Origin of the sequence: Pseudoalteromonas sp. DL-6 (assembly GCF_004328665.1) — a bacterium.
Classification (GTDB): domain Bacteria; phylum Pseudomonadota; class Gammaproteobacteria; order Enterobacterales; family Alteromonadaceae; genus Pseudoalteromonas.
Window position 1 is genome coordinate 1 of record NZ_CP019770.1, and the last position, 461,373, is coordinate 461,373.

At 40.6% G+C, this 461,373-nt stretch carries 403 protein-coding genes, 11 tRNA genes, 6 rRNA genes, 3 pseudogenes and 2 riboswitches (1 of these 425 only partly in view); of the genes and pseudogenes, 254 read left to right on the forward strand and 169 right to left on the reverse strand.

The annotated features are described in order from the left end of the window. The first annotated feature begins 142 nt into the window (after positions 1 to 142). From dnaA to B1F84_RS00040, 8 genes are all read left to right on the forward strand, one after another. Complete coding sequence (dnaA, locus tag B1F84_RS00005) at positions 143 to 1,531, forward strand: chromosomal replication initiator protein DnaA (RefSeq protein WP_024601489.1); 1,389 nt, start codon at positions 143 to 145, stop codon at positions 1,529 to 1,531. A 13-nt stretch (positions 1,532 to 1,544) separates the two neighbouring features. Further along, entirely contained in the window at positions 1,545 to 2,648 is a 1,104-nt protein-coding gene (gene dnaN, locus B1F84_RS00010) for a DNA polymerase III subunit beta (RefSeq protein ID WP_008112965.1), read from the forward strand. A 15-nt stretch (positions 2,649 to 2,663) separates the two neighbouring features. Further along, positions 2,664 to 3,758, forward strand: a complete 1,095-nt coding sequence (gene recF / locus B1F84_RS00015; RefSeq protein WP_131690220.1) for a DNA replication/repair protein RecF — start codon at positions 2,664 to 2,666, stop codon at positions 3,756 to 3,758. Positions 3,759 to 3,770: 12 nt separating this feature from the next. After that, positions 3,771 to 6,197: a DNA topoisomerase (ATP-hydrolyzing) subunit B gene (gyrB, locus tag B1F84_RS00020; protein ID WP_076920141.1), complete on the forward strand. Its 2,427-nt coding sequence runs from the start codon at positions 3,771 to 3,773 to the stop codon at positions 6,195 to 6,197. A 140-nt stretch (positions 6,198 to 6,337) separates the two neighbouring features. Then, positions 6,338 to 7,240 (forward strand): glycine--tRNA ligase subunit alpha, encoded by a 903-nt coding sequence (glyQ, locus tag B1F84_RS00025; RefSeq protein WP_010392717.1) that lies wholly within the window; start codon positions 6,338 to 6,340, stop codon positions 7,238 to 7,240. A 2-nt stretch (positions 7,241 to 7,242) separates the two neighbouring features. Beyond that, entirely contained in the window at positions 7,243 to 9,312 is a 2,070-nt protein-coding gene (glyS, locus tag B1F84_RS00030) for a glycine--tRNA ligase subunit beta (RefSeq protein WP_131690221.1), read from the forward strand. Between the two features lie 73 nt (positions 9,313 to 9,385). Continuing rightward, positions 9,386 to 9,835 (forward strand): hypothetical protein, encoded by a 450-nt coding sequence (locus tag B1F84_RS00035; protein ID WP_131691883.1) that lies wholly within the window; start codon positions 9,386 to 9,388, stop codon positions 9,833 to 9,835. Between the two features lie 103 nt (positions 9,836 to 9,938). Then, positions 9,939 to 10,886, forward strand: coding sequence for a hypothetical protein (locus tag B1F84_RS00040; protein ID WP_131690222.1), 948 nt, complete (start codon positions 9,939 to 9,941; stop codon positions 10,884 to 10,886). Here the strand turns inward: B1F84_RS00040 and tusA are convergent. From tusA to fadB, 3 genes are all read right to left on the reverse strand, one after another. Then, entirely contained in the window at positions 10,883 to 11,122 is a 240-nt protein-coding gene (gene tusA, locus B1F84_RS00045; RefSeq protein ID WP_008112953.1) for a sulfurtransferase TusA, read from the reverse strand. The genes B1F84_RS00040 and tusA overlap by 4 nt on opposite strands. Before the next feature lie 249 nt (positions 11,123 to 11,371). Then, entirely contained in the window at positions 11,372 to 12,541 is a 1,170-nt protein-coding gene (gene fadA / locus B1F84_RS00050) for an acetyl-CoA C-acyltransferase FadA (RefSeq protein ID WP_008112952.1), read from the reverse strand. A 4-nt stretch (positions 12,542 to 12,545) separates the two neighbouring features. Beyond that, positions 12,546 to 14,705, reverse strand: a complete 2,160-nt coding sequence (gene fadB / locus B1F84_RS00055) for a fatty acid oxidation complex subunit alpha FadB (RefSeq protein WP_131690223.1) — start codon at positions 14,703 to 14,705, stop codon at positions 12,546 to 12,548. A gap of 304 nt (positions 14,706 to 15,009) precedes the next feature. Here fadB and B1F84_RS00060 point away from each other — a divergent pair, with 304 nt between their 5' ends. From B1F84_RS00060 to B1F84_RS00100, 9 genes are all read left to right on the forward strand, one after another. Next, positions 15,010 to 16,896: a transglycosylase SLT domain-containing protein gene (locus B1F84_RS00060; protein ID WP_131690224.1), complete on the forward strand. Its 1,887-nt coding sequence runs from the start codon at positions 15,010 to 15,012 to the stop codon at positions 16,894 to 16,896. 117 nt (positions 16,897 to 17,013) lie between these two features. Next, positions 17,014 to 18,336, forward strand: coding sequence for a Xaa-Pro dipeptidase (gene pepQ / locus B1F84_RS00065; RefSeq protein WP_131690225.1), 1,323 nt, complete (start codon positions 17,014 to 17,016; stop codon positions 18,334 to 18,336). 80 nt (positions 18,337 to 18,416) lie between these two features. Then, a complete protein-coding gene (locus B1F84_RS00070; RefSeq protein WP_076920146.1) occupies positions 18,417 to 19,031 on the forward strand; it encodes a YigZ family protein in 615 nt (204 codons plus the stop codon). Positions 19,032 to 19,125: 94 nt separating this feature from the next. After that, entirely contained in the window at positions 19,126 to 20,577 is a 1,452-nt protein-coding gene (locus tag B1F84_RS00075) for a TrkH family potassium uptake protein (protein WP_008467072.1), read from the forward strand. Positions 20,578 to 20,601: 24 nt separating this feature from the next. Then, entirely contained in the window at positions 20,602 to 21,264 is a 663-nt protein-coding gene (locus tag B1F84_RS00080) for a flagellar brake protein (protein WP_008112943.1), read from the forward strand. A 515-nt stretch (positions 21,265 to 21,779) separates the two neighbouring features. Continuing rightward, complete coding sequence (locus B1F84_RS00085; RefSeq protein WP_008112941.1) at positions 21,780 to 21,992, forward strand: EF-hand domain-containing protein; 213 nt, start codon at positions 21,780 to 21,782, stop codon at positions 21,990 to 21,992. Positions 21,993 to 22,061: 69 nt separating this feature from the next. Then, positions 22,062 to 22,274 (forward strand): EF-hand domain-containing protein, encoded by a 213-nt coding sequence (locus B1F84_RS00090; protein ID WP_131690226.1) that lies wholly within the window; start codon positions 22,062 to 22,064, stop codon positions 22,272 to 22,274. Between the two features lie 134 nt (positions 22,275 to 22,408). After that, positions 22,409 to 22,621, forward strand: coding sequence for an EF-hand domain-containing protein (locus B1F84_RS00095; RefSeq protein ID WP_131690227.1), 213 nt, complete (start codon positions 22,409 to 22,411; stop codon positions 22,619 to 22,621). 64 nt (positions 22,622 to 22,685) lie between these two features. After that, on the forward strand, positions 22,686 to 22,901 hold the full coding sequence (locus tag B1F84_RS00100; RefSeq protein ID WP_008467075.1) for an EF-hand domain-containing protein: 216 nt from the start codon (positions 22,686 to 22,688) through the stop codon (positions 22,899 to 22,901). A gap of 60 nt (positions 22,902 to 22,961) precedes the next feature. Here the strand turns inward: B1F84_RS00100 and B1F84_RS00105 are convergent, their stop codons facing one another. The 5 genes from B1F84_RS00105 to def form a co-directional block, all read right to left on the reverse strand. Next, the gene (locus B1F84_RS00105; RefSeq protein WP_240702006.1) at positions 22,962 to 25,112 is read right to left on the reverse strand and encodes a TonB-dependent siderophore receptor; all 2,151 of its coding nucleotides are present in this window, start codon (positions 25,110 to 25,112) and stop codon (positions 22,962 to 22,964) included. Positions 25,113 to 25,304: 192 nt separating this feature from the next. Next, a complete protein-coding gene (trkA, locus tag B1F84_RS00110) occupies positions 25,305 to 26,681 on the reverse strand; it encodes a Trk system potassium transporter TrkA (protein ID WP_008112933.1) in 1,377 nt (458 codons plus the stop codon). A gap of 75 nt (positions 26,682 to 26,756) precedes the next feature. Beyond that, positions 26,757 to 28,052 carry a 16S rRNA (cytosine(967)-C(5))-methyltransferase RsmB gene (gene rsmB / locus B1F84_RS00115; RefSeq protein ID WP_008467077.1) on the reverse strand — a complete coding sequence of 432 codons (1,296 nt, stop codon included), beginning with the start codon at positions 28,050 to 28,052 and terminating at the stop codon, positions 26,757 to 26,759. Then, complete coding sequence (gene fmt / locus B1F84_RS00120; protein ID WP_131690228.1) at positions 28,045 to 28,998, reverse strand: methionyl-tRNA formyltransferase; 954 nt, start codon at positions 28,996 to 28,998, stop codon at positions 28,045 to 28,047. The genes rsmB and fmt overlap by 8 nt, the downstream gene beginning before the upstream one ends. Positions 28,999 to 29,029: 31 nt before the next feature. Further along, positions 29,030 to 29,536, reverse strand: a complete 507-nt coding sequence (def, locus tag B1F84_RS00125) for a peptide deformylase (RefSeq protein ID WP_008112927.1) — start codon at positions 29,534 to 29,536, stop codon at positions 29,030 to 29,032. A 119-nt stretch (positions 29,537 to 29,655) separates the two neighbouring features. On the opposite strand from def, the gene B1F84_RS00130 reads away from it, so the two are divergent. The 6 genes from B1F84_RS00130 to hemF all read left to right on the forward strand — a co-directional run bounded on the left by B1F84_RS00130 (position 29,656) and on the right by hemF (position 34,581). After that, positions 29,656 to 30,777, forward strand: a complete 1,122-nt coding sequence (locus B1F84_RS00130) for a LysM domain-containing protein (protein WP_131690229.1) — start codon at positions 29,656 to 29,658, stop codon at positions 30,775 to 30,777. Positions 30,778 to 30,805: 28 nt separating this feature from the next. Next, the gene (gene dprA, locus B1F84_RS00135; RefSeq protein ID WP_131690230.1) at positions 30,806 to 31,897 is read left to right on the forward strand and encodes a DNA-processing protein DprA; all 1,092 of its coding nucleotides are present in this window, start codon (positions 30,806 to 30,808) and stop codon (positions 31,895 to 31,897) included. A 1-nt stretch (position 31,898) separates the two neighbouring features. After that, positions 31,899 to 32,372, forward strand: coding sequence for a DUF494 family protein (locus tag B1F84_RS00140; protein WP_131690231.1), 474 nt, complete (start codon positions 31,899 to 31,901; stop codon positions 32,370 to 32,372). Positions 32,373 to 32,498: 126 nt separating this feature from the next. Further along, positions 32,499 to 33,074, forward strand: coding sequence for a type I DNA topoisomerase (locus tag B1F84_RS00145; RefSeq protein ID WP_008112917.1), 576 nt, complete (start codon positions 32,499 to 32,501; stop codon positions 33,072 to 33,074). Positions 33,075 to 33,097: 23 nt separating this feature from the next. Then, on the forward strand, positions 33,098 to 33,661 hold the full coding sequence (locus B1F84_RS00150) for an L-threonylcarbamoyladenylate synthase (RefSeq protein ID WP_131690232.1): 564 nt from the start codon (positions 33,098 to 33,100) through the stop codon (positions 33,659 to 33,661). Positions 33,662 to 33,663: 2 nt separating this feature from the next. Then, on the forward strand, positions 33,664 to 34,581 hold the full coding sequence (hemF, locus tag B1F84_RS00155; RefSeq protein WP_010392766.1) for an oxygen-dependent coproporphyrinogen oxidase: 918 nt from the start codon (positions 33,664 to 33,666) through the stop codon (positions 34,579 to 34,581). A 46-nt stretch (positions 34,582 to 34,627) separates the two neighbouring features. Here hemF and B1F84_RS00160 read toward each other — a convergent pair whose 3' ends face one another. Together B1F84_RS00160 and B1F84_RS00165 are read right to left on the reverse strand one after the other, a co-directional pair. After that, a complete protein-coding gene (locus tag B1F84_RS00160) occupies positions 34,628 to 36,232 on the reverse strand; it encodes a methyl-accepting chemotaxis protein (protein ID WP_131690233.1) in 1,605 nt (534 codons plus the stop codon). Between the two features lie 102 nt (positions 36,233 to 36,334). Continuing rightward, positions 36,335 to 36,772: a group II truncated hemoglobin gene (locus tag B1F84_RS00165; protein ID WP_010392770.1), complete on the reverse strand. Its 438-nt coding sequence runs from the start codon at positions 36,770 to 36,772 to the stop codon at positions 36,335 to 36,337. A 52-nt stretch (positions 36,773 to 36,824) separates the two neighbouring features. On the opposite strand from B1F84_RS00165, the gene aroE reads away from it, so the two are divergent. Then, positions 36,825 to 37,649, forward strand: a complete 825-nt coding sequence (aroE, locus tag B1F84_RS00170) for a shikimate dehydrogenase (protein ID WP_131690234.1) — start codon at positions 36,825 to 36,827, stop codon at positions 37,647 to 37,649. Then, complete coding sequence (locus tag B1F84_RS00175; protein ID WP_008467093.1) at positions 37,646 to 37,900, forward strand: DUF1488 domain-containing protein; 255 nt, start codon at positions 37,646 to 37,648, stop codon at positions 37,898 to 37,900. The genes aroE and B1F84_RS00175 overlap by 4 nt, the downstream gene beginning before the upstream one ends. A gap of 1 nt (position 37,901) precedes the next feature. Here B1F84_RS00175 and B1F84_RS00180 read toward each other — a convergent pair whose 3' ends face one another. Further along, a complete protein-coding gene (locus tag B1F84_RS00180) occupies positions 37,902 to 38,441 on the reverse strand; it encodes a gamma carbonic anhydrase family protein (RefSeq protein ID WP_008467096.1) in 540 nt (179 codons plus the stop codon). A 578-nt stretch (positions 38,442 to 39,019) separates the two neighbouring features. Here B1F84_RS00180 and B1F84_RS00185 point away from each other — a divergent pair. The 13 genes from B1F84_RS00185 to B1F84_RS00245 all read left to right on the forward strand — a co-directional run bounded on the left by B1F84_RS00185 (position 39,020) and on the right by B1F84_RS00245 (position 50,842). Next, positions 39,020 to 40,555, forward strand: a 16S ribosomal RNA gene (locus B1F84_RS00185). Positions 40,556 to 40,631: 76 nt separating this feature from the next. After that, positions 40,632 to 40,708: transfer RNA gene (locus B1F84_RS00190), tRNA-Ile, on the forward strand. 111 nt (positions 40,709 to 40,819) lie between these two features. Further along, a tRNA-Ala gene (locus B1F84_RS00195) sits at positions 40,820 to 40,895 on the forward strand. 306 nt (positions 40,896 to 41,201) lie between these two features. Further along, a 23S ribosomal RNA gene (locus tag B1F84_RS00200) occupies positions 41,202 to 44,088 on the forward strand. Positions 44,089 to 44,226: 138 nt separating this feature from the next. Then, positions 44,227 to 44,341: ribosomal RNA gene (gene rrf / locus B1F84_RS00205) — 5S ribosomal RNA — on the forward strand. Together the 16S, 23S and 5S rRNA genes with 2 tRNA genes alongside form the textbook arrangement of a ribosomal RNA operon. Before the next feature lie 364 nt (positions 44,342 to 44,705). After that, positions 44,706 to 45,638, forward strand: coding sequence for a hypothetical protein (locus B1F84_RS00210; protein WP_076919966.1), 933 nt, complete (start codon positions 44,706 to 44,708; stop codon positions 45,636 to 45,638). A gap of 25 nt (positions 45,639 to 45,663) precedes the next feature. Then, positions 45,664 to 46,563 carry a DUF350 domain-containing protein gene (locus B1F84_RS00215; RefSeq protein WP_013463678.1) on the forward strand — a complete coding sequence of 300 codons (900 nt, stop codon included), beginning with the start codon at positions 45,664 to 45,666 and terminating at the stop codon, positions 46,561 to 46,563. A gap of 4 nt (positions 46,564 to 46,567) precedes the next feature. Continuing rightward, positions 46,568 to 48,289, forward strand: coding sequence for a polyamine aminopropyltransferase (locus B1F84_RS00220; RefSeq protein WP_131690235.1), 1,722 nt, complete (start codon positions 46,568 to 46,570; stop codon positions 48,287 to 48,289). 80 nt (positions 48,290 to 48,369) lie between these two features. Continuing rightward, the gene (locus B1F84_RS00225) at positions 48,370 to 48,783 is read left to right on the forward strand and encodes a DUF2170 family protein (protein WP_008113284.1); all 414 of its coding nucleotides are present in this window, start codon (positions 48,370 to 48,372) and stop codon (positions 48,781 to 48,783) included. A gap of 89 nt (positions 48,784 to 48,872) precedes the next feature. Further along, positions 48,873 to 49,565, forward strand: coding sequence for a PspA/IM30 family protein (locus tag B1F84_RS00230; RefSeq protein ID WP_008468485.1), 693 nt, complete (start codon positions 48,873 to 48,875; stop codon positions 49,563 to 49,565). A 71-nt stretch (positions 49,566 to 49,636) separates the two neighbouring features. Beyond that, on the forward strand, positions 49,637 to 50,275 hold the full coding sequence (locus tag B1F84_RS00235) for a hypothetical protein (protein ID WP_008468487.1): 639 nt from the start codon (positions 49,637 to 49,639) through the stop codon (positions 50,273 to 50,275). Then, positions 50,272 to 50,592: a hypothetical protein gene (locus tag B1F84_RS00240; RefSeq protein ID WP_008468489.1), complete on the forward strand. Its 321-nt coding sequence runs from the start codon at positions 50,272 to 50,274 to the stop codon at positions 50,590 to 50,592. The genes B1F84_RS00235 and B1F84_RS00240 overlap by 4 nt, the downstream gene beginning before the upstream one ends. Before the next feature lie 64 nt (positions 50,593 to 50,656). Next, positions 50,657 to 50,842 carry a hypothetical protein gene (locus B1F84_RS00245; RefSeq protein ID WP_021033113.1) on the forward strand — a complete coding sequence of 62 codons (186 nt, stop codon included), beginning with the start codon at positions 50,657 to 50,659 and terminating at the stop codon, positions 50,840 to 50,842. A gap of 15 nt (positions 50,843 to 50,857) precedes the next feature. Here the strand turns inward: B1F84_RS00245 and B1F84_RS00250 are convergent, their stop codons facing one another. The 4 genes from B1F84_RS00250 to B1F84_RS00265 all read right to left on the reverse strand — a co-directional run bounded on the left by B1F84_RS00250 (position 50,858) and on the right by B1F84_RS00265 (position 53,677). Further along, positions 50,858 to 51,259 (reverse strand): hypothetical protein, encoded by a 402-nt coding sequence (locus B1F84_RS00250; protein WP_131690236.1) that lies wholly within the window; start codon positions 51,257 to 51,259, stop codon positions 50,858 to 50,860. A 10-nt stretch (positions 51,260 to 51,269) separates the two neighbouring features. Continuing rightward, positions 51,270 to 51,788, reverse strand: coding sequence for a hypothetical protein (locus B1F84_RS00255; RefSeq protein WP_010392545.1), 519 nt, complete (start codon positions 51,786 to 51,788; stop codon positions 51,270 to 51,272). Positions 51,789 to 51,896: 108 nt separating this feature from the next. Continuing rightward, positions 51,897 to 53,276: a class II fumarate hydratase gene (locus tag B1F84_RS00260; protein WP_131690238.1), complete on the reverse strand. Its 1,380-nt coding sequence runs from the start codon at positions 53,274 to 53,276 to the stop codon at positions 51,897 to 51,899. Positions 53,277 to 53,491: 215 nt separating this feature from the next. Continuing rightward, positions 53,492 to 53,677: a hypothetical protein gene (locus tag B1F84_RS00265; RefSeq protein ID WP_008468498.1), complete on the reverse strand. Its 186-nt coding sequence runs from the start codon at positions 53,675 to 53,677 to the stop codon at positions 53,492 to 53,494. 192 nt (positions 53,678 to 53,869) lie between these two features. Here B1F84_RS00265 and B1F84_RS00270 point away from each other — a divergent pair, with 192 nt between their 5' ends. Beyond that, a complete protein-coding gene (locus tag B1F84_RS00270) occupies positions 53,870 to 54,460 on the forward strand; it encodes a DUF938 domain-containing protein (RefSeq protein WP_131690239.1) in 591 nt (196 codons plus the stop codon). Here B1F84_RS00270 and B1F84_RS00275 read toward each other — a convergent pair. From B1F84_RS00275 to B1F84_RS00285, 3 genes are all read right to left on the reverse strand, one after another. Beyond that, positions 54,437 to 55,576 carry a GNAT family N-acetyltransferase gene (locus B1F84_RS00275; RefSeq protein ID WP_131690240.1) on the reverse strand — a complete coding sequence of 380 codons (1,140 nt, stop codon included), beginning with the start codon at positions 55,574 to 55,576 and terminating at the stop codon, positions 54,437 to 54,439. The genes B1F84_RS00270 and B1F84_RS00275 overlap by 24 nt on opposite strands. Before the next feature lie 92 nt (positions 55,577 to 55,668). Beyond that, entirely contained in the window at positions 55,669 to 58,395 is a 2,727-nt protein-coding gene (locus B1F84_RS00280; protein ID WP_131690241.1) for an ATP-binding protein, read from the reverse strand. Positions 58,396 to 58,468: 73 nt separating this feature from the next. Further along, complete coding sequence (locus tag B1F84_RS00285; protein WP_008468510.1) at positions 58,469 to 58,924, reverse strand: Lrp/AsnC family transcriptional regulator; 456 nt, start codon at positions 58,922 to 58,924, stop codon at positions 58,469 to 58,471. Positions 58,925 to 59,060: 136 nt separating this feature from the next. Between B1F84_RS00285 and B1F84_RS00290 the strand changes: the two genes are divergently transcribed. Both B1F84_RS00290 and B1F84_RS00295 read left to right on the forward strand, forming a co-directional pair. After that, complete coding sequence (locus tag B1F84_RS00290; RefSeq protein WP_131690242.1) at positions 59,061 to 60,230, forward strand: monodechloroaminopyrrolnitrin synthase PrnB family protein; 1,170 nt, start codon at positions 59,061 to 59,063, stop codon at positions 60,228 to 60,230. 1 nt (position 60,231) lies between these two features. Continuing rightward, complete coding sequence (locus B1F84_RS00295; protein ID WP_131690243.1) at positions 60,232 to 61,356, forward strand: aminotransferase class V-fold PLP-dependent enzyme; 1,125 nt, start codon at positions 60,232 to 60,234, stop codon at positions 61,354 to 61,356. Here the strand turns inward: B1F84_RS00295 and B1F84_RS00300 are convergent. The 5 genes from B1F84_RS00300 to B1F84_RS00315 all read right to left on the reverse strand — a co-directional run bounded on the left by B1F84_RS00300 (position 61,340) and on the right by B1F84_RS00315 (position 64,527). Further along, the gene (locus tag B1F84_RS00300; protein ID WP_131690244.1) at positions 61,340 to 61,828 is read right to left on the reverse strand and encodes a DUF4124 domain-containing protein; all 489 of its coding nucleotides are present in this window, start codon (positions 61,826 to 61,828) and stop codon (positions 61,340 to 61,342) included. The genes B1F84_RS00295 and B1F84_RS00300 overlap by 17 nt on opposite strands. A gap of 543 nt (positions 61,829 to 62,371) precedes the next feature. Beyond that, positions 62,372 to 62,464: transfer RNA gene (locus tag B1F84_RS00305), tRNA-Ser, on the reverse strand. A 54-nt stretch (positions 62,465 to 62,518) separates the two neighbouring features. After that, positions 62,519 to 62,609 (reverse strand) — tRNA-Ser (locus tag B1F84_RS00310). 222 nt (positions 62,610 to 62,831) lie between these two features. Then, positions 62,832 to 62,972 (reverse strand): hypothetical protein, encoded by a 141-nt coding sequence (locus B1F84_RS17915; protein ID WP_008113257.1) that lies wholly within the window; start codon positions 62,970 to 62,972, stop codon positions 62,832 to 62,834. 760 nt (positions 62,973 to 63,732) lie between these two features. Next, positions 63,733 to 64,527 carry a YggN family protein gene (locus tag B1F84_RS00315; protein WP_131690245.1) on the reverse strand — a complete coding sequence of 265 codons (795 nt, stop codon included), beginning with the start codon at positions 64,525 to 64,527 and terminating at the stop codon, positions 63,733 to 63,735. 388 nt (positions 64,528 to 64,915) lie between these two features. On the opposite strand from B1F84_RS00315, the gene B1F84_RS00320 reads away from it, so the two are divergent. Beyond that, a complete protein-coding gene (locus B1F84_RS00320) occupies positions 64,916 to 65,101 on the forward strand; it encodes a hypothetical protein (RefSeq protein ID WP_008108975.1) in 186 nt (61 codons plus the stop codon). Positions 65,102 to 65,221: 120 nt separating this feature from the next. On the opposite strand, the gene B1F84_RS00325 is transcribed toward B1F84_RS00320, so the two are convergent. The 3 genes from B1F84_RS00325 to B1F84_RS00335 all read right to left on the reverse strand — a co-directional run bounded on the left by B1F84_RS00325 (position 65,222) and on the right by B1F84_RS00335 (position 66,803). Next, the gene (locus B1F84_RS00325; RefSeq protein ID WP_131690246.1) at positions 65,222 to 65,713 is read right to left on the reverse strand and encodes a glutathione peroxidase; all 492 of its coding nucleotides are present in this window, start codon (positions 65,711 to 65,713) and stop codon (positions 65,222 to 65,224) included. An 89-nt stretch (positions 65,714 to 65,802) separates the two neighbouring features. Continuing rightward, positions 65,803 to 66,102, reverse strand: coding sequence for an AzlD domain-containing protein (locus B1F84_RS00330; protein WP_008108977.1), 300 nt, complete (start codon positions 66,100 to 66,102; stop codon positions 65,803 to 65,805). Then, positions 66,102 to 66,803: an AzlC family ABC transporter permease gene (locus B1F84_RS00335; protein WP_008108978.1), complete on the reverse strand. Its 702-nt coding sequence runs from the start codon at positions 66,801 to 66,803 to the stop codon at positions 66,102 to 66,104. Before B1F84_RS00335 ends, B1F84_RS00330 begins: the two co-directional genes overlap by 1 nt. A 105-nt stretch (positions 66,804 to 66,908) precedes the next feature. Here B1F84_RS00335 and B1F84_RS00340 point away from each other — a divergent pair, with 105 nt between their 5' ends. Next, entirely contained in the window at positions 66,909 to 67,565 is a 657-nt protein-coding gene (locus tag B1F84_RS00340; RefSeq protein ID WP_131690247.1) for a cytochrome b/b6 domain-containing protein, read from the forward strand. A gap of 52 nt (positions 67,566 to 67,617) precedes the next feature. On the opposite strand, the gene B1F84_RS00345 is transcribed toward B1F84_RS00340, so the two are convergent. Next, positions 67,618 to 68,070 carry a cytochrome c gene (locus B1F84_RS00345; RefSeq protein WP_008108980.1) on the reverse strand — a complete coding sequence of 151 codons (453 nt, stop codon included), beginning with the start codon at positions 68,068 to 68,070 and terminating at the stop codon, positions 67,618 to 67,620. Between the two features lie 221 nt (positions 68,071 to 68,291). On the opposite strand from B1F84_RS00345, the gene B1F84_RS00350 reads away from it, so the two are divergent. Next, on the forward strand, positions 68,292 to 70,625 hold the full coding sequence (locus B1F84_RS00350; protein WP_131690248.1) for a S8 family serine peptidase: 2,334 nt from the start codon (positions 68,292 to 68,294) through the stop codon (positions 70,623 to 70,625). 11 nt (positions 70,626 to 70,636) lie between these two features. Then, a complete protein-coding gene (locus B1F84_RS00355; RefSeq protein WP_131690249.1) occupies positions 70,637 to 71,170 on the forward strand; it encodes a hypothetical protein in 534 nt (177 codons plus the stop codon). Positions 71,171 to 71,223: 53 nt separating this feature from the next. On the opposite strand, the gene B1F84_RS00360 is transcribed toward B1F84_RS00355, so the two are convergent. Further along, a complete protein-coding gene (locus B1F84_RS00360) occupies positions 71,224 to 71,694 on the reverse strand; it encodes a DUF2721 domain-containing protein (protein WP_131690250.1) in 471 nt (156 codons plus the stop codon). Between the two features lie 191 nt (positions 71,695 to 71,885). Between B1F84_RS00360 and B1F84_RS00365 the strand changes: the two genes are divergently transcribed. The 3 genes from B1F84_RS00365 to B1F84_RS00375 all read left to right on the forward strand — a co-directional run bounded on the left by B1F84_RS00365 (position 71,886) and on the right by B1F84_RS00375 (position 75,147). Continuing rightward, positions 71,886 to 74,057: a S9 family peptidase gene (locus tag B1F84_RS00365; RefSeq protein ID WP_131690251.1), complete on the forward strand. Its 2,172-nt coding sequence runs from the start codon at positions 71,886 to 71,888 to the stop codon at positions 74,055 to 74,057. Between the two features lie 160 nt (positions 74,058 to 74,217). Further along, positions 74,218 to 74,583, forward strand: coding sequence for a DUF4870 domain-containing protein (locus B1F84_RS00370; RefSeq protein WP_008108988.1), 366 nt, complete (start codon positions 74,218 to 74,220; stop codon positions 74,581 to 74,583). 123 nt (positions 74,584 to 74,706) lie between these two features. Beyond that, positions 74,707 to 75,147, forward strand: coding sequence for a YqaA family protein (locus B1F84_RS00375; protein ID WP_008468537.1), 441 nt, complete (start codon positions 74,707 to 74,709; stop codon positions 75,145 to 75,147). On the opposite strand, the gene folX is transcribed toward B1F84_RS00375, so the two are convergent. The 7 genes from folX to ycaO all read right to left on the reverse strand — a co-directional run bounded on the left by folX (position 75,124) and on the right by ycaO (position 83,708). Beyond that, complete coding sequence (folX, locus tag B1F84_RS00380) at positions 75,124 to 75,480, reverse strand: dihydroneopterin triphosphate 2'-epimerase (protein ID WP_008108994.1); 357 nt, start codon at positions 75,478 to 75,480, stop codon at positions 75,124 to 75,126. The two genes, B1F84_RS00375 and folX, sit on opposite strands and share 24 nt — an antisense overlap. Before the next feature lie 3 nt (positions 75,481 to 75,483). Then, positions 75,484 to 76,038: a GTP cyclohydrolase I FolE gene (gene folE / locus B1F84_RS00385; RefSeq protein ID WP_008108996.1), complete on the reverse strand. Its 555-nt coding sequence runs from the start codon at positions 76,036 to 76,038 to the stop codon at positions 75,484 to 75,486. Positions 76,039 to 76,063: 25 nt separating this feature from the next. Beyond that, positions 76,064 to 76,783, reverse strand: a complete 720-nt coding sequence (gene folM, locus B1F84_RS00390; RefSeq protein WP_131690252.1) for a dihydromonapterin reductase — start codon at positions 76,781 to 76,783, stop codon at positions 76,064 to 76,066. 127 nt (positions 76,784 to 76,910) lie between these two features. Next, positions 76,911 to 77,747 carry an ammonia-dependent NAD(+) synthetase gene (gene nadE, locus B1F84_RS00395; protein WP_131690253.1) on the reverse strand — a complete coding sequence of 279 codons (837 nt, stop codon included), beginning with the start codon at positions 77,745 to 77,747 and terminating at the stop codon, positions 76,911 to 76,913. A 73-nt stretch (positions 77,748 to 77,820) separates the two neighbouring features. Continuing rightward, positions 77,821 to 78,453 (reverse strand): YceH family protein, encoded by a 633-nt coding sequence (locus B1F84_RS00400; RefSeq protein ID WP_131690254.1) that lies wholly within the window; start codon positions 78,451 to 78,453, stop codon positions 77,821 to 77,823. 41 nt (positions 78,454 to 78,494) lie between these two features. Beyond that, positions 78,495 to 81,830, reverse strand: coding sequence for an ATP-binding protein (locus B1F84_RS00405; protein ID WP_131690255.1), 3,336 nt, complete (start codon positions 81,828 to 81,830; stop codon positions 78,495 to 78,497). Positions 81,831 to 81,947: 117 nt separating this feature from the next. Beyond that, on the reverse strand, positions 81,948 to 83,708 hold the full coding sequence (gene ycaO / locus B1F84_RS00410) for a 30S ribosomal protein S12 methylthiotransferase accessory factor YcaO (RefSeq protein ID WP_131690256.1): 1,761 nt from the start codon (positions 83,706 to 83,708) through the stop codon (positions 81,948 to 81,950). A gap of 156 nt (positions 83,709 to 83,864) precedes the next feature. Between ycaO and B1F84_RS00415 the strand changes: the two genes are divergently transcribed. The 4 genes from B1F84_RS00415 (at position 83,865) to B1F84_RS00430 (ending at position 89,015) form a co-directional block, all read left to right on the forward strand. Continuing rightward, complete coding sequence (locus tag B1F84_RS00415; RefSeq protein ID WP_131690257.1) at positions 83,865 to 86,153, forward strand: penicillin acylase family protein; 2,289 nt, start codon at positions 83,865 to 83,867, stop codon at positions 86,151 to 86,153. A gap of 75 nt (positions 86,154 to 86,228) precedes the next feature. Further along, positions 86,229 to 87,077: an MBL fold metallo-hydrolase gene (locus B1F84_RS00420; RefSeq protein WP_008109010.1), complete on the forward strand. Its 849-nt coding sequence runs from the start codon at positions 86,229 to 86,231 to the stop codon at positions 87,075 to 87,077. Between the two features lie 88 nt (positions 87,078 to 87,165). Then, entirely contained in the window at positions 87,166 to 88,698 is a 1,533-nt protein-coding gene (locus B1F84_RS00425) for a bifunctional GNAT family N-acetyltransferase/carbon-nitrogen hydrolase family protein (RefSeq protein ID WP_076919942.1), read from the forward strand. Then, the gene (locus tag B1F84_RS00430; RefSeq protein ID WP_008109014.1) at positions 88,698 to 89,015 is read left to right on the forward strand and encodes a multidrug efflux SMR transporter; all 318 of its coding nucleotides are present in this window, start codon (positions 88,698 to 88,700) and stop codon (positions 89,013 to 89,015) included. Before B1F84_RS00425 ends, B1F84_RS00430 begins: the two co-directional genes overlap by 1 nt. Before the next feature lie 39 nt (positions 89,016 to 89,054). Here the strand turns inward: B1F84_RS00430 and B1F84_RS00435 are convergent, their stop codons facing one another. Next, positions 89,055 to 89,936, reverse strand: coding sequence for a DMT family transporter (locus B1F84_RS00435; RefSeq protein ID WP_131690258.1), 882 nt, complete (start codon positions 89,934 to 89,936; stop codon positions 89,055 to 89,057). Positions 89,937 to 90,178: 242 nt separating this feature from the next. Between B1F84_RS00435 and B1F84_RS00440 the strand changes: the two genes are divergently transcribed. Continuing rightward, a complete protein-coding gene (locus tag B1F84_RS00440) occupies positions 90,179 to 90,562 on the forward strand; it encodes an MAPEG family protein (protein WP_076919941.1) in 384 nt (127 codons plus the stop codon). 74 nt (positions 90,563 to 90,636) lie between these two features. Here the strand turns inward: B1F84_RS00440 and B1F84_RS00445 are convergent, their stop codons facing one another. The 3 genes from B1F84_RS00445 to B1F84_RS00455 all read right to left on the reverse strand — a co-directional run bounded on the left by B1F84_RS00445 (position 90,637) and on the right by B1F84_RS00455 (position 93,032). Beyond that, complete coding sequence (locus B1F84_RS00445) at positions 90,637 to 91,845, reverse strand: M56 family metallopeptidase (protein WP_096038066.1); 1,209 nt, start codon at positions 91,843 to 91,845, stop codon at positions 90,637 to 90,639. 9 nt (positions 91,846 to 91,854) lie between these two features. Continuing rightward, positions 91,855 to 92,229 carry a BlaI/MecI/CopY family transcriptional regulator gene (locus B1F84_RS00450; RefSeq protein ID WP_131690259.1) on the reverse strand — a complete coding sequence of 125 codons (375 nt, stop codon included), beginning with the start codon at positions 92,227 to 92,229 and terminating at the stop codon, positions 91,855 to 91,857. A gap of 113 nt (positions 92,230 to 92,342) precedes the next feature. After that, positions 92,343 to 93,032 carry a pseudouridine synthase gene (locus B1F84_RS00455; RefSeq protein WP_131690260.1) on the reverse strand — a complete coding sequence of 230 codons (690 nt, stop codon included), beginning with the start codon at positions 93,030 to 93,032 and terminating at the stop codon, positions 92,343 to 92,345. Between the two features lie 91 nt (positions 93,033 to 93,123). Here B1F84_RS00455 and B1F84_RS00460 point away from each other — a divergent pair, with 91 nt between their 5' ends. Beyond that, a complete protein-coding gene (locus B1F84_RS00460) occupies positions 93,124 to 93,429 on the forward strand; it encodes a DUF6482 family protein (RefSeq protein ID WP_008109023.1) in 306 nt (101 codons plus the stop codon). Positions 93,430 to 93,469: 40 nt separating this feature from the next. Further along, positions 93,470 to 93,889: a GNAT family N-acetyltransferase gene (locus B1F84_RS00465; protein ID WP_008468566.1), complete on the forward strand. Its 420-nt coding sequence runs from the start codon at positions 93,470 to 93,472 to the stop codon at positions 93,887 to 93,889. Positions 93,890 to 93,903: 14 nt separating this feature from the next. Here the strand turns inward: B1F84_RS00465 and B1F84_RS00470 are convergent, their stop codons facing one another. From B1F84_RS00470 to B1F84_RS00500, 7 genes are all read right to left on the reverse strand, one after another. Further along, positions 93,904 to 94,263 carry a HopJ type III effector protein gene (locus B1F84_RS00470; RefSeq protein WP_008468568.1) on the reverse strand — a complete coding sequence of 120 codons (360 nt, stop codon included), beginning with the start codon at positions 94,261 to 94,263 and terminating at the stop codon, positions 93,904 to 93,906. 74 nt (positions 94,264 to 94,337) lie between these two features. Then, positions 94,338 to 95,042 carry an HAD-IA family hydrolase gene (locus B1F84_RS00475; protein WP_131690261.1) on the reverse strand — a complete coding sequence of 235 codons (705 nt, stop codon included), beginning with the start codon at positions 95,040 to 95,042 and terminating at the stop codon, positions 94,338 to 94,340. Positions 95,043 to 95,052: 10 nt separating this feature from the next. Beyond that, on the reverse strand, positions 95,053 to 95,997 hold the full coding sequence (locus B1F84_RS00480; protein WP_131690262.1) for a tyrosine recombinase XerC: 945 nt from the start codon (positions 95,995 to 95,997) through the stop codon (positions 95,053 to 95,055). After that, positions 95,994 to 96,605, reverse strand: a complete 612-nt coding sequence (locus B1F84_RS00485; protein WP_131690263.1) for a DUF484 family protein — start codon at positions 96,603 to 96,605, stop codon at positions 95,994 to 95,996. The genes B1F84_RS00480 and B1F84_RS00485 overlap by 4 nt, the downstream gene beginning before the upstream one ends. Continuing rightward, positions 96,602 to 97,432, reverse strand: a complete 831-nt coding sequence (gene dapF / locus B1F84_RS00490) for a diaminopimelate epimerase (RefSeq protein WP_008109029.1) — start codon at positions 97,430 to 97,432, stop codon at positions 96,602 to 96,604. The genes B1F84_RS00485 and dapF overlap by 4 nt, the downstream gene beginning before the upstream one ends. Before the next feature lie 64 nt (positions 97,433 to 97,496). Next, a complete protein-coding gene (gene lysA, locus B1F84_RS00495; RefSeq protein WP_054202878.1) occupies positions 97,497 to 98,750 on the reverse strand; it encodes a diaminopimelate decarboxylase in 1,254 nt (417 codons plus the stop codon). Next, positions 98,751 to 98,930 carry a lipoprotein gene (locus B1F84_RS00500; RefSeq protein WP_131690264.1) on the reverse strand — a complete coding sequence of 60 codons (180 nt, stop codon included), beginning with the start codon at positions 98,928 to 98,930 and terminating at the stop codon, positions 98,751 to 98,753. A gap of 148 nt (positions 98,931 to 99,078) precedes the next feature. On the opposite strand from B1F84_RS00500, the gene cyaY reads away from it, so the two are divergent. The 8 genes from cyaY (at position 99,079) to add (ending at position 108,753) form a co-directional block, all read left to right on the forward strand. Beyond that, entirely contained in the window at positions 99,079 to 99,402 is a 324-nt protein-coding gene (cyaY, locus tag B1F84_RS00505; RefSeq protein ID WP_008109036.1) for an iron donor protein CyaY, read from the forward strand. Then, complete coding sequence (locus B1F84_RS00510) at positions 99,399 to 100,055, forward strand: alpha/beta fold hydrolase (RefSeq protein WP_008109038.1); 657 nt, start codon at positions 99,399 to 99,401, stop codon at positions 100,053 to 100,055. Before cyaY ends, B1F84_RS00510 begins: the two co-directional genes overlap by 4 nt. A gap of 23 nt (positions 100,056 to 100,078) precedes the next feature. Then, complete coding sequence (locus B1F84_RS00515) at positions 100,079 to 100,978, forward strand: DUF2914 domain-containing protein (RefSeq protein ID WP_131690265.1); 900 nt, start codon at positions 100,079 to 100,081, stop codon at positions 100,976 to 100,978. Between the two features lie 58 nt (positions 100,979 to 101,036). Beyond that, positions 101,037 to 101,975 carry a hydroxymethylbilane synthase gene (hemC, locus tag B1F84_RS00520; protein WP_076919931.1) on the forward strand — a complete coding sequence of 313 codons (939 nt, stop codon included), beginning with the start codon at positions 101,037 to 101,039 and terminating at the stop codon, positions 101,973 to 101,975. Next, on the forward strand, positions 101,975 to 103,813 hold the full coding sequence (locus B1F84_RS00525; protein ID WP_036934546.1) for a uroporphyrinogen-III C-methyltransferase: 1,839 nt from the start codon (positions 101,975 to 101,977) through the stop codon (positions 103,811 to 103,813). The genes hemC and B1F84_RS00525 overlap by 1 nt, the downstream gene beginning before the upstream one ends. Beyond that, positions 103,810 to 104,919, forward strand: a complete 1,110-nt coding sequence (locus B1F84_RS00530; RefSeq protein WP_131690266.1) for a heme biosynthesis HemY N-terminal domain-containing protein — start codon at positions 103,810 to 103,812, stop codon at positions 104,917 to 104,919. Before B1F84_RS00525 ends, B1F84_RS00530 begins: the two co-directional genes overlap by 4 nt. Before the next feature lie 46 nt (positions 104,920 to 104,965). Then, positions 104,966 to 107,632 carry an ATP-binding protein gene (locus B1F84_RS00535; RefSeq protein WP_131690267.1) on the forward strand — a complete coding sequence of 889 codons (2,667 nt, stop codon included), beginning with the start codon at positions 104,966 to 104,968 and terminating at the stop codon, positions 107,630 to 107,632. A 119-nt stretch (positions 107,633 to 107,751) separates the two neighbouring features. After that, positions 107,752 to 108,753 (forward strand): adenosine deaminase, encoded by a 1,002-nt coding sequence (gene add, locus B1F84_RS00540; RefSeq protein WP_008109049.1) that lies wholly within the window; start codon positions 107,752 to 107,754, stop codon positions 108,751 to 108,753. Positions 108,754 to 108,819: 66 nt separating this feature from the next. Here add and B1F84_RS00545 read toward each other — a convergent pair whose 3' ends face one another. The 5 genes from B1F84_RS00545 to B1F84_RS00565 form a co-directional block, all read right to left on the reverse strand. Then, the gene (locus B1F84_RS00545) at positions 108,820 to 109,233 is read right to left on the reverse strand and encodes a CBS domain-containing protein (RefSeq protein WP_054202871.1); all 414 of its coding nucleotides are present in this window, start codon (positions 109,231 to 109,233) and stop codon (positions 108,820 to 108,822) included. A 159-nt stretch (positions 109,234 to 109,392) separates the two neighbouring features. Beyond that, entirely contained in the window at positions 109,393 to 110,106 is a 714-nt protein-coding gene (gene fre / locus B1F84_RS00550; RefSeq protein ID WP_131690268.1) for an NAD(P)H-flavin reductase, read from the reverse strand. A 95-nt stretch (positions 110,107 to 110,201) separates the two neighbouring features. Further along, the gene (ubiD, locus tag B1F84_RS00555; RefSeq protein ID WP_131690269.1) at positions 110,202 to 111,668 is read right to left on the reverse strand and encodes a 4-hydroxy-3-polyprenylbenzoate decarboxylase; all 1,467 of its coding nucleotides are present in this window, start codon (positions 111,666 to 111,668) and stop codon (positions 110,202 to 110,204) included. A gap of 71 nt (positions 111,669 to 111,739) precedes the next feature. Then, positions 111,740 to 113,770, reverse strand: coding sequence for a methyl-accepting chemotaxis protein (locus B1F84_RS00560; RefSeq protein WP_131690270.1), 2,031 nt, complete (start codon positions 113,768 to 113,770; stop codon positions 111,740 to 111,742). Positions 113,771 to 113,837: 67 nt separating this feature from the next. Then, a complete protein-coding gene (locus B1F84_RS00565; protein ID WP_131690271.1) occupies positions 113,838 to 114,116 on the reverse strand; it encodes an MliC family protein in 279 nt (92 codons plus the stop codon). Between the two features lie 117 nt (positions 114,117 to 114,233). On the opposite strand from B1F84_RS00565, the pseudogene B1F84_RS00570 reads away from it, so the two are divergent. The 5 genes and pseudogenes from B1F84_RS00570 to B1F84_RS00590 form a co-directional block, all read left to right on the forward strand. Further along, positions 114,234 to 114,659: pseudogene (locus B1F84_RS00570) on the forward strand (DUF808 family protein); the annotation flags it as partial. 499 nt (positions 114,660 to 115,158) lie between these two features. Beyond that, a complete protein-coding gene (locus B1F84_RS00575; RefSeq protein WP_106762078.1) occupies positions 115,159 to 115,482 on the forward strand; it encodes a hypothetical protein in 324 nt (107 codons plus the stop codon). Between the two features lie 142 nt (positions 115,483 to 115,624). Continuing rightward, positions 115,625 to 116,599 carry a hypothetical protein gene (locus tag B1F84_RS00580; protein ID WP_131690272.1) on the forward strand — a complete coding sequence of 325 codons (975 nt, stop codon included), beginning with the start codon at positions 115,625 to 115,627 and terminating at the stop codon, positions 116,597 to 116,599. A 184-nt stretch (positions 116,600 to 116,783) separates the two neighbouring features. Continuing rightward, positions 116,784 to 117,626: a hypothetical protein gene (locus B1F84_RS00585; RefSeq protein ID WP_131690273.1), complete on the forward strand. Its 843-nt coding sequence runs from the start codon at positions 116,784 to 116,786 to the stop codon at positions 117,624 to 117,626. Between the two features lie 124 nt (positions 117,627 to 117,750). Then, positions 117,751 to 118,314 (forward strand): hypothetical protein, encoded by a 564-nt coding sequence (locus tag B1F84_RS00590; protein ID WP_131690274.1) that lies wholly within the window; start codon positions 117,751 to 117,753, stop codon positions 118,312 to 118,314. A 233-nt stretch (positions 118,315 to 118,547) separates the two neighbouring features. Here B1F84_RS00590 and B1F84_RS00600 read toward each other — a convergent pair whose 3' ends face one another. Beyond that, positions 118,548 to 118,868, reverse strand: a complete 321-nt coding sequence (locus tag B1F84_RS00600) for a hypothetical protein (RefSeq protein ID WP_131690275.1) — start codon at positions 118,866 to 118,868, stop codon at positions 118,548 to 118,550. A gap of 451 nt (positions 118,869 to 119,319) precedes the next feature. On the opposite strand from B1F84_RS00600, the gene B1F84_RS00605 reads away from it, so the two are divergent. From B1F84_RS00605 to B1F84_RS00620, 4 genes are all read left to right on the forward strand, one after another. Next, the gene (locus B1F84_RS00605; protein WP_131690276.1) at positions 119,320 to 119,637 is read left to right on the forward strand and encodes a hypothetical protein; all 318 of its coding nucleotides are present in this window, start codon (positions 119,320 to 119,322) and stop codon (positions 119,635 to 119,637) included. 54 nt (positions 119,638 to 119,691) lie between these two features. Continuing rightward, positions 119,692 to 119,928 (forward strand): hypothetical protein, encoded by a 237-nt coding sequence (locus tag B1F84_RS00610; RefSeq protein WP_131690277.1) that lies wholly within the window; start codon positions 119,692 to 119,694, stop codon positions 119,926 to 119,928. A gap of 262 nt (positions 119,929 to 120,190) precedes the next feature. After that, complete coding sequence (locus B1F84_RS00615) at positions 120,191 to 121,126, forward strand: hypothetical protein (RefSeq protein ID WP_131690278.1); 936 nt, start codon at positions 120,191 to 120,193, stop codon at positions 121,124 to 121,126. Positions 121,127 to 121,138: 12 nt separating this feature from the next. After that, entirely contained in the window at positions 121,139 to 124,405 is a 3,267-nt protein-coding gene (locus B1F84_RS00620) for a hypothetical protein (protein WP_131690279.1), read from the forward strand. Positions 124,406 to 124,596: 191 nt separating this feature from the next. Here B1F84_RS00620 and B1F84_RS00625 read toward each other — a convergent pair whose 3' ends face one another. The 6 genes from B1F84_RS00625 to B1F84_RS00650 are packed head-to-tail and all read right to left on the reverse strand — an operon-like array spanning position 124,597 to position 133,998. Next, positions 124,597 to 126,006, reverse strand: a complete 1,410-nt coding sequence (locus B1F84_RS00625) for a site-specific integrase (RefSeq protein WP_131690280.1) — start codon at positions 126,004 to 126,006, stop codon at positions 124,597 to 124,599. Next, entirely contained in the window at positions 126,003 to 128,138 is a 2,136-nt protein-coding gene (locus B1F84_RS00630) for an ATP-dependent RecD-like DNA helicase (protein WP_131690281.1), read from the reverse strand. The genes B1F84_RS00625 and B1F84_RS00630 overlap by 4 nt, the downstream gene beginning before the upstream one ends. Next, a complete protein-coding gene (locus tag B1F84_RS00635; protein ID WP_131690282.1) occupies positions 128,138 to 128,902 on the reverse strand; it encodes a hypothetical protein in 765 nt (254 codons plus the stop codon). The genes B1F84_RS00630 and B1F84_RS00635 overlap by 1 nt, the downstream gene beginning before the upstream one ends. Next, a complete protein-coding gene (locus tag B1F84_RS00640) occupies positions 128,895 to 129,893 on the reverse strand; it encodes a hypothetical protein (RefSeq protein ID WP_131690283.1) in 999 nt (332 codons plus the stop codon). Before B1F84_RS00640 ends, B1F84_RS00635 begins: the two co-directional genes overlap by 8 nt. Then, positions 129,880 to 131,955 carry a site-specific integrase gene (locus tag B1F84_RS00645; protein WP_131690284.1) on the reverse strand — a complete coding sequence of 692 codons (2,076 nt, stop codon included), beginning with the start codon at positions 131,953 to 131,955 and terminating at the stop codon, positions 129,880 to 129,882. Before B1F84_RS00645 ends, B1F84_RS00640 begins: the two co-directional genes overlap by 14 nt. 9 nt (positions 131,956 to 131,964) lie before the next feature. Next, on the reverse strand, positions 131,965 to 133,998 hold the full coding sequence (locus B1F84_RS00650) for a hypothetical protein (RefSeq protein WP_131690285.1): 2,034 nt from the start codon (positions 133,996 to 133,998) through the stop codon (positions 131,965 to 131,967). A 91-nt stretch (positions 133,999 to 134,089) separates the two neighbouring features. Between B1F84_RS00650 and B1F84_RS00655 the strand changes: the two are divergent. After that, positions 134,090 to 134,578, forward strand: a pseudogene (locus B1F84_RS00655) (DUF808 family protein); the annotation flags it as partial. A gap of 21 nt (positions 134,579 to 134,599) precedes the next feature. On the opposite strand, the gene B1F84_RS00660 reads toward B1F84_RS00655, so the two are convergent. Together B1F84_RS00660 and B1F84_RS00665 are read right to left on the reverse strand one after the other, a co-directional pair. Beyond that, on the reverse strand, positions 134,600 to 135,541 hold the full coding sequence (locus B1F84_RS00660; RefSeq protein WP_131690286.1) for a tetratricopeptide repeat protein: 942 nt from the start codon (positions 135,539 to 135,541) through the stop codon (positions 134,600 to 134,602). Positions 135,542 to 135,676: 135 nt separating this feature from the next. Then, positions 135,677 to 137,752: a TonB-dependent receptor gene (locus B1F84_RS00665; RefSeq protein ID WP_131690287.1), complete on the reverse strand. Its 2,076-nt coding sequence runs from the start codon at positions 137,750 to 137,752 to the stop codon at positions 135,677 to 135,679. 193 nt (positions 137,753 to 137,945) lie between these two features. Between B1F84_RS00665 and dbpA the strand changes: the two genes are divergently transcribed. After that, positions 137,946 to 139,334 (forward strand): ATP-dependent RNA helicase DbpA, encoded by a 1,389-nt coding sequence (gene dbpA, locus B1F84_RS00670; RefSeq protein WP_036934556.1) that lies wholly within the window; start codon positions 137,946 to 137,948, stop codon positions 139,332 to 139,334. Between the two features lie 9 nt (positions 139,335 to 139,343). Here dbpA and B1F84_RS00675 read toward each other — a convergent pair whose 3' ends face one another. Then, positions 139,344 to 139,925, reverse strand: a complete 582-nt coding sequence (locus B1F84_RS00675) for a DNA-J related domain-containing protein (protein WP_008109066.1) — start codon at positions 139,923 to 139,925, stop codon at positions 139,344 to 139,346. Between the two features lie 170 nt (positions 139,926 to 140,095). Here B1F84_RS00675 and B1F84_RS00680 point away from each other — a divergent pair, with 170 nt between their 5' ends. Then, positions 140,096 to 142,918, forward strand: coding sequence for a tetratricopeptide repeat protein (locus tag B1F84_RS00680; RefSeq protein WP_076919921.1), 2,823 nt, complete (start codon positions 140,096 to 140,098; stop codon positions 142,916 to 142,918). 79 nt (positions 142,919 to 142,997) lie between these two features. On the opposite strand, the gene rho is transcribed toward B1F84_RS00680, so the two are convergent. Together rho and trxA are read right to left on the reverse strand one after the other, a co-directional pair. Continuing rightward, the gene (rho, locus tag B1F84_RS00685; RefSeq protein WP_008109069.1) at positions 142,998 to 144,257 is read right to left on the reverse strand and encodes a transcription termination factor Rho; all 1,260 of its coding nucleotides are present in this window, start codon (positions 144,255 to 144,257) and stop codon (positions 142,998 to 143,000) included. 184 nt (positions 144,258 to 144,441) lie between these two features. After that, positions 144,442 to 144,768, reverse strand: coding sequence for a thioredoxin TrxA (gene trxA / locus B1F84_RS00690; protein WP_008109071.1), 327 nt, complete (start codon positions 144,766 to 144,768; stop codon positions 144,442 to 144,444). Positions 144,769 to 144,859: 91 nt separating this feature from the next. Here trxA and rhlB point away from each other — a divergent pair, with 91 nt between their 5' ends. The 5 genes from rhlB (at position 144,860) to rrf (B1F84_RS00715) (ending at position 153,180) form a co-directional block, all read left to right on the forward strand. Next, entirely contained in the window at positions 144,860 to 146,137 is a 1,278-nt protein-coding gene (gene rhlB / locus B1F84_RS00695) for an ATP-dependent RNA helicase RhlB (RefSeq protein WP_010392673.1), read from the forward strand. Between the two features lie 45 nt (positions 146,138 to 146,182). Further along, entirely contained in the window at positions 146,183 to 147,676 is a 1,494-nt protein-coding gene (gppA, locus tag B1F84_RS00700) for a guanosine-5'-triphosphate,3'-diphosphate diphosphatase (protein WP_076919920.1), read from the forward strand. A 542-nt stretch (positions 147,677 to 148,218) separates the two neighbouring features. Continuing rightward, a 16S ribosomal RNA gene (locus B1F84_RS00705) occupies positions 148,219 to 149,754 on the forward strand. Between the two features lie 288 nt (positions 149,755 to 150,042). Next, positions 150,043 to 152,929, forward strand: a 23S ribosomal RNA gene (locus B1F84_RS00710). 136 nt (positions 152,930 to 153,065) lie between these two features. After that, positions 153,066 to 153,180 (forward strand): 5S ribosomal RNA (rrf, locus tag B1F84_RS00715). Positions 153,181 to 153,371: 191 nt separating this feature from the next. Here rrf (B1F84_RS00715) and B1F84_RS00720 read toward each other — a convergent pair. From B1F84_RS00720 to uvrD, 4 genes are read right to left on the reverse strand one after another with little or no spacing between them, the layout of a single operon-like run. Next, positions 153,372 to 154,229, reverse strand: a complete 858-nt coding sequence (locus tag B1F84_RS00720; protein WP_131690288.1) for a chemotaxis protein — start codon at positions 154,227 to 154,229, stop codon at positions 153,372 to 153,374. 56 nt (positions 154,230 to 154,285) lie between these two features. Continuing rightward, complete coding sequence (locus B1F84_RS00725; RefSeq protein WP_131690289.1) at positions 154,286 to 155,410, reverse strand: ABC transporter substrate-binding protein; 1,125 nt, start codon at positions 155,408 to 155,410, stop codon at positions 154,286 to 154,288. Further along, positions 155,379 to 157,469 carry a GNAT family N-acetyltransferase gene (locus tag B1F84_RS00730; protein ID WP_131690290.1) on the reverse strand — a complete coding sequence of 697 codons (2,091 nt, stop codon included), beginning with the start codon at positions 157,467 to 157,469 and terminating at the stop codon, positions 155,379 to 155,381. Before B1F84_RS00730 ends, B1F84_RS00725 begins: the two co-directional genes overlap by 32 nt. Then, entirely contained in the window at positions 157,447 to 159,612 is a 2,166-nt protein-coding gene (uvrD, locus tag B1F84_RS00735) for a DNA helicase II (RefSeq protein WP_008108265.1), read from the reverse strand. Before uvrD ends, B1F84_RS00730 begins: the two co-directional genes overlap by 23 nt. 313 nt (positions 159,613 to 159,925) lie before the next feature. Here uvrD and B1F84_RS00740 point away from each other — a divergent pair, with 313 nt between their 5' ends. From B1F84_RS00740 to B1F84_RS00750, 3 genes are all read left to right on the forward strand, one after another. Beyond that, positions 159,926 to 160,150: a hypothetical protein gene (locus tag B1F84_RS00740; protein ID WP_008108268.1), complete on the forward strand. Its 225-nt coding sequence runs from the start codon at positions 159,926 to 159,928 to the stop codon at positions 160,148 to 160,150. 116 nt (positions 160,151 to 160,266) lie between these two features. Then, entirely contained in the window at positions 160,267 to 160,635 is a 369-nt protein-coding gene (locus B1F84_RS00745; RefSeq protein WP_131690291.1) for a YacL family protein, read from the forward strand. A 52-nt stretch (positions 160,636 to 160,687) separates the two neighbouring features. Then, on the forward strand, positions 160,688 to 161,314 hold the full coding sequence (locus tag B1F84_RS00750; protein ID WP_131690292.1) for a dUTP diphosphatase: 627 nt from the start codon (positions 160,688 to 160,690) through the stop codon (positions 161,312 to 161,314). A 1-nt stretch (position 161,315) separates the two neighbouring features. Here B1F84_RS00750 and yrfG read toward each other — a convergent pair whose 3' ends face one another. Next, positions 161,316 to 161,963 (reverse strand): GMP/IMP nucleotidase, encoded by a 648-nt coding sequence (gene yrfG, locus B1F84_RS00755; protein WP_076920504.1) that lies wholly within the window; start codon positions 161,961 to 161,963, stop codon positions 161,316 to 161,318. A gap of 264 nt (positions 161,964 to 162,227) precedes the next feature. On the opposite strand from yrfG, the gene nudE reads away from it, so the two are divergent. The 7 genes from nudE (at position 162,228) to B1F84_RS00790 (ending at position 166,734) form a co-directional block, all read left to right on the forward strand. Beyond that, on the forward strand, positions 162,228 to 162,800 hold the full coding sequence (gene nudE / locus B1F84_RS00760) for an ADP compounds hydrolase NudE (protein WP_205988833.1): 573 nt from the start codon (positions 162,228 to 162,230) through the stop codon (positions 162,798 to 162,800). After that, positions 162,793 to 163,590: a 3'(2'),5'-bisphosphate nucleotidase CysQ gene (gene cysQ, locus B1F84_RS00765; protein WP_076920502.1), complete on the forward strand. Its 798-nt coding sequence runs from the start codon at positions 162,793 to 162,795 to the stop codon at positions 163,588 to 163,590. The genes nudE and cysQ (B1F84_RS00765) overlap by 8 nt, the downstream gene beginning before the upstream one ends. 141 nt (positions 163,591 to 163,731) lie before the next feature. Continuing rightward, positions 163,732 to 163,808, forward strand: a tRNA-Met gene (locus tag B1F84_RS00770). A gap of 80 nt (positions 163,809 to 163,888) precedes the next feature. Beyond that, a tRNA-Met gene (locus B1F84_RS00775) sits at positions 163,889 to 163,965 on the forward strand. Positions 163,966 to 164,032: 67 nt separating this feature from the next. Next, positions 164,033 to 164,109 (forward strand) — tRNA-Met (locus B1F84_RS00780). A 464-nt stretch (positions 164,110 to 164,573) separates the two neighbouring features. After that, positions 164,574 to 165,188, forward strand: a complete 615-nt coding sequence (locus B1F84_RS00785) for a trimeric intracellular cation channel family protein (protein WP_008108278.1) — start codon at positions 164,574 to 164,576, stop codon at positions 165,186 to 165,188. A gap of 34 nt (positions 165,189 to 165,222) precedes the next feature. Beyond that, positions 165,223 to 166,734 (forward strand): YifB family Mg chelatase-like AAA ATPase, encoded by a 1,512-nt coding sequence (locus B1F84_RS00790; RefSeq protein ID WP_131690293.1) that lies wholly within the window; start codon positions 165,223 to 165,225, stop codon positions 166,732 to 166,734. A 4-nt stretch (positions 166,735 to 166,738) separates the two neighbouring features. Here B1F84_RS00790 and B1F84_RS00795 read toward each other — a convergent pair whose 3' ends face one another. Together B1F84_RS00795 and B1F84_RS00800 are read right to left on the reverse strand one after the other, a co-directional pair. Then, a complete protein-coding gene (locus tag B1F84_RS00795; RefSeq protein WP_008108280.1) occupies positions 166,739 to 167,443 on the reverse strand; it encodes a response regulator transcription factor in 705 nt (234 codons plus the stop codon). A gap of 165 nt (positions 167,444 to 167,608) precedes the next feature. Then, entirely contained in the window at positions 167,609 to 170,101 is a 2,493-nt protein-coding gene (locus B1F84_RS00800) for a prolyl oligopeptidase family serine peptidase (RefSeq protein ID WP_131690294.1), read from the reverse strand. Between the two features lie 81 nt (positions 170,102 to 170,182). Between B1F84_RS00800 and B1F84_RS00805 the strand changes: the two genes are divergently transcribed. Next, positions 170,183 to 171,250 (forward strand): hemolysin family protein, encoded by a 1,068-nt coding sequence (locus tag B1F84_RS00805; RefSeq protein ID WP_131690295.1) that lies wholly within the window; start codon positions 170,183 to 170,185, stop codon positions 171,248 to 171,250. A gap of 38 nt (positions 171,251 to 171,288) precedes the next feature. Here the strand turns inward: B1F84_RS00805 and B1F84_RS00810 are convergent, their stop codons facing one another. After that, on the reverse strand, positions 171,289 to 172,503 hold the full coding sequence (locus B1F84_RS00810) for an EAL domain-containing response regulator (RefSeq protein ID WP_131690296.1): 1,215 nt from the start codon (positions 172,501 to 172,503) through the stop codon (positions 171,289 to 171,291). 179 nt (positions 172,504 to 172,682) lie between these two features. Here B1F84_RS00810 and B1F84_RS00815 point away from each other — a divergent pair, with 179 nt between their 5' ends. Beyond that, entirely contained in the window at positions 172,683 to 173,699 is a 1,017-nt protein-coding gene (locus B1F84_RS00815) for a site-2 protease family protein (protein ID WP_131690297.1), read from the forward strand. A 292-nt stretch (positions 173,700 to 173,991) separates the two neighbouring features. Next, positions 173,992 to 174,732 (forward strand): type II CAAX endopeptidase family protein, encoded by a 741-nt coding sequence (locus B1F84_RS00820; protein WP_008108289.1) that lies wholly within the window; start codon positions 173,992 to 173,994, stop codon positions 174,730 to 174,732. A gap of 101 nt (positions 174,733 to 174,833) precedes the next feature. Here the strand turns inward: B1F84_RS00820 and B1F84_RS00825 are convergent, their stop codons facing one another. Then, positions 174,834 to 176,147, reverse strand: coding sequence for a TIGR00366 family protein (locus tag B1F84_RS00825; RefSeq protein WP_131690298.1), 1,314 nt, complete (start codon positions 176,145 to 176,147; stop codon positions 174,834 to 174,836). A 178-nt stretch (positions 176,148 to 176,325) separates the two neighbouring features. Then, the gene (locus tag B1F84_RS00830; protein ID WP_008468729.1) at positions 176,326 to 177,273 is read right to left on the reverse strand and encodes a chemotaxis protein CheV; all 948 of its coding nucleotides are present in this window, start codon (positions 177,271 to 177,273) and stop codon (positions 176,326 to 176,328) included. A gap of 165 nt (positions 177,274 to 177,438) precedes the next feature. On the opposite strand from B1F84_RS00830, the gene B1F84_RS00835 reads away from it, so the two are divergent. Next, the gene (locus B1F84_RS00835; RefSeq protein WP_008468731.1) at positions 177,439 to 178,506 is read left to right on the forward strand and encodes a potassium channel family protein; all 1,068 of its coding nucleotides are present in this window, start codon (positions 177,439 to 177,441) and stop codon (positions 178,504 to 178,506) included. Beyond that, positions 178,506 to 178,697 carry a hypothetical protein gene (locus B1F84_RS00840; protein WP_008108297.1) on the forward strand — a complete coding sequence of 64 codons (192 nt, stop codon included), beginning with the start codon at positions 178,506 to 178,508 and terminating at the stop codon, positions 178,695 to 178,697. Before B1F84_RS00835 ends, B1F84_RS00840 begins: the two co-directional genes overlap by 1 nt. 30 nt (positions 178,698 to 178,727) lie before the next feature. On the opposite strand, the gene B1F84_RS00845 is transcribed toward B1F84_RS00840, so the two are convergent. Both B1F84_RS00845 and B1F84_RS00850 read right to left on the reverse strand, forming a co-directional pair. Continuing rightward, positions 178,728 to 179,759, reverse strand: a complete 1,032-nt coding sequence (locus tag B1F84_RS00845) for a hypothetical protein (RefSeq protein WP_008108299.1) — start codon at positions 179,757 to 179,759, stop codon at positions 178,728 to 178,730. A 100-nt stretch (positions 179,760 to 179,859) separates the two neighbouring features. Continuing rightward, positions 179,860 to 180,318, reverse strand: coding sequence for an EVE domain-containing protein (locus B1F84_RS00850; protein WP_131690299.1), 459 nt, complete (start codon positions 180,316 to 180,318; stop codon positions 179,860 to 179,862). Positions 180,319 to 180,401: 83 nt separating this feature from the next. On the opposite strand from B1F84_RS00850, the gene tesB reads away from it, so the two are divergent. Continuing rightward, the gene (tesB, locus tag B1F84_RS00855) at positions 180,402 to 181,259 is read left to right on the forward strand and encodes an acyl-CoA thioesterase II (RefSeq protein WP_008108303.1); all 858 of its coding nucleotides are present in this window, start codon (positions 180,402 to 180,404) and stop codon (positions 181,257 to 181,259) included. Positions 181,260 to 181,314: 55 nt separating this feature from the next. Here the strand turns inward: tesB and plsB are convergent, their stop codons facing one another. Continuing rightward, positions 181,315 to 183,753 carry a glycerol-3-phosphate 1-O-acyltransferase PlsB gene (gene plsB, locus B1F84_RS00860; protein WP_131690300.1) on the reverse strand — a complete coding sequence of 813 codons (2,439 nt, stop codon included), beginning with the start codon at positions 183,751 to 183,753 and terminating at the stop codon, positions 181,315 to 181,317. A 427-nt stretch (positions 183,754 to 184,180) separates the two neighbouring features. Here plsB and rpsJ point away from each other — a divergent pair, with 427 nt between their 5' ends. Genes rpsJ through rpsQ form a run of 11 tightly spaced genes read left to right on the forward strand, consistent with a single transcriptional unit; the run spans position 184,181 to position 189,147 of the window. After that, the gene (gene rpsJ / locus B1F84_RS00865) at positions 184,181 to 184,492 is read left to right on the forward strand and encodes a 30S ribosomal protein S10 (RefSeq protein WP_002957900.1); all 312 of its coding nucleotides are present in this window, start codon (positions 184,181 to 184,183) and stop codon (positions 184,490 to 184,492) included. Between the two features lie 27 nt (positions 184,493 to 184,519). Beyond that, positions 184,520 to 185,155: a 50S ribosomal protein L3 gene (rplC, locus tag B1F84_RS00870; RefSeq protein ID WP_008108338.1), complete on the forward strand. Its 636-nt coding sequence runs from the start codon at positions 184,520 to 184,522 to the stop codon at positions 185,153 to 185,155. Between the two features lie 17 nt (positions 185,156 to 185,172). After that, complete coding sequence (gene rplD, locus B1F84_RS00875) at positions 185,173 to 185,778, forward strand: 50S ribosomal protein L4 (RefSeq protein ID WP_008108340.1); 606 nt, start codon at positions 185,173 to 185,175, stop codon at positions 185,776 to 185,778. Continuing rightward, complete coding sequence (rplW, locus tag B1F84_RS00880; protein WP_008108343.1) at positions 185,775 to 186,077, forward strand: 50S ribosomal protein L23; 303 nt, start codon at positions 185,775 to 185,777, stop codon at positions 186,075 to 186,077. The genes rplD and rplW overlap by 4 nt, the downstream gene beginning before the upstream one ends. A 17-nt stretch (positions 186,078 to 186,094) precedes the next feature. After that, a complete protein-coding gene (rplB, locus tag B1F84_RS00885; RefSeq protein ID WP_008108345.1) occupies positions 186,095 to 186,919 on the forward strand; it encodes a 50S ribosomal protein L2 in 825 nt (274 codons plus the stop codon). A 15-nt stretch (positions 186,920 to 186,934) separates the two neighbouring features. Continuing rightward, positions 186,935 to 187,213 (forward strand): 30S ribosomal protein S19, encoded by a 279-nt coding sequence (gene rpsS, locus B1F84_RS00890; protein WP_004588689.1) that lies wholly within the window; start codon positions 186,935 to 186,937, stop codon positions 187,211 to 187,213. A 13-nt stretch (positions 187,214 to 187,226) separates the two neighbouring features. Continuing rightward, positions 187,227 to 187,559, forward strand: a complete 333-nt coding sequence (gene rplV, locus B1F84_RS00895; RefSeq protein ID WP_004588690.1) for a 50S ribosomal protein L22 — start codon at positions 187,227 to 187,229, stop codon at positions 187,557 to 187,559. Positions 187,560 to 187,571: 12 nt separating this feature from the next. After that, positions 187,572 to 188,273 (forward strand): 30S ribosomal protein S3, encoded by a 702-nt coding sequence (rpsC, locus tag B1F84_RS00900; RefSeq protein WP_008108350.1) that lies wholly within the window; start codon positions 187,572 to 187,574, stop codon positions 188,271 to 188,273. A 12-nt stretch (positions 188,274 to 188,285) separates the two neighbouring features. Further along, a complete protein-coding gene (gene rplP, locus B1F84_RS00905; protein ID WP_008108352.1) occupies positions 188,286 to 188,699 on the forward strand; it encodes a 50S ribosomal protein L16 in 414 nt (137 codons plus the stop codon). Then, complete coding sequence (gene rpmC, locus B1F84_RS00910; RefSeq protein WP_008108355.1) at positions 188,699 to 188,890, forward strand: 50S ribosomal protein L29; 192 nt, start codon at positions 188,699 to 188,701, stop codon at positions 188,888 to 188,890. The genes rplP and rpmC overlap by 1 nt, the downstream gene beginning before the upstream one ends. Further along, positions 188,890 to 189,147, forward strand: coding sequence for a 30S ribosomal protein S17 (gene rpsQ, locus B1F84_RS00915; protein WP_076919478.1), 258 nt, complete (start codon positions 188,890 to 188,892; stop codon positions 189,145 to 189,147). The genes rpmC and rpsQ overlap by 1 nt, the downstream gene beginning before the upstream one ends. Before the next feature lie 318 nt (positions 189,148 to 189,465). Here the strand turns inward: rpsQ and B1F84_RS00920 are convergent, their stop codons facing one another. Further along, on the reverse strand, positions 189,466 to 190,002 hold the full coding sequence (locus B1F84_RS00920; protein WP_036984553.1) for a helix-turn-helix transcriptional regulator: 537 nt from the start codon (positions 190,000 to 190,002) through the stop codon (positions 189,466 to 189,468). A gap of 186 nt (positions 190,003 to 190,188) precedes the next feature. Between B1F84_RS00920 and B1F84_RS00925 the strand changes: the two genes are divergently transcribed. Continuing rightward, entirely contained in the window at positions 190,189 to 190,659 is a 471-nt protein-coding gene (locus B1F84_RS00925) for a hypothetical protein (protein ID WP_131690301.1), read from the forward strand. Between the two features lie 196 nt (positions 190,660 to 190,855). Here the strand turns inward: B1F84_RS00925 and B1F84_RS00930 are convergent, their stop codons facing one another. Further along, complete coding sequence (locus tag B1F84_RS00930; RefSeq protein ID WP_131690302.1) at positions 190,856 to 192,466, reverse strand: endonuclease; 1,611 nt, start codon at positions 192,464 to 192,466, stop codon at positions 190,856 to 190,858. Between the two features lie 297 nt (positions 192,467 to 192,763). Between B1F84_RS00930 and B1F84_RS00935 the strand changes: the two genes are divergently transcribed. The 4 genes from B1F84_RS00935 (at position 192,764) to B1F84_RS00950 (ending at position 197,791) form a co-directional block, all read left to right on the forward strand. Continuing rightward, on the forward strand, positions 192,764 to 194,578 hold the full coding sequence (locus B1F84_RS00935; protein WP_131690303.1) for an assimilatory sulfite reductase (NADPH) flavoprotein subunit: 1,815 nt from the start codon (positions 192,764 to 192,766) through the stop codon (positions 194,576 to 194,578). Positions 194,579 to 194,645: 67 nt separating this feature from the next. Then, positions 194,646 to 196,343, forward strand: a complete 1,698-nt coding sequence (gene cysI, locus B1F84_RS00940) for an assimilatory sulfite reductase (NADPH) hemoprotein subunit (RefSeq protein WP_131690304.1) — start codon at positions 194,646 to 194,648, stop codon at positions 196,341 to 196,343. Positions 196,344 to 196,385: 42 nt separating this feature from the next. Next, the gene (locus tag B1F84_RS00945; RefSeq protein ID WP_008108367.1) at positions 196,386 to 197,126 is read left to right on the forward strand and encodes a phosphoadenylyl-sulfate reductase; all 741 of its coding nucleotides are present in this window, start codon (positions 196,386 to 196,388) and stop codon (positions 197,124 to 197,126) included. Positions 197,127 to 197,260: 134 nt separating this feature from the next. Further along, positions 197,261 to 197,791 carry a DUF4124 domain-containing protein gene (locus tag B1F84_RS00950; protein ID WP_131690305.1) on the forward strand — a complete coding sequence of 177 codons (531 nt, stop codon included), beginning with the start codon at positions 197,261 to 197,263 and terminating at the stop codon, positions 197,789 to 197,791. Here the strand turns inward: B1F84_RS00950 and B1F84_RS00955 are convergent. The 4 genes from B1F84_RS00955 to B1F84_RS00970 form a co-directional block, all read right to left on the reverse strand. Next, a complete protein-coding gene (locus B1F84_RS00955; protein WP_036934627.1) occupies positions 197,778 to 198,041 on the reverse strand; it encodes a hypothetical protein in 264 nt (87 codons plus the stop codon). The genes B1F84_RS00950 and B1F84_RS00955 overlap by 14 nt on opposite strands. Positions 198,042 to 198,176: 135 nt before the next feature. Beyond that, positions 198,177 to 200,921 (reverse strand): aconitate hydratase AcnA, encoded by a 2,745-nt coding sequence (acnA, locus tag B1F84_RS00960; protein WP_131690306.1) that lies wholly within the window; start codon positions 200,919 to 200,921, stop codon positions 198,177 to 198,179. Between the two features lie 200 nt (positions 200,922 to 201,121). Continuing rightward, entirely contained in the window at positions 201,122 to 201,550 is a 429-nt protein-coding gene (locus tag B1F84_RS00965) for a hypothetical protein (protein ID WP_131690307.1), read from the reverse strand. A 96-nt stretch (positions 201,551 to 201,646) separates the two neighbouring features. After that, the gene (locus tag B1F84_RS00970) at positions 201,647 to 202,030 is read right to left on the reverse strand and encodes an RNA-binding S4 domain-containing protein (protein ID WP_131691886.1); all 384 of its coding nucleotides are present in this window, start codon (positions 202,028 to 202,030) and stop codon (positions 201,647 to 201,649) included. A 244-nt stretch (positions 202,031 to 202,274) separates the two neighbouring features. On the opposite strand from B1F84_RS00970, the gene B1F84_RS00975 reads away from it, so the two are divergent. Continuing rightward, on the forward strand, positions 202,275 to 202,556 hold the full coding sequence (locus B1F84_RS00975) for a hypothetical protein (RefSeq protein WP_131690308.1): 282 nt from the start codon (positions 202,275 to 202,277) through the stop codon (positions 202,554 to 202,556). Between the two features lie 72 nt (positions 202,557 to 202,628). Continuing rightward, positions 202,629 to 203,294, forward strand: a complete 666-nt coding sequence (locus B1F84_RS00980; RefSeq protein ID WP_131690309.1) for a hypothetical protein — start codon at positions 202,629 to 202,631, stop codon at positions 203,292 to 203,294. Between the two features lie 8 nt (positions 203,295 to 203,302). On the opposite strand, the gene B1F84_RS00985 is transcribed toward B1F84_RS00980, so the two are convergent. The 5 genes from B1F84_RS00985 to glnA form a co-directional block, all read right to left on the reverse strand. Further along, a complete protein-coding gene (locus B1F84_RS00985) occupies positions 203,303 to 203,761 on the reverse strand; it encodes a cyclic nucleotide-binding domain-containing protein (protein ID WP_131690310.1) in 459 nt (152 codons plus the stop codon). Between the two features lie 22 nt (positions 203,762 to 203,783). Next, on the reverse strand, positions 203,784 to 205,169 hold the full coding sequence (gene ntrC, locus B1F84_RS00990; protein ID WP_008108382.1) for a nitrogen regulation protein NR(I): 1,386 nt from the start codon (positions 205,167 to 205,169) through the stop codon (positions 203,784 to 203,786). Between the two features lie 15 nt (positions 205,170 to 205,184). Further along, positions 205,185 to 206,255: a nitrogen regulation protein NR(II) gene (gene glnL / locus B1F84_RS00995; RefSeq protein WP_131690311.1), complete on the reverse strand. Its 1,071-nt coding sequence runs from the start codon at positions 206,253 to 206,255 to the stop codon at positions 205,185 to 205,187. Positions 206,256 to 206,336: 81 nt separating this feature from the next. Beyond that, positions 206,337 to 206,858, reverse strand: coding sequence for a DUF4124 domain-containing protein (locus B1F84_RS01000; protein WP_008468758.1), 522 nt, complete (start codon positions 206,856 to 206,858; stop codon positions 206,337 to 206,339). A gap of 114 nt (positions 206,859 to 206,972) precedes the next feature. Then, entirely contained in the window at positions 206,973 to 208,379 is a 1,407-nt protein-coding gene (gene glnA / locus B1F84_RS01005) for a glutamate--ammonia ligase (protein ID WP_008468760.1), read from the reverse strand. A gap of 508 nt (positions 208,380 to 208,887) precedes the next feature. On the opposite strand from glnA, the gene typA reads away from it, so the two are divergent. Continuing rightward, positions 208,888 to 210,711 (forward strand): translational GTPase TypA, encoded by a 1,824-nt coding sequence (gene typA / locus B1F84_RS01010; protein WP_008108389.1) that lies wholly within the window; start codon positions 208,888 to 208,890, stop codon positions 210,709 to 210,711. 387 nt (positions 210,712 to 211,098) lie between these two features. Here the strand turns inward: typA and B1F84_RS01015 are convergent, their stop codons facing one another. From B1F84_RS01015 to B1F84_RS01030, 4 genes are all read right to left on the reverse strand, one after another. Further along, positions 211,099 to 211,836, reverse strand: a complete 738-nt coding sequence (locus B1F84_RS01015) for a CBM9 family sugar-binding protein (protein ID WP_131690312.1) — start codon at positions 211,834 to 211,836, stop codon at positions 211,099 to 211,101. Positions 211,837 to 211,913: 77 nt separating this feature from the next. Beyond that, positions 211,914 to 212,339, reverse strand: coding sequence for a BLUF domain-containing protein (locus tag B1F84_RS01020; RefSeq protein WP_131690313.1), 426 nt, complete (start codon positions 212,337 to 212,339; stop codon positions 211,914 to 211,916). A gap of 73 nt (positions 212,340 to 212,412) precedes the next feature. Next, entirely contained in the window at positions 212,413 to 213,504 is a 1,092-nt protein-coding gene (locus tag B1F84_RS01025) for an MBL fold metallo-hydrolase (protein WP_131690314.1), read from the reverse strand. Between the two features lie 135 nt (positions 213,505 to 213,639). Further along, positions 213,640 to 214,293, reverse strand: a complete 654-nt coding sequence (locus B1F84_RS01030) for a DUF2959 domain-containing protein (RefSeq protein WP_131690315.1) — start codon at positions 214,291 to 214,293, stop codon at positions 213,640 to 213,642. Positions 214,294 to 214,379: 86 nt separating this feature from the next. Between B1F84_RS01030 and B1F84_RS01035 the strand changes: the two genes are divergently transcribed. Together B1F84_RS01035 and dtd are read left to right on the forward strand one after the other, a co-directional pair. Then, positions 214,380 to 215,261 carry a virulence factor BrkB family protein gene (locus B1F84_RS01035; protein ID WP_036984554.1) on the forward strand — a complete coding sequence of 294 codons (882 nt, stop codon included), beginning with the start codon at positions 214,380 to 214,382 and terminating at the stop codon, positions 215,259 to 215,261. Continuing rightward, positions 215,262 to 215,699: a D-aminoacyl-tRNA deacylase gene (gene dtd, locus B1F84_RS01040; protein ID WP_131690316.1), complete on the forward strand. Its 438-nt coding sequence runs from the start codon at positions 215,262 to 215,264 to the stop codon at positions 215,697 to 215,699. Here the strand turns inward: dtd and B1F84_RS01045 are convergent. Next, positions 215,696 to 216,442 (reverse strand): fused MFS/spermidine synthase, encoded by a 747-nt coding sequence (locus B1F84_RS01045; protein ID WP_131690317.1) that lies wholly within the window; start codon positions 216,440 to 216,442, stop codon positions 215,696 to 215,698. The two genes, dtd and B1F84_RS01045, sit on opposite strands and share 4 nt — an antisense overlap. A 122-nt stretch (positions 216,443 to 216,564) precedes the next feature. Here B1F84_RS01045 and B1F84_RS01050 point away from each other — a divergent pair, with 122 nt between their 5' ends. Further along, complete coding sequence (locus B1F84_RS01050) at positions 216,565 to 217,458, forward strand: bifunctional GNAT family N-acetyltransferase/hotdog fold thioesterase (protein ID WP_131690318.1); 894 nt, start codon at positions 216,565 to 216,567, stop codon at positions 217,456 to 217,458. Positions 217,459 to 217,511: 53 nt separating this feature from the next. On the opposite strand, the gene B1F84_RS01055 is transcribed toward B1F84_RS01050, so the two are convergent. The 5 genes from B1F84_RS01055 to dapA all read right to left on the reverse strand — a co-directional run bounded on the left by B1F84_RS01055 (position 217,512) and on the right by dapA (position 222,701). Continuing rightward, on the reverse strand, positions 217,512 to 218,543 hold the full coding sequence (locus tag B1F84_RS01055; RefSeq protein WP_131690319.1) for a phospholipase A: 1,032 nt from the start codon (positions 218,541 to 218,543) through the stop codon (positions 217,512 to 217,514). 185 nt (positions 218,544 to 218,728) lie between these two features. Further along, positions 218,729 to 219,850, reverse strand: a complete 1,122-nt coding sequence (locus tag B1F84_RS01060; protein ID WP_131690320.1) for a succinylglutamate desuccinylase/aspartoacylase family protein — start codon at positions 219,848 to 219,850, stop codon at positions 218,729 to 218,731. A 5-nt stretch (positions 219,851 to 219,855) separates the two neighbouring features. Further along, positions 219,856 to 221,061: a PLP-dependent decarboxylase gene (locus tag B1F84_RS01065; RefSeq protein WP_131690321.1), complete on the reverse strand. Its 1,206-nt coding sequence runs from the start codon at positions 221,059 to 221,061 to the stop codon at positions 219,856 to 219,858. After that, on the reverse strand, positions 221,061 to 221,801 hold the full coding sequence (locus tag B1F84_RS01070) for a 2,3,4,5-tetrahydropyridine-2,6-dicarboxylate N-succinyltransferase (RefSeq protein ID WP_131690322.1): 741 nt from the start codon (positions 221,799 to 221,801) through the stop codon (positions 221,061 to 221,063). The genes B1F84_RS01065 and B1F84_RS01070 overlap by 1 nt, the downstream gene beginning before the upstream one ends. 15 nt (positions 221,802 to 221,816) lie before the next feature. After that, on the reverse strand, positions 221,817 to 222,701 hold the full coding sequence (gene dapA / locus B1F84_RS01075) for a 4-hydroxy-tetrahydrodipicolinate synthase (RefSeq protein WP_131690323.1): 885 nt from the start codon (positions 222,699 to 222,701) through the stop codon (positions 221,817 to 221,819). A gap of 127 nt (positions 222,702 to 222,828) precedes the next feature. Continuing rightward, positions 222,829 to 223,008, reverse strand: a riboswitch (Lysine riboswitch). A 187-nt stretch (positions 223,009 to 223,195) separates the two neighbouring features. On the opposite strand from dapA, the gene B1F84_RS01080 reads away from it, so the two are divergent. The 6 genes from B1F84_RS01080 (at position 223,196) to B1F84_RS01105 (ending at position 231,625) form a co-directional block, all read left to right on the forward strand. Further along, positions 223,196 to 223,900: a DNA-3-methyladenine glycosylase I gene (locus B1F84_RS01080; RefSeq protein WP_131690324.1), complete on the forward strand. Its 705-nt coding sequence runs from the start codon at positions 223,196 to 223,198 to the stop codon at positions 223,898 to 223,900. A 2-nt stretch (positions 223,901 to 223,902) separates the two neighbouring features. Beyond that, a complete protein-coding gene (locus B1F84_RS01085) occupies positions 223,903 to 225,315 on the forward strand; it encodes a protein adenylyltransferase SelO family protein (RefSeq protein WP_076919460.1) in 1,413 nt (470 codons plus the stop codon). A 321-nt stretch (positions 225,316 to 225,636) separates the two neighbouring features. Beyond that, positions 225,637 to 226,695, forward strand: a complete 1,059-nt coding sequence (locus B1F84_RS01090; RefSeq protein WP_008468790.1) for an OmpA family protein — start codon at positions 225,637 to 225,639, stop codon at positions 226,693 to 226,695. Between the two features lie 253 nt (positions 226,696 to 226,948). Beyond that, complete coding sequence (acnB, locus tag B1F84_RS01095; protein ID WP_131690325.1) at positions 226,949 to 229,546, forward strand: bifunctional aconitate hydratase 2/2-methylisocitrate dehydratase; 2,598 nt, start codon at positions 226,949 to 226,951, stop codon at positions 229,544 to 229,546. Positions 229,547 to 229,746: 200 nt separating this feature from the next. Continuing rightward, entirely contained in the window at positions 229,747 to 230,379 is a 633-nt protein-coding gene (locus B1F84_RS01100) for a 2OG-Fe dioxygenase family protein (protein ID WP_131690326.1), read from the forward strand. 10 nt (positions 230,380 to 230,389) lie between these two features. After that, on the forward strand, positions 230,390 to 231,625 hold the full coding sequence (locus tag B1F84_RS01105) for a cysteine desulfurase-like protein (protein WP_008108424.1): 1,236 nt from the start codon (positions 230,390 to 230,392) through the stop codon (positions 231,623 to 231,625). A gap of 70 nt (positions 231,626 to 231,695) precedes the next feature. Here B1F84_RS01105 and B1F84_RS01110 read toward each other — a convergent pair whose 3' ends face one another. Then, positions 231,696 to 232,400 carry a 2OG-Fe(II) oxygenase gene (locus tag B1F84_RS01110; protein ID WP_008108426.1) on the reverse strand — a complete coding sequence of 235 codons (705 nt, stop codon included), beginning with the start codon at positions 232,398 to 232,400 and terminating at the stop codon, positions 231,696 to 231,698. A gap of 30 nt (positions 232,401 to 232,430) precedes the next feature. Between B1F84_RS01110 and B1F84_RS01115 the strand changes: the two genes are divergently transcribed. Continuing rightward, positions 232,431 to 232,829 carry a thioesterase family protein gene (locus tag B1F84_RS01115; RefSeq protein WP_008108428.1) on the forward strand — a complete coding sequence of 133 codons (399 nt, stop codon included), beginning with the start codon at positions 232,431 to 232,433 and terminating at the stop codon, positions 232,827 to 232,829. A 283-nt stretch (positions 232,830 to 233,112) separates the two neighbouring features. On the opposite strand, the gene glpD is transcribed toward B1F84_RS01115, so the two are convergent. The 3 genes from glpD to B1F84_RS01130 form a co-directional block, all read right to left on the reverse strand. Next, positions 233,113 to 234,603, reverse strand: coding sequence for a glycerol-3-phosphate dehydrogenase (gene glpD, locus B1F84_RS01120; RefSeq protein WP_131690327.1), 1,491 nt, complete (start codon positions 234,601 to 234,603; stop codon positions 233,113 to 233,115). Between the two features lie 6 nt (positions 234,604 to 234,609). Next, entirely contained in the window at positions 234,610 to 236,115 is a 1,506-nt protein-coding gene (gene glpK / locus B1F84_RS01125; protein WP_131690328.1) for a glycerol kinase GlpK, read from the reverse strand. Between the two features lie 168 nt (positions 236,116 to 236,283). Next, positions 236,284 to 236,526, reverse strand: coding sequence for a YdcH family protein (locus B1F84_RS01130; RefSeq protein ID WP_076919452.1), 243 nt, complete (start codon positions 236,524 to 236,526; stop codon positions 236,284 to 236,286). A 241-nt stretch (positions 236,527 to 236,767) separates the two neighbouring features. Between B1F84_RS01130 and B1F84_RS01135 the strand changes: the two genes are divergently transcribed. The 8 genes from B1F84_RS01135 (at position 236,768) to speD (ending at position 244,608) form a co-directional block, all read left to right on the forward strand. After that, positions 236,768 to 237,349, forward strand: coding sequence for an aminodeoxychorismate/anthranilate synthase component II (locus tag B1F84_RS01135; RefSeq protein ID WP_008108433.1), 582 nt, complete (start codon positions 236,768 to 236,770; stop codon positions 237,347 to 237,349). Positions 237,350 to 237,393: 44 nt separating this feature from the next. Further along, the gene (locus B1F84_RS01140) at positions 237,394 to 238,554 is read left to right on the forward strand and encodes an HDOD domain-containing protein (RefSeq protein WP_131690329.1); all 1,161 of its coding nucleotides are present in this window, start codon (positions 237,394 to 237,396) and stop codon (positions 238,552 to 238,554) included. A 369-nt stretch (positions 238,555 to 238,923) separates the two neighbouring features. Continuing rightward, complete coding sequence (locus tag B1F84_RS01145; RefSeq protein ID WP_008108435.1) at positions 238,924 to 240,129, forward strand: aspartate aminotransferase family protein; 1,206 nt, start codon at positions 238,924 to 238,926, stop codon at positions 240,127 to 240,129. Between the two features lie 85 nt (positions 240,130 to 240,214). Further along, positions 240,215 to 241,231: an arginine N-succinyltransferase gene (gene astA / locus B1F84_RS01150; RefSeq protein ID WP_131690330.1), complete on the forward strand. Its 1,017-nt coding sequence runs from the start codon at positions 240,215 to 240,217 to the stop codon at positions 241,229 to 241,231. A gap of 15 nt (positions 241,232 to 241,246) precedes the next feature. Next, entirely contained in the window at positions 241,247 to 242,716 is a 1,470-nt protein-coding gene (gene astD / locus B1F84_RS01155) for a succinylglutamate-semialdehyde dehydrogenase (RefSeq protein ID WP_008108437.1), read from the forward strand. 143 nt (positions 242,717 to 242,859) lie between these two features. After that, positions 242,860 to 243,198, forward strand: coding sequence for a DUF3802 family protein (locus B1F84_RS01160; RefSeq protein ID WP_008108438.1), 339 nt, complete (start codon positions 242,860 to 242,862; stop codon positions 243,196 to 243,198). Between the two features lie 95 nt (positions 243,199 to 243,293). Further along, positions 243,294 to 243,707, forward strand: coding sequence for an OsmC family protein (locus B1F84_RS01165; protein WP_008108439.1), 414 nt, complete (start codon positions 243,294 to 243,296; stop codon positions 243,705 to 243,707). An 88-nt stretch (positions 243,708 to 243,795) separates the two neighbouring features. Beyond that, positions 243,796 to 244,608 carry an adenosylmethionine decarboxylase gene (speD, locus tag B1F84_RS01170; RefSeq protein ID WP_008468810.1) on the forward strand — a complete coding sequence of 271 codons (813 nt, stop codon included), beginning with the start codon at positions 243,796 to 243,798 and terminating at the stop codon, positions 244,606 to 244,608. Positions 244,609 to 244,670: 62 nt separating this feature from the next. Here speD and B1F84_RS01175 read toward each other — a convergent pair whose 3' ends face one another. Both B1F84_RS01175 and B1F84_RS01180 read right to left on the reverse strand, forming a co-directional pair. Next, on the reverse strand, positions 244,671 to 246,008 hold the full coding sequence (locus B1F84_RS01175; protein ID WP_131690331.1) for a M24 family metallopeptidase: 1,338 nt from the start codon (positions 246,006 to 246,008) through the stop codon (positions 244,671 to 244,673). Between the two features lie 130 nt (positions 246,009 to 246,138). After that, complete coding sequence (locus B1F84_RS01180; RefSeq protein ID WP_131690332.1) at positions 246,139 to 247,410, reverse strand: aromatic amino acid transport family protein; 1,272 nt, start codon at positions 247,408 to 247,410, stop codon at positions 246,139 to 246,141. Between the two features lie 477 nt (positions 247,411 to 247,887). Between B1F84_RS01180 and B1F84_RS01185 the strand changes: the two genes are divergently transcribed. Further along, positions 247,888 to 248,685, forward strand: coding sequence for an alpha/beta hydrolase (locus tag B1F84_RS01185; RefSeq protein ID WP_131690333.1), 798 nt, complete (start codon positions 247,888 to 247,890; stop codon positions 248,683 to 248,685). 77 nt (positions 248,686 to 248,762) lie between these two features. On the opposite strand, the gene cysQ (B1F84_RS01190) is transcribed toward B1F84_RS01185, so the two are convergent. From cysQ (B1F84_RS01190) to cysG, 6 genes are read right to left on the reverse strand one after another with little or no spacing between them, the layout of a single operon-like run. Beyond that, positions 248,763 to 249,533 (reverse strand): 3'(2'),5'-bisphosphate nucleotidase CysQ, encoded by a 771-nt coding sequence (gene cysQ, locus B1F84_RS01190; RefSeq protein ID WP_131690334.1) that lies wholly within the window; start codon positions 249,531 to 249,533, stop codon positions 248,763 to 248,765. Between the two features lie 9 nt (positions 249,534 to 249,542). Beyond that, entirely contained in the window at positions 249,543 to 250,136 is a 594-nt protein-coding gene (gene cysC, locus B1F84_RS01195) for an adenylyl-sulfate kinase (RefSeq protein ID WP_008108444.1), read from the reverse strand. A 33-nt stretch (positions 250,137 to 250,169) separates the two neighbouring features. After that, positions 250,170 to 251,894, reverse strand: coding sequence for an SLC13 family permease (locus tag B1F84_RS01200; RefSeq protein ID WP_076919445.1), 1,725 nt, complete (start codon positions 251,892 to 251,894; stop codon positions 250,170 to 250,172). A 33-nt stretch (positions 251,895 to 251,927) separates the two neighbouring features. Further along, a complete protein-coding gene (gene cysN / locus B1F84_RS01205; RefSeq protein WP_008468825.1) occupies positions 251,928 to 253,352 on the reverse strand; it encodes a sulfate adenylyltransferase subunit CysN in 1,425 nt (474 codons plus the stop codon). Next, positions 253,352 to 254,251 carry a sulfate adenylyltransferase subunit CysD gene (gene cysD / locus B1F84_RS01210; protein WP_008108450.1) on the reverse strand — a complete coding sequence of 300 codons (900 nt, stop codon included), beginning with the start codon at positions 254,249 to 254,251 and terminating at the stop codon, positions 253,352 to 253,354. Before cysD ends, cysN begins: the two co-directional genes overlap by 1 nt. A 43-nt stretch (positions 254,252 to 254,294) precedes the next feature. Continuing rightward, the gene (gene cysG / locus B1F84_RS01215; protein ID WP_131690335.1) at positions 254,295 to 255,716 is read right to left on the reverse strand and encodes a siroheme synthase CysG; all 1,422 of its coding nucleotides are present in this window, start codon (positions 255,714 to 255,716) and stop codon (positions 254,295 to 254,297) included. A gap of 265 nt (positions 255,717 to 255,981) precedes the next feature. Here cysG and deoC point away from each other — a divergent pair, with 265 nt between their 5' ends. Both deoC and B1F84_RS01225 read left to right on the forward strand, forming a co-directional pair. Beyond that, positions 255,982 to 256,734, forward strand: a complete 753-nt coding sequence (gene deoC, locus B1F84_RS01220) for a deoxyribose-phosphate aldolase (RefSeq protein WP_131690336.1) — start codon at positions 255,982 to 255,984, stop codon at positions 256,732 to 256,734. Then, complete coding sequence (locus B1F84_RS01225; RefSeq protein WP_131690337.1) at positions 256,718 to 257,218, forward strand: hypothetical protein; 501 nt, start codon at positions 256,718 to 256,720, stop codon at positions 257,216 to 257,218. Before deoC ends, B1F84_RS01225 begins: the two co-directional genes overlap by 17 nt. A 50-nt stretch (positions 257,219 to 257,268) precedes the next feature. Here B1F84_RS01225 and B1F84_RS01230 read toward each other — a convergent pair whose 3' ends face one another. Then, entirely contained in the window at positions 257,269 to 258,393 is a 1,125-nt protein-coding gene (locus B1F84_RS01230; RefSeq protein ID WP_076919441.1) for a CsgG/HfaB family protein, read from the reverse strand. Between the two features lie 133 nt (positions 258,394 to 258,526). Continuing rightward, entirely contained in the window at positions 258,527 to 262,453 is a 3,927-nt protein-coding gene (locus B1F84_RS01235; RefSeq protein WP_240702007.1) for a hybrid sensor histidine kinase/response regulator transcription factor, read from the reverse strand. Between the two features lie 228 nt (positions 262,454 to 262,681). Between B1F84_RS01235 and B1F84_RS01240 the strand changes: the two genes are divergently transcribed. The 17 genes from B1F84_RS01240 (at position 262,682) to B1F84_RS01320 (ending at position 285,855) form a co-directional block, all read left to right on the forward strand. Next, positions 262,682 to 262,758, forward strand: a tRNA-Trp gene (locus B1F84_RS01240). A 130-nt stretch (positions 262,759 to 262,888) separates the two neighbouring features. Then, complete coding sequence (secE, locus tag B1F84_RS01245) at positions 262,889 to 263,266, forward strand: preprotein translocase subunit SecE (RefSeq protein ID WP_131690339.1); 378 nt, start codon at positions 262,889 to 262,891, stop codon at positions 263,264 to 263,266. A gap of 4 nt (positions 263,267 to 263,270) precedes the next feature. Next, a complete protein-coding gene (gene nusG / locus B1F84_RS01250) occupies positions 263,271 to 263,828 on the forward strand; it encodes a transcription termination/antitermination protein NusG (protein WP_008108460.1) in 558 nt (185 codons plus the stop codon). Positions 263,829 to 264,045: 217 nt separating this feature from the next. Continuing rightward, on the forward strand, positions 264,046 to 264,474 hold the full coding sequence (gene rplK / locus B1F84_RS01255; protein WP_008108462.1) for a 50S ribosomal protein L11: 429 nt from the start codon (positions 264,046 to 264,048) through the stop codon (positions 264,472 to 264,474). A 4-nt stretch (positions 264,475 to 264,478) separates the two neighbouring features. Then, on the forward strand, positions 264,479 to 265,183 hold the full coding sequence (gene rplA, locus B1F84_RS01260; RefSeq protein WP_010392122.1) for a 50S ribosomal protein L1: 705 nt from the start codon (positions 264,479 to 264,481) through the stop codon (positions 265,181 to 265,183). 320 nt (positions 265,184 to 265,503) lie between these two features. Further along, the gene (gene rplJ / locus B1F84_RS01265) at positions 265,504 to 265,998 is read left to right on the forward strand and encodes a 50S ribosomal protein L10 (RefSeq protein WP_008108464.1); all 495 of its coding nucleotides are present in this window, start codon (positions 265,504 to 265,506) and stop codon (positions 265,996 to 265,998) included. Positions 265,999 to 266,072: 74 nt separating this feature from the next. Next, positions 266,073 to 266,435, forward strand: a complete 363-nt coding sequence (gene rplL, locus B1F84_RS01270; protein WP_008108465.1) for a 50S ribosomal protein L7/L12 — start codon at positions 266,073 to 266,075, stop codon at positions 266,433 to 266,435. A 268-nt stretch (positions 266,436 to 266,703) separates the two neighbouring features. After that, a complete protein-coding gene (gene rpoB, locus B1F84_RS01275) occupies positions 266,704 to 270,729 on the forward strand; it encodes a DNA-directed RNA polymerase subunit beta (RefSeq protein ID WP_008468836.1) in 4,026 nt (1,341 codons plus the stop codon). A gap of 104 nt (positions 270,730 to 270,833) precedes the next feature. Next, the gene (gene rpoC, locus B1F84_RS01280; RefSeq protein WP_008108469.1) at positions 270,834 to 275,006 is read left to right on the forward strand and encodes a DNA-directed RNA polymerase subunit beta'; all 4,173 of its coding nucleotides are present in this window, start codon (positions 270,834 to 270,836) and stop codon (positions 275,004 to 275,006) included. 194 nt (positions 275,007 to 275,200) lie between these two features. Continuing rightward, the gene (gene rpsL / locus B1F84_RS01285; RefSeq protein WP_002958885.1) at positions 275,201 to 275,575 is read left to right on the forward strand and encodes a 30S ribosomal protein S12; all 375 of its coding nucleotides are present in this window, start codon (positions 275,201 to 275,203) and stop codon (positions 275,573 to 275,575) included. A gap of 97 nt (positions 275,576 to 275,672) precedes the next feature. Beyond that, positions 275,673 to 276,143 carry a 30S ribosomal protein S7 gene (rpsG, locus tag B1F84_RS01290; RefSeq protein WP_010392135.1) on the forward strand — a complete coding sequence of 157 codons (471 nt, stop codon included), beginning with the start codon at positions 275,673 to 275,675 and terminating at the stop codon, positions 276,141 to 276,143. A gap of 27 nt (positions 276,144 to 276,170) precedes the next feature. Next, positions 276,171 to 278,285: an elongation factor G gene (gene fusA, locus B1F84_RS01295; protein ID WP_008108486.1), complete on the forward strand. Its 2,115-nt coding sequence runs from the start codon at positions 276,171 to 276,173 to the stop codon at positions 278,283 to 278,285. Between the two features lie 63 nt (positions 278,286 to 278,348). Continuing rightward, a complete protein-coding gene (gene tuf, locus B1F84_RS01300; protein WP_131690340.1) occupies positions 278,349 to 279,533 on the forward strand; it encodes an elongation factor Tu in 1,185 nt (394 codons plus the stop codon). Between the two features lie 270 nt (positions 279,534 to 279,803). Further along, positions 279,804 to 280,166: a hypothetical protein gene (locus tag B1F84_RS01305; RefSeq protein ID WP_131690341.1), complete on the forward strand. Its 363-nt coding sequence runs from the start codon at positions 279,804 to 279,806 to the stop codon at positions 280,164 to 280,166. Then, positions 280,166 to 282,496: a fatty acid cis/trans isomerase gene (locus tag B1F84_RS01310; RefSeq protein WP_131690342.1), complete on the forward strand. Its 2,331-nt coding sequence runs from the start codon at positions 280,166 to 280,168 to the stop codon at positions 282,494 to 282,496. Before B1F84_RS01305 ends, B1F84_RS01310 begins: the two co-directional genes overlap by 1 nt. Before the next feature lie 116 nt (positions 282,497 to 282,612). Next, positions 282,613 to 284,337, forward strand: coding sequence for a response regulator (locus B1F84_RS01315; protein ID WP_131690343.1), 1,725 nt, complete (start codon positions 282,613 to 282,615; stop codon positions 284,335 to 284,337). Positions 284,338 to 284,403: 66 nt separating this feature from the next. Next, entirely contained in the window at positions 284,404 to 285,855 is a 1,452-nt protein-coding gene (locus B1F84_RS01320) for an ATP-binding cassette domain-containing protein (RefSeq protein WP_131690344.1), read from the forward strand. Positions 285,856 to 285,859: 4 nt separating this feature from the next. Here B1F84_RS01320 and B1F84_RS01325 read toward each other — a convergent pair whose 3' ends face one another. The 4 genes and pseudogenes from B1F84_RS01325 to B1F84_RS01340 form a co-directional block, all read right to left on the reverse strand. Beyond that, positions 285,860 to 286,738 (reverse strand): TraB/GumN family protein, encoded by an 879-nt coding sequence (locus B1F84_RS01325; protein WP_131690345.1) that lies wholly within the window; start codon positions 286,736 to 286,738, stop codon positions 285,860 to 285,862. An 87-nt stretch (positions 286,739 to 286,825) separates the two neighbouring features. Beyond that, a pseudogene (locus tag B1F84_RS01330) lies at positions 286,826 to 288,750 on the reverse strand (LTA synthase family protein). Then, positions 288,741 to 289,112 (reverse strand): diacylglycerol kinase, encoded by a 372-nt coding sequence (locus tag B1F84_RS01335; protein ID WP_131690346.1) that lies wholly within the window; start codon positions 289,110 to 289,112, stop codon positions 288,741 to 288,743. Before B1F84_RS01335 ends, B1F84_RS01330 begins: the two are co-directional and overlap by 10 nt. Then, entirely contained in the window at positions 289,109 to 290,779 is a 1,671-nt protein-coding gene (locus tag B1F84_RS01340; protein WP_131690347.1) for a phosphoethanolamine--lipid A transferase, read from the reverse strand. The genes B1F84_RS01335 and B1F84_RS01340 overlap by 4 nt, the downstream gene beginning before the upstream one ends. A gap of 528 nt (positions 290,780 to 291,307) precedes the next feature. Between B1F84_RS01340 and ilvG the strand changes: the two genes are divergently transcribed. The 8 genes from ilvG to B1F84_RS01380 all read left to right on the forward strand — a co-directional run bounded on the left by ilvG (position 291,308) and on the right by B1F84_RS01380 (position 300,464). After that, positions 291,308 to 292,957, forward strand: a complete 1,650-nt coding sequence (ilvG, locus tag B1F84_RS01345) for an acetolactate synthase 2 catalytic subunit (protein ID WP_131690348.1) — start codon at positions 291,308 to 291,310, stop codon at positions 292,955 to 292,957. Then, positions 292,954 to 293,196: an acetolactate synthase 2 small subunit gene (gene ilvM, locus B1F84_RS01350; protein ID WP_076918840.1), complete on the forward strand. Its 243-nt coding sequence runs from the start codon at positions 292,954 to 292,956 to the stop codon at positions 293,194 to 293,196. The genes ilvG and ilvM overlap by 4 nt, the downstream gene beginning before the upstream one ends. A gap of 101 nt (positions 293,197 to 293,297) precedes the next feature. Further along, positions 293,298 to 295,154: a dihydroxy-acid dehydratase gene (gene ilvD / locus B1F84_RS01355; protein WP_131691887.1), complete on the forward strand. Its 1,857-nt coding sequence runs from the start codon at positions 293,298 to 293,300 to the stop codon at positions 295,152 to 295,154. A gap of 2 nt (positions 295,155 to 295,156) precedes the next feature. Further along, positions 295,157 to 296,710 (forward strand): threonine ammonia-lyase, biosynthetic, encoded by a 1,554-nt coding sequence (gene ilvA, locus B1F84_RS01360; RefSeq protein ID WP_008112742.1) that lies wholly within the window; start codon positions 295,157 to 295,159, stop codon positions 296,708 to 296,710. A gap of 143 nt (positions 296,711 to 296,853) precedes the next feature. After that, positions 296,854 to 297,852, forward strand: coding sequence for an ABC transporter substrate-binding protein (locus B1F84_RS01365; protein WP_131690349.1), 999 nt, complete (start codon positions 296,854 to 296,856; stop codon positions 297,850 to 297,852). A gap of 102 nt (positions 297,853 to 297,954) precedes the next feature. Beyond that, positions 297,955 to 299,142, forward strand: coding sequence for a methyltransferase (locus B1F84_RS01370; RefSeq protein ID WP_076918842.1), 1,188 nt, complete (start codon positions 297,955 to 297,957; stop codon positions 299,140 to 299,142). A 10-nt stretch (positions 299,143 to 299,152) separates the two neighbouring features. Beyond that, on the forward strand, positions 299,153 to 299,818 hold the full coding sequence (gene can, locus B1F84_RS01375) for a carbonate dehydratase (protein WP_008112739.1): 666 nt from the start codon (positions 299,153 to 299,155) through the stop codon (positions 299,816 to 299,818). 1 nt (position 299,819) lies between these two features. After that, entirely contained in the window at positions 299,820 to 300,464 is a 645-nt protein-coding gene (locus B1F84_RS01380; RefSeq protein ID WP_131690350.1) for a short chain dehydrogenase, read from the forward strand. A gap of 48 nt (positions 300,465 to 300,512) precedes the next feature. Here B1F84_RS01380 and B1F84_RS01385 read toward each other — a convergent pair whose 3' ends face one another. After that, entirely contained in the window at positions 300,513 to 300,776 is a 264-nt protein-coding gene (locus tag B1F84_RS01385) for an accessory factor UbiK family protein (protein ID WP_008112735.1), read from the reverse strand. 113 nt (positions 300,777 to 300,889) lie between these two features. Here B1F84_RS01385 and rep point away from each other — a divergent pair, with 113 nt between their 5' ends. After that, the gene (gene rep / locus B1F84_RS01390) at positions 300,890 to 302,908 is read left to right on the forward strand and encodes a DNA helicase Rep (RefSeq protein WP_076918845.1); all 2,019 of its coding nucleotides are present in this window, start codon (positions 300,890 to 300,892) and stop codon (positions 302,906 to 302,908) included. Between the two features lie 13 nt (positions 302,909 to 302,921). Here rep and B1F84_RS01395 read toward each other — a convergent pair whose 3' ends face one another. From B1F84_RS01395 to elbB, 3 genes are all read right to left on the reverse strand, one after another. Beyond that, positions 302,922 to 305,486 (reverse strand): diguanylate cyclase, encoded by a 2,565-nt coding sequence (locus B1F84_RS01395; protein ID WP_131690351.1) that lies wholly within the window; start codon positions 305,484 to 305,486, stop codon positions 302,922 to 302,924. 178 nt (positions 305,487 to 305,664) lie between these two features. Next, complete coding sequence (locus B1F84_RS01400) at positions 305,665 to 306,057, reverse strand: cytochrome c5 family protein (RefSeq protein ID WP_008467917.1); 393 nt, start codon at positions 306,055 to 306,057, stop codon at positions 305,665 to 305,667. A 204-nt stretch (positions 306,058 to 306,261) separates the two neighbouring features. Further along, positions 306,262 to 306,909, reverse strand: a complete 648-nt coding sequence (elbB, locus tag B1F84_RS01405; RefSeq protein WP_205988849.1) for an isoprenoid biosynthesis glyoxalase ElbB — start codon at positions 306,907 to 306,909, stop codon at positions 306,262 to 306,264. 510 nt (positions 306,910 to 307,419) lie between these two features. Between elbB and polA the strand changes: the two genes are divergently transcribed. The 3 genes from polA (at position 307,420) to B1F84_RS01420 (ending at position 311,752) form a co-directional block, all read left to right on the forward strand. After that, positions 307,420 to 310,155: a DNA polymerase I gene (gene polA, locus B1F84_RS01410; protein ID WP_131690353.1), complete on the forward strand. Its 2,736-nt coding sequence runs from the start codon at positions 307,420 to 307,422 to the stop codon at positions 310,153 to 310,155. A 494-nt stretch (positions 310,156 to 310,649) separates the two neighbouring features. Continuing rightward, positions 310,650 to 311,237, forward strand: a complete 588-nt coding sequence (locus tag B1F84_RS01415) for a YceI family protein (RefSeq protein WP_008467909.1) — start codon at positions 310,650 to 310,652, stop codon at positions 311,235 to 311,237. Further along, positions 311,234 to 311,752, forward strand: a complete 519-nt coding sequence (locus B1F84_RS01420) for a DUF1285 domain-containing protein (protein ID WP_131690354.1) — start codon at positions 311,234 to 311,236, stop codon at positions 311,750 to 311,752. The genes B1F84_RS01415 and B1F84_RS01420 overlap by 4 nt, the downstream gene beginning before the upstream one ends. Here B1F84_RS01420 and yihA read toward each other — a convergent pair whose 3' ends face one another. Next, positions 311,753 to 312,394, reverse strand: a complete 642-nt coding sequence (gene yihA / locus B1F84_RS01425; RefSeq protein ID WP_008112719.1) for a ribosome biogenesis GTP-binding protein YihA/YsxC — start codon at positions 312,392 to 312,394, stop codon at positions 311,753 to 311,755. A gap of 281 nt (positions 312,395 to 312,675) precedes the next feature. Here yihA and B1F84_RS01430 point away from each other — a divergent pair, with 281 nt between their 5' ends. The 3 genes from B1F84_RS01430 (at position 312,676) to B1F84_RS01440 (ending at position 315,171) form a co-directional block, all read left to right on the forward strand. Then, entirely contained in the window at positions 312,676 to 313,308 is a 633-nt protein-coding gene (locus B1F84_RS01430; protein WP_008112717.1) for a c-type cytochrome, read from the forward strand. Between the two features lie 750 nt (positions 313,309 to 314,058). Further along, positions 314,059 to 314,643: a Der GTPase-activating protein YihI gene (gene yihI, locus B1F84_RS01435; RefSeq protein WP_008112715.1), complete on the forward strand. Its 585-nt coding sequence runs from the start codon at positions 314,059 to 314,061 to the stop codon at positions 314,641 to 314,643. A 12-nt stretch (positions 314,644 to 314,655) separates the two neighbouring features. Continuing rightward, a complete protein-coding gene (locus tag B1F84_RS01440) occupies positions 314,656 to 315,171 on the forward strand; it encodes a DUF2489 domain-containing protein (RefSeq protein WP_076918850.1) in 516 nt (171 codons plus the stop codon). Between the two features lie 58 nt (positions 315,172 to 315,229). Here the strand turns inward: B1F84_RS01440 and hemN are convergent, their stop codons facing one another. Together hemN and yjgA are read right to left on the reverse strand one after the other, a co-directional pair. Continuing rightward, on the reverse strand, positions 315,230 to 316,603 hold the full coding sequence (hemN, locus tag B1F84_RS01445; protein ID WP_131690355.1) for an oxygen-independent coproporphyrinogen III oxidase: 1,374 nt from the start codon (positions 316,601 to 316,603) through the stop codon (positions 315,230 to 315,232). Positions 316,604 to 316,719: 116 nt separating this feature from the next. Next, positions 316,720 to 317,244 (reverse strand): ribosome biogenesis factor YjgA, encoded by a 525-nt coding sequence (gene yjgA, locus B1F84_RS01450; protein ID WP_008465739.1) that lies wholly within the window; start codon positions 317,242 to 317,244, stop codon positions 316,720 to 316,722. Between the two features lie 145 nt (positions 317,245 to 317,389). Here yjgA and pmbA point away from each other — a divergent pair, with 145 nt between their 5' ends. The 3 genes from pmbA to B1F84_RS01465 all read left to right on the forward strand — a co-directional run bounded on the left by pmbA (position 317,390) and on the right by B1F84_RS01465 (position 321,640). After that, positions 317,390 to 318,739: a metalloprotease PmbA gene (pmbA, locus tag B1F84_RS01455; RefSeq protein ID WP_131690356.1), complete on the forward strand. Its 1,350-nt coding sequence runs from the start codon at positions 317,390 to 317,392 to the stop codon at positions 318,737 to 318,739. A 109-nt stretch (positions 318,740 to 318,848) separates the two neighbouring features. Next, entirely contained in the window at positions 318,849 to 319,328 is a 480-nt protein-coding gene (locus B1F84_RS01460; protein WP_131690357.1) for a DUF721 domain-containing protein, read from the forward strand. A gap of 239 nt (positions 319,329 to 319,567) precedes the next feature. Beyond that, positions 319,568 to 321,640, forward strand: a complete 2,073-nt coding sequence (locus B1F84_RS01465; protein ID WP_131690358.1) for a M13-type metalloendopeptidase — start codon at positions 319,568 to 319,570, stop codon at positions 321,638 to 321,640. 85 nt (positions 321,641 to 321,725) lie between these two features. On the opposite strand, the gene mutT is transcribed toward B1F84_RS01465, so the two are convergent. The 3 genes from mutT to B1F84_RS01480 form a co-directional block, all read right to left on the reverse strand. Further along, the gene (gene mutT, locus B1F84_RS01470; RefSeq protein ID WP_131690359.1) at positions 321,726 to 322,124 is read right to left on the reverse strand and encodes an 8-oxo-dGTP diphosphatase MutT; all 399 of its coding nucleotides are present in this window, start codon (positions 322,122 to 322,124) and stop codon (positions 321,726 to 321,728) included. A gap of 64 nt (positions 322,125 to 322,188) precedes the next feature. Beyond that, on the reverse strand, positions 322,189 to 324,897 hold the full coding sequence (gene secA / locus B1F84_RS01475; protein WP_131690360.1) for a preprotein translocase subunit SecA: 2,709 nt from the start codon (positions 324,895 to 324,897) through the stop codon (positions 322,189 to 322,191). A gap of 375 nt (positions 324,898 to 325,272) precedes the next feature. Beyond that, on the reverse strand, positions 325,273 to 327,300 hold the full coding sequence (locus B1F84_RS01480; RefSeq protein ID WP_131690361.1) for a methyl-accepting chemotaxis protein: 2,028 nt from the start codon (positions 327,298 to 327,300) through the stop codon (positions 325,273 to 325,275). 113 nt (positions 327,301 to 327,413) lie between these two features. Here B1F84_RS01480 and B1F84_RS01485 point away from each other — a divergent pair, with 113 nt between their 5' ends. Continuing rightward, complete coding sequence (locus B1F84_RS01485; protein WP_131690362.1) at positions 327,414 to 328,184, forward strand: NADP-binding protein; 771 nt, start codon at positions 327,414 to 327,416, stop codon at positions 328,182 to 328,184. On the opposite strand, the gene hutH is transcribed toward B1F84_RS01485, so the two are convergent. Genes hutH through hutC form a run of 3 tightly spaced genes read right to left on the reverse strand, consistent with a single transcriptional unit; the run spans position 328,181 to position 332,141 of the window. Continuing rightward, on the reverse strand, positions 328,181 to 329,713 hold the full coding sequence (hutH, locus tag B1F84_RS01490) for a histidine ammonia-lyase (RefSeq protein WP_131690363.1): 1,533 nt from the start codon (positions 329,711 to 329,713) through the stop codon (positions 328,181 to 328,183). The two genes, B1F84_RS01485 and hutH, sit on opposite strands and share 4 nt — an antisense overlap. After that, positions 329,710 to 331,389 (reverse strand): urocanate hydratase, encoded by a 1,680-nt coding sequence (hutU, locus tag B1F84_RS01495; protein ID WP_076918856.1) that lies wholly within the window; start codon positions 331,387 to 331,389, stop codon positions 329,710 to 329,712. The genes hutH and hutU overlap by 4 nt, the downstream gene beginning before the upstream one ends. Positions 331,390 to 331,418: 29 nt before the next feature. Next, entirely contained in the window at positions 331,419 to 332,141 is a 723-nt protein-coding gene (gene hutC, locus B1F84_RS01500) for a histidine utilization repressor (protein WP_008465755.1), read from the reverse strand. Between the two features lie 110 nt (positions 332,142 to 332,251). Between hutC and hutI the strand changes: the two genes are divergently transcribed. After that, positions 332,252 to 333,499 carry an imidazolonepropionase gene (gene hutI, locus B1F84_RS01505; protein ID WP_131690364.1) on the forward strand — a complete coding sequence of 416 codons (1,248 nt, stop codon included), beginning with the start codon at positions 332,252 to 332,254 and terminating at the stop codon, positions 333,497 to 333,499. 57 nt (positions 333,500 to 333,556) lie between these two features. Beyond that, a complete protein-coding gene (locus tag B1F84_RS01510) occupies positions 333,557 to 335,281 on the forward strand; it encodes a GGDEF domain-containing phosphodiesterase (protein WP_131691888.1) in 1,725 nt (574 codons plus the stop codon). A 4-nt stretch (positions 335,282 to 335,285) separates the two neighbouring features. Here the strand turns inward: B1F84_RS01510 and B1F84_RS01515 are convergent, their stop codons facing one another. Further along, positions 335,286 to 336,335: a formimidoylglutamase gene (locus B1F84_RS01515; RefSeq protein ID WP_131690365.1), complete on the reverse strand. Its 1,050-nt coding sequence runs from the start codon at positions 336,333 to 336,335 to the stop codon at positions 335,286 to 335,288. 1 nt (position 336,336) lies between these two features. Next, positions 336,337 to 336,834 carry a ribonuclease E activity regulator RraA gene (rraA, locus tag B1F84_RS01520; RefSeq protein ID WP_008465762.1) on the reverse strand — a complete coding sequence of 166 codons (498 nt, stop codon included), beginning with the start codon at positions 336,832 to 336,834 and terminating at the stop codon, positions 336,337 to 336,339. Positions 336,835 to 337,237: 403 nt separating this feature from the next. Between rraA and B1F84_RS01525 the strand changes: the two genes are divergently transcribed. Continuing rightward, entirely contained in the window at positions 337,238 to 339,118 is a 1,881-nt protein-coding gene (locus tag B1F84_RS01525) for a methyl-accepting chemotaxis protein (RefSeq protein WP_131690366.1), read from the forward strand. Between the two features lie 24 nt (positions 339,119 to 339,142). Here B1F84_RS01525 and B1F84_RS01530 read toward each other — a convergent pair whose 3' ends face one another. The 5 genes from B1F84_RS01530 to priA all read right to left on the reverse strand — a co-directional run bounded on the left by B1F84_RS01530 (position 339,143) and on the right by priA (position 344,250). Continuing rightward, positions 339,143 to 339,517, reverse strand: a complete 375-nt coding sequence (locus B1F84_RS01530) for a gamma-butyrobetaine hydroxylase-like domain-containing protein (protein WP_131690367.1) — start codon at positions 339,515 to 339,517, stop codon at positions 339,143 to 339,145. A 61-nt stretch (positions 339,518 to 339,578) separates the two neighbouring features. After that, the gene (gene hslU, locus B1F84_RS01535; RefSeq protein ID WP_008465766.1) at positions 339,579 to 340,907 is read right to left on the reverse strand and encodes an HslU--HslV peptidase ATPase subunit; all 1,329 of its coding nucleotides are present in this window, start codon (positions 340,905 to 340,907) and stop codon (positions 339,579 to 339,581) included. Between the two features lie 12 nt (positions 340,908 to 340,919). Continuing rightward, positions 340,920 to 341,438, reverse strand: a complete 519-nt coding sequence (hslV, locus tag B1F84_RS01540) for an ATP-dependent protease subunit HslV (RefSeq protein ID WP_008115012.1) — start codon at positions 341,436 to 341,438, stop codon at positions 340,920 to 340,922. A gap of 80 nt (positions 341,439 to 341,518) precedes the next feature. After that, positions 341,519 to 342,046, reverse strand: coding sequence for an SPOR domain-containing protein (locus B1F84_RS01545; protein WP_008465769.1), 528 nt, complete (start codon positions 342,044 to 342,046; stop codon positions 341,519 to 341,521). A gap of 20 nt (positions 342,047 to 342,066) precedes the next feature. Further along, positions 342,067 to 344,250 (reverse strand): primosomal protein N', encoded by a 2,184-nt coding sequence (gene priA / locus B1F84_RS01550; RefSeq protein ID WP_131690368.1) that lies wholly within the window; start codon positions 344,248 to 344,250, stop codon positions 342,067 to 342,069. A gap of 230 nt (positions 344,251 to 344,480) precedes the next feature. On the opposite strand from priA, the gene rpmE reads away from it, so the two are divergent. Beyond that, positions 344,481 to 344,696, forward strand: coding sequence for a 50S ribosomal protein L31 (gene rpmE, locus B1F84_RS01555; protein ID WP_008115018.1), 216 nt, complete (start codon positions 344,481 to 344,483; stop codon positions 344,694 to 344,696). A gap of 523 nt (positions 344,697 to 345,219) precedes the next feature. Next, positions 345,220 to 346,461: a malic enzyme-like NAD(P)-binding protein gene (locus tag B1F84_RS01560; RefSeq protein WP_008465773.1), complete on the forward strand. Its 1,242-nt coding sequence runs from the start codon at positions 345,220 to 345,222 to the stop codon at positions 346,459 to 346,461. Between the two features lie 72 nt (positions 346,462 to 346,533). Here B1F84_RS01560 and metJ read toward each other — a convergent pair whose 3' ends face one another. Next, positions 346,534 to 346,854, reverse strand: coding sequence for a met regulon transcriptional regulator MetJ (gene metJ, locus B1F84_RS01565; RefSeq protein WP_008115021.1), 321 nt, complete (start codon positions 346,852 to 346,854; stop codon positions 346,534 to 346,536). 198 nt (positions 346,855 to 347,052) lie between these two features. Here metJ and metB point away from each other — a divergent pair, with 198 nt between their 5' ends. Then, positions 347,053 to 348,300, forward strand: coding sequence for a cystathionine gamma-synthase (metB, locus tag B1F84_RS01570; protein WP_131690369.1), 1,248 nt, complete (start codon positions 347,053 to 347,055; stop codon positions 348,298 to 348,300). A gap of 51 nt (positions 348,301 to 348,351) precedes the next feature. Then, positions 348,352 to 350,697: a bifunctional aspartate kinase/homoserine dehydrogenase II gene (gene metL / locus B1F84_RS01575; protein ID WP_131690370.1), complete on the forward strand. Its 2,346-nt coding sequence runs from the start codon at positions 348,352 to 348,354 to the stop codon at positions 350,695 to 350,697. A 48-nt stretch (positions 350,698 to 350,745) separates the two neighbouring features. Here the strand turns inward: metL and B1F84_RS01580 are convergent, their stop codons facing one another. Next, a complete protein-coding gene (locus tag B1F84_RS01580) occupies positions 350,746 to 353,220 on the reverse strand; it encodes a penicillin-binding protein 1A (RefSeq protein ID WP_131690371.1) in 2,475 nt (824 codons plus the stop codon). Positions 353,221 to 353,351: 131 nt separating this feature from the next. Between B1F84_RS01580 and B1F84_RS01585 the strand changes: the two genes are divergently transcribed. From B1F84_RS01585 to B1F84_RS01625, 9 genes are all read left to right on the forward strand, one after another. Next, on the forward strand, positions 353,352 to 354,431 hold the full coding sequence (locus B1F84_RS01585) for a pilus assembly protein PilM (protein ID WP_008466264.1): 1,080 nt from the start codon (positions 353,352 to 353,354) through the stop codon (positions 354,429 to 354,431). Next, positions 354,419 to 354,991 carry a PilN domain-containing protein gene (locus B1F84_RS01590; protein WP_008466262.1) on the forward strand — a complete coding sequence of 191 codons (573 nt, stop codon included), beginning with the start codon at positions 354,419 to 354,421 and terminating at the stop codon, positions 354,989 to 354,991. Before B1F84_RS01585 ends, B1F84_RS01590 begins: the two co-directional genes overlap by 13 nt. Continuing rightward, positions 354,981 to 355,583 carry a type 4a pilus biogenesis protein PilO gene (locus B1F84_RS01595; RefSeq protein ID WP_008466261.1) on the forward strand — a complete coding sequence of 201 codons (603 nt, stop codon included), beginning with the start codon at positions 354,981 to 354,983 and terminating at the stop codon, positions 355,581 to 355,583. Before B1F84_RS01590 ends, B1F84_RS01595 begins: the two co-directional genes overlap by 11 nt. After that, positions 355,583 to 356,119, forward strand: coding sequence for a pilus assembly protein PilP (locus tag B1F84_RS01600; protein ID WP_008466259.1), 537 nt, complete (start codon positions 355,583 to 355,585; stop codon positions 356,117 to 356,119). The genes B1F84_RS01595 and B1F84_RS01600 overlap by 1 nt, the downstream gene beginning before the upstream one ends. Beyond that, positions 356,106 to 358,196, forward strand: a complete 2,091-nt coding sequence (locus tag B1F84_RS01605; protein WP_008466257.1) for a type IV pilus secretin PilQ family protein — start codon at positions 356,106 to 356,108, stop codon at positions 358,194 to 358,196. The genes B1F84_RS01600 and B1F84_RS01605 overlap by 14 nt, the downstream gene beginning before the upstream one ends. A 496-nt stretch (positions 358,197 to 358,692) precedes the next feature. Beyond that, a complete protein-coding gene (gene aroK / locus B1F84_RS01610; protein WP_008466255.1) occupies positions 358,693 to 359,211 on the forward strand; it encodes a shikimate kinase AroK in 519 nt (172 codons plus the stop codon). Between the two features lie 29 nt (positions 359,212 to 359,240). Then, positions 359,241 to 360,311: a 3-dehydroquinate synthase gene (gene aroB, locus B1F84_RS01615; RefSeq protein WP_131690373.1), complete on the forward strand. Its 1,071-nt coding sequence runs from the start codon at positions 359,241 to 359,243 to the stop codon at positions 360,309 to 360,311. After that, on the forward strand, positions 360,312 to 361,628 hold the full coding sequence (locus tag B1F84_RS01620; protein WP_131690374.1) for an AAA family ATPase: 1,317 nt from the start codon (positions 360,312 to 360,314) through the stop codon (positions 361,626 to 361,628). A 198-nt stretch (positions 361,629 to 361,826) separates the two neighbouring features. After that, positions 361,827 to 362,672 (forward strand): Dam family site-specific DNA-(adenine-N6)-methyltransferase, encoded by an 846-nt coding sequence (locus B1F84_RS01625; RefSeq protein ID WP_131690375.1) that lies wholly within the window; start codon positions 361,827 to 361,829, stop codon positions 362,670 to 362,672. Between the two features lie 53 nt (positions 362,673 to 362,725). Here the strand turns inward: B1F84_RS01625 and B1F84_RS01630 are convergent, their stop codons facing one another. From B1F84_RS01630 to B1F84_RS01645, 4 genes are read right to left on the reverse strand one after another with little or no spacing between them, the layout of a single operon-like run. Then, positions 362,726 to 363,067: a phosphotyrosine protein phosphatase gene (locus tag B1F84_RS01630; protein ID WP_131690376.1), complete on the reverse strand. Its 342-nt coding sequence runs from the start codon at positions 363,065 to 363,067 to the stop codon at positions 362,726 to 362,728. Positions 363,068 to 363,113: 46 nt separating this feature from the next. Beyond that, positions 363,114 to 363,395: a hypothetical protein gene (locus tag B1F84_RS01635; RefSeq protein WP_131690377.1), complete on the reverse strand. Its 282-nt coding sequence runs from the start codon at positions 363,393 to 363,395 to the stop codon at positions 363,114 to 363,116. Positions 363,396 to 363,438: 43 nt separating this feature from the next. Continuing rightward, the gene (locus B1F84_RS01640) at positions 363,439 to 364,704 is read right to left on the reverse strand and encodes a DUF3644 domain-containing protein (protein WP_240702008.1); all 1,266 of its coding nucleotides are present in this window, start codon (positions 364,702 to 364,704) and stop codon (positions 363,439 to 363,441) included. Between the two features lie 27 nt (positions 364,705 to 364,731). Next, positions 364,732 to 365,487, reverse strand: coding sequence for a hypothetical protein (locus B1F84_RS01645; protein WP_131690378.1), 756 nt, complete (start codon positions 365,485 to 365,487; stop codon positions 364,732 to 364,734). A 469-nt stretch (positions 365,488 to 365,956) separates the two neighbouring features. Here B1F84_RS01645 and B1F84_RS01650 point away from each other — a divergent pair, with 469 nt between their 5' ends. From B1F84_RS01650 to B1F84_RS01690, 9 genes are read left to right on the forward strand one after another with little or no spacing between them, the layout of a single operon-like run. Further along, entirely contained in the window at positions 365,957 to 366,568 is a 612-nt protein-coding gene (locus tag B1F84_RS01650) for a restriction endonuclease subunit S (protein WP_131690379.1), read from the forward strand. 15 nt (positions 366,569 to 366,583) lie between these two features. After that, positions 366,584 to 368,101, forward strand: coding sequence for a type I restriction-modification system subunit M (locus B1F84_RS01655; protein ID WP_131690380.1), 1,518 nt, complete (start codon positions 366,584 to 366,586; stop codon positions 368,099 to 368,101). Continuing rightward, positions 368,091 to 369,329, forward strand: coding sequence for a restriction endonuclease subunit S (locus B1F84_RS01660; protein ID WP_131690381.1), 1,239 nt, complete (start codon positions 368,091 to 368,093; stop codon positions 369,327 to 369,329). Before B1F84_RS01655 ends, B1F84_RS01660 begins: the two co-directional genes overlap by 11 nt. Continuing rightward, positions 369,329 to 371,227, forward strand: a complete 1,899-nt coding sequence (locus B1F84_RS01665) for a hypothetical protein (RefSeq protein ID WP_131690382.1) — start codon at positions 369,329 to 369,331, stop codon at positions 371,225 to 371,227. Before B1F84_RS01660 ends, B1F84_RS01665 begins: the two co-directional genes overlap by 1 nt. A 1-nt stretch (position 371,228) precedes the next feature. Then, entirely contained in the window at positions 371,229 to 374,519 is a 3,291-nt protein-coding gene (locus B1F84_RS01670; RefSeq protein ID WP_131690383.1) for an HsdR family type I site-specific deoxyribonuclease, read from the forward strand. Positions 374,520 to 374,524: 5 nt separating this feature from the next. Next, positions 374,525 to 375,349 (forward strand): SprT family zinc-dependent metalloprotease, encoded by an 825-nt coding sequence (locus tag B1F84_RS01675; RefSeq protein ID WP_205988834.1) that lies wholly within the window; start codon positions 374,525 to 374,527, stop codon positions 375,347 to 375,349. Between the two features lie 58 nt (positions 375,350 to 375,407). Beyond that, the gene (locus B1F84_RS01680) at positions 375,408 to 376,661 is read left to right on the forward strand and encodes a hypothetical protein (protein WP_205988835.1); all 1,254 of its coding nucleotides are present in this window, start codon (positions 375,408 to 375,410) and stop codon (positions 376,659 to 376,661) included. Positions 376,662 to 376,719: 58 nt separating this feature from the next. Further along, positions 376,720 to 376,983, forward strand: a complete 264-nt coding sequence (locus B1F84_RS01685) for a hypothetical protein (protein WP_131690385.1) — start codon at positions 376,720 to 376,722, stop codon at positions 376,981 to 376,983. A gap of 38 nt (positions 376,984 to 377,021) precedes the next feature. After that, on the forward strand, positions 377,022 to 378,077 hold the full coding sequence (locus B1F84_RS01690; protein ID WP_131690386.1) for a DUF4365 domain-containing protein: 1,056 nt from the start codon (positions 377,022 to 377,024) through the stop codon (positions 378,075 to 378,077). On the opposite strand, the gene B1F84_RS01695 is transcribed toward B1F84_RS01690, so the two are convergent. Then, complete coding sequence (locus B1F84_RS01695) at positions 378,074 to 378,856, reverse strand: Cthe_2314 family HEPN domain-containing protein (protein ID WP_131690387.1); 783 nt, start codon at positions 378,854 to 378,856, stop codon at positions 378,074 to 378,076. The two genes, B1F84_RS01690 and B1F84_RS01695, sit on opposite strands and share 4 nt — an antisense overlap. 13 nt (positions 378,857 to 378,869) lie before the next feature. Continuing rightward, positions 378,870 to 379,202 carry a hypothetical protein gene (locus tag B1F84_RS01700; RefSeq protein ID WP_131690388.1) on the reverse strand — a complete coding sequence of 111 codons (333 nt, stop codon included), beginning with the start codon at positions 379,200 to 379,202 and terminating at the stop codon, positions 378,870 to 378,872. Between the two features lie 126 nt (positions 379,203 to 379,328). Between B1F84_RS01700 and B1F84_RS01705 the strand changes: the two genes are divergently transcribed. From B1F84_RS01705 to B1F84_RS01730, 6 genes are all read left to right on the forward strand, one after another. Continuing rightward, a complete protein-coding gene (locus B1F84_RS01705) occupies positions 379,329 to 380,765 on the forward strand; it encodes a site-specific integrase (RefSeq protein WP_165489673.1) in 1,437 nt (478 codons plus the stop codon). Next, the gene (locus tag B1F84_RS01710) at positions 380,765 to 382,561 is read left to right on the forward strand and encodes a hypothetical protein (RefSeq protein ID WP_131690390.1); all 1,797 of its coding nucleotides are present in this window, start codon (positions 380,765 to 380,767) and stop codon (positions 382,559 to 382,561) included. The genes B1F84_RS01705 and B1F84_RS01710 overlap by 1 nt, the downstream gene beginning before the upstream one ends. Next, positions 382,558 to 384,468: a hypothetical protein gene (locus B1F84_RS01715; protein ID WP_131690391.1), complete on the forward strand. Its 1,911-nt coding sequence runs from the start codon at positions 382,558 to 382,560 to the stop codon at positions 384,466 to 384,468. The genes B1F84_RS01710 and B1F84_RS01715 overlap by 4 nt, the downstream gene beginning before the upstream one ends. Before the next feature lie 14 nt (positions 384,469 to 384,482). After that, the gene (locus B1F84_RS01720) at positions 384,483 to 384,917 is read left to right on the forward strand and encodes a hypothetical protein (protein WP_131690392.1); all 435 of its coding nucleotides are present in this window, start codon (positions 384,483 to 384,485) and stop codon (positions 384,915 to 384,917) included. Positions 384,918 to 384,959: 42 nt separating this feature from the next. Next, positions 384,960 to 385,250 (forward strand): hypothetical protein, encoded by a 291-nt coding sequence (locus B1F84_RS01725; protein WP_131690393.1) that lies wholly within the window; start codon positions 384,960 to 384,962, stop codon positions 385,248 to 385,250. Between the two features lie 137 nt (positions 385,251 to 385,387). After that, positions 385,388 to 386,227 carry a Dam family site-specific DNA-(adenine-N6)-methyltransferase gene (locus B1F84_RS01730; protein WP_131690394.1) on the forward strand — a complete coding sequence of 280 codons (840 nt, stop codon included), beginning with the start codon at positions 385,388 to 385,390 and terminating at the stop codon, positions 386,225 to 386,227. Here the strand turns inward: B1F84_RS01730 and B1F84_RS01735 are convergent. Further along, a complete protein-coding gene (locus tag B1F84_RS01735; RefSeq protein ID WP_076918870.1) occupies positions 386,190 to 386,375 on the reverse strand; it encodes a DUF2970 domain-containing protein in 186 nt (61 codons plus the stop codon). The genes B1F84_RS01730 and B1F84_RS01735 overlap by 38 nt on opposite strands. Positions 386,376 to 386,378: 3 nt before the next feature. Then, entirely contained in the window at positions 386,379 to 386,678 is a 300-nt protein-coding gene (locus B1F84_RS01740) for a hypothetical protein (protein WP_131690395.1), read from the reverse strand. Between the two features lie 274 nt (positions 386,679 to 386,952). On the opposite strand from B1F84_RS01740, the gene rpe reads away from it, so the two are divergent. The 3 genes from rpe to trpS are packed head-to-tail and all read left to right on the forward strand — an operon-like array spanning position 386,953 to position 389,339. Then, positions 386,953 to 387,636, forward strand: a complete 684-nt coding sequence (rpe, locus tag B1F84_RS01745; protein WP_076918872.1) for a ribulose-phosphate 3-epimerase — start codon at positions 386,953 to 386,955, stop codon at positions 387,634 to 387,636. Beyond that, positions 387,636 to 388,301: an HAD-IA family hydrolase gene (locus tag B1F84_RS01750; RefSeq protein WP_076918873.1), complete on the forward strand. Its 666-nt coding sequence runs from the start codon at positions 387,636 to 387,638 to the stop codon at positions 388,299 to 388,301. The genes rpe and B1F84_RS01750 overlap by 1 nt, the downstream gene beginning before the upstream one ends. A 33-nt stretch (positions 388,302 to 388,334) precedes the next feature. Continuing rightward, a complete protein-coding gene (gene trpS / locus B1F84_RS01755; RefSeq protein WP_008466239.1) occupies positions 388,335 to 389,339 on the forward strand; it encodes a tryptophan--tRNA ligase in 1,005 nt (334 codons plus the stop codon). Positions 389,340 to 389,461: 122 nt separating this feature from the next. Here the strand turns inward: trpS and B1F84_RS01760 are convergent, their stop codons facing one another. Next, entirely contained in the window at positions 389,462 to 390,382 is a 921-nt protein-coding gene (locus tag B1F84_RS01760; protein ID WP_131690396.1) for a TraB/GumN family protein, read from the reverse strand. A 27-nt stretch (positions 390,383 to 390,409) separates the two neighbouring features. Then, positions 390,410 to 390,760 (reverse strand): hypothetical protein, encoded by a 351-nt coding sequence (locus B1F84_RS01765; protein WP_131690397.1) that lies wholly within the window; start codon positions 390,758 to 390,760, stop codon positions 390,410 to 390,412. Between the two features lie 283 nt (positions 390,761 to 391,043). Between B1F84_RS01765 and B1F84_RS01770 the strand changes: the two genes are divergently transcribed. Beyond that, positions 391,044 to 393,176 (forward strand): winged helix-turn-helix domain-containing protein, encoded by a 2,133-nt coding sequence (locus tag B1F84_RS01770; RefSeq protein WP_131690398.1) that lies wholly within the window; start codon positions 391,044 to 391,046, stop codon positions 393,174 to 393,176. Between the two features lie 140 nt (positions 393,177 to 393,316). On the opposite strand, the gene B1F84_RS01775 is transcribed toward B1F84_RS01770, so the two are convergent. Together B1F84_RS01775 and uvrA are read right to left on the reverse strand one after the other, a co-directional pair. Further along, entirely contained in the window at positions 393,317 to 394,249 is a 933-nt protein-coding gene (locus B1F84_RS01775) for a hypothetical protein (protein ID WP_240702009.1), read from the reverse strand. Positions 394,250 to 394,355: 106 nt separating this feature from the next. Then, positions 394,356 to 397,181, reverse strand: coding sequence for an excinuclease ABC subunit UvrA (gene uvrA / locus B1F84_RS01780; protein ID WP_131690400.1), 2,826 nt, complete (start codon positions 397,179 to 397,181; stop codon positions 394,356 to 394,358). Between the two features lie 163 nt (positions 397,182 to 397,344). Here uvrA and B1F84_RS01785 point away from each other — a divergent pair, with 163 nt between their 5' ends. From B1F84_RS01785 to B1F84_RS01795, 3 genes are all read left to right on the forward strand, one after another. Beyond that, positions 397,345 to 398,712: an MFS transporter gene (locus B1F84_RS01785; RefSeq protein ID WP_131690401.1), complete on the forward strand. Its 1,368-nt coding sequence runs from the start codon at positions 397,345 to 397,347 to the stop codon at positions 398,710 to 398,712. Positions 398,713 to 398,732: 20 nt separating this feature from the next. Further along, positions 398,733 to 399,434 carry a single-stranded DNA-binding protein gene (gene ssb, locus B1F84_RS01790; RefSeq protein ID WP_131690402.1) on the forward strand — a complete coding sequence of 234 codons (702 nt, stop codon included), beginning with the start codon at positions 398,733 to 398,735 and terminating at the stop codon, positions 399,432 to 399,434. Between the two features lie 319 nt (positions 399,435 to 399,753). After that, a complete protein-coding gene (locus tag B1F84_RS01795) occupies positions 399,754 to 401,400 on the forward strand; it encodes an EAL domain-containing protein (RefSeq protein ID WP_131690403.1) in 1,647 nt (548 codons plus the stop codon). 13 nt (positions 401,401 to 401,413) lie between these two features. Here B1F84_RS01795 and B1F84_RS01800 read toward each other — a convergent pair whose 3' ends face one another. Next, on the reverse strand, positions 401,414 to 402,322 hold the full coding sequence (locus tag B1F84_RS01800) for a pyridoxal-phosphate dependent enzyme (protein WP_131690404.1): 909 nt from the start codon (positions 402,320 to 402,322) through the stop codon (positions 401,414 to 401,416). Positions 402,323 to 402,656: 334 nt separating this feature from the next. Between B1F84_RS01800 and B1F84_RS01805 the strand changes: the two genes are divergently transcribed. The 9 genes from B1F84_RS01805 (at position 402,657) to tldD (ending at position 415,319) form a co-directional block, all read left to right on the forward strand. Then, positions 402,657 to 404,663, forward strand: coding sequence for a formylglycine-generating enzyme family protein (locus B1F84_RS01805; RefSeq protein WP_131690405.1), 2,007 nt, complete (start codon positions 402,657 to 402,659; stop codon positions 404,661 to 404,663). A 135-nt stretch (positions 404,664 to 404,798) separates the two neighbouring features. Further along, positions 404,799 to 405,842: a rod shape-determining protein gene (locus B1F84_RS01810; RefSeq protein WP_008113726.1), complete on the forward strand. Its 1,044-nt coding sequence runs from the start codon at positions 404,799 to 404,801 to the stop codon at positions 405,840 to 405,842. Beyond that, on the forward strand, positions 405,842 to 406,684 hold the full coding sequence (gene mreC / locus B1F84_RS01815; RefSeq protein ID WP_175611398.1) for a rod shape-determining protein MreC: 843 nt from the start codon (positions 405,842 to 405,844) through the stop codon (positions 406,682 to 406,684). The genes B1F84_RS01810 and mreC overlap by 1 nt, the downstream gene beginning before the upstream one ends. After that, positions 406,677 to 407,156, forward strand: a complete 480-nt coding sequence (gene mreD, locus B1F84_RS01820; RefSeq protein WP_008113730.1) for a rod shape-determining protein MreD — start codon at positions 406,677 to 406,679, stop codon at positions 407,154 to 407,156. Before mreC ends, mreD begins: the two co-directional genes overlap by 8 nt. Continuing rightward, complete coding sequence (locus B1F84_RS01825; protein WP_131690406.1) at positions 407,156 to 407,725, forward strand: Maf family protein; 570 nt, start codon at positions 407,156 to 407,158, stop codon at positions 407,723 to 407,725. Before mreD ends, B1F84_RS01825 begins: the two co-directional genes overlap by 1 nt. Position 407,726: 1 nt before the next feature. Beyond that, positions 407,727 to 409,199 carry a ribonuclease G gene (rng, locus tag B1F84_RS01830; protein WP_131690407.1) on the forward strand — a complete coding sequence of 491 codons (1,473 nt, stop codon included), beginning with the start codon at positions 407,727 to 407,729 and terminating at the stop codon, positions 409,197 to 409,199. Further along, complete coding sequence (locus B1F84_RS01835; RefSeq protein WP_131690408.1) at positions 409,199 to 413,047, forward strand: YhdP family protein; 3,849 nt, start codon at positions 409,199 to 409,201, stop codon at positions 413,045 to 413,047. The genes rng and B1F84_RS01835 overlap by 1 nt, the downstream gene beginning before the upstream one ends. Then, positions 413,044 to 413,883 carry a carbon-nitrogen hydrolase family protein gene (locus tag B1F84_RS01840; protein ID WP_008113739.1) on the forward strand — a complete coding sequence of 280 codons (840 nt, stop codon included), beginning with the start codon at positions 413,044 to 413,046 and terminating at the stop codon, positions 413,881 to 413,883. The genes B1F84_RS01835 and B1F84_RS01840 overlap by 4 nt, the downstream gene beginning before the upstream one ends. Next, the gene (gene tldD / locus B1F84_RS01845; protein ID WP_131690409.1) at positions 413,880 to 415,319 is read left to right on the forward strand and encodes a metalloprotease TldD; all 1,440 of its coding nucleotides are present in this window, start codon (positions 413,880 to 413,882) and stop codon (positions 415,317 to 415,319) included. Before B1F84_RS01840 ends, tldD begins: the two co-directional genes overlap by 4 nt. Positions 415,320 to 415,377: 58 nt before the next feature. Here the strand turns inward: tldD and B1F84_RS01850 are convergent, their stop codons facing one another. The 4 genes from B1F84_RS01850 to B1F84_RS01865 are packed head-to-tail and all read right to left on the reverse strand — an operon-like array spanning position 415,378 to position 418,864. Next, positions 415,378 to 415,878 carry a DUF3299 domain-containing protein gene (locus tag B1F84_RS01850; RefSeq protein ID WP_008468279.1) on the reverse strand — a complete coding sequence of 167 codons (501 nt, stop codon included), beginning with the start codon at positions 415,876 to 415,878 and terminating at the stop codon, positions 415,378 to 415,380. A gap of 14 nt (positions 415,879 to 415,892) precedes the next feature. Then, complete coding sequence (locus B1F84_RS01855) at positions 415,893 to 417,140, reverse strand: ABC transporter permease (protein WP_131690410.1); 1,248 nt, start codon at positions 417,138 to 417,140, stop codon at positions 415,893 to 415,895. Beyond that, entirely contained in the window at positions 417,137 to 417,823 is a 687-nt protein-coding gene (locus B1F84_RS01860; protein ID WP_131690411.1) for an ABC transporter ATP-binding protein, read from the reverse strand. Before B1F84_RS01860 ends, B1F84_RS01855 begins: the two co-directional genes overlap by 4 nt. Positions 417,824 to 417,829: 6 nt before the next feature. After that, a complete protein-coding gene (locus B1F84_RS01865; RefSeq protein WP_131691891.1) occupies positions 417,830 to 418,864 on the reverse strand; it encodes a CDP-glycerol glycerophosphotransferase family protein in 1,035 nt (344 codons plus the stop codon). Positions 418,865 to 419,081: 217 nt separating this feature from the next. Between B1F84_RS01865 and B1F84_RS01870 the strand changes: the two genes are divergently transcribed. The 5 genes from B1F84_RS01870 to B1F84_RS01890 all read left to right on the forward strand — a co-directional run bounded on the left by B1F84_RS01870 (position 419,082) and on the right by B1F84_RS01890 (position 424,531). Further along, positions 419,082 to 420,185, forward strand: a complete 1,104-nt coding sequence (locus B1F84_RS01870) for a phosphoribosylaminoimidazolesuccinocarboxamide synthase (protein ID WP_131690412.1) — start codon at positions 419,082 to 419,084, stop codon at positions 420,183 to 420,185. 136 nt (positions 420,186 to 420,321) lie between these two features. Further along, positions 420,322 to 420,984, forward strand: coding sequence for a methylamine utilization protein (locus B1F84_RS01875; protein ID WP_131690413.1), 663 nt, complete (start codon positions 420,322 to 420,324; stop codon positions 420,982 to 420,984). Continuing rightward, a complete protein-coding gene (locus B1F84_RS01880; protein WP_131690414.1) occupies positions 420,977 to 423,292 on the forward strand; it encodes an EAL domain-containing protein in 2,316 nt (771 codons plus the stop codon). The genes B1F84_RS01875 and B1F84_RS01880 overlap by 8 nt, the downstream gene beginning before the upstream one ends. Then, entirely contained in the window at positions 423,282 to 424,112 is an 831-nt protein-coding gene (locus B1F84_RS01885; RefSeq protein ID WP_131690415.1) for a DUF3034 family protein, read from the forward strand. Before B1F84_RS01880 ends, B1F84_RS01885 begins: the two co-directional genes overlap by 11 nt. Then, positions 424,112 to 424,531 carry a group 1 truncated hemoglobin gene (locus B1F84_RS01890; protein WP_008113759.1) on the forward strand — a complete coding sequence of 140 codons (420 nt, stop codon included), beginning with the start codon at positions 424,112 to 424,114 and terminating at the stop codon, positions 424,529 to 424,531. The genes B1F84_RS01885 and B1F84_RS01890 overlap by 1 nt, the downstream gene beginning before the upstream one ends. A gap of 41 nt (positions 424,532 to 424,572) precedes the next feature. Here the strand turns inward: B1F84_RS01890 and B1F84_RS01895 are convergent, their stop codons facing one another. Then, positions 424,573 to 425,316 carry a glycosyltransferase family 25 protein gene (locus B1F84_RS01895; RefSeq protein WP_131690416.1) on the reverse strand — a complete coding sequence of 248 codons (744 nt, stop codon included), beginning with the start codon at positions 425,314 to 425,316 and terminating at the stop codon, positions 424,573 to 424,575. Between the two features lie 131 nt (positions 425,317 to 425,447). Here B1F84_RS01895 and B1F84_RS01900 point away from each other — a divergent pair, with 131 nt between their 5' ends. Continuing rightward, positions 425,448 to 426,278, forward strand: coding sequence for a sulfurtransferase (locus B1F84_RS01900; protein WP_131690417.1), 831 nt, complete (start codon positions 425,448 to 425,450; stop codon positions 426,276 to 426,278). A 1-nt stretch (position 426,279) separates the two neighbouring features. Here B1F84_RS01900 and B1F84_RS01905 read toward each other — a convergent pair whose 3' ends face one another. After that, positions 426,280 to 426,630: a cysteine-rich CWC family protein gene (locus tag B1F84_RS01905; RefSeq protein WP_131690418.1), complete on the reverse strand. Its 351-nt coding sequence runs from the start codon at positions 426,628 to 426,630 to the stop codon at positions 426,280 to 426,282. Between the two features lie 43 nt (positions 426,631 to 426,673). Here B1F84_RS01905 and B1F84_RS01910 point away from each other — a divergent pair, with 43 nt between their 5' ends. Beyond that, complete coding sequence (locus B1F84_RS01910; RefSeq protein ID WP_008115457.1) at positions 426,674 to 427,000, forward strand: hypothetical protein; 327 nt, start codon at positions 426,674 to 426,676, stop codon at positions 426,998 to 427,000. 113 nt (positions 427,001 to 427,113) lie between these two features. Here the strand turns inward: B1F84_RS01910 and B1F84_RS01915 are convergent, their stop codons facing one another. Beyond that, positions 427,114 to 428,082, reverse strand: coding sequence for a class 1 fructose-bisphosphatase (locus B1F84_RS01915; protein WP_008115459.1), 969 nt, complete (start codon positions 428,080 to 428,082; stop codon positions 427,114 to 427,116). A 154-nt stretch (positions 428,083 to 428,236) separates the two neighbouring features. Here B1F84_RS01915 and B1F84_RS01920 point away from each other — a divergent pair, with 154 nt between their 5' ends. Together B1F84_RS01920 and B1F84_RS01925 are read left to right on the forward strand one after the other, a co-directional pair. Beyond that, on the forward strand, positions 428,237 to 430,666 hold the full coding sequence (locus B1F84_RS01920; protein WP_131690419.1) for a zinc-dependent metalloprotease: 2,430 nt from the start codon (positions 428,237 to 428,239) through the stop codon (positions 430,664 to 430,666). Between the two features lie 139 nt (positions 430,667 to 430,805). Then, the gene (locus B1F84_RS01925) at positions 430,806 to 431,579 is read left to right on the forward strand and encodes a YggN family protein (protein ID WP_010390508.1); all 774 of its coding nucleotides are present in this window, start codon (positions 430,806 to 430,808) and stop codon (positions 431,577 to 431,579) included. 134 nt (positions 431,580 to 431,713) lie between these two features. Here B1F84_RS01925 and rsuA read toward each other — a convergent pair whose 3' ends face one another. After that, entirely contained in the window at positions 431,714 to 432,412 is a 699-nt protein-coding gene (gene rsuA, locus B1F84_RS01930; protein WP_131690420.1) for a 16S rRNA pseudouridine(516) synthase RsuA, read from the reverse strand. A gap of 58 nt (positions 432,413 to 432,470) precedes the next feature. Here rsuA and zapE point away from each other — a divergent pair, with 58 nt between their 5' ends. After that, positions 432,471 to 433,580 (forward strand): cell division protein ZapE, encoded by a 1,110-nt coding sequence (zapE, locus tag B1F84_RS01935; RefSeq protein WP_131690421.1) that lies wholly within the window; start codon positions 432,471 to 432,473, stop codon positions 433,578 to 433,580. 110 nt (positions 433,581 to 433,690) lie between these two features. Here the strand turns inward: zapE and galE are convergent, their stop codons facing one another. After that, positions 433,691 to 434,707 carry a UDP-glucose 4-epimerase GalE gene (galE, locus tag B1F84_RS01940; protein ID WP_131690422.1) on the reverse strand — a complete coding sequence of 339 codons (1,017 nt, stop codon included), beginning with the start codon at positions 434,705 to 434,707 and terminating at the stop codon, positions 433,691 to 433,693. A 239-nt stretch (positions 434,708 to 434,946) separates the two neighbouring features. Between galE and B1F84_RS01945 the strand changes: the two genes are divergently transcribed. Continuing rightward, entirely contained in the window at positions 434,947 to 435,435 is a 489-nt protein-coding gene (locus B1F84_RS01945; RefSeq protein WP_131690423.1) for a DUF3016 domain-containing protein, read from the forward strand. A 53-nt stretch (positions 435,436 to 435,488) separates the two neighbouring features. Here B1F84_RS01945 and B1F84_RS01950 read toward each other — a convergent pair whose 3' ends face one another. Beyond that, complete coding sequence (locus B1F84_RS01950) at positions 435,489 to 435,779, reverse strand: hypothetical protein (protein WP_008115466.1); 291 nt, start codon at positions 435,777 to 435,779, stop codon at positions 435,489 to 435,491. A gap of 116 nt (positions 435,780 to 435,895) precedes the next feature. Between B1F84_RS01950 and B1F84_RS01955 the strand changes: the two genes are divergently transcribed. Beyond that, entirely contained in the window at positions 435,896 to 436,105 is a 210-nt protein-coding gene (locus tag B1F84_RS01955; RefSeq protein WP_131690424.1) for a hypothetical protein, read from the forward strand. Here B1F84_RS01955 and epmB read toward each other — a convergent pair. Further along, on the reverse strand, positions 436,102 to 437,115 hold the full coding sequence (gene epmB, locus B1F84_RS01960; RefSeq protein WP_131690425.1) for an EF-P beta-lysylation protein EpmB: 1,014 nt from the start codon (positions 437,113 to 437,115) through the stop codon (positions 436,102 to 436,104). The genes B1F84_RS01955 and epmB overlap by 4 nt on opposite strands. Positions 437,116 to 437,155: 40 nt before the next feature. Between epmB and efp the strand changes: the two genes are divergently transcribed. Beyond that, positions 437,156 to 437,722 carry an elongation factor P gene (efp, locus tag B1F84_RS01965; RefSeq protein ID WP_010390517.1) on the forward strand — a complete coding sequence of 189 codons (567 nt, stop codon included), beginning with the start codon at positions 437,156 to 437,158 and terminating at the stop codon, positions 437,720 to 437,722. Positions 437,723 to 437,782: 60 nt separating this feature from the next. Then, positions 437,783 to 438,757 carry an elongation factor P--(R)-beta-lysine ligase gene (gene epmA, locus B1F84_RS01970; RefSeq protein WP_131690426.1) on the forward strand — a complete coding sequence of 325 codons (975 nt, stop codon included), beginning with the start codon at positions 437,783 to 437,785 and terminating at the stop codon, positions 438,755 to 438,757. A gap of 101 nt (positions 438,758 to 438,858) precedes the next feature. Here the strand turns inward: epmA and B1F84_RS01975 are convergent, their stop codons facing one another. Continuing rightward, positions 438,859 to 440,958, reverse strand: coding sequence for a TonB-dependent receptor (locus tag B1F84_RS01975; RefSeq protein WP_131691892.1), 2,100 nt, complete (start codon positions 440,956 to 440,958; stop codon positions 438,859 to 438,861). Positions 440,959 to 441,060: 102 nt separating this feature from the next. Between B1F84_RS01975 and B1F84_RS01980 the strand changes: the two genes are divergently transcribed. The 8 genes from B1F84_RS01980 to B1F84_RS02015 all read left to right on the forward strand — a co-directional run bounded on the left by B1F84_RS01980 (position 441,061) and on the right by B1F84_RS02015 (position 448,703). Then, on the forward strand, positions 441,061 to 441,459 hold the full coding sequence (locus B1F84_RS01980) for an acyl-CoA thioesterase (RefSeq protein ID WP_131690427.1): 399 nt from the start codon (positions 441,061 to 441,063) through the stop codon (positions 441,457 to 441,459). Between the two features lie 115 nt (positions 441,460 to 441,574). Next, positions 441,575 to 441,973, forward strand: coding sequence for an META domain-containing protein (locus tag B1F84_RS01985; protein WP_283235058.1), 399 nt, complete (start codon positions 441,575 to 441,577; stop codon positions 441,971 to 441,973). A gap of 98 nt (positions 441,974 to 442,071) precedes the next feature. Beyond that, positions 442,072 to 442,178: riboswitch (TPP riboswitch) on the forward strand. Positions 442,179 to 442,319: 141 nt separating this feature from the next. Next, positions 442,320 to 444,272, forward strand: coding sequence for a phosphomethylpyrimidine synthase ThiC (gene thiC, locus B1F84_RS01990; protein ID WP_131690428.1), 1,953 nt, complete (start codon positions 442,320 to 442,322; stop codon positions 444,270 to 444,272). Positions 444,273 to 444,374: 102 nt separating this feature from the next. Then, positions 444,375 to 445,376, forward strand: coding sequence for an FAD-dependent oxidoreductase (locus B1F84_RS01995; protein WP_131690429.1), 1,002 nt, complete (start codon positions 444,375 to 444,377; stop codon positions 445,374 to 445,376). A 6-nt stretch (positions 445,377 to 445,382) separates the two neighbouring features. Next, positions 445,383 to 445,577, forward strand: a complete 195-nt coding sequence (gene thiS, locus B1F84_RS02000; protein WP_036932961.1) for a sulfur carrier protein ThiS — start codon at positions 445,383 to 445,385, stop codon at positions 445,575 to 445,577. Between the two features lie 5 nt (positions 445,578 to 445,582). Further along, positions 445,583 to 446,374 carry a thiazole synthase gene (locus tag B1F84_RS02005; RefSeq protein WP_008115481.1) on the forward strand — a complete coding sequence of 264 codons (792 nt, stop codon included), beginning with the start codon at positions 445,583 to 445,585 and terminating at the stop codon, positions 446,372 to 446,374. A 21-nt stretch (positions 446,375 to 446,395) separates the two neighbouring features. Further along, positions 446,396 to 447,922: a thiamine phosphate synthase gene (gene thiE, locus B1F84_RS02010; RefSeq protein WP_131690430.1), complete on the forward strand. Its 1,527-nt coding sequence runs from the start codon at positions 446,396 to 446,398 to the stop codon at positions 447,920 to 447,922. Next, complete coding sequence (locus B1F84_RS02015; RefSeq protein ID WP_131690431.1) at positions 447,906 to 448,703, forward strand: HesA/MoeB/ThiF family protein; 798 nt, start codon at positions 447,906 to 447,908, stop codon at positions 448,701 to 448,703. The genes thiE and B1F84_RS02015 overlap by 17 nt, the downstream gene beginning before the upstream one ends. Before the next feature lie 92 nt (positions 448,704 to 448,795). Here the strand turns inward: B1F84_RS02015 and asd are convergent, their stop codons facing one another. Beyond that, positions 448,796 to 449,662: an archaetidylserine decarboxylase gene (asd, locus tag B1F84_RS02020; RefSeq protein ID WP_033104269.1), complete on the reverse strand. Its 867-nt coding sequence runs from the start codon at positions 449,660 to 449,662 to the stop codon at positions 448,796 to 448,798. Positions 449,663 to 449,676: 14 nt separating this feature from the next. Then, positions 449,677 to 450,735, reverse strand: a complete 1,059-nt coding sequence (gene rsgA, locus B1F84_RS02025) for a small ribosomal subunit biogenesis GTPase RsgA (protein WP_008115488.1) — start codon at positions 450,733 to 450,735, stop codon at positions 449,677 to 449,679. A gap of 122 nt (positions 450,736 to 450,857) precedes the next feature. On the opposite strand from rsgA, the gene orn reads away from it, so the two are divergent. From orn to B1F84_RS02045, 4 genes are all read left to right on the forward strand, one after another. Beyond that, complete coding sequence (gene orn / locus B1F84_RS02030; RefSeq protein ID WP_131690432.1) at positions 450,858 to 451,403, forward strand: oligoribonuclease; 546 nt, start codon at positions 450,858 to 450,860, stop codon at positions 451,401 to 451,403. A gap of 98 nt (positions 451,404 to 451,501) precedes the next feature. Then, positions 451,502 to 451,577 (forward strand) — tRNA-Gly (locus tag B1F84_RS02035). Positions 451,578 to 451,742: 165 nt separating this feature from the next. Then, a tRNA-Gly gene (locus tag B1F84_RS02040) sits at positions 451,743 to 451,818 on the forward strand. Between the two features lie 72 nt (positions 451,819 to 451,890). After that, positions 451,891 to 451,966: transfer RNA gene (locus B1F84_RS02045), tRNA-Gly, on the forward strand. Positions 451,967 to 452,129: 163 nt separating this feature from the next. On the opposite strand, the gene B1F84_RS02050 is transcribed toward B1F84_RS02045, so the two are convergent. The 3 genes from B1F84_RS02050 to B1F84_RS02060 form a co-directional block, all read right to left on the reverse strand. Next, positions 452,130 to 452,558: a secondary thiamine-phosphate synthase enzyme YjbQ gene (locus B1F84_RS02050; protein WP_008115492.1), complete on the reverse strand. Its 429-nt coding sequence runs from the start codon at positions 452,556 to 452,558 to the stop codon at positions 452,130 to 452,132. After that, positions 452,555 to 453,022: a chemotaxis protein CheX gene (locus tag B1F84_RS02055; protein WP_008465100.1), complete on the reverse strand. Its 468-nt coding sequence runs from the start codon at positions 453,020 to 453,022 to the stop codon at positions 452,555 to 452,557. The genes B1F84_RS02050 and B1F84_RS02055 overlap by 4 nt, the downstream gene beginning before the upstream one ends. 63 nt (positions 453,023 to 453,085) lie before the next feature. Then, positions 453,086 to 453,520 (reverse strand): transcriptional repressor, encoded by a 435-nt coding sequence (locus tag B1F84_RS02060; protein ID WP_008115496.1) that lies wholly within the window; start codon positions 453,518 to 453,520, stop codon positions 453,086 to 453,088. 92 nt (positions 453,521 to 453,612) lie between these two features. On the opposite strand from B1F84_RS02060, the gene B1F84_RS02065 reads away from it, so the two are divergent. The 8 genes from B1F84_RS02065 (at position 453,613) to B1F84_RS02100 (ending at position 459,154) form a co-directional block, all read left to right on the forward strand. Next, positions 453,613 to 454,233, forward strand: coding sequence for a MarC family protein (locus B1F84_RS02065; RefSeq protein WP_008115498.1), 621 nt, complete (start codon positions 453,613 to 453,615; stop codon positions 454,231 to 454,233). A 123-nt stretch (positions 454,234 to 454,356) separates the two neighbouring features. Beyond that, positions 454,357 to 455,289 carry a tRNA dihydrouridine(20/20a) synthase DusA gene (gene dusA, locus B1F84_RS02070; RefSeq protein ID WP_036932963.1) on the forward strand — a complete coding sequence of 311 codons (933 nt, stop codon included), beginning with the start codon at positions 454,357 to 454,359 and terminating at the stop codon, positions 455,287 to 455,289. Positions 455,290 to 455,550: 261 nt separating this feature from the next. After that, on the forward strand, positions 455,551 to 456,243 hold the full coding sequence (locus B1F84_RS02075; protein WP_131690433.1) for a PspA/IM30 family protein: 693 nt from the start codon (positions 455,551 to 455,553) through the stop codon (positions 456,241 to 456,243). A gap of 10 nt (positions 456,244 to 456,253) precedes the next feature. Continuing rightward, positions 456,254 to 456,460 carry a PspC domain-containing protein gene (locus B1F84_RS02080; protein ID WP_010390548.1) on the forward strand — a complete coding sequence of 69 codons (207 nt, stop codon included), beginning with the start codon at positions 456,254 to 456,256 and terminating at the stop codon, positions 456,458 to 456,460. Positions 456,461 to 456,470: 10 nt separating this feature from the next. Beyond that, a complete protein-coding gene (locus B1F84_RS02085) occupies positions 456,471 to 456,797 on the forward strand; it encodes a hypothetical protein (protein WP_008115505.1) in 327 nt (108 codons plus the stop codon). Positions 456,798 to 456,875: 78 nt separating this feature from the next. Further along, complete coding sequence (locus tag B1F84_RS02090) at positions 456,876 to 457,385, forward strand: copper chaperone PCu(A)C (protein ID WP_131690434.1); 510 nt, start codon at positions 456,876 to 456,878, stop codon at positions 457,383 to 457,385. Positions 457,386 to 457,393: 8 nt separating this feature from the next. Continuing rightward, entirely contained in the window at positions 457,394 to 458,380 is a 987-nt protein-coding gene (locus tag B1F84_RS02095) for a DUF2333 family protein (RefSeq protein WP_008115507.1), read from the forward strand. 3 nt (positions 458,381 to 458,383) lie between these two features. Then, a complete protein-coding gene (locus B1F84_RS02100) occupies positions 458,384 to 459,154 on the forward strand; it encodes a TIGR04219 family outer membrane beta-barrel protein (RefSeq protein WP_131690435.1) in 771 nt (256 codons plus the stop codon). A gap of 41 nt (positions 459,155 to 459,195) precedes the next feature. On the opposite strand, the gene B1F84_RS02105 is transcribed toward B1F84_RS02100, so the two are convergent. Both B1F84_RS02105 and B1F84_RS02110 read right to left on the reverse strand, forming a co-directional pair. Continuing rightward, positions 459,196 to 460,077 carry a TIGR03899 family protein gene (locus B1F84_RS02105; protein WP_008115509.1) on the reverse strand — a complete coding sequence of 294 codons (882 nt, stop codon included), beginning with the start codon at positions 460,075 to 460,077 and terminating at the stop codon, positions 459,196 to 459,198. Further along, positions 460,046 to 460,594 (reverse strand): SRPBCC family protein, encoded by a 549-nt coding sequence (locus B1F84_RS02110; RefSeq protein WP_131690436.1) that lies wholly within the window; start codon positions 460,592 to 460,594, stop codon positions 460,046 to 460,048. Before B1F84_RS02110 ends, B1F84_RS02105 begins: the two co-directional genes overlap by 32 nt. A 299-nt stretch (positions 460,595 to 460,893) precedes the next feature. Here B1F84_RS02110 and B1F84_RS02115 point away from each other — a divergent pair, with 299 nt between their 5' ends. Beyond that, a protein-coding gene (locus B1F84_RS02115) for a YgiQ family radical SAM protein (RefSeq protein WP_131690437.1) crosses the window boundary here: on the forward strand, positions 460,894 to 461,373 show its start. 1,704 nt of this gene lie beyond the right edge of the window; 480 of the gene's 2,184 nt are visible here — the first part of the coding sequence; the start codon lies at positions 460,894 to 460,896; its stop codon lies off the right edge, out of view.

Below are 461,373 nucleotides of genomic sequence, written 5' to 3' on the forward strand. Positions count from 1 at the left end.
TCAATCTTTTACTTGTGGATAAAGTGCATTCATAATAGCCGGTCTTGGGCTGCTTATTGAGCCATTTAAACGCAATACAGGTGTGATTTTTGAATCATTATTGATGTGCGGGAATAAAAATTATATCTCTGGGAGTTTTACTGTGTATCTGTCGGTTTGGCAAAGTTGTTTATATGTATTGCAAGATGAATTGCCTTCGCAGCAATTCAGTATGTGGGTCAGACCACTTCAAGCAGAAAGTACCGAAGATACCTTGACGATTTATGCGCCTAATCGTTTCGTACTTGATTGGGTGAGAGAGAAGTACTTAAATAGAATAAATGAATTACTGGTAGAAATTTGTGGTGTAGAAGCACCCGAGTTACGCTTTGATGTAGGTAGCAAGCCGCTATTAAATGCACAAGCTGCACCGGTGGTTGAAACACAATCAGCCCCAAGCACGCAATCAACGGCCAAACAACAACCACGAGAACAAAAGCCAGTTGTAGAGCCAGCTCCTAAATCTGGTTATAAATCAAACATTAAAGAAAACTATACCTTTGATAGCTTTGTTGAGGGTAAATCTAACCAATTAGCAAAAGCGGCTGCCACTCAGGTAGCAGACAACCCAGGCTCTGCATTTAACCCTGTATTTATTTACGGTGGTACGGGCTTAGGTAAAACGCATTTATTACATGCGGTAGGCAACGGTATTATGGCGAATAAGCCCGATGCTAAAATTGTCTACATGCATTCAGAACGTTTCGTTCAAGACATGGTTAAAGCACTGCAAAATAATGCGATTGAAGAATTTAAGCGTTATTACCGTAGTGTTGATGCATTAATGATTGATGACATTCAATTTTTTGCTAATAAAGAACGTTCTCAAGAAGAATTCTTTCATACCTTTAATGCATTATTAGAAGGTAACCAACAAATTATTTTAACCTCTGACCGTTACCCTAAAGAGATTGAAGGGGTTGAAGATCGCCTTAAATCTCGTTTTGGTTGGGGATTAACCATCGCGATTGAGCCGCCAGAGCTTGAAACACGCGTTGCTATTTTGATGAAAAAAGCCCAGCAAAGTAAAATTAATTTACCGCATGAAGTGGCATTTTTTATTGCTAAAAAATTACGCTCAAACGTACGTGAGCTTGAAGGTGCATTAAACCGTGTAATTGCTAACGCAAACTTTACCGGCCGCCCAATTTCTATCGACTTTGTAAAAGAAGCACTGCGTGATTTATTGGCGCTGCAAGACAAACTAGTCACCATAGATAACATTCAACGTACGGTTGCTGAATACTATAGAATACGTGTATCTGACTTACTGTCTAAGCGCCGTAGCCGCTCCATAGCAAGGCCTCGCCAAGTTGCCATGGCATTATCTAAAGAACTCACTAATCACAGCTTACCTGAGATTGGGGATGCTTTTGGTGGGCGTGACCATACAACAGTACTGCACGCGTGTCGCAAAGTTAAATCATTACGTGACGAGAGCCACGAGATTAAAGAAGATTACCAAAACTTAATAAGAACATTGTCATCTTAGGGCTGACTTTATTATGCAAATAACAATATCAAGAGAACAGTTTTTAAAACCATTGGTACAAGTATCGGGTGCCATTGAGCGTAAGCATACGTTACCTATTTTATCTAACGTATTGCTCGTGGTAGAAAATGGCCAGCTTTCAATGACAGGGACAGACCTTGAAATTGAATTAGTGGCGAGTGTATTTGTGGGTGACGATGTTGCCGATACTAAACTCACATTACCGGCTAAAAAATTACTCGATATTTGTAAAAGTTTACCGGATGGGTCTGATCTTACTTTAAGCTTGCAAGACCATCAGCTACTTTTAACCAGTGGTAAAAGTCGTTTTTCACTGACCACTTTAGCTGCTGAAGACTTTCCTAATTTAGAGCAGTGGGATGGTGAGGTTGAGTTTCAACTAACGCGTTTAGAGTTGCGTAAATTACTTGAAAGCACACACTTTTCAATGGCAAACCAAGACGTGCGTTACTACTTAAACGGCATGTCGTTTGAAGTTGATAACAGCGACATAAAGACAGTTGCCACTGATGGGCACCGTTTAGCTATTGCTCAAAAACAACTAGGTCAGTCGTTAAATACACAGCGCCAATTAATTATACCGCGTAAAGGCGTGCAAGAAATTATGCGCCTTATGGTTGCCGATCAAGAGTTGGTTACTATTCAGTTTGGTGCCAACCACATTCGTATTATTGATATTGAATTTACCTTTACAAGTAAATTAGTTGATGGTCGATTCCCTGACTACCGTCGTGTTTTACCTCGCGGTGGCGACAAAGTAATCACTGCTAATCGTGAATGGCTTCGTAATGCGTTTCAGCGTGTGTCTATTTTATCGAACGAAAAGTTTCGTGGTGTGCGTTTAAATTTATCAAACGGTTTATTAAAAATTACAGCCAACAATCCAGAGCAAGAGCAAGCTGAAGAAGTGGTTGAAGTAATGTACGAGGGTGATGACCTAGAAATAGGCTTTAATGTTTCTTACGTATTAGATGTACTAAATACATTAAAAACCGAAGATGTATTATTTACGCTTGCCGATTCAAATAGCAGCGCACTTATAGAAGGTGCCGGCGATGAAGAAGCTATGTACGTTGTTATGCCAATGCGTTTATAAGATCATATATACATAATGAGCTTAAGTCATTTGAGCCTCAAATATTTTCGTAATATTGAGGCACTGACGCTAGAACCAGTTAACGGCGTTAATATAATTTATGGTGAAAACGGCAGCGGAAAAACCAGCCTTTTAGAGGCTATTTATTACCTTTCTCACGGCAAATCTTTTCGAACCTCTAAACATAAAAGCATCATAGCTCATCATCAAGATCAGTTTGTTATTCATGGCCGCAAAGCGTTATACGATTTATCTATCCCAATAGGGATTAGTAAAACCCAAGCGGGTGAAACTAATTTAAAAATACAGGGTAAGGCGAGTCGAAAAGTATCTGAACTTGCTCAACTTATGCCAGTGCAAGTTATTACACCAGAAAGCTATTCGTTATTTTTTGGTGGCCCTAAAGAGCGCAGAAAATTTTTAGACTTAGGTTTGTTCCACGTGGAACATGAGTTTTTTTTCTTGTGGCAATCGTTTAATAAAGTGCTAAAACAGCGCAATGCCTTGTTGAAATCTAAGCCTAAGAATTATTTTGACCAAATCAAGTTTTGGGACAAAGAATTTGTTAGACTGGCTGAACAAATAAATAAATTAAGAATCGCGTATATAACTAGGTTTAAGCAGCAGTTTTTTGATAAAATGTGTGCAGAATTAACGCTAATACGCGATCTAGAAATTAGCTTTAATGCAGGCTGGAAAGAGAGCGAATCTCTTTCTGATGCGTTAGAGCAAAGCTTTGAGCGAGATGCTCGTCAAGGCTTTACTAGTAAAGGCCCTCATAAGGCTGATTTTAGTTTTAGTGTCGCTGGCAGCAGTGTTGAGAATGTATTCTCACGCGGGCAATTAAAGCTATTGTTGTATGCGTTAAAAGTAACGCAAAATAGTTTGATTGAGTCAGAGACAGATAAGCAATCTATATTGCTAATAGATGATTTACCTTCAGAGCTAAGCGAAGATACAAAAGAGAAAGTGGGTCAGTTATTGACTCATTGCAGTTCTCAAATATTTATTTCTTCAATTTTATCTGAAAGTATTTCTGCTGTGGTGGAACCCATGAAACGAGAACTAAAAATGTTCCACGTGAAACATGGCAACCTAATAACAAGATAAGTGGGATTAACCATGTCTGAGAATTATGATTCGTCGAGTATTAAAGTACTTAAAGGATTAGATGCAGTAAGAAAGCGTCCTGGTATGTATATAGGGGACACCGATGATGGTACGGGCTTACACCACATGGTGTTTGAGGTCGTTGATAACTCTATCGATGAGGCCTTAGCAGGTCACTGTGATGATATATTTGTCACTATTCACTTAGACGGTTCGGTATCTGTAAGAGATAACGGCCGTGGTATTCCTACTTCTATACATGAAGAAGAAGGTGTATCTGCAGCTGAAGTTATTATGACGGTATTACACGCCGGTGGTAAGTTTGATGATAACTCTTATAAAGTATCAGGTGGCTTACACGGTGTTGGTGTATCGGTAGTAAATGCATTATCAGAAAAGTTAAAACTAACCATTCGTCGTGAAGGTAAACTTCATGAGCAGTTTTACACTATGGGTGTGCCAGATGCACCACTAGCAACAATTGGTGACTCTGAAACAACCGGTACTGAATTACGTTTTTGGCCTAGCGGCGAAACGTTTACTAACCTTGATTTCCATTACGATATTTTAGCTAAGCGTTTACGCGAGTTATCGTTTTTGAACTCGGGCGTAAGTATCATTTTAAACGATGAGCGCGAAGAGAATAAAAGTGACCACTTTAAATACGAAGGTGGTATTAGAGCGTTCGTTGAATACTTAAACCGTAATAAAACACCTGTGCACAAAGGGGTGTTCCACTTTACTCATGAACGTGAAGAAGATGGTATTAGTGTTGAAGTATCAATGCAATGGAATGATGCATTCCAAGAAAACATTTACTGTTTCACTAATAACATTCCACAACGTGATGGTGGTACTCACTTAGCTGGTTTTAGATCTGCGCTTACACGTACGCTTAATAACTACATGGAAAAAGAAGGCTTTAACAAAAAAGCTAAAACGACTAGTAACGCAACGGGCGATGATGCACGTGAAGGCTTAACGGCTGTTGTTAGTGTTAAAGTGCCTGATCCTAAGTTCTCATCGCAAACAAAAGACAAGCTAGTATCTAGTGAAGTTAAGTCTGCGGTTGAGCAAGCCATGGCTGAAAAATTCACTGAGTTTTTATTAGAAAACCCAATGGATGCTAAAATTGTTGTTGGCAAAATTATTGATGCAGCACGCGCGCGTGAAGCAGCCCGTAAAGCTCGTGAAATGACCCGCCGTAAAGGTGCTATGGATTTAGCTGGTTTACCGGGTAAATTAGCGGATTGCCAAGAAAAAGATCCAGCTCAATCTGAACTATACATAGTGGAGGGTGACTCAGCTGGCGGTTCAGCCAAGCAGGGTCGTAACCGTAAGAATCAAGCGATTCTTCCGCTTAAAGGTAAAATCTTAAACGTAGAAAAAGCACGTTTTGATAAAATGCTATCTTCGCAAGAAGTGGCAACGTTAATTACTGCACTAGGTTGTGGTATTGGCCGTGACGAATATAACCCTGAAAAACTACGTTACCACCGTATCATAATCATGACCGATGCCGACGTGGATGGTTCTCACATTCGTACCTTGCTACTAACATTCTTCTACCGTCAAATGCCGGAAATTGTTGAACGTGGTTACATTTATATTGCTCAGCCTCCACTTTATAAAGTGAAAAAAGGTAAGCAAGAGCGTTATATTAAAGATGATCCAGCATTAGTTGATTACCTTACATCGTTAGCGCTAAGCAATGCAGCATTGTATACCAGTGATAGCGCAGAGGCGGTTGATGGTGAAGCATTAGAATCGATTGTTCACGATTATCAAAACACGGTTAAAGTTATCGAGCGCTTAAAGCGTAAGTATCCGAATACAGTTATGAACCGTTTGATTTACCAAAGTGAACTGAAAAAAGAAGACCTTTCAGACGAAGCTAAGGTAATTGCTTGGACTAAAGAGCTGGTTGATGACTTAATTGAACGTGATGAAGATGCAACTATTTTCCATGCGGGAACTGAGCACGATACAGAGCGTAACTTGTATTATCCAGTTGTGAATATTCGTCAGCATGGTGTGGATAAAGCACACGTACTTCATTATGACTTTATTACATCAAGAGACTACCAACGCATTGCTGTAACAGGTAAAAACATTGCTAATATCATCACAGAGGGTGCATATATCCAACGTGGTGAGAAAACAAAACCTGTTGATAACTTTGTGGATGCATTGGAATGGTTGATCGCAGAGTCTAAGCGCGGGATCTACATTCAACGCTACAAAGGACTAGGTGAAATGAACCCAAGTCAGCTTTGGGAAACCACCATGGATCCAAGCGCACGCCGTATGTTGCAAGTAACAATTGAAGATGCTGTTGCAGCGGATCAATTATTTGCCACATTAATGGGCGATCAAGTTGAGCCGCGTCGTGAGTTTATTGAAACGAACGCACTGCGTGTGGTTAATTTAGACGTATAAAACATTATCGTAATCACAAAAAAGGAGCCTTAGGCTCCTTTTTTATTTTTTCAAACGCACAAACTGCTTAAAACCTGAGTGTGCACAAGGTATACTGAGGGTAATTTTCACGCTACTTCTCAGATAGTAAAAAGCCAAATATGCAAAAATATGACGTTAAAACCTTTCAAGGTTTGATCCTGGCTTTACAGGATTATTGGGCACAGCAAGGCTGTGTCATTATTCAACCACTTGACATGGAAGTGGGCGCAGGGACATTTCACCCACAAACATTTTTAAAATCAATTGGCCCAGAGCCAATGTCGAGCGCATACGTTCAACCGTGTCGTCGTCCTACCGATGGTCGTTACGGTGAAAACCCAAACCGCTTGCAACATTACTACCAATTCCAAGTTGTGTTAAAGCCATCACCAGACAATATTCAAGAGCTTTACTTAGGTTCTTTAGCTGCTGTAGGTATTGATACCCTAACTGACGAAGTTCGCTTTGTAGAAGATAACTGGGAATCACCTACATTAGGTGCGTGGGGCCTAGGTTGGGAAATTTGGTTAAATGGCATGGAGGTAACGCAGTTTACCTACTTCCAGCAGGTGGGCGGTTTAGAATGCTCACCGGTAACGGGTGAGATTACTTACGGCCTAGAGCGTTTAGCAATGTACATTCAAGGCGTAGATAGCATCTACGACCTAGTGTGGGCAGACGGCCCATTTGGGCGCGTAACTTACGGTGACGTGTTCCATCAAAATGAAGTTGAGCAGTCAACCTATAACTTTGAACATGCAAACGTAGCCGACTTATTTGAACAGTTTGATAAATGTGAAGCTGAGAGCCAAAAGCTAATTGAAGCAAGCCTACCATTACCAGCCTACGAGCAAGTAATGAAAGCATCGCACGCATTTAACTTATTAGACGCACGTCATGCTATTTCAGTAACTGAGCGTCAACGTTATATTTTACGCGTTCGTGCGTTATCAAAAGCGTGTGCACAAAGTTATTACGATGCACGTGAAGCACTTGGTTTCCCGCTGTGTAAGGATAAGTAAGCATGTCAGCAGAAAATTTATTAGTAGAAATTGGCACCGAAGAGTTGCCACCAAAAGCACTTCGTAAATTAGCCGAAGCCTTTGCTGCAAACTTAACAGCAGAATTAGAAAGTCTAGAACTAGGTCACCAAGGTGTGAACTGGTATGCATCGCCACGTCGTTTAGGTTTACAAGTAAAAGCACTTGAAGCTAAACAACAAGACAAAGAAGTTGAAAAACGTGGCCCTGCAACTAAAGCCGCTTTTGATGCTGAGGGTAACCCAACTAAAGCAGCCATGGGTTGGGCTCGTGGTTGTGGTATTGAAGTAAAAGATGCGCAAACACTAGAAACAGATAAGGGCGCATGGTTATTGCACATTGCTAAAGTAGCAGGGCAAGAAACCAAAACGTTAATGACCGACGCTATAAGCAAAGCACTCGCTAAGTTACCTATTCCTAAACCAATGCGTTGGGGTGCGAATAAAACACAATTTATTCGTCCTGTGCATACGGTAACTATTTTATTCGGTAGTGAACTGGTTGAGGGTGAAATTCTTGGTAAGCAAGTGAGTAATCAACTGCAAGGCCATCGTTTTCATCACCCTGAAAAAATTAGCATTGATCATGCTGATGATGTGTTTGATGTACTTAAATCAGCTTACGTTGTTGCTGACTACGAACAGCGTAAAGCACAGATTCGCGCGCAAATAGAAGATGCAGCCAAAGCAGTTAATGCCGTTGTTGCTATGGATGAAGACTTACTTGAAGAAGTTACTTCATTGGTAGAATGGCCAGTAACGTTAACAGCCACATTTGAAGAAGCATTTTTAGATGTACCTGCTGAAGCGCTTATTTACACCATGAAAGACGATCAGAAATACTTCCCGTTATTAGATCAAGACGGCAAACTTTTAAATAAGTTTTTGTTTGTCTCTAACATCGAAAGTAAAGATCCTAGTGTAGTTATTTCTGGTAACGAAAAAGTAGTGCGCCCGCGTTTAGCCGATGCGCAGTTCTTCTTTGAAACAGATAAAAAGAAAACATTAGAAAGCCGTTTAGAATCTCTTGATAGTGTATTGTTCCAAAAACAACTTGGTACGCTTAAAGACAAGTCACAGCGTATTAGTGAACTAGCTGGTTACATTGCCGAGCAACTTGGTGCCGACAAAGAGCTAGCAGCGCGTGCAGGCTTATTAAGTAAAACAGACTTAATGACCGAAATGGTAATGGAATTTACCGACGTACAAGGTGTAATGGGAATGCATTACGCGCGTCACGATGGTGAAGCAGAAGAAGTTGCAGTGGCACAGAACGAGCAATACATGCCACGTTTTGCCGGCGATAACTTACCAACTAATGTGATCAGTTGTGCAGTCGCCATTGCCGATAAGTTTGATACGCTGGTGGGTATTTTTGGCATAGGCCAAGCACCAAAAGGTGATAAAGACCCATTTGCACTTCGTCGTGCTGCTATTGGTGCATTACGTATCATGGTAGAAAAACAGCTACCGCTTGATATTTTAGACCTGGTTGCTAAATCACAAACCTTGTTTGGTGAAAAGCTGACTAACCTAAATGTATCAACGGATGTGTTTGACTTTATGCTAGGGCGCTTCCGTGCTTGGTATCAAGACGAAGGCATTGAAGTAGATGTGATTCAAGCCGTACTAGCGCGTCGTCCAACGAAGCCTGTTGACTTTGATCGCCGAGTTAAAGCCGTAAGTCATTTCCGTACATTAGACGCCGCAGAATCGCTTGCAGCGGCTAATAAGCGTGTAAGTAATATTCTGGCTAAGAATGACATTACAAGCCAAGGCAATGTCGATCAGAGCTTACTCAGTGATGATGCTGAAAAAGTATTGGCTTCGCAAGTTGCAAAATTTGCCACTGATTTAGCACCACTGTACAGCGATGGAAACTACCAAGAGGCATTGAGCCAATTAGCAGGCATTCGTGACAGTGTTGATAACTTTTTTGACAATGTCATGGTAATGGCTGACGATGAAGCTGTTAAGCAAAACCGTCTTGCGCTTTTAAGCCAGCTTAGCGGGTTATTTTTAGAAATTGCAGATATTTCTGTATTGCAAAAATAACAGCTTATAGCTATTTAAAAAGCCAGCATTATGCTGGCTTTTTAGTATTCACTGTATGCAAAGGATACAAATGATGATCTCTATAAAACGAATTTTAACGTTAGCAATGGCTGGTTTACTTACGGCCTGTACCAGCCAAATTTCGATTAACGACGTGTTGCCGCAGCAAGAATTGGATCGCAGTATTTATTTAAGAGGGGACTTCACATTATGGGATGCCGAACCTCAATATCAATTTCAACAAGTTGGCCCTGCGCTTTATCAAGCTCAAGTTAAATTTTCGACCCCAGGTAAAGTGTACGAGTTTAAAATAGCGGATGCGGATTTTAGTGAAGGCTTTAACTGTGGCTACAGCGATTCACAGCCATCAGGGCAAAGCCTAACACTTGGCCAATCAACACGCGCCGATTGCAGCACTATTTACAACTACTTTAGTTACACACCTGCAATCAAAGGGTCGTACATAGTCAGCATTGACTTTAGTGACTACGATAAGCCAGAAGTGACGATTACTAAGAAATAGCTGTTAGTTGGGAGCTGTCAGCTTTTAGCTGCCCGAGTGAATTTATAGATGAGTGACAAGGACGTTAATATGAAATTGAGCCTTTGGATTAAGGGGTATTACATTGGATAATTATATAGAGTACTGCTATCTAGAAAATGATAAGCCCAGGTTTGAACGAAGTAAGTTAACTGAATCAGACTCAAATGAGTGCTTAAAAAAATATAGAGTATTCTCAAGAAAACTTGAGATAGAAAATTTATTTGATGTTTTGATAGAGGAAGTTAAAACATTCAAATCATTGCTTACTATGGCTCAGCTCTCACAAGAGTTTTCACGTTTCTCTGAGGTACATGCTTATATAGAAAATCAAAAAGCCCGTACTAAATTAAATATCTCCTATCTAAGCATTTTGAATACTGGAAAATTAGTTTTAGATCGGTTGTACATTGAACATGATAAGTTTTCGATAATTAATGATATTGATCAATCATTATTACCTGAATTATTGATAGAAAGAGAGAAGATCTTTAAAGAGAATCAGTATTATGTTCTATGCTGTAATTTGAGAAATTTATGCCAACATAAAATGTTACCCGTAAATAGGCTAACTTTAAAATATCCATCTATAAGTAAACATGGAAATGGAGTAATAACAAAATTTCAGATTCCACTCGTATTATCGGTAATGGAAGAGAAAGAAAGGATAAAGTTGTTAAAGAGGTTAAACTCTGCATTTAAAAATGAGCTCTTAAATTCTGATTTAGTTGACCTCAACAGAGCGATAGATGGTTATTTTGAAGGGATTTTTGATTTAATGATTAAACTACGCACTTTGGTGGATAAGTCAGTAACTGAGGCTGAAGACTATTTTAGTAAGTTACTTGATCAAAATATAGACTTAAACATGAATCGACTCTTGGGCCCACCAGCATTAGTAGTTAACAATGAAAAGAAATTTCACTTGGATTTTGAGTGGTTTCGAGTGGCTCATTATTTAGAAGAGAAAAATAATTCTCACTTCAAAAGCAGTAATTTAATTAGAACGCAGTATTTGAGCAATGAACCTTAAAGCCCTTTCTTCACCACATATCTATACGGTGATTCTTCAACTTCTTTAGCCACTAGCGTGTGATCCATAAAAGTACAAAAGCTGGGGATGTCGCGGGTGGTTGAAGGGTCGTCGGCAATAATAAGCAGTGTTTCACCATCGCTCATTTTACGAATAGCAGCGCGTACCATCATCACAGGCTCTGGGCAACGAAGGCCGATGGCATCTAATTGGTGATCGGGATTATCAAAGCTCATAAAAATTACCTGTAAAAATAGTCGCGGCTTGGTTAGGTCGGGTAGTTTAGCGTAAATAAAGCTGTTGGTTAACTATTTTACGTATAACAAAACAGCCCAACTTATTAATAGATAATCTGAAATAAGTTTAATGCACCCGATCACATTATTCATTTTAAACCTGCAAAAGCTGGTGGCATAAAAAAGGCGAACTAACTTGCGCTAGTTCGCCTTTTAATCACCAAGATGGTTTTACATATTCAATACTGATTAGTCTTGAACACGTTCAAATACAGTGGCAATGCCTTGGCCTAAACCAATACACATAGTTGCTAAACCGTATTTTGCGTTTTTGTCTTCCATTAAGTGAATAAGCGAGGTGCTAATACGTGAACCCGAACAGCCCAGAGGGTGACCAAGTGCAATAGCGCCGCCATTCAAGTTAACTTTTTCGTCAACTACATCAGCTAAGCCTAAGTCTTTAAGCACAGGTAGTGATTGTGCTGCGAATGCTTCGTTTAGCTCAGCTACGTCAATGTCATCAATGGTAATACCGGCTTGTGCTAATGCTTTTTTACTTGCAGGTACTGGGCCGTAACCCATGATTGATGGATCGCAACCGGCAACAGCCATAGCGCGAATACGTGCACGAATTGGTAAGCCCAATTCTTTTGCTTTTTCTTCGCTCATTACTAACATAGCTGATGCGCCGTCAGAAAGTGCAGAAGATGTACCCGCAGTAACAGAACCCGTAGCAGGGTTAAATACTGGACGCAGCTGCGATAAACCTTCAACCGTTGTTTCTGGACGAATTACTTCATCATCTTCAACAAGAATAAGTGAACCGTCAGCATCGTGACCTTCCATTGCTAAAATTTCGCGGCGGAAACGGCCTTCAACTGTTGCAGCATGTGCACGTTGATGCGAGCGGTAAGCAAACTCATCTTGTTGCTCACGGCTAATACCGTGAAGTGTTGCAAGGTACTCAGCGGTTAAACCCATAGAGCCAGATGCTTGTGCAATTGATGTAGCTAGGCCAGGGTGAAAGTCGTTACCGTGAGTCATAGGTACGTGACCCATGTGCTCAACACCACCAATTAGGTATGTGTCGCCAGCGCCAGTCATAATTGCGCGAGCAGCGTCATGCAATGCTTGCATTGATGAGCCACATAAACGGTTAACTGTGGTTGCTGGCACTGAATGTGGAATGCCTGCAAGTAGAGATGCGTTACGTGCAACGTTAAAGCCTTGCTCTAATGTTTGCTGTACACAGCCCCAATAAATATCGTCAATTGACGCAGGGTCAACTGCCGGATTACGTTCTAATAAGCCTTTCATTAAATGAGCGCTTAAGTCTTCCGCACGTTTGTGCTTGAATACGCCGCCCTTTGAGCGACCCATTGGTGTGCGGATACAATCTACAATTACTGGATTATTCATGATATTAACCTTCCACCTTATAGAAAACACGGCCTTCTTCAGCCCACTTGCGAGTTTGCTCTGATACTTGGTAAATCGCACCTAGGTGAGCATATTTGTCAGCAGTTGCTACAAAGTTAGCTAAACCTGTTTGATCTAAGTAACGGAACGCGCCGCCTCTAAATGGAGGGAAACCAACACCGTATACAAGTGCCATATCAGCTTCTTGAGGAGAAGCCACAATGCCTTCTTGTAAACAAAGTAGCACTTCGTTGATCATTGGGATCATACAACGGTCAATGATTTCTTGTTTATCAAATTCTTTTGGTGCGTCTGTAATTGGTGCAAGTAGTTCAATCGCTGTTTGGTCATGTGATTTTTTAAGACGACCGCGACGATCTGTTTCGTACTTATAGAAACCTGCTTTGTTCTTTTGACCAAAACGTTTTTCGTTAGCAAAAACAGTCACTGGGTCTTTATCTGCACGTGCCATACGCTCAGGGAAACCGTCTGCCATTACACCAGTACAATGATAAGCCGTATCAATACCTACAACATCAAGTAGGTACGCCGGACCCATTGGCCAGCCAAATACGTTTTCCATTACTTTATCTACTTTTGCAAAGTTAGCACCTTCAACCACTAATTTGCTAAAGCCAGCAAAGTAAGGGAATAAAACACGGTTTACAAAAAAGCCTGGGCAATCGTTAACAACAATCGGTGATTTACCTAGTTTAAGTGCGTAATCAACCACGGCATTAATCGTTTTATCTGAGGTTTTTGCACCACGGATAATTTCAACTAATGGCATTTTTGGTACTGGGTTGAAAAAGTGCATACCACAGAAGTTTTCTGGCTTTTCAAGCGCTTCTGCAAGTAGGTCGATACAAATAGTCGATGTGTTTGACGTCAGTACCGTGCCTTCTGGCCTATTCTTTTCAAGATCAGCAAGTACGGCTTGCTTCACTTTAGGATTTTCTACTACGGCTTCAACAATGATGTTGGCGTTTTGTAGGTCTGCATCGTTAAGCGTTGGTTTGATTTTGCTAAGCGTTGCTAGCATTTTTTCCATCGGCATGTGGCCGCGCTTCACTTTTGCACCTAATAGTTTAGATGCTTCACCCATACCTAAATCTAGCGCATCCTGTTGGATGTCTTTCATTATGATTGGTGTGCCTTTATAAGCAGACTGGTATGCAATACCGCCACCCATAATACCCGCGCCTAATACTGCCGCTTGTTTAATTTCTACATCGCTGTGCTTAGCAAATTTACGTGCTTTACCTTTAATGTATTGGTCTGCTAAAAAGATACCCGTTTGAGCAGCAGCTTCACTAGTACGTGCTAGTTTTGCAAAGTTGGCATTTTCAATTGCCATTGCTTCGGCGCGTGAGCTGTTTGCTGCTGCTTTAATAGTGCGAACTGCCATAACTGGAGCAGGATAGTGGCCTTTGGTTTTACCCATTACCATACCTTCTGCCATTGCAAAGCTCATGCCTTGCTCAACACGGTTTAATTTAAGCGGTTGTAATTTTACAGCACGTTTTGCTTGCCAATCTAGCTTGCCAGCAATCGCTAATTCTAGTGTTGCTAAACTTGATTCTTGTAGTTTGTTGGCACTAACTACCGCGTCAAATGCACCTACTTTAAGGGCGTCAGCAGCGCGATTTTCGTTACCTGTGGTGATCCACATCATCGCGTTATCGGCACCAATAATGCGCGGAAGGCGCACTGTACCGCCAAAACCAGGCATTATGCCTAATTTAACTTCTGGTAAGCCCATTTTTGCTGAGTCACTTGCAACACGATAATCGGTAGCAAGTGCCCACTCACAGCCGCCGCCAAGCGCCAAGCCGTTTATAACACTGAGTGTTGGGAATGGTAAGTCTTCAATTGCATCAAAAACGTCAGTTGCATCTTTGATCCACGTTACTAATTCTGCTTCAGGCTTAGTAAAAGTAGGTAAAAATTCGAAGATATCGGCACCAATAATAAAGTGGTCTTTATCACTGGTAAAAATCATGCCTTTAATATCAGTGTTAGCGGCTAATTCTTTTAATGCTGCCGCGCAATCTGAAAGAGTTTGTTGAGATAATGTGTTTACAGAACCTGTAGCACAAAACTTAAACTCGGCGATGTTTTCCTTCACGAAGCTAACTTCAAAGGAATCGCTTTTATATAACATTATTATTCTCCCTAGTTGATGAACTAAGACTGGTACGATGAGTTCATATTCAGACCAGTGTGCTTGCTTTAAATTAAAAATGCAACGAAAAATTTATCTTGGTTACAAACGTCTGGTTAAAATATAGCTGGTTTGGTGCTAAGGTGGGTTTGAAAGTTTTCTTTATTCATTTTATTGCGCTGTCTTGGTGTTTATAGCTTGGGTTTTATCAATGTAAATAGAGTTACAGTGCCTGCGCTGTTTTTTATTTACCCATAGCCACCCCCTTGTCAGCCTTGAAGGTTACTATGCCCTAAAGGACATTATGAAAAAATATTTATTAAGCGTAGCGGCAGCGACTCTGTTTTTCTCTTTTCCCTCTGCCAACGCAAATAGCGAACTTGATGCATTTTTAGATGCAGAAAAACAAGCGCGCTATGGCGATTACAATAGCTTTAAACAAGCGGTAGACTCATTGTCTCATCCGCTTAAGCCCTATGTAGAAAAAGCCTATTGGCAGCGTTACCCCAGTTTAAAGCATCAAACAGAAATAGAAAATTTCCTCACTATTTATGAGCACACGCCATTAGAGTGGCCAGTACGAAAAACATGGTTAAATTATTTAAAGCGCAGAAATAAAAAAGCAGCGTTTATTAAAAATTACCGTGAAACCTCCGATACTGAGCTCAGTTGTACCCACCTTACTTATCAGCTTGATTTAGGAGCGCCTAAAAAAGCAATACTCTCGCAGGTAACCGATATTTGGACGGTTGGCGAGTCGCAGCCCAGTGAATGTGACGGGCTTTTTAAGCGCTGGCGACAAAATGGTTATTTAACCCCAGATGTCGTGTGGCAGCGTGTCACTTTAGCGGCACAAGGTGGCTCTTATCGTTTATTGCCTTATTTAAAGACCTTATTGCCAGCCAAGGAGCGTTATTTAGCTGACTTATATTCCAAGGTAAGGCGCGACCCCAGTGCAGCAGCAGGCCTTTACCGCTATAAAGGTAAAACAGCCAAAGAAGGGGAAATAGCGCTTTATGGTATTAAACGCTTAATTTGGCGTGATAAAGAATTGGCATTAAAAGCGTGGCAAAAAATTGAAGGCATGTTTGACTTCGCTGATGATGAAAAAGCTGACGTATATTATACCTTTGCGCTGTCGTTGGCGTCGAGCGGCCATAGTCAGGCGAGCTTTTATTTAAATAAAGTCCCTAAAGAGCGCCAAGATCGTAAATTAATGCAATGGCAGCTAGCCAATATGTTAAAAACGCAAGATTGGGAAGGCATTGCGGCATTTTTTACTGGCAAGCAAAACCTCAGCTTAGGGCAGCAGTATTGGCTAGCTTATAGTTATGACAAACGCGCAGAACATGAAAAAGCCAAGGCAATTTGGACTAAAGTAGCCGCTAACCGAGATTATTACGGCTTTTTAGCCGCCGCCCGTTTAGGGTTACCGGTTGATTTAAATGAGTTGCCGGTCAATGTAAATCAAGCTTTAGTAAGGAGAGTAAGTAATGCGCCAGGCTTTAAGCGTGCCAAGGCGTTGTATGAGCTTGAGCGATTTACTGCGGCTCGACGTGAGTGGAATTATTTAACTAATACCTCCGAAGATGATGAAAAACTGGCAGCATCAGTACTCGCGGCAGAGCTTGATTGGTTTGATAGTACAATATTTACTCTAGCAAAAATAAAAGCATGGGATTATGTTGATTTGCGTTTTCCATTTGCGTTTCAAGACATGTTTGAGCGTTACAGTAAGCGTAGTAAAATAGATTTAACCTGGAGTATCGCCATTGCGCGCCGAGAAAGTTCATTTGCACCCGATGCCCGTTCTCATGCAAATGCGCGTGGATTAATGCAGCTATTACCAAGCACCGCAAAATACATTAACAAAGGCGATGTATCTAGCCGTCGGTTGTATCAGCCAAAAACCAATATTCGACTTGGTACCCGTTATTTACAGTATTTAAAAAAGAAAAATCACGGCAATGAGGTGTTGGCAACAGCATCTTATAATGCTGGGTATCATCGGATTAAACGTTGGTTACCAGAAGAAGCAATGCCTGCAGAGCTATGGGTTGAGCTTATTCCATATAGAGAAACTCGAGATTACGTAAAAAATGTATTTGCGTATCGGCAGGTTTATCATACTCGCCTTGGCCGAGAAGGTAATTTACTCGCGCCGCTATTAGAAATGACCATGGGCGGGTAGTAAAAATAAATCTACAACAGCAGAGGGATATTTACACAGTAACTATCCCTCTTTTTTGAGCGCTTTGTGTATAAGTGGTAGACTCAAAGTAAGTTAAATTTAACAGATGGGTTTATTATGGAAAAATTAGCCGTATTATACGCCGAACATATTGCAACATTGCAGCAGCGTACACGTACTATTTGTGAGCAAGAAGGGTTAGAAGGATTAGTCATTCATTCAGGCCAAGCTAAGCGCCAATTTTTAGATGATATGTATTACCCATTTAAAGTTAACCCTCATTTTAAAGCGTGGTTACCGGTTATTGATAATCCGCATTGCTGGATTGTGGTAAATGGCAGTGATAAGCCAAAGCTTATTTTTTATCGTCCAATTGATTTTTGGCATAAAGTACCTGATGAGCCTAGAGATTTTTGGGCTGAGTACTTCGATATTGAATTGTTATTACAACCTGATCAGGTTGAAAAGCTACTTCCTTATGACAAAGCTAAATTTGCTTACATAGGTGAATACCTAGAAGTAGCACAAGCACTTGGTTTTAGCATTATGAATCCTGAGCCAGTACTTAACTACATTCATTATCACCGAGCTTATAAAACGCAATATGAACTTGAGTGTTTACGTAATGCGAACCGTATTGCAGTAGATGGCCACAAAGCGGCGCGTGATGCGTTTTTTAATGGTGGTAGCGAGTTTGATATTCAGCAAGCGTACTTAATGGCAACGCGTCAAAGCGAAAATGAAATGCCGTATGGCAACATTGTGGCCCTTAACGAAAATTGCGCTATTTTGCATTACACGCATTTTGAGCCAAAAGCACCGCAAACACATAACTCATTTTTAATTGATGCGGGCGCTAACTTTAATGGTTACGCTGCAGATATTACTCGTACCTACGACTTTAAAAAGCAAGGCGAGTTTGCTGATCTAGTTAAAGCAATGACGGCGCATCAAATTGAGTTAGGCAAAAGCTTAAAACCAGGTGTACTGTATGGCGAGCTGCATATTGATTGTCATAATCGTATTGCTCAGTTATTAAGTGATTTTGATATTGTTAAACTACCGGCTGCGGAAATTGTTGAGCGTCAAATCACCTCAACCTTCTTCCCTCATGGCTTAGGGCATCACTTAGGTGCACAGGTACATGATGTAGGTGGCTTTATGCGTGATGAAACTGGTGCACATCAGGCACCACCAGAAGGTCATCCATTTTTACGCTGTACTCGCTTAATTGAGAAAAACCAAGTGTTTACTATTGAACCAGGTTTGTACTTTATTGACTCTTTGTTGGGTGATTTAGCACAAACAGACAACAAGCAGTTTATTAACTGGGAAAAAGTAGAAGCGTTTAAACCATTTGGCGGCATTCGTATTGAAGATAATATTATTGTTCACGAAGACAGCCTAGAGAATATGACACGTGATTCATTACTCGACTAATATTTAACTAATAACAGTTTATATTATTCATGAAAGGGGCCTGTTGGCCCCATTTTTAATTTAACAGCCAAGTAAGCGCTATGTCAGAATATAAATACCCAGCCGACGATGTTTTTCATCAAGAAGAAATTAAAAAAAGTACCTTTATTGTGCATATAGGCCACACGCCCGATTTAAACTCAGCCAAAGCCTTTATTAAAAATATTGAAGAAAAATACAGTGATGCACGCCATAATTGTTGGGCGCATGTTGCGGGCAATCCTGGCGGAAGCCATGTTTATGGTTTTTCTGACGATGGAGAGCCAAATGGCACCGCTGGTAAACCTATGCTCAACGTGCTGGTGGGCTCTGGCCTAGGTGAAGTAACTGCTGTGGTAACACGGTATTTTGGTGGGATAAAGCTTGGCACTGGTGGATTAGTTCGTGCTTATGGTGGCTCGCTTAATAATGCCTTAGCAAAATTACAAACCGTGGTAAAAGTACCCAGTATTGAGCTGGTTGGCTTTAGTGAATACAGTATGCAAGGCGCAATAGAGCAGCACTTAAAAACCAACTTTCAGGTACTTAATATTGAAAAGCAGTTTACGGCAAATATTGAGTGGAGTATTACTATTGATAGCCGCCAAGCACAACAAGCATGCAAAGATATTTTTGATTTAAGCCACGGCGCAGTTGAGTTAACAATCAAAGAGTAATAGTCTTACATCCATCCCATTTAATCAGTAAAGATTAAATTTTCGAGTCATACAGTAGTTATTTTAATTTACTAATAAAAAAGCGATACGCTCAATGCAATTTCGTACCATCATAAAAATTCTTGGCCAACTGGTCGCGCTATTTAGTATTACAATGGTGCCACCAGCACTCGTGTCTTTAATTTATAAAGATGGTGGAGGGGTGCCGTTTGTTTTAGCCTTTATATTTAGCGTTATTATTGGCTTAATGGCTTACTACCCAAATAGGCATGAGCATGGTGATTTAAAAGCACGGGAAGGCTTTTTAATAGTGGTTTTGTTTTGGCTGGTGCTAGGGGCATTTGCATCATTACCGCTGATATTTTTACAAGAACCCAACCTCTCTTTGGCCGATGCGGTGTTTGAAGCTTTCTCAGGCTTAACTACCACAGGGGCGACCGTATTAACTGGCATTGAGTACTTGCCTAAATCGGTATTATTTTATCGCCAACAATTACAGTGGTTTGGTGGAATGGGGATCATTGTATTAGCAGTAGCCATACTGCCAATGCTTGGCGTGGGTGGGATGCAGTTGTATCGCGCTGAAATTCCAGGCCCAGTAAAAGACTCCAAAATGACCCCGCGTATAGCCGACACCGCTAAACACCTTTGGTATATTTACGTATCTATTACCCTTGCGTGTACCTTGGCGTATTGGAGCGCTGGCATGAACTGGTTTGACGCCATATGCCATGCCTTTTCTACGGTTGCTATTGGTGGGTTTTCTACTTATGACGCGTCTATGGGGCATTTTGATAGCCCTGTAATTAACTTTATTTGTGTGTTCTTTTTAATTATAGCCGCCATTAACTTTTCACTACATTATGCCGCTGTAGCGAGTCGTAATATTAGTGTGTACATTCGCGACCCTGAATTTAAAGTATTCTTGTGTATTCAGTTAGCGCTGGTGGTAATTTGCTTTACTGTGCTTTCGTCTCATGATGTTTATGCAAATGGTGATGAAACTCTCGATCAGGCGTTGTTTCAAGCGGTGTCTATTAGTAGTACTGCAGGGTTTGCCACAGATAACTTTTCAGCTTGGCCGTTGTTTTTACCTATTTTACTTATTTTTTCGAGCTTTATTGGCGGCTGTGCGGGTTCTACCGGTGGTGGTATGAAAGTTGTTCGTGTGTTTTTGTTGTACTTGCAAGGGGTGCGCGAGCTTAACCGCTTAGTCCATCCCCGAGCTATATATTCAATAAAACTCGGGCGTAAAGCCTTACCTGACAAAGTAGTTGAAGCGGTATGGGGCTTTTTCTCAGCTTATGCACTAGTCTTTATTATTATAATGTTAGCGTTAATGGGCACAGGGTTAGACAACATTACCGCATTCTCTGCGACAGCAGCCTGCCTTAATAACTTGGGCCCAGGTTTGGGTGACGTAGCCTCTCATTATGGTGCTATTAGCGATGCCGCTAAATGGATATTAACAGTAGCTATGGTATTCGGCCGGTTAGAGATATTTACATTATTAGTGCTATTTACCCCAACATTTTGGCGTGGATAACGTTTTAAATATTAGGAAGGAACTATGCAAAAAACCAATTTGGAAAAGTTAAACCAAATCGTCACAGGTGGCATAGTCGATGTAGAAATACTCACGCCAACCAGTAGCCGACGTGTAAAAACGGAGTTTATTGGTTTATTAGAAAACAAATTTATTATTTTAAACTATCCCAGCGCTAAGCGGCTCCCCATGGCAAGTGATTACTTGCGAGATGGGGTTATGGTGGTAGTAAGAGCGCTTATAGAGGGCAGTGGTGGGCACATCATTGCGTTTCGTCAGCAACTTATGTCTGTAGCCTCTCATCCAGCTAAATTGTTGTTTATTCAATACCCTTCACAAGTACAGTTGTTTGCGCTTCGCTCACAAGCACGCATACCCACATTGTTTCCTGCTAAGTTAAAATTAACCGAAGAGCAACCGCCTTTTGAGGGGGTGATAAAAGACATTTCGCTCACCGGTGTTATGTTTGATATTAAAACTACTCAAGAACTCGATGAGCTAAAAGATATGCGCTGTACGGTTGTATTTGATGGCGATACTCAGCATGAGGGACAAATCTGCAGTGTAAAAAAACATGCTAACGGTATCTGTTGCGGAATTCGATTATTTGCCAGTGAAGAGCAAATGAAAACACTAATGGGGGATCACTTCATTGACCCAAGCGCGCTTGAAGTTGAAATAGCTTAGGGTCTGTTATCAAGTTGAACAAGCTTCTAATATAAATATCAGCAGGCTCCTGCGATTTCATGATTTCGTCATTTTGCAACAAATAGCCTTGTGCGGCTGTTTGTTTTAAACGCTATGTAAAATTTATTTTTTAAACTATTTAAAAACAGTAACTTAAATCTATTTTTTAATTGTAGTTTTTTATTTATAACAAAATAAATCTCAACTCACCTTCCTTTTTGTTTAATTAATCCTCTTTTTTAGCGGTTGCTAATCGACTGTGTGGTGTTTTCCTTAAACTCAACTATTTGATTTTTAATGTTTTAATTTTATTGCCTCATCTACTGTTGCTAAAAAGCAACAAAATAACGAGTTGAATAGCGCCATTTTCAGCTAGGTGCAGGTTAATTTATTGAAAATTATGGTTTTTATATTGTTGGCATCGAAGTTGTAATAGTCAGGCTGTATTGAACGAAACGTGATTTAAAGTAAAACACTTAATCGCATAAAACATAAACTTTGAAGGAAGATTGATTATGAAAAGCATTAATAAAACTTTAGCACTTATCGCATTAGCTTCTTCATCAGCGGCTTTTGCAGCAAGCGACTTTGACACGCTAGACGTTGACGGCAACGGCGCAATCAGTCAAAGCGAAGCATCAGTAGATGCAAAGCTAATGAGTATGTTTTCTGAGCTTGATACTGACCAAAACGGTGAGTTATCAAAAGAAGAATTTTCTAAAGCATAATCTTAAGCAATTAACGTTTTGGGAGCTTAACCTCCCACATTATTTAAACGATTTTAAGGAATACTCATTATGAAAACATTACACAAAACACTCGCACTTATCGCATTAGCTTCTTCATCAGCTGCCTTTGCTGCCAGCGACTTCGACACGCTTGATACCGACGGTAACGGCGCTATTAGCCAAAGTGAAGCATCAGTTGATGCAAAGCTAATGAGCATGTTCTCAGAGCTTGATACAGACCAAAACGGTGAGCTATCAAAAGCAGAATTTTCTAAAGCATAAGCTAAGGCTAGGCATATTCTGAGTTGCCAAAGACAACCTAAGTAGGCAAGGGAGCCTATGAAAAAGAATGACAAGGACGGTTATAGCCTGACATTTCCAATAGCACAAAGCATTACATTTTGAAGGATTAAATTATGAAAAAATTACACAAAACATTCGCACTTATCGCGCTAGCTTCTTCATCAGCAGCCTTTGCCGCTAGCGACTTTGACACACTTGATGCCGACGGTAATGGGGTTATTAGTCAAAGCGAAGCTGCTGTAAACGCTGATTTAACCGCTGCATTTACTGGGCTTGATACTGACGGCAATGGTGAGCTTTCTAAAGCTGAGTTTGCAAACTTTTAATTTTTAACTTTTTTCATTGCACAGGGATCTCAGAAAAGGATTTCCCTCTTTAAGGAGACTTATTATGAAAGCACTAAACACAACACTTGCGATTTTAGTATTAGCGTCATCATCAGCGGCATACGCAGCAGTAGACTTTGCCTCTTTTGATAGCAATGGCGACGGTGTAATTAGTCAGCAGGAAGCAGCGTCTAATAAACAACTAATGAATATTTTTGATGACTTAGATACTGACGGAAATGGTGAACTTTCTAAAGAAGAGTTTGCAAAAGTACAATAAGTATTACCCCATCATACTCCACTAAAGCCGCTTAATAGTCAGCGGCTTTTTTTGTGCTTGTTAGAGACTATATTTAAGTTGGAGAGAGAAGCTTCTCGGCTTGCCATAACGATATTGGTTATAGAACCCAATTTGACTGTAATAATGCTTATCAAATAAGTTATCGATATTTAGGCTAACAGATAATTGCTCATTCATTTGATAATTCGCCATTAGGCTGGCAATACCATAACTAGGCTGGTTTACCTCAACAGCGCCATAAACAGGGTTTTTAACTTCATCATAGCTATTGCTTTGCCAGCGATAGCCACCACCCACTTTTAGATTGTCTAATGCACCTGAGAGTTGATAGCTAGTAAAAAGTTTAAATTGATCTTTTGGGTTGGTGGTATTTAATACTGTATTATCCGGTTTTTCGCCTTTACTATGGGTATAGCCAAAATAAGCGTTCCAGTTGTCGGTTAATTTTCCGTTGATTTCTAGCTCGTAGCCCTGAGTTAATGTGCCGTCAATGGGCTTGTAGATGGCTTGAAGTGTTTCAGCAATGGTATCTCCCGTGTACTCGCCTACATTATCTTGATAAATTTTAAATCCAGAAAGGGATATGTCTAAACGTTCATCAAGTACAGAAGCTTTTATGCCAAGTTCATAATTCTTACCTTCAATAGGGCTTAAATAATGTCCATTTTTATCAACTCGACTTTGTGGTGTAAAAATATCAGTGTAATTAGCATACAAAGCCCAACTCTGTGTTAGTTCATAAGTTGCTCCAAAATAATTAGTTAGTTCATCACTTATTTTATAATCATGCATGCGACCAAAATTATCTTGATTGGTTTGCCATTGATTTAACCGGCTTCCAACAATTAAAGACAAGGCATCGGTTATATTTAGTTGTGCAGCAACATAAAGTGCATCTTGTTTAGTTGTGCCATAAGAGCCGTAAGCCGCTTCTGACTGCCAATTTGGTTTTGCAATGCTATAACTAGAGTCAGTGAAATCGCCGATAATATAGTCACTTTGTTGACTAGCATAATAAGGGGTCGAAAACCGTTGCTCTTGGGTATTATAACCAAATAGCAGTTGGTGACTTTGGCCCAGCCAATTAAACCGACCATTGAGTTCGACCTCATAGGTATCCTGCGTTCTGTTTGCATCAATATAGTTTATAGAACCTGGCATCATTCCTGTGTTGTTTATAGGATCGGGCTCTCCTTTTACCCAAAACACATCATAGTCTAGGTCGTTATCACCATAGACATAATTAGCGGTTAGCTGCCAGTTAGCGTTAAAGTAATGCTCTAGACGAATAAACGCATTAAGTGCATCGGTTCGAGAAGAGGCCCAATCTTGAGCCGTTGAAGCACCTCTGTCATAAGCAGTGCGGGAGCCATCACTATAAAAAATAGGCAAACCACCTGACATTGTTCCTTTAGGGGTTGTCGATTGATTATCAACAGCAAGAGTCAATAAAGTACTGTTAGAAAGATCTGCCTCAATAATGCCATACAATGTTTGACTGGTTTGCGAGAAGCGATCTTGATATGAGTGTCTATCTTGATAAGCAACAACAGCCCGTCCTCTTATACTTTCGCTATTATTTATGCTTCCCGACACATCCACCATCGCACGGTAGTTGTCCCATGAGCCTAATGAAGCAGTAAGATTTATTTGAGTGTTTGCAGTTGGACGTTTACGTATCAAATTAATTGCTGCCGAAGGGTTACCTGCGCCCAGCATTAGCCCCGTTGCTCCTCTAACTATTTCGATACGCTCATAAATTGCGGTATCGGTTAGGTTATCTCCATAATTAAAGCGGGTGTCATAGGTGGTTGCTATGCCATCATAAAGTATGCTGGTGACACCAATGCCTCGGGCTGAAATAGAAAACTTGCCATTATCTGCTTCTCGAGCATTTATGCCTGTCACACTGGTTATAGCTTCAATTGCGGTGTTTAGTTGTTGGTCTGCCATAAAATCGCTTGTTATCGCTATCGTTGATTGCGGTGTTTGCAAATGTGATAGCTCAAGACCTGTTGCAGAGCTCATGGAATTAACTTTATAGCCGTTCGCTTGCTCTCCAATAACGGTTAACCTTTCGATATCTTCGCTAGTGTGGGCGAGCGTTTGAGTTGAAACTGCTGAAAGTAAAAGACCAACCAGAGTGTAATGAGTTACGGGAGAGTTTTTCTTTGAGAGTAGGTGTATCATTTGAAATCCATTTTTATTTAAAAACGTGAAATTAACTTTTCACATCAGTAGATGTCGCTGCTTGATAATCGAGCAAGAAGAGACTAATGGATTTTTCTTTATTAGTAAATGCTTTTGATAATGATTTTCATTTAGATTTTAGTGTTCTCCTTTTTACTTACAAGCATGTTGTGAATAAAAAGGAGGGATTACTTATAAAAAGATTGCGCTAACTTGGAATAACTTTTCAACCACGTTAATGTGCTTTTTATCAATTAAGAACATAATTACATGATCGCCTGATAGAATTATCGTGTCGTCGTGGGCAATTAGTACATCGTCATTACGTACAATTGCACCTATTGTGGTACCTGCTGGCAATTTAATATCTGCAATCGCGCGACCCACTACTTTAGATGTGTTTTCATCACCATGGGCAACTGCCTCTATGGCTTCTGCAGCCCCTTTACGCAATGAATACACGTTTACAATGTCGCCTCGGCGCACGTGCGTAAGTAACGCAGAAATAGTTGCTTGTTGTGGTGAAATAGCAATATCTATTTCGCCGCCCTGTACCAAGTCAACGTAAGCACCTCGTTGAATAAGCACCATGGTTTTTTGTGCCCCCATGCGTTTTGCGAGCATGGCCGACATTATATTTACTTCATCGTCGTTGGTAACGGCAATAAAAACATCAACTTGTTCAATGTGTTCTTCTGAGAGCAGCTCCTGATCGGATGCATCACCACAAAATACCACGGTGTTGTCGAGCATTTCAGAGAGTTGCTCTGCGCGTTCTTTACTGCGTTCTAGTAATTTAACGCTGTGGTTTCTTTCTAGTGAACGGGCAAGGCCAGCACCAATGTTACCCCCACCGGCTATCATAATTTTTTTGTACGAGCGTTCCAGTTTTTGTAGCTCGTTCATTACCGCACGAATGTGTTTAGTAGCGGCAATAAAAAATACTTCATCGTCGGCTTCTATTACTGTGGTGCCTAATGGTTTTATTGCTTTGCCTTGACGGTAAATAGCAGCTACCCGGGTTTCAACATTAGGAATATGTTGTTTAAGTGTAGATAGGGCATAGCCTACCAATAAACCGCCATAGTAGGCTTTTACCGCCACTAAAGAGAGCATGCCGTCGGCAAATTGTAGCACTTGTAATGCACCAGGGTAATCTATCAAACGGCGAATATATTTAGTTACGAGTGCTTCTGGGGCAATGTAATGATCGACAGGTAAGTCATCATTATGAAAGAGTTTTTCGCGGTATTTTAAATATTGCTCAGAGCGAATACGGGCTATTTTGGTTGGTGTATTAAAAATACTGTAGGCAACTTGGCATGCCACCATGTTCACTTCATCTGAGCTGGTCACCGCGATAATCATATCGGCATCCTCAGCCCCTGCGCGACTTAGTACGTCAGGGTGAGCGCCATGGCCTGCAACACCTTGTAAATCGTATTTATCTTGCAGTTCACGCAAGCGGTTACCGTCGATATCAACTACGGTTATTTCGTTTTGTTCACCCACTAAGTTTTCTGCGAGTGTGCCGCCAACTTGCCCAGCACCGAGTATGATTATTTTCATTATGTACCCGTATTATTAATACTAATTACATCAAAGTATTAGCTACCTCTAAATTGAAGTAGCTAAATGTATTGCCTAGGCTTTTTTAACTAATTTAGCGTAGTAAAAACCGTCGCTTTCACCAGGTAACAGCTGTAAACCCGGTGTGGTTTTGGTGTCCTCGCTGTGTAGAGGAATATGCTCTACATCGTCGTTATTAGCTAAAAATTTAGCAACTTGTTGTTGGTTTTCTTGTGGAAGTACCGAGCAAGTTGCATACACTAATGTGCCGCCTGGTTTTAATAATGGCCAAATGCTATCGAGTATATCGCCCTGTAGGGTCGATAAGTCGTTAATGTCAGATGCGCGACGTAACCATTTAATATCTGGGTGACGACGAATTACTCCGGTTGCAGAGCAGGGTACATCTAACAAAATACGATCAAACTGTTCTTCATCCCACCAAGTGTGAGGCTGCGATGCATCACCACATTGTAAATCGGCGCCTAAACCTATGCGTTCTAAGTTTTGTTTAACACGCTCGAGGCGTGTGGCATCGCTATCAAGCGCAAGTACATCAGCATCGGCAAGCTCTAAAATATGGCAGGTTTTACCACCAGGAGCTGCACAGGCATCGAGTATGGCATCACCATTTTGTGGGTCGAGATAGCGAGCTGCAAGCTGCGCTGCTGCATCTTGTACTGAACAAGCGCCGGTATCAAACTCAGGAAGTGAAAACACATCTCGAGGCTTACTTAGCTTTATGCCATCAATAAAATCTGGGTTTAGGGTATGTTCGATATCGTTAGCAGTTAGCATCTCGCTATATTCTTGGGTGCTAAACTGCGATTGATTCACTCGCAGCCACATTGGTGCTTGCTGCTGGTTTGCTTCTAGTATGTCTTCCCAGTTATTTGGGTAGGCTTCTTTTACTTGCTTTATAAACCAGTTTGGGTGGTTATATAAACACACTGGAATCTGTTTGGCTTTTTCTTCAAGCTCAAGTTGTTGGCGCTGAAAGCTTCGTAAAATGGCATTAATAAGCCCTTTTAGACCAAGAGCGCGCAATTGTTGTAATGCATTAACGGTTTCGCTAATTGCAGCATGTGGCGGTACACGCATATGTTGTAGTTGGTAAATGCCCACATACAGCAAAAACTGAAAAATACGGCGCTTACCTTTAAGTGGTTGCTCAACTAAATGCTGGCAATAATTTTCTAGGCTAGGTAAGTAACGTAATACTCCGTAGCAAATTTGCTGCAGTAAGGCTTTATCTTTAGGTGATAGGCCTTGGCTAGCGAAAGGGAGTTCTTGATTAAGCGATGCGCCTTTATCAACCACGTTATATAAAGTTTCAGCGGCTAGCGCTCTGACATTGCTTACATTACTCATTATTTTCGCCTAATACGGTGCCAGGTGTAACCCAGTCGCTACGACCGTTTAAAAAATCATTAATTGCCATTGGCTTTTTGCCTTGTGGTTGTAATTCGCTAATAGATAAAGCGTGTTTACCACAAGCCACAACGATACCGTTCTTATCACTTGTTAGTACGGTGCCAGCTGCGCCTGATTGCTCTACAACATTTGCTTGGTATATTTTTACCGTGTTACCGCTCATTTGGGTAAAGCATACTGGCCATGGGTTAAAGGCACGAATGTTACGCTCAATTTGCTCGGCATCCATAGACCAATCAATGTTGGCCTCGTCTTTAGAGAGTTTTCTCGCGTAATTAGCATCTGCATCGTTTTGTGGTTCAGGGGTTATTTCACCTTTAGCCAAACGATTTATAGTGTTTATGAGAGCATCAGGCCCAAGTTCAGCAAGCTTAGTGTATAAGCTTGCACTGGTTTCAGCGCTATCAATAGGGCAATGGCTAATATGTAGCATATCGCCGGTATCTAGCCCTTCATCCATTTGCATTATTGTGACACCGGTTTGCTGATCGCCTGCCCAAATAGCGCGTTGAATCGGCGCTGCACCACGCCAGCGTGGTAAAATAGAACCATGTACATTTAAACAGCCTAGACGTGGGGCATCTAAAATGGCTTTTGGCAAAATTAACCCGTAGGCAACCACAATCATGATATCGGCATTGAGGCTGTTTAATTCCTCAAGTGCTTCGTCTGTTTTGAGTGATTGAGGCTGAAAAACAGGGAGGTCATGTTCTAGTGCAAGCGCTTTTACTTCACTGGCTTTTAGTTTTTTTCCGCGACCCGCTGGACGATCTGGTTGACTGTAAACACCCACAATTTGGTGTTCACTATTAATGAGTGCTTGCAGATGGCGTGCAGCAAAGTCCGGAGTACCGGCAAATATAATGCGTAATGGTTGTGTCACTGAGTTTCCTAATTATTTACTAAGGTGCTTATTATTGCGCTGCAAACTTCGCTTCTTTTTCAAGCTTTTTACGAATGCGTTGGCGCTTTAATGGAGATAAATAATCAATAAATAATTTACCTTGAAGGTGATCAAGCTCATGCTGAATACAAATCGCTAATAACTCGTCGGCATCAAGAATAAACTCTTTACCTTCTTCGTTGAGTGCAGCCACGGTGACGGTTTCTGCGCGATCAACTTTTGCATACGAATGAGGAACTGATAAACAGCCTTCTTCACTCACGGTAGAGCCATCTTTTTTGATAATTTGTGGATTGATAAGCACCAGCGGTTCATCGCGCTCTTCTGATACATCGATGACCACAATGCGTTGGTGAATATCAACTTGCGTAGCAGCAAGCCCAATACCATTTTCATCGTACATAGTTTCTAGCATATCTTTGACGATTTCACGCACTTGGTCGTCAACAACCGTTACTTCTTTTGCGATTGTACGTAAACGTTCATCTGGAAATCTTAAAACTTCTAACCTAGCCATAGTTACCTTTTACACTTATGCTTAAATTTAGGGTATCGTATGTTCTTATTTTAGCCATTCACGTTCCCCTTTAACAGGTTTTGGTTAATAATAATGAAAAAACACTATGAGGAAGCTCAATGAAATCTCCATTAATTGCAATAATACTTGCATTAGGTGCTACTTTTCCTGTGCTAGCAGATATACTAACTATAAAAAAAGACGCGCCTAAACAATACGTTGTAAAAAAAGGTGACACGCTTTGGGATATCTCAGCTATATATTTGAACGAGCCATGGCTGTGGCCTGAGTTATGGCAAATGAACCCGCAAATAGAGAACCCTCATCTTATTTACCCGGGTGATGCGTTAGCATTAATTTACGATACGGACGGTAATCCGCGTTTAGTGATTAATAAAGCGTATCGAAAACTATCACCCATGGGGCGTATTACCCCTAAAGGGAAAGATGCCATTACTACCTTACCGCTTGCGGTGATTAAACCGTATTTGTCATTTGAACAAGCGATAAACAGCGATTCGATAAAAGAAAAACCTTATATCTTGGGTGCAAACGAAAATACCAAAACTCAAACTATCGATCATATTTTATATGTTAAAGGTAATTTAAAGCGCCATCAGGCTTATGCTATTTACCATGAAGGGGCGCCTTACACCGACCCTAAAACAGGTGAAGAACTTGCGAGTAGAGCATCTTATGTGGGTATGGCCCGCGCCTTTAGAGAAGGTGATGCAGCTAATGGTGAGCCGGCATCGGTGCGAGTTGAATCAGTTAAACGCGAAATTAAACAAGGTGATTTTTTATTACCGGCTATGGAAGGGCAGATGCTGCCAGTGTATTTTAATATGCATCGTCCTACCCAGCCATTGCAGGGGCATGTAATTGCTTCACCCCGTGAAGTGAGAGAATTTAGCACGATGGATGTGGTGGTGCTAAACTTAGGCTCAGAGCAGCAAATTGAGGTAGGTCATGTGTTGGATATTGAACGCCAGTCACCGACGGTTATTGATGGTGCCAGAGGTCCGCGTTATACCGAAGACTCGAGTCGTTTGGAAAAATTAATATCGGCTACCAACGAGTTACTTGGTTCAGAAAGCGATGAAGATAGCATTGCGTGGAAAATGCCAGCAGAAAAAGTTGGTGAAATGATTATTTTTAAAGTGTATGACAAAGTTAGTTATGCGCTAATCACTAAAAATCAGTACCCAATTCGCATTGGAGATTTAGCAGTTATTCATTAAGTAGCGAGTCGGTGTTCTAGGAGGGAACATGGAACAATCGTCTGGCAAGCTAAATCATTGGCTTGCCTTTTACTTATGCAAAGGGCTAGGGATTAAAACGCTCTTAGCCCTGTCTAAACAACACAGCCTAGCATCGCTGTTTTCTTTACCACACGCTGAGCTGGTAAACATTGGTTTAACGGCTCACCAGGCTAGCAATTTACTTAATACTAATTGGCAGCAAGTTGCACATTATGAGCAGTTGATCAGCCAACAAAACATTATTGTTATTAGTATTTTTGACAACACTTACCCTGAACACCTAAAGCAGATTGCCAGCGCCCCGTTATTACTTTTTTGTAAAGGGGATACCAGCTTACTGTCTTCACCACAAATTGCGATTGTTGGCAGCCGAAATGCAACCACCACAGGGCTTGAAATTGCTGCTGAATTTGCACACCAGTTAACCCTTGCTGGCATAACTGTAACCTCAGGTATGGCGCGAGGCATTGACGGTGCAGCTCACAAAGGTGCATTAGCGGGAAATGGCAAAACCATTGCCGTGTTAGGTACTGGCGTTGATATTTACTATCCTAAACGACACAAGTTGCTCACCGAGCAATTATTAACAACGGGCTTATTGGTGAGTGAGTTTTTGCCAGGTACGGCTGCCAATGCGCATAATTTTCCACGACGCAATCGTATTATTTCAGGGCTATCGCTTGGGGTGCTGATAGTGGAAGCCGAAATTAAAAGTGGCTCATTAATTACCGTACGTTATGCGCTTGAACAAAATAAAGAGGTTTTTGCGGTACCCGGTTCAATAAAGAACCCGCTGGCACAAGCTAGTCACTTTTTAATTAAGCAGGGTGCTAAGCTGGTGGAAAACGTCGCGGATATTCTTGATGAGATGAACTTTTCATACCCTTCTGGTCTAAACTATAAAGAGTTAACCAATACAACACCCTCAGAATGCGAGGTGCTTAACAGTATTGGTTTTGAGGTGACCAGTGTGGACGACATTATGCGTCGAGTGCAGTGGCCAATTGATAAAGTACAAGCGCGATTGCTTGATTTAGAGTTAGACGATCAAATAGAGCGAGTATTAGACGGCTATATTAAATTAAGCGCTGGAGGATAATATGTTTGATATTCTCATGTATTTATTCGAAAACTACGTTCATAGCGAAAGTGATGTATTTGTTGAGCAAAGTAAGCTTACCGATGAGTTACTCCGCGCTGGATTTAATAAACCCGAAATTAACAAAGCCATTGACTGGCTAGATCAACTTGCCGCATTACAATACAGCAATGAATCACCTTATTTATTGGCCACAGAGCAGCACGCAGTGCGAATTTTTACTGAGAGCGAGTGCCAAGTTCTCGATACCCAATGCCGTGGCTTTTTAATGTTTGTTGAACAAACTGGCGTCATTAATAGCACCACTCGTGAAATGGTGATGGACCGTTTAGCGGCGCTTGATAACTCAGCTATTACTTTGGAAGATTTAAAATGGTTAATTCTGATGGTGTTATTTAATGCCCCTGATTCTCAGCAGGCGTATGAGCAAATGGAAGATCTTATTTTTGATGAGCCCAGTGAAGTGTTACATTAACAGGTTCACGAATAATCATTATTGCGTGTTTTATTATTTTCAGCGTTAACAAACCGACGGCCATAGCTTGTATCTTTAAGGGTTTTGGGTATATTAGGCGAAAATTCACCAACCACTAGGATTTACATGAGTAAAATCGACCATTCACTTTTTTCGGCTAATAAACACGCCCTAGAAAAAGAATATGAGATATGCCCGCAATGTGGTTCAGAACTCGTCATTCGTAATAGTAAATCTGGGCCTTTTTTGGGCTGCGCTAGTTACCCTAAGTGCGATTTTATTCGTCCGCTTGCTCATCATGATAGCAATGAAATCAAAATACTTGAGGACAGCGAGTGTCCAGAGTGTAGCAAGCCGCTGGTGGTGAAAAATGGCCGCTACGGTATGTTTATTGGCTGTACCGGTTACCCTGAATGTCATTATATTGCCAGTGAGCATGACGATACCCCAAGTGAAGAGCCTGTGATTGGTTGCCCTAAATGTAAAAAGGGGCACTTGGTTTCACGCAGTAATAAGTTCGGAAAAGTATTTTATTCCTGCGACTGTTACCCAAGCTGTAAATATACGCTTAATCATAAACCTGTAGCTCACGCGTGTCCTGTATGTGACTGGCCAGTTGTTACTGAGAAAAAAACCGCGAGTGGCGCTGTGTTACAATGTCCACAAAAAAGCTGTATGCATAAGTTTGCTGCCACTGAATAACGTAAATATCTCTGGAGACAATTTTGTCTGACCTTTCTTCTTTATCTGCTGCAATAACAAGCTTAGAAAACGGCGATGTTATTTTATACCCAACCGAAGCTGTTTATGGTTTAGGTTGCGATCCTGACAATCAACAGGCGGTGGAACGTTTACTTGATATTAAACAACGCCCAGTTGAAAAAGGGCTTATTTTAATTGCCGATAATTACGGGCAATTATTAAAGTACGTGGATGACGCTAAGCTGCCCATGGACAAACGCGCTGATATTTTTTCAAGTTGGCCTGGTGCTATTACCTGGGTTATGCCTGCTGCTAAAACCACGCCTAAGTGGTTAACTGGGCAATTTGATACTATTGCAGTGAGAGTAACTAACCATCCTACAGTTAAACGTTTATGCCAACAGTTTGGTAAACCATTGGTATCAACAAGTGCTAATTTAACTGGCCAAGCAACGGTAACAAGTATTGTTGAAGCGCAGCAGCAGTTTGCAGAGCAGGTTAGTTTTTATGTTGATGAACCATTAGGCGGTAATACTCAACCAAGTACCATTAAAGATGCCACGACAGGCAATATATTCAGAGGTTAACTATGCAAAGCGAATTATTAAAACAAGTAAAAGCCTACTTTATGGCTTTGCAAGATACCATTTGCCAAGGCTTAGAAGCAGCAGATGGGAAAGCACAATTTGTTGAAGACAGCTGGCAGCGAGAAGAGGGCGGCGGTGGCCGTACTCGCGTTATTACCAATGGTAATGTGATTGAGCAAGGGGGAGTTAATTACTCTCATGTATTTGGTGCCTCTATGCCGGGCTCTGCCACTGCACATAGACCTGAACTTGCCGGACGCAGTTTTCATGCATGTGGTGTATCGTTAGTGATTCATCCTAAAAACCCACATATACCAACAAGCCATGCCAATGTACGCTTTTTTATTGCCGAAAAAGAAGGTGAAGAACCGATTTGGTGGTTTGGTGGTGGTTTTGATTTAACCCCGTTTTACCCTGTACTTGAAGATGTAGTGCATTGGCACCAAGTTGCGCACGATGTGTGTCAGCCTTTTGGCGATGACGTATATCCAAAATATAAAAAATGGTGTGACGAATACTTTTATTTAAAACACCGTGATGAAACTCGCGGCGTAGGCGGCTTATTTTTTGACGATTTAAATGAGTTAGGTTTTGAGCAAAGCTTTGCATTTATGCAATCGGTAGGGAATGGCTTTTTAGATGCTTATGTTCCTATTATTGAGCGTCGTAAAAACGATGAGTACACCGAGCAACAACGCGACTTCCAATTATATCGCCGTGGTCGTTATGTTGAGTTTAATTTAGTCTGGGACCGTGGCACATTGTTTGGTTTACAAAGCGGTGGCCGTACGGAATCTATTTTAATGTCTATGCCACCTTTAGCCCGTTGGGAGTATAACTATACCCCAGCCGAAGACAGCGCAGAGGCATTGCTATATAAAGATTTCTTAAAGCCTCGTGATTGGTTAGCACTGGGCTAAGAATGATATGCCAGTCAATAAACTACTGATTGACTGGCTTTTAAAATTATTGCTTAAGTTTAAAGCTGCGTACCTGCTCATCTAGCGAGCGAGCTAAATTGAGTAACTCTTCACTGACTTTTTGATTTTCATCTGCATCCACTAACGATTGCTCTGCATTATCGCTAATGCCAACAACACTTATATTTATTTCTTCGGCGGCTAGATTTTGCTGCTCTGTTGCATCGGCTATTTGTATATTTAGCTCATTTATTTCATTCATTTGCCCTGAAATATCTTTTAAAGCCTGTGCAACTTGTTGTACTTGTTGCGCTCTTTCGTCTGCCTCTTCACAGGACTCCCCCATGGTTTTAACGGTTTGCGCGGCTTCTGACTGCAACTTATCTATAGTACGGCGTATTTCATCGGTAGAGGCATGAGTTCGGGTTGCTAAAGTTCGTACTTCATCAGCAACAACGGCAAATCCTCGGCCTGCTTCACCTGCACGGGCAGCTTCAATGGCAGCATTAAGTGCTAATAGGTTTGTTTGTTCAGCAATACTGCTGATCACCTCAAGTACTTTGCCCACTTCAAGCGTTTGCTCTTGCAGTTGTCTCACTTGATCTGCCGCTTGGCGTACATCTTCAGCTAGTTGATTTATACTGAGTTCGGTTTGCTCTGCAACCTGCATGCTTTGCTGTGCTAGCTCATTACTGTTCTCAGATTTTTCTTGAGCAAAATGAGTGGTGTTTCTTACTTCATTGGATGAGCTTTCTAGCTCATTAATTGCTGCGGCCACCGAGTCGGTACTTTTCTTTTGTTCTAAAATAGCGCGCTCAGTGGTATCGGCCGAGGTATAAATTTTCTCTGCTGAATGAATAAGTACTTTTGAAGAGTGAGATACCTGTGCAATGTTATCTTTAAACGTAGCAATCATTTGGTTAAAACTGGTGGCAAGCCAGCCGAGCTCATCTTCGGCGTTATCTTCAATGCGTAAGGTTAAATCTTTATTGGTAGTAGCTAAGTGCATTGCATGGCCGAGCTTTTTAAGGCGCACTATAAATATTTTTCTAAACACTATACCTAGCAGCACAAAGGCAATAATAAAAATAGTAGACAGTAGGCTGGTGGTTATTAAGGTGTTGTAAGTTACCTCACTATCAATATCGGCTAAGGAATAGCTAATTTTTACCACGCCTAGCACATCGCCTTCTTGCGCTTGATGGCAGCCTAAACAGTTAGTGCCTTTATAATCCGTGCTAGCATACATAGGGCGTAGGTAGGTCATACTGCGGCTATCAGTGTTTTGCTCTATAAATAAGCTTTCTTTACCCTGCAGTGCTTCGCGTTCGTTGTTATTACTTGCTGTTTGGTTTTTATTTCCGGCCCCATACAGTTTATTAACTATATCGGAGCGAATAATATGAGCATCTTCTATATTAGGGTGTTTGCGTAGCTTTTGGCTCAATAATTCTCGATTAGCCATAGTGCCCGTTAGCATCATGGTGTTTATTGAATCAAAATAGTTATCGGCAAGCAGCTTAATATTTTCTGCCACCGTATCTTGGGCGAGCGTGCGCTGCTGGCTAGCACTACTAAAAATACTCGCTATTAATACAATAATGCCGGTTAAGGCTAACAAAGCATAAATTTTATGTTGGATAGATTTCACACGCGCCACGCTTTTCTAATTATTTGATAGGGTATTATCTATATTTTAGAAAAGCGGGTTTTGACTTAGCGCAAATAATCCCCAATTAAAGAATTAGGTAGGTTAATGCTGGTTAATCATGTGGCTGGCCAGCTGGGCCAGTGACTGACGTAAGCCCTCGCGTAACACGGGGTTATCAATTTCTATATCTAAGGTTTTATTCATGCAATACATCCACTGATCGCGTAGGTCTTGATCAATAGGGAACGGCATATGACGTTTACGCAGCATCGGATGGCCATGCTTTTCAACAAATAGGTCAGGCCCACCAAGCCAACCGGATAAAAACTCAAAAAATACTTGGCGAATTCTGTCTAATGGTTGAGGATGCATATCATATAACGGTTTAGCGTATTCATCGCTGGCCATTATGTCGTAGAATCTATTAGCAATTGCACGCGTGGGGGCTTCTCCACCAATGATTTCATACGGGGTTTTATCTGGCGTAGGTGCTTGCGTAGTTGTAGACGGCTTTGATCTTGAAAAGAGTCTTTTAATCATAATTTTATCATCGTTAATAGGCAGTACTAAAACTGCGAAGAGGTTGTTTAAAATGGACAAATATGCGGTTTTTGGAAATCCAATCAAACATTCAAAATCTCCCATTATTCATCAGCAGTTTGCAAAGTCATTGGGAGAGCAAATCGACTATCGCGCAATTTTAGCACCTATCGATGGATTTGAAAAAACAGTCGCTGCTTTTTTTGAGCAAGGGGGAAAAGGTGCCAATGTCACTGTGCCTTTTAAAGAGCAGGCTTTTGCTTTAGCAGATGAACTCACTCCAGTGGCTAAACTGGCAGGCGCAGTGAACACCCTTAAAAAGCGCGATGACGGCAGTTTACTCGGTGATAACACCGATGGCATTGGTTTTGTTAACGACTTAATGGCCAATAAAGTAACGATAACAGGTAAGCACTTGTTGATCATTGGTGCGGGTGGCGCTGCTCGAGGAGTTATCTTACCTTTACTAGAGCAACATCCCGCAGAGATAGTTGTTGTTAATCGCACGGCACACAAAGCTCAAACATTGGCAAAGCTCTTTACTGGGCACGGCAATGTTTCGGGGTATGGTTTTGACGACCTTCCTGAAGTTGATTATCACTTGGTTATAAATTCAACCTCGAGCAGTATGAATAACGAGTTACCTGCACTAAATTCTAAGTATTTAAGCGCATGTGAAGTGGCTTATGATATGTTTTATGCTACGCAAAATACGCTATTCATGAATTGGGTCAGCGAACACAACAAAGCGGCTAAGCTGTTAGATGGTAGTGGCATGCTAGTAGGGCAAGCCGCACAAGCTTATTATGTATGGCGAAATAAAATGCCTGAGATTGTTTCCGTTGTTACTGCACTAAAGCAGGGAGTGCTTAAATGAATCAAGCAATACAGTTTATAGATCGACTCGAATTTAGAGAACCCACTCATCAATTAGTTTTTTTTGCACAAGTAAATGGCATGCTAGTTGAGTGTGTGATTGCTGTCAGTAGCTTAAATTTAGCCGATGAGAGTCATGCAACGCGTTATTTTGAGCAATACCGTTTTGACTATGAAGAACGTGCCGAGCAGCTCATTGAAGATGAATGCTATAACTCGGCAGGTCAAATAGAAGTGAGTTTAGTTAGTTAAATTAACTAGCGTCTTCAGCTAAGTATTCATCTTTTAGCTGCACGTAATTATCAGCAGACACTTTTAAAAAGCTCAGCTCTTGTTCTGTTAATGGGCGAGCTTGTTTTGCTGGACTACCTACATATAAATAACCAGACTCTAAACGCTTATTAGGAGGTACTAAAGCACCGCCACCAATAATTACCTCATCTTCTACAATCACATTATCCATAATAATAGCGCCCATACCCACGAGTATACGATTACCTAATACGCAGCCATGTAGCATTACCTTATGACCAACGGTTACATCATCACCAATAATAAGTGGGTAGCCGTCTGGATTATTTTTTGTTGCTCTTGATAAGTGTAAAACACTGCCATCTTGTATATTAGTACGCTGACCAATACGAATATGGTTAACATCACCACGGGCAGCAACTAACGGCCATACACTGCTATCATCACCTATAGTGATATCACCGACTAATACAGACGACTCGTCTACATAAACAGATTTATTAAACGCAGGAGTGATTCCTTTATAAGAACGTATTGCCATATATGCACCTTTAAATTAAACATATTAAGAATATCAGTGTAACAGTAGAGCTTATTTAAGTACCAGCAAAGCCTGGTTTGATTATAAAACTACCAGTTTTACATGCTTTCGCTCAGATACTAACCGAACAGTGTGTTTTTTTAGTTTTTCTTTAAAAAAGTACTTGCGTAAAAATCTGTTCTCCCTATAATGCGACCCCACTGAGACGGGGAACGCCAACGCATAGCGAGGCACGAGCTACTCAGAGAGTTAAGTAAAACTTAAGTTTAAATCATCGTAAGAAAGTTTAAAATTAAGTGTTGACTCGAAAAATAAAGGATGTATTATACGCATCCCTAGCGACAACGTCGCAACGTTCTTTAACAATATAAAGCAATCATCTGTGTGGGCACTCGTACAGATTGAGTTCTAACAGCCAAGCTACTTAGGTAGTGAGGCAAACAAATTTAGAGTCTCAATTTAAACTGAGTGACCAACAGAATAGTTACTTCAGTAATTATTCAGCACAGTCAATTCAATATCGAAAGATATTAAATAAATTCAGAATTCATTGAGCTGTCGAAAGACATAAAACTTTTTAATTGAAGAGTTTGATCATGGCTCAGATTGAACGCTGGCGGCAGGCCTAACACATGCAAGTCGAGCGGTAACAGGAAGTAGCTTGCTACTTTGCTGACGAGCGGCGGACGGGTGAGTAATGCTTGGGAACATGCCTTGAGGTGGGGGACAACAGTTGGAAACGACTGCTAATACCGCATAATGTCTACGGACCAAAGGGGGCTTCGGCTCTCGCCTTTAGATTGGCCCAAGTGGGATTAGCTAGTTGGTGAGGTAATGGCTCACCAAGGCGACGATCCCTAGCTGGTTTGAGAGGATGATCAGCCACACTGGGACTGAGACACGGCCCAGACTCCTACGGGAGGCAGCAGTGGGGAATATTGCACAATGGGCGCAAGCCTGATGCAGCCATGCCGCGTGTGTGAAGAAGGCCTTCGGGTTGTAAAGCACTTTCAGTCAGGAGGAAAGGTTAGTAGTTAATACCTGCTAGCTGTGACGTTACTGACAGAAGAAGCACCGGCTAACTCCGTGCCAGCAGCCGCGGTAATACGGAGGGTGCGAGCGTTAATCGGAATTACTGGGCGTAAAGCGTACGCAGGCGGTTTGTTAAGCGAGATGTGAAAGCCCCGGGCTCAACCTGGGAACTGCATTTCGAACTGGCAAACTAGAGTGTGATAGAGGGTGGTAGAATTTCAGGTGTAGCGGTGAAATGCGTAGAGATCTGAAGGAATACCGATGGCGAAGGCAGCCACCTGGGTCAACACTGACGCTCATGTACGAAAGCGTGGGGAGCAAACAGGATTAGATACCCTGGTAGTCCACGCCGTAAACGATGTCTACTAGAAGCTCGGAACCTCGGTTCTGTTTTTCAAAGCTAACGCATTAAGTAGACCGCCTGGGGAGTACGGCCGCAAGGTTAAAACTCAAATGAATTGACGGGGGCCCGCACAAGCGGTGGAGCATGTGGTTTAATTCGATGCAACGCGAAGAACCTTACCTACACTTGACATACAGAGAACTTACCAGAGATGGTTTGGTGCCTTCGGGAACTCTGATACAGGTGCTGCATGGCTGTCGTCAGCTCGTGTTGTGAGATGTTGGGTTAAGTCCCGCAACGAGCGCAACCCCTATCCTTAGTTGCTAGCAGGTAATGCTGAGAACTCTAAGGAGACTGCCGGTGATAAACCGGAGGAAGGTGGGGACGACGTCAAGTCATCATGGCCCTTACGTGTAGGGCTACACACGTGCTACAATGGCGCATACAGAGTGCTGCGAACTCGCGAGAGTAAGCGAATCACTTAAAGTGCGTCGTAGTCCGGATTGGAGTCTGCAACTCGACTCCATGAAGTCGGAATCGCTAGTAATCGCGTATCAGAATGACGCGGTGAATACGTTCCCGGGCCTTGTACACACCGCCCGTCACACCATGGGAGTGGGTTGCTCCAGAAGTAGATAGTCTAACCCTCGGGAGGACGTTTACCACGGAGTGATTCATGACTGGGGTGAAGTCGTAACAAGGTAGCCCTAGGGGAACCTGGGGCTGGATCACCTCCTTATACGATTTAGAACTTATTTGTTCGTAGTGTCCACACAGATGATTGTTAATTGTAAAGAGAACAACACTTATTGTTTGGGTCTGTAGCTCAGCTGGTTAGAGCGCACCCCTGATAAGGGTGAGGTCGGTAGTTCAAATCTACTCAGACCCACCACTTCTTTTTAATACTTCGTTGTAAGCTTCGTTGTTTAGTAAACTAAATGTCATTAACTTACGCCTTGTCTTAAAAATAAGTCGGTATACAAACAGTAAGACCAGCATATGTGGGGCTATAGCTCAGCTGGGAGAGCGCCTGCCTTGCACGCAGGAGGTCAGCAGTTCGATCCTGCTTAGCTCCACCACTTTACTTCTTAAAAATAAATATTCTTTTATCGGGTAGCACAATCGCCTGAGAATAGAGTGTGTTTAATTTTGAGAAGTTTTTGATTCTCTGCTCTTTAAAAATTTGGAAAAGCTGATAATAAAATTCGTATGAATAACATTGTTATTTGTACAGAGTTTTCAAAAGTAAAAAAGAATGATAGCAGTATCATTCAGTGCCATTTAATGAACGTTTTACGTTTGTTGATTGGTATCTACTTTAGTATTCAATATTAACTTCTGGCGAAGTTAAACTGTCACAAAACAAAGACCCGTTTGGGTTGTATGGTTAAGTGACTAAGCGTACACGGTGGATGCCTTGGCAGTTGGAGGCGATGAAGGACGTATTAACTTGCGATAAGCCTAGTCAAGCTAGTAAAAAGCACTTGAGACTAGGATTTCCGAATGGGGAAACCCACCTGCTTGCAGGTATCGTTAACTGAATACATAGGTTAACGAGGCGAACGCGGAGAACTGAAACATCTAAGTACCCGTAGGAAAAGAAATCAACCGAGATTCCGAAAGTAGCGGCGAGCGAAATCGGAACAGCCCTTAAGCTTATTATGTGTTAATGGAAGGCTCTGGAAAGTGCCACGATACAGGGTGATAGTCCCGTACATGAAAATGCATTTTAAGTGAAATCGAGTAGGTCGGAGCACGTGAAACTTTGACTGAATATAGGTGGACCATCATCTAAGGCTAAATACTCCCAACTGACCGATAGTGAACCAGTACCGTGAGGGAAAGGCGAAAAGAACCCCTGTGAGGGGAGTGAAATAGAACCTGAAACCGTGTACGTACAAGCAGTAGGAGCCCACTTGTTGGGTGACTGCGTACCTTTTGTATAATGGGTCAGCGACTTATATTTTGTAGCGAGGTTAACCGATTAGGGTAGCCGTAGGGAAACCGAGTCTTAACTGGGCGAATAGTTGCAAGGTATAGACCCGAAACCCGGTGATCTAGCCATGGGCAGGTTGAAGGTTGAGTAACATCAACTGGAGGACCGAACCCACTAACGTTGAAAAGTTAGGGGATGACCTGTGGTTAGGAGTGAAAGGCTAATCAAACCGGGAGATAGCTGGTTCTCCCCGAAATCTATTTAGGTAGAGCCTCGGACGAATACTTACGGGGGTAGAGCACTGTTAAGGCTAGGGGGTCATCCCGACTTACCAACCCTTTGCAAACTCCGAATACCGTAAAGTAATATCCGGGAGACACACGGCGGGTGCTAACGTCCGTCGTGAAGAGGGAAACAACCCAGACCGCCAGCTAAGGTCCCAAAGTCATAGTTAAGTGGGAAACGATGTGGAAAGGCCCAGACAGCCAGGAGGTTGGCTTAGAAGCAGCCATCCTTTAAAGAAAGCGTAATAGCTCACTGGTCGAGTCGGTCTGCGCGGAAGATGTAACGGGGCTAAACTATGCACCGAAGCTGCGGATTCAGAATTTATTCTGAGTGGTAGGGGAGCGTTCTGTAAGCGGTTGAAGGTGTACCGGGAGGTATGCTGGACGTATCAGAAGTGCGAATGCTGACATGAGTAACGATAATGCGGGTGAAAAACCCGCACGCCGGAAGACCAAGGGTTCCTATCCCATGTTAATCAGGGTAGGGTAAGTCGACCCCTAAGGCGAGGCCGAAAGGCGTAGTCGATGGGAAACGGATTAATATTTCCGTACTTGGTATAATTGCGATGGGGGGACGGAGCAGGCTAAGCAAGCATGGCGATGGTAGTCCATGTGAAAGTGTGTAGGCTAGTGACTTAGGTAAATCCGGGTTACTGTTAGGCTGAGACACGAGACGAGTCACCAAGGTGATGAAGTTGCTGATGCCATACTTCCAGGAAAAGCCTCTAAGCTTCAGATTATACCGAATCGTACCCCAAACCGACACAGGTGGTCAGGTAGAGAATACTAAGGCGCTTGAGAGAACTCGGGTGAAGGAACTAGGCAAAATCGTACCGTAACTTCGGGAGAAGGTACGCTCCGATTGGTGATGAGACTTGCTCTCTAAGCTGATTGGAGCCGCAGTGACCAGGTGGCTGGGACTGTTTATTAAAAACACAGCACTGTGCAAAATCGCAAGATGACGTATACGGTGTGACACCTGCCCGGTGCCGGAAGGTTAATTGATGGGGTTATCTTCGGAGAAGCTCTTGATCGAAGCCCCGGTAAACGGCGGCCGTAACTATAACGGTCCTAAGGTAGCGAAATTCCTTGTCGGGTAAGTTCCGACCTGCACGAATGGTGTAACCATGGCCACGCTGTCTCCACCCGAGACTCAGTGAAATTGAAATCGCAGTGAAGATGCTGTGTACCCGCGGCTAGACGGAAAGACCCCGTGAACCTTTACTACAGCTTGGCACTGAACATTGAACCTACATGTGTAGGATAGGTGGGAGACTTAGAAGCAGAGACGCTAGTTTTTGTGGAGTCGTCCTTGAAATACCACCCTTGTAGTTTTGATGTTCTAACGTTGGCCCCTGAATCGGGGTTACGGACAGTGCCTGGTGGGTAGTTTGACTGGGGCGGTCTCCTCCCAAAGAGTAACGGAGGAGCACGAAGGTTGGCTAAGTACGGTCGGACATCGTACGGTTAGTGTAATGGTAGAAGCCAGCTTAACTGCGAGACAGACACGTCGAGCAGGTACGAAAGTAGGTCATAGTGATCCGGTGGTTCTGAATGGAAGGGCCATCGCTCAACGGATAAAAGGTACTCCGGGGATAACAGGCTGATACCGCCCAAGAGTTCATATCGACGGCGGTGTTTGGCACCTCGATGTCGGCTCATCACATCCTGGGGCTGAAGTCGGTCCCAAGGGTATGGCTGTTCGCCATTTAAAGTGGTACGCGAGCTGGGTTTAGAACGTCGTGAGACAGTTCGGTCCCTATCTGCCGTGGGCGTTTGAGAATTGAGAGGGGTTGCTCCTAGTACGAGAGGACCGGAGTGAACGAACCGCTGGTGTTCGGGTTGTCATGCCAATGGCATTGCCCGGTAGCTACGTTCGGAACTGATAAGCGCTGAAAGCATCTAAGCGCGAAGCAGGCCTCGAGATGAGTTCTCACTAGACTTTTAAAGTCTCTGAAGGGCCGTTGAAGACTACAACGTTGATAGGCAAGATGTGGAAGTGGTGTGAGCCATTAAGCTAACTTGTACTAATTACCCGTGAGGCTTAACCATACAACGCCAAACGCGTTTTATGTGATAGTGAAACAAGCGAAGAAGTTAATATAACTAAAGTAGATACTGAAAACTTTTTATTATCAGAAATTCCAAATTTTAGTTAGTGCGTAGTAATACGAACTGACACCAAATTTGCTTGGTGACAATAGCGTTTTGGACCCACCTGACCCCATGCCGAACTCAGTAGTGAAACGAAACAGCGCCGATGATAGTGTAGCATTTGCTATGTGAAAGTAGGACATTACCAGGCTTCAAATACAAGAAAGCCCGACTCGAAAGAGCCGGGCTTTTTTACGTCTGGAATAAAGTAAAAAGAAGTTCGAGGTGAAAGGTATTAGGTTAAAAGAAGAGAATTGACCAGAACCGAGCCTACGACATTCTACTGCGCTGTCGCTACGAAGTAGTATACCCACTCCAAATCCAAGTCAGTGTTAAGCCTAAAGCCTTCAGTTTTGAAGTATTACCATCAGCACTCCGTCTTTACTGATCTTAGTTATTCTCCTTGCATCTTTAAACTAGTCCCTAAATTATCATCTTGTTGCAATTTCATTGTTGGTTTAATAACTGTCCTGTGTAAAACTATCGAAGATAATTTAGTAAATCAGGTGACATGAATGTCGAATATAAAAGCTTGGAAACTTCTCAGCCTGTTTTGTTTGTTTACAGCACTGATTGGTTGTCAATCTAAAGAAGAACAGCTACAACAAACAATTCAAGAGTCCATTAAAAAGGCCGATGTCGAGCTTACCCAGCTTGGTAAAGCACTTGATAATGGCAGTATACGCAATGCGACTATTCTTAAAGAATACAGTCGTATCCTTAAACAGCAACAACCTGAACTCAGTAAAGTTGTTGATGTTGTTAGCCTTGATGCCACACGCCAGGGAGCGCTTTATAGTGGTTTAACCCAGCGCCTTGATGACATTAAGGGTAATTACTTAATCCCTCCTTACGAAGATACGCTATACAATATTGATTTATTGCGTGAGGCAGCAAAGCCAACGTTATTTTCTGATGCCTTAACCGATCCTATAAATATGCTTGCGGATATGTCGAATGGTTCTTTAGCACGAGTCGGTGCTATAAGCCAAAAAGCTGAAGGCCAAGGGGTGGGTAACCAAATGGTAGGTAACCCTAACTATGGTAATTGGCAAACGAATAGTAGCGGTATTAGCTTTTGGCAATGGTACGGCATGTACCGTATTTTGGGTGATGTATTTGACCGAGTTGAATACGGAAGTTGGAGTAAACGCCGTAAGTATAGTTACTACAATGACTATGGTCGTACTCGTTACTCAAGCCCTAAACAAATAAAAACCCAAAGTGCATTAGAAACACGTACACGACAATCTTACCAACGCCAAGGCAAGCAGTTCACTAGTCCTTATGCGAGTAAAAAAACAGGTGCATCAGGTTTGAGTCGCAGCAGTTATACGCCGCCTAAAAGTCGCAGCAGTTACTCAAGAGCGAGTAGTTATAGCAATAATTCAGGATCGGTTCGTAATAGCAGTAGCAGAACCTCGCGCGGCGTAAGTCGTGGTAAGTAAAGAATAACGTTGGAGTTAGAATAATATGTATGAATTTAATGGAATAACTATGTGGTCTTTGCAAGCACTGTCTGTGGACTTTGCAATTATCATCTTACTGTTTGTCAGCTTAAAGTATATTAAAGGTTGGGTGTCTAATTTACATGCCAATGATGAAATTACCGAGCGCGATAACTTTGCATTCGGAATAAGCTTTGCCGCTGGTTTGGTAGCACTTGCGATTGTGTTAACGGGCGTGAGTAGTGGTGCGTTTGCTGCTACGTTACAAAAAGAAGCTCTGTTAATGCTTGGCTATGGTGCATTAGCAATTCTGCTTATAAAGCTGGGTCACTTTTTTCAAGATAAAGTGGCGCTGCGTAAAGTGAGCTTACATAACGAAATAGTCAAAGGTAACGTTACTGCGTCAATTATTGATTTTGGCCATGTAGTAAGTGTTGCAGTGGTTATCCGCTCAGCCCTATTGTGGGTTGCTACTGAAGGTTGGCATGGCATTCCTATTGTTATTGCTGCGTTTGTAATTGGTAGTGTGGTATTGCTGTTAGTAAGCCAATATCGCGTGCAGTTATTTAAGCGCACCAATAAAAGTGGCGACTGCCTACAACAGGCTATTATTGATGGTAATTTAGCAGTAGGTGTTCGCTATGCCGGCTTTTTAATTGGTAGTGCATTAGCCATTACTGCTGCAACAGGCATTGCTCCTTATGCTGCTGACAATATTAATGCGAGTTTACTTTACTGGGCGCTAAGTGCCGTTGTTTGTTTGGTTGCTTTCATTTTACTGCACTTACTGACGATTAAAATCATTCTTGCTGGATGTAACATTTCAGATGAAGTGAACCGTCAAAAGAATGTGGGTGTTGCCGCTATTTCTGCAGCTGTATCATTTGCCGTCGGGATCACTATGGCCACACTACTGGGTGCATAATCACGTGTCATCAACTCAAGCTTCCCCAAGTAAATTTAATTTACTTGGGCATGATATTTTACTGATCACTGTTATGGCCGTACTCGCTGGGTGCGGCCTTATTTATGAATATTTACTTTCTCATTACGCTGGCCGAGTACTAGGGTCCGTTGAGAGTGCAATTTACGCCATGATAGGCACTATGATTGTAGCCATGGGGATGGGAGCATTTTTAGCGCGTTGGTTTAAAGATGCCTTTACCGCATTTGCTTGGCTAGAAAGCATTATTGCGCTGATAGGTATGGGCTGTATATTAGCCATTGCCAGTATTATTGCCGTAAGTTATTCACTTCCTCATTTATTCTCTAGCATTTTTAATATTCCACCAGACGTTATTCTTAATGGTTATGTGTTTCAAAAGCTGCAAGAGTGGTCGCGCTTTTTACCTTATGTATTTGGCCTAATATTAGGGCTATTTATTGGTATGGAAATACCGCTTATTGCGCGTATTCGCCAGCATGTTTATGGGCGCTTCTTAGAAAATAACGCCGGTACTATTTATGGTGCTGATTATATTGGTGCAGGGATAGGTGCGGCAATTTGGGTGAGTATTATGCTCGCAATGCCAATAATGCAAGCTGCCGCTTGGACTGCGTTATTTAATATTATTGCCGGGCTGGCTTTTTTGTGGCGCTATCATAGCTATGTACGCTTTGCTAAGTTGCTATTGGTTTGCCATATATTACTGCTGGTGTTATTCGCTTTTATTTTACAGTTTGGTAGTAGCTGGATGGATAACCTAAGTAACGTACTATACAAAGATAAAGTTATTTATTCCCAAGCAACGAAATACCAGCATGTGGTGTTAACCGAACGCTTAAGTAAAAATCAGCCACAGCCAATCACCGATCTATACTTAAATGGTCGGTTGCAGTTCTCTAGTGTAGATGAGCAAATATATCACTCAATGCTGGTTTATCCTGCCATGCTGGCATCTAATCGTCATGACCGTGTTTTGATTATTGGCGGCGGCGACGGGTTAGCCATGCGAGATGTATTAAAGTGGCCGGTTGAGGAAGTGACCTTAATTGATTTAGATGGACAGCTACTTAATTTATTTGGTCATAAAAATAACCAATACACACCGCCTGAAGATATTAAACAGCGACTAGTGGCACTCAATAATGAATCGATGCATGACCCGCGAGCAAATATTATTGTGGGCGATGCATTTTTAGAAGTTGAAAGGCTGCTGGATCAGGCTAAGCAGTTCGATACTATATTAATTGATTTACCTGATCCTAATCACCCCGATCTGAATAAGATGTACAGCGACTATTTTTATAATCATGTACGTCAATTGTTGGCACCCGATGGCGCAATGGCAGTACAGTCAACCTCGCCTTATCATGCAAAAAAGGCGTTTTTAAGTATTGCTAAAACCGTTAAAGCGGCCGGTTTTGACTATGTAGAGCAATATCAGCAAAACATACCTTCGTTTGGTCAGTGGGGATGGACAATTGCCACTAAAATGGGGCAATCACCGAGTACGCGTATTAGCAATGTGACTTATATGCCAGTGCCATCTCGGTGGATTAGTAAAAAATATTTACTAGCCAGTTTTGCATTTCCTAATAACTATTTTGAACAAGTTAACGATATTGAAGTCAATAGGTTAGGTTCTGGTCGCTTATATGATTATTACCGGGCTGCTTGGCAAATAGAAAGTGAATTGTATAAAAATTAATAAAACATGGTTGACATAATATGTCGACCATGCGAATCTTAACTCAGACATAATATGTCAAACGACAAAAAGGCAGAGACATGGAATTAAATGAACTTTCAATAAAATTAGCGTCTTTTGAAACCGAGGGTGCTAACTTTGAGTCTTTCTTGATTGCCAATCCAGGTGAGCAAGATGTTTTACAAGTCATTGTTGATGGAAACGATGAGCTTCCAATTTTTGTTACCCAAACACAAGAGCAATTATTATGTATTAGCTATTTGTTTGGTGAAGACGAAGTGAAAAGCGAGTTACGCGACGAGTTAAACGAAACACTACTGCGTTTAAACGTGCCAATTCCGCTAAGTGCATTTGCTAAAATTGATAATAAATATGCGATTTTTGGTGCACTGTCGGTAAATTCATCATTAGATGACGTTACCCACGAGCTAGTGACATTAGCCGATAACGCAATTGATGCACTAGAAGCCGTGACCTTGTATTTAAACGATTAGGATACCCGCATAGGTAAATGCTGATAGCTTATAGTATATGGCTCTCGCTTTACCTAATAGGATATAAACAAGTTTTTGGAGTTAAGATTATGAGTATTTTAAAAAAATTATTTACAGCGGTACGTGGCGGCGCGCGTGAAGCGGGCGAAGCAATTGTTGATGCGAATGGTATTCGTATTTTTGAACAAGAAATTGCCGATGCGCAAAATGCACTACATCGTGCTAAAAAAAGCCTAACAGAAGTGATGGCTAAAGAAATGCAAACTAAGCGTAAAATCAGCGCGGTGGATGCATCAATTGCTGAGCACGAAGCGTATGCAGGACAAGCGCTTGAAAAAGGTAATGAAGCATTAGCATTAGAAATTGCAGAAAAAATTGGTGACTTTGAAGCTGAGAAAGCCGAACACGAGCAAGTGTTATCGGGCTTTAGTAATCACATAGTGACGTTGAAACAGCAAGTTAAAGATGCTGAAAAATCAATTAAAGAAAATCAGCGTCAGCTTACTATGGTTAAAACCACAGAAAGTGTTCAGCAAGCGACAATGGCTGTAAATAGCACCTTGAATACTAATAGCTCGTCGATGACATCGGCGCGTCAGTCACTTGAGCGTATTAAGCAACGTCAGCAAGATCGTAGTGATCAGCTAGGTGCTGCAAAGTCTCTAGAAGCAGATGTTAATGGCGACGATTTAAAAGCTAAAATGGCTGAAGCGGGTATTGGTGATACCAATCCAAAAAGTGCTGATATTTTAGCGCGCATTAAAGCGAAGCAAAATAGCTAACATTTAGAACCATATTAAAAAGGTAACCGAGTTTCGCTCCGTTACCTTTTTTGCTTACAGAGGCACCTTATATGTTTAATTTTTTCAAATCTAAAAAAAAGCCAGAACGTCAGCTTAATCACGCGAGTGACCTTAAGAAAGGCGACATGTTTACAGTGATTGATTCGTTTGCTTATCCTGCATGGCTTAAAGGCCAAACACTTCGCGTTATTGATGTACAAACGTATCAGTACCAACACAGCAGTGATACTGAATTTGTACTTGAAACTAACACAGGCCAAGTGGTGTTTTTACAAATAGAACAAAACGATGGTGAGCAGTGGGCTAATTTCTCAATAAAGATTCAGCGTGATGATGTTGATGAAGTATTTGGTTTGGATGAGTTTTCACGTATTTTTGATGAAGAGTCGCTAACGCATATTACAGTTAAAAATACGCCTGAGCGTTTTATGCAGTTTTTAGCTGACAGTTATCAACAAAGCGAATCACCTTATGTATGTTATTTCCATAATAAAGACTTTCGTGGCCAAACGCTGCCTCGTTATGAGCAAGACGGTGGTGAGCCGTGTGAAATGATTTGTTTAGCGTCACCCGATGAAGCACATAGCGTTAATATCGAAATTTGGGAGGGAGGTGAAACAGAAGTATCACTGACGTTAACTCGCCCAATTAGCGACATTGTTGACTTGTTTCCTGGAGATGCCCAGTGAGTGATGCTAAAGACAAGTGGTTGCGCCAAGAACAAGCTGTGCGCGCCACACAAATGGCATTTGATTTGAGTAGTGAGGTACAAAAGTCGATAAAAAAACAAGCTATCGATCAAGAACTCACTCCCTCAGACATGATCCGTAAAATTTTAGGTCTTGATGTAAAGTCTAAAAAAACACGGCAACGTTTATCGTTTAATTTAAATGATGATGAAATAGCGCAATTGGCTAGCCGGTTTGAAGTTGCAGTAGATGATAAAAGAGCGGTAAAGCAACAGGTAGCAGATCTACTCATTGAGCATACAAAAAAGGCTAAGTAACCCTTTTGCCTTCTTTATATAAAATACTTACACTGAGGTTTATTATTTCTAAAGAAGTGCCGCTGTGAATATTATATTGATTGCCTACTTACTTATGTTTGCGTTATTTGGCACAGCGGCAAGCTACTTTGTGCGTTTTATATATGCTTATTGGGTACAAAAGAACATGCCTTTGGAATACATTTTTAAGGCTGGTGTATGTATTTTCATGGTAGTGGTTATTTCGGTGTTAATACCACTATTAAATTAACACCGAAACGAACTGCTACTGGTAATTAACGGTTTGACATTGGTTATCAATACACAAAGAGTGTACTTCAAGTACAGGTGAGCATTCATTTGACCCAAGAGTTGAGTTTTTTTGCTGTTCTTGTTGGGTAATACTTTGTGCTAATTGCTCGGCGTTTTTTTGAGAATTATTTAATGTTGAATACACAACATACTTACTCGGTCCACCACAGGCACGCGAGCCAACACCTAACACCTTACATTGATAACTGGCTGTGCAGCTTTTATTACTTGTAAGCTCATTAAGCTGAGTATTTAAAACAGATTCACTCGCGTTTTGAGCTGTGCTTGGTGTTAGTGCGCTACTGCAACCGCTAAGCAGCATAGTCATGACAACACTGGCAGCTGATAGTTTAATTACGGATGACAAACAACTCATAATCTAATCCTTAAAATACACTTACCGCAGAGCCTTCAAGTTTAACACATTTATTTTCAACGCACTGGGTACTAGGCGCAGTTAAATGTTGGCAAATACTCATCATGCCTTTTTGCGCATTATAAGTACTTTCCAATTGAGTAATGGTATCGCTTAGGGCTGAAACCTGTTTTTGGGGGGCGCTTTGTGTAGAGTACACAATATAATCGCTCGGCCCACCACAGGCACGGCTACCCACTGCATTTACTTTACACTGTGAACTCGTTGAACATTGCTTATCTGCTATGAGGCTGTTTAGCTTATCTTTTGCTGTTTTAATATCATCAAGCGACACTTCTTTTGCTGCATCAGCTGGTAATGGCTGTGCTATTTTATTTTGCTTATTCGCTTGTGGTAATTTTTGTTGCGGTATCGGCGTTGACGTATTTTCTACCGCATTGGTTTTAGTTTGCTCAGTTTTATTTGAGGTTGTTTCTAAGCACGCCGTTAAGCAAAGCGGTAGCAGTAGAGCGAGTAATGGAGTACGCATAATCGTTCCTGATAGTGATGAATTATTAATCACTATCATACACTGTGCATTCATTACAGCAATAAAAACTCTACTATCAACATATTAAAGAGGTGATAAGGAGAGTTTTTAAGTTAACCCGCCTTGCGTTAATTTAGCTGGATTGAGTAATGCCTCTAATTCTGATCGAGATAGGTCGGTTTCTTGCTCAGCGATATCAATAATTGGCTGTGCTTGCTGATAAGCTTGCTTAGCAATTTTTGCTGCTTTTTCGTAGCCAATAACAGGGTTTAGCGCAGTCACTAAAATCGGGTTTTTAGTTAATGCTTTATCAATCTGAGTTTGATTAACTTTAAAGCTAGCAATGGCTTTATCTGCCAACGCTTGCGCGCTATTAGCGAGTATCTCGGTACTTTGCAAAATATTGTAAGCGATTACCGGCAGCATTACGTTAAGCTCAAAGTTGCCAGCTTGGCCTGCAACCGTAATAGTTGCGTCGTTACCAATGACTTGGGCGCTAACCATTGCAGCGGCTTCTGGGATCACCGGATTCACTTTACCAGGCATAATTGATGAGCCAGGCTGTAATGCTTCAAGTTCAATTTCTGAAAGTCCCGCAAGTGGGCCTGAGTTCATCCAACGTAAATCGTTGGCTATTTTCATTTGTGCAACTGCATAGACTTTCAGTTGCCCCGATAAAGCAACAATGGCGTCTTGTGAGCCAATATTATAAAAAAAGTTATCGCTCGGGGTAAATTGTATTCCCACCTTTTCAGTTAGCTGTGTAGCGAATTGCGCAGCAAATTGTGGATCGGCATTAATACCTGTACCTACCGCTGTGCCACCCTGCGCTAGCTCACAGACACGTTGTAGTGCATGCTCAATACCGCTGGCTGCATGCTTTACCTGCGATTGCCATGCGCTGAGTGTTTGCTCAAAAGTTATTGGCATTGCATCCATTAAATGAGTGCGCCCAGTTTTAACTATGTGACCGATGTCTGCTTTTTTTTGCTCTAAGGCGTCTGCTAAATTTGCTAGTGCTGGCAGTAATTTTTTATCAACGCTGATCGCACTACTCAAAGCAATCGCAGTGGGAATAACGTCATTAGAGCTTTGCCCCATATTCACATCGTCATTTGGGTGAATAGCTTGGTTAGCATGTTTTGAGGCTAAGCTCGCAATGACCTCATTAGCATTCATATTTGAGCTAGTACCTGAGCCAGTTTGAAAAATATCAACGGGGAAATGCTCATAATGCTTTCCATCAATAATTTCTTGGCAGGCGTGGTCGATCGCATTTGCTTTCGTTTTATCTAAATGGCCTAGTTTTAAATTGGTTATTGCAGCGGCTTGTTTGATATACGCTAAGGCAATAATAAATTGCTGCGGCATTGTGAGGCTGCTAATTGTAAAGTTATTTATGGCGCGTTGGGTTTGTGCTTTATAAAGTGCGTCAGCGGGTACGTTGAGTGTGCCCATGCTATCTGATTCTGTTCTAAAGTTACTCATTAGTACTCCTATAAAAGAGAATATATGACAATTAACTACGCTATATAAAAAGATATGGTGCTGTTGTTGCTATTTACAACGGTATAGCTAAAAAGTAGAGGGCGTCAAGGTAAGCTAATGATGGAACTAAAAATAAAAAGTCGACTTAAACGGATTTTAAGTCGACTTAAATAATGTCTTTATATAAACAGCCGGTTATAAGGCTCAACAGAATTTTAATTGTAGCCAAGAATAAATATTTGGTCTGTTTCATGTTTGTTTTGTGCCTTTTGAGTATTTTTTACATGAGAGAGTAAATCGATTGCCGTTGCTCTACAATCTGTTTCATAACTCGTTTTATCTAGGCTTTTGTCTGCAACAGCCATTACAGCGTCTACAGCGGAATAGGTTGAAATATACATAATGTTATCCTTTATTAGTTAGTACTCATTAAGTGAGTAGTTTAATAAAAGCATATAGCGTACCAGCTCGGTAAAAATAATTTAACGTATTGAAATTAAAGTTATTTTATTATTTTGGTTAATTTAATCACGACAGAATAGCTGAAATTTGTTTTACTATTGTGCATTCATTTGCAATTTAGGTGCACCAGCATGAGCAAACCGTTTTCACAAGCCTGCGAAAATAATAAAAATCATATACTTAAGGCTTTGCAGCCTGCATTGCAAAATGCAGTATCAGTACTTGAGATAGGCTCTGGGACGGGTCAGCATAGCGTTTTCTTTGCCAAAAAATTGCCATATTTACAATGGTATACCAGTGACCGAGAGGTTAATCATCAAGGAATAAAGTTATGGCATGATGAGGTGCAACTGGCAAATTTGCATCCGCCTTTATTACTTGACCTAAACGATCCTTGGCCAGTAAATAAAGTGGATGCAATTTATACTGCCAATACCTTTCATATAGTGAGCTGGGAGTTAATCACGCGTTTTTTTGCTGGAGTAAATCAGCACTTAAATCAGCAAGGGGTGGTGTGTATATATGGCCCTTTCAAATATAAAGGAGAATTTACCAGCCCCAGTAATGATGAATTTAACAGTTTACTGCAAAGTCGCGATCCACTTAGTGGTATCCGTGATTTCGAAGCGATTGAGCAACTTGCAGTGCAATCAGGGCTTAAGTTACTCAGCGATACGGCGATGCCTGCAAATAATCAGTTACTCATTTTTAAACGGCAATAAAGTGCTGCATTGTTGTTTGTAAATGTCGATATGTTGGCATTCGCGTTCTAAGTAATCTGCAATGGCATTATTAAAATCGGGGTGAACAATGTGATGGGCAGAGTAAGTGGTTATCGGTTGGAAACCACGTGCTATTTTATGCTCTCCTTGTGCACCGGCATTAAAGCACTGAATGTTATGCTTAATAGCATAATCAATCCCTTGGTAATAACACAGCTCAAAGTGAAGCGAATCTATCTCCTCACTAGCGCCCCAATAGCGGCCGTAAAGGGTATTGTCACCAATTAAGCTTAAGGTGGCGGCAATGACGTGTTGGTCTCTTTTGGCTAGCATAATGAGCAATTTGTCAGCCATTAAGGCGTGTAGCAAGCTAAAAAACTCACTGTTTAAGTAGCCTAAATGGCCCGAACGTTTTAAATAAGTGCGTTGATAAAACTCACAAAAAAGCTGCATTGTAGCGGTAGTAATTTGCTCGCCTTTGAGCCATTCAATACTGATATTCTGTTGTGTAATTTTAGCACGCTCTTTTTTAACGGCTTTACGCTTACGGGCATTAAAGGTTTTTAAAAAATCGTCAAAATCTTTAAAGTTATTATTAAACCATTGAAACTGCACGCCGGTTCTTCGCATTGCGCCGGTATCATAAAGGTGGATGGCTTGTGCTTTATCGCAAAAGTTTACATGCCAGCCTGACCATGTCTGTTCTGCGCAGTGGCTATTAAGTTGCTCTGTTATGTACTTATACACTAGCTTTGGATTGCTATGCATAATACCTATTCTTTGTCCCTCAATCGGGCTAAAAGGAATACCGCACAGCCATTTAGGGTAATAATCTAAGCCATTTTTTTCATAAGCTTCAGCCCATGCCCAGTCAAATACATATTCACCGTAGGAGTGCGCTTTTAAGTAGCCTGGGGCAAGCGCAATGAGTTTATCACCATCATAAACGGCTAAGTGATGAGGCTGCCAACCTGCTTTTGCGCTTACACATTGGCTTTGCTCAAGTGCGTATAAAAAAGCATGTTGAGTAAAAGGATCATCGCCAAAAAATTGATGCCATTGTGTTGCGTCAACCTGGTTGATGCTATTAAACCATTGGTGAGAAAAGTGGCTCATAATACTTTGCCTACTATTATTGAAAGTGTGTTATTTGCTAATTTTTATATGAATGCGGCAGCCATTTTCGGTTTTCTATTGTGGATAAAACCTTATGGTTCATCCTGCTCTATATATTGAGATAAACATTGTGTGAGCTTATCGAGTTCGAGAGGTTTTGCAAGATGTTCGTTAAAACCAATTGCGAAGGCATTGGCTTTATCTTCTGGCATTACATCAGCGGTTAAGGCGATCACTGGTAATTGTTCAGCACTTTTAGTTTTCCGTATCAATGCTGTGGCCTGATAACCATCCATAACTGGCATTTGGCAATCCATTAACACTAAATCGAAGTCATGTATTTTAACTTGTTCTACTGCCAACTCTCCATTTTCAACTAATGTTGGGGTGATCCCCAAAGAGCTAAGCATTGCTTTTATCACTAATTGATTGACGCTGTTATCTTCTGCAACCAGTATTTTTAGTTTACTTAAATCAACATGCTGCTGCGTGTGTTTCGTCGTTACTTGTTGCGCATCACAGGTATTTAACTCTACAGACAGGGTAAAGGTTGAGCCCTTACCTGACTCACTTTGTACGCTGATATCTCCAGACATTAATAAGCTAAGTTCTTTTGCGATTGCTAAGCCAAGCCCTGTACCACCAAATTTACGCGATGTTGAGCTATCAGCTTGGGTGAATGCATCAAATAATGTACTTTGCTCTGAGGCGGAAATACCGATACCCGAGTCCTTAATAGCAAGGATGACTTGTCTACGTTTATCGCTAATCTCTTTGCTGTATGCGCTAATACTTACTTCACCTTCGTAGGTAAACTTTATGGCGTTGCTACACAGATTTAATAAAATTTGCTCAATTCGCATAACATCACCTTCAAACCAAAGATCGGTTGGTAATTGGTTATCAACTTTCCAGCTAATACCTTTTTGTTCAGCGCTTTGTTCGAACATGCTACTGATCCGAGCAAGAAGAGCATTTAAATCAAAAGGGGCGACTTCTAAAGTAAGCTTTTGTGATTCAATTTTAGAAATATCGAGTACATCATTAATTAAACTTAACAATGATTTAGACGCTAAATTAATTTTATTTAAATAACCAGTGAGGGTTTCAGGACTATCTTCACTCTTAGCTAAGGTTGAAAAGCCGATCACGGCATTAAGCGGAGTGCGAATTTCATGGCTCATATTTGCTAAAAATCGGCTTTTAGCTTGATTTGCTAAATCAGATTGTTTTTTAGCCTTAACCAGCGAGCGTGTGCGCTCTGCTACCAAGCGTGAAAGTGCGAGGTGTTGGTTATTAAACAGCATTAATATCAGTAAAATGAGTGAGCTGACAATGACCTGTAAAATAAGCAAAAATAGTGTCATGTTATTAGTTTGATGCGGTAGAAATTCATCTTTAATGGTTAAATCAACGAACCATGTTTGCCCTGCAAAATCAATTTTGATAGTTGTAAGCTTATTGCTTTTGGTTGGAACATTTTCGGTATTTGAATAAAACGGGCTGGTAGCATTAGCTTCATAAATAGCGATATTAAACATTTTATTTTGTGCTTGCGTAAGCGATTGAGCAAGTATGTTTTTCACTAAAAATACACCTGTTGCGTAACCTTTAATTGATGCAATCTCATTATTTTGTTGATACACGGGAGCAAATAATAAATACGCGGGTTCAGGTTGCTGTGTTTGAACTAATTGAATTATTTTAGTCCCTATAGGGCGAATTTTGATACGTGGGTCGAGCAAGGTTTCACGGCGATCTTTTCGAGAATTGAGATTAAAACCTATCGCTGATTGGTTTTCTGTAAAAGGGGCAATATAGGTAATAACCACCAATGGGTCATTGTTTGATAATGGTGCCCCTTTAATGCTTGGATCAAAGCTGTATGCGTTATAAATTTCATCAAGCTGTTTGTTCAAGAAACTGACCTGAGCAGGGTCAATTTTACGGTTCCATGAAAATGCTTTAATAAATGAATGCTCAGCCAATAGTTGGGCACTGTAGCTATTAAACTCTTGCCTGCTTAAAGTTGGCGTTGATTGTATTTGGCTTGCAAGGCTTTGTACGGTTATTTGGCTGAGGTTTAAATTGCTCAGTAAACTGTTTTCAATGATAGATGTTTCGCGCTTGGCAATTTGTATTGAATTTGAATAAGTCTCTTGATTATATAGCTTAGTGGTTAAGGCTACAGAGATGAATAACACCGAGCATACTGCGATAGTAGGTAATGGGGTGACATATTGTCGTTTAAATTTAGGTTGTAATAACGCCAATAAAAAGGGGGTTGCGATCAGCACGCCGAGAGAGTCACCTAGCCACCAAAAAATAACATTTTCCCAATGGTTTTCAATGCTGTAAGCGGGGTTGAATTGGCTCAAAGCATAGACGCCAATATTGGCCGATATGAGGCTAACAACAATACCGACGACAAAAATAAAATAAATTATTGATTGGCGCTTCTTTAAGTACAGTGGATGGCCTAGCCAGTACTTTAAAAGAGCAGCGCCAATCATCCCTTGCAGCACAGCGCCAAAGCCGATTAGTAACACCTGCTCTAATGTATTGCCAATTAAAACTTGATCAGTGATAACGTTATCACCGGTACTTAAATTAAAGGCGACAGAGGCAATAAATAATGCTGGGATAAAGCGCCACCACCAGATGAAACAGCCCACTAGGGCAATACCTGCAGGGAGCCATATAGGAATGACTTGTGATTGAAAGGCAAAATTAGTTAATAACTTACCAGTTATAAAGTAAGCAACCGCAAACGATATGTAAAAAACAAAAGAACTGGATGTTGAACCAAAAATCTTCACATGCATCCTTGTTAAATATTATTTTTATAGTGAAATCTCAGTATAGCGAATCGGCGGTAAATAGTATTATTTTTTAAAGTGGTAGCTGTTTTTTACTGAATGATTGCTTTAATACTACGGTTGATTCTATGTTGGCGATACAGCTTAAGCTTCCCAGTTGGTGCTTTACAAACTGCTCATAACTTTCTAAATCGTGAGAGATAATTTTTAATAAATAATCGTGGCTGCCTGAGATCACAGAACACTCAAGTACATGCGGTAGCTTTTCTACATGTTGTTCAAACTGTTGTGCGGCACTCACTGAATTTTGGCACAGTCGCACAAAAGCATAAACCAGTACATTCAGGTTGAGTGACTTAGGGTTAATAGCAGCGTGATAACCAATAATAACCTGTTCTTGCTCAAGCTTTTTGATGCGCCTTAAAGTAGGGGTATCCGATAGGTTAATGGTATTGGCTAATTCTGATACCGACATTCGAGCTTGCGATTGCAAGGCAACCAGTAGCTGCTGATCTTTATTATCTAACATGGTTGTAGAATCTTATTAATTATCTTTCTAATAATAGTGATTATTGCTAACAATGACTGCTTTTACTATTTTTTTTAGCGCTTTAACCTCTGAAGTTTTTGTTAGCATTAAAAAATAATAATAACAGGATGTAGTCATGAGTTCTTACACAGCTAAATTTGATAATTGGATTAGGTCTGAGTTTGTTGCCCTAAACTCTCAATTAGAGGAGTTGTATTGGCAGCAAGCAGATAAGGCAAATGTTGAAGGGATCGGGGATAACTTAAAGCAGACTTTGAAAGAGCAAGGTAATGCGTTGATCAGCGACTTATTAGCCGAAGGTAATACCGACGAAGGATTTGATAGCGCATTTGATTTACTTGGTAATGTAGGTTTGTTTATGGCGGCTTGTCGTAGACATGAAATTACAGAGCCAAGCAGAGAGAGTAGTTCACCGCTGATAGAAGCATCGGCGCTTGCCATGCATATTGGTGCTTCAATTGGAGTAACCCCTCGTTTTGCCACCGCACATTTAACCACCCATAATAAAGCCATTAATGGCACCTATAAACGGTTTACAAATCTTGATGATGAAACTCTGTTTTTAGATTACAACACCCAAGGTATTTTAGCGTATAAACGTGCGAGTGATGCTTTACTAAAAATATTGCCATTAGGCATTTCACATCCCGTCACGGCTGAACTACTTGAGGTTGTTAAAACGGCACTTATTGATGTAATAGCGTCGAATAATGCCTTGTATACTCAACTTGATACCGAGCGTTTTTTTAATTGTGTACGCCCATATTACAAGCCTTACAGAGTAGGGAAAGAAGCTTACCGTGGTGCAAATGCGGGAGATTTTGCCGGCATTAATGTTATCGATATGCTGCTAGGACTTTGTAGTGCCAATGAGCCGAGTTACTCGCAAATGCTGGTGGATAAGTTTTTATATATGATGCCAGAGGATCAACAAATACTGCGAGAAGCCATGCGTATGCAAAGCTTTATGGATGACTTTTTAAAAGCCGAGCAATATAAACACACAGAATGGTTTCAAAAGCACGGCAAACTATTTTTACAAGTGTGCAAATTACATGGCGACACCGCTATCGGTCATCATAATCAACTGGTCGAAAAGTTTATTGCCCAACCGTCACAGCAAATGCAACAACAGCATATTGGTAAAGTCACTGCTAGTGGGCCGCCTTTACCAGTATTACTCGATTCCTTAGCTAAATTAAGAGATAGACGTGCAGCGGCTAAGCGAGACGATATTAATACGCGGTTTAATGACTTAAATATGCTAAAACAATGGATAAATTAATATGGGTAATAATGATTTTTGTATGCCACATGGCTGCTATTTATTAAGTCACTCTGTTGGTCGTCCTCTAAAAAGTACTTTAGAAAATGCTACCGAGCATTTTTTTACTCCTTGGCAGGAAAGTGCCAAAGAGCCATGGCAGCAATGGCTACCGGCAATAGAAAAGTTTACGGGTGCATTAGGGCGGCTATTCAATGCGCCTAGTGAGCAATTTTGTCCTCAGGTTAACCTATCTAGTGGTTTAACTAAATTGCTTATGTCGCACCCCGTATTTAATAAACCACAGTGCACGGTATTAATGGCGCAGGCCGATTTTCCAAGTATGGGGTTTGTAATGCAAAAAGCACTCCCTGCATGTGCAACCATACGTTACATCCCCGAGCATGAAGATTTAAGTGATAGGCAGGTATGGCGGCGCTATTTAACTCCAGAGATTGATGGTGTGTTTGTTAGTCATGTTTATTCTAATACGGGTGTACAAGCACCTTTAAACGATATTGTGGCGCTTAGTAAAGTCACGAATACACTCTCAATAATTGATGTGGCGCAATCGGCAGGGGTTATCCCTGTCGATCTAACAGCGTTAAATGCTGACTTTATGATTGGCTCAAGTGTGAAGTGGTTATGCGGGGGGCCAGGTGCGGCCTATTTATGGGTAAATCCAAAGCAAATAACGCAATGTGAACCAAAAGATGTTGGCTGGTTTTCACATCAAAATCCATTCGAGTTTGATATTACGCATTTTCAGTATAACGCTAAAACACTCAGGTTTTGGGGTGGTACGCCTTCTATACTCCCTTATGTTATTGCTGCTAATAGCATTGAATATATTGCCCAGTTTGGAGTCGATAACGTCAGGTCGCATAATTTAGCGTTGTTAACGTTGATCCAGCAGCAGCTGGCGACTTTTTTAGTATCGCCAAACGATAAAGAACAGTGCAGTGGTACCGCTATTTTAGATTTTGCAGAGCATCAACAAACCGTATTAGCGGTATTGGAGGCAGCAAACATAAGTGTGGATGTGCGCAAACTCGGTATCCGTATTTCACCGCACATATACAATACAGCGTCAGAGATCCAAACGTTTATTGCTACGGTGAAAAAGGCAGTTAAGGCTGCTGACTAAGCTGTTGTTTTTTTTGAGTGAGTGCCGCTATTTGTTGCTGTGCTTGTTTAATTTGCGGATCAAATCGTTGTTTAAGTGCCGCAGTTTCTGTCGCAATTGCATCTGCAATCGAATCAGCGCCTAAACGATTTGCTTTATCTTGGGTCATGTAACCGACTTGCTGTTTCTTTTGCGCGTATTCCTGCTGGTATTGCTTTATTTTAAGCTCAAGCTGCACAATATCGCGCTCTATTTGTTGCATTTCTAGGTAGTCATCAACTGAGGTGTCGGTAACTGGCGTGTTTTCAGGTTTAGATGCATTGGTTTGCATGATGTTGACGTTTTTAAGCGTAATCACTTGAGCGTCTTTAGCGCACGGAGTTTGACTGAAGGTCGGAACTCCTTTAATGGTGCATTTATAAATGGTTACTTCGCTTGCTGTGCTGACAGTGCAGGCACCTAAACAACACAGTAGTAATATTAGCTTTGTCATGGTTAAACCTAAGCTGGTTTGAAGTACCATTTATAATGCACTAAGTTATAACACCATACAATTTGTTTAATTTAATAGCCTAAGCCAAGTAGGCCATTTAAAACGTATAAACTAATGAAAGTTATTAAATTTTAGGCACAAAAAAACCACAATTAAGTGGCTTGTATTCAGTAATGGTGGAGAGGGAGGGATAGACTTGCTTACATCCATGTAATCAATCGCTACGCGACGCTTGCAGCGGCCTAAACTGTTCCAGACACTTTATCGAACCCAGTCGAGAGTTCTCACCCTCCCTATTTCTTAACGGAGTTAAAATTTAGGCACAAAAAAACCACAATTAAGTGGCTTGTATTCAGTAATGGTGGAGAGGGAGGGATAGACTTACTTACATCCATGTAATCAATCGCTACGCGACGCTTGCAGCGGCCTAAACTGTTCCAGACACTTTATCGAACCCAGTCGAGGGCTCTCACCCTCCCAATTAGCAGCAAAGCTTATTTTTGGGCACAAAAAAACCACAATTAAGTGGCTTATATTCAGTAATGGTGGAGAGGGAGGGATTCGAACCCTCGATAGAGCTACAAACTCTATACTCCCTTAGCAGGGGAGCTCCTTCGGCCACTCGGACACCTCTCCGACGCATTATTCTGCGTGTTATTAATCGGAATAAAACCAATTAATACAAATAAGTGGTGGAGAGATAGGGATTTGAACCCTAGAGGGGCTATAAACCCCTGCCGGTTTTCAAGACCGGTGCATTCGACCACTCTGCCATCTCTCCACGTCGTGATGCAGGATAATACTTAGGTGAGTAGTCTGTGTAAATAGCAAAAAGATCGTTTGCTTAAAAAGTGAGCGTAAATGCGGTTTTTTTTATAAATAATGAAGATTTAAGGTGATTTTTAGCTATGAGGTGGCTGGCAGCAAACAGGAGGAGCTAAAGAAGAGTCTTCATTTAGAGGTTGGGTGTTTGCTGCAACAATACAAAATCATGGTTGGGTGATTATTTATATTGAATTGCACCGCCAAGTGCTAATTTTTTTCCGTAACGGTTAAGTTTAGCAAGCATTCTTGCTTTGCGATTAGTTGGCTTAACGGCAACGTGAGTTGTGGCTGTTTGGTTAAGTGTATTAATTGGGTTCATGTTATTCGCTCCGAGGTTGTGTCTGTTGAAAACATGCGCATATTGCCCGCGATATGGTTAAAAATAAAGCGATAAAAATTGCTGGTGAGCTATTAGTTTTTTTAATCTGAAGTGGGTTTATTTGCTTGGCAGTTAATCGGTTTTTTATTTTAAATTGTATAATTATTCATTTTAAATTTTCTTTATCTTGCTTTTATATCGGGTTTTTTTTGATTTATTTAATTGTTTTTCTGCATTATAAAGACTTTTTGTGAATAGTTATTCAGATTAAAATATCTTTAATTTAGGTGGCGGGAGCGACTCTGCTATAAGATTTAACATGTTATTTATAGTTGGTTAATTATTTATCGTAAAAGAGGCGCTAAATAAACTTACAAAAAGAGCATTTTATAGTTTATAAGCATAAAAAAAAGTGCCTAGATTACTAGGCACTTTGGAGTTAGTTGCGTTTTAAAACGCTTCTAACTGGGGAACGTACCATCTCATGAATATAAATCTAAAAAGATGGGTTTAATTATGTTTGCAATTTGGGCTTACAATCATCAGCTTGGGTGGCATTTTAACTATTCTAGAGCGAAGCGAAGATTATACTTTGGTTTGTATTTTACTATGAAGCCACAAAACAACGCTGCTCAGCAAGGGTAGATCCGCTCAATAGTCTATTATTTGAGTTAAATGGTTTTAAAGAGGGTATAAAACGCAAAATGCGGCATAACTTAAAAGTAAATGCCGCACAGGGAGATTAATGTCAATTTAGGGTTTAGTGCTGTTTAATAGTAAATAACTCATAACCCTTAAGTGCAGGAACTTGAGCGGTTAGTTGCGTTTCTTGTTGTGCTATTGCAACAAAATCACCACATAATGAATTTGCACGCTTTTCAAGTGTTTTGGCATGCAGCTCCACTTTTTCTTCTATTTGTGCGCCCATATTTTCCATGCGCTCTTCAAATGCTTGCATGTCACCGCCTGAACTCATTAACTCAGAACCCAATGCCACTAAAATGCTGCCCATTGATTCCATTACTGCTGATTCAACAGCTGTTTCTATTTGTTGTTCAAACTGCTGTTCAAAATTTTCACCAAATTGAGTAAAGCTTTGTTGACCCATCACAAAAGTACCTTGCTGATAAAAGGTGCCTTCAACTTCTTGATGAATATCCTCCATCAGGCTTGAAATATTATCGAGGCCGTCAATATTAAACGCATTGGCAACTTCTTCTAATGCCACACCTGCAATTTTAACCCCTTCAAGGGCAATATTAGCTACTTCAGGTAATTGCACGCGTAAATTGTCAGTGTAATCGGTCAATGCTTGGCGCTGTGTACTATTTAATGCTACTTGCTCGCCATTGATAGACAGCTCACCTTCAGCGGTAAATAACATGCGCTGGTTATCGGCTTTAAAAATTTCTAACTCATTGGGTTTGATGCGTACATCGTTTTTAAATTCAACGTTACATTCATCGTTACTAAATGAAATTGAAGAGTCGCTATCGTTATGGGCCATTGCTACTGGGGTACACATTATTGCGCTAACTAATAATAATTTTTTCATGTTTATTCTCTGTTTTTTTGCTGATGATAATTAACTTATAACAAGTTTGATGCCAATAGTTTTTAGTGTTTAAAAACAGTTGGTTGAGTGTTTTTGGCTGAGGTGTAGTTAAAAGCAAACTTAAAGGAAAGGCTAATTTTTGGTCAAAATAACCAATAATTAAATGCTAATAAATAAAATTTATCGATACGATAAAAAACTCTCACTTTCCACAATTCAAATTTAGCGCTATTTATTCACAATACTGACACAGAGACTATTTAGGATAGCGATGTGGCTTTATTTTGACGTAAATTTGTACAGTGAATTTATGTTGAACATTTTAATTTCACCAATTATCGCGATATAAAAATCCGAGGTTGGTCTCAAACACTTTATGGAGTGGGTTGTGGGTAAGACATTTAGTTACGATGCGCTAGATGATGATTTTGTTGAAGACGAATACGAAATGGTCGGGCGTAATCAACACGACAAGAAAAAGCAAAAGGTAAAAAGAAAGTTAGAGGATTACCTTGAGCAAAAACGCTTGCGTAAAAACCTAGGTGAAGATGACTTAAACGATTATATTGATTAGGCTGTCGCTAGTGCAAATAAGCGCCAATATATTAGCATTTGATCATTACTTAGGTGGTTGTTTAAAAGCGCTGTAGGTTGGCAATAAAGAGGCTTTGGGCCTCTTTATACTTTTTAAGGATTAAGCTTTAGCTTTGAGCAATGCTTTTTTAATTACTTTTTCTAGTTTTTCAGGTTTGGTAATAGGCGCAAAGCGCTTAATGGGTGTGCCATCAGCTGCTATTAAAAACTTTGTGAAGTTCCACTTAATTTTTCGTGTTAAAAATCCAGGCAGTACAGATTTTAAATAGCGGAAAACTGAATCTGTGTGCTGGCCATTTACATTTACTTTTTCTGCGATTAAAAAATTAACCCCATAATTTATTAAACAACCTTGCGCTATTTGCTCTGAGTCTCCGGGCTCTTGCTGACCAAATTGGTTACAAGGAAAACCTATAATGACTAAGCCTTGGCTTGCATACTTTTCATGTAATGCTTGCAACGACTTATATTGATAAGTGAATCCACACTCACTCGCGGTATTTACTATTAGTACAACTTTACCCTCAAACTCTTTAAAGTCGATTGGCTGGCCTTGCAGGCTGGTAGTCTTTAGCTGATGGAATGGGTGCATATAAATACGCTTATTATTTGTTTATTTTGCATAGTTTAACCTTTGCGTGATGATCTACAAAGTCTAAGTCACTTCTACAGCGCTTGCTGCTAATTTAAAATTAGAAATAGCCCCATACCGGCCAAGGTAGTTAAGTAAATATTATGAGTTTTGTAAGCAACAACAATAGCGACTATAGCTGCACTGAGATAAGGGTTTTGCCAGTTTAGGTTTATACCTTCGTCATTTATAAATACAATAGGCACCCAAATCGCCGTTAAAACCGCAGGTGCACTAAAGCTTAAAAACTGCTGCATTTTAGGCCCTACTTTAAATGGTAATGCGCGGTGTAAGAATAAATAACGAGTAAAAAAGGTAATACATGCCATTAGCAAAATAGTGGTCATCATTATTTGGCATCCTTATTTTGCACTAATCTGGTAACAGCGTAACCTGCGCTCATCGCGAGTAGTGCAGAGCATACTAACCACAATTCAAAGCCTGTACTTTTTAATAAAGTGGCACTGATCCCTGCAACAATGACGGTGACTAAAGTGGCTAAGTTTTTAATCCCTGGAATTACTAAGGCAATAAAAGTTGCTGCAATTGCAAAATCGAGTCCTAAATTAGTGAGATCTGGAAGCATAGTACCGGCTACAATGCCAATTAGAGTCCAAATATTCCACGCAATGTAAAAGCTAAAACCTGCGCTCAATGCATAAATTAAACGGGTTTTAGTACGATAGGCGCGAGGGTGGTGCGAGAAGGCAAAAAGTTCATCAGTTAACACAAAGCTGACAGGAAGACGCCATCGCATGGGTTGCTCAATCACTTTGTGACGAACCGCCAAGCCATATAAAAAATGGCGAGAGCTAATAATAAACGTGGTAAAAAGAATGGTCAGTAGAGGGGTATTACCAGCAATGAGCTCAATTGCAACCAGCTGCGCTGAGCCTGCAAATACCAGTAGCGACATGGCTTGAGTTTCAAAAGGGGTAAAGCCATTTTGTATTGCTAACGAGCCACATAAAATGCCCCAAGGAATAACTGCTAAACACAGTGGCAGCATATCTAAAAAGCCTTTTAATACTGGTTTTTTAATTGATTGCATGTGTTTTACTCTGCGCACTGGTAGAAAGACTCATTAGGATACCTTAATATTAAGATGCTAAAATAGTTAGCGTTTTAGATGATACTGTTTTTTAGGGAAGGTGCAATGTTCAAGGTAAAAGTGTGGGATGGTTTTTTAAGAAGCTTTCATTGGTTATTAGTATTGAGTATTGCTGCGCTTTATTTTAGTGCTGAAGAGGCCATGATAGAGCTACATTTTGTGGTTGGCTTTTTTACCTTAGCGCTTATCTCAACACGGATTATATGGGGCCTCTTTGGCAGTAAAACGGCAAGAATATCCGCATTACTGCACTCTCCTAAGTCGGTGCTTGCTTCTTTTAGTGGCAAAAAAACAAATGATGTAGGCCATTCTGCACCAGGCAGTTATATGGTGTTATTATTTTTTATTCTGATTATTACACAACTGATTAGTGGTTTAATGAGCAGTGATGGCATTTTAACTGATGGCCCGTTAGCGCAGTATGTATCAAGTGATACCATTGATTTTGCCAATTGGTTGCACCATATCAATTTTGATATTTTATTTTATGCGATTATTTTGCATGTTGTGGCTATTATTGCTTACAAAATTAAAGGCAAACCATTAGTCAAAGCAATGATCACCGGTAATAAAGCACTAGCAACACAAAGGTCAGAGCCAGAGACAAAGTCACCATGGGTTGCATGGGTTATATTTTTGCTATTACTAGTTTTATTAATGAGTACTTGGGGAAGTGAACCTTTAAGTTATCTGCTTAGTTAAAAAAAGTGGCGCTAATACAGCGCCATTTTTATTGTTAAATACACCGTATATATTAGTCTTTGAATTGCTTATGGCAATCTTTACAGCCTTTAGCCCATGCACCAAACGCTTTACCAATGACCGCTTTGTCACCTGTTTGAGCTGCTACAGCAAGTTCATCAGCATATTGTTGAAATGCTGTCGCTTTTTTCATAAATGTATCGTTTTCAGACCATACCGCAGGAAGTGCTGATGTATCACCCTTATCAGTGCCTGCGTAAAAAGCTTCCCAAGGCATTTTAGACAATGCCGCTGCGTTATTTGCACGCTGCTTAAATTGCTCTGCATCAAAAGGAATTTTACCCTTTAGCATGGCACCCATGTCGCCTATTTGAACTGAAATCATAGAAAATGCCGCTTGGCGATACTCAATCGCATCACTTGGCTCTTTAAATGCAGAATTTGCAGATACGCTAAGTGCGCATGTAGATAGTAATGCCCCGATAAATACTTGCTTCAATTTCACTTTACTCTACTCCTTTAAGGGTTCTTTAATTATCTTTGTATCTTAGCTCAGGCTTTAGTTCAAATGAAAGCATAGATTATTACTTTGATATTAATTAACGGGCTTGAATCAGACTGATATTATTTCATGGTTTATTGTGAATGTTTGTAAACACGGTGTTGCTGGTTGCTGCTTGGTTGTGTACATTCAGATGTCATAAAAATAACCAATGAAGAGCATTTATGAAAAATAATATTTTTAAGCTGTCAGCGTTGTCTGCAGCGATAGTAATTTCGTTATCAGGATGTGGTGGCAGCGATAATGATAATAATAATAAAGTTCCAGTTGTTACTGATGTTGCACCAAAGGCAAGTGATGTCGTAGTCGTTGATTTAAAACAGTGGGTTCCAGTTACTGCTGATTTTAAAGCAAGTGATAATGATGGTGATGCACTTACTTTTAGCTTTACTGAAAATGGCGAGGAAATTACCGCACAAGATGGTGTGTTTAAGTTTAGCCATGGCATGTTAACGGTAGAGGGTACCTCGTTTACATATGTTCCTGTCTCAGGGGAAGATGCTGTTATTGACTACACAGTAACTGCAAACGGTAAAACGGCCTCTGCGAAAATTAATATTTCAGGAATTATTGGAGACCCTCTTGCAAATCAGCAGTGGCATTTAAACAATACTGGTCAGAAAGCTTACTCGCTCAGTGACGAGATGAAGCAAGGCCTAATTGATTTATACGTTAGCTTATTTGGCGATACAGAAGAACAAGCGCAAGCCGATGTTAACGCTAGTTTTGCTCAGTCGGAGGCGACCGAGCTTGTAGCTGGTGAAGATATGAATGTTGTTGATGCTTATGCTCAAGGTGTTACTGGGGCAGGTGCAACGGCAGTTGTAATCGATTCAGGTATGGAAATCCGCCATGAAGATCTGATAGATAATGTGTTACCAAACCGTTCTTTAAACTTAAATGCTGATGCAACTGACCGTACAGATCCTACTAGTATGTCAAACAGTGGTGATCATGGTACAAGTGTAGCTGGTTTGATTGCTGCAAAAGGTTGGAATGGTAAAGGTGGCCGTGGTGTTGCTCCTGATGCTGGTTTAATTGGTATGAATTACCTTGGTGGTGCTAAAATCCCACAAACTGAGTTAATGGTGCATGGTTTCCCTGGAAGCGGCATTAGCACAACAGAAAACATTTCTGCATTTAACCGTAGTTATGGCATAACTTTCCCAACATTTATTGCCTATTCAGAACTAGATGAAGCTATTGAGTCATACCCAAACCTAAATCTGCGAGATGGTAAGGGTGCACTTAATATGAAATCGAGTGGTAACTCTTTTGTTGATGGCGGAGATGAAGGCTCACTATGTGAAGATAATGGTGCTAACGACTTAGGTTTAACGTGTTACAACGGTGCGTTTGAGCCAAGCCAAGGTCATCCTTACTATCTAAGTGTTGCTGCTGTAAATGCAAATGGTAAGCACACTAGCTACTCAACTGCAGGTGCTAACTTAATGGTTTCAGCGCCAGCTGGTGAATATGGTCGTTGGGCACCTGCAATGGTAACAACGGATCAGATGACATGTATTAACGGTTACTCCGGCTTTAATAGCAGAGCAGTTGCAAACTTTACTCAAGCATATGGAGAGGAGTTTGCTATAAGCCAATTCCCATTCAACTACCCTGGTAATGAAGATAACGCAAGTTGTAACTACACATCTACATTTAATGGTACATCGTCTGCTGCGCCGAATGCATCAGGTGTAGTGTCGCTAATTCTTTCCGCTAATCCTGAACTAACTTGGCGTGATGTGCGTCATATCTTAGCGTCAACAAGTACATCAATTGACGCTGAAAATGCCCCTGTGAAGTTAACTACCGCAGATGGTGAGTTTGTTGCACATGACGGTTGGGTTGAAAATGCGGCAGGTTTCAACTTTAATAATTTATATGGCTTTGGTCGCGTAGATGCTGGTGCAGCTGTTGCCATGGCTAAATCTTATGACGCTTCATTAGGTGAGCAAGTAATTACGGATTGGAATGGTGTTGGTTCAGTGGTTGCTGAAAGCGCACTAGCTTTAGAAATTCCTGATAACAGCGCTACAGGTTTAACGCAAGAAATTGTAGTTACAGAAGAGTTAAGCATTGAGGCAATGCAATTTAAGTTTGATGTAAGCAATCCTGAAATGGGCTTCGGTTTGGGTAATGGGACACAAACATCTGCTGGTAACGATTTGGCTATTGAGGTTACTTCGCCATCAGGTACTCGAAGTGTATTACTTTCATCTAAACAAGCTTTGTTCTTCCCTGCATATAGCTTTACTAATGGCTGGAGTGTTGGTTATGTACTTAAAGATGCTGTGATGCTTTCAAATGCTTTCTACGGAGAGTCTACGAAAGGTACTTGGACAGTTCGTTTGTTAGATACAAGCGCAGACAGCTTTGCATTTAGTAGAGGCACAAATAATGCCCTAGGCGTTACTGGTATTAGTAATAATAACTCAGCAAGTGTACTTGAAGGTGTATCTCTTCGTGCATTTGGTCACGCAGGTCAAGAGTAAGGATTATAAAGATGAAAATTAAACAATTAATCGTATTAGGTGCTGCTGCGTGTATTTCGTTAGGTGCTACAGCAAACACTAGTTCAGATAAAGAGCTTCAGTTTCCTAAAAAACAAGTAGCTAAATTAAACTTTGCTAATGTAGATTTTGGTTCTTATAAAGTTGAAAAAAATCTGCGTTTAGTGCCATCAAGTGTAGCTTCAGATGATCATGTCGTTATGCGAAAAGGCGAGATGACAGTAGTCAGCGTAGAAACATCGTCTGATGTAGTGACTAAAGGAACATTAGTACGTAACATTTTTACTAATAACCTAACGTCACTATCAGGCAATATTACTATTCTTTTAAAAGATGGTATGAGTGCAAGTGATGTTGCTTCGGCTGCAGGTTTGAAGGTCGTATCTTTATTCCCAGGTACCAAAATAGCTGTTTTAGCTGTAAATGACGGTCAAGATATTTTAGTTGCGTCAAAACAGCTAAAAGCATCAGGCTTGATTAAAGAAGCTAAAATAGAAGTGCTTGAAACAATTTATACAGCACAGTAATCTATTTTAGATAAGTAAAACCCCGAGTTGCATAATTGGCTCGGGGTTTTTTATTAATCGTTTATATCAATATCAGCGAAAATCATCCCTCGGCGCATACTGCGCGTTGCCAAGAATACCTCACCCAGTAATGACATAAATGCACAGATTAGTAATGCCATGGCACCAACAAAGCAACTACCAATAGTGACGCCTAAATTAATCGATTGTATGTGCGATAAAAATAACAGCATAACCACGGCACATACTAATAGTGCACTTAAGACACTTAAACTAAATGCAATATGGATACACCGAGAACGCTTAAGGAGTGCTCTCAGCTCAGTAGTTAAAGACAGGTTAAAGACTTCATCAATACTGACCTTTAATTTTCGTTCTAACTGTCTGGCTCTGTCAGTAATACGCGCCAAGCGATTTGATAAAACCCCGAGTGTTGCCGCAATACCCGTAATTAAAAAAACGGGTGCAACCGCTGTTTGAATGACCTTAGCCATTGTTAAAATGTTAATTACTTCGTTGTTCATTTTTATCCTTATTAATTAGCAGCGTGAAGAGGTTATATAATGCTACTTCGTTATTATTAGGATAACTGAAGTGCTAAGTATATAAAAAGAATTTCTAGGCTCCCTTTTTACATAGCTTCACAAACTAAATCTCCGTGCTATTAAATATTAGGTATATTTAATAAAAATAATAACTACAGAGATTCCAATCAATGAAACATACCCCATTTGTTCTTACTTTTATTTCCTTAGCTATTTTAGGGGGATGTAACAAAGCTCCTGACGTTGAGCAATCAGCAAAAATTGAAAACGCAGCTGCTAAAATCGCAGTCATGCCGCCTATTTCGAAGAAAGTACCGTATAAAATGACAGTCCATGGCGACACGCGTATCGATAATTATTATTGGATGCGTGATGATGAGCGTAAAGCTCCTGAGGTAATTAGTTACCTTGAGGCTGAAAATGCTTACACAGATAAAATGCTTGCGCATACAAAAACGTTACAAACTTCGTTATTTGAAGAGCTAAAAGGGCGAATTCAAAAAGATGATGATTCAGTGCCAGTTAAAAAAGGTAACTATTATTATTCGTCGCAAACTCGCGGCGATAATGAGTATGCTACTTACTTACGCAGTAGTGATTTTGCAGGCACCGATCAGGACGTTATTTTAGACGTCAATGAATTAGCTAAAGGTCATGACTATTTTGCAGTTAGTGGTCTTAATGTAAGCCCAAATAATAACTTAATGGCGTATGGTGAAGATACGGTAAGTCGCCGTGTTTACAACATAAAAATTAAAGATTTAAGCACTGGTAAATTATTAGAAGACACGCTTGAAGGCACGAGTGGTTATGTTGTGTGGGCTAACGATAATAAAACGGTTTATTACATTAAAAAAGATGCGCAAACCTTACTCGGTTATCAAGTTTATCGTCATACGCTTGGTACACCACAAAGCGATGATGAGCTGGTTTACGAAGAAACAGACACAAGCTATTACACAGGTATGAGCAAGAGCAAAGACGGCTCAGAAATTTATATTTGGCATAGCAGTACTGATGCATCCGGTTTGTCAGTGCTTAGTGCAGATGATGTAAATGCTAAGCCAAAGCGTTTAATTGAGCGTGAAGCCAACCTTGAATACAGCATTTCAAAATTAGGCAATACTTATTACATTGTGACTAATTTAAATGCGGTTAACTTTCAGCTTATGAAAGTTGATATTGATAAAGCCGGTGATAAAGCAAATTGGCAGAGTGTGATCCCTGCCCGCGAGGATATTAAACTCGAAGACGTTGAGTTATTTGATGACTACTTAGTATACCAACAACGAGAAATGGGCCAATCAACACTGATAGCGCGTAATTTATCATCAGACAAAGAGTTACCACTAAGCTTTAACGACAGTGCGTACACAATTAATGCGTACGGTAATAACGAATTAAACAGCGATACGCTGCGTGTGTATTACACCAGTATGACGACGCCGGGTTCATCTTATGATGTTAATTTGGCCACTGGCGAAAAAACATTATTAAAACAGCAAACAGTGTTGGGTGACTTTAGTGCAGATAACTACGCATCAGAACGACTGTTTGTAACGGCTCGAGATGGCATTAAAGTTCCTGTGAGCTTAGTTTATCGTAAAGACATGTTTAAAAAAGATGGCACCAATTCGTTGCTACAATATGGTTATGGCTCGTATGGAGCGACCATGGATCCTACCTTTTCTAGTACGCGGTTAAGTTTGCTTGACCGTGGTTTTGTATTTGCCATTGCGCATATTCGTGGTTCGCAAATGTTAGGGCGTCCTTGGTATGACGCGGGTAAATTACTGACTAAAAAGAATACCTTTAATGACTTCGTAGATGTTACTAAATCATTGGTAGCCCAAGGGTATGGCGATAAAGAGCTAATTTTTGCTCAAGGTGGCAGTGCTGGTGGTTTATTAATGGGCGCTGTAGCAAATCAAGCGCCTGAGCTCTATAAAGGCATGGTAGCGGCAGTCCCTTTCGTTGATGTAGTAACCACTATGCTAGATGAGAGCATTCCTCTGACAACTAACGAATACGGTGAGTGGGGTAACCCTAACGAAAAAGCATACTATGAGTATATGTTGTCGTATTCACCGTATGATCAAGTAAGCAAGCAAGACTACCCTAATATGCTAGTAACAACAGGCTTACATGATTCGCAGGTACAATATTTTGAGCCTGCCAAGTGGGTGGCTAAGCTGCGAGATTACAAAACCGATGATAACAAGCTACTGTTTAAAATTGATATGGAAGCAGGGCATGGAGGGGCGTCAGGTCGTTTTAAGCGTTTGGAAGACACGGCACTTAACTATGCGTTTATGCTTGATTTAGCGGGTGTTAATAAGTAATTGATACAGGCAAAACAAACAAGCGCAGCTATTGGCTGCGCTTTTTTATTTTTAAATATACACAAATGCTTTGCATTGGATAAATAAGCATTTACATTAAGGTGGCTAATGAGTATGAATGTCATTTTAGCGCAAAATAAAAACGATAAGGGAGAGTGTTATGGAACAAAATCAAGAGATTAAAGTGGTGAATAAAGATGACAGAACATGGGCTATGTTATGTCATTTAAGTGCGCTGGCAGGGTTTATCATCCCGTTTGGCTCAGTATTAGGCCCATTGATTATTTGGCTGATTAAAAAAGATGAAATGCCTATAGTTGATGTGCATGGTAAAAAAGCACTTAATTTTCAGATCACTATGGCTATAGCTTATTTTGTGTGTTTTTTACTTATTTTTGCAGTGATTGGTTTGATTTTGTTACCAATGGTAGCGATTTTCTCATTTGTGATGGTTATTATTGCTAGCGTAAAAGCTAATGATGGTAAAGAATTTAATTATCCGCTGAGTTTAAATTTAATAAAATAATAGCCACGCAATCTAGCCAAGGCTTTGTTTGTAAGCTTGCAAAGCTGCGGCATATTACGCTTGCTGTAGGTTATTAGCTTATCAGCATTATTCCCTCGTCTTATTGTTAGCCATAAGGGTAACATGCTTTATATCACCTTATTTTTAACAGCCTTTATTTCGGCTACCTTATTACCCAGCTCGTCTGAAGTGTTAATGGGCGGCATGATAGTGCAAGGCAATACTCACCTAGGGTTAATTTGGCTTTCGGCAACTCTAGGCAATGTATTAGGCAGTTGTGTTAATTATTGGTTGGGAACACAGGCATTGCGTTTTAAAGATAAAAAATGGTTCCCAGTATCTGAAAAAGGACTGGAAAAAGCCCAAAAGCAGTTTAATAAATATGGGGTATATAGCTTACTGTTTGCGTGGTTACCTATTGTTGGCGATCCACTAACCGTTATTGGCGGCGTGTTTAAAGTGCGCTTTAGTATGTTTTTAGTGCTGGTAACACTCGGCAAAGGGCTACGTTATTTAGCAGTAATAGCCCTTGCCGTTGGATTATTTGTGCCAGTCGAGAGTTAGCGACACGGAGTCTGCAAAGCGCAGCGCATGGGGTTTATCCACCCGGGCTTTGGCATAATTTACACTTGGGTGTGAGTGGCAAACAGCAAGAATTTCAGCAACTAGCTTTTCTAGCAATAAAAAGTGGCCCTGCTCAACTAAGCTAATCACTTCTTTAGTTATCACTTTGTAGTTAAGTGCTTGCTCCACTTCATCGGTTTCACAAGCTTGATCTGCCGGGTAGTGAATTTCTAAATTAATAACTACATCTTGCTTTTTCTCTCGTTCATCAGGGTTAAAACCAATAAACGTGCGTAGTCGTAAGTTAGTTACATTAATTATTGCGTTTGCCATACATTATCCTTTGATCAGCTGTAAAAACTCATTACGTGTTTTCGGATCGGCTCTAAAGTTACCAAGCATAACCGAGGTACGCATACTTGAGTTTTGTTTTTCTACGCCACGCATCATCATACACATGTGTTTTGCCTCAACAATGACACCCACGCCTTTGGCTCCGGTTACTTCCTCGACCGCTTTGGCAATTTGATGGGTAAGTTGCTCTTGAATTTGAAAACGGCGAGAGAACATATCCACAATACGTGCAAACTTAGACAAACCTAATACTTTGCCATCAGGAATATAAGCAATGTGGCAACGACCAATAAATGGTAATAAGTGATGCTCACACATAGAGTAAAGCTCTATATCTTGTATCAATACCATATCGTCAGCATCTGAGGTAAACACGGCATTATTCGTGATTTCATTAAGCGTTTGGCGGTAACCTTGAGTAAGGTACTCCATCGCTTTTGCTGCGCGTTTTGGGGTGTCTAGCAACCCTTCGCGTTCTGCATCTTCACCGACTGCGGTTATAATTTTTTGATAGCTTTCTTTTAATTCGTTATGCATAAGTTTCTCAGTTTTATTAGATGACTTACTTAAGATGGCGACCACCATCAACAGGTAAAGCACGGCCTGTGATGTAGTGGCTGTTCAGTAGTAGGTCAATACTATTGATAATTTCTTGGCATCCAGGTTCTATGCCCATTAATGATTTTTTCAATGTTTTTGCTCGGTATTGCTCATCATCGTGTTGGTTAAAAATAATCAATGAAGGAGCAATAGCGTTTACTTTTATCTGCGGTGCAAATTTAGCGCTAAATGATTTAGTTAAATTATCCAATGCGGCTTTGCTGGCCGCATAAGCAAGGTGTTTTGGGCTGCCCGTTTCAACTACATAATCAGTGAGATGAATAATATCTGCCGGTTGATTAGACTCTGCGTGGTAACGCATCAGCAAATCAGCGCAATGTAAGTTGACTAAATAAGGGGCTTTGGCATGAATACGCATCATGTTATCAAACAATTGCTCAAACTGTGGGTTATTAGCTTCGCAGTCCCAGCTTGATGCGTTATGAATTATTGCCTTTAGTGATTCTGTATGTGCTTTAAGCAATGTAATAAAAGTACTAATACCCTGATCAGAACTAAAGTCAGCATAAAGACAAGTCGCCCCTTGTTGCTCTAACAAATCTACAGCCTCATGACGGGTGCGGTAAGTAATAATGACCGCTTGCCCTTGGGCTATAAAATGCTGTGCGAGCGCAAGGCCTATGCGTTGTCCTGCACCAGTAATCAAAATAGGGGGTGTCATAAAATATAAAACTCTCTGTTGGCAAGCGTTAAGGTTAACCGTTAAAAATTTAAGCCGCTCATTTTCACGCAATATTTACGAAATATATAAGCGGCTAGATCAGTTAAGTTATACTTATAATATTGATTTAAAATGCATCGTATACTGTTGGGATCGGCTGGCGCTTATGTTGCGTGCGTTGGAAAATAGCAATCAGCGTTTGCTCCACATACTCTGAAACCGGCTTGCCTTCTAAAAAGTCATCAATCTCTTCATAGCTTAAGCCAAGCGCTTCTTCGTCAGTCAAACCTGGTCTATCACTTTCTAAATCGGCAGTAGGTGCTTTTTCAACTAACAGTGCTGGTGCGCCTAACGCTGTTGCCAGTGCTCTTACTTGACGTTTAGAGAGACCAAACAAAGGGGCTAAATCACAGGCGCCATCGCCAAACTTAGTATAAAAACCGGTAATATTTTCGGCGCTATGGTCGGTACCTACAACGAGCCCTTGGCAAAACCCAGCAATTTCATATTGTGCAATCATGCGTTGGCGTGCTTTCACATTGCCTTTAATAAAGTCTATTTTTTCTTGTGTTGGCAGAGGCTGGCTAGTTCCTGCTAAAGTTGCCATTGTTTGCTCGTGCAGCGCGTCGGTTGCAGGCTGAATATTGACTGTCATACGGGTGCTGGGTTTAATAAAATCAACCGCCATTTGTGCTTCGCTTTCATCTGCTTGAACGCCATAAGGTAGGCGCACAGCAATAAATTGATATTGCGTATCTGGATGCTCTTGATTAAGCTCATTAATAGCAAGTTGGCATAATCGGCCACAGGTTGATGAGTCTACGCCACCACTAATACCCAGTACCAGTGAGGTTGAGTATGCGGCTTTTAAACGTGCTTTAATAAAGTCTATTCGGCGTTTAATTTCAGCGTTTACATCAATACTAGGCTGAACTTTCATCTCAGCCATAATTTCGGCGCGCATGGCCCGCTCCTTAAAGTTAAAAAGTTTTAATGCTCAAAAAAGAATAGCTATTATGTGATTTCAAATTACACAATTAAAGCCCTATATACTCTTTTATTTGTTTAAGTTGAGCTTTTAGCTCATCAATTTCAGCGAGGAGCTCATTGAGCTCTTGATTTTTTAATTCGTCTGTAATGGTTTGTGTTGCTACAGGGTCATCGTTCTCTGAAGAAGGAGCTGCAAATAAATGGATATAACGACTATCACGTTTACCAGACTCACGAGGTAGCTTCTTAACATGGCTATTTTCAATCAATTGTGCAAGCGCTGCTTCAACGTCGTCAACATTGTTAAAATCAGCTAAGCGAGCGCAACGGGTTTTTAATTCACCAGGCGTTTGGGCACCTCGCAATAATAATAAACAAATAATAGCGCGTTGTTGTGCGTTAAATTGTAAGTGGCTAAATTGGGTATTACAAAAGCGATGGTCGTACTTAGATACGCGGCCACTGAGGCCTTCATCTTCTGTTACTAAGCGCAAGTCGATTAGCTCGGCGATAGTCGCCTGAACTTGCTGTTGACTTAAGTCGAGCACAGGAGCGCGGTTTGATTTTTGGTTACAGGCATTCGTTAAAGCATTTAATGATAGCGGGTAATGTTCAGGCGTTGTTGTTTGCTTTTCCAATAAACAGCCAATAACTCTTTGTTGTTCAACTGATAACTGCATAATATCCCTTACTTCATCGATTCTATTTTAAGCTTACACTGTTATTTAGCGCTAAGCCATTGTTGCAATTTAGCATGCATAGCGGGGCCATCGAGAGGCTTACTTAAATAGTCATTCATACCAGCGTTTAAGCATTTCTCTTTATCTCCGTGCATTGCATTAGCCGTTAGAGCAATTATGGGAATGGCTTGATTCTCATGACCCGCTAGACCCTTTCTAATAGCCATGGTTGCTTGGTAACCATCCATAATAGGCATTTGGCAATCCATTAAAATAAGTTGATAAGTGTTTGCGGTTGCTTGGTTTAATTTAGTTAGTGCACCCTCGCCATCCTCTGCAATATCAAAGGTGAGCTCAGCTTGTTTCAATAATGCACAGGCAACCACTTGATTTACTTTGTTATCCTCAACTAACAATACATGGCCTTTCGCTTTTTTCGGGGTATTAATCGCAGAGAACTCTACCTCTTTGGGTTGTTCTGCCAGTGTTCCTTTTACCAGCGTGTCATATAAATCAATAGCGGTGAGTGGTTTAAAAATTAAGGCAGTTTCCTTGTCTCCATAAAATAAACTGCTTTTTGAAGAACTCATTGGAGCCATAATCAAAACGTGGCTTTTCTCTAAAAAATGTTTCAGCTTTTCAGCCTGAGGGTGTGCTACAGGCTCCAAAAAGCTATTGTCAATAATTGCCACATCTGGGGGCGTTTGTTGATGGTTACTTATATAAGTTTCAACCTCTTCATAGTCACATACTGCACTGACATCTGCGCCCCATAGCATTAATTGCTTCTTGGTGATGGTGGCATTCATTTCACTATTATCAACAATCAGGATCCGCTTTGCTTGTATATGTTGGCAATCTAAATCAAATGCTTGGTCTATCACTGAGGTAATATTGACTGAAAAAGCAAAGGTGCTGCCTTCATTGGGTAAACTATTTACACTTACTTCGCCTCCCATGAGTTCGCACAGCTGCTTAACTATTGCCAAACCTAAACCAGTGCCGCCATATTGGCGCGTTGTTGATGCATCAGCTTGAGTAAAAGAGTCAAATAACTGTTTTTGCTTATCTAAACTAATACCAATGCCGGTATCAATAATCGCGCACTCTAAAGTTGTATTGTCGAGAGTTTTTTCTATGGTGGCGGTTACCAGTACTTGTCCGTTTTGAGTGAATTTCACGGCATTGGCAATCAAGTTATTTAAAATTTGTCTTAATCTATTTGGATCACACACAATCTCACTGGTGCTTACATGCGTAGTATCTAAAATTAATTGGGTGTTATTACTTTCGGCCTTGAGCGCAAACGACTCAACAATTTCGCCGAGTAATTTGGGTAGATTAAATTGAATGTTTTCTATGTCTAACTTACCAGCTTCTATTTTAGAAAAGTCTAAAATATCATTAATAATTCCCAACAGAGATTCCGCTGACGATTGAGCCAGTTTGATATGGTGACGTTGCTGCTGATCAAGCGAGGTCGTTTGAATAAGGTTAAGCATACCTAACACCCCATTCATCGGGGTACGAATTTCATGACTCATGCTAGCTAAAAACTCACTTTTAGCAATCACAGCTTGTTCTGCGGCTTCTTTTGCTTTGACTAATTCTGCTTCAGTCTCTATGCGTTGTTCACTAGAGTGAAGGCTTCCTATTAATGCCCCGATGGCAATTAAAAAACCTTCTTCGTTTTGCGTCCATGCTCTAACGGTTGCTTGCTCTGCGCACACCACACCTATAGAGCCGCTGCCCGCAGGGATCATCACACAGAGCATTGCTTTAATGGATGATGGCTTTAGGTAGCTTTTTGCTATGGGGGCGAGGCAAGCTTGTTGCTGAGCGTTCTGGGCGCTAAAAACGGCTTTGTTCTCTAAGCTGGTAAAAAAATCAGGGATGTCTTGCTGGCGCCAAGGGGTATTGTTATTACTGTTATTTTGGCTATAGCTCGCGATAGGAGTAAGCTGAGTTTTATGTTTATCAAACAAGCGAATGCTCACAGTATTCACTTTAAGTGCACGACACACCGCACGAGTTATAAGCTCTTTTGATTCGCTTAATTTGCCATTTAATATGTGATCGCTAATAGTTAGCGATGCTAAGGTTTCGTTAAAGCGAGCTATTTTTTGATCTTCTATTGCTACTTTTTTACGGGCATCTATATTTTGTAATGAGCCGAATATTCTAATACAACGCCCATTTTTATGCTCTGCTTCTCCATGTATTAGCGCCCAAATCACTTCGCCTTTGGCATTAATAACTTCTAGTTCGGCTTCGTAACTTTCACCATATTTAACCGCCCTAGTAATTAGTTCAGCTGCCTTATCTCTGCTTTTACCTTCTTTAAAATAATATAAATCGGATGACCATTTAGGTTGCTCATCTAAAGGGTATTCAAATATCTTTTTGGTCATGTCTGACCAAAACACCTGTTTTTTTTCTAAATTAAATGACCATGCACCCACTTGCGCTAGGTTACTCATTACCTCGAGCATTTTTTCGTTTTCGTGTTCTCTATTGAGCATTTTTAAAAACAATAAAAATGCAAAAATAAGTAAACTCAAAATAACGATGATAACGATACGTAATGGCCAGATAGACGATGATGCCGGTTGCCAGCCGGTTTTTGGCACCACATAGAGCTGCCAAGCTCCGCCTTGGAAGTTTAGGCTAAACTCAAGCGGATTTTGGCTGGTAATTGTTGGGTCGCCAAAGAAAAACTCACCTTGTTTACCTAGCCCGTTGCGTCCTTGAATAGCAACAGTGTATTTTTTTTGTAATTCAAAAATCCCTGCGTTGCTATAGACTTTCTCTATATCGAGCACTACAGAAAGCAGCCCCCAAAAAGACTGGTCTTCAGGCAAATACACTGGCACTCGTGCAATCAAAGCCTCACTGCCTTGAACTAACATGAGCGGCCCAGCCATTACAATGGTATTAGTATCACGTGCTTTAATGGCATCATCACGTTGTGACTTATTTTCTAAAAAATTGAGTCCAATGGCTTTTTCATTCCCTTTAAGCGGGTAGGTCATTGTGATGACCATACCTGGTGCAGCACCAATATTGCGAAGTTCGTCAGAGGTATTAAACAGCGGAGCGGCAATTTGCCCAAAACGTGTTTGGCTCAAATTAGGCTCGGCAGCAACGGCTACAGCCAAACCACGTATTAACTGAATATTCGAGACTAAAGTAGCTTCAAGCTGGGCTCTGTAGGTGCTTACTTGAGAAAGTACTTGTAAACGGTAAGCATCTTTTGCACGATTATAGTTCAGCCGATCAAGCACTAAGCTTGTTATTACAATTAAACTGATTGCAAATAAAAAGGTAAGTTTAAGATTATAAACAGATGTGCGTTTACTTTTACGCTGTTGCCACATAGGGTGTAATTAAATTGTTAATATAGAAAGCTTAACTATAGCTAATTAACACCAGAAACAAAAATGGCGCAGTGAAATATGCGCCATTTTCTTTTTAACTTTAAACAAGCTCAGATATTATGAATCACTGACTTCTCGTGCCCAATGCTGCTGTTTCGCAACATGTAACTTACGGTAGCCATCCAGTAATGCGGCATGCTTTTTAAAGCCTTCAAGCGATAAACCTGGGAAGGTTAAGCCGTTAAAGCGTGTACGACCTTCTGCAATCTCAATCGCTAGGGTTACATTGTTAGCGCCAAACATAAGCCCTAAAGCGTCTTGGTAGCTTGCATACTCACGTTCGTCATCATATTTAATTTCAAGGATTGCTTTTAAACAACGGAAATGACGCATCGCATCTTCATTAACTTGGCCGGTATGTAAAATCCAGTCAACCCAATCAATCGCTTCTTCGCTACCTGCCGCTAAGCAAAGGTGCGCTTTCAGTTCACCAATGCGTAGGGTATGCCAAGGCGTGTCAGCATCGGTTGCTAAGCCAATAAATTCAGCTGCGCGAATAATATCGCTGTGGCCAGCTTCTTCTAAGCTATCGTAAATTTCCATCAGTTGCTCAGTGTCATACTGATCTAGTGATAGGAAGGTTTCACGGAATTTAGCCCCTTCGTTATTATTACGCCAAATAAGCTCATCTACCGGATAAATATCAGACATGCCAGGCACTAAAATACGACATGCATACACATTTAAATGGGTGTAATCCATGATGTAGATATCATGGCCCATGCTGTGAATTAAATCAGTACAGAAGTTATATTCTTGCTCAGTTGAGCCACTAAAGTCCCAATGTACAAATTCAAAGTCAGCTTCAGAACGGAAAAAGTCATGTGAAATTAAACCGCTTGAATCAATAAAGTGCAGTTCAATGTTTTCAGGTGTGGCCACTTCGTCGTTGTCAAAAGTAGCAGGTTGGAATACGTCTAGTTGATCTAGGCGACGACCTTGCAGTAATTCGGTAACGGTACGCTCTAGCGCTACTTCAAATGAAGGGTGAGCACCAAAAGAAGCAAATACAGAGCCATCTACTGGGTTGATTAGCGTAACACTCATTACAGGGTATTTACCGCCAAGTGAGGCATCCGCAATACGCAAATGGAAACCATGGCTACGAAGTTCTTCACAGGCTTCATGAATTTTAGGGTATTGTTTTACTATTTCTTCAGGCACGATAGGTAAGCTAATGCCTTCGGCAATAATACGGTTTTTAATAGCGCGTTCAAATACCTCAGATAACCCCTGTACACGGGCTTCAAATTTAGTATTACCAGCACTCATACCATTGGATACAAAAATATTACCAATCACGTTCACCGGAATATAAATTTCTTGGCCGTCGCGCTGGCGAGTATAAGGTACAGTACAAATACCACGTTCAAAATTGCCAGAATTAAAGTCATAAAGGTGTGAAGCGGTTAATTCACGCTCTGGGTCGAAGTAATCCCATAAGCTCTGATCCATAATCCCTTGTGGTACTTCATCTTCTGCTACTTTAAACCATTTTTCGTTCGGATAATGGGTAAAGTCACCATTGGCAAATTCTTCACCTAAGTAAAAATCAGCAAAAAAGTAGTTACAGCTTAAGCGCTCAAAATATTCACCTAACGCAGAAGCGATAGAGGCTTTATCAGTGGCACCTTTACCGTTAGTAAACATCACACCACAGTCGCTATCTTTTATATGAACTGAATAACAGTTTGCTACAGGGTTAAGCCATAGCGCTTCTTCAATATTAATATTTAGCGCTTTTAGCTTGTTTTGCATGGTAGAGATAGACGACTCTAAATCGCGGTCTTTACCTTTAATAAATGTTTTTTCAGTCATTTTGATCTCAACTAGGTCTGCACAATACATGAACTGTGTATTATCGTGGATTTTGATGTTTATTTCACCCTTTACCCGCTTTTCGTAGCGTTTTTAATAGAACGATTATGAATATATGCTAATAATAGTTTATTGAAATAGTTGAAGGGTATGTTTATGTTTAAAGTAATCAAGCGGTTGCTATTGGTTGTTGTGGTTTTAGCGCTCGCTGGTACTGCCATTGTTTACGGCGTTTTGACCTTAAGTTTACCTACCCTTGATGGTAAAGGTCGAAGCGATGCGGTGACACAGCCTGTTAAAGTTGCTCGAGATACCCTTGGCCAAGCTGTTATTACTGCAGCAACTCGCCACGAAGCTGCCTATGGCTTAGGTTATGCCCACGGGCAAGACCGCTTTTTTCAAATGGATTTACTTAGACGTAATGCCGCTGGTGAGCTCAGTGAGTTATTTGGTAAAGCTGCGCTTGCTCTTGATAAAAAAATGCGCTTTCATCAATTACGTAAACGTAGCCAAGCTATTTTAAAAACTCTCCCTGAAGCCGATAAGCAACTACTAAAAAGTTATGCTCAAGGAGTAAACGAAGGACTTGCGCAAGTAGGGTACCCAAGCTTTGAATACTTACTCACAGGGGCTGAGCAACAGCCATGGCAAAGTGAAGATAGTCTGTTAGTTATTTTTAGCATGTACCTAGACTTACAAACCGCCACCTTTGAACGCGACCAAGCTTTAATTCAAATACAGCAGCAATACGGCGCAAAAATGGTTGAATTTTTAACTCAACCAAGCCAATACCAAGCAGCATTAGATGGCAGTGTTTTAACACCTTATACCCAAACTATACCCCAGTTACCAACGCAGTCATTAGCGGCGATTAAAACTATTACCGCTAATTTAGAAGTAGGCAGTAATAACTGGGCAGTAACCGCAGACTTAACTAATACCCAAGCTGCGATGCTTTCAGATGATATGCATTTATCAATGGCGGTGCCGGTTATTTGGTATCGCGCACAACTTAATTACACCCATGACAATCAAGCTTATCAAGTAACCGGTGTTTCGTTACCAGGGGCGCCTGCCATTGTGGTTGGCAGTAATAATAAAATTGCATGGGGATTTACTAATGGTTATATAGATACAGCCGACTGGGTGGCATTAACTGATAGCAGTAAAACGTGGCAAGTAAATGAAGTGATTGCCTTACCTAATGGCAACAGTGAAACCTATCCATTAACGCTAAGCGAGTATGGCCCTGTTAAATACATCAACAATCAGCCTTATGCATTAAGTTGGGCAGCGCATCAGCCGTATGCCGTTGATATGCAATTGTTGCAGCTTGAGCAGGCTGAAACAGTGGATGATGCCCTTAACATTGCAAGTAACGTGGGTATTCCAGTACAAAACTTAATGGTGGTAGATAGCCAAGGCAGTGCCGCTTGGAAACACATGGGTGGTATTCCTGCGCGAACAGCACCCAGTGAGTTAGCCATTAATGAAAATGAGTATTCAGCAACTTGGCAGCAAAATGAAGTTATTCGCCCGTTTGTTAAAAACCCTCAGAGTGGGCGCCTATGGACAGGGAATTCGCGAGTGGTTTCTGCTGAGGATAATGCACGTTTTGGTAATGGCGGCTATGCGCTTGGAGCCCGTGCAACGCAAATTCGCGATAGGCTATTTGAAAAACAACGCTTTAATGAAAGTGATTTTTATCAGTTGCAGTTAGATAACCAAGCACGATTTTTAATGCCTTGGCATGCCTTATTGCTTGAGCAGTTAAAAAAGCAGCCCGCGCGTTATAAAGATCACATAAATGCCCTCGAAAACTGGCAGCAATGCGCTTGCCCGCAATCAATAGGGTATACCTTAGTAAAGACGTATCGTGATGAATTGATAAATATTTTATTTAGCAGTATTGAGACAACACTCAACCAGCAAGATGGCACATTAAAATATGTGAAACGTGATTTAGAGCCCGCTGTTTGGCAGTTAATAAAGGCGCAGCCAACAAGTTGGGTTAATCCGCAGTTTACTAATTGGGAGCAACAATTACAGGGAGCCTTTGAGCAAACACTCACACAGTTAACAGCAAAGTTTGGTAGTAACATGCAAAATTGGCAATGGGGTAAAGTAAACGAATTAACAATTGAACACCCATTTGCTAAACAAATACCGATACTGAGTAAGTTACTTAACATGCCAACAGCGCCGGGGTTTGGCGATAGTTATATGCCAGCGGTGCAAAAACGCGGTTTTGGTGCATCACAGCGATTTATTGCCCAACCTGGACATTTAGAAAGTGCTATTTTAACTGTGCCAGGTGGGCAATCAGGTCACCCACTTTCTGAATTTTATCGAGCTGGTTTTGATGAATATGTAGAAGGAAAGCACACCCCATTGTTACCGCAAACATTCATGCATCAAATTGAAATAGTGCCGATGAGCGACTAGCTTTGGATGCAGAGTGAGCTAAATAAGTCGCTACCACGTTTTATAACCATGATTATTAATTATAGGGTTACAACAATGAAAAAATTACTACCGGCATTAATAACGACTTTACTACTAAGTAACTACGCGGCAGCGGATGACAACCCAGTTTCAGCTAAGCAACTGAGCGAGCATGTATACGTCCTGTACGGACAAGGCGGTAACATTGCCGCCAGCGTAGGGGATGATGGTATATATATCATTGATGATCAGTTTGCCAAACTCTCAGACGATATTAAAAAAACCATTAGCGATTTAAAACCCGGCAGTGCTGAGTTTGTAATTAACACCCACCATCATGGCGATCACACCGGGGGTAACGAAAATTTTGCTAAAGCCGGTGCTCATGTTATTGCCCACAATAATGTACATAAACGCTTAAAAGAAAAACATGGCGAAGGGTCTGATTACCTACCACGGATTAGTTTTGGTCATGATTTAACACTGCACTTTAATAATGAGCAAGCGCATGTTGTGCATTATCAACATGCCCATACCGATGGCGATGCGGTGATTTTTTTCAATAATGATAATATTGTGCACATGGGAGACATTTATTTTAACTTTGGAAGCCTCCCGTTTGTTGATGTAGACAGTGGTGGCAGTGTTGACGGTGTATTAGCGGCGGTTGATGATGTTATTAATCAGATTGATGATAAAACCCAAGTTATTCCCGGTCATGGCCCACTAAGTGACCGTTCAGGACTGATAACGTATCGTAAGCTGGTGCAAAAAGCGAAAGATGTTATGCTAAAAGCAATGCAAAATGACGCCAGTTTAGAGCAGGTACTTAAAGCAGATCCATTGTCAGAACTTGGCCTTGAATATGCTAATTGGTTACCTAAAGAGCGGGTAACCACACTTTTTTATCGCAGTTTAAAGTAGCGCAAAGCGCGAATAAAAACGCATAAACCTAATAAAGCTGAGCATGTGTTCAGCTTTTTTGATTCTTACATGCCCCAAGGAGTTGCGTATGTCGGCAGAAAAAACCCATCTTGAAATTTGTAACTTAACCCGAGAACAATACCCACAAATTAAAACCTTGATGGACGAAGCTTACCCCGACCTAGGCGGAGCATGGCCAAGCCATACTATTTTTAGACTCATCGATCAGTTCCCTGAAGGGCAAATCGGTATTGTGGATGACGGCGTGCTGGTGGGTTTAGCGCTGAGTGTACAGGTAGATTATGCGCGTTTTTCAAACCCGCATACCTATGAAGATATTGCCGATGGCCACGACCGTGTATTTAGCGATACCACAGGAGATGCTTTATACGGCTTGGATGTTGCCATTAGTGAGCAATACCGAGGCATGCGTTTAGGGCGCCGTTTATATGATGCGCGAAAAGAATTGTGTCGCCAGTATAACTTACGCGCTATTTTAGCGGGTGGGCGTATTCCGCGTTATTACAATCACAGCAGTGAAATGACCCCGATGGAATACATTGCTAAGGTCGATCAAAAAGAGCTGTATGACCCCATACTCAGTTTTCAATTAGCCAATGACTTTCAGGTTAAACGATTATTAAAAAAATACTTACCTGAAGATCAGGAGTCGGTCGGTTATGCCACATTACTTGAGTGGAATAACATTATGTATGAGCCAACCGACACCGTTATTGAGTCAACTAAATCAATCGTGCGCGTAGGAGCTGTGCAATGGCAAATGCGCTGTGTTGAATCGGTTGAAGAAATGCTTAAGCAAGTTGAATACTTTGTTGATACGGTATCTGATTACAAAAGCGATTTTATTTTATTCCCTGAGTTTTTTAATGCGCCACTGATGGGATTAACTGAACAAAGTAATCAAACCGAGGCAATTCGGTATTTAGCCGAATACACAGAGACCTTTAAAAACGCCATGTCGCGTATGGCGATAGAATACAACGCCAACATTATTACCGGCTCAATGCCGCTTGCCGAAGACGATAAAATATATAACGTTAGTTATTTATGCCATCGCAGCGGTAAAATAGACGAGCAACGTAAAATTCATATTACCCCGCATGAACAAAATGATTGGGTGATCCAAGGCGGTGATAAAATTGCTGTATTCGATACAGATGCAGGCCGTGTAGGTATTCAAATTTGTTATGATGTCGAATTTCCTGAGTTGTCACGTATTTTGGCCACCCAAGGTTTGGATATTTTATTTGTGCCATTTTGGACTGACACTAAAAATAGTTACTTGCGTGTACGCCATTGTGCCCAAGCACGTGCCATTGAAAACGAATGTTATGTGGTTATTGCAGGCTCTGTGGGTAACTTACCTGAAGTAGAAAGCTTAGATGTGCAGTTTTCACAGTCGGCAGTACTAACCCCATCGGACTTTTCATTTCCGCACGATGCCACACTAAATGAAGCCACCACCAATACAGAAATGTTATTATTTAGCGACTTAGATATGGATAAGTTAAAAATTCTTCACAGTGAAGGGACAGTGCGTAACTTAAAAGATCGCCGTCACGATTTGTATGAAGTGATATTGAAAAAGAGAGATGTTTAATGGCGTGGATGTATTTAATTATTGCTGGGTTACTTGAGATTGGTTGGCCTATAGGGTTAAAAATCTCTCAAACCCCTGAAACTCGTTGGCAGGGTATAGCAGTTGCCGTTGCATTTATGGTCGCGAGTGGCTTTATGCTGTGGTTAGCGCAAAAGCAAATATCTATGGGTACGTCATATGCGGTGTGGACAGGTATTGGGGCCGCTGGTACGTTTTTAGTGGGTATATTATTTTACGGTGATGCCGCTACGTTTGGTCGTATTGCTGGTGTGTTAATGATTATTTGTGGTGTGATCACCCTAAAAATTAGTCATTAGTTATTAAAAAACAAGCGCAGCTTTATAGCTGCGCTTTTTTTAGCTGCTCGGCAGCATAACCAATATGGCAGCCACTGCAATCAGTAATAGCCCTGCGCTGTCTTGGCGTTTTAGTGGTTGTTTTAACCATAAAACAGCAATTAACATCGTAAAAAATACCTCTATCTGTCCGAGTGTTTTTACATAGGCAACATGTTGTAAGCTCATTGCGCTAAACCAACCTATTGACCCCAAGCAACTAAATATACTCACCGTACAAGTCATGCCCTTATGCTGAAGCATAGTTTGAAACGTGTCGCGTTCTTTTAAGGCAATATAAATACACAGCATCAGTGTTTGTAAACTAATAACAAGCAATAAAACCCATGCAGGCGCATACGGAAAAGCAATCCCCGAACTCAAGCTGGCTTCTCTGATCCACGATGATGACAACGCAAAGGCGGTACCGCAGGCAAGTCCTGTTAATGCTGTTTTTAAGCTAAAGTGTTTTACATTGGCAATACCACTTAATAGTAATACCGCAATTGCACCAATGAATACGCCCAGCCAACCAAGTAATGACAGCGTTGAGCCAAAAAACAATAGCCCGAGTATGGCCGCCATAAGCGCTTCGCTTTTAGCGAGGCCGGCACCTACAGCAAAATTATTCATTTTAAATAATTTAACCATGAGTCCCGTAGCAATAATTTGCACTATGCTGGCACCAATAATGTAGCTAATAAATAAAGGGTTAAATGAAGGAAAGGGAGCATCTTGGTAATAATAAAGCGCATATAAATACAGCCCAGCAATAGGGCTTGCGACAATAAAGCGGGCTAATGTAACGCCAGCAATGCTCACATGAGTGCTTAATTTACTTTGCAGAGCGTTACGCCATGACTGCATAAATGCAGCAAAAATAGTCAGTAAAATCCAAATCATCTTAAACAGCATACAATAAGTGGAGGAGTAATTTAGCAGTACTAAGACATGAAAGCGACCCTCAAAAAGGCATAATGAATATTCATCACCTGCGACAATTTGCCACAGTGACGCACTGCTTAAATCGGCTATAGTGTCTGGGATGTTACTGCTAGCCGCCAGAACTCAGGTTATTTATATTTGGCGGCATTTTTCTATGTGCTGTGTTATTTTGAGTTATAAATAATAACTTGAGAATTATAATGACGACTTTATTGGTTTGCGCCTTAATTGCAGTGATCATGCCTTATGTTGCGAGAATCCCAGCGATTATAGAAATGAATAAGCTCGGTGGTTACGATAATAAACATCCGCGGCAACAACAAACACAACTTACAGGACTCGGAGCACGGGCGCTGGCTGCTCATCAAAACTGTTTTGAATCGTTAGCGGTTTTTGCCGTTGCTTTGGCTGCTGTATTAGGCACAAACAATGTTAATGCCGTAACCGAAACTTTAGCGATGACGCATATTGTAGCGCGTATTTTATTTTGTACTTTTTATTATTTAAACCTCGATATTATTCGCTCGATCACTTGGCTGGTGGGAATAGGCACCGCTATTGGCATGATCGCCGTCAGTTTATAACGAGAATAAGCAAAAACCACAAAGCAAGCAGCCTAAAAGGGTGCTTGCTTTATAGTCTTAAACACTTATTCCCATTAATGCGATATGTTAACTCGCTCTATTAAATCACTTTTTGTAACTGTACTGTTGAGTGCAAAATCAAGTTGTATTAGTACGTTCTGTTGTCCCATTGATGAAGGCGTATATTGCCATTGCATCAGTGCTCTTTTTGCTTCTTTGTTAAAGACTGCTTCTGGTTCAGCTTTTACAACAGTAATGTTAGCTGTTTTGCCTGCTGGGGTTATGTCGTATTTTAATACCACTGAACCGCTAATGCCTTGTTCCGCTGCTTGCTTAGGGTAAAGCGGTTCGATTCGCATTACGGGAGCGATAGATGTTTCTTTTTTAGCTGATGCTTCAGGTTGCTTTGCTACAGCTAAGCCACTGAGCAAGCTTGCTGCTATAAGTAACACGCTTCCTTTTGCTAGGCGCGAATGTGCGCCGTTATGTTTGATATTAGTAAGTCGTTGTAACATGGTTTTTTTATCTCCGTAGTGTGAATAAGCCATCAGACCCGCTGGCGCATTGGCAGCGCAGTTTATTAAGGCTTTGCTGTATAAAATTTGTTGCTGTGTGGTTTTATTGCTTAGTACCCGTTCATCACAAGTTAGCTCCTGCAAACGTCTACAGCTTGCGTAAGCCATCCAAGCCAGAGGGTTAAACCACAATAAAATTGTAGCCAGTAATAGCAGCACATTTATAAGGTTGTCTTTGCGCTTTATATGCACGTTTTCGTGCTCTAGAATAAGCGCCAGAGTAGTATTATCAAACTGAGTATTATAATTGTGCGGCAATACCAGTTTGCTATTAAAAACACCAATGACCATGGGCGTAGCCACCTGAGCGCTGGTATAAGTTTGTACTCCTATTGTTAATTGCTTAAAATGTGCTAACTCAGTGAGCTGTAGGCCTTTAACAAATCGGGTATGGGTAACAACAGCGGCAATTAATAAGACCGTGGTAATAATGACATACAGTAGCGCTAAACTAACACTCAAGCTGTTTGTAAGTACCTGATTAGGTGTAATTAAATAGTAACTAATGCCGCTATTTTGCAGTGGCTTAATTGCACTAGGTAAATTAGCCAACAGAACTGATACAGGTATTAACCAAGCTAATTTATACACAAAGCGTGAACCAAGGGTTTTTAAGCCAAAGCGCTCAAGTAAAACAAACCCTGCAAACAACAGACTTAATAATAGCTGCTGTTCAATGAGCCAATTAAATCCTATTTGAATCGCCATGCTAACTCCTTACTTTTGATTCTTTTCCCAGTCATCAATGACTTTTTTAAGCTCGTTTATATCTTGCTGAGAGAGTTGCTCCGATTTAGCGAAGCCACTTACCAAAGGAGCTATACGGCCACTAAAAAAGCGCTCTATGAAGTTCTTACTCTCTTTTAAAGTATAATCAGCACGCTTTATACAGGGGGTGTAAATATATTGGCGGCCGTCTTTTTCAAAGCTAAGCGCCCCTTTTTTTACTAATCGACCCAATAAGGTTTTAATGGTTTTTTCGTGCCATTGTTTATCATCACTCAAGCGCTCAATAATTTGGCTGGCATTAGCGGGGTAGCTAATCCATAGCGCATCGAGTACTTCAAATTCTGCTTTGGATAATTCGATCATTTCATTGCCTACAAATGTAATCTTTAATTTAAGACTACACTTGTAATCTATTTTTGCAAGTTTATTTTATATTTTTTTATCGCATTAAAGTGAGGGGGGGTAGCGTGAGCTTGTTAGCCTAAAATGTCGCTTTTATTAATTTTTATAAACTGGTTTTCAGGTAAATTTAAATGGTCTAACAGTAATTCACTTATTTGTACGCGGTATAAATCAATCACTTTGTAACCACAGTAATGCGCCATTTTACGAATTTGTCGATTTAGTCCTTGTTTTAAAATAATACTAAACTGATTGTCAGTGATTTTAGTCACCTCACACGGCAAAGTCATTTGCTTGTCGACAGGGACGCCTGCAGCCATTTTTTCGCAAAAATCCGCATCTAAAGGTTTATTGACGGTTACTAAATAGCGTTTAGGCTGATGAAAGTCAGGGTGGATCAGCTGGTTACAAAAATCTCCATCATTGGTCAAAATAAGCAATCCGCGTGAGTCTTTATCAAGGCGACCAATAGGGTATACCCGTGTTAGTTGCGGTAAATGATGAATAAGGCTGCTTGGGTCGTGCTGATTGAGTTTACAATCAATTCCTACTGGTTTGTGATAAGCAAAGTAGACTAAATCTGCAGGGCCTTTAATGGCTTGGCCATTAACAATGACACTGTCGTTTTCGTCCACATGATCGATATGATTAGCTTGGCGATTATTAACCATGACAACGCCTTCATCAATTAAGCGCGACGCTTGTTTGCGAGAGCATACGCCGGCATGCGCTATGTACTTTGCGAGTCGAATTTTTGTATCCATGATAGCGCGTAATTAAAAAAATCTGATCGCGATTATAGCAAAGCTGCGTATTGATTACTTGGACAGTTAATTTAACAGTAGGTAGGTTAATATGGGTATTCAATTTTCAGAATTAAAAAAGCATCAGCCATTACAAAAAGTGGTGGTTCATTCACTGGAAATGGCCTTGTATCAAGTGTCTGTTGTCATTAATAATGTTGAATACTATGTACAAGAAAGTGATGGTGAATTTGTAAAGGCAGTTAGCCCATTACATATTCAAAAACGATTTGAAGACATTGCTTATGCGCAAATGATGCTCAGGCATACCAGCGCTTATGATGAAATGTGTGGTCAGCCGGAAAAAATTTCTAGCAATATGCTTGAAGTTCCCTTTGGACAAAATAACCTGTTTTAACATCAGGTATTTGCTAAAATAGGTCTATTTGGAACGCCCAATGTACCTATTGCATGCTGATAATACTGAGCAATTAAACCAAGCACTGCGCGCTAATATGCTTGAGTTTAATGCTCAACACTTCGACGCAGAGCGCCAAGCTCTTGGCTTTAAATATCTCAACAAACAGAATGAATTAGTTGCCGGTATAAGCGGTCATGTATTTGGCAATTGGCTGCTAATAAGTTGGTTGTGGTGCGATGAATCGGCACGAGGCAATGGCTTGGCTGATTCGTTACTAATGTCATTAGAACACGCGGCAATTGAACTGGGCGCGGTTCAGGCTCAGCTTGACACCTTAGACTTTCAAGCCAAACCTTTCTATGAAAAGCGCGGTTATCAGGTTAAATATCAACTTAACAATTACCCGCTTAGTGGTGCGCGTTACTTTATGGAAAAACCGCTAATAGTGGCTAAATAACGCTGTTTTAAGCGTTATTTTTTTGTGGTTAAAGGCGTGCCATCAAAGCTAATGCCTAAAAATGGTGTCGCCTCCGGCGCTAACATAAACGTACGAATATTCATGTGGTCATCGGCATTTGGGTTGTTTAGTACATCTTCACGGTAAAATTTACCAAAGCAATCTAAGGTATTTTGTTTGCTAAGACCGTTGAGCTTAGCAAATGCAAAAATTTTGCACGAACCGTTATTTTCACTCGCAGAGCTCAATAACCCATGGTTACTGAAACTGCATGCTGTAAAAGTATAGTGCTCATCAATAACGGCCATAGTATCAGCAAAGCTAATACTTTTAGGCTCATCTGCGAGCGTTGTTAAGTAATCTGTGAGCGTCATACGCTGTCCTTGTTATTATAATATGTCGTTAATTAACTAACTCTAACCTATCTTATTAGTAAAACAAGCATAGGTTATATTAAATGGGTTAATGCATGAATGTTGGTTATTTCAATATCAGCCAGCCCTTTGTAGGCATAAGCTTGTGCTTGATTATTTAACCATACAGACTGACAGCCCGCGTTATTAGCACCTTGCACATCGCTATCAAGGCTATCGCCAATGTGTAACAGTTCGCTGTTTTTAATATTTAAATGCGTAGCAGCCTGATCAAATAATGTTGTGTGCGGCTTTGCTTTACCGTGCAATCCTGCCTGTAGGACTAGTTCAAATTTGTCTTTTAAATTAAAGCGTTCAACCTCAACATTGCCATTGGTAATGGCGATTAATCTGTAGTGCTGACCTAGTTTATCAAGCAACTTCAGTACGTCTTTGCTCACAGTAATATTGCTTCGCTCATCAGCAAATGCTTGATACGCCTTATTTGCATGATGCTCTATTTCATCACCTTTAAAACCTAATTCAGACAATACTAAGCGCAAGGTATGCTTACGCCATTGAGTGACATCATCAATAAGCTCTGGCTGCTTTAGCGCCGCGAGTTCACGGCATTGTTGCCAAAATTGAGCTCCTTGTTGACGATAACCTGGCAAGGCGTTTAAGTAATCATGCTGCGCTTGAACTGCCGCCGTTATAATGGGTCGGTTATCGTACAAGGTGTCGTCTAAGTCAAAACTCAGCACAGAAAAAGGAGAAATTGCGCGATTAAATCGGATCATGGTTGCTGCTCTAATCAGTTCTTTTTTTAGCACGTGGGTGGGTGTTATCGTACACCTTAGCTAAGTGCTGAAAATCTAAATGGGTATAAACTTGGGTTGCAGATAAACTACTGTGGCCTAATAGCTCTTGGACTGCTCGTAAATCGCCAGAAGACTCTAAAATATGCGATGCAAATGAGTGGCGCAATTTATGTGGATGAACTTGCGAGCTAATACCTTGTTTAATACCCCATTCTTGCATACGCAAACGAACTTGGCGTACAGAGATACGGTTTTTTTTGCTACTTAAAAATACCGCATGTTCATCTGCACCCATATACAGTGGGCGAACTGCCAGCCAGTTTTTTAATGCCTCAAGTGCTTTAGAGCCAACCGGTATTAGGCGTTCTTTTGCGCCTTTACCTCGCACTAATATTTCACCGCTACGAGTGTTTATATCTTGCATGTTAGTGCCAACTAACTCGCTAATACGTAACCCTGAAGAATACATCAGTTCCATCATGGCTTTATCACGAATGGCGAGCGGATCATCATCGGGGATTTCGAGTAAACGAGCCATTTGGTCAACATCAAGGTTTTTAGGTAAAGGTCGCGCAAATTTAGGGCCTTTTATACCCTGTGCCGGATTGTGGTAATGCGCTTGCTCAGTAATGTTTTTTGCTTTTAAAAATTTATACAAACTACGAATGCAGCTTAATTTTAAGCTGATTGTTCTGCCGCTTAACTGTTTTGCCCGCAGTGCCATACTGTAACGGCGAATATGCTCGCTTTGTACCGCGAACCAATTGTCGCATAGCTTATTAAAATACAAGGCGGCAAAACCTAATTGGCTGACATACTGATTGACGGTGTGCGCCGAATACTGGCGTTCAAATTTTAAGTAATCACTAAATAATGTAATGGGTGTACGCCAGCTATCGCTTAAGTCGCTTATATTTGGCGCGTTATCGCTCATGCCAGTTCCAGTAACCGTATTTGCAGTGAGCGCACAAAGTCTAATACAAATAAGTTATCTTGTGAGGGCTCAAAGTGGTTTTCATCGTGGCTGCCAAAAGCCAAAATTGCGTAGGGATTACTCGGCTCACCAATTAAATAAAGTGCGGTCGATTGAGTGTCATTGTTAAAGAGTAAGTCGCGTTCTTGCTGATTTACACGGCCTAAATAATGATTACTATTTGATAGTCTGTGCTTTACTAACTCTTCAAAGGCGCTGTCGTATCTAACGAGTTTGCACTCATTAATAGTCGGGCTCATACAAATAATATTACGTAAGTTACTGGCCAGCGTATTAAAGTCGTAATTACTCCACAGCTGCCGGTGGCATTGGCTAAATAAACGATAAACCAGTTCATTCTGGGTCGCATTTTTGCTCATGCTGTCTATTTGATTTTTTAGCTGTGTATTGTGCTCGCGTAATTGGCGCTGCTGAATATGCACTAACGAAGTTGCACCTTGAACTTGCTGTTGTAACTCAAGTTGCGCTAATAACTCAGGTTGATTAATTAAAAAATCAGGATGCTGTTGTAAGTAGTCTATTACTTGCTGTTTAGTTAATTCACTCATAGTGCCACTTGCCCATCAAATACATGTTCAGCGGGGCCAGTCATACGCACTGGATGGCCTTCGCCACTCCAGCGAACTTGTAAGCTACCGCCGGGTAAATCAACTTGTACTGTGCTGGTGAGCTTATTTTGGATAAAGCCAATCACCATGGCGGCACACGCGCCGGTACCGCAAGCAAGTGTTTCGCTTACACCACGCTCCCATACTCTGAGTTTAATGTGTTCTTGAGAGATAACCTGCATAAAGCCAATGTTCGCGCGCTGCGGGAAACGTTCATGGTTTTCAAGCAATGGGCCTAGGGTATCCACTTGGGCTGTTTCTATATCGTCTACTTCCATAACACAATGCGGGTTGCCCATAGATACGGCACCACTAAAAACGGTATGTTCTTCTGCGCGAATAATGTAAGTCAGCTCACGTTTGGTTGCTTTGAGTGGAATTTTATTTGGCTCAAAATTAGGGTGACCCATATTAACCGTTACTTGACCGTCTTTTTCAATATACAGGGTAAGATTACCTGACTTAGTCGACACGCTAATCTTATGTTTATTGGTTAAGCCTTTCATGCGTACAAAGCGGGCAAAGCAACGCGCACCGTTACCACATTGTTCTACTTCGTGGCCGTCAGCGTTAAAAATACGATAGTGAAAATCGAGATCCGGTGAGTAAGGGGCTTCAACCATCAATAATTGGTCAAACCCAATGCCGAAATGGCGATCGGCCAGCTTTTTGATTTGATCACGGGATAAAAAAACGTTTTGTGTAATATTATCAATCACAACAAAGTCGTTACCTAAGCCGTGCATTTTGGAAAAATTAACTAACATAGCGCTCTAATTCGGTTTTGCTCTGTGCTAATCATGCCACAGAGCAGCTAGTTGGCAAAAACGTTTATGGTAAAACTTTCTCACCTTGGTATAGGCTTTCGATAGTTTCGCGTTCGCGAATAAGGTGATGTTGCTCACCATCAACCATTATTTCAGCAACCCGTGGGCGTGAGTTATAATTTGAGCTCATAGTAAAACCATAGGCTCCAGCACTTCGCTGTACTAATAAATCACCTTGTTTGAGTGCTAATGGGCGGTCTTTACCTAAAAAGTCACCTGTTTCACACACCGGCCCAACTACGTCGTAATTATGGGTCGGTGTTTCGTCATCACGCACTGATACAGGAATAATTTTTTGCCATGCTTGATACAGTGATGGGCGTAACATGTCGTTCATACCCGCATCTACAATCGCAAAATACTTGTCTTGGTTTTGTTTAATAAACTCAACTTGTGTTACTAAAATCCCCGCGTTTGCGGCAATGGCTCGCCCGGGCTCAAAAATCAGTTCTAGGTGACGGTAATTTGCAAGGCGCTGCGTTACTTGTGCTGCATATTCACTTGGGTGTGGAGGTTGTTCGTCGTCGTAGGTTACTCCAAGGCCTCCACCTATATCTAAATGGCTTAGCTCAATACCTGCATTTTTTAATTCATCAATTAATGCCAGTAGTTTATCAAGCGCCTCTAAAAACGGTTTGGTTTGTGTAAGCTGTGAGCCAATATGGCAATCTACGCCAACAATCGTTAAGCCAGGTAATGATGCCGCATGTTGATACACACTTAATGCAGACTCGATTCCAATACCAAACTTATTTTCTTTAAGCCCAGTAGAAATATATGGATGTGTTTTGGCATCAATATCGGGGTTAACGCGAATAGAAATTGGCGCGTCTAAATTAAGCTCGCAGGCCACTTCAGAAATGCGCTCAAGCTCTGAGATTGACTCAACATTAAAGCATTTAATACCTAATTCTAACGCATAAGCAATTTCGTCAGCCGTTTTAGCAACCCCAGAAAATACCACTTTATTAGCAGCACCTCCGGCTTTGATCACCCGAGCTAATTCGCCTTTTGAGACAATATCAAAACCCGCTCCAAGTCGTGCCAATATGTTTAACACCGCAATATTTGAATTTGCTTTAACGGCATAACACACTAGGCTTTTGTGATCTTGAGTCGCATTAGCAAACGCTAAATAATGGCGTTCAAACGTGGCTCTGGAATACACATAACACGGCGTACCATAGTGCTGTGCAATGGTTGCTACGCTGACATCTTCAGCAAATAGTTGGTTGTTTTTATAATTAAAAAAATCCATTTACTGCTCCTGTTGTTGCTCGGCGGGTGTTTGTTTGTTAGGAATGTCAGTTGGCTGCTTTTGTTCAGCAGGCTGCTCGGGTAAGTACAGCGGGCCGCTTTGGCCACAGCCAGCTAATGCACACAACAATACGGTGCAGATTAATAGTTGTTTTAATTGTAAGGTATATGTCGCTTTCATTAGATTAATACGGTTGCTGGCTTTATAATCGCAGAGTAACAGAATATCTAAAAAATGCAGCTATTCGCGGATGATTTTATTCCTGTTACACTAGCTCTATAAACATGCACCCATTATTTAGGCGCCTCGCCTGCAAAGGAAATTAACGATGACTGATCACGAATATCACCAGTTAGCAGAAGCTCTTATGTTCACTATTGAAGAACAAGTTGATGATTGTGAAGCAGATTTAGATTATGAATCGGCTCAAGGTATTTTAGAAATTATTTTTCCAGATCGCAGTAAGATTGTGATTAATAAGCAAGCCCCTTTGCACCAGGTATGGGTAGCAACAAAATTCAATGGACATCATTTTGAAATGCGTGATGGTCAATGGATTGATAACCGCTCGGGTGCAGAGTTTTGGAGTTTCATCAATGAAGCGTCAACACGTCAAGCGGGTCAAGAAATTAAGTGGCAATCAACGCTATGAGTTTAGGGTTTGTAGAATACCCGGCACAAAGTGCCCATAAAGCCACGGTGATTTGGCTACATGGCTTAGGTGATTCAGGTGATGGTTTTGCACCAGTTGCCCCGCAGCTCGACTTACCTACTGAGTTAGGAGTGCGTTTTATTTTTCCGCACGCGCCTATGCAGGCTGTTACAGTTAATGGCGGTATGCAAATGCGCTCATGGTACGACATTAAATCTATGGATTTAGATAAACGTGCCGATGAGCAAGGGGTTAGAGAATCAGCAGCGAAAGTTGAGCAACTCATCACACAAGAAATTGCCAATGGCATACCGGCGAGTAAAATTATTTTAGCGGGCTTTTCGCAAGGTGGCGTTGTATCGCTGCATTTAGCGCCGCGTTTAGAGCAAAAACTGGCTGGTGTAATGGCGCTGTCAACCTACATGTGTGTGCCACATAAATTGGCCGATGAAGCAAAACAAACACAGTTAAATATATTTATGGCTCATGGTAGCCAAGATGACGTTGTACCGCATAGCGCGGGTAGAAGTGCGTTTGAAGTATTATCAACGCATAACATGGATGTAAGTTGGCAAGAATACCCAATGGGGCATCAGGTTTGTACACAAGAGTTACAAGCTGTGCGCCAATGGTTAATTTCTCGCTTAAGTTAGTTTAGGAGCCGCTGAGGGTCAAAATGAGTCAAAAAATAGTAATAACAGCAAATGTAAAACGCAAACCATCTACTAGCAAACCTAACGTGAGCTATGAGTGGCATTGGCGTCGGATTGTGAGTATTTCTATGTTGGTGATTATGACCTCTGCAGCGGTTATTTACGGCCTGTCTAGCGCTGTAAATGCTGATCAAGGGACGCCGCATCCTAATGAGCAGTCTGATTTAACTGAGCAACAAACAGCAATTGTGTCGCTAAGCGATGATAATGCAGTATCAGTAGAGAGTGAGAAAGCCACAGATGCTGATGAGGAGCCGGTGAGCAGTGTCGCGATTGCAGACCCTAAAACCATTTCCTTGGATGAGCAAAAACCAGCGCCTATTACTGAACAAGTACCATCTGAGTCTGAAGTTCAACAAAGTATTATTAAGCAAGAAGTAGAGCCAACGACCGCAGCTGAGCCTGAAAAAGCAGTCATTGCAGCAATAGCCACTCAAGCCCCTGACGTTGTGAATTCAAAACCCGCTGAGCAAAAAGAATTTGCTGCATCTGCAAATATTGCCAGTGTGGCCATTGGTGCCAAAATAGATACCGCTACCATAAGTCGTGCAGTTCTGACTCGCAGTGTCAGTAACCGTGAGCCAACTAACGTATTTGCCGCTGATGTGCGTTTAAATCAATTTGAAGAGTCGTTGTCATTTTTTAGTGAGCTTAAAAACTTACAGGGCCAGCAGGTAAAACATGTGTGGCTATTTGAAGGTGAAGTAATGGCTGCGGTGGCACTTAAGGTTACTTCTCCACGTTACAGAACGTACTCAACTAAAAATATTATGGATACTCAAATAGGGCATTGGCGCGTTGATGTAGTTGATGAAAACGGGCTACTCATCGCTCAAAAAAAATTTAGAGTTTTAGCAAATTAAATCGCCTTAGATTGAATAAATTTTAATCCTAAAGCGTGTAATTATTAATGGATATTTTATGACCGAAAAAACAAAGTTAGTTCGCATTGCCACTCGTAAAAGTGCATTGGCACTCTGGCAGGCTGAATTTGTAAAAGCGCAGCTAGAGCATTTTCATGATGACGTGCGCGTAGAGCTCGTGCCAATGTCGACTCAGGGCGATATTATTTTAGATACACCATTGGCTAAAATTGGTGGCAAAGGTTTATTTGTAAAAGAACTAGAACAAGCCATGCTTGATGGCCGTGCAGATATTGCTGTGCATTCAATGAAAGATGTACCAGTAGAGTTTCCGGATGATTTAGAACTGCACGTTATTTGTGAGCGTGAAGACCCGCGTGATGCGTTTGTATCAAATAACTTTGCCAATATTGATGCGCTACCACAAGGCGCTATTGTGGGGACTTCAAGTTTACGTCGCCAGTGTCAAATTAGAGCGCTGCGTCCGGATTTAGAAATTCGTGACTTACGCGGCAATGTCAATACACGTTTAGCAAAGCTTGATAGCGGCCAATATGATGCCATTATACTCGCAGCAGCAGGGCTAATTCGTTTAGAGATGGGCGAGCGTATTCGTGACTTTATTGAACCAGAAGTGTCGTTACCTGCTAATGGCCAAGGCGCTGTAGGCATTGAGTGTCGTATAGATGATAGCGTGACAAAAGCATTATTAGCGCCACTTGAGCATAGCGAAACACGTATTCGCGTTAACGCTGAGCGCGCAATGAACCGCCATTTAGAAGGAGGCTGCCAAGTGCCAATTGGTGCGTACGCATTGGTTGATGGTGAGCAAGTACACTTACGTGGTTTAGTCGGTGCGATTGATGGCAGTGAAATTTTACGCGATGAAATTAGTGGTCATGTTGATGATGCTGAAAAGTTAGGTATAGAGCTGGCTAAAAAATTATTAGCACAAGGCGCAGATAAAATTCTAGCTGACGTATATCGAGACGCATAATGAAACATATCTTGATAACTCGGCCCGAAGGAAAAGGCGCAGCCCTTGCACAGCAACTTGAGCAAGCGGGTTATCAAGCGTCTTTATATCCAGTTTTAAAAATAACCTACTTAACGCCGACAAGCGTTGAATTAAGCCCGTTGGTAAACGCCGACAAAATTATTTTTGTTTCACAGGATGCGGTGCATGCATTAAATGCACTTAAGCCTGCAATTAATACCAAAGCGCAGTTTTATGGGGTGGGCCAACAAACAGCTGATACCATTTATGAAGTATTTGGTGTGCGAGCTGCATTACCAAAACAACATGACTCTGAGGGGTTACTTGCGCTTAAGTCATTGGCTGACGTTGATGGCAGTAATATTGTGCTGGTAAAAGGTATTGGCGGGCGACCTGAAATAGCAAAAACCTTGAAGCAACGTGGTGCTTATTTAAATAATTGTGTGGTGTATCAACGTGAGCCTGTAGAGCCTAGTTCAGCTAACTGGATAGACCACTGGCAAAGCCTTAATGTACACGGTATAGTCATTACAAGTAATGCTGCAGTTGACGCTATATTTAATACTATTACGCCAGCGCAACTAACGTGGTTACAACAGTGCGAGTTTTATGTTGCCAGTGAGCGCATTGGTGCTTATTTACAGCAACAAAAAATAAATTCGACCCATATACACACTGCGGCAGGAGCTAGCGACCACGCTATGTTTACCTGCATTAATCAGCAAGGTAGCAAAATGAGTGAACAGTCAGCGACGCCAAAAGCAGAAAAAGAAGCACAGCCAATAGCAAAGAACACTTCTAATACGACTAAAAGTGACTCTGCAAAAGCGAATAACCAAACGCAGAGCACTCCTCAAAAAGTAAGTAAAGTAGGTAGCGTTGCGTTAGTGATTTCCTTGCTTGTTGCCAGTGGCGTGGGTTATGAGTTTTATCAAAAACTCAATGCCGGTAAAGTGCAAAATTTAGCGGTAAATGCATTAACAGAGCAAAATAAGATATTGCAGCAAGAGCTGCAAACGCTTAAGTCTGAGCAGCTCAGTTTGCAACAAGCACTGCTTAATAGCGAAGAGCAAATCGCTATGGCACTCAATGAAAATTCTGTAAAAAATCAACAAGCATTAAAAGCCGCGCTACAAAAGGTACAACAAAGTGGTAATACATTAAACCCACAAGAAGTGACTAGCTTGCAACGTATGGCTGAGTTTAAACTGTGGGCAGAGCAAGATTACTCAGGCACGAGTGCCGTGCTTAAACGTTTAGATTCATTGTTAAGCGACCACTCTGGTACGCTTGAGTTGCGCCAAGCAATTACACAAGATATTCAAACACTCGACAGTATTAAACCGGTTGCGACAGAGGCGATTTATTTACAATTAAATAGCGTAATAAAACGTATTGATGACTTAGTATTTAATGCGGTTAATTTGCCTGAAGAGGCGAGTATAAGTGATGAGAACGCACTCTCTGAAGATGTTAGTGATTGGCAGCAAAATATTCGTAATAGCTGGAATAAAATAGTCGATAGCTTTATTACTATTCGCCATCATGAAGGCGTATTAATTGAGCCGTTATTAACTGACCGAGAGCGCCATTTAATTACCCAGCGTATCAAGCTTAATATTACCCAGGCGCAAGACGCATTAATGAGTAAGCAAGCAAGTATTTATTTTAACGCTTTGAATGATACAAAACGTTTGGTTAATGAATACTTTAAGCAAGATGACGATGCGACAAAGGTGGTAATACAGACCTTAGCCAATCTTGAAAAAGAATCGCTTAACTTTAATCCTCAAGTAACACTGCAAAGCACTCAGCAAGTGAAGGAGTGGGCACAATGATAGGACTGATTATTTTCATTGTCGCGATTGTGTTGGTGCTAGCGATTACCCCTTTTGTGTTAGATGAAAAAGGTTATGTGCTGATTTCATTTAACAATACCACTATAGAAGGCACGATTGTTTCATTTTGTATAATGGCAGCACTGAGTGCAGCGGCTTTGTATTTAACTTACAAGCTAGTGCGTTATTGTTTATCTATTTACAGAAACACTAAGCATGGTTTTTTTGCACGAAGCCAAGAGCGTAAACATGCAGCTATAGAGCAAGCATTGTGGAGTCTCATTAATGATGATTACGAGCAAGTAGACAGTGCGCTATCAAGCAATAGTGTGCCACCTAAATTTACCGATATACGTTTAGCATTATTAGCAAAAGCGGCACTGGCAAATAATCAACCCGATAAAGCGCTTGAGCGTTTGTTTGAAATCAGCCCAGAGCAACAACTTAAAGTGGCTAAACTGTGGTTAGCTAGTGGCGACAGCAGTGTAATTGAACCGCAAATACGGGTGGCTGCAGAATCTAAAAAAGCCACGGTGCTTGATTTGAAGTTGTACACCGAAGTGTTAGTGCAACAGCAGCATTTTAAATTGCTTGAAGACTTTTTACCGCGTTTATTACGCAAAAGCGCCTTGAGTGATACCCAGTGGCAGCAAGTGTTTTTAGCTTATTTTGCAGCGCAAGCAAGTGATGAGTTAACCACTAAATACCAACATTTAGGTAAAAAATTGCAAGCGCATGCGTATACGGCTTATTTAACCCAAATGGCTAAAACCGGGCAATTAGCAAGCATTGAAAATGAGCTAATTAAATTGCTTAAGCACAATAAACAACATGACCAACTGGCTTACATTTTAAGTGAAGCTGCCCCAAGTAATGCTTATAAGTTGCAATCAAGCATTCAAGAGCGACTAAAAAAAGATGAGCATAATAATGCGTTACTATTAGCGTTGGCGTGTTTAGCCAATGCGCAAGGTGATTATGATTTAGCTGCGCGAGTATTCGATAAAGCGCTTAATAGTGAAAATAAATCACAATACCGGCAACAAGCTATATTAAGCTATAAGCACAGTGCACAATTAGATAAGGCACTTGTACTCTACCAATAATCAATTATAGTTATAAATCAATAATAAAAGCGCAGGAGCGGCGGTTGTGAAAAATGTATTTACACTTTCCTTTAGCCTCGCATGCGCTTACTTCTTTAGCGGTTACCTGAGTAATTTTTTATTTGCTGTTAATGGTTACGCGGTTGCCTCTTGGCCTCCTGCAGGTATTGCACTGGCAAGCTTTTTACTATGGGGGCGTCGCGCTTATGTGGGGATTTTTGCAGGCGCTGCTTTTGTTAATTTAATTCACTTAGACAGTGTTGCTGATATTTTAAACTGGCAAGTATTATTGCAAGCTATTGGCGTCAGCTGTGCTGTATTTTCTCAGGCCTGGCTGGGTGCATTCCTCATTACCAAAGTTATTAAAGCGCCTCTTAATTTATCTTCCCTTAAACTTAGCATTCAAAGCTTGATGATTGGTGGACCGCTGTGTTGCGTCATAGCTGCTGGGGCAGGAACCATTCTGCTTGTTTTTAATCATATAATTAGTTCATCTGCTGCGCTTAGTACCTTTATTACCTGGTGGATTGGTGACTCAATAGGGGTGCTGATTTTTACCCCGTTAGTACTGGCTATATTTAACTATTCGCAGTTGCGTCATCGGCTACAAGTTATTTTACCTGCGTTACTTATTTACGCCATTATCAGTATTAGTTTTTATGGCGCGGCCAGTGTAAAAAAACAAAAAGACATTCAAAAACAAGAAGCTAAATTGATGATGACGCAAAGTGCCATTAATCAAAGGTTAGATGAAGTGGCTGCGCATCTATCTTTGTTAGGCGCATTTTTAGCAAGTAGCGAACAAGTTAGCCTTGATGAGTTTAATCATTTCACCTCTAAGCAGTTGAGCTACAGTGAAGAGATTTTAGCGTTAAATTGGGTACCAATCATTACTGCCAATTCTATTAATGAATCTACTAAATGGGACAAAAGTGTCGTTATAAAACAAAGAATGGCGAATGGACAATGGCAAAAAGCACCCTCTAGTAATATTTATTACCCCATAAAATACATTTATCCCTTAAAGAATATGCAAGATCTGTTGGGTTTTGATTTGAGCTCTGATGTGGGTATTCGCGACGCCCTTAATAAAGCAAAAATTCTTAATGAGTTGGTACTGAGTGAGCCATTTAAGCTAGCCCCTACAGACGAGGAATTAAGCGTACTTTTTATTTCCCCTGTATTTGGTGCCCCTGATATTGAAGGCGATTTTAAAGGGTTTGTAATTGCCCTAGTGAGTTTAGCTAAGTTATCTGAGGCACTTTCGTTTGATAGCCGTGGTGAAGTTGCGATTAGTTTTACCGATATAAATAAAACAGATAACCAGCAACCCCTTTATGTAGCAGAACATAGTGCAATGAAGTTGTTAAAAGACTATCAATTGTTAATTGGTCATCAGTTATGGCAAGTAGAAATATACCAGCCTAAGACGCAATCAACCTGGCTAATTTATTGGTTAGCACAAATAGTAGGAATGTTGTTTGTTTGGCTACTGATTATGTTTTTAATTTCAGTGGTCGCCACTAATGTTCGTATACGGGAACAAGTTGCAAAGCAAACACTAACTTTGCGCCAGGAAAAGAAAAAAGCTGATGAAGCCAGTGAGATAAAAAGCCAGTTTTTAGCCAATATGAGCCACGAAATTCGCACCCCAATTAATGGTATTAAAGGCATGCATTACTTAGCACTGCAACAGCAGGACTGGCCGCAAGCAAAAACTTACATAGAGCAAGCTGATGGTGCGGTTAGTGTCTTATTGAGAGTGCTTAATGATGTGCTTGATTTTTCAAAAATGGAGGCGGGTAAACTTGAGTTAGTGCAGGAGCCTGTGGAGTTAAAATCTCTAGCAAAAGAAGTCATGAGTTTAATGCAATTTGAAGTCAGTAATAAGTCTTTGTCGCTACAAGTTGAAGTCGACCAGGACGCTTCTTTAGTTGTTAATACCGATCCTATTCGTTTAAAGCAGGTGCTGCTGAACTTATTAAATAATGCCGTTAAGTTTACTGCTAAGGGCAGTGTAACATTAAAGATTTGGCAGTCAGCAAAAATGACTTATTTTAGTGTCAATGATACGGGGATTGGAATTAGTGAGGAGGCACAAAAACAGCTATTTAACCCATTCTCTCAGGCTGATAGTTCAACCTCACGCCAGTTTGGTGGCACAGGGCTTGGTTTAAGTATTTGTAAAAAATTAGTGGAACTGATGGGAGGAGCAATTGATTTAAAAAGTAGTGAAGGTCACGGCTCTACTTTTACCTTTAGTTTACCGCTTCATTCTCCGTTACCTAAAGCACAATATTATTCAGGTAAGTTAGATAAAATAGATATAAGCAACCTATCACTGGCGAAGTATCGCTTACTACTCGTTGAAGATAACCCATTAAATCAACATGTGGCTACCGCTATTTTAGAAACCAAGCAGGGTGTTGTTGATATTGCTAATAACGGACTTGAAGCGATTAAAATGCTAAGCGATAAAAGATACGACTTAGTATTAATGGATATTCAAATGCCACAAATGGATGGCTTAAAGGCAACGAAAGTGATTCGTAATGAATTAGGGTTTTTAGATTTACCTATTATTGGCCTATCTGCTAATGCGCACGAAGAAGATGCTAAAAAAGCGATTAACGTGGGGATGGATAACTATATAACAAAACCGATTGATGCAGATGCACTGTTTAAAATGATTTGGTTTTATTTATCACGTTAACTCTTTTTATATAAAAAGCAGACATAAGACCTCCAAGCGCTATTTTAAGTATTCTACACTTGAAATATTACTGTACCTGCGTATCATTCGCGCAATTTTAATTCAACCGAGTAGCTATTATGATCAATAGAAAAATACCTTTGCTAGATATTCACCGTCATTTAGATGGTAATGTACGCGCGCAAACCATACTAGAACTTGGTCGTCAGTTTAATATCGCTTTACCAGCGGACAATGTTGAAGCACTTATTCCTCATGTTCAGGTTATTGATCCTGAGCCAAACTTAATGGCATTTTTACAAAAGCTTGATTGGGGAGTGACGGTACTAGGCGATTACGATGCCTGTAGACGTATTGCGATAGAAAACATTGAAGATGCGCAAGCGCAGGGCCTTGATTATGTAGAGCTGCGTTTTAGTCCTTATTATATGGCTCAAAGCCAAGGGTTACACCCTCAAGGCGTTGTTGAAGCAGTGGTTGATGGTATCCGAAGTGCAACAAAAGATACTGATATAAAAGCAAACTTAATTGGTATTTTGTCTCGTACATACGGAGTTAAAACCTGTCAGCACGAGTTGGACGCGTTACTTGCCTTTAAAAATGATTTGGTTGCAGTGGATTTGGCCGGTGATGAAATTGGTTATCCTGGCGAGTTGTTTGTTGATCATTTTAAGCAAGTACGTGATGCATATTTGGCTGTTACTGTGCATGCTGGTGAAGCGTTAGGTGCTCCAAGTATTTGGCAAGCATTAAACGAGCTTGGCGCAAGCAGAATAGGCCATGGTGTTAAAGCGATTGAAGATCCAAAATTAATGGATTATTTACGCGATAACCGTATTGGCATTGAATCGTGCTTAACCAGTAATATTCAAACCAGTACAGTGAATGATTTAACCAAACATCCACTTAAGCAGTTTTTAGATCATGGTATTTTAGCTTGTCTTAACACGGATGACCCAGCTGTTGAAGGCATTGAAATTGAGTACGAGTACGCAGTGGCAGCACCAAAAGCAGGTTTGTCACAAGCCGATATGGAAAAAGCGCAAGCGAATGCGCTTGAAATTGCCTATTTAAGTGACGCTGATAAAAGCGCACTTAAAGCTAAAGTCGCACAGCGTTAAGTTGCTTATATTATCCAGAGTTCAGGTTATATAATTAAAAATGCCACTGTTTACAGTGGCATTTTTTTATATGTGCGCATTACAACTAACGTAATTATTATAAAGTGCTTTTAATATATCGGCACGGCTGATCATACCTACCACTACACCGCCATCGATTACGGGGTAATTTTTAGGTTTACCAGGCTTCATTTGTTCTGCTAATTCCATAATATTGGTATCGCCGTGCACGGTTACCACATCTGTTTGCATCAACTGCGATACTTTCACCATACCATCACAAAAATAACTACTTTGCATTAAGGGTTTAAGTAATTCTTGCTCTGAGATAAAGCCAACAAGCACCTTATTATCATCAAATACCGGCGCGCCTAGTAGTTTAAATTTTTCTAGCTCTGCTATGGCAGTGGTCATTTCTGTATTAGGGGTGATATGAGGCAACTTATGTTGCATAAAATCTTTTACTTTTGTATTTAACATTTAGGTTTCTCCCGCTTAATGTTCTGTACAAAGTATGGTTTATAGATTGGATTTTAGGAAATTGTTTATGTTGATGAGCTTAATAGGTAATAACAATCACAGTGCTAGCAATTAAAACAATTAAGGCACCCTAAGGTGCCTTAAAATAATGCGCTAATGTTACTTTATAAACGCGAATGCATCTGCGTACATGTTTTCACGAGTGGCGCCATGATTTATAAAATCATCACGTACTATGCCAATCATGTCAAAACGACCTGCCATGTAAATATCGTAAGGTTCTAACGAGATGATATCGTTCATCACCGCTTTATGAACATAACCAGTGTGGCCAGTCCAGCTGTCGGTAGGATGCTCTACGACAGGAATAAATTTAAAGTTTTCACGGCTATCTGCCCATACTTGCATTTCGGTATGTGCATATAGCGCCGACTCTTCTTTTACTCCCCAGTAAAATAGCACCGGGCGCTCACAGTTGATTTCAGCTAAATGCTCAGCCATTGACTTTGCGTAAGAAAAACCAGTACCGCCGGCGAGTAAAATAATTGGACGCTCACACTGCAAACGCAGCTGAGAAATACCTAAACCTGCTTCAATAGTTACGGTTTGGTTCTCGTTGTGGGCACTACGAAGGTGTTCTAATGATTGCATCGCGTAAGAGTCTGCGTTTGATGCGCCAATGTGTAACTCTAATGCATCAGTTTGTGAGGGGCGACTCGCGATTGAAAACGCACGTTTATCTTTTTCACCTAAAACCAACTGTAAATATTGACCAGCTTCAAATGCTACAGGCTGTTGCGGCTTTAAAATAACTTTATGAACAAATTCTGTTAGTGGGCTGATAGAAACAACTTCAGCGAGTAATGTTTGCATGTTTTACCTTAAATTAGCGGATACGCACTTTATTTGAGCAATAATAGCATATCCGCAGGGTGAGTTTATAGCCTAGAGGCCCTAGACCAAAGTCGTTAAAGAATATCTAAGCTATCCCAAAGCTCATCAACTCGATCTTTAGTGGCTTGATCCATGACAATAGGTTCGCCCCATTCGCGAGTTGTTTCACCTGGCCATTTATTAGTTGCATCCATGCCCATTTTTGAACCTAGGCCCGATACGGGCGATGCAAAATCTAAATAATCAATTGGCGTGTTTTCAATTAACGTCGTGTCGCGCGCAGGGTCCATACGAGTAGTGATAGCCCAAATTACATCGTTCCAATCTCTAGCGTTAATATCATCATCACAGACAATAACAAACTTAGTGTACATAAATTGTCGTAGGAATGACCAAACTCCCATCATTACGCGCTTGGCGTGACCTGGATATTGTTTTTTCATTGTTACCACGGCCATACGGTACGAACAACCTTCTGGCGGTAAATAAAAATCGACAATTTCTGGAAATTGCTTTTGTAAAATTGGCACGAATACTTCGTTTAATGCCACCCCTAAAATCGCAGGCTCATCCGGCGGACGGCCAGTAAAAGTACTATGGTAAATAGGGTCTTTACGATGTGTAATATGGGTGACCGTCATGACTGGGAAGTCATCGACTTCGTTGTAGTATCCTGTGTGGTCGCCATATGGACCTTCCGGCGCCATCTCTCCAGGCATAATATGCCCTTCAAGTACGATTTCTGCACTGGCTGGTACTTGTAAATCATTCGAGATTGACTTAACCACTTCAGTTTTACTACCACGTAGTAAACCGGCAAAGGCATATTCGCTTAACGTATCTGGAACGGGGGTAACAGCGCCTAAAATAGTCGCAGGATCTGCACCTAATGCCACCGAAACAGGGTAGGGCTGGCCAGGGTGTTCTTTACACCACTCTTGAAAATCAAGCGCGCCACCGCGATGAGATAACCAGCGCATAATGATTTTATTTTTACCCAATAGCTGTTGACGATAAATCCCTAAATTTTGGCGTTTTTTGTGAGGCCCTTTGGTAACGGTTAAACCCCAAGTAATCAAAGGTGCAGCATCGCCAGGCCAGCAGTGCTGGATAGGAAACTTAGTTAAGTCAACGTCGTCACCTTCTAAAATAACTTGTTGGCAGGGGGCTTTTTTAACTTCTTTGGCCGGCATATTAAGTACTTGCTTGAATACCGGAATTTGTCCAATCGCTTCTTTAATACCTTTTGGCGGCTCAGGTTCTTTTAGAAATGCGAGTAATTTTCCTACTTCACGTAATTCACTAACATCTTCTTGGCCCATACCCATAGCTACACGCTTTGGGGTACCAAACAAGTTAGCCAAAACGGGAATGTCGTACCCTTTAGGGTTTTCAAATAATAAAGCAGGGCCTTCGGCACGCAGTGTGCGGTCAGCAATTTCGGTCATTTCAAGATACGGGTCAATTTCTTGGCTGATGCGTTTTAACTCGCCTCGTTTTTCAAGTAAATCGATAAAATCGCGTAGATCTTTGTATTTCATTGTGGGCCGTTACTTAGCAAAAAGTTAAAAGTATTATACCCAGTTCATACAAGCCAAGTCATTAGCTGCGCTTAAAACTTAAAGCGCTCTACTGCACCTTTTAATGAGTGTGCAAGTTGATTAACGTCTTCACTTTCGCTTGCTAGGGTCGTCGCATTGTTGGCGTTTAAGGTGGCCTGCTCGGTTACCTTAGCCATTATTTGTTGAATATCGGTGCTGTTTGTAAGTTGTTCATGTGAGGCATGAGCAATCTCTTTACTCATAGCATTAACCGATACCAGCGTGCTTTTAATACGCTCAACGGCACTATTTAGTTCAGTGCTGTTTTCAACGCAGTGCTTAGCCTGTTGTTGCCCATCATTTATTTCAGTTTGAGTGGTTTGAGTATGCTGCTGTAGTGTGTTGATCATGGTGGTAATTTCGCTTGTAGAGCTTTGCGTACGAGCTGCAAGCGAGCGGACTTCATCCGCTACTACGGCAAATCCGCGACCATGTTCACCGGCCCGCGCCGCTTCAATTGCGGCATTAAGTGCCAGTAAATTTGTTTGCTCTGCAATACTGCTAATGGTATCGACAATGGCGCCAATTAGTTGCGTATATTGCGCTAATTCTTCTGTACTGCTTACTGCTCTATCTAAGCGGCTTAAAAGTGCCTCAATGCTTTGGCTATTATTGTTTGCAATGTCGTTTACGTCATTAGCAAATTGCGAGGCATTAGTAATTTCATCTGAAGTGCTTTGCGCTTGCTCGTATACGGCTTGTGAGCTTTGTAACATTTGCTGCGCTAATGAGGTTGCTTGTGCACTACGTTCCAGCTGTTGCTTAGCAACAATGGTCATTTGCTGGCCTTTTTCGCTGGTTTGAATCGCTGAATTATCGAGTTCGTAAGCGTCGTTACTAATGGCTTTTATTAAGTGAGTTAAATCATCACAAAGCTTATTAGTGTTGTGCATCAGCGTACCAAATTCATCTTTACTGTGGGGATTGCTACGCTTAGAAAAGTCACCTGAGGCTATGCGAGCAAGTTCTTTATTCACCTTTTTAAGCGGTTTTAGCATGGCGTTAGTAGTAAATACTGAAATAATAATCAGCAATGCAATTAATACAAACGCAATAATAATCACTAAGCTAGAGCCGGTATTAATCGCTGATTTAGCGCTATCTTGTAGAGAGTTAAAGCGTATGTCAGCCAGTTTATTAAGCTCAATCAATTGATTTTCAATACTAATAAAGGCGTTTTGAAAGCTTTCAAAACGCTGATCAACTTTGTCTTTATTATTGAGCACAGTATTTTGCAATGCATACAGCCCATTAGGATTATTTAATAAGCTACTTAAATCATCAAATGCTGTAATAAGCTCATTTGTGTTGAGTTTATTAGCAATAGGGGTGGCTTGTTGCTCTAAGTAACTAAGATTAGATTTAATATTGTCGAGTAAAAAAGAGGTATCTTGCTGATGATCGTTTATATTTTCTGACGTGGTTATTTGCCCAATTCCTTTGACATTATTATTTAAAGTAAATAATAAATCATCAACACGAGTCGCTGTGCCAAATACTGCATTCAAAAGTGATTGCTGGTTGCTCGCCACGTTTATGAGCTCTATATCAAGTAAGCGGTTACTGAGTTCACGAAGTTGTTCATTAAACGTAATTGTTAGTGCTGCGGCTGAGCTTTGCGCCTTAAAGCGTTGCTCTTTTGCTGCAAGCATGTCGTTGCTTATTGTATTTAGCTTGGTGAAGTCATTATTAATAGTAACGAGTAATGTTTGCATGCCTTGCTGCTGGGCAACTTGCGCTTTGAGTGTTTCTAATTTACTAAAAAACTGCGTTTGTTCGGCGTGCGCCTGTTTTTTATTTTCCAGCAGTAAATTAAGTTTAGTTTGGCTATAAGCAATGGCATTAAATTTAGTAATAGAAAGGAGTGATAAGCGCAGATCTTTACTCGCTTGTTGTACAGGCACTGCCAAGGTTTCTATACGCGTGTTAGTAGTACTAATTTGATTTAGGGACCAGTAAAAAAATAGACTGCTAGTAAGCATTAACAAGCCAATGGCTGAAAAGGCTAAAATTATTTTATGTTTGATGGCAAGAGATTGCATAACTTTATCAACAATATTAAGACTTTTGTTAGTGTAGCAAGTTTTTTAATGCGATGTTAGTCATTGGTTAACTGGTGTTGCAGTGATATTTTTTGCCGCTAATTATTAGCATGGCTTGCTCGCCTTTGCTCCAAAATAACACCTCTTGATTAATGTATTTACTGCCTGAAGCACTCACCTCATGATTCAATATGTAATCATGATCATAAAAGCTCAGCTTTGCTTGCTTGTTGCTAATAATATCAAGTTTTGCAGGTGCGTTATCGCAAACATAGTTATTTGTAACTGGCTGCTTATTGCATGCAGTCAAAGCTATTAGAGCAATAATAACGATAGCGTGTTTCATTGGCTGTGCCTTATTGAGTCCCTTGTTTAATTAAGAGCTTAACAAAGCTAAATTAACCGTTGGTGAAAATATAGCTTTACGTTATGTTTAAGATCTTATTTTTAGTTAGGAAATTTCATGGCTGGCAGCAACCTTTTAACATTACTGGATGATATAACGACTTTGCTGGATGATATTGCGACCATGAGTAAAGTTGCGACAAAGAAAACAGCCGGAGTACTTGGTGATGATTTGGCACTTAATGCTCAGCAAGTTACTGGGGTTACTGCTGATAGGGAGCTGCCCGTTGTATGGGCAGTGGCAAAGGGGTCGTTTTTAAATAAAGCCATATTAGTCCCTGCTGCGTTATTAATTAGTGTGTGGTTGCCTTGGCTAATTACTCCACTTTTAATGATAGGTGGCTTATTTTTATGTTTTGAAGGCGCAGAAAAAATATTTTTATCTCATCATGCAGAAGCGACAGAAGGTGCTGAAAATTTAGACCTGGCAGAGTATGAAAAACAAAAAGTTAAAGGCGCCATTCGTACTGATTTTATTCTTAATATGAAAAGTTAAACGGTACACTTTAATAAAGTGTAGATAGAATGAGCTTAAAGAGAAATAAATGTGTACTACTTAAAAACTGACATAAAATAGGATATAGGATACTTTTAAACCTCAATTGTAGTAAACAAAAGTAAATTTTAGGCTCATAAAAACGATAAAAGTAAGCACTTCGGTAAATTATAGTAGCTCATATCTGATCTCACAGTTTCTATGAATAGGTCAGGAATTCATCCGAAAGGCAGTTATGAGCGATAACCGGTCATTGAGTTTGGCTAAACACAAGAGTTAGTTGATTGGTTAAACTACTCTTTGCGCATATATTCATGAAAATGAGCGACGCGCGCATATTGTTCCATTTAACTTTACTTAAAAGTTTTAGAAAACTTAGTGATAGTAATACCTTAGGTAATTTGTTAAAACTATATAATATAGAAAAGTGAGCGTTAAGTCGGCAGAGATATGCGCGATGAGCGCACTATTAAAATGTTAGAACAGTATGAAGATTGATCCAGAAAAGATATTCAATGGTGGAAGGCTGTTTCTCTGGGATGAAAAGGATCTTCAGAAGGCAGAGTACACAGTAAATCCAATTGAAGTGACGTCACTAAGGGTTGGTGCCAAGTGCTTCAGCTACTATGGGATAGAGAACCTGTTAGGTAGATTATCAAAATACATAAATGTGGCCGCGATCGAGCTCGCTGATGACAGGATTCAGGATCACGATATGCCGAAGGTAAGGCAGCAATTCGAGAGGGCTTTTCCTGCTGCAACTTTCAAATGGGGCTATGACCTGTTGGTGGCAGGCAAGCATGGGCGTTGAAGTATCAAATTCTAACAAGGCGCTGTAGTACGCGGCCGATGGCCGATGGCCGATGGCCGCCGGACGCCCTTTTCATTGCGGCTTCGCCTCCATTACAAGGGCGCCGCTAATCTCAGCGTTATAGGTCTATGTAGGAGAGTACATGATATCTAATAAATTCAGAATGGGTTTAATTCTTGCTTTGGTAATTATGTCAACGGAGCTTTTTGCCTCAGACAAGTATCAGATTACGGAAGGTAGTAGTATTGTAAATGGAATTGAATTAAAGGCTGTCGAATTTTCTATGAGTGTACCGGTATATCTTAATAGATATAGAACGACTACACCTGACAAGCTAATTATCAAATTCGATGAGGCGGGGTTTACCGAGTTATCAACTGAGACATACAGTAGTTCATATTTATTTTCTGTTGGTGAGGTTGAGCAATTTGTTGGAATTCTAACTAAAGGCAAGGCTGATGCAAAACACGCTCGATATTCTAAACAGGCTGGAAAATTTAGAGTTGGGCAGGTCGGTGGAAAACTGATAGTGAATATCGTGACACATTCAGGAGGGGAGCTTGGATACTATTCATTATTTACAAAACCTGTCTATAATTCGGCTACATGGGTTGAACATAGGCTTAATCTGGCCGAAGTTGACGCGATTATAGAAGTTCTCTCTTTAAAGAATAAAGTTGTTTCTTCATTGAGTGGGGAAACCAATGAAATTAAAGTAATTAAATTAAGTATGAGTATGCAGGGACAGAATTCGGCAACAGGTGGGCTTTCACTTAAAATAACCCAGAAAACAGATAAAACAGATTTGTGGGTTGAACGTGCTAAATTCAAACTTTCAGTTAGTAATGATGAAAAAAGGAGATTGAGTTTAGGGTTTAGTAAAGCCCTTAAATATCTAAAACATGCTAATTTGTCTTATGAAGATTTACCAGAGAAAAAATTTCAAATTGCAAAATTGAAATCGCAAGAGATTGTAGCTAGTGTTGAGTCGTTTGGAGGAAATTCTGATCGTTATCAGTTAACAACATATTTGTTGTCAGAGAATGAGTCCGAGCCAAGGTGGGTAATAATTTCTGAGGATCAGCTAGAGAAATTCATAAGCGTTATTAGCAAGTAAAGTTTATTTTGAAAAATTTTAGCTTTAAATTGCTAGAAAGGACCTATAACAAGGCCAAGAACTCGGAAACCAAAAGCTCCGCACCTTTTGTGCATTTGCTTCGCAAATTATTGCACAAAAGCTACTACACTTTTGGTTCCGGTGTTGGCGGCGTTAGCTGCTTAAGCTCATAAAGGAACAAGAGATGAGAAAATACATCATAGCTCTCCCAATCATCTTATCTGGCTGTATATCAAGCAATCCTATTAAGCCTGAGGATTTAAGCCATAATTATTTCGATACAGGAAGAAGAGTTGGATATAAAATTCAATCACAGAACCTAGAATACGACATCAAAGTTGCAGCACAGTGCGACTCCAACAAACAAAAGTATTCATTCTCATTCATAGATAAAAGCAGTGGACAAAGAGCTTATCAGCCCCAATGGTCTTTTTTCTTTAATGGAGAAAAAGATTATCGCTCATCCAAAGAATACGATGAAGCTGAATATCTTAATAAAGCCACAAATGTTCAGGTTGCTAGATATTTGGGCTCTTCAAAATATTCTCAAAAAGTTGACCTGTCGGCACCAGAACTACTCAACCTCCCAACGCTTTGTAAAGATAAATACACACAAATACAAAAAGATTCAGCCAAACGCAGAAAGCAAAGAATGGAAAAGGATGCAGAATTAGTTGCGTCCGTAAAAAAATCAACGGGGTTAGAGCCCATGTTTTCTGACAGCAACCAGAAAAATTTCAATGAGCTAGTTTATAGTTTCCAAACAAATGGCTTCGCTCAACATCAAAATAAATTTGTATGGACTGAGGATGGTGATTACAAAGTATCACAGGTCTTGGACGGTAAGCTTATGTTAACTAGTTACAGCACACGTTTACCACCAATAACCATCATTACAAACTTACCTGCAATTGAGGGGCAATTTTGGTCTAGCATTTCACGCGCACCATTAAAGTTTGTAGGCGTCACCAATTACACAACCGTTCTTGGTGCAACTAAACAAACAGTTGTTTTTCAGCAATTGTAATGCAGCTAACAAGGCAAGGCATTGGACTGTCAAAAGCGTCACTTAAATTGCTTACGCAATTACGTGCCACTTCTGCCAGCCCATGCTCGCGGCGTTAGCTGTTTAATGAAAAATTTGGAGTAATATGTCTCATTATTTTGGTATCGAAGAAATCAAGACAAAGTTAATCGTTGTGGTTGGAATGTCTTTGTCAGGTGAAGAATTTTGTAAAAGATACCGTATGGGGTCTGATGAGTATCATAAAGTCTATAATCTCGCTGATTACACGGCATTAACTAAAACTATCGTCAGCAATAATCTAATAGAAATTTCAGTTAAGGTTCGGTGCTTAGTCGACGCGTTGAGCTCTCAAGGAATTAAATTCCCAGTAGAAAAATCAATTACGACCTACGGCGCTGGTAGTTGTGCTGATGGCAAGAAAAAGATGAAAGGCTTTCGATTTATTTGTAATAAGGTTATCCATGCTGATGGTTTTAATCTTGATTTCATTGGCCGAAAATCCTTACCTAAAGAAATGGTTTGGTGGTCAGGAGATATTACTGTTTCAGGGGCATATCAGGGAGAAAGGTGGGAGTTCTTCTTTTCTGTTTTAGACTGGTGTGACGAGGTACTAGAGTTCCTAAAACTGGCAGAGGCACAAATTGATAAAATTCAGGGGAGTTCGCGCGATCTTCAGCTACACAGCTAACAAATTGTTCAAGAGTGATTCGGCACGCGTGGCATTTTTACCATGCGTCAAGTTTAGTGGTTAGGTGGTATGCGGAGGCTTAGGTATTGCGTGCCTCACACCTTAACAAGGCGTTACAAATGTCCGCAATTGGCACATATGCGACTGTCAGATTTGATTAGACCACTAAGATGAAATCTGGCATATAAAGTTATGACGTGAATATACTCAAGTTGTTACCGCCTCCATTGGGGTTAGCAAGATACTTTTAAATCATCTTCACGTGTAAACTGATCGCTAACATTAACTACAAAGTCAGTCACTGTAATATCAAGAGTGTCAAATTTTGAATCTATAACATAAGAGTGCCCGAACAAAGTCGTTATTTCCAATTTATCCTTAATAGAATACTTGCTAATTATTTTAGATGTTAAAATTTGCTTAAAACGAGTCAGGCCCATTTTGTCTTTGTATTCAACTAAGACTAATAGAATGTCAGCATTATGAAAATCAGGGTCAATTAATTTATCGTAAAGAGAAATAACGCAACTATGTTTTATGTTAATTTTTTGCATTCATCACACTTATTTTTGTTTAACTTCCAATATTTAAACTTTATGAGCTGTGGAGGAAAAATTGTCAATACTTCAAATGTGTACAATAAAATCAAAGATGAAAATGTTTAATTTTAAATCAATAGCTTACAAGTTTTTTTATGTCGTTTCCTAAAATATTTTTATAAAAAAACTGATTTAATGGTTCTGTGAGTATTAATAAGTAGTGATCCTACCTAAAGTTATATTTATTTTGTGAATGCATACTTTGATTCTAACAGCACACCTTTCATATTAAATAGTGTCTTAATCTAATTAAGCCAGCAAAGAGTTTCTTTGCGAACCCTATGCAATAAAGAAAAATTAAGTGTGCTAGATCTGAAAAAACTCATGATTAGATCCGCGCATTTGATATGTTTTTAATTCATATTCTTCTACCATAAGTCAACAAATAATCTGTGAGGTTCGGCTTATGACTACAAAAGTAAAAAATTGGTATATCGTTGCTGTCATGGATAGTGAGCAATTAGTTGGTGAAGTGTTATACGGTATAGTTCAAGACGACTCCAGCCTTCGCTTTTATGAAGGAGACTACGTGACAACATCAAAGATTGTATCGCTGGATTTTAAGACTCAGCAGGTAATAACAGTCAGTAACTCACATTATGACCTTAAGGGAAGCGGAAAACGTGCCATTATCGATATAAACGATTTCGAACTGCTTCGCCAAGGCTTTTCACCATTGCAGATTCGGGCGTTAAACAGCCCATCATCACACATAACCCATTAGCTTTGGCAGAAAACGAACTTTCAGCAATCAACCCCTACTAAGTTGGAGCTAACAATGCTGACAAACAAAATTGACTTTCAGAATGCTGAATGCTCGGCCTGCCATAAAAAACAGGTCGATATTAGAACTGAGATAGTCGCATCATCACCAGATAGACCTAACTCTATTCGCAAGAAAATTATCTTTCGATGCGAAGATCACCTAGATTGCGATATTGATGAGATTGAAAAGCTTGCGCTTGTCAAAAAGCGTTTTAAAAATCTAGACGAGAATGACCTTGTTGATGGCTAAATATTGCTTTAAGCAATTGAACTCTCAATAGATTTATTCGTCTCCGTCAGATTTGCCACTAATCTAAGGGAAGCACATTGCCAATCCTTACCTCAGGCTTATTAACTGAGCTATAAGTTGAGCCTCCAAATACATTTCCCAATAATTTTCTAAGGTAAGCTAACTTCTGAATCCTAAAATAATAGCGGTCACATATTGATCAGTCTCATCGCATACTATATATTTAACGTAAATATTTATGTTTACGTTAAATTGGTGATGTATGGAGTTTAGATATCCTACGGCTGCGGCAGATGCAAATGCAAACGCTTTAAAGGCTCTGACAAAAGGGTTGAGCAATCCAGAAGCTGGCGAAGAAGTATTTAAAGATATTTTGAATGAACTTGGTAATTCGATTGATACTTATCCAGATTGGCATCCCATTTTAACGTTGCCCACAAATGAAACTGGAGAGTCAGTCTCTTTTCTATCAGGCATAAAAGCTTACAACGGAATAGATCATACGGAGTTGTTTGTAAAAGGGTTTGTAACATGCCCATACGGAGAAGAAACAGCTAATAACCTAGTGGATGCAATCAATAAAATTCATGGGCTTCATGCTCGTAGATTAGAATTTCCTTTATATAATGATATGGCTTTTCCCGTAATAGTTCAGGCGTGGGATATAGAACTAGAGGCTGATGGGACTATTCGTAGTCGTGACGCTTTAGCATGGTGTATTCAAACCTTAGTCAAAGATGCTCGTAATGCTCAAGTTGCAGAGACATGGTGGAATATGAGGTCAAGCATACTTGGATCTCCACATGGATCTCGCTCTTCACTGCTGGTCAATCAACATACTGGTGGTCACATGCGTAAAATTTTAGAAGCATTAAATAATAGCGGCATGTATGGGCCTGTCAAAGAGTGGTCGCTAGAAATGTTTTCAGAGAAAAGAAGAAAAACAATAAGTGAGACTTTGATACGTGCTGCACTTAACTCTTGGGAGCGACCAAACAATTCCTTTGAGTTTGAGCTGCGAGGTGAATTATGTAAAGCAGAAGTCAGAGATACTTGGGATGATGGTTATGAGCTATCAATTAGAGTTGTAATTGGTAATTTGGATTTATGTGCATCAGGTTTTTATTATCCTGAGAAAAATCTCTTACAAGCTACAGATCCGAACGGTAAACAAGCATTGGCTAAAAAGTTCTTGTAAATTTGGTGAAATATGAAAGATATAACATTCGAAGAGCAAGCACTAAAAACTGCAAAACCATCTGATTTCATGAAAATTAGGCGTCCAGATGAGTTTTCAGATTCGGGAAATAGAGCCGTACAATTTATTTCCAAGGATGTTTTTGAATATAAACTAGCAACAATTACAGAGCGTTCCCAAGAAAAAGAATTCGAATTTTTTTGTAGGCATTTAGCTGAAAAGGAGCTTTGTCCTAATCTAATATATCAGACTGGTCCAACAGGCGGTGGTGATAGTAAAGTAGACACAGAAACATACCCGGTAGCGGATAAAATTTCACTTAAGTGGTTTGAAGGCATCGGCAGAAAAGCGAATCAAGAGCGATGGGCATTCGCTATAAGTGCAAAAGCCCAATGGCGACCCAAAATAAAAAGTGATGTTGCTGGAATAGTGTCTACAAATAGGGCTTATAAACTAATCTACTTCATGACAAATCAATCAGTGTCAGATAGGAAGCGTGCTGAGGTTGAAGATTCTCTAAAAAATGAATTTGATATCGAAGTACGTATTTTAGATAAAACATGGCTTGTTAATAAGGTATACGACAATGAACGTTTTGACCTTGCAGCTTCATCATTAGGTTTAGATATAAACAAGTCAGAATTCAAGCTCGGAAGAAATGACTCAATAAAAACAGACGACCTACGGGCACTAGAAAAAGAAATAGATGACTTTGATGAAACAAATTCTAGTTACTTTGAACTAATCGAGAATTGCTTGTATTCGGCTATATTAAGTAGAGAACTAGAAAAACCTAAATTTGAAGTTGTCGGCAGATTTGAAAGGGCACTCCATATAGCTAGAGAGAGAAAATTATCAAATTGTTTAAATAAAGTACTATATCAATACGCTTGGACTTCATATTGGTGGCACGATGACGCAAACAAACTTAGCTCACTATATGATGAACTTGAAAAATCAGTTATCGATTCAAATTCTGTATGGGAGTTAGAAAAACTAGCAACACTTTGGATTACATTGCAAACAGCATTTATTCACTCACACCTCAACAAAGAACAAGCAAAACTTAAAATTAGATACAGCAATTTAACGGCAAAGTTACAGTTAATCGCTGATGATAAATCAAGGCCAAACGCTTCCTTGACTGCAATAACTGAGCTTAGCTTTTTAGGGATGTCTAAGAGTATGATGCTTAAAGAACCATTAGATAGCTGGTTTGAGAAATTAATATACGTTCTTAATGCTTCTGAGCTAATGATGGATGTTCCCGTTAATAAAATAATTAGATATGTAGATGAATTATGTGACTTATTAGATGAGTATCCTAAGTTTGATGAACTATTTGATGTGGCAACGGAAATTAGCAGTAATAGAGTTAGTAACTCTCAAAAAGGCTGCATGCTTATAAAAAATGCATTCAGGAATATGCGGTTAGATAAGAATTTCAAAGCATTGATTCAGCTCGGTGAAGCATCTAGATTATTGGCACAAAAGGAAAACAGAGATGATTTTATACTAGCACAAGTCGGAATTGGGCAAGCTTATGAAAATATTGGATTAAATTGGTCAGCAAGAAATGGTTATGTCACAGCATTATATAAGCTCATAAATGATTTTGATGAAACCAGTCAACTACCACCAATTACGATTAGAGTACTTAATAAAATTATTTGGACAGAGGTGAAGTCAGGTAGAGTTCCTGTAGTATTCTTTTGGATGCAATTAAAAAGCATTTTAATAGACAAGCTTTGCAATTCGTATAATAACTCAGCAGAGGAAGAAGAAGCTCAACTTTTAGATGCTATTTTAGGCATTATGATCTTGAAGTCCTCCTATAAAGACTTATCTAAATTGGAAACATTACCTTCGTTTATCGATGAATGCGGCCTTGCGGCATCTTGGGTTGCAGCTTTATATATTCTCGGTTACGAAGATGTAATTAAAGCTGAAATTAAAGAAATGGGAAATCTCGAAGAGCTGTGCATCGGTTGGATAAATCAGCCCGCTAATTCCGATCTTCCTCCCATTACTCAATGGGGAATGGGCGACATTTGTGAAATAAAATCATCCGTTATTGGTGTAGACTTAAAGGTTAGTTATGCTAACCAATACACAGCAACATTATTCGCAGAAAGTTTAGTCACAGCAATAGAAAGTATTTTTGCTACTGCCCTAAATCATAGTGTATTTCCGCATGTTTCAGAGTTTTTCTGCCAGATAAAAGTTGATGATACTCTCAATGAGGTCGCTTATAGCCAAAACGAAAATGAAGTAGGGGAAATCTCCCTTACTATATTTTTACCAAACTTAGACATTATTAAATTAATTCCTACACCTAGTTATCGAGACACATTAATTAAAATAGCAGGTGAGGTTTTTAGTCTGATTGTTGTAAATATTGAAGAAAAGCAGTTAAAAGAACTAATGGTTAATGATTTGGCAATAGAAAGAATGAACCAAGCAGTCCACTTGCCAACTTTAATTGATAATGTTGCTTTATCTAATTATAAAACATCTTGGAACGATTGGAGCCACATTAACTTAGGTAAGTTTAGTTTAAGACGAAACAAAACTTGGAGAAGTGACATATTTCACTCTAATACAATTTTTGATTCTCCTGATAAGTCACAAGACTTCAAAGTGACTAAGCACAATGACACAAGAGTATTGACGATCATAAACCAAAGGCTCTGGGATAAAGCTAAATGGGCAGGAACCGGGTTCATTTCAACTATAGAAGAATCGAATGAACCGCCAGTCATTGCATTAATGTTTGAAGATCAAGACTCAGCAACAAAGATATTTAAGGGCTGGCTTAAAAAATTTGGGCGTGAAGATGTTAACAATATGCTTTGTATAACATTAATAAAAGGGATCTTTAAATCATCTCCAAATCACTATGCTTTGCAAGTGGCCCCAAATTTTGAACAGCTCTCTTTAACTGGTAAGAAAAGTTCTTTCATGATGATATCTAGGAGCAAAGTAATGACTCCTGAAACGTCAGAAAACCTTGACCGTTTCATCGGCTCGTTTACTAGTGCGCACCAATTTATGCTAGCCCCAGCTATTTTTAATGAGCACAATAATACTTCTAGTTTCTCTCCACCTGAACTATGGATTAAGAAAAGTGACATAAGGATTGTTAATGCTTGGGAGATTGATGAAAATGATATGGCGCTTATGGCTATGCCTATGGATGCAGATCCTATTATCCCTGAGCATGTGGATAATGCTCCCATACTGGAAGCATTAAAGAAACGAAAAATGAGAAACTTTTAACGAGTGTAAGTTTTTACTAGCTAGTCATAACACAGCCCTTAATTGCTTAGTATTAGCCAACAGGTAAAGGGGCTTCGCTAGCCCCTCTTGGGCTAGCGCCCAATTCACCCTGTCAGGTATTTGAAAGCGGACTTGGCCCATCAAATTGATGTGTTTCGTTTCCCTCGCCTGTTTAGGCGAAAGATCCTACTTTAATTTCGTTTTATCTTGTCAAGAATGTTACTTCCAGTCATATGTTCCTCAAACCGTTGAACTGCACGCTCCATAGAAGAAAGGCCATTGGATAAAGCTTTATTATTTTTGATTAGTTCATCATGGTGTTTTTTTGAGACTGATAACGCAGAGTTTAATAACATGCTTAACTTTTCTGCTTGGATCATTCTTTCAACCGTTCTGACATACATTCTAGTGGTTTCTACGTTTTTATGCCCCAAAAGCTTTTGAAGCATTATATGTGCATCAGCCACAAGTAAATCGTTTGTATGCGATGCGGTAAGGTTGTGCTCCTTAAGATATCTCCATAGTAATTGTGTTGCTCCAGTGTGCCTCATCATATGACTGTGAATTTTGATACCTAGTTCATCAGCAGCATTTTCAAGTGCAGCCTGATACTCCCTTACTGATACAGGTGTTCCATTCTTGTTTAACCAGCAGAACCTCATCTGCTCAGTTCTATTAAATTTTTTTGCCCATTTTGTTTTACAGTAATTGTCTTGATACTTTTTGTAACGTTGTTCGTAATTGCAAAGTTCGGAATTTATGTACTCATCATTAAATATTTTATGTGCAGAAATTGAGAGTTTTGTTTTTTTAATTTTTCCTCCTTTTGCTATATAGGAAATATCTTGCATACGGATTTTATCTCGCGTAGCCGCGCTAAAGGGCTTAAAGTGAGGATTTAATTTTGTTCGAGTTAGTGGAAAATCTCGTACTAATGCAGAAACACGCAATAATGTAGAGAACTCACAAAACGCCATTACAGCATAAACTTCATCTAGCGCATACAGATGCTGATAGAGCCTCCAAAAGTCTGACATAGAAATAATAGAATCAACATAGTCATCTTTATATTCCTTAAATTCTTCTTCTATGGCAGTTTCTTTTTCCCCTACAAATTTTCCAGAATAATTAGTGTGTGATAAAAAATTACCTTCTTGATCTTCAACAATTGATTCTTCTATCGTATCTGGCATAAACATCATGTGGTCTACACCAGTAGCTGTCAAAAACCGGTAAAAGTTGCGCCATGTTTTTACATATTGCTCAATTGATTCTTCTTTCCACTCTCTATTTCTTAGAAGCTCTATAAGAGGCTTCATATTGTTTTCGTATGTCGCAGCACAATAATGAACCCCAATAACAGGATTATCGTCATGATCCACGTAAGTTTGCTCAGCAAGTAAATTGATAAGATATTTCACTCGCTGAGAGTCATTTTGAATTGTTTGGCTACTGGCGTTTTTTAACTTGTGATAAATAAATTTGCTATTTTTTTTACGGAAAATTAAAAAATCTAAAACGTTAATTTCTATCTCATTTAATTCAATATTGTATGGTATTGGTATTCCTGCCAAACCTCTATGTTTCAACTCAATTCTCATAAGCTGAACCCAACACAAATGTTCTCAAATCTAAATCCACGGGCAAGCGCGTTCTCAATAGCTCCTTTTGAGGCAATCATTATTACCCTCTCTTTGGCACGTGTAACCGCTGTATAAAGCCAGCTTCTTTCAACCATCTCTATGTCTTCGACAATAACAATAGCAACATTAAATTCACTTCCTTGAGAGCTATGGCATGTCATAGCATAAGCGTGTTGAAGTATGTAGTCTCCTTCAGATTCGCTCTGAATATTCTCATACTTTAGCTCTTTAACCCCTTCAACGGTAAAATGAATTTGAATAGAACTTTCACTCTGACCAATTATTGTTCCTGTACTGCCATTAACTAACCCCAAATCGTTGTCGTTCTTCTTGTAGATAACTTTATCTCTAATACGAAATTGTGGAGAGATTTTAACGACCTTTCGACCTTTGGATAGATGCTTATGTAGAAGAATATTTGCTTGAGAAACCGTTTTTAATCGAGCTGCAATTATGTGAGCTTCATTGTTATTAAATGTATTTAGGTAATATTGTCGTTTAACTATTTCTGATAGTTCAGTTTCAGAGTTGTATTCGATTATTTCTACTCGCTGATTGGCAGTTGGTAAAACACCGTTTTTTATTTCCTCACTCGCATAAAATATTTCTTGGTTACTCCTGAAATTGACTGTTAATTCAACCTTTGGGACTTTCGTTGATTTTACTAATTTGTGATATATAAGACCAATACCCACGGGAGACAACTGTGCCCAGTCTCCAATAAAAACAAGACGTAAAGGCCGATTTTCAAACACTGACAAAATTCGATACATAGACTGTAAATCAACCATTGAGGCTTCATCAATGTGAACGACTGGAACCTGATACTTGTCAAGAAACTTTTCGTCATGCTCTATTCTTGTAAGAAGAGCGGCTATAGTGAAAGCATCATCATCCGTTTGTTGAATTAATCGTTGGCTAGCCTTTCCTGACAGAGCGACTTGTAGAACGTCATAGCCTGATTGTCGAATCAAGTCATTAGCACAATACAATACAGATGTTTTACCAGTACCAGCTCCTCCGCTTACTACATTCACAGAGTTAGTAAGTATCATTTTTACAGCTTGTTTTTGCTCAGTACTCAGTTTATTCCCTTTTTGGACATAATTATCCAAAACGTTATCAGATACCACAATTGGCAAGACATTAGAATTTAGGCGTTTTTGGAGCTGCTCTTTAACGTAATTTTCCATAATTGTAGTTCCGGGCAGCGCATACATTCTATTGTAGAGACGCTCATTTTCAGGCATATCATCAGGACAATTAGATTCGGAAATGATTATTCGAGTGTTATGCTCACCTCCTACTGCTACAGCAGCAGTTAGTGCTTGCAACATTAATTTAGAAGAATTCAAAAGCTCACTTAATTCTCTAGCGAAATAATTAGGAGAAACTTGTGTATGACCTTTTTCAAGCTGGCTATAAAGCACTTCTTCTACAGCACAGACTAGTCTGCGATGATCATCCGCTTTAATTCCCATTGCAGACGCTAGTAAATCAGCATGAGAAAAATTTGAAAAAGCCCAAACTCGGTAGGGGTCATCTAACAATTTATCGACCGTTTGTTCGCCATAGATTCCGTATGCTTTTTTAGCAATATTCTTCAACTTTACCTGCTTTGACTGAGTAGTGTTCTTAAGCACTGAGTCCATAAATTTGAGTAATTCAACCTTTCCAGTTTGCTTATTCCAATTATTGCAAATAACAGTGGCAGCAGCTTTAGATACTCTGGGAACTGATGATAATTCGTTGATGTCATTAGATGCTAATAGACTGACTAAATTGCTAGGAAAATGAGTGATAAGCCGTTCTGTGGTTGCTTTTCCTATTCCAATACCTGTCATTAGGAAATCTGCTAATAGGTCATTTGTAACAGGAATATAGTCAATTTCATTAGCATGAATTTGCTTACCCCACATAGAGCAATTGGCAACTGTCCCTCGAACTCGGATGTGATCTTGTGGTTCAACGTGTAAATCAACGTTGTTTAATAATACCTGTATATAGTCATGTTGAGTTTTCAGCGAAACGATTTGTTTTTCATCTGATTTGAAAATTACGTCAGTTACAGTACCAATAGCACTTTCCACTAGTAAATACTCCCCGCTTTTATCGCACTTTTACCTTTCCCCAACAACCTTAATTGCTTTTGCTTATAGAACGCTAACTTTTTTTCTAGATCAAGCCGAGCTTCTCTTTCTGCTACTAAGTTTTTTTGGCATTCTTTCAATTCTCTGCGAAGCATTGCTATAGCTTTGGATTCCATTGTATTAGACATTTCATCCAGTGCCGATTCAGTCGAATAATCAAGCGTTTTTAACTCACCATTTGCAATTTTTATATCTATTTCAATCAATAACTTTTGAACTTCACTCTTGGACATTGCTGAACCATAATACTTGACATCTTCAAGCGGTGTATCAATGAAGTATGCCCAAATAGCACGCCTAAATAGTGTTCCCTTCATATTCACAGGCCATACATAATCAGGTTCGGATAGCCGAGAATTTATAAAGCTTATTAATGCATTTGTGTTGTCCTCACTTTGTTGGGGTTGGCTTTTTGGTATATTCTTTATGTGACCATTTAATCTCAAATAATCTTGGAATTTAGTTATTTCACCCATAAAGGATTGGCGAAAGTTATGTGGTTTAATGCCGTAACCAACAATGCCTGATAACTTTTTTAAATCAACTTTAGATTTTTGCTTATTTAGAATATTCTCGATAACTTCGCTAGTTTGCTGCGATATGCTTTCTAGAGTTTCTTGGATCATTATTCTACGTAACATCCCCAAAGACTGACGGCTTATCGAGCCTTCTTTATATTGAGTAATTAACTGCTCTTTATCCATGCCTTATCACCACTATTTCGTTGAATTTCTCTTCTTTTAAATCAGGCCATTCCATAGAATAAAATTTTTCTGTGATAATATTTTCTGGTACTTTTTTTCCCGGTTCATTATTTTTACTTCTAGACAAAAGTACATCTAAAGGGGTGTCAAATATCACCCCACATACGCTGATATCGTTGGTACGAATATATTGGTTTATTATGTTGAACCATTTCAATCTGTGGTAAACGCTCAGATTTGTAGCGTCAATTACGACAGGGTGGCGGTCATGCCAATAGCTTTTTGTATTGTTTGACCAGAAGGTTTTACCTGCACACATAGGACCAATGAGCATATAAACTCTCATCGGTATGTTCCTAGATAATGATGTATGTAGCTCTTTTTCCGATTTAGACCAAGCGCTAGCTTTTAAAGCTTCATCATCGAAGCAGTAAACACCATTTCGCCTTAAATACTGATCCGGTGATATATACCGAACATTCGTAAAGTTGACCGTATTGGAGTTTTTCTGCCGACCTGCTTGTAACGCTTGATGGGATAACCTTATAACGTCATTGTCTCTGTTTTTATTCTGGCTTTGAAGGTTGGCGATTTTTTCATAAAGCCCAGCAACTTGTTCTCGACTAGATACGAGGTGTTGCTCAAGGTTTATTGCTCGTTCTTTTTCTTGTTCATAAAGAGATTCGTATTTACCTTGTAAAGTATCTTCATGGGGCAATTTATTAAAATTTCTATTAAAGTCTGCAATTTCATCTCTGACATCGTAATAACGTTGCTGAACTGCTTCATCTTTAATTTTTTCTTTATAAAAATAATCTTTATGAACTCTTGCCTTCTTTAATATTTTAGCTTGAGATGCATCAGTCTTTTTTCCTGTTAATCTTGCTTTTGCGAAAAGTTCTATGCAAGCAGACCTTAAATCAGCAATACGTTGGTCATGTGAGCGACTATCGTACACCGACTTTTTCTTACTTTTATCATTTGGCAACATCAAAATATCCTTTTTCACGTTCATCAGAATAGATAGACTTTAATGGCTCTGCATACATATTTATAAAAGCAATAGCATCTTCTTCTATGGCGGATTGAGGTTCAGCAACGTTTCTGTATTTATAATAAAAATCAAAGTCTTCAAGTAGTTTTCTAGACCACTTCTTACCTAATAAAGCATCTGAACAGCTTGCCCCCACACATTGAGATGGATTAGGTAGCGTACTGAGAGCATTAGTGATAGCCTTTTTAATGCCAGATGCAATCCTTTCCTGCCTATTAATTTGTGCTGCGCAAGGGCTATCTGAGGTGTTGTTACATGCTCTATTACAAATTACTGCCATTGGTGTAAGTAGAGAGTATGTTTCTCCATTTTTCATATCGTCAAGATAGAGTTCTGTAAGTCGTTCTTCTAAAGTTTGAAAGAGTTCCATTTCAGTTAAGCTTTGATTATTTAACTGAGACTCTCGTTCAATTTCTGACTTTATACTTTTGGCTCCCTTTAAAAGTCTTTCACCATTACGCCCTCCAACTTGCCCGTAGGTAACGGCAAAAGCCATATCTTTAGCCATATCTTCACAAAGTTTTGTTTGAAGTTCTTTGCGCTTTTTAACTACTAAAGGATTTCTGTAAATATACTCATTAGGCATTAACGCATTACTGTGACCAAATAGGCGCTTAAGAATGAGAATGGCTGCGTTTGTATTCTGGGAAATGTAGCCAGCTAATGTAGCTCTAATGCAATGTGCAGTTGCTTCAGAGTCATTTTCAGCAATCGTAGAAATAGAGAAGTTGTATGTACTTGGTAATATCTTCAAAAGATCATTCAGTGTAGTACCGTGCTGAGTTTTGCCAAGTTCATCTGCGTTTAGTTGCCGCCCCCAAGATTTTTTACTTGCGATATGTTTACTAGAGCTTATTAAAAATCCCCCCTCATGGGAGAATCTAATCGCTTCGAGTAGTTTGACCGCTTTATAAGTTGGTTCACCTACAGGTATAACAAGCCGATTTTTAGTTTTTTGAACGTCAGCTACTAGCCACCATATACCCTCATAACGTTTCGAGGGTTGGCAACAACCAATACGTAGATTTCGCATATCTATATTACGCAAGCCAGTAGACAGCAGAATAATCCAAATACAAGCGCTTTTAGTTAAATTAAAGAAGTTAGTTATCCACTTTCCCTTTACTGGTATGAAGTCTTGGTTAACAGTATGTTGTGCATATTCGATAGGCAAAATTGGCGATATAACTTCTTTATATTTTTCAATAGTGAGCTTTGCTCTTTTACTATTTTTGGCTCTATGTGGATTACCAAAGTCATTTAACAATGACCCAAACTCACCAAAAAATTCCAGCAGTTCTGCACTACTGTCAATTATAGGTAGAGCGTTTTGCACTAAGCTTGAAACATTTTCAAATGGCATAGGTGCATAGAATGAATTTTCTTTGATAACACCAGTAACTTCTCTTTGCTGTTCTAACCACTCGTTAACACCTATTCCTTGTTCCACCCAAGGCAATGTGATCCCCAGTATAAATACATTTAAGTCTTCTATGTCCTTTAGGTGATAAACCTTATTTAAAAAGTCGAATGCTCCATTTGATATACCACCGTTAACTACTAATCGAGTCTGTGTAATATTTGTAATTACCTCAGACTCAATAGCTGAAAACATTGTGAAAGGCTGATTCCGCTCAGCACACATGATATTATCCCATTGACCTGAATTAACTATTTGATTTACAAATGCTCTTAATCTTGCAAAGTTAGTTTCAGTCGCAACGCCTTGAAAAGTCGATAGTTGATAACAGACTACTCGACAAATTAATTCCAATGGATATTGCTCTCTATTGGGAAATAACGTTTTAAAGTTGATCGATTTTATTGAGCTTGCATCTTTCAAAAACCATATAGGATCAAGGAATTGCCCTTCACGTAATATGTTAGACATATCCACATTTACGTACTTAGTTTCTAGAGCGTCAAGCAATTCCCATTGTTTGTTAGCTATTTCATATAGAGAGTCTTGATGAGATAAAACTTCAATATTCACTGACATTACATATCCTTATTGGAATTGTATAATTGGCGGGAGTAGAGGGCGACCATCTTTCATTGCTTTAGACGCCTCAAAATATGCATGTTCTACAATCTCTACCCCTCGGCTATGTTGACTACTGAATTTATTTATCGTGTCTAATGCGATTTGCCTTCTGTCTTCAAGTAAACCACTGAATGTTAGTGGACTTTCAGTTGCAACTTTTTCTAGTTGCATGACTCGATAACATATATTAGGTAGGTGCAAAGCATATACTTCTGCTCTTTCACAGCCTAGGCACATGTCATACTTCTTACATTTATCTGCTATCGGTAGGTTATGGGTAGGTTTTGAATTATCAGTACAATCACAGAGATATACTTCTTTATTTTTAGCAGAACGCTCCTGATCTTCGCGAATAGTTCCTTGGAATTTCATTGCCTTCTGAAGCATATCGGTAGTCAAAGCAACGATAGCTGTGTTTATAACCTGATTACCCATTCCTGTTTTCAAAATGTATGAAAACAAAGTAGTATCGAATTTTTGATGATTTAAAGCTGTTCTCATTTTACTAACTAAGTCATTAGAAGATTCAACATCCTCGACCAGTTGCATAAGAAGGTGACCCGCAAAAGTTTTACGTAGTCTAGTGGTTTGAATCGTAATTAGAGGCTGATCGTCATCGCCCAATATTTCAAATGATGCACAAAACTTGTCATAAAATTTGGTCAGTCCATTAATATTACATGAAAAAAAATTTTCTCTATCAGGCTCATTTACAATGTCATCATAGAGTTTCATGTATTCGAAAATAGGTGAATTGATTGGTATTCTGATTGGTATAGGTTTTTTACCTGTTACCCCTCTACTTTTGTAGCCTACTACGCGGATTTCTTTTTGAGCAGTTGGAGTATCTTCATCAATGCCAAGATTTACATCAAAGTTTTTAAACCAAGCTTGACCATTATAATTGCGCTTAATACTCAGAATTGATTCTTGGTTCTTTCCAGTGGAAATCATTAAGTAAAGGGCAAGCGTGATGGCTAAATGATCTGTTTTAAAATACAAGTAGTTATGATAATTGGGTTTTTCAGCATTTAAATAATAGGCCCATAACTTACGGTGGAGATAATTTGAATATTTTTCAAAAAGCTCTAACCCTCCAACGTCTCTATACGAGTCCGTGCTTACCACTTTACGAATTTTGTGGGTTTGAATTGAGTGGCGTGTTATTTCAATTCCAGCTCGTTGTGCTTTTACTTGAAGCAGATAGTTTAAAAAAAGCTTGTCGTGTCCATCCTTTCCGCTCGTTAGCAATCTTCGCAATACGTGGTTCTTAGCTGAGTAGCTACTGACATAGTTTTCACCAAGAGACTGTTCAGATACTTTTAGCATTTGCTCATAACGTTTCTTCCAAACTTCCAGTTCATAAAAAACGTAAGTCAAAATCTGCATCATGACCCTATCGGAATAATCTTTCTCATCTACTAAACTATCGAAGTCAACACTCTCAATCGGTTGACTTTCTCTACTTGCATAAGTTACTGACGAAAAGTTGAATGTCTTACTGTGGGGATGAAATACTAGTAGTTTTTTAAGAAATTGTTTTCTCGTATATGCAGACACATCATTTGGGGCGCTCAAAACAAAATTGACATAGGTTGAAAATGAAATGTCTTCAAAGGTTGCGGCTCCAGTTTCATTTTGAGCAATGTAATTAAATAGTGACTCGCAAGTAGAGTTGAAGCTTTTTGCACTAACAGGCTTATTAGTATTGAAATACTGAATGATTAAACGACAGAATGTTTTAGCTATTTCAATACCAACGATTTTCTTCCCGTCACTAAGTATCTTGTATGTGCTATCTCTTGTTCCTATATTTATTTTGTCAGTCAGGACATCAGACTCTGAACGCACATATTCAAAGAAAAAGCGAAAATGATTGCATGTATAGTAGCGGTTGTAATCAGGCAGACCATCACCACCTTTAATTTGAAGCTGTGCAATAATAGAATTATTTTGAGCTGAAGTTGCTGTAACCCTGTTAGCCTTTTTCTTTGCCATTAATATACCACTATAAAAAAATCACAATTTAATTATAGGATAAGAAAATAAAGTTTAAAGAAAAAGTGTTCTATTTTTAAACTTTTCGTATTATATTCTTTCCGCCGAAATTATTGTTATTACATTAGGCACGGTCGCAGGGGCGACATTAATAAACCAGGCGCTGGTATTGAGTGTGATTGCCATCATTATGACAATTGGTGTTTATGGACTGGTAGCAGGGATTGTAAAGCTTGATGATGCGGGCTTATATTTACTTAATCAATCTAAACTCTCCGCAAGTAAGTTTAAAGAATTACTCGGTAAAGCCTTATTAGCTGCAGCCCCACGGTTAATGCAGTTTTTAGCCTTTGCGGGCACAGTGGCAATGTTTTTAGTGGGTGGTGGAATTTTAGTACACGCAATTGAGCTTTTGCATCATACCCAAGTGGATGTAACTCATTATGCGCAGTCGGTTGCTGGTAGCACAGGAGAAATACTAGCCCCTTTAGTATTTGACGGACTGTTAGGAATAGGTGCTGGTTTGGTTCTTGTGATTGCGCATGTCGCTTATATTAAGTTATTTAAAGCAAATAAGTAGCGGTGGTAACGCTACTTTACTTTATTCGCACTGAGTTGTTTTGCATAGTTGCTCAAGTTCGTCTTTAGCTTTGCTATTACCTTGAGCAATGGCTTTTTTATACCAATAAATCGCCTGCTGAATGTTCTTTTTTGTACCTTGTCCATCACGATACATTTGAGCAAGATTTAGTTGACCCCATTGTGAGCCTGAGTTTGCTGCCAGCTTAAAGCTTTCAAGCGCTTCGTTATATTGCTTATCTTTATAGTAAATAATCCCTTGCTGATTATTCTCATCGAGCTTTAAGCCTTTATAAAGAGGCTTAGGTTTAGGTGGAAACATTACAAACCCGCCATAAAGCGAATATGCTTGTGGGCGTAGTACGTCAAATATAATGTCATCTTCGTATAAACGTTTTATTTCATTACGAGGCAGAGTAATAGTTTGAGAAGAAAAATAATCTCTTTGTACTAATAAACTTGCACGCATCGCTGCGGTAATGGCGCTACTGCGTTTATAGCTGTAATTACTTACTTGAAACGTTATAAATTGCTCATCAAAGCTTAGCACTTGCGCAACTTTTAAATTAGTGAGTGTCCATGGTTCGTGAGTGAATTTATCGGCTTTAACTAAATAGGTATCATAAGCTTTTGGGGAGGTTAAATAGCTTTGTTTTAGTATTTCAGTGTTGAGATGCTTTTGGTAAAAAAATAACAGCCCCCATAGTAATAAAATTAATCCAACGCAGTATTTTGGTAGGCTAAGCTTTTCAAGCAGAGGTAACGTTTTAATATTGATAGCCTCACTATGTCCGCATTGATAGCACTCGCGTTTATAACTTAACTTTATCGGAAATATAGGAAAAATGGTAAAGCGTAAAAAGCGGCTTTGATTAACTAAGTGATAGCTGTTGCTGTTGCAGCCAGGGCAGCACTGAACGTGTGTAAAATGAGGAAATGACTGGCTAGTATTGAAAAGCAACATAATAAGGCTCCTTGTTAATTTACAACTTTAGAGCAAGTGATAAATTAGTAAAGCAGCAAACTGTAAGTAATTATGTCATAAAGGATTAGTTTATATAGCCCATACTTTTTAATATGGGCTTTATAAAGAATGAGCTTAGAAGCTAAATTGTGCGGCTAAACGCACGCTTGTGCCTTCACCTACGGTAACGTTATTTAAACCGCCACCGGCTAGGTAGTTTTTATCAAATAAGTTCTCAATGTTTAAACGTAAGTTAATATCTTTGTTACTTAAGTTAAGCTTGTAGGTTGCGCCAATATCAACACGCGTATACCCCTCTTTTGTTACGGTGTTAGCGTTATCGGCAAAACGTTCTCCTTCGTAAAACGCACCGGCATTAAAAGCAATAGCGTCGTTGAGTTCATAACGTGTCCATAAAGAGGCAGACCATTTTGGAGCATCAGTAGGGCGTTTGCCTTCTAATTTTTCATCGCGTTCATAGTTAGCATCTAAATACATGGTTGATGCCATAACAAATAAACGGTCAGTAGCGGCACCTTGAGCTGCAAGCTCAAAGCCTTTATGGCGTTGCTCACCTGCCTGTGTGGTGATGCTGGTTATGTCACCGATAGGGTTAATAAGATCTTCGCTCACTAAGGTACCTGTTTTGCTAATATCAAATAAGGCACCGCTAAGCATTAATCGGTCATCAAACAGTTGCCATTTTACCCCAACTTCCTTTTGCTCAGAGGTAATAGCATCGAGCTTCATGCCATTATTAACATCACTTGTATTTACCAATGTTTCGTTTTGTGGCTCAAACCCTTCTGAGTAACTTGCATAAACAGTTGCAGAGGCATGAGGATGGTAAAGTACGCCAACCTTAGGTACGAACGATTCGTTATTGCTGTTTTCTTTACTTTGTTTATCGTAACGACCACCTAGCGATACTTGCCATTCTGGTGAGAATGAAATTAAGTCTTGGATATAAATCCCGTAATAGTCGTAAGCAGACGAGCTAATAGTGTCATCTGACTTGTAACTTATATTAGGGCGATTAGGCTCATTTTGACCGGCAGAAAAATTAATCGTATCAGCAGATGTACGTAATTGGCCGTAGTAATAATCCAGTGAGTTAGCGCCTACAAGTAATTGATGATGCACACCCAAGGTTTCAAATTCGCCAATGAAGTCAATAAAAGCAGTTTTAAACTGCCAATCATCAAAGCGATCGTAAGGACGTGACTGGTAACTATCACCTTCGATAAAGTCACTTGGCTTACGTGGTGCTGACTCAAAGCGCTGACGTTCAAACGTTTGCTCGTTGTAGCCTAAATTTACCTGCCAGTTGTCGGTTAAAAATACCTTAAAATCAATACCCATGTTTTCAACAGTAATATCGGTAAAGGCCCATGACATATCACGAATTGTTTTGTCATCGCCAATAATGTTGGCATCATTATCTATCCAAGCGCCAGTATCTAAGCCAGCTTCGTCATCAGTGCGATCATAATGCACGCGCACTAAGGCGTTATCGCTAATATCGTAATCAACCACTAAGGCACCTAAAAAGCGATCGCGTTCACGGTTATCACCGTTTTGGTATTCTCGCCAGTATTCAACATCTTGTTTTACTAATACACCGCGGGCACGTAGATCTTCAGCCTCGGTAAGTGCGCCGCCAGCATCAAGCATAAAGCGAGTTGAACCATGCTGATCAACATCGGCACTGGCATTAAATAACGTTTGCGCAGTCGGTTTTTTGGTTACCATATTCACTAGGCCGCCAGGCCCTGATTGCCCGTATAAAATACTTGAAGGGCCTTTAATAACTTCTACTTGCTCTAAAATCTCAATGGGTTGCTGGTAATGAGACCAATGCTGGTGGCCATCACGCAGGTAGCCGGTTGATGAACTTAATTCAAAACCACGTAAGTTAAACACTTCTCTGTTTCGTTGTTTAGAGCCCGGCGTTAAACTCGCGTCATTACTTAGCACTTCACCTAAGGTTGTTGCTAGTTGTTCATTAACTATGGTGTCTGTAATAACAGTGACTGACTGTGCGGTATCGAGTAATGAGGTAGAGGTTCTCATTGCACCACTGGCATTATCTACTTTGTAGTCGTTGAAGTAACTGCCTTTAACTTCAATACGTTCTATATTTGCGGTGTTGGCAAGTGCATTTGCAGAGGTGCTGGCTAAAAGTGCGATAAAAAGAGGGTTAAGTTTCATTAGTAGCTTCCGGCTTAGGATTATTAGAATAGTAAAACGTCGCAGATCTTAATGAAAATAACTATCATTTGCAATATCTTTATTTGCGCTTTTAATCGTGCGTTGTTAATGGTTGCCAATTGTTAATTCTGCTATTATTAGCAGCATATTTATTGAGACTTTTCTCAAGTTATTTTTTGCTATGGAATTTACTGTGACTGCAACTGCTTTTTCATCGTTGGCCTTACCTTCAGGGTTAGTCGATAACTTATCGACACTTGGCTACACCCAAATGACGCCTGTACAGGCGCAAAGCCTTCCGCCTGTTTTAAGTGGCAAAGATATTATTGCCCAAGCAAAAACGGGTTCAGGTAAAACAGCGGCATTTAGTTTGGGCGTTTTAGCCAAACTGAATGTAAAACGCTTTCGTATTCAGTCGTTAGTATTGTGCCCAACTCGCGAGCTTGCAGAGCAAGTGGCGGTTGAGATGCGTAAACTAGCGCGCGGTATTCATAACATTAAGATTTTAACTTTGTGTGGCGGAGTTTCAATTGGCCCACAAATTGGCTCGCTCGAACATGGTGCACATATTATTGTGGGTACACCGGGACGAGTTGACGATCATATTCGTAAAGGTACATTGCGTTTAGATGATGTTGAAACCCTGGTACTAGATGAAGCCGATCAAATGCTTGATATGGGCTTTCAAGACACACTTGATGCCATAATTGAGCGCATTCCAACAAATCGTCAAACGTTGTTATTTAGCGCTACTTTTCCAAAATCAATCGAAGCGATTGCTAAGCGTGTACTTAGTAATCCAGAAATGATTAAAGTAGAAGAGCAGCAAGAAAAAAGCACGATTAAGCAATATTTCTACAAAATGGATAATAATAAACAGCGCTATCCAACGCTTAAGCTACTACTTCTTAAATTTACCCCGCAAAGCTGTGTGGTGTTTTGTAATACTAAGGTTGAAACACAGCAAGTATGTGATGACTTAGCTGATGAAGGCTTTAGTGCGGTGGCACTGCATGGTGATTTAGAGCAGCGTGACCGTGAGCGCACATTGATTCATTTTGCCAACAAAAGTGCGTCTATTTTAGTGGCTACTGATGTAGCGGCGCGAGGCTTAGATATTGATGACATGGATATGGTGATTAACTATCACTTAGCTCACGATCCACAAACCCATGTACATCGTGTTGGTCGTACAGGACGAGCAGGTAAAAAAGGGATTGCGTGTTCTATTTACGGTGAAGCAGAGCAATTTAAAGTGGCTCAAATTGGTGACCATTACGAGCGTGACTTTACTCCTGAGCCAATGCCATCATATAACCTATTAGATAAGCCGCCATACAAACCTGAAATGGTGACGCTGATGATAGATGCAGGCAAAAAGCAAAAAGTGCGCGCGGGTGATATCTTAGGCGCACTAACTGGAAAAGACGGTGTTGCTGGGCGCCAAGTTGGCAAAATTAACGTGCTTGATAACGTGGCGTTTGTTGCGGTAGAGCGTAATTCATCTAAGCCAGCGTTACGCAAATTAACCGAAGGCAATATAAAAGGACGTAAAATTCGTGCTCGTCGACTGACACGCTAGTTTTACATTTTAAGATGAGCAACTCGCCTTGAGTTGCTCATACTCTATTTTTAATTGTTTAAACACCTCATTATCACCCCCTTGTTTATCTGGATGATGCTGTACAGCAAGTTGTCGCCAGCGTTTTTGTAATGCCTTTAATGTGACTGGCGGGGTTAATTGCCAACGTGCCAACAATTGTTTTTGTTGCTCATTGTTCAGCGGAATTTCGCGATGGGCAGGCCGACTAAATTGTTGCCAAAAGCTATCTAATAACGCATTGACTTCAGCTGTAGATGTCTCAAAATTTTGCCAGTTTAAGTAATAGTCACGCAGTGGGTCGTTAGGGTGTAGTTGGTTGTAACTGGGATTGTTTACTAGTTCAATATGTAAGCTTTTAACGAGTAATTGCTGTTTTGGCATTAATTGCTGTTGTAGCTGATAAAGCGCATTCATAATTAAAAAATTGCGCTTAAATAGGTCGCGCTCAGGCTCGGTAGCTAACGTATCAAGAAACCCACGTTGTTTTAACTCAGATGCTAAAGTATGAACCATCCACACTTTTTTATTGATTAATAGTTCAAAAATCTCATCTATCAGAGGGTTAAGCATTGTTTACAATCTATTAATTAGTGTATCTTGGATAAATTATCATATACCCAAATAACATGAAACCCCAAGGAGTGGGCGTGAGTGCCTGTTTTGAATTGGTTTAAATTAGATGTTTATACTTGGTTTGGGTGTCATTTTGTTATAGCTAGCAAGGATTTAAGGATATTTTTATGCTGACTCAGTTAAAGCGCATCTGCTTTATTGGCCTTTTGGCTGTTTTAAGTAGTGCACCAAATGACGCTTTATCAAATGAGCAGCCAAGTTTGTTTGAGCAGTTTAACCTTGAACAAACATGGCCTGAAAAGCATCGCCTTGCAACCGATATCTTATCGAACCCTGATGTTCCAAATTTACAACGCATTACTATTTATAGTGATTTAGCTGAGTTGGCGTTTGCGCAGAGTGATTTAGCGAATGCACTCAAATATTTTAAATTGCTAGAGATCAGTAGTACGCTAAAAGATCAGCCTAAGCTTTACTTTCGTGCGATTAAAATGCAAGGAGTTATGCTTTATTATCAAGGGCTAGTGCAACAAGCAGTGGTTGATTATAACCGCGCGTTAAACATCGCTATCACGCTTAAAAACCCGATAAAACAGGCAAATTTACTCAGTAATATTGGGCTTGCTTACTTTGATATGTATAACATGGAGCTGGCTCTTGATTATTATCAGCAAGCCAAAGTCATTTATGAAAAAGAGGGGAGTGCGCAAGATAAAGCCGATATATTACATAATATTGCCGGTATTTATATTCGTCTCTCTCGATATGAATCAGCTCTTGAAATGTACCGTGAGGTTTTAAAAGTTTTTCAAGAACTTGGCGATGAAGATGGTGTTGCCCAAGCATACGGTAATATGGGGGTAGCGTACACAGAATCGAGACAGTACCAATTAGCACTGCATTATAATCAGTTGGCTTTACGTTACTATCAAAGCGTTAATAACGCGTTTCAACTTTCTACCAAACATACAAATTTAGCCACCATCAATCTTAAATTAAATAAATTTGATGTTGCCTTTTATCATGCTAATGCGGGCCAACAATACGCAATAGAAGCGGATAATAAGTCTTTATTAGCGGCAGCGTTACACGTGTTGTCAATTGTTCAATTTGTACAAGGTGATACGCAAAGTGCTAAGCAAACCTCAGAGCGCTCAATTACCCTTGCCAAAGAGTATAATAATGGCATGCGTATTAAAGATGGCTTAGGAATTGAGGCACTGATAAACGCGAGCTTAGGGGATTATGAAAAAGCCTTAAGTTTGCATCAACAGTATGTTGATTATCAACGTAGTGTTAATACCGAAGAAGCCTCAAAAGCGGTTAGTCAATTTCAAATTCAGTTTGAATCAAATCAGCTAAACCAGGAAATTAAGCAATTAAAACAACAACAATACTTACAAGAATTGCAAATAGCTAAGCGTTCACAGCTAACGTTTTTATTGGTGATTGTTGCCATATTGATTTTAATTACGGTAATTGCTGTTTATAAACGCCGCACAGAAAAACAAGCCAAGCTAAAGTTAACTGAGCAAGTTGAACAGCGCACTAAAGAGCTACAAAGTGTGGCACAAGAGCTGCGTGAAGCTAACGAGGTGAAAAGTCAGTTCTTAGCGAATATAAGTCATGAAATTAGAACACCGTTAACTGCGATTTTGGCACAAACTGATGATCTTATCAGTGGTCTATACAAGCCTGAGCAGTTACAAGATGAGCTTAGAGTAATACAGCGTCAAAGTGAGCATTTAAAAAGCTTGATTAATGATGTGTTGGATTTAAGTAAGATCGAAGCCAATCGGTTAGAACTTAATATTAGCTGTTTTGATATCGTGCAACTTATCAACGATATTCACGCTATGTTTTCTCCTCAAACTAAAGCGAAAGGTTTGTCGTTAGTTCTAGAGTGCCAGTTAGATAAATCCTATTTTACACGATTAGATTTAACGCGAGTAAAACAAATTCTTATTAATTTATGTGCCAATGCCATTAAGTTTACTCATAAAGGGCAAGTAACTATTGGTGTTAGTAAAACGGAGCAAGGGTTACTTTTTTCGATTAGAGACACTGGGATTGGCATGAGCTCATCTCAACTTAAACTTATTTTTGAATGTTTTAGCCAAGCCGATAACAGTATTAGTCGACGTTTTGGTGGCACTGGGTTGGGCTTGAGCTTGTCGCAGCAATTAGCGGCGATGATGGGTGGCTACATTAGTGTGCAGAGTGAGTTTAAAAAAGGCAGTGAGTTTTCATTTTATTTGCCCTGTGTACAAGTTGAAGAACAAAAGTGTTACAACGATCAGCAAGCTAAGTCGGGTGACGGGGAGCGGTTATTATCTGGTAAGGTAGTACTTGCTGAGGATCACAGTGATAACCGTAAACTGATCACTCGTTATTTACATTCTCTTGGGCTGGAAGTGATTGCCGTTGAAAACGGTGAGCAAGCAGTAGAACAAAGTTTAAAGCTGTACCCAGATTTAGTGCTGTTAGATATTCAAATGCCGGTTATGGATGGTATTTCAGCGTTTGAACTACTCAAACAATGTGGCTATGAACAACCGATCTTAGCATTGACGGCCAATGCTATGAGCCATGAAATTGATCATTATTTATCGCTTGGCTTTAGTGACTATTTAGCAAAGCCAATTGATAAAGAGTCTTTTTATACTGTACTAGCAAAATACTTAAATGCTGCAAATACTGAGACATCAACTGAAAAAAATCATGTTGATATGAGTGATTTAGTGACGAGCTTTCAACAGAGTTTAGCCGAAGAAAGCGAGCTTGTTGAGCAGCATTTTAAAGATGCAGATTATCAGGCGCTGCAAAAAGATAGTCACCGAGTATTAGGGGCGGCACAAATGTTCGAGTTTAAAGAGATAGCCATAGCTGCGAAAGCGCTAGACGATGAATTGCTTCAGCCACAACTTAATACACAAAAGCTAACTATATTAGTAAATAACTTACAGGCACTGTTTAAACAATACGAATAAATTAATTTACTCTGAAAACAAAAAAGACACCATTTGGTGTCTTTTTTATTTAAAAACGTTTATTTAACCAGTGTTCAGGTTACTGACGTTTCATCGAATCAAAAAACTCATCGTTGGTTTTACTCATCGATAGCTTATCAATTAAAAATTCCATGGCGTCAATTTCTGACATGTCATGGACTATCTTACGTAAAATCCACAGCTTTTGTAGCTCATCAGGCTTAGTAAGTAATTCTTCACGACGTGTACCTGAGCGGTTAAAGTCGATTGCTGGGAAAACACGTCTTTCCGCAATCTTACGGTTAAGGTGAAGTTCCATGTTACCCGTACCTTTAAACTCTTCGTAGATAACTTCATCCATTTTAGAGCCAGTATCAATAAGCGCAGTCGCAATAATTGTTAAGCTACCGCCTTCTTCAACGTTACGTGCAGCACCAAAGAAGCGCTTAGGTTTATGAAGCGCGTTAGCATCAACACCACCGGTTAGTACTTTACCTGATGATGGAATAACCGTGTTATATGCACGTGCTAGACGTGTGATTGAATCAAGTAAAATAACAACGTCTTTCTTGTGCTCAACTAAACGCTTTGCTTTTTCGATAACCATTTCTGCAACTTGTACGTGGCGAGAAGCTGGCTCATCGAATGTTGATGCAATAACTTCGCCTTTTACTAGGCGTTGCATCTCAGTAACTTCTTCCGGGCGTTCATCAATAAGTAAAACCATTAATGTAACGTCAGGATGGTTATGTGTGATTGATTGCGCAATATTTTGTAGCAACATTGTTTTACCCGCTTTTGGCGGTGCTACTAATAAACCACGTTGGCCGCGGCCAATTGGTGATGCTAAATCAAGAACTCGTGCGGTAATATCTTCTTTACTGCCGTTACCACGTTCCATACGAAAACGTTCGTTTGCATGAAGTGGGGTTAGGTTTTCAAAAAGGATTTTAGTGCGAGAGTTTTCAGGTTTATCAAAGTTAACTTCGTTTACTTTCAGTAGAGCAAAGTAACGCTCACCGTCTTTTGGTGGACGAATAAGACCTGAAATAGAGTCGCCAGTACGCATACTAAAGCGGCGAATTTGACTCGGAGATACATAAATATCATCTGGGCCTGCTAAGTAAGAAGCTTCTGATGATCTTAAAAAGCCAAAACCATCTTGCAAGATTTCTAAAACACCACCACCGAAGATATTTTCTCCGCCTTTGGCGTGGGATTTAAGAATAGCAAAAATGATATCTTGCTTTCTCAAGCGGGCTACGTTTTCGAGCCCCATGGACTCAGCTTGGTTTACAAGCTCTTTTATAGACTTGTCTTTTAATTCGCGTAAATGCATATTGGTGGGTTCTTTATTACAGTTGTCATACTCAAAATCGCTTTATTAGATCGTTGAGTGAGGTTTGTTGAATATAACTAAGGATTAGTTGGCTTTATAAACTAGCAGGTCATTACAGCAGCGTCCAGTACTTCTGCAAAATAAATTTAAAAAAAGGGCCGAGAGCCCTTTTTTTAATTAACACTTAGATGTTGTTTTCTAAAAACTCAACTAATTGTGTTTTTGATAGTGCGCCTACTTTAGTGGCAGCTACTTGGCCGTCTTTGAAAAGTAGTAGTGTAGGGATACCACGAATACCAAACTTAGGTGGTGTACCTGCATTTTGGTCAATGTTTAATTTAGTGATCGTTACACGGCCATCAAATTCATCAGCAACTTCGCTTAGAATTGGGGCGATCATTTTACACGGTCCGCACCATTCTGCCCAAAAGTCTACTAGTACAGGTTTGTCTGATTGTAATACGTCAGCTTCAAAGCTATCGTCGGTAATTTGGATTATTTTCTCGCTCATTGCGCTCTCCGGTTTAGTTAGGCGAAATATTTAGTGCGTATTTAAACACTCTTGTTTCTTATTGCAAGTTTAAACGTTATGCTTAAACGCTATGACTAAGACACATTTGACCGATAAAAAGTTTTCAGACTTTGCTATTGCACCGGAAGTGGTTGCCGGGTTAACCGAAAGTGGGTTTGAATATTGCACACCCATTCAAGCTAAATGCCTACCTTTTATTTGTGAAGGACGCGATATTGCGGGCCAAGCACAAACAGGTACAGGCAAAACGTTGGCGTTTTTAACTGCCACGTGCCACCGGTTATTACAATCTAGCAAAGCACCTAGTAAACATCCAAGAGCCCTGATCATGGCCCCGACTCGGGAGCTTGCGATTCAGATACACAAAGATGCAAAAATTTTAGCGCCGCACTGTAATCTTAACTTAGGTTTAGTATATGGTGGCGAAGATTACGAAAAACAACGTGCACAACTAGAAAAAGGCGTTGATATTTTAATTGGCACCACAGGTCGCCTAATCGATTTATATAAGCAAGGCTGTTACACCCTTAATGAAATTGAGGTAGTCGTGCTAGATGAAGCCGATCGTATGTTCGATTTAGGCTTCATTAAAGATATTCGTTATATGTTCCGTCGTATGCCAGATACGTCAGAGCGTTTAAACTTATTATTTTCTGCTACGCTGTCGTACCGAGTACAAGAGCTTGCATTTGAACACATGACTAATCCTGAACATGTGCAAATAGAGCCCGATGTAAAAACAGGTAAACGTATTCAAGAAGAGCTATTTCATCCTTCACAAGAAGATAAAATTAAGCTGTTGTTAACCTTGATTGAAGAAGAATGGCCTGAGAAAGCCATTGTTTTTGCAAATACTAAGCATAGCTGTGAAACCGTATACGCATGGTTAAAAGCAGACGGACATCGCGTGGGCATGCTCACCGGTGATGTTAACCAAAAGAAACGTCAGTCAATACTCGCGCAATTTAGTAAAGGCGAACTAGACTTTTTAGTAGCTACCGATGTTGCTGCACGTGGTTTGCATATTCCAGAAGTAAGTCATGTATTTAATTTTGACTTACCTGATGATTGCGAAGATTACGTTCACCGTATTGGTCGTACAGCTCGTGCAGGCGCTTCAGGTCATGCAATTAGTTTTGCGTGTGAGCAGTATGCTTATAACCTTCATGAAATTGAAGAATACATTGAGCACAGCATTCCACTATCGCATTACGATAAGAGTGCATTGCTAGATGACTTAACTAAGCCGACTATTCATAGAAAGCGTAATTTTTCCACTGGTCCACGTAATCGTAGTAATAACAACGGACGTCGCCCAAATAATGGTTACCAAAAAGGACGGTCTTAACCGACCGTTAGTTTGATCGTATTTGTAACTAGAGGTTTTTGAACGGTGGGGCAACTTAAACCGCAAAAAAATGTATATGCAGTCATTGATTTAGGCTCAAATAGCTTTCATATGCTTATTGCTAAATCAATGGCGGGCGGCCTGCAAACAATAGGGCGCGTCAAACGTAAAGTAAGACTCGCAGCTGGGCTTGATGATAATAATTTATTGAGCTTAGAGGCTATGCAACGAGGCTGGGAGTGTTTAGCCTTGTTTGCGGAGCGGTTGCAAGATATTCCCACGCAAAACATCACCATTGTTGCCACTGCAACACTTCGCTTAGCAACCAACGCCGACGACTTTAAACTACGAGCTGAAGAAATATTAGGGCATAAAGTTAATGTTATTAGTGGCGAGCTAGAAGCGCGAACTATTTATAAAGGGGTTGCGCATACCTCTTCATGTACTGGCAAACAGCTGGTTATTGATATTGGTGGGGCGAGTACCGAGGTTGTTATTGGCCAAGGTTTTGAAGCACGTCACTATAAAAGTCTCAATATCGGCTGTGTGACCTTCCTCGAACGCTACTTTAAAGATTGTCAGTTAAATGAAGCAAACTTTAATGCTGCGATAAAAGCAGCGCGAAATGTTATTGATGAAATAGCACCTGAATATAAAACGGCTGGTTGGCAGCTTGCTTCTGGTGCATCAGGAACAGTGCAAGCTATTCAAGAAATTATGGTGGCGCAACATTTAAATGAAATGCTCACCCTTGAAAAGCTATACAGCATCAAACAACAATCCATAGCTTATAAAACAATAGCTGAACTCGACTTGCCTGGGTTAAGTGAAGAGCGACGGTTAGTGTTTGTATCTGGGCTGGCTATTTTAATTGCACTATTTGAGTCTCTTGAAATAGAACAAATGGGGTTAGCGGGCGGTGCTCTTCGTGAAGGTGTTTTATATAGCATGCTACCGGAGCTTCATAATACCGACATTCGTCAACGTACTATTGATGGTTTTATGAATCGTTATCATGTTGATCAAAAGCAAGCATCTCGAGTAGCAAGTTTAGCATTACTGCTAGCTAATGAAGTCAGTCAGTATTGGTCTATTGAAGCGCAAAGTGGATTGCCGCTTTTAAATGCCGTCGCGCAGCTGCATGAAATAGGTTTATTAATAGAGTATAAGCAGTACCATAAACATACCGCTTATATTTTAGAAAATACCGACATGCCTGGTTTTTCGCAATCAGAGCATAAAGTAATTGTTGCTATAGCACATAGCCATCGCTCAGACCTTCAAAAAGGATGCTTAGATCATTTAGGTGCACATAGTAGTGTTGCTGCGTATATTGTTCGACTATTACGTATTGCTGTTATTTTATCGATGCGCCGACAAGATGACGTGTTGCCAAACTTCAAGATAACAGCTGAGAATGAAGAGTTAGCGATTCAATTTGAAAATAATTGGTTAAAAAACCACCCGTTGATGGCAAGTGAGCTAAATCAAGAGATTAAGTATCAGAAAAAATGCGGTTGGAAACTTAAAGTTAGCTAGTTAAACCTACTTTTGCGCAGTTTTTAGTGGTTAAAATGAGCGTTTAGTCTAAATATCCAACGAACAGTCATTTATTTCAAGTTTTCTGCAAAAAAGGGTTGATCTGTTTTCGGATCTCCCTATAATGCGACCCCACTGAGACGGCAGAGCGCAACGCATAGCGAGGCACGAGCTACTCAGTGAGTTGAGTAAAACTTAGTTCTGAAAACTTTCAAGTTTAACAAAATTAAGTGTTGACAAAAAAATAGGAAAGCGTAACATGCGCAGCCCTAGCGAGATAAAGTTTAACGCTTTAATCGCAACGTTCTTTAACAATATAAAGCAATCATCTGTGTGGGCACTCGTACAGATTGAGTTCTAACAGCCAAGCTACTTAGGTAGTGAGGCAAACAAATTTAGAGTCTCAATTTAAACTGAGTGACCAACAGCAATAACTTACTTAGGTTTTACTTAAGAAAAGAATTGCAGCACAGTCAATTCAATATCGAAAGATATTAAATAAATTCAGAATTCATTGAGCTGTCGAAAGACATAAAACTTTTTAATTGAAGAGTTTGATCATGGCTCAGATTGAACGCTGGCGGCAGGCCTAACACATGCAAGTCGAGCGGTAACAGAAAGTAGCTTGCTACTTTGCTGACGAGCGGCGGACGGGTGAGTAATGCTTGGGAACATGCCTTGAGGTGGGGGACAACAGTTGGAAACGACTGCTAATACCGCATAATGTCTACGGACCAAAGGGGGCTTCGGCTCTCGCCTTTAGATTGGCCCAAGTGGGATTAGCTAGTTGGTGAGGTAATGGCTCACCAAGGCGACGATCCCTAGCTGGTTTGAGAGGATGATCAGCCACACTGGGACTGAGACACGGCCCAGACTCCTACGGGAGGCAGCAGTGGGGAATATTGCACAATGGGCGCAAGCCTGATGCAGCCATGCCGCGTGTGTGAAGAAGGCCTTCGGGTTGTAAAGCACTTTCAGTCAGGAGGAAAGGTTAGTAGTTAATACCTGCTAGCTGTGACGTTACTGACAGAAGAAGCACCGGCTAACTCCGTGCCAGCAGCCGCGGTAATACGGAGGGTGCGAGCGTTAATCGGAATTACTGGGCGTAAAGCGTACGCAGGCGGTTTGTTAAGCGAGATGTGAAAGCCCCGGGCTCAACCTGGGAACTGCATTTCGAACTGGCAAACTAGAGTGTGATAGAGGGTGGTAGAATTTCAGGTGTAGCGGTGAAATGCGTAGAGATCTGAAGGAATACCGATGGCGAAGGCAGCCACCTGGGTCAACACTGACGCTCATGTACGAAAGCGTGGGGAGCAAACAGGATTAGATACCCTGGTAGTCCACGCCGTAAACGATGTCTACTAGAAGCTCGGAGCCTCGGTTCTGTTTTTCAAAGCTAACGCATTAAGTAGACCGCCTGGGGAGTACGGCCGCAAGGTTAAAACTCAAATGAATTGACGGGGGCCCGCACAAGCGGTGGAGCATGTGGTTTAATTCGATGCAACGCGAAGAACCTTACCTACACTTGACATACAGAGAACTTACCAGAGATGGTTTGGTGCCTTCGGGAACTCTGATACAGGTGCTGCATGGCTGTCGTCAGCTCGTGTTGTGAGATGTTGGGTTAAGTCCCGCAACGAGCGCAACCCCTATCCTTAGTTGCTAGCAGGTAATGCTGAGAACTCTAAGGAGACTGCCGGTGATAAACCGGAGGAAGGTGGGGACGACGTCAAGTCATCATGGCCCTTACGTGTAGGGCTACACACGTGCTACAATGGCGCATACAGAGTGCTGCGAACTCGCGAGAGTAAGCGAATCACTTAAAGTGCGTCGTAGTCCGGATTGGAGTCTGCAACTCGACTCCATGAAGTCGGAATCGCTAGTAATCGCGTATCAGAATGACGCGGTGAATACGTTCCCGGGCCTTGTACACACCGCCCGTCACACCATGGGAGTGGGTTGCTCCAGAAGTAGATAGTCTAACCCTCGGGAGGACGTTTACCACGGAGTGATTCATGACTGGGGTGAAGTCGTAACAAGGTAGCCCTAGGGGAACCTGGGGCTGGATCACCTCCTTATACGATTTAGAACTTATTTGTTCGTAGTGTCCACACAGATGATTGTTAGTTAGCTAAGCCACTGGCTTAACTAATTAATATGCTCTTTAAAAATTTGGAAAAGCTGATAATAAAATTCGTATGAATAACATTGTTATTTGTACAGAGTTTTCAAAAGTAAAAAAGAATGATAGCAGTATCATTCAGTGCCAATTTAATCTTCGGATTAATTGGTATCTACTTTAGTATTCAATATTAACTTCTGGCGAAGTTAAACTGTCACGAAACAAAGACCCGTTTGGGTTGTATGGTTAAGTGACTAAGCGTACACGGTGGATGCCTTGGCAGTTGGAGGCGATGAAGGACGTATTAACTTGCGATAAGCCTAGTCAAGCTAGTAAAAAGCACTTGAGACTAGGATTTCCGAATGGGGAAACCCACCTGCTTGCAGGTATCGTTAACTGAATACATAGGTTAACGAAGCGAACGCGGAGAACTGAAACATCTAAGTACCCGTAGGAAAAGAAATCAACCGAGATTCCGAAAGTAGCGGCGAGCGAAATCGGAACAGCCCTTAAGCTTATTATGTGTTAATGGAAGGCTCTGGAAAGTGCCACGATACAGGGTGATAGTCCCGTACATGAAAATGCATTTTAAGTGAAATCGAGTAGGTCGGAGCACGTGAAACTTTGACTGAATATAGGTGGACCATCATCTAAGGCTAAATACTCCCAACTGACCGATAGTGAACCAGTACCGTGAGGGAAAGGCGAAAAGAACCCCTGTGAGGGGAGTGAAATAGAACCTGAAACCGTGTACGTACAAGCAGTAGGAGCCTACTTGTTAGGTGACTGCGTACCTTTTGTATAATGGGTCAGCGACTTATATTTTGTAGCGAGGTTAACCGATTAGGGTAGCCGTAGGGAAACCGAGTCTTAACTGGGCGAATAGTTGCAAGGTATAGACCCGAAACCCGGTGATCTAGCCATGGGCAGGTTGAAGGTTGAGTAACATCAACTGGAGGACCGAACCCACTAACGTTGAAAAGTTAGGGGATGACCTGTGGTTAGGAGTGAAAGGCTAATCAAACCGGGAGATAGCTGGTTCTCCCCGAAATCTATTTAGGTAGAGCCTCGGACGAATACTTACGGGGGTAGAGCACTGTTAAGGCTAGGGGGTCATCCCGACTTACCAACCCTTTGCAAACTCCGAATACCGTAAAGTAATATCCGGGAGACACACGGCGGGTGCTAACGTCCGTCGTGAAGAGGGAAACAACCCAGACCGCCAGCTAAGGTCCCAAAGTCATAGTTAAGTGGGAAACGATGTGGAAAGGCCCAGACAGCCAGGAGGTTGGCTTAGAAGCAGCCATCCTTTAAAGAAAGCGTAATAGCTCACTGGTCGAGTCGGTCTGCGCGGAAGATGTAACGGGGCTAAACTATGCACCGAAGCTGCGGATTCAGAATTTATTCTGAGTGGTAGGGGAGCGTTCTGTAAGCGGTTGAAGGTGTACCGGGAGGTATGCTGGACGTATCAGAAGTGCGAATGCTGACATGAGTAACGATAATGCGGGTGAAAAACCCGCACGCCGGAAGACCAAGGGTTCCTATCCCATGTTAATCAGGGTAGGGTAAGTCGACCCCTAAGGCGAGGCCGAAAGGCGTAGTCGATGGGAAACGGATTAATATTTCCGTACTTGGTATAATTGCGATGGGGGGACGGAGCAGGCTAAGCAAGCATGGCGATGGTAGTCCATGTGAAAGTGTGTAGGCTAGTGACTTAGGTAAATCCGGGTTACTGTTAGGCTGAGACACGAGACGAGTCACCAAGGTGATGAAGTTGCTGATGCCATACTTCCAGGAAAAGCCTCTAAGCTTCAGATTATACCGAATCGTACCCCAAACCGACACAGGTGGTCAGGTAGAGAATACTAAGGCGCTTGAGAGAACTCGGGTGAAGGAACTAGGCAAAATCGTACCGTAACTTCGGGAGAAGGTACGCTCCGATTGGTGATGAGACTTGCTCTCTAAGCTGATTGGAGCCGCAGTGACCAGGTGGCTGGGACTGTTTATTAAAAACACAGCACTGTGCAAAATCGCAAGATGACGTATACGGTGTGACACCTGCCCGGTGCCGGAAGGTTAATTGATGGGGTTATCTTCGGAGAAGCTCTTGATCGAAGCCCCGGTAAACGGCGGCCGTAACTATAACGGTCCTAAGGTAGCGAAATTCCTTGTCGGGTAAGTTCCGACCTGCACGAATGGTGTAACCATGGCCACGCTGTCTCCACCCGAGACTCAGTGAAATTGAAATCGCAGTGAAGATGCTGTGTACCCGCGGCTAGACGGAAAGACCCCGTGAACCTTTACTACAGCTTGGCACTGAACATTGAACCTACATGTGTAGGATAGGTGGGAGACTTAGAAGCAGAGACGCTAGTTTTTGTGGAGTCGTCCTTGAAATACCACCCTTGTAGTTTTGATGTTCTAACGTTGGCCCCTGAATCGGGGTTACGGACAGTGCCTGGTGGGTAGTTTGACTGGGGCGGTCTCCTCCCAAAGAGTAACGGAGGAGCACGAAGGTTGGCTAAGTACGGTCGGACATCGTACGGTTAGTGTAATGGTAGAAGCCAGCTTAACTGCGAGACAGACACGTCGAGCAGGTACGAAAGTAGGTCATAGTGATCCGGTGGTTCTGAATGGAAGGGCCATCGCTCAACGGATAAAAGGTACTCCGGGGATAACAGGCTGATACCGCCCAAGAGTTCATATCGACGGCGGTGTTTGGCACCTCGATGTCGGCTCATCACATCCTGGGGCTGAAGTCGGTCCCAAGGGTATGGCTGTTCGCCATTTAAAGTGGTACGCGAGCTGGGTTTAGAACGTCGTGAGACAGTTCGGTCCCTATCTGCCGTGGGCGTTTGAGAATTGAGAGGGGTTGCTCCTAGTACGAGAGGACCGGAGTGAACGAACCGCTGGTGTTCGGGTTGTCATGCCAATGGCATTGCCCGGTAGCTACGTTCGGAACTGATAAGCGCTGAAAGCATCTAAGCGCGAAGCAGGCCTCGAGATGAGTTCTCACTAGACTTTTAAAGTCTCTGAAGGGCCGTTGAAGACTACAACGTTGATAGGCAAGATGTGGAAGTGGTGTGAGCCATTAAGCTAACTTGTACTAATTACCCGTGAGGCTTAACCATACAACGCCAAACGCGTTTTATGTGATAGTGAAACAAGCGAAGAAGTTAATATAACTAAAGTAGATACTAGAAGACTTTATTATCAGAATTCCAAATTTTAGTTAGTGCGTAGCGATACGGACTGACACCAAATTTGCTTGGTGACAATAGCGTTTTGGACCCACCTGACCCCATGCCGAACTCAGTAGTGAAATGAAACAGCGCCGATGATAGTGTAGCATTTGCTATGTGAAAGTAGGACATTACCAGGCTCCAAATACAAGAAAGCCCGACTCGAAAGAGCCGGGCTTTTTTACGTCTGCAGAAAAGTGAAAAACAAAGGTAAAAGGCATTAGGTTAAAAGCAAAAGAATAACAGCCTAAAGCCATCTCCATGCCTTTATTATGGCTATCAACGCTGTCCCAGAAGAACATTCTGCTTTGTCGCTATAAAAGTAGAGTACTTAAAACAGCCCATAGGCTTCAGTTTCTTGTTCTGGTGCGTTGTCAGGTGTTTCAAGATCTTTGGGCTTAAATATTGCGCTAGGATCAATAAGCACACTGTGTTTATCAGCAAGCTTAATTAGACCATACATCATGTTTCTTGTTTGGGGGTCAATATCAAAACCAACTTCAGTGAGCTTATCCAGAGGTTTAATATCTTCTTTTTTATATTCAATATTATCTTCCACCTTATCAACTAACAGGCCTACATGAGGGGTCATTCCATCTTTGGTGGTAAAAACAATAATAGGTTTATAATCTAAGGTGATTTGCTCTATTGCAGAGTCAAATAAACGCTCTAGGTGAATAAGTTCATGCCGTCTTATAATCTCAAGTTGGGTGCTAACTTGTTTACTGTTGCCTTGTTTGTATGCACTTATCGCACTTGTCAATTTGTGTAGAAGCGATTTAAACGGTTCGTCAAAGCGTGACATTGTATTTTTTAGTTCGTCGTTATCCGTTTTAAACTCTGTATAAAACTGTTCAAAATCAGCAAGCTCATATTGACTCGCCTTTAACGAGTTTTGCGAAACCAGTAACTCCTGCTCTAACTTATTAAACCAAGCCATTAGTTGTTTTTGCCAGGATTTAAGCTGCTTTAAAGCATCTAAATTACTGTGCTCAGTAGAGACTCCATTTAGAATGATTCCTAGGTCAAATACAGGGGTTGGGATCCCCATATAGTCTTTTACACCTAAAAAGCTTTTATTGTCGTTAGGTAATACCGTGAGGTTATTATTAAATTGTTCCGTTAATAAGATATCAAGAATCTTAAGTGAAATGGTTTTATAACCCACTTTAAAGTTAATTAAGTCCATAGTTTCCTCACATACTTAGTTTGTATATTAAGGATAGAACAATATTTGGAAGGTACTTATTTATTCACATAATAAGATCGATATACATTACGCTTATTTTGATTTTCAATATCAAGAAAAAGCTTTTTGACTATTTTATCATTTATTAACAGTGAATTAAGTTCTTTCATTAGGCAAGAGCGTTTAAGCGGTAATTTGCAGTTTTCTGCTGCTCTACTAAATGCCATCGCGTTAATATAACCTTCAAAATGAAGGCGATTGGGTTTTGTAATCTTGTTTACCAGCATATCGGCTAAAAACTCATTACAAAAATCATCATTACAAGTAAGTGGGTTAGGAACAATTTCTGTCACCATAATACTTGAGGGAGTAGTCACCTCATCAAATAAATCAGAACTAGGTACAAAAGAAACACTGGTATAGTCTGGGGTAAAATTCTTCGCATGTGCACTGTTTATAAACTCACCAAGTGGTGCATAGGTACCAACTAAACAGATAGCTGTCACTCCACTAGCTTGCAAAGTATTCAGCGCTGATTCCACATCATGGCTGTTACGTTGATAACGCGCGACTTTAACGGGAGACAGATCATACTTAGCTAACTCTTTTCTCAGCCCTGATTCTACATACAAGCCAAACTCATCCGCTTGAATAAATAGCCCTATTTTTGTATGTTTACGTTCCTCTACTAGGTATTTAATTTGTTCTGCCGCCTCGTCATTATAGCTGGCTCTTAAATTAAAGACGTTAGCGCGTGATTTTTCATATAGAAAGCTTGCCCCACTAAAAGGCATTAAAAACGGAACTTGTGATTGTTCCAGTAAAGGTATAATGGCATGACTGGTTGGAGTGCCCATGGCCCCGAAAAGTGCATCAACCTTGTCGGAATAGATAAAGGTACGGGTATTATTAACGGTTTGTTTTGGCTCATAGTTGTCGTTAGCAACCAAAAGCAATATCTGAGCGCCGTTTATACCGCCAGCATTATTGAGCTTATTAAAGTAAACACTACTGCCTTTATGTAATTGTTGGCCAATATTTTGAGCCGGCCCACTAAGCGCCGTAGACATGCCTAGTTTAATTACTTTGCTATTATCTTGCTCTGCATAGGCTAAAGGCTGCCCCAAGGCGAATGCAATGAAGGTAATACTAAGGTGTATTATTATGCGAAATGCGCTCATACCAGTTATTTACAGCCTTTTTAATTAATGCATTAAATGACTTTGTGCCATTTAAACCTAACTCAATTTGGATATTTTTAGGTGTCCAATTCTGTAATATTAGCCTAATAAAAACAGATTGGAAATTATCCTCATCATTTGGCAAGCTAAGAGGAGATGCCCAAAAACTCCGCCATAGAAGAGGTTTAATATTAAAGAGCTGATAGTCACTTGCTAACATGGATTTTAATCTTGATTGATCGGCTATGCTGTTGGTATGAGTATTAAAGCATGAGACAATTTTTGCGACTAATTTACAATCAAGCTGGCTAAAGTGGCTGAGCAATTGCAAAGGAAAATCAGCTTCGAACTGAGCTGTTAATCGCTCTTGTAGCTGGTCACTGTTGGTTAAGCTTTTAACAACTAATGCGCTATGTTCGCCGGTTGCCTTATCTTTTTGAAAACCCAATTTTACTAAATTAAAGTCATTTTTTTGCCAAAAACTAAGTAACTGTGCATTAGCCCCAAAGCTGGCACCCAACCAATCACACTCAGTTTGCAATTGTTGCTCACAGTACTTTAGTAATTGTGTTCCTAATTGTTTATTATGCAGCTCTGGGTCTATGGCAATTCGCACTACGCGAGCACAGTGTTGTTTTAATACCTCAGCGTTAAAGCTTAATTGTGCAAGGCTTTGCGCCATTAAATGTCCTTGAGGGCGGCGCTTACCTTGCGCTACTTCATTACTCAACGATGTATTAAAGCCACCCTCTATCGCAACTAAACACAGACCAAGAATATTATCACCTTGTTGGCAAATAAATAGGCGTTGCCCTGCGGCATCTAGTAAATGGCGCAAATCATTCACACTGGTTTGATAATGTGCCAATGTAAGCAAACCAATAACTTGATGAAGCAGTGTCTCGTTGCTAGCAAGTTGATTTGCTTGCACATGCTTAAATTGCAAAGGAGCATTATTCAAACTAGTGCTGTGGTGTTCTGCATCTAAAGCTAAGAGTGTGCGAAGGTGCTGCTCTAAAGGATCATGTTTTGCAAAACGGATAGGCTGTTCAAGGTTAATGCTACGCATGTTCTTAAAATGCGTTTTGAGGTAACGAGTAAACTTTAAAATATAACCGCGACCATTGCCTTCATAGCCAACCATAGTGCTTGAAAATACCACGCGAGGATATAGGTGAAGTATTTTTATAAGGATCGGTACAGGGATTGCTGCTGCTTCGTCAATTAATAGTAAGTCACACTGCGGTTGTTCGCTCAGTAGTTGATCAGGCGCCACATAGTGCATGTTTGCAATGTGTTTATCGCCTAACTGATACTCAAGATTAAGTGCACTCGCTAAGTGCTTAAAGCTGCTGTGCAAAGCACGAAATTGCGTAGCGCAAATAAGTATGTTTTTATCACTGAGTTTACTAGCTGCAATGCCTAATGCGGCTGATTTTCCTCTTCCCCGATCTGCATTAATTAATAATGGTCGATTTGCTCGTCCGTTCGCCGTTTTTATTATTAATTCCACACACTGTTGCTGCTCGGTAAAGTCAATTTCACCAGTTGATTGGTTAGTATCGACAATGCACTGCCAGCCATTTTGCTGGCTAAAATGCAGTAAAGTAGTTTTGCTGAGTAAGTGTGCTAAGCGTTGGTTAAAAAAGCTGTAAGGGTGCATTTGCCCAAAAGATTGAAATAAGGGAAGGGCGTCATCACACCAGTGTTTAAGTGCTTCAAGTTCGGGTAGCAATATAATTAAAAACCCGCCTGCTTGCACAACGCCACTGAGGGCGGCTAGTTTATCTGGTACCAGTCCACTGAAGCCATCGTAAACGGCGTGTGCGTACTCTTGCCCTAAAATTTGGTGGGTATGCTCTGGCCACTGTGCATTGACTAAATGAGTGCTTTTTGAAAGCACAAAGGAGGGCTGTTGTAAATGAGCAAGCAGCTGAGTGCTTTGCTCATAACACCAGCTCTTATCGCCTGTAAGCAGCAGTAATTGACGATGTTTCGCATTCGCTAGTTGTTGCTGTACACGCTCTATAACGCGGTTAAACGGCTTGTAATCTTGCATAAGCCGTTACTAACCACTTACTGCCTAAGTCGTCAAAGTTAACTTGTACGCGAGATTGTGCGCCACTGCCTTCGTAGTTGAGCACGGTGCCAATGCCAAACTTTGCATGCAGCACGCGTTGACCTAAGTTAAATCCGCTTTCTTCAAATGCAGCATGGCTGACCGATGCGCTAAAGCGACCGGCTGCTGGCGGGCGAGACACTTGTGTTTTAATACGAATTTCTTCTACGCAGTCTTCTGGTATTTCACGTAAAAAGCGCGATGGGCTGTGATATTTTTCTTGGCCATATAAACGGCGACTTTCGGCATGGCTTATATACAGCTTATCCATAGCACGGGTCATACCCACATAACAAAGGCGGCGCTCTTCTTCTAAACGGCCGGTTTCTTCATTACTTTGTTGTGATGGGAACATGCCCTCTTCAACACCGACCATAAACACTAAAGGAAACTCCAAACCTTTAGCTGAGTGAAGCGTCATCATTTGTACCGCATCTTCATGCTCATCGGCTTGGCCTTCGCCCGACTCAAGTGAGGTATAGGCTAAAAAGCCTTGTAGTGGTGAGCTAAATTCTTCCTCTTCAGGGAGTTCATACTGATCGCAGGCGCTAATTAATTCTTCTAAGTTTTCTACCCGAGCACGGCCTTTCTCGCCTTTTTCAGCCTGATACATAGCCATTAACCCTGAGGTTTGAATCGCGTATTTAGCTTGCTCATGCAACGTTAAGTCACTAATTTTATCTTCAATATGCTCAATAAGTTCGACAAACTTTGCAACCGCCCCTGATGCACGACCCGATAAATGCTGTTGTTCTACAATGGCTTTAGCAGCATACCAAAGCGGCAAAGATTCAGCGCGAGCGCAATCGCGAATGTGGCTTAATGTTTTGTCGCCAATCCCACGGGCTGGGGTATTAATTACACGCTCAAATGCGGCATCATCTTGGCGGTTACCCACTAAGCGTAGGTATGAGAGGGCATCTTTAATTTCTTGGCGTTCGAAGAATCGCATACCGCCATAGATTCGGTACTTTAAACCTTCTTGTAGCATCGCTTCTTCAAGTACCCGCGATTGCGCATTACTACGATACAAAATAGCCGCATCTTGTAGCGCATTTCCGGCATTTAGCCAGCTGCGTAATTTGCTACTCACAAAGCGTGCTTCATCTAGCTCGTTAAAGGCGGCATAAATAGAAATTGGTTCGCCGTCGTTACCGTCAGTCCACAAACTTTTACCCATACGCTCGGAGTTATTCTGTATAAGTGCATTAGACGCTTTAAGAATAGTGGCAGTCGAGCGATAGTTTTGCTCAAGGCGAATTGTCTCTGCGTCAAAATCGGTTAAAAAGCGTTTGATATTTTCAATTTTAGCGCCACGCCAACCGTAAATACTTTGATCATCATCGCCTACAATCATGATGCTACTAGTGTCGCCCGCAAGTAGTTTTAACCATGCATACTGAATAGTATTGGTATCTTGAAACTCGTCGACTAGCATATGTGCAAAGCGCTGCTGATAATGACGAAGCAGAGTTGGGTTATTTTTAAGAACCTCATAGCTACGTAGTAATATTTCGGCAAAATCAACTAGGCCAGCTCTATCGCAAGCTTCTTGATAGGCGGCGTAAACGCGCAGCATCATTTGCTCGTTAATATCGTATGCTTGAATATCTTTAGGGCGCAGAGCTTCATCTTTTTTAGCGCTTATGTACCAGCCAAATTGTTTTGCAGGCCATTTTTTATCATCGATATTCATCGATTTTAATAAGCGCTTGATCATGCGAAGCTGATCGTCAGAGTCTAAAATTTGAAAGGCTTCGGGTAAATTTGCTTCACGGTGATGTGCACGTAAAATTCGGTGCGATAAACCATGGAAAGTACCAATCCACATGCCGCCTACAGGAGCCTTTAGAGTTTCTTCAACCCTTGAGCGCATCTCTTTAGCAGCTTTATTGGTAAAGGTTACCGCAAAAATACTGTAGGCAGAGGCTTGCTCTACTTGCATTAACCAGGCAATACGATGAACCAATACTCGAGTTTTACCTGAACCTGCTCCTGCTAATACCAGCATGTTTTGTAATGGCGCTGCAACGGCATCGCGTTGTTTATCATTTAAGCCATCGAGTAATTCTGAAACGTCCATCGTTACGCCTTTTTAATCAATAATGAGAGCAGTATAACAGGTGTTTTTGTTAGGCTAAATAAAATACTGTTTTTATAAACAGCTATTTATAAAATAGGTATTTAGTTACTGTATTGATACTAATATATACAGAGCAAGTAATAAAATATGTATTTAAAATTGCTAATTTGACCTAAATTTGGCAAAAAATACTAAAGTGATAAATTGGTAATAATTTAACTGTATGATTTGTAAGCCTTAATAAATTGGCATAAAGTGTGTAAGTATAAATAATAAGTACAAATACAAAATTAATTAAACTACAGAGGTTGGTATGGCTGAACAAGGTTCTGGCGGTAATGTAATCGCCGCTCTATGTAATATTTTTTTCCCCGGTTTAGGGCAACTGGTGCAGGGACGTATTCTAGCTGCGCTGGTGTTTGCAATTTTGGTTTTTGGCGGCTATGCATTATGGTTTTTAGTGGTTCCAGCCGTAATTGGAGCCGTATTCCATTTATGGGCAATTATTGACGCTGCCCGCTATCGCTCAGGCGGTTAGCTAAATTGATGATACTGAAATAGCGCCTTATGGCGCTATTTTTGTGTCTGGCTTGCGTTATTCATAACTGACTGGGTTATAATCTGTTGTAATTAGCAGTACTGGAATAAAAGTATATGGAATACCAATTTATTCGCGACCCTATTAGTGGGTTAAGAATTAAAATAAGCAGCGAGCACGCGATTATAGGCCGTTGGTTAAACGAAGAAATAGGCAAAGACAAAGTGGCTATGGTGCAGGCACTTATTAGCTCGGTGAGTTCAAGCTTTGAACCGTTAACACTCAAAGGCCAAGAAATTGACCTGATCCTTTCCAAAGATGAAGCATTATTCGAAGCACATGCGCTGCATCAAGATAACGAAGATATATTAGCCTACCAAGATGACGAATTAATGCTTGAAGAGAATGATTTAAGCAGTGGTTGTGGTTTTGAAGACTTTGTTGACCTGATCAACTCATGGCATGAGTTTTCGGCTGGTCGTTAAGTTATATTATCTGTATTATTACCCTAATTATAAATCCAACAGTGGAACCAATATGTCTGCGAATTTAAACAAGCTAGTTGTTATGCTAGAAATGCAAAATGCCATGAATACTAAAGTACATGAGCAATGGTTTAGCCAAGGCTTTGAATGGTATAGAGCTATTTGGGTTGAATGTGCAGAAATGTTAGACCATTACGGTTGGAAATGGTGGAAAAAACAAACCCCAGATACTGAACAGGTGATTTTAGAGCTGGTTGATATTTTTCATTTTGGCTTATCGTTGCGTATTGACGGTGAGACTAGCTACGAGCAAATAGCAACAAAACTACAAGCCGAAATGAGTGCACCACAACAAGGTGATGACTTTAAACAAACGCTTGAATTACTAGCGGCCAGTGCTGTTGCCAATAAAACCTTTGATGCAGCCGCCTTTGCTGGTTGTATGGCGCAAATAGGCATGGATATTGATGATTTATACCGTGGTTATGTAGGTAAAAATACGCTTAACTTTTTCCGCCAAGATCATGGTTACAAAGATGGCAGCTACATTAAAGTATGGCATGGTCAAGAAGATAACGAACACTTAGTAGAAGTAGTTAAAAGCCTTGATACTGAACATGCAGATTTTGCAAAACAGGTATATCAAGGCTTAGTAGCGCGTTACCCTCAGGGCGAATGAGTTAAATAAGCTTACGATAATCGGTTACGCTTAAGTAATCGCTTATATCGTTATGTGGTTGCTGGCTATTAGGGTTAGCAACCGCAAGTAAATGCTCAATGCCGTATTCTCGTGCGGCATGTAATACCGGTAAGCTGTCATCTACAAATAAAGTGCGGCGTTTATCAAACCCCAAATCCTCTTGTACCTTATGCCACAAGCTTTGTTGCTCTTTACTTACCCCGTATTCATGAGTCGACACCACCCCATCTAAATAGTTATCAATAGCGGTATGTTCAAATTTAAGCATGACGCATTCAGGGTGGGCATTAGTCAGCAAAATGAGCTCTTTACCTGCTCGTCTAAGTTCAGTTAAAAAATGCGGAACGTCTTCACGTATTTTGATTAAGTGGGCAGACTGACGCTTTAATTCGAGAATAGGTAAGTTTAGCTGTGCTTCCCAATAGTCAGAGCAGTACCACTGAATTTTGCCACTCACAGCCTGATAGCGTTTTAAAATATCTGCACGCGCTTCATCAATACTAATATTTTGAGCCAAGGCATGTTGTTGTGGCACAACATTGAGCCAAAAGTCGGTGTCGTAATTTAAATCGAGTAATGTTCCATCCATGTCGAGTAATACAGTATCGATTTTTGACCAGTTGAGCATGATGTATCCTTGTGAAAATTGCTTATTGAAATGACTAACTTGCGATGAAGTGAATTAATGAATTTTGTTATTTGGGTTATTAAGATATAAATCCGACAATGTTATATTCAAAGCGTATTCATATTTTGAAATAAAGAATTAACCTTAACGAAACCCGAGAATTATTTGCTCAATTAAATTGCTTTTAATTCAAACTGAAACTCGCATCTTATACTCATTTGGGTATATGATTAGTATAACTGCAATGATAGCAAATTGATGCCCATGACACAGAAAAAGCACCCAACACCACCACAAATTCTCAGTAATAATGTTGTCGCTAAAAGTCGCTTATTTACTGTGGAGTCTTTAGAGCTTAAGTTTTCAAATAACCAAGAGCGTCAGTATGAGCGAATTCGCGGCGGTGGCCGTGGAGCCGTTATGATTGTGCCCATGACAACTGAAAATGAGCTATTACTAGTTCGTGAGTATTGTGCAGGCACCAATGACTATCAGTTAGGGTTCCCCAAAGGACTCATTGACCCAGGTGAAACGCCTGAACAAGCCGCAAATAGAGAGCTTAAAGAAGAAATTGGCTTTGGCGCTGAGTATTTTAAACCGCTCAAAACAGTCACTATGGCACCGAGCTACTTTAACGCGACCATGCATATTTTGTTTGCTAAAAATTTATACCCTGAAACCTTACTAGGTGATGAGCCTGAGCCATTAGTGCTGGTGAAATGGCCGCTTTCACAGTGGCAGTCATTATTAGACCAACCTGACTTTACTGAAGCACGTAGTGTTGCTGCTCTGCTATTATTAGATAAGTATTTAGCCTCAGGAGACATTAATGAATAAACTTCTAGAGCCATGTATTGAGCTTGCGCAATGTGCAGGGGATGCCATTATGTCTTTGTATAAAAAAGATGATATTGGTCAACAAGAAAAATCAGATAATACGCCAGTAACCAAAGCAGATTTAGCCGCAAATGAGGTGCTCGTCGCCGGCTTAAATGCGCTAGCTCCCGACATTCCAATTATGTCAGAAGAAACCCCCATTCCAGCATTGCAAGATAGGCAGCACTGGCAACGGTATTGGTTGCTTGACCCGATGGATGGCACCGGTGAATTTATACTCGAAAGTGGTGACTTTGCCGTTAATATTGCATTGATAGAAAATAACCACCCAGTGTTGGGAGTTATTCATTGGCCAGCAAAGGGCGTGACCTATTATGCAACTGCTAATAATGGGGCATTCAAGCGAGAAGGTGAGTACGATAAACAAATATTTGTAGCACCGCCCGAGAGTTTAACTTTGGCTGTGAGTCGCCGCCAAAAAATAGAAGCAGTTAGTCAGTATCTAAATGCGCAATTTGCAACGGTGGCTTTAGGTTCGTGTTCACTTAAAGCGTGTATTGTTGCTGAGGGTAAAGCGGATTGTTTTTTAAGAATTGGTCCTACAGGTGAATGGGATACGGGTGCATCGCAGGTTATTGTTGAAGAAGCAGGTGGCTGTATTACCGATGCTGAATTTAATCCTTTAACGTACAACCAAAGAGAAAGTACAGAAAATCCAGATTTTATTGTTATGGGTCATCCCGACTGGGAGTGGCAAAAAATGATAAATCCACATCAGCGATTACTGTAAATATCACTGTTTGATGGGTTTTTGTTCACTTAAACGTTTTTAATTAGTAAAACCTTGCATTATAGGTTTATTCCTATATTATAGCGCTCTCTTCGAAACAGGCTTGTGAATAACACAATACTGTTACTAAGAAATTACAGGCGCGGGATGGAGCAGTCTGGTAGCTCGTCGGGCTCATAACCCGAAGGTCGTTGGTTCAAATCCGGCTCCCGCAACCAATTTTATTTAGAAAATTGGATACTGTAAACTCTAACTTAAGAGATTAAATTAAGTAGTCGATAGACTTAAAATATACAGGCGCGGGATGGAGCAGCCTGGTAGCTCGTCGGGCTCATAACCCGAAGGTCGTCGGTTCAAATCCGGCTCCCGCAACCAATTTCCTTTAGAGGATTGGAAGCCAAGTTGTAATGTAAGCAACTATAAATAAATCTGCAATTTCAGGCGCGGGATGGAGCAGTCTGGTAGCTCGTCGGGCTCATAACCCGAAGGTCGTCGGTTCAAATCCGGCTCCCGCAACCACTGAAATAAATTGTAAAAATGAATCGACACTCTATACGAGTGTTTTTTTATGCCTAAAATTCAGTGAAATGGGTAGCTCGTCGGTCTCAGCTCTCCATTAGCCAGCAAAGGTCGTCTATTAAATTCCGGCTCCCGCAACCACTGAAATAAACAGCTATATTAAAGCAACACGCCTAAAGCGTGTTTTTTTATGCCTAAAATTCAGTGAAATGGGTAGCTCGTCGGTCTCAGCTTTCCATTAGCCAGCAAAGGTTGTCGGTTCGCTCCTTACAAACTCTGGCTCCCGCAACCACTGAAATAATATGTTTTATTAAATCGAAACGCTAAAGCGTGTTTTTTTATGCCTGAATTTAAATCTATTCACTCTATTTTTAACATCTTGAATTCTACTTTTTGAAAGTGTTATTGCTGAATATTTAGTATGCTATGCACTAAACTCTTTAAAACTTTTTGTAATCAAAATTATGACTGAACTCTATCACTGGTTTGATTTAATAGGTGTGGCGGTATTTGCTATCTCAGGCACCTTAGTGGCCTACGAAAAGAAAATGGACGGCTTTGGTGTAGTTGTACTTGCAACTGTTACGGCTATTGGCGGCGGTACCGTTCGCGATGTAATACTCGACCAGCCCGTATTTTGGTTACACGACCAAAGCTACTTTTATGCTATTTTGGTGGCGGTTCTGGTTACAACGCGACTGATCAATAAGCAAAAATCAATTCCGTACTATGTGTTACAAACCGCAGATGCGTTTGGTTTAGCCTTTTTTGCAGTAATGGGAGCGCAAAAAGCGCAATTGGCCGGTATGCCAGATATGACAGTTGTGATTATGGCTGTGATCACTCCCTGCTTTGGTGGATTGATTCGCGATGTGCTTGCCCGCGATATTCCAATGCTGCTCAAAGGTGAGCTGTATGCTATTACCTGTATTGCTGGTGGTATTGTGTATACCTTAAGTATCAACCTATCGTTAACGGTGGAAGTGGCAATGATTTTGAGTATGCTAATGACCTTATTGCTACGTTTTTCGGCGATTAAATGGAAGATTATATTACATGTTTTTAAATATCCTGACTAAACTGTGTAAATACAGCTGTTAACTAGGATAAGGAATGTCGTTAGCCCGTATATTTTCTCGCGCGCAGGTGGGGATAAACGCCCCCGAGGTGATGGTTGAAGTACATTTAGGCAATGGTTTACCCGCCTTTCATATTGTCGGTTTACCCGAAACCTCGGTTAAAGAGGCCAAGGATAGAGTACGTAGTGCTCTTGAAAACTCGCAATTTGGATTTCCCGATCAACGTATTACCGTTAATTTAGCGCCTGCCGATCTCCCTAAAGATGGTGGGCGATTTGACCTTGCGATTGCGGTAGGTATTTTGGTCGCATCGGGGCAAATAGTCTGCCCTGATATTCATAAGTATGAATTTTACGGTGAGCTTGCACTTAATGGTGAAATACGGGCGGTAAATGCCATTTTGCCTTCAGTGCTTGGTGCCAAAGAGCAAAATCGTTGCTGTTTTCTGCCTCTTGAAAATGACAGTTTGGCCAGCCTAGTCAGTGGTGTAAAGCGAAAAGCCGTCAGTTCTATACAAGAGGTGTGGGGAGACTTGCTCAATCAACAACCTTTACCGCTCAATATTGTCTACCCTGATTGCACCCAAGCGCCAGACTTTTTACTCGATTTAAGTGATGTAAAAGGCCAACCCGGTGCTAAACGTGTATTAGAAATTGCCGCTGCTGGTGGGCATAACTTATTGTTTTTAGGTCCACCAGGAACAGGAAAATCAATGCTTGCGCAACGAATGGCTACCATAATGCCAACCATGTCTGATGATGAAGCCATTGATACAGCGGCCTTATATTCAATTATTGGTCATTCAATTGATTTAACCAATTGGCGTCAGCGACCGTTTCGCAATCCGCATCATACCTGTTCTGCGGTGGCGCTAGTGGGTGGCTCGTCTAACCCTAAGCCCGGTGAGATATCGTTAGCGCATAATGGTGTGTTGTTTTTAGATGAGCTGCCTGAATTTGAGCGTAAAGTGCTGGATTCATTACGAGAGCCTATGGAAACCGGAACAGTGACGATTTCGCGCGCGGCCAGACAAATGGAATTTCCAGCGCAGTTTCAGCTTATTGCAGCACTTAACCCTAGTCCAACTGGGTGTCATCATGATAAACGGGCGACACCCGATCAGGTAATGCGCTATTTATCGCGAGTATCGGGGCCGTTTATTGACAGAATTGATTTGCAAATTGAACTACCAAGGTTGAGCAGCGTGGAGCTACAAAGTACAACTACAGAAGAAACCAGTGCTGAGGTGAGGGCACGAGTAGAAGCAGCTTATGTAGTTCAGCTTAAACGCCAAGGTAAAGTAAATGCGCGGTTAAATAACAAAGAGATGAACTTGCACTGTGAGTTACCACCTGCAGAGCTGCAGTTTTTAGCCAGAGCCAGTGAAAAGCTGGCGCTATCGCCGCGCTCTTATCATAGAGTAATCAAAGTGGCGCGGACGATAAGTGATTTAAAAGGTGCGCCACAAATCAGTTTAAATGAGCTTAAAGAAGCGCTTAATTATCGGGCATTTGAGCGTTTATTATCGCAGTTAACCCAACACTAAGGATTTAAATTGAAAGCATATAGCCTTTACCGCGAACAGTGACAATACGTTTTTGATCTTTCTCATCGTTCAGCTTTTTACGTAAACGACCCACTAACACGTCTACTGTGCGATCGTTGGGGCTCCAATCGGGCTGGCCAATTTCTTCTGATATTTTTTCACGGGAAGTCGCTTTACCAGCATTACCAATCAAACAAATAAGCACTTTGTGTTCTGCTTCAGTCAGTCGTGATTCAATCCCACTGGCTGTAATAAGGGTGCGATTATCTGGATGAAGCTTAAAATCGGCGTATTCAATAAACTCTTCACTGTCATCGTCGCTGTGATTATTGGCAACTCGTTTGTATAGGGCGCGCATTCTTAGCTCAAGCTCAAGTAAATCTACCGGCTTGCAAATATAGTCATCGGCACCTTGAGCAAGGCCTGCAATTCGATCGGCTTGTGAGTCACGACTCGATAATAAGATAACGCCAATATCGGTGAGCGTATTTAGCTCTTTGGCAAGTTGTAAACCGTCGCGTTTTGGTAGCACAATATCAATTATTGCCAAGGAAATCGTATTGCGCTGACTTACTCGGCTTTTAACAACATTTAACGCATCGGCCCCTGTGGGGTCAACGTCAATAGAAAACTCGGTATTTATAAAATGATTTTGGATGCGCTTTACGAGTAATTCGTCATCTTCAACCAATAAAACATTAATTGCCATAGTCTGTTATTTTTTTAGTTTCAGCTTTGTATATTAGCATTATTAATGGTCTGCATAACACAGAGAACGTTGTTTTTCGGTAACATTATATTACGAATTGGTCTAATAACATTACTTTTGTAATGCGCACTTTTCACTTGAGCGACAAAGTGCGCATTATGGTTACTAATCTTTATACATTGAATCCCACCATTGTGGTTCATTTTTTAACTTTTTGTCAAAGTAAGCCAACATGGTGTTCCACCAATTAAATCGCTTATCGCGCGCAAATATTTGGTGATCAGCCCCCTTGTACTCTATCATTTCAACGTCTTTATTAAGCAGTTTTAGGGCTGTGTACATAGTTAAGCTTTCGCCCACAGGCACATTAGTATCACTGTCACCATGAATAAGCAGTAATGGTGTATTTACTTTATCGGCATGAAATACAGGGCTATGCTGGCTGTAAAGTTGAGGATTATTCCACGGAAAGCTATTTTTTGAGGCTTCGCCTGAGTATAAATAACCCCACCATCCTTCACCCCAGTATGACGTTAAGTTTGAAATACCGGCATGCGCAATAGATGCGCTAAACATATCGGTTTTGGTGGCAAGCAGCATAGTCATAAAGCCACCATAAGATGCACCAAGATTACCTACTTTGCTACTGTCTACAAAACTGTATTTAGCTAAAAATGCCTCTGTGCCTTGGATAATGTCATCGGCGGTATAGTCGCCCCAAGCATTTACATGTTGTGCTGAAAAAGTTTGCCCAAAGCCCGTTGCACCGGTCGGTTGTACAACATAAACCACATATCCGTTTGCTGCCCATAAGTTAAAAGGGTAACGCCCAGTAAACCCACGTGTTACTGGTGAGGTGCCACCATAATAATACACAAGAGCAGGGTACTTCTTGGCTTTATCAAGATTGCTTGGCAGATAAACACGGCCAGAGATTTCTACGCCACGCTTATTGGTAAAGTTAAATTCTTCAAGCGCAGGAATAGCCGTATTGGCATACGCAATCGGGTTTGAATCCCAAATGAGCTCTACCTTGTTTTTACTTACGTCGAAGCGCTTGAGTTGTTGAGCGCTCGACGCATTACTGCCACTAATTAATAACTGGGCATTGCGTGTATTTGAAAAACTAAATTGTTGCACAATATCAAAGCCCGTATTTAGCTTTTTAAAGCGCTGCTTACTTAGATCAAATAAATACAGTGGTTGTGTGTCTTTTTCTGTCACTTTGATTAGCGCATCACCATTGCTTAGTACTTCTAATGTGCCAATCGCAGGGTTAAACTGTTTACTTAACGCCGTTACTTTTTTTGCGTTATCAGTTAGTAAGTACAGCTGGCCATCGTAATTATTAGCCAGCATATTCTTTGGTAATGTTCTGCCTGCACCATTCTTAAAATCTGGGCCTGCAACTACGTAAATGTCGCTTACGGCATATTTTGCTTGATTAAAGGTTTTAAACTTACCTAGTGATTTTAGGCTATTAGATTTTAATGTAAGTTCAACTAGCTCAGTTTCTGGATGTGTTGAAGCTTGCATTGCCATAACAGGGCGACTAATTAATAGTTTTCCACGGTTACTGTTTGCATCTTCAAGGCGATGGCTTAATACACCTTCAGTTAGGGCTTTGGTTAAACCACTTTTGGTATCGAGTAAGTATAATTGGCTAACGGTACGAGCATATGACCAACGATCTTGAAGGCCTTTATGATGTTTGGTTAGGCTGTTATTTTCTTCAGGCGATTTTGACCAACTAAATAAAATACTGCTGTCGTTATAAAAGCTGAAGTTACTTGCGCCTTCAAGGCCTGAGGCTAAGGTTTTAATTGTTAAGTTTTTACGGTTTAGTTGCTTTAATTCATTGTTGAGTAAATAAACTAAAAATTGGTTATCAGGGCTCCAAATGAACTGACTTGGCTGGGCTGCTTCAAATCGGTATAGCGTCTGGTTTTTAGTATCTTTTAGCTCAGTAATGGTATGTGCATCATTGCCAGTTTTATCACTATAGCGCTTAGTTGTGCTTAAGTAATGCTTAGCATCTGGAGACAATGAGAGGGCACTAATAGTAGGTGCATCGAATAACTGCTTTGCTGATAAACGTTTGGTTTTATTGGTGGTTAGGGTGACAACATCAGTGTCTGCTTTTGGCACAAACTCTAAGCTAACATCATTCCAATTAGCAACCTGTTGGGCGATGAGAATAACAGTATGTGAGCCGTTATTTAAAGCAAGCGGGTAGCTTTGGCTTTCACCAGTTTGCTTTTCACCGTTAATAAAAACCTGGCCTTGCTCTATTCCTGTAATGTTTAAGGAGCCTTGTGTAAATCGGTTCGTTTCAATATGAAATTTAAGTGCCTGTAAACCGCCTAAGGTAAGCGCGTTAATTTTATCAAGTGGCTGCCACTTGTGTTTTTTTCCAAATACAACAAAACTTTCAGTATTAGATTCAAGTTGTGTCAATAAATTGCTAATAACCACGTCACCATGGGGTGTCTGAAATGGCTTGGCTTGCATGCCTTCTGCAAGCGGACCAATAAATTGGATTTTTGATTGATCGAGTGGTGCGGCTAATGTCGTTAAACTCAAGCTACTTAATGTAAGTAGGGTTGCCAAGTAAGTAAAACGTTTTGCGTAACGATACCAAGATGCGCTTAAATTCATTGTTATGCCTATTATTGGGTATTTGGCCAAATATAGCATGTATTGTTATGATGCTCATATATCCAATATAGAGGAAAAAAAGTGACACTATTAATCATTTACATGGTTACAGCGATTGTGATTTCGTTTTTGTGTTCAATAATGGAGGCGGTGCTATTAAGCATTTCGCCTAGTTATGTTGCATTGCTGCGCAAAGAGCGCCCAGTGCTGGCGAAGCAGCTTGAAAAGCTAAAAAGTAATATTGATCAGCCATTAGCAGCTATTTTAACGCTCAATACTGTTGCCCATACTGCTGGTGCGGCAGGGGTAGGCGCACAAGCTGCCGTGGTGTTTTCAGATGCTGCAGTGGGGATTGCATCTGCGATTATGACTTTATTGGTGTTGGTGTTATCTGAGATTATTCCAAAAACCTTGGGTGCCAACTATTGGCGTGCTTTAACACCGAGTGTGACTTATGGTTTACGTATTTTGGTACTAGTACTTAAGCCTTTTGTTTGGGCTGCACAAAAGCTAACCAATTTGATGGGTCAAAAGCATAATGAGGCCTATTATATTCGCCAAGAAATAGAAGCGATGGCCGACATTGGTAGTGAGTCTGGGGCGCTTCATGCTGATGAATCAGAGATCATTCGAAACTTACTGCACTTTAGGCATGCAAAACTAACTGATTTAATGACACCGCGTACGGTCATTTTTAAAATTCATAAAGACCTTACCGTTAATCAGTACTTAAGTGAACATGGATCGTCATCATTCTCTCGGGTGTTAATTTATGACAAAGACGCTGACGATATCATAGGGTTTGTTCATAAAAACGATATTATGTTGGCGTATCATCGCTTGGGCACAGATTACAAAATTAGTAAGTTGGTTAAGCCTATTTATACGGTACCGAGCGCGCAAAACGTATCGTCGTTATTACAAACATTACTCACTCAGCGTACCCATATTTGCTTAGTGATTGATGAATATGGCGACGTACAAGGAATTGTAACCCTAGAAGATATGATAGAAGCGTTAATGGGCTTAGAAATTGTTGATGAGCGAGATCAATCTACCAATATGCGGGCCGTGGCTAAGCAACGCTGGCATCAACGCTTAGCTGATAGCGAGCATATAGTCAGCGCCGACGATAACGAACCTCGTTAAGGTCTGTATAAATAAAAATCTGCAAAGGTCAACAGACCCTAATTATTTTTTGTTTTAGCAGCTGTCTTTATCCAGTGTTGTGCCCACGAGATAAATTCAGCTTTTGCTTTTGGGCAGCTAAACAAAAATCCTTGTATAGTTAAGTCTGTTTGATAGTGCTTTAGGTAGGCAAGTTCTTCTGGGCGCTCAACACCCTCAGCAACAAGTTGTAGCTGCTCTTGGTTAGTCATATTAATTAATGAGCTGACCACCACTTGCGAAAACTTATCGGTTTCAATATGGCTTATAAACGAGCGGTCTATTTTAACTTCAGTGAAAGGAAGCTGTTTAAGTTGGTTAATATTAGTAAAGCCAGTACCAAAATCATCCAACGAAATACCAAAACCAAATATTCTTAATCTATTTAAAGTTTCTAACTGGGTGTAGCTTGCTAGGGCATGTTGCTCGGTTATTTCAACAACCACATCACTGGGAAGCACGCCGTGCTTTTGTAATAACTGTAATAATTTATTAGGGCAGTTCAAATCATTTAACTGGCATGGCGACATATTAAATGACAATTTTAAGCTTTCTCCTAATTGCTCTTTAAGCTGTTTTAAGTCACTGCAGGCTTTTTCAAATAGCGTAAACGTAATGTCATTGATTAAATCACATTGCTCAGCAAGGCTAATAAAACGGCTTGGTAAAATAACGCGTTCGTTTTTATTTGAAACAATGCGAGCGAGTACTTCGACACTTTGTATAAGGTTGGTGTTTATATTTATCTTAGGCTGGTAATAGGGCGTTATTTCATTATTTTTTAATGCGCTAATAAGTTTTGCTTTAGTAATTGGGCGCTCTTTTACAAGCGTGTGGCTGTTTAATTGCGCTATTTTGGTAAGTAACATATTTACCTGATTCAGCTGCACAGGCTTGGTAAGGTTACCAACTAAATGCACATTATGTTGCTTGGCTAAGTCAGCTGCTAGGCTGATTATTTTAGGGTCCATTTCAGAAATAATAACAATCGCACCGCAATAGCCCATTTCACCTAAATTGCGAATGAGTTCCATCCCATCCATTTCTGGCATATTCAGATCGGTAAAAATGGCGTCATAGAAATTTATATCAGGTTTTACTTTCTCTAATGCTGTAACTGCGCTTAAGCAAGTAATGACTTCTGGCATTTCGAGCTCATTAAAAATCGCTTTCATAACAATCAAAATGGCTTGTGAGTCATCAACAACAAGTATGTTTGGTAATTTAGTTCGCATTGTTGTCCCTAGTAGTTGTAACTTACTTCCTGTAATACTAAAAATAGTCGCTTGAATTGTTTTTGTCAGTAGTGTTGAGTTTTTTTACCTTAAATTATCGCTGCTAAAATTATGCTAGCTCACTCGTGTTTTTGAGGTGGATAGGTATACTAGCGGCATAATTTATAATGGTTAGAATAATGATAAAAGTCGATCTTTCTCTGGCAGAGCAACCGTTTACGCTGATGATAGCAGATCAGCAAGTTGTAAAAATATTTCATGATCAGCAAGCGATTGCATTTGAAAACCCACGTGAAAATTATGTCGAGTTTATACTTGATGAGCAGTTAATTGGTATTGATAGCAGTGAGGTAAGCCAGCAAAGCTTAGCGTTGTATGTAAACAATCAGTTTGCAACTCAGTTAGCTCTACCTGTAGCAGCACAGGGCGCACCTAAAAAAGGGTTTTTAGGATTCGCTGCGCTTGGCTTTAAATTATTTAAAAGCGCTAAGGTGGTTAAGGTGGCGCTTGCCAGCGCATCGGTAGCGGGTTATGCATGGCTGTTTACCATTGAGTTTGCGTTAATGCTGATTGCTTGCTTGGTGGTACACGAGTATGGCCATGTACGTGCAATGAAGTATTTTGGCATTAAAACCAAAGGTATTTATTTAATTCCCTTTGTTGGTGGTCTTGCTGTGAGCGACGATAAAATAACTACGCGCTGGCAAGATGTGCTTATATCACTTATGGGGCCTGCCTTTGGCTTATTTACTTCTGTGCTTGGTGTAGTGCTTTATTACGCCACAGAAATGGAAATATTTGCCGGTGTTGCAGTGCTTAGTGCACTGCTTAATTTATTCAATTTACTGCCTATTTTACCGCTTGATGGCGGGCATGTACTAAAAAGCATTAGTTTTTCAATGCGCTCATGGGTTGGTTTGAGTGTGTGCTTACTAGGGGTGCTGTTTGGTTTATGGCTCAGCTATACGTTTGGTTTAATGCTATTAGTGTTCTTTTTGTTTGTTGGGGCACTGGAAATCGTGTTTGAATGGCGCGGCCGTCACTACTCACACTTATTGCCATTAGATAAATATGGCCAAGGTTTTTCAGCGGTCATGTATGCGCTGGTGGTTGCAGGCCATGTAGCAGTGATGATGCACTTTGCTGACTCAGAAAACGCCATTTTAAGCTTACCGATGAAGATTTTATCGAGTTAGCAATAATAAAAGTATGGTAGCTCAAAGCTCGCTCATCAGGCTGTTTTTTTGAACGTTACTTTTTAAGGTTTTTGTGCATTTGTTGTTTAGAAAGAAAGCTGTTGCTCAGAAAAATGGCTGTTTAACAGGGGTAATAACCCTTCTACAACCTCTCTGAATAAAACTAACCGTGTTTATTTTAGTTTGTGTGGCGATAGCAAGATGTTAGTTTTGGTTTGTTTCTCAATGGGGTAATTGATATGGTACTATCCTTCAGAATGAAAAATAATAAGAAGCCGTGAGCTGACAAATTATGGATGATGCGATAAAACAACATGTAAATCAAAGTACAGTGGAGTCTTTATTGTACACGCTTTATTGGTTGGCCTTTTTTTCACTGGCGCTCCCAATGGCCTCATACTTGATTATTTTTTTATCGGGTGGTGGGGCATTGTTGTTAAATGACCTAACACATTTAGAGCAACTAGATTCGAATCCCGGCCTAGCTTTCATATCTACCTTCTTCACTGCTGTACTTACGCTGCCATTTTTAAAGTCTACTCTTGATGCGCAAAATAAAAGCGAAGTTATAGGGCGTTTAGCAATAGAGAAGGTGGCTTTTTTTCCTTTAATCATTACAGTGCTATTAACAGCGGTTTACGTTTTACTGGAACAATGGCTTTTTGGCTTTATGGAAGTCGCCTTGCCAGATTTCATGTTAGAAGTTAAAGCACAAACAAACTCGCTTTTAGCTAAAATTATGCTGTTTTTAGCAGTAGTATTTATTGGGCCTATATTTGAGGAAGTAGTTTTTCGAGGAGTAGCATTCTACAGGCTGAAACAAACAGCCTTGGGAGCTATTGGCGCAATTATTATCCCAAGTATCGTGTTTACATTGTTACATGGGCAGTATGATCAAGTTGAAATTTTTATTTCACTGTTTGTATTTTCTTGCTTGATGGGGTTAATTCGTCATCTATCGGGTAACTTGTGGTATTGCATTATCGCTCACATGATCTGTAATTTATTGGCACTAGGTGAAATTATTTGGTGAGATTAAATGACTTATCAGTTAGCGTTATTTTCTTGCTTAGCTCTTTTGGCTTGCTACTAGCAAGCGCGATATAAAATCGCGCCTATTTATTACCAAAATACTTACGGATAAAAACTTAGCATCAACGCAATAAACACCCCAGTAATAAATAGCTGCACTACGCAAAAACCCATAATATCTTTAGCTTTTAACCCTGCAATGGCTAATACCGGTAAAGCCCAAAAGGGTTGAATTAAATTGGTCCACGCGTCTCCCCACGCCACAGCCATAGCAACCCGCGCCATATCTGCACCAAGCTCTTGCGCTGCTGGTATAACAATAGGTGCTTGTACCGCCCATTGGCCGCCACCTGAGGGCACAAACATATTAACGAGTCCTGCACTTATAAAACTGTAAAATGGCAAGCTATCGGCATCAGCGATTGCAATAAAGCCTTGTGATATCTGCTGTGCTAATCCTGTATCGACCATTACCGCCATAATACCGGCATAAAAAGGGAACTGAATGACAATTCCCGCGCCACTCGGAATCGCTTGTTGTAGGCTATTTAGTAGGTTATGGGGTGTTTGATGTAGTGTGATAGCTAAAAATAAGAAAAGCCCTATCACACTGTTTAGGTTTAAGCCGCCACCTGCGATAAAAAAGTAATAGCCTAAGTAGGCAAGTCCGAGTAAACCAATACCCATACCTAACAGCTTACTTTGCTCTAAATGCTGAGCTGGGCGTGTTATTGTTACTTTATCGGCTAAAGTGTTCTTAAGCAGTAATGGGTCAATATAAACACTGTCTTTTTCATTTGGTAGCATATAGCGGTTAACCAGCGGCATAATAATAAATAAGCCAATCAGAATCGCAATGTTAAAACCTGCGAACAAGGTTTGCTCGGTGCCAATAATCCCCATTGTTGCCTGTGAAAAATGCCCTTCGCTGGCAATGGTTAGAGGTACGGAGCCTGCTAATCCGCCGTGCCACACTACAAAACCTGAGTAAGCACTCGCTACTAATAGCCGGTAATCCACTCGAGTCTGTTTGGCAATCGCTTTAGCAAATAAAGCCCCAATCACTAAACCAAACCCCCAATTAAGCCAGCTTGCTAAAAGCGAAATAAAAGTCACTAAAATAATGGCTTTTGGAGCTGTATTGGCAAGCGTTGCCAACTTTGTCAGTAACTTACTTATTAACGAGGTACTGGCGAGCATGTAGCCTGTTACTAATACCAATAGCATTTGCATGGCAAAGCTAAGTAAGTTCCAAAACCCGCTACCCCATGATGTTATTACCTCAAGCGTGGTTGCAGGGGTCGCTAAATTCGCAATGACCAAAGTGATAATGGTGAGCAAAATGACAAATATAAACGGATCGGGTAAGTACCGCTCTACAAGCTTGGTAAAAGGGCTGGCAACTTTATTAAGCATAATTAATAACCTAGTAAAAATTTACGTATTAATTAATCATGAAAAGTAGTGATTAGCAAATGGCGCAATAAATAAAATGACAACAAGGTAGGCTATAAGGCAGTGAAATAACTAAATACGTTGTTAGTTATATAACTAGCAAATACTAACTGTAGTCAGTATTTACTAGTGAGCTTAACTAAGTGTTGCTGAGCACCTGTTTTAAGCGATTTTGAACTTCTTGTACTAATAAGTCGGGCTGAAACTTTGATAAAAATGCATTACATCCCACTTTTTCTACCATGGCTTGGTTAAAGCTACCACTGAGAGAGGTGTTAAGCACCACATGTAAGTTTTTTAAGCGGTTGTCGTTGCGTATTTCATAGGTTAAGCGATAACCATCCATAGAAGGCATTTCGGCATCGGTAATCACCATTAGTAGCTCTTTTTCGACGTCTTTTCCTTCATCAGCCCAGCCTTTTAGCATTTGTAGTGCTTCTAAGCCATTACTAGCAGGGATGATTTCGATACCAAGCTGCGATAATGTATCGCTAACTTGCTTGCGGGCTGTTGGCGAGTCATCAGCATGCAGTATTTTACGCCCAGAGAATTCATTGACTATGGTTTGATCTAACACCCCTTCAGAAATATTAACCTCGTACTCAACTATTTCGGCCAGTACTTTTTCAACATCAATAATTTCTACCAAGTGCTCTATCCCGTCACGCTGTACTTTAGTCAGTGCGGTAATGTAATGATTTTTACCCACAGAGCTAGGCGGCGGCATAATATCAGACCAGGTCATATTTAAAATATGATCAACTTTGCCAATTAAAAAACCTTGGGTGGTACGGTTATATTCTGTTACTACGAGATTACAATCGTCGCTATGTTCTTTGTGTGACATAGAAATTGCTTGGCGTAGATCAATCACCGGAATAGATTCACCACGAATATTAGCAACACCCGTCACCTTAGGGTGAGAGTGCGGTATTTTGCTTAGACGGGGAAGCTTCACCACTTCTTTAATTTTAAATACATTGAGTGCGAATAAATGGCGGCTATGTAAATAAAAAAGTAGCAATTCTAAACGATTCTCACCTACAAGCTGAGTACGTTGATCAACTGACGCTAAAACACCTGACATAATAGACTCATTCTTTTCTCATAACTTAATAACTATAGTTTACTCTTATTTTTCTTCATAACGAACCTTGAATATTTCGATTACAGTAAAACGTTGCTTAGGTGTTATCATTTACAGTATCGTGTTACTAAATGATAAAAATAATCAATCGATTAACAAAAAATTATGCATCATATTTTAAAACGTATTGTTGTGCTGTTGCGCAGCCATATTGATCAGGTTAGTTGGCAATCTGTTGTAATAGCAACATCCTTACATATGCTACTTACTTGGAGTTTATTATTAGTGGCAAATGAGCAGGCCTTGCTTTCACCAGGGACTTTTTTTTACTACTACACGGTAACCACTTCAACGGTAGGGTATGGCGATTTAAGCCCATCAACAGATTTAGGTCGATGGATTGTTGCATTAATACAAATACCCTTTGGTTTGGCTTTATTTGGTGTCTTGTTAGGTAAAACAGGACAAACAGTAACTTACTTAATTAGGCGCGCTATGACTGGTGATAAAAACTTTGCTCACAGTAGCAACCACATTATTATTTTTGGTTGGCATAATGCTCGAACAAAAAAAATGATCGACTATATTTTGGCTGATACTAAACGTACAGATCGCCGTATTTTATTGGCGGTTACTGAACAAATAGAGCATCCGTTTTTAAGTAATGAGAATGTTGATTTTGCTCGCCTAACCAGTTTCACTGATTTGGATGAGTTAGAGCGTGTAGCAATTCGCCATGCTGATAAAGTGATTATTGATGGTCAAGATGACGACCAAACATTTACTACCGCACTGCGTATTAGTCGTTTAGTTAAAGAAGATTGTCACATTAGCGCACACTTTTTTGATGAAACAAAAGTGGAAATGTTACTAGAGCATTGTCATAACGTAGAATGCAGTAGCACTAAGTCAGCAGAGATTTTGGTGCGCTCAATGCAAGACCCTGGCTCAAGTCGTGTTCAAGAAGAACTATTATCTACTTTGCATGGTGATACACAATTTAGTCTACAAATACCCAGTGATATAAAAACCATGGAGTTTGGTAAATTATTTCATCATTTTAAGTACGATCATGATGCAATATTATTAGGGGTGGCTCATAATTTAAGTGCAAAAAATATGGATTTAAATCCACCTTTAGATTACGCAGTAAATGCGGGTGATATACTGCATTATATCGCGCAAGAGCGAGTGTTGAGTGGTGAAGTTGATTGGCCTAGCTTGGAAAAATAATGACTGAAATTGCTTTTTTAATTATTGTTTTATGTGCTTACATTTTCCCTATTATGATAATTCTTAACAGTAAGCGTAGCCATGGCCATGAGAAAAATGGCTGGTTGGTCGGCGCTATTTTTTTCTCTTGGATAGCGCTTATTTTATATTTTTCAATTGTTCCCAAGCAAGGGCACGCAAAGAAAAAATAGTAGCAAGGGCAACGTTTGAGTTGCCCAGTGTTATTTTAATTGCTTGAGTTTATGCTCAACCAGCGGATCATCTGGCACGAGTTGTTGTGCCACCTCTAATAGCTTAATAGCATCGGTAGGATTTTCGTCTTGATGTTTAATGGCTACGTCTATTAGTGGTTGAATATCAATTTGCGCTTGATGCTCTTTTACATGCGTGGCTTTTTCATCAATTAAAATAGTGTGAGCGGTACTTAATAACGCTTGGCGATGTGGCGACTTAGCGTTGGCTTTATTAAGTTTTTTATAATAATCCTCTTTTAAACGCAGTGTTTTTGTTTGCAGCCTAAATTGCGCAATGTCGATTTGCTGATCACGAATAAAATCAACCGCCACTTGTTTATAAAAGCCAAACTTATTTAAATAAGTGGCATGAGTGCCGTGCCCCATACCAAACACGCGTAAGTGAGTGAGTTGTTTATAGCGTTTAGCATGTTGGCGGTCAATACGATTAGTTGGATCGTAAATAATGTAACCCTCGGCATCCCCTAAATCTAAGTCATGGTAGTCACCTTGCCAGTCATATTGCTGGGCTATCTCGGTACTTGATCGGTCATCCCAAGGGGCGAGTAGCTTGTTTTTGGTGCTAACAGGGTGGAAAAACAGTACTTTGTCGAGTTTTAGTAATTTAGCAAATGCACCCACAGCAAAACCGCCACGACTAAGCCCATAACCTAACTTGGTTTTAAATGGATAAAGTAAGGGAGCTAATTGCTCAATAAAAAAGATTAAATTGCGATTACGAAACCAGTTACTTTTACCCAAATGCTGAAACGCAATAATATTAACGTTTTGCTTTTGTGCTAAATGATAGCCCCATGGGGCAAAGTCTTCGTTCAAATCGCGTTCTTGCACATCAGTGCCCGCAGGAGAAAAAGTAAAAAGCAGAGGTTTATTGAGATCAACAAAGTGATATTTTACATACACATCACCGAGTAAATCTCCACCAGAGGTTGGTAGCTTTGCTTGCCTCTCATCATCGCTGAGAGTTAACCATTCATCTAACCAATACAGTAATTTCATTTTTCCTCCAGTACACACAAGCCGCAGATCATAACAAATCTGGCTACATAAGAAAATCGAGCGGTGAGATGCTACGCTGGTGGATAGTTACCTTGGTGACTTATTTCGCCATATTTAAAATTTCATACCAGTCATTGTCGGTTACTGGCATGACCGATAAACGGCCACTTTTTTTAAGTGCTATATCAGTTATAGCACTATTTGCTTTGATTGCTTGTAGGCTGACTAAACTACTTAAATGCGCCTGATAGGTTATTTCCACTACAAACCAACGAGGATTTTCAGTGGTTGCTTTAGCATCGTAATAGTCACTACCTAAATCGAATTGAGTTGGATCGGGGTAAGCGGTCTTAGTAACCACTGCAAGTCCTGCAACGCCAACTTGCTTGCAGCTAGAGTGATAAATCATCACCAAATCGCCCTTTTGTACATCATCACGAATAAAGTTACGCGCTTGGTAGTTACGTACACCTTCCCATAGCGTTGTTTGCTCTGGGGCTTGTTTTAAGTCATCAATTGAAAAGGCGTCGGGTTCGGTTTTAAACAGCCAAAAAGCCATATTAGATTTCCTCAATCAGTGAGTTAGTATTTTTCCAGTATTGTATAGTATCATTTAGAAATTAGGGGATTGAGGAAGAAATAATGAGCCAAGTATTAGATGATTTATTGTCGCTATTGTCACTTGAAGAAATTGAGCAAGGTTTATATCGAGGACAAAGCCAAGACTTAGGTTTTAGAGCGGTGTTTGGCGGTCAAGTTATGGGACAAGCGCTTTCCGCAGCTAAAGAAACATTGCCTGCAGGACGTATTGTTCACTCCTTACATTCTTACTTCTTACGCCCAGGCGACGCTGCAAAGCCAATCGTTTATGATGTAGAGACGATTCGCGATGGTAAAAGTTTTAGTACTCGTCGAGTTAGCGCCATTCAGTACGGTAAACCTATTTTTTACATGACGGCGTCGTTTCAAGGTGAAGAGCAAGGATTATCGCATCAAGCTACCATGCCTGATGTTCCCGCACCTGAAGAGCTGCGTTCTTCGTTAGAGTTTTATCAAGAAAATGCGCAGCATATTCCTGAAGCAATCCGTAATAAGTTTATTCGTGAAATGCCGATAGAAATGCGTCCGGTTAATTTTCATAATCCGTTTAAGCCAGAGGCCATAGAGCCGGTAAAACATATTTGGTTTAAAGCCAATGGCGATATGCCGGACGATCAACGTATTCATAACTACTTATTAGCGTATGCGTCTGACTTTGAGTTTTTACCAACCGCACTGCAGCCACATGGTGTCTCGTTTATGCAGCCGAATATGCAAGTAGCGACGATTGATCATGCTATGTGGTTTCATCGTCCATTTAGAATGGATGATTGGATTTTATATACTATTGATAGCCCAAGTGCGAGTTCGGGACGAGGGTTGGTACGCGGGCAGTTTTTTGACCGCCAAGGAAATTTGGTAGCCTCTACTATTCAAGAAGGGGTAATGCGTCAGCGTTAACACTTCAAAACCCACTATATTGAGTTAATTCAACATAGTGGGTAATTAGAGTCTGTTACTGACATTGAGCGTGAACAATGTCAGTAATTGATTGCCAAATACGTGCCGGCAAGAGTGTTTGTAGTTGCTTGTAGGTCTCGCAAAGCTCTTGGCTGCCTTGTAAGCCGCTATCAGATTCACTAATTAGCTTTTGTTCGCGGAGATTGGAAATAAAGCTACTAAGTACCTTCTTATCAAAAAACTCCGGTGTTTTAATGCCATGTAACGTACCTAAGCGCTGTGCCAGCACATAGCTTTCACGTTCCAGCTCTGCTTTTTCAATGCCTTGGCTGGTCTGAATAAAGCCAATTACAATCGCATAGCGTTGCAGAGTGAAGCTTAATGCACGACCGAGCATTTCGAGTTTGGCAAAGCTATCGTTATTATGAGTCACTTTAATGTTATCACCATCAAGTTCAATTAAGCCTTGATCGCTAAAGTTAGTTAAAATACGGGTTACATAGCTTTCATCAAGCTCTTGTAAGTACCACTCTTTGGCAAATAACGGATAAAAAGAGTTTACCAGTTGATGGCACTGGGTTACGGTGCTTTGATGCTGCTTAAATAAATGCAGGGCGACTAGACTTGGTACTGCAAAAATATGCAAAATGTTATTACGATAATAATTAAATAAGGTTTTTTCTTTATCGTTTATCGCAATTATTTCGCCAAATTCGTCGCTGATCACATCAAACTTATTCAGCTTTAGGGCATGTTCTAGCAGTTGCTCTGGCGTTTCATCGGGCGCAGTTATTTTATTGCTATAGCTGGCTTCACGCTGTAATCGCAGATAAAACTCAAGCTGAGCTAGCAATTTAGGTTTACTCAATGCGTGTTTATCGTTTACTAGCAGTATCATCGCCAATAAGTTAACTGAGTTGAGTGCGGCTGCATTGTTAATTTTAACCATAACCTGATCAGCAAGATTCGCAACTTGCGGTCCTAACCATTGTGGCTTTTGCACATCGGTAGCATGAATTGACTCGCGCCAGTCGGGTTGGTTGTCATTTAGGTATTGGTTAATAGAAATAGGGTCGCCAAAGTTTAAATAACCACGGCCATAGTTTTTTAAGTTTTTAATCGCTTTAAAAATACCTAATATCGACTCGCCCTTTTTATCATTACCCGCGAGCTCTTTTAGGTAGGTATTTATTTCCATTACGTGTTCGTAGCCTATATATACAGGCACAATCGATACTGGGCGATCAATACCACGCAGCATGGCTTGCATTGTCATGGCGAGCATGCCGGTTTTTGGGGGTAATAAACGTCCGGTTCTGCTGCGGCCACCTTCGGTATAAAATTTCACCGAGTAACCTTTGATAAATAACTGGCTTAAGTATTCTTTAAATACCGCTGAGTAGAGCTTGTTACCAGCAAACGAGCGGCGAATAAAAAATGCACCACTACGACGGAATATCCCGCCTGCTGGGAAAAAGTTGAGGTTGATCCCAGCTGCAATATGCGGTGGGACAAGCCCTTGATGGTAAATAGAGTAGGTAAGTAGTAAGTAATCCATATGACTGCGATGACACGGCATGTAGATTATTTCATGGCCTTTATTAGTTAGGTCATGAATTTGCTCGGTGTATTTTATATCAATACCATTATACAGCTTGTTCCAAAGCCAGGTTAAAATACGGTCGGCAACGCGAATGGTCGCGTCACTGTAATTGGCAGCAATTTCATCAAGTAGCTTTAATGCGTTTTGTCGCGCTTGGGCTTGGCTGATGTTTTTTTCAGAGGCCTCGGTTTGAATTGCTTTTTTAATTGTGGGTGATGCTAGCAGCGAGCTAAATAACTGATCACGAGATGGTATTTTAGGCCCTGTTGCAGCCAGCTTTTGACGTTTAAAGTGAACTCGAGCTACACGCAGTAGTTTATGAGGCAGTTCATTAACGTCGGCTTTTTCATTAACCAATAAGGATAAGTCGAGTGGTTGGCTAAATCGAATAAAGTTATCTCTTCCTGAAAAAAGCACCACGAAAATTTTTCTGAACCAGCTAGGAGTCAGCGAATGTGAGAGCAGTGTACTCAATCCAGGCTTTTCTTTACCCGGTGCACGGCCCCATAAAATAGTCACGGGCACCACTTGCACATTTTTTTGGCCACTATTTAATAAGTGCTCAACAATATGTTTGCCTTGGGCCAATGCATTGGTAGGCTTTTCTTTATCACCAAATAGCGGTGGTGGGTTTTTAATGCCGATAAAGCGATCTAACGCTTCGTCGCCTAACACTTGCTGCTCGGTTGGGTCAGGTAAACCATTTCGTTTACAAACACGCGCCAGTGCCGCTAAATCAAAGCGTGAATTTAAACGCACTATATAAAAGGTCGGGTTTTTAGGGTTTAACTCAAATTGTTCTAGCGGTTTTTCAGGCAGTACTTTGCTTTTAACAAACAAGCGGCTGATACCACCAGAGATAAGATTTAAACCATAATTTAAAATACGCATTGACTCACCATAAGAGAGTAGTTACCCAAACCAATATGGGTATATAACAGCAAAATTAGCGCATAGGATAACATAATATCTAAAAAATCCCCTGCAGATTAATCGACATGCTATGACATCATAGTGACATCATCACTTCTATTGCGTTCACTATTAATAAACTTGACCGTTATTTAAACGACAATAACAAAGTAATTATGTCTAAATAGTTGTTGCATTTATCACCAGTATCATTATAATACGCAGGCTTTCAAAATTCCCTCGGGAACAAGAAAGAATAAATTAAGCTTGGATTTCAAGCTAATAAACAGGAGTTCCGATTTGGAACTCAACGTAGATATAATCAAACAACCGGCATCTTAGTTATTAAGATTGTTTCGGTCGTTTTTTTATGCTCTTTAAATGCTCTTTATATTGAGGTTTAAGAATGTCAAATCAACGCATTCGTATTCGCCTAAAAGCTTTTGACCACCGTTTGATTGACCAATCAACGGCGGAAATCGTGGAAACTGCGAAACGCACTGGCGCACAAGTACGTGGTCCAATTCCACTACCTACACGCTTTGAACGTTTTACTGTACTTACATCACCGCACGTTAATAAAGACGCGCGTGATCAGTACGAGATCCGCACCCATAAACGTCTGATCGACATCGTAGAACCAACTGACAAGACTGTAGACGCACTTATGCGTTTAGACCTTGCTGCTGGTGTTGATGTTCAAATCAGCCTGGGTTAATCGGAAGATTAGAGAGGTTTTAGGAAAATGGCATTAGGTCTAGTCGGTCGTAAAGTGGGTATGACACGTATCTTCACTGAAGATGGTGTATCTATCCCTGTGACAGTTATTGAAGCGACTCCTAACCGCATTGCTCAGATCAAATCTGACGCAACAGACGGTTATAACGCGCTTCAAGTAACCGCAGGCACTAAAAAAGCAAGCCGTGTAAACAAAGCAACAGCGGGTCACTTCGCTAAAGCTGGTGTTGAAGCGGGTCGCGGTCTGTGGGAATTCCGCCTAAATGGTGGTGAAGGCGATTTTGAAGTAGGCGCAGAGCTTACGGTTGAATTATTCAACGAAATCAACAAAGTTGACGTAACCGGTACTTCTAAAGGTAAAGGTTTCCAAGGTGGTGTTAAGCGCTGGAATTTCAGCATGCAAGACGCTACACATGGTAACTCTCTATCTCACCGTGCTCCTGGTTCAATCGGTCAAAACCAATCACCTGGTAAGGTGTTTAAAGGTAAGAAAATGGCCGGTCAAATGGGTAATGAGCAAGTAACAACTCAGAACCTTGAACTAGTTCGCGTTGACGCTGAGCGTAACCTGCTTTTAGTTAAAGGTGCAGTACCTGGCGCTATCGGCGGTGACGTTATCGTTAAACCAGCTGTTAAAGCATAAGTCCTGGAGATTTAGTGATGGAATTAGCAATTAAAGACGCTTCTGGCGCTCTTGAAGTTTCTGAAGCTACTTTTGGACGTGAGTTTAACGAAGCATTAGTACACCAAGTAGTTGTTGCATACGCAGCAGGTGCTCGTCAAGGTACTCGTGCTCAGAAGACACGTTCTGAAGTAAGCGGTGGTGGTAAAAAACCATGGGCTCAAAAAGGTACTGGCCGTGCACGTGCTGGTACAATCCGTAGTCCAATTTGGCGTTCAGGTGGCGTTAGCTTCGCAGCTAAACCACAAGACCACAGCCAAAAAGTAAACCGTAAAATGTACCGTGGTGCGATCAAAAGCATCTTATCTGAATTAGTTCGTCAAGAGCGTTTAATCGTTGTTGAAAGTTTTGGTCTTGAAGCACCAAAAACTAAAGAACTAGTTGCTAAGCTTAAAGAACTTGAGCTTAAAGATGTTCTTATCGTGACTGAAGAAGTAGATGAAAATCTTTTCTTATCGGCACGTAACCTGTACAAGGTTGACACACGTGATGTAGCTGGTATCGATCCTGTAAGCTTAATTGCTTTCGACAAGGTACTAATTACAGCTGCTGCTGTTAAGCAACTTGAGGAGGCGCTAGCATGATCCGTGAAGAACGTCTTTTAAAAGTGATCCTTGCTCCACACATCTCTGAAAAAAGCACAATCGCTGCTGAAGAAAACAATACTATTGTTTTTAAAGTAGCAAATGACGCAACTAAAGCTGAAGTTAAAGCGGCAGTTGAGAAGCTTTTTGAAGTAGAAGTAACTGGTGTTCGCACACTTAACGTTAAGGGTAAAACAAAACGTACTGGCATGCGTTTCGGTCGTCGTAGCGACTGGAAGAAAGCTTACGTTACTCTTAAAGAAGGTAGCGAGCTGGACTTTGTCGGCGGCGCCGAGTAATAAGGGGAGTTAGAATTATGGCACTTCAAAAGTGTAAGCCAACTTCTGCGGGTCGTCGTCACCTAGTTAAAGTGGTTAACCCAGATTTACATAAGGGTAAACCTTACGCACCACTATTAGAGAAAAACTCTAAATCAGGTGGTCGTAATAACAATGGTCGTATTACGGTTCGTCATATCGGTGGTGGTCATAAGCAGCATTACCGTTTAATCGATTTTAAACGTACTAAAGATGGCATTCCAGCCACTGTTGAGCGTTTAGAATATGATCCAAATCGTAGCGCAAACATCGCTCTTGTATTATATGCAGACGGTGAGCGTCGTTACATTATCGCACCTAAAGGCTTAAAAGCTGGCGATGCAATCCAGTCTGGTGTTGATGCACCAATCAAACCTGGTAATGCATTACCTATGCGTAATATGCCTGTAGGTTCGACTGTTCACAACGTAGAATTAAAACCAGGTAAAGGTGCTCAAATTGCACGTTCTGCTGGTGCATACGTTCAAATCCTTGCTCGTGATGGTCAATATGTAACATTACGTCTTCGTTCAGGCGAAGTTCGTAAAGTTGAAGCTGACTGTCGTGCTACGCTAGGTGAAGTAGGCAATGCTGAGCATATGCTTCGTTCACTTGGTAAAGCAGGTGCAAATCGCTGGCGTGGTATTCGTCCGACAGTTCGTGGTGTTGCCATGAACCCGGTTGATCACCCACACGGTGGTGGTGAAGGTCGTACATCTGGTGGTCGTCATCCTGTGTCTCCATGGGGTAAACCGACTAAAGGTGCTAAGACGCGTAAGAACAAGCGTACGGATAAATTTATAGTACGTCGTCGTACTAAGTAATATTGAGGAATAGCCATGCCACGCTCTCTCAAGAAGGGTCCTTTTATAGACCTACACTTGCTGAAGAAGGTAGAGAAAGCTTTGGAAAGCGGTGAAAAGAAGCCAATTAAAACTTGGAGCCGTCGTTCAATGATCATACCTAACATGATCGGATTGACCATTGCTGTCCATAATGGTCGCCAGCATGTACCAGTTTTCGTTTCTGACGAAATGATCGGTCACAAACTAGGTGAATTTGCACCAACTCGCACTTACCGTGGCCATGCTGCGGATAAGAAAGCGAAGAAACGTTAAGAGGGGAAGATAAATGCAAGCATTAGCTAAACATAAATTCGCCTCTGGTTCGGCGCAAAAAGCACGTCTAGTTGCAGATCAGATCCGCGGGTTACCTGTCGATCGCGCACTAGAAATCCTGGCGTACAGCCCGAAAAAAGCGGCTGTATTAGTTAAGAAAGTACTTGAGTCTGCTATTGCTAACGCAGAGCATAACGAAGGTGCTGACATTGATGAGCTACGTGTAACAACGATCTTTGTGGACGATGGTCCAACAATGAAACGTATTATGCCACGTGCTAAAGGACGCGCAGACCGCATCCTTAAGCGTACAAGCCACATCACTGTTGTGGTTTCAGATAGCTAGGAGATATAAGTAATGGGACAAAAAGTTCATCCTACTGGTATTCGCCTAGGTATATCTAAACCTTGGGTTTCTACCTGGTACGCGAATTCAAAAGATTTCTCTGCACAGCTTTTTGGCGATCACAAAGTACGTACATTCCTTACTAAGGAATTGAAAGCGGCTTCTGTGTCTAAAATCGTTATTGAGCGTCCAGCAAAATCTATCCGAGTAACTATTCACACGGCTCGTCCGGGTGTTGTTATCGGTAAAAAAGGCGAAGACGTAGAAAAATTACGTCAAGCGGTAACTAAAATCGCTGGTGTACCTGCTCAGATTAATATTTCTGAAGTACGTAAACCAGAACTAGATGCACAACTAGTAGCAGACGGCATTGCCTCTCAGCTAGAGCGTCGTGTTATGTTCCGTCGCGCTATGAAGCGTTCGGTACAAAATGCAATGCGCATCGGTTCTAAAGGGATTAAAGTTGAAGTTAGCGGTCGTCTTGGCGGCGCAGAAATCGCACGTTCAGAATGGTATCGTGAAGGTCGTGTACCTCTACATACTCTTCGTGCTGATATCGACTACGCAACTTCTGAAGCCTTAACCACTTACGGTATCATTGGTGTTAAAGTTTGGATCTTCAAAGGCGAAGTTATTGGTGGTTTACCACTAGTACAAGAGCAAGAGAAGCCAGCTAAACGCGCACCAAAGAAAGCCAAAAAAAGTGCTAAGTAGAGGTAGCGAGTAATGTTACAGCCAAAACGTACAAAATTCCGTAAAATGCATAAAGGCCGCAACCGTGGTCTAGCGCAAAACGGTAACAAAGTAAGCTTCGGTACTTTCGGTTTGAAAGCTACTGGTCGTGGCCGCATGACTGCTCGTCAAATCGAAGCAGCTCGTCGTGCTATGACACGTCACGTGAAACGTCAAGGTAAAATCTGGATCCGTGTCTTCCCTGACAAGCCGATCACAGAAAAGCCTCTTGAAGTTCGTATGGGTAAAGGTAAAGGTTCTGTTGAATATTGGGTTGCTGAAATTCAGCCTGGTAAAGTACTTTACGAAATGGAAGGTGTTTCAGAAGAGCTTGCTCGTGAAGCGTTTAACCTTGCTGCTCGTAAGCTGCCATTCAAAACAACTTTCGTAACTCGGACGGTAATGTGATGAAAGCAAACGAACTAAAAGATAAAAGCGTAGAAGAGCTTAATGCTGAACTTCTAGGTCTTCTTCGTGAGCAGTTTAACCTGCGCATGCAAGCAAGCACTGGTCAGCTAGCTCAGACACACACGCTAAGAACAGTACGTCGCGATATCGCGCGTGTAAAAACAATTATTAACCAGAAGGCAGGTCAATAATGAGCGATAAAATTCGTACTCTTCAAGGCCGTGTAATCAGCGACAAGATGGAAAAATCTTTCACTGTTGCTATCGCACGTTACGTGAAGCACCCAATCTATGGGAAATTCATCAAACGTACGACTAAGTTACACGTACATGACGAAAATAACACTGCAAAAGCGGGTGACACTGTCACTATCCGTGAATGCGCTCCAATCTCTAAGAACAAATCTTGGACTTTGGTAGATGTTATTGAACGTCCAAAACAAGCTTAATTTTTAATTAAGTCTGTTTTATAAGAAACCCCAGCTTTAGCTGGGGTTTTTTTTTTGCGTTTAAAAAAGCTGTAAGCGGTAAGTTTTAAGCCGTCAGCCGTCAACTACTCGGAGTGAATTTGAGGGCCGTAGCTTGGGTTTTTAGTCTAGAGCACTCGAGAAAAAGCACGCCATGAATACGTAATTGTCCTAATACTTTATCAATTTGAGTGATTGTATCTGACGTTAATCGTGTTAAAAATTTCTGATATACGACAGCATAGATTTTGGAGGTAGAGTAATACTGGAGTAATTGCCAAGAGCAACTAAATAACAGCTTTATAATTTACCAAACCTATGACTTTGCGAGAGTAGAGCTGCAACAATAGATAATAAAATGCATACTGCGGAAGTTACAATTAGAAAGCGGTTTTCAATTCTACTGACTTGCCTTTCGCCTACAATTTGATAGGTCACGTCCCCCTCAATAAAACGTTCGCCTTGGTATTGCTGAGTGACATTAAACGCTAAAAAATCTTCTTGCTTTGCCTGATAAGTAAAGTAGGTTTCAGCATAAAAAATTTCATACGTTGCACATAGCCAAACCATAAGGCTAATTATTAATAGCGTAAAACTCAAAATAGGCAGTTTTTTCAGTGGCACTTTGGTTGATGTTGTTACAGGTAAATAGCAATCAAAACATGCTTCGCCATAGCATCGCTTTAGCTTTTCGATTACTTCGGGAGAGGGAATGAATTGGCCATTCTCTAGTTTTGATAAGTAAGACTGTTGGATGCCTATTTCACGTGCAGCAAATGCTTGAGTCCATTTTTTGTCTGATCGAAGACGTTTTAATTCTTTTCCTAGCGATTGCATACCCATATTCTCTTCTTAATTGCAGCCACATTATTATCACTAATTAGCTAAGCCAGAGATAGAGGTCATGCCTATATTCATGCGAATGAATAAAAGAATATCATGAATATTAATAGATTAGCGATTTTTATGGGCTACTTTAAATTATGCTAGTATTCTCAAACTAACGAAAGGATATATTGTATTATGAAAAAACACGTTTATTTGTTACTTAGCTCCATGGCTTTATTCTTTGTAAGTTATCAAACTAATGCTGAACCTGTTTTTGCAGTTAAAGCCGATATTTATAAATTGAAAAATGAAATAACAATTGATAGTAAAATTTCTGAAACACTAAATTCATTGACTCCAATTCACCAACCAATGCTATTAGCTCTATTAAACGAGAGTGCACAAATAGAAATAGGGGATAAAAAACAACTAACATCACTTGAGATAAAAGCAAACGAAGATGGATCGTTTTTCAATGCATCGATGAAGTTAAAAGATAAAACAGATGGCCAATGGCAATCGATAACGTCTTTTATGCCTAACATTCCCAGTGGTCAAGCTGTATATTTTAGCCGTACTTTTATCGATAGTGTTTGGTTGATAAAGTTAACCGGAACACGATATGAATCAGAAGAGCTGGGTCTAGCTAGTTTTAAAAAACAATAATAGTAATAGCTGAAGTGCTAGTAAGCACTTATTTTTCTACTGAGGTTTAGGCTTATATTGCTAGATATCTGGATCTTGGTTTTACTCCAATTTTTAAGATGTGTTATGTACTTATTAGTAATTATAATGCGCAGTTTATAATAAAAAGCCTCTGCGTAAGCAAAGGCTTGTGTTTTCTGCGAAGCCGGAAGCCCGTTTACCAAATCATCTCTACAAATTCAGGATGATCAATATACGGGTTACGATTTCCCTGAAATTCAAACGCTGCTTGGTTGCGGTCTAATTCCATTTGGCTAACAGGATCGTTGTTATGCCACTTTAACAGCATGGCCACAACCCAGCTTTCAAATACTTGGGTACTGGTGCCATTGAGCACGTCATTACTAGCTGTAGTATTATTTTGCCAAGAACCAATCACATTTTCGTAGCGGGTTGCCATGTAAAAATAAGCACGAGCAAAGTCACCTTTAAATTCATCAATAGGTTCAAACACAGTACCGTTGTAATTAATCGCATTACTTGCTGAGCCTAATTTACTGCCGTTGGTTGAGGTAAATGAAGCGCTTGCTACTTCACCGAATGGGAAGTTGCTTCGTTTTGAATTTACATAACCGTCAGTGGCGTAAATATGATGAACATCAGAGTTCATCGGTTCAACTTTTCCACCAAACCAACTTTTAGGGAACGAATGCTCTCGGTTGTAGCAATCTGCCTCACCACTGTAGGTGCCACATTGATCGCTAACAGCTGTGTATGTGTAGCTATCAGAGCCATTGGGCTTCTCGCTGTACATATCTAAAATACTATTATCGTTTTCATAGTATTTATCACGCGCCGATGCGTCGTAAAAATTCCAAATAGCGGAATACCCCTGAGCATTATGATTATTAATAATGTTATAAAGCTCAGTTTTTAGCGTGTAACCCGATAAACCTTGGGTTGTCACATAGTAGCCGGTTGGCGTCGGTGTTGGCTCAGTGCTTCCTAATGAGAAAGCGGTAGCCTCGGTTGTTTGAAAACTAGCTCCACTGGCGAGCAATGTGCTTTCATTATTCAAGGCGTAGCTACCACTGCCATATGAACAGCAAATACCATCGCCATAGCTGTCATTAATAGTAAATGTATACTCACCATCGGCTACGCATAATTGTTCAGTATATTGGGTGTTTGCAGCATACCCACTTCCGCTTGCAACGACACCGGTTTGGTTGTTCGCTATTTGCCAGCTGGTTTCTTCGCCGTAGTTATCTGTGGTTAGGCTAAAAGTAAGGCCGTTATCTGCGCAGCTTGGAGAGCCACTGCTGTCATTATTAGGCAAGAAGTTATCAACATAAACTAACTCGCTACCATCAAATCCCGTTGTATCATAAAAGCGTAAGCCGACATCAATGGTTTTATTACTATCAGCTGTGTAGCTGTAAGTTATACTCTGCCATTGGTTGGTTTGTGCTGGATTTGAATAGCCTTGATAACCATCTATCAACAAACGCGCCTTAAGATGGCCTTCGGTATGATACACATCTACTGAGAACTCATAAGTTTTACCCATTTCAACAGCGACTTGCTGCAAAAAATCAGTATTGCTTTGTGTGCCTGTATTAACGCTAATCGCTGCTGCTTGTGAGCCTGTGCTTACGACTGTGCTGTTGGCAGATACGTTAATACCGCTATCAATCACTGTCCACGCATCTGGGGTGTTGCCACTGTATTGTTCAAAGTTGCCATTAACCACATTAGCCATCGCGGGTAATGAGGATAATAACAAGGTGCTCAAAAGTAATTTGTTTTTATATATACCGTGTAACATAGGTGTTCCTATTTATATTTTTGCGTAATATACCTTAGAACATAAAAGTTACAAAATTGTTAAATCAAAATTTCATAAAAGACAATAAAACCCTTTTAGGCCTATTTCGTAGGTTTTCAGGTAACTTAATAACTAAATGGAATATCAAAGCAGATTCTATTCTTTTTTTATCTATGCTTAGGCGGCTATCCTGCATACTCAATTAACCTCAACAGAACTTTCTGAGTGAGGTGGCACTCACTTTAAACAATGTGAACAAGCATTGTGTTTAACGTTCAGGGTTATGAGGAAAAATTCATGTTGTTAGGTCAACTCAATGCGCTAGCAAGTCCGCTTTCGCAAGAGCAAGTACAAAAGCTACAAGGTTTAGTGGCTGAGCTTAATCCAATTCAGCAAGCCTGGGTTAGCGGCTACTTAGCTGCTAATGCTAATTCTGCAGCGCTTGGCGCGCCAGCTTCAGGTGCAACTGCAACCTCGGAGGCGGCAGCACTGACCATTTTATATGGTTCACAAACAGGTAATGCTAAAGCGGTTGCGACTAAACTTAAAGAGCAAGCTGAGTCTCGCGGCTTAGCAACAAAGCTGGTTAGCATGTCAGATTACAAACCGACTGCCCTGAAAAAAGAAAAGTTTCTAACCGTGGTTGTATCGACTTACGGCGAGGGTGAGCCACCAGAAGACGCTGAAACACTGTATGAATTTTTAATTACTAAAAAAGCGCCAAAGCTTGATGGTGTCAAAGTTGCAGTATTAGGTTTAGGTGATTCTAGCTATGAATTTTTCTGCCAAACCGCTAAAGACTTTGAAGAGCGTTTAACTAAATTAGGTGCAGAGGTTATTCATCAACGCGCCGACCTAGACGTTGATTATGATGACGAAGCAGCCACTTGGATTGAGGGCGCATTAAATGCGTTTGAAACAGACTTAAAAGCCCAGCAAGATGCAACTAGCGGTCAAGTTGTATCAATGCCATTTGGCGCTCCTGCAGCAGCGGCTAGTCAGTACACAAAGCAAAATCCGTTTGCGGCAGAGCTAAGCTTAGTGCAAAAAATTACCGGTCGTGATTCAACCAAAGATGTACGCCATGTTGAAATTTCACTAGAAGGGTCAGACATTACGTATACACCTGGTGATTCACTCGGTATTTACTTTTTAAATGATGAAGCCCGTGTAGATGAGCTACTAGCGCAAACGCAAATTGATCCTACTAGCCGCGTTAAACTTGGCGATGAAGAACTCAGCGTACGTGATGCCTTAATTGAAAAACTAGAGCTAACACAATCCTACCCTGGCTTTGTTGAAAAGTATGCCACCGCTACAGGCACGCCTGAGCTGCTTAAACTAGTAGAAGATAAAGGCGCAATGCGCGAATACATTGAGCCTCGCCAAATCTTTGATGTGGTTGCACAAAACCCAGCTAAATTAGAAGCGCAAACACTAGTTGATTGCCTGCGTAAATTACAAGCACGTTTATATTCAATTGCTTCTAGCCAAGCAGAGGTTGAAGATGAGGTGCATTTAACTATTGCATTAGTTGAGTTTGAAGCGTTTGGTACAGAGCATTTAGGTGGTTGTTCTGGCTATTTAGCACGCCGCGCTGAAGAAGGCTGTAAAGTAAAAGTGTTCAGTGAACATAATGATAACTTCCGCTTACCAGTAAACGATGACACACCGATTATTATGGTTGGCCCAGGTACTGGTATTGCGCCATTTCGGGCCTTTTTACAAGAGCGTGATGCACGAGAAGCAACAGGTAAAAACTGGCTATTTTTTGGTAACCCACACTTTACTCAAGACTTCTTGTACCAAGTAGAAATTCAAGGGTACTTAAAGTCAGGTTTACTAAGTAAGGTTGATGTGGCGTTTAGTCGCGACCAAGCAGAAAAAGTTTATGTACAAGATAAGTTACGTAAAAACTCAAAAGAAGTGTTTGATTGGTTAGAAGCGGGTGCTCATTTTTACGTGTGTGGCGATGCAAACCGCATGGCAAAGGATGTACATAATGCCTTAGTTGATATCATTAGCGAAAACACCGGTAAAAGCTATGAAGACGCAGAGCAGTACTTAAAAGACTTAAGAAGCGCAAATCGCTATCAGAAAGACGTGTACTAAGTACACATTGTTTACTTTATAAAAAGTAACGCTAACAGCCGTCACTGTAACAAATTTAGGATTAAACATGAGCGAACAAGATAAAAACGTAAAGCTTTCTGATAACGAGCGTTTGAAAAGAGAAAGCAACTTTTTACGTGGCACTATAGAGCAAGATTTAAAAGACGAGATCACCGGTGGTTTTACCGCTGATAATTTTCAGTTAATTCGTTTTCACGGCATGTACCAGCAAGATGACCGCGATATACGTCCTGAACGTGCTAAACAAAAACTAGAACCACTGCATAATGTGATGCTACGCGCACGTATGCCTGGCGGTATTATTAAGCCAGAGCAATGGCTAGCAATTGATAAGTTTGCTGGTGATAAAACCAGTTATGGCAGTATTCGTTTAACTACTCGCCAAACATTTCAGTTTCATGGTGTATTAAAACCCGAAATTAAAGGTATGCACCAATTACTTAATAGTGTGGGTATTGATTCAATTGCCACCGCCGGTGACGTGAACCGTAATGTATTATGTACTACCAATCCGGTTGAGTCTGAGTTACATCAAGAGGCCTATGAGTGGGCGGCAAAAATCTCTGAGCACTTATTACCTAAAACGAAGGCATACGCTGAAATTTGGCTTAATGGCGAAAAGTCTGAAACCACAGAAGAGCCTATTTTAGGTTCAACGTATTTACCGCGTAAGTTTAAAACCACAGTGACGATCCCACCTAATAATGAGGTGGACGTACATGCTAACGATTTAAACTTTGTGGCGATTGCTGAGGGTGGCAAACTCGTTGGTTTTAACGTACTAGTAGGCGGCGGTTTGGCGATGACCCATGGCGATACAGCAACCTATCCACGTAAAGCGGACGACTTTGGCTTTATTAGCCTAGAAGATACGTTAAAAATTGCTGAGCACGTGGTATCTGTTCAGCGTGATTGGGGTAACCGCTCAAATCGTAAAAATGCAAAAACTAAATACACTCTCGATCGTGTTGGCACTGAAGTATTTAAGGCCGAAGTTGAAAAACGCGCAGGCGTGAGCTTTGCACCAAGCCGCCCGTATGAGTTTACTCACCGAGGGGATCGTATTGGTTGGGTCGAGGGCATTGATGGTAAGCACCACTTAACCCTGTTTATTCAAAGTGGTCGTATTTTAGACTACCCTGATAAGCCGCTTAAAACAGGGTGTCGCAAAATTGCAGAAATTCATCAAGGTGATTTTCGCATGACGGCAAATCAAAACTTAATTATTGCCGGTGTACCGGCCGATCAAAAAGCAGTAATTGAAGAAATAGCCCGCAATCATGGTTTGATTGACGATAAGGACACTGAGCAACGCAAAAATTCAATGGCGTGTGTGGCATTACCAACCTGCCCATTAGCCATGGCCGAAGCTGAGCGTTACTTACCGAGTTTAATTGAAAGAATAGAAGGCTTATTAGCCAAGCATGGGGTGCCAAATGACAGCATTATTATGCGTGTGGTTGGTTGCCCGAATGGCTGTGGTCGTGCCATGCTAGCAGAAGCTGGATTGGTCGGCAAAGGCCCTGGTAAGTATAACGTTTATCTAGGGGGTAACACTGAGGGCACGCGTATTCCTAAGCTTTACCTTGAAAACGTTGGCGAAGAGGTTTACTTAGAAGCATTCGATAAACTCATTGGGCAATGGGTTAGTGAACGTAATGGTGGCGAGTGTTTTGGTGATTTTGTTATTCGCAAAGGTATTGTTGCAGAAGTAAAAGTATCTGTTACCGATTTTTACGCATAATTTAAAAGCAGCGCAAAGCGCTGGTGAGGTTTAAAGTTGACCATGAGTGAATTTAAAAACATATTACAGCTAGATAAGCAAAGCCAACAGGCGATGTTAGCTGATGCGAACGGTTTGCTGGCTGACATGAGCGCAGAGCAGCGCGTTGCATGGGCGCTAGAGCACTTGCCTGACACCGCGTTTTTATCATCGAGTTTTGGTATTCAAGCCGCAGTAATGTTGCATTTAATGACATCACAGCGCCCCGATATACCTGTGGTATTAACAGATACTGGCTACTTATTTCCAGAAACCTATCAGTTTATAGAGCAAATGACTTCGCAGTTATCACTTAACTTAAAAGTGTATAAAGCGCAGCTCAGCCCTGCATGGCAAGAAGCTAAATTTGGAAAATTATGGGAGCTAGGTGAGGCAGGCATTAAGCAATACAATCAGCTTAATAAAGTAGAGCCCATGACACGCGCTTTAAAGGAGCTGAATGCGAGCACTTGGTTTAGTGGTCTACGTCGAGATCAATCCTCAAGCCGTGCTGAAAAGCAAGTACTAGAAATAAGTCGAGGTACGGTAAAAGTGTACCCCATTATTGAATGGAATAATCGCGATGTATATCAATACCTAACAAAGCATAATTTGCCATACCACCCATTATGGGAGCAAGGCTATGTGTCGATGGGGGATGTACATACTACGCGCAAGTTAGAGCCGGGTATGAGTGAAGAGGAAACCCGCTTTTTTGGTTTGAACCGTGAGTGTGGCTTACATATTGATGGTGATGGAATTTAATTACTTTATTATTCAAAGCTATAAAATAAAAAAACGCAGCCTTTGCTGCGTTTTTTATTGTTTAATATTTGCTGAATTGATTCTTTTTTATTATATTGGTTGTGATGATGGATTAAACACACAGCAGGAACGCTATGAAATACTTCACCTATTTAGCAATGTCAGTGATGATAATTGCTGTTACCTTATTGTTTTTTATTAAAAAACCCAATGGCCAGCCTTGGCTAAGTACCTCTGTTATTTACAGTGAATCAATAGAGATTAAAGATGAAATGGTAGCGCTTTCATCTGGTGCGTTAGATAGCATTACCTTAGCAATTACCACCGCGAGTGAAAAAATCACTGGTGCTACTTTTGAGCTAGAAAATCCTAAGCCAATTTATAAATGGCAAGACGGGCAAGGACAGTGGCATTTTTCAGATGTACCAAACAAAAATGGTAAAAGCGAAGTGGTAAAGCTTAATCCCGCCGATATCAATGTTGTGGTTGCAGAAGATACCGCCATTTTGAGTGGCAGTGCTAAATCAGCAGCACAGCCTTTTCCTCAGCGAGCGCCTGAGATATATAACAGTGAATCAATTAATAAACTGTTTGAAGATGCTGAAAAAGCCAAAAAGAGAATAGAGCAACGCAGTAAAGAGGTCGAAAGTTTTAGCGGCTTTTAGTTTTGGGGTGTTTTTGCTGTGTCTTCAAATAACGCTTTTCTGCTTCCATTAATAATATGGTTAAGTAGATTTTAGTAGGCAATGATAAAAGCACGCCAATTGCAATACAGGCAGCTGCAGTAATAATACCTTTAATGCCGTACTGGTTGGTAAAGTAGCTCGATACAATTAAACCATGGCCTGTCACTATTAAGCATAACCCAAGCAAAATCGATGTTTTAAGTAGTCTTATTATTACAATTGAAGACATAACGGCCTCTGCGCAGCGTGTCTTCTTAGTGTATGGAGTCTTTATAAAGCGATATTGATTTAGCGCAAGCATCCATTAATAATATAAAAAAGCCCAGCTCATTACTGAGCTGGGCTGCATTTTCGTTTTAAGTTGTTAGTCGAGCATATTGCGAAGTACGTACTGCAAAATACCACCATGTTTGTAGTAGTCCCACTCTTTCGGAGTATCAATACGCACATCGGCACTAAAGCTAACTTGTTTACCTTCACTGTTAGTCGCAATCACACTGACTTCGTCGGTTTTATCGTATAACCCTTGAATATCAAATTGCTCTTGCCCAGTTAAGCCTAGTGACTCATGGCTTTCACCTTCTTTAAATTGTAAAGGAAGTACGCCCATACCAATTAAATTAGAGCGGTGAATACGCTCATAGCTTTGTGCTATCACAGCTTTAATACCGAGTAATAATGAGCCTTTTGCAGCCCAATCTCGTGAGGAGCCGGTACCATATTCTTTACCTGCTAGAACCACTAAGGGTGTTCCACTTTCTTGATATGCCATTGCCGCATCATAAATACTTTCTAGCTTATCATCAGGTTGAGTGCGGGTAACACCGCCCTCGGTACCAGGGGCTAGTAAGTTTTTAAGGCGCACATTAGCGAATGTACCGCGCATCATTACTTCGTGATTACCACGGCGAGAACCATAAGAGTTAAATTGTGCTTTTTCAACCCCATTTTCTTGGAGGTAAAGCCCTGCGGGTGCCTCTGCCTTAATTGCACCTGCTGGTGAAATATGATCGGTAGTCACCGAGTCACCTAGTTTAGCTAGACAACGCGCACCCTCAATAGTTGGAATGCCCGGTGGTTCAACACTCATACCATCAAAGAAAGGGGCTTTTTTAATATAAGTCGAAGCACTGTCCCAATCGTAAAGTTTACCATCAGGTATTTGAATTTTTTGCCAGCGACTGTCGCCATCGTAAACATTGGCGTAGCTTTTTTCGAACATCTCTTTAGTTACCGTACTTTTTACTAGTTCACTTACTTCTTTAACGCTCGGCCAAATATTTTTAAGGTAAATATCGTTACCATGCTTATCTTGCGCGAGTGGCTCGTTGTACACATCAATATCGGTTCTACCCGCTATGGCATAGGCAACCACTAAAGGAGGCGACGCTAAAAAGTTCATTTTAACATCTTGATGTATGCGCCCCTCAAAGTTACGGTTACCCGATAAAATTGAGCTTACAACTAATTTATGCTTTTGAATCGCCTCACTAATTTCATCGGCTAGTGGACCTGAATTACCAATACATGTGGTACAGCCATAACCAACTAAATTAAAGCCGAGTGCATCTAGGTCATCCATCAACCCTGCCTTTTCAAGGTAATCGGTGACCACTTGCGAACCTGGCGCAAGTGAGGTTTTAACCCAAGGTTTTACGTTGATACCTAATTGACGTGCTTTTTGCGCTACTAAACCGGCAGCTAAAATAACACTTGGGTTAGATGTGTTTGTACAGCTAGTAATTGCAGCAATAACACAGGCACCATCATTTAACTCAAATTCTTCTCCATTAAAGTTTACTTTTGCTGCGCCCATAAACTGCGCTTCATCGGTAGGCTCATCAGGGTTGGTAGTAGGGCCTTCGCTTTCAATACGCGCTTGCTCTTCATCGCTTTTATCACGTTTAGCCATACGCTCGTCTTGGAAATCTTTTAAATGCTGACCAATAACATCGCCGGCTTTGTCCAGAGTAATTCTGTCTTGCGGACGTTTTGGGCCTGCAAGGCTAGGCACAACATCATCTAAAGTTAGCTCTAGCTTATCGGTATAATGTGCTTCGTCGCCATCTTTACGCCATAAGCCTTGGTGTTTAGCGTAATCTTCAATAAGTTTAAGCTGCTTCTCATCGCGATTAGTTAAGCGTAAGTAATTAATCGTTTCCTCATCAATAGGGAAAATACCACAGGTTGCGCCATACTCTGGCGCCATATTAGCGATAGTTGCTCTATCGGCAAGTGGTAAGTCGGCAAGGCCGTCACCATAAAACTCAACAAACTTACCTACCACACCGTGGTTACGCAGCATTTCAGTAACAGTAAGTACTAAATCGGTTGCTGTAGTGCCCTCAGGTAAGCGACCATTTAATTTAACACCCACAACCTGTGGAATGAGCAAGCTAATAGGTTGGCCAAGCATAGCGGCTTCGGCTTCAATGCCGCCTACACCCCAGCCAAGTACGCCTAAACCATTAATCATCGTTGTATGAGAATCTGTACCGACTAGTGTATCTGGGTAGGCTAACGATTTGCCGTTTTTTGTATCATTAAATACTACGCGGGCTAAATACTCTAAATTCACTTGGTGAACTATACCGGTTGCAGGTGGTACAACTTTTAAGTTATCAAATGCGGTTTGTCCCCAACGTAAGAATTCGTAACGCTCTTTGTTTCGCTCATATTCTAATTTTGAGTTTAAGTCGAATGAACCATCTTTACCGTAACCATCCACTTGCACCGAGTGATCGATTACCAGCTCAGCAGGAGAAAGTGGGTTTATTTTTGCAGGATCACCACCGAGTTTTTCCATCGCATCACGCATGGCAGCTAAATCAACAATTGCAGGGACACCAGTGAAATCTTGCATTACTACGCGGGCTGGAGTAAACGCCACCTCGGCAGAGGGCTTCGCTTTTGGATCCCAATCTAATAAGGCCTGAATATCTTGTTCTTTAATATTCACACCATCTTCGTTACGTAGTAAGTTTTCTAGCAATACTTTTAACGAGAAAGGCAGGCGTTTGGCTTTATCGCCAAGTCCCATGAGCGAGTTGATATGATACTGCTCGCCATTGATAGTGAGCTGTTGTTGGGTGTCGAAACTATTTTTCATTATTTGTCCCTTCAATAAATTAGATTAATATTCTTGTAAAAGTGACCTCTGTAGTGATTTGCAAAGTGTGTACCATGATAAAAAATACCATATTGTATAATTTATTTTGGTCGTTATTTGAATAGAGATGAAGGCCAAAAGTTAAAATTCAAGGGATACTCTGAGTAATAATTGGCCACAAAACTAAACTTAAAAAAGTGCTATTTAAAGTAGTCCTGTTGTTTTAAATGGAAACTTAAATACACCAATGCAATCGCGATTATGGTGACTGCAATAGGCATAAAAATAGCGCTAATACCAAACAAGTTGATGCTATTAATAATCATAAAATTATAGTATTGCTGAGCTAAAACCGCTGCCAAAGAGATTATTAATGTTAATCTGGCTAGTGACTTTTTGAATAACAAAAGTACGCATCCTAATGCGCCGCCAAATACCGCAATAGCAAACGCTAAAGTAGCCCATAGAGGTTGGCTGTTATAAGCAAGTTGTTGTTCTTCAGTTAGTTTACTTATCATCTCTGGAGAGAGAAACAGCTGCATGACAAATGCAAGAATACCTAATATGTTCCATAGTAAGGCAGTAATAAGTACGGGTTTTATCCAACGGTTTTCGGTGTTTTCTGACATGTAAGCATCTATTTTTTATTATTGATATTCTATTAAAGAATAAAAAAGCCAGTGATGCAAACTGGCTTTTAATAACACATATAACTTAAGCAAATGTTAGCCAAATGAAATAGGGCGACGACCCGTTTTTTCATCAACTTTAGGCTTTTTAGTGCGTTTGCGTTTATTTTTAGCCGGCTCTGTTGTTGCTACTGGCGCGGCTTTTTCTGCTGTAACTGTTTCATCAATAACTGGACGTTCTGCTGGAGTGGCATCTTCACTTAACGTTAATTGAAACACCTCGCCATCAAATGTAAGTACATCACCGCTGTATAATTTTTTCCGTTTGATTGTACAAATTTCATGGTTAACACCGACATAGCCTTCGCTAATTAGGTTTTTTGCTTGACCACCACCTTCAACAAGATCTAATACCTTTAATAATTTGCACAGCTCTATAGGTTCTTCTTCTAACTCAACTTCAATATATTCTTCGTTCATCATGTTTCTCAGTGGGGGTGGTATTAGCTGTAGTATAAAGGCTCAGTGGCTATTTTGCACCAAAGTGAGCTTGTTAGGTGAGTTGATTATGTGATTTTTTATGAAACTTTTTATCTCTTTTTATAGTCTTTAAAAAAACTGAAGTAATTCAGGGTTAAGCTTCACGCGAAAAAAATTACACATTGGCGCGCTAATTGCCAATATCGGCCGTATAAGAGATTGAATATAAATAATGGAGTAAAACATGGGCATAAGATTAGCGATGAAAAAAGAGCTAATGGGCTTAGAGCATTCAGACATGTTAACTGCTGACGATGTTAGAGCACACTTAGCTCAGCAGGTGAAAGAAGACACTGAACGAGGGTTTTCAGTTATCTCCAATTTTAATGACACCCATAGTCAGTTAGTCAGCGGGCTAAATACCAAGCAAAGTGAGCTTGAATTTGAGCGCCATCGATTATTTAACGAAGTGCTTTATAAGCGACAAAGTGTTGATGCATGGTTAAATAACCAAAGCTCAGGTTAAACGACCAGATCTATTAAGTTGCCATTTAGCATTGCTCTCTATAGACTACACTTGTAATCTAAGGGGGTGATAATGAAAAATGGAATTTTAGCGTGTGCACTCATGCTACTGCTGAGTGCATGCCAACAACCTACAGTGTATATATTTAGTAAAGGTTTATCGGACTTACAGCGCCAGCAGTTAGAGGTTGCGCTTAAAACACAATCCCTACCTTACGAATATGTTGAGCATGACATTCCTCGGGAATTTGGCGTAGCTACTTTACTATTATCAAATGATAGAATTTTACGCAAAGAAACAGAGCAGTTAGCTACTATTATGCAGGGGTTAGGCTATCAACCCGAAATTAGCTACACCACACGCGCAAATCACTTTTATGGTGATGGTAATATTGGTTTTTATCTAAAAAATACTGATGCGGACGACGCTTTTACCATGCCTTCTCGGTTGCGAACAACCCAGTGCGAAAAAGATGAGTTTAATGACCAAGTCGTAACCTTTACTGATCAACATGCTGAGTTCACATTAATCAGCGGCGCAAAAGTCACATTGAAATGGGAATATTTATACGGCTATTTGGTTATTTACTACAGCAATTATTCACAAACCTACACTCACTCACAGCCATTGGTTGAGACTCCTTTTGGCGACAAACCATCAGACACATATACCATAACAGCTCATGTAAATAAGCCAGGCTGGCTTAATTGCTCAATGCAGGTTGTTTATATGGATTAAGTTAACTGTTAACCGTGCTCTTCTATATGCTCCGAGAGTTTTGCAATGCGCAGGCTCATACCTTCAATAATACGGTCTTTAATTTTTTCGCGTATGACATTAGGTAGGCGGGTGAGAGCATCGGCAGTAATAGCCAGTACTATGGCGCTTTCTTTGGCGCGTGCATTAATACTGCGCTCTCGGTTATTAATAAATGCACCTTCACCAATAAATTCGCCAGGCTCTATACTACCCAGTTCCAGCAGGTGATTGTGTTTAAACACCATTAAAGATCCACTGAGCACAATAAACAGTCGCTTGTCGTTATCAAACTCTTTAAATAAAAACTGATTTTTATTTATTAAATAAAGTAAACCAAACGACTCAAGCAAAACCTGGCGCTCATTGAGTGTGAATTCTTTAAAAAAATCTAAGCGATTTATAATTTCCATTTGCTTAAACAAAGGGATGTTTTCAATTAACTTCATGCTTTCTCTATGCTTCTAACAATCAGCTAATATTGCGCTCTTTTAATTTTCGGGTCAACGTATTGCGACCCCAACCAATTTTTACGGCAGCTTCTTGCTTATGGCCAGAACAATTAGCGAGGGCTGTTTTGATTAAGCGGGTTTCTAGCTGGGCTTGAATATCCGGCCAAATATTTTCTTTACCTTGTTTAAATTCTTGATTAAGCCACTGCTGAAATGAATCTAGCCAATCGCCTTCTTGGGTTGCGGCGGCATTATCAATAATTTCAGGAGGTAAATCTTGCTCGCCAATCAGCTCTCCAGGCGCCATAACGGTTAACCAGCGGCAGGTGTTTTCAAGTTGACGAACATTCCCAGGCCAATTAAATAAACACAGTTGCTTAATTGCTTTAGGGCTTAATACTTTGCTATCTACTTGCAGGTCTTTTGCACTTTTATGTAAAAAGTGTAGCGCTAAGCGCTCTATATCTTCAGGGCGCTCGCGTAAGGCAGGTAAACGTAGGCGAACCACGTTTAAACGATGAAATAAATCATCTCTAAACTTACCTTGTTTTACCAGCTCTTCTAAATTTTGATGGGTGGCAGCAATAATGCGTACATCTACTTTTATACTTTGATGACCCCCCACGCGATAAAATTCGCCATCGGCTAATACGCGCAATAAGCGGGTTTGTACATCCAGTGGCATATCACCGATTTCATCCAAAAATAAGGTACCGCCATTGGCTTGTTCAAAGCGACCTTTACGCACGCTATCTGCCCCTGTAAAAGCGCCTTTTTCGTGGCCAAACAGTTCAGATTCAACTAATTCTTTAGGGATGGCGGCCATATTAAGGGCAATAAATTGATTTTCTTTACGCGGGCTGTGGTTATGCAAAGCGCTGGCAACCAGCTCTTTACCAGTACCTGACTCACCGTTGATGAGTACGCTCATACTTGATGCTGACAGCTTACCTATAGCACGAAACACTTCCTGCATAGCCGGGGCTTCGCCAATAATATGGGCACTTTTTGGCGGGGCGGTTTTTCGTTTGGTTTTTTTGGTCGAATTAGCACGATAGGCGCTTTCCACCAGTGCAACCGCTTCATTTAAATCAAACGGTTTAGCTAAGTACTCAAATGCGCCTTTTTGGAATGCATTAACGGCTGAATCAAGGTCTGAGTGGGCGGTCATAATGATCACAGGTAGCCCTGGCGTTTGCTCTGCTATTAGCTCAAGTAATGCCATACCGTCCATGCCAGGCATTCGTACATCGGAAATTAATACGCTAGGTTGACTAAATTTTAGCGCGTTAAGTACATTTTGCGCATCTGCAAAACTTTCTACTTCAAACCCTGCGCGAGTCAGTGCTTTTTCTAGTACAAAGCGAATTGAGGCATCATCATCTACAAGCCAAGCTGTTTTCATGCAAACTCCAAAGTATTAATCTGTAAACGGCAGATAAATATTAAATTCAGTATGTCCCGGCCAACTATCACATTCGATATAGCCGTCATGTTGATCAATCAAGGTTTGCGCTATAGATAATCCAAGTCCCGAGCCACCTTCTTTATTGGTGGTCATAGGGTAAAATAAGGTGTCGCGTAAATTGGCATCAATACCCGGGCCGTTATCCATGACTTGAATAAGCAGTGCCTTTTTAGGGGCTTTGCCAGGACGACGATGCTGGTAATTAATCCGCGTTTTTATTTTTATTTTACCACCATCTACCAATGCTTGTTGTGCATTACGCACAATGTTTAGCACTACTTGTTGAACTTTGCTCTGATCAATATAAACATCAGGAATACTCGGGTCGTAGTCTTTAACTAACCTAATATCGCGGTTGTTATCCAAGGTACTGAGTTTTACAACCGACTCTAATGTTTGATGTATATTGCCATACGATTTTTGCGGTAGCTGATTAGGCCCAAGGAGCCTATCAACTAATTCACGTAATCGATCGGCTTGTTCAATTATCAGTTCTGCACATTGATCTCTTTCTTGCTGATCACCTTCATACTGCAATAATTGCGCCGCCCCGCGAATTCCACCCAGTGGGTTTTTAATTTCATGGGCTAAACCGCGAATTAAGTTGCGTGCAGCTTGGTATTGATGCATTTGGTTTGAAACTTGATCGTGCTTAATTTCGTCATCGGTTTGTCGACATTCAAATAAAATATAAAAGGTGTTGTTATGCTTTATTCGTCGCGTGCTGACCGCTAATTTTGCATGGCGAGAATCGATGAATACCACGTCAGCTCTATGCTGGTGGCAGTCTACACCATCAACTAACGAATACTGTGCAATACGTTTTAAGTCGATAGAGTGGTAATTGAATAAGTCGTCGAACGCTTGCCCGAGTAGGCGCTTTTCGCCTAAACCAAGTAATTCACTAGCACTGGTGTTGGCGTAAATAAGCGTAAAGCTTTCATCAAGTAACATCAGGGCGGTGGTTTGGTTTTGCCAAATTATATTTAGTAGCTCTGGGCTAAAATGTGTCTTATTAATCATTATTGCACCATTTTAGTGCGCCTGGGGAGGTAGGCAAGGTTTTTAGTAAAATATACGCTAATTATACGTATTTAACTGCAATTACCGACCTATATTAAGGCCTTTACGATGCATAAAAAATACACTGTCAGGGCTAGTTGCAATTATTTGATTTTGTTTATTATAAAGTTTAACTTGCAGTGTATGTTGGCCGCGTTCTACATCTCTTAACGCCAGGGTGGTGGTATCACTGGGTTCACCAATAGCAATGCCATTTAAAAACAAGCCAATAGTAAATCCAGCTTCAAAGCGAGGAGCGATCTGAGTTGAAACGTACACTGAACCGGTGTTTTCTCTTATAGTTTGGTTGGGCTCTGGTGATGTAATACTAATTTTAAACTTGACCGCTGTTTTAGTCGGTGAAGTATCAAGAATGTCAGTATTTGTTGCAGGCATGTTTAAGTGTTGGCTGGTGAGCTTAACCTCCTTGGCGCCAGGTTGAGGGGTATCTGAAAAAACCAGCACACCATTTTTGTCTTTCCATGCATAAATTTTTTTATTGCTTGCATGGCTATTAACACTTAACACTAAAGCTATTAATAGCAACAAAACCTTACCTACCATCCTGCCACCCTGCATTGTTTAAACTTACTTCACTTTAGTGTAGAACCGTTAAATTTGCCATAAAAAAAGCCCGCAAAGCGGGCTTAAAACACACATTATTTATCGGTTAATAAATTAACAGCTGTAGTACATTTCAAACTCAACTGGGTGAGTCGTCATGTTAAGTTTTTCAACTTCTTTTGACTTAAGTGCAATGTAAGCATCAATGAGGTCATTAGTGAATACGCCACCTTGGTTTAAGAACTCACGGTCTGCATCTAATGCCGCTAGTGCTTCATCTAGTGATGATGCCACAGTTGGAATTTCTGCTGCTTCTTCAGCTGGTAAGTCATATAAATCCTTATCCATGGCATCGCCAGGGTGGATTTTGTTTTTAATTCCGTCAAGGCCTGCCATAAGCATTGCAGAGAAAGCAAGGTATGGGTTAGCAGTTGGATCTGGGAAGCGTACTTCAATACGGCGACCTTTTGCAGATGGAACCACTGGAATACGGATTGACGCTGAACGGTTACGTGCAGAGTATGCAAGCATTACTGGTGCTTCAAAACCTGGCACTAAACGTTTGTACGAGTTAGTTGACGCGTTAGCAAAAGCGTTGATTGCTTTAGCATGTTTGATGATACCGCCAATGTAGTAAAGCGCGTCTTCAGAAAGGCCGCCGTACTTATCACCTGCGAATAAGTTTACGCCGTCTTTAGCTAAAGATTGGTGACAGTGCATACCAGAACCGTTATCACCAACAACAGGCTTAGGCATAAACGTTGCTGTCTTTCCGTATAAATGAGCCATGTTATGGATAACATATTTCATTTCTTGGATTTCATCTGCTTTTAAAACCATAGTGTTAAAGCGAGTTGCGATCTCGTTTTGACCGGCAGTCGCCACTTCGTGGTGATGCGCTTCAACAACTTGGCCCATTTCTTCTAACACTAAACATGTTGCAGAGCGCCAATCTTGGAAGTCATCTACTGGTGCAACTGGGAAGTAACCGCCTTTAACACCTGGACGGTGGCCTGTGTTGCCATCTGCATATTCTTTATCTGAGTTCCAAGCTGCTTGCTTAGAATCAATTTTATACATTGAACCTGACATGTCAGATTTGTATTTAACGTCGTCAAATACGAAAAATTCTGGTTCTGGACCGAATAAAACGGTGTCAGCAATACCGGTAGAACGCATGTACTCTTCAGCGCGTTTAGCTACTGAACGAGGGTCGCGCTCATAACCTTGTAATGTAGAAGGCTCAACCACGTCACAACGAACGATAAGTGTTGTTTCTTCTGTGAAAGGGTCAAGCTTGATTGAATCTGCATCAGGTAGTAATACCATGTCTGATTCATTAATGCCTTTCCAGCCAGCAATTGAAGAACCGTCGAACATCTTTCCATCTTCAAAAAAGTCTTCATCAACTTGATGATGAGGAATAGAAACATGTTGCTCTTTACCTTTTGTGTCAGTAAAGCGTAAATCAATGAACTTAACGTCATTTTCTTTAATAAAATCTAAAACCGATTGTGACATGTGTCCTCCAACTATTGGGTTTTATTATTGCTGCTTAGATACTTTAAATACCTATAAGCTGATTTTGTGCCACTATTATAATTTGTTGTTTTTTATGTGAAAATATATAAACAGTATAAAGGCGGCATAGATTAAGCACTGTTTTGGTGCGTAATAATTCCAAAACGGTGCAACATTTACAGGGTTATAATTGCTTGCAAATTAATCACCTTAGACTAACACAAAGAAAATGCAAAATACGCAGTAAAGTCGCTTTAAATTAATCCAAAACCACCTTTTGAGATTAATTTATAAAAATTAATCATCAAAATTAATTATTTTAAAACAAAGAGTTAATTATTTTATTGCGAAAGTTTGAAATTTTATTTTGGATAAACTTTCATCCATTCCATTTATAGGGGATAATATGCGCCCTTTTAAATCCTATGCTGGGACATCTCGTGAAAGCGCAGGTGAGTACGTATAGCCCCCTGCAGGATCAATGAGATCAATTTCTCTGAGTGAACATATGAGTATCGAAAAGTTAAGAAATATAGCAATTATCGCCCACGTTGACCACGGTAAAACAACACTGGTTGATAAACTACTTGAGCAATCAGGTACATTAGAAACACGCGGCGGTAATGAAGAGCGCGTGATGGATTCAAACGACATTGAAAAAGAACGTGGTATTACCATTTTAGCGAAAAACACCGCTATCTCTTGGAATGATTACCATATCAATATCGTAGATACTCCTGGACACGCCGACTTCGGTGGTGAAGTTGAACGCGTACTTTCGATGGCTGACTCAGTACTACTACTTGTTGACGCTCAAGAAGGCCCAATGCCACAAACGCGTTTCGTAACGCAAAAGGCATTCGCGCAAGGCTTAAAGCCAATCGTTGTTATCAATAAAATTGATAAGCCAGGTGCTCGCCCTGATTGGGTTATGGATCAAATCTTTGATTTATTCGACAACCTAGGCGCAACTGATGAACAGTTAGACTTTAAAGTAATCTACGCATCAGCAATCAATGGTTGGGCTACATTAGATTTAGACGAAGCATCAGATAACATGGAACCTATGTTCAAGATGATCGTTGACGAAGTATCACCACCGGATGCAGATCCTGAAGGTGACTTCCAAATGCAGATTTCACAGCTTGATTACAACTCTTATAAAGGTGTAATTGGTATTGGTCGTATTAAACGCGGTTCAGTTGTACCTAACCAACAAGTTACGATTATTAGCGCTGACGGGTCTAAACGTAACGGTAAAATTGGTTCAGTACAAAGCTACTTAGGTCTTGAACGTATTGAAACTGATAAAGCTTACGCTGGTAACATCGTAACGGTAACGGGTCTTGGCGAGCTTAAGATTTCAGATACGCTTTGTTGTCCTAACAACGTTGAAGCATTACCTCCATTAAGTGTTGATGAGCCAACAGTAACGATGACGTTCTCTGTAAATAACTCACCTTTCTGTGGTAAAGAAGGTAAGTTTGTAACATCACGTAACATTCGTGAGCGTTTAGACAAAGAATTAGTACACAACGTTGCACTTCGCGTTGCAGATACAGATAACCCAGATAGCTTCCGTGTATCGGGTCGTGGTGAATTACACCTAGGTATCTTAATCGAGAACATGCGTCGTGAAGGTTATGAGTTAGCTGTATCTCGTCCAGAAGTTATCTTACGTACTGTTGATGGTGTGTTAGAAGAACCGTATGAAACACTAACTATTGACTGTGAAGAAGCGCACCAGGGTTCTATCATGGAGCAAATTGGTCTTCGTAAAGGTGAACTTACTGACATGGCCCCAGATGGTAAAGGCCGTATGCGTTTGGACTTTATGATCCCAAGCCGTGGCTTAATCGGTTTCCAAACTGAGTTCATGACATTAACGTCGGGCTCTGGTTTACTTTACCATACGTTCGATCACTACGGCCCGCACAAAGGTGGCGAGCTAGGTGTTCGTAAGAACGGCGTAATGATTGCAAACGCAACAGGTAAAGCACTTACTAACGCATTATTTAACTTACAAGAGCGCGGCCGTTTATTTATCGGTCACGGTGTTGAAGTTTATGAAGGTATGGTTATCGGTATTCATAGCCGTGATAACGACCTTACAGTTAACGCGCTTAAAGGTAAGCAACTTACTAACGTTCGTGCATCTGGTACAGATGAAGCACAAACACTTACACCAGCACTTAACTATTCACTTGAGCAAGCGCTTGAGTTTATTGCTGATGATGAGTTAGTAGAAGTTACACCTGAGAACATTCGTATTCGTAAGCGTCATTTAACTGAAAATGAGCGTAAACGTGCGGGTCGTGCTCCCAAATCATAATCTATTAATTTAGAATAATGATTTTAAAAGCCGCTGTATTGCAAAATACAGCGGCTTTTTTGTGTTTGGAAACAAGCGCTGTTAGCTATAAGTCGTCAGCTGTCAGATTAGAACAGTGTTATTGGGTAGCTTGGTTGTTAATATGGCTATTGGGTGAAAGCCGCTAGACTTTATAAACCATGCAATACAATCTTTTCCTCTAAAAGCGCAGCGCCTCTATCCGCTTTGTAGATAATTTACTTAAAAAATCTTTTCACAAAGAGGAGAAAATGAGAAGTCAATGAGGAAGGGGCGAAACAATTGAAATGTAAGGCTGCTGAGTTTATTGGTAGGGTATTTTTTTGTTGGGTTTCGCTTCGCTCAACCCAACCTACGTTTTCAATTACCTTATTGGAAATTACTTTTTGGCAGTAGAGTAATTTTGCCAAATACGCTGGCGTCTATAAATCCTCGGTTGCGGTCACCGTTCACTGGCTCTACTTCGTGTGAGCCCATGAAGTGTTCGCGCACTTCGCTGCCATCGTTATCGCAATAGGCGAGCATAAAACCAATAACGTGTTTTTCAGTTAATTTAAGTGGTGTATTTTGCGCGCCTTCTTGGAAATTATTTGGGTAGAGTTTTATTGCCACTTCCCAAGTGATGTTATAGGGCGCGGTGGTATTGCGTTTCCAGTTACTAACTAAGTGGTCGGTATATAAATGCGCTTTTTTATCAGGCCCATAATCGGCAGCTTGGTTATCAAGGCCAATATGATAAGCAAATGCTGTATGGTTAAATTGGTGATTACCGCCAGATGCGTCACTATCTATAAACACTTCTAAGGCATCATCGTCCCAGTATTTATCCGTTGGATCTGGGTGAGTATCAATAAGCACATCATCACTAATGTCTGCTTGTAAATACAAGTAGTTTTCATCCCACAAAAGACGATAGCGACCTTTAAAATCCTTGTCTGAGTCTGGTAGGGTGCCGTCCATTAAGTATGGCATATTATGCCAAGTGGCTTTGTCCCATGCACTTTCAGAAACCCCATCAATAGTAATAGCTGTTGGTGTATGACTAACGTCAATAGCCATGATTGGCTGGGTAAAAAGTAAGCTAAAAGCGAGTAGTGTTTTTTTCATTAATCATCTCATCAATTAAGGATGATTTAGCTTGGCTTAAATAGCAATCAAAAACAATCTCGTAGTCTATTTTTATACTAACTGATTGTGCCTGCTATGCTGTCTTTTAATGCGAGCATTAATAAATGCGCACTTTCTCCAGACATTTTAAAAGGATTAAAATCAATGGAGCCTGAAAACTTGAGATTCAGTGATTCGGTTACCTTAGATTGCGGTACATAGCCCATTGACCATTTTTCAAACTCTCTTTCAGGAATTTGGGTATAGTTGAGCATAATTACATTGTGGTGACGCTTGTCGTTTAATATTTGTTGGTAGGTATTATTTACAGCCGTTCTAGAGCCTTCAAGGCATTGTAAAAAGTAATCATTGCTAAAACATAACATGCCGGTGACGTTTGTTTTTACATTGTAGGTTCGGGCACTTTGTAAGATACTTTCTATATCTTCAGGCCCAAAACCACTACTTATTTTACTGGCGTAAATGAGTCGCACAAGAAACATAAAATCTCCTCACTATTTAGTTAATTAAACATAGTTCAGCAGAGAAGTTATTGCTAATTATGTAAATGACTGATTAAAGTTTAATACTTTCACCTTCATTTAAAATATACAGGGGTATTTTCGAGTCCATTTTTTTATGCATATGTAATAAACGCAGTAAAGCGGAGTGACTCGTGCGATCGCCCATTTTCCATGTTGAGTTACCATATCCCCAAGGTATCATTATTTTGCAGTTGAGCTCCTGTGCTGCTGTTAGAGCGTCTTCTGGGGTTGTATGAACGTAACGATACCAGTTAGGGTTATCTTCGCTGTAGTAAGACGCTATCGGCATTAAGCACACATCAATATCGCCATATTTTTGCTGTATATCGCTGAAGTGTTTTGAGTAGCCAGTGTCGCCTGCAAAAAATAAGGTGCTGCCATTTTGTTCAAGTAGCCAGCCATTCCACAGATCTTTATCGTTGTCTTCATAAATAAAGGGCACTAACACACGGCTGCTAAAGTGGTGTGCAGGTAGCGCATGAATAGTTAAATCATCAATTTTAGTACTTGCATACCATGCCATTTCGCTAATATTAAAGCCATCACTAGGAAAATTATCAGCCATGCCAAGAGGTGTTAAATAACGCGGTTGGCGGCCTATTTCCTCAATATCTGCTTTATTAAAATGATCGTAATGAAGGTGAGAGTAAATAACCGCATCTAAATGGGTAAGCTCGTCAGATGTTAGCCAATCGCCAGGTTGTCGATAAATACCACCTGCGAGCTTAAAGCCCAGTGCTACAGGTGAATCGAATTGCGCTTTTACAGGATCAAAGACCACTTGCTGCCCGTTAGGGGTGCTGATCATAAACCCCGCATGGCCTAGCCAACGAACGGTGTAATTTGTGTCTAGTTTTGGGTTTGGCTGTTTCTCTTGATACTGGCATTGTTCACCCTCGGTTTCGCAGAGAACGTTGATGTGTGCAGGATAACAATCATTTTCACAGCTGATAGGGTAGCTTTTTTTACCAGGATAAAGGTTATGATAGCGACCCCTATGCTCACCGTGTTGATTTAGTGGAACAAGGGTATCTGGACCTGCAATAACATTAACATTATTCGCTGTGCTACAGGCCACCAGAAGGCTGTAGACAAAGGTTAAACAGAGCGTATATAGTTTCATGGTTTTTAATTGTTATTTTTAACTTGCTGAAAGTGTAACAAAAGCGGGACATTAAAAAAGTATAAAAAGTAACAAAAATGTGTATAAAAAAGCCCGCTATTTTTAGCGGGCTTAGAGTAAATGCTAATACGCTTCTTAGGCTTTATTCATTTGCTCAATAAACTTATTTGAGTCTTCAATCGACTTATTCATGTCATTCATGAGTAACTGAATATCACGTTTTAAGTTAGTAAATTCCCCTTTAATAGCGGAAACTGCCTGTGCATTTAAGTTGTGTTTTAAATACAGTACATTATCTTTTAGTGATGACAGCACGGGTTCCATTTTACTTTCAGCACTGCGCATTGAGCGAAGTAACTGACTAAACTGGCGCTCAGTCGTCTGTAGCTTTTTATTACTCTCACGTTTTAATGAAGCGCTTTTGTATTGCTCTAGTTCATCACGCCATTCCTCAAACAACGCATCAGCAACATCCTCTACTTTATTGATATTGGTTGATACATCATTTGCAGCTTGCAGGCTGGATTCGTAATCATCATTGAGTTGATTGTAAGCATCTTGTAATTCGCCACCATCAAAATTAATTAACGTAGTAAGGCGTTCGAGTGCTGATTGAAATTCTTCTTGCGACTCTTGTTGTGAGTCTTTTGTTTCTTCAACGCGGTCAATTAAAATGTCACGTTTATGAACACCTACTTTTTCCATTGCCGAATAATAAGCAGACTGACAACCAGACAGCATCAGCATTAACGAGAGTATGGCTGTCCCTAATAATGTTTGTTTTTTCATCTGAATTCCTATTTACGAGTGTTAATGCTGTAAATTATGGCCTTGATTGTTATTATAATCAAAAGCTCACCAACAAAGTTAATTGTATGAATGATAAGCTCTCCCATTATAAACAGCAAGTTAAGGTGTTTCTAAAACAGCAACCAGGCTGGTGGATGCAATATTTAAATCGCTGTATAGACGATCAAATAACCATTAATGCAGGGTATTTAGCATACGTTACCTTGTTGTCGCTAGTTCCGTTGATAGCGGTTGGTGTAGCAATATTCTCTGCTTTTCCAGGGTTTGAATCCACCCGCTTAGCCATTGAAAGTTTTTTATTTACTAACTTTGTGCCGACTTCTTCCGATGTTATTAAAGAACATATTAGCTCGTTTGCTGGTAATGCTAATCAAATGACGGCGGTAGGTATTGGCTTTTTGGCAGCCATTGCCTTGCTACTTATTCGTAATGTAGATGCCACGCTAAACCGTATTTGGCGAGTAAAGAAAAAACGCCCAATGATGATATCGTTTGCTGTGTATTGGATGGTACTGAGTTTGGGGCCTGTACTACTGGGTGCGAGTATTGGTGTCACCTCTTATATTGTGTCACTAGTGTCGTTTGCCGATCAGGGGATCCCAGGGTTTAGTGGTTTCTTATTAAAGCTTCTACCGTATGCTATCTCTATGGCTGGTTTTATTATGTTGTATACCTTAGTACCGAATACGCGTGTTTCATTTAGGGCGGCTATTCCTGGTGCACTGTTTGCTGCATTGTTATTTGAGCTAACCAAAAAAGGCTTTGCTTTATATATTAGCCATTTTCCATCATATGAAGTGATTTATGGTGCGGTAGCGACCATTCCTATTTTGTTTGTATGGGTGTACTTGTCGTGGGTAGTGGTGCTACTAGGTGCTGAATTTACCGTGTGTATTAACATGCAACATTATAATAAAAAAGAGCAACAAGCAGAGGATAGTGAGTAAATGCAGGGGCTAATTCAACGGGTAACACACGCCAGTGTGGCAATAGAGCAACAGGTCGTTGGTGAAATAAAACAAGGTATTGTATTACTGCTAGGTATTGAAAAAGAAGACGATGAGCGTGTTGCTGATAAACTACTACACAAAGTCAGCAATTATCGAATTTTTAGTGATGAACACGATAAAATGAACCTCAGCCTGAAGGATATACAAGGCGAGCTATTAGTCATATCGCAATTTACACTTGCAGCTAATACCAAAAAAGGCATGCGTCCTAGTTTTTCATCGGCAGCCACACCAGACCAAGCGCAAGCATTATATAATTACTTTGTTGAGCAAGCCAAATTACTCGGTATTAAGGTCGCTACCGGTGTATTTGCAGCCGATATGCAGGTTAGTTTATGTAACGACGGTCCGGTTACCTTCAACTTAACCGCTTAAAGTGTTTTTTCAACAACCACAATGTGATTCACAAATCCGGTGATTTTTTTAATACTAACTGCTTCCCCAAACACGCGCTTAAGCACAAGTCGTAGCTGTGTAAGTTGGGAGGTATGTTGCGATAAAAAGTTAATAAATAAGATGCCCCGCTGAGCAAGCGCATCATAAATTGTTTGATAAAAACATAAATCAAATAAGAATCTAGGGGCGTCTAGTTCACTAAATAAATCTAAAATAATCCAATCTATATTCACCGCTGACTTTAAAACTGTTTGTGCGTCTTCACAGTAAATCTGCTCTTGTTCACCAAGGGCAAAAAATTCTTGATAACACTCAATTATATGAGGGTTTTTTTCTACTGAAGTCAGCTGCGCTTGAGGGAACTGTTCTAATAAGTAATTACGTATAGCACCGCCACCTAAACCAAGCTCAAGTATTTTTTTAGGCGCTGGCCGTTGCTGCCAAACTGTTGCCAAATAAGCAAGGTGAGGAAATAGTAATGTGTGCGGGTTCTCCATTAAAATCACCGATTGCAAGGTGTTGTTAATGAGTAGCCAACGCAGTTGTTGATGCTCTCGAACTTGTATATTTATGCCATGTTGATTATGCCAATAAAGTAACTGGCCTAGCGATGAACTATGCTCAATAAAGTGCCTGCTGATCAGGCCACTGCTATCATGGATATATTTATTCATGGTATTGAGCATAAACCAGCAGCGGTAAAGCGCAATCGGTTTTGTCATTAATTTTTTACAATAATTTATGAGAAACCAAAGTCGTATTTGCAGTTTTATCCAGATCGAGTATGGTGTTTTTCACAAAATGCACAGCGTAATATCTTTAATTTTTAATTTATGGAGTCCGTATGTTTCAAGTGAGCACCCCTCAAAGTAGTGAAGACTGGCAAGCCTATTATCAATTACGCTGGCAAGTTTTACGTGCACAATGGGGCGAACCTCGTGGTTCTGAGCAAGATGATTTAGAGCAAGAAGCTGAACATCGCTTTATTAAAAATAAAGCAGGTGAAGTATTGGGTGTAGCGCGTTTGCACTTTAATAACCAGCAACAAGCTCAAGTACGTTATATGGCGGTTGCAGAAGGTAACCGCAATCAACATATTGGTAGCCGCTTGTTACATGAACTCGAAAAAATAGCGTGGAATCAAGATGCTGATGAGTTGGTGCTGTTTGCTCGCGAACGTGCTCTGGAATTTTATCAGCGCCATGGCTACGAAAATAAAGAAAAAGCGCATTTAGCCTATGGTGATGTTCAGCATTATAAAATGGTTAAGCTTAAGCCGAGTGAACCAGGTTGGTTTCGTCACCCTAATTGGACTCAAGTACTGCAAAATACATGGCGTGAATCAATCCCTATTAGTGATGCAATGGGGATAAAAGTAGAAAGCTACACTGATTGGCAATTTACTACTCGGGCAGATTTAAATGCTAACTTAAACTTACACAACACCATGTTTGCGGGCTCTATTTATAGCCTAGCTACACTAACGGGTTGGGGAGCAACGTATTTAGCATTAAAAGAAGCCGGACTTGAGGGCAATATAGTGTTAGCCGATGCTAATATTAAATATTTAAAACCACTGAATACCGACCCTAAAGGCTGTGTTGATATTCAAACCTGTAAAGGTAACTTAATGGAGTTACAAGAGTCGGGTAAGGCGAGCTATTTAGTACCAGTAACCATTTTTGATGGTGACCAAGTAGTTGCCCAGTTTGAAGGGCAGTTTGTGGTTAAAAAGTGATAAAATAAACGAAAAAGCCAAGCGAGTTGCTTGGCTTTTTTTATAAGCATTTTTTACAGCAAGTCAGTTAGTAATATACCGACACCAAAGCGTTCAATGTCGGCGTTATAGTCTATTAAACTCTCGCCATAGCCATTAAAGTACTGCGCATAGCCGCGTACTCTTCCCCATAGAGGGAATGACCAATCAAGCTGAATTGCCCCGCGGTTATCTGAATTTAAATTATTACGAGTCATAAAACTAAATTCATGATCGTGAAAGCGATACGCGCCACCAAATTCAAAGTAACCCATGTATTTATAGATATCAGGGTTATCGTCACCTCGTGCATCTAACGGCGCGGGCTTTTTGTTTTCAGGAATGCGATACCAAGGTTTAAAGCTAAATACAAAGCCGTCTTTTTCCCAAATGAAATCGGCATAAATGCGATTCCAAGAACGCGAGTTTGGTTGACTACGACCATTAGATTGGTGCGAAATACCAATGGCTATTGCCATTTCATCGCCCCATAAAACGTTTTCAGGGTCTAAGTAATTAATCCAAAATACTTCTGGTTCGTAATTTGTCTCACGAAAAGGGGAGGAAATATCGTCGTTATATACTTGCCAGTATGACTGCAGCGTAAAGCCAAAAAATATGGCTTGGTCTGAGTCGGCAAACTCATCATATAAAGGCACTTTAATTGATAGCTGATATTTAGCTTCGAGGTTATCGAGAGGGTCACCATCTTTTTTATCAGTTAATTCTGCAAATCCATCAAACGGGCGAGTGTTTGGGTTCGACATATAAGAAACCGGTAAAATATAATTACGTTTATGCGGTGTAATTACATTACGATTTTTTTTACCAACCGCTTCACGGGCTTGGCGTTTGTCGATAGCCGTTAGCTGCTTGTTTTCCTCAACGGCAGAGCATTTTTCGCGTAATTGATCGAGAGTTTGTTTACCGTCTCCACCGATCACTTCATTTAAAATACATTGCTTAACCAGCTCAAGTTCATTGTTTTGCTCGTTTTTTACTGTTTCTTGTGCAATAACAGCAGTGCTTAGTAATGTTGAGAGTAGTATCCAGTGGCGCCAACTCATTATAATTCCTTTGTAAGTGAGGGAAGTAATATATTTGTGGTAATTATAACGCCTTTTTAACACATATACGGTGAACTTGTCCTGAACTTTAATATGGCAAAAAAGAAAAGCGACCTAGGTCGCTTTTACTGGATAACTAGCTAATAACGCGCTAGTTAGACTCTCACGCAATGAGAAGGGGTGAGCTAAAGCTCAAAAACGTTTGTAAAAAACTTATAAAGTTCAGTTCCTTGGTTCACACTGGCTGAGGCAAAGTGCAATATTGCAATCGCATCAAGATCAAAGCTTAATGTTTGCAGTGGTTGCTCGCTTAAGTAGCGTTCCATTCGCAGTATTTTTGCTATCGGTTCGCCCGCTTTAATGTGACCACCAAGCGGTGCTAGGTATTCAACCATGCCACCCATAGGCGCATAGTAAGCAATATAATCATTTAGTTGGCAGCCATATCTTGTCATCACTTTGGGCTTGTAGGGCGCATCAGCAAATACCTGTTTGTGATTAAGGTAACTTAAAATACTTTGAGCATCGTCAAGTGCCGCGCTTAAATCTATTTTCTCTTGGCTGCCAAGCTCTACCGTAAAGGCTTCAACTTGCACGTTAAATTCACGGCCTTGCTGAGCAAGTTGCTCGCTAAGTTGCCACCATGGACAAAAACTGGCTTCATCCATTGCGCCATCAAAGTCATTAGGGATCACTAGCACATGGGGAATATTAAAGTAACACGCACTTTCAGTGGCATATTCAGGGCAATATAAGTGCTGACTAGAAATAGGGCCGGTGTGTAAATCTAAAACAATATCAGCTTGATGCGCTAGTCTTTGTAAGTTTAGCGCTATGCGTTTACCCGTTGTTAAACGATAGTCTGGGCCATTAAGTTGTTGCTCAACGTCACTAATTAGCGCTGCTTTAAACGCTGTTTTTAGAATCTGATCATCGGCATCGCTATACTGCTTTGCAAACTGTGATGCAAGCTGATTATTACAGTGATACATACGATTCCAATTTGTGCCGGTAATAGGATCGAATCGGCCAAGCGTAAATTCGCCTGACTTTTGATTACAGCCAATGGGGTTAGCGTAGGGAACTAAGGTAATATCACCTTTTAAATTAAGGTTTTTTAGCTGTTCAAGTAGCTGATAAATAACCGCGTTACCTTGCACTTCGGCGCCATGCATATTAGCTTGTATATACACACTTGGGCCCGTGCCATCGCCTTTTAAACGATACACAGGAATGGTCAGTGGTAGGCCATTTGCTACTTCACCAACTACAATGTTTTCTTGGCTTATAGCTGTGGTGTTATTCATCTTTTTTACCTCAAGTAGTGGCTTGCATCTTCTGCTTGGCGAATACAGTTGATTTCGCCATGGTGTATAACATATTCACCGGCCAGTTCATGACATAAAAAGTACGGCATGCTTTCGGTAAAACCATAAGCACCGCATTGACTAAACACCAGCCAGTCATGTTCATTTAAATCGCCCGGCAATTGGTGCTCCCCTAAGCAATCCAGCGCGGTACATAATGGCCCATATAGGCTCATTGATTGGTTTACTGCGTTTGAATCTCGTAATAAACGCGCAGGGAAATTTTGACTGGTGACCGCTGGGCGCAATAAATGATTAATACCGCCGCTCATAATCACCTGTTGTTGACTGTAGTTTAATTTGCGTTCAACCACAGGTGTGGCGTAGTGGCCGCATTCGCCGACAGCATAGCGACCTAGTTCCATCCACAGCTCTTTAACACCCGCATCGCGTTTAATTTTTGCAAGGGCTGCTATTAATGCATCCCAGCTTAAAGTCGGATCATTAAGGGTGTAAGGAATACCTAAGCCGCCACCTAAATCCAGAATATTAAGGTTAATACTTAAATGCTCAGCAAGTTGCCTTAACGGCGCAATCATTTGCGCCCACAGATCGGCAAGTTTGTCGCTGCTGAGCATGTTACCCCACTGAAAAATATGTAGGCCATCAAAGCTCAGTGCTGTGTAGTCATTAGTATTTAGCGATTGCCATTCATCGCAGCCAAGCCCAAATGGGGTGAGGCTGTCGCCACCTAGTGGGTTTTTATCACCCTCGGGCCAGCGTAATTGAACACGCAGCAAAACCTGTAACTGACACTGCTGGGCAATCGCTTGCTCGTTGAGCCAACGTACCTGATTGAGACTTTCGGCCACAAAGGTACGTACGCCACGCGCAATAAAGTGCTTAATTTGTTTAGGGCTTTTTGCAGGCCCCGTGTTGAGCACGCGTTCACTGTTAATTCCTTGGGCAAGTACTTGCTCAAGCTCGCCTTTACTGGCGACATCAAAGTTAAAACCAGCGTTATCTAAGCGATGGATCACGCTAGATAACGGGTTCGCTTTAACTGCATACCAGAGTTTTACCTCGGTTTGTGCCACTAAACGGGTTAAATGTGTGTTCAATGAATCAAGATCATAAACAAAAAAGGGCGTATCAAGTTGGCTTGCTAGCTTATCAATAGCGCTTTTAACGGGCGTGCTCAAAAAGGTCATTAACGTAAAACCTCTTCCAGAAGTAATGATGCGTCACTTTGCTCGTCACGGTATTTAACAATTAAGGCACACGACATACTTAAGCCTTGAGCACGTGCCCAGTCGTTTGACGCAGGGCGAGAACCTGGGATCACAATCGCATATTCAGGGATTGCTTCGCCTTTATCAAGCTGGCGCTCATTAACGCAGTCATAAACAGGGATGGTTGCAGATAAGCGAACACCTGGGGCAAGTACCGCGCCTTTTTTAACCACCACGCCTTCAACAATCACACAGCCTGCACCGATGAATGCATCGTCTTCTATGACCACAGGGTTGGCGCCAATAGGCTCAAGTACCCCGCCTAATTGTACCGCAGCGCTCAAATGAACATTTTTACCCACTTGCGCACATGAGCCAACCAATGCGTGGCTATCTACCATAGTCCCCTCGTCAATAAAGGCGCCAATATTTACGTACGCAGGTGGCATAATAATAGTGCCTTTGGCGACATGTGCACCACGACGTACACTTGAACCACCTGGCACCATGCGAACGCCTGCTGTGGCTTCAAAGCATTGCGGCGCTAGATTATGTTTATCAACAAAGCCACCAGGAAACTCCATGTTAGTGCCGTTTTTAAACGCCTCTAAAATGCCTTGCTTTACTTCTACGTTAGCGTGCCATTGGCCGTTTTCGTCTTGTGTTGCTGCGCGAACTGCGCCCGTTTCTAAATTATTTAATAGTTCTAACCAGCTCATTATAAAAACCTGTATTTAATGCCAAGATAAAATGGTGTTGTTTGCCGATGAAATGTCATCTGTGTGTGTCAGCTCAAGGTGTGTTAAAGGTGGACGTAAATGCGGACTGCTAATACGCCCTTGTAAATGCATTAACACTTTGACTGGGATAGGGTTTGCTACTGAAAATAAGCTATTGATAGCGCTAGACCACTGGGCAAAAAGATTAGGGTGTTGGCCGCTTAAACTGCGCTTTACAAACTCATGAGTTTGCACTGGCCATGCATTGGCTGCAACCGACACTAAACCTTTTGCACCTGCTTGGGCAAAATAAGGCATGAGGGCATCGTCACCACTAAAAATGGCTAATTCAGGCGCTGCTTGTCGATAGGCTTCAAATTGAGAAATACAGCCACTGGCCTCTTTAAGTGCCCATAAATTTTTATGTTGTTTGAGGTTTTCAATGGTTGCAATAGGAATGCTAACCGCGCTACGTCCTGGCACATTATAAAGCATACAAGGGTGAGAACTGGCATCTAGCAGGCTTTCAAACCAATGCGTTTGCCCCAGTGCGCCTGGTTTGGCGTACAAAGGTGATCCAAGTAAAAAACCATGAATAGGCAGTTGGTTGCAGTAGTTAACCCATTCAAGCTGCTGCTTTAAGTTACTACCACCGACTGCAACCATAAGCGGGACGCTCGGCTGTAATTGGCAGACATGCTCTACGATGGCTTGCTGCTCTTTTAGGGTAAGGGCTAACCCTTCGCCAGTGCTACCAAGTAATAAAATGCCATTGTTAGCGGCTTCTTGCTCGGCCACCAAGGTATTTAAGGTTGCGTAATCAACTAGGCCATTTTGATCAAATGGGGTGATCAGTGCAGTCCATAAATGGAAATTGTTAATATTGAAGTTGTTGATCATCTCTCACGAACTTATAGGGCATTCGTCGAGTTATTGGCGGGTATTTAGGGTGCCGGACTCTTTGAATGTATTTATAATTCGAAGAGCGAATGGGCTTAAATAATAAGGCGCACGGCCTTATTATACTAAGACCAGAAGCTCTCCACCAAATATGTTATTGGTGACAGTCGCTAGGATTCAACCTAGTCGCCCGAAGTAACCTTTCACAAAAAAGTATTACCTCTCGGCGTTAATTCCCCTCACGTATGCTCAATGGAGTTTGCGCTCCTAACATACGCTACCTGAATAACGCACCTCTTCCAGCCCTTTGCACTTGCTATTGAAAAATCAATCAGCAAATACAATGTAATAGGGTAAGTGTGGCGATTAAACCACTTTAGCCGTCTAGGTGTCAAGTGACTAAATACAGATAGATTCATCCCAATTGACAGTTATTACGTATTGGCTACTTTTCTCGTACACTAGCCTCATAGCAGAAGTAAGGTATTAAGCAGATGGAAAAATTTAGCGATATTTATAAGCGTGCAGTAGAGCGAAAGGGCTCTGAAAAAATGCTTAAATTATTACTCGCAAAACCTTTATCAACAAAGCAACTCGTCACATTAAGTGATGATGATTGGCTAGAAGAATTTACGCGGAAGGTTTTTCAAAGTGGTTTTTATTGGTCGGTGATCAACAGTAAATGGGCCGGATTTAGAGAGGTTTTTTGGGATTTCAGTGTTGAAAAACTATTGATGATGCCACCAGACATGTTAGAGCAAAAAGCCAGTGATGAGCGGATTGTACGCAATTATAAAAAAGTAAAAACCATTACTGAAAATGCGTATATGATCCACGAGGTTGCAGCGCAACACGGCAGCTTTAGTCAGTTTATTGCTAACTGGCCAAGTGAGGATATTATTGGCTTGTGGGCCTATTTAAAAAAGCATGGTGCGAGGCTTGGTGGTAATACCGGTCCTTATGCGTTGCGTGCCTTAGGAAAAGATACTTTTTTACTTTCAAGGGATGTAGAGAGCTATTTGCGTGCCCATAAAATTATAGACGGTGGCTTACAAACTAAAAAGTCACTGATTGCAGCGCAGGCATTCTTCAATGAGCTACAGCAACAAAGCGGCTTAAGTATGCAAGAGCTAAGCTTAATTGTCGCTTATGGTGTCGGCGATAACCGTGTAGGTATAAGCCAACAACAACAGGATTAAACATGAAATTAGTGCCAAGGTATACCGACATTGGTGAGGGGTTTGCAATTAGCGATCATCCAGCCAAGGTGGCAGCGCCACAATTATTGTTATGGAATGAGCCCTTAGCCGAACAATTTAATATACAAGTGAATGCTGATTCTCGGGCAAGTGTATTCAGCGGTAATGAGCCCCAAGCTGTTTCTGCAGTTGCACTTGGGTATTCGGGGCATCAGTTTGGTCACTTTTCTCCGCGCTTAGGAGACGGGCGAGCGCATTTACTTGGCGCGATCAGTGATGATAAAAACCAGCTTTGGGATGTGCAGTTAAAAGGCGCTGGCGCTACGCCATTTTCGCGTGGTGGCGATGGGCGCTGTGCATTAGGCCCTGCTATTCGCGAGTACGTAATGAGCGAAGCAATGTACGCGCTTGGTATTCCAACTACGCGTTGTTTAGCCGTGGTTGGTAGTGGCGAAACCGTTTATCGTAACCCGCCTCAACCTGGCGCTATTGTAACGCGACTCGCGAGTAGTCATATTCGAGTGGGGTCGTTTCAATATTTAGCCACCCAAGGCGATGTTACCAGTTTAAAAAACTTAGCCGACTTAGCCATTCAAAGACATTACCCTGAAATTAACAGCACTGGCGCCCAGCGTTACTTGGATTTTTTAGCGGCGGTGATTAGTCGTCAGGTTAACTTAGTCATAAGCTGGATGAGGGTGGGATTTATTCATGGGGTAATGAATACCGACAACACCTTAATTAGTGGTGAAACCATAGATTACGGCCCATGTGCCATGATGAACCAGTTTGATTTTGATACCGTGTTTAGCTCTATTGATAAGCAAGGACGATACGCATTTGGCAATCAGCCAAACATGGCGAGTTGGAACTGCGCTCGCTTAGCAGAGAGTTTAATGGCACTAATAAGTGACGATGATGAGCAAGCTGTAGCAATGCTGACACCTATCATTGCAGACTTTTCGACCCAATTTAATCAACAGTTTAGCACCATGTGGGTACAAAAGTTAGGACTAAAAGCATCATCTTATGAGCAACACAATGAGCTGGTGGGAGAGTTACTTGGATTACTTAAAGAGCACCAGCTAGATTACACTAATACCTTTGATGCACTCACTGAATCGTTAAATGGTCAGAGTAAAATACCGCTAGCACTTGGTGAGTGGGTAAAGCAGTGGCAGGCACACACAGATGAGCATAGCTATCAGGTGATGCGACAAGCCAACCCAAGTGTTATTCCACGTAATCATATTATTGAAGAGATTATTTCTCAGTACATAACACAGGGTGAAAGTGAGATGCTTACACGATTTTTTGATGTGTTAGCAACCCCTTATGCGAGCCATGGGCAAGCCAGTGAGTTTAAAGAAGCTCCGAAAGATGATAAGAATTACCGTACTTTTTGTGGTACTTAAGTATGGTTTTATGAGTTTGGGAATGAACATAAAAGGTCATTTTTTACCCTGGCGATGTTCATTCATAGAGCAAACTATGAACGGGTGATACCATAATACCCACAAAGGCCAGTGATCGTATGGGGTTTAAAGCGATTGTTTGCTATTTGGACTAGTATTGGTTGATCAACACTTTTATAGGCTAATTTAATTATCTTGAGATATTAAAAATATATTCTACGTTAAGTATTGATTAACAAAGGCTAAGCTATTGTATAGATAAGTTAGAAGAGCTAGCAATGTTTAGCTACATTTTTTAGTTGTTAAAATGGGAAGAAAACAATGAAATTAAAATCACTTACAATTGCCATTGCGTTAGCTGCAACTAGCGCATCTACTTTTGCTGCCGAGCAAGAAGGTTTTTACATCGGCGCATTTGGCGACTACTACGATGCTTCATGGAAAAACATGCGTGAGCAAGCTGGCCTTGACGTGAATGAGTCAACAGGTTGGGGTGCTGAATTAGGTTACCGCTTTAATGATTACTGGAGCGCGCGTTTAGAGTACGCAGATCTAGACTTCAATGCTCATGACAAAGTGCTTAACAATCGCAACGATATTGACGGCGAACGTTACGGTATCGATGCGCTTTACCACTTTGGTGGCGGTCCTTTTTACGGTTTATTCGGTCTGAAAGATATTGATGTTGTTGATGACAACACGTTTGTAAACGCAGGTGTAGGTTACCGACACTTTGTTACAGACAACTTCTTTGTAAATGCTGAAACCAGCGTTTACCAAGGTTTAGACAAAGGCTACACAGATGTTGGCGCAAAATTAGGTATTAACTACTTCTTTGGCCAAAAATCAGCGCCAGTAGCAGTGGTTGAGCCAGCACCTGAGCCAGAAATTGTTCCAGTACCAGTAACACCTGTAGACACTGACAAAGACAGTATTCCAGATATTGATGATAAATGTGCTAACACACCGATGACAGATGCGGTTGATAGCGATGGCTGTACACTTTATGAAGATACTGAAGTAACAGTAAGCTTGTTAGTGACATTCCCTAACAATGATTCATCTGTATCTAATCAATACTTAAATGATATTGATGCAGTGGCTTCTTTCTTGAACGATCACCCTGATACAACAGTATTACTTGAAGGTCACACTTCAGAAGTAGGTAAAGCATCTTACAACAAGTGGTTATCTAAAAAACGTGCTGATGCAGTAGCTAAAAAGCTAATTGCTGATGGTATTGCAGAAGATCGCATTACAACAGCTGGTTTAGGTGAAGAGCGTCTTAAAAATCCAGCAAATACGGCAGAAGCTCACGCTGAAAACCGTCGCGTTGAAGCAAAAGTAAAATCTATTAAACGTGTAAAAGTACTACGTTAATAGTTTTATAATTGAGTAAAAACCCAGCTTAGGCTGGGTTTTTTTATGCCAGTAATAGGTATTCATGAAAGTTGATTTTACTTAACCTACTATTCATATTATTAATAATGGATATAACTAGTTGCCCAGGTGGATGGATTTTAATCTATACATAAAAGCTTTATAATTGAGCGTTAGAATACTATAAGTATTGGGCTATAGTGTATTTTGTAAACACTACCGAATACTTTCACGTCACCAAGAGGGCAATACTGTGCTACAAGAATATCGTAAACACGTAGAAGAACGTGCCGCGTTAGGTATCGTACCAGCGCCATTAGATGCTCAGCAAACGGCTGATCTTATTGAGCTAATTAAAACTCCACCGGCAGGCGAAGAAGAATTCGTCCTAGAACTACTAATCAACCGTGTACCACCGGGTGTTGATGATGCAGCCTATATTAAAGCTGGGTTTTTAGCGGCAGTTGCAAAAGGTGAAGCAGTCTCTCCACTTCTCTCTAAAGAAAAAGCAGCTGAATTGCTAGGTACTATGCTTGGTGGATACAATATCGCGCCAATGGTTGACCTACTTGATGACGAAGCGTTAGCGCCAATCGTAGTTAAGGGCCTCGCAAACACTTTATTAATGTTTGATGCGTTTTACGATGTAGAAGAAAAAGCAAAAGCAGGTAATACATACGCCAAACAAATTATTGAGTCTTGGGCTGCCGCAGAATGGTTTACTAATAAGCCAGCTGTTGCTGAAAAAATCTCGGTTACTGTATTTAAAGTCACTGGTGAGACAAACACTGATGACTTATCACCCGCTCCAGATGCATGGTCACGCCCTGATATCCCACTTCACGCACTAGCGATGCTTAAAACAGAACGTGATGGTATTAACCCTGATAAAAACGGTGAAGTAGGTCCTGTCACTCAACTTGAAGAATTAAAAACTAAAGGGTTACCACTTGCTTACGTAGGTGATGTTGTTGGTACCGGGTCTTCACGTAAATCTGCTACTAACTCCGTGCTTTGGTTTATGGGTGCTGACATCCCATTTGTCCCAAATAAGCGCGTAGGTGGTGTCTGTTTAGGTAACAAGATTGCGCCTATCTTTTTCAATACAATGGAAGACTCGGGTGCATTACCAATCGAATTAAATGTTGATGAATTCAACATGGGTGATCAAATAGATATTTACCCTTATGAAGGTGTTGTTAAGCGCCACGGTACTGATGACGTGATCTCTACGTTTGCACTTAAATCAGAGGTCATTCTTGATGAGGTTCGTGCTGGTGGTCGTATTCCACTGATCATTGGTCGCGGCCTTACAGACAAAGCACGTACGTCTCTAGGTTTAGGTGCAACTGACGTATTTAAAGTACCCGCGGTAACTGAAGTATCAGATAAAGGCTTTACACTTGCGCAAAAAATGGTGGGTAAAGCATGTAACGTTGCCGGTATTCGTCCAGGCCAATATTGTGAACCTAAAATGACCACGGTTGGCTCGCAAGATACCACCGGTCCTATGACACGTGATGAGCTTAAAGATTTAGCCTGTTTAGGTTTCTCTGCAGATTTAACTATGCAGTCTTTTTGTCATACATCGGCTTACCCTAAACCAATTGACGTAAACACGCATCATACACTTCCTGATTTTATTATGAACCGTGGCGGTGTATCGCTTCGTCCAGGTGATGGTGTAATTCACTCATGGTTGAACCGTATGTTATTGCCAGACACCGTAGGTACCGGTGGTGATTCGCATACGCGTTTCCCATTAGGTATTTCATTTCCTGCGGGTTCGGGTGCGGTCGCATTTGCAGCAGCAACGGGTGTTATGCCACTTGATATGCCTGAATCGATTTTGGTTCGCTTTAAAGGTGAAATGCAACCAGGTATCACGTTACGTGATCTTGTTCATGCTATCCCTTACTACGGTATTAAAGAAGGCCTATTAACGGTTGAGAAGAAAGGCAAAATCAACGAATTCTCTGGCCGTATTCTAGAAATTGAAGGGGTTGAGCACTTAACCGTTGAGCAAGCATTTGAACTATCAGATGCATCAGCAGAGCGTTCAGCCGCAGGTTGTACTGTTAAGCTTTCTAAAGAGTCGATCAGCGAATACCTTGAGTCTAACATTGTTATGCTTAAGTGGATGATTTCTGAAGGTTACGGTGATGTACGTACGATTGAACGCCGCATTACTGCAATGCAAGAATGGCTAGCTAATCCAGAACTAATGGAAGCGGACAAAGATGCAGAGTACAAGCATGTGCTTGAAATCGACTTAGCCGAGATTAAAGAGCCAGTACTGTGTGCGCCAAATGATCCAGATGATGCGCGTTTACTATCTGACGTTACAGGTGAGAAAATTGATGAGGTATTTATCGGTTCTTGTATGACTAACATTGGTCACTTCCGTGCAGCAGGTAAATTACTCGATGGTTTTACAGGTCGTATCCCAACACAGCTTTGGGTTGCACCACCAACGAAAATGGACAAAGACCAACTTACAGACGAGGGTTACTACGGTATCTTTGGTCGTGTTGGAGCACGTATTGAAACGCCAGGGTGTTCATTGTGTATGGGTAACCAAGCACGTGTTGCAGATAAAGCAACGGTTGTGTCTACTTCCACACGTAACTTCCCTAACCGTTTAGGCACAGGCGCAAACGTATTCTTAGCTTCAGCAGAGCTGGCAGCAGTAGCGGCAATTTTAGGTAAATTACCTACACCTGCTGAGTACCAAGAATATGCAGCGAAAATCAATGCAACGGCAGCAGATACCTACCGTTACTTGAACTTCCACCGTATGCCTCAGTACACTAAAAAAGCAGACAACGTAATTATTCAACAAGCTGTATAATTTATAGAGTTTGTTTAAAAACCCGCTTCGGCGGGTTTTTTATTAGCTAAATTAAATATTAGATAGATAATGCTAAATTTATTCGATGATTGTATTAACTTGCGTTAAATGCCGTTATTATTATGGTTAATAAAGCAAAAAATCCTCTCTATATGCATTAAAATCCCTGCCAATATTATCATTATTATAAGCAGGATTTTATGACCGCATTAAACAACCAGAATTTACTGCAACTTCGTTTTATTAACCAAGCCAACATTGATTTGGTTAAGCCTTCTTTTGATAACTTACCTGCAAACCCATATGCAGATGGTGCGTTTCGTAAACGCCGTTATTCAGTGGTTAAACTACAAAATGGTGAGCTTAATCTTCAAGCGACTAAAGCGTTTGTGCAAGACGATTCAATTAATACCTTTCAAGGTAATGTTGAACGTACTTACGAAAATTTAGAGCAAAGCTTGCTTGAGTCTGAGGGTATGAAAAGTATTGTTAGCGAATTTTGTGCGATTACCGGTATTGATGCAGATCGTGATATCGAAATTCACCAATTTAGAATGCTTGCCATTGATAGCGATACGCCTGCGGCTCCTGAAGGTGTGCATCAAGACGGGTTTGACCATGTATGCGTATGTGGTGTTTCTCATGAAAATTTAGAAGGTGGTGAGCTATTGGTTTATGAAAACCAACAAGCAGAACCGTGTTTTAAAATGGAAATAAAAGACGGCATGTTTGCACTAATTAATGACCGTCAGGTATGGCATAACGCCACGCCAATGAACAAAATTGATGCTAACAAATCAGGTTACCTGGATTGTTTTGTACTAACTGCTTAAGAGAAATAAAATGAATTTAATGCAATTGCGCGCGCAATTTCCCGCTTTAATGCAAACGGTTGATGGCAAGTCACCGGTATTTTTAGATGGGCCAGGTGGCTCACAAGTACCCCAGCCGGTACTGAGTGCCATGACCGCTTATTTAGGGCATTACAATTCAAACTTGGGCGGTGCGTTTTTCTCAAGTGACAAAACGGTTGAGCTGATGGCTAATGCGCGTCAAGCGGCGGCTGATTTGTTAAATGCGCCGAGTGCACAAAATATTGTGTTTGGTCCGAACATGACCAGCCTAACATTTAGCTTTAGTCGCGCGATTTCACGCGACTGGCAAGCTGGCGATGAAATTATTGTGACCAATGCAGATCATTTTTCAAATGTATCGTCTTGGCAGCAAGCCGCTGAGGATAAAGGCGCAGTGGTTAACACAGCGCTTATTAACGAAGCCGATTGCAGTTTAGATATGGCGCATTTTGAAAGCCTATTAAACAGTAATACTAAATTAGTTGCCGTTACTTATGCCTCAAATACCACAGGCTCTATTAACGATATTAAACGTATTATAGAGCTTGCTCACAATGTCGGTGCATTGGTGTATGTTGATGCTGTGCATTATGCCCCTCATGAACTAATCGATGTGCAAGCGTTAGATTGTGACTTTTTAGCTTGTTCTGCATATAAGTTTTTTGGCCCGCACTTAGGCATGGTTTATGGTAAAACTGAGCACTTAGAAGGGTTTACACCTTATAAAGTAGAGCCAGCAAAAGATGTTGCACCAGGTCGCTGGGAAACCGGCACACAAAGTTTTGAAGCACTAGCTGGCTTTATTGCGGCGGTTGATTACATTGCGGCAATTAGCGAGCTTAATGACAGTCACTCACGCCGAGAAAAACTGCGTGTTGCGTTTGAAAAAACGAAGCAACACGAGATGGCGCTTAGTGAATACTTTTTAACACGCCTGGTTAATTACCCACGTATTAAATTGTTTGGTATTGATGACTTAGCACGCTTAAGTGAGCGTACCCCTACGTTTGCACTAACCTTTGAAGGGTTAGAGCCTCGCCAAGTGTCTGAATTTTTGGGCAAACAACATGTATGTGTATGGGATGGTAATTTTTACGCCCAAGGTTTATGCAAACAACTTGGTGTGCTTGATAAGGGCGGCGTAGTACGCATTGGTTGCATGCATTACAACACCCTAGAAGAAATGGACACGCTATTTAACTTGTTTGATGAGCTGCTAGGTTAAACCCTTATTTATTCAACACTTTTAAAGCCATAAGTAAAAATTACTTATGGCTTTTTTATTGGCTGATTACCTAGCTTTGCGGCGTTCCATAAATTTGCTCTGCTCGATTAAACAAAACCCATGAGGTTAAAATATACTTATCGTTTGATACTGGCTTATTGCCTCTATGTGTATGCGTGAAATACCCTGGGGCAACCACCATGGAGCCTTTTTTAGGGGCTATTTTTTTATTTTGATAATAAAACTCGGTTTCTCCGCCTTCCTCAACATCATTTAAATAAAACATAAATAACAACACCCGATGCAACGCTTCGTTATGCTGTAACTGCGGATACACCTCACTATGCCAATACGGATAGCCCCCTTTATTGATCTCATATTTTTGTGCTTGAATATTACCGAGCCTAAAAATTTGCTGCACCAGTAAAGGCAGTTGTGGTTTACCTACTTCGTCATAATTGGCATGAGTTAAATCTACCGGCTGGCCTGTTTTTGGGTGATACACTTTTAAACCAAATGCCCCAATCATCATAAAAATATGTTCTTCGATGTATTTAAAAACATACTGTGCAGTGGTTTGTTGAATGTGTTTTAATTGTTCTGCGTATTCAGGATGATTGTTTAAGTGCAGGTCGTGGCTATCTTTTTTATTAAGATCAACGCCGCCCGATGTCATCCCTTGTTTAATATGCGGGCTTTGAGAAAAGGTAGTGATAAAGTTATCACAAAAGTCACTGCTGAGCGCGTTGTCATACACGCGGATAAAGTCCGTCATGAGTTACCTGTTTAATTATTATGGATTATTATGTTTACTGAAAAAGTGATGCCGCGCTTTAGCGAAACGGATGCACTCGGACACATCAACAATACCGTACTCCCTGTTTGGTTTGAAGCCGCCCGAGTACCTATTTTTAAATTTTTTACCCCTGATCTTAATCCTCACAACTGGAAGTTAATTATTGCTAAGGTTGAAGTGTCGTTTGTCGGCGAGCTATTTTATGCTCATGAGGTGACAATTAACACCAGCATAGAGCAGATTGGTAATAGCTCATTTGTGATCCGCCAAGAAGCCTGGCAGCAAGATAAGTGTTGCGCTATTGGTAAAACGGTCATGGTACGTTATGACTTTGCCAGCAAAACAAAGCAAATGCTTTCGGCTGATGAAAAAGCTGCATTAACACAGCACCTTGTTGCAACGAGTTAATCGCAGCTTAGCTGTGGCAAGCAGGGTGTAAGGGCCTGTTGACCTTTCAAGGTTAAATTTACAGCAGTCTTTTTGGTATTTAGGCAAGGCAGAGCCTATGTAGTGTGGTTATTCCCCATAAATAGGCGATAACGTAGCATCAATGCCAAATAGGCACTGCCCAAAGGGTTCTGCCTAGGGTCTATTGACTCTTTGTTGCTCGGTTTTTACTTAGCCCACTAGGTCACAAACCTCGCGCCGCGATTAAATAGCCCCTAGTTTGAATAAATTTTAATCCGCAAGATCAACAGGCCCTAGTCAAATATTGCCCCAAGGCAATGACTTGTTTTTCAGTAAAGCGTAGTCCGAGCTTAGTTCTGCGCCACAATATATCTGCGCTGTTTTTTGCCCATTCATGGTTAACTAAGTAATCAACTTCTTGTGCATATAAGCCATGGCCAAAGTGATAACCTAAATCGCCGATTGCTTGGCTTTTACCCAATAATTGAAAACTAAGCGTGCCATAGCTGCGAGCCATACGTTTTAAGGTGTCGGTTGGCAGCCAAGGATAGCTGCTTTCTAACTGAGCGATAAGGTATGCTTGGTTACTAAAGTCGCCGCCTGGTAAAGGGGTGTTTTTCGTCCACGAGCCACTCATTTTTGGGTAAAAAGGCGCTAACTTATTGACGGCATTTTCTGCAAGCTTTCTATAAGTGGTAATTTTGCCACCAAACACACTTAATAATGGAGCATGATCAGCCTCATTATTTAATATCAGTTTGTAATCGCGGGTGACTGCTTGGGCATCTGTTGATTTGTCATCTAACAGCGGGCGCACGCCACTAAACGTGTGCACAATATCCGCTTCGCTTATTGGCTTTTTAAAGTAATGATTAGTAATACTGATCAGGTACTCGATTTCTTGCTCACTAATTTTTACATCAGTAATATCGCCGGTGTACTCTTCATCCGTGGTGCCAATCAGTGAGTAATCTTGCTCATAAGGAATCACAAATACAATACGGTTATCTTCATTTTGTAAAATATAGGCAACTGGCTGGCTATGAATTCGAGGCACCACAATGTGACTGCCTTTTACAAGACGAACAGTATGTGGTGTGGGCTGGGTAAATACATCTTCAAATAATGATGCTACCCAAGGGCCTGCAGCATTCACAATACTTTTAGCCTTAATGTTTAGGTGTTGTTTGCTGGCTTGCTGCTCTAAAATCACATCCCAATAGTCTGCGTTACGGATGGCTTTAATACAGCGCGTGCGTGTTGCAATGGTGGCACCCAAATTATGCGCTGCTTGTGCGTTTAAAATCACTAAACGTGCGTCATCAACCCAGCCGTCTGCGTATTCAAAGCCTTGGATAATGCTGCTGTTAAGAACACTATCGCTGTTAAACTCAATCGCCTTTGAAGCGTGTAAAGTATTACGCTTGGCTAGGTGGTCGTAAATAAATAACCCAACACGAATCATCCATGGCGAACGCAAATGTGCTTGGTGCGGCAGTCGAAAAGACAGTGGCCACATAATATGCGGTGCTTTTTTTAACAGTACTTCACGCTCACGCAAGGCCTCTCTTACCAATCTAAATTGATAGTTCTCTAAATAGCGAAGCCCGCCATGAATAAGTTTGCTGCTATTAGAAGAGGTAGCAGAGGCTAAATCGTTCTGCTCACATAAGAGTACTTTTAAGCCACGACCACTAGCATCGGCTGCAATGCCAGCGCCATTAATACCGCCGCCAATAATGAGTAAGTCATATTCGTTATCGTGTACGCTCATAGATTCTTAGTCACTCTCGTCGTCAGTGCTATTAGAAAGTCTAACTTGTGCAATGCAATGTAGCCACTTTGCATATAAATCGTTGCGCTCTTCACTGCTCATGGTGGGTTCAAAGCGACGATCGCTTTTCCACATGCTGGCAAGCTGCGCCGTTGATTTATAAACCCCAGTTTGTAGGCCTGCTAAGTAGGCAACCCCCAATGAAGTGGTTTCAGTTAAGGTTGGGCGCTCAACACTGGCACCTAAAATGTTAGCTAAAAATGCCATGGCCCAATTATTGTTTGCCATGCCGCCATCAACTCTTAAAATACCAGGACGAAGCCCGTCACCCTCCATAGCTTTTTGTAAATCTTTGGTTTGATAACCCACTGACTGTAAGGCGGCTGCCACAATGGTGCTAATGCCTGAGTCTCGGGTTAGGCCTAAAATAGCACCTCTTGCATTTGCATCCCAATAGGGCGCACCTAAGCCGGTAAACGAGGGGACTAAAAACACCCCATGATCTAAAGGAACATCTTTGACAAGCGCTTCACTTTCTCCCGCGTTTTCTAATAACTTTAAGCCTTCTACTATCCATTGCATGGTGGCACCTGCCATAAAAATGCTGCCTTCAATCGCATAGGTGGGTTTGCCGTTGAGCCGATATGCAAGAGTGGTTAATAACCGGTTATTTGACTTAAGCGCTTTTTCACCAGTGTTAAGCATTAAAAAGCAGCCCGTACCGTAGGTACTTTTTGCCATACCTTCTTCAAAACAGGCTTGACCAATTAAAGCGGCTTGCTGATCGCCAGCAATACCACAAATAGGAATTTCACCACCGAACAACTCGCTGCTTGTCATTCCAAAATCAGCCGCTGAGTCCATTACCTCAGGTAACATAGTCAGTGGAATATCAAATAAAGCCAGCAACTCTTCATCCCAGCATTGCTGATGAATATTAAACAGTAAAGTTCGTGAGGCATTGGTGGCATCGGTTTTATGAGCTTTCCCGTTAGTGAGTTGCCATAGTAGGTAACTATCAACAGTGCCAAAGGCCAGTTCACCTTCGTGTGCTTGCTCTTTGGCGCCGGTGACGTTATCTAAAATCCAACGGATTTTGGTTGCAGAAAAGTAAGGGTCGAGTACTAAACCGGTTTTATCATTCACCATTTGTGTATGTCCAGCATGACGTAAACTATCGCAATATTCACTGGTACGTCGATCTTGCCACACGATCGCGTTATAAATAGGTTGCCCAGTTTTTTTATTCCACACTAAAGTGGTCTCTCGCTGATTAGCAATGCCGATGGCAATTATATCGGCGGCAGTCACTCGTTGCTGCGCTAAGAGGTTTTTAACGCTGGTTAATACAGTTTGCCAAATATCTACAGGATCGTGTTCAACCCAACCATTTTTTACAAAATGCTGAGGGAAGGTTTGTTGAGCACTCCCTATCACCTGTGCATCTTTGCTATATAAAATAGCCCGAGAGCTTGTTGTTCCTTGATCAATCGAGAGTAAGTATTTAGCCATAAAAAATAACGTTGTTTAATTTAGATAAAGATAGCTTGTCTTTAAGCTAAGTAAATAGCAATGCTTTTGCACCATGATGGTTAAAGTTATGATTAGCATAGGGTAGGAAAGGGGAAATGAAAATTTAATTTTGGCGGCTATTACTTAATAGACGCCAAATAATAGCAATTAATTAGCAGCCGTTAATTGTTGATGTAACCAATCTTTCAATATCATTCTGTCATGCTTTAGCTGCTGCATAGCGTCGTCATCGATAGGTGAGTCTTGTAGCTCAAGTACCCGAATTTCTTTATCGATTTCATTATATTGTTTTGCTTTGGTTGCAAAGTTTTCATCATTTGCATTGAGTTTTGCAATAGTTTGCGTGTAATCAGGAAAGTCTTTAGTTAATGAATGGTCTTCGCCTAACATAGGTTACTCCTTGCTTATACGTATTTAATACTCTGTTGAATAATGCAGGTCACTTTATTTATAGATAGTCTGTGACTGCCCAATTACTCATACAATAGAGCTTGGGCTGATTTAAAATAAATCAACCATTGCTGATTGTAAGTCGGCTATTTGTATTTGCTGGGCTGCAAAACACTGACACCTGCAAAGCCTTCAGTTAGAATATGCCTGCAATTCCTAATTACTTTGAGTACTCTATTACATGCTTTTAATGATCGATAACTACGATTCGTTTACCTACAATTTGGTACAGTATTTTCAACGATTAGATCAAGAAGTGTTGGTAAAACGTAACGACCAAATAACACTGAGCGAAATTAAACAGTTAAACCCCGATCACATTGTTATTTCTCCAGGCCCTAAAAGCCCTAATGAGGCTGGGGTTTCGTTATCTGTGGTGGAGCAATTTAAAGGAACTTATCCTATATTAGGTATTTGCCTAGGGCATCAAACGATTGCTCAGGTACTCGGCGGGAAAGTAGTGCGAGCTAAACAGGTGATGCATGGCAAAACATCGCCAATATATCATCAGCATCAAGGTATGTTTAAAGGTTTACCTAACCCGCTGACAGTGTGCCGCTACCATTCTTTAATTGTTGAAGCACACTCATTGCCTAAAGCGCTAGAAGTCACAGCGTGGACTCAAAGCAACACTGGGCAGCGTGATGAAATTATGGGATTATTACATAACGAGCTCGCGCTCGAAGGCGTGCAATTTCATCCTGAAGCAATTTTGACAGAGCAAGGCTTAGCTTTACTTGATAACTTTTTAACACGCTTCTAGGCTTATACCTGCAAGCTATTTACTTTTTCCCTAAGATAGAGCTTATGACCGACACATTGCAGCAACAGCGTATTGTTAACGTGCTACATCAACGAGCGCATGATTTGCTACTGGGTCATAGTTTTGCCAACCAGCAAATAGGCTTTATTCATACCTTAGATCTCAATGATGGTAAACCGGTTAAAAATCGTACCTTATTAGAAGTCGAAGTGGCTGCGCAGCAAAAGCGTCAACAAAAAAGCACTTCACATCAAAAGTTGCAGGCAAAAACCAGTCAAAAATTACATACGGTTATTGAGACCGTGATGGCCAAGCGCCTTGAAGACATAGACTCTGTTATTAAAGACACTATTGGCATAGATGACAATGTGCCCGCGATACTTGATATTCTTGCAACTCGTGCGGCATCGGTTGGTCGTTTAGAGCCGTTAATTAACGACTTAAATTGGCTTGGACGAGAGTTGGTTACCTTAGTTAATTTACCTTTTTATCGTAAGCAACGCAGTAAAAGTACCTCAGTCAAAGTAGACACCCCAGCACTGGCATTACGCTACGTCGGTTTAGATAACTTACAACTGGTAGTGCCTACTTTTTGTGTGCGTCACTGGATGCCACACAGCACAGCACCATTTCCGCTATTAAAGCGCAGATTAAAAGACAACACCATGTCCTGTGCCATTGCGGCGCAAACGCTTGCTCAACTTAATGGGGTAAACCCCATGCATGCATTTACCCTGGGCATGTTACTGAATGTGGGGCAAATTGCTTTAGTACGTTTATATTTAAAAGTGTTTGATCAGGTATGGCAACGCAAAGTACAGCGTGCTCGTGAAGAAGGTGACAAAAACCTACATACCGCGTTATTGGAGTTAAAGCCCGACCCGCTATTTTTAACGACACTGCTGAATGAAAAATCATTGCTTGTTAGCGCTAAGGTGATTGAGAGCATGTCATTTAAATATTTGCCGTTTGACAGTGTTATGCAGCAGTTAGTGAATGGAGTAGCAAAGGGCGATAGTTTATTGCCATTAGCGCAAGTAATTTTAAAAGCGCGTTGTTACTCTCAATACTTAAATTTAAAAGAGCACCAGCTTATTGAAGACGATGAATTACAAAGCTGGTTTAGCTATTATCAGTTCACTAAAAAAGAGTTAGATATCTTACAAACGGGCAATTTTACTAATTTGGCACTGCAAATTGATTAAATCTGTTAATTTTTTTGCGACTATTCATTCACTTTAATTCTACTTCCTCATGTGCTGTTGGTTTATAAGCGCCATGCCTTTTTCGTTGTAGAGGCGCTGACTAAGGTAAGCATTCGTTATTTTTAGCTGCCAAATAGTTATTCACTATCTATGAAATAATATCTTAAGCCCTTTATTTTAAAGGGGTACATGAAAGTTTTTGAAGAGACATAACCCCAAATTTCTGAAATAATGAGCGCCTGAAAATTGAACCACAACGTAGTTTCAGGCAAATATAATCGTATTAATTTTGCCCACCTATTTGGTTATTAACAATAATCACACCCCTATTCTACTGCTTTGTGATGCACACAATTAAGAGGAAATAAAATGACAGTCAATCGCGAATTATTTGATCACGTAATGGTTCCTAACTACGCACCTTCAAGCGTAATTCCAGTTCGAGGCGAAGGCTCTCGTGTATGGGATCAACAAGGACGAGAGTTTATCGACTTTGCTGGTGGTATTGCCGTTAACTGTCTTGGCCATTGCCATCCTGCATTAGTAGGTGCATTAAAAGAGCAAGGCGAAAAAATTTGGCATTTATCAAATGTAATGACCAACGAGCCAGCGCTTCGCTTAGCTAAAAAAATGGTTGATGCGACCTTTGCAGAAAAAGTTTACTTTGCAAACTCAGGCGCAGAAGCAAACGAAGCGGCACTTAAATTAGCACGTCGTTTTGCGCTTGATAAATTTGGCGCAGAAAAATCGCAAATTATTGCTTTTAACAAAGGTTTTCACGGTCGTACATTCTTCACGGTTACTGTAGGCGGTCAAGCGGCTTACTCTGACGGTTTTGGTCCTAAGCCTGGTGATATTGTTCATTGTGACTACAATGATCTTGCCGCATTTGAAGCACTGATCAGTGACAATACGTGTGCAGTAATGATGGAGCCAATTCAAGGTGAAGGCGGTATTATCTCGCCAACTGACGAATTTGCACAAGGCGTTCGTGATTTATGTACTAAGCACAATGCACTGCTTATTTTTGATGAAGTGCAATCAGGTGTTGGTCGTACAGGTGAGCTTTACGCATACCAAGGTTTAAACGTAGTTCCTGACATTTTAACCTCAGCAAAAGCACTCGGTGGTGGTTTCCCAATTGGCGCTATGCTAACAACCACTGAGATTGCACAGCACCTTAAAGTAGGTACTCATGGTTCTACTTACGGCGGTAACCCACTAGCTTGTGCTGTTGCAGAAGCCGCATTTGATACTGTGAATAATCCAGAAGTATTAGCGGGCGTTAAAGCAAAAGCGGCATTATTTACCGAGCTACTTAATGCGATTAACGAAAAGTACCACGTATTTAGTGAAATTCGTGGCCAAGGTTTATTAATCGGTGCCGTAGTAAATGAGCAGTACAAAGGACGCGCTAAAGAGTTTTTAGTTGCGGGTACTGAGCATGGCTTAATGTCACTTGTGGCAGGTGCTGATGTGGTTCGTTTTACTCCATCTTTAGTAATACCAGAAGCTGATATTCGCGAAGGTATGGCACGCTTTGAAAAAGCAGTAGCCCACGTTGTAAATGCGTAATCGCTAATTTAACTTCTCTAAGGGCAAACATTGTTTGCCCTTGCAGTTCCTATTTACCGTTATATATAAGGGAGTAAGCGGATTCATGATGATCCTTCGCCCAATCCAAAAAAGTGATTATGCAGCTTTAGTAACCATCGCCGACGAGTCGGGACATGGCTTTACTTCTTTACCTAATAACGAAGAGTTATTACAAAAGAAGATTGCACATTCTGTTAATTCATTTACAAAAACCACGTCACAACCCGGTGATGAAGGGTACTTATTTGTACTTGAAGACACTGAAACTGGCGAAGTAGTTGGTACTTCAGGTATTGAAGCGGCAGTTGGCTTAGATGACGCATTTTATCATTACCATTTGAGTAAAGTGATTCACTCTTCGCGCACGCTAGATGTATATAAAGCGGTAGATATTCTCACCCTTTGTAACGACTACACTGGGGCTACAGAGCTGTGTACGCTGTTTTTAAAAGACGGCTATCGTAAAAATTGTAACGGTAAGCTGCTTTCAAAAGCACGCTTTATGTTTATAAAACAACACCAGCAACGCTTTGCACAAACCGTTATCGCAGAAATGCGTGGCGTATCTGACGAAAACGGCAGTAGCCCATTTTGGCAATGGCTTGAAGAACACTTTTTCTCAATGGATTTCCCAACGGCAGATTACCTAACGGGAATCGGGCAAAAAGTGTTTATTGCGGAGTTAATGCCTAAATACCCAATTTACGTCAATTTATTGAGTAAAGAAGCGCAAGCGGTTATTGGTCAAGTACACGATAATACGCGCCCAGCTATTCAGTTATTAAAAAGCGAAGGCTTTACCTTTAATGGTTACGTTGACATTTTTGATGCGGGTCCAACCGTTGAAGCAAAAGTAGATAACATTGCCACCGTTCGTAATGCACAAAACTTTAGTGTTGAAATTGGCGAGATGACAGGCGATACCATGGTATTACTAGCCAATGATAAGCTTGAAGACTTTAGAGCAACCGTAGCGCCAATGGCATTTGATTCGCGTTCTAATAGCCTGGTGCTTACGCAAGAACTTGCTGATGCATTACATTTAAAATCGGGCGATTTTGTTACTGCTACCCCAGTTTAATTTAGGAGAAAGTATATGACTCATCCTGCACAATTTATTAATGGTCAATGGTCACAAGGCCAAGGCACAGAATTTAATTCAGTTAACCCTGCAAATAACGACGTTATTTGGCAGGCATCAGCTGCAAGCGCAGAGCAAGTAGATAGCGCTGTAGCATCAGCACGTGAAGCATTTTATAGCTGGGCTGATAAAAGCTTTAGTGAGCGTTTAGAAATTGTAAAAACCTTTGCTGCAACATTAAAAGAGCACAGTGAAGAGCTAGCGGTTGCTATTGCACAAGAAACAGGTAAACCACTTTGGGAAACACGTACTGAAGCGGGCGCTATGGTAGGTAAAATTGCCATTGCTGAAAAAGCATTTTTAGATCGTACAGGTGATGTTGAAAACGCCATGCCGCAAGGTCGTGCGATGATCCGTCATAAGCCACATGGTGTTGTTGCTGTATTTGGTCCTTATAACTTCCCTGGGCACTTACCAAATGGCCACATTGTACCTGCACTTTTAGCTGGTAATACTGTGGTATTTAAACCCTCTGAACTTACACCTATGGTGGCTGAGCTAACCCTTAAACTATGGGAAAAAGCCGGTTTACCAGCAGGGGTTATTAACTTAGTACAAGGTGAAGTAGAAACAGGTAAAGCATTGGCGTCACACAAAGGCATTGATGGTTTATTCTTTACTGGGTCTTCACGTACGGGTCATATTTTACATGAACAGTTCGCAGGTCAACCAGGCAAGATTTTAGCGCTTGAAATGGGTGGTAATAATCCGCTAATCGTTAAAGATGCAGAAGATACCCTCGCTGTAGTGCATGATATTGTGCAGTCTGCGTTTATCTCAAGCGGCCAACGTTGTACATGTGCGCGTAAACTATTTTTACCAACCGGCGCTAAAGGCGATGAAATTTTAGCGCGCTTAATTACAGCGACTAAAGCAATTAAAGTTGGTAACTACGACGATGCTGACCAACCATTTATGGGCTCAATGATATCAGCGGCCGCTGCGGCTGGTATGGTTAAAGCACAAGATGAGTTAAAAGCCATGGGTGGAGAAGTATTAGTTGAGCTTGAGCACACAGCAAATACAGGTTTTGTTACACCGGGTATTATTGAGTGTACAAATATTAATGACTTCCCAGATGAAGAGCATTTTGGTCCACTTTTAAAAGTATTCCGCTTTGACGATTTTGACCAAGCGATTGATAAAGCAAACGACACTAGCTTTGGTTTATCAGCAGGTTTACTAAGTGATAACCAAGCTGATTACGATCATTTCTTACGTCGTATTCGTGCGGGTATTGTTAACTGGAACCGCCCAATTACAGGTGCTTCAAGTGCTGCACCGTTTGGTGGTATTGGTGCCTCAGGTAATCACAGAGCAAGCGCTTATTACGCTGCCGATTACTGTGCATACCCTGTTGCGTCTGTGGAACTTGAAAAAGTAACCATGCCGGCAACATTAAGCCCAGGCTTAAAAATAGATTAAGTACTCTGAACATTAGTTAAGTACGACTTAATTAGTATAAAAGCAGCTTCGGCTGCTTTTTTTGTATTGCAATCTCACAAAGCTAGCAATTATCAGTGCTTTCTGCTTAAATTAAGCATTAGTAATTGCGAGGTAAATAAACAATGGTTTTAAACAGGCAAGGGTACGATGATTTAATAATGTACCTAACTCAGAATTTAGCGATGTTTGAGAAACCAGGCGAAATAAAGCCCGGCGCACCAACCGTTATTGAGTTAATTGAAGATGTCATTGCCGAAAATGTGATACTCATTTGCCAACAGCATCCTGACCTTTCTACTGAGCAACGTAGCCAAATTGTACGCGAAGTTGATGGTATTGTTTACGATTTACAAGAAGTACTTAGTAGTGTGACTTCCCACACTGTTACAGTCGAACAGCATGCTTTTATTGACGAGTTTGCTGGGCTAGTCAAAAACTTATTTGATAACGCAATTAATTAATAGTCCCCCTTTAAAAACCACGCTTTATTCGCTATTTAATTTTAAATACGCGTGAGTGTCTACGTGTAATGAATATAAATTATTGAGATAAAACAATGCAAGCAAATGTAAAATGGGTTGAAGGTAATACGTATATAGGTCGCTCTAACAGCAACCATAATGTGGTATTTGATGCGGGTAGTGATGGAGCTGCACCGAGTCCAATGGAAATGGTACTGATGTCTGTGGGTGGTTGTTCGTCGGTTGATGTTGTTAGCATTTTAAAAAAAACCAAACAAGACTTCTCATCAGTTGATGTGCAGTTAACTGCTGAGCGAGCAGAAACAGCCCCGCGGGTGTTTACAAAAATTAATTTACACTTTGTTGTAACTGGTAATAATGTCTCTGAAAAACACTTAGAACGAGCGGTTTCGCTTTCCGCTGAAAAGTATTGTTCTGTTGCATTAATGCTTGATAAAACAGTAGAAATTACTCATAGCCACGAAGTTGTTCAAGATCAGGGAAAATAACGCTTTTTCCGTGAGTGAAATTCGTATAAAATCCGCGAACTTTTCATTCTGCAGGTGCAGATTTCACTAATTTATAGGTTGGTTTATTATGAACAAACCCTTCGATAAACTTAAACTTCATGGCTTTAATAATTTAACCAAAAGCTTAAGCTTTAGTATTTACGATATTTGCTATGCAAAAACAGAGCAACAACGTAAAGAATACATAGAATATATCGATGAGCAGTATAGTGCAGATAGACTAACCGACATTTTAGGCGATGTGGTTGATATTATTGGTGCCAATATATTAAACGTTGCACGTCAAGATTACGAGCCACAAGGTGCCAGCGTAACTATTTTAGTTTCAGAAGAGCCGGTAGAAGAGCAGCAAAATTATGATGCTGATGAAGCGCCAGGACCATTACCTGACTCAGTGGTTGCACACCTTGATAAAAGCCATATATGCGTTCACACATACCCTGAAGCACACCCTGATGATGGCATTTGTACTTTCCGTGCGGATATTGAAGTATCAACCTGTGGCATTATTTCACCACTTAAAGCGTTAAACTTCTTAATTCATAGTCTTGAGTCTGATGTGGTAACGATTGATTACCGTGTACGTGGCTTTACCCGTGATGTAAACGGCGTTAAACATTACATTGATCATGCAATTAACTCGATTCAAAACTTCATGACAGAAGATACCAAAGAAGCGTACCAAATGATGGACGTGAACGTGTATCAAGAAAATCTGTTCCACACCAAAATGATGTTAAAAGAAACCGACTTAAACACCTATTTATTTGGTATTTCTACAGATGATTTGTCAGATGACGAAGAAGAAGAAATTCGTTCAAAACTGACGCGTGAAATGCAAGAAATATTCTATGGCCGTAATCTGCCAGATACAGAATAATAGCAACGCATTAAATAAAAATGGCGCTCACTGAGCGCCATTTTTGTATGTGTTGTTTAATGTTACTTAACGAGTAATAACTCGGTTTGCCGGCCATTGAGATACCACACACCGGTTTTATCAAACATGGCGTCTTCTTCTAGCATTATTTTTATTTCTTTATTCCACGGTTTTATAAACACCGCATTGTTAAGCTCAATAGAATATGCCGTGTTTAAATGCAGCGGGTAATCGCCATCCCCCGGTACACCTTGCTGAGCATCCCACATACCTAATGTAGTGCCAGCTGCATGACCATGATAGCCAAGCGGGTGAGTATAAATAGTGGGCTTTAACCCCTGTGCAATGGCTTTTTCACGGGCGGCTTTTAAAACCTGATTACCTGTTTTACCAGCTGTAAATTCAGCTGTAAAAATGTCTTGTAGCTTATTACCCTTTTTTAACGCATCAACTAGGTAATCGGGAGCTTTTGTCTCGCCTGGTTTTAAAACATACGCGTGTTGTTGAGTGTCGGTATTTAAGCGCAAATAATTAATGCCAAAATCGACATGTAATAAGTCGCCTGCTTGAATAACATTATCGGCATAGCCGTTGGTAAAGCTGTCTTCATGGTCGAACGATTTGCTGTCGGCGCGTTGTATTGCAATGCTAGGATGAAACCACGTTTGCAGCTTAAGCTCCCTTACCCGCTCTCTAAACCACCACACTAAATCGTCGCTGGTTGTCTCTCCAACCGTAATGGTATTACTGGAGAATCCCTCAGCAATAATATGATGGGCAATAGATACAATATGCTTATACATATCTACTTCTTCGGGAATACGTTGTTCAAGCCATGAAACAGCCAGCGGCTCGGCTGATATTATTTTGCTTTGATATGGTTTAGGTAGGGTAGACATTAATTGTTTATAATCGCCCAGTACCAAGCCATCGGCATGAGCCCAGTCTGTTGATGTATTAAGGGCAATATTTCGTGGTTGGTATTGCTCAATTAGCTCATTAAGTGCGCGCCACTGATTGGGCAGTGCTTGCTTATCCCAGGCCTTTTTAAAGATGCTTCCTATTTTGTAAGGTGCAATTGCAAAGGCGTCAACACCGCCTTGTTTGTTAACTGCAAATAATAAAATAGTGGTGCGCCTTGCCGAGAGCCATGTAGCAGGCAGCATGGTTTTTAATATCGGGTCTTCATTATATTCGCGGCTTATCATTAGCCACATATCTATATTGTGTTGCTGCATTAATGTGGGCAATAACGTTTTAATACGTTTTTCGGTAATGCTATCGATAAACGCGGCCCTTTCCTTCATTGATAAAATAGTAGGAGGCTCAGCGGCTTTAATTACAGGGCTAAGGAGTATGAGTATAAAAGTGAGTAAAAAAACGCATTTATTGTTTTGCATAGTTGGCTTATTTTTAGGCGAATATATAAGCTAACATTGCACAATCAACAATATAAACAAAGCATTTGCGATAAACCGCAGGCATAAAAAAACCCAGCAAAATGCGCTGGGCTTTTGTAATAAATACTGCTTAGCTAAGCATGCTGTACAGTAACGCACACACTGCTAATGAACCAACAGCCAGTACAAATAAGGTACTTAAACGGTTACGGTATTTTTGTAAGCTAGGCACTTTATAAACTGCAATCATTGGCATAATGAATAAAATCATCGCAATGATTGGGCCTGATAACTGATCCATCATATCTAGTATGCTTGGGTTTTTAACCGCGCAGAACCAAATAGCGAAAAACATCAGTACCGCACCCACTTTATCAGCCACTTTAGGGCTCATGCTTGAGTGTTTAGTCACTAACCCAGTAAAGCTTTCGCGTGCCCCTAAAAAGTGGCCTAAAAACGACGACATTATCGCAATAAAGGCAACCAAAGGCCCCAGCGTTGCAATAAATGAGTTTTCTGTAATATTAGCCAAGTAAGATAAAACAGAGACGTTTGCCGCTTTTGCTGCAGCCATTTGGTCTCCGGTAAGCGATAACACACATGAGAACACAAATAACAAAACAAAGGTGATCAGTAATAAGCTGGTACGTTTTAGAATTGCTTCTGACTTAGACGTTGCTAGGTCATCGTAGTGACTGCGTTGTTTATTAACAAAGCTTGAAATAGCTGCTGCATGGCTAAACGAAAACACAATAATAGGAATCGATAACCAAAGTGTTTTACTAAAGCTACCTAGCTCAGGCAAGGCTGTATCGGGCATTTGCCAACTTGGGATTAAATACAAAGACAAAAAGAATAAAATACCTACTAACGGGTAAACTAAAATAGCAAAGGCGCGCAGCATTAAGCGTTCACCGCCCATCATTAAGCCAATCATAACAGCAACAAGTACACCTGAAAGCACAACGCGTGACGGCGACTCCATTCCTAATTGATTGACCATAAAGCTGTCTACCGTATTGGTTAAACCCACACCGTAAATGAGCAAAATAGGAAAAATTGATAAAAAGTATAACAAGGAGATCAGTCGACCCGCGTTTACGCCAAAGTGTTCTTCTACTACATCGGTAAAGTCAGCATCTTTATTTTTTGATGATAATACAAAACGCGCCAAACCACGGTGCGCCAAAAAGGTCATAGGAAAGGCTAAACACGCCATAATAATCAGCGGCCAAAAACCACCAATACCAATATTAATCGGTAAAAATAAAATACCAGCACCCACTGCGGTGCCAAAAAGGCTCAGTGTCCACTGCGTATCATGCAGGTTCCATTTTGATTTAGACGTGTGTGCGTCTTGTGCTGGTGCATTTGAAAGCGTTGCACCTTGAGATGTTGTCATGTGTGTGTATCCATTATTTATCATAATAATTGCGCCGAAGAATATAGTTTTTAACCACACATTTCATGTGTTTTTATGTCGTGGATATAAATTTGTTGTAGCGTATTAGTTACTGACTGTCACGAATATGAAACAGTGCTCAAAAGGCAAGCAATTAGCGCGGGAATATGCCGCGAAATGAGTGAATAATCAGCATGATTGGTGTGAAAGGCGAGACATACAATCTGAAAAGTTATTTTCAAGTCAATGTGTACTTGATATAGATTAACTCAGTGAATGATTGATAAGTGTACTTATGAGAATTGAGAATACTTGCTCACTTTCTTGACCAGTTAATTTATAGCTAACAACTCAAAACGGGTTTTATCCTGTAATATTGAAGCCATTAATCGGAACTTCATAAGAGATTTTTTCTAAACTCGGTTATACTTTCTACAATTCAATAAGCCAAATGAAGTAAATAGGCCGCTAATTGCAATGAGCAAAGACATTCTTTTCCATACTATTTTTGTGCACGAAACCAGTAAAACATGGGTAGTATTTGTCCATGGCGCAGGGGGTAGTTCGGCAATCTGGTTTCGTCAGCTAAAAGCTTATAAAAAAGAATATAATGTGTTGTTGCTTGATCTTCGTGGTCACGGTAAATCTAATGATCTATTACAAAACTTTGTAGATAATAATTACTCATTTAATAATGTCTCTAAAGACATTATTAATGTGTTAGATCATAACAATATCACCAGCGCACACTTTGTTGGTATTTCATTGGGCACAATTCTTATTCGAAATATTGCAGAAATCGCCCCGCAATATGTTTCTAGCATGGTGCTAGGTGGAGCGGTTACTCGTTTTAACACTCGAAGTAATACCTTGGTTTATTTAGGCAATACCTTTAAACACTTGTTGCCTTACATGTGGCTGTATCGTTTATTTGCTTTTATTATGATGCCGAAAAAGCGTCATAAAGAGTCTCGACTTTTGTTTGTTCGTGAAGCAAAACGCTTGTGCCAAAAAGAGTTTATAAAATGGTTTAAATTAGCCATGGACGTAAATCCTTTAATGCAGTATTTCAAAGAAAAAGACATTGATATACCCATTCTTTACATTATGGGTAAAGAAGATCACATGTTCCTTGGCCCGGTTAAAGAAATGGTAAAGCGCCATAAAAATAGCGTACTGCAAACAATTCACCATTGCGGCCATGTTTGTAACGTGGAACGCCCAGACTTATTCAATCAACACTCGCTTGCTTTTATCGCCCAACAAAATCGTTAGGGTTGTAGAAGGAATAAACCCAACGGGATATAGAGCTGCTCGCGACACTAAGCCCGCAGCCCGTAGCCCGTAGCGTTTTATTCTTCTATCGCACTCACCACAAAATACGGATTTAAGTATTCATCTTTGGTGTTGTAAATAAGCGGGCTGCCATCAAGTTGAGTGACTTTTGCACCGGCTATTTCGGCAATCGCATGGCCTGCTCCTGTATCCCATTCACAAGTTGGGCCTAAGCGCGGGTAAATGTCGGCACTGCCTTCGGCGACTAAACACAGTTTAAGTGAGCTGCCTTTTGACACCATTTCAACCTCATCAAAGCGTTTTACAAATTCAGCTAAATCAGGAGAGGGGTGCGAGCGACTGCCTACAACACGAATAAGGCCTTTGTTAGACTTGGTGGTGACTTTAAGCTCGATGCGCTCATCGCCTTTATCTTTAAAAGCACCAATGGCTTCAGCGGCTATGTACGATACACCTAGCGCAGGGGCATCAACCACAGCTAAAACTGGTTTGCCGTTTTCGATTAGGGCAATATTAACGGTAAACTCGCCGTTCTTTTTAATAAATTCTTTGGTGCCATCAATTGGGTCAACCAGCCAATAGCTTTTCCATGTTTGGCGTACGTCCCAACCAATATCGGCGCTTTCTTCACTAAGCACAGGAATGTCTGGGGTGAGCTTTTTTAGTCCGGCAATAATGATTTTATGAGCTGCTAAGTCGGCGTCGGTTACGGGGCTTTCATCAGCTTTGTATTCAACGTTAAAGTCTTTGTTGTAAATACCCATAATCGCGCTTCCCGCTTCGCGAGCGAGAATAAGGGTTTCTTCTAGCAGTTCAGTTTGGTTCATTAGATGGGCCTATAGTATATGCTGATGTTTTAGATACGTTATCAGTTGAGCTACCGATTGGTCTAGGGTGTTTTTACTGGTATCTAAAATTATTTCAGGATTAACTGGCGGCTGGTAAGTAGAATCAATCCCGGTAAAGTGTTTAATTTCACCGGCGCGCGCCTTTTTATATAAGCCTTTTGGGTCGCGACTTTCACACACCTCAAGAGGGGTGTCGATGAATACCTCGATAAATTCACCCTCATCAACTAACTCACGAACCATGTCGCGCTCAGCTTTAAAAGGAGATATAAACGCAGTAAGGACTAACAAACCAGCGTCAACCATTAGCTTGGCGGTTTCGCCTACGCGGCGGATATTTTCAACGCGATCGGCATCACTAAAGCCTAAATCTTTACATAAACCATGGCGTACATTGTCGCCATCAAGTAGGTACGTGTGCGCACCTTGCTGATTGAGTGCTGCTTCTAGTGCATTCGCAACGGTACTTTTACCTGAGCCAGAAAAACCAGTAAACCATAAAATAGCCGGCTTGTGCTTTTTTTGTTCGCTGCGCTGTACTTTAGTGGTGGCGTAATTATGCCAAACAATATTGTTATCCATTTGCTGTGTCTCTTTATGCTATAAACGCGGGCATTAAAACGGAAATACCAGCGGGATCAAAGTCAGTACGGTGATTGAATAAATAATAGAAAGCGGTAGCCCCATCATTACATAGTCTTTTAGTCGGTAGTTACCCGCGCTATAAACCATTAGATTAGTTTGATAACCAAAAGGTGAAATAAAGCTGGCTGAAGCGCCAAATGCAACCGCCATAATAAACGGTAAAGGTTCTACATTAAAGCCAATGGCTAATGAGTAGGCAACCGGAAACGATAGCGCCGCTGCGGCATTATTAGTGATTAATTCGGTAAATAATACGGTCATTAAAAAGATAGCGATAAACGCGCCATAAGGGCCAAAGTCGCCCAGCACTACAAACATGGCGTCTGATATTTGCCCGGCAAGGCCGGTGCCTATCATCAGCTTAGCTAAACCTATAGCACTACCTACTACGGCAAGTAACTCAATAGGAAAGCGGCGCTTTATTTCGCTTAGTTTGATAGTACCACACAGCATTAGGCCAATAAGTAACACTAACAAGCCTTTAACCAGCGGTACTGCACCTAAAATACTTAATCCCAGTACACCTGCAAAACTTAACAATACAATGTTTGATTGTTTTGCACCGAGGTGGGTTTGTAAATCAAGCCCTGAAATATACACAAATTCGCGCTTTAAGTTAGTTAAGTCATAAAAGCTTTTACCAGGGGCGAGAATGAGTGAATCACCCGCTTGTAAGCGCACTTGCCCAAGCCCGCCTTGTAAGCGGTCGTGACCACGGCGAATAGCAATAACGGCCGCATGAAATTGCTCTCTAAAGCGGGCTTCTTTTACCGTTTTGCCAATTAATTTAGACGACTGACTAACGACAACTTCAACGAGGTGTTCAATGTCTTTTTCGTGTTTGTCATGCACCACTTTTAAGCCGTCAAAACGAGTAAGTAAAGGTACCGACTTTATATCGCCTACAAACAGCAGTATGTCGTCTTGTTGAATAATATGTTGCGGGGTCACGGCGCAAATGCGGTTGCCATCGCGAATAATTTCAGCCAAAAACAAGTCTTTTAAATCGCGTAAACCGTTTTCTTCTACGGTGCGGTTTATTAGTTTAGAACCACTTTGTACTTTCCCTTCTAAATAAAAAGGCACCACCTCTTGGCTATTTTTACCATTGTCGGGCAGGCATTTTAGCATCACTAAAATAGTGATTAAGCCAATACTGAGTGCGCCCAAACCCACCAAGGTAAAATCAAAAAAGCCCAGTGGCGCCATACCGGCATCTACTGCAAAACCATTTACAATTAAGTTAGTAGAGGTACCAATAAGCGTAATTGTCCCCCCTAAAATAGCGGTGTACGACAAAGGTAACAGCAGCTTTGAAGGGGAGTGATTTGGGTTATCCTTTATGGCGGTAATTAAAGAGGCAACCACCGCGGTATTATTAGTAAACGACGATAAAAAGGCGGTAGACAGCCCTAATTTAGTTACTGACTTAACTAAACTACCACTGGATAACGATTTAGCTAAGCGTTGAATAAGTGTGGTTTTTTCTATCGCTATCGACACTAAAATTAATAACACTAAAGTAATTAATGATGAGTTAGTGTAATTAACCAGCATGCTTTCTAAGTCAATTAACCCGGTTAGGTAGCTGGTGCCTATGGCACTAACAAATAACCATGCAGGATTAATACGGGTGCCAAACAGGCACCCGACTAAAAGCAACATAATGCCTGTTAAAATGAGCTGTTCTACCATGCTTTAAATGTTCCTAACAGGCGTTCATTAACGTTATAGCTTTGAGATATCAAGCGCTTGCCAATGTGGAAAGTGCTTGCGTACGAGGGCATTAAATTCAACTTCAAAGTCGCTAAATTGTCCCGCGTTTTCTTCACTTTGCAGTACCTGTTCTATCATTCCCGCTGCAACCGTTAAGTTTGATAAACGATCAATAAGAATAAACGAACCGGTTTCATGATTATGATGGTACTGATCGGCTAAAATAGTCTCGGTCAGCTCCAGTGTCACAATCGCAATTTCGTTTAACTGCAATGAATCTGCACTGCCATGCTCTAGGGTGTTTACATCAATAGTATGGTCTATTTTTGTGACCATGGCCGAGGTGTTTTTACTGCCAAGTTTAAGGTTGTAGCTTTTACCGAGTACCAATGGTGACTCGTGCATCCACACAATTTTAGCCTGTAATTGGTTGGTTACTTGCGCTTGCGAATTCGCAGGTACAATAACGTCTCCTCGGCTAATATCTATTTCAGTATTGAGGGTCACTGTAATTGCTTGGCCAGCTTCGGCGGTGTCGAGGTTGCCATCAAAAGTAACAATTTCTTTAATATGTGATGTTTTACCTGAAGGCAGTACCTTCACTTCATCACCTACACGTAATTTACCTGATGTAAGCGTGCCTTGAAAACCCCGGAAGTTTAGATTAGGGCGTACCACGTATTGCACCGGAAGACGCGCTTCAAAACCGGTGTCAATTTCAGCTGCTGGTGAGTCTTCTAATAGCTCAAGCAACGGCTTGTCGGTGTAATAAGGAGTATGTGCAGAGCGGGTTACTACGTTATCGCCTTTAAGTGCCGACATAGGCACAAACTTAATGTTTGATACGTTAAGTTGCTCGGCAAATTTTAAATAGTCAGCTTTAATTTTTTCATAAACCGTTTCGTCAAAATCAACAATATCCATTTTGTTAACCGCAACCACAAACTGCTTAATACCTAATGAGTCACAAATAAAACTATGACGTTTAGTTTGTACCTGCACACCATAACGTGCATCCACTAAAATAATGGCAACATCACTGGTTGATGCACCGGTAACCATGTTACGGGTGTACTGCTCATGCCCTGGGGTGTCGGCAATAATAAACTTACGCTTAGCGGTTGAGAAATAACGGTACGCTACGTCAATTGTTATGCCTTGCTCACGCTCAGCTTGAAGGCCATCAACTAACAGTGCTAAATCAAGCTCTTCACCGGCGTTACCCACTTTTTCGTTATCTTTATGAAGCGCGGCTAGCTGATCTTCATAAATTTGGTGACTATCGTGCAGTAGGCGGCCAATGAGGGTTGATTTACCGTCATCCACACTGCCACACGTTAGCATGCGCAATAAGCTTTTATCTTGTTGACGTGCTAGGTAAGCGTCTATACCAATTTCTTTTACTTCATTAAATGTATCGTTATTTAGGTTAGACATTAGAAATACCCCTCACGTTTTTTCTTCTCCATAGAGCCTGCTGAGTCATGATCGATCACTCGACCTTCGCGTTCAGATGACGATGAAAGCAGCATTTCTTCAATAATTTCGGTTAGATTGCTGGCTGTAGATTCAACTGCACCAGTCAGCGGGTAACAGCCTAATGTTCTAAAGCGAACCGACTTCATTTGCGGCACTTCACCTTCATTAAGCGGCATGCGATCGTCATCAACCATAATTAGCGTGCCATCGCGCTCTACCACAGGGCGCTCTTTAGCAAGATACAGTGGCACCATTTCGATGTTTTCTTGATAAATGTATTGCCAAATATCTAGTTCAGTCCAGTTAGATAGTGGGAATACACGAATGCTTTCACCTGGGTTCACTTGGCTGTTATAGGTATTCCAAAGCTCAGGGCGTTGGTTTTTAGGATCCCAGCGATGGTGTTTATCACGAAATGAGTAAACACGCTCTTTGGCGCGTGATTTCTCTTCATCACGACGTGCGCCACCAAATGCGGCATCAAAACCGTATTTATTCAGCGCTTGCTTTAGCCCTTGAGTTTTCATGATATCGGTATGTTTACCCGAACCATGCGTGAATGGGCCTACACCCATTTCGATACCTTCAGGGTTTTTGTGCACGATTAAATCAAAGCCGTACTCTTTAGCTAAACGGTCGCGAAACTCAATCATTTCACGAAACTTCCAGTTGGTGTCTACGTGTAATAACGGAAACGGAATCTTTGCAGGGTAAAATGCTTTACGAGCTAAATGCAAAAGTACCGATGAGTCTTTACCGATTGAGTAAAGCATAACTGGGTTCTCAAACTCAGCGGCGACTTCGCGCATGATTTTGATACTTTCAGCTTCAAGTTGCTGAAGGTGAGTTAAAGCCATTGTTGGTCGTCCTACTAAAATGATTAAATTAAAATCTGTTAAATTACGCTACGTCTGTCAGTGGTTGAGCAAAGCTACTGATCTGCGCTTTTTCACCAAACCAGTGTAATTGGTCATGTAGTGAGGCCACTTCACCTATAATGAGTAACGCGGGCGAAATTATTTGATGCTGCTCAATGAGCTGCGCTAATTGGTCTAACTGTCCTGTGACAACACGTTGATTTTTACGGGTGCCGTTTTCAATAATTGCCACTGGTGTTGTTGCTTCTCGCCCATGTTTTAATAGCTCAGCTTGAATATGCGGCGATTTAATCACCCCCATATAAATAGCCAGTGTTTGGTTTTTTTGAGCAAGCGACTGCCAATTAAGCTCTTGGCCTTCCTTTTTACAGTGACCAGTAACAAATTGAATAGCTTGGGCATGGTCGCGATGCGTTAAAGGGATGCCTGCATAGGCACTACAGCCTGCGGCCGCTGTTATACCTGGCACTATTTGGTAATTTACGTTATTGGCTGCCAGTACTTGTACTTCTTCGCCACCACGGCCATAAATAAACGGGTCGCCCCCTTTAATACGGCATACTTTTTTACCTTGCTGCGCTAAATCAACTAGCATCTGATTAGTATCTTCTTGAGCTACGCTATGATCGCCTAAGCGTTTACCCACACAAATTAAATCAGCATCGCGGCGCACTAATTCCATAATTTCATCGGAAACCAAGTAATCATATACCACCACATCGGCTTGTTGCATTAGTTGCAATGCTTTTAGGGTGAGTAGCTCCGGATCCCCAGGGCCTGCACCCACTACGTATACTTCGCCTTCTGGTTCAACTTTGGCATCTAGCATTTGCTCTAATTGTTGCTCAGCGCCATGGGTGTCACCGGTTTGGACTTTACTCACTACTGATGAATCAAATACGCCTTCCCAAAACTGGCGACGATCGGCAAAGTGTTTAAAGCGCTGTTTTACTTTATGGCGAAAGCCACCGACTAAGTTGGCTAGCGGGCCAATATGCTGCGGGATAAGTGTTTCGAGCTTTTCGCGTAAACGCCGTGCTAATACCGGCGCGGTACCTGCGCTTGAAATCGCAATGGTAATTGGGTTGCGATCAACAATAGAGGGGAAAATAAAGGTACATTTAGGTTGATCATCCACCACGTTTACAAACACATTACGGGCATTGGCGAGTTCAAATACCGTATTGTTAACTTCATCATTGTCGGTGGCGGCAATAATCAAAATTTTGCCATCAAGATGTGACTCTTCAAAATAGGCATCTATTAATGTTACTTCATTGTTGTGAGCATGTTCTTTTAATTCATCACAAAACCATGGGGCAACTAAGGTTACAGCGGCACGCGCTTTTAAGAACGCGCGGCATTTTCGCAAGGCAACCTCTCCACCGCCAACTACCAATACTGGCTTGTTGTCGAGTTTGGTAAAGATAGGTAAATATTGCACTGAGTAACGCCCCTAAAAAAGATAATAAAGTGTATAACGCAAAGGCAGAATATAGCGGCTATTGATAAGTAAAAAATAATTAAATCTTAGTTGATATACTTAAAAGTTATATAAACTGTGTTTTTTAGGTCTAAATCTTATTTAGTAAGGGGGAGAGTGACATTTAGTATAAAAAACGCGCTTATAGTGTTTGGTTATGAGCTATAGCAAGATTAAGCTATGATACGTATATAGTTTAAGGTTTCTAAAATTTCATGGGCATAAAATGACAAATAACATTCAAAACGCCATGCTAGCTGTTAGTTTAATGGATTTAACCAGTTTAAACACCGATGATAGTCAAGCTAGTATTAATGCATTAGTAAACAGTATTGATCCTAAGTTAGGCACGCCTGCTGCAGTTTGTGTGTTTAGTGAATTTGTAGATGATGCAAAAATAGCACTCGCTAATCGGTTATTGAGTCATGTAAAAGTGGCCACAGTGACTAACTTTCCTACAGGTGATGTGCCACTTAATGAAGTGCTTAATGAAACACTAATAGCTATAGAGCGGGGGGCCGATGAAATTGACTTAGTCATTCCTTACAAAGCACTTATAAAAGGCGAGGCCGATACCGTGCTGGAATACGTGAGTGAAAGTAAAAAAGCATGTGGTAGTCGCGCTAAACTTAAAGTGATTATTGAAAGCGGTGAACTAAAAACACCTGCACTTATTGCTCAAGCAACTGAGCTTGCTATTCAAGGGGGAGCTGATTTTGTAAAAACCAGCACCGGTAAAGTTGCGGTTAACGCCACGCTTGAAGCAACTGAAATTATGCTTAAAGTTATTAAAAAGTCATCAAAACCAGTTGGCTTTAAGGCCGCTGGCGGGGTAAAAACCTCTGTAGATGCCAATGCTTATATGCAACTAACAACCGAGATTATGGGGCATGAATATTTAGCACCAGAGACATTTAGGTTTGGCGCTTCCTCGCTTTTAAATGACGTTTATAAGGTATTGCATGAAGCGCAGCAGTGATGCCGAAAAACAACAATTGGAGCACGATGCAGCTAAGTTGTTTCTGCGTTGCTATGAACAGCAAACCGGCATTCATATGCGCCACATTTGGCATAATGAACCCGATAGACCTGATGTAAGCTGTTACCAAGCAAATGAGCAACTCGATATAGAAGTAGCGCATTTATACGCTAGTGAAACCGAAGCAATGGCCGTGCTAGGCCGACCACTGTCGATACAAATGCAACGTGACTTAGCTGACATGGCTCAACAACCCAGTGAAAACCGACTGCAATCAGCATTAGGACGATTGCTCAAACAAAAAGCGACTAAGCGTTATTACTCAAAACGTACCTGGTTGCTAATTCGTAACGCTAGCACTATTTGGCATAAGAGCGACTTTGAAGCGGTAATAAAAACAATAGCTTTTCCAAATACCCATCAATTTGAGCAAATATGGTTACTGTGTGATTTTTATCGCGGTGAGTTATTACGAGTAGATTAAAAGCGACTAGGGGATAGCCGCTTTTTTTGATTTAAATTGAATTGTATTGATTAGTTAAATTGAAACATGCTGCCTAAGCTTTCAAGCCCTGATTTTTGAGTTTTTGCTAAACATTTTGTGTCATCTAAAGATTTCTTTGTTGTTTCGTCGGCAAGGCCTGTTACTTTCAAGCTCTTTTCTTGTTGATATTCGCGCAGTGCTAATACAGTTTGGCGGTCGTATTCTACGTCTTCAGTCTCAAATTCTTCATAATTAGGTTGGTTTTTTAAATACCCTAAGCAAACCAAGTTCATACGAGACATTGCCAAATCCATTTTTTCGTAATGTGGCATTCTATGATTCGGCACATCGACAGCTACAGACGCTGTTCTTTTACTTGTTACTTTTGGCGGTGGTGGCGCTGTATAGCCTGCTGCAAGCGTGTTGTTTTGGTTATAGCGATAGTAGGTATCTGGAATCTTAGTTTCTAAAAATTCAACGGCTTTAATTATTACTTCACGTAGTGCCTTTTCTTTTGGGGTGTCTGACCAACCGCTAAGACTTCCTCCAACGAGTGCGCCACCAAAGTTAGTCGCTGCGCTAGTAAAGTCAAAATCTTTGCTGCCACCCTCAACGCTAGTAGCGGCGAGAATACGTGAAGTGCGTGTATCAATTAAGCGTAGGTCAATAGCCATATGCGATCCAGAAAAGCCAGCTGAAACAGAGCTAAACACATCACCAATAAAACCGCCCGAACCAACACTTGCCCCTGAACTGTCATCATCAAATTCAGTAACCGCTGCAACGACTACAATCTCAGCGCCTTCAATTTCGCCATACGCTGCACCCGATTGTGCACTCACTCTGCCTGATACAGCTAAATCTTGCTCCGAAAGCACAGCGTCTAGTGCTTGGCGCTCCAATACAATAAAGCGATTAGTGCCAACAAGTGCAGTGGTAAGTTGATCTGCCATACCTTCACCGATCTCTTTTCGCCACCATCTAGAGTTATTCGACTTATCAGTGAAACGCGCCACAGCGATACGTGCTTTAGGGCCATTGTATTGCTGTTTGCTTACTTCATTAATGTCAGGCGAGTTTTGATTTGAGGTAACGTTTGTTGAGGTGCTTTGGCATGCGCTTAAGCTGGTTATTAATGCTGTGGCAAGTAGCGTTTTTTGTATGGATGAGAGCATAGGATTTTCCTTAATTTATCTGCTTAATTACATTTGTAGTTATTTTTTTAGCAATGGCTAATTAAGGTTAATTTAAATAAATCAGTAGCTTAAAAATAGTACTCAGGCGAAAGCTTTGAGTACACACGCGAAGCTAATTACTTTTACATGTTTGCGCTTCTCGGTATTGTTTTGGTGTAAGTGAATATTTGGCTTTGAAACAACGGGCGAAGTAACTTTGAGAACTAAAGCCGGTGTTATCTGCAACTAAACCTATGGTTAAGTCGCTATCAGTTAATAATTTTGCTGCATATTCTAAGCGGGTATTGCGAATGTAATCGCTGGGTGTAATGTCAAAAAGTGCTTTCATTTTTAATTGCAGTGCACGAGGGCTCAAACACATTGCACTGGCAAACTCTTCGACGCTAAATAGTTCATTTTGGTAATTTTCACGCAAAATTGTTTTTAAGCGTTCTGTAAACGTGTAATCTTTATTCTGCTCTATTTGTGCATCTAAGGTCACAGCATGTGCTTGGGCTGATAACTGTTTTATTAGGTGCTTATTTAACGCATCACGAATGCCTAATAAGCCATGAACCCGACTTTTTAATAATGATGCTTCAAAGGGTTTACACAGGTAGTCATCGGCCAGCAAATCAAGCCCCTTTATTCGACTGCGACTGTCTGCTTTGGCAGAGAGTAATAAAACAGGGATATGATTAATAGAGATATCTGAGCGAATGGCACTGAGAAGTTGATATCCATCCATCGTAGGCATCATTACGTCACTGAGCACTATATCGGGCATTTGAGTTTGGCACAGCACTAGCCCTTCTTCTCCATTATTAGCGGTGAGGCAGGTGTAGTTATCACTAAATAATGAAACCAGTAACTCACGCATTTCTTCGTTATCTTCAACAATGAGTAGTTTTTTGTTGTTTTCTACCAGCATAGTTTGAGAGGACGCTAGTTGTTTATCCGTTAATAAGTTATCTGATTCACACAATGGCAACGTGACTGTAAAACAACTTCCTTTGTTTATTTTACTGGCTAATGAAATTTGCCCGTCGTATTGCTCTACAAGCTGCTTAACCAGCGCGAGACCTATACCACTGCCTGTTTGGTTGTGTGTTGCAATACGAGTAAAGCGTTCAAAAATAAGCGCTTGCTGGTGCTCTTCAATACCAATACCAGTATCAGATATCGTTATAACAACATTATTGTTTGTGTTAGAAAGCGTTAGATTAACGGTTCCATCTGATGGGGTGTATTTAAGTGCATTGGTCAATAAATTATCAATAATAGATAAAGTATGTTTAGTTTCTAAATTTATGTAACTAGGCTGTTGCGTCGTGTCTTTAAAAGAAAAATTAATATTTTTTTGGGCAAACAAAATAGCAAAGTCGTCTACTATTTGCGCTACAAAAGGGCTTAAAGAATAAGCGGATACATTCTCTGTAGCCGAACTTGGACGCTGACTTAACTGTAATAACTCATTGATTAAATTAAGAAGGCGGTGCCCGTTGCGCTTAATTATAGAAACTTGTTGTTGTGCTTGAGCACCAAGTTGTTGCTGTTGTAAGTTTTCTACTGGCGCTAAAATTAAGCTCAATGGCGTTTTAAGTTCATGACTAATGTTATCTAAAAATTGGGTCTTTAGTTGATTGAGCTTTCTTTCTTGTTGAATGAGTTGCTCTGCGGTTTTAGCTCGATAGCGTGACGCTAAAATTAACCATGTAATAATCAAAACTATTATAAAATAAGCCGCATAGGCTAATTGCGTTTGCCACCAAGGAGGCGTTACTGTCAGCTTTAGCATAGTGTGAACTTTGCTCCATTGCCCGTATTGATCTTTTACTTTTAATTGTAATTGATAGTTACCTGCACTTAGCTGTGAATAGTTAACTTGTCGTTGGCTTGCATCGGTATAGATAAATTGCTTATCTAAACCATTTAGCTTGTAAGCATACTGATATTGATTAGTCGATGAAGCGTTATTAACGGCGGCATATTTAAAGCCAATGACCCCTTGGCTGGTTGGAAAAGAGAGTTTTTTAGTATGGTTTATTAGTTTTGCAGGCTGCTTTTGATCTGTTAGATAGTTTTTTGTTTTACTTGCTTGGTTGTAAATTAATAGCTCAGTTAATACTGGGGTTGGGGATGAAGTACTCAGTTGCAGTTTACTAGGGTAAAACTGATTAAAGCCATTGATTCCGCCAAAAAATAGCTCGCCATCAGGTGCTTGAAAAGCGGCACCTAAAATAAACGAATTATGCTGCACGCCGTCACGAGGTAAAAAATGCTGCATAGCTTGATTCGTGGGATTATAGCGAGTCAGTCCTTGGTTACTGCTTAGCCATAAGTAGCCTTTGCTATCATCTTTAATGGCAAAAATATTATCGTTTAGTAATCCATCATGTTCGGTAATGTAAGAGATTTTTTGTGTTTTTTTATCAAGGCGGTTTAAACCACCAAAGGTACCCACCCATAAAGTATCGTTATTTTGCAGGTGCAAAGAGGTGACCATATTATGGCTTAAACCAGTTTGCGATGCCTGATTGGCGGGGTAATGAGTAAATGATTCATCTTCCATGCTTAGATAATCTAAACCTGCACGCGTCCCGACCCATAATCCGTTTGTATTTTGATCAAAAAGCAGAGTAAACACGGTATTGTTAGCAAGACTATTAGTCGAGTCGTCGTGCTTGTAATGTTGAACCTCTAAGGTATCGGGATTAAAGCGTGTTAAACCTTGATTGCTACCTAGCCATAAATTTCCTTTAGGATCGCTCGTTATCGCATAAACACGATCGCTGCTAAGCTGATGGCTTTGCATTGTATAGGTAATAAAATTATCTTCAGTTGGTTTATATTGCAGTAATCCGCCGCCATAAGTGCCAATCCAAAGTCGCTGCTTGTTATCTTCATGCAGGCTAAAGACATTATTATTGGTTAGGCCGCTTTGTAATTTTGAGTTAACTTTATAGTGCTTAAAACCTGTGTCGGTTTGTTTGTTTAAACCGTCACGCGTACCAACCCATAATTGGCCTTGTGTATCTTTGAGTAGAGCGCGAACAAAATTATGACTAATGGTATTGTCATCATCGCTCAAGTGCTGTTGATGCGAAAATTGATTTTGCTTTTTATCATAACGTTGTAACCCATAGCCATCTGTACCAATCCAAATGATACCGAACCGATCTTGATAAAGTGACAATAGGTAATCATTAGCAAGCCCATTTAGTTGCTGCTTATTGTGCGGTATGTGCTCAAAGTTATTTTTAGATGTACTTTGCTCTGTTTTGTAAAATAAACCTTTACCATAACTTGTTAGCCACAAGGTATCGGTGTCGTCAACTAAGATATCGGTGATCCATACACCTGCAAACTGAGCAAACTCCCCAAAAGCCTCTGTTTTAGGGTTAAATAGGCTAAGCCCTTGTTTGCTTGCTACTAATAGCTGCCCTTGTGCATTTAATTGCAGCCGCCATAAATTTTTATGACTTCCTGCAATGTGATTAAACGTTTTTAGCTCTGGGTTAAATTTAATTAACCCCTCGTCGGTCGCTAACCAGATATTCTGTTGTGTATCTATAACAATATCTTGTATGACTGTATTAGCTTGCTCAGGGCTAGTATAGCTAAATGACTCAACTTCATTATTGACTATATTTAATCGTGTTAACTTTCCATGTTCATGGCCTAACCAAATATTATTTAGGTTATCTGGCGCCAGTGACCATATACGGTTATCAGTAATCGCCAACTCAGTTTGTGTATTAAAAACCTTAAATTGACCGGTTTGAGTATCAAGTAAGTTTAAACCATTACTGGCTGTAGAAAACCAGATAGCATGAGGGCCGCCAGCAAGGCAATCGGTGACCCAGTTTCCTGAAATACTAGCCTCAGTAGGGTGAGACTTGAAGCGTTTAAACTCATAACCATCAAAGCGATTAAGACCGCCTTGTGTCGCAAACCAATGAAACCCTTGCTCATCAGTGATGCTGCATGTAATGGAATTTTGCGATAATCCTTGCTCACTCGAAAATGTATCTAAGTGAATAGGGCGGGCAATAAGCATGCTATGAAACAAGCAAAAAAAACTTAAAATGAGGGTTTTGAATAGGGGGTGAAGTAAAGGCACTGGCTTCCTTGTGCGAACAGTATTCCTAAAATTGGAACAATCATAAACTGCTTTTTTAATAATGTTAAGTTTGATTTTTACAGTCGCCAGAGAGATTTTAAGTTATGGGTATCTTTTTACTCTTGTGTTAATGAATTGCGTAAGTATAATAGGCATCCACTTTGCAGGGGCGTAGTTCCAATTGGTAGAACAGCGGTCTCCAAAACCGACGGTTGGGAGTTCGAATCTCTCCGCCCCTGCCAATTTTTACAAAGTGAGCAAAGTCTAGAACTAAAAATCGGTTTAAGTAAGCTTGTTTTTAAGTTTAGATTTTAATGGATTAACCCTGTCGACGTGCAGGGTTGTTGTGTCTGTAGTTAAGGTAATAATATTATGAGCACGAATGTGGAAACACCATCAAGTGGGATGGATGCGGTAAAGTGGCTTGTGGCAATTGTGCTACTTGCAGGCGCAGTAGTTGGTAATTATATGTATGCAGAACAGTCTGTATTATTACGTGCTATTGGTGTTGTTGTTGCCGTTGCAGCGGGTTTAGGCATCGCAGCAGTAACTGAAAAAGGACGTACCTTTCTAGCTTTTGCAAAAGAAGCACGTATTGAAGTACGTAAAGTAGTTTGGCCAACGCGTCAAGAGACAACGCACACGACATTAATCGTAATGGTTGCAACAGTGATTATGGCATTAATCCTTTGGGGATTAGATGGCATATTATTCCGCGCTGTAGGCTTTTTAACTGGATTGGAGATCTGATCCCATGTCGGATGAGAATAACGAAAAGAAACTACGTTGGTACGTAGTACAGGCTTTCTCAGGTTATGAGAAGCGTGTTGCTCAAACATTATTAGAGCACATTAAAATCAAAGGTCTAGAAGATAGCTTTGGTGAAGTATTAGTCCCTACTGAAGAAGTCGTAGAGATGCGTGCTGGTCAAAAGCGTAAATCTGAGCGTAAATTCTTCCCAGGTTACGTACTAGTACAAATGGATATGAACGATGCAAGCTGGCACTTAGTAAATAGCACTGAACGTGTTATGGGCTTTATTGGTGGCACATCAGACCGTCCTGCGCCTATCAGTACTAAAGAAGCTGATCGTATTCTTAACCGTCTACAAGAGAACGCAGAAGCGCCTAAACCAGCAACATTATTTGAGCCGGGTGAAGTGGTTCGTGTTACTGATGGTCCATTTGCAGACTTTAGTGGTGTGGTTGAAGAAGTTGACTACGAAAAGAGCCGCGTTAAAGTGTCTGTACTTATTTTTGGTCGTTCTACGCCAGTTGAGCTTGAATTTGGTCAAGTTGAACAAGATAAGTAATTGATTTAAAGCGTCGCGTTAAAAACTTTTAAATTTTTGGCACGAAGCTTGAAAAAGGCCGCTGATTAACTTATAATCAGCGGCCTTTTTGTATTCAGGGAAAACGTTTGTTTAGCTGTTTACTAAAAAGTGAGAAACCAATTTTTAAACTGGGAAGCCGCTAGAGTACGCGTCCTCGCGCGCACAAGGCTAAGACCCACCTAATGAGGTATTTATAATGGCTAAGAAAGTTGAAGCTCTAATCAAGCTACAAGTTGCTGCTGGTATGGCTAACCCTAGTCCTCCAGTAGGTCCAGCACTAGGTCAACACGGTGTAAACATCATGGAATTCTGTAAAGCGTTCAACGCACGTACAGAATCTATCGAAAAAGGCGCTCCAGTTCCTGTAGTGATCTCTGTTTACGGCGACCGTTCATTTACGTTCGACATGAAAACGCCACCGGCTGCTTACTTACTTAAGAAAGCTGCAGGTATCAAATCTGGTTCAGGCCGTCCTAACACTGAAAAAGTAGGCACAGTAACTCGTGCTCAACTTGAAGAAATCGTTGAGACAAAGAAACCAGACCTTACAGCTTCTGATTTAGAAGCTGCGGTTCGCACTATCGCAGGTTCTGCGCGTGCGATGGGCTTGAACGTAGAGGACTAAGATAATGGCTAAATTAACTAAACGTATGCGTACTATCCGCGAAAAAGTGGAAGTAACTAAAGATTACGAAATTAACGAAGCAGTTGCTCTTTTAAAAGAACTAGCAACAGCTAAATTCGTAGAAAGTGTTGACGTTGCTGTTAACCTTGGTATCGATGCTCGTAAATCTGATCAAAACGTTCGTGGTGCGACTGTACTACCTAACGGTACTGGTCGTGACGTTCGTGTTGCTGTATTCACTCAAGGCGCTAATGCAGAAGCTGCAAAAGAAGCCGGTGCTGAATTAGTAGGCATGGAAGATCTTGCTGACCTAGTTAAGAAAGGCGAGATGAATTTTGACGTTGTTGTTGCATCACCAGACGCTATGCGTGTTGTTGGTCAACTAGGTCAAATCTTAGGCCCACGTGGTCTAATGCCAAACCCTAAAACTGGTACTGTAACACCTAACGTTGCAGAAGCAGTTAAAAATGCGAAAGCAGGTCAAGTGCGTTACCGCAATGACAAAAATGGTATCATCCATACTACTATTGGTAAGGTTGATTTCACTGCTGAGCAGTTACAACAAAACCTTGAAGCTCTAATTGTTGCGCTTAAGAAGGCTAAACCTTCTCAAGCTAAAGGTGTTTACTTGAAGAAAGTAACTATCTCTACAACAATGGGCGCAGGTGTTTCTGTTGACCAAGGCACTTTAAGCACAGTTGTTGCTTAATTGAGTGTTTACATGGCGTGAAATTTGTACTATAATTTTGCGCCATTTTGCTGATTAATTTAGTTAATCGCAAAGTAAAGAATTCGGGTTGAAGTCCATAATTTCGAATCGCCTTCGGGCAACGCGATAAATTGGGCTTCCGTCCAAGACCGTAGGCGGCTTCGGCCTTAATATTACCTACGTAGACGGTGTGAATCCCCAGATAGATTTTTCCTAATCTTCTGGCTCTCGCCGTAAAAAGCATCTCCACCTTTATTGGTGGGGAAGAGTAAAACAGGGAAGCCGATGTACGGTAACCCATTAAACCAGGAGTAACACCCATGGCTTTAAATCTTCAAGGCAAAAAGGCAATTGTTGCTGAAGTCAACGAAGCAGCCACTGGTGCTCTATCTGCAGTAGTTGCAGATTCTCGTGGTGTAACAGTTGGTGCAATCACTGCCCTTCGTAAAGAAGCTCGCGAAGCGGGTGTTTGGATGAAAGTTGTCCGTAACACTCTAGCTAAACGTGCTCTTGAAGGAACAGACTTTGAATGCCTATCTGATTCATTTGTTGGTCCAAGCTTAATCGCTTTCTCATCAGAGCACCCAGGTGCTGCTGCGCGTATCTTTTCAGACTTCGCGAAAAAGAATGAGAAATTTGAGCTTAAAACGGCCGCTTTTGAAGGTAATGTAGTAGATGCAGCTATGCTTGCAACTCTACCTACATACGACGAAGCTGTTGCACGCTTAATGAGCGCTATGAAAGAAGCGTCTGCTGGTAAATTGTGTAAAACAATTGAAGCAGTACGTGTACAGAAAGAAGAGCAAGCTGCTTAATTTTAAGCTGTTTAATCCCTTTCGGTGTAAATTTATTTGGACCTTAGAGTCCGTTAATTATTAGGAAATTTGTAATGTCTGTAACTAAAGACCAAATCCTTGACGCAATTGCTGAAATGTCAGTAATGGACGTTGTTGCTCTAGTTGAAGCAATGGAAGAAAAATTCGGCGTAACTGCTGCAGCTGCTATGGTAGCAGGTCCTGCTGCTGAAGCTGCTGAAGAGAAAACAGAATTTGACGTAATCCTTACTGGCGCTGGCGCTAATAAAGTTGCGGCAATCAAAGCTGTACGTGGCGCAACTGGTCTTGGCTTAAAAGAAGCTAAAGCTCTAGTTGAAGCTGCTCCAACTCCAGTTAAAGAAGGTATCTCTAAGGAAGAAGCTGAAGCTCTTGCTAAAGACCTTACAGAAGCTGGTGCTGAAGTTGAGGTTAAGTAATCTAGCTTTTGCTAGGTTCGCTGCCTGAGAAATCAGGCAAGGGCTGGTGATTATTTAATCACCGGCCTTTTTGCGCTATAGAGCGACTATTCTTATAGCGCAAATAAAATCTGATTTATTCTTTAATTTCAACGCTTTATAGTTTGCTAGTGTTGAGGTGGGATTAAGTTGGAACAACAGTTAATGTTGTACATCTTGGCATAGATGCCAGTTAAGTCTGTTCTTACAAGAACAGGTCGGGTCAAAGATCAGCAAGCTGAGGAACCCCATGGCTTACTCTTATTCTGAAAAGAAACGTATCCGTAAGGATTTTGGTAAACGTCCACAAGTTTTGGATATACCTTTCTTACTGTCGACGCAGTTAGAATCGTTTAAAAAATTCTTAGTCCCGGACGCTGATGGCGATCATGGTTTGGAAGCTGCCTTCCGTTCTGTGTTCCCAATTAAAAGCTACTCGGGAAATTCTGAGCTTCAATACGTAAGTTATCGTATTGGTGAGCCAGTATTCGATGTAAAAGAATGTCAAATTCGCGGTGTGACTTATTCTGCTCCACTTCGCGTGAAACTGCGTCTTGTAGTAATGGACAAAGAAGCTCCAGGCACAGTTAAAGACATTAAAGAGCAAGAAGTTTACATGGGCGAAATTCCGCTCATGACCGATACCGGTACTTTTGTAATCAATGGTACAGAGCGTGTTATCGTTTCTCAGCTACACCGTAGCCCTGGTGTATTCTTTGATAACGACCGCGGTAAAACTCACTCGTCAGGTAAAGTGCTTTATAACGCACGTGTAATTCCTTACCGTGGTTCATGGTTAGACTTCGAATTTGATGCAAAAGATAACTTATATGTACGTATTGACCGTCGTCGTAAATTACCGGCGTCTATCATCCTACGTGCACTTGAGTACACGAGTGAAGAAATCCTAGATATCTTCTTCGATACTACTGCGTTTGAAATTGCAGACGGTAAAGTTCTCATGGAACTTGTACCTTCACGTTTACGTGGTGAAACTGCCGCTTTTGATATCAAGAGCGAAGACGGTGAAGTCCTTGTTGAAAGCGGTCGTCGTGTTACGGCTCGTCACATCAAGAGCATCGAGAAAAAAGGCATTAAGCAATTAGAAGTACCACATGAGTACATCATCGGCCGTGTATTAGCGAAGAACTATGTTGATGAATCAACAGGTGAAATCATTGCTACTGCGAATGACGAGCTAACGCTTGAAATGATGGCTGAATTGGTTAAAGCCGGTCACACTACCATTGATACGTTATACATCAATGAAGTGGACAGCGGCGCTTACATGTCAAATACATTGAACATTGACTCGTCAAGCAACCGTTTAGAAGCACTAGTAGAAATTTATCGCATGATGCGCCCAGGCGAGCCACCGACGAAAGACGCGGCTGAAGCCTTATTTGAGAACTTATTTTTCTCAGAAGAACGCTATGACTTATCAACAGTAGGTCGTATGAAGTTCAATAGCCGTGTTGGTTACGATTCAGACACAGGCCCTGGCACATTAAGCAAAGAAGACATCGTAGCGGTTATGAAAGTATTGATTGCTATTCGTAACGGTGTTGGCGATGTTGATGATATAGACCACTTAGGCAACCGTCGTATACGTAGTGTTGGCGAAATGGCTGAGAACCAATTCCGTGTAGGTTTAGTACGTGTAGAACGTGCTGTACGTGAGCGTTTAAGCTTAGGTGACCTAGATGCGATCATGCCACAAGATCTTATTAACGCTAAGCCTATTTCGGCAGCTGTTAAAGAGTTCTTCGGCTCGTCTCAGTTATCACAGTTTATGGACCAAAATAACCCGCTATCAGAAGTAACGCACAAGCGTCGTATTTCTGCATTAGGTCCGGGCGGTCTAACTCGTGAACGCGCTGGCTTTGAAGTACGTGACGTTCACGTAACTCACTACGGTCGCGTATGTCCAATCGAGACTCCTGAGGGTCCAAACATCGGTCTAATTAACTCATTGTCTACGTATGCACGTACCAATGACTACGGTTTCTTAGAAACACCTTACCGCAAAGTGGTAGACGGTGTAGTAACTGATGAAGTTGATTACCTATCAGCCATTGAAGAAGGTCAGTTTGTTATCGCACAGGCGAACTCAAACTTAACTGAAACCAATGAGTTTGTAGATGAACTTATTCCATGTCGTCACAAAGGTGAATCAACCTTTATGGGTCGCATGGACCAGCAATATATGGATGTATCACCACAACAGGTGATCTCTGTAGCGGCCGCACTTATCCCGTTCCTAGAACACGATGATGCTAACCGTGCATTGATGGGTTCAAACATGCAACGTCAAGCAGTACCAACATTGAAAGCGGACAAACCGTTAGTAGGTACTGGTATTGAGTTAACACTAGCGAAAGATTCTGGTGTAACGATTGTTGCAAAACGTGGTGGTGAAGTAATGTATGCCGACGCAAGTCGCATCGTTGTTAATGTACATGAAGAAGAACGCATCCCTGGTGAAGCGGGCATCGACATCTACAACTTAACCAAGTACACACGTTCTAACCAAAATACATGTATTAACCAAAAGCCGACTTGTATGGTTGGTGAACCGGTTACTCGTGGCGATGTGTTAGCAGATGGTCCTTCGACTGACTTAGGTGACTTAGCCCTTGGTCAAAACCTTCGCGTGGCATTCATGCCATGGAACGGTTACAACTTCGAGGATTCAATCTTACTATCAGAGCGCGTAGTTGAAGAAGATCGTCTAACGACTATTCATATTCAAGAACTACAGTGTATCGCCCGTGATACTAAATTAGGCTCAGAAGAGATCACAGCAGATATCCCGAACGTGGGTGAATCTGCACTAGGCAAGCTTGATGAATCAGGTGTTGTATATATTGGTGCTGAAGTTAAAGGCGGCGATATCCTAGTAGGTAAAGTGACTCCGAAAGGCGAAACGCAATTAACTCCTGAAGAAAAGCTACTACGTGCTATCTTCGGTGAGAAAGCGTCTGACGTTAAAGATAGCTCTTTACGTGTACCAAACTCTGTAACTGGTACTGTAATCGACGTACAAGTTTTCACCCGTGATGGCGTTGAAAAAGATAAACGTGCGTTAGAAGTTGAAGACATGCAGCTTCGCGAAGCGAAGAAAGACTTCAACGAAGAGTTCCGTATTCTAGAAGCCGGTGTTTTAGACCGTGCACGCAAGTTACTTGTGGCAGCTGGTTTCGATGAAGACAACTTAGCGTCACTGAATGCTGAAAAGTTACTAACTCAAAGCCTTGCTGAAGAAGACAAGCAAGCTGAACTTGAGCAACTAGCTGCACAGTACGATGAGCTTAAAGCTGAATACGATAAGAAGTTTGAAAACAAACGTCGTAAAATTACCCAAGGTGATGACTTAGCACCAGGCGTACTTAAGATTGTTAAAGTATACCTAGCTGTTAAACGTCGTATCCAACCAGGTGATAAAATGGCGGGTCGTCACGGTAACAAAGGTGTTATCTCGACTATCGTACCAGTAGAAGATATGCCATACGATGACAAAGGTCGTACGGTAGATATCGTACTAAATCCACTAGGTGTACCATCGCGAATGAATATCGGTCAGATCCTTGAAACACATATGGGTCTAGCTGCACGCGGTATTGGTGAGCGCTTAGAAGAAATGATGAAAGAGCAACGCGAGCTTCATGAGCTACGCGCATTCATCAAACAAGCTTATGAGATCGGTGAATCTCGTCAGGTTGTGGATATTGCTAGTTTCTCTGATGACGAGATTCGTCGTTTAGCTGAAAACTTAAAAGGTGGTTTACCGATTGCTACTCCTGCATTTGATGGCGCGAAAGAAAGCGAAATCAAAGACATGCTAGAGCTAGGCGGCTACCCTAGAAGTGGTCAGGTTACACTTTATGATGGCCGTACTGGCGATCAGTTTGAACGTCAAGTAACTGTAGGTTACATGTACATGCTTAAACTTAACCACTTGGTTGACGATAAGATGCACGCGCGTTCTACTGGTTCTTACAGCCTTGTTACTCAGCAGCCGCTGGGTGGTAAAGCACAGTTCGGTGGCCAGCGTTTTGGTGAGATGGAAGTATGGGCACTTGAAGCTTACGGTGCTGCTTACACGCTACAAGAAATGCTAACAGTGAAATCGGATGACGTGAACGGTCGTACTAAGATGTATAAAAACATCGTTGATGGTAACCATAAAATGGAACCAGGTATGCCAGAATCGTTCAACGTATTGTTGAAAGAAATCCGCTCACTGGGTATCAACATCGAGTTGGAAGAAAATTAAGCCAATTAGATGCTGCAGTTAACGCTGCAGCATCTGTTATGGCTGAATAGAATGTAGGGACGAGAACATCCGTCCTCAAGATTAACTCCGACAGGAGAGCTAAGGTGAAAGACTTACTTAAGTTTCTGAAGCAACAAAATAAGACCGAAGAATTCGATGCAATTCGCATTGGTCTTGCTTCACCAGACATGGTTCGTTCATGGTCATACGGTGAAGTAAAGAAACCTGAGACTATTAACTACCGTACTTTCAAGCCTGAGCGCGATGGCTTATTCTGTGCCCGTATTTTCGGCCCAGTGAAAGATTATGAGTGTTTATGTGGTAAATATAAACGCCTTAAACACCGTGGTGTGATCTGTGAAAAGTGTGGCGTTGAAGTAACACTCACTAAAGTGCGTCGTGACCGTATGGGTCATATAGAACTGGCAAGTCCAGTTGCGCATATATGGTTTTTAAAATCATTACCGTCACGTATCGGCTTAATGCTTGATATGACGCTTCGTGATATTGAACGTGTTCTTTACTTCGAATCATTCGTAGTAACTGAACCTGGTATGACAACGCTTGAGCGTGGTCAACTATTAGGTGAAGAAGAATACCTAGATGCACTTGAAGAGCACGGCGATGAGTTTGAAGCGAAGATGGGTGCTGAAGCAGTATTAGACTTACTGCGTGAACTCGATCTTGCTCAATTAATTGCAGAAATGCGTGAAGAGTTACCAACAATTAACTCTGAAACTAAGCGTAAAAAGATCACTAAACGTCTTAAGTTAATGGAATCGTTCCACCAATCAGGTAATAACCCTGAGTGGATGATAATGACAGTACTTCCAGTATTGCCACCTGACTTACGTCCATTAGTACCACTAGACGGTGGTCGTTTTGCGACATCTGATCTAAATGACCTTTACCGTCGTGTTATTAACCGTAATAACCGTCTTAAGCGTCTACTAGATTTAGCTGCACCAGATATTATCGTACGCAACGAAAAACGTATGTTACAAGAAGCGGTAGATGCGCTACTTGATAACGGTCGTCGTGGTCGTGCAATTACAGGTTCTAACAAACGTCCACTTAAATCGCTTGCTGATATGATCAAAGGTAAGCAAGGTCGTTTCCGTCAGAACTTACTTGGTAAGCGTGTAGATTACTCTGGCCGTTCTGTAATTACGGTTGGTCCTACACTTAAGCTTCATCAGTGTGGTCTTCCTAAGAAGATGGCATTAGAGCTTTTCAAACCATTCATCTATGGCAAATTAGAACGTCGCGGCATGGCTACGACAATCAAAGCAGCTAAAAAGATGGTTGAGCGTGAAGTAGCGGAAGTATGGGATGTACTAGACGAAGTAATTCGTGAACATCCAGTATTACTTAACCGTGCACCAACACTTCACCGTTTGGGTATCCAAGCGTTTGAACCTGTGCTTATCGAAGGTAAAGCGATTCATTTGCACCCATTAGTATGTGCGGCCTACAACGCCGATTTCGATGGTGACCAAATGGCGGTACACGTACCGCTAACAATTGAAGCGCAGCTAGAAGCTCGTGCGTTAATGATGTCGACAAACAACATCTTATCGCCTGCTAATGGTGAGCCAATCATCGTTCCTTCACAGGACGTTGTATTAGGTCTTTATTACATGACGCGTGACCGCATTAACGCCAAAGGCGAAGGCGCCGTATTTAAAGATCCAAAAGAAGCAGAAAAAGCATACCGTAGTGGTAATGCCGACCTTCACGCGATAGTGAAAGTACGTATTAGCCAATCAGTTAAAAACGAAGAAGGTGTTGTTGAAGACACTGTAACCGTGATTGATACTACTGTTGGTCGTGCGATTCTGTCTCTAATTTTACCAAAAGGGATGCCGTATGAGTCAATCAACCAAGCCCTAGGTAAAAAGCAGATTTCTGGCTTAATTAATGAGTGTTACCGTCGTCTTGGTCTAAAAGACACCGTTATGTTTGCTGACCAAATCATGTACACCGGTTTCCACTATGCAATGAAGTCAGGTGTTTCAATTGGTATCGATGACTTAGTTATCCCACCAGTTAAAGCATCAATCATTGAATCAGCTGAAGCTGAAGTAACTGAAATCAACCAACAGTTCCAATCAGGTCTTGTAACGGCTGGTGAAAAGTACAACAAAGTTATCGATATCTGGTCACGTGTAAATGAAAACTTATCACGTGAAATGATGGCCAACTTGTCAAAAGACACGGTTATCAATGCCCAAGGTGAAGAAGTAGAGCAACCGTCATTTAACTCAGTGTTTATGATGGCCGACTCAGGTGCTCGTGGTAGTGCTGCTCAGATCCGTCAGCTAGCAGGTATGCGTGGTCTAATGGCACGTCCAGATGGTTCAATCATCGAGACGCCAATCACGGCTAACTTCCGTGAAGGTCTAAACGTACTTCAGTACTTCATCTCAACGCACGGTGCGCGTAAAGGTCTTGCCGATACAGCACTGAAAACAGCGAACTCGGGTTACCTAACGCGTCGTCTAGTAGACGTTGCACAAGATTTGGTAATCAATGAAGACGATTGTGGCACAGAAGATGGCTTAACAATGAAACCGCTAATTGAAGGTGGTGACGTTGTAGAAGCACTTCGCGAACGTGTACTAGGTCGTGTTGTTGCTGAAGATGTTGTAATTCCAGGTACTAATACAGTACTTGTAGAGCGTAACATCATGCTTGACGAAAAACTGTGTGACCTTTTAGAAGAGCACTCAGTAGATGAAGTTCGTGTACGTTCAGTTATCACCTGTGATAACGACTTTGGTGTTTGTGCTAAGTGTTATGGTCGTGACCTTGCACGTGGTCATATCATCAACGCGGGTGAATCAGTAGGTGTTATCGCGGCACAGTCAATCGGTGAGCCGGGTACACAGCTTACGATGCGTACCTTCCACATCGGTGGTGCGGCATCAAGAGCGTCTGCTGAAAATAATGTACAAGTTAAAACGAACGGTACATTAAAACTTCACAACGCTAAATATGTATTAAATACAGACGGTAAGATTGTTATTACCTCACGTTCTACCGAGATCACTATCATTGATAGCTATGGTCGTGAGAAAGAACGTTATAAAGTACCTTACGGTGCGGTATTAACAGTGCAAGACAATGCAGAAGTTCAAGGTAACGACATCGTTGCTACTTGGGACCCGCATAGTCACCCAATCGTTCTTGAGCATAAGTCAAAAGTATCGTTCAGCGATATCGATGATTCAAACACTGAAGCACAGACTGATGAACTAACCGGTTTAACCCGTGTAGTTGTTAAAGATCTTGCTAAAGCGAATGCGAAAGAGCCGAAACTTATCATTGAAAGTGATGAGCGTGGCTTGCAAGAAACGCGTCTTCCTTCATTCACCACGATTGAAGTAACTGACGGCGCGACTGCAAACCCAGGTGACGTGTTAGCACGTATTCCGCAAGAAGGTTCGAAAACTCGTGATATCACGGGTGGTCTACCACGCGTAGCCGACTTATTTGAAGCGCGTAAGCCGAAAGATCCAGCTATTTTAGCTGAAATCACCGGTACGATTAGCTTCGGTAAAGAGACTAAAGGTAAGAAACGTCTAGTTATTACACCAGCTGAAGGCGATCATTACGAAGAAATGATCCCTAAGTGGCGTCAACTTAACGTGTTTGAAGGTGAGCAAGTGTCTAAAGGTGAAGTTATCGCCGATGGTCCAGAATCACCGCATGACATCTTACGCCTACGTGGTGTGACTCATGTTGCTAACTACATTGTTAACGAAGTGCAAGAGGTTTACCGTTTGCAAGGCGTTAAGATCAATGATAAGCACATTGAAACTATTATTCGTCAAATGCTACGTAAATGTATCATTCTAGACGGTGGTGATACTGAGTTCTTAGCCGGTGAGCAAATTGAAGTGGCACGCGTTAATATCGCAAACCGCGACCTTGAAGCTCAAGGTAAGATCCCAGCTAAGTTTGAAATCCAGTTAATGGGTATCACAAAAGCATCACTAGCGACAGAATCTTTCATCTCAGCAGCCTCGTTCCAGGAGACAACTCGTGTCCTAACAGAAGCCGCTGTAAATGGTAAGAGCGATGAACTACGCGGTCTGAAAGAAAACGTAATTGTGGGTCGATTGATCCCAGCCGGTACCGGTTTTGCGTATCATCAAGAGCGTATGGCTCGTCGTAAGCAAAAAGACGTTGTTGAAGAGCAAACGGTAAGTGCAGAAGAGGCAACTCAAGCACTAACTGATGCTTTAAACGCGGATTTATCTGGAAATCAATAAACCGAATCTAATCAATAGATTAGAGTTTAGCAAGGTAGTTATCTGCTGCCTTGCGAGCGGTTTAGGTTGACAGGTCAATCTTTGCTCATTAAAATTCCGCCACCCATTTACTTGCACGTTTAAAACATGCTGGTAAAACAAGGGCGGATTTTTTATTTTTTTCAGTAGTAATTTTAATTTCAGGAGCTATTTAAATGGCAACTATTAACCAGCTAGTGCGTAAGCCACGTCGTAGCAAGGTTACTAAAAGTAACTCAGCTGCGCTTAAAGCGTGTCCGCAAAAGCGTGGTGTATGTACTCGCGTATATACAACTACACCTAAGAAACCAAACTCGGCGTTACGTAAAGTAGCTCGTGTACGTTTAACTAACGGTTTCGAAGTAACTTCATACATCGGTGGTGAAGGTCATAACCTTCAAGAGCACAGTGTAATCCTAATCCGTGGTGGTCGTGTTAAAGATTTACCAGGTGTGCGTTTTCACACTGTACGTGGTGCACTTGACTGTGCAGGCGTTAGCGACCGTCGTCAAGCTCGTTCTAAATACGGTGCAAAACGCCCTAAAGGCTAATTGTTTTCCGTTAGTAAGGCCAAGCACTAAATATTATTAATTATTGTTTTGGGTGATTGTTCCAAAAGGACAAACCTGAATAAACCGGAGATACAAAATGCCTAGAAGACGCGTAATAGGTCAACGTAAAATTCTTCCAGATCCTAAGTTCGGATCGGAACTTCTTGCTAAATTCGTTAACATCGTAATGTTAGACGGCAAGAAATCTACTGCTGAAAAAATCGTTTATGGTGCGCTAGACGTGGCTGCTGAGAAATCAGGCAAGTCGCACCTAGAAATCTTTGAAACTGCACTTGATAACATCCGCCCACAGGTAGAGGTTAAATCTCGCCGTGTTGGTGGTTCAACTTATCAAGTACCAGTTGAAGTACGTCCAGTACGTCGCAACGCATTAGGTATGCGTTGGTTAGTAGACGCTGCACGTAAGCGTGGCGAAAAATCTATGGGCTTACGTTTAGCTCAAGAAATCGTTGACGCTGCTGATAACAAAGGCACTGCGGTTAAGAAACGTGAAGACGTTCACCGTATGGCTGAAGCGAACAAAGCATTCGCTCATTACCGTTGGTAATCTGTCCTTAACCTTTAAGAGGATTTTATGGCACGTACAACTCCACTTGAGCGTTACCGCAATATCGGTATTTGTGCTCACGTAGATGCAGGCAAAACCACCACAACAGAACGTGTTCTGTTCTACACAGGTCTTTCTCATAAGATCGGTGAAGTACATGATGGCGCCGCAACTATGGATTGGATGGAGCAGGAACAAGAGCGTGGTATCACAATCACTTCTGCTGCAACAACGTGTTTCTGGAAAGGGATGGACGCGCAATTTGACGACCATCGCATCAATATTATTGATACCCCAGGACACGTAGATTTCACTATCGAAGTAGAGCGTTCTTTACGTGTACTAGATGGTGCGGTAGTTGTTCTTTGTGCTTCATCGGGTGTACAGCCGCAAACTGAGACAGTTTGGCGTCAAGCGAACAAATACGAAGTTCCGAGAATGATCTTCGTAAATAAAATGGATCGCACGGGCGCTGACTTCTTAACGGTTGTAAGCCAGGTGAAATCTCGTCTTGGAGCAACGCCTGTTCCAGTCCAGCTGCCTATTGGCGCTGAAGACGACTTTAAAGGTGTTATTGACCTTATTAAAATGAAAGCCATTAACTGGAATGATGAAGACCAGGGGATGACTTTCTCTTATGAGGCAATACCGGCAGAACTTCAGGAACTAGCCGAAGAATGGCGCTCTCACTTAGTTGAAAGCGCTGCTGAAGCTACTGAAGAACTAATGGATAAATACTTAGAAGGTGAAGAGTTAAGCGAAGCAGAAATTAAAAATGCTTTGCGTCAACGCACATTAGCGAACGAAATTGTTCCCATGACGTGTGGTAGTGCATTTAAAAACAAAGGTGTTCAAGCTGTGCTTGATTGCGTTGTTGAATATATGCCCTCACCAACACAAGTGAAACAAATCCAAGGTATCTTAGAAAATGGTACTGAGGAAGAGCGTCCTGCTGATGATAAAGCGCCGTTTGCTGCACTTGCATTCAAGATTGCAACAGACCCGTTTGTTGGCACTTTAACCTTTTTCCGTGTTTACTCTGGTACTGTTAAACAGGGTGACGCGGTATATAACCCAGTAAAAAGTAAGCGTGAGCGTCTTGGTCGTATCGTTCAGATGCATTCAAACTCACGTGAAGAGATCAAAGAAGTCTACGCAGGCGACATCGCGGCGGCTATTGGTCTCAAAGACGTAACAACAGGTGAGACACTGTGTGATCCGAACTCTATCATTACGCTTGAGCGTATGGAGTTCCCAGAACCAGTTATCTCTGTTGCGGTTGAGCCTCGCACAATCGCTGACCAGGATAAAATGGGTATCGCGCTAGGAAAACTAGCGGCAGAAGATCCGTCTTTCCGCGTACAAACTGACGAAGAATCAGGCCAGACTATTATCTCTGGCATGGGTGAACTTCACCTTGATATCATTGTCGACCGTATGAAACGTGAATTCAGTGTTGAATGTAACGTTGGTAAGCCGCAGGTTGCATACCGAGAAGCTATTCGTTCAACTGTTGAAGTTGAAGGGAAGTTTATACGTCAATCAGGTGGTCGTGGTCAATATGGTCACGTCTGGCTTAAACTTGAACCGATGGATATTTCGGATGATGAAGCCCCAATTTACGAGTTCGTTAACGAAACCGTAGGTGGCTCAGTACCGAAAGAATACATCCCTGCGGTAGACAAAGGTATCCAAGAGCAAATGGCTCAAGGTGTACTGGCAGGCTACCCATTACTTGGTGTTAAAGCGACTTTATATGATGGTTCATTCCATGATGTAGATTCGAATGAAATGGCATTTAAAATAGCAGGTTCACTGGCTATGAGACAAGGTGCGCTAGATGCAAACCCTGCACTTTTAGAACCAGTAATGAAGGTTGAAGTACTCACTCCTGAAGCAAACATGGGTGATGTAGTTGGCGACCTAAACCGTCGTCGCGGCATGATCGAAGGCATGGAAGATGCACTTGGTGGCCTTAAGCAAATTAATGCTGTGGTACCACTCTCTGAAATGTTCGGTTATGCGACTGCTTTACGATCTGCAACACAGGGCCGTGCCTCATACTCTATGGAGTTTTTGAAGTACGCTGAAGCCTCTAAGCAGGTTGCAGATACAATAATTTCAGCTCGCGCTGTAATATGATTTTTAGCTTGTTTAACTTAATAGTGAGTTAGACTTTAATTTCTTTATTAGGAATTTTTTAAGATGGCAAAAGCAAAGTTTGAACGCGTAAAACCGCATGTAAACGTAGGTACAATCGGCCACGTTGACCACGGTAAAACGACATTAACAGCAGCAATCACTAACGTACTTGCAAAAGTATACGGCGGTGTTGCTAAAGATTTCGCATCAATCGATAACGCTCCAGAAGAGCGCGAGCGTGGTATCACAATCTCAACTTCACACGTTGAGTACGATACACCAACTCGTCACTACGCACACGTAGATTGTCCTGGACACGCCGATTATGTTAAAAACATGATCACTGGTGCTGCTCAAATGGATGGCGCTATCTTAGTAGTAGCTGCGACTGATGGCCCTATGCCACAAACTCGTGAGCACATCCTACTTTCTCGCCAAGTTGGCGTTCCTTACATCGTTGTGTTCATGAACAAATGTGACATGGTTGATGATGAAGAGCTTCTTGAGCTAGTAGAAATGGAAGTTCGTGAACTTCTTTCTGAATACGACTTCCCAGGTGATGACTTACCACTAATTCAAGGTTCTGCACTTAAAGCACTTGAAGGCGAAGAGCAATGGGAAGCTAAAATCATTGAGCTTGCAGAAGCACTTGATTCTTACATTCCAGAGCCAGAGCGTGACATCGATAAGCCATTCATCATGCCTATCGAAGACGTTTTCTCAATCCAAGGTCGTGGTACTGTTGTAACTGGCCGTGTTGAAGCTGGTATCATCAACGTGAATGACGAAGTTGAAATCGTTGGTATCAAGGACACTACTAAGTCTACTTGTACTGGTGTTGAGATGTTCCGTAAGCTTCTTGACGAAGGTCGTGCTGGTGAGAACATTGGTGCACTTCTACGTGGTACTAAGCGTGAAGACGTTGAACGTGGTCAAGTACTAGCTAAGCCTGGTTCAATCAAGCCACACACTACATTCACTTCAGAAGTATACGTACTTTCGAAAGATGAAGGTGGTCGTCATACTCCATTCTTCAAAGGTTACCGTCCACAGTTCTACTTCCGTACAACTGACGTAACTGGTGACGTACAGTTACCAGAAGGCGTAGAAATGGTAATGCCTGGTGATAACGTTAAGATGACAGTAACTCTAATCGCGCCAATCGCGATGGACGAAGGTCTTCGTTTCGCTATCCGTGAAGGTGGCCGTACTGTAGGTGCTGGTGTTGTAGCAACTATCGTTGAGTAATAGTTAGCCTAGCTAATTAATACTAAAAAAACCCGAGCTTAGTCTCGGGTTTTTTAATGCCTGCAATAAAGTACAGGTTTCAGGTGCGAGGTTTCAGGTTTTAGTGAGTGAAGTTTGGCTTCCCTGCTGTTGCCGTAACGAAGTTTAAAACAGCATTGATACCGCTGCTTAAAAAATAACTAGGCTATTTTAAAGCGTGTTTATCGTTATTTAAGTTGGAACGTTGTTATAATAGGTAATAATTAAATAGTCAGTAGCGCAGAGAGTCCAATGGAACTTGAACAAGATAGCAATTTAACCCTCCCTTTATTTATTCTAGATGAAACACTCAGTACTCGTGACTTAGCACAGCCTGATGTGGAAATTTCAGTTATTTTAAGTGATGAGCTACTGACTCAGCTATGCCAAAACCCCAGTGCTGACAGTAGTATTGGCATAAGCATTACAGACTATGAATTGAATATCATCAATTCAAGCTTTTCAAGTGTCGTGCAAAGCGAGCATGACGCTCAACTAACGCTTACTCAAGGCCCTCTATTAAGCGCTGCAGTGACTACAGCTGATGATCTAACGTTTGTGTCACCTCAAATCGATATGATGCCAACATTCGATTTAGGCGACGAGGCAGAGTAATGAAGAAGGTCATTATAAGTACCTTTGTGCTGATTATTTTAAGTGGCTGTGCCTACTTAGGGAATGCGCATTATAACGAGCTGTTTGGTCCCGAAAAAACACAAGCGCGTATTGTTGACGCTAAAAGTGGTGAAGGTGCCGAATTTCTTCAGCATGTAAAGCCTGTAATAGACACTCGCTGCGTAGTTTGCCATGGTTGTTATGATGCGCCTTGCCAATTAAAGTTGTCGTCTCCTGAGGGGATAGATAGAGGGCTGAGTAAAGAGCTGGTGTACGATGGTACTCGGTTATTAGCCTCAACGCCGAGCCGATTATTATTTGATGCAACTACCACTGAGCAATGGCGTGATAAAGAGTTTAGCCCGGTATTAAACGAGCGAGCACAAAATGAAGAAGCCAATTTAGCGGGTAGTGTGTTATTTAATACGTTGGTATTAAAGCAAAGTTCACCTTTGCCAGAAGATGAAGTATTAGATGAGCGCTTTGATTTCTCGCTTAGCCGCAACCAAAGTTGTGCGACCATGGGTGAGTTTGATCAATTAGCGGATGAGCAACCGCATGCGGGTATGCCTTATGGTTTACCTGGTGTGTCGGCTGCTGAATTTCAGCACTTACAAAATTGGATTAAAAAAGGCGGGAAAATGGCGCATATTAAGCCGCCATCAGCTACTGAGCTTGCAAAGGTAAAAAACTGGGAAGCATTTTTAAATCAAGATGGTTTGAAGTATCAGTTATCAGCCCGTTATATTTATGAACATTGGTTTTTAGCGCACATCTATTTTAGTGATGCGCAATCACCAAACTTTTTTAAGTTGGTACGCTCAAGCACCCCTCCGGGTGAAGATATTAAGTTAATTAACGCTCGTCGTCCTTATGATAAGCCAAACGTTGAGCGTGTTTATTATCGACTGCTTCACGACCGTTCAACTATTTTGTCAAAAACGCATTTGCCACTTAAGTTAACGGATGAGAAGTTAACACGCTTATATCAGCAGTTCATCGCACCAAAATACACAGTATCTAGTTTACCCAGCTATGAGCCAGCACTTGCCTCAAACCCATTTAAAACTTTTGAAGCATTGCCTATTGATGCTAAATATCAATTTATGCTCGATGAAGCTGAGTTAATTATTATGGGCTTCATTAAAGGGCCTGTTTGCCGTGGTCAAATTGCATTGAACGTAATTAATGACCATTTTTGGGTGGCATTTGCCGATCCTAAAAAAGTGGCAACTCCAGAGGTTGGTAAAATGCTAATGCAACATGAAGACGCATTAGAGTTACCAGCCGCAGAAGAGAGCAATGCGCTACCTATTTCTAACTGGGTAAAATATTCAGTTCGTGAAAAACGTTATTTAAAAGCCAAGGTTGAGCTAGCTAATAAAATGTTCAAAAATGGCGAGCACTTAACTACTGATTTACTGTGGAAAGGGGAAGGGCATAACCAAAATGCGGCGCTGACAATTTTTCGTCATTTCGATAGTGCAACTGTTGTAAAAGGCCTTGTTGGCCAGCAACCTAAAACAATGTGGGTACTTGACTACGCACTGTTTGAGCGCATTCACTACTTACTAGTGGCAGGCTTTGATGTGTATGGCAATATTGGCCATCAATTAATAACGCGTTTATATATGGATTTTTTACGCTTGGAAGGCGAGCAAAACTTCCTTGCGTTATTACCCGAGTCACAACGCGAAGCTATTAAGCAAAGTTGGTATCGTAAATCACCGCCAAGTCTATCGACCTTTTTCGAAAATAACCGTGAGTTTAGTCAGCCCAGTGGTATTAATTACCAAACTGATAAGCCACAATCAGAGTTATATGGATTAATTAAACAAACGCTTGAGCCGGTATTGAGTCCTCGTTATGACTATAAAAAAGTTCCTGCACCATTAAGTGCAATTAATTCCATGCCTGCTAAAGCTATTAACTTACTCCCGCAGCTATCCTATGTGTTAGTAAAAGAGCAAGATGAGCACAAGGCTTATACGATTATTCATCATAACGCGCATTATAATATTTCGAGCTTATTAAACGAAGACGGCCAGCGTGCTTATGAAGAAGATACCGTGACAATTGTGCCAGGTTTTATTGGTGATTACCCATCAGCAATTTGGTATTTAAATAACCCGCAACAAGTTGCTGCATTTGCAGAGCAGCTACCGCTTATGCAAGTAGAGGCGGATTATCGGGCTTTAAAGTCTAAGTTTGCGATTCGTCGAACGCACCCGCAGTTTTGGCAATACAGCGATATATTACATCACGTTGCCCGCCAGTATCGAGGGGTTGAATTTGGTATGTTTGATTATAACCGTTTAGAAAATCGTTAATTATATCGTAAATAGCCCAGCTTTTTAGTTGGGCTTTTTTATATCTAATAATTAGTGAATTAACTGATTAACTTGCTACAGTTAGATTAAAGTGAAAATAAAAAGCAGCTTGGTTTATGTTTAATATTGTAAAGAGTATTCGCAAACGTTATCGGTGGGCATTAATTGCTATTGCCTTGCTGATCAGCGTATCCGCATTACTCATGCAATACGTCTTTTCTGTGCAAAAATACGATGCGAAAATTATCAATATAGCAGGTAAGCAACGGATGCTGTCACAAAAAATAGCGTGGCATAGTAATGCGCTAATTAACCAAACAGCTAACAACGAACAGCATCTGAAATCGTTAGCTTACTCACTTGGGCTATTCGAACAAGGACATACTTTTTTACTCACTAAAAATGAGCAAGGTGAGGCGATTTATTTAAATGCTGCTTTAGTTGATTTATATTATGCCGCCCCAGGCAGCTTAGATACCGAGGTATCTAGTTTTATAAAACAAGCAAAAAAATTACTGACCCAACAAGAACAAGCGAATCCCGCGGTGTTTTCTGTGGGCGAGATTGAAGCATTATTAAAAAAATTAGACACCGCGGTGAGCTTATTTGAGCAGCAAGCGGTGACAAAGGTTAATTGGGTTGCCAATATTGAGCTGTTGTGTTGGTTTTTGACTCTAGCGTTATTGCTTCTAGAGTTAAGATTTGTGTTTATGCCAATGGAAAGGCAAGTTTTGCAGACTCTGCTTGAGTATCAACAACAAAAAGAATTTGCCGAGCAAGTCAGTCAGAATAAAGAGCATTTTATTGCACGCGCCAGTCATGAGTTTAGAACCCCGTTACAGGGATTAATTAGTTCTATAAATGAATTAACCATTCCCAGCTCGCAACAACAAATTAAGCTTCAAGCTCAGTACTGTTCAACTCGGTTGCTAGCAATGCTAGGTGAACTTCAAGATTTACAGGCGCTTAGTTTAAATCGCTGGTCGTTAAAGCCAACCTCAGACAACCTACTAACAACTTTAAACAAAATACTGGCGGTGTATCAATATGGCTGTACTGAGAAAGGGTTAAAGTTAATTACCGAGTTAGCACCGAGCTTAGACTGTGCGGTGATAATAGATCACGCACGGCTACAACAAATTGTTTCTGAACTACTTAATAACGCATTAAAGTTTACTGAGCAAGGAGAGGTCACCGTCATTGCTACGCTCAATAACCATCGGTTAGAGTTAAGCATAAAAGACAGTGGTTGTGGCTTTAGCCACCCGGTTGATCAGCTCGAGTTAGACAACAATCAACAAAGTAACCATTTTCAAGGCCTCAGAACAGGGCTTACCCGCGTGCAATATATTGTTAATGCGCTTAATGGCGACATTCGTTTTGAGAATAATCATCCACAAGGCGCCATTGTATTTTTGAGCCTACCATTAGAGATGGACACAAGCGAAACTATGCCAACGCGCTTGCCTGATGATCTTAAGTGTTTAGTGGTTGAAGATAACCCGCTCAACATGTTGGTTCTAACAAAGTTATTAAGTTCTTTGAACATACAGGTTGAATCGGCTGAAAATGGCAAAGTCGCTTGTGAAATGGCGGCTGAAAATAGCTATGATGTTATATTTATGGATTTAAATATGCCGGTTATGGATGGCTTTGAAGCCACAAAGCTGCTACATGAAAAAGACAAAACACGACCCATTATTGTGGTTACCGCAAACACTTCTGATAGTGATATAGCTCGCGCTAAAGCTTGTGGAGCAATAAGTCATATTCATAAACCCATAGATCAGCAAAGTATAATAGCGGCACTAAATGATGCTCTTCTAACAGAGGTTGATTAAATCTCACTTGCCTAATTGTTATTTTGTACGTTAACTTTAATTTTAAGCCTCATTTTGGGATCTAGTGTGCGCTCAATTTTACTTCAGCAATTTAATGGTTATTTATCCACCGGTGGCAATAATCGGTATTATATTAAGGATTTAACTTGGCAAGTAAAACAGGGGGAACACTGGGTATTACTTGGCGGCAATGGCGCCGGTAAATCTGCGCTTGGGGCTACGCTTATTGGTGAAGCCAAGCAACAAAGTGGGCAACGTCATAGTACTTTTAACAATCTACAGTTGGTTTCAAGTGATTTACAAAAGCAGTTATTGAGCGCTAATCGCAAAAGTGATAAACCACAAAAAGTAACCGATATACTCTTTTCTGAACCTGAAATAAATAGCGATTTATGCCAACAGCTAATTACGGCTCTTAATTTTGATGCCTTACTTAATCATAATTTTACCGATTTATCGACCGGTGAAACACGTAAATTATTATTGATTAAAGCACTGTCTGCTAACAGTGATTTAGTTGTGCTTGATGAACCATTTGATGGCTTAGACACTAAATCGTCTGGGCAGTTAAACCGCCTATTAAAGCAACTAAGTACGCACACTTGCTTTGTGTTTGTACTAAACCGTGTTGATGAAATTCCTGCGATTGTTGATCACTTTGCTTATGTGAGCAAGGGTCTTTTACAACATAGCTTAGCAAAACCGTGCGCAGCAAAACGAGCCGATTTGTTTAAGTTACTGCATTTAGAACATACACCTATAACTATTCCAGATTCACCCGAACCCGCTTTTATTTCAAATGTAAACGCGCCACTCGTTAAGCTTACTGATGCGCATGTACGTTATGGTGAACAGACTATTTTTGAGAACTTAAACTGGACAATTAAGCAACACCAACATTGGCAACTTACCGGCAAGAATGGCTCAGGAAAAACCTGTTTATTAAATTTAATCACCGGTGATAACCCTCAGTGCTATAACAATGAGATTGAGGTGTTTGGTTTCAAGCGTGGCACAGGAGAGAGTATTTGGGATATAAAACAGCATATTGGTTATATCTCTAATACCTTGCATTTACAGTATAGAGTGAGTATTTCGGCGCTCAATACTGTTATCTCTGGGTTTTTCGATAGTATTGGTTTATATCAACAAGCCAGTGAGCTACAAATGCGGTTAGCGAAACAGTGGTTGGCACTAATTGGCCTTAGCGATAAAGCTAATTGCGCTTTTACTCAACTATCGTATGGCGATCAGCGCTTATTACTTATTGTACGCGCAATGGTCAAACACCCCGCCTTAGTTATTTTAGATGAGCCATGTTTAGGGCTTGATGAGGCAAATCGTCAACGCGTTTTACTGCTGATAGAAAAGGTGTGTGCGGCAAAAACGAGTACCGTTATTTATGTAAACCATCATGCAGCAGATACCATTAAAGGGATTGAACACACCCTAAAAATGGAAGATTTTAAACCAACTTACTATGAACAGCATACGGCTCATAGTGAGTCGATTATATAAGCTTTTATAACTGAGTCACCGTGAATCCTTGGTCACGCAGTTGTTTAATTAAGCCATGTTGCTCAACTAAATGCAGAGCACCTACAGCTATAAAAATATTGCCTTGTTCAAGTTTTGGGGTGAGCTGAGTGACCCAATTATTATTACGCTCAATTAGCATCACTTGTTCGCTTTGTTGGCCGTATTGGCTGTTATCAAAACTGGTGTGGTAGTAGCTGGTTAGGGTTTTCATATCGCCCTGTTTCCATGCATTTACTAGAGAAATAAAGTAGGTATTAATATCACTGAGTTGTTCAAAGGTTTCTGCCATCATAGCGTTGCTTAATGACTCTAACCCATTAAACATTTGTAGTTGCTGCTCTATGGTTTCAAGCTCTGCAATTTTAATATTATGCTGTTGGGCATAATCTAATATTTGCTTATCAATGCCATTTTTATCTGAATATCCTGCGTTTTGAAACTCAATTTGCATCATGGTTAACATCACAGCCCAAGGTTTAAAGCTTTTGAACATGGCAATATCAATCGACTTTTTAGCAAAGTAGTCTTTCAGGAGTTGATAATTTTCTGTCGACAGCTCGCTCTGTAAAGTGCGGCCATTTGCTAGCAGCATAAACGGCATAGAACGTTGCTGCATTTGTAGTGGAGAGAGTTTACTAATATCCACTTCAACAACCACTTGATTACTGTCATCCAATGCACGAGTTACCTTTTGTGGTAGGCCTTTCATGCTGGCATCACCTACATGCACGGTGCCAAATAAATACGAACTAGCGCCTTGTTTTTCTATTTTGAACAGAGCAGGAGCTGCATAGCCATTCACACTAAATGCTAAAACAACGAACGCCATCAATAAATGACTGATACGCAATGACACTTTCATAAAAAATCCTAACCAAGTTTAAGTTGTTTTATAAATACTAACTTAGTTTACTTTATAGGTAACGTAAAAATGCCAGATTAAAAAACGCTATTGGTACCAATTATTGCTGTAGGCCATGTTGCCATAGTTAGCCAAAGCGCGTGCTTGTTTAATAAGCTGGCTATCATCACTGCTAGCGTGTAATTGTTTATTTTTATAAATATAGCTGGTTGCTGGTTTGTTTGGCTGCAAAATCACGACTTTATCATTGAGCATATATGCAAAGTTTTTATCATATTGCATCATTGCACGTTGCTTGCTTTTAGCCACTGGTTGAGTGAGGTCATGACCAATCATCGGGTGCTCACCGCTGGCGCCAATAAGCGACAGTAAGGTGGCGGGAATATCTAGTTGACTGGCTAATTGATGATCGCGTTTGGGCTTAATGTCTTTACCAAAAATAACTGCAGGAATTTTAAAGTGATCAATCGGTACTAGGCTCGAGCCCATCACCCGCGAGTCATGATCAGCAATAACAATAAAAACCGTATTGTCCCAATAGCTCGACCTTTTCGCTTTTTCGATAAATTTACCCAGCGCATAGTCGGCATACTTAGCGGCGTTATTACGGCTTTGTTTTGGTTGTTCAAACAGGGTTATTTTGTCATCTGGAAATTCATAAGGGCTGTGGTTAGAGCTGCTAAAAATCAAACTAAAAAATGGCTTTTGCTGTTGTTGCAACTTATTCAGTTCTTTATCTGCTTGAGTAAATAAATCTTCGTCGGATGCGCCCCATGAGCCATTAAAATCGATGTTATCGAAGTTTTCACTATCCACAATATCACTAAAGCCATTACCTAAAAAAAAGCTGCGCATATTGTCAAAATGGCTTTCACCACCGTAAATAAATTGAGTTTGGTAATCTTGCTTTGTTAAGAAACTGGCTAAGGTGAAAAAGTCACGTTGTGATTTATCTAGTTTTACAACCGCACGGGAGGGAGTGGGTGTAAAACCGGTTATCACCGCCTCAATACCTCGTACAGAGCGAGTGCCTGTAGCGTATAAGTTGTCAAAGCCCCAACCTTGTTGATAGAGCGCATCTATATTCGGTGTTAAAGGTAAGCCTCCTAAGGTGCCTACATAGCGAGCACCCAAGCTTTCTTGCAGAATAATAACCAGGTTTTTCTTTTTACCTCGGTAGCTTGCCTGATGAAAAGTGCGGGTAGGGGCATTTGGATTATTAAATATTGCTTGAGGGTACTGCGCACTGTGGCGAGTAACTCATCTTGAGGAACCTTACCATAATATGCCTGACTTGATTGCTCATTGGTGAGTTGTTTTAACGCAAATACTACACTATAGAGTGAATTAAGCGTAAGGTCATTCAGCAAGTGGTCGGTCGAAAATGCCACCATAGCGGGGTTTAATGGACGATGCCCTAATGAGTTTCGAGCGCCTAACAGTGTTAGGCTACATATAATAACAGCTAATAGTGATAGTTTTATTGCCCCTAATGAGGAGCGGTTGTGCCATTGCTGAGTAAGAATTTTGTTAGCAAATTTAATAGTGAACACGAGCGCTAAAACAGCAAAGAGGGCTTCGAGTTTGTACCCTGAAAAAATCATTTTAGAGACTTCTTTAGGATATATAAGATATTCAATAAATAGGCGGTTAGGGCGTAAGTCGTATTCGTTAATAAACGTGGGTGTAATAACCTCAAAAAACACTAACATTGCAGCCATTATCACTAAATACCATTTTACGATTCCTCGAATATAAGCGGTTAATTTGAGGGCATGTGCTGCAAGAGTTAGTAATAAAGCGGGGGTTATTATATAGCATAATGTTGCTATATCAATACGCAAACCGCCTACAAAAACAAAGTGCCAGGCGCCTTCGGTAAATACACGATCACTGTGCCACAAACTTAAACCTAATCGCGCAAAAGTTAGCCAGCATAGGGATGCGAAAAAAAATCCCCCTAAAAGCCACAATGGCCCCAGTACTTTTTTACTTTGACTAATTAAGCCCATAAAACAGACCACCAAAGCAAAACAGTAATGAGCATGGCGATAAATACACTGGCAGAGGCGATATCTTTAGCTAGGCCTGATAGTTCATGATATTCGCTACCGATGCGATCAACCACCACTTCGACTGCGGTATTGACCAACTCAGCAAATAACACAAACAATAAGCTGGCAATTAATATTAACTTGCTACTTAAAGTAATTTCTTGCAAGCAGGCAAATACGCCTAGCAAACTAAATAAAACCAACTCTTGCTGAAAAGCAGCTTCAAAGCGGCTCATCCATTTTAAACCATTAAACGTGTGTTTTAGGGTAAAAATAACACGCATTAAGCCTTGGCGTTTTATTACGGTTTTATTATTCATAGGGTGTTTTCGCTATTCTTAGTGCTGCATGCAGCAAGTATGTCTTGTGAGTGTTGGTAGGTTTTTGTATTGATCCCCACCATGGTTAATAAAGTATGAAAAACAGCATCATGTGACAGCAGCTGCGAGTGATTTAAGCTGTTTAAACAAGTAGGAGTAATACCTTGGTTATGTTCATCGGCCCATAAATAAAGCGGCACATGAGTTTGTGTGCTGGGTGCTAATGCGTATGGAAAACCATGTAAATATGCGCCACTTTCACCGAGTGATTCACCATGATCTGAGACATACAAAAATTGCTTGTCTATATCGGTGGGCAGTGCTTTTAATTGCGCTATAACTTGTGCATTAACAAAGTCGCTATAAGCAATGGTGTTGTCGTAGGTATTAATCAGTTGAGCTTGACTGCAGTTTTGAATATCGCTTTGCCCACAGGTTGGAGTAAATTTTTTAAACTTCTCAGGGTAGCGTTTAAAGTAAGTGGGCCCATGGGATCCCATCATATGCAGCACTATCACTGTATTGGCTTGGCTTAAGTTAGCAAGCTTACGTTTTAGCTGGGCAAGAAGCGCTTCATCAAAACAATACTTACCATCGCACAAAGGAGATTTTTTGGTGTCAATATTAATAGTGGGCACTCGCTCACAGACGTTTTTACAGCCGCTATTGTTATCAATCCACAAAACATCTGCGCCCGCTTGTTGCATTAAATCAATTACGTTTTGTTGATTGTCACTTTCTAAACGAGAAAAATTGCTTCGGGTTTGCAATGAAAACATACAGGGTACTGACACCGCCGTGGCGGTACCGCAAGACGATACATTATCAAAATAACTAACCTGATGTGCTTGAGTGTATAGGTTGGTATTACGCGCATAGCCTTGATAAGCAAAGTTATCTGCGCGTGCGGTTTCACCTACTACAATTACAGTTACTTTTGTGGCATTTGATGCGGCTAAAGCAGGTGCTGTATCGATGTTTTTAAATTTAATATCGCTGTAAAGCAGCTGATCAAGTGCATATTTATAGCCACTTGAGAGGTATTGAAATGGAATGATTTCTTTTTTCAATATACGGTTATTTCGACCTGTTGCCGCGTAATCGGCGTAAAAATTTACTACCACTAAAGCAATCAATGCAGCGCATGCCAGTAGCAATTTAATGCGACTGAGTATTTCTTTGTGTGGACGGGCACAGCTTACGTTTATCCGACTTAAAACAAAGACAGGTAAAGCGCCAAAAAGCAGTAAAAAGCCAATAAGTTGCAAGTTTAAATAGCTTAACGCTTCACTAGAGTCTGTCTCTGCTGCGTTTTGTATCATTGAATAATCAAATACCACACCATAGTTTAACGAACCATAGAGCGCGGCACTTGAGAGCATAAGTAGCAAATAGTTGATTGGTTTTAATAACCCGCGAACAGACACCAAAGAAAAAAATATAATTAACAAGCACACAAGTAGTAGCGGCACGGAGAATAGAAATAACCACGAAAATGTGTGTAACGAAGTAATAGCGCTAAACGCACTATGCATAAATGGAATATTAATAATTAAGCCGTAATAGCATGCCATTAAAATAACAAATACATTAGCGCTACAGTTAAAATAAAAGCGTTTTTTAGTGTTTACTTGTGGTTGCTTACTGAGTTTGAAAATTGAATTCATAACAGGTCTCTTTTTAGTCAACGTTGTTATGCTAGGGCGCCATGCTTAAGAAACGCTTAAGAAATCAATTTATTTTATTTTGTTAGCTATAAAATACAGCGGTTTGCTAAAAATTAATCAAACCATAATTCACCATTATAAGAATAGTGAATTTCCTTAACTGAAATGAAGGGATAAAAAATTCACTTGAATGTTATAAATTGGATTTTAAAACCTAAGTTGGCGTGTTTTTATAATTATTTTGGATTGAATTTGGTGTTGACTTAGTGCCCTGAGCGCGGTACTAATATAAAAAGACAGCGAAACACGTGTTTCGTGATTACAGAATATTAAATGGTATTAAATTTTATGCTTAACAACGCACTAAACCTAGTCCTGATTATTATCGTGGTGATTATTCCCGCGAGGGCTTCGTAGTGCTTTAAAAAACTAAGCATTGAAAAGCCCTCCGCACTTAACCGTCCGGGGGGCTTTTTAGTTTTAAGATTAAATTTTAACGGGTTGTCACACAGGAATGAGGATTTACTAATGACAGGCGCAGAACTAACAATTGATTTACTCGCCAAACACGGCGTAGATGAAGTATTTGGCTACCCAGGTGGTGCTATTATGCCCATTTACGATGCGCTGTATGGTGCGCCTGTAAAACATTACCTCACTCGCCATGAACAAGGCGCAGGATTTGCTGCGGTGGGCTATGCACGCAGTACTGGCCGTTTAGGTGTATGTTTAGCAACATCTGGTCCGGGGGCTACTAACTTAATTACCGCGTTGGCTGATGCCATGATGGACTCAGTGCCTTTACTTGCCATCACCGGACAAGTACCGACAGCGGCGATTGGCTCTGATGCCTTTCAAGAAATAGACGTGTTGGGTATGTCGCTTTCATGTACTAAACACAGTTATATGGTTGAGCGAGCAGAAGATTTAGCCGAAATATTACAAGAGGCGATGCATTTAGCGCAAAGCGGTCGACCAGGCCCTGTTTTGGTTGATATCCCCAAAGACATTCAAATGGCGCAGGTGCCTTTTAAACCTTGGTTAGCGGCAGATGAATACTTGCCCCAACTAGACTTAAATCAAGTCGCTATTGCCAACCAATTACTCAGTGAAGCAAAACAGCCTGTTGCTTATGTTGGTGGCGGGGTCCATGCTGCTGGAGCACAAGCGCAGTTAATGCAGTTTTTAAATAAAACGCAAATGCCTGCGGTTTCAACCCTTAAAGCATTAGGCAGTGTGTTACCTGATTACGAATATGATTTAGGTATGTTAGGCATGCATGGCGGTCAAGCAGCTAATTTTGCGGTGCAAGAATGTGATGTATTAGTGTGTATTGGCGCACGCTTTGATGACCGTGTAACGGGCAATTTAGCTAAGTTTGCAGCAAAAGCAAACGTGATTCATTTAGACATAGATGCAGCCGAGGTAGGAAAACGTAAACCCGCAAAAGCGTCATTAATTGCTGATTTAAAAACGTCGCTTCCCGCCCTTGAGTGCGTGGTTACACCAAAAGCGTGGTGCGATCATAGTAAACAAATGAAGGTTAAACACGCGTGGCGCTACGACTACCCTGGTGAAAAAGTATTTGCCCCTTACCTACTTAATCAACTTAGCCTGCGTATGCCAAGCACTAGTGTGGTGTGCTGTGATGTAGGCCAGCACCAAATGTGGGTCGCCCAGCACATGAAGTTTAGCCACCCTTGTAACCACTTAAGCAGTGGTGGTGCAGGCACTATGGGGTTTGGTTTACCTGCCGCCATAGGTGCACAAATCGCGCGTAAAGATGACTTTGTGATCACCGTTTCAGGTGATGGTTCAATCATGATGAACATTCAAGAGCTTGCCACTATTCGTCGTAATAATTTACCAGTAAAAATACTAATACTTGATAACCAACGCTTGGGCATGGTGCGTCAATGGCAGGAGCTATTTTTTGAAGGGCGTTACAGCGAAACTAACTTGTCAGACAACCCTGATTTTGTCCAACTTGCTGCTGTGTTTGGTATTCCTGGACAAACTATTACCCACGCTAACCAAGTAGATGATGCAATTACGGCCTTATTAAAGAGTGATGGGCCTTATATTGTTCATGCTTGTATCGATGATAAAGAAAACGTATGGCCACTTGTTCCACCTGGGGCTGCCAACGATGAAATGATGACGGAGAAAGCACAATGAAACACAACTTAACTATTGCCTTAAAAAGTCAAAGTGTCGCAATCGAGCGCTTTTTACGTGTCGTGCGTCATCGTGGTTTTGATTTAACTCACTTACAGCTCAATATGGACGATGGTCAATATAATATGGCGATGACGGTTGATAGTGATAAACCAATTTACTTGCTTACCAGCCAGTTAAATAAATTGGTTGATGTGAAACATGTGACGCTACAAAACTTACAGCAACAGGCTGTATAAAATAAATTTAACGAATTTTACGAGTAACTGACTATTTGGTTATTCATCAATCTTTAGAATGAGGAATGCCCGCATTAATTGCGGCAAACACTGAGGTAACTATGGCTAAATTAAGAAGTGCAACCACCACTGAAGGGCGTAAACGCGCAGGCGCAAGAGCATTATGGCGTGCAACAGGCATGACAGATACCGACTTTGGTAAGCCAATTATTGCTGTTGTAAACTCATTTACGCAATTTGTACCGGGGCATGTGCATCTTAATCAGCTTAGTGAACTGATGGCTGAAACCATTACTCAGGCCGGTGGTGTACCAAAAGAATTTAATACCATTGCTATCGATGACGGTATTGCCATGGGTCACGGCGGTATGCTTTATTCACTGCCATCGCGCGATTTAATTGCCGACTCGGTAGAGTACATGGTGAACGGCCATTGTGCCGATGCGATGATTTGTATTTCTAACTGCGACAAAATAACCCCTGGGATGATGTTAGCCGCACTGCGTTTAAATATTCCGGTTATTTTTGTATCGGGCGGCCCAATGGAAGCGGGTAAAACTAAATTAGCGAATATCGATATTAAGCTCGATTTGGTTGATGCTATGGTTAAAGGTGCTGATGAATCGGTAAGTGATGCCGACTCAGAGCAGGTTGAACGCTCTGCATGTCCTACTTGTGGGTCGTGTTCAGGGATGTTTACCGCCAACTCTATGAACTGTTTATTAGAAGCAATTGGCCTTGCGCTGCCAGGTAACGGGACCACGCTTGCGACCCATAAAGACCGCAAACAACTGTATGTTGAAGCAGGCGCCCGCATTGTTGATTTATGCCGCGAGTATTACCAAAAAGATAACCAAGACGTACTGCCTCGTGCCATTGCTAATAAAACCGCATTTATGAACTCTATGGTGGTTGATATTGCTATGGGCGGTTCATCAAATACGGTATTGCATTTACTCGCAGCAGCACAAGAAGCCGGTGTTGATTTTGATATGTCACACATTGATGAGCTTTCACGTAAAACCCCGTTTTTATGTAAAGTTGCTCCAGCTACCGCGCAATACCACATTGAAGATGTACACCGCGCTGGTGGCATGATGGCCATAGTACGCGAGCTTGGAAAAGCAGGACTGGTTGATTTATCGGTTAACCATGTTGCTGGTATGACAATGGGTGAGCTGGTTAAAAAATGGGATGCAACTGATCCGAACAACGAAGCCGCGCAAAAGTTTTACCGTGCTGGCCCTGCAGGTATTCGAACTACCAAAGCAATGAGCCAAGATTGCCGTTGGGATGAAGGTGACAACGACCGTGAAAACGGCTGTATCCGCAGTGTTGAACATGCATTTCGTCAAGATGGCGGCCTGGCGGTACTTGCCGGTAACTTAGCGGTTGATGGCTGTATTGTTAAAAGTGCGGGGGTTGTCGATGAAATGCTGCACTTTGAAGGTACTGCGGTTGTGTATGAGTCACAAGATGATTCTGTAGAAGGGATTTTAAATGGCGAGGTAAAAGCCGGCGATGTGGTGGTTATTCGCTACGAAGGGCCTAAAGGCGGCCCTGGTATGCAAGAAATGCTATACCCAACTAGCTATTTAAAATCAAAAGGTTTGGCAGAGCAGTGTGCATTAATTACTGATGGGCGTTTTTCAGGTGGCACGTCGGGTTTATCGATTGGGCATGTATCGCCAGAAGCTGCCAGCTGTGGCGCAATTGCTTATGTTGAAAACGGCGATAAAATTATCATCGATATTGCCACCCGAGAAATTACGCTGGCGTTAAGCGATGAAGAGCTTGAAGCTCGCAAGCAAAAACAACTGGCTCGTGGTAAACAAGCGTATAAACCGCTTAATCGCGATCGTTATGTATCATCTGCGCTTAAAGCGTATGCGCTACTTGCAACTAGTGCCGATAAAGGTGCGGTTCGCGATTTAGCCAAACTGGAGGAGCTTAGCTAGTTATGGTTTCTCAAGAACTCGATTATTTTCGCGCGATTATCCAAGCCAATATGGAGCCTTTAGCCAAGGTGACTGAGGTAAGTGAAATGGCCGAATTGAGTGCACGATTAGGTAATCATGTTTGGTTAAAACGTGAAGATCAGCAGCCCGTGTACTCGTTTAAATTACGCGGCGCTTTTAATAAATTAAATAAGCTGCCAAAAGGCTCGGTTGTGATCACCGCATCTGCAGGTAACCATGCTCAGGGTGTTGCACTAAGTGCCTCATACTTAGGACATAAAGCCACCATTGTTATGCCCGTGACCACACCTGAAATAAAGGTTAATGCGGTAAGAGCATTGGGTGGGGAAGTCGTATTGCATGGCCATCAATTTGATGCCGCAAAAGCGTATGCGCTGGAATTAACTGAGCAGCGAAACGGCGTATTTGTGCCGCCATTTGATGACCCTGATGTGATTGTTGGTCAAGGTACGGTTGCCCGTGAATTAATGCAACAGCTTAACGATTTAGATGTGGTGTTTATTCCTGTTGGCGGCGGCGGCTTGCTGGCAGGTATGGCGGTATACATTAAATCGCTCCGGCCCGATATCAAAGTAATAGGGGTCGAGGCGAATGAAAGCGCCTGCTTAAAAGCTGCTTTAGCAGCAGGCGAGCCGGTAGAGCTCGATCGCGTTGGCAGTTTTGCCGATGGTGTTGCCGTAAAAATAATTGGTAGTGAAACATTCAGACTGGCGCAAAAGTTTTGTGACGAAGTAGTCACCGTATCAGACGATGAAATATGTGCAGCCATGCAAGATATTTTTGTATCAACCCGTGCTATTGCTGAGCCTTCAGGGGCGCTTGCAACTGCAGGGCTTAAAAAATGGAGCCAACAATCAGGATTAAAAGGGTTGAATTTAGCTGCTATTTTATCAGGAGCTAACTTAAATTTTGACCGCTTACGTTATGTGGCTGAGCGCACTGCGCTGGGTGAGAAAAACGAAGCTTTATTGGCAGTGACCATTGATGAAAAGCGCGGTAGTTTTAAACAGTTTTGTGCATCTTTAGGTGGGCGTGCTATTACCGAGTTTAACTATCGTTATGCGGGGCCTGGCGAGGCGCAAATTTTTGTTGGTATTGCACTGCGTCAAGGGTTAGCAGAACTTGAAGAGCTTAAACAAAGTCTAACAGATAACAAATATACCTTTTGCGATTTGTCAGATAACGAATTAGCAAAGCTACATGTACGCTATATGGTTGGTGGTAAAGCCCCAGAGCAGTTACATGAACGCTTACTGCGGTTTGAGTTTCCTGAGTACCCGGGCGCATTAGCGCGCTTTTTAGATACGCTGGGTAGTAACTGGAATATTACTTTATTTCACTATCGTAATCATGGTGGGTCAACGGGTAATGTATTGGCAGGTTTTGCGATTGAACCAAGCCAGTATGAGATGTTTAATGAGCACTTAAATCGGCTTGGTTACAGTGTTCAAGATGAAACTCACAACCCTTGTTTTACTCAGTTTTTAACTACCCAACCTCAAGCAGAAAAACTTGAAAAGCTCGCGCTAGCATAATTTATTCAAAGCAGGCATCTCATCTAGATGCTTGCTTTATTAGCTGTTTTACATATAGTTATAATTAATTATCATGTTTTTGGAAGCCTTCTTTGCTACTTAAAGGAATAATAATTAGCGCCAGCTTGTTTTGTAGTCAGCTAATGGCACAGGAGTCAGTGACGCTGCAGTTAAAGTGGACTCACCAATTTCAATTCGCCGGCTATTATATGGCCGAGCAAAAAGGCTTTTATGATGAGGTCGGTTTAGACGTCAATATAGTTCCAGCCGATCCAAAACGGCCAAACAGTTTTGGTGCGGTAGAGCGAGGCGAGGCGCAATTTGGTGTAGCGCATTCAGGTATATTAGAGCGACGTATTGCCGGTGAACCCTTTGTAGCCATGGCTGCCATATTACAGTTTTCTCCTTACTGTTGGATGGTAAAAGAAAGCTCAGATATTTTTCATGCCCGTGATTTTATTAACAAGCGTGTAAGTGAAGTCAGCAAAGAGAGCAATTCTGAGTTACTAACTATGCTTAAGCGCAGTGGTATTGATACCGAAAAACTGGCTGTTTACAAAGGCGATGAATTACAACAAGCATGGATGGAAAATAAACTAGATGCCATAGAAGTGTATGTTACCGACCTACCTTATCATATGGATCAGCAAGGGGTTGCTCATCGACTTATATGTCCACAACGTTATGGCATGGATGTATACGCGGATATTTTATTTACCAGCGACAATATGATTAAGTACCATCCCGATACAGTAGAAAAGTTTTATCAAGCGAGTTTAAAAGGGTGGCGCTACGCGGTAATGAATATGGATGAAGCCATTGCTATTACCCAGCAGTTTTATGCGCCTGATCGCAGCTTCCATCAACTGGCATATGAGGCAGAGGTACTGAAAGACTATATTGCTCCACCGAGTACTAATGTGGGTAATATGTCGATGGCCAAATGGCGTTTAATTGCTGATTTATATGAGGTTGATCAAACAAAGTTTGATGAAGTAAAAGCTGATTTTATTTATAAATATAAAAAACAAGAAACGCTGCAGCTTTCTTGGATGCTGATTGCGGCTATTATAATAAGCATTATTTCTATCCCCCTCTATTTACGTTTAATACTTAAATCGGCTAAACAAAAGCGGGTATAAGGTTAAGCAACTCCCTTGCTCTGTGAGGTTAAAAAAATAACCACTTAATTAGGCGCTATTGTGCTGGTATAATTAAGCGTCTTTTTTATATCCTAAGCTGTTATGACCTTAACTGAGCAATTTTCTGCCCTCGACTCGTTGCTAATGAATACCCGCTCGTATTGGCAGTGTACTGCGTTTGATTTTGACGTCTTACCTTGGCCTGAATTACATGCACCCTTAAGCGCTTTGTCTGACCAGGCAGTTGCCGAGTTAGACTCTGATCAAGAGCAGCTTTATCAGTTTTTTTCATCTTATATTCCCGCTGTTGAGCAACTTAGCCGATTAGTGTCATTACCTGCCATTCCCAACAGTCGAAAGGAATACCCGTTTTGGATCAGTAATGGTATTAAAGGTCGAAAGTTTACTCAGTTACAAGACTTTGTTGGCGCATTACCCGCTAGTAGCCAGCCTGTATTGGAGTGGTGTGCAGGTAAAGGCCATTTAGGACGAATGTTAGCTTTTAATGGTGCGCAAAGTGTCCACAGCGTTGAGCTACAATCTCATTTGTGTGAACAAGGGCAAAAAAGTGCTCAGCAGCAGGGACTGGCAATGCAATTTAGCCAAGCCGATGTCCTCAAAGATAATACTCAGGATTTTTTCAACCCACACACTCATGCCGTCGCTTTACATGCCTGCGGCGCGTTACACCAAACTTTTATGCATCAAGCTAGTGCGGCAAAAGTACCACAAATTAGCTTTTCACCTTGTTGCTATCATTTATTTACTGATAATAATTACCAAGTGATGAGCGAGTACGCTCAGCAAAGCAGGCTTAATTTAACCCACAGAGATTTAAAGCTCGCCCTGCAAGAAACGGTTACAGCTCCTTCGCGAGTAGGTAAAGTGCGAAAAACAGAAGTGGAGTGGCGACTTGGATTTGATGCCTTAAGAAAGTCACTTACTGGTGAGTCAGTGTATGTCAGCGTTCCTTCAGTAAATAAAGCGATATTTTCAGATTCGTTTGCAGCGTTTTGTAACTGGGCAGCTGATAAAAAAGCTTTAAAGCTACCAAAAGATATTGATTACAATAAGTTTTTATTGATTGGGCAGGCGCGAAAAAAAGTAACAGAGCGAGTTGAACTGGTTCGACATGTGTTTAGAAGAGCAATAGAAGTTTGGCTTGTGCTCGATCGTGCTTTATATTTGCAGCAGCAAGGCTATGACGTCAGTGTTAATACATTTTGTGAGAAGCAATTAACACCCCGTAATATTTTAATTTTAGCCAGTTTAAAAACGCCCTCGACCTAAAAGAGATGTAATGAGAAATTTAAATAACTTACTAGAAAATAATAAACGCTGGGCATCAAGAACGAGCGAAGCGAACCCTGAATTTTTTAAAATTTTATCGATGCAACAAAACCCAGAATACTTATGGATTGGTTGCTCTGACTCACGGGTGCCAGCTAATCAAATTGTTGATTTACTGCCGGGTGAGCTGTTTGTGCACCGTAATGTTGCCAACGTAGTCGTTCACACCGATCATAATTGTTTATCGGTTATGCAGTACGCGGTCGAAGTATTAAAAGTAAAGCATATTATGGTAGTTGGCCACTACGGTTGCGGTGGCGTGCAAGCGGTACTAAATGAGGACCGCTTTGGCTTTATTGATAACTGGCTTCGCCACGTTGGTGATGTAAAAGAAAAACACCTAGAGCAACTTAATGCTCTGCCAGAAAAACAACGCCTGGATCGTTTAATAGAACTCAATGTGATTGAGCAAGTGCGTAACGTATCACGAACCAGCATTGTTCAAGATGCATGGTTAAGAGGCCAGGAACTCACGGTGCATGGTTGGGTATATGGCTTAGAAAATGGTCATTTGCATGACTTAGAATCGGTAGTTAGTTGTGCCGAAGAAGAGTGTGAAAGCTATAAAAAAGCAGTACACCATGTACTAAATAAATCTGCGGACAGTCACCTTTAATATGGCTAAAACGGCGCTAATAATCGGCAGTACCGGCTTAGTTGGCAGCCAGTTATTACAGCAGCTGTTAGCATCTCCTTGCTATTCAAAGGTAGTGAGTTTATCGCGCCGCCAATTAGACTTTTCCCACCCTAAATTAATTAGCCATGTTATTGATTTTGAAAGTTTGACGCATTATGTTGAATTGTTCAAAGGTGACGTGTTCTTTTCTTGCTTAGGGACCACATTAAAGCAAGCGGGTAGTGTGGCTGCACAACGTAAAGTTGATTTTGAATACCAATTTATTTGCGCGCAAATGGCGGCCAATAACGCTGTTCCGCATTATTGTTTGGTATCGTCAAGTGGCGCAAATGCACATAGTATGAGCCGTTACCTAAAAATAAAAGGGGAGCTTGAGCAGCAGGTAAAGCAGCTTGGCTTTGCACGCTTGAGTATTTTGCAACCGTCTTTATTAGTCGGCGAGCGTTCAGAGCTTAGAATTGCAGAAAAGCTCGGTGAGGTGGTACTTCCACTGCTGACGCGTTTTGGCATCCTCAAACGGTATAGACCCATTACCGGTGAGCAAGTAGCTAATAAATTGCTGAGGGTAAGCATAGAGCAGCAACAAGCAACGGGTTACTATGTGCTGGACGAGCTATTTGAATAACTGAGTGATTAGCGCCATAAAGCAGGTTCGTCTATGGCGTTATATTTATTATTCAGCGTCTGTTTTTGCTGATAATTGCTGTTCAAGTATCGCTACTTTTGCTTCTAATTCAGTTAGCTTTTCACGGGTGCGGATCAGCACTTGGCTTTGAATATCAAACTCTTCACGGCTTACAAAGTCCATTTCGGCAAGCTTATTTTGTAACACTTGCTTGGTTTTACCTTCAAGTGTGTCAGCCAGGTTTTTTACGCCTTGTGGCATGTTATTAGTGATCTGTTTCGCAATTTCTTCAAGTTTTGCTGGGTTAATCATAGTCGTCCCTTGCCTGTTGCCTAAAATGATAATAACTAATATTACCTTATTGGCTAGGCGTATTGTAGTGATTACGTTAAAATTGCCCGTCTTTTTGCAATCAGCTGGTCGTTATGAAACTCAATCCTAAACAAGATGAAGCGGTAAAGTACATTAGTGGTCCTTGCTTAGTATTAGCCGGCGCAGGCTCGGGTAAAACACGAGTTATCACCAACAAAATTGCGTACTTAGTACAGAAATGTGAGTATCAAGCGCGTAATATTGCGGCGGTTACCTTTACCAATAAAGCGGCTAAAGAAATGCGCGAGCGGGTTTTGCAAACCTTAGGCAAACAAGAGTCTAAAGGCTTATGGGTGTCTACCTTTCATACGCTTGGGCTTGAAATCATCAAAAAAGAGTTAAAAACACTGGGTTTTAAGCCTGGTTTTTCGCTGTTTGACGACCAAGATACGAATCAATTACTTGCTGATTTAACCGAAGACGAGCTTAAAAAAGATAAAGACCTATTGAACCTGCTAAAAATGCAAATTGGTAGCTGGAAGAATGAACTCATTTTACCAGAGCGAGCTATTGGTGAAGCACGCGATGCACAAAAGTCTTTATTTGCGCAGCTTTATGCGCGCTATCAAAATCAATTAAGAGCGTATAACGCGCTGGATTTTGATGATTTAATTATGATCCCCACACTGCTTTTAAGCAGTAATGCTACATCACGTGAGCGTTGGCAACAGCGTTTTCGCTATTTATTAGTAGATGAATATCAAGATACCAATACCAGCCAATATCAATTAGTGAAATTACTAGTAGGCGAACGAGCACGCTTTACTGTGGTGGGAGACGACGATCAGTCAATTTACTCTTGGCGTGGTGCTCGTCCACAAAACTTGGTGTTATTAAGTAAAGATTACCCTGGGCTTCGATTAATAAAACTAGAACAAAACTACCGTAGTGCTGGGCGCATTCTTAAAGCAGCCAATATCTTAATTGCAAATAACCCCCATGAGTTTGAAAAGAAGCTGTTTAGTGAGTTGGGCTATGGTGAGCAAATTAAAGTCATTGGTTGTCGCGATGAAGAACATGAATCAGAACGTGTGGTTGCAGAGATTATTTCTCATAAATTTATGAAACGTACCAGCTATAAAGATTACGCTATTTTGTACCGAGGTAACCACCAAGCGCGTGGTTTTGAAAAGTCGTTAATGAGTAACCGTATCCCGTATAAAATTAGTGGCGGGATGTCGTTTTTTTCACGTTCTGAAATTAAAGATATCATGGCTTACTTGCGTCTATTGGTGAATCAAGATGATGACAATGCTTTTTTAAGAATTGTGAATACGCCACGTCGTGAAATAGGTACGGTCACGCTTGAAAAGCTTGGCACCTTAGCTAATGAAAAACACCAAAGCTTGTTTGCGACCTGCTTTGATAACGACTTAGGGTATAGATTAAAAGGCCGTGGTTTAAATGCATTATCAGGGTTTGCTAGGTGGGTGGTTGAGCTTTCAGATAACGCAGTGCGCAGTGATACACTGGAGGCGGTTAAAGATTTAGTGCGTAATATTAATTACGAGGCTTACTTGTATGAATCATCGCCAAGTGCCAAAGCCGCCGAAATGCGGATGAAAAATGTCTCGGAGCTGTATCGTTGGATAACAGACATGTTAACAGGTGATGCCGATAATCCGCCAATGACACTGGCTGAAGTGGTTAGTAAGTTGACCCTGCGCGATATGCTTGAGCGTAACGAAGAAGAAGATGAAGCTGATGCGGTACAATTACTAACTTTGCATGCCTCAAAAGGGCTCGAGTATCCCTATGTATTTATGGTGGGTATGGAAGAAGGATTGTTACCACACCAAGTAAGCATTGACGAAGATAATGTTGATGAAGAACGCCGCCTTGCGTATGTAGGAATCACCCGCGCGCAACAAGAGCTCACCTTAACCTATGCTAAAATCCGTCGTCAGTTTGGTGAAACATCGCAAACAGAGCTCAGCCGGTTTGTGCAAGAGTTACCGCAAGATGACTTAGCCTTTGAAAACAAAAAAGCGCCTAACACCCAAGCTGAGCGTATGGAAAAAGGCCAAGCGCGGGTTGCCAACTTAAGAGCGATGCTGAAAAAGCCGCAATAATATATGTTTAGTGTTATTTTAATTCTGAATTTTTAAGTGTGGCTGACATAGCGCTAGTTAGTGGGTGCTGTTTAGCAACAAATAGGTTTAGACCGTGTTTATCTAAAAGGGCTCTAAAGTTTAATATTGACGGGCCTTTAGCTATTACTTTGATACGTTTAAGCTTAGTAATAGCAAGCACCCCCTGCAACTGCAAATCGTAGCATTCTTGCTGTAATATTCGCTTACTAAAGGTGGAGCTAAGCAGTAAATAATCACACTCTATCTCAGTCAGCAAATTAAGCTCGCATTTGTCTTTTGCGAAATTGTTCAAGCCAATCGAGTAACCGTTCTTTTTAAGTTGTTTTAAGTTTTCTAATTGCAGCGAACTGGCATAACGCAACTCTTGCTCATCAAATAATAAGCAAAGCTGGTCACTGTTTACCGACTGTTTTAGTGTCGCTTTTAGTAAAGAAAACTCATGCTCTTCTAACAGTAAGCTTGAGCAAGGCAATAGCGCAACGGCTATTTCTGCATGTTGTGCTTGTTTATAAGCTTGTTGAATGAGTTGTAGTTCAACTTTGGCATGTTGCTCTTTATCATTAGCAAACTTCTTTAAAATATCAAAGCTGGTAAAGCCAAGGACTGGGTGTTCACCAAAAGCCTCAAATAACGATGCACACTGATAATGCTCATCTAAGGTGATAATATCTGAACTACGAAACGTCATAGGTAATACATCAAGATGATGCAATGTTTGTGACTCGTGTTGCAACATAGGCTCAGTGAGCAGTGGGTGAAATAACTCGAAGCGGTTTTTTCCTGAATTCTTAGCATAATACATAGCTGCATCGGCGTCGCGAATGATTTCATCGGTATGTTTATAGCTTTGCTTTGAGTAGGTAATCCCAATACTGGCACCACTTTGTACACACACACCTTTAGTACAAAATGGCTTTTGCATAATTTTAATTATGCGATTGGCAACATCTTCTGCCTGGTTTGGCTCAGTCAGGTGGGTCAGTAATACTACAAACTCATCTCCGCCTAAACGCGCTAATAAGTCATGTTCACGAATACATTGTGAGAATAATTTGCTAACACTAATTAAAAACTCATCACCGGCATGATGCCCGAGTTGATCATTAATATCTTTAAACTTATCAAGATCAATAAACAGCACTGCAAAGTGTTCATCGCTGTGGCGTTGATAATACTGTAGGGTTTTTTCTAATTGAGTTAAAAATAAATTCCGATTTGGTAAGCCAGTTAGTGAGTCGTGATGAGCATCGTGATAAAGCTGTTGTTCTATTTTTTTACGCTCATCAATTTGCATTTGCAAATGTAAATTTGCTTGGCTTAATTCTTTAGTTTTTTCATCAACCCGTGAAGCAAGCTCTTGGTGGCTCTTTTTTAGCGCCTGTGAAGCTAATTTTGTTTGTAACACCGTGGCAATTTGATGCGATACAAAGGTGATCAGTTCTGCATCATCGTGTGTGAAAAGGTGTTCATTATTATAAGCCTGGCAAACAATTAAACCTATAACCCCTTGCGAGGTTTTTAGCGGGGCACCTAGCCAGCTGGTGGCTCTCTTCGATTCATCAATTGGTTTCTCACGCTCTACAATGCCGCTATTTAATAACTCTTGCGCTCTTTGCGGGTGAATTATTTGTGTTTCTTCGGTGCTGATCACCAGTTCGCTATAACCCTTTGCAAAACGCCTTGGTTGGGTGCTGCCTTGAAATTCATCAACACTGTAAGGAAAGCTGATCCAACCCGATTCTTTATCATAGAAGGCAATATAAAGGTTTTTCGCGTAAGTAATGGTTTTTATTATTTCGTGTATTTGAAAATAAGCATCATCTAAGTTTTTAGCTTGAGTTGTTAGCTCTGAAATTTTAAATAATATCTGCTGGCGTTGCAGGGCACTTTTTCGCTGTTGTATTTCAATGTTTAATGCGTCATTACTTTGCGTTAATGCCCGGGTTCTTAGTTTTACTTCTGATTCGAGTAACTCTCGTTTTTTAACCCGTTCAATTGCGGTGGCTAAATAGAGTGACATGGCTTCAAGCAGGTTGATTTGTTGCGAACTATAACCTTGTTGTGTGTCGTAACTTTGCGCGGCTAACACGCCAATTATGTTTTTTTCTTGGTAAACGGGGACGCCTACCCAATGTTCTGCAGGTGTACCTAATGCTCTAAATAAGCCTTGTTGGGCAGCATCATGCATTTGCTGTTTGGTAAAGTAAGTGGTTTTCCCTTGCTTGAAGACATAACCCGTTGCGCCTTCTTCAAAATTATTATCTCGATTAAGTGCCACCGCAATACCATCTTTTTCATCAGAGAAATAAGACAATTCCAACTGTTGCGATTGGGGGTCAACCAGTACCACATAAAAGCTTTTACTCGGAACATACTTTTGTAAAATGTCATGAATAGCAGGGTAGAGTAAGGTTAATTCGGCAACAGTACTTGCCTGCTCTGATAATTGTATCAGAGCATTGTGGAGGTGGTAGGCATGTTTGTACTTTTTTAATAGTGCTTTTAGTCGTTTATTTTGGCGCACTACGCTATTAGGTACAGTGAGTTTATCTTCCAATGATGTTTAACCAGTTATAATTGTTTTGTATAGTTATTAATCATTATAGTTCCACTTTTAACATTTTGCGTCAAGTAGATATTTTTCTTAATTGTGCAGCGAAAAGTCGGGAATTAGGAACAAAAAAGGCTTACTAAAGAGTAAGCCTTTTATTTAAAACTTTTTGCGCTAGCTAATTTTAGTTAGCAGTCATAAAGTCGATTGCTGCGCTTATTTCATCATCAGAACAATCCATACACGTACCACGCGGTGGCATTGCATTAAAACCATTGATCGCATGGTCTAATAAGGTGTCACTACCTTTAGCAAGGCGCGGTGCCCAATCGTCAGCTGATTTAGGAGCGCCTAAAGCACCAGTGCCATGACAAGCAAAACAGGCTGCTTGATATACTTGCTCGCCTGAACGAGGACCCGTAGGTGCAGCAACCGCTACTTTCTCACCTTCAAGGTAAACAGCACCAATAGGCGCTAAACGTTTTTTAATTGCATCTTCAGTCATAGAGTTATCATATGGCTGTGCGTATGCGGTGGTTGCTAGCACAAGTAATGCTGCAGCTGATAGTTTTTTCATTTTGCCTTGCCCACTTCAATTTGAACGTGATCAATCACGATTTTAAATGACGGAATTTAGAACAATTATAACTCCACTCAGTGATTTATAAAATGCTCAGAGTCGATTTTATTTATAAATACGACTAATGATTGTCCTAACTCAATAAATTACCAAGATAAAACGGGATCATTAGGCATATAAATGCGATCAGAACCCTTACGACTAACTCATAACCAATACGTTACGTACTAGTTTTTCGATTCCTACATCGGCATCCATAATTGATTGTGCCAACATATAAGCAGGCGTTGTAACTAGCTTATTGTTTTTATCAATAACAATATCATCCACTTTACACTCAATATGCTCAGCGCCTAATGAAGTTAAAACATCGGCTGTGTCGCTATCATTACCAATAGTGATTTGTGGTTTATTATAAATGAATGGTAATAAAGCGGGTGCAATACACATATAGCCGGTGGCTTTGTTTGCTTTTGCAAATGCTTTACAAGCGCTGAGTACCTCGTCATTTACTTTTGCGTTAGTGCCATTAATAGCAAAGTCAGATAAGTTTTTAGCTACACCAAAGCCGCCAGGGATAATTAAAGCGTCAAATTGTGTAACGTCTAATTCTGTTAGTGATTTAATGTTACCACGGGTAATACGAGCCGATTCTACTAATACATTACGCGGCTCTGCCATTTCCTCACCAGTAATGTGATTAAGGGTATGGTGCTGCGTAATATCGGGTGCAAAACACTGATACTGAGCATTATTTTTTTCAATGTGTAATAAAGTCAATACTACTTCATTAATTTCACTGCCATCAAATACGCCACAACCCGCTAAAATTACCGCTACATTTTTCATATTATTTTGCTCCATAGAAGTCACTTTAATAAAGTTTAACACGACGAATCAGTCGATTTAAAAATTTATTTGCTGGTTTTTTAGCCGCAAAGTAAGTTGTTATGCGCTATATGCCATTTGATAACTAGTAAGGGTAAAAAAAATTATAAAGGATCGCTATGATCTTTGATCCATTATGCTAGAATGCTCATCCAGTTATTTAAATGGACGTAAATAATCAAAGTGGGTTACAACACCAGTAACGGTTTAAATGCCTTTTCCACATTGATAAAAAAATAATAAAAAAGAACCTCGAATTATCTTTTTTTAAACAAAACAATAAATTACAAACTAATCTAAGCATTTTGCTATGTTTCGGATGGATAGTTTGTGGGTGTTATCTACATAGTTATCCACAAGTTGCTAAAAATGTAGCGCCCTTAATCACATTAATTCACAGTCGTTTTATTTACTGCCTTATGGCATGCTTATACTTATATTACTTTTTTGTATTTAGGATCCAATTTTACCATGGCTCAGATCCCCGAAAACCCGCTTATTCTTGTTGATGGCTCTTCATATTTGTTTCGTGCTTATCATTCTCCACCTCATTTAACTAATTCTAAAGGTGAAGCCACTGGCGCCATTTATGGCGTGGTAAACATGTTGAAAAGTTTGATCAAACAATACGATCCCTCACATATGGTGGTGGTGTTTGATGCCAAAGGTAAAACTTTTAGAAATGACATGTACAGCGAGTATAAAGCGAATCGTCCGCCAATGCCTGATGATCTGCGTACCCAAATAGCGCCGCTACATAGCATTATTAAAGCGATGGGCTTTCCATTAATTAGTATTGAAGGTGTAGAAGCCGATGACGTGATTGGTACATTTGCGCGCATTGCTTCTGAGCAACAACGCCATGTATTAGTATCAACTGGCGATAAAGATATGGCGCAGTTGGTTAATGAGCATGTTACTTTGATCAATACCATGACCGACAGTATTTCAGATCCCGACACTGTGGTTGAAAAGTTTGGTGTTGGACCTGAGCTTATTATCGATTATTTAGCCTTAATGGGCGATAAAGTAGATAATATTCCTGGTGTTGAAGGGTGCGGGCCTAAAACTGCGGTTAAATGGTTACAAAAGTACGGATCGCTTCAAGGCGTAATTGATAATGCTGCTGATATCAAAGGTAAAATAGGTGAAAAGCTTGCAAAAGCGATTGATCATTTACCATTAAGCTATGAACTTGCCACTATTAAGTGTGATGTGGAGGTTGAATCTGATCTTGATACTTTTAAATTGCAAACACCGAATAAAGACGAATTAATTGCCTTATACGGTGAGTGTGAATTCCGTCGCTGGTTAGCTGAATTACTAGACAATCCAAAAGATGCTGACACACATTTAGCGGTCCCAACCCAAGAGAATGAGTTGCCAAAAGTTGAAGATGCGCACTATGAAACGATTTTAACGCAAGCACAATTTGATGCATTGATAGAGCAGCTCAATGAAGCTGAGCTATTTGCTTTTGATACTGAAACAACCAGCCTAGAGTATATGAAAGCGCAATTGGTAGGGATGAGTTTCGCAGTAAAAGCTGGGGAAGCTGCCTACTTACCAATTGCACACGATTACCCAGGCGCACCTGAGCAGCTTAGCCTTGAATTTGTGATGCAAAAGTTAGGGCCTATATTAGCAGATGAAAATAAAGCTAAAGTTGGTCAAAATTTAAAATATGATAAAAGTGTGCTTGCCAATGCTGGCTATGAATTAAATGGTATTAAGTTTGATACTATGTTGGAGTCTTATGTTTTTAACAGCGTAGGTACTCGTCATGATATGGACTCATTAGCACTTAAATATTTAGGCCACAAAAATATTAGCTTTGAAGACATTGCTGGTAAAGGTAAAAAGCAGCTCACGTTCAATCAAATCGAACTTGAAAAAGCGGCGCCTTATGCCGCAGAAGATGCCGATATTACTTTGCGTTTACACCAAGTACTATGGCCGAAACTTGAAGCGGATGAAAAGATTAAATCGGTGTTTGAAAATATAGAAATGCCACTAGTAAGCGTTATTTCTGACATTGAGCGCACCGGTGTAGCGATTGACAGTAATATGTTAGCAGCACATAGCCAACGTTTAGGTGAACGATTACTTGAGCTTGAAAAAGAAGCGTTTGAAATCGCAGGCGAACCGTTTAACTTAAGCTCGCCAAAGCAATTACAAGTACTGTTATTTGAAAAACTAGAATTGCCCGTTATCAAAAAAACACCCAAAGGCGCGCCTTCTACAGCAGAAGAAGTACTGCAAGAATTAGCACACGATTACCCATTGCCTAAAGTGATTATTGAGCATCGCGGTTTATCTAAGCTTAAATCAACTTACACAGATAAATTGCCACTGATCGTGAATGAGCAAACCAAGCGTGTGCATACTTCTTATCATCAAGCGGTAACAGCAACGGGTCGATTAAGTTCAAGCGATCCTAACCTACAAAATATTCCTATTCGTTCAGAAGAAGGGCGCCGTATTCGTGAAGCCTTTATTGCTGCTGATGGATATAAAATTGTGGCGGCCGATTACAGCCAAATAGAGCTGCGTATTATGGCGCATCTTTCACAAGATAAAGGGTTGCTCAACGCCTTTGCAAATGGCTTAGATGTGCATAGCGCTACAGCTGCTGAGGTATTTGGAGTTGAGCTTGAAGAGGTTACATCTGATATGCGCCGTAAAGCTAAAGCCGTTAACTTTGGCTTAATTTATGGCATGTCGGCATTTGGTTTGGCACGTCAACTTGATGTACCACGCCATGAAGCGCAGCATTATATTGATAAATATTTTGAGCGTTTCCCAGGTGTTTTAGAATACATGGAAACGACCCGTGAAAAAGCAGCAGAAAATGGTTACGTAGAAACTATTTTTGGCCGCCGCTTACATTTACCAGAAATAAATGCCCGCAATGGAGCACGCCGCAAAGGCGCTGAGCGCGCAGCAATTAATGCCCCTATGCAAGGCACTGCTGCCGATATTATTAAAAAAGCCATGTTAACAGTACATGCATGGGTTAACCAGCAAGCGCCTAATACGGTTAAGCTACTTATGCAGGTACACGATGAATTGGTATTTGAGATTAAAACAGAGTGCACTGAGCAATACACTCAGCAAATTTGTGAGCTGATGTCACAAGCGGCACAGCTAGATGTACCACTTATAGTTGAAGCTGACGAAGGTGATAACTGGGAACAAGCGCACTAATTTAGTATGCCAAGGATGCCTTGTCTTAGGTAAACACAACAGTTAAAAAGAATTATTTAAAAGCGCCAATAGGCGCTTTCTTTTAGCTTGCAGGTTAAAAAAAAGTTAAATTAAACAGCAGTTTGTATTAAATCGTTAGAGGTTCGTCAATTCGCTTCGAATATCGATAATATGCTTGTATTTTTACGCTTGCTTTTGGTAAAGTGCCGCCCGTCCTCATCCTGTAGGACATCCTGTTGATGATGCATCGTAAGATGCAACGTATTGATAGCTTCTCCCCAGTTTGCTATATCGGCCTATCATATATTTGATGGGCCGTTTTTTTAGCTTTACTCCAAAGCGTTAAATTTATTCTCTAATTGCACTTAGCATTTCAAGTGATACCATCAGTTTACTGGGCGTTTTCTTTTTACCTCAGCGTACTAGTGATTTTCAATTTGACTGATCAAAGTATTATTTTTTCGGGTATAAATCTTTTATTTTAGGAGTGCATTATGTTTAAAACGTTAGCCATAGCAGGTTTATCTTTATCATGTTTACTAGTTTCAAGTGTTGCATCGGCAAACTGGCAGCTACTCAACGACAAAAGCCAATTAAGTTTTGTCTCAATTAAAAAAAATAGCATTGCTGAGGCAAGCCATTTTACTCAGTTAACAGGCCAACTGAGTGAACAAGGCCAGTTTAGCGTAAACGTTGATTTAACCTCAGCTGAAACGTTTATTCCTATTCGTAACGAGCGCCTCAGCAAGATTTTGTTTGAATCTGACACTTTTGCAAATGCAGTATTAACCGCTGACTTATCTGATAAAGTGTCACTTATTAAGCAGCCTGGGCAGTACGTATTAAAAGGTGTTAGCGCCGAGCTAGACTTTCACGGTCATAAAAAGCCACTTGCAGTTGATGTACTTGTTAGTAGTGCGGCAAACGGTGATTTAAGCGTAGCATCATTCACTCCTATTATTATTAATAGCGATGACTTTAAAGTCACCGAAGGGATAATGCAGTTACAAAAATTAGCCGGCTTACCTTCTATTGCCACTGCAGTACCGGTTACGTTTGCACTGACCTTTAAAAAACAGTGATTTCACTTAACGAACTTAGCAAGCAACTAAGCGAGCCAAGCAAACCTTTTGAACAATGGCAGCCTGCTCATTGCGGGCAATTGCCACTGTTGGTTGATGAGCAAGGCAAATGGTTTTATGCGGGTAGTGAAATTACCCGCCAGGCTATGGTAAAGCTGTTTGCTAGTGTGTTGTGTCGCGAAGATGGGCAGTTTTATTTAAAAACGCCAGTAGAGAAAATTGCGATTGAGGTTAAGGATGCGCCATTTATTATTGTAAGTTGGCATCGTGAGTCGACATCTGACGGCGATGTTATTTGTTGTATTGATAACCTACAACGTACCTGGTTATTAAGTCATGCAGAACCACTTTATATCAATGACTACAAAGGCGGCGCAGTGCCTTATATGCAATTACCCCATGGCTGTTTTGCACGAATTGCCAGAAATGTGTTTTATCAGTGGGCTGAAATAGCCGAAGCAGATGAGCTCGGCTATTTTATTACTTCCGCGAATGAGCGGTTTTATTTAGGGTAATTACTCTGCGTCGGCGGGTGGAATTGCTACGATAGGGCCTAAGTACCACTCATCTAACTTTTTAGCGACTTCTGGTAAACCAGTGCCTTTAAGCGATGAAAAGGCATGAACTGTTATATCGCCATCTAATTCACTCAATTCACGACGAACACTAAGTACCTGTGATTTACGTGGACCTTGCTTTAACTTATCAGCTTTAGTTAATAATGCTAATACTGGAATTTCACTACCTACAGCCCAATTAATTAAATCGCGGTCTAAATCTTTCAATGGGTGACGAATATCCATTAATACCACAATGCCTTTTAAGCTTTGACGCTTTTGTAGGTATTCGCCTAACGATTTTTGCCATTTCTTTTTCATTTCAATAGGCACTTTGGCAAAGCCATAACCTGGTAAGTCAATTAGGCGCATGTCATCTACATCGGCAAGTTCAAACGTGTTGATCAGCTGAGTACGACCCGGTGTTTTACTAGTGCGGGCCAATTTTTGATCGGTTAGAGCATTAAGCGCACTTGACTTACCTGCATTAGAGCGACCGGCAAACGCGACTTCAATTCCCGTATCAGCAGGTAATTTAGTGATGTCTGGCGCGCTTGTAACAAAAGACGCAGTGTTATACTTGATACGAGATTTGAGCACAGGCTCTCCTAAAACTTAAAAAAATAACATTGGGTAAACCAAATTCACCCTTGGCGCGTATTTTATACTATAAAGTAGCTATTAAAAAGTGTATTTGAGCATGTAAAATCATTGCTGATGGTACATTTTAACTGGCTTGGCGATTAATTTTACTCAAAACCCTATAATTTATAGGTTTAATGTGTGTAGAAAACGTGCCAGAGAATTTAATATCGTGTAGAATATAAAAATCACAACATCCATATTGTAGATGATACAGGGTCGGAAACAGAGAATTCACCATGAAAAAAATAGCACTATCTTTAACTATATTGCTTGGTGCGTTGTCAGCAAGCAACGCAACAGCATTTGATGGCGATGTAAACGCAGGTAAAGAAAAATCAGCAACGTGTGCGGCTTGTCACGGCCCAGACGGTAATGCGCCGGTTAACATCTACCCAAAAATTGCAGGCCAACACGCAGATTACATATACAAGCAACTTACTGAATTTAAATTAGGTATGACCTCAGGCGGTAAAGAAGGTCGTATGAATCCAGTAATGAGCGGTATGGCAATGCCATTGAGCGATCAAGATATGAAAGACTTATCTGCTTACTTTGCTTCTTTGAATATGTCTGAAGGTGCTACACCTAAAGATGTTCAAGAAACAGGCGCTATGTTGTACAAAGCGGGTGACGCTGAACGCGGAATTCCATCATGTGCGGCTTGTCATGGTCCACGTGGTAATGGATCTTCATTAGCTAAATTCCCAAAAATTTCTTTTCAACATCCAGAATACATCAAGTCACAACTTGAACAGTTCAGAGATGGTACTCGTAATAACGACCTAAACGGTGTTATGCAAGACATTGCTAAGAAACTAACTGATAAAGACATTGAAACATTATCTAAATACCTTGGTGGTCTACACTAAAGTCGTATTTATTTAGATATTGTTAACATAATACAATGTTAATTAGAAAAAAAGCAGCTTTAGCTGCTTTTTTTGTTTCTGCTATGACCGATAAAGCCCCCTCACTTGTAAGACATTGACCATGCTTTGGTGTAAGAAAAGTCTCATTTTATTTTTTTTATTTAAGTTAACCTGCTGTAATTTATATATTTTAGCCTTTTTCCTTATGTTTAGCTTAAGAAAAAAGATATAAATTAGTTGTAACAAAATTATTAACGAGTAAATTAACCCCTGTCGCAACAACAATAACAAATAGGAAAACGTTATAAGGATAGTAGCGCGGCACGACTAAATAGCACATTGAGAGTGCTACTAAAGGAAATAACAATAAAGTGTCAGGAAAGACCGAAAATAATAAAAAAACGCATGGAAGTTTAATAATAAAAACAAAATGGAATGCTACACGGAAGATAAATAATAAAAATACGGATAGATAAATAATAATAAAAATAATAAAGACTAAAAAGTCGAAGGGAGAAGTGTCCATATAATGGCGCTCAGATTAGCAGGCGGTAGAGATGTTTTCTCTACCGCCTTTTTATTTGTCCTGTTACAATACCTCCCGTTTAAAAAAAGCATCTAAATATGCTTTGGCGTATATAGAGAAGCCCAACCTCTAAAACGCAAACCGAATTCTTCTGGCTAGGCCAGCATCGCGATGCCCATTGAGTTGCGCCTCGCTCAAAACCTCTTAAGTGAGACGATCAAGATATGAGTAGAAAGAAAAAGTCACGTAAAATTCCATCAAATGGGCCAGTTCGTTTAAGCCAAGATAAGCTTAAAGAGATGCGCGCATTGAAAGAGCAACGTGTAAAGAAAACCAAAGGCGCTAAGCCAGGTTCACGTAATGCACCTGATGCATTGAGTAATGACACTCAAAAAACAGGTTCGGCTGCTAAAGACAAGCGTGTTGGTAGTAAAAAAGCAGTACCATTAGTTGCCCCAGCCGCTGAACCAAAAGTCGAAATGAAACGTAATCTTAAACCTGTAGCAGAGCTTAAAAAGGCGATTGAGCCTGAGTTAACGCCTGAGCAAGAGCTAGAAGCGCTTGAAAACGATGAGCGCTTGCTTAAATTAGTTGAGCGTCATGAGCAAGGTGAAATGCTAACGGGTAAAGATGCAAAATACTTTAATAGCCGTATAGCGCGTCACCAAGTACTGTGTAAGTTATTAGGCATTGAAGATGAAGAAGAGTTTGAAGATGACTTCAGTGATGAAGAAAGCAATTCAGATTTTGATCAATACCTATCAAACGATCTAGCTAATGAATGGCTAGATGACGACGAAGATAAGTAATAAGGATACATAATGAGTACAGCAGTGATCTTAGCCTTAGTTGTAGGTGCTGCTATTATAGCGGGCTTAGCATTTTATGCGGGTCAGTTGCTCTACAAGCTAAATGTGCAAAAAAAGCTAATTAGCAAACAGCAGGCAGAGCAACAGCAAAAGCTTAAGCAGTCGCGTTTAAAACGTAATGCAAAGCTAGCCGATAGTATTCATTTAATTGCACGTGCGATGAACGAAAAGCAGTGTGATTACTCTGAGGGCTGTTTACGTATTTGGGTGCTGATGTCGCAATATAGTTTTGATACTGAGCGCGACTTAACAACTGCGTACCCAGGCATTTATAAAATGTACGACGTGGTTAAAGAAATGCCAACTCACGATTCGCGAAAAAAATACGCTAAAAAAGAGATTTTTAAGCAAGATACCGCTCGTTGGCGTGCGGAAGAATCACTGAGTGACGAAATTAAAGCCGACTGTGAAAAAATCATTATTGAGTTTAAAGCAGCACAAGGCAGCGAAAACGTAGTTTTTAATTAATTTTACAGCATAAAAAAGCAGACCTAGGTCTGCTTTTTTTATGCGCGCTAGTTTTAAATTATATAACCCGTGAAAAGCGCGTCGCATTCAGTTGTTTTTGTAAATGCGCATCAAAACACATACAAATAATACGAATAAATAAATTCCCTTTTGGCGTCACCTTAATGATGTCATCTTCTATTGTTACCATCTCATCGGCAATTAATGGTGCTAGCGCCTCTAAGGCATCTTTAAAGTAATCGCTAAAGTCTATCTTATGTTGGTTAGCAAATTGGCCCATATCAAGCTCAAACTGGCAAATAAGCTGCTTAATTGCATCCGCACGAATAAGGTCATCTAGTGTTAAATGCATCCCTTTATTAATGGCACTGCCAGCTTGCTCGTCGACTGCTTGGTAATAGTGTTTTAGCTCTTTTTTATTTTGTAATATGGCCGTACCTATTTGCGAAATAGACGAGACCCCTAAGCCGAGTAAATCACATTCTCCATGGGTAGTGTAACCTTGAAAGTTACGATGCAGTTGGCCGCTATTTTGAGCAATGGCCAATTCATTATCAACTTTTGCAAAGTGGTCCATACCTATAAACTGATAGCCCGCTTGGGTCATTTGCTCTAGGGTATTTTTGAACATAGTGAGCTTATTATGGGCACTAGGTAAATCAGCATCTTTTATTTTACGTTGAGCGGCAAAGCGCTCAGGTAAATGAGCATAGTTAAATACTGAAACACGGTCGGGGTCTAACGCAATCAGTTGCTCAATAGTTTGCTTAAAACTCTCAGGTGTTTGCAGTGGGAGCCCATAAATCATATCTGCATTAATTGATTTAAAGCCCAATTGTTTTGCTTGGGTAATTAACTGCTTTACCTCATCAACATGTTGAGGGCGGTTAACAGCTAGCTGAACCTGATCATTAAAGTCTTGAATACCAAACGACACACGATTAAATCCCATTTCACTTAAGTCAATCAGCATATTGTCAGCCAGTGAGCGAGGGTCTATTTCTATACCGCGCTCACAGGTATCGCTAAAGTTAAAGTGTTGCTCTAGTAGCTTTACTAAGCGAGTCATTTGGGCTGCGGTTAAAAAGGTTGGAGTACCGCCACCTAAATGTAATTGTTCGACCCGATAATCTTGAAATAGTGGTGCTTGTGCCGCGATTTCTTTAGCTAAAAAATCTAAGTAGGTATCGGCTTTAGATTGATGGCGAGTAATAACTTTATGACAGCCACAGTAATAGCAAAGCTGGCTACAAAAAGGGATGTGAATATATAAAGACAAAGCACGAGTTTGCGATGATTCAATAGCGCTGATCAAATCTTGTTGCTGGTAGCCGTCAGCTAATGAAAGTGCTGTCGGGTAAGACGTGTAACGCGGGCCCGATACATTGTATTTGTTTATTAAAGTTTGATCCCATTGAGGAAGTTTAATCATCACGCGCACCTTATCTTTTAAGTTGCTGCGTATTGTAAAAAAGGAAAGGGGAGGAGGTTTTGATCTACAACAAAAAAAGGTGCCGCAGCACCTTTTTAGTATATAACGCGGCTGCGTTACATAATGGCGTCTTTTAAATACTGAAATAGCTCTTTGTAGCCTTTGGCTGGTTTTTCTGCTTTTACTTCTTTAGCCGCATTTCGCACCATTTGGCGCATTTTTTGGCGCTCTAGGGCAGGGTATTGTTCAATGGTTTCGTTGATCAAGTCATCGCCTTGCTCAATTAAATCACTGCGCAGCTGCTCAATTTTTTTGATCATAACCTCTGCTTGGTTATTTTTATTCAGCATTACATCAATGATCGCTTTAATTTCTTCAATGTTTTCTACGGTACGAAGGGTTTTTGCAATGTAATTTAAGTGGCGGCGGTAGGCATCACTTTTGTTACTAATTTTATCGGCAACTACCATTGCTTCTTTTAAGTCATCATTGAGCGGCAAGCGTTCGCGCTGCTTTTTACCCATTTTGGCAATTTCAGATCCTAACTGATGAAACTCTTGCGCTTCACGCTTAAGTTCACTTTTTGATACATATATAATTTCTTCTTCAATTTCAGCAGGCTTGCCTTTTTTCTTCGCCATGGGGTGCTCTTAAATAAAAATAACTTCATCTATTATACGCGATTCTTTTAGTGATTAATATTAGCTGATGTGGTGCAGTGAGTGTGTTAGCATTTAAATATAAAAAATGTGTGCAACATGGCCTTCAGGGCTCAGGACAGAATTTATGAAAAGCCAACACCAAGATCCAATTTATTCGCAAATTTCTCAAGTAAAAGACGCCGTTTCAGAAGTACTCGAACATGCTAAAAAGCTAGGCGCTACCGCTGCAGAAGCTGCTATGTCGAGCACTTCAGGACTATCGGTAAGCACGCGCATGGGCGAAGTAGAAACCATTGAGTTTAACCAAGACGGTGGTTTAGGCATTAGTGTGTATGTTGGTAATAACAAAGGCTCTGCTTCAACGGCTGATTTAAATCCAAAAACATTGCGCTCTGTGGTCGAAAAAGCCATAGATATTGCTAAATTCACCTCAGATGATCCGTGTAATGGTATTGCTGATAAAGAATTGCTTGAGTTTTCGCCTAAAGATTTAGACTTATTTCACCCTTGGGATGTAAGCCCTGAGCAAGGAATCGACTTATGTCATGCTGCAGAGCAAGCCGCATTAAATGCGGATGAGCGAATTGTGAACTCTGATGGTGCTAGCTTTTCTTCGCACCAAGGGCTGCGCGTGTATGGTAATAGTCATGGTTTAATCGCCGGTTATCCGCGTACACGTCATAGCATAAGCACTATGGTAATAGGCAAAGAGGGCGAGCATATGCAGCGCGACTCAGCCTATACGATTTCCCGCGATCAAGCAGGGCTAAAAGACGCTGCAAGTGTTGGGTTTGAAGCAGCGGCAGAAACACTAGCAAAACTAAACAGCCAAAAACTAGGTACCATGAAAGTACCGGTTATTTTTAGAGCCGATATTGCTAACTCATTATTTGGTCATTTAGTATCAGCGATTGGTGGTGGCGCACTGTACCGTAAATCCAGCTTTTTACTGGACAGCTTAGGTACGCAAGTTTTTAGCAAAACCGTTAATATTTCAGAGCGCCCACACCTACTAAAAGGGTTAGCATCATCACCATTTGATAGTGAAGGGGTTAAAACCTTCGACAGAGAAATAATACACGGTGGTGAGTTGCAAACGTATTTACTAGCGAGCTACGCAGCGCGTAAAATGAATATGACGCCAACAGGTCATGCCGGTGGTATCCACAACTGGTTAGTTGAACAAACCCATCAAGATTTAGCCGCACTATTAAAAACGATGGGCACAGGTTTATTAGTCACTGAACTTATGGGGCAGGGTGTAAATACCGTGACCGGTGACTACTCTCGCGGTGCTGCGGGTTTTTGGGTTGAAAATGGTGAAATACAGTACCCAGTAAGTGAAATTACCATTGCTGGTAATTTAAAAGATATGTTTAAAGGTATTTCAGCCATTGGTGGCGATATAGAGCGACGTGGTGGTATTCAAACGGGCTCGGTACTGATTGAACAAATGCAAGTCGCGGGTGCTTAATACCGAACTGCAATAGTACTTAATTTAGCGAATTGGTATAACCCCACTTTGTTTGCTTAAATTAAGCTTAATTTAAGCAAACTTTCTTTTGATGTTTTTAAGGTGTGATATGGCTAAAGATAGATATGCGCCAAAACCATTAACCGACATTATGGCCGGGCTGAATAACCGTTTAGCAGCCTATGCGGGGAAAAGCCAAGCACTGGATACACAGCAACAGTTGTTACGCGATTTCTTAGGCCCTAAGCTAGGCGATAAATGCCGAGTAAGTAATTATCGTGATGGTACGCTGATGATCGAGGCTGTTTCTGCTCCTATTGCACTTCGACTTAACTATTTAAAAATGGATATGCAGTCTCATTTTAGAGCAGCTGGTATGGCAGAGCTTGGGCAAATAAAAATTACCGCCAATCCACAAGCAACTCAACGATTAAGCACCCGACCTAAAGCGGCTGATGGCAAACCAACGAACTCCCTTACAATGAGTGAACAAACGGCTGATTATTTAAATGCTATCGCCGATTCTGCGCCTCCGTCATTAAAAGAAAAGCTTCAGCGCTTGGCTTTACATGGTAAAAATAAACCTTAATTAAATACCATTTAACACCTTGCTCGGTTTGTTTTGCTGGCTTTAAAATACTTTGTTACATATTCGATTTTATTGTTATTTAAATCAGGTTTATGATGCCTAGTTAGTACTTCCTAAATTAGGTTGTAGCTGATGCGTATTTCATTAAGCAGATAATAGACTGCATCCTATTGTTGTTTTTTTGAGTTATCAAACCTTAATGAAATGCGTATTTATATTAATTAATATACGGAATCCTTATGCAAAAAATAACCTTAACTGCCGCTAGTATTGCACTGGCGTTAGGTTTAGTTGGCTGCGGTGAAAAGCCACAACAAATGAAAGCAGAAGCAACAACAGTGACTGCACCAGTTGCAACTCCTGGTGCGCTAGGTGTTGATTTACAAAATATGGATGAAAGTGTTCGTGCACAGGATGATTTTTATTATCATGTTAATGGTCAATGGTTAGCAAAAACCGAAATTCCAGGTGATAAGTCTAACTATGGATCCTTCTCTCAGTTATATGATGAATCACAAAAAGCAATGAAGACGGTACTTGAGCGCGCTGCGACTAATGCAGATGCAGAAGTGGGCAGCGATGAGTATAAGTTGGGGGCTTTTTATACCAGTTATATGGCCAAAAATGCGCGTGAAGAGCTTGGTATTACTCCGCTTAAAGAGTCATTGTCGGACATTGATAAAGTGACTAATAAAGCTGACTTAGTGACGTTAATGGCGCAGTTACAAGTAAAAGGCGGGGACTTACCGTTTGGTTGGTATGTAAATAATGATGCTAAAAACTCTAGTGAAAATGCTTTATATGCGTATCAAGCTGGCTTAGGGTTACCGGATCGCGATTATTACTTAAAAGATGATGAAAAATTCACAAAAATTCGTGCTGCGTATCAAACTTATATTGGTGACATTTTAGCAAAGGCGGGTGTTACAAGCGCTGAAAATGCCGCTAATGCGATTATAGAGCTTGAGAAAACTATTGCCCAAGCGCAGTGGAGTCGAGTACAAAGCCGCGATGCAACTAAGTCATATAATAAAATGACGGTAGCTGAAGCTAACGAGTTAATGGGTGAGTTTGATTTAAGCGCTTATTTTGAAGCGGTCGGTGTTGATGCTCAAGAGTTGATTGTGCGCCAACCAAGTTACTTTGAAGCGTTTGCAGGTATTTTCAAAAATACCGACTTAACTGTGTGGCAAAATTATTTAAAATTCCATTTTGTTAGTAATTACGCGCAGTTGCTTAATAAAGATTTAGTAGACTTGAAGTTTAATTTTTATAGCACTACCTTGCGCGGTGTTGAAGAGCAAGCACCACTTTGGAAGCAAGCTGTTGATGCATCAAACAGTGTGCTGGGTGAAATTTTAGGCAAAGTGTACGTTAAAGAAAACTTCCCACCAGAAGCCAAAGCGCGTATGGAAGAGTTAGTTGATAACGTAATCAAAGGTTATTCAGTGGCAATTGAAAACCTTGAATGGATGAGCCCTGAAACAAAAGTGGCGGCACAAGAAAAGCTTAATAAGTTTACCCCTAAAATTGGTTATCCAGATAAATGGAAAGATTACTCAGATTTAGCGATTAACCCTGATGAACTTGTCGGCAACTATATTCGATACAGTGAATGGGCTTATGCAGATATGATTGCTAAATTAGGTAAGCCAGTTGATCGATCTGAGTGGCATATGACGCCACAAACAGTAAATGCTTACTACAACCCAGTGAATAACGAAATAGTATTCCCTGCGGCGATTTTGCAGCCTCCTTTCTTTAATTTAGAAGCGGATGATGCGGTTAACTATGGTGCTATTGGTGCAGTTATTGGCCATGAGTTAGGCCATGGCTTTGATGACCAAGGTGCAAAATACGACGGTGATGGCAATTTACGTAATTGGTGGAGCGAGTCAGACCTTAAGCAGTTTGAACAGCGAAGTGCTGCCTTAGTTGCGCAGTATAATCAGTATAAACCGTTTGAAGATGCCAGCGTTAATGGTGAGCTGACACTGGGTGAAAATATTGGTGATTTAGGTGGCTTAACCGTCGCTTATAAAGCATATCAGTTATCGCTGGGTGATTCGAAAGCGCCAATTATTGAAGGCTATACGGGCGATCAACGCTTCTTTATGGGCTGGTCGCAAATTTGGCGTCGTAAATACCGTGATGAAGCATTGCGTAATCGTTTAATGACCGATTCACATTCACCGAGTCATTATCGCGTGATTGGTATTTTGTCGAACATGCCAGAATTTTACCAAGCGTTTGATGTGAAAGAGGGCGATAAAATGTATATCAAGCCTGAAGATCGCGTAAAAATTTGGTAATTTGAGCTGAAATTAGCTTAGAGCCATTAATCGCAAAATTAAAAGCCAGTGAGCATCATGCTCACTGGCTTTTTAGTTACTTTTACTAGCTATATTTCGTTTTTATGGCGCTGATTATCTCAACATTAGCAGCAGGAAAATCATAGTTATCAAGTTCGTCAATGCCTACCCATTCGCTTGGTTGCCCTTCTGCGCCATGGGCTTGGCCATTAAAGTTACTCACCACGTGTACATTAAGTCGTACGCATTTATCGCCATAGTCATGCTCAATGGTGATAAGCTCGCTTGAACTATGAATAGTTAACCCTACTTCTTCCAGAAGCTCACGTTTTAGGGCTTGAAACACGGTTTCTCCGGCTTCAACTTTGCCACCAGGAAATTCCCATAATCCACCTTGATGTTGCTTATCTGCTCGTTTACAAATAAACAATGCGTTATTTTTTTTAATAACACCGACTGCGACATTGATGATTACCTTAGTCATTACTTCTCCCTTTAATAGCATAAAAAAAGCGACGCAAGCGTCGCTTTTTATTTTCAAAGTTGTGTTATTTTAATTTGCCACAACATTGCTTGTATTTTTGACCTGAGCCACACGGACATGGATCGTTACGGCCAACTTTTGGCTCGCTACGCGCCATAACCTGAGCGCTTTGTGGTGCTTCACCACCTACGTGCTCTGCTTGTTCATGTTGATATTCGCGAGGGGCATTTTCACTTTTACGGTGTTGCTCTTCTACTTTTTCAACATCTTCTTCAGCCCGAACTTGCACTTTACTTAAAATACCGACCACATCGACTTTTAAGTTTTCTAGCATTTCAGAGAACAATTCAAACGACTCACGTTTGTATTCTTGCTTAGGATTCTTTTGTGCATAACCACGTAAGTGAATACCTTGGCGTAAGTGATCCATTGCAGCAAGGTGATCTTTCCAATGTTGGTCAAGACTTTGAAGCATAATTGCTTTTTCAAACTGACGCAGTACAGAGTCGCCGACCATTTCCTCTTTTTGCTTGTAGGCTTGTTCAACCGCTTCTTCAATACGCTCACGAAGTTTTTCTTCGTATAGCTTATTGTCATCAGCTAACCACTGAGTAATTGGTAACTCAATTAAGAAATCTTGCTTTAAACGTTCTTCAAGCCCTGGTATATCCCACATCTCAGCTAAGCTTTGTGGGGCAATGTATTGATCAATTACACCAGCGAGCACATCACCACGGATAGCAGTAATCGTTTCTGAAATATCACCCTCTTCCAGCAATTCATTACGTTGAGAGTAAACAACACGACGTTGGTCGTTTGCTACATCATCGTACTCAAGTAGCTGTTTACGCACATCAAAGTTACGTGCTTCTACTTTACGCTGAGCGTTTTCGATTGCGCGGTTAACCCATGGGTGTTCAATCGCTTCGCCACGTTGCATACCTAGTTTACGCATCATGTTAGTCATGCGCTCACCAGCAAAAATACGCATCAGCGCATCATCCATCGATAGGTAGAAACGGCTTGAACCAGCATCACCTTGACGGCCAGAACGACCACGTAATTGGTTATCAATACGACGTGACTCATGGCGCTCTGTACCAATAATATGTAAACCGCCGGCATCAATTACTGCGTCATGGCGAATCTTCCATGCCGCCTTAATTTCAGCAATTTGATCGGCCGTTGGGTTTTCAAGCTTTTCAACTTCGCTGTTCCAGTTACCACCCAGTACGATATCGGTACCACGACCGGCCATGTTAGTGGCAATGGTAACAGTCCCTGGTAAGCCCGCATCAGAAACAATGTCAGCTTCTTGTGCGTGGAATTTAGCGTTCAGTACATTGTGCTTAATTTTTTCTTTACGTAAAAACTGCGATAAGTACTCAGAGCTTTCAATTGAGATAGTACCAACAAGTACCGGCTGACCACGTTCTTGACAGTCTTTAATATCTGCTAGAATGGCTTCGTACTTCTCTTCTTGTGTTAAGTACACTAAATCAGCACGATCATCACGGATCATTGGTTTATTGGTTGGCATAACCACAGTGTCTAAACCGTAGATAGACTGAAACTCAAATGCTTCCGTATCGGCTGTGCCTGTCATACCTGCTAGCGTTTCGTACAAGCGGAAGTAATTTTGGAACGTAATAGAGGCTAACGTTTGGTTCTCGTTTTGAATTTTCACACCTTCTTTTGCTTCTACAGCTTGGTGTAAACCTTCTGACCAACGACGTCCTTCCATAGAACGACCCGTGTGCTCGTCGATGATGATAACTTCGTTTTCTTTAATAACGTAGTCAACATCTTTTTGATAAAGCTTGTGCGCACGAAGGGCTGCATAAACGTGACTAAGTAGCGTGATGCTCGCTGCTGAATACAGTGAATCACCTTCTTCAATTAGGCCGCGCTCTGTAAGTAGCTCTTCAACTTTTATTTGCCCACGCTCAGTTAGGTGAACTTGCTTAGATTTTTCATCGATAGTGAAATCGCCATCACCTTCAATCCCTTCCTCATCTTCTTTTTCTTGTAGTTCAAGTAAAGGAACAATGGTATTTATTTCAGTGTAAAGCTCTGAGCTGTCTTCAGCTGGGCCTGAAATAATAAGCGGCGTTCGCGCTTCATCAATTAGGATTGAATCCACTTCATCCACTACGGCATAGAATAATGGGCGTTGTACGCGTTCATCAATGCTAAATGCCATGTTGTCACGTAGGTAGTCAAAACCAAATTCGTTGTTGGTACCGTATGTGATGTCGGCTTCATAAGCTTGTTTTTTCTGTTGTGGCATCATGCCCGGAACATTACAACCAACGGTTAAGCCTAAAAACTCAAATAGTGGACGGTTGGTTTCAGCATCACGCTTAGCCAAGTAGTCATTTACGGTAATGACATGAACGCCTTTACCTGTTAAGCCATTTAAATATGCTGGAAGTGTCGCGGTTAGGGTTTTACCTTCACCAGTACGCATTTCTGCAATACGGCCTTGTTGTAAAACCATACCACCTAATAATTGCACGTCGAAGTGACGCATACCGTTTACACGCTTTGACGCCTCACGTACCACCGCAAATGCTTCTGGTAGAATATCGCTTAGGCTTTGTCCGTTATCGTAACGTTCTCTAAACTCAGCTGTTTTAGCTTTTAAATCTTCATCTGAAAGCGCTTCTAGTTGCGTTTCAAGTGCATTGATCAGTGCGACCGTCTTTCTTAGGTTTTTAATAGTGCGGTCATTGCGACTACCAAAAATCTTGGTAAATAAATTAGATATCATGATAAAACCGTTACAATGTGTTTTTTTGCTAGCCGTGCATCGGCTAACCCATTTTTTACAATTGATAATTAATGTATTCTTTGAATTAACCTTTAGGACACATTAATTAGCAATTTTGTATTAAGCTGCTTTAAAAGCACTGTTTATTACCTGCGCTACTATACCAGACTCTGCTAAACATCAAACTACCTCAAGAAAAAGATCTTCATTTAAAACAGAAAAATTAGATCGTGCTCATAAAAATAGTGTTCTATTGCTAAATTTGATTAAAACTGCAGATAAACAGACCCTAAGGATATGGTGCTGAATAAATTAAAAACAAGGGTAAAACGCTTAAATTTCACCCTTAAATTCTTTGTTTACAGGCATCGATTTTTAAAGCTTAAATTGAGCAACTGTTTTATTGAGCGCCCCAGCTAAGTCACTTAAATCATGTGCTTCATCGGCTAGAGTGTGTGCATGGTGAGCGGTGCTATTAACTAAGTTATTAATAGCAGTAAGGCTCGTGTTAATATCTTCTGCAACCACTGTTTGTTGCTCGGTAGAGGTGGCAATTTGATGGCTTTGATCTTGCACTTTAGTGACCGACTGTTTGATGCTTTGTAATGAGCCCAGTACTTCCTTGGTTTGAGTAACAGAGCTTTGCGCTTGATCTTGCCCTTGCTGCATCATAACGGCAGCTTTTTGCGCAATTTGTTGTAAACGAGAAATCATATTACGAATATCGTCGGTTGACTCTTGAGTACGACTTGCAAGTGAGCGTACTTCATCAGCTACTACAGCAAAGCCTCGCCCATGCTCACCTGCACGAGCCGCTTCAATGGCAGCATTAAGGGCTAAAAGGTTAGTTTGCTCAGCAATAGAATTGATGACATCAATGAGTGCACCAATATTGGTACTTTCTTGTTCTAGACCTGTAACAACCTTAGATGCTTCCCCTATATGAAGTGCCAATGCGCTCATTACATCTTGTGCCTGCGTTGAACGCTCGGTACCTTGTGTAGTTATTATTTGTACTTCTTCGGCAGCGGTATTGGTATATTGTGCATTGCGAGAAATTTCAAGCACGGTACTGGCCATTTCGGTTACTGCGGCGCTGACACTATCTACTTGTTGTTTCTCTTGTTGAATTTCCGAGTTGGTTTTCCTAGAGACTATTTTTAATTGATTGGCAGCCTCATTGAGTTGCTCTGCTTGGGTAGCGGTTTGACGCATCATCAAGCGTAATTTATCAATAAAGGTATTCATGTGATTGGCTAATTGACCGACTTCATCACGGCTATTGATATCAATTTTTTGGGTTAAATCGCCATCACCTGAGGCTATATCGCGCATAATATGCGTTAGCTTTACAATTGGTTTAGAGATCAGCTGCGTTGCCCAAATGATCATAACAATCACAATAAACAACATAATAACTACTGTGGTGACGGTGCTTTTAACGGCATCGTTTACTGGGGCCTCAATTAAGCTTGTTGGAATTAATAGCCCAACATACCAATCTAAGAAGGGTTGCTCCAATTGTAGGCGACTATAAACAACATAGTATTGTTCTCCTTTAAAAGTAACCGTGTGACTACCTTGTAGGTTTTTTTGCATCTGTTGATTAAGTGTCTCAAAGCCAGAAGTGTTTTCAAACTGTTGCTCTAGCCCATCTAAACCTTGCTTTTTCTTAGTGCCGTCATCAGTAATTGACAAGTCGTGTTTGGTTGCTTTCGAAAGGTGAACCACTTTTTGGTTGCTGTCTAATAAGAAGCCGTAGCCTTGATTATTAAAGCGAATGCTTTCTACCATGGCATTAATTTTATTTAACTGCAGGTCTACGCCACCAATACCAATTAGTTTTTTTTGCTCATTATAAACAGGTTGCTGTACTACGGCTGAGGCATCGCCTGTTGTTAAATCAACTGAAATAGGGCCTACGTATAGTTTGTTTAGTTGCATGGCTTCTTGCCACCAACCACGCTTATATGCGTAATAAGGTTGGCCGTTATAATCCGACGTGCGTTCGTTTTCTTTAAAGTATTCGCCTGTAATTGCTGAGGCAAAAAATGCTGAGAGAATATTTTCATCATGGGCGCTAATGCGCACAAAGTCTTGATTTATTTCACTGTAACCGGGAGCGTTTGCCACAGGTTGATCACGTTGTTCCCATGCCTCGAAAAAATTAACTAAGTGTGGGTTATTTACAAAAGTAGATACCACTTTTCCGTACCTAGCAAAGTAACCTTGCATTGATAACTGCTCACTTTGCAGGTAACTTTGTGCTTCGCGTTCAATATTAACGCGTGATAGGTCGGCGATATGTTTGATAAAAAATGTGGAGGCGAGAATCAGCAGCACGGTAATCGTACCACCAATTAGTAATAATATTTTTTTTCGTAAAGAGAGATTATTCAGCATAAGTGTACGTATTGTTATTATTTTTAGTATCGTATATCTAATCATATTTTGTTTTTTATCGCTATAAAACGCGTTAATAAGTGTGATTATGCTTTTAATAAAGGGTAAATAAAGTGCAAACCAACAAAGATAACTTAGTAGTTCTTGGCGCAGGTTGGCTTGGCCAAGCCTTATGTATTGATGCACAAAAACAAGGTTGGCAAGTGCAAGGGACTCATCGTAGTGACACCCATCAATTTGATTTTGAGCGTCAGTTTGTTTTACAAAACGGCGAGCTGCAGCACCAAGTGGATTTACAAAATGCGTATTGGGTGTGTGCTATACCGCCGCGCAGTCGTGACAGCGAAAGTGATTATGCACAGGTGCTGGAACAGGGATTAAAGCTGGCAACTAAGCTTAATTGTAAAGGTTTTTTATTGTGCTCATCGACTGGGGTGTATGATCAAGAGCCCGGAGTTTATAGTGAAAGTAGCGATATATCAGGCACTAACGAGCGACAAATAAAGCTCTATGATGCAGAAGAGCAAGTGCTAGAGCAGCAAGGTAAAGTGCTTAGGTTAGCCGGGTTGTTGGGGCCAAATCGAGAGCCAGGTCGGTTTGTGGCAGGTAAAGAGCTCAAAACCTCTAGTCAGCAAGTGGTGAACATGGTGCATCAACAAGATGTGATCAATGCCATTTATGCGGTACTTAACAATTGGTCACAAGGGCAAAGTATTTATAATGTAGTTAACCCTGCGCACCCGAGCAAAGCAGATTATTATGCACAAAAGTGTGAGCTGTATGGCACACAAATGCCAAGCTTTAGTAGTGATGAAGTCGCTGAGCGCAAAGTTATTGGCTCAGCGATAGAAGCGCTGGGTTTTAGTTATCAGTATGGTATTTAATAAGAAGGTAAGGGCGAGTTTTTTATAAAGTCGCACAACTTACCTTCACTTAGTAGTGTGTTGGCCGCTTCAATATCGGGGGCAAAGTAGCGGTCTTTGTCGTAATAGCTAACATGTTGGCGTAGCAGCGCCTTAGCATGCTCCACCTGTTCACACGCATGTAGCGGCTTTCTAAACTCTAGCCCTTGAGAAGCACTTAGCCACTCAACGGCTAACACGCCTTGCGTATTATTAGCCATATCAACTAAGCGCCTAGCGGCAAAGGTTGCCATAGAGACATGGTCTTCTTGGTTAGCTGAGGTCGGTAAGCTATCTACCGAGGCCGGGTGTGCTAGTGACTTGTTCTCAGAGGCGAGCGCAGCTGCGGTCACTTGAGCAATCATAAATCCTGAATTTACCCCACCGTTTTCAACTAAAAATGGCGGCAATTTTGATAAATTAGAGTCAATCAGTAGGGCAATACGTCGCTCAGCTAAGGCGCCAATTTCGGCAATGGCAATCGCAAGATTATCAGCGGCCATAGCAACGGGCTCAGCATGAAAGTTTCCGCCTGAAATAATATCCCCTACATCGGCAAAAACGAGCGGGTTATCGGTTACCCCGTTTGACTCACACAGTAATACCTCGGCGGCTTGGCGTATTTGGGTTAAACACGCACCAAGTACTTGCGGTTGGCAGCGCAGGCAATAAGGGTCTTGTACTTTTTCACAATTAATATGTGAGTCACTAATTTGTGAGTGGGTGCTTAATAGCTCTCTAAATACCTGCGCTGTATCAATTTGCCCTTGTTGACCACGAACCTCATGAATACGTGCATCAAATGGTGCGCGACTGCCCATGGCGGCTTCTATACTAATAGAGCCAATTACACAGCTTTGTGCATACAAGTCTTCGGCTCTAAATAATCCCTGCAGTGCAAATGCAGTAGAGGCTTGTGTGCCATTTAATAAAGCTAAGCCTTCTTTTGCAGCTAATGTCAGTGGCTCAAGCCCTGCAATTTTTAACCCCTGTTCTGCGCTTATTAGCTCTCCTTGATAGCGCATTTTCCCTTCACCTAATAAAGGCAGGCACATATGAGCAAGGGGGGCTAAATCGCCCGATGCGCCCACTGAGCCTTTTTTAGGCACGCATGGGTATACTTCATTTTTAAGTAGCTGTATAAAAAACTCAATCACTGCTAGACGAATACCAGAATAACCCCGTGATAAAGAATTTACTTTTAGGGTGATCATTAATCTGACCGTGCTGTCATCCATTAATTCGCCAATGCCCGCAGCGTGTGAAAGCACAATACTGCGTTGTAATAGTTCTAGCTCATCATTCGCTATTTTTGTATTGGCTAATAAGCCAAAGCCGGTATTAATACCATAGACAGTACGCTGCTCGTTTATTACGTTTTGAACGGTTTGTGCGCTGGCTGCTATTTGCGTGGCGGCCTCAGTTGCCAAAGTTAAATTTATAGGTGATTGATTAATTTTTCTTAAGGTATTTAATTCAAGCTGACCTGGTGTGAGAGTGTATGAAATCATGACTTATCCTTGTTAAGCATAGGTAGGTCTAGGTTTTGTTGTTGTGCACAGTTTTTTGCAATGTCATAACCAGCATCGGCATGGCGCATTACACCGGTAGCAGGATCGTTCCACAGCACTCTTGCAAGGCGTTGCTCTGCTTCATCGGTACCATCGGCAACAATAACCACACCTGAATGTTGACTAAAGCCCATACCTACACCACCGCCATGGTGAAGCGATACCCAAGTAGCACCGCCAGCGGTATTGAGCAGGGCATTTAATAAAGGCCAATCAGAGACTGCATCGGAGCCATCTTGCATGCTTTCTGTTTCACGGTTAGGACTGGCAACTGAGCCTGAGTCAAGATGATCACGGCCAATAACCACCGGTGCTTTAAGCTCACCGTTTTTAACCATTTCATTAAAGGCAACCGCTAGACGCGCGCGGTCTTTTAAGCCAACCCAACAAATACGTGCAGGCAAGCCTTGAAATTGAATTCGCTCACGCGCCATATCAAGCCAGTTATGCAAATGCTTATCATCAGGGATTAGTTCTTTTACTTTTGCGTCTGTTTTGTAAATATCTTCGGGATCGCCTGAGAGTGCTACCCATCTAAATGGACCAATACCTTCACAAAATAATGGACGAATATAAGCAGGTACAAACCCAGGGAAATCAAATGCATTAGTGACGCCTTCTTCGAGCGCCATTTGACGAATATTATTGCCGTAATCAGTCGTTGCCGCGCCCGCATCTTGCAGTGCCAGCATCGCCGTTACTTGAACAGCCATTGATTGTTTGGCTGCTTTGACCACTGCTTGTGGATTATCGATTCGCATTTTTGCTGCATGCTCCATACTCCAACCTTGTGGCAGGTAGCCGTTAAGCGGATCATGGGCTGAGGTTTGATCGGTGACTATATCGGGAGTAATACCACTTTTTACTAAGGTACTAAAAACATCAGCCGCGTTACCCAGTAAACCCACAGAAAGCGCTTCACCCTTTACACAGGCATCGGTTATTAATTTTAATGCGTGCTCAAGGTCTGTGGCTTTTACATCGACGTACCCTGTTTTTATTCGAAAATCGATACGGCTTTCATCACATTCCACTACTAAGGCACTAAAGCCTGCCATGGTTGCTGCTAATGGTTGTGCACCGCCCATTCCTCCTAGGCCACCTGTTAATACCCACTTACCTTTAGCATTGCCTGAGAAGTGTTGTTTTGCCATAGCCACAAAGGTTTCGTAGGTGCCTTGAACAATCCCTTGAGAACCAATATAAATCCAAGAGCCTGCGGTCATTTGGCCGTACATCATCAAGCCTTTTTTATCTAACTCGTTAAAATGTTCCCAGTTAGCCCAGTGCGGAACAAGGTTAGAATTTGCAATTAATACCCGTGGTGCATTGCTATGAGTTTTAAATACACCCACCGGTTTGCCAGATTGCACTAATAGGGTTTCGTCATCTTCTAGGCGCTCAAGCGTTTCAATTATTTTGTCGTAGCTTGGCCAGTCACGCGCAGCACGGCCAATCCCGCCATACACCACCAAAGCTTGAGGGTGCTCGGCAACATCAGGGTCTAAATTATTCATTAGCATGCGTTTAGCTGCTTCAGTTTGCCAGCTTTTTGTGGTTATTTGATTACCATGCTGTGCGCGTATTGTGCGCTGTGTGTCCAGTCGATGATTCATTTTTCACTCCTGTTAAATAGTGTTAAGCGTTATGCGCTTTTATTATTATTTTTAAATGTTAATTGTCCGCCTAAGCGATACTTACTGCCCGGCGATATAAGTCGTGCAAAGCTTACAATTCCGTTTACCGACCAAGTACGGCGTATTACTTGTAAACAGGGCTCTTCATTATATAAGTTAAGCCATTGGCACATTTCACTGCTTGGTGTAATAGCCTCTACCGTGTGCCTTGCTTGTGTTAAAGGGGCAACTGTTGATAAGTATTCGTGTGGGGTAAGGGCGGTAAAATCTTGTTGTAAATAATCTTTTGCAAGGGGCGGATTTACAAAGCGCTCTTCGACTTGTAAGGGGCTGTCGTTTTCGTTATGAATAATGACACTGCGATATACCACGCTATCTACCTCCACACCTAAAGCAATTGCAATTGGCGCGACGGCATTAATTGATTCCAATACTTGCACTGTGCAGCTGTAGTTTCCGTTTCGCTCTTTTACTTCATTGGCGATGTTTTTAATTTCAAGTAATGACGACTGTGATTTGAAGCTTGCTACAAACGTGCCTAACCCTTGGCTACGAGTTAAAATGCCCGCATCAGTGAGCTCACTGAGAGCTCGACGTGCGGTCATTCTGCTTACCGTAAACTGTTTTGCTAGTTCATTTTCTGAGGGTACGCGTTGGTTTTCAAGCCAAAGTCCGCTGCGTATTTTGTCCACAATAAACTGCTTTATTTGCGTAAACTTAGGTGTTGGCATAAATACTTTTAGTATATTAAAAATAAACAATACCTAGTAAGATGGCACAATCATCTTGTATATACAAGATGTGTTGTTAAACTCGTTTGAACACTATCGCGGAGAAATTTATGCAAGCTACAGAATCCACAGAGCAATTAAATGATATCGATTTACTGCTCACCGATGCCAATATTGCCACTATGGATAGCAACATTGATGCGCCTTATGGAGCGATAGAAAATGCGGCTTTAGCAATTAAAAATGGCAAAATAGTATGGCTAGGTGAACAAACTGAGTTACCTGATTTTGATGTGTTAGCCACTCCGATATTAAGTGTCAAAGGGCAGTGGTTAACGCCTGGCTTAATTGATTGTCATACTCACTTAGTGTTTGCCGGTTCTCGTGCACAGGAGTTTGAGCAGCGTTTGCAGGGAGTGAGTTATCAGCAAATTGCTGCGCAAGGGGGCGGAATTGCAAGTACCGTAAAAGCAACCCGAGAGGCTGATCATGAACAACTGTTTGTAGCCGCAAAAGAACGTTTAAATGCACTGTTAGCAGAAGGCGTAACTACAGTTGAAATTAAGTCAGGGTATGGGCTTGATATCGAAAATGAGAAAAAAATATTAGAGGTGGCTAGGCTGTTAAACCAACATCATCCAATTGAAATAATTAACACCTTTTTAGGCGCGCATGCATTACCTTTAGAGTTTAAAAATCGCAGTGACGATTATATAGATTTAGTGTGTAATGAAATGCTTAACACCCTTGTCAAACATCACTTAGTGGATGCGGTTGACGTGTTTTGTGAGGATATTGGCTTTAGTTATGCGCAAACGCAGCGAGTATTTGATGCGGCTAAAAAGCTGGGGTTAGCAATTAAGTGTCATGCTGAGCAGTTATCCAATCAACAAGGTGCTGCGCTGGTGGCGCAATATAATGGTTTGTCGGCCGATCATTTGGAATATCTTGATGAAGCCGGTGTTAAAGCTATGGCAAATGCAGGTACTGTGGCGGTATTACTGCCCGGTGCTTTTTATTTTTTAAAAGAAACGAAATACCCTCCGATTGAACTGTTAAATAAATACAAGGTTCCCATCGCAATTGCCAGTGATTTTAACCCCGGCACATCACCGTTATGTTCTTTGCAATTAATGATGAATATGGCTTGTACATTATTTAATTTTACTCCAGAGCAAGCATTAATGGGAGTCACTGCACACGGAGCTCAGGCTCTTGGTTTTACTGATAGAGGCGTATTAAAAGTAGGTGCTCGCGCTGATATAGCACATTGGCAAATTGAGCATCCAGCACAATTAAGTTATCAGTTTGGGGTAAATAAACTGTTAAATCTATGGATATTGGGTAAACTTAGCTAATTATAAGACTTAACTCTTAAACCTATGTTTTATTTAATGTCAGTGAGTACCTCAGCTATGGATGGAACGCTATTGAGCTACAGCAATTTAGCTATTTTTTTAAGTGGTGCACTTTTAATGGCAATGGTTGCTGCGTTGTTAACCGTTAAAAGTAACGTAATGAGGCTCAGCTTTTTATGCACTGGGCTGATTGGTTTAGCTATGGTGAGTACTGCGATACCTTGGTTTGCTGTGCTATTGGCCCTAGGTTTTGGCTTTCATTTATATCAAGCGAATTTGCTAAAACAAAAAGCACCGTTACTTATCAGTGCCTGTGCCACAGGATTACTTGTTTTATTATTGGCAGGTCATCTCTTTTTTGCGCTGCACTTGGCATGGCTACTCATTCCAATTTTACTGCTTAGTAGCAGTGATTTTTTAATAGATAATACGCTGCAGGTTGCTCCATCTTTAAAGCCACAAACTGAGCCTGAGGTGTATGTTGAAAACTCACCTTTAGCCAGCTTCCCTGATAAACAACAGTTACGTCAAAAATATAATGAACTAAGCAATGAAGATTCATTAGTCGCAGCACTTATAGTATTAAGGCTCGAAGGCTTTGCCCAAGTTAATCAACATATTGGTCGAGATTTTGGTGATTTATTATTATCGCAGTCAGCAAATAGAATAAAAGATTTATTAGATAGCGATGAAGTGTTTTATCTTGCTGAGCACGCTAAATTAGCGCATTTGGGTGGGTTAAACTTTGCATTTATTTGTGATTTACAGAGCCATAATCATTTACATCAACAGCTTATAAAGCAAATTATTGGTGCTACTTTAAAGCCCTTTAATGTAGCTAATTGCACAATTGAAGTAAAAGTAAGAGCCAGTTATGTACACTGTGATCAACAAAGCAGCAGCTTTGATGATCTAATTAGTCATGCTTACCTAGCACTTGATAGTCAGCCAGCTAAACAAATAGTAGCTTATCATCAGCAAATGACGATTGAGCATTTAGAGCAGCAATCGCGATTAACTGAGTTGGCGAATATCAACTTTGCTGATGAGTTCGAACTGTTTTTTCAACCGGTTATTCGAAATGACGATGGTCAAATTGAATTTTTAGAGTTGTTGTTACGTTGGCAGCATCCAACCCAAGGGACTTTATCGGCGAGTCGGTTTATTAACGATATTAGAATTGCAGGGCTTGGTTATTCTCTCGCGACCTTTGTTATTGAACGAGCAGGTGAATTGGCCATGGCACTTCGTATGGAAGGAATGTCGGTGCCTTTAAGTGTTAACTTATTTGGCCCAGAAATGCTCAACGAAGAGTTTGTTGATTTTGTTTATGGAATTATCGGTGAACATCAACTCAGGCCAGGTGATTTAATTCTAGAGTGCCCGCTACACATTTTTACTAGCCTAGATGATAAAGGTAGAGCCATGATTGCAAGGCTTAACAGTTTAGGCTTAAAAGTGTGCGTTGATGGTTTGGGTGATAATCCCGTATTGCTTTCTAAGTTACCTAGTTTAGCGGTGGAGTATATTAAAGTATCGCCTGCATTAACTGCAGACTTTAGTAATCAAAATAATATACGTAGTTTAGTAAGTGGTATGGTTGAAATGCATAACCAGCAACAAACGAAAGTTATTTTTGAAGGGGTCGAGACACTGGATCAACTAAAATTTGTGAAAAGCCTAAAAGCCTATGCTTCACAGGGTTACTATTTTGGACATCCATTGAGCAGTTTAGGGTTAATGAGTTGGTTTAAGCAATGGTTAGAAGCACAAGAACTTTAAGCATTTACAGGCTCAGTTTTGTCTGTAAATAGGTGTTGACTAAAGCGCTGATCACTTGGCCACACTGTAAGTTACCCGCGGCTATAGAGTGGGGGTGTTGTGGTGGCGCTGCTTCGCATAAGTGTAAATAAGCACTACGGGGATCACTTGCAGCTAAGTAAACATAATGCTCACCATCGCTGACATCAAAACCACAATAATTAAATGCACTTGCAGGCATATTGGTTAAGCTATCTAAATCAACTTCTATTCCTAACGGTGCGTTATCAAATCCACGGAGTGCATGGGTGGTTGCCTCCGTTAAGTTTATTTCGCGCTTCACATTAATTGTCTGATAGCTGGTGTAGCTAAAATTAGCACTCTGCATGGCATTAAAAATAGGTTGATTGTTTTTTAGCTCATGTAAGCCAATAACATGGTAATTATTGAGCAGCTGCTCTTGGTAAGCATAGCTAAACCCGTTACCACTGTGCCTACCTTCACACTCGCGAAAGTCGGCATGGGGATCTAAATTAATCGCGTTAATTGCGTTTTGGTTATGTTTGGCAAGTGCGCGAATAATACCTAAACAGTTATTATGCCCGCCGCCAATAATAATAGGTTCAAGGCCCGCTTTAAAAATCATGTTTAAAATTGCTTCAACTCGCCCATCTATTTCAGCGCACAGCTTACGCAATTGAGCTAAGTCATCTGGATTATGATTATCAAGCGGTTGTGCTTGTTGCATTAAATCATCGAGGTTGACTTCACCAAGCAGCAAAACTTTTTGCATGGCGATAGCGTCATTGTGAGGTTGGTTTAAAAAACGTTGTAAAAAAGCAGGCCACGCATACTGTGCACCGCCTTTTCCTAAGTTGGCTCTCGGTCCAATATCTTCACAAATACCAAGTAAAACAAAACGCATACCAAATTGTACGGCATCAGCAAGCGCTTGTTGAATATTATCGCGGGCATCAAGTAATGCCATCGACTGCCACGCTTTTAACTCTCCAGCACGGCCAGAGCAAAGTTCCTTTACCGTGCTTTCGTTATATATTTTAAGGGGTACGGCCACGCTACAGTTCTATAATTTCTAGTTCTAACTCTTCAGCAGAAAGCACAATACCTGTACTGTCAGCATAAACAAAGTCATCATCAAAAAATGATACGCCAGCAAAATTAACACCTATACCGCTTTCGCCCGCACCTTCACTGTCTGCTGCAACAGGAATTGATGCAATAGCTTGAATTCCTAAATCAAGTTCTTCAAGCTCATCAACGTGACGTAATGCACCATATACAATAATGCCTTGCCAATTGTTTTCAAGTGCCAGCTCAGCCAGCTCAATATCAATTAATGCTCTGCGAGTTGAGCCGCCACCATCAATAAGTAAAATCTGATCAGTACCATCTTGAGAAAGTAATTGGCGGATCAGTTCATTGTTTTCAAAACATTTTACCGTTTTAATGCGGCCACCAAAGCTGTGTCGACCACCAAAGTTGATGAACATAGGTTCAAGCACGTCAACCACATCAGCAAAGTGGTCGCATAAATCAGAAGTGCTGTAATCCATTATTTTATCCTCAAAAGATACATAAGTTAGAAACTCAGTATACCCTCCTTATATGCAATAACAACGACTTAATCGCAGTAAATTTAGCCATAATTAGAACTAAATCAATTATAAGAATAATAATTCTTTCATAAACTTGTCATTTATTCACAACAAGATTATAAACAGGTGTATTGCTTGCTGATACGGTTGAAGATTTTCCTTAGTCAGTGGCAAGAGTCGTAAAATTGAGCAATACTGTTGTTAGGCCAATGGTTTTTATATTGTCCATTTGTTTAAAAGGAGTTTGTTAATGGTTAAATTTTACCGGCGACCCTTTTTATTTTTTATTCAAAATTAATGATTTAAATGAAAGGAAGCACCACGTTATACTGCGCTGGCAAATTTAATATAGGTATTTACAATGAATTTTTTACAAAATCTGACGATAAAACGCCGTTTGCAACTAAACGCCCTTGTTGTAGGCTTAGCAATGATTGTCATGCTATGCATCATCATTTATGAAGCACGTATTATGCTTAAATTAAATGAAACAATTCAGTACGCTGAAGAGCTAGATATACATGAGCTTTCGATGCGCAAATATGAGAAAGATTTTTTATTTTATAAAGATGAAAGTAGCTTAGATTTATTCACTAAAGAATACAAACAACTGCAGCTTAAATTAGAAAAGCTATCTGTTTTATCAACAGACTTAAATATTGCCACGGCCCAGGTAAGCCAATTCTCGGCGCTTGCAAAACAATACTATGATGACTTTCAGGTTGTTGTAAAACTGCAACGTAAGATAGGCTTACATCCCAAAGATGCACTTTACGGCGAACTTCGTGAAGCTGTTCACAGTATTGAAACGTTACTCAATGAGCAAAATAATTATCAGCTACTTACTACCATGCTGCAGCTACGCCGTGCTGAAAAAGATTTTATGTTACGCTTGGATACAAAATACCTAGACCGATTTAATAAATTAGCAGTGGAGTTAAAACAGCAAGTAAGCGCCGCCGATTTACCCAATCAGACCCGCAGTCAATTAGCATCGTTAATGAGTAATTACCAAGGTAAATTTACCGCGTTAGTAGAGGCACAGGTAGCACTGGGTGTCGATTTAAATTCGGGCGCCTTGGGTAAAATGAGGATAAGTGTTAAAAAGAGTGATGAAGTGGTTTCTTACATTACAGCTGCCACTAAAGAGCAAGTAAGTGAAACAGCCAATCAAGCACAATTATTAGCAATAGTGATTTTTGTGATTGCCAGTGTGATTGTTATGGCGCTTGTGTACTTAACTAGTCGTTCAATTATTCAGCCTATTGAAAGGGTGTATCAAGCAATAGATGAAATTAGGCGCAATAACGATTTAAGTTTATTTATAGAGCATAAAGGAAAAGATGAAGTAACCAGAATGACCATAGACTTTAATAGTTTAATTGGTGACTTCAAAAAACTAATTTATGAAGTAAATACCGCATTGAAAACGTTAAACATTGCGACTGAAGATTTATCTAACACAACGGCAGCAACTAGCTCAGGAATGCAAGAGCAGTTACATGAAGCCGACATGGTAGCCACCGCTGCGACAGAGATGCAGGCGACAATTCAAGATATTTCACATAATACTGAAGCTGCGGCTAAAAAGGCAGAGTCGACTAACGAGAGTGCCTTACAAGGTCAGGTTGAGGTTGAGTCAACCATTAAGCACATTAATGCGCTATCTGATTCTTTGGTTAATGCTTCAGGAGTGGTGTCACAGCTTGAAAAAGATGGTGAAACTATTGGCTCAGTGCTTGATGTAATTCGTGCTATTGCTGAACAAACTAATTTACTGGCTTTAAATGCGGCTATTGAAGCGGCGAGAGCCGGTGAGCAAGGTCGCGGCTTTGCGGTTGTTGCCGATGAAGTACGTTCACTGGCCCAGCGTACGCAAGAGTCTACTAGCGAGATAGAAGGTATTATTAATACCTTGCAACAGCGCACTCAAGAGGTAGTAAGTATTATGCATCAATGTCGAGCTCAAGGTGGCGAAAGTGCAACACAAGCAACTAAAGCGGGTGAGCTGCTAGGATCTATTACACTTGATGTGCAAACAATTATGGAAATGAGTACACAAATTGCTGTGGCGATTGATGAGCAAAGCCAAGTTGCATCAGAAGTGAATAAAAATGTAGTGCGAATTCGTGATATCGCTCAAAGCGCGTCAGAACATGCGGCTAATAACGCACAAACCAGTGAAGAGGTTTCAGCCCAAGCACGCGTGCTACATAGTGCGATAGATAAATATAAAGTTTAAGCTTTGCTATACAACCAATAAAGTTTAAGGAACAAACTTTATTGGTACGCTGTCTTTGTTATTTTCATGTTGTTTAACACGTTCTAAATAAGTGTCCCACAACTTAGTATGTTCGGCTTGTAATTTAGCCAAATATTGCCAGCTAAACAACCCGCTGTTATGCCCGTCGTCAAACTCTAAACGCAACGCATAATGTCCTACGGGTGTAATGCTTTTCATGCCCACTGTTTGTTTATTAAGTACTAACTTCATAGGCTCAGAGCCATGGCCTTGCACCTCGGCTGAGGGAGAGTGAACCCGTAAAAACTCAGTACTGAAGGTTGCCTCTGAATGATCATCAAAGAACACATCTAAATTTTTACTCACACTATGATAGTGCACTTTAGTTACTTGTTTCATCGTCATCTCACTTACAAAAAAGCCTCCATGCTGGAGGCTTTTAGTATACATTAAACGGCTGTTAAAGAATAAAGCGGCTTAAGTCTTCATCTTCAACCAGTGCACCTAAGTGTTTTTCAACATAGGCGGCGTCAATAACAAGGCTTGAACCGGCTTTTTCAGAAGCATCATATGAAATTTCTTCCATTAGCCTTTCCATAACGGTATGTAAACGACGCGCACCGATGTTTTCGGTTTTCTCATTAACCTGCCATGCTGCTTTAGCAATACGCTCAATTGCATCGTCGCTAAATTCAATAGCGACTTGCTCTGTTTTGAGTAGCTCGCGTTGTTGCTCCGTAAGTGACGCGTGTGGCTCAGTTAAAATGCGTTTAAAGTCATCGGCTGTGAGTGCTTCAAGTTCAACACGAATAGGTAAGCGGCCTTGTAACTCCGGGATCATGTCTGATGGTTTAGACATTTGGAATGCACCTGAGGCAATAAATAACATGTGATCAGTTTTAACCATGCCATGCTTAGTGTTAACTGTAGAGCCTTCAATAAGCGGTAGTAAATCACGCTGCACACCTTCACGGCTTACATCTGGGCCTGAGGCTTCGCCGCGCTTACAGATTTTGTCGATTTCGTCAATAAACACAATGCCGTTTTGCTCTACCGCAAAAATTGCCTGCTCTTTTAATTCTTCAGGATTAACTAATTTACCGGCTTCTTCTTCGGTAAGTAATTTAAACGCTTCTTTAATTTTAAGCTTACGTTTAGTTCGTTTATCACCACCCATATTTTGAAACATGCCCTGTAACTGGTTGGTCATTTCTTCCATACCAGGAGGAGCCATAATTTCAACATTCGGTTGAGCTTGCGCTAAATCAATATCAATTTCTTTGTCATCTAGCTGGCCTTCGCGTAATTTTTTACGAAACGATTGGCGTGTCGATGAGCTTTCATCGCGCTGAACTTCACCATACTGATCTTTCACTGGAGGCAGTAATACATCTAAAATGCGCTCTTCAGCCGCTTCTTCTGCACGGTGTTTAAACTTTTTGGTTTGTTGTTCACGGGTCATTTTGATTGAAACGTCGACTAAATCACGAATGATAGTTTCAACTTCTTTGCCTACATAACCCACTTCGGTAAATTTAGTGGCTTCCACTTTAATAAAGGGGGCATTAGCTAGTTTTGCTAAACGACGCGCAATTTCCGTTTTACCTACGCCTGTAGGGCCAATCATTAAAATATTCTTTGGTGTTACTTCGGCACGTAAATCTTCGTTTAACTGCATACGGCGCCAGCGATTACGAAGGGCAATAGCAACCGCTTTTTTTGCTTTTGCTTGACCAATAATATGCTGGTCAAGCTCATGAACAATTTCTCTTGGGGTCATATCAGACATGGCGGGTTCCTATTACAATTCTTCGATAGTTTGGAAGTTATTCGTAAATACACAGATGTTGCCAGCAATTGTTAGGCTTTTCTCTACAATTTCACGAGCACTTAAGTCGGTGTTTTCTAATAAGGCGGTTGCAGCAGATTGTGCAAAATTTCCGCCGCTGCCAATCGCGATCAGGTCGTTTTCAGGTTGTACGACGTCACCATTACCAGTGATGATCAATGATGCAGTTTCATCAGCAACAGCTAGCAGGGCTTCAAGTTTGCGTAAGGCACGATCGCTACGCCAATCTTTAGCCATTTCTACAGCCGCTTTAGTTAGATTGCCTTGGTGCATTTCTAATTTGCTTTCAAAACGTTCGAAAAGGGTGAAGGCATCAGCAGTACCGCCAGCAAACCCAGCGATTACTTTGCCATTATAAAGGCGTCGAACTTTTCGGGCGTTGCCCTTCATTACTGTGTTACCAAGAGATACTTGGCCGTCACCACCAATAACAACTTTGTCATCACGGCGTACACTTACGATTGTAGTCATGTTATTCCTCATCATCACGCTGCAAGGGGCAGCGCGTAAAAAACGATTATGAAGAGGTTATATGGGTGAATGGTTTAAATTCAAGTCCAGCCCCAAATTCCGCAGCCAACGATATTAATTCGTTTCAGTTTGTTCTTATCACTTTCTGCTTGGCGCTTGGTTTCATAAGGTCCTAAACGGACTTTATACCAAATACCATTGGTACCTGTGGTTTTTTTGATCTCTGAAATTAGCCCTGCAAAGGCTATTTTAGCCTTTAAGGTTTCTGCTTGTTGATGCGTTTTAAATGAGCCACATTGCATAACATACGGGCCTTTTTGTTCAAGTTCTTTTACTTCAACTTGAATTTCATGTTCTTTAATTTCTTTAATAAATTTAGGTGGCCGCGGTTTAGCTATTTCTACTTGCTTTTCAGGTGTTGGATTTGCCTGTTTTTCAACAAGATCAGGATCGGCATTATTTTTAACAAACCAGAGTCCGTATGCGAAACCACCGACGAGCAATAGTGCAATTAGGGTTAATAACAGCGGAAAGGGTTTTTTAGCCGGTTCTTGTTTGGTGTTTTTTCTATTTTTTGGTTTTTTATTAATATAATCGTGCTGTGCCATGGTGTTATGTGTGGCCTTACCTAAATCATGTCTGTAGGGTCTACGTCTAAACTCCAGCGAACTTTTTGAGCAAGTTTGCTGGTGCTGAGATAATCAACCATTTGTGCAAGATACGGGTGTAAAATGCGTCGATCTTGCGCTTGAATATGTAATTGAAAACGATACATCCCTGCAATTTTCTCTAAAGGCGCAGGGATTGGTCCAAGCAATTGTATACCAGATACCCCATTGACAGGAACCAAATCCGTTAGAAAGTCGACGACTTGCTTAATGTTATGTCCTTGTGCACGAACTATCGCCATACTGGTGATGGGCGGCAATTGCGCGTCACTGCGCTCAGTAAGTGCAAAGCGGGCAAAATCTTGATAGCCATTATTAACTAAATCCTGTAATAACGGATGCTCAGGAAAGTGCGTTTGTAATAATACCTCACCGGGCTCACCGGAACGCCCTGCTCGCCCAGCAACCTGAGTCACTAATTGCGCAAGGTGTTCTGTTGCCCTAAAGTCACACGAATATAAACCACTATCTACATCTAAAATGAGTACTAAGCTTACATCCGCAAAGTGGTGGCCTTTGGCCAGCATTTGCGTACCGACTAAAATGCGTGCGCCACCTTGGTTTATTTCATCCAATGCTTTTTCAAGGCTGCCTTTGCGCCTCGTAGAGTCGCGGTCTATTCGGCTAATCGGGATATCTTTAAATTCAGTACTCAAAAATTCTTCTATTTGTTCAGTGCCTTTACCGTTAGGAAATATCTGCGTGCTACCACAATCAGGGCATTGATGCGGTACTTGATATTGGTCACCACAGTGATGGCAAATCATCTGACCGATGGCTTTATGAAAGGTTGCACTCGTGCTGCAGCGATTACATTCACTTAACCAACCACACTCATGACATATTAAAGTAGGCGAAAAACCACGGCGGTTTAAAAATACCATTACCTGCTTACTTTTATTCAGGTGCTGGCGCATTATCGCTAGGCTCGCATGGGCAATACCTGCTTGATCAGGCTGACCTTTCATGTCGAGAAGCTTAAATTGGTTATCGGTGGCAGTTTGTGCTCGCTCACTTAATGTGAGTAACTGGTATTTGTTATTAATTGCTTTGTGCAGTGTTTCTAAAGCGGGGGTAGCACTGCCTAAAATAAGCGGAATGTTATGCTGATATGCGCGATACGCTGCTAAATCGCGTGCATGATAGCGTAAAGTATCTTGTTGTTTAAATGAAGCATCATGTTCTTCATCAACCACAATCATCCCGAGTTTTAAAAAGGGCAGAAAAATACTCGAACGAGTACCTATAACGATGGCACAACTGCCTTTTTCACAAAACCGCCATGTTTGCAGACGCTCGTTATCGGTGAGCGCTGAATGCCATAGCATAATTGGCGTATCGGGGAAGCGGCGCCTAAAACGATTAACGGTTTGTGGGGTTAAACCTATCTCGGGAACCAGCACTAACGCTTGCTCTCCACGCTTTAACACCTCTTCAAGACACTGTAGGTAAACTTCTGTTTTACCACTACCCGTGACACCTTCAAGTAAAAAGCTATTGAAACCGGTGCTTTGATTAATCGCTGTGCAAGCAATCGCTTGTTCTTTATTTAAGCGAGGCTTAGTGCCCACAGTAGGAGAGGCATGTTGCCATTGATTGTCATGTTCAATGGTTTGCACTATCAACTCTTTTGCCAACAGGCTATCAATAGTCTTTTTATTAAACCCGAGTGCTTTTAGTTCCGTTAATGATGATTTACCCGATGCAGATAATTGCTTAAGCAAGTTAAGCTGTGTTTTAGCTTTTAAAGATGGTAAAAGCGCCCCTTTATCAGTTAACGTCAGCATATTTATACTGGTTTTATCAGGGCATTCACCTTGGCGCAATGCACTGGGTAGTGCAATATGAATAGTTTCACCTAGTGGATAACAATAATAACGTGCAGTAAACTTCAGCAGCTCTAAATGTTGCGCAGATAACACCGGCGAGTCGTCAATAACTTCAATAATAGATTTGATTTTGCCTTCGGGAACTTCTGTATCGGCTTTTAAGTTAAGGATAACCGCTACTTTTCGTTGATTACCAAAAGGGACGAGTACGCGCATGCCTGGCTGTAATTGAGTCAGCGGTAGTAATTGCTCATCCACTTTATAATCAAAGGTGCGAGGTAAGGGGACTTTTATTGCAACTTCAGCAAAACGCATAACAACTCAACTAAGAAACCGAATGGCTTAATGTACTAAAAATAGTATTAAAAGCCCACCAACAAATCCATAATGGCTAGCCGTTTGCCGACTTTTTAGCAAAAAGAATAATTAAAGCTTGTGTGCGTGCGGGTTGTTGGATAAAATTCGCGACCAATAAATTTGTTTTAACGACGTATGGTGCCAGACTTCGGGTTTGGAGAGCGATGCGGCCTTAACTAGAGGTTCCTATGAAAGAAGGTATTCACCCTAAGTACGAAGTAATTTCTGCAACTTGTTCATGCGGAAACAAATTCGAAACTCGTTCTACTTTGTGTAAAGACATTCACTTAGACGTATGTTCTGCGTGTCACCCGTTTTACACTGGTAAGCAAAAGATTTTAGACACTGGCGGCCGTGTTGATCGCTTCAACAAGCGCTTCGGTGCACTTAGCAGCAAAAAATAATTTTTTGTTTCTATGTAAAAAAGCACCTTAGGGTGCTTTTTTTGTGCCTAAAATTCACTTCTCCCTCCATTTTTATAACAGTTTTGTATTTATTATTTTTGCATAACTATTTCCTGTTCTTATTCTGAATATGCATAAACATTTACAGACAAAATAGCCAATACTCTCTATATTTTTATTTGTTACATTTTAAATATGCTACTTAAATGTAGGTAACGTGAAGTTATTTGTATTTAAAATTAAATAAAGTTCGATATTTCTCTATTTTAATTTGAGACTGAAAAATACGCTTCATCAAAATTGATTAAGGGCAGAAATTACCTGTAATTTTAATTTTTATGACGAATTAATATTTTAAAATTGTCAGGATAATCTAGGGAAGTTGCTGATAAATCACTTAAAATTAACAGTTCTAGCATATAACAGGATAGACCTGATATTGCTTGGAATTTAAAAATAATAAAGGTATCGTAGAATAAAACTACCTCTCACTTTAACTTAAATTGCAGGATATAATCGCGTTATGTCAGATTTTCGTGAACAAGCACTACATTACCATGCCCATCCCGTTCCAGGTAAAATCAGTATTGAGCTGACTAAGCCCGCTGAGACGGTTAAAGACCTCGCGCTCGCATACAGCCCAGGTGTTGCAGAACCTGTTCGTGAAATTGCCGCTGATCCAGCAAATGCTTACAAGTATACTGGTAAAGGAAATATGGTTGCGGTTATTACTAACGGCACCGCAATTTTAGGCTTAGGGAATTTAGGCCCACTTGCCTCAAAACCAGTAATGGAAGGCAAAGCATTATTATTTAAACGTTTTGCAGGACTAGACTCAATTGACATTGAAGTTAAGCATCGCACAACCGAAGACTTTATCAACACGGTTGCGAATATTGCAGACACGTTTGGTGGTATCAATTTAGAAGATATTAAAGCACCAGAATGTTTTGAAATAGAAAAAGCACTTATAGAACGTTGCAGCATTCCTGTGTTTCATGATGATCAACATGGTACGGCAATTGTTACGGCTGCGGGTATGCTAAATGCATTAGAAGTACAAGGCAAAGCAATTGAAGATGCGATTATCGTATGTTTAGGTGCTGGTGCCGCAGCTGTTGCCTGTATGGAGCTTTTAATTAAGTGTGGCGCCTTACGTGAACATATTTATATGTTAGACCGTAAAGGGGTTATTCATACACGTCGTGATGACTTAAATGAATATAAGCAATTATTTGCAAACAATACGGATAAACGTACTTTACAAGATGTAATTGAAGATGCCGATGTGTTTGTTGGTGTATCAGGCCCAAATTTATTAGCCGCCGATGATTTAAAATTAATGGCTGACCGCCCAGTTGTATTTGCATGTTCAAACCCCGATCCTGAAATTGATCCGCAATTAGCACATGCTGCACGCAACGATCTTATTATGGCGACCGGCCGCTCTGATTATCCGAACCAAGTTAACAACGTACTTTGTTTTCCATTTATTTTCCGTGGTGCATTAGATGTACGCGCAAGTGAAATAAACGATGAAATGAAAATAGCTGCTGTAGAGGCAATTCGCAGTATTGCTAAAGAGCCAGTACCGGCTGAAGTACTGACTGCTGCTGGCATCGATAAATTAGAGTTTGGTGCAAAATATATTATACCAAAACCTATGGATCCGCGCTTATTGCCTCGTATCGCCAAAGCGGTTGCTCAAGCTGCAGTTGATTCGGGTGTGGCACAAATTGATATGCCAGAGAACTACATGGCGTAATTTTAAGTGTGAATTAACGCAAAAAAAACCTCAGCATTTGCTGAGGTTTTTTTATAACACAGATAAAGAAATTTAGTCTTCATTTAAAATAGGCACTTCTAGTCCCATTTCTTGCATTATCTTCTTCACCTCTTCAGGTACTTTTTCTGCATTGTCTTTACGTAGATCATCATCATTAGGCAGCGGTTGCCCTGTAAACGCATGCAAAAATGCTTCGCATAAAAGCTCACTATTTGTTGCATGGCGCAAGTTGTTTATTTGACGACGAGTACGTTCATCAGTTAATACCTTTAATACATTTAGCGGGATCGAAACGGTGATCTTTTTTACTTGTTCGGATTTTTTCCCGTGTTCTGCATATGGGTGAATATATTCACCATTCCATTTAGCCATAAGATGTATCGTTGCCTCAGATTATAAATTGCTCACACAGCATCAAAGCGTGTAAATATGCGTGAAATTCTATCGGTTTAAAAAAGATAGTCAAATACTAGTTATTTAGCTATCTAGACATTTAAATGTTTTGACATCTCAAACTGCATGCGCTACCTTTTAGACGTCTAAACATCCAAAATGGTAAAGGTGGCGAAAATGAGTGAAAAAAATAAGGCAACAATTGCTGTTCGTAGTGGAATAGAAGCCGACAAACAGCATGGTGCGGTTGTTCCACCGCTTTATTTATCAACAACTTACTCATTTGCTGACTTTGATACCAAGCGTCAATATGATTATGGCCGCAGTGGTAATCCTAATCGTGACATTTTGGCTGATGCGCTCACCGAGCTTGAAGGTGGCGCTAAAGGCATTATTACTGCCACAGGCATGGCGGCAGTTCACTTAACCACTCAGTTATTAAATAGTGACGATACGTTAGTGATCCCCCACGATTGTTATGGTGGCAGTTATCGTTTATTTACTTCACTAGAAAAACGCGGCTTGTTGAAACTTGAAGTGGTCGATTTCACTAAAAGCGAAAGCTTATCGCATATTCTTGCTATTAAACCTAAGCAGATCTGGATTGAAACACCGAGTAATCCAATTTTACGATTAACTGATATTAAAGCAGTTACCGATATTGCTAAGCAGTGTGGTGCACTCGTTGCTGCCGATAACACATTTTTATCGCCAGCTTTGCAAAACCCGATTAAATTTGGTGCAGATATTGTGGTTCACTCAACCACTAAATATATCAATGGTCATTCAGATGTTGTTGGTGGTGCAGTTATTGCGGCGAGCGCTGAGCTTGGTGAAGAACTGGCCTGGTGGGCAAATAATATTGGCATTACTGGGGCGCCATTTGATAGCTATTTAACACTCAGAGGCTTACGTACGTTAAATGTGCGTTTGAGACAACACCAAGAAAACGCATTCGCTATTGCACAGTATTTAGAAAGCTCCCCGTTTGTTGCTCAGGTTTACTATCCAGGTCTTGAATCACACCCGCAACATGCGCTTGCTAAGGCGCAGCAGCTTGGCTTCGGTGCTATGGTCAGTTTTGATATAAAAGGCGATATAAACGATGCGGCCGCGTTTTTAACGCGCTTAAATGAGTTTAGTTTAGCGGAATCATTAGGTGGAGTGGAAAGTTTGATTTGTCACCCTGCAACTATGACCCATGCAGGCATGGAAGCGACTGCACGTGCAGAAGCTGGAGTAGGCGACACGCTTATTCGTATTTCGGTGGGTATTGAAGATGTAAAAGACTTACTTACTGATTTAGACAGAGTATTTAATTTAGTACGCCCAGGACAAGCAGATAACGCGCTAGCTGCAAAAAAGGGTGCTAGTGAGTCATTTGGTTCAGCAAAATTAAACGCGGCGCATCCGGCGTTATGGTAGTACCTACCAATTTTGAAAATATAAAAAACATGAAGTCGAGTGGGTATTAACATGGTAAATCAGGTTCATAAATTTGGTGGTTCGAGTTTAAGCTCAGCGGATCGCTTTAAAAGTGTAGCAAATATTATTTTAACTCATGCTCAAGCAGGAGATTGTGTGGTGGTATCGGCTGCCGGGAAAACCACCGATACCTTGGTTAAATTGTGGCAAAGCTATCAACAGCAAGATCCCCAAGCGATTGCTGATATAATTTTGTTATTAAGTAATCATCAATCTGTGCTTATTGAGCAATTGCTTATATCCAGTGCCAAGCATGAAGCTCTCGGTATACTTGCCACTGAGCTAAGCACGATTACCCAGCAGGCCAAGCAAGGTACTTTAGCTGAAGCTTGGCTATTAGCCCATGGCGAATTATGGTCTGCAAGGCTATTAAGTGCTTACTTAGAGCAGCTTAACGTTAGTGCTTGCGCTCATGACGCTAGGCAGTTATTTACTATAGACGCAGGCCAGTTGCAGCATGCTAATAATCAGCAGCAGTGCTTAAAAGCCATAGATACGAGTAAAATTAATGTCGTTACAGGGTTTATTGCGGCTAATTTACTACATGAAACCGTGACCCTGGGACGAAACGGCAGTGATTACAGTGCTACTTTATTAGCGCGATATTGCAATGCTAAAAAAGTGTCTATTTGGACTGACACTCAAGGTGTTTTTAGTACTGATCCACGTAAGGTAGCTAATGCGGTTAAGTATGCGCGGGTGTGCCGCGAACAAGCCAATTTATTAGCGAGACTAGGGAACCCTGTATTACATGCTAAGACATTATCGCCATTAAAAGGGACCGACATAGAGTTAATTGTTCGCAGCAGCTACGATCTGCAAGGCAGTCACACTGAAATAGTTAAACCCGGAATGAGTAAACAAAAGCGTTTTTTAACTACGATTAATAATGTGGATTTACTCACTGTTGATGATTTGAGTGAAGGCGAGGTAGCGCATGCTAGTCAGCTTATTCAGCATAGTTTACATCACTTTGAACAAGCGGGTGAAATCTACTTGGTAGTCCCTGCGTCGGCGACATATCAGCTGGTTAATTATTTTGCTGGCCGAGCCAACATTAGCGAGTCTAACTTAAATGGGGTTGCAATTATTGCATCAAAGCAAGACATAGCGACGCTTGGTAAGCATAGTGCCGCTTTACTTCAAGGGCAATCAATCCAACCTCGTTTTACTCATTTTGATGAAGATTATACGTTATTACTAACCGATCAAGTGCTTGAGAGTGATGTGCTGAGCTTGTTGCATGATAAATTGATTAATAAAGCGCAAGAAATAGCTTTAATTATTGCAGGACTCGGTAATGTAGGTGCTGAATTTATGCGCCAACTACCAGCTCAACTAGCTCGTTTATCATCTGATTTTAACGTTAAGTTAGTGGCATTACTGCGCTCAGAGCAGATGCTGGTTAATGCCAATGGGTTAGACTGTGAAAACTGGCAGCAGCAATGGGAAAACCATGCCAGCCCCTATCAGCAAGCTGATTTATTGTCATACATTGATACGCTTGAATATGAACATAAGGTAGTGATTGATATCACCGCCAGTGAATGTTTTAGCCACCTTTATAGCCAATTTGTGGAATTAAATTGTCACTTAATTAGTGCCAATAAATACGCAGGCACTGCCCCGCTGAGCTGGTATCAAACATTACGTGAAGATTTGGCGCAGCGAGGCTTACATTGGCGTTATAATGCCAGTGTGGGAGCCGGATTACCGATTAACTTTGCACTGGCCGATTTACAAAACAGTGGTGATAAAATAACGCGTATAGAAGGCGTGTTTTCTGGTACGTTGTCGTGGCTATGCAGTAGTTACGATGGCAGCAAGGCATTTTCAGATTTGGTGCTTGAAGCACAAGCTTTAGGGTTTACCGAGCCTGATCCGCGAGAAGATTTATCTGGGCGAGATATGCAACGCAAATTGCTTATTTTGGCGCGTGAGTTAGGTATTGAATTAGAACTTAATGATATTTCGTTATCTGCGTTAATGCCCGATGAACTAAGTAAAGGCAGTTGGAGTGACTTCCTTGATAACAAGGCAAGCTTAGATGCGTTTATTCAGCAGCATGCACAAGCGGCTCAGCAACAAAATGCATCCCTGTGTTACACCGGACTATTAGAGTTTAAAAACAATAAGCTAAACGCTAAGGTAGGGATTGCTTATGTACCAAAAAGCGAAGCGGTTGCTAATTTAACACCTGGCGATAATATTTTTGTGATTAATACTCAATGGTATAACCAAAACGCATTAGTTATCCAAGGCCCCGGCGCGGGTAAAGAAGTAACAGCTGCAGGTGTTCATTCAGATTTATATTGGCTAGTAAAAAATATTAGTTAGACTATCAAAAAGGCCGCTAATCAGCGGCCTTTTAAGCATAAGTAGCATTTAAAAGAGATCTTCTTCGGTTTTAGTACTTTCTTCAAATACATCATTTGGCTGTGATAGCACATACTTTGTAGGTGCCGTGCCTTTCTCAAAGTATTCAAAGCGGCTGGTATAATCATTTTTATGACTTAATAGCCCCGTTTCTAGGTCGATACGAATTGAAACTAACCCTTCAGGGGGTTCAATTGGCGCAGCGGGTTTACCATCAAGTGCGACTCTCATAAAATCAACCCATGCAGGCTGAGCTGTTTTAGCACCTGACTCTGCACCTGATATTTGGCCACTTGCTAAATTATTATTATAGGTTGAACGTCCCAGTGTATTTCCTGGGTTATCAAAGCCAACCCAAACAGAGGTCATCACATCGCGATTAAAGCCGCTAAACCAAGTATCTACAGAGTCATTGGTGGTGCCTGTTTTACCCGAAAGGTCACGACGTTTTAGTGCTTGTGCACGCCATCCTGTACCACTCCAACCTGTTTTATGAGACCAGCTACCACCCCCCCAAATTGCGCTGTTCATAGCACTGGCAATTAAAAATGCATTTTGTTTAGATATAATCTGCGGCGCGCAATTTGGTGCTACTTGCTCACTTAGCATTAGCGAGCTAGGTGTTGTCGCTTCATCATCACAAATTACAGTCGGGTTAGTTTTAAATAAGGTGTTGCCCATGGCATCTTGAATTTCTGAAATAAAGTAAGGTTCGATTAAGTGGCCGCCATTGGCAAAAGTACTCATACCACGAGCTAGCTCTATTGGAGTGATAGATGCGCTACCTAAAGCCAGTGATTCACTGCGATTTATATCTTCATTTGCAAAGCCAAATTTAAGTAAATGATCGGCTGTACGTTGCAAGCCAACACCACGTAATAAACGTACCGAAATCACATTTTTTGATTGTGCTAAAGCACGGCGAATGCGAATAGGGCCATTATAAATGGCAGGGCTATTTTTAGGTCGCCATGCAACGCCTTGGCTTTTATCCCATTGATTTATAGGAGCATCATTTAAAATTGACGCTAAGGTGTAGCCTTTTTCAAGTGCAGCAGAGTATATAAATGGCTTAATATTAGAGCCAACTTGGCGTTTAGCTTGCACTGCACGGTTATATTGGCTTTGTTCAAAGCTGTAACCGCCTACAATGGCTTTTATACGCCCGTCTTGTGGGTCTAAAGACACAATGGCGCTTGCAGCTTCAGGGATTTGACTCAAAATATAGCTGTTGTCATCATTTTTACGCAGCCATATTTGCATGCCAGGCGTTAATATATCGCTTGCTGCTTCAGGAGCAAAGCTTTGGCGATAACGGGTGATAAACTTACGTGCCCACTTTAGATTATCCCAAGTTAATGTTGTACGTTCACCGCTTTTAAGTATTACTTCTGCGCTTTTGTCGTATACATTTAAAACGGCAGCAGTTTTTAAAGGTCCTAGTTCATTCACTTCTTTTAATATGTTTAATAGCTTAGGCTCAGAAGGTGCAGGCTCTGTTTGTGGATCCCATAAAGTGGCTTCAGGCCCTCTAAATCCATGACGCATATCATAGGCATGTAAATTATTGACTAACGCTGTTTGTGCCGCCTGTTGAACATGAGATTCAACAGAAGTAAATACTTTGTATCCCGAGTTATAGGCTTTATCTATTCCGTAGCGCGACACCATTTCAGCACGTACCATTTCTGAAATATACGGCGCATACAAATCAATTTCAGCACCATGAAAATACGCGGTAATAGGTTGGTTTATTGCTTCGTTATATTGTGCTTTAGAAATATATTTTTCGTCTAACATTCGGCCCAATACCACATTTCTTCTGGCTTTGGCTCGCTCTGGATTACGAATCGGGTTAAGTGCTGAAGGCGCTTTTGGTAAACCTGCAATCATTGCCATTTGTGCAAGAGTAAGTTCTTTTAACTCTTTACCATAATAAACCTGAGCGGCTGCACCAATACCAAAGGCGCGGTTTCCTAGCTCTATTTTATTTAGGTAAAGTTCAAAGATTTCATCTTTTGAAAGTAAGTTTTCGATATGGATGGCAATAAATATTTCTTTTACTTTACGAATATAGGCTTTTTCTCGTGTTAGGAAAAAGTTACGAGCCAACTGCATTGTGATTGTACTGGCACCTTGCTTCTTTTCACCGGTAGAAATAAGCACTAGCGCTGAGCGAACAATACCAATTGGATCAATACCAATGTGGTCATAAAAGCGATTATCTTCAGTTGCTAAGAAAGCGTGTAACAAAGGCTCAGGAATTTGGTCTATAGTTACAGGAATTCGCCTTTTTTCACCAAATTGGTTGATTAAAAGCCCATCTTTGGTAAATACTTGCATAGGCGTTTGTAATTGCACGTTTTTTAAAACCTGCACGCTGGGAATATCGGATTTAACGTAGTAATAAAGGCTGAGCAATGTAATTAGTGCAAGTAATGCACAAATGATCAAAAATTGTAAAGTTCTTTTTAATAAAATCACTGATATTTCCCTAAACGGACTCCCAATTACAGGTTGAGACTGCTAGTATATATTGATTAAAAATTGAATAATATTTTTTAAGATATAAATTATAACTTGTTTATTATTAAAACAAAGGCAAAGTTGCAAACATGCTAAGTCAATTAATAAAAAAACCATCGCCTATGATGGTGGGTATTGATATAGGATCGCACTCTATCAAGGCCGTGCTTTTAAGTGAAACAGAAACTGGGCTTCGACTAGAAGCACTTGCAATTGAACCTATGCCAAAAGGCGCTATGAGCGAGCGTAACATTCAAGATATTGAAGCAATTGGCAATGTGATAACCAAGTTAAAACGAAAGTTACCAAAGTCACTCAAATTTGCTGCTGTTGCTGTTTCAGGGCAAACAGTGATTACCAAAGTTATTTTCATGGATGTTTCCTTAAGCGACGCTGAATTAGAGTCACAGATTGAAATTGAAGCCGACAGCTTGATCCCCTATCCGTTAGATGAAGTTAGTCTTGATTTCGAAAAACTCTCAACTAACAGCGCCGATCCGAGCAAAATTAATGTCTTACTTTCTGCAGCGAGAACGGAAAGTGTGGAAGCGAGAGTAGGCGCGCTAAGCGCAGCAAACTTAACGGCAAAAGTTGTCGATGTTGAAAGTTATGCGCTAAGCCGGGCTATGAATGTCTATTATCAACAACTTCCATCAGATGCGTTTGATAAAACGGTGGCAGTGGTCGATATTGGTGCTGTGCTCACATCAGTGAGTGTGGTGCAATCAGGTGAAACAATTTATACCCGTGACCAAGTATTTGGCGGCGACCAATACACAAACAGTATTGTTGCTTACTACAATAAAGGTTTTGATGAGGCCGAAATTGGTAAAACAACGGGTGATTTACCGCCTAATTACACATTTGAAGTGTTAGCACCTTTTCAAACCTCGTTATTACAGCAAGTTCGTCGTGCTGTGCAAATGTTTTTAACCACAACAGGTAAAGAGCAGTTAGATTATATTGTACTGACGGGCGGTTCAGCCATGATTAAAGGCATTGATAGACTGTTAATTGAAGAATTAGGGATACATACGGTTGTTGTAGAACCATTTGATAAAATAGAAATATCACCTAGAGTTGATCGTAATATAATACAGCGTCACCGCACTCAATTTGCAATTGCGACTGGCCTGGCGTTGAGGAGTTTTTCATCATGCCACATATAAATCTATTACCTTGGCGTGAATTACAGCGTGAGCAGTCTAAAAAGAAATTTATAACACTGCTGATGGCAGTCGTTATTGTTTGCTTTGTGACTATGTATGCGCTGAGTGCATTTTATAGCGGCCTCAAAGAAGGGCAAATGCTAAAAAATAATTACCTTAGCTCAGAAATTACAATGCTCGATCAAAAAATTCGCGATATACGTGATTTAGACAAGAAAAAAGAAAACCTACAACAACGTATGCGATTAATTGAGGAGTTACAAAGCAGTCGTAACTTAGGTACGCAAATAATGGATGAAGTGGCTAAAATAGTACCTGCTGGTGTTTATTTAACCAAGCTTGAGCGCAAGGGCAGTCAAATTCATGTATTAGGAAAAAGCGAATCTAACAACCGCTTATCTACTATGCTTCGACAAGTGCAAAGTTCTTACCTATTAGAACGCCCAATTATGCAAGGTATTGTTGCAGGCGACCAATCCTCTCGTTTACTCAGCGATTTTAATATGGAATTTTACGTAAAGCCATTTGGCCAAATAGGTGAGGTGCGTAATGAACCTTAATCTTAAATCGTTTACAGAGATAGATTGGAATGAAATAGAGCTAGATAATATAGGCGAGTGGCCAGTTATTGTAAAAGCAATATGCGGCGCTTTTGTTGCTTGTCTCATATTGTTTTTTAGCTACAGCTTATTAGTGTCGGATGAAATTGAAAGTTACCATAATGCGGTAGCCAAAGAGATAGAATTACGCACAACCTACCGAACTAAATATGCAGTTGCCAGTAAGCTTGATATTTATCGTGAACAAATGATTGAGATGGAAGACAAATTTTCTCAGCTATTAAAGCGCCTACCTACCTCAAACGAGACGCCAGGATTATTAGACGATCTTTCCTATGTGGGTACAACCAGTGGTTTAACATTTTTAAAAATTGGTTGGTTACCAGAAGTTGAAAAAGAGTTTTATACCGAGCTACCCATTAAAATTGAAGTGGTAGGCACTTATCATGAGTTTGGTGAATTTGTAGGAAAAGTAGCTCAGTTACCAAGAATTGTAAGTTTACATGACTTTTCTATTTTATCATCTGGCGAAAAGCAGCTAACATTCAGTGTAGTAGCAAAAACTTATCGTTATGAAGAGGGGGTGAGATGATGAAGCAACTTCTCTTTTTAACTACCGCAATATTGTTGCTCAGTGGCTGTAATGAAGATACATCTGAGCAAAAAGAATTTATTGATCAGGTTAAAGCAAACACTACTGCGCGTGTCGAAAAGATACCTGAGTTGGTTAAGTTTGAACACTTTGCATATAACGCTAAAGATTTACGTAGCCCTTTTGTAGCACCAGAACCAGAAATTATACAAAATAAGCTAACACAAGTTAAAAACTGTCTTCACCCAGACCCAGAACGTGTTCGTCAGCCTCTGGAAAAGTACCCATTAGATAATTTAGCAATGAAGGGCACAATAGGATCGAACGGCAAAACATGGGCGCTCATTACAGCTGCTGATAACACCTTACATCGAGTATCTATAGGGAGCTATTTGGGCACCTATGATGGAAAAGTAAGCAGTGTTAATAGTGACTATATTGAATTAGTAGAATTAATCCCTGATGGGTCAGGTTGTTGGAAAGAACGTTTGACCAAATTAGAAATGTTAGAGGCGGCAACCAATGGCGCAAGTTAATAAGAAAAATGGTATTCCCTATATGCACAAAGATGAGTGTTCACACCACCGTATTTTAACGATTTTGTTATTTGTATTTTTATTACTCATGACTAAAACGGTTAGTGCAGCCCCTTTACTCTATGACGTCCGATATAACCCATTACTTAAAGGTGAAACCGAGTTACAACTGGTCTTCGATGAAGAATTACAGCAGCAACCTGATGTACAAGTTTTTAATAGTCCGGCACGTATAGAGCTTTTATTTAATGCAGTTGAGCTAGATGAAGGGTTGGCAAATATTGCGATTAACCAAGCAGGAATAAGTAACATCAGTAGCATGATGACCAGTGCGGGTTTAAAGGTAACCATTAACCTAGAGCGATTAAAAATTTATGAGACTGAGGTTAACAACAACTTAGTTTCAATAAGAATATCTGATAACCCACTGACAGAACAAATAGTAACAACCAGTGAAGATGGACCTGCTTATACCTCTAGTTATATTAATGGCATTCAAGCTATTGATTTTCGCCGTGGTGAAAAAGGTGAGGCTAAAGTGCTTGTTTACCTGCAAGATACTCAGGCGGCTATTGAGGTTCATGAAAGTGGTGGGAAGATAATTGCAGAGTTTCATCATACCGATATTTTAGATGACTTATTGTATGAATTAGATGTTCTTGATTTTGGTACTGTCGTGAGCAGTATTGAAACATTTAAGGAAGATAACCTTACACGTATTGTGATTGAACCTAATACTGCCTTTGCTTACACGTATCAGCAAATTGAAAATATTTTTACCTTAACGGTTGAGAAAGATGAGACTCAAAATGCATTCTTAGATGGGGGGAAAGAATACTTAGGTCGCCCTATGACGCTTAACTTTCAAGACATCCCTGTTCGCTCCGTGTTGCAGATTATTGCAGGCTACAATGACTTTAACTTGGTAACCAGTGACTCTGTAACAGGTAACATTACCCTTCGTTTAGATGGCGTTCCATGGGACCAAGCGTTAGACGTAGTGCTAAGAATAAAAGGCTTAGACAAACGTATGGATGGCTCTATTTTAATGGTAGCGCCATCTGAAGAACTTGCTGCCCGTGAAGCGAAAGAGTTAAAAGCTAAGCAACAAGTTGAGGATTTAGAGCCACTCTACAGTGAATATATCCGTTTAAATTACGCAAAAGCAGAAGATTTTGCCGACTTATTAAAAACAGACACCAATAGCATTATTACAGCTCGAGGTAGTGTTTCTGTTGATCAACGTACCAATACGTTATTAATGAAAGACACTGCAAAAAGTATTGAAAGTGTTCGCCGAATGGTCGAAACCTTAGACATCCCAGTCAAACAAGTGGTCATTGAAGCGCGAATGGTAACCGTGCGTGACAACGTAACAGAAGACTTAGGGGTTCGTTGGGGGTTCAGTGATCAACAAGGTTCTGATGGTATTTCGGGTACCTTAGAAGGGGCTGAAACGATTTCTAACGGCATTATTCCTAGCCTTTCAGATCGACTTAACGTTAATTTACCGGTAGCGAATCCATCGGCAAGTATTGGTATGCATATAGCCAAACTAGCAAATGGAACATTGATTGATTTAGAGCTAACTGCGCTCGAAGAAGAAAATAAGGGTGAAATTATTGCGAGTCCGCGTATCACTGCTGCCAACCAGCAAAAAGCGCGTATAGAGCAAGGTACTGAGATCCCCTATGTGGAATCTGCTTCAAGTGGTGCAACAACCGTGAGCTTTAAAAAAGCAGTGTTGAGTCTAGAAGTGACACCTCACATCACGCCAGACAACAAAGTTATTTTAAACTTAATAATTACTCAAGATACCCGTGGAGATACCGTTCAAACAGGAACTGGCCCTGCAGTTGCCATTGATACGCAACAAATTGAGACTCAAGTTCTCGTTGAGAATGGACAAACGGTAGTGTTGGGTGGTATTTTCCAACAGCAAATTATTAATTCGACCAAAAAAGTACCTTTATTGGGCGACCTTCCTTATGTAGGAAGACTATTTAAAAGCACAAGCGAGTTTAATGAAAAGCGCGAACTGCTGATTTTTGTCACACCTAAAATCCAAATAGACTAATTACCTAACCTGAGCTCTGCTTGAGATAGATTACTATTCAGGGCTCAGGTTATTCAAACTATCTAGGTTGCACAACAAACCAGACGGTATTGGCATGTCATTTAGTTATCTTGGTGTGAACACTCCCTGTAAATGTACAATTAGGCAGTATATAGTTTTTTATGTACTGTACTGCGGATGCATTTTAAGGCTGCGTTTATGTTGTTTGTAACTGAGTTTTTTGTGAAAATTACCATACAAAAGCGTTTACGAAGTAACACGTAGTAACCTTAAGTTGCATAAATTTTAACCCTAGAAGATAAACTTGCCTATAATAAGGTGCTTTTTTGTTAACCAATGGGTAATTATTTAGTTTAATTGCTCGTTATATGGCTTTTTATCCTAATTGACTTGAAATACCCGACCGATTACTGAGATAATCCCTTTCTTAATTTTGGGGCCAGGTCGTTAGGCGGGGTTTTATTTCAAATTTTAGAGTTCGTTTGTACTAAAAGATATGGCTGAGAAACGTAATATATTTCTAGTTGGCCCCATGGGGGCTGGCAAAAGCACGATTGGTCGTCACATCGCTGACCAATTACACCTTGAATTTGTTGATTCTGATCAAGAAATCGAACGTCGCACGGGCGCAGATATTGCCTGGGTATTCGATCTTGAAGGTGAAGAAGGCTTTAGACTTCGTGAAGAATCTGTTATTGGTGACTTAACCGAAATGCAAGGTATTGTACTTGCAACCGGTGGTGGCTCAGTAATGAGTAAAGAAGTTCGAAACAAGCTTTCGGCTCGCGGTATTGTTGTATACCTAGAGACACCGATTGAAAAGCAAGTTGCACGTACGCAACGCGACAAGCGTCGCCCATTACTGCAAACAGAAGAAGCACCTCGTGATGTACTTGAGCGCTTAGCAGAAGAGCGTGAACCATTATATAAAGAAGTAGCTGATTTTGTTGTACGCACTGATGAGCAGAGCGCGAAAGTTGTTGCTAACCAAATCATCGAGAAATTGGATTTTTAAAAGCCAGTATTAAAAAGGATTAACCCAGCATGCTTGAATTAACTGTTAATTTAGACGAGCGAAGTTATCCTATTTATATTGGTCAATCTGCACTTCAAGATACAGGCCGTCTAATACACCATATTGGTGATTGTCGGCCTATCATCATTACTAATGAAACGATTGCACCGTTGTACCTTCAACAGTTGCTTGATTCACTAGCACAGCAAAACCCACTGCATTTTATTATTCCAGATGGTGAGCAATATAAATCACTCACTTGGTTTGAAAAAATATCGGCATTTCTACTTGAGAATAATTGCGGCCGTGACACCTGCTTAATTGCATTAGGTGGTGGCGTTGTAGGTGATTTAACCGGATTTGTTGCTGCTTGTTATCAGCGTGGCGTCCCTTTTATCCAAATACCAACCACTTTATTATCTCAAGTTGATTCTTCAGTTGGCGGCAAAACAGCAGTTAATCACCCGCTGGGTAAAAATATGATAGGGGCTTTTTACCAACCCCAAGCTGTGTTTATAGATACGCGTTCGTTACATACTTTACCTACCCGTGAATTTGCTGCTGGCATGGCTGAAGTTATTAAGTACGGCCTCATTTACGATACTGAGTTGTTTGCTTATTTAGAGCAAAATATCATTCAATTACAACAGTTAGATGAAGCCTGTTTACAGCATGTTATTTTCAGATGCTGTGAAATTAAAGCGCTCATCGTTGCACAAGATGAGAAAGAGCAGGGCCTGCGTGCGCTATTGAATTTAGGGCACACGTTTGCCCATGCTATAGAAGCACAAATGGGTTATGGGGTGTGGCTGCATGGTGAAGCCGTAGCTACAGGTATGGTGCTTGCTGCCAAACTTGCTCATACTCGTAACGACTTAACACTGCAAGATGTAGAGCGTATTACCACACTAATAGCAGCGTATAAATTACCAATCGAAATCCCTAGCAATATGACTAGTGAGCAATTTTTACTGCATATGCGCAAAGATAAAAAGAATAAAAAGGGGACTATCCGATTTATTTTACCCACCGAATTTGGTCAGTGTGCATTAGTTGACAATGTATCTGATGATCAAGTTAGAGCATTGATCGAGCAATAAATGCAGTCACAAATTTTACCAAGCCGTGCGGCTTTGGTGGATAGAATCGCATTGCAATTTGAATATGGTCAAAACCTAATTGTTTTATTGGGTACCTCTGGTCTAGGTAAAAGCTATTTGCTTGAAACCTTCATTACTGATAAATATAACGATTTTAATAAAGCGTTTGTGCAAGTTGGTGCACAGATGACTGATGTGCAATTAATGACTCAGTTATTAGAACAAAGCTTTAATGCCCCTTTAATTGACCACAATCTAAGCTTATCGCAAAACTATTATCAATTAGCGCAACAACAACAATGTGGCGCGTGTTTATGGGTGATTGATGGCGGTAGGCACCTATCTGAAGAACTCATTGCAGAGCTTGAGCTGTTATCAAAAAATGCGCCTAATGTGTTGTATGTTATGATTGCATCACAGTCTAAATTAGCATTCAAAGATGCAGTTAATATTCATTTAGAGCCATTAAATATAGTTGAAAGTAAGCAGCTCATGGGATGGTATTTTACGAGCTTACCTTATGATGAAGATCCTGTCTTTCAAACCTTTTTAGTTGAAGCTCAAGGTAATCCGAGTTTGTTATTAGCCTGGCAGCCTAGCGAGCAGGTTGCTGATATTGTAGTTAAAGATAAGGTTTCTTGGCGCTTACAGCTGCTAACACTATTACTAATAATTATGTTGTTGATCATTGGTCTTGTGTACAAAGCTGATATGACCCAGTGGTGGGAAAGTGCCAATCGCCAAATTGATGAGCAAGTGCTATCAACCGCTATTACAACTGAACAAGCAATTGAAAATAAACCACAGCAGTTCATAGCGCCTAAAACTATTGAGCCGCCAGCAGCTGTCATTCAAAAGCCCACTCAAGACAACACCATTAATAATGTTCCAGCGATAGTCGGCAGCTTAACGGAAGCAACGAGCGTTGTTGAACAGGAAAAGCCGGCATCAAAACCCGTTGAAGAAAAACCTATTACTAAACCTGAAAAAACAAAGTCGCAAAACCCAATAGTAAAAATACCCAGTAATTGGTACTTACAACAACCTGAAGATAATTTTGTTATTCAGCTCTTAGCGGTAACTCAGCAGCAGGTAGGTAATGAGTTTATTGTTAAACATAAGCTAGAAAATATCGCTAATACCTACCAAACTAAACGAAATGGTAAAATGTGGTGGGTGGTAACTACAGGCAGCTTTGCTAACTTAAATGAAGCAAAACAAGCACTGCAAGCACTTCCTGCTGAGGTTAGAAAAAATAAACCTTTCTATAAAAAAATTAGTAAAATAAAACAAGAAATTGCACGAGTTGATCAGTAAACTCAGTAACTTTAGTGTAAAATCGCGCAACACCGAATTGAAGTAAAGAGCCAATGCAGCAAAAGAGTAGAGCCTTCCTTAAATGGGCTGGCTACCGATACGAAAATATTATGAAATGCTACCGCTACGATTTATGCTTTTTAGAAAAGTATGAAATTCTTTTTGGGAATGTATATAACAAGACTACAGTGAAAATAAATGACCAATGAGAGTTTGAGCCAAGGTGTGCGATCCCCCCTGAAATGGCCGGGCGGGAAAAAAAGAGTTCTTCACCATATCAAAGCAGTATTGCCCCGTGTTGGCAAAACAAGATTAGTTGAACCTTTTGTAGGAGGCGGCTCCGTATTCCTAAATCTAGATTTTGATGAATACTTGTTATGTGATACTAACAGCGATCTAATTTCACTATTTAAAGCAGTTAAGAAAGCTCCTCTTAAGTTTGAGAGAGATGCTCGCCAATATTTCACTGAACAAAATAATACAGCCGAACAATACTACCTATTAAGACAAGAATTTAACGATACTAGTGATTCGTATCATCGAGCTTTATTGTTTTTATATCTAAATAGGCATGGGTACAATGGTCTCTGTCGTTACAATCAGTCAGGTGGTTACAACGTACCGTTTGGTAGATATAAAAAGCCATATTTCCCAGAGTTAGAAATTGAACATCTGTCTCATAAACTAAAAAAAGCTGAGTTTATAGTAGGTGATTTTTCACAAGCTTTTGAATGTGTAAAGTCAGGTGATGTTGTTTATTGTGATCCTCCTTATTCTCCTATAAACAGAACTTCAAACTTTACAGCATACACTGGTGCCGAATTTTCGGATGAAGATCAAAGAAGGCTGGTTCAGTGTGCACTTAAAGCAAAAGGTAAAGGTGTTTCAACATTAATATCTAATCATGTTACTGAGTTTACAGATGATCTCTATTCGTCAGCGGATGTGCATAAGCTATTTTCTGTTCAGCGTTCAATTAGCCAAAATGGTAAAAAGCGCAATAAAGTTGAAGAAGTACTGGCGCTGTATGCAAATAAAGGATAGGCGGAGCCTTATTCTGATTTATCCTATTGCTCGAATAGTGGTTGGCTTTTGTTTTAATTCTCCAGATCTGAAATCGGTAAACGGTTGAGTAATAATAGAACCAATTCTTTTTGAAAGTATTGATAGTTGTCGTCTATGCGTAGGTTAGTAACTTTATCAATATATTTGATGCCAGTATGATGCTGCAAACGGTCAATATGACTTTGCTCAAATACGTAAACTTTATCAGACCAATTCAACATTTCTTCAGTACACAATGTTGTGCCTGCCTTACTCACGTACTTCTCACTTAAACCTGCTGATCTATATATATTGTTTTTGTTAATTGCCCTAAATAGCTCTTCTGCTGTGCGGCTTCTCTGGACATTTGCGGTGCATAGAAATAAAACTTTCATTATTTTTAGCTCTTATAAAACGGCTGGCGAGTAATTTAGAAAAGCATCATTTATCAAGGTGTTCGATAATGCGAGAGTAGCGTTCAATAAACTCATCATAATCAATTCCTAATTCACTAATATAGCTTACTCGTAACTCGTTGAGCTTGTATTTAATGTCTGTGATTTGGACAAAATCGTCATTTTTATTGATTTCCGAATCTAGCCGCCTTTTGAACCACTCTTCAACATAATACGCCCAGCCTCTAAAGATATTAATAGACTTAAATCCTTTGGTTGGTTTTAACTTTTTGAATTCACTATCAGCTTCGTAAAATAGCTTATGCATGGCTTTTTTTGTTGTAAAAATTTAAGATTATCAATTTTCATATTTATTGCGCTTGCTGTTTGACTGCTTTCATTTTGTCTTCATTTTGAAGCTCTGATATTAAAAATTTCACCCAGTTTTGACTGTATAAGTATCCATCAAACCCTTCCATGTATGATGCATATTCGCCTTTGAAGGCTTTGTCAATTCCCTTTGGGCGAGCTTCGTAATACTTCCAACACTTAGTATGCAAAGGCATGTTAAAACCTTTTATTTTTTTTAATACTAGCTCAACAATCCTTTTGGGTTTTAGCCGAAATGGATTTTCGACGCCTTTTATAAATGCGACAGCTTGTTCATAATCTTTTAATTCTTCTTCAGTTAATGCATTCACATTTATAAACTCTACAGCCATGTCTGCTGATTTTGCATGATTGCCAAGTTTAGGAACCAAAAAGGCCCTTACACGGTACTTTTGGCTTTCAACTACCTCATCGTTTAAGTCATTCCTGTAAGTTTCCATATATTCACGGACAACTTTGTAGTTATCTTTTTGCATTTGCTTTAAGGCATCTAACTGAGATTGCTCAGAAATTCTTGTAAGCTGCATTGAAAAGGCTAAGTTGGCTGTTAATGCATGTTCATCACCAAATTCTTCAACCAGTAATGACTCAAAGTTGCTTAAAGCAGATTGACATTCTCCCGCTACAGCCAAATCAATAGCGGGTAAGCTTCTATGCTCGATTTTGTTTCTTAGGCCAATTAAGAAATTCAAATTAGCCAGCTCAGGAGATGCACCACTCTGCCAGTATTCACTAGCACATGTGCTTAACTCCCAAGCTTTCTCCTCACCATCTATTACTTTTGGAGTTCCATTATCGTTAAGATAGAAATATGCAGTGCCTTTCTTTTCAAATATGGCATGAAAGAGCGATGTGTAAGCAATGATAATATTGACTATATATCCGTAGGTTTTAAATTCGGTATACGGGTTGTTGTATACCGAAACAGCGAGTAGGGCGAATTCTTTAGCTTTGTGCAGCAAAATGCCTTTTGTGGAGTGATCTGCAACTTGTTGGAGTTTTTGGCTGTGAACGGCACGAAACTCAGCCTTACTTAAATACGATATTCCCGATGTGGTGTATTGGGCACCATCTTTTTCAATGTATTGGTGCCAGCGTTTTGATGGGTAAGTTTTACAAGCCCCTTCAGTCCAGCCTGTAGCATCTGCCAATTGTTTAATTGTGAAGGACTCACTGAGAGATTCTTTTTCTTTAAAAAATTCGTATGCTAAGTCAACTTTGTCGTATCTACTCATTGGAGCATCCATTCCATTTTTATTCCTATTACCAGCAAGTTAACACAAATCTAAATTGGTTAGAAATGGTACTAAACTATCGTTGTTTTGTTCGTTAGTTTTATTTTTCACGTATTCTATGATCATTCTCTCATTTTCCTTCGAAACATCAGAAGCTGGAATAATTCCTAGTAAATGCTGTGTGTCACCTTTTACCCTTACTTTATGCCACCAACATGATATCAACTTTTCAGTGTTTAGATCTGAAGCCTCACAAATACCTATTGCAGGCTCGACGGAAAAATGAACGTGTGAATCGATTGGGATGAAAATTTTGTCGCATACTTTTTGCAGATGTCTAATGCGCTCATACATATAGCCAGCACTATCTGTTCCGCAGGTAAGTATTATGGTTGCACCTTTGATTTTCTTAATTTTTTGAAATACTTCAATTACACTATTGTTGTCCCACCAGTTCAAATTAATCACGCCACCGTTATCTTCAAGGGATATGTCTTGTGGATTTATAAGTACGCTAATTTCTTTTGGTAAAAAATGTTTGAGCAAGTAATCATCACTTTCTATCGTGTTCTTATAGCAGATGAAAACCTTTTTACCAGAGGCAATTAACTCTTGAGATAATTTTTTTACAATATGCTTCTCGCCACTACCCCCTTTACTTCTTATAACTCCATATATTGTTAAGCTTTCAAATTCAGGAAGTGGGGGAGCTGACGTATTAATAGAATTGATGTAACTGTTTTTATCTATTCCAAGTAGATCTGTAAGATTTGTACCTAATTTTCTTTTTTTCATTTTTGCTATCTGTTGATGATCTTGTTGATAGCAATATAAGCTCATTATAAGTTATTGAAAAGTGGTTATTTTTACAGTGCTCATTGTGTACTGCAACTGAATGCCAATCTGAATTATTACTTCCATGATTTTTTTGAAAACATGACATGTTGGAACGTATTTACTGGTCTGTAGAGGAGCAAAGTTTCAATAAATTTAAAAACCGTGGAACTAATAAGTATGGACGAAAAAGTTTTAGCAATCCTACTTCAATTGAGACAAAGTAAAAGCTCCCTTAAATTCATCTTCAAATCGTAGTCAATAAAGTCATTTATTGGTCTTCTTAAAGAGTATTACCGCACAAGGAATAAATGCATCATTTAAAAACTGCAAATAATTTGACGTTAGATCAGAAATGAGTCAATATATTTTTCAAATTAATAATTAGTGGCCTTAACACATTTAAGGCCAAAATTAGAATGGTCAAACAATGAATGATTATTTTCGCCTATTCGATATTGCCAAAATACGGTTAGGCCACCCATTTAGAGGAACAATTGAATATGATCCTGATGGTCCTGTTCATGTTGTTCAAGTAAGAGATACACGCGTTACAGGTGAAATTGTTCAAGACGAAATGATCAGAACGATTTTACCCACTAAAAAGGAGCCAGATTGGTTACAAGAAGGAGATATACTTTTTGTAGCTAAAGGATCTAAGCACTATGCCGTGACGGTTAAAGGCATTCCTGAGCATAGTGTTTGCTCACCGCATTTTTATTTAATTCGATTATACGGTAAAGCAAAACAGAGCTTTATGCCGGAGTTTGTTGCATGGCAACTTAATCAGCAATTAGCGCAAAGGTACTTTAAATCTACTGCTGAAGGGTCACTTCATTTAAGTGTCAGAAAGCAAGTGTTACAGGATGCTCCAATAAGAAAGATTGACCTTGAAAAACAAGCTCAAATTGTTGCTTTAAACAATGCAGCTATAAAAGAAGAAAAAGTATTGAGACAGTTAATTGAGAATAGAAAAGCTCAACTTGAGAGCATTGCATATCAAGAATTAGAAACTACTAAATCGGCAAAAGTACAAGATTAAAAAAGGAAAAACCTGATGACAGAATCAAAAATAAATCAAGATGATATCAACAAAGCTGTATGGGCTGCTTGTGAAACGTTCCGTGGTGTGATCAGTGCCGATACTTATAAAGATTTCATCCTGACCATGCTGTTCTTAAAGTACATCTCTGATATGTATAAAGACGAATACAACAAACTGGTAGCTCAGTACGGTGATAATCCAGATCTGATCCACGCCATGATGTCTAAGCAGCGTTTTGTATTACCAGAAGGTGCGAGCTTTTGGGATTTGTACGAAGTTCGTCATCAACCGGGCAACGGTGAACGTATTGATAAAGCACTTCACGCACTAGAAGAAGCCAACGGCAGTAAGCTTAAAAACGTATTCCAAGACATCAGCTTTAACACTGACCGCCTAGGCCAAGAAAAGCAAAAGAATGATTTGCTGCGCCACTTGTTGGAAGACTTTGGTAAAGATATTTTAAACCTAAGCACAGAGCGTGTGGGCAGTTTAGATATCATCGGTAATGCCTACGAATACCTTATAAAACACTTTGCTGCTGGCAGTGGTGCTAGCGCTGGTGAATACTATACCCCCCCCGAAGTTTCTGATCTGCTAGCAAGAGTTTTAGAGCCAGTTGAAGGCGACCAAATTTGCGATCCCTGTACTGGTAGTGGGTCGTTGCTTTTAAAATGTGGCGCTATGGTGCGTAAAAACTCTGGCTCAAAAAAATACGCATTATTTGGGCAAGAAGCGATTGGCTCAACTTGGGCGCTCGCCAAAATGAACATGTTCCTCCACGGGGAAGATAACCACCGCATTGAATGGGGCGACACCATTCGTAACCCTTTGTTATTAGACAAGGAAGGCACGGGGCTACTGCACTTTGACGTAGTTACAGCTAATCCGCCATTTTCTCTCGAAAAATGGGGGCATGATACTGCTGATAACGATCCTTATGGGCGCTTTAGGCGAGGTATTCCACCAAAAACCAAAGGTGACTATGCATTCATCAGCCACATGATTGAAACGCTAAAACCGGAAACAGGTCGTATGGGCGTGGTTGTACCGCATGGTGTGTTATTTAGAGCATCAAGCGAAGGCAAAATCCGCCAACAACTGATTGAAGAAAACTTGCTAGATACCGTTATTGGTTTGCCAGAAAAGTTGTTCTTCGGTACAGGTATTCCAGCAGCTATTTTAATATTTAAAAAGCACAAAACAGACAAAAAAGTATTGTTTATTGATGCCAGCCGTGAGTTTAAATCAAGTAAAAACCAAAATCAGCTAACTGACGATAACATTCAAAAGATTATCGATACCTACAAGGCTCGTGAAAGCGTAGATAAATACGCATATCTAGCCAGTTTTGATGAAGTCAAAGTAAATGACTTTAACCTCAACATTCCTCGTTACGTTGATACATTTGAAGAAGAAGCTGAGATTGATTTAGTGGCAGTGCGCACTGAACGTGTGCAACTAAAAAATGAGCTGCAAACCCTTGAAGCAGAGATGGAAGGCTACTTAAAGGAGTTGGGTTATGGTGCCTAATGGTTGGAAGCTCTGTTCATTAGTAGATGTCACTAGCTGGTCATCAGGAGGAACACCATCAAAGTCTAATCCTGACTATTGGGGAGGGGACGTACCTTGGATAAGTGCTGCATCAATGAGAGGCCATTACTATTCAAATTCAGATTTAAAAATCACAGAGTTAGCTGTAAATGAAAAGGCAAAAATGGCAAAGAAAGGAACCATTTTGCTGTTAGTTCGTGGAAGTATGCTCTGGAATAAAATCCCCGTAGGCATAACATCCCGCAGAGTAGCTTTTAACCAAGATGTAAAATGTATATCCCCGAAGCCGAAAGAATTAGATGTAACTTTTTTACTATATTGGTTTTTAGCCAAAGAAAATAAGTTAATGGGCATGGTTACTGGTACAGGTATTGGCGCAGGGAAACTTGATACAAATGACTTACAGAGCTTAGATGTTTTTCTACCCCCACTTTCAGAACAACGTAAAATCGCCAAAACCCTATCCACTTGGGATAAAGCGATTAACACCACAGAGCGCCTAATCGACAACAGTAAACAGCATAAAAAAGCCTTTATGCAACAACTGCTCACTGGCAAAAAGCGCCTACTTGATGATTCAGGGAAGTCGTTTGAGAGTGGGTGGGAAGAAAAACGCCTTTCAGAATTAGGGGATATATACTCTGGTGGAACACCGAGTACAGCAAAGCCAGAATACTGGGATGGTGATATTAATTGGGTTACACCTACCGATATTACTAAGCAAGATAGTATTTATATTGAGTCAACTGCTCGACTAGTTTCTATGGACGGTATTAAAAACAGCTCTGCAAAACTTCTCCCTAAGGGCACACTGCTTGTTTGTACTCGTGCAACGATAGGTGCAATGGCAATTGCAAGTCATGAAATGAGCACCAACCAAGGTTTTAAAAACATCGTTCCAAATGAGAAGACTAATATTGAGTTTGTGTATTACCTCTTAAATTTCTATAAGCATAAACTAATTAGCAAAGCGAGTGGTTCGACTTTCTTAGAGCTTTCTAAGAGTGCTTTTGAAGGAATGCATTTTCATATTCCCGATTATCAGGAGCAGAAAAAAATCGCAGCAGTATTACTGAATGCAGACCGTGAAATCGATGTATTGCAACAACAGCTTACTGACCTGAAGCAAGAAAAGAAAGCGCTCATGCAGCAATTGTTAACGGGTAAGCGCAGGGTAAAAATCAACAATAAGGAGTGTGTTGCCTAATGGAAATTAGTAGTCCTTTAGTACAGTTAGCGCTATTAGAGTCTTTAAAAGCAAATGAAATTTCAGATGAAATAGATTTATTTTTGCCATTTATTGCGGTCACTTTGTCTGAACTAGGAAAATTGGAGATTACTCCTGAAATTCTTCAAGATGAGCTAGCAAAATCCTTTGGATTTAAACCTCCAATTTCAGCAATTAAAGTCTTTATAACGCGAGCTAAAAAAAGAAAACTACTCCATAGGGAAAATCATGTCTTCATCCCTAATATTGAGAAGGTTAACCAGTGGAAAAATGGTTATCATGAAAAGAAAGAAGACATAGCGGTATCCTTAGAGTTACTTCGAAAAGACTTCATTGATTTCGCAAAAAGCAAATTCGAAAAGGATCTGTCGGCTAATGAGTGCGACATCTTAATTGAACAGTTCATTTATAAAAATATAGCCAGTGTTTCTAATGCTAAATCTTTTGAGAAGAATGAACTGAAAGAAAAATTAAAGAACACGGACCATGTTACCGCATCTTTCATAAGTCATATTCATAAAAACAAAACCTCTTCATTGGATCATTTTTCAAGGATCGTAAAAGGTATGTTACTGGCAAACTATTTATGTTTTGCGGATAAGATTGGCACCAAAAGTAACTATCAAAGCTTGACTGTTTATCTAGACACTCCAATTATTGTTGGTTTGCTAGGGTTTAGTGGTTTACAGAAGCAAAACTCTTTAAAAGAATTTGTCACATTACTTAAGAATGTAGGTATTAACCTTTGTGTTTTTGATAAAACCCTAGATGAGACAGAGCAATTACTTTCAGCATGGAAAGATGACCTTGCTCGAAAGAACTATAAACGATTTAATACCAAAACTTTAGAACTACTGCGCTATTTAGGATATGACTCGGCTAGGTTAGACTCCGAGATTAAATTATTGAAATCTTCGTTAGAAAACATGGAGGTAAACTTAAAATATGGTTTTAAACCAAAACGTCAATTCCAGTGTGATGAAATAGCGCTTGAAAAAGCAATATCTAAAAACTTTAAAGAATCTAAAAATTTAGAACACGACACTGTTTGTATATCACGTGTCTACAACATGCGAGAGGGTAAATTAATTTCTGATTTAGATCAGTCTTTCTCGGTATTTGTAACTCCTAATACTGGACTAGTAACAACAGCTAATAAATTCTTTGAAGAAGAAATTCCTAAAAAAACTATTCCCCTTGTTGTTTCGGAACAATGGATGACAGCTATGTTTTGGTTAAAAAAACCAGAGCTATTTGGCAATCTTCCAATGGATCAAATTATATCTTCAGCTTACGGTTTGCTATATACAGACGATAAGTTCTGGAATTGCTTTATAACTAAACTTGAACACTTGGAAAAGAGTAAAAAGATTACAGAAGCGGACTTAATTCAAGTGAGATGGGATTCAGATCTTCTTGGGATGGTTCATGATGTATCCGTGGATGTAGGTGAGAATTTTACAGATGAAGATGTCTTTGACATTGTTGAAGCAATCAAGAAAAAGCATATCGAAGAAAAAGAATTAGAAATATCCAAACTTCAAGAAGACATTGATGGCAAACATTCCAAGCTTGAAGAAACAAAACGCAGACATGGAAAGATCGCAAATATAGTTTCATGCATTCCCTCAATCCTTTTGTCGCTTACCCTCGGTGGCGTAATACTTTGGATCGCATTATTAGCACTACCGAAAGAGTTATTACCGCAGTACATCAATCCAGAATATCAAAAATTTAGCATTACTTCGTCAGCGGTAATAATTGTTTTTGTGCTTAATATATTAGGTAGCTTTTTTGGTATTAATTTATTAACTATTTACCGTTCCTCTAAAAGATTTATCTACCAAAAAACATTCAGAATGTTACAAGGAGAGTAATGTGAATAGGCAAATAAAATTTCAAGAAGAATTCAGCGCCAAGTTTCCTGCGTTAAGCCTTTTAAGCAACTTAGGCTACAGCTTTATTCCACCCATTGAATGTGAAGCTCTGCGTGGCAATACATTAGCAAGCGGTAAGAAAAGCACCCATCAGGTCATTTTGTTACCTATATTGCGTGATTTTTTAGCGAAACAAATGTTTTCGTTTGCGGGTAAGCGACATACATTATCAGAAGCAGCTATTGATAAGGTGATGCATGAGCTTAACCCTGCCATGAACTTAGGGTTAAAAGGCGCTAATGAGAAAATTTATAATGCTCTAATGTATGGCGTTAGCGTTAACGAATTCATTGACGGGAAAAAAGCCTCCACCACTATAAAACTCATTGATTGGCACAACATCGATTATAATCAATTCCACTTCACAGAAGAATTTGTTGTTCAAAATGCAGAAGGCACTGGTAATCGGATTCCAGATATTGTGTGTTTTGTGAATGGTTTACCGTTAGTGGTGATTGAGGCAAAACGCCCGGATTCAAATAAAGAAGGTAAATCGACCAACGCTGAGGCGATTTCTCAGCATATTCGGAACCAAGGTCAGGCTGAAATTCCTCACTTGTATACCTATAGCCAATTGTTATTAGCTGTAAATGGGCATGAAGGTTTATATGCCACATGCGGTACTCCAGAAAAATTCTGGGCTAAGTGGAAGGAAGAACAAATACCCGAAGCTGAATTTGTTAGGTTAAAAAATCATAAACTGAGCGATGAACAATTAAATGGGCTGTTTAAGCATCGTCCTGCCAAAGCGAAAGATGATTACCTATCATTGGTTGCTGCGGGTGAGTTAACAGTTACCGATCAAGATAGGCTTATAGTCAGCTTGCTTCGGCCTGAGCGCCTGCTTGATATGACTCGCTTGTTTACCTTGTTTGATAAAAAAGCAGGCAAGATAGTTGCTCGATACCAGCAGGTATTTGGCATAAAAGCACTTATTGAGCGAATTAACACGTTTGATGATTCAGGCGCTCGTGAAGGTGGTGTTATTTGGCACACCACAGGCAGTGGCAAGTCATTTACTATGGTGTTTTTATCAAAAGCGCTTATATGGCTTGAAGAGCTTGCGCAGTGCCGCGTAATTATTGTGACTGACCGAGTGGATTTAGAAGACCAGCTAAGCCGTACGTTTGCCTCAGGTGGTGTACTCACCGACCGCGATAAAAAAGATGCAATGGCAACCACAGGTAAACGTTTAGCGGAGCAAATTGGTCAAAGTAACGAGCGGGTTATTTTTTCGATTGTTAATAAGTTTGGCTCTGCCATAAAACACAAAAACTGCTACAACGATAGCCCAAATATAATTGTGTTAGTGGATGAAGGCCACCGCAGCCAGAACGGTGAAAATAATATCCGTATGCAGCAGACGCTGCCTAAAGCGGCCTATATTGCTTTTACGGGTACGCCACTGTTGAAGGACGACAAGACCGAGAACAAATTCGGTAAGATCATCCACTCCTATACTATGCAGCAAGCGGTTGAAGATAAAACTGTGACCCCTCTGTTGTATGAAGAGCGTATTCCAGAGCTGAACGTTAACGACAAAGCCATTGATGCATGGTTTGAACGCAGCACCAGTAAACTAACTGACAAACAAAAAACCGATCTGAAGAAGAAGTTTTCTCAAAAAGGTCAAATCTACCAAACCGAAGGTCGCATTGAATTAATCGCATACGATATTGCTGACCACTTCCAGAACTTTAAACAGCAAGGCTTAAAAGGTCAGCTAGCTTGTGATTCCAAAGCCTCTGCAATTCGTTATAAGAAGGCATTAGACAAAATTGGTACGGTGACATCGGTTGTGGCGATGTCGGCTCCAGATACTCGTGAGGGTCACGAGGCTGTTGATCAAGAAAGTAAGGATATTGTGCAAAATTGGTGGAAGGCTAACGTGAACAAAATGGACGAAAAAGCCTACACTAAGGCCATTATTGAAGACTACGGCAGAGATGATGGCCCAGACATCATGATCGTAGTTGATAAGCTCCTGACAGGCTTTGACGAGCCAAAGAATACGGTGCTTTATATCGATAAGCCTCTGAAAGAGCACAACCTAATACAAGCAATTGCCCGTGTTAACCGATTGCATAGTAAAAAGCAGTTTGGTTACTTAATCGATTACCGAGGCATATTAAAAGAACTTGATACCACAATAGAAAAGTATCAAGACCTTGCTGAGCGTACCCAAGGCGGTTTTGATATAGATGACCTAAAAGGTTTGTATAACCGCATGGACACGGAATACAAAAAGCTTACCAATCTGCACAGTGATTTGTGGGCGATATTTGATGGGGTTAAAAACAAGCAAGATGGCCCAGCACTTCGCCAAGCGTTAGCGCCAAAGGTGCAAGATGTAGATGGTAAGCTTGTTGATACCAATCTTAAAAAGCGTGATGACTTCTATTCAGCACTAACTGCATTTTCTAACTGTATGAAAGTAGCTTTGCAATCAGCAACCTACTTTGAGGATAAGTCTTTTGATAACAAGCGTGACTTGTACAAACGTGATCTAAAAGCCTTTGTCGATTTGCGCAAACAAGTGCGAGAAGATGCTGACGAAACCATTAATTATGATGAATACGCTGAAGATATTCGCAGCCTTCTAGACAAGCACATTGCTGGTATTGAAGTTAAAGAGCCTGATGGTGCGTACTTGGTCGGCAATTTAGGGAAAGACGTTAAGCCACAGGATATGAGCGATGATGAGGCTCGAAACCAAACAGATAAAATCACAGGCCGAATCACTAAGATGATTGAGCAAGACTTAGCAGATGACCCGTATGCTCAGGAATATTTTTCTAATATGCTTAAAAAGGCGATTGAAGATGCAAAAGCGATGTTTGATGCGCCTGTTAAGCAATACATCCTTTTTGCCGATTTTGAGCAGGAAGTGAAAGAACGCAAAGTCGCTGATGTTCCTAATGACTTTGTAGATGACTCCGGCAAGTTAAATAAACATGCACAAGCTTACTTTGGTTTGTTTAAGCACTTATTTGATGCTGAGTTCTTGAATGATAAAGCCTTAGATAATGATAAACTCGTATCGTTGGCTTTTAGTATTGATGATGTAGTGAATACTGCTGTTGCTGAGTATTCAATCAATCCTGCTGAGATTGAAAATGCCATACATATGAAGTTGTTGCCAATGCTATTTGGCGATCTCGGTCTTGATAATGCTCAAAAGCTAATTGAAGAAGTGCTTAAGATCACTCGCTTAGGCTTAGCAAGGGGCTAACGAGAGTGAGTAATCAAGCCGTTGCTGCTTCTATTTACCCAAAAGAAAGCCGAACAACAAATGAGCGTGGTGTTTTTACTTATGGTAACGACACCATTCACTATGATGTTATTCGTAAAACCAAGCCTGCTGATAATGCAAAAAAATCAGCACGCAAGGTAATTATTAAGGTTCATCCTGATCAGCGTGTTGTGGCTACTGTGCCACATGATGCGAGTGATGATGCTATTCAAGATGCTATGCATAAGCGTGCCAGATGGATTTGGCAAAGCATTGACGAATTTGCTAAGCAAAAAGATACGGTTTTACCCAAACGTTACGTGAGTGGTGAAACGCAGTTTTACTTAGGTAAGCGCTATGTATTAAAGATCATCAATGATACCGAACAAGTACCTAACGTAAAGCTAAGCCGTGGCAAATTGAACGTAACAACCAAGCATGAAGTAAGTAAAGATATTGATGATCGATTGATGAAAATTAAATCGTTAATCGACAAGTGGTATCAACACAAAGCAAAAGCTATTTTCCACGAGCGAGTAGCCGAGTTACTTCCAAAAGCCACTTGGGTAAAAGGCATTCCTTCTTTTCGTGTAATGGCAATGAAAAAGCAATGGGGAAGCTGCTCAAATAAAGGCAACTTGATGCTCAACCCTCACCTAGTTAAAGCACCGAAAGAATGCATTGATTATGTGATACTACACGAGCTTTGCCACATTGCTGAACACAACCACAGCGAGCGTTTCTGGCGTTTATTAACTCAAGTAATGCCGAACTGGAAAGAAGTAAAAGCCAAACTGGACGATATGGCGGAGATGTATTTGAATGAGTAAAAAGCACTTCAAGATAATTCACGAATTTACGTTCTGCCAAATATAAGGGAGTTTTATAGTGAAGCCTGTAGTAGACCAAATTTTCGAACTTATTCTGCAAGGTAGATTAGATGAAGTTGAAAATATTTCTAACCCTGAAGATGCTGTTTATATTCGAACTGTGGTGTCAACCGAAGAAAAGGGCGGCACACATGTAGGAGTAGATCTAGAAGAAATAACCAAGGTGGCACCTTGGATTACTCCATTTTTTCTTGGTCCTCGGTTACTTTTTTCATCTAAATCAATTGCAGTTCAAAATATGATGACAGGTGGAAAATCGAATTTTCTATTGGATTGGTCATTTTCGTTTGATTCAAATGTCGCAGAGAAAGTTCGAGCTTACGTAAACCTCGAAAACATAAATGCGAAAGATCGCGATAGGGTTATCACCTTATTAAAATTGAAGAAAAAATTTTCACTACAAACTGATCTCTTACCATTTCTGCTGGAAAATTTGAGACTATCTCGAAGTGATATAAAAAATGAAAGACCACTGAATACAGTAATTGCGTTTAAAAAACTAGACTATTTAGACTGGCAAGCATTTGAGAAAAACCCCTTAAAACCAGAATTCATTTGCGATGAGAAGACTTTACTAAAAGATGCTAATGATACTTACGATAGTATGGTAAATGATAAAGAGGTTAAAAAGTGGGAATATAAATCGCTATTTACTCAAGTAATTTTATTTGAGTTAGCAATTATTTGGCTTCGTAAGAACGGTAGTATTGAGGAACAATTCAGTGAGTTAATTGATTTTTGTGTTTTGCAGTTAGGTAAATTAGCAAAATTTGAACTAAAGTTTGCATGGCGTTTTTTAAACCAGCCCACAAGAACTCGCTTTTTCGGCCCGTTAAATGGAGTTAGTAAAGATCTTACTAAAGCGTTGAAAGGAATGGCTTGGGATATGACTCATTTGAGGTTACTAGAAACATTATCGACAAAAACAACTTTTGATTCATTTTATGTGCCTTTTTTCGTTTCTTTTGATGAAAAATTTTCTGAGATATTGAAACAGAATCAACTTCAAATGCTACTGGTAGATGATAGATTGAAAAGGATGCATACAGCAACTATTGACGAATATCCTTTTCTTCAGAAATTAGATTCTTGTATGTCGGAGAAGACTAGAAGCCTAATGGGAGAAGTTGAGTCTGAAGCTCGAAGAAGTTATAACATACCTGAAAATGATCTTAAGCATATAATTGCACTGCAAACTATTGAGTTAGAAAGGTTAGCAGCTCAAGAAAGAATTTTTAGACAGAAAAAGTGATGTTGCTAGTTTAAGTAACAATAATATAAAACAAATTCAAACAGATATGGAGATTGCGATGGTTACATGTGATAAAGAACATAGACACTGGCCTTTTTTTGAGTCTTTACCTCATGACCAAGGGGGTCATGGCAGACATAAATGTTCAGGCTGTGCATATGAGCTTGGATTTGAAGCGGGTAAAAAAAGAGAAGAAAATCTTAATATTGACTTAGATTCGCTTCCTGAAAGTCAAGCAGGAACAGTCCGACATAAGAGTCCTCATGCTGCGTTTGCGCAGGGATATTATGACGGAGTTCATGCTTCTTATTCCGCTCAGTAATTAGACTTTCATAAGTTTTAAGGAAAGAGTGAAAGCTAATGGGAACGACTAAACTTAGAAGCAGTGCTACGGCAAAAAAAGGTGTGAATTATGTTCGAGATATTATTGAATCTTCGAATAGTATTTTTCACGAAATTCATCAGGAAAATGATTATGGTAATGATGCGTTTGTTGAGTTAGTGGAAGGAACAAATGTTCGTGGCATTACTGTTGCGGTGCAAATTAAATCAGGAACATCATATTGTTCTACTGAAACCTGTAAAATACCTGCTTCTAAGCAACATTTTGAATATTGGAAGTCCCATACTTTACCTGTGATTGGTGTTGTTTATGATCCCGAAGAACATAAAGGTTATTGGGTTGATATTAAACGTTACATTACAGATAGAACTTCTTTAACAGAAGAGGGACCATATACAATATCTTTTAAAAAGACTGAGTTTAGTTCTTTTACCGCTGAAAATTTTGAACTAATAGTTAAGCCGATATACTTGAAAGCTCAAGTCAAATTGCCATTAACAACATCTATGAGGTTTTGTAGCTCAGATGATTATACTGAGCATAGCCTTGGGTTAGCTGTTTTGATGAATCATTATGCTGCAAGTCTTGAAGCTTGGGAACTTATGTTCTCAACACTTCGTTCTAGAACAATATCGACTTTAGACCCTAGTATTCTTTATTATTTAGCTCACATTCCGGGGCACCCTGATATATATTGGTCTCCAAACAAATTAATCCCATTAGACCTAAAGGAGTACCTAAAAAACATTGTTGCAGATTGGTCAATTGAAGATGTGGCAAAAATACTCTGCCTACTTAGTGAAGACGAGTCATTTGAACGTGGTTCTTTAGGGCAAAATGTAGATGCTGTTATATCTTTAATTAAAGATAAGAACGATAAACTTATTTCAGTTATTGAAGACCACCTATTGCCAACATTTGCTAGAGATTCAGCAGCGCTTTTGTATGCATATTATACGCAATTGGAAGGTATCCAAAAACTAAGGGAGTTAGCGGTAGAATACCCTGATTTAACATGGCCCTCAGAACTGGTAAGGCAGCTAGAAACTGAAGGCTATATTTATCTGTACTAATTTTGATGAAGGTGAAAATGTTGGGAAACCCCACTTCGTGAGCCTTTTGATAGTTGCTCATGTTTATCGCGATAATAAAAATAAAGTTCGTCCACTAAATCTACACATGCCTTCAAAGCCAGTTCTACTTCTTTAACTACGATTTTATAAATTTTGTTTCTCGAATTGTTGTAGACTTTAACAAGATCATAACCAGAAGTCGTCATTCCATCAATTTCACTCCAAGATATGTTCTTGAAAAGCTGGTCGTCTTCGGTATATAGATTACAAAAACCTTTGTGTGCTCTCTCATTTCGATTTTGTCTTAAAGGAATACCTGTTTTATCAATTACTTTTAAGCATTTTAGTACTTCAGGATTCAATTCTTTTAATATTTTTGAAAGATTTTTAATTGTTAGTTTATGATCTGGAAGATCAAGTTCTAATACTTCATTCACAAAGTGAAATGCAATGTCTCTTAAACTTGAAAATCTAAATAAAGCTAAATCAACAATTGATTTTAACCAATCATGTCTATTGATATTTTTAACAGTAGATTCTACTGGAACACTGCTAACACCGAGCATTTGCGGTATAACTCGTAAATCGACAAATTGTTGCTCCAGTGCATCAAATCTCACGTAAGTAAGGTGTGCATAAGCCATGTGGGGATCTGCTTCTGCAAATTCTTCCCAGTTTTTATATGAATGATCATGTAAAAAGTATACATTGATAGAATCGTATAAAACGCCTTTGAACTTCGACTCTTCTAGTCCCCACCAGTAATATTCATTCGTCATTTGTGTTCCTCAATCATTCATTCGGCTTAATCAGCCCTAGCTGTTTCGCTTCAAATCTGACATCACTGGATAATTGGTCAAATTCTTCTTTGTCCCAGATTCCATACGTTATTAGCATTAGAATATTGCTCGGTATAAAGCAATTACGAGATATAACTCTATTGTCGCTCCATTGTTCAAGTTTTTCGTGAAGTTCTCGTGTGACACTTATCTCTTCTTCGTCATAAAGACCTTGAGCAGTTCGATTGTTGTATACAACCCACTTCCTGTAAGCTTGATCTAAAACAATATAATCCTTTTCTTTCAATGTGTTAAGTAGTTGTCTTTCAGTCGTTATTTCTATCATTTAAGCCTCGTTTAAAAAAAGTTTTCAATAAATGCGAAAGTTGCAGTATTGATATGATGCAATATTTTTGTTGACATGTCTATATTGTTCATTTATATTTTGTGCATCATTGAAATGGAGCAATGGATGATATATAGCAAAATTGATATAAAAAACTTAGATAAAAATCGTTTTGAGCTAGACGTAATTAGCTACTCACTTCCACAATTCAATTACAACACTTTATCAACTCAGATTGATGAAAACGGTGAAATTGAAGTTCATGCAATAGGCAATGAAAACACAACAGTTAATTCTGCAATGTTTTTGTTTTGGCTTCGAACATACATTGGTTCACCAGACGAACAGAAAGACGTCCCTTTTCACTATGTTGAAAGCATTGATGACGTAAATGCTTTTTTGATGGACTTACTTGTCAATGAGTCAAATAAAGATGTGTCGATTTATAGCCGAGGATTAATTCATTTTTTTACTCAACTTGTTGAGTGGCAAATGGATTGGAAAGAACAGCCCTATACAAAAAGTAAACGCCCACTTTATCGGTTTAAAAATTTTCTCGAAGGCTCATATCGTTCAAGTGACCCTGATGCTCATATCGCTGCTAGTACTGCCAAAGCATATATGAGAGCAGCAGTTAGGTTTTATAAGTATCATATTGCTAAAGGTGTTCAATTCGCGAATGTACCGTTTGAATATGAAGAGATCTCTCTTGATATTGGTAGCGATGAAACTAGTAATAATGGTTCAAATAGAATCATAGTTCCCACTACTGATGTTCGTTTAAACGTTCCCAAACCACAAGCAGGGGTAATTCCAAACAAACTAAGAGCACTTAGTGATCACGAGTACGATATGCTTGAACAGATTTTGTGTATAAAACGCAAAGTGCTTAAGAAGCAGTATGGTCAACTTGTTGAATGTTCACTACCAATAGAGTTTTCGCTAATTTTTCTTGTTATGCGCCATTGTGGACTCAGAAGAAACGAAGCATTAACTCTAAATGAAGAGTGGGTGCTTTGGGGATTGGCAAAATCTGGAAATGCATTGTTCGTGCGGTTAAAAGTTGGGCCAAATCAGGGTATTGAAACGAAAAATGATAAAGAACGAGAAATTGAAATTCCAGTACCTTTATTGAGGCAGTTGCACAGGTATACACTTAGTCAACGTTACATAAATCGTAGAGATAAATTCACAGATAGTGCTACTGGCGACGAATTAACACCTCTTTTTCTCAATCAAAACGGTTCGCGGATAAAAAAGGAAACTGTAAATGCTCGGTGGTCTGAAATTCGGCATAGTTTAACAGAGGTGCTTGGATACAAGTTTACCCATAAAGTACATAATTTGCGCTCTACATTCGGTACTAAACGTTTATTTAGTTTAATAGACGTTGGTATGAAAACGAGTATTGCGTTAGAGACAGTCCAATTACTCCTTGGTCATTCCGATCTCGCAACCACTTTCCATTATCTATCGCAAGTAGATGGTCATAAATCAGCCGAAGAGCTAGCTGAGATCGCTTTAGATTATATCTATGACTTAAATGAAATGGAGGTGGCGTAATGGGCTTTAAGGATAAGAAAAGAAGAAACCAAGTTATCAAATCCGAAAGCATTGAGCATAGCAATGTTGTCGGAATTGAAAATAGCGAAGAGCGGAAGTTAGAACTCAATTTCAATGGTGAGATAGCACGTTTTGAGCGTCTTAGGTATCTGGGGTGCCCTACTTATTTTGCTATTGAGGATAAAAGCAGCTTGGTTTTATTGAATCGAGACGCGTTTGTAAATGAGATGTACGAACTATTTAAAGGATACGGAACAGCCAGCAAAACTGGGTATGGGCGCTTCTGCTTTTTATGCAACTACGTTAAACACTGGGATGAAAAGGGAGAGGTTGTCGATTTTAATCAGGAGCAAGTAATTGCATTTTATAACTATCGTAATGACATGGTTTTACTTGGAAAGATTAACAAGAATACACTTGTTAAAGAAAAGCAGCATTTAGTTTCTATTCTGAATGAAATGGGCAAGGAATATATAGCACAGCAAATACCAAAAATTAAAAATAGACGTAGTGCCGCGATTCCGACAAAAGCAATTGCAGATAAAGACTATGGAACAGTGGGCCTTAAACTTATGGCGGCATTTCATGAATATGTAAGGTGCTTTTTTAATGGAGTACCTCCAATTACTTGTCCACTTTTTGATATCGACTTTGCCGTAAAAAATGGCATAACAGAGGCTCAAATTAGAAAAAGTAGAGGTGCCCTGTATGTCGAGAAAGGTGTTTATTGGACCAATTCCCTTACTCGAATAGCAATAATTATCGCGGCAAAGTGGACTGGTGCTAATTTGACGCCATTAACATCATTGACGAAAGGTGATGCAAAGTTAATTAAAAAATCAACTGGCGACAACTATAAGTTTGATTCAGTAAAAGCCAGAGCCTTATACCAAAGGCAAGGTTTAGGTATAGGTTTTACAAAAAGAGCTAAAGAGTTTATTGAAAGCTGGTTAGTTGTTTCTGAAAAAATGGCTCCCGGAGATGATGCTCCTTTGTTTCCAATTTTTAATGCTAATGAGAGTTTAAAGGTTACTTCGTCAACATATAACAATCCACACAAGAGCATCAATCATAAGCTTAAGGCGATGGGATTACCTGAGATAACCTTACGTAAACTGAGAAGCACCCGTAGCTCTTTAATACAGAGAGCTTTTGAAGATACCTTCATCACAGCCTCAGCGAACAGAAATACATTACAGACAACTCATGAGCATTATTTAAATGGTGTTGAGCAAAACCATGAGATGGAATTAGCTAGAGCATTTGAAGTTCAAAAAGCTTTAACCGAGGGTAAAGAAAAGAAAGCGGCAATAGAAGAGTTTAAGGCCAAAATTAAAGATCCCTTTACTTCAGAAGAGTGGAAAGCAAAACGTAAAGAAGCTACCGCGAATAAACTACCTAACGGAGCTAGATGCACCGAACCTACAGGCAAGGTAGCAAAAAAAAGCTTGAGAGCTATTAAGTCATTAAATCTAGGGGATGATCGAGAATGTATTAGTTTTTTGGCTTGTTTTGATTGTTCTAAACACGCTTTAGTTGCCGAAGTCGATGATATATGGCTCATGTTGTCGTTTCTTGACTCTTTAATGGAAACGATTTCCCGGCCAGCAATTAATAGCTACCCCACTGAAACTTTTCAGAATGCAGTGGAAAAAACGCATCATATACTTTCTCGAATGCAGGTGAAATCGCCAGACAACTATGAATTGGCAAGTCGTAAACATAGCGAAGCACCTCACCCACTTTACAGCGAGGAGACAGATTTAACTGATTTAATGGAGATATACGGAATATGAACAACGAGCAAATTGGCAACATCAACTTAAAAAAAATCAATACTTGCGATGCAAGTAAGGTGGCAACAAAAGATGAAGAAGGTAACCCGATATCATTTATTTACGATGATATTTGGGACTTTCAGTACTCGCGTAAATTTTCTAAAAGCCAAGAGTCTAGAGCCGTAAGTTTTGAAAATATTCCCCAAGAATATAAAAAAGAAGTTCAGCATGTTCTTGCTCTAATGTTGAAGAAAAACCCTGAAATGGCGTTAGAAACTTTGAAATATGAACGAGGGAATTTAGTTAGGATAGCGAAATTGCTCGGTTCGACAGAATGGGAAAAGTTAAATAATGATGGAATATTCAGAAAATTTAAGTCCCATATTAAAGATAAACGTTTCGGCATTAGTACAGTTAAAGGAACTTTAATTACAGTTAACCAGCTCTTTAAATTTGGTCTCACTAACAGACTAATAAAAGACCTTAAAGTGGTTTCATTCAAGTTAGCCTGTAAAAGTAAGACGAAAAAGCTACAGCACATCGCTATACCAGAACATATGGCAACTCGAATATTCAAAGCAGCAGAAAGTACTGTTAACGAATTTTACCCATATAAAAAAGAGATTAGTGATGCATATGCTAGATATTATCAAACTAGAAAAGAGTTTTTGGAAGCAAACCCTCACCTCAATAGTAAAAGTTTTTGGAATGAAGTTGGTTGCAATCTGCCTCATAGTGTAGGTATCGATGATTTTGAGGTTAGAAGTAGTTCACCTCATTTAGATGAGATAAAAACAGCCTGTCTAATCTTAATTTTAGGATATAGCGGAGTTAGACATGGTGAAGGACTGAGTATTGGGTTAGATAGTTATCAGACCAAAGAATATAACGGGTTTGAAGTACCTTACTTAATTGGTTTTAGCACTAAAAAAAATGAAGCTGGCTTACCGACACAGGAAACTTGGGTGACCCATCCTATTGTTAAAAAAGCACTGGATTTGCTCTTTACAGTTACCGAGTTTGCACGAGATATTTATAAAGAAATTTATGCAAATGATGAGGTTAAGCTTGTGATAGTTATGAATGGATTACTGTCCACTAATATTGCAAAACATAAAAGAAATGTGTTGTGGAATACTAACAGCTTTACAAATTATTTGGCGAAATTTTTAAAAAAGCACTCTATTACAGCTACAAAGCAAGATGTCATTGAATTTGATAAATTAAACCCAACCCGCGAAGGACTTTTAAAGGAAGGTGGTTACCTGCCTAAGTTATCTTCACATGACTTTAGAAGAACGTTTGCGGTATTTCTGATGCGTAACAAATTAGGAAGTATCATGGCATTGAAGCACCAATATAAACACCTGAATGTAGTTATGACCCAATGGTATTCGAATAATTCAGAGTTAGTTCGAGCTTTGGACTTGCAAATTGATGGTGAGCTTCAGGAAATGATGAATGAGGCGAATATTATGATCATGACCGAAGCCGCATTTGAAATTTTTAACAGTCCTACTTTATCTGGAGGTGAAGGAGAAAGAATAGACAGAGAAAGAAGTAAACCTGAATATGAAGGCAGTATTTATATATCTCGCGAAGAACTTGAACGTCAAGTCAGGAGTGGAAACTTGAGTGTGGTAGAGCACCCAACTGGTTTTTGCTTTAACCCCAGTTGCGATCGCATATGTTCATCTGAAATCTCTAGTGTGGTTTGTAAGCATGAGGCGGTTACAAGAGATAAGGCTTTGGAGCGAGTCCCTAAAAGACAACGACTGATTCAAAAATTTGAAAACCTTATTCAGTTAGGCTCATCATTTTCAAGTATTCGAAATCGTATTTTTATTGAAATTAAGGCCATTGAACATGTTCTTCAGCAGCACAAAATAGAATTTGAGTCTTTTCAAGAGCCAGTAATTGATTAAATAGGAGAAGATCTATGTCTGAAATAACACTACGTAAATTGGAAAGGGCTTTGCAAAGGTTACTTGATGGCGTGCCTAAGCGAACTAAAAATGATGGCAAAATCAACATATCAAGGATAAATAATGAAGCTGGGCTAAAGGTAAGTAATATTAACTATTACCCAGAATTTATTAAGGATGCACAAGATAGGATTCGCGATCATTTTGATGCAATAGCAGAAAAAAACATAAAGGATGCTGTTAAGCAAGAAAAGTCTGAAGTAGAAATACTTAAAGACAAACTAAAGCACGAGCAGAAGCTGAAGAGGAAGTACAGAGAAGAGAAAAATGAGCAAAAACTTCTCAACGATGATGTAGTAAAACAAAATGTTTCATTGGCGTTTAGGGTAATGGAGTTAGAGTCAGAATTGCATTCACTATCAAGTCATAAAGTAGCGCCCATTCGGTAGTTTATAAAGTCTTAAAATCTAAAATATAGAGGAATAATTTAAATGGAATACGTATATAGCGTTAACGGTGATATGAGATGTGATATTGCAGATTCTAGTAAGTTTCATAAAACCAAGATTTCTGATTACGATAACTTTGTATGCAGGTACTTTGTAGTGATGCATTGCCAAATTAAAGATCATCGAGGTAATTGGGGGAAAGAATATAAGAGTTATTGTGGCTTTGTTTCTGAAGATGAAACTATTGAGCAAATTGAAAGAGTTATCAATTATGGTTCGAAAGCATATCAATTAATAAGCTTTTGCAAAGTTGAGCCTGAAACACACCCATAAATCTCCAATTAGTTCAGATTTATTATTTATGAAATTTTCATAAATAAGTTGGAAAATCACCACAAATTTTTGAAATAAGAAGTTTTTTATGAAATTGATATAACATTATGAATATTATAGGTATTCATAATTAATTCATAAAACGTTTCGTAACAGTAGCAGGCGGAAAATACAGCCTCGTTGAAGATATTAACGCGCGACTAAATCAAGCAAGTAAGCATGCTGATACCTTGGTTGAACCTTTTGTTGGTGCGGGCTCAGTGTTTTTAAACAGCAATTTTAAACACTATGTACTTAACGATATTAATGCTGATTTAATCAATTTATATAAAGAGCTCAAGCGTTCGCCTGATGAGTTTATTAGTGATGCCAAAAAATTGTTTGTTGATTTAAACAACCACTCAGATGCATATTATGATTATCGTGTGCAGTTTAATCAAAGTAGCGATGTATATGAACGAGCCATCTTATTTTTATATATGAACCGTCATGGTTATAACGGATTATGCCGCTATAACTTAAAGGGCATTTTTAATGTGCCTTTTGGTAAATATAAAAAGCCTTATTTTCCTGAAAAAGAAATGTACTTTTTTGCTAGCAAAGCGCAACAGGCTACATTTACCTGCCTAGGCTACGATGATGTGTTTAAACTGGTGCCTAAAAATGCGGTGATTTATTGCGATCCGCCTTATGTGCCATTAAGTAAAACAGCATCGTTTACCTCGTATGCTAAAGGCGGATTTAACTTAGACGATCAGGCTAATTTAGCTAATTTGGCTGAACAAGCGGCATTTGAGAATAACACGCCAGTCCTTATTTCAAATCACGATACTGTATGGACACGCAAAATTTACAGCCAAGCTTCTTTGGATAAAATTCAGGTTAAGCGCACGATCAGTCCAAAAGGCGGTTCACGAAATAAAGTAGATGAGCTAATGGCTATGTACTTAGCACCGAAGTCACGGTTGCATAAATAGCCAGCACAAATAATACAAAAAGTACCACGGCAATGGCTATTAATGTGATAGGAGAGTGGTGTTTAAAGTCTGTTTGACGTTTATCTTCAGATTGCACACCAAAAAATGCAGCTAGCACACTTTGTAAAGCGCTAAAAAAATGCTGCATTAATTAAAATAATGGTTTTATAGAAGAGGGTTTGTGCTTGTCATCAGTACCCGTTAATAACTCTAGCAAATCTAGGTAATGAAACTGAGCACTGCGGCTATCGCCGGTTAACCAAGAAGCCCAAGAGGAATCTTCTTCAATTTGAATACAACGGTTCACGCTATGATTAATAGCGCTAGTTTGTTCTTTATGAAGACAAGTGTTGGCTGAGCTTAATTCTTGCTCAGTATTTGAAGAAAGCGACGCTGCTCCAATAATGACACTTACCGACGTGATTAATAATCCAATTTTAAAAGCACGCATAATATAAACCTAATAATTTAGTTCTGCGCGCAGCATAACAAAACCTGCTTAAATAATACACTTTATTTTTAGCTATATTTATAGCTAATCATATCTCGGAATTTGTTTATAAGCGTATTTTATTTTTCTTAGTTCGCGCAATTAGTTGTTGTTACGGTAAATAAAAGTTAGTGACTAGCGTTGCTAATATAGCGCTATTTTTAAAGGCGCTACTTGGGTAACATCGTTAATTAAGTTACATTAACGCCATAAATTCTTCATTAATGGATTAGCAATGCTAAATTGTGAACAAAAATACTTAATAGCGCCCTCAATTTTATCTGCGGATTTTGCACGCCTTGGCGAAGATGTCGACAAAGTGTTAGCTGCAGGGGCTGATGTTGTCCATTTTGATGTAATGGATAACCATTACGTACCTAATTTAACAATAGGCCCAATGGTGTGTAAAGCACTTCGCGACTACGGTATTAAAGCCCCGATTGATGTTCACCTAATGGTAAAACCGGTAGATAGTTTAATCCCACAATTTGCCGAGGCGGGTGCGTCAATTATTACCTTTCATCCAGAAGCCAGTGAGCATATTGACCGTACTTTGCAGTTGATAAAAGATCAAGGCTGCCAGGCAGGTCTAGTTTTTAACCCTGCAACGAGTTTAAGTTACCTTGATCATGTAATGGATAAAATAGACGTTATTTTATTAATGTCGGTGAATCCTGGGTTTGGTGGGCAAAGCTTTATTCCACAAACACTTGAGAAACTGCGAGAGGCAAAGCAACGCATTATTGATTCTGGGCGTGATATTCGTTTAGAAGTTGATGGCGGTATTAAGGTAGAGAATATAGCAGCTGCGGCTGAGGCGGGTGCTGATATGTTTGTTGCAGGCTCAGCTATTTTTAATCAGCCTGACTATAAAAGCGTAATTGATGAAATGCGCCAACAATTAGAAAGTATTAAATAATGAAATATGATGCGGCACTATTTGACCTAGATGGCACGCTAGTTGATAGCGTGTATGACTTATATATGGCCTTAAATCTAACGCTAAGCGATTTAGCGTTTCCCATAGTCAGTCAACGATTAGTTGAAAGCTGGGTAGGTAATGGTATTGAGGTGTTAGTTAAACGAGCTCTTTGCGGCGATATGCAAATTAGTGAGCACCTTGACGAAGTATTAAGCGAACGAGCTATCAACCTGTTTTATCAACATTACAGTGAGCAGGTCGGTGAATACAGCGTGTTATATCAGCATGTTGAAACGGGTCTTGCTGCTCTCAGTGGTATGCCTAAAGCACTTATTACTAATAAAGCACGCCGCTTTACTGAAATGCTTTTGGATAAGCTCGCTATTCGCAGTCATTTTGAGGTAATAGTGTGTGGCGACGACATGGCAAAAAAACCGTCACCTGAACCGCTTTTATTTGCTTGCGATGCATTAAATATTTCGCCTGATAAAGCGATTATGATTGGTGATTCAAAGAGTGACATACTGGCAGCTCAAGCCGCTAATATTGATGTGATAGCCCTTACATACGGGTATCATCAAGGAGATCAGCTAGGGGATTATAATCCGCAGTACCTATGCGATAACTTCTTAGCTATAATACCGACACTAACGCAGCGTTAAGCATTTTTAATTAAGTAAAAATAAAGGAAAATCATGAGTAAACCAGTAGTATTAAGTGGCATGCAGCCAACCGGTGGTATGACAATAGGCAACTATGTTGGCGCTATTAACCAGTGGGTTAAGCTACAGGAAGAATATGATAGCTACTTTATGCTTGCAGACTTGCATGCAATTACCGTACGCCAAGACCCTGAGTTATTGCGTGGTCGTGTACTCGATGGCGTTGCTTTATATACGGCGTGTGGCATTAACCCAGAAAAAGCGGCATTATTTGTTCAATCTCAAGTGCCAGAACATGCACAACTTGGTTGGGTATTAAACTGTTATGCGCAAATGGGTGAGCTTAATCGTATGACCCAGTTTAAAGATAAGTCGGCAACGCATGCTAATAATATTAATGTTGGGTTATTTGCTTACCCAGCTTTGCAAGCGGCTGATATTTTACTATACCAAGCAGATAAAGTGCCTGTTGGCGAAGATCAAAAGCAGCACCTTGAGTTAACGCGTGATATTGCTAATCGTTTTAACAATGTATACGGCGAGATTTTTACGCTGCCAGAACCTTATATTCCTGAGTTTGGTGCGCGAGTAATGAGCCTACAAGATCCACTGAAAAAAATGTCTAAGTCTGATGAAAACCCCAATGGCTTTATTATGATGTTAGACGAGCCTAAAAAGATTGAGAAAAAGCTTAAAAAAGCGGTTACTGATTCAGACGAGCAAGCACGCATTTATTTTGATCGAAGTGAAAAACCAGGCGTTTCTAACTTACTTACGTTATTAAGTGTTGCAACTAAGCGTCCAATCGAAGAGTTAGTACCTGAATACGAAGATAAAATGTATGGCCACTTGAAAAAAGACACCGCAGCAGCTGTCGTGAGCATGATAGAGCCAATTCAGGCTCGCTTTAAAGAAATACGTGAAGACCAAACATTATTAAATAACATCATGAAAATGGGGGCCGAGAAAGCCAGTGCCCGTGCTGAGAAAACATTAAAAGCAGTTTATGATGCGGTTGGATTTATTCCACGCCCATAAGCTTGTTTATTTGCAGATACAAAAATGCCGCTAATTTAGCGGCATTTTTTATATCACGCTGATTAACATTAAAAAGCCAAATATAAACAGAAGTGACATTGCTTGCTTGTCTGTTTTATCCATTACTCGGCCTTAACGGTTGTTTTGAAAGTTGTATTGTTAATATCAACTAAAGATACTTGGTAGCCTTTATTTTCAAGTAATGTCAGTAAGCTACCTTCTCCGGCTAGGTGACCTGCTCCCACAAGTACGAATTCACTTTTATCGTTATTAAACATTTGCTCTACTTTAACTAGCCAGTTATTGTTTCTATCAGTCATTAATTGTTTATAAGTTGCAGGATCATTTTTTTGCATCGGTTCAAGTGCTACTGTGTAGAGCGATTGCATATCACCTTTACGCCAAGCTGAGAGTAATTTTTTAAACATCACACCGTAATTATCAAACCCAGCTAGATTATTTTTGATAAAGTCATTTTCGCTACCTTCACCCATAGTCTTAAATAACTCTAGCTGAAACGCCATAGTCTCTAAGTATTGTTGTTCTTTATTATCTAATGTCGCTTTTTTAGTAAAGTAAGCGTCAACGCCTTCACCCATTAAATTTTGTTTTTGCAGCTCCATCGACATTAGCACAATACTAACCATTGCAGGGCGAAAGTTATCTAATTTAGTTAGGTTTGCACCAAATTCAGCCAGCTTTTTTTCTAATGCGAGCTTTACCTCTGGAGTTAGCTTTTGGCTCAATGTTTCATTATTTTCATAAGATAGTGCGCTCAACATTTTCATTTGTGCTTGTGCATCGCTAGGATCAGGTATTCGTGCTTCTAATACAATCGTATCTGCTTGCTTATAGGCGTAGCTAAACTCCACTGGTAGAGGCATCTCTGACTTAGGTAAAATGTGTACTGTGCCGCCAATAAATAATGAGTCATTTCCTTTACTCACTTGCCACACTGAACTTTGTGCTTGTACAGTCGTTGCTAATAAGCAGCTGCTCAATAATACGGTTGCTGAAAATACTTTTTTAGTAAATGTGTTCATAACACTTCCTTAATGAAATTTGATTTATTATTGATTGGTTAAAATAGTGCTTATATAAGTTGTTAGTGACGACGTTATTTTTGAAAGGTTGCTATCAATTTTTGCGTTCATCTTGTTGATAGAAGATTCAAAGTCGGTTGCAATTTGGTTCTCTATACTAGTAAATAATGTTTCAGTGTTTACTTCATGCTTGATGAGGAAATCAGTGTTTGTAGCATAAATGACTTGATTGCTGCTGATGACCTTTTCACCCACTGCACATTGATCTGAATTGGTTAGTAGCGTGTTGTTTTTACTTTCTGTAGCGATTGCAGAGGCTGTACTAAATACTGTTGCTAATAAAATTACGGGTAATACTTTTTTAGTTGCGTTATTCATAATGAAACCTTTTTTAAGTTTAAAAGTCAGCTTAATTACTATTAAAAAGTAGTGTTTAGTAAGCTGCTTGTTGATGACGTTTTAAAGAATATCGCTAAATTTATCTAGAGTCGCTTATCTACTTATGAGTGATTTATTTATAAGGTTTTTATTTTTTTTGTTGTTTTAAATTAGAGGGTTAATCACAAACCTTATCTGTGAATATAAGGTTTTAAATTAACCTAGCTATATTAAAAAGTGTACCTGTGATAGGGTTGTTGAAAAATAAAAATATGTAAAGACTATGAATTATCAAATCGGACCTTGGCAATTTATTAGTAATCGATGTGTGATTACTTCAAACAACATGGAAAGGGAATTAGACCCACTTTTAGTAAAGCTATTACTGTATTTTATAGATAAGCCCCAACAAATCGTTTCTCGCCAAGCGCTAGTAGAGAGTGTGTGGCAGCAAAGCTTTGTAGACGACAATGCGATTAATCGCGCTATTTCGGAGTTAAGAAAACAGTTAGCTCACCCTACTGAAAAAGCACCACTTTTAAAAACGCATTATCGAAAGGGTTACAGCTTAACGGTAATACCAGCGCAATTAACGCAACTTGTAGAGCCTAATGAATCGCCGAATGATTCTGCGGTTTTTACTGCAAAAGATGAAGATATTGCTGCCATAACAGCTCCTCAACCGAACTCAAAAAGCGATTTGAAAAAGCCCTTTATCTATTCTTCATTAGCCATTATATGTTTGTGTTTTTTAGTGTGGTTAGGTGTGATATTTGTTAATACACCCTACACCGAGGAGGTTAAACAGGTCACGGTAAATAAGGTGGCGAGTACATGGAATTTAGGTAGCGAGGTACACCCCGAGTTATCTTCAGATAGACAATTTTTAGCCTATACCAACGTTGCACCAGAAAATGATGTAATGCACGCATTTGTGAAGCGTCTTTCAGATCAGCGAGAGGTTGAGATTACATACCCAGGTTTTCAGGTATCAATCTTATCGTGGCAGTTAAATCAACACTCGGTGCTTTTACAGGCTACCAACTTAAAGAAACAACAGTGTGAAATGGTACTTGTTGATTTAAGTCAGTTTCCTATTGTTGGTGACACTCAGGTAATTAAAAAGTGCGACCTAAGATACACAGGCTATGCGCAGTTAGACCAAAGTGCTGAACATATTTATTACACTGAGTATAAAAATGAACAAGATGGCGCTGGCTTATATCGATTTGACTTAAATAGGCAGAAGGAATCAATTATTATTCCTCCGCCAGGCATAATGTATGGCATCAGTATGCCTCGTTTATCTCATTCAGGTAAAAAATTGGCCTATATACTTAATCAAAAAGGCCAACCATTCTCTGTATTTACATATAACTTTGCAACTCGAGAGACAAAGCGTTTATATCAAGCAAAAAATAAAACTCTTAGCTTTGCTTTTGATTGGCTTATAGATGATAAAGGTATAATTGTCTCTGAGGGTTCACAGTTAACCACGGTATTACTTAATGGAGAAAACCTTGTTAAAAAGACAGTACATGTCACGCCCGAAATATCACCCTATTATATAGCTGTTCAGTCGGCAAATAGCTTATTTTACTCTGCAAATAAAACGCAAGCGTACTCACTCACCAAAGTAACGGGGTTATTCAATGGTAGCCCTAAATATGAAGCACTCTACAAAAGTGAAAAAGATGACTACAGTATTGTTGAAGTAACCTATAAACAAGGCGCTGCACATGTTTTTGTATCAGAGCGTTCTGGAAGTAGCCAATTATGGATCTCTCAAAACGGGCTTACAAAGCAACTGAGTTACTTTAGCTACGATGGCCTATCTAACTATGTGTTAGGAGGTTTAAAAGTATCATCAAACCAGCAGCGTATATTGTTAAGAAAAAATAAAACCTTCGCATTTTATGATATGAATACTGAAAAGCTCTACCCGTTAGAGGAATTTAACGGGCGTAAAATAGTAAGTTATATTTGGTCAGCAAGTAATGAAAGCATTCTTTATATCGAAAAGCTTGGCGAAAAAAATAGAGTCGCTGAATTTAACTTACTCACCCGAGATACAACTGTTATGGAAGACATTAAAGCAAGTAAGCTTATATCTGATAATAAAGGTAACGGTTATGCTATTAGCCATAATCAATTAATACGGCTTTCTGACGGGCAAAACTGGGGTTTATCTAAAGAGGCTAGTAAAGCTAATATTTATGCCGTTCGTGATAACTATTTATATTATTCAGATTCTATTTCGCGTGTAGCCAGGCTTAACTTACAAGATAGAACCATACAGGATGTCCACATGGATTTTCGACCGATTACTTTTGAAATAAGTGCAGATAACGAAATTCTATTTACCGGATCTAAGTATAAAGATATGCAAATAGTACAAATCAGTTGGGACGAATAGCATTATTTATTATACCGAGAAAGCCACTACCTGTGCTGAGAAAACATTAAAAGCAGTTTATGATGCGGTTGGATTTATTCCACGCCATAAGCCTGTTTTTTATATCTGCAAAAATACCGCTAATTTAACGGCATTTTATTTTAATGTTTTATAGCAGAAATACCGGCAGATTCACACGCTCTAACTATGAATTGATAGCCATAAGGCATACTTTGATCAGGCGTTATTTCAACAATTTCATAATCATTGAGTTCTATCACTTTACTACTTACTGCTTTCTTACATCTAGAGTGGGTATTAGCTTCAAAGTTGAAGGCAAACTCTGCGATTAGCCATTTGCTCAATTCAAAATAACTCTTAGCTTTAATTGATGATACTGGTGTAGAGTCACTCTCTTTTTTGTCTAATTGAGCGTTGAATTTGGCATTGGGCCCTGAATTTGTTTTAGGTGCCAGCTTTTGATTTTTAGTCGATGCCGTTTCAATAGAGCTGTTAGAGCCAAGGTTTTGTAACTTCTCTATAAGTGCGTCAGTACTGATACCTTCAGCTAAAGCAGCTAAATTAATAAATACAAAAATCGTTAAAAAAAATCTTACTACAGCGGTTAACAGTGGGGAATAGCTTTGACTGATGAACTTAACTTGCTTTGAGCCAAATGGCTTTATTAATAGCAATGCAATGATATACAAGGGTAAAACTAACTGTAATAGAAGTAAAGTTATTACTGTAATCAATAGCGCCGAAGGAGGTAAGTAAAGCAAAGTAGCGAAGTTGTGAGTGTAGTTAAAATCTGCTGAAGAAACTAATGCCACTTCATTTACGATACTACTCGCGCTAGCCAACACGAAGTTAGCAATCGTCGCATAAAAAAGAAGAATTAAAGCTTTACCAGCCAAAGAGTGCCAAAGTTTAATAAACTTTGGCCAAAATTCAATGACCAAGGCGCTCATTGTTAAAAGCGCACACAAAGATCCAGATTGAAAAAAAATTAAAGCTATAAGTGCAGTTAAATAAAGCTTTTGTGCGGTACTAAGCTTAAACCATATCGGCTTTATGTGGTTATTTATAGACATCTTATGCGTCTTTATACATTTTAAGAGCTTATGGAGCCTCTTTTTAGCACGCCATTTTGCAATTTTTAAATACCTTAACACGGGCTTTCCTTAACGTGTATTACCGCTATTTATTTAATAGCGGTTTTAAGTAGTGCCCAGTATGTGAGCGCTGACATTCAGCCACTTCTTCTGGTGTACCTGCAATCAGTATTTCACCGCCGCCAGCACCTCCTTCAGGGCCTAAATCAACGATCCAGTCGGCTGTTTTGATTACATCTAAGTTGTGCTCAATTACTACAATGGTATTGCCATGGTCGCGTAGGCGATGCAGTACTACTAATAACTGTTCAATATCAGCAAAATGGAGCCCCGTGGTTGGCTCATCAAGAATGTACAAGGTTTTTCCAGTATCACGCTTAGAAAGCTCACGTGCTAACTTAATTCGCTGTGCTTCACCACCCGAAAGTGTTGTAGCGGCTTGGCCTAAACGGATATAAGAAAGTCCAACATCCATTAGGGTTTTAAGTTTACGTGCAATAGCCGGTATTTTATCAAAGTAGTCATGGGCATCTTCAACGGTCATATCGAGCACTTGGTTGATGTTTTTACCTTTATATTGTACTTCTAAGGTTTCGCGATTATAACGTTTACCCTTACACACATCACACGGTACATAAACGTCTGGTAAGAAGTGCATTTCTACTTTGATAACGCCATCGCCTTGACACGCCTCACAACGGCCACCTTTAACATTAAAGCTAAAGCGACCTACTTTGTAACCACGTGAACGGGCTTCTTGAGTACCTGCAAACAGCTCACGAATACCGGTGAAAATACCAGTATAAGTAGCTGGGTTTGAACGTGGTGTACGGCCAATAGGGCTTTGGTCAATATCAATTACTTTATCAAAGTGCTCAAGTCCTGCAATTGACCCATAAGGAGCTGCTTCAGCAGTAGTTGCACCATTGAGTTCAGTGTGGGCAAGTTTAAATAAGGTATCGTTAATGAGCGTTGATTTACCCGAACCAGATACGCCGGTAATACAGGTCATTAAGCCAAAAGGTATTTTTAAATCAACATTTTTTAAGTTATTACCCGTTGCTCCAAACAGCTCTAACCATTTATCGTTAGTAGCATGGCGTTCTTTAGGTACTTCTATTTTACGCACGCCCGATAAAAACTGGCCGGTAACCGAGTCTTTGCTCGCTAAAATATCATCGCGCGTACCTTGAGCAATAACATGGCCGCCATGTACGCCAGCACCTGGGCCAATATCAATAATATGGTCAGCCGCACGAATAGCATCTTCATCGTGTTCTACAACAATAACGGTATTACCTAAATCGCGTAAATGAACTAAGGTTTTCAATAAACGGTCGTTATCACGTTGGTGCAAACCAATAGAAGGTTCATCCAGTACATACATAACACCCACTAACCCAGCACCAATTTGACTCGCTAAGCGAATACGCTGTGCCTCACCGCCTGAAAGTGTGTCGGCGCTGCGCTCAAGTGATAAGTAATTTAGGCCTACATTTATTAAGAACGATAACCGGTCGCGAATTTCTTTTAGAATTTTTTCGGCGATTTGGCCTTTTTGCCCAGTTAAATGCAAACCTTCAAAAAAGCTCATCGCCTCACCAATACTCATATGCGTAATGGTTGGCAAGTTAGTTTGACCAATAAATACATTGCGTGCTTCTTGGCGCAAACGTGAGCCTTTACAACTAGGGCAGGCTTGGCTGGTTTGATATTTGGCTAGTTCTTCACGCACTGAGTTTGACTCAGTTTCACGGTAGCGGCGGTTCATATTGTTTAACACGCCTTCAAATACATGATTACGTGTAATTAAATCACCGCGGTCATTACGGTAATTAAATGCAATTTTAGTATCGCCAGAGCCATCTAAAATAATTTTTTTATGTTCTTTTGCAAGCTCTTGATAAGGAACATCTAAATCAAACTCGTAATGTTGTGCAACCGCTTGCAACATTTGATAATAGTAAAAACTGCGTTTATCCCAGCCTTTAATTGCGCCGCCGGCTAAGCTTATTTCAGGGTTATGAACCACGCGATTCGGGTCAAAGTATTGTCTTACGCCTAAACCATCACAGCTTTGACAAGCTCCTGCAGGGTTATTGAACGAAAATAAACGCGGTTCAAGTTCGGTCATCGCATAGCCACAGGTTGGGCAGGCAAAATTAGCTGAAAACAGCATTTCGTCTTTATTGCTGTCATCCATAAAAGCGATGTTAGCAACGCCGCCTGACATTTCGAGTGCCGTTTCAAAAGACTCTGCAAGGCGTTGCTGTTGACCCTCTTTTACCTTAAAGCGATCAACCACGACTTCAATGGTATGCTTTTTATGTAAATCTAGCGGTGGTGGATCGGATAAGTCGCATACTTCACCATCTATACGAGCACGAATGTAACCTTGACTGGCAAGTTGTTCTAATAGTTTTACATGCTCACCTTTACGGTCTTTAACAACAGGGGCAAGTAGCATTAACTTAGTGCCTTCAGGCAGCGCTAATGCGGTATCGACCATTTGACTAATTGTTTGCGCTGCTAAAGGAAGATCATGAGTTGGACAGCGAGGTTCGCCAACCCGTGCAAACATTAAACGCAGGTAATCGTAGATTTCAGTAATGGTTCCCACGGTTGAACGGGGATTATGCGAGGTTGATTTTTGTTCAATGGAAATAGCAGGGGAAAGGCCTTCAATATGATCTACGTCAGGTTTTTCCATTAATGACAAAAACTGCCTTGCATAAGCAGAGAGTGATTCAACATACCGGCGTTGCCCTTCTGCATATAGCGTATCAAATGCAAGTGATGACTTTCCTGAACCAGATAAGCCAGTGATAACAATTAGTTTATCACGTGGGATGGTTAGGCTGATGTCTTTTAAATTGTGCGTGCGGGCGCCTCGGACTTCAATGTTTTCCATGCTATCTCGTTTATTGCCAAAATTATTTGTTCAGTATCGCATAATACGCTGCAATATTAATCCTTGATCATTGAAAAAATCCTTAGTTATAGACGATTAATTATTGCCAAGCTTGTGATAGAATCCTTGCCTAATTTTTTCACACAGTAAGATCACGCAAATAATGACCGCATCTTCACTTAATTCACGAGAGAAACGCGCCGCCGTATCGTTAGCGAGTGTGTTTGCATTTAGAATGCTCGGCTTGTTTATGCTGATGCCTGTTTTAGCTATTTATGGTCAATCGCTTGAAGGCTTTTCACCTTTATGGATAGGTTTTGCAATTGGTGCGTATGGTTTAACGCAGGCCGTATTACAAATACCTATGGGACGGCTGTCCGATAAAATTGGCCGTAAAAAAGTGATTGTAGGTGGTTTGCTTGTATTTGCCTTGGGTTCAGTAGTTGCGGCTTTGGCCGAGTCCATACAAATGGTAACGGTAGGGCGTGCCTTGCAAGGTATGGGCGCTATCGCCAGCGCATTATTAGCGTTTGCATCAGATTTAAGTCGTGACGAACAACGACCAAAAGTCATGGCGGTGATTGGCATGAGCATAGGTATGAGCTTTGCCTTCGCTATGTTGCTTGGCCCAATAGTGGCAGCTTCATGGGGTATAGCAGGGGTGTTTTGGTTAACTGCTATACTGGCTGTATTAGGAATTTTTATTGTTACTATGCTAGTACCCAGTGCAATAAATAAAGCGCCTAAAGGCGATACACTCGCCAGCTTTAGCGATATTAAAAAGCTAATTAAACACCCGCAGCTTGCGCGTCTAAATGCAGGCGTATTATTGCTGCATTTAACATTGACGACTATTTTTGTAGTATTACCGAGCCAATTAATTAAAGATGGACTCGTGGCTGAAAACCATTGGCAGCTTTATATCCCGGTTTTGTTTTTAGCATTTTTCTTAATGGTGCCAGTAATGATAGTGGCAATAAAAAAAGAGAAAGAAAAACAAGCCTTTATTGGTTCAGTGATGGTTTTAATAGTCAGTATGTTAAGTATGTCTATGTGGGCTAATAGCGTTGTTGGCATTGCAGTTTGCATGCTGTTATATTTTGTTGCTTTTAACTTTTTAGAAGCCACTATGCCGGCTCTTGTGTCGCGTATTGCGCCTGCAAGCCAAAAAGGCTCCGCTATGGGCGGATATTCATCTAGCCAGTTCTTAGGCGCTTTTTTAGGCGGTATGTTGGGCGGGTATGTAGCACAAACCACCAGTACGCAAGCTGTGTTTGCGGCGGCGGCACTTGTTGGGGTAATATGGCTTATTATTGCGTGGAAAATGCAAGTCCCACCGAAAAGCAAAGTTATTAGTTTAATGACCCAATTAGATTCTGAAGAGCAGGCACAAACATTAGCTTCTCAGTTAGTTGCTTTACCCGGCGTAATAGAAGCAACCGTAGTTCGCGATGAAAGTCGAAGCTACTTAAAGATTAATGATAAAGAATTTGACCTAGACCAAGCCCGAAGAGTGGCTGGTTTAATCTAACGTTTATAGGAGATGGTTCCATGGCACGCGGTGTGAACAAAGTAATTTTGGTTGGTAATTTAGGGCAAGATCCTGAAGTTCGTTACATGCCTAATGGTAATGGCGTAGCAAATATTACCTTAGCGACTTCAGACAGCTATAAAGATAAAAACACTGGCCAAATGGTTGATAAAACTGAGTGGCACCGTGTAGTGTTTTTTGGCAAATTAGCTGAAATTGTAGGTGAATACTGCCGCAAGGGTTCACAAATTTACGTAGAAGGTAAACTTCAAACTCGTAAATGGACTGACCAACAAGGCCAAGAGAAATACACCACAGAAATTGTTGTTGATGGCTTTACTGGTCAAATGCAAATGTTAGGTGCACGTGGTGGCGACCAACAAAGTGGTGGCTATCAAGGTAACCAAGGTGGTCAACAAAGTGGCGGCTATCAAGGTAACCAAGGCGGACAGCAAAGCGGTGGCTATGGTCAAAATAACCAAGGCCAAAATAGTCAGCAAGGCAGTTATGCTCCACAGCAACAATCTGCACCTGCTCAGCAGCCGGCTCCACAACAAAATAACCAGTATCAACCACAGCAGCAAGGTGGTTTTGCACCTCAGCAAAGCAATGCACCGCAACAGCAAGGTGGGTTTGCACCTAAGCCACAAAATGCACCGCAAGGTGGCGCATCAAACCCTATGGAACCAACGATCGACTTTGATGACGATATTCCCTTCTAGCTAGAATTTTTTAGTTCAAATATATTAAGAAAGAGCCCTGATTTATCAGGGCTTTTTTATTGATAATAAGTACTTTCTCTCTGGCTTATCGTATTTGAATAAATAATCCTTATTAAAAAACTATAAATAGCTTTAAGGTTTTCAAAGCAGAGCAACACTCCTATTTGTGCGCACAAAGATGAAGCCATTACTAATGCTGTTGACTACTAAATATAATGTTTATAAACATTAAAAGCAGCCGCTAAACTTTTATTATTGGCTTGTACAATTGCAAATAGTAGACAACACTTTAATAACTTATTTAATGAGCGGGTAGGTTATGAAAGCCAGTCAGTTTCAGTTTACCAATTACGCTAGTGCCTTATTTTACGCTCTGTGTTTTATGCTATTTGTTATTTTTAATAGTGGTTTGAATTTAATTTTACAATATCAAAATGAGCAAGCAGGGATAGTACTCGCCAAGCAACTGCAGCAGCCGCTAGTTAATAAGCAGCAGCTTTTGGCAAATACACCTTTTACTCTCGCCCCAGATAAAGTTTCTGTTTATGTAAAGCAGCAAAAGCATTATTTCAGCGCTAATTCTAAAGGGATTTTGTTATATTCATGGCCCACTTGGTATGCTTATAACCACCTGTTTATAATAATGAATTTATTTATTTTGACTATTATTTTTGCTGCTAGGCACTTTATATTGCTTAAAGCGACTGTAAATAGCTCAGTGCCGAAACAGCGAAAGCAAAACGATGACCATAAAAAGGTGTGTCATACGCCTAAAATAAAGTCCCCACAACCGGTAATAGAGGTCGCAGCGAAGGAGTTTAAAACAGCTGGCTATAATATATTTGCGCTTATTCAATGTGAATGCCACTTTGATGCAAACACAGACTTACAAGCGACTCTTAAAGTATTACTAGCAAAAGGCTTTACCAATACGGCTGCAATATCCGTTAAATTGTTAGCCGCGGGTAATTTTGCTTTTACTCTCAAAGGGGTTAGTGCGATTGAGAAAAAAAGTTGCGCTAAATACTTACATCAATGCATGCTTAATGCAGCCGATACTTTAGCTCCTAGAGTGACTAAAGAGTGCATAAAAGTAGGTGTGTGTACTTACTACTCGAATGCTGATCAGGTGATGGTGTATCAGCTCGCCAGATCGTCACTTACACTATCAATGCAAAGTAGAGTGAAGCATTACCATCAATTGGCACTCAATTGCAGTCACCTTCAAATGCCTGATGAAAACCTAATTACACAGCGAGTTGAAAAACAAAAATTAGCGATTTTATTTCAACCTGTATACGAGTTGGATAGTGGCACTATTGTTAAGCATCATGTTTTAATTAAAAGTAGCGATAAGGCAAATAAAAAACTATTGAATCAAGACTATATCAGTCAGTTTTACAACGAAGGTGAGGCGCTATTGCTTGATCAGGCCGTTGTTATGCAAGTTAAAAAGCTGTTGCTAATAGAAAAGTCATCGTCCGTTGTTAGTATTAAGTTACATCCTAAAAATTGGTTTAATAGCGAGTTTTGGTGTTGGTTAAGTACACATACGAGTGACTTGAAAAGCCTGCACACTTTACAGTTTTTGATAAATGAAGCTGATTTTTTAAATTACCAAGATCGATTGCAGGTCGCTTTTTCGGCCATAACAGCGCTCAACTTTAATATCGTTATTGATGAGGTGAAAAGTAGTAAGAGTATTTTTAATTTCACCTATAATAAGCAAATAGCAGGGCTTAATTTAGCCTTAGAGCTTGTTCATGGAATAGATCATAATTATTTACAGCAGAAGTCGGTCAGGGGAATTGTGCATATTAGTAAATTATTAAGTTTGCCAGTGGTGGCCTCGAGCGTAGAAACATACCAGGAACTACAATTTTTAAAAGTGATAGGTGTTAGCACTGCACAAGGGGGGTATTTTTCTAGATTATTACCCGACTACACTCAAGTTGCATTTCATTAGCTCTGTTTACAAGTCAAACAAGTCCACGATATTTTAGCCCATCTAAACCTTGTAGCCCCCCTGTATGAATGGCAATAATTTTGCTGCCTGGGGCAAAGTAATCATTGTTTATGAGTTGCCAAAGTGCGTACATCATTTTACCGCTGTAAATAGGTTCCAGTGGTAACTGATATTGCTGCTGCATGTACTGGCAAAACTGCCACAGCTCAGTAGTAAAACGACCATATCCGCCATTGTGAAACTGTGTAAGTAATTGCCAATTACTTTGTGATTTTGCTCGAGGACTAAGAGCCCGTATTTCATCTCGTAGGTAGTCGGCTTGCTTTAAAACGGCAATACCTAATACAGTACTTTTACTTGAACTGCCCTCTATTAAGCCCGCTAAGGTTCCACCACTACCTGTAGGGCAGATTAAGTAGTCGTGCTCAGGTAAACTTTGTGCAAGTTCTTTACATCCCTCTATAGCAAACTCGTTAGTGCCTCCTTCAGGCAGGATATACGCATTGGGAAATCGGGCCTGCAATGCTGCTAAGTATGTTTTATCATTTCGTTGTCGGTACTCTAACCGATTCACTACATGTAATTGCATGCCACATTGTTTTGCAAATCTTATCGTTGGATTATTTAGATCAAGCTCCGGACCGCGCACAATTGCGTGGGTTACTAAATTAAACTCCTTTCCCGCCGCAGCACACGCGTGAATATGATTTGAAAAAGCACCACCAAAGGTCAGTAATTCTGTTTTGCCCTGTTGTTGCATACGAACTAAATTGTATTTGAGCTTTCGCCATTTATTACCACTGATAACAGGATGCAATAAATCATCGCGCTTAATGCTTAGCGTAATCTTTTTATCTGCTAACAATTTGTTGGTAATTGGTTGCAAATAACTATGTTCATTAATCCTGAATGGTATTGGCATTATCACTCTTTTTTATTAGTTACATGATGAATGTGCTGTGTAATAGCGTTATTTTGACTCAGGTTTTATTACTTAAGCAAACTAAAAAAGGGAATTAGCTGCTAAATTGGTATCTTAAGCGCGTAAAAAACAAATAAATATCGGTGTTGTTAAATAAATTAGCTATTTAGTACAAATGAAACGGTTATTTACTGGCATGAAGCGGGATAATAGTTGTAAACTGAGATAATAAATGAACAAAGCTTGTGTTTTGTGCTTCAAGTACATAGCATAAGGTTTTATTATAAAAAATAATAATAACCAAATAATTGCCGCTTTTTTGGGACTGGAATATATGCGAATTGCTCCTTTATCTCTGTTAATTTCTGCTAGCCTTTTTGCCAGCACAGTATTTGCACAAGATACAACTACTGTAAACAGAATTGAATCAGAGATTAATACGAAACAAACAGAATACACTCGTTCAACAACGATGCTCGATAAATATTTACAAGAAGAAAATCAACTTCAAACCCAACTTGAACTGCTTAGAGCGCGTTCAACACAGCTTGATAAAGAAAAAAATCAAGCGTTGGATGCGATGAATGACATGTATCGACGCTTAATTGATAATCCATCGCTTGATATTACGCAGGCACAATCGCGTTATCAAAAAGCCGTTGTTGATAAAGAACAAAATAAAAATGATATCTCAATGCAATTGGCGGCAATTGCATCCCATCTTAAAGATATTGAGCAAATTCGCGCAGACAAGCATACGCTACAAAACACGCTTGAAAGTTTAAAAGTGCAATACACCTCAGCGCGTGTAGAGCGCTTGCGTAATGAGTTTACCCGCGAGGGAACGCTTGAAGTTGACTATAATATTAACTGTAAGCGCACTGACACCCTTGCAGCATGTGAGCAACGAGCTCAACAAATGGGGTTAAAAAAAGCAACCAAACGTTTCATCGATCAAATATTTGAAAATCTAACAGAAAAACGCCTTGTTGAGCCTAAGCGAGACATGGCAGGTGCACAGGTTCAGATTTTAAGTAGTCATGTAATTAACAGCGCGTTTAGCGGCCAAGGTAATTACAATGTAAATTTAAGCGTTACCATGCGTGGTGATGTAAACAGCAGCCGTTTGTGCCATTTATTAAGCGTTAATAACAGTTTTTGTTCAGAATATGGTACGCCGCTAGCAAATACTTATCAGCCAAATTACGGCGCTACTTTTTCTGATAGTCAGTTAACATTCAGTGATAATGCGGATAATAAAGCGGTCGCTGTTGTTGCAAAAACAGTTAATAAAAAGCCTAAAGTGGTCGCTGAACAAAAGAAAGATCAACTAGTTCAGTTAACTTTGCGCTCTAACGTGCATGGCGATGAAGTATTTATTAATGACATTCGTGTAGGTTCTACTCGTTTAGTGACAAATTTACCTCGTGGTTTACATAAATTAGAAATACGCAAAGAGGGTTACGTTCCTTATAAAGCGCGTATTGACTTAAAAAAGACACGTACACTTTTTGCTAAGTTAGAAAAAAAGTCAGAGTCGATTGCTGCACCGACTAAAAAGCGAGAGCAAATAATACAAGCAGATTGCCCTAAAGGAATGGAAGTTGATACACAGCCACCAACAGTGGATTCGTCGGCCGTAATCATTCCTGTTGGCACATTCAAAATGGGCGACATCAACGGCAATGGACTGGAAAATGAACGTCCGGTTGTTGAAAAAACGATTAGTGAATCGTTTGTAATGCAAAGCAAAGAAGTGACTTTTGGCGCCTTTGAAGCTTTTGTAAACGAAACGCAATATAAGACTGAGGCTGAAAAAGGCAAAGGTTGCGCTTATTACCTAAATGGCGAACCCGTTTGGGAAGCAAACTTAAATTGGCGCGCTCCTGGGTTTGAACAAACGAATGAGTTTCCAGCGGTATGTTTGACGAAAAATGACGCCACGGCTTACGCAGAGTGGTTTTCGGATAAAACTGCGCAAACGTATCGCCTACCTACTGAGGTTGAGTGGGAATATGCTGCGCGTGCAGGCACAGATACTGAGTACCCTTGGGGTAACGAAATTGGTAAAAACTTAGCTAACTGCGGTTGGTGTGGTAGCGAATGGTCAAACAAACGCACCGCACCGGTAGGGTCTTTTTCAGCAAATGCATTTGGCTTATACGATACCGTGGGTAATGTATGGGAATGGACTAGTAGCACAGGGAATAAAAAAGATGCCGTTGTTCGCGGAGGCGCATGGAATTTTGCACCTAGCCTTGCTCGTGCCTCAACGCGTTTAGTTTTAGCACCAGACTTTAGAGCTAATTACATCGGCTTTCGCTTAATGAGCGAACGATAATATTTAGTGAGGAAGCATACGCTTCCTCTTTTTAATGATTACAAAGACGGTTGCGCTTTACATTGCTCATTACATTGAGAATGTTAAAGTAAGCGCAACTACAATAAGAACGAATTTCAAAGGTCATCCAGCCTCATGTTTAAAAAACTCCGTGGTATTTTTTCAAACGATCTGTCGATCGATTTAGGTACAGCTAACACACTAATTTATGTAAAAGAAGAAGGGATTGTATTAAATGAACCTTCTGTTGTTGCTATTCGTCAAGAGCGTGCTGGTGGCCCTAAAAGCGTTGCTTCTGTAGGTACAGAGGCTAAACAAATGTTGGGGCGTACGCCAGGTAACATTAAAGCTATTCGCCCAATGAAAGATGGCGTGATTGCTGATTTTTATGTCACCGAAAAAATGTTACAGCACTTTATTAAACAAGTGCACAACAATAACTTTATGCGACCAAGCCCACGTGTACTTATTTGTGTACCTTGTGGTGCTACACAAGTTGAAAAGCGTGCCATCCGCGAATCAGCAATGGGTGCAGGCGCTCGTGAAGTATACTTAATTGAAGAGCCTATGGCTGCTGCAATTGGTGCAGGCTTACCGGTATCGGAAGCAACGGGTTCAATGGTTGTTGATATTGGTGGCGGTACAACTGAAGTGGCTATTATTTCACTTAACGGTGTTGTGTACTCATCATCAGTGCGTATTGGTGGCGACAAGTTTGATGAAGCCATTATTAATTATGTACGCCGTAACTTTGGTAGCTTAATTGGTGAAGCCACGGCTGAGAATATTAAACACCAAATTGGCTCTGCATTCAAAACAGATGATCCTGTGGAAATAGAAGTACGTGGTCGTAACCTTGCAGAAGGTGTTCCTCGTTCGTTTACACTTAACTCTCATGAAATTTTAGAAGCATTACAAGAGCCGCTAATGGGGATTGTAAGCGCTGTTATGGTTGCACTTGAGCAATCACCACCTGAGCTGGCATCTGATATTTCAGCGCATGGCATGGTATTAACTGGCGGTGGCGCATTACTAAAAGATTTAGATCGTCTACTCATGGAAGAAACAGGTATTCCAGTGGTTGTTGCTGATGATCCACTTACCTGTGTTGCTCGTGGCGGCGGTAAAGCGCTTGAGATGATTGATGTGCACGGTGGTGACGTTTTTAGTTACGATTAATGAAATCAATGTTTGAAAAAACGGTATCTCTGCAACTGCGACTTTTTGTCGCAGTGCTTTTGAGTATCGTATTGATCCTCGGAGACAAGTTCACGCAAGGTGGTGAGAATATTCGCACCAGTTTGAATACCTTAGTTAGCCCGCTCATTTATGTTGCCAACCTGCCTTACGAAGTATTTAGTTTTAGCGCTAAGAGCTTACATACCCGCGAGCAGTTGCTTACCGAGAATGAAGCCCTGAAAAAAAAGCAAGTATTGCAGAGCGAACAAATACAACAATATGAATTCTTAGCAAAAGAAAATCAAAAGCTACGAGCATTAATGGGTTCGTCTTCAAAACATTCAAATCGTAAAATTATTGCTCAAGTGCTCTCTGTTCACTCAAATCCTTATAGCCACCAAGTGGTGATAAATCGCGGTACCACCGATGGTTTAAGTGAAAGCCAAGCGGTGATTGATGATATGGGCTTAGTGGGGCAGTTGACTAAAGTGGGCTCAACCACCTCTCGGGTGTTATTAATTACCGATACCACCCATGCTACGCCTGTGCGTATTTTACGTAATGATGTGCGAACAGTGGTTGAAGGTATAGGTAAAATTAACGTATTGAAGCTGTCACATGTGCCGCACAGTTTAGATGTACGTATTGGCGATGTATTAGTTACATCTGGCCTTGGTGGCACGTTTCCTGAAGGCTATCCGGTAGCGGTGATCACCGAAATTACCCGTGATGAAGGCCAACCTTTTGCGCAAGTATTTGCTGAGCCGATAGCTCAATTAGACCGAATTCGATTATTAGTGGTGTTATGGCTAAATCAGCAGGAGTTGATGGGAGATGATTAACCGTCAAATGCTATTAATTGCATTGAGTATTTTCTTTGCATTGGTAATGGCATTGATGCCGCTACCCTTTTCACTTGAACCATTTCGCCCTGATTGGGTGCTGTTGGTGCTTATGTACTGGTCTTTGGCTTTACCACATCGTTTAAACATAGGTACGGCTTGGGTTGTTGGATTACTAATTGATTTAGCGACTGGCTCTTCTTTAGGTGTAAACTCATTAACCTACTCGGTGTGTATTTTTGTTACGGCAAGTAACTTTCAAAAAATTCGCAATTTTTCATTGTGGCAACAAAGCCTTTTAATTGGCTTATTCTTAACGCTTTACCATTTGATGCAGTTTTGGTTAAATCATTTTTTGCTTGGCGTTTATTTTAGCCCACATTACTTATGGCCTGTATTAACAGGCATGTTGAGTTGGATATGGGTATTTTTATTACTTAGAAAATACCGTAGACACTTTAGGATCAGATAATGACTTGCGCAGTACATTTAGCCTCCGCGTCTCCCCGTCGTAAAGAGCTTTTAACCCAGTTGGGTATCGAGTTTTCACAATTTAGTGTTGATGCCGATGAAAGTCAGCTTGCTAACGAACTCCCATATGATTATGTCGAACGCTTAGCGCGTTTAAAGGCACAAATGGGGGTAGAACAAGGCTTTACCGATCGGCCTGTTCTAGGTAGTGATACTGTAGTCGTGATTGACAATCAATCTTTAGGTAAACCTCTAGATAAACAAGATTTTACTCACACCTTAAAGCGTTTATCAGGGAATACTCATCAAGTGTTAACTGCTATCGCTTTTGCGACACCAAAAAAAGTAATGAGTTGTGTTGTCAGTACTGATGTTACTTTTAAAATACTCAGTGATGAAGAAATAGACGCTTACTGGCAAACGGGCGAGCCTCAAGATAAAGCCGGTGGTTATGGTATCCAAGGGTTGGGCGGGCGCTTTGTAACGCATATTTCGGGTAGCTATTTTGCCGTTGTAGGCTTACCTTTATATGAGACAGAACAATTATTACATACATTCTTAAGAGGGTAGCATGAGTACAGAACTACTGATCAATGTCACGCCAAGTGAAAGTCGCGTTGCCCTAATCGAAAACGGTGTATTACAAGAAATTCAGCTAGAGCGTATTGGTAATTTAGGCATAGTGGGCAATATTTACGTAGGTAAAATAAGCCGTGTTCTACCGGGAATGCAAGCCGCTTTTGTTGATATAGGCTTAGAAAAAGCGGCTTTTTTACACGCTTCAGATATCGTCAATAGTGCCTCTATTGTGGAAGGTGTTGATGATGAGCCAATTAAAAAAGTCCAAGATATTCGTGAGCTTGTTCGCCAGGGTCAGTACATTATGGTGCAAGTGGTTAAAGACCCACTGGGCAGTAAAGGTGCACGCTTAACTACTGATATTACTATACCGTCACGCTATTTAGTATTTATGCCAGATGCGACACATGTGGGTGTGAGTCAACGTATCGAAACGGAAGAAGAACGCGCTAGGCTGAAAAAAATTGTTGCTGAATATGGCGATGAAAACGGTAGCTTTATTGTTAGAACTGCCGCAGAAGGCGCAAGTGAAGTAGAGCTACGTCATGATGCTGCGTTTTTAAAAAAACTGTGGGATAAAATAGTTTCTAAGCGCCGTAAAACCAGCAAAGCCAGTATTTTGCATGAAGATCTTACGTTGGCTTTTAGAACGTTACGTGACTACGTGGGCGAAGATATGGAGCGCATTCGTGTTGACTCTAAGCTTACCTACCAAGAACTTAAGCTGTTTACTGAAGAGTTTGTGCCGTTATTATCGCAAGTGCTTGAGTATTATCCGGGTGAGCGCCCCATTTTCGACTTATTTGATGTAGAAAGTGAAATTCAAAAGGCATTGCATCGTAAGGTGACTTTAAAGTCGGGTGGTTACCTGATCATAGATCAAACAGAAGCTATGACCACAGTTGATGTTAATACCGGTGCATTTGTTGGTCACCGTAACCTTGAAGAAACTATTTTTAATACCAATGTTGAAGCAACCTCAGCTATTGCCCGTCAACTAAGGCTGCGTAATTTAGGCGGTATTATTATTATCGACTTTATTGATATGGTCAGCGATGAGCACAAGCGCCGGGTAATGCACTCATTAGAATCTGCGCTTTCTAAAGATCGAGCTAAAGCCAATATTAATGGTTTGTCAGCATTAGGGCTGGTTGAAATGACCCGCAAGCGAACTCGCGAAAGTTTAGAGCACATACTGTGTGATGTATGTCCTGCGTGTTCAGGGCGTGGCTCTCAAAAAACGGTTGAGACCGTATGCTATGAAATCCTTCGCGAGATAGTACGTGTTAACCGCGCTTACGATGCGGATAAGTTTGTAGTTTATGCATCTCCTGCAGTATGTGAAGCGCTATTAAATGATGAATATCACAACCTTGCAGAGCTAGAGTTATTTATTGGTAAGCAAGTTAATATCCAAACAGAAAGTTTATACAGCCAAGAGCAGTTTGATGTGGTAATGATGTAATGAAATTTAAAGCGGCCTGTTTCTTTTGTGTGCGCAAATTATGGCAAATAAGTGCTGTAATTTTGGTGCTACTGGCCGTTATTGTTTCTATTTTAAAATACACCTTACCCTACGCAAACGATTATAAAGGCGACATAGAAAACTACCTTGATAGCAAGTTTGATATTAGCTTATCGATAGGTGCTATATCGGCAAGTTGGCAGGGTAATGGTCCTGCCTTAGTGCTCGAAGAATTATCATTTAAAGACAACCAAACCGCCCCTATTTCTTTAACTATTGCGAAAACCAGTTTAGAGCTCAACCTTTGGGAAAGCTTAAAGTCTTTTCAGCTCAAGTCGAATTACTTTGTGATCAATGGTTTTCATACCAAGGTTAATGTCGCGAATTTATTTGTAGGTAACCAAGATGATGTGTCATTTGAACAAAAAGAGCTAATAGAAGGGCTGTTTTTAGGTGAAACCGGTCATTTTGCAATAGAAAACTCCAGTATCAGCTTTGTATTAGAAGATAACAAAGAGCGTAAACTGTTATTAGAAAACATTGTATGGCAAAACCAAGATAAACAGCACCTTGGCAGTGGTAGCCTCGCATTACCGGGTATTTCGGTGGGTAATTTTGACGCACGTATTGCGCTCAAAGGTGAAACCTTAGAGCAAATGGTGGGCGATCTGTATGTGCAGGCTAATCAGGTTGATGTGTCAAATTGGTTAGCTCAGTACATTAATACTCAAAAGCAGCAACTACATAGCGATTTAAACTTACAAGCTTGGCTTAGATTAGAGCAAGGCCTAGTGAGTGACGTAAAGGTACAGTGGTTACCGAGCGCGGTAAATTGGCAACTCAATGAGCAAACACAAAAGGTAAGCCTAAGTGAAGGGGGATTTCATCTATACCCAGAGCAAAATAGTTGGCGATTAAAAAGCACAGGCTTAGCATTTAGTACGGGTGAAACCACTTGGCCAAGCCTTGAATTTGAAGCCTTATTAGGTAAGCAAAATAAAGTATGGCTACAGCAACTTGATTTAGCACTATTGAGTGATTTAGCTGAGTTGACTAATTTTCCCAATTTAGCCCCTTTTTTAGCACGCCAACCAAGCGGACAAATCAATACCGCGTACCTTGAGTTTGCCGATGCAAGGCAATGGCAACTATGGTTTGAAGCCGATGAAATTAGCTGGCAAGAGAAAAACGCCGTACCCGCCGCTCAATCCTTAAGGGTTGATGGATTGGTTAATCAGCAATATGGCCGGATCACTATTTTTGGTGAAAACAGCCACTTAATTACAGGTGCTAGTTTTAGTAATAATATTGACTATAACCAGCTAAACATTGAATTAGATTTAGCTAAACGTTCAGGCGATTGGCATATTAGCAGCGATAACCTATGGCTTGATAACAATGAGGTGACTTTAAGCGCACAGATGCAGCTAAGCTTAGGTGATACGCCACGCTTGGATTTATATGCTGAAGCGTTTGCACCTGATGCCAGTATTGCAGGTCACTATTTTCCTTTGACGTTAATGAGCTCTGAGTTGGTTAGTTATTTAAATGGCGCAATAAAAGCAGGTGAAGTATCAAATACTCAGGTGTTATTTTCTGGTCCATTATCAGGTTTTCCATTTAAAGATGGTTCAGGGCAGTTTGATGTAATAGCGCAAATAGATAATGCCACCTATCAATTCGATCCCGATTGGCCTGCAGTTACAAATGCCAGTGTAAAGCTGCATTTTGAAAATGAGCGTATGGATATTTACAGTCAGCAAGGTCAATTGGTAAATCTAGACGTTGGCAGTAGTGTGCAAGTAAGTATTAATGACTTAATGGGCAGTGCGCCATTGGTGGTTAGTATTGATAAGCAAGCAGAGCTTGAAAAAATGCACGATTTTTTTGCCGCTACACCTTTAGCAAATCCATTAGCTGATATTTTTAATATTGTACAAGGGCAGGGGCTTGCTAGTGCAAATATTGAATTGTTAATCGGTTCACAGTTTGAAGGTGGGGCCAGTGTCAGTGGTACAGTTAATTTACTCGATTCCCCCCTTTACATTTCTGCGCCTGGTATTTCACTTGAGCACTTAAAGGGTGAACTTAGCTTTAATAATCAACAAATAAACCTTACAAATGCAACGGCTACATGGCTTGGTATGCCACTAACTATTAACTACAATAGTGACGCAAACGCAGAGGATTATCGCGCTGATATAAATATAAATGCTCAGCTTGATGCGAAAACACTTATAAGTCATGGACAAGGTATTTTAGATGGTTATTTAAGTGGGCAAAGTGATGTTGATATTGCTTTGGCGCTTAATTTTACCGAGCAAGGATTTAATTATCGTGCCGAAGTTGAATCGCCACTTATTGGCTTAAATAGTTCTTTGCCTGGAGCATATACAAAAAGCAGTGAGCAAGCTTGGCCACTGAGTGCAGTTATTCAGGGTGATGATATATCTAACTTGATCACCGCAAACGTTGATCAGCTAGTGTATTTTAACGCCATTTTAGATAATGCTAAATCGCAGTTTAATAACGCCCACTTTATAATAGGTAACAAAGATTTAGGGCTTAACTCACAAGATTTAGCGGTGAGTATTAATTTAGCGCAAAGTGAGTTGTTACCTTGGGTTAATTTAATTGATCAAATTATTAATGTAGCTAAAGTGCAGCCTGAGAATACACCGCCAGGCGTTATGCCACCTTTACATGAAGTGGTTGCGAATATTGACATGTTTAATGTTAGTGGCATGCAGTTTAATGATTTTGATATGCGTTTATCGCCCCTAAATAATAATTTGCAATTAAAGCTTAATGCCAAAGAATTAAGAGCAGAAGTGTTCATTCCCAGCGGGCAATCAAGTCAGCCGATTCGAATTAACAGCGACTATTTAAGGCTTAACTTTTTAGAGGCCGAAACAGAACAACCGAGCGAAAAATCAACCCCAGAACAACTTGCTTGGCTTGCAAACTTGCCGGCTATTGAATTTGAATGTGCCGATTGTAAGGTTAGCCATTATCAGCTTGATAAGGTAAGTGCTTCATTGTTAGGCGATGGTAAAAAACTGCTTATTTCTGAGCTAGTAGTTGATAAGGGCGATCATATATTACGTACTAAAGGGCAGTGGCAAAATGGCCTAACAGCAATGAGCGGCGAACTTAAAAGTGATGATATTGGCGCTTTATTTAATGAATTTGATATCACCACTACTATTAAAGACTCAAACGCCAATCTAAATTATCAACTAAATTGGCAAGCGGCACCTTATAACTTAGACATTGCTAGTTTAGACGGTGAAATTAGTTGGGATTTAGGCGAAGGCCATTTAACTGAAGTCAGTGATGGAGGCGCACGGGTATTTTCATTACTGAGCCTTGATTCATTAGTGCGTAAGCTAAAACTTGATTTTAGAGATGTATTTTCTAAAGGTTTTTTCTATAACAGCATGAAAGGTACGATGCAGATAGATAAGGGCATTGCCTATACCCAAGATACTAAAATGGATGGGGTGCCTGCCGATCTCTCGATTAAAGGGTATGCAAATTTAAATACTCTCGAAATTGACTACGACTTAGCAGTAGCACCGCAAGTAACGTCGAGTATTCCAGTAATTGTGGCTTGGATGGTTAACCCAGTAACGGGGCTTGCAGCTTTAGCAATTGATAAAGTAATTCATTCTGCGCGAGTGATCTCAGAGATCAACTTTAAAGTGACGGGCAAAATGAACGATCCTCAGGTACAAGAATTAGATCGTAAGAGCCGAGAGGTGACTTTACCGCAAGCAGCACAAAATCAGCCGCAAGCATCTTCAGAGTTAAAGCTTAAAGATGCTGAGGTGAGCGCAGCGCAATGAGTAAATCACTTATAAGTACAACACCTGCGATTATTGCATTGCAAATGTGCTCAGGCTTAAACCCTGATGATAACATTGCCACCTTAAAGCAAGCCTTAGCTGCTCTGCCAAACACGCGACCTTTGTTAGTATGTTTACCAGAAGCGTTTTTAGTGTTTAGTAAACACGCTGGTGATACGTTGTTAGTGTCTCAGCGTATTGAACAATATAAACAGCAAATCAGTGAATTGTGCCGTAAACATAATATTTGGTTAAATGCTGGCACCATGCCAGTGCCCTATAACCAACATAAGTATTACGCTGCCTCACATTTGTTTAATAACCAAGGCGATATTGTTGCAAGCTATAACAAAATACATTTATTTGATGTTGAGGTAGATGACCAGACCGGCAGCTATCGAGAATCCGATTTTACTCAAGCGGGCGATGAGGTTGTGGTTGTTGATTCTCCCTTTGGTAAAATTGGTTTAACAGTGTGTTATGATTTGCGCTTTGCTGGTTTATTTAATGCTTTAGTTCGCAAAGGCGCAGAAATTATATTAGTACCCAGTGCGTTTACTGTGCCTACAGGTAAAGCGCATTGGCAGCCGCTACTTGCAGCACGTGCCATAGAAACGCAGTGTTATGTTATTGCTGCAGCGCAATATGGAACACATGAAAACGGTAGGCAAACTTATGGTCGCAGCCTGATGTTATCGCCTTGGGGTGAAATATTAAGCGAAAAACCAACAGGGCTTGGTTTTATTAGTTGCACCGTAGATTTAAACCAGTTACACAAAATTAGACGAGATATGCCGCTGCAATCTCACCAACGATTTAGAGAGCCATTATTATGAATTCGGTTGAACAGCATTTATTACACGACAGCCAGCTAAATCGAGAAGAACTCGAAAAAACATTAGCTTATATTCACCAGCACAAAGTTGATTATGCCGACCTTTATTTTCAATCGAGTCATCATGAGTCTTGGGTATTAGAAGACGGCCTTGTTAAAGAAGGGTCTTATAACGTTGAGCGTGGTGTTGGCGTACGGGCTGTTAGTGGTGAAAAAACCGGTTTTTCGTATTCAGATGCAATCAATCTTGAAGCGCTAAACAAAGCAGCCACGGCTGCACGTAGTATTGCCGATGCCGGTGAAGATAAAGCGGTTAAAGTATTCAGCGATGTGGCTGCAAAGCAGCAGTTTGCGCCACATCAGCCTATTTCTAGCATGAGCGACACCGATAAAGTTAATTTGTTACGTGAGCTTGAAAATTATATTCGCGAATTAGCCCCTGATGCTGAGCAAGTTATTAGCTCAATGTCTGCGGTATACGAAGAAGTATTAATTGCAGCCAGCGATGGCACCTTTGCTACAGATATTCGCCCACTGATCCGTTTAAACTGCTCTGTATTACTTGAAAAAGATGGTCGCCGTGAACGTGGCGGTGCTGGTGGCGGCGCTCGCCTAGATTATGGTTACTTTAAAGAGTTGGTTGATGGCAAGCCGCGTTGGATGGGTTTTGCAGAAGAAGCCGTTCGTCAAGCTAAAGTAAACTTAGAAGCCATTGATGCCCCTGCGGGTACTATGGAAGTCGTATTAGGCAATGGCTGGCCAGGCGTGTTGTTACACGAAGCAGTAGGTCATGGCCTAGAGGGTGACTTTAACCGTAAAGGCGCGTCTGCGTTCAGCGGTAAAGTAGGTCAAAAAGTTGCTTCAGAGCTATGTACTGTGGTTGATGATGGCACTATGGCCGATCGTCGTGGTTCACTTAATGTGGATGACGAAGGTACGCCTGCAGCCTATAACGTACTTATCGAAAACGGTATTTTAAAAGGCTATATGCAAGATAAAATGAACGCGCGTTTGATGGGGGTAAACCCAACAGGTAACGCACGTCGTGAGTCATACGCGCATTTACCAATGCCACGTATGACCAACACTTATATGTTAGGTGGCGAGCAGAGCCAAGCTGATATTATCAGCACGGTTAAAAAAGGCGTGTTTGCCCCTAATTTTGGTGGTGGCCAAGTGGATATCACCTCAGGTAAGTTTGTTTTTAGTGCCTCAGAAGCTTACTTGATCGAGAACGGTAAAATCACCCAACCAATTAAAGGTGCAACATTAATTGGTAATGGTCCCGAAGTAATGCAGCAAATCTCTATGGTAGGTAATGATTTAGCGCTTGATAAAGGCGTAGGTGTTTGTGGTAAAGATGGTCAAAGTGTACCAGTAGGTGTTGGCCAGCCAAGTTTGAAAATTGATCAGTTAACGGTAGGTGGTACCGCTTAATTTTATTAAAAAGTCGTTAAAAAAAACCGCGTTTCTACGCGGTTTTTTATTTTAAGAATTAAAGCTCAAAGGGAGCAACACCGACAGCTTGCATTTGATAACCCACTTGGGCTATTTCGCCAGACCAAGTTTGCGTTTTAATAACGCCCGTTACAACAATCGCATCATATAAGCTATCGATAGGCACACCGCCTTTAATAGTTACATGAACCAGCTGATTTGGCGGTGGAGGTGGCACATGAATACAGGCACCAAAGTAAGGGACTAATAAAAACTCGGTAATAAGTTCGCTGTCACCTTCAAGTGGCACAACAAACCCAGGTAAGCTAACAGACTGCCCATCAAGTGCTTTGACAACCGGCGCGTCCAAATCAGGTTGCACCCAGTTTTGCTCACTGCCTTCGTGATTAGCTTGTGCTTGGGTATCTATTTGCACATGCCCTTGTGGGATCAAGTCTTCCCAAAAAATTTCCTTCGGTGGATTTGCAATGCTAGCAAAGCTAATTAGTACTGCACTTAAGAGCATTAAAGAGTGTGTAGTTACTTTAAACAACGTCATGATCATCCTAAAGTTTATATTTTTATACTCATACCATCACTAAGAGAATAAAAGTAAGCGCGTGTAGCGGGGATCAAGCCAATAATGAATCCCGCAGCCATAATAACGCCAATCAAAGTGAGTTCATAGTCAGAGAGCATACTGATATTAATGCTCACTCCTGCTTGGCTTTGTAAGTAACCCGCGGTTGTGCCCATAAGCGCATAAAATAGAGTGCAGCCTACTAAGCAACCTAAAAAGGTAGTGAGCAGTGATTCTATACTGATCAGTGAAAATAATTGCCAAGGGCGGGCGCCCACAGAACGTAATATTGCCAGTTCTCTGCGGCGTTGATTAAGGTTAGCCAGCAGTGTGGTTAACATACCGAGCAAGCTAATAATAACCACCACAAATGAAAATAGCAGTAGGATCTTTTCTATTATTGCCAGCATTTCCCAAAGCTCTTTTAGTGTGACTGTGGGCATAATCGCTAATAGAGGTTCTGGTTTAAATTGATTTATGTTGCGCCTAATTTGTAGCGTATAAAGTGGTGAGTCGAAGCCCATTAAAAAGGCGGTGATTTGTTTTGGGTGGCCAACTAATGCGTGGTTTGAGTGATCATGATGATCGCCATGAGCATCATGGCCGCCACCATGGATCAATTCAATTGCCGCCAGTGGTACATGCAAGGTTTTATCAACAGGGGTGCCAGTAGGCTTTAAAATACCAACCACTTTAAAAGGGTTATCATCATGATGATGAAAGCTAGTGTTGCCCATACCATGAGAAATTACAATTTCATCACCAATTTTATAGGCTAGTTTACTTGCAACCTCACTACCTATAACAACTTCATTGATGCTAGAAAAAGCCTTCCCTTGTTCAAATGCTAAGGGCTGTTTTTTAGCAAATCGATAGTGCTTAAAATAATCGAGTGTGGTGCCTAAGACTGCTTGGCCTTTATGGCTATCGCCAAGGCTAATAGGAATGCTCCACTTAACCCCGCGCTGTTTTGTTATGTATTGATAGCTTTGCCAACTCACCCCATTATTGGTGTGGCCAATTCTAAACACCGAGGACAGTAGTAATTGAATATCGCCCGTGCGTGCGCCAACAATTAAATCGGTACCCGAAATGGTATTACTAAAACTACTTTTAGCATCTACGCGAACGCGCTCAATACTGAGTAATAACATGACGCTAATCGCAATAGTGAGCAGTGTCAGTAATACACTGGCACGTCTATTTAGCAAACTTTTATAGGCAAGTTTAAATAAAATCATACATCACCTTGTAAATTTACTAAGTCGATTGTGCGGCTAAAGAGTGGCTTTAATGTTTCATCGTGACTGACAAAAACAAGCGTACTGTTACTTTTTTTTGCTTGTTCAAATAACAGCTTAATAAAGCTTTCACGATTTTGCGTATCAAGTGCTGAAGTAGGCTCATCGGCAATGATAAGTTCAGGACTGCCTATAAATGCGCGTGCTGCGGCAACTCGCTGTTGCTGCCCAATACTTAAAGTGGCAACATTTTGATTATGAAAGTGCGGCTCCAACCCAAGTGCGTTGAGAAGTCGAGCGGCTTCTTTGGTTAAACTATCAGTTTGGTTGAGCACGTGTCGCTGACGCTTTTTCGAAAATTGGCACCCTAAACATACATTTTCTATTGGGGTTAAATAAGGCAGTAAATTAAAGTTTTGGAAAATATAGCCAATATGATCAGCTCTAAATGCATCGCGCTGTGCATTGGTAAGCGCACTTAGGTTTTGGTTCAAAACACAAAGTTGGCCGCTAGAGGTTACATTAATGCCTGCCAGTAGTGCCAGTAAGGTAGATTTACCACTGCCGCTTGGACCATGTAAAAAAACATGTTCACCTTCATCAATGGCGAGTTGCTCAATAGTGAGAGTGGGGCTGGTTGCTTTTTTATGCCATTTAAAAGATACATTCTCAAGGTTGATCATAACGTCTTACCAACTCCAATAGTTAAGTCTTTTGCGCATTTTAAATTGTCTAATAAGATTAAGTGGTTTAGCTTTGAGCTTTTCATCACTATGCAACAGTTCATTGGTTGCGCAAAGTACTCGTTGGCTTGACTTGCCATCTGTGTATGGGTGTAATTCTTGGCAAAAAGCTTCAATATTATCCACCAGTTCTTTTGGGTAAGTTAGTGCATAGTCTATTGCGGCTTCAACGTTATTTTTATCTGTAATATCAAGTAAGTGTTTTTCAGGTGCTTTATTACAAAACGTTACAACCGGTTTTCGTTGTACTAAAAACATCAGTAGTATGGATGAAGTATCGCACAGCATTACATCAGCAGATTGCAGTAATGGAATAACATTATCTGTTTCAACAAAGGTTAGATTGTCATTACTCAATGCTTGGTATTTATCAACCCATTCTTGCGGCATTTTCGGATGAAACTGAACTAATAGTCGCCATTTACCGCTTTCACTAAAGTGTTTTATTTGTTCATAAAGTTTAGGTGCAAGAGATAAGCGTTTTGAAAATGTAGAACAGATTAACACCGTTGGGCGAGAGTCTGTTTCATCAATATGGCTAGGCTTTGAGTTACCGTTAAAAAATTGATCTAGGGGAGGCCAACCTGTTTCTACTACCTTAAAATAACCCAGTTTTTTTTGTAACGCCGTAAATGGAGCCGTTGTATTTGGGCCTTGTGTACAATATAAATCAAAGCAGCCCCGCACTTTAAAATGATCGTTTTGGCCTTTTTTGTTTAGCTTTCCTGCATCAAAGCCGTGAAAAACAGCCACTTTCTTTCCGGGAAAAAATGTAGGGATGGAGTTCGCTGGTGCAAAGGTTGCGTTAGGCTCCCATTGATTTATTTCATGAATAGAGTTTAGCGTTTTTTCATCACTTTTTAGAAAGTCTGGATTAACATTATCACCCTCTAAAAACCATTTAACTTCCCCTCCTTGAGCTAATATTTCTGCTTGCAAAGGCCTTAAAATAGCATAGGAATAATTTTGGGAAATATACATTAAATATTTCTTATTCTTAGTGGCAGTTAAATAGTTCAAGCTAGCTCCTCAGGGCAAGTAATTATGCCAGTTTACCCCAATGCGCCAGCTAGATAAATATTCTGAGATGATTTGTTTTTAGCCTAAGATTGAGCTTTGTGGTTGCCTAGATTATTATAGAGCGCCTAACCCCAATTCCATACTTTGCTCTTTGAGCATGCCAAACCCCGGAGATAGCATGACTAGCTATAAAGTTTTAGACGTAAACGATGACTTACCCATTCGTACTAAAGGTAAAGTACACAGTGGCAAAGTGCGTTCAGTTTATTGGTTAACCGATGCAGATAGTAAACGCTTAATAAATGAAAAAGGCTATAACGTTCCTGCCGATACTGAATTAGCCATTATGGTTATTTCAGACAGAATTTCTGCTTTTGATTGCATATGGCAAGGTGAAAATGGCCTAAATGGCGTGCCGGGTAAAGGCATTGCATTAAACTCAGTGGCTGCTCATTGGTTTAACATGTTTAATGAAGCAGGTTTGGCGGGTAATCATATTGTTGATATTCCTCATCCATACGTATGGATTGTTCGAAAAGCCAGTACAGTTAAAGTTGAAGCAATTGCTCGTCAATATATTACCGGCAGTATGTGGCGCGACTACGCCAAAGGCGAAAGACACTTTTGTGGCTTGCAACTTCCAGAAGGCTTAAAAGCGAATCAAAAGCTTGAGCACGTACTTATAACTCCTTCTACTAAAGGTATTATAGAAGGGGTTGCTGATATTCCTGCCGTTGATGATGTAAACATCACGCGTGAGAATATTACAAACAACTTAGATGTTTTCAATTTTAAATCGATTGATGATGTCGCCAAATACGAAAAATTATTGGTAGAAGGGTTCGAGCTAATTAGTAATGAGTTAGCTAAGCTAGGGCAAATTTTCGTTGATACTAAATTTGAATTTGGTTACGTAGAAGATTTAAATGGTGTGCAGCAACTTATTTATATTGATGAAGTAGGGACACCTGATTCATCGCGTATTTGGGATGAAGCATCTTATAAAGATGGCAAAATTGTTGAAAACTCAAAAGAAGGTTTTCGCCAGCTGTTAATTAATAATGTGCCAGAGAGTGATGTGTTATTAAATAAAGATCGTATGGCTGAGCGTGAGCAGTTAGCAAAAGATTATATTTTACCTGAGTCAGTGATGCTTGAAGTGTCTGACACTTATGTGGGTATCGCTAGCAAAATTATCGGTAAAGAGATCGTTATACCCAAAGATCCGCGCCAAGAAGTGATTGCTATTTTAGATGCTGATTACGGTTTAATTAATCATTAATGAGCAAGTTAATTTTAGTGATAAAGCTTATTTAAACTAGTGAAAAAGTATTTATTTTAACTAACTGAGCTATATTTCTTGCAATTAGTGCTCGTCTCTAATTAACTTAACCTATAGTGAATATTTAGGTGTGATTATGTTAGAGCGAGCATCGCAACTTATTGCAAAATGTCGTTTTTTATTAGTACTGGGTGCATTGTTTAGTGTATCGGCGTTTGGTAATTCTATTAATTTGGTTATTAAAGATCAGCATGGACAAGTATTGCCTAATGCTGTCGTAGAAATAAAGCATTTACCTTCTTCAAAAACTTCGGGCAATTTACCCACTGCGGTAATGGATCAAGTTGATAAACAGTTTTCACCACAGCTGCTTATTGTGCGCCAAGGTCAGTACGTTAACTTTCCTAATAGTGATAATATTCGCCACCATGTGTATTCTTTTTCAAAAGCAAAGCCTTTTCAATTAAAGCTCTATTCTGGCCAGCCAGAAGAACCTATTAAGTTTGATGATCAAGGTGTTGTTGTTCTAGGCTGCAATATCCACGACTCTATGGTGGGCTATATTTATGTCGCTAACAGTAATCATGTGTATACCAGCAACGAGCAAGGCCAGATAGAGCTGCAAGTTAACTCTTTTCCTGTGCAAGCCAGTATTTGGCATTCACTGCAAACAGCTCCTTTGGATAATAAAAAAATGTTTGATATAGAATCAACCAACTCGTTATCAATCACTATAAATACGTCTACGCCTGCACCACGAAATACCTTTGGTAGTCAATTTAGGGAAGGTAATGGGTAATAATTTACGTAGCCGTATAACAACGCTATGCGTTGGCTTGGTGTTACTTACAACTTTACTCAGTTTAGTGAGTTTTTGGTGGTCTACGAGTAAGTTTCAGGCAGAAAAAGTCCAGCAAAATATAACGGTTGCGCAAAGCGTTTATAAGCAATACTTAAAATCAAAAGAGAGTTTGCTATTAACCGCCGCTAAGGTGTTAACCGCTGATTTTGGTTTTAAGCAAGCAGTTGCTACTCGCGATGCAGCCACCATTAGTAGTGTGCTATACAACCATAGCCAACGGATCAATGCTGATTTAATGCTGTTGCTCGATTTATCGGGGCGGTTAGTCTCTGCTAATGTTAATGCACAAAATTTTGCAGATAACCTACAGCCCCTAATGGATGAGTTATTAAATAATTCTGAGCAATCGAGCTTTGTCGTGTTAAATAATCAGCTCTATCAAGTGATATTATTGCCCGTTAAAACCCCCAGAACTATCGCTTACAGCTTGGTCGGCTTTAAAATCACGCCGGCTGTTGCTACTGAGCTGAAAAGTTTAACGGGTATGGAAGTTAGTTTTGTTGCGCAGTTAGATGATTTTGCAGCAAGCTCGTTGGTACCTCAACCTAAAAATTTTCAACCTATAGAATACTTTGAAACTAAAACTACAGCTCGTTTTTTTGCTGAGTACTTGGCCTATGAAAATCAACAAATAGCTTTACCATCTTTGCAATCGCATCCGGTTACCTTACTACTTAGTGCTGATTTAACTTCAAGTTATCGAGATATTGAGCAGCTATTGCTGACGCTAGTTACATTGGCCGTATTCACCATGTTATTTGGTGTGATCACCAGTAGTTTGCTAGCCAATAACTTAACCACCGGGCTTACACAGTTGGCGGTTATTGCAAGGCAATTTGCCAAAGGCGACTACCGTTTTAAATTTGAAGGTAAAAAGCAAAGCAGCGAAATAGCAACGCTAGTCAGCGCGTTTAATAATATGGGTAATGATATTAATAAGCGTGAGCAGCAAATCAGTTTTCAAGCACATCACGATACTTTAACAGGGTTTTATAACCGTTCAGCTATGTTAGATTTATTAGCAAAGCAGCTCACTAAAGATAAACGCTACACGCTTGTTGCTATTGATATAAAAGGCTTAAGGCACATAAACGACAAACTTGGCCCACAAGTAGGTGATGAGTGTTTAATTGCAGTGGCAAATCGTATTCGTCAATTCTCGGATGAGCTTGGTGGATTTCATGCACGAATTGGCGGCGATGAGTTTTTAACGGTTTACCCCAGTGTGAAGGTTGACCAAGTAAAATGTGCTGTAGCCGACTTAATTGAGCAATTACAGGCACCTTATCAGATTAAAAGCTTAAAAATAAGTTTGCGCTTTAATGCCGGGATTGTGCAGTACCCCGGGCAAGGCGTGAAAGCGGACGATTTAATGCGCCGTGTACTCATTGCTGTCGATGCGGCTACAACAAGCCAACAAAGCTTACATTACTACCAAGATGGTGAAGATGAGGCGCATTTAGACCGTTTAATCATGCTCGATGAGCTAAAACAAGCGATTGATGATGATAACGGGCAACTGTTTATGACCTATCAGCCCAAGTTGAATATTAAAAGCAAGAAAATTGATAAGGTTGAGTCACTTATTCGTTGGCAACGTGATGATGGGAGCTGGGTTTCGCCTGAAGTGTTCATTGATTTAGCTGAGCAGTCAGGATTAATTGTGGAACTAACTGCTTGGGTTGTCGATACAGTTATTGCGCAAATAGCCGATTGGTATAAAAAAGGGATTCACTTACAGGCCGCCATTAATGTGTCAGCCCAAGATATTGCGCATGCGGGATTTCATAATTTGTTGGTCGCGACCTTAAAGAAATATCATGTAAACCCCAGCTCTGTCACTATTGAGTTGACGGAGCGCGATATGATTGAAAATGAAGCTCAAGGTATCAAAGCGTTAGAGAACTTAAAAACTATCGGTGTTAAAATATCACTAGACGATTACGGTGTCGGGCAAACATCATTGGGGCGATTAAAAATGTTACCTATTGATGAGCTTAAGCTAGATAAATGCTTTATTTTAACTTTGCATGAGTCACAAAAAGATCAATATATAGTGCGCTCGTCAATCACACTTGGACACCAACTTGGGTTTTCAGTGGTGGCCGAGGGCGTAGAAACGGCAGCGTCTTTATCATTGCTTCATGAAATGCAATGCGATCATGCACAAGGATACTACTTGAGTCGTCCTTTAAAAGCACAACAATTAGAACAATGGTTAGAGGAATATCAGGGTGTACATTAAATTTTTACTGAGCATGACACTCTTATTTTGCAGTACGCTAACTGTAGCTGCAACGGGAAAACTATTAGCAACACCGGGCGTGTCTCAAGTTGAAGGCAGTGCAGGAGGAGGGTTAGTTCCTTGGGCGCAGCTAGCAGGTTATGCTAGTGAGGACGAATGGGCTGTTAATGGCTTTTGTAGTCGTGCTGATGTAACAGATTACCGCCTAGATGCCTGTGGTGTGCAGCTTAACCTATTTAATCGTGTTGAACTGAGTTATGCAGTGCAGCAGTTTGATGTGCCTGCGCTCAATACAGAAATAGAGCAGTCAATTTCTGGGGCAAAAATTCGTTTATATGGTGATATAGTATACAGTAAGTGGCCCCAGCTAAGCATGGGTGTACAGCATAAATCACTGGATGATGGCACAGTTGCAAAGTTGGTTGGTGCAAAAAATACCAGTGGTACAGATGTGTACCTAGCAGCCAGTAAATTACATTTGGGCGCACTTGCTGGGTACAACTGGTTTTGGAATGTGACCACCCGTTACAGTAAAGCCAATCAGTTAGGGCTTTTAGGATATGGAGGGACTAATGAAGGTAGCCATATTTTACTAGAAGCAAGTAGTGCGGTGTTTGTAAGTCGTGAACTTGCTATTGGCATTGAGTATCGACAAAAAGCCAATAACCTAGGTTTAGGCGAACAAGATTGGCGCGATTTATTTATAGCGTGGATGCCTAATAAACACGTCAGTGTAACGGCGGCCTATTTAGACTTAGGGCGGATTGCTGGTGTTGACAAACAAACCGGCTGGTATTTATCCGTAACGGGGTATTGGTAATGAAACTGAGTGTATTTATTTTTTGTTGTTTAAGCTTACTTTTAGGGTGTACAACACAACCTAACACCTCTTTGTATCAGCAACTAGGCGAACAAGCTGGGCTTGAAAAGTTAACTGACAGTTTTATTGCCCAAATAGGTAATGACAAGCAGGTATTTCATTACTTTGAACACAGTAATATTAGCCATTTTCGACAAGGGTTTATTAGCCATTTATGTTCGCTGGTTGAGGGCCCTTGTGAATATAAAGGCGACTCGATGGTTGCTATCCATACAGGTATGAACATAAATGAAAAAGACTTCAATCACGTTGTCGATTTATTAATAAATGCAATGAACGAGCAAAATATCCCACATACAGTGCAAAATGAAATTTTAGCTAAAATGGCGCCATTGCGTGGCGAAATTATTAAGATTTAATTTTTATAATCAAATGCATACATGTAAAAATATGCTGGGTATTACTCACTTGTAATTTTGGCAAGATCCGCAGTTTTATATCGTCTTTGCCTATGAATACTCGATCTATGAATTAAATTTCTGATAAATGTACTGCGGTTGGAATGAGAGCCTGCATTAGCGCTTGTTATTTCACTAATAAAGCTTCGATCTTCGGCAACAGGGTAGGGTTTTATGCCTATCATATTTAAGCCTACTTCAGTGTGAAACTGCATATCGACATCTACCGGTCTAAAAAACGGTTTTCTTTGCAGTAGTTTTTTAGCGCCGCTTAGTGAAATGATGTAGCCTTGAGTGCCGTTTGGTGCTTTTTTATAGTTGCCAACTGTTAGGTTATTTTCTAATAACGTACTGTCAATAAATGGAAAGTTTCGATTATCAGATAACTTGATTAAATCCCAGTTTTTTAATTTAAGCGCCGCATCAACAACATCTTTAAGTGAAGCTTCAATGAAAAGGTCATCCTCTAATACAACACAATAAGCGATATTTTCATCGACCATTTTTTGCCAAAGGCGCATATGGCTTACATAGCAACCAATTTCACCTGCAGATAGGTTGCGATTGTAACGTTTTTTATTTTTTTTCGGGCAATACCACTTGAGGATTTCTTGTTCACTAAGGTTTTTGCCAATGGTCGCTTCAAAACGTTCAGCATTTAAGTGTAGACTGGTAAGTCGCTTTAGGGTTGTTTCCCAACGGTCTTCGCAGCCTTGCATATTGATAATGTAAAAAGGGATTGGCATAATTTTATTTTATTTAGAAACCTCAAAGCAGCTATTTTAGCATTATTATAATTTGTAACCAGTCTAAATTCTGTTTATAAACAGGCTGTAATAATATATAGCTATTTCATTTCCTTAAATTTGGCAAGACGATGAAAAACATAGTCAGTGCAAAATGGTTACATGCGCGTTTAGAGCAAACTAACTTAGTTATTTTTGATGCAGGTATGCTACGCCCCTCTGCTGCAGGGGAGTACTCGCCCGTTGCTATGCTACCCAAGGCACAACGGTTTGATATCAAAAAAGAACTCGCAGATACTTCAAACCCATTACCCAATACCTTGTGTAGTGCAGAGCAATTTACTCAGGTGATGCAAAAAGCAGGCGTTAATCACGACTCATTGGTGGTGATTTATGAGGATGCGGGGTTATTCAGTGCAGCTAGAGCCTGGTGGATGTTTAAAGCCATGGGGTTTAATAACGTAAAAGTCCTCGGTGGTGGTTTAGCCAAGTGGCTTGAACTAGAGCTTCCTGTTGAGTCAAACTATACACAAGCATCACTAAAAGGTGACTTTATTGCTCAATACCAGTCTGGTTACTTTATTGATAAAAAACAGGTGCTAAGTGCTACTAAGGATACCAATACAGTTATTTTAGATGCGCGTGCTTATGAGCGTTTTACTGGTAAAAATAAAGAGCCAAGAGCGGGTATGCGCAGCGGTCATATTATTAATAGCTATTCGCTACCTTTAGCTAGTTTGTTAGAAAATGGCGAGGCAAAATCACTCGACTTTATACAAGCACAGTTTAATAAATTAGTCGGGAATGCAAAACATCTGCAATTTAGCTGTGGGTCAGGTGTTACTGCCTGTGCGCTTGCGCTGTTCGCCGATGAATGCGGATATCATAATTTAAGTGTTTACGACGGCTCGTGGAGTGAGTGGGGCGCAGATAGCTCACTGCCTATTGCTGTGGGTGACTAATTTAATTATAGGGACAATTTTTACACCCGTTTTTGCAGCAAGTACCCCGTTTTAAAAAATACCACTTACTAAACACCATGTAACTATTTTGCATGGTGTAATCTAACCCTTCAATTAAATTATCATGGCTTCTAAATTGTTTAGCAAAAGCGATTTGAGCTTTTATTGGTTGGGTGTATATAGTCTCTAAATAGCTATTTATTTTAGCAAGAGTACATGAGCGGCATAAGCAGCTAGATGCTGTATCATCGAGTGGTAAAATAGCGGGTAACTGATAACACCAACATGAGGTTATATCATTAACATTACAGTTAAGCGTTGTATTACATTGGCTGCAGTTTATTTGGGTCATTTTAGGTCTTATTAACAGTAGAGTAGCAAGAATAACAAACATTATGAATATACAAAAAGCATTGGCTGAATTTATTACATTTGGCGAGCAAAGAGATAGTGCCATTAGTGTGATTGTTTCAACCGCAGCAAGCAATAAAATCTACCTGTACACACTCACAAAGCCTGTACTAATTAATGTACTTACGCGTTGTTTCAATAAAGAAATTGATATTGACGATTTACAGCTGTGGGCAAATGTTATTGAGTCGCGAGATGACATAAATTGCGCTGAGCATGAAGGTGTTATTTACGCGCTAAGTAATAGCGAGCAAATGGGCGAGTTGACTCATCAAAAGCTCGCACAGTTGTTAAAGCTGTTACAACAGTAGCAGGTGGTTATCAGAAAGTATGAAAGGTTTTAAGCAACAGTTTTCAGATGTTAGTAACCACTACTGGGCTAATCTCTAGCTGACACCTGAAACCTAAAACCTGTTCTTAAAGTTTACTTATGATAGCTCAAGCAAGTTTCTACTTCGTCCTTAGAGCCTAAAATAACCGCAACTCGCTGATGGATAGCATCAGGCTGAATATCCATAATACGCTCAGTGCCTGTTGAAGCAATACCACCTGCTTGCTCTACTAGCATTGCCATTGGATTTGCTTCATACAGTAAACGCAGTTTATTAGGTTTATTAGGATCTTTAGTGTCAGTTGGGTAAGTAAATAAACCACCACGGCTAAGTACACGATGAACATCGCCAACCATTGCAGCAATCCAACGCATATTGAAGTTTTGAGCGCGAGGGCCTGTATCTCCGGCAAGTAAGTCATTAATGTAGTTTTGCATCGCTGGTTCCCAGTGGCGCTGGTTAGAGGCGTTAATTGCAAATTCATTAGTTTTAGCAGGAATAGCGGCAAAATCTTGAGTAAGTAAAAAGCTACCTTGGGTTTTATCTAAGGTAAACATGCGTGTACCTTTACCCGTTGTTAGCGCAAGCATAGTTGATGGGCCATACAGTACGTAACCTGCAGCCACTTGTTGATGCCCAGGTTGCATAAAAATCTTTTCATCAGCAGCATCTGAGCCCACAGGTGCTTTCATAATAGAAAAAATAGTACCTACAAGTGAGTTAATATCGGTATTTGACGAGCCATCAAGTGGATCAAATGCAACAATGTACTCGGCATCTGGGTTACCGGCAACAGTATAATCTTCTTCTTCAGAGGCAATCGCTTTAACTGTGCCTGACTCCAGCAATATATCTTTTAATAACTGATTAGACAGTACATCGAGTTTCTTTTGTGTTTCGCCTTGAATATTTTCATCGAGGGTTGAGCCTAATACGCCCGATAATTCACCTTGACCGACGCGAAATGAAATTTCTTTACATGCCGCTAAAATAGTACGAATTAACGACAAAAGTTCTCTTGAACAGCCATCTTCTAGTAATACTGGTGGGAGTCTACGCATTCTTTTTTCCTGATAACGTGTTAAAACTAATCATAATGTGAGAGAGATTAGTTTAGAGCGCTGAAATTCGTCTTAAATAACTGTATTGTATAAATAACCCCCTATAATGGGGTACCTACATCGCATTTAAAACGCTAATAACAAAGATAAGATTATGCAAAAAATATCACGATTAAGTTACATACTCTTTACTGTGCTGCTCTGTATGATAACTCAAGCGCACGCAGCAATTAAGTCTATTGACGAATTTACTGAAAAAATGAACCATTTCCCTGGTTATTTTTCTTTCTTTTACAATACCCAAAACGGCAATGTGTATTTAAAAGTTGATAAACTTGAGCAACAATTTTTACTACAGCATAGCTTGCCTTATGGCGTTGGCTCTAACGACATAGGTTTAGATAGAGGCCAATTAGGCGGTACCTATTTGGTACAGTTTGAGCGCTTTGGCAACAAGGTGATGCTACGTGCACTAAATACTTACTACCGTGCAAACACGAGTAATCTAGCTGAGCAGCAAAGCGTTAAAGAAGCGTTTGCGTCGAGTATTTTGGCGGGTTTTAAAGTTGTCGCGCAAGATGAGAATGCTGCATTAATAGATTACACCCCTTATTTACTGAGTGACGTACATGGTGTAAGCCGTACTTTAGCTGCACGCAAGCAAGGGCAGTTTAGCCTTGATGAGTCACGCAGTGCGGTATTTATGAATCGCTCTAAAGCATTTTTAAAAAATACTGAACTTGAAGCCATTCTCACCTTTAAAGGGTCTAAACCAGGTAAATATATTCGCCAAGTGAGTGCTGACCCTTACGCTTTGAGTGTGCACATGCACCATTCACTTATTCAATTGCCTGATGATAATTACACGCCACGAAAATTTAGCCCGCAATCGGGTTATTGGAGTGTGGAGCATAAAAATTATGCAGCAGGGCTCGATGAGTCTATGTATGTGCGTTACATTCCGCGCCATCGTTTAGCAAAAAAAGATCCAAGCCTAGCAGTTAGTGAGCCAGTAGAGCCTATTGTTTATTACTTAGATCCCGGGGTACCTGAACCAGTAAAAACGGCTTTATTAGAAGGCGGGCAATGGTGGAATGACGCCTTTAATGCAGCAGGCTATAAAAATGCGTTTGAAGTTAAAGTGCTACCAAGTAATGCTGATCCTATGGATGTGCGCTACAACGTTATTCAATGGGTGCACCGTGCTACCCGAGGTTGGTCATATGGCAGTTCAATTATAGACCCACGTACAGGCGAAATTATTAAAGGCCATGTGACACTAGGATCGCTGCGAGTGCGTCAAGATATCTTAATTGCTGAATCACTCGCTGCGCCTTATTTAAAAGGCAATGAAGTAGCAAGCTCTTTACATGCAATGGCACTTGATCGTATTCGTCAGCTCAGTGCTCATGAAATTGGTCATACACTGGGTATTGCGCATAACTTCGCTGCGTCAATAAATAATCGTGCTTCGGTGATGGATTATCCGCATCCGTTATTGAGCTTTGCAGATAATGGTCAGTTAGATGTATCTCAAGGTTATGCTAAAGGTATGGGCGCATGGGATACACAAGTGATCAAATATGGCTACAGTGACTTTACCGGCCAAGATGAAAGCGAAGCACTCGCTGCTATTTTACAGCAAAATAAATCGCTAGGTTTGGCGTTTATTTCTGACAGTGATGCCCGTGCAAAAGGTGGAGCGCACCCTACGGCGCATCTTTGGGATAATGGCGGTAATCCAAGTGAAGAATTACTTAGAGTGCTTGATGTGCGAAAGCAGGCGCTCGGGCAGTTTGGTATTAACAATATAAAAACTGGGGTTGCACTGTCGCAGTTAGAAGAAAAGCTAGTGCCACTTTACTTATTCCACCGTTATCAAGTTGAAGCGGTTGCAAAGCTTATTGCGGGCGTTGATTATGACTATGAAATTCGTAGTGACGCACCCGTCAAAGGCGCCCAAGTTGTAGCTAAAGAGGCTCAGCAACAAGCAGTTAATGCTATTTTAGCCACCCTAAAAGCAACTAATTTAACGCTGCCAGAGTCGATACTGTCTTTGATTGTGCCAAAGGCGTATGGCGAGTCTAAATCACGAGAAAGTATAGTGGGTCGTACCGGCTTAACTATGGATGCACTTTCATTGCCTGAAGTGGCAGCGCAGCATAGCCTATCGCTATTACTAAACGCTCAACGATTAAATCGATTAGCGCAGCAACAAGCACGTGATAACCGCTTTTATAGCCTAGATGAGTTACTTAAGCAGTTAAATAAACAGGTGTTTAATGTATCAGCACCTGCCACCATGACAGGAAAAGTAACACAACGAGTACAGTACCTAACGGCAAAAACCATGGCTAATCTTGTGGCTAACGACGGTTTAAGCCCTGAAGTGCAAGCGCAACTGCATTTCTATTTAAGCAAACTTGCTGATGAGTTTAATCAGCACTCTCTACTGAGCCATCCTGAAGTGGGTGACAGCGCATTTAAAGACTATTTAGCGTCACAAATTAATCAGTTTTTAACAACAGGCCAGTGGCCTGACAATTTTAAAGCTCTGCCAATACCACCAGGCTCACCTATTTAATAGTACAAGCCAGAGGATAAAGGCGCTGTGTAAACGTTACGTTTCATGGTGCCTTGTTTTTAGGGTGTTACTTTTGCTTGCATAAAGTTGGTTTTTTGTTAATCTAGCCACCCCCTATTTTAGTCTTTTTGAGGTGTTTATGGCGTTTTTATCTCGTTCGATATTGGCGTTATCAATGGCACTTTTAAGCTCCAATGCAATCGCACAAAAACAATGTGATGTTGAACTTCGTCATGGTTTAATTATTACCGATGATGTGATCCGTATTGTTGATAAAGGCCAAACTAGGGTGCAAATTAACAACAATAATCAACTGTTTATTCGAGGCTACTGGGTCGATTTAAGTACCGACGAAAGCAAAGTGCTAGAACAATTTAGCAATGGTATTCGTCAAACAGTTCCTGAGTTGGTCGATTTAGCGACCGATGGCGTTAACCTAGGACTCAGTGCTATTGAGCATGTTGTTGAGGGCATGTCAGATAAAGAACCCGAAGTGCTAAAAACGCAATTACAATATGTAGAGCGCGCACTTATGGATAAGTTTAAACGTGGCGACGATTTCTTTTTTATAGCTCCTCAATCGCTTTCCCAAATTGATGATTTTTTTACTAAAGAAATTAGTCAAAAAATACACTCAGCTGTACATGGCTCTTTGGGTGCTATTTTAATGTCGCTTGGGGATGCGTTTAAATCTCGAGAAGGCAATATAGAAGACCGCATGAACGACATGGGGCAACGCATGGATATTATTACCAAAGAAATCGATAAGTCATTGCAGAAAAAAGCCCACCAATTAGAACTTAAAGCCTCTGAATATTGTGAATGTTTAAACTCCCTAGATATTACTGAGTCTCGTCTGCAAGCGATTGTGCCTGGAATGACAGACTTTGATTTAGTACAGATTAAATCGTAAGAGCAGGTTTTAGACGTCAGATTTCAGACAGGGATTAAGCAAGATTATTAAAGGCAACGAGCAGCGAGCCTAGAGCGGCAGGTGAGCGGCCCTAATCTCGTGGCCCGAAGCCATTTCCTAACACCTAAACAGCCTTACAGTTTTATCTCTGCGGCAGTTAATGGGCGGTATTCACCTGCAGCCAAATCTTCACCTAACTTTATACCCGCAATTTGTTCACGATGTAGTTCAACCACTTTGTTATCTACCGCTGCTAGCATACGTTTTACTTGGTGATACTTACCCTCAGAAATAGACAAGCGTAAACCATAATTCCCTTCGCGTTCAGCAATAGCAGGGCGAGTTAAATCTTTTTCATTGTGTAACTGCACACCATCACGTAATTGCTGCAATGCATCATCGGTAATCGGCTCTTGGGTTTCGACTAGGTAGGTTTTAAACTTATTCTTTTTAGGCGAGGTAATTTTGTGTGACCACTCGCCATCATTGGTAATAAGTACTAGGCCAGTGGTGTCTATGTCTAAACGCCCGGCAATGTGAAAGTCGGCCATGTTTGGCTCATCAAGCAAGTCAAATACGGTTTTGTGTAACTCATCTGAATTAGCGCATACATAACCTATCGGCTTATTGAGCATAAAGTAGCGTTTACCTAAAAAAACTAATGGCTGATCATGAAATAACACATTATCTTGTTGAGTAACTTGAAAGTCGAATGCCGTGATCACCTCGCCATTAACGCAAGCCACTTGGCTTTTTATTGCTGCGCGGGCTTTTGAGCGTGGTAACTCTGCTAAATGGCTAATAAATTTATCTAAACGGCAAGGAAATTTCATGTTGTTCACATTTTTAGTCGGCTACAATGGCCGCGAGTATAGCGGATAGTGAAATACCATGACAGAGCCCAGCACAGAAATTTTAAGCCTGTACCATAGCAAGGTTTCATCAGGAAAGCTTGATTTCGATGCGGCGCAGCACCAAGCCGTGAGTGCGTTACAGTCTTTAAGTGAGCAATTAAATCAGCCTGCAAGCTGGTGGCAAAAAGCACCTTCAATAAGGGGAATATATTTATATGGCCCGGTTGGTCGAGGTAAATCTATGTTGATGGACTTATTTTATGAAAGCTTACCCACAGAGAAAAAGCAGCGCCTGCACTTTCATCATTTTATCGAAAAAGTTCATGCTCAATTGGCCAAGTTACAAGGAGATAAAAATCCGCTGCAAATAATTGCTAAACAGTGGGCCAAAAAGATAAAAGTGCTGTGCTTTGATGAGTTTTTTGTTAGTGATATTGGTGACGCCATGATCATGGCTCGGTTATTCAACGCTCTGTTTGAACAAGACGTGGTGCTAGTAGCAACTTCTAACGCAAAACCGGAGCAACTTTATTACAACGGTTTGCAACGCGCGCGATTTTTACCAACTATCGATTTAATAAATGCACATTGTCATGTAATTAACGTAGCGGGGGAGGAAGACCACCGCTTCAGGTACGGTCGAAGTAGTTGTCATTATTTTATTAACTTGCCCCACGCTGAGTTTGAAACTGAGTTTTTATCCGCACACCCTCAAGCAATGCATGATAGTACAATGACTGTACATGGCCGAGCTCTGTCCTATTTATTAAAAACTGACGATGCTTTACTGATTGATTTTATGGCATTGTGCTCAGGCCCTCGTAGCGCCAATGACTATATGTTTTTAGCAGAACAGTTTTTGGTAGTATACATCGCGAATGTGCCAATAATGGGAAAAGAGGCAACTGGTAAAGTTATTGTGCATGGTATAGAAGACAGCTATCAGCGCGAAAAGCAGCAGTTAGATGAGCATACACTCGATGATGAAGCTCGGCGTTTTATTGCCTTAGTCGATGAGTTTTATGATTGCCACAAATTACTGGTGATTAACGCTCAGGCCGACATAAACGAGTTATACCAAGGTAAAAAATTAAGCTTTGAATATGCGCGAACCCAGTCTCGCATTGTTGAAATGCAAAACTGGTAAGTACAGCTAACAGCCCCGAGCGAATAGCTATCAGCAACACATTAAAACACCACATTTAATTCAAATACTGTGTTTTAATCGTAACTAAAAACTGACAGCTTAAAAAACCTTTATTTACTGTATCCATTTGGATTATTTGACTGCCAGCGCCATGTATCTTGCATCATAACATCAATGCCGCGCTCGGCTTGCCAGCCTAGTTCGCTGAGCGCTTTTTCTGGCGCAGCATAACAGGCTGCAATATCACCAGGGCGACGAGGCGACACCGCATAAGGGATAGCTTGGTCGCTAGCCTTAATAAACGCATTGACCATTTGTAATACTGAATAGCCGTTACCGGTACCAAGGTTATAAATAAATGCCCCGGTTTCTGCGGCTATTTTATCAAGTGCTTTTAAATGCCCTAAGGCTAAATCCACAACGTGAATGTAATCGCGTACGCCAGTACCATCAACCGTGTCGTAGTCATCGCCAAATATAGCAAGCTGCTTTAATTTACCAACCGCAACTTGTGAAATGAAAGGCAATAAATTATTAGGAATACCATTAGGGTCTTCACCAATTAAACCTGACTCATGGGCACCAACAGGATTAAAGTAGCGCAAAATAGCAAACGCAAAGCGCTCATCTGATTTAGCGATATCTTGCAGCATCATTTCAACCATTAGTTTAGAGGTACCATATGGGTTAGTTGTACCGCCAACGGGAAAGTCTTCGCGTATTGGTAAGCTTGCAGGGTCACCATAAACTGTTGCAGATGAGCTAAATACCAGTTTAAACACACCCGCGTCACGCATTGCATCAACTAGTGTTAATGTACCTTGTACGTTATTTTGATAATACGCTATTGGTTTGGCTACCGACTCACCAACCGCTTTTAAACCTGCAAAATGAATTACACTATCAATATTATGCTTTGTAAATACCGAGTTTAAAAAGGATTTATCTAAAATATCACCTTGATAAAAAGTAATTGCTTTACCGGTTATTTTTTTCACTCTCTCAAGTGATTCTTCAGAGGAGTTACTTAAGTTATCGATAACGATAACCTCGCTGCCTTGCTGTAAAAGTTCTAAAACGGTGTGTGAGCCAATGTAGCCTGCGCCACCGGTTACTAAAATTGTCATGAATGCTCCTTGGAAACCTCTGTTCAATTACCCTAATTTCACCATAAATAATGAGCTTTTACATGCATTATTTTATTTGCTTTGTAATAGTAAGCTTGCAAACTGTACTTTTGATTACATTTCGTGCAGTTTTAATAACACCTCAGCGTAAAGATTAAGTTATAGTTCATGTGTAATTGCTAAAGTGAAGTATAGCAATTTGTAATTTACCGTGATTTATATACTCGTTGGAGAAACGTATGAACTCAGTTAAAAAAATAGCAATGTTGATGTTTATCGCACTACCAAGTGTTGTTTACGCGGGCGAGGCTCAAGTTAAATGGCATGACTTTAATGATTATCGCGATGTACGCCCATCAAACCAAGCTAAAGGCTCGTACCATAAGCAAATAGCCAAAAGTATTGATGAACACTTTGCAAAGCTCAGCGAGCAGCTTCCTAAAAATTACACTTTAAAAATTGAAGTAACCGATTTAGATTTAGCCGGAGACGTTCGCTATGGCGGTGTTAACGAAATTCGGGTGGTTAAACCCATTCACTTTCCACGCATTGAATTTAACTATGTGCTTAGTGATGAAAGTGGCGTTGTCGCACAAGAAGATAACGTAAGTCTAAAAGATATGGGTTTTATGGATAAAATTAAAATGGGTCGAGATGAAGCGTTTTACTACGAAAAACGCTTATTAACAGAGTGGTTTGGTGAGCAAGTTTTACCGCGAATTAAGTAACATAGCGCAAAACATCTGTTCAACAGGTGTTTTGCGCAGTAAGCCCAGAGTGCTTACTTAAAGGTGGCCAACAAGGTTAGTAAGTTTTGTAGTTTAATAACTGCTTGTTTTAGCTTTTCTTCATCAAAACCGTCGCTCGATAAGCTTTCTACATCAGCGGCAACGTCTAAAACGTAAGGCTTAAAGCGTTTAGCTTCAAAGCTAAATCCAGCGTCCTCGGCAAATAAGGCTTTAAATTTTCCGTGGCCTTGCTGTTGTAACTCATCGAGTTTTTTATCAGCATCAAGCGCCTGACGGTAAACAATTTTTAAGTTGGCGTTGAGTTGTTCAATTATAGAATCCATGGTTTTCCTAAAGCTTAGTGCAATGTTGCCGATATATACTTAAGTGGGTTGGTAAAGTAATTTACCAATTCAGCGACTATAATACGTGTATTACATTTAAATGTCAGGTGTGAGTTATGAATATATCAGGTGGAAATCTACCTACAATGCCTGGTGCAGGCCAAGGCGCAGAGGTTTTAACTGCTGCTTTAGCTAAAAAGCAACAGCAAGCTGATGGCGCCGCTGCACTCGCGCTTATTGAAGGTGCTACACAATCTTCAAGTGCGCAAACACCGGCTAAGTCGGTTACTGCAACACTTGGAAATAATGTAAACGTGTATGTTTAAATAAGTTTGAGATCAATGGGGGTTTTACTTTTTTGACCACCAATTTCTCTTACTAATTTAGGCACTAAAAATCCTGGCAGGGCTTCTAAAAGCTCTGCCATTATTTTTATGGCCTGCGCCTCATCTATATCAAAATGACTTGCGCCTTCTACCTTATCCAGTAAGTGTAAGTAATAAGGCATTACGTCTGCATCAAATAACGCTTCACTTAAGTTAATTTGTGCATCGAGCTTATCGTTAACATCTTTTAAAATAACCGCCTGATTCAATAACAGTACATTGGCTTGTTTTAGCATCTTCATGGCGTCTTTAAAGTCATTATCTATTTCGTTAGCATGGTTAATATGGTTCACGAATATAATTTTTAGTGGTGACTTTGCTAATCTTTCACATAATTGTTCAGTAATGCGTGCAGGAATAACAACGGGTAATCGGCTGTGTATGCGCATCCGTTTTATTTGTGGTATTTGCTCAAGCTCATCTAAAAACCAGCTTATGGCATCGTCTTTGGCCATTAAGGGGTCGCCACCACTTAAAATCACTTCGTTAATATTTTTATCCGATTTTATATAACTCAATGCATCAATAAGGCTGCGTTTATTCAGTTGGTTTTCTTGATAGGGGAAGTGTCTTCTAAAACAATAACGGCAATTTACTGCACAACCGGTTTTAAACATGACTAAAACACGCGATTTATACTTATGCAATAGACCTGGTTGATTGTTATCTTGTTCAAGTAGCGGATCTTTATTAAACCCCGACTTAGTTAAAAATTCTTGATGGCGAGGCATAACTTGCAGCAATAAAGGGTCATTTGCATCGCCGTGATGAATTTTTTTTATAAAAGGCAATGGCACACGAACAGGAAACAAGCTACGAGCTTTTATGTCGTTTTCATGGACTTGGCTCGATAAACCAACCATTTCTAACAGCACTTTTGGGCAGGTAACTACATTTGCTAATTCTTTTTGCCAGTTTTTATGCAAATTTGCTTCATTTCTTTGTATCATTGGCACGTAGATTACTCGAAAAATATAAATAGAGGAAACGATGGCGAATTATAGCACCAACGAGTTCAAGGGCGGCCTAAAAATTATGATGGACGGCGAACCTTGCAGTATCTTAGAAAATGAAATGGTAAAACCGGGTAAAGGCCAAGCGTTTAACCGTGTTCGTATCCGTAAGCTTATCTCTGGCAAGGTACTTGAAAAAACCTTTAAATCGGGTGAATCGGTTGAAGGTGCTGATGTAATGGATACCGATTTAGCGTACCTATACACAGACGGTGAATTTTGGCATTTCATGAACAATGAAACATTTGAACAAATCGCTGCTGACGAAAAAGCACTGGGCGATGCTGGTAAATGGTTAGTTGAAAACGATGTATGTACTATTACATTATGGAACGGCAGCCCAATTGCTGTAACTCCACCAAACTTTGTTGAGCTTGAGATCACTGAAACTGATCCGGGCCTTAAAGGTGATACAGCGGGCACGGGTGGTAAACCAGCAACGCTTAGCACAGGTGCTGTAGTACGTGTTCCATTATTCGTACAAATTGGCGAAGTGATTAAAGTAGACACTCGTAATGGTGAATACGTGAGCCGTGTTAAGTAAGCAGTAACACGCCTTATTAATTAAATCCCGGCTTAAGCTGGGATTTTTTTTGGAGAAAATATGTCAGCAGATCTTTGGAAGCCGAGTGCCAGCATAGAAATACTTAAGCAACGCGCAGCAATTATGCGCAGCATTCGGGAATTCTTTTATGAGCGTAATGTAATGGAAGTCGAAACACCGAGTTTAAGTGCTGCCAGTGTAACCGATGTGCATTTAGCCAGCTTTAATACTACATTTGTGGGCCCAGGCCATGCTGGTGGGCTACCCCTGTTTTTGCAAACATCTCCAGAGTTTGCGATGAAACGCTTGTTAGCAGCTGGCTCAGGCGCTATTTTCCAGCTTTGTAAGGCATTTAGAAATGAAGAAGCAGGGAGTCATCATAATCCTGAATTTACTATGCTCGAATGGTATCGGCCTGGGTTTGACGAATTTGCTTTAATGGACGAAATAGATGAGCTAATGCAGCTCATTCTTGAGGTTGCTCCTGCAGAGCGCGTTACCTACCAACAGGCATTTGAACGCGCGTTAGGGGTCGATCCATTAACTGCCTCTATCACGCAGTTACAACAACTCGCATGCGATCATGGCTTTGCTGATATTGCTAAAAACGAGACTCATAAAGATACCTTGCTGCAATTATTATTTTGTATGAAAGTAGAGCCGACTATTGGCCAAGAAATCCCCTGTTTTGTGTATCACTTTCCGGCATCACAAGCGGCACTGGCACAAATTTGTGAACACGATGAGCGTGTAGCAGGGCGCTTTGAGTTGTATTACAAAAATATGGAGCTGGCTAACGGCTTTAATGAACTCACTAATGCTAAAGAACAAGCAAAAAGGTTTAACGAAGATAACACCTACCGTGCTGCTAACGGCTTAAAGCAGGTTCCTATGGATACGCGTTTAATTGCAGCATTGGAACATGGTTTAGAGCAATGTGCGGGGGTTGCATTAGGGATTGATAGACTCGTGATGCTAGCAACCAATAAACAAAAAATAAAAGAAGTGATAACGTTTGATGTGACCAGAGCTTAAAGCAGCTAATTGCTTTTAGCGGTCAGCTATCAGATAAAAAACACCGCGTTTGCATTAAACGCGGTGTTTTCTATTCTCGAACTGACAACTGGTTCGCTGTATTACAGATTAAGCGTAAACGTAACGCCGGCCACACGTGGCTCACCTAGTTGAATGTAAGTTTGGCTTGTATAACCATCTAACGGGTTGTTACCAAATTCAAAGCCGCGAGTTGGAACGGTTTCATCAAACACATTACGTGCCCACGCGCGCACGGCCCAGCTTTCAGCCTCGTAACCAAGGCTTGCATTCACTAAGTTTGTATTTGGAGCTTGTGCATTATGGCTGTCTGAGAAGTAATAATCATCTTTGCCTTCAACACCTAACATAGCATATAGCTCATCAGTAACATTGTAGCGTGCACTAAATGCGTATTGATATTTAGGTGCTTGTGCTTGCTCGCGGCCATCTTGGTTTAAGCCCGATTTAGTTACAAAGTCGTTTATTTTCGTATCTAAATAGCCAGCGCTACCGCTAATGAGTAAATTATCAGTAAGTAAGTAGCTGCCTTCAATTTCAAGACCGTAGTTGCTGCCAGAGCTGGCATTGGCGACATAACCGGTAAATTGTTGATCTGATACTTGCCACGACTTTAATTGAATATTATCGCGATGCATATAAAAAGCAGCTAAACGCAGGGTAAACTTGTCATCTAGCGATGAGCCTTTAACACCAAACTCACCACTCCATAAGTACTCAGGGTCAAAGCTGGTATGCTGTTTGAAAAAATCAGCATCTAAACTTAAACCTTCATCTTTTGCTTTTGCTAGCGCTTCGGAATTAATACCACCGGCTTTGTAACCGCGCGTAATACTGGTATAAATCATGGTGCGGTCAATAACTTGGTATTCAATTGCAATTTTACCACCGAGCATAATATCGTCAGTTTCTTCACTAAAGCCGTTACTATCGGCGTAATCACCTTGATATTGCTCAACTCGTAAACCAGTAATAAGCGTAGTTTTTGGGCCTATTGATGTGGCTAATTGGCCATAAGCTGCAATGTTATTAGTTTCATAGGTTGAAGCAAACGGATTGGCTAACCACGTATATTGACGCTCTAAATCCACATCACGGTTTTGATAGTAAATACCCGCAACCCAGTTACCTGCTTTACCAGTAAATTTCAGGTCGAGCGCTTGATCATCACGATCGCGGCTATAAATATCTGTTGAACTATAACCATCAGGATGTAAACCGGCGGCACATAATTGCGGCTTATTAGTATCGTTACACACCCAGTCTTCATCAAAGCTATAAAAAAGTTCTGTATCAATGGCTGAAAGGTTTAAGCTGACATCAAAGGTATCAAAACCAGTGTAAGTATTATTCAGGCCAATAGCATAACTTTGTTGATTATCTTCGCCTGGTTGATCAGCAAGACTGTTGCGAGAATTATCAAGAGTAAATGCATCGTAGCCGTTATTAATATCGATATAATGCAGGTTAAGTTCTGAATTTAAATGAGCTGTGAGTTGGCTGTTTAATTTAAAGCGTGCAACTTGCTCATCTTGATCTTGAGTGGGTTTATCTAAATAAAGGTTGTCTACGTAGCCGTCAGACTTTCTGCGAAAGTAGCTAACGCGGGCACTGGTGTCATCTGTTAAGCCTGTACTAGCAGCAAGGCCTGCTTCGTGGCTGTTATAAGTGCCAGCACCTAAATGTAATTTTAAGCTAGGATCGCTGGTTGCATTAGCTGATTGCATTTGGATCATGCCCGCCATGCCATCTGCACCAAAACGCGTACCTTGAGGACCACGGTAAATTTCTACTTGGTCAATATCAAACAATAATGAACTACCACCTAAGCCTGAATAATTAATACCGTCAATTACTAAGCCCACAGATGGGTTTATCGGGTCAACAAACTGCGAGCGTAAACCGACACCGCGAATTTGAATATAACGACCGCGAGACGCACCAGCAGCAAAGTTTACATTGGCTGCACTGGCTAACATTTCGTCTAAATACGTTGCACCACGTTGATTCATTTCATTTTCAGAAAATAAGCTGGCACTGGCGCTTAATGTTTGAATGCTTTCTTGCTGAAAGTCACCGGTAACAATGATTTTCTCTAGTTCGGTGTCATCTGCGTTAGCATATATAGGTGCTGCGAACAGGGGTAATAACGTGGCTGTAATTAAAGACAAACGTAGGTTCATTAGGTTACTTAACTCCATTTTAGGGACTCGTATGGTAGCAATTATTTCAACACTTGTGCTATAAACGCGACAATTATACGTTAAATAATTGGGATTACTAATATGGCCTTTAAAGTAGACTTTAAGGTGCGCGACTACGAATGTGACTTACAAGGTATTGTAAATAACAGTGTTTATTTTAATTATCTTGAGCACGCTCGCCACGAGTTTTTATACGCACACGGCGTTGATTTTGCACAGCTTGCAAAAGATAAAATTAACTTAGTGGTGATGCGCAGTGAAATGGATTACAAACATTCCCTATTGCCTGGAGATGAGTTTTATGTGGCGGTAGAGCCTGTGCGTATTAGTCGTCTTAAGTTTGCATTTAAACAAACGGTAGTGCGCAAACAAGATGAAAAAGTGATGCTCAATGCCTTAGTTATTGGTACATCAGTTAATGAAAGAGGTCGTCCATTTTTACCACCACAGATAGATGACTTATTCCAAGCCGTTGCATAGTTTTAAATAGCATGAATTTTAAACAAAAATTTACATTTAAAATATGCATTTTTAACGGATAAACCTGACAAATATTGATACTATTACATTAATTAGACACTAAGTTTGTAATAACATGAAATTAGCAGCAATACCGATGCTTATAATCGGTTTATGTGTTGGTTGCGCATCAACAGGGACAGTTACCACTGAGCAGCTAAAATATACACAATGGCAATTATCAAAGGTTGATGATTTGGCCATTCCCGCGTCCTTTAAAGCATCAATGAGCTTTATCGATGCGCTACAAATAAACGGCTTTACCGGATGTAATAAGTTCTTTGGTGAAGGCTCACTTGAAGACAGTAGCCTGAGCGTAAGCAAATTAGGTATGACACGTAAATCATGTGGCCCTGAACTGGATGAGTTTGAACAACAGTTTTTACAGGCTCTGCAGCAAGGTGCAGTGCTTAACATGCAAGACCAAACATTGGTAATGCAAGCTGAACAAAAATTTGTGTTTATCCCAAAATAATTTTTGAGTTTTGAAAAACAGCCCCTTGCAGGGAATTTTCAACTGGCGTACACTCGTCGCAGATTTGATCAAAACATTATCAAATCAACGAACAATTCAAATACTTGTCGGAGTGCCTAAGTTTTATTTAGGCTGAGATCGCGAAAGCGGGATCCGTGAACCTGATCAGGTTAATACCTGCGTAGGGAACAAGCTGCCTAACTAGGACGCTTGTGCGTCTTTTTTTATGCGCACAAAAAAGCAACCTCCGTCTTAGGCCGCAAAGTCGCATAAAGCTACTTTACGATCTTTCTCTATTCCTCAGCGGAATATCTGACAAGACAACCCTTTAGCAATGAGGTAAGTCATGTCAAATACAACAAATAAAGCCACCCGTCGCGAAACTCGTGCGGCCGCATCAGATTATATTTATAACTTAACCGGTCAGCCGTTTCCAAGCTCCCATAAAGTATACGTTGCAGGTAGCCAGCAAGGCGTACGTGTGGGTATGCGTGAAATCACATTGAGCGATACTTTTATTGGTGGTGATGAACAAAACCCAGTGTATGAGTCAAATGCACCACTGCGTGTTTACGATACATCAGGCCCGTATACCGATCCTGAATTTAAATTGGATGTGCGCAAGGGACTTAATAAATACCGTGAACAATGGATTGAGAGCCGTAATGATACCGAAGTACTCGAGTCGGTAACCTCACAGTTTGCACAGCAGCGTATGGCTGATGATGGGCTAGATCATATTCGCTTTGAACACCTTCCAAAAATACGCCGTGCAAAAGCAGGTAAAAATGTCACCCAAATGCATTATGCCCGCCAAGGGATAGTCACCCCAGAAATGGAATATGTAGCGATACGTGAAAACATGGGGCGTGCGCAAATACGTGAAGAGTTACTAGCTGCGCAGCATAAAGGGGAGTCGTTTGGCGCGAGCATCCCTGAGTTTATTACTCCTGAATTTGTGCGTGATGAAATTGCTCGCGGTCGCGCTATTTTACCTAACAATATTAATCACCCAGAAACCGAGCCTATGATTGTTGGTCGTAACTTTTTAGTTAAAGTTAACGCCAATATTGGTAATTCATCAGTGGGTTCATCTATCGAAGAAGAAGTAGAAAAAATGGTGTGGTCAACCCGCTGGGGTGCTGACACCGTAATGGATTTATCAACAGGGCGTTACATTCACGAAACCCGTGAATGGCTGGTACGTAATTCGCCAGTACCTATCGGTACTGTTCCAATTTACCAAGCACTTGAAAAAGTCAATGGCGTAGCAGAAGACCTAACCTGGGAAATATTTCGCGACACTCTGATTGAACAAGCAGAACAAGGCGTTGATTACTTTACCATTCATGCTGGTGTGCTGCTACGTTATGTACCAATGACAGCAAAGCGCGTAACCGGTATTGTGTCACGTGGTGGCTCAATTATGGCTAAATGGTGTTTAGCGCACCACAAAGAAAACTTCTTATACACTCACTTTGAAGATATTTGTGAAATTTTAAAACAATACGATGTGTGTTTTTCACTAGGGGACGGTTTACGTCCGGGCTCTATTGCTGATGCGAACGATGAAGCGCAATTTAGTGAGCTTCGTACCTTAGGGGAACTGACAAAAATAGCTTGGAAGCACGATGTACAAGTGTTCATAGAAGGCCCTGGACATGTGCCTATGCATATGATCAAAGCCAATATGGATGAGCAGCTTAAACATTGCGATGAAGCGCCATTTTATACCTTAGGCCCACTGACAACAGATATTGCCCCTGGGTATGATCATATTACCTCGGGTATTGGTGCAGCGCAGATTGCTTGGTATGGCTGTGCGATGTTGTGTTACGTAACACCTAAAGAGCATTTAGGTTTGCCAAATAAAGAAGACGTTAAAGAAGGTCTTATTACCTACAAAATTGCCGCTCATGCCGCCGATTTAGCGAAAGGTCACCCAGGTGCACAAGAGCGAGATAACGCGCTATCAAAAGCGCGCTTTGAATTTAGATGGCATGACCAATTTAATATTGGTTTAGACCCTGTTCGCGCCCGTGAATACCATGATGAAACACTGCCGCAAGAATCAGGCAAAGTGGCGCATTTTTGTTCTATGTGTGGCCCTAAGTTTTGTTCCATGAAAATAACCCAAGAAGTACGCGACTACGCCAAAGATCTAGAAGCGCGCGGTATTGATCCTAATAACGTGGGTGATGCCATTGAAATCAAAATGGTTGATGTTGAGGCCGAGATGAAAGCCAAATCTGAAGAGTTTAAGCAAACAGGCTCAGAGATTTACCACAAAGCAATATAAAATAGTTGCGGGTTGCGAGCATCGAGTAGCGAAATGTTTATCTTAGCATCTTGTTGCTCGAAGCCAGAGACTCGTAGCTCGTAGCTAGATTTAGGAGTGTTTATGTTTTATGACATTGCTGTGGTGGGCTTTGGTTTAGCAGGGCGGTTGGCCGCGCTTGAGTTAAGTAAGCAACATCGTGTTACCGTATTTGAAGCCGATGATGAACATACTCAGAACAGTGCCGGTAAAGTGGCAGCAGCGATGCTAGCCCCCCTAGCTGAGTCTGTTATGTGCGAACGTGAATTGGCTTTAATGGGAGTAGATTCTATTACTCGATGGCCTGCTATTTTAGAACAACTAAATAGCGAGGTATTTTTTCAACAGCAAGGTACCCTAGTGGTTGCTCATCCGCAGGATAAAGGCGACTTACAAAGCTTTGCACAGCGAATCAAGCCGTTACTAAATTTTAGTGCTCAAGCAATTAATGCACAGCAAATTGAGCAACTAGAACCTGAACTGGCTGGTCGATTTAGCCAAGGCCTATTTTTGCCCGGTGAAGCGCAGATAGATAACCAAGCCTTTTACAAAGCCAGTTTTAGGTTGCTAAATAAGCGCAAAGTAAAGTTTGTATTTAATCAGCGCGCCAGCATCTTTGATAACAAAGTGAATAATCGAGAGTTTGATTACATTATTGATTGCAGAGGGCTTGGAGCCAAACAAGATCAGCCACTTCGAGGCGTGCGCGGGGAAGTTGCAAGACTCTATGCACCCGAGGTTAATTTATCTCGACCAGTGAGGTTAATGCATCCGCGTTATCCTATTTATATAGCACCTAAGCCGAATCATGAATATGTGATTGGTGCCACCGAAATTGAGTCTCAAGATAACGGGGCGGCAACGGTGCGTTCAACGTTGGAGTTACTTTCAGCCGCTTATACAGTGCACAGCGGTTTTGCCGAGGCTCGACTGTTAAATATTCAAACCGGGCTTCGCCCTGCGTTTAGCGATAACTGCCCACAAGTTACACAACTGGGGCAGGTAATTAGTATTAATGGATTATACCGCCATGGCTACATGCTCGCGCCGAGTTTAGTTGCTGATGCTGTTGCCAGAATAGAGTGAGGAATGATGGATATAATAATTAATGGTAAAGCGCTCACCCTAACAAGTAGCGAACTAAAACAGTGTTTAATTGAGTATGGTGCTAAAGCACCGTTTGCAGTAGCCATTAATGGCCAGTTTGTACCTCAAGAGCAACATGCTAACTACACACTTAATGATGGTGATTGCATTGATGTGTTATCTCCGATTCAAGGAGGGTAACCATTATGTTACCTCCCGATAATATCACTATTTATGGCGAGCAATTTTCAAGTAGATTACTGATTGGCTCTGCGCTTTACCCATCTCCCGCGACGATGACTAAAGCAATTAATGCTTCAGGAGCGGATATTGTTACTGTGTCTTTACGTCGCCAGCAAAGCGCAGCTGCAGGAGATGATTTTTGGCAACTTATAAAGAATACAGGGCTCAAAGTTTTACCTAACACAGCAGGATGCCACAGTGTTAAAGAGGCCATTAATTTAGCTAAAATGTGTCGAGAAGTATTTGCTACCGATTGGATAAAGCTGGAATTAATTGGCGATGACTATAACTTACAGCCAGATCCTTTTGCTCTGCTTGAAGCCACTGAGATTTTAATTAAAGATGGGTTTAAAGTACTGCCTTACTGCACCGATGACTTAGTGCTTTGCCAACGTTTAGATGAATTAGGCTGCGAGGTGCTAATGCCATGGGGCGCGCCAATTGGTACCGGTAAGGGATTATTAAATAGTTATAACTTAAAGGCGATACGGGAGCGTTTACCTAACAGCACATTAATTGTAGATGCTGGGTTAGGTTTACCATCGCATGCCTGCCAAGCCTTAGAATTAGGGTATGATGCGGTATTATTAAATTCAGCCATAGCGGGCGCGGGTTGCCCTATTACCATGGGACGTGCATTTAAAGCAGCTGTTGAAGCAGGGCGCTTTGCTTATAACGCCAAAGCAATGCCAGAAAAAGACGTTGCGGCCCCATCAACCCCCACAATGGGTATGCCATTTTGGCATCAAACGTAAAAAATTAGGAAGTAGGTCATTATGAACAATGTAGTATGGACGATTGCGGGCTCAGACTCCGGCGGTGGCGCAGGTATTCAAGCTGATATTAAAGCAATGCAAAGCTTTGGTGTGCACGGTTGTACTGCGATTACCGCACTAACAGCACAAAACAGTTTAGGTGTTGAGGCGATTAATGCCGTCTCTACTGATGTGATTGAGTCGCAGTTATTGGCACTCGAAAAAGACATGAAAGCCAAAGTAATTAAAATTGGTATGTTAGCTAACGTGCAGCAAATTCAATTGATCAGTGAGCATATTAGCCATTACAAAGCGAAGTGGCCAACCCCGCCGGTGATTGTGTACGATCCTGTGGCTATTGCCTCAAGCGGTGACTTACTAACAGAAGAAGACACTGTAAGCGCGATTAAAGAATGCCTATTACCGCTGGTGGATGTAATTACCCCTAATACCCATGAAACACAGTTATTAACAGGTGTGTATTTAATTGGCCCCGCAGCAATTAAAGAAGCAGCAAGCAAACTAATGGCATGGGGTGCCAAAGCGGTGGTTATAAAAGGTGGGCATTGGGATTACCCAAGTGGTTACTGTATTGATTACTGCTCACAAGGTAATGAAGAGTACTGGTTGGGTAATGAAAAAATTCAGGTTCCGCACAATCATGGCACTGGCTGTAGTATGGCGTCTGTTATTGCTGCATGCCTTGCAAAGGACTATCCGTTAAAAGATGCGTTTATTTTAGCTAAAGCCTATATAAACCAAGGTTTAAAGCAATCAGTTCGCTATGGCGAGGGGATAGGGCCGGTTGCACAAACGTCGTTTCCGACTGACCTAGCGCATTACCCTCAAGTGATTGAAGCGGGTAGTTGGTTGGGTGATGAGCTAGATTTTGATGTACCGCTTGATTTTAATATGGCAGCTGACTTTGCTGCGTGTGAAAGCAAAGCGCTTGGCGCTTATGCGGTAGTCGATAGCGTAGAGTGGCTAGAAAAATGCTTACAAAATGGCATTAAAACAGCGCAATTAAGAGTTAAAGATAAAAGCGAAGATGAGCTGGAACAATTAGTCGCAAGCGCGGTCGCTTTGGGTCAGCAATACAGTGCGCATGTGTTTATTAACGATTACTGGCAGCTGGCAATCAAACATGGCGCATATGGTGTGCATTTAGGACAAGAAGACTTAGAGAGCGCAAATTTAGCGGCTATAAAAGAAGCAGGCCTGCGACTTGGGCTTTCTACCCATGGCTTTTATGAAATGCTTCGGGCGCATAATTACCGCCCAAGCTACATGGCCTTTGGCGCGATTTACCCTACCACCACCAAAGACATGGCAGGGCAAATTCAAGGGCTTGAAAAGCTAACTCGATTTGTGCCATTAATGCAAAGTTATCCTACTGTGGCTATTGGTGGAATTGATTTAAATAGGACGCAAGAGGTTGCTAAAACTGGCGTGGGCAGTGTAGCCGTGGTACGTGCTATTACCGAGGCTGATGATTATGTAGAGGCAATCAATACCTTAAAATCGGTGATAAATGAGAATGCCTGCTAACATGCAAACGCAGCAGCTCAGCGACAAAGAAACTCTACGTTATAGCCGCCACTTATTATTAAAAGATGTGGGGCTTGAGGGGCAGTTAACACTTAAAGCGGCAACCGTTGCTGTGGTAGGTGCAGGTGGACTAGGAAGTCCTGCGCTACTTTATTTAGCAGCTGCTGGTATCGGCACACTAATATTAATTGATGACGATACCGTTGAACTCTCTAATTTACAGCGGCAAATACTGTATAAAGTGAATCACTTAGGGCAGCAAAAAGTAAATGCAGCAGGGAAGGTGCTTGCGAGCCTGAATAATCAAATAAACATAGTGACTCACTCGCAAAAGTTGAGCGATGCTAACAGTGATGCACTATTCAGTAACGCCGATATCGTACTTGATTGCTCTGATAACTTTGCGACTCGTTACACCGTCAATCGTTTTTGCGTAAACAACAAAACACCACTAATTTCTGCAGCAGCGCTAGCAACCCAAGGGCAATTAATGGGCTTTGACTTTAGGCAAACAGATAGCCCTTGCTATGGCTGCGTATTTCCACAAAATGATGCTAACCCTGTTGTTAATTGCGACAATGCGGGCGTTATTAGTCCCTTACTTGGTGTAATTGGCTCTATGCAGGCACAGCTAACTCTTAATATGTTGTTAGGTCATTGTGGTGGGAGTGTGTTTATAACCTTTGACGCATTAAGCTTAAAGCAACAGCATTTTAAGATGGCTAAAAATTTAGCGTGTAGAGAGTGCGAAAGTGTGAGTAAAGAACAGCTTCGCTTTTAACCTGAGCAAGCTCTTCGTCTACAAAAAAACACCGCGTTCAATACAATAAACGCGGTGCTTTTTAATTTCGATCTGACAACTGGTACTATTTATTAATCATCAATTTTTGCAAACGCAGTGCCTAAACGAGTTACCGTTTCAGGGCGTTGATCATCAAAAATATCGGCTTTATCTGCACCCCATGCAAGCACAACTGTTGAGCCTAATTTAAAGCGACCCATTTCTTCCCCTTTCTTAAGGGTGATCGCGTTTTCGCCTTTAGTTGGGTAGTTCCAGCTAAACACATCACTGCCAGCTGGTGGAGTGACTGTGCCAGCCCAAATAGTTTCTATGCTAGCAACAATGGTTGCGCCTACAAGGACCATAGCAAGCGGGCCAATTTCAGTTTCAAAAATTGCTACTACACGTTCGTTACGGGCAAATAAATTCGGTACGTTTTGCGCGGTAAGTGGATTTACCGAAAATAAATCGCCCGGTACGTAAATCATTTTGCTTAACGTGCCATCAATTGGCATGTGAATACGGTGGTAATCTTTTGGCGCCAAGTAAATAGTTGCAAATTTACCGCCTAAAAACGGTGTTGTGTCGTCTTGTGAGCCACCTAACAACGCTTGTAAGCTGTAATCATGGCCTTTAGCTTGGATTAGTTGGCCGTCAACAATATCGCCAAGCTGGCTGATTGCGCCGTCTACTGGGTGAATAATAATATCGTCATCTTCAACCATAGGACGAGCACCGTCTTTTAACGGACGGGTAAAAAATTCATTAAAGGTTTTATAATGAGCTGGATCAGAGTATTTAGCCTCACTCATATTTATTTTGTATTGTTTAATAAATAATTTAATTAGTGTTGTTGTTAATGCGCCCGCTTTTGCAGCTGCAAGCTTACCTACTACACGAGAAATAAAGTGCTTTGGCATAGCATATTGCATGGCGATTTTAAATTTATCTAAACTCACAGGTTTTTCCCTAATTATACGCGAGGCGCACGCGCGCCGGCACGGCCATCGGCCATGGTTTCTAAAATACGATGATAGCTTTCAAAACGTAACTTTGAGATATCGCCATCAGCGACTGCTTGCTGAATTATACAGCCAGGATCGTTTAAGTGTTTACAGTCCCTAAAACGGCATCCACCTATAAACTCTCTAAATTCTTTAAAGCACCACGTGACTCGTTCAACATCTAAATGCCATAAACCAAACTCACGAATACCCGGTGAATCTATTAAGTTACCGCCACTTGGCAAATGATGCAGACGCGATACTGTGGTGGTGTGCTGGCCTAGACCGCTGTTTTCAGACACTTCTTTAGTCAAAATTTCAGCATCCGGCAGCACAGTGTTAACTAAGGTAGATTTACCCACACCACTTTGGCCAACAAAAATATTGTTTTTGCCTACAAGTACTTCTTTTAATTCATTAATGCCTTCGCCGGTTATATTACTAACTAGCAGCACCTGATAATTAAGTTTACGGTAAATATCGAGTATTTGTTGTATGTCGTTTAAACCAGCTTCATCAATTAAATCAATTTTATTAAGCACTAAAATTGGCTCAATGCCCATGTCTTCGCAGGCAATTAAATAGCGGTCGATAATGCTTGGCGTAAACTCTGGCAGTACCGCTGAAACCATTAAAATTTGATCTATATTAGCGGCAATAACTTTTACACCGTCGTAAAAATCAGGGCGCGTTAACTGTGAACGACGTTCTTGAGTTGCTTCAATAACACCCGCTAAATCGCCTTCACTTACTTTTGCTCGACGAAATAATACCTCATCGCCACATACTAAATTCGATACGGTACGGCGAATATTACAGCGAAGAACATCGCCATTTTGCGTTTCTACATCGGCATGTTGCCCAAAGCGGCTAATGACAATCGCATTTTCCACTTGACCTAAATTATCTGTTTGCCACTCTTGCGCACCCGCTTTCGCTGGTTTTGCGTCGGCATTGCTTAAACGCTTTTGATGGTTAGCCTTGATCCTACGGGATTGGCCTTTACTTAATTTTTTCTGTTTTGCCACTTGAGGCCTATAACCTGAGTTAAATGCCGAGTTTGCTAAAAAAAGCTTTAGCTCGACGGTTGATGCTAATATGATATATCGAAATGCGTTGGATCTAAAGAAAAGCACCGTTTAAGGTAATTATGACTATTAATAAATCAAATTTAATTTGGCTCGATCTGGAAATGACCGGACTTGAACCAGAGACTGACAAAATACTTGAAATTGCAACTGTTGTCACTGACGCTGATCTGAATATATTAGCCGAAGGCCCAACGATTGCCATTCATCAAAGTGATGAACTACTGGATGGCATGGATGAGTGGTGTACAACTCAGCATGGCAAATCTGGATTAATGGCACGCTGTAAGGCAAGCACGTTTGATGAAGCTTATGCCGTGGAACAAACTCTCGCGTTTTTAAAGCAATGGGTGCCAGCGGGTGCTTCACCTATGTGTGGTAACTCGATAGGCCAAGACCGCCGCTTTATGAATAAGTATATGCGCGAGCTTGAAGACTTCTTCCATTACCGTAATTTAGATGTCAGTACCATTAAAGAACTTGCTCGTCGTTGGAAACCAGATGTGTTGGCTCAAGTGAATAAAAAAGGGTCACATTTAGCGTTAGATGACATTAAAGATTCGATTATGGAATTAAAGGTTTACCGAGAAAAGTTTTTTAATTTATAAAAAATACTTGCAAAGCCCCCTAATTATTGTAGAATCCTGCCCCGCTCAAGACGATAACCCCCGCGGGGTTAGTGTGTTTGGGCTTTGACTTTTTGAATGCGGCACTAGCTCAGTTGGTAGAGCGCGACCTTGCCAAGGTCGAGGTCACGAGTTCGAGCCTCGTGTGCCGCTCCAATTTCTAACCAAAGAAATTGGGGTAGAAATAAAGATTCAAAGTCAAAGGCGAAAAGGTTTAATTTTGACAAAACCTAGAACCTTAAATGCGGCACTAGCTCAGTTGCCAGAATGTTGAACGCGACCCGTCGCGCACCAACGGACAAATGACTGACTATTTTGAATGCGGCACTAGCTCAGTTGGTAGAGCGCGACCTTGCCAAGGTCGAGGTCACGAGTTCGAGCCTCGTGTGCCGCTCCAATTTCTAACCAAAAGAAATTGTGGTTCAAGATGAAAGTTTAAAATTGATAGAACCTAGAATCTACATATAATGCGGTACTAGCTCAGTTGGTAGAGCGCGACCTTGCCAAGGTCGAGGTCACGAGTTCGAGCCTCGTGTACCGCTCCAATCTTATTTACTTTCCAGATATTCATTCTCAAATAGCAAACAATGACCCATACGCGAATCACTATAAATTTAATTTATGTAACTTTTTTAAAGTGTTCAATGTGTGCGAATGATCTATGTTGTAAAACCTAAAACCTAAAACCTAAAACCTAAAACCTAAAACCTAAAACTTTTCGCCTTGCAAAGTTGCAATAATACGTCTTGAACCGCCATGATCACGGTGCTCACCTAAGTATATTCCTTGCCAAGTTCCTAGCGCTAACTGACCATCACTAATCGGTATAGTTAACTCACAACCTAAGGTACTGGTTTTTATATGGGCAGGCATATCATCATCGCCCTCATAGTCATGGCGATAATAAGGCTGGCGCTCTGGAACAAACTGATTAAAGTGGCTTTCCATATCCATGCGTACCGTTGGATCGGCGTTTTCGTTAATAGTTAAGCTGGCTGAGGTGTGTTGAATAAATAAGTGTAATAAACCAACTTTAAGCTGGCTCAGTTGTGGGAGGTGAGTAAGTATGTCGTTATCAATTAAATGAAAGCCTCGCGAGCGAGGCTTTAATGTAATCGTAGTTTGCGACCAGCTCATAGCTTATCGAAACTCACTTCAATATTTGCATTACCTGCGTCACTGGTAAATGGCATAAGAATTTTTTTGCCGTCACTTTTATGCGTAATGGTGTGGTTTGTACCAGAGACAACGATGGGAGTTGCCATGGCAAAGTCATAGCCTTTTTCCCCTAATAAATTCTTAGCTCCACCGGTAACCATATTGGTTATTTCGCCAACCATGTCAGTTACTTCTTCATTTATACTGTCTGGTCGCTCACCTAACATACGTTCCATAATAGTCAGTGCTAAACTCTCGTCGAAGGTAATTGAAAATGAACCACGAGTTTGCGGACCGACCATACCAATTAATCCCGATACATCACCACAGGCTATCTCATCGGTTTTAATACGCGGCTTGCCTGGTTTTAATTGAGTTTGAGCCATAGTGCTCAATACATTCATCAAAGAAGATAAAAAGGGATTAATGAACTCTACATTCATGTTAGATATCCTTAAATTGGTACTGATAAAGGGTATACGTAAAGTATAGCTATAGTCGCTCAGCTATGCTCGACAAGAGTCACATTTACCATGCGCTTCTATTGTTTGCCCTGAAACGACAAAGCCACTTTCAGCTGCTAAGTTATTGAGCTCATGTGAAATTACTGTTGAATGCAGCTCTTTAACAAAACCGCAGCTATCACAAATTAATAGCTGAACAGGATGAATATGATCAAAATGATGACACAGCATAAATGCATTGGTGCTTTCAATTTTATGAATAAAACCGAGTTCGGCTAAAAAGTCTAAAGCACGATAAATTGTTGCAGGTTTAGCACCTGTTTCAGTGACTTTTAATTGTTCAAGTAAATCGTATGCACCGACACCACCTTGGGCACTGGCTAATAAACGAAATACCTTTTCGCGAATTGGTGTGAATCGCGCACCACGGTTGTCGCATACTTGTTTTGCTTTACTTACGAGTGATTCTATATTCATCTTCTCTCATCCTTACGCTGCCGTGATATACTAACATACTGTATTGTAGTTGCAGCGTTTTATTAATTGATTTTGTCCAAAGGTATTCATTAATGCATGAGCTATTAGCTATATTTATTTTCTTTTTTGCGGTTATTGATCCAATAGGCACCATCCCGGTTTTTATCGCTGTAACTCGGGGAGATGACGACAAGTTTAAGCGTAAAGTGATTTTTAAGGCCGTGGGTGTATCTGCTTTAGTGCTGTTATTTTTTGTGGTTGCTGGCGAGCAATTACTGAATGTGATTGAGATCCCGCTCTCGGCATTTCAAATAGCGGGTGGTTTAATTTTATTAATTTTTGCACTCTCCATGACTTTTGGTGAAAGCAAGCCTGAAGCTGAAATTAAAAGTGTTAGAGACAGCACTGAAACCGCTATTTTTCCGCTCGCTATCCCATCAATAGCCAGTCCCGGTGCCATGTTAGGTGCGGTATTAATGACACGCAATGAGGAGTATACCTGGGTTGAGCAAATGATTACCTCATCAATGATGTTAGCTGTTTTAGTGGTGGTACTGATTTTGTTATTACTTGCTACGCATGTACATAAAATAATAGGTGATAGTGGGGCGAGTATTATTAGTCGAATTATGGGGTTAATTTTAAGCTCAGTCGCAGTGACTAATATTTTAAACGGTATTGCACAATACTTTGGCTTGCAAGTGTTTGCTTAATATTGCTGCGCATAGGGCTTTTGTGTAAAATGCAGCGCCGTTTAAGCTGTGCTTAAATTATAAATTTTTGAGGATCACATTTTGGATAAACGTACTTTAAATCGACGCTTTAGCGTGGCACCCATGCTTGATTGGACTGATCGCCACTGTCGTACGTTTCATCGTAAAATGACAAAACACACCGTGCTCTATACTGAAATGATCACTACTGGCGCTATTTTATTCGGTCGTGGTGACTACTTGCATTTTAATCAGCACGAAGGCCCTGTGGCATTGCAATTAGGTGGATCAGACCCGCAAGCGCTAGCACAGTGTGCCAAGCTTGCTGGTGAGCGCGGTTATGATGAAATAAACCTTAATGTAGGTTGTCCGTCAGATCGTGTGCAAAATGGACGTTTTGGTGCCTGTTTAATGGCCGAGCCTAATTTAGTTGCAGAGTGTGTTGCTGCAATGAAAAGTGAAGTGAATATTCCGGTTACGGTTAAAACTCGTATTGGTATTGATGAGCAAGATTCTTATGAATTTTTATGTGCTTTGATAGAGGCTTCACATAAAGTTGGCTGTGATGACTTTATTATTCATGCGCGCAAAGCATGGCTAAAAGGATTGAGCCCGAAAGAAAATCGCGAAGTTCCTGAGCTTAACTACCCCCGAGTTTATCAGCTCAAAAAAGATTACCCTCAACTTGATTTAAGTATTAACGGTGGTGTTAAAACCATTGAGCAAAGTCTTGAGCATTTACAGTACATAGATGGGGTTATGGTGGGCCGAGAGGCTTACAGTAATCCATTTATGCTTAATGAAGTAGATGAAAAAATTTATGGTGATGCGGCTAATACTCAGTCTCGACATGATGTTGTACGCTCTATGTATGATTACATTGAAGAAGAGATGCGTTTAGGGGCTAATTTTTGGCATGTTGCACGCCACATGCTGGGTATTTTTCAGGGGCAACCCGGTGCGCGTGGCTTTAGACGCCACTTATCTGAAAATGGTCATGGTAAGCAAGCTGATTTAAGTGTTATGGATAAAGCGTTAAGTTACGTACCCGAGTAATGCCAATTTAATGCAATTGGCATAACAGATACTCTTTATAGAAAAAGTCACCTCAGGTGGCTTTTTTTGATCCCAAATTTTAGTCAAAAATGTAATTTATTAGCCAATTCGACTTAATTTCATTCAGTGACTAGTCATTAACTTACCCGCCAAAAATAATTTAAATTATTGATATTTAATGAAAATAAAAGAATGTCAAGTTATTGGCATAACTCTTGGAATCCTGTTGATGTATAAATAAAAAATCATCAGGAGAATAACATGGGTATATTTAATCGCGTAAACGACGTCATTCAAGCAAATATCGTAGCTATGCTTGATAAAGCCGAAGATTCAGAAAAACTACTTAATTTGATGCTAACCGAAATGCAGGAGGCACTTAATGAGTGTCGTAGCACCGCGGCAGCACTATTATGTGAAGAAAAGAATATCAAGCGTCAAATAAGCAATAAACAACAAGCGCTCACAAATTGGCAATTAAAGGCCGAACATGCCATTGCAAAAAATCGTGACGATTTAGCTAAATCAGCACTAGCTGAAAAACACAATGTCGAAATAAGCATAGAGTGCTTACAAACACAACTTGAGACATTGCAGCAATCAATTGTAAAAATCACAGAGGACTGTGAACGCCTGCAGCAAAAAATGACACAGGCTAAAGCAAAGCAAGCACAACTTGTAAAGCGTGAAAATGTGGTTGAGGCAAGATCTAAGATAAATACTCAGCTGCAGAGCGATAAAGTGGCCACTGCTTTATCACGATTTGAGCAAATTGAGCGTCGTGTTGAGAGTGTTGAATCGCAGGTCGAAGCATATGAGCTGACAGATACAGCGAGCAATACTGCGACGCAAATTGAGTCACTGGTTAAAAACGAAAAAATTGATGCAGAACTGGCAAGTTTAAAAGCGAGTTTAAATACTGCTAACAAACAAACAAACAAACAAACAGCCTAAGGAGATTGTTATGAATAATTTTAATACGCATCGTCGTTGGTATAAAAATACGCTTAACAAAAAAATATCAGGTGTCTGTAGTGGGTTAGCCTACCGACTAGACTTTCCGGTATGGTCTACTCGTTTAGTCACCGTTTTATTATTTTTAAGTTTTCCGTTTGCAGTGGCGCTAGGTTATTTAATTGCGCACTGTTGTCTTGAAGAAAAAGCAGTGTAAGGGGAGCAACATGAAAACTTTCGCCGTATGCCTACTTATTGTTACATTATTTTTAATTAATAGCGGTTCGATAATTCATTTTGATGTATGGCAATTTCCGCTGTGGATTTCAGATATTAGTTGGACAGGTATTGAGCTCATTGGGGCGTTAGTCGCCATTATTGTTGTTATTGCGATTGCTGCTTTGGTAACCATGGGGCTTGTTGGCGCGGCGATGGTGGCACTGGCTGGAACTATATTAGCCTTTTTATTCGGATCATTGATGATTGCTTGGCCATTATTGTTTGTGGCAGGGTTATGCTGGTTAATCGCAGATAACAAAAAAGTGGCTTCTTAAACTTAAATTAGCTGCCTAATATTAGGGAATTATGATAAATTTGGACTATATTTTTATGTTTTAACAAGGATTTTACTGATGATTAAACAATGTATTTTAAGTGCAAGTGCATTATTGATGGGTGTTTTTTCGTCTTCGTTATTGGCGCACGAAGGACATGAACACGATAGTGTTGTTGCGCAATTACAAGTAACGCATGCGCAAGTAAGAGAGTTCTTACCTGCCACTAAAGCCAGCGTGGGTTATTTTAGTATTGAAAATCACAGTAATGTACCGGCAACACTCATAAGAGCGACCATAGATGGTTTAGGTCGTGTTGAGATTCATGAGCACGTCCACGCTGATGGTATGATGAAAATGCAAAAAGTAGAATCATTGCTTATTAAAGCCCATCAGCAACTCGATTTTAAGCCGGGAAGTTATCATTTAATGGTGTTTGAACCACAAGAGCCGTTAAAAGTAGGTCAAGAACGCAAACTCACGCTATATTTTGAAGATGGGAATCGAGTGTTCACTAATGCAAAAGTAGTTTCGTTAGCATCGCAATCTGAGCCGGTAAAAGCATCGAAAGATCATAGTCATCATTAGGGGGATAAATGTCACAGCATAAAGGAAAAATAATAACGGCATTGGTATTATTGTTTGTCGTATTTTACGCTATTGCAGTTTACTGGAGCATAGAGCCTGCACGTTTTGATGTGGTACAAAATGCAAAACAACAAGCACAGTTGCGTAACGAGAAACCAGTAACAGGCTATGTAACCACTTCAACGCTTATCACTGTCTCTGATACTCTTTTAACTAAGTCAGGTGGTTATTTATCAAATGATGTGCTGCCACCGAGCGTAATAATGGACAACATGCCAGCTTGGGAGTATGGCGCGTTGGAAATGGTGCGTGATTTAGCGTTATCAATGCGAAAAGATTTTAGTCGTTCACAGTCACAATCAACTGAGCACGAAGCGCTTAAAAAAGCACAACCACAATTTAATATCAGCTCTGAAGCATGGGCATGGCCGAGTGCTGAGGGCGAATATCAAAAGGGCATTGATTACTTATTAGTATACCGCTCTCAAATTGCGAATCAGCATGAGCGCGATAGCCAATTTTACTCACGTGCAGATAATTTACGCAGTTGGTTAAAAGAAGCAGAAAAACGCTTAGGTAGCCTAAGCCAACGTTTGAGTGCGAGTGTAGGTCAAGATAAGGTAAATACCGATTTAGCCGGCAACTCTTCAAATACTCAAGCCACTTATACGCCATTGCAACAACAAGTAAAAACATCGTGGTGGGAAATTGATGATGTATTTTATGAGTCACGCGGTGCTACTTGGGCTTTACTGCATTTTTTACAAGCGGTTGAATATGATTTTGCCGAAGTACTTGATAAAAAGAACGCTCGTGTTAGTTTACAACAAATTATACGCGAGCTTGAAGCGACCCAAGAAACCGTTTGGAGCCCAATGATTTTAAACGGCAACGGGTTCGGTTATGTCGCCAACCATTCACTCGTTATGGCAAATTATATCTCTAGAGCCAATGCGGCACTGATTGAACTTAGCGAATTATTAGCGCAAGGATAAAAAATGAAAAAGTATTGTATAGCAGCAGCCTTATCAATGGCATGTTTAGCACCTGTAGCACAAGCCGACACTGTATTGGGTTTGTATGTAGGGGTTGATGGTTGGAAAGCCGATAATGACGGTAGCTTTTCTGATAATAATAACGCCCTACAAAACTTCAATTTTGAAGATGAGACTTTTGTTAGCTATTACGCCGCACTTGAACATCCGGTTCCATTAGTGCCAAACTTAAAGCTAAAATACACTGAGCTTGAACTAACCGGTGCAACGCGACTGGAAGATACATTTAGCTTTAATGGCTCTGATTATATTGTTGGCACTGATGTTAATTCAGTTACTGACTTATCGCACATTGATTATATTCTTTACTACGAGATTTTTGATAACGATTTAATCTCGATTGATTTAGGTATTAATGCTAAGCAGTTTGATGGTGAGCTTGTGGTAACAGGTACATCACAACAAGGTGGCGCTAACTTCACTGAAATTGAAGAGTTCTCAGGTGTGGTGCCTTTAGCATACGGCCGTTTTGAAGCGGGTTTACCGTTTAGTGGTTTAAGTGTTTTTGCTGAGGGTAGCTTTTTAGCCATTGACGATAGCAAAGTACAAGATTACCAAATGGGTATTGCTTGGGAGTTGATTGATAACCTAGCCGTTGATGTTGCGGTTAAAGCGGGCTACCGCTCTATGGTTTTAGAACTTGATGATGTAGATGACATTAATACTAATATTGATGCTTCAGGCCCATTTGCGGGCATACAAGTTCATTTTTAAGCACCGATTTTTCTAAAAGCCACCTTGTGTGGCTTTTTTAGTTATTTTGAAGCGTGCCATACTAATTCAAACTCCCCCTCAAATGCTGCACCAATTAACTGTTTGTACACTTTATTAATTGGGTAATTCATCAGTCTAAACAGTTCATCACCGGTTTGGGTAAACTTATAATAGCTCAGTACTAAGTCGTTACTTTTTGCTTTTAAAGTTAGTTTTTGAGTCAAAAAGGAGAGAGTTATCTCTTGTCCTGCTTTTAATGCAGCGGATTCAATCTCTTTACGGTATAACAAATTTAAATCCATTAAGGTTAATACATCAGGAAAGCTCACACCGCTTTTACCTATGCTTAATGACACTTTATTACCCTTACCTAATAAATCAAATAACGAGGGTTTTTTGTAATAGCCTAAAAATATTAGGTGACTACTGTCTTTTTCGTTATACCCTGAAATAGACACACACTTTCTTAATGAATCAGCTTCGCGCTGGGTCATGTGTTTGAGAGTTTGTAAGCTTTTTATAGAAAAGGTACCTGGGCTAATGGTTTCGCCAGTAAAAATTTTTGCCCATAATGTTTGCATAGATTGGTTTGAGGTATCTTCACATAAGGCAATAAAGTGCTCCACCCAATCGGCGTCAGGTTGTTTAGCGCAGGCTACATCAGGACAAAATTCCATTGCTAAGGCTAAAATAGTCTCGATATTTTGTTGTTGTTTTATTAGCAGTAGATCTTGTCTTTTTTGTGCTCGAGCTAACACTGAATGCTCGCTATTAATACGATAAAGAGACTTTGCTTTACCCTGTGTATTATAGGTTTTTTCATCAGCTGCAGGTGTATTACTCACTTTTGTGACCGAGTAACCTAACAGTGACTCAATAATATTGGCAAGTTTAATTCTGGCTTGTGCGGTTTTGACTGTCATGACTTTCCATTATTGCTTGTGCATCACTGAGCTGGGCTACCGTCTTTAGGTTATTTAGCCCAAGAGTGACTATATTGCTTAATATATTTTCAGCAAATATAGCAACATAGCCAGAAATGAGTGGCACCGTTGCTTGCCCTTCAATATGCCACGTGACGGTTTTTGTATGCGGGCTAAATAATAATCGGCTAGTAATAATATGTTCTTGATTAAATAACACACTAAATACAATTTCATTGGCGCTCAATGATGATATTGTCATTTCGCCATTGCCCCACTTACCTTGCCAAGACTGATAGGCGCCTGCCCCAGAACTTGGTTCACCAATACTAAATTCAATGTTGGGATCTATTTGCTGCCACGGCGACCATTTGTACCACTGAGTAAAATCTTCCACTAATGACTTTATAACAGGAGGGCGGGCATTTATTTTAATGCTTTTTTGCACGTGATAGTTTTGTGGTAAAAGTAATCCCACAACAACAAACGCCAACAGTAAGATGGCTGAAAACTGCATTAATTGTTTAAGTAGTTTAATAGGTATGCCTCATTGGTTTTAATATTACAGCGTCTATGAATTATTAATAATCACAGCTTATTTAATAGTTTAGCCTAGAGTCGATCATTTTTATCTAGTTTATCTACTTTAAATAAATCTAAAAGCAGACATTAGCAGTAATCAGCTTAGATGATTTGTCTGTTTTAGTAATGCGATAAAGGTAAACAATTTTTAATCAGTGCTTTCATTTTGTGCTATATCAACGTGGATGTCGATAGGGTATAATTCGCGCCTTTTGTTATTGAACGGCTAATTTTATGAGCACATTAAAAGCTGATCGCGGCTTATTCTCATACCCTAAGTATTGGGCTGAGTGTTATGGCACAGCCCCATTTTTACCAACAACACGCGAAGAAATGGACGCGCTTGGCTGGGATAGCTGCGATATTATTATTATTAGCGGTGATGCTTATGTAGACCATCCTAGTTTTGGGATGGCCGTAATTGGCCGTGTGCTTGAAGCACAGGGGTTTAGAGTGGGCATTATTGCTCAGCCTGATTGGAACTCGAAAGATGCCTTTATGGCATTGGGTAAGCCTAACTTATTTTTTGGTATTACAGCCGGTAACATGGATTCGATGATCAATCGTTACACCGCTGAAAAACGAATGCGTCACGATGATGCTTATACCCCGGGAAATGTAGGTGGTAAACGCCCCGATCGCGCCGTGATCATATACTCACAACGTTGTCGTGAAGCCTATAAAGATGTGCCGCTCGTGTTAGGTGGCATTGAA

Bases quoted from the DNA above. Each gene is read 5' to 3' on its own strand.
- dnaN (WP_008112965.1), top strand. From the start codon at position 1,545: ATGCAAATAACAATATCAAGAGAACAGTTTTTAAAACCATTGGTACAA.
- recF (WP_131690220.1), top strand. From the start codon at position 2,664: ATGAGCTTAAGTCATTTGAGCCTCAAATATTTTCGTAATATTGAGGCA.
- gyrB (WP_076920141.1), top strand. From the start codon at position 3,771: ATGTCTGAGAATTATGATTCGTCGAGTATTAAAGTACTTAAAGGATTA.
- glyQ (WP_010392717.1), top strand. From the start codon at position 6,338: ATGCAAAAATATGACGTTAAAACCTTTCAAGGTTTGATCCTGGCTTTA.
- glyS (WP_131690221.1), top strand. From the start codon at position 7,243: ATGTCAGCAGAAAATTTATTAGTAGAAATTGGCACCGAAGAGTTGCCA.
- B1F84_RS00035 (WP_131691883.1), top strand. From the start codon at position 9,386: ATGATCTCTATAAAACGAATTTTAACGTTAGCAATGGCTGGTTTACTT.
- tusA (WP_008112953.1), bottom strand. From the start codon at position 11,122: ATGAGCTTTGATAATCCCGATCACCAATTAGATGCCATCGGCCTTCGT.
- fadA (WP_008112952.1), bottom strand. From the start codon at position 12,541: ATGAATAATCCAGTAATTGTAGATTGTATCCGCACACCAATGGGTCGC.
- fadB (WP_131690223.1), bottom strand. From the start codon at position 14,705: ATGTTATATAAAAGCGATTCCTTTGAAGTTAGCTTCGTGAAGGAAAAC.
- B1F84_RS00060 (WP_131690224.1), top strand. From the start codon at position 15,010: ATGAAAAAATATTTATTAAGCGTAGCGGCAGCGACTCTGTTTTTCTCT.
- pepQ (WP_131690225.1), top strand. From the start codon at position 17,014: ATGGAAAAATTAGCCGTATTATACGCCGAACATATTGCAACATTGCAG.
- B1F84_RS00070 (WP_076920146.1), top strand. From the start codon at position 18,417: ATGTCAGAATATAAATACCCAGCCGACGATGTTTTTCATCAAGAAGAA.
- B1F84_RS00075 (WP_008467072.1), top strand. From the start codon at position 19,126: ATGCAATTTCGTACCATCATAAAAATTCTTGGCCAACTGGTCGCGCTA.
- B1F84_RS00080 (WP_008112943.1), top strand. From the start codon at position 20,602: ATGCAAAAAACCAATTTGGAAAAGTTAAACCAAATCGTCACAGGTGGC.
- B1F84_RS00085 (WP_008112941.1), top strand. From the start codon at position 21,780: ATGAAAAGCATTAATAAAACTTTAGCACTTATCGCATTAGCTTCTTCA.
- B1F84_RS00090 (WP_131690226.1), top strand. From the start codon at position 22,062: ATGAAAACATTACACAAAACACTCGCACTTATCGCATTAGCTTCTTCA.
- B1F84_RS00095 (WP_131690227.1), top strand. From the start codon at position 22,409: ATGAAAAAATTACACAAAACATTCGCACTTATCGCGCTAGCTTCTTCA.
- B1F84_RS00100 (WP_008467075.1), top strand. From the start codon at position 22,686: ATGAAAGCACTAAACACAACACTTGCGATTTTAGTATTAGCGTCATCA.
- B1F84_RS00105 (WP_240702006.1), bottom strand. From the start codon at position 25,112: ATGATACACCTACTCTCAAAGAAAAACTCTCCCGTAACTCATTACACT.
- trkA (WP_008112933.1), bottom strand. From the start codon at position 26,681: ATGAAAATAATCATACTCGGTGCTGGGCAAGTTGGCGGCACACTCGCA.
- rsmB (WP_008467077.1), bottom strand. From the start codon at position 28,052: ATGAGTAATGTAAGCAATGTCAGAGCGCTAGCCGCTGAAACTTTATAT.
- def (WP_008112927.1), bottom strand. From the start codon at position 29,536: ATGGCTAGGTTAGAAGTTTTAAGATTTCCAGATGAACGTTTACGTACA.
- B1F84_RS00130 (WP_131690229.1), top strand. From the start codon at position 29,656: ATGAAATCTCCATTAATTGCAATAATACTTGCATTAGGTGCTACTTTT.
- dprA (WP_131690230.1), top strand. From the start codon at position 30,806: ATGGAACAATCGTCTGGCAAGCTAAATCATTGGCTTGCCTTTTACTTA.
- B1F84_RS00140 (WP_131690231.1), top strand. From the start codon at position 31,899: ATGTTTGATATTCTCATGTATTTATTCGAAAACTACGTTCATAGCGAA.
- B1F84_RS00145 (WP_008112917.1), top strand. From the start codon at position 32,499: ATGAGTAAAATCGACCATTCACTTTTTTCGGCTAATAAACACGCCCTA.
- hemF (WP_010392766.1), top strand. From the start codon at position 33,664: ATGCAAAGCGAATTATTAAAACAAGTAAAAGCCTACTTTATGGCTTTG.
- B1F84_RS00165 (WP_010392770.1), bottom strand. From the start codon at position 36,772: ATGATTAAAAGACTCTTTTCAAGATCAAAGCCGTCTACAACTACGCAA.
- aroE (WP_131690234.1), top strand. From the start codon at position 36,825: ATGGACAAATATGCGGTTTTTGGAAATCCAATCAAACATTCAAAATCT.
- B1F84_RS00175 (WP_008467093.1), top strand. From the start codon at position 37,646: ATGAATCAAGCAATACAGTTTATAGATCGACTCGAATTTAGAGAACCC.
- B1F84_RS00180 (WP_008467096.1), bottom strand. From the start codon at position 38,441: ATGGCAATACGTTCTTATAAAGGAATCACTCCTGCGTTTAATAAATCT.
- B1F84_RS00210 (WP_076919966.1), top strand. From the start codon at position 44,706: ATGTCGAATATAAAAGCTTGGAAACTTCTCAGCCTGTTTTGTTTGTTT.
- B1F84_RS00215 (WP_013463678.1), top strand. From the start codon at position 45,664: ATGTATGAATTTAATGGAATAACTATGTGGTCTTTGCAAGCACTGTCT.
- B1F84_RS00225 (WP_008113284.1), top strand. From the start codon at position 48,370: ATGGAATTAAATGAACTTTCAATAAAATTAGCGTCTTTTGAAACCGAG.
- B1F84_RS00230 (WP_008468485.1), top strand. From the start codon at position 48,873: ATGAGTATTTTAAAAAAATTATTTACAGCGGTACGTGGCGGCGCGCGT.
- B1F84_RS00235 (WP_008468487.1), top strand. From the start codon at position 49,637: ATGTTTAATTTTTTCAAATCTAAAAAAAAGCCAGAACGTCAGCTTAAT.
- B1F84_RS00250 (WP_131690236.1), bottom strand. From the start codon at position 51,259: ATGAGTTGTTTGTCATCCGTAATTAAACTATCAGCTGCCAGTGTTGTC.
- B1F84_RS00255 (WP_010392545.1), bottom strand. From the start codon at position 51,788: ATGCGTACTCCATTACTCGCTCTACTGCTACCGCTTTGCTTAACGGCG.
- B1F84_RS00260 (WP_131690238.1), bottom strand. From the start codon at position 53,276: ATGAGTAACTTTAGAACAGAATCAGATAGCATGGGCACACTCAACGTA.
- B1F84_RS00265 (WP_008468498.1), bottom strand. From the start codon at position 53,677: ATGTATATTTCAACCTATTCCGCTGTAGACGCTGTAATGGCTGTTGCA.
- B1F84_RS00270 (WP_131690239.1), top strand. From the start codon at position 53,870: ATGAGCAAACCGTTTTCACAAGCCTGCGAAAATAATAAAAATCATATA.
- B1F84_RS00275 (WP_131690240.1), bottom strand. From the start codon at position 55,576: ATGAGCCACTTTTCTCACCAATGGTTTAATAGCATCAACCAGGTTGAC.
- B1F84_RS00285 (WP_008468510.1), bottom strand. From the start codon at position 58,924: ATGTTAGATAATAAAGATCAGCAGCTACTGGTTGCCTTGCAATCGCAA.
- B1F84_RS00290 (WP_131690242.1), top strand. From the start codon at position 59,061: ATGAGTTCTTACACAGCTAAATTTGATAATTGGATTAGGTCTGAGTTT.
- B1F84_RS00295 (WP_131690243.1), top strand. From the start codon at position 60,232: ATGGGTAATAATGATTTTTGTATGCCACATGGCTGCTATTTATTAAGT.
- B1F84_RS00300 (WP_131690244.1), bottom strand. From the start codon at position 61,828: ATGACAAAGCTAATATTACTACTGTGTTGTTTAGGTGCCTGCACTGTC.
- B1F84_RS17915 (WP_008113257.1), bottom strand. From the start codon at position 62,972: ATGAACCCAATTAATACACTTAACCAAACAGCCACAACTCACGTTGCC.
- B1F84_RS00315 (WP_131690245.1), bottom strand. From the start codon at position 64,527: ATGAAAAAATTATTATTAGTTAGCGCAATAATGTGTACCCCAGTAGCA.
- B1F84_RS00325 (WP_131690246.1), bottom strand. From the start codon at position 65,713: ATGCACCCATTCCATCAGCTAAAGACTACCAGCCTGCAAGGCCAGCCA.
- B1F84_RS00330 (WP_008108977.1), bottom strand. From the start codon at position 66,102: ATGATGACCACTATTTTGCTAATGGCATGTATTACCTTTTTTACTCGT.
- B1F84_RS00335 (WP_008108978.1), bottom strand. From the start codon at position 66,803: ATGCAATCAATTAAAAAACCAGTATTAAAAGGCTTTTTAGATATGCTG.
- B1F84_RS00340 (WP_131690247.1), top strand. From the start codon at position 66,909: ATGTTCAAGGTAAAAGTGTGGGATGGTTTTTTAAGAAGCTTTCATTGG.
- B1F84_RS00350 (WP_131690248.1), top strand. From the start codon at position 68,292: ATGAAAAATAATATTTTTAAGCTGTCAGCGTTGTCTGCAGCGATAGTA.
- B1F84_RS00355 (WP_131690249.1), top strand. From the start codon at position 70,637: ATGAAAATTAAACAATTAATCGTATTAGGTGCTGCTGCGTGTATTTCG.
- B1F84_RS00360 (WP_131690250.1), bottom strand. From the start codon at position 71,694: ATGAACAACGAAGTAATTAACATTTTAACAATGGCTAAGGTCATTCAA.
- B1F84_RS00365 (WP_131690251.1), top strand. From the start codon at position 71,886: ATGAAACATACCCCATTTGTTCTTACTTTTATTTCCTTAGCTATTTTA.
- B1F84_RS00370 (WP_008108988.1), top strand. From the start codon at position 74,218: ATGGAACAAAATCAAGAGATTAAAGTGGTGAATAAAGATGACAGAACA.
- B1F84_RS00375 (WP_008468537.1), top strand. From the start codon at position 74,707: ATGCTTTATATCACCTTATTTTTAACAGCCTTTATTTCGGCTACCTTA.
- folX (WP_008108994.1), bottom strand. From the start codon at position 75,480: ATGGCAAACGCAATAATTAATGTAACTAACTTACGACTACGCACGTTT.
- folE (WP_008108996.1), bottom strand. From the start codon at position 76,038: ATGCATAACGAATTAAAAGAAAGCTATCAAAAAATTATAACCGCAGTC.
- folM (WP_131690252.1), bottom strand. From the start codon at position 76,783: ATGACACCCCCTATTTTGATTACTGGTGCAGGACAACGCATAGGCCTT.
- nadE (WP_131690253.1), bottom strand. From the start codon at position 77,747: ATGCGCGCCGAAATTATGGCTGAGATGAAAGTTCAGCCTAGTATTGAT.
- B1F84_RS00400 (WP_131690254.1), bottom strand. From the start codon at position 78,453: ATGCAGTTATCAGTTGAACAACAAAGAGTTATTGGCTGTTTATTGGAA.
- B1F84_RS00405 (WP_131690255.1), bottom strand. From the start codon at position 81,830: ATGTGGCAACAGCGTAAAAGTAAACGCACATCTGTTTATAATCTTAAA.
- ycaO (WP_131690256.1), bottom strand. From the start codon at position 83,708: ATGACTGAAAAAACATTTATTAAAGGTAAAGACCGCGATTTAGAGTCG.
- B1F84_RS00415 (WP_131690257.1), top strand. From the start codon at position 83,865: ATGTTTAAAGTAATCAAGCGGTTGCTATTGGTTGTTGTGGTTTTAGCG.
- B1F84_RS00420 (WP_008109010.1), top strand. From the start codon at position 86,229: ATGAAAAAATTACTACCGGCATTAATAACGACTTTACTACTAAGTAAC.
- B1F84_RS00425 (WP_076919942.1), top strand. From the start codon at position 87,166: ATGTCGGCAGAAAAAACCCATCTTGAAATTTGTAACTTAACCCGAGAA.
- B1F84_RS00430 (WP_008109014.1), top strand. From the start codon at position 88,698: ATGGCGTGGATGTATTTAATTATTGCTGGGTTACTTGAGATTGGTTGG.
- B1F84_RS00435 (WP_131690258.1), bottom strand. From the start codon at position 89,936: ATGATTTGGATTTTACTGACTATTTTTGCTGCATTTATGCAGTCATGG.
- B1F84_RS00440 (WP_076919941.1), top strand. From the start codon at position 90,179: ATGACGACTTTATTGGTTTGCGCCTTAATTGCAGTGATCATGCCTTAT.
- B1F84_RS00445 (WP_096038066.1), bottom strand. From the start codon at position 91,845: ATGGCGATTCAAATAGGATTTAATTGGCTCATTGAACAGCAGCTATTA.
- B1F84_RS00450 (WP_131690259.1), bottom strand. From the start codon at position 92,229: ATGATCGAATTATCCAAAGCAGAATTTGAAGTACTCGATGCGCTATGG.
- B1F84_RS00455 (WP_131690260.1), bottom strand. From the start codon at position 93,032: ATGGATACAAAAATTCGACTCGCAAAGTACATAGCGCATGCCGGCGTA.
- B1F84_RS00460 (WP_008109023.1), top strand. From the start codon at position 93,124: ATGGGTATTCAATTTTCAGAATTAAAAAAGCATCAGCCATTACAAAAA.
- B1F84_RS00465 (WP_008468566.1), top strand. From the start codon at position 93,470: ATGTACCTATTGCATGCTGATAATACTGAGCAATTAAACCAAGCACTG.
- B1F84_RS00470 (WP_008468568.1), bottom strand. From the start codon at position 94,263: ATGACGCTCACAGATTACTTAACAACGCTCGCAGATGAGCCTAAAAGT.
- B1F84_RS00475 (WP_131690261.1), bottom strand. From the start codon at position 95,042: ATGATCCGATTTAATCGCGCAATTTCTCCTTTTTCTGTGCTGAGTTTT.
- B1F84_RS00480 (WP_131690262.1), bottom strand. From the start codon at position 95,997: ATGAGCGATAACGCGCCAAATATAAGCGACTTAAGCGATAGCTGGCGT.
- B1F84_RS00485 (WP_131690263.1), bottom strand. From the start codon at position 96,605: ATGAGTGAATTAACTAAACAGCAAGTAATAGACTACTTACAACAGCAT.
- dapF (WP_008109029.1), bottom strand. From the start codon at position 97,432: ATGTTAGTTAATTTTTCCAAAATGCACGGCTTAGGTAACGACTTTGTT.
- lysA (WP_054202878.1), bottom strand. From the start codon at position 98,750: ATGGATTTTTTTAATTATAAAAACAACCAACTATTTGCTGAAGATGTC.
- B1F84_RS00500 (WP_131690264.1), bottom strand. From the start codon at position 98,930: ATGAAAGCGACATATACCTTACAATTAAAACAACTATTAATCTGCACC.
- cyaY (WP_008109036.1), top strand. From the start codon at position 99,079: ATGACTGATCACGAATATCACCAGTTAGCAGAAGCTCTTATGTTCACT.
- B1F84_RS00510 (WP_008109038.1), top strand. From the start codon at position 99,399: ATGAGTTTAGGGTTTGTAGAATACCCGGCACAAAGTGCCCATAAAGCC.
- B1F84_RS00515 (WP_131690265.1), top strand. From the start codon at position 100,079: ATGAGTCAAAAAATAGTAATAACAGCAAATGTAAAACGCAAACCATCT.
- hemC (WP_076919931.1), top strand. From the start codon at position 101,037: ATGACCGAAAAAACAAAGTTAGTTCGCATTGCCACTCGTAAAAGTGCA.
- B1F84_RS00525 (WP_036934546.1), top strand. From the start codon at position 101,975: ATGAAACATATCTTGATAACTCGGCCCGAAGGAAAAGGCGCAGCCCTT.
- B1F84_RS00530 (WP_131690266.1), top strand. From the start codon at position 103,810: ATGATAGGACTGATTATTTTCATTGTCGCGATTGTGTTGGTGCTAGCG.
- add (WP_008109049.1), top strand. From the start codon at position 107,752: ATGATCAATAGAAAAATACCTTTGCTAGATATTCACCGTCATTTAGAT.
- B1F84_RS00545 (WP_054202871.1), bottom strand. From the start codon at position 109,233: ATGTTAAATACAAAAGTAAAAGATTTTATGCAACATAAGTTGCCTCAT.
- fre (WP_131690268.1), bottom strand. From the start codon at position 110,106: ATGCAAACATTACTCGCTGAAGTTGTTTCTATCAGCCCACTAACAGAA.
- ubiD (WP_131690269.1), bottom strand. From the start codon at position 111,668: ATGAAATACAAAGATCTACGCGATTTTATCGATTTACTTGAAAAACGA.
- B1F84_RS00560 (WP_131690270.1), bottom strand. From the start codon at position 113,770: ATGCAATCTCTTGCCATCAAACATAAAATAATTTTAGCCTTTTCAGCC.
- B1F84_RS00565 (WP_131690271.1), bottom strand. From the start codon at position 114,116: ATGAAACACGCTATCGTTATTATTGCTCTAATAGCTTTGACTGCATGC.
- B1F84_RS00575 (WP_106762078.1), top strand. From the start codon at position 115,159: ATGAAGATTGATCCAGAAAAGATATTCAATGGTGGAAGGCTGTTTCTC.
- B1F84_RS00580 (WP_131690272.1), top strand. From the start codon at position 115,625: ATGATATCTAATAAATTCAGAATGGGTTTAATTCTTGCTTTGGTAATT.
- B1F84_RS00585 (WP_131690273.1), top strand. From the start codon at position 116,784: ATGAGAAAATACATCATAGCTCTCCCAATCATCTTATCTGGCTGTATA.
- B1F84_RS00590 (WP_131690274.1), top strand. From the start codon at position 117,751: ATGTCTCATTATTTTGGTATCGAAGAAATCAAGACAAAGTTAATCGTT.
- B1F84_RS00600 (WP_131690275.1), bottom strand. From the start codon at position 118,868: ATGCAAAAAATTAACATAAAACATAGTTGCGTTATTTCTCTTTACGAT.
- B1F84_RS00605 (WP_131690276.1), top strand. From the start codon at position 119,320: ATGACTACAAAAGTAAAAAATTGGTATATCGTTGCTGTCATGGATAGT.
- B1F84_RS00610 (WP_131690277.1), top strand. From the start codon at position 119,692: ATGCTGACAAACAAAATTGACTTTCAGAATGCTGAATGCTCGGCCTGC.
- B1F84_RS00615 (WP_131690278.1), top strand. From the start codon at position 120,191: ATGGAGTTTAGATATCCTACGGCTGCGGCAGATGCAAATGCAAACGCT.
- B1F84_RS00620 (WP_131690279.1), top strand. From the start codon at position 121,139: ATGAAAGATATAACATTCGAAGAGCAAGCACTAAAAACTGCAAAACCA.
- B1F84_RS00625 (WP_131690280.1), bottom strand. From the start codon at position 126,006: ATGAGAATTGAGTTGAAACATAGAGGTTTGGCAGGAATACCAATACCA.
- B1F84_RS00635 (WP_131690282.1), bottom strand. From the start codon at position 128,902: ATGGATAAAGAGCAGTTAATTACTCAATATAAAGAAGGCTCGATAAGC.
- B1F84_RS00640 (WP_131690283.1), bottom strand. From the start codon at position 129,893: ATGTTGCCAAATGATAAAAGTAAGAAAAAGTCGGTGTACGATAGTCGC.
- B1F84_RS00645 (WP_131690284.1), bottom strand. From the start codon at position 131,955: ATGTCAGTGAATATTGAAGTTTTATCTCATCAAGACTCTCTATATGAA.
- B1F84_RS00650 (WP_131690285.1), bottom strand. From the start codon at position 133,998: ATGGCAAAGAAAAAGGCTAACAGGGTTACAGCAACTTCAGCTCAAAAT.
- B1F84_RS00660 (WP_131690286.1), bottom strand. From the start codon at position 135,541: ATGTTGCTTTTCAATACTAGCCAGTCATTTCCTCATTTTACACACGTT.
- B1F84_RS00665 (WP_131690287.1), bottom strand. From the start codon at position 137,752: ATGAAACTTAACCCTCTTTTTATCGCACTTTTAGCCAGCACCTCTGCA.
- B1F84_RS00675 (WP_008109066.1), bottom strand. From the start codon at position 139,925: ATGCTTAACCCTCTGATAGATGAGATTTTTGAACTATTAATCAATAAA.
- B1F84_RS00680 (WP_076919921.1), top strand. From the start codon at position 140,096: ATGCTGACTCAGTTAAAGCGCATCTGCTTTATTGGCCTTTTGGCTGTT.
- rho (WP_008109069.1), bottom strand. From the start codon at position 144,257: ATGCATTTACGCGAATTAAAAGACAAGTCTATAAAAGAGCTTGTAAAC.
- trxA (WP_008109071.1), bottom strand. From the start codon at position 144,768: ATGAGCGAGAAAATAATCCAAATTACCGACGATAGCTTTGAAGCTGAC.
- rhlB (WP_010392673.1), top strand. From the start codon at position 144,860: ATGACTAAGACACATTTGACCGATAAAAAGTTTTCAGACTTTGCTATT.
- B1F84_RS00720 (WP_131690288.1), bottom strand. From the start codon at position 154,229: ATGGACTTAATTAACTTTAAAGTGGGTTATAAAACCATTTCACTTAAG.
- B1F84_RS00725 (WP_131690289.1), bottom strand. From the start codon at position 155,410: ATGAGCGCATTTCGCATAATAATACACCTTAGTATTACCTTCATTGCA.
- B1F84_RS00730 (WP_131690290.1), bottom strand. From the start codon at position 157,469: ATGCAAGATTACAAGCCGTTTAACCGCGTTATAGAGCGTGTACAGCAA.
- uvrD (WP_008108265.1), bottom strand. From the start codon at position 159,612: ATGGACGTTTCAGAATTACTCGATGGCTTAAATGATAAACAACGCGAT.
- B1F84_RS00740 (WP_008108268.1), top strand. From the start codon at position 159,926: ATGGCTGAACAAGGTTCTGGCGGTAATGTAATCGCCGCTCTATGTAAT.
- B1F84_RS00745 (WP_131690291.1), top strand. From the start codon at position 160,267: ATGGAATACCAATTTATTCGCGACCCTATTAGTGGGTTAAGAATTAAA.
- B1F84_RS00750 (WP_131690292.1), top strand. From the start codon at position 160,688: ATGTCTGCGAATTTAAACAAGCTAGTTGTTATGCTAGAAATGCAAAAT.
- yrfG (WP_076920504.1), bottom strand. From the start codon at position 161,963: ATGCTCAACTGGTCAAAAATCGATACTGTATTACTCGACATGGATGGA.
- nudE (WP_205988833.1), top strand. From the start codon at position 162,228: ATGACACAGAAAAAGCACCCAACACCACCACAAATTCTCAGTAATAAT.
- cysQ (WP_076920502.1), top strand. From the start codon at position 162,793: ATGAATAAACTTCTAGAGCCATGTATTGAGCTTGCGCAATGTGCAGGG.
- B1F84_RS00785 (WP_008108278.1), top strand. From the start codon at position 164,574: ATGACTGAACTCTATCACTGGTTTGATTTAATAGGTGTGGCGGTATTT.
- B1F84_RS00790 (WP_131690293.1), top strand. From the start codon at position 165,223: ATGTCGTTAGCCCGTATATTTTCTCGCGCGCAGGTGGGGATAAACGCC.
- B1F84_RS00795 (WP_008108280.1), bottom strand. From the start codon at position 167,443: ATGGCAATTAATGTTTTATTGGTTGAAGATGACGAATTACTCGTAAAG.
- B1F84_RS00800 (WP_131690294.1), bottom strand. From the start codon at position 170,101: ATGAATTTAAGCGCATCTTGGTATCGTTACGCAAAACGTTTTACTTAC.
- B1F84_RS00810 (WP_131690296.1), bottom strand. From the start codon at position 172,503: ATGCGAACTAAATTACCAAACATACTTGTTGTTGATGACTCACAAGCC.
- B1F84_RS00815 (WP_131690297.1), top strand. From the start codon at position 172,683: ATGATAAAAGTCGATCTTTCTCTGGCAGAGCAACCGTTTACGCTGATG.
- B1F84_RS00820 (WP_008108289.1), top strand. From the start codon at position 173,992: ATGGATGATGCGATAAAACAACATGTAAATCAAAGTACAGTGGAGTCT.
- B1F84_RS00825 (WP_131690298.1), bottom strand. From the start codon at position 176,147: ATGCTTAATAAAGTTGCCAGCCCTTTTACCAAGCTTGTAGAGCGGTAC.
- B1F84_RS00830 (WP_008468729.1), bottom strand. From the start codon at position 177,273: ATGTCAGGTGTTTTAGCGTCAGTTGATCAACGTACTCAGCTTGTAGGT.
- B1F84_RS00835 (WP_008468731.1), top strand. From the start codon at position 177,439: ATGCATCATATTTTAAAACGTATTGTTGTGCTGTTGCGCAGCCATATT.
- B1F84_RS00840 (WP_008108297.1), top strand. From the start codon at position 178,506: ATGACTGAAATTGCTTTTTTAATTATTGTTTTATGTGCTTACATTTTC.
- B1F84_RS00845 (WP_008108299.1), bottom strand. From the start codon at position 179,759: ATGAAATTACTGTATTGGTTAGATGAATGGTTAACTCTCAGCGATGAT.
- B1F84_RS00850 (WP_131690299.1), bottom strand. From the start codon at position 180,318: ATGGCTTTTTGGCTGTTTAAAACCGAACCCGACGCCTTTTCAATTGAT.
- tesB (WP_008108303.1), top strand. From the start codon at position 180,402: ATGAGCCAAGTATTAGATGATTTATTGTCGCTATTGTCACTTGAAGAA.
- plsB (WP_131690300.1), bottom strand. From the start codon at position 183,753: ATGCGTATTTTAAATTATGGTTTAAATCTTATCTCTGGTGGTATCAGC.
- rpsJ (WP_002957900.1), top strand. From the start codon at position 184,181: ATGTCAAATCAACGCATTCGTATTCGCCTAAAAGCTTTTGACCACCGT.
- rplC (WP_008108338.1), top strand. From the start codon at position 184,520: ATGGCATTAGGTCTAGTCGGTCGTAAAGTGGGTATGACACGTATCTTC.
- rplD (WP_008108340.1), top strand. From the start codon at position 185,173: ATGGAATTAGCAATTAAAGACGCTTCTGGCGCTCTTGAAGTTTCTGAA.
- rplW (WP_008108343.1), top strand. From the start codon at position 185,775: ATGATCCGTGAAGAACGTCTTTTAAAAGTGATCCTTGCTCCACACATC.
- rplB (WP_008108345.1), top strand. From the start codon at position 186,095: ATGGCACTTCAAAAGTGTAAGCCAACTTCTGCGGGTCGTCGTCACCTA.
- rpsS (WP_004588689.1), top strand. From the start codon at position 186,935: ATGCCACGCTCTCTCAAGAAGGGTCCTTTTATAGACCTACACTTGCTG.
- rplV (WP_004588690.1), top strand. From the start codon at position 187,227: ATGCAAGCATTAGCTAAACATAAATTCGCCTCTGGTTCGGCGCAAAAA.
- rpsC (WP_008108350.1), top strand. From the start codon at position 187,572: ATGGGACAAAAAGTTCATCCTACTGGTATTCGCCTAGGTATATCTAAA.
- rplP (WP_008108352.1), top strand. From the start codon at position 188,286: ATGTTACAGCCAAAACGTACAAAATTCCGTAAAATGCATAAAGGCCGC.
- rpmC (WP_008108355.1), top strand. From the start codon at position 188,699: ATGAAAGCAAACGAACTAAAAGATAAAAGCGTAGAAGAGCTTAATGCT.
- rpsQ (WP_076919478.1), top strand. From the start codon at position 188,890: ATGAGCGATAAAATTCGTACTCTTCAAGGCCGTGTAATCAGCGACAAG.
- B1F84_RS00920 (WP_036984553.1), bottom strand. From the start codon at position 190,002: ATGCAATCGCTAGGAAAAGAATTAAAACGTCTTCGATCAGACAAAAAA.
- B1F84_RS00925 (WP_131690301.1), top strand. From the start codon at position 190,189: ATGAAAAAACACGTTTATTTGTTACTTAGCTCCATGGCTTTATTCTTT.
- B1F84_RS00930 (WP_131690302.1), bottom strand. From the start codon at position 192,466: ATGTTACACGGTATATATAAAAACAAATTACTTTTGAGCACCTTGTTA.
- B1F84_RS00935 (WP_131690303.1), top strand. From the start codon at position 192,764: ATGTTGTTAGGTCAACTCAATGCGCTAGCAAGTCCGCTTTCGCAAGAG.
- cysI (WP_131690304.1), top strand. From the start codon at position 194,646: ATGAGCGAACAAGATAAAAACGTAAAGCTTTCTGATAACGAGCGTTTG.
- B1F84_RS00945 (WP_008108367.1), top strand. From the start codon at position 196,386: ATGAGTGAATTTAAAAACATATTACAGCTAGATAAGCAAAGCCAACAG.
- B1F84_RS00950 (WP_131690305.1), top strand. From the start codon at position 197,261: ATGAAATACTTCACCTATTTAGCAATGTCAGTGATGATAATTGCTGTT.
- B1F84_RS00955 (WP_036934627.1), bottom strand. From the start codon at position 198,041: ATGTCTTCAATTGTAATAATAAGACTACTTAAAACATCGATTTTGCTT.
- acnA (WP_131690306.1), bottom strand. From the start codon at position 200,921: ATGAAAAATAGTTTCGACACCCAACAACAGCTCACTATCAATGGCGAG.
- B1F84_RS00965 (WP_131690307.1), bottom strand. From the start codon at position 201,550: ATGTCAGAAAACACCGAAAACCGTTGGATAAAACCCGTACTTATTACT.
- B1F84_RS00970 (WP_131691886.1), bottom strand. From the start codon at position 202,030: ATGAACGAAGAATATATTGAAGTTGAGTTAGAAGAAGAACCTATAGAG.
- B1F84_RS00975 (WP_131690308.1), top strand. From the start codon at position 202,275: ATGGGCATAAGATTAGCGATGAAAAAAGAGCTAATGGGCTTAGAGCAT.
- B1F84_RS00980 (WP_131690309.1), top strand. From the start codon at position 202,629: ATGAAAAATGGAATTTTAGCGTGTGCACTCATGCTACTGCTGAGTGCA.
- B1F84_RS00985 (WP_131690310.1), bottom strand. From the start codon at position 203,761: ATGAAGTTAATTGAAAACATCCCTTTGTTTAAGCAAATGGAAATTATA.
- ntrC (WP_008108382.1), bottom strand. From the start codon at position 205,169: ATGAAAACAGCTTGGCTTGTAGATGATGATGCCTCAATTCGCTTTGTA.
- glnL (WP_131690311.1), bottom strand. From the start codon at position 206,255: ATGATTAATAAGACACATTTTAGCCCAGAGCTACTAAATATAATTTGG.
- B1F84_RS01000 (WP_008468758.1), bottom strand. From the start codon at position 206,858: ATGGTAGGTAAGGTTTTGTTGCTATTAATAGCTTTAGTGTTAAGTGTT.
- glnA (WP_008468760.1), bottom strand. From the start codon at position 208,379: ATGTCACAATCGGTTTTAGATTTTATTAAAGAAAATGACGTTAAGTTC.
- typA (WP_008108389.1), top strand. From the start codon at position 208,888: ATGAGTATCGAAAAGTTAAGAAATATAGCAATTATCGCCCACGTTGAC.
- B1F84_RS01015 (WP_131690312.1), bottom strand. From the start codon at position 211,836: ATGAAAAAAACACTACTCGCTTTTAGCTTACTTTTTACCCAGCCAATC.
- B1F84_RS01020 (WP_131690313.1), bottom strand. From the start codon at position 212,339: ATGTTTCTTGTGCGACTCATTTACGCCAGTAAAATAAGTAGTGGTTTT.
- B1F84_RS01025 (WP_131690314.1), bottom strand. From the start codon at position 213,504: ATGAAACTATATACGCTCTGTTTAACCTTTGTCTACAGCCTTCTGGTG.
- B1F84_RS01030 (WP_131690315.1), bottom strand. From the start codon at position 214,293: ATGAAAAAACAAACATTATTAGGGACAGCCATACTCTCGTTAATGCTG.
- B1F84_RS01035 (WP_036984554.1), top strand. From the start codon at position 214,380: ATGAATGATAAGCTCTCCCATTATAAACAGCAAGTTAAGGTGTTTCTA.
- dtd (WP_131690316.1), top strand. From the start codon at position 215,262: ATGCAGGGGCTAATTCAACGGGTAACACACGCCAGTGTGGCAATAGAG.
- B1F84_RS01045 (WP_131690317.1), bottom strand. From the start codon at position 216,442: ATGACAAAACCGATTGCGCTTTACCGCTGCTGGTTTATGCTCAATACC.
- B1F84_RS01050 (WP_131690318.1), top strand. From the start codon at position 216,565: ATGTTTCAAGTGAGCACCCCTCAAAGTAGTGAAGACTGGCAAGCCTAT.
- B1F84_RS01055 (WP_131690319.1), bottom strand. From the start codon at position 218,543: ATGAGTTGGCGCCACTGGATACTACTCTCAACATTACTAAGCACTGCT.
- B1F84_RS01060 (WP_131690320.1), bottom strand. From the start codon at position 219,850: ATGAATAACACCACAGCTATAAGCCAAGAAAACATTGTAGTTGGTGAA.
- B1F84_RS01065 (WP_131690321.1), bottom strand. From the start codon at position 221,061: ATGACCTTTTTGAGCACGCCCGTTAAAAGCGCTATTGATAAGCTAGCA.
- B1F84_RS01070 (WP_131690322.1), bottom strand. From the start codon at position 221,801: ATGAGCTGGTTAGAACTATTAAATAATTTAGAAACGGGCGCAGTTCGC.
- dapA (WP_131690323.1), bottom strand. From the start codon at position 222,701: ATGATCAACAACTTCAATATTAACAATTTCCATTTATGGACTGCACTG.
- B1F84_RS01080 (WP_131690324.1), top strand. From the start codon at position 223,196: ATGGAAAAATTTAGCGATATTTATAAGCGTGCAGTAGAGCGAAAGGGC.
- B1F84_RS01085 (WP_076919460.1), top strand. From the start codon at position 223,903: ATGAAATTAGTGCCAAGGTATACCGACATTGGTGAGGGGTTTGCAATT.
- B1F84_RS01090 (WP_008468790.1), top strand. From the start codon at position 225,637: ATGAAATTAAAATCACTTACAATTGCCATTGCGTTAGCTGCAACTAGC.
- B1F84_RS01100 (WP_131690326.1), top strand. From the start codon at position 229,747: ATGACCGCATTAAACAACCAGAATTTACTGCAACTTCGTTTTATTAAC.
- B1F84_RS01105 (WP_008108424.1), top strand. From the start codon at position 230,390: ATGAATTTAATGCAATTGCGCGCGCAATTTCCCGCTTTAATGCAAACG.
- B1F84_RS01110 (WP_008108426.1), bottom strand. From the start codon at position 232,400: ATGACGGACTTTATCCGCGTGTATGACAACGCGCTCAGCAGTGACTTT.
- B1F84_RS01115 (WP_008108428.1), top strand. From the start codon at position 232,431: ATGTTTACTGAAAAAGTGATGCCGCGCTTTAGCGAAACGGATGCACTC.
- glpD (WP_131690327.1), bottom strand. From the start codon at position 234,603: ATGAGCGTACACGATAACGAATATGACTTACTCATTATTGGCGGCGGT.
- glpK (WP_131690328.1), bottom strand. From the start codon at position 236,115: ATGGCTAAATACTTACTCTCGATTGATCAAGGAACAACAAGCTCTCGG.
- B1F84_RS01130 (WP_076919452.1), bottom strand. From the start codon at position 236,526: ATGTTAGGCGAAGACCATTCATTAACTAAAGACTTTCCTGATTACACG.
- B1F84_RS01135 (WP_008108433.1), top strand. From the start codon at position 236,768: ATGCTTTTAATGATCGATAACTACGATTCGTTTACCTACAATTTGGTA.
- B1F84_RS01140 (WP_131690329.1), top strand. From the start codon at position 237,394: ATGACCGACACATTGCAGCAACAGCGTATTGTTAACGTGCTACATCAA.
- B1F84_RS01145 (WP_008108435.1), top strand. From the start codon at position 238,924: ATGACAGTCAATCGCGAATTATTTGATCACGTAATGGTTCCTAACTAC.
- astA (WP_131690330.1), top strand. From the start codon at position 240,215: ATGATGATCCTTCGCCCAATCCAAAAAAGTGATTATGCAGCTTTAGTA.
- astD (WP_008108437.1), top strand. From the start codon at position 241,247: ATGACTCATCCTGCACAATTTATTAATGGTCAATGGTCACAAGGCCAA.
- B1F84_RS01160 (WP_008108438.1), top strand. From the start codon at position 242,860: ATGGTTTTAAACAGGCAAGGGTACGATGATTTAATAATGTACCTAACT.
- B1F84_RS01165 (WP_008108439.1), top strand. From the start codon at position 243,294: ATGCAAGCAAATGTAAAATGGGTTGAAGGTAATACGTATATAGGTCGC.
- speD (WP_008468810.1), top strand. From the start codon at position 243,796: ATGAACAAACCCTTCGATAAACTTAAACTTCATGGCTTTAATAATTTA.
- B1F84_RS01175 (WP_131690331.1), bottom strand. From the start codon at position 246,008: ATGCAAAACAATAAATGCGTTTTTTTACTCACTTTTATACTCATACTC.
- B1F84_RS01180 (WP_131690332.1), bottom strand. From the start codon at position 247,410: ATGACAACATCTCAAGGTGCAACGCTTTCAAATGCACCAGCACAAGAC.
- B1F84_RS01185 (WP_131690333.1), top strand. From the start codon at position 247,888: ATGAGCAAAGACATTCTTTTCCATACTATTTTTGTGCACGAAACCAGT.
- cysQ (WP_131690334.1), bottom strand. From the start codon at position 249,533: ATGAACCAAACTGAACTGCTAGAAGAAACCCTTATTCTCGCTCGCGAA.
- cysC (WP_008108444.1), bottom strand. From the start codon at position 250,136: ATGGATAACAATATTGTTTGGCATAATTACGCCACCACTAAAGTACAG.
- B1F84_RS01200 (WP_076919445.1), bottom strand. From the start codon at position 251,894: ATGGTAGAACAGCTCATTTTAACAGGCATTATGTTGCTTTTAGTCGGG.
- cysN (WP_008468825.1), bottom strand. From the start codon at position 253,352: ATGTCTAACCTAAATAACGATACATTTAATGAAGTAAAAGAAATTGGT.
- cysD (WP_008108450.1), bottom strand. From the start codon at position 254,251: ATGGCTTTAACTCACCTTCAGCAACTTGAAGCTGAAAGTATCAAAATC.
- deoC (WP_131690336.1), top strand. From the start codon at position 255,982: ATGACAAATAACATTCAAAACGCCATGCTAGCTGTTAGTTTAATGGAT.
- B1F84_RS01225 (WP_131690337.1), top strand. From the start codon at position 256,718: ATGAAGCGCAGCAGTGATGCCGAAAAACAACAATTGGAGCACGATGCA.
- B1F84_RS01230 (WP_076919441.1), bottom strand. From the start codon at position 258,393: ATGCTCTCATCCATACAAAAAACGCTACTTGCCACAGCATTAATAACC.
- B1F84_RS01235 (WP_240702007.1), bottom strand. From the start codon at position 262,453: ATGCTTATTGCCCGCCCTATTCACTTAGATACATTTTCGAGTGAGCAA.
- secE (WP_131690339.1), top strand. From the start codon at position 262,889: ATGAGCACGAATGTGGAAACACCATCAAGTGGGATGGATGCGGTAAAG.
- nusG (WP_008108460.1), top strand. From the start codon at position 263,271: ATGTCGGATGAGAATAACGAAAAGAAACTACGTTGGTACGTAGTACAG.
- rplK (WP_008108462.1), top strand. From the start codon at position 264,046: ATGGCTAAGAAAGTTGAAGCTCTAATCAAGCTACAAGTTGCTGCTGGT.
- rplA (WP_010392122.1), top strand. From the start codon at position 264,479: ATGGCTAAATTAACTAAACGTATGCGTACTATCCGCGAAAAAGTGGAA.
- rplJ (WP_008108464.1), top strand. From the start codon at position 265,504: ATGGCTTTAAATCTTCAAGGCAAAAAGGCAATTGTTGCTGAAGTCAAC.
- rplL (WP_008108465.1), top strand. From the start codon at position 266,073: ATGTCTGTAACTAAAGACCAAATCCTTGACGCAATTGCTGAAATGTCA.
- rpoB (WP_008468836.1), top strand. From the start codon at position 266,704: ATGGCTTACTCTTATTCTGAAAAGAAACGTATCCGTAAGGATTTTGGT.
- rpsL (WP_002958885.1), top strand. From the start codon at position 275,201: ATGGCAACTATTAACCAGCTAGTGCGTAAGCCACGTCGTAGCAAGGTT.
- rpsG (WP_010392135.1), top strand. From the start codon at position 275,673: ATGCCTAGAAGACGCGTAATAGGTCAACGTAAAATTCTTCCAGATCCT.
- fusA (WP_008108486.1), top strand. From the start codon at position 276,171: ATGGCACGTACAACTCCACTTGAGCGTTACCGCAATATCGGTATTTGT.
- tuf (WP_131690340.1), top strand. From the start codon at position 278,349: ATGGCAAAAGCAAAGTTTGAACGCGTAAAACCGCATGTAAACGTAGGT.
- B1F84_RS01305 (WP_131690341.1), top strand. From the start codon at position 279,804: ATGGAACTTGAACAAGATAGCAATTTAACCCTCCCTTTATTTATTCTA.
- B1F84_RS01310 (WP_131690342.1), top strand. From the start codon at position 280,166: ATGAAGAAGGTCATTATAAGTACCTTTGTGCTGATTATTTTAAGTGGC.
- B1F84_RS01315 (WP_131690343.1), top strand. From the start codon at position 282,613: ATGTTTAATATTGTAAAGAGTATTCGCAAACGTTATCGGTGGGCATTA.
- B1F84_RS01325 (WP_131690345.1), bottom strand. From the start codon at position 286,738: ATGAAAGTGTCATTGCGTATCAGTCATTTATTGATGGCGTTCGTTGTT.
- B1F84_RS01335 (WP_131690346.1), bottom strand. From the start codon at position 289,112: ATGAATAATAAAACCGTAATAAAACGCCAAGGCTTAATGCGTGTTATT.
- B1F84_RS01340 (WP_131690347.1), bottom strand. From the start codon at position 290,779: ATGAATTCAATTTTCAAACTCAGTAAGCAACCACAAGTAAACACTAAA.
- ilvG (WP_131690348.1), top strand. From the start codon at position 291,308: ATGACAGGCGCAGAACTAACAATTGATTTACTCGCCAAACACGGCGTA.
- ilvM (WP_076918840.1), top strand. From the start codon at position 292,954: ATGAAACACAACTTAACTATTGCCTTAAAAAGTCAAAGTGTCGCAATC.
- ilvD (WP_131691887.1), top strand. From the start codon at position 293,298: ATGGCTAAATTAAGAAGTGCAACCACCACTGAAGGGCGTAAACGCGCA.
- ilvA (WP_008112742.1), top strand. From the start codon at position 295,157: ATGGTTTCTCAAGAACTCGATTATTTTCGCGCGATTATCCAAGCCAAT.
- B1F84_RS01365 (WP_131690349.1), top strand. From the start codon at position 296,854: ATGGCACAGGAGTCAGTGACGCTGCAGTTAAAGTGGACTCACCAATTT.
- B1F84_RS01370 (WP_076918842.1), top strand. From the start codon at position 297,955: ATGACCTTAACTGAGCAATTTTCTGCCCTCGACTCGTTGCTAATGAAT.
- can (WP_008112739.1), top strand. From the start codon at position 299,153: ATGAGAAATTTAAATAACTTACTAGAAAATAATAAACGCTGGGCATCA.
- B1F84_RS01380 (WP_131690350.1), top strand. From the start codon at position 299,820: ATGGCTAAAACGGCGCTAATAATCGGCAGTACCGGCTTAGTTGGCAGC.
- B1F84_RS01385 (WP_008112735.1), bottom strand. From the start codon at position 300,776: ATGATTAACCCAGCAAAACTTGAAGAAATTGCGAAACAGATCACTAAT.
- rep (WP_076918845.1), top strand. From the start codon at position 300,890: ATGAAACTCAATCCTAAACAAGATGAAGCGGTAAAGTACATTAGTGGT.
- B1F84_RS01400 (WP_008467917.1), bottom strand. From the start codon at position 306,057: ATGAAAAAACTATCAGCTGCAGCATTACTTGTGCTAGCAACCACCGCA.
- elbB (WP_205988849.1), bottom strand. From the start codon at position 306,909: ATGAAAAATGTAGCGGTAATTTTAGCGGGTTGTGGCGTATTTGATGGC.
- polA (WP_131690353.1), top strand. From the start codon at position 307,420: ATGGCTCAGATCCCCGAAAACCCGCTTATTCTTGTTGATGGCTCTTCA.
- B1F84_RS01415 (WP_008467909.1), top strand. From the start codon at position 310,650: ATGTTTAAAACGTTAGCCATAGCAGGTTTATCTTTATCATGTTTACTA.
- B1F84_RS01430 (WP_008112717.1), top strand. From the start codon at position 312,676: ATGAAAAAAATAGCACTATCTTTAACTATATTGCTTGGTGCGTTGTCA.
- yihI (WP_008112715.1), top strand. From the start codon at position 314,059: ATGAGTAGAAAGAAAAAGTCACGTAAAATTCCATCAAATGGGCCAGTT.
- B1F84_RS01440 (WP_076918850.1), top strand. From the start codon at position 314,656: ATGAGTACAGCAGTGATCTTAGCCTTAGTTGTAGGTGCTGCTATTATA.
- hemN (WP_131690355.1), bottom strand. From the start codon at position 316,603: ATGATTAAACTTCCTCAATGGGATCAAACTTTAATAAACAAATACAAT.
- yjgA (WP_008465739.1), bottom strand. From the start codon at position 317,244: ATGGCGAAGAAAAAAGGCAAGCCTGCTGAAATTGAAGAAGAAATTATA.
- pmbA (WP_131690356.1), top strand. From the start codon at position 317,390: ATGAAAAGCCAACACCAAGATCCAATTTATTCGCAAATTTCTCAAGTA.
- B1F84_RS01460 (WP_131690357.1), top strand. From the start codon at position 318,849: ATGGCTAAAGATAGATATGCGCCAAAACCATTAACCGACATTATGGCC.
- B1F84_RS01465 (WP_131690358.1), top strand. From the start codon at position 319,568: ATGCAAAAAATAACCTTAACTGCCGCTAGTATTGCACTGGCGTTAGGT.
- mutT (WP_131690359.1), bottom strand. From the start codon at position 322,124: ATGACTAAGGTAATCATCAATGTCGCAGTCGGTGTTATTAAAAAAAAT.
- secA (WP_131690360.1), bottom strand. From the start codon at position 324,897: ATGATATCTAATTTATTTACCAAGATTTTTGGTAGTCGCAATGACCGC.
- B1F84_RS01480 (WP_131690361.1), bottom strand. From the start codon at position 327,300: ATGCTGAATAATCTCTCTTTACGAAAAAAAATATTATTACTAATTGGT.
- hutH (WP_131690363.1), bottom strand. From the start codon at position 329,713: ATGATTTCATACACTCTCACACCAGGTCAGCTTGAATTAAATACCTTA.
- hutU (WP_076918856.1), bottom strand. From the start codon at position 331,389: ATGAATCATCGACTGGACACACAGCGCACAATACGCGCACAGCATGGT.
- hutC (WP_008465755.1), bottom strand. From the start codon at position 332,141: ATGCCAACACCTAAGTTTACGCAAATAAAGCAGTTTATTGTGGACAAA.
- hutI (WP_131690364.1), top strand. From the start codon at position 332,252: ATGCAAGCTACAGAATCCACAGAGCAATTAAATGATATCGATTTACTG.
- B1F84_RS01510 (WP_131691888.1), top strand. From the start codon at position 333,557: ATGGATGGAACGCTATTGAGCTACAGCAATTTAGCTATTTTTTTAAGT.
- rraA (WP_008465762.1), bottom strand. From the start codon at position 336,834: ATGGATTACAGCACTTCTGATTTATGCGACCACTTTGCTGATGTGGTT.
- B1F84_RS01525 (WP_131690366.1), top strand. From the start codon at position 337,238: ATGAATTTTTTACAAAATCTGACGATAAAACGCCGTTTGCAACTAAAC.
- B1F84_RS01530 (WP_131690367.1), bottom strand. From the start codon at position 339,517: ATGAAACAAGTAACTAAAGTGCACTATCATAGTGTGAGTAAAAATTTA.
- hslU (WP_008465766.1), bottom strand. From the start codon at position 340,907: ATGTCTGATATGACCCCAAGAGAAATTGTTCATGAGCTTGACCAGCAT.
- hslV (WP_008115012.1), bottom strand. From the start codon at position 341,438: ATGACTACAATCGTAAGTGTACGCCGTGATGACAAAGTTGTTATTGGT.
- B1F84_RS01545 (WP_008465769.1), bottom strand. From the start codon at position 342,046: ATGGCACAGCACGATTATATTAATAAAAAACCAAAAAATAGAAAAAAC.
- priA (WP_131690368.1), bottom strand. From the start codon at position 344,250: ATGCGTTTTGCTGAAGTTGCAATAAAAGTCCCCTTACCTCGCACCTTT.
- rpmE (WP_008115018.1), top strand. From the start codon at position 344,481: ATGAAAGAAGGTATTCACCCTAAGTACGAAGTAATTTCTGCAACTTGT.
- B1F84_RS01560 (WP_008465773.1), top strand. From the start codon at position 345,220: ATGTCAGATTTTCGTGAACAAGCACTACATTACCATGCCCATCCCGTT.
- metJ (WP_008115021.1), bottom strand. From the start codon at position 346,854: ATGGCTAAATGGAATGGTGAATATATTCACCCATATGCAGAACACGGG.
- metB (WP_131690369.1), top strand. From the start codon at position 347,053: ATGAGTGAAAAAAATAAGGCAACAATTGCTGTTCGTAGTGGAATAGAA.
- metL (WP_131690370.1), top strand. From the start codon at position 348,352: ATGGTAAATCAGGTTCATAAATTTGGTGGTTCGAGTTTAAGCTCAGCG.
- B1F84_RS01585 (WP_008466264.1), top strand. From the start codon at position 353,352: ATGCTAAGTCAATTAATAAAAAAACCATCGCCTATGATGGTGGGTATT.
- B1F84_RS01590 (WP_008466262.1), top strand. From the start codon at position 354,419: ATGCCACATATAAATCTATTACCTTGGCGTGAATTACAGCGTGAGCAG.
- B1F84_RS01595 (WP_008466261.1), top strand. From the start codon at position 354,981: ATGAACCTTAATCTTAAATCGTTTACAGAGATAGATTGGAATGAAATA.
- B1F84_RS01600 (WP_008466259.1), top strand. From the start codon at position 355,583: ATGAAGCAACTTCTCTTTTTAACTACCGCAATATTGTTGCTCAGTGGC.
- B1F84_RS01605 (WP_008466257.1), top strand. From the start codon at position 356,106: ATGGCGCAAGTTAATAAGAAAAATGGTATTCCCTATATGCACAAAGAT.
- aroK (WP_008466255.1), top strand. From the start codon at position 358,693: ATGGCTGAGAAACGTAATATATTTCTAGTTGGCCCCATGGGGGCTGGC.
- aroB (WP_131690373.1), top strand. From the start codon at position 359,241: ATGCTTGAATTAACTGTTAATTTAGACGAGCGAAGTTATCCTATTTAT.
- B1F84_RS01620 (WP_131690374.1), top strand. From the start codon at position 360,312: ATGCAGTCACAAATTTTACCAAGCCGTGCGGCTTTGGTGGATAGAATC.
- B1F84_RS01625 (WP_131690375.1), top strand. From the start codon at position 361,827: ATGACCAATGAGAGTTTGAGCCAAGGTGTGCGATCCCCCCTGAAATGG.
- B1F84_RS01630 (WP_131690376.1), bottom strand. From the start codon at position 363,067: ATGAAAGTTTTATTTCTATGCACCGCAAATGTCCAGAGAAGCCGCACA.
- B1F84_RS01635 (WP_131690377.1), bottom strand. From the start codon at position 363,395: ATGCATAAGCTATTTTACGAAGCTGATAGTGAATTCAAAAAGTTAAAA.
- B1F84_RS01640 (WP_240702008.1), bottom strand. From the start codon at position 364,704: ATGGATGCTCCAATGAGTAGATACGACAAAGTTGACTTAGCATACGAA.
- B1F84_RS01645 (WP_131690378.1), bottom strand. From the start codon at position 365,487: ATGAAAAAAAGAAAATTAGGTACAAATCTTACAGATCTACTTGGAATA.
- B1F84_RS01650 (WP_131690379.1), top strand. From the start codon at position 365,957: ATGAATGATTATTTTCGCCTATTCGATATTGCCAAAATACGGTTAGGC.
- B1F84_RS01655 (WP_131690380.1), top strand. From the start codon at position 366,584: ATGACAGAATCAAAAATAAATCAAGATGATATCAACAAAGCTGTATGG.
- B1F84_RS01660 (WP_131690381.1), top strand. From the start codon at position 368,091: ATGGTGCCTAATGGTTGGAAGCTCTGTTCATTAGTAGATGTCACTAGC.
- B1F84_RS01665 (WP_131690382.1), top strand. From the start codon at position 369,329: ATGGAAATTAGTAGTCCTTTAGTACAGTTAGCGCTATTAGAGTCTTTA.
- B1F84_RS01685 (WP_131690385.1), top strand. From the start codon at position 376,720: ATGGTTACATGTGATAAAGAACATAGACACTGGCCTTTTTTTGAGTCT.
- B1F84_RS01690 (WP_131690386.1), top strand. From the start codon at position 377,022: ATGGGAACGACTAAACTTAGAAGCAGTGCTACGGCAAAAAAAGGTGTG.
- B1F84_RS01695 (WP_131690387.1), bottom strand. From the start codon at position 378,856: ATGACGAATGAATATTACTGGTGGGGACTAGAAGAGTCGAAGTTCAAA.
- B1F84_RS01700 (WP_131690388.1), bottom strand. From the start codon at position 379,202: ATGATAGAAATAACGACTGAAAGACAACTACTTAACACATTGAAAGAA.
- B1F84_RS01705 (WP_165489673.1), top strand. From the start codon at position 379,329: ATGATATATAGCAAAATTGATATAAAAAACTTAGATAAAAATCGTTTT.
- B1F84_RS01710 (WP_131690390.1), top strand. From the start codon at position 380,765: ATGGGCTTTAAGGATAAGAAAAGAAGAAACCAAGTTATCAAATCCGAA.
- B1F84_RS01715 (WP_131690391.1), top strand. From the start codon at position 382,558: ATGAACAACGAGCAAATTGGCAACATCAACTTAAAAAAAATCAATACT.
- B1F84_RS01720 (WP_131690392.1), top strand. From the start codon at position 384,483: ATGTCTGAAATAACACTACGTAAATTGGAAAGGGCTTTGCAAAGGTTA.
- B1F84_RS01725 (WP_131690393.1), top strand. From the start codon at position 384,960: ATGGAATACGTATATAGCGTTAACGGTGATATGAGATGTGATATTGCA.
- B1F84_RS01735 (WP_076918870.1), bottom strand. From the start codon at position 386,375: ATGCAGCATTTTTTTAGCGCTTTACAAAGTGTGCTAGCTGCATTTTTT.
- B1F84_RS01740 (WP_131690395.1), bottom strand. From the start codon at position 386,678: ATGCGTGCTTTTAAAATTGGATTATTAATCACGTCGGTAAGTGTCATT.
- rpe (WP_076918872.1), top strand. From the start codon at position 386,953: ATGCTAAATTGTGAACAAAAATACTTAATAGCGCCCTCAATTTTATCT.
- B1F84_RS01750 (WP_076918873.1), top strand. From the start codon at position 387,636: ATGAAATATGATGCGGCACTATTTGACCTAGATGGCACGCTAGTTGAT.
- trpS (WP_008466239.1), top strand. From the start codon at position 388,335: ATGAGTAAACCAGTAGTATTAAGTGGCATGCAGCCAACCGGTGGTATG.
- B1F84_RS01760 (WP_131690396.1), bottom strand. From the start codon at position 390,382: ATGAACACATTTACTAAAAAAGTATTTTCAGCAACCGTATTATTGAGC.
- B1F84_RS01765 (WP_131690397.1), bottom strand. From the start codon at position 390,760: ATGAATAACGCAACTAAAAAAGTATTACCCGTAATTTTATTAGCAACA.
- B1F84_RS01770 (WP_131690398.1), top strand. From the start codon at position 391,044: ATGAATTATCAAATCGGACCTTGGCAATTTATTAGTAATCGATGTGTG.
- B1F84_RS01775 (WP_240702009.1), bottom strand. From the start codon at position 394,249: ATGTCTATAAATAACCACATAAAGCCGATATGGTTTAAGCTTAGTACC.
- uvrA (WP_131690400.1), bottom strand. From the start codon at position 397,181: ATGGAAAACATTGAAGTCCGAGGCGCCCGCACGCACAATTTAAAAGAC.
- B1F84_RS01785 (WP_131690401.1), top strand. From the start codon at position 397,345: ATGACCGCATCTTCACTTAATTCACGAGAGAAACGCGCCGCCGTATCG.
- ssb (WP_131690402.1), top strand. From the start codon at position 398,733: ATGGCACGCGGTGTGAACAAAGTAATTTTGGTTGGTAATTTAGGGCAA.
- B1F84_RS01795 (WP_131690403.1), top strand. From the start codon at position 399,754: ATGAAAGCCAGTCAGTTTCAGTTTACCAATTACGCTAGTGCCTTATTT.
- B1F84_RS01800 (WP_131690404.1), bottom strand. From the start codon at position 402,322: ATGCCAATACCATTCAGGATTAATGAACATAGTTATTTGCAACCAATT.
- B1F84_RS01805 (WP_131690405.1), top strand. From the start codon at position 402,657: ATGCGAATTGCTCCTTTATCTCTGTTAATTTCTGCTAGCCTTTTTGCC.
- B1F84_RS01810 (WP_008113726.1), top strand. From the start codon at position 404,799: ATGTTTAAAAAACTCCGTGGTATTTTTTCAAACGATCTGTCGATCGAT.
- mreC (WP_175611398.1), top strand. From the start codon at position 405,842: ATGAAATCAATGTTTGAAAAAACGGTATCTCTGCAACTGCGACTTTTT.
- mreD (WP_008113730.1), top strand. From the start codon at position 406,677: ATGATTAACCGTCAAATGCTATTAATTGCATTGAGTATTTTCTTTGCA.
- B1F84_RS01825 (WP_131690406.1), top strand. From the start codon at position 407,156: ATGACTTGCGCAGTACATTTAGCCTCCGCGTCTCCCCGTCGTAAAGAG.
- rng (WP_131690407.1), top strand. From the start codon at position 407,727: ATGAGTACAGAACTACTGATCAATGTCACGCCAAGTGAAAGTCGCGTT.
- B1F84_RS01835 (WP_131690408.1), top strand. From the start codon at position 409,199: ATGAAATTTAAAGCGGCCTGTTTCTTTTGTGTGCGCAAATTATGGCAA.
- B1F84_RS01840 (WP_008113739.1), top strand. From the start codon at position 413,044: ATGAGTAAATCACTTATAAGTACAACACCTGCGATTATTGCATTGCAA.
- tldD (WP_131690409.1), top strand. From the start codon at position 413,880: ATGAATTCGGTTGAACAGCATTTATTACACGACAGCCAGCTAAATCGA.
- B1F84_RS01850 (WP_008468279.1), bottom strand. From the start codon at position 415,878: ATGACGTTGTTTAAAGTAACTACACACTCTTTAATGCTCTTAAGTGCA.
- B1F84_RS01855 (WP_131690410.1), bottom strand. From the start codon at position 417,140: ATGATTTTATTTAAACTTGCCTATAAAAGTTTGCTAAATAGACGTGCC.
- B1F84_RS01860 (WP_131690411.1), bottom strand. From the start codon at position 417,823: ATGATCAACCTTGAGAATGTATCTTTTAAATGGCATAAAAAAGCAACC.
- B1F84_RS01865 (WP_131691891.1), bottom strand. From the start codon at position 418,864: ATGTATATTTCCCAAAATTATTCCTATGCTATTTTAAGGCCTTTGCAA.
- B1F84_RS01870 (WP_131690412.1), top strand. From the start codon at position 419,082: ATGACTAGCTATAAAGTTTTAGACGTAAACGATGACTTACCCATTCGT.
- B1F84_RS01875 (WP_131690413.1), top strand. From the start codon at position 420,322: ATGTTAGAGCGAGCATCGCAACTTATTGCAAAATGTCGTTTTTTATTA.
- B1F84_RS01880 (WP_131690414.1), top strand. From the start codon at position 420,977: ATGGGTAATAATTTACGTAGCCGTATAACAACGCTATGCGTTGGCTTG.
- B1F84_RS01890 (WP_008113759.1), top strand. From the start codon at position 424,112: ATGAAACTGAGTGTATTTATTTTTTGTTGTTTAAGCTTACTTTTAGGG.
- B1F84_RS01895 (WP_131690416.1), bottom strand. From the start codon at position 425,316: ATGCCAATCCCTTTTTACATTATCAATATGCAAGGCTGCGAAGACCGT.
- B1F84_RS01900 (WP_131690417.1), top strand. From the start codon at position 425,448: ATGAAAAACATAGTCAGTGCAAAATGGTTACATGCGCGTTTAGAGCAA.
- B1F84_RS01905 (WP_131690418.1), bottom strand. From the start codon at position 426,630: ATGACCCAAATAAACTGCAGCCAATGTAATACAACGCTTAACTGTAAT.
- B1F84_RS01910 (WP_008115457.1), top strand. From the start codon at position 426,674: ATGAATATACAAAAAGCATTGGCTGAATTTATTACATTTGGCGAGCAA.
- B1F84_RS01915 (WP_008115459.1), bottom strand. From the start codon at position 428,082: ATGCGTAGACTCCCACCAGTATTACTAGAAGATGGCTGTTCAAGAGAA.
- B1F84_RS01920 (WP_131690419.1), top strand. From the start codon at position 428,237: ATGCAAAAAATATCACGATTAAGTTACATACTCTTTACTGTGCTGCTC.
- B1F84_RS01925 (WP_010390508.1), top strand. From the start codon at position 430,806: ATGGCGTTTTTATCTCGTTCGATATTGGCGTTATCAATGGCACTTTTA.
- rsuA (WP_131690420.1), bottom strand. From the start codon at position 432,412: ATGAAATTTCCTTGCCGTTTAGATAAATTTATTAGCCATTTAGCAGAG.
- zapE (WP_131690421.1), top strand. From the start codon at position 432,471: ATGACAGAGCCCAGCACAGAAATTTTAAGCCTGTACCATAGCAAGGTT.
- galE (WP_131690422.1), bottom strand. From the start codon at position 434,707: ATGACAATTTTAGTAACCGGTGGCGCAGGCTACATTGGCTCACACACC.
- B1F84_RS01945 (WP_131690423.1), top strand. From the start codon at position 434,947: ATGAACTCAGTTAAAAAAATAGCAATGTTGATGTTTATCGCACTACCA.
- B1F84_RS01950 (WP_008115466.1), bottom strand. From the start codon at position 435,779: ATGGATTCTATAATTGAACAACTCAACGCCAACTTAAAAATTGTTTAC.
- B1F84_RS01955 (WP_131690424.1), top strand. From the start codon at position 435,896: ATGAATATATCAGGTGGAAATCTACCTACAATGCCTGGTGCAGGCCAA.
- epmB (WP_131690425.1), bottom strand. From the start codon at position 437,115: ATGATACAAAGAAATGAAGCAAATTTGCATAAAAACTGGCAAAAAGAA.
- efp (WP_010390517.1), top strand. From the start codon at position 437,156: ATGGCGAATTATAGCACCAACGAGTTCAAGGGCGGCCTAAAAATTATG.
- epmA (WP_131690426.1), top strand. From the start codon at position 437,783: ATGTCAGCAGATCTTTGGAAGCCGAGTGCCAGCATAGAAATACTTAAG.
- B1F84_RS01975 (WP_131691892.1), bottom strand. From the start codon at position 440,958: ATGAACCTACGTTTGTCTTTAATTACAGCCACGTTATTACCCCTGTTC.
- B1F84_RS01980 (WP_131690427.1), top strand. From the start codon at position 441,061: ATGGCCTTTAAAGTAGACTTTAAGGTGCGCGACTACGAATGTGACTTA.
- B1F84_RS01985 (WP_283235058.1), top strand. From the start codon at position 441,575: ATGAAATTAGCAGCAATACCGATGCTTATAATCGGTTTATGTGTTGGT.
- thiC (WP_131690428.1), top strand. From the start codon at position 442,320: ATGTCAAATACAACAAATAAAGCCACCCGTCGCGAAACTCGTGCGGCC.
- B1F84_RS01995 (WP_131690429.1), top strand. From the start codon at position 444,375: ATGTTTTATGACATTGCTGTGGTGGGCTTTGGTTTAGCAGGGCGGTTG.
- thiS (WP_036932961.1), top strand. From the start codon at position 445,383: ATGGATATAATAATTAATGGTAAAGCGCTCACCCTAACAAGTAGCGAA.
- B1F84_RS02005 (WP_008115481.1), top strand. From the start codon at position 445,583: ATGTTACCTCCCGATAATATCACTATTTATGGCGAGCAATTTTCAAGT.
- thiE (WP_131690430.1), top strand. From the start codon at position 446,396: ATGAACAATGTAGTATGGACGATTGCGGGCTCAGACTCCGGCGGTGGC.
- B1F84_RS02015 (WP_131690431.1), top strand. From the start codon at position 447,906: ATGAGAATGCCTGCTAACATGCAAACGCAGCAGCTCAGCGACAAAGAA.
- orn (WP_131690432.1), top strand. From the start codon at position 450,858: ATGACTATTAATAAATCAAATTTAATTTGGCTCGATCTGGAAATGACC.
- B1F84_RS02050 (WP_008115492.1), bottom strand. From the start codon at position 452,558: ATGAGCTGGTCGCAAACTACGATTACATTAAAGCCTCGCTCGCGAGGC.
- B1F84_RS02055 (WP_008465100.1), bottom strand. From the start codon at position 453,022: ATGAATGTAGAGTTCATTAATCCCTTTTTATCTTCTTTGATGAATGTA.
- B1F84_RS02060 (WP_008115496.1), bottom strand. From the start codon at position 453,520: ATGAATATAGAATCACTCGTAAGTAAAGCAAAACAAGTATGCGACAAC.
- B1F84_RS02065 (WP_008115498.1), top strand. From the start codon at position 453,613: ATGCATGAGCTATTAGCTATATTTATTTTCTTTTTTGCGGTTATTGAT.
- dusA (WP_036932963.1), top strand. From the start codon at position 454,357: ATGCTTGATTGGACTGATCGCCACTGTCGTACGTTTCATCGTAAAATG.
- B1F84_RS02075 (WP_131690433.1), top strand. From the start codon at position 455,551: ATGGGTATATTTAATCGCGTAAACGACGTCATTCAAGCAAATATCGTA.
- B1F84_RS02080 (WP_010390548.1), top strand. From the start codon at position 456,254: ATGAATAATTTTAATACGCATCGTCGTTGGTATAAAAATACGCTTAAC.
- B1F84_RS02085 (WP_008115505.1), top strand. From the start codon at position 456,471: ATGAAAACTTTCGCCGTATGCCTACTTATTGTTACATTATTTTTAATT.
- B1F84_RS02090 (WP_131690434.1), top strand. From the start codon at position 456,876: ATGATTAAACAATGTATTTTAAGTGCAAGTGCATTATTGATGGGTGTT.
- B1F84_RS02095 (WP_008115507.1), top strand. From the start codon at position 457,394: ATGTCACAGCATAAAGGAAAAATAATAACGGCATTGGTATTATTGTTT.
- B1F84_RS02100 (WP_131690435.1), top strand. From the start codon at position 458,384: ATGAAAAAGTATTGTATAGCAGCAGCCTTATCAATGGCATGTTTAGCA.
- B1F84_RS02105 (WP_008115509.1), bottom strand. From the start codon at position 460,077: ATGACAGTCAAAACCGCACAAGCCAGAATTAAACTTGCCAATATTATT.
- B1F84_RS02110 (WP_131690436.1), bottom strand. From the start codon at position 460,594: ATGCAGTTTTCAGCCATCTTACTGTTGGCGTTTGTTGTTGTGGGATTA.